Source organism: Bradyrhizobium sp. CB2312 (assembly GCF_029714425.1).
Lineage (GTDB): Bacteria > Pseudomonadota > Alphaproteobacteria > Rhizobiales > Xanthobacteraceae > Bradyrhizobium.
On record NZ_CP121668.1, the window covers coordinates 568,055 to 1,020,649 of the forward strand.

The 452,595-nt window shown below is 64.6% G+C and carries 424 protein-coding genes, 6 tRNA genes, 1 other RNA gene, 9 pseudogenes and 1 riboswitch (2 of these 441 only partly in view); of the genes and pseudogenes, 241 read left to right on the forward strand and 199 right to left on the reverse strand.

Translation table 11 applies throughout. From position 1 onward, the window contains the following. Together QA642_RS02700 and QA642_RS02705 are read left to right on the forward strand one after the other, a co-directional pair. A protein-coding gene (locus tag QA642_RS02700) for a HAMP domain-containing methyl-accepting chemotaxis protein (RefSeq protein WP_283083270.1) crosses the window boundary here: on the forward strand, nt 1–1,735 show its 3' portion. 305 nt of this gene lie to the left of the window's left edge; 1,735 of the gene's 2,040 nt are visible here — the last part of the coding sequence; the start codon falls outside the window, past its left edge; it ends in the stop codon at nt 1,733–1,735. Between the two features lie 386 nt (nt 1,736–2,121). Beyond that, nucleotides 2,122–4,155 carry a methyl-accepting chemotaxis protein gene (locus QA642_RS02705; protein ID WP_283083271.1) on the forward strand — a complete coding sequence of 678 codons (2,034 nt, stop codon included), beginning with the start codon at nt 2,122–2,124 and terminating at the stop codon, nt 4,153–4,155. 198 nt (nt 4,156–4,353) lie between these two features. Here the strand turns inward: QA642_RS02705 and QA642_RS02710 are convergent, their stop codons facing one another. After that, nucleotides 4,354–4,737 (reverse strand): DUF3175 domain-containing protein, encoded by a 384-nt coding sequence (locus QA642_RS02710; protein ID WP_283083272.1) that lies wholly within the window; start codon nt 4,735–4,737, stop codon nt 4,354–4,356. Nucleotides 4,738–4,912: 175 nt separating this feature from the next. Here QA642_RS02710 and QA642_RS02715 point away from each other — a divergent pair, with 175 nt between their 5' ends. The 3 genes from QA642_RS02715 (at nt 4,913) to QA642_RS02725 (ending at nt 9,018) form a co-directional block, all read left to right on the forward strand. After that, nucleotides 4,913–6,400 carry an MFS transporter gene (locus QA642_RS02715; protein WP_283083273.1) on the forward strand — a complete coding sequence of 496 codons (1,488 nt, stop codon included), beginning with the start codon at nt 4,913–4,915 and terminating at the stop codon, nt 6,398–6,400. Nucleotides 6,401–6,403: 3 nt separating this feature from the next. Further along, nucleotides 6,404–7,219 carry a trehalose-phosphatase gene (otsB, locus tag QA642_RS02720; protein WP_283083274.1) on the forward strand — a complete coding sequence of 272 codons (816 nt, stop codon included), beginning with the start codon at nt 6,404–6,406 and terminating at the stop codon, nt 7,217–7,219. Nucleotides 7,220–7,554: 335 nt separating this feature from the next. Then, nucleotides 7,555–9,018 (forward strand): trehalose-6-phosphate synthase, encoded by a 1,464-nt coding sequence (locus tag QA642_RS02725; protein WP_283083275.1) that lies wholly within the window; start codon nt 7,555–7,557, stop codon nt 9,016–9,018. Between the two features lie 130 nt (nt 9,019–9,148). On the opposite strand, the gene QA642_RS02730 is transcribed toward QA642_RS02725, so the two are convergent. Beyond that, nucleotides 9,149–9,490 carry a hypothetical protein gene (locus QA642_RS02730; RefSeq protein ID WP_283083276.1) on the reverse strand — a complete coding sequence of 114 codons (342 nt, stop codon included), beginning with the start codon at nt 9,488–9,490 and terminating at the stop codon, nt 9,149–9,151. 196 nt (nt 9,491–9,686) lie between these two features. Here QA642_RS02730 and QA642_RS02735 point away from each other — a divergent pair. Next, nucleotides 9,687–9,776, forward strand: a tRNA-Ser gene (locus QA642_RS02735). A gap of 43 nt (nt 9,777–9,819) precedes the next feature. Here the strand turns inward: QA642_RS02735 and QA642_RS02740 are convergent. Continuing rightward, nucleotides 9,820–11,004 carry an IS481 family transposase gene (locus QA642_RS02740; RefSeq protein ID WP_283083277.1) on the reverse strand — a complete coding sequence of 395 codons (1,185 nt, stop codon included), beginning with the start codon at nt 11,002–11,004 and terminating at the stop codon, nt 9,820–9,822. A gap of 130 nt (nt 11,005–11,134) precedes the next feature. Next, nucleotides 11,135–12,541 carry a DHA2 family efflux MFS transporter permease subunit gene (locus QA642_RS02745; protein ID WP_283083278.1) on the reverse strand — a complete coding sequence of 469 codons (1,407 nt, stop codon included), beginning with the start codon at nt 12,539–12,541 and terminating at the stop codon, nt 11,135–11,137. A 263-nt stretch (nt 12,542–12,804) separates the two neighbouring features. On the opposite strand from QA642_RS02745, the gene QA642_RS02750 reads away from it, so the two are divergent. From QA642_RS02750 to QA642_RS02760, 3 genes and pseudogenes are all read left to right on the forward strand, one after another. Beyond that, nucleotides 12,805–13,113, forward strand: coding sequence for a hypothetical protein (locus QA642_RS02750; protein WP_283087138.1), 309 nt, complete (start codon nt 12,805–12,807; stop codon nt 13,111–13,113). 21 nt (nt 13,114–13,134) lie between these two features. After that, the gene (locus QA642_RS02755) at nt 13,135–14,025 is read left to right on the forward strand and encodes a sigma-70 family RNA polymerase sigma factor (RefSeq protein WP_283083279.1); all 891 of its coding nucleotides are present in this window, start codon (nt 13,135–13,137) and stop codon (nt 14,023–14,025) included. Between the two features lie 9 nt (nt 14,026–14,034). Next, nucleotides 14,035–14,297: pseudogene (locus tag QA642_RS02760) on the forward strand (hypothetical protein); the annotation flags it as partial. Nucleotides 14,298–14,421: 124 nt separating this feature from the next. Here QA642_RS02760 and QA642_RS02765 read toward each other — a convergent pair. Further along, a complete protein-coding gene (locus QA642_RS02765; protein WP_283083280.1) occupies nt 14,422–15,375 on the reverse strand; it encodes a LysR family transcriptional regulator in 954 nt (317 codons plus the stop codon). Nucleotides 15,376–15,473: 98 nt separating this feature from the next. Here QA642_RS02765 and QA642_RS02770 point away from each other — a divergent pair, with 98 nt between their 5' ends. Then, entirely contained in the window at nt 15,474–16,655 is a 1,182-nt protein-coding gene (locus QA642_RS02770) for an MFS transporter (protein WP_283083281.1), read from the forward strand. Between the two features lie 11 nt (nt 16,656–16,666). Beyond that, nucleotides 16,667–17,701, forward strand: a complete 1,035-nt coding sequence (locus QA642_RS02775) for an aldo/keto reductase (RefSeq protein WP_283083282.1) — start codon at nt 16,667–16,669, stop codon at nt 17,699–17,701. Here QA642_RS02775 and QA642_RS02780 read toward each other — a convergent pair. Both QA642_RS02780 and QA642_RS02785 read right to left on the reverse strand, forming a co-directional pair. Beyond that, nucleotides 17,698–19,323 carry an amidohydrolase family protein gene (locus tag QA642_RS02780; RefSeq protein WP_283083283.1) on the reverse strand — a complete coding sequence of 542 codons (1,626 nt, stop codon included), beginning with the start codon at nt 19,321–19,323 and terminating at the stop codon, nt 17,698–17,700. The genes QA642_RS02775 and QA642_RS02780 overlap by 4 nt on opposite strands. Further along, nucleotides 19,320–20,138: a uracil-DNA glycosylase gene (locus tag QA642_RS02785; protein WP_283083284.1), complete on the reverse strand. Its 819-nt coding sequence runs from the start codon at nt 20,136–20,138 to the stop codon at nt 19,320–19,322. The genes QA642_RS02780 and QA642_RS02785 overlap by 4 nt, the downstream gene beginning before the upstream one ends. Before the next feature lie 523 nt (nt 20,139–20,661). On the opposite strand from QA642_RS02785, the gene QA642_RS02790 reads away from it, so the two are divergent. The 4 genes from QA642_RS02790 (at nt 20,662) to recQ (ending at nt 25,935) form a co-directional block, all read left to right on the forward strand. Continuing rightward, nucleotides 20,662–21,963, forward strand: coding sequence for an O-acetylhomoserine aminocarboxypropyltransferase/cysteine synthase family protein (locus QA642_RS02790; RefSeq protein ID WP_283083285.1), 1,302 nt, complete (start codon nt 20,662–20,664; stop codon nt 21,961–21,963). Between the two features lie 12 nt (nt 21,964–21,975). Further along, nucleotides 21,976–22,971, forward strand: coding sequence for a homoserine O-succinyltransferase (locus QA642_RS02795; protein ID WP_283083286.1), 996 nt, complete (start codon nt 21,976–21,978; stop codon nt 22,969–22,971). A 105-nt stretch (nt 22,972–23,076) separates the two neighbouring features. Next, a complete protein-coding gene (locus tag QA642_RS02800) occupies nt 23,077–23,820 on the forward strand; it encodes a polysaccharide deacetylase family protein (protein ID WP_283083287.1) in 744 nt (247 codons plus the stop codon). Nucleotides 23,821–24,069: 249 nt separating this feature from the next. Beyond that, entirely contained in the window at nt 24,070–25,935 is a 1,866-nt protein-coding gene (recQ, locus tag QA642_RS02805) for a DNA helicase RecQ (RefSeq protein ID WP_283083288.1), read from the forward strand. 185 nt (nt 25,936–26,120) lie between these two features. Here the strand turns inward: recQ and QA642_RS02810 are convergent, their stop codons facing one another. Beyond that, a complete protein-coding gene (locus tag QA642_RS02810; RefSeq protein ID WP_283083289.1) occupies nt 26,121–27,137 on the reverse strand; it encodes a 1-aminocyclopropane-1-carboxylate deaminase in 1,017 nt (338 codons plus the stop codon). Between the two features lie 160 nt (nt 27,138–27,297). Between QA642_RS02810 and QA642_RS02815 the strand changes: the two genes are divergently transcribed. Together QA642_RS02815 and QA642_RS02820 are read left to right on the forward strand one after the other, a co-directional pair. Continuing rightward, nucleotides 27,298–27,762 carry an Lrp/AsnC family transcriptional regulator gene (locus tag QA642_RS02815; RefSeq protein ID WP_152102070.1) on the forward strand — a complete coding sequence of 155 codons (465 nt, stop codon included), beginning with the start codon at nt 27,298–27,300 and terminating at the stop codon, nt 27,760–27,762. A 100-nt stretch (nt 27,763–27,862) separates the two neighbouring features. After that, on the forward strand, nt 27,863–28,423 hold the full coding sequence (locus QA642_RS02820; protein WP_283083290.1) for a carboxymuconolactone decarboxylase family protein: 561 nt from the start codon (nt 27,863–27,865) through the stop codon (nt 28,421–28,423). Between the two features lie 16 nt (nt 28,424–28,439). Here QA642_RS02820 and QA642_RS02825 read toward each other — a convergent pair whose 3' ends face one another. Both QA642_RS02825 and QA642_RS02830 read right to left on the reverse strand, forming a co-directional pair. Then, nucleotides 28,440–30,020 (reverse strand): sensor domain-containing diguanylate cyclase, encoded by a 1,581-nt coding sequence (locus QA642_RS02825; protein ID WP_283083291.1) that lies wholly within the window; start codon nt 30,018–30,020, stop codon nt 28,440–28,442. A gap of 236 nt (nt 30,021–30,256) precedes the next feature. Next, a complete protein-coding gene (locus QA642_RS02830) occupies nt 30,257–31,159 on the reverse strand; it encodes a hypothetical protein (protein ID WP_283083292.1) in 903 nt (300 codons plus the stop codon). A gap of 183 nt (nt 31,160–31,342) precedes the next feature. Between QA642_RS02830 and QA642_RS02835 the strand changes: the two genes are divergently transcribed. Next, nucleotides 31,343–31,591: a hypothetical protein gene (locus tag QA642_RS02835; RefSeq protein WP_283083293.1), complete on the forward strand. Its 249-nt coding sequence runs from the start codon at nt 31,343–31,345 to the stop codon at nt 31,589–31,591. Between the two features lie 167 nt (nt 31,592–31,758). Here QA642_RS02835 and QA642_RS02840 read toward each other — a convergent pair whose 3' ends face one another. Further along, complete coding sequence (locus QA642_RS02840) at nt 31,759–32,694, reverse strand: alpha/beta hydrolase (protein WP_283083294.1); 936 nt, start codon at nt 32,692–32,694, stop codon at nt 31,759–31,761. Nucleotides 32,695–32,820: 126 nt separating this feature from the next. Here QA642_RS02840 and QA642_RS02845 point away from each other — a divergent pair, with 126 nt between their 5' ends. Then, nucleotides 32,821–33,708 (forward strand): branched-chain amino acid aminotransferase, encoded by an 888-nt coding sequence (locus QA642_RS02845; RefSeq protein ID WP_283083295.1) that lies wholly within the window; start codon nt 32,821–32,823, stop codon nt 33,706–33,708. Between the two features lie 151 nt (nt 33,709–33,859). Here QA642_RS02845 and QA642_RS02850 read toward each other — a convergent pair whose 3' ends face one another. Both QA642_RS02850 and phaR read right to left on the reverse strand, forming a co-directional pair. Next, nucleotides 33,860–34,480, reverse strand: coding sequence for a class I SAM-dependent methyltransferase (locus QA642_RS02850; RefSeq protein ID WP_283083296.1), 621 nt, complete (start codon nt 34,478–34,480; stop codon nt 33,860–33,862). A gap of 106 nt (nt 34,481–34,586) precedes the next feature. After that, the gene (gene phaR / locus QA642_RS02855; RefSeq protein WP_283083297.1) at nt 34,587–35,177 is read right to left on the reverse strand and encodes a polyhydroxyalkanoate synthesis repressor PhaR; all 591 of its coding nucleotides are present in this window, start codon (nt 35,175–35,177) and stop codon (nt 34,587–34,589) included. Nucleotides 35,178–35,492: 315 nt separating this feature from the next. Between phaR and QA642_RS02860 the strand changes: the two genes are divergently transcribed. The 3 genes from QA642_RS02860 to QA642_RS02870 all read left to right on the forward strand — a co-directional run bounded on the left by QA642_RS02860 (nt 35,493) and on the right by QA642_RS02870 (nt 38,624). Further along, on the forward strand, nt 35,493–36,671 hold the full coding sequence (locus QA642_RS02860) for an acetyl-CoA C-acetyltransferase (protein WP_283083298.1): 1,179 nt from the start codon (nt 35,493–35,495) through the stop codon (nt 36,669–36,671). A gap of 239 nt (nt 36,672–36,910) precedes the next feature. Next, nucleotides 36,911–37,636: an acetoacetyl-CoA reductase gene (gene phbB, locus QA642_RS02865; RefSeq protein WP_283083299.1), complete on the forward strand. Its 726-nt coding sequence runs from the start codon at nt 36,911–36,913 to the stop codon at nt 37,634–37,636. Nucleotides 37,637–37,754: 118 nt separating this feature from the next. Next, nucleotides 37,755–38,624, forward strand: a complete 870-nt coding sequence (locus QA642_RS02870; RefSeq protein ID WP_283083300.1) for an EamA family transporter — start codon at nt 37,755–37,757, stop codon at nt 38,622–38,624. 76 nt (nt 38,625–38,700) lie between these two features. Here the strand turns inward: QA642_RS02870 and QA642_RS02875 are convergent, their stop codons facing one another. Beyond that, nucleotides 38,701–39,123 carry a cupin domain-containing protein gene (locus tag QA642_RS02875; RefSeq protein WP_283083301.1) on the reverse strand — a complete coding sequence of 141 codons (423 nt, stop codon included), beginning with the start codon at nt 39,121–39,123 and terminating at the stop codon, nt 38,701–38,703. 23 nt (nt 39,124–39,146) lie between these two features. Beyond that, the gene (gene gloB / locus QA642_RS02880; protein ID WP_283083302.1) at nt 39,147–39,914 is read right to left on the reverse strand and encodes a hydroxyacylglutathione hydrolase; all 768 of its coding nucleotides are present in this window, start codon (nt 39,912–39,914) and stop codon (nt 39,147–39,149) included. A gap of 108 nt (nt 39,915–40,022) precedes the next feature. Here gloB and QA642_RS02885 point away from each other — a divergent pair, with 108 nt between their 5' ends. Continuing rightward, nucleotides 40,023–40,769: a methyltransferase domain-containing protein gene (locus tag QA642_RS02885; protein ID WP_283083303.1), complete on the forward strand. Its 747-nt coding sequence runs from the start codon at nt 40,023–40,025 to the stop codon at nt 40,767–40,769. Nucleotides 40,770–40,822: 53 nt separating this feature from the next. On the opposite strand, the gene QA642_RS02890 is transcribed toward QA642_RS02885, so the two are convergent. Together QA642_RS02890 and prmC are read right to left on the reverse strand one after the other, a co-directional pair. Beyond that, a complete protein-coding gene (locus tag QA642_RS02890; RefSeq protein WP_283083304.1) occupies nt 40,823–41,599 on the reverse strand; it encodes a DUF4167 domain-containing protein in 777 nt (258 codons plus the stop codon). Nucleotides 41,600–42,062: 463 nt separating this feature from the next. Further along, nucleotides 42,063–42,953, reverse strand: a complete 891-nt coding sequence (gene prmC / locus QA642_RS02895) for a peptide chain release factor N(5)-glutamine methyltransferase (RefSeq protein ID WP_283083305.1) — start codon at nt 42,951–42,953, stop codon at nt 42,063–42,065. 91 nt (nt 42,954–43,044) lie between these two features. On the opposite strand from prmC, the gene QA642_RS02900 reads away from it, so the two are divergent. Continuing rightward, a complete protein-coding gene (locus tag QA642_RS02900) occupies nt 43,045–43,470 on the forward strand; it encodes an HIT family protein (protein ID WP_283083306.1) in 426 nt (141 codons plus the stop codon). Between the two features lie 66 nt (nt 43,471–43,536). Here the strand turns inward: QA642_RS02900 and QA642_RS02905 are convergent, their stop codons facing one another. Then, nucleotides 43,537–44,478: a DUF5996 family protein gene (locus tag QA642_RS02905; protein WP_283083307.1), complete on the reverse strand. Its 942-nt coding sequence runs from the start codon at nt 44,476–44,478 to the stop codon at nt 43,537–43,539. A gap of 141 nt (nt 44,479–44,619) precedes the next feature. Then, nucleotides 44,620–45,320, reverse strand: a pseudogene (locus QA642_RS02910) (ABC transporter ATP-binding protein). A 32-nt stretch (nt 45,321–45,352) separates the two neighbouring features. Here QA642_RS02910 and QA642_RS02915 point away from each other — a divergent pair. After that, entirely contained in the window at nt 45,353–45,829 is a 477-nt protein-coding gene (locus tag QA642_RS02915) for a MarR family transcriptional regulator (RefSeq protein ID WP_283087139.1), read from the forward strand. A 10-nt stretch (nt 45,830–45,839) separates the two neighbouring features. On the opposite strand, the gene prfA is transcribed toward QA642_RS02915, so the two are convergent. The 3 genes from prfA to QA642_RS02930 all read right to left on the reverse strand — a co-directional run bounded on the left by prfA (nt 45,840) and on the right by QA642_RS02930 (nt 50,860). Further along, the gene (prfA, locus tag QA642_RS02920) at nt 45,840–46,925 is read right to left on the reverse strand and encodes a peptide chain release factor 1 (protein ID WP_283083308.1); all 1,086 of its coding nucleotides are present in this window, start codon (nt 46,923–46,925) and stop codon (nt 45,840–45,842) included. A 57-nt stretch (nt 46,926–46,982) separates the two neighbouring features. Further along, nucleotides 46,983–49,250 (reverse strand): phosphoenolpyruvate--protein phosphotransferase, encoded by a 2,268-nt coding sequence (gene ptsP / locus QA642_RS02925; protein WP_283083309.1) that lies wholly within the window; start codon nt 49,248–49,250, stop codon nt 46,983–46,985. A gap of 353 nt (nt 49,251–49,603) precedes the next feature. Further along, nucleotides 49,604–50,860, reverse strand: a complete 1,257-nt coding sequence (locus QA642_RS02930) for an aspartate kinase (RefSeq protein WP_283083310.1) — start codon at nt 50,858–50,860, stop codon at nt 49,604–49,606. Nucleotides 50,861–51,009: 149 nt separating this feature from the next. On the opposite strand from QA642_RS02930, the gene QA642_RS02935 reads away from it, so the two are divergent. From QA642_RS02935 to QA642_RS02945, 3 genes are all read left to right on the forward strand, one after another. Continuing rightward, a complete protein-coding gene (locus tag QA642_RS02935) occupies nt 51,010–51,477 on the forward strand; it encodes a PH domain-containing protein (RefSeq protein WP_283083311.1) in 468 nt (155 codons plus the stop codon). Nucleotides 51,478–51,491: 14 nt separating this feature from the next. Then, nucleotides 51,492–52,265 carry a bifunctional 2-polyprenyl-6-hydroxyphenol methylase/3-demethylubiquinol 3-O-methyltransferase UbiG gene (gene ubiG / locus QA642_RS02940; RefSeq protein WP_167381064.1) on the forward strand — a complete coding sequence of 258 codons (774 nt, stop codon included), beginning with the start codon at nt 51,492–51,494 and terminating at the stop codon, nt 52,263–52,265. A 113-nt stretch (nt 52,266–52,378) separates the two neighbouring features. After that, on the forward strand, nt 52,379–53,278 hold the full coding sequence (locus QA642_RS02945; protein ID WP_283083312.1) for an EamA family transporter: 900 nt from the start codon (nt 52,379–52,381) through the stop codon (nt 53,276–53,278). Nucleotides 53,279–53,435: 157 nt separating this feature from the next. Here the strand turns inward: QA642_RS02945 and QA642_RS02950 are convergent, their stop codons facing one another. Genes QA642_RS02950 through QA642_RS02965 form a run of 4 tightly spaced genes read right to left on the reverse strand, consistent with a single transcriptional unit; the run spans nt 53,436 to nt 55,910 of the window. Beyond that, nucleotides 53,436–53,918, reverse strand: coding sequence for a DUF1178 family protein (locus QA642_RS02950; protein WP_283083313.1), 483 nt, complete (start codon nt 53,916–53,918; stop codon nt 53,436–53,438). Further along, nucleotides 53,915–54,793, reverse strand: coding sequence for a carbon-nitrogen hydrolase family protein (locus tag QA642_RS02955; RefSeq protein ID WP_283083314.1), 879 nt, complete (start codon nt 54,791–54,793; stop codon nt 53,915–53,917). Before QA642_RS02955 ends, QA642_RS02950 begins: the two co-directional genes overlap by 4 nt. Then, nucleotides 54,790–55,065 carry a glutaredoxin 3 gene (grxC, locus tag QA642_RS02960; protein ID WP_283087140.1) on the reverse strand — a complete coding sequence of 92 codons (276 nt, stop codon included), beginning with the start codon at nt 55,063–55,065 and terminating at the stop codon, nt 54,790–54,792. The genes QA642_RS02955 and grxC overlap by 4 nt, the downstream gene beginning before the upstream one ends. A 35-nt stretch (nt 55,066–55,100) precedes the next feature. Further along, entirely contained in the window at nt 55,101–55,910 is an 810-nt protein-coding gene (locus tag QA642_RS02965; protein WP_283083315.1) for a ComF family protein, read from the reverse strand. A 197-nt stretch (nt 55,911–56,107) separates the two neighbouring features. Here QA642_RS02965 and QA642_RS02970 point away from each other — a divergent pair, with 197 nt between their 5' ends. Then, nucleotides 56,108–56,986, forward strand: a complete 879-nt coding sequence (locus tag QA642_RS02970; protein ID WP_283083316.1) for a methyltransferase domain-containing protein — start codon at nt 56,108–56,110, stop codon at nt 56,984–56,986. Nucleotides 56,987–57,144: 158 nt separating this feature from the next. Here the strand turns inward: QA642_RS02970 and QA642_RS02975 are convergent, their stop codons facing one another. Further along, on the reverse strand, nt 57,145–57,555 hold the full coding sequence (locus QA642_RS02975) for a (deoxy)nucleoside triphosphate pyrophosphohydrolase (protein ID WP_283083317.1): 411 nt from the start codon (nt 57,553–57,555) through the stop codon (nt 57,145–57,147). A 139-nt stretch (nt 57,556–57,694) separates the two neighbouring features. Here QA642_RS02975 and QA642_RS02980 point away from each other — a divergent pair, with 139 nt between their 5' ends. Further along, a complete protein-coding gene (locus tag QA642_RS02980) occupies nt 57,695–59,053 on the forward strand; it encodes a TadE/TadG family type IV pilus assembly protein (RefSeq protein WP_283083318.1) in 1,359 nt (452 codons plus the stop codon). A gap of 156 nt (nt 59,054–59,209) precedes the next feature. Here the strand turns inward: QA642_RS02980 and argJ are convergent, their stop codons facing one another. Both argJ and QA642_RS02990 read right to left on the reverse strand, forming a co-directional pair. Continuing rightward, nucleotides 59,210–60,451 (reverse strand): bifunctional glutamate N-acetyltransferase/amino-acid acetyltransferase ArgJ, encoded by a 1,242-nt coding sequence (argJ, locus tag QA642_RS02985; RefSeq protein ID WP_283083319.1) that lies wholly within the window; start codon nt 60,449–60,451, stop codon nt 59,210–59,212. Between the two features lie 117 nt (nt 60,452–60,568). Continuing rightward, nucleotides 60,569–61,513: a peptidylprolyl isomerase gene (locus QA642_RS02990; RefSeq protein ID WP_283083320.1), complete on the reverse strand. Its 945-nt coding sequence runs from the start codon at nt 61,511–61,513 to the stop codon at nt 60,569–60,571. 353 nt (nt 61,514–61,866) lie between these two features. On the opposite strand from QA642_RS02990, the gene secA reads away from it, so the two are divergent. Continuing rightward, a complete protein-coding gene (gene secA / locus QA642_RS02995) occupies nt 61,867–64,707 on the forward strand; it encodes a preprotein translocase subunit SecA (RefSeq protein ID WP_283083321.1) in 2,841 nt (946 codons plus the stop codon). A gap of 330 nt (nt 64,708–65,037) precedes the next feature. Here secA and QA642_RS03000 read toward each other — a convergent pair whose 3' ends face one another. Continuing rightward, entirely contained in the window at nt 65,038–65,481 is a 444-nt protein-coding gene (locus QA642_RS03000) for a MarR family transcriptional regulator (protein WP_283083322.1), read from the reverse strand. A 179-nt stretch (nt 65,482–65,660) separates the two neighbouring features. Between QA642_RS03000 and QA642_RS03005 the strand changes: the two genes are divergently transcribed. The 7 genes from QA642_RS03005 (at nt 65,661) to QA642_RS03035 (ending at nt 73,208) form a co-directional block, all read left to right on the forward strand. Continuing rightward, nucleotides 65,661–66,845, forward strand: a complete 1,185-nt coding sequence (locus tag QA642_RS03005) for a substrate-binding domain-containing protein (protein ID WP_283083323.1) — start codon at nt 65,661–65,663, stop codon at nt 66,843–66,845. Nucleotides 66,846–66,999: 154 nt separating this feature from the next. Further along, entirely contained in the window at nt 67,000–68,514 is a 1,515-nt protein-coding gene (locus QA642_RS03010) for an amidase (RefSeq protein WP_283083324.1), read from the forward strand. A gap of 36 nt (nt 68,515–68,550) precedes the next feature. After that, nucleotides 68,551–69,408, forward strand: coding sequence for a branched-chain amino acid ABC transporter permease (locus tag QA642_RS03015; RefSeq protein WP_283083325.1), 858 nt, complete (start codon nt 68,551–68,553; stop codon nt 69,406–69,408). Nucleotides 69,409–69,410: 2 nt separating this feature from the next. Further along, nucleotides 69,411–70,628 (forward strand): substrate-binding protein, encoded by a 1,218-nt coding sequence (locus QA642_RS03020; RefSeq protein WP_283083326.1) that lies wholly within the window; start codon nt 69,411–69,413, stop codon nt 70,626–70,628. Nucleotides 70,629–70,698: 70 nt separating this feature from the next. Next, complete coding sequence (locus QA642_RS03025) at nt 70,699–71,799, forward strand: branched-chain amino acid ABC transporter permease (protein WP_283083327.1); 1,101 nt, start codon at nt 70,699–70,701, stop codon at nt 71,797–71,799. Further along, entirely contained in the window at nt 71,789–72,520 is a 732-nt protein-coding gene (locus QA642_RS03030; protein ID WP_283083328.1) for an ABC transporter ATP-binding protein, read from the forward strand. The genes QA642_RS03025 and QA642_RS03030 overlap by 11 nt, the downstream gene beginning before the upstream one ends. Then, entirely contained in the window at nt 72,513–73,208 is a 696-nt protein-coding gene (locus QA642_RS03035) for an ABC transporter ATP-binding protein (RefSeq protein ID WP_283083329.1), read from the forward strand. Before QA642_RS03030 ends, QA642_RS03035 begins: the two co-directional genes overlap by 8 nt. 243 nt (nt 73,209–73,451) lie before the next feature. On the opposite strand, the gene QA642_RS03040 is transcribed toward QA642_RS03035, so the two are convergent. The 4 genes from QA642_RS03040 to QA642_RS03055 form a co-directional block, all read right to left on the reverse strand. Then, the gene (locus tag QA642_RS03040; RefSeq protein WP_283083330.1) at nt 73,452–74,990 is read right to left on the reverse strand and encodes a murein L,D-transpeptidase family protein; all 1,539 of its coding nucleotides are present in this window, start codon (nt 74,988–74,990) and stop codon (nt 73,452–73,454) included. Between the two features lie 490 nt (nt 74,991–75,480). Continuing rightward, nucleotides 75,481–76,443 carry an acetyl-CoA carboxylase carboxyltransferase subunit alpha gene (locus QA642_RS03045; protein WP_283083331.1) on the reverse strand — a complete coding sequence of 321 codons (963 nt, stop codon included), beginning with the start codon at nt 76,441–76,443 and terminating at the stop codon, nt 75,481–75,483. 270 nt (nt 76,444–76,713) lie between these two features. Then, nucleotides 76,714–77,697 carry a site-specific tyrosine recombinase XerD gene (gene xerD / locus QA642_RS03050; protein ID WP_283083332.1) on the reverse strand — a complete coding sequence of 328 codons (984 nt, stop codon included), beginning with the start codon at nt 77,695–77,697 and terminating at the stop codon, nt 76,714–76,716. Nucleotides 77,698–77,714: 17 nt separating this feature from the next. After that, a complete protein-coding gene (locus tag QA642_RS03055) occupies nt 77,715–77,861 on the reverse strand; it encodes a histidine kinase (RefSeq protein WP_283083333.1) in 147 nt (48 codons plus the stop codon). Between the two features lie 161 nt (nt 77,862–78,022). Between QA642_RS03055 and QA642_RS03060 the strand changes: the two genes are divergently transcribed. The 3 genes from QA642_RS03060 to QA642_RS03070 all read left to right on the forward strand — a co-directional run bounded on the left by QA642_RS03060 (nt 78,023) and on the right by QA642_RS03070 (nt 81,177). Further along, entirely contained in the window at nt 78,023–78,646 is a 624-nt protein-coding gene (locus QA642_RS03060; RefSeq protein WP_283083334.1) for a shikimate kinase, read from the forward strand. After that, entirely contained in the window at nt 78,643–79,791 is a 1,149-nt protein-coding gene (aroB, locus tag QA642_RS03065) for a 3-dehydroquinate synthase (RefSeq protein ID WP_283083335.1), read from the forward strand. Before QA642_RS03060 ends, aroB begins: the two co-directional genes overlap by 4 nt. An 81-nt stretch (nt 79,792–79,872) precedes the next feature. Beyond that, the gene (locus tag QA642_RS03070) at nt 79,873–81,177 is read left to right on the forward strand and encodes an HlyC/CorC family transporter (RefSeq protein ID WP_283083336.1); all 1,305 of its coding nucleotides are present in this window, start codon (nt 79,873–79,875) and stop codon (nt 81,175–81,177) included. Between the two features lie 162 nt (nt 81,178–81,339). On the opposite strand, the gene QA642_RS03075 is transcribed toward QA642_RS03070, so the two are convergent. Beyond that, nucleotides 81,340–81,618, reverse strand: coding sequence for a BolA family protein (locus QA642_RS03075; RefSeq protein WP_283087141.1), 279 nt, complete (start codon nt 81,616–81,618; stop codon nt 81,340–81,342). Between the two features lie 139 nt (nt 81,619–81,757). Here QA642_RS03075 and QA642_RS03080 point away from each other — a divergent pair, with 139 nt between their 5' ends. Then, nucleotides 81,758–82,393, forward strand: coding sequence for a DnaJ domain-containing protein (locus tag QA642_RS03080; RefSeq protein WP_283083337.1), 636 nt, complete (start codon nt 81,758–81,760; stop codon nt 82,391–82,393). Between the two features lie 187 nt (nt 82,394–82,580). Here the strand turns inward: QA642_RS03080 and QA642_RS03085 are convergent, their stop codons facing one another. Continuing rightward, a complete protein-coding gene (locus QA642_RS03085) occupies nt 82,581–83,675 on the reverse strand; it encodes a citrate synthase/methylcitrate synthase (protein ID WP_283083338.1) in 1,095 nt (364 codons plus the stop codon). Between the two features lie 79 nt (nt 83,676–83,754). On the opposite strand from QA642_RS03085, the gene QA642_RS03090 reads away from it, so the two are divergent. Then, entirely contained in the window at nt 83,755–84,969 is a 1,215-nt protein-coding gene (locus QA642_RS03090; RefSeq protein ID WP_283083339.1) for a citrate synthase family protein, read from the forward strand. Between the two features lie 204 nt (nt 84,970–85,173). Here QA642_RS03090 and QA642_RS03095 read toward each other — a convergent pair whose 3' ends face one another. Beyond that, nucleotides 85,174–85,833, reverse strand: coding sequence for a DedA family protein (locus QA642_RS03095; RefSeq protein WP_283083340.1), 660 nt, complete (start codon nt 85,831–85,833; stop codon nt 85,174–85,176). A gap of 321 nt (nt 85,834–86,154) precedes the next feature. On the opposite strand from QA642_RS03095, the gene cobS reads away from it, so the two are divergent. From cobS to QA642_RS03130, 7 genes are all read left to right on the forward strand, one after another. Further along, entirely contained in the window at nt 86,155–87,153 is a 999-nt protein-coding gene (gene cobS / locus QA642_RS03100) for a cobaltochelatase subunit CobS (protein ID WP_018643488.1), read from the forward strand. A 163-nt stretch (nt 87,154–87,316) separates the two neighbouring features. Continuing rightward, nucleotides 87,317–89,224 (forward strand): cobaltochelatase subunit CobT, encoded by a 1,908-nt coding sequence (cobT, locus tag QA642_RS03105; RefSeq protein ID WP_027565034.1) that lies wholly within the window; start codon nt 87,317–87,319, stop codon nt 89,222–89,224. Beyond that, the gene (locus QA642_RS03110) at nt 89,221–90,294 is read left to right on the forward strand and encodes an esterase-like activity of phytase family protein (RefSeq protein WP_283083341.1); all 1,074 of its coding nucleotides are present in this window, start codon (nt 89,221–89,223) and stop codon (nt 90,292–90,294) included. Before cobT ends, QA642_RS03110 begins: the two co-directional genes overlap by 4 nt. A 104-nt stretch (nt 90,295–90,398) precedes the next feature. Then, a complete protein-coding gene (locus QA642_RS03115) occupies nt 90,399–92,210 on the forward strand; it encodes a hypothetical protein (RefSeq protein ID WP_283083342.1) in 1,812 nt (603 codons plus the stop codon). A 117-nt stretch (nt 92,211–92,327) separates the two neighbouring features. Next, nucleotides 92,328–93,023: a hypothetical protein gene (locus QA642_RS03120; RefSeq protein WP_283083343.1), complete on the forward strand. Its 696-nt coding sequence runs from the start codon at nt 92,328–92,330 to the stop codon at nt 93,021–93,023. A gap of 120 nt (nt 93,024–93,143) precedes the next feature. After that, nucleotides 93,144–94,256, forward strand: a complete 1,113-nt coding sequence (locus QA642_RS03125) for an NADH:flavin oxidoreductase/NADH oxidase (protein WP_283083344.1) — start codon at nt 93,144–93,146, stop codon at nt 94,254–94,256. A 277-nt stretch (nt 94,257–94,533) separates the two neighbouring features. Beyond that, nucleotides 94,534–94,941 carry a hypothetical protein gene (locus QA642_RS03130; protein ID WP_283083345.1) on the forward strand — a complete coding sequence of 136 codons (408 nt, stop codon included), beginning with the start codon at nt 94,534–94,536 and terminating at the stop codon, nt 94,939–94,941. 176 nt (nt 94,942–95,117) lie between these two features. Here QA642_RS03130 and QA642_RS03135 read toward each other — a convergent pair whose 3' ends face one another. Continuing rightward, entirely contained in the window at nt 95,118–95,363 is a 246-nt protein-coding gene (locus tag QA642_RS03135; RefSeq protein ID WP_283083346.1) for a PilZ domain-containing protein, read from the reverse strand. A gap of 309 nt (nt 95,364–95,672) precedes the next feature. Beyond that, nucleotides 95,673–97,004, reverse strand: coding sequence for a DUF2235 domain-containing protein (locus tag QA642_RS03140; protein WP_283083347.1), 1,332 nt, complete (start codon nt 97,002–97,004; stop codon nt 95,673–95,675). Between the two features lie 270 nt (nt 97,005–97,274). Between QA642_RS03140 and QA642_RS03145 the strand changes: the two genes are divergently transcribed. Next, a complete protein-coding gene (locus QA642_RS03145) occupies nt 97,275–97,820 on the forward strand; it encodes a hypothetical protein (RefSeq protein WP_283083348.1) in 546 nt (181 codons plus the stop codon). Between the two features lie 186 nt (nt 97,821–98,006). On the opposite strand, the gene ftsZ is transcribed toward QA642_RS03145, so the two are convergent. From ftsZ to rpmB, 8 genes and pseudogenes are all read right to left on the reverse strand, one after another. Further along, nucleotides 98,007–99,266, reverse strand: a complete 1,260-nt coding sequence (gene ftsZ, locus QA642_RS03150; RefSeq protein ID WP_283083349.1) for a cell division protein FtsZ — start codon at nt 99,264–99,266, stop codon at nt 98,007–98,009. A 50-nt stretch (nt 99,267–99,316) separates the two neighbouring features. After that, entirely contained in the window at nt 99,317–99,886 is a 570-nt protein-coding gene (locus QA642_RS03155; protein WP_283083350.1) for a hypothetical protein, read from the reverse strand. 124 nt (nt 99,887–100,010) lie between these two features. Next, nucleotides 100,011–100,214: pseudogene (locus tag QA642_RS03160) on the reverse strand (DUF2235 domain-containing protein); the annotation flags it as partial. Between the two features lie 92 nt (nt 100,215–100,306). Then, entirely contained in the window at nt 100,307–101,530 is a 1,224-nt protein-coding gene (locus tag QA642_RS03165; RefSeq protein ID WP_283083351.1) for a hypothetical protein, read from the reverse strand. Next, entirely contained in the window at nt 101,527–103,560 is a 2,034-nt protein-coding gene (locus QA642_RS03170) for a hypothetical protein (protein ID WP_283083352.1), read from the reverse strand. The genes QA642_RS03165 and QA642_RS03170 overlap by 4 nt, the downstream gene beginning before the upstream one ends. Beyond that, nucleotides 103,560–104,042: a hypothetical protein gene (locus QA642_RS03175; RefSeq protein ID WP_283083353.1), complete on the reverse strand. Its 483-nt coding sequence runs from the start codon at nt 104,040–104,042 to the stop codon at nt 103,560–103,562. The genes QA642_RS03170 and QA642_RS03175 overlap by 1 nt, the downstream gene beginning before the upstream one ends. Nucleotides 104,043–104,046: 4 nt before the next feature. After that, nucleotides 104,047–104,952 carry a hypothetical protein gene (locus QA642_RS03180; protein ID WP_283083354.1) on the reverse strand — a complete coding sequence of 302 codons (906 nt, stop codon included), beginning with the start codon at nt 104,950–104,952 and terminating at the stop codon, nt 104,047–104,049. A gap of 191 nt (nt 104,953–105,143) precedes the next feature. Further along, a complete protein-coding gene (rpmB, locus tag QA642_RS03185) occupies nt 105,144–105,452 on the reverse strand; it encodes a 50S ribosomal protein L28 (RefSeq protein ID WP_092220416.1) in 309 nt (102 codons plus the stop codon). A 518-nt stretch (nt 105,453–105,970) separates the two neighbouring features. On the opposite strand from rpmB, the gene QA642_RS03190 reads away from it, so the two are divergent. Further along, the gene (locus tag QA642_RS03190) at nt 105,971–106,786 is read left to right on the forward strand and encodes a DUF3108 domain-containing protein (protein WP_283087142.1); all 816 of its coding nucleotides are present in this window, start codon (nt 105,971–105,973) and stop codon (nt 106,784–106,786) included. A 302-nt stretch (nt 106,787–107,088) separates the two neighbouring features. Here the strand turns inward: QA642_RS03190 and QA642_RS03195 are convergent, their stop codons facing one another. Beyond that, nucleotides 107,089–107,421, reverse strand: coding sequence for a hypothetical protein (locus QA642_RS03195; protein WP_283083355.1), 333 nt, complete (start codon nt 107,419–107,421; stop codon nt 107,089–107,091). Nucleotides 107,422–107,542: 121 nt separating this feature from the next. On the opposite strand from QA642_RS03195, the gene QA642_RS03200 reads away from it, so the two are divergent. From QA642_RS03200 to QA642_RS03215, 4 genes are all read left to right on the forward strand, one after another. After that, the gene (locus QA642_RS03200) at nt 107,543–110,932 is read left to right on the forward strand and encodes a helicase-related protein (RefSeq protein WP_283083356.1); all 3,390 of its coding nucleotides are present in this window, start codon (nt 107,543–107,545) and stop codon (nt 110,930–110,932) included. 111 nt (nt 110,933–111,043) lie between these two features. After that, nucleotides 111,044–111,286, forward strand: coding sequence for a S4 domain-containing protein (locus QA642_RS03205; RefSeq protein WP_283083357.1), 243 nt, complete (start codon nt 111,044–111,046; stop codon nt 111,284–111,286). A 132-nt stretch (nt 111,287–111,418) separates the two neighbouring features. Further along, nucleotides 111,419–111,757, forward strand: a complete 339-nt coding sequence (fdxA, locus tag QA642_RS03210; RefSeq protein WP_025033361.1) for a ferredoxin FdxA — start codon at nt 111,419–111,421, stop codon at nt 111,755–111,757. A 345-nt stretch (nt 111,758–112,102) separates the two neighbouring features. Further along, nucleotides 112,103–112,915, forward strand: coding sequence for a CarD family transcriptional regulator (locus QA642_RS03215; RefSeq protein ID WP_283083358.1), 813 nt, complete (start codon nt 112,103–112,105; stop codon nt 112,913–112,915). A gap of 96 nt (nt 112,916–113,011) precedes the next feature. On the opposite strand, the gene QA642_RS03220 is transcribed toward QA642_RS03215, so the two are convergent. The 8 genes from QA642_RS03220 to cyoA form a co-directional block, all read right to left on the reverse strand. Then, on the reverse strand, nt 113,012–114,409 hold the full coding sequence (locus QA642_RS03220; RefSeq protein ID WP_283083359.1) for an adenylate/guanylate cyclase domain-containing protein: 1,398 nt from the start codon (nt 114,407–114,409) through the stop codon (nt 113,012–113,014). A gap of 130 nt (nt 114,410–114,539) precedes the next feature. Then, nucleotides 114,540–115,073, reverse strand: a complete 534-nt coding sequence (locus tag QA642_RS03225) for a response regulator transcription factor (RefSeq protein ID WP_027565016.1) — start codon at nt 115,071–115,073, stop codon at nt 114,540–114,542. Continuing rightward, nucleotides 115,063–116,454, reverse strand: a complete 1,392-nt coding sequence (locus tag QA642_RS03230; protein WP_283083360.1) for an ATP-binding protein — start codon at nt 116,452–116,454, stop codon at nt 115,063–115,065. Before QA642_RS03230 ends, QA642_RS03225 begins: the two co-directional genes overlap by 11 nt. Beyond that, nucleotides 116,426–117,274 (reverse strand): SURF1 family protein, encoded by an 849-nt coding sequence (locus QA642_RS03235; protein WP_283083361.1) that lies wholly within the window; start codon nt 117,272–117,274, stop codon nt 116,426–116,428. The genes QA642_RS03230 and QA642_RS03235 overlap by 29 nt, the downstream gene beginning before the upstream one ends. Then, entirely contained in the window at nt 117,271–117,651 is a 381-nt protein-coding gene (gene cyoD, locus QA642_RS03240; protein WP_283083362.1) for a cytochrome o ubiquinol oxidase subunit IV, read from the reverse strand. Before cyoD ends, QA642_RS03235 begins: the two co-directional genes overlap by 4 nt. Beyond that, a complete protein-coding gene (gene cyoC, locus QA642_RS03245) occupies nt 117,648–118,277 on the reverse strand; it encodes a cytochrome o ubiquinol oxidase subunit III (protein WP_027565013.1) in 630 nt (209 codons plus the stop codon). The genes cyoD and cyoC overlap by 4 nt, the downstream gene beginning before the upstream one ends. Then, on the reverse strand, nt 118,278–120,275 hold the full coding sequence (gene cyoB / locus QA642_RS03250) for a cytochrome o ubiquinol oxidase subunit I (protein ID WP_283083363.1): 1,998 nt from the start codon (nt 120,273–120,275) through the stop codon (nt 118,278–118,280). Nucleotides 120,276–120,286: 11 nt separating this feature from the next. Then, the gene (cyoA, locus tag QA642_RS03255; protein ID WP_283083364.1) at nt 120,287–121,447 is read right to left on the reverse strand and encodes a ubiquinol oxidase subunit II; all 1,161 of its coding nucleotides are present in this window, start codon (nt 121,445–121,447) and stop codon (nt 120,287–120,289) included. A 180-nt stretch (nt 121,448–121,627) separates the two neighbouring features. On the opposite strand from cyoA, the gene QA642_RS03260 reads away from it, so the two are divergent. Next, nucleotides 121,628–122,956, forward strand: coding sequence for an MFS transporter (locus tag QA642_RS03260; RefSeq protein WP_283083365.1), 1,329 nt, complete (start codon nt 121,628–121,630; stop codon nt 122,954–122,956). 194 nt (nt 122,957–123,150) lie between these two features. On the opposite strand, the gene QA642_RS03265 is transcribed toward QA642_RS03260, so the two are convergent. The 3 genes from QA642_RS03265 to QA642_RS03275 all read right to left on the reverse strand — a co-directional run bounded on the left by QA642_RS03265 (nt 123,151) and on the right by QA642_RS03275 (nt 125,787). Further along, nucleotides 123,151–124,542, reverse strand: a complete 1,392-nt coding sequence (locus tag QA642_RS03265) for a M48 family metalloprotease (protein WP_283083366.1) — start codon at nt 124,540–124,542, stop codon at nt 123,151–123,153. 131 nt (nt 124,543–124,673) lie between these two features. Continuing rightward, nucleotides 124,674–125,525, reverse strand: a complete 852-nt coding sequence (locus QA642_RS03270) for a thermonuclease family protein (protein ID WP_283083367.1) — start codon at nt 125,523–125,525, stop codon at nt 124,674–124,676. Between the two features lie 94 nt (nt 125,526–125,619). Further along, the gene (locus tag QA642_RS03275) at nt 125,620–125,787 is read right to left on the reverse strand and encodes a hypothetical protein (protein WP_283083368.1); all 168 of its coding nucleotides are present in this window, start codon (nt 125,785–125,787) and stop codon (nt 125,620–125,622) included. Between QA642_RS03275 and QA642_RS03280 the strand changes: the two genes are divergently transcribed. The 4 genes from QA642_RS03280 (at nt 125,786) to QA642_RS03295 (ending at nt 130,961) form a co-directional block, all read left to right on the forward strand. Next, nucleotides 125,786–126,991 (forward strand): ABC transporter substrate-binding protein, encoded by a 1,206-nt coding sequence (locus QA642_RS03280; protein ID WP_283083369.1) that lies wholly within the window; start codon nt 125,786–125,788, stop codon nt 126,989–126,991. The genes QA642_RS03275 and QA642_RS03280 overlap by 2 nt on opposite strands. A 167-nt stretch (nt 126,992–127,158) precedes the next feature. Continuing rightward, nucleotides 127,159–127,947 carry an enoyl-CoA hydratase gene (locus QA642_RS03285; RefSeq protein WP_283083370.1) on the forward strand — a complete coding sequence of 263 codons (789 nt, stop codon included), beginning with the start codon at nt 127,159–127,161 and terminating at the stop codon, nt 127,945–127,947. 2 nt (nt 127,948–127,949) lie between these two features. Next, on the forward strand, nt 127,950–128,699 hold the full coding sequence (locus QA642_RS03290; protein WP_283087143.1) for a hypothetical protein: 750 nt from the start codon (nt 127,950–127,952) through the stop codon (nt 128,697–128,699). A gap of 147 nt (nt 128,700–128,846) precedes the next feature. Next, complete coding sequence (locus QA642_RS03295; RefSeq protein ID WP_283083371.1) at nt 128,847–130,961, forward strand: acetate--CoA ligase family protein; 2,115 nt, start codon at nt 128,847–128,849, stop codon at nt 130,959–130,961. An 84-nt stretch (nt 130,962–131,045) separates the two neighbouring features. On the opposite strand, the gene QA642_RS03300 is transcribed toward QA642_RS03295, so the two are convergent. After that, a complete protein-coding gene (locus tag QA642_RS03300) occupies nt 131,046–131,855 on the reverse strand; it encodes an SDR family oxidoreductase (protein ID WP_283083372.1) in 810 nt (269 codons plus the stop codon). A 156-nt stretch (nt 131,856–132,011) separates the two neighbouring features. Continuing rightward, the gene (locus QA642_RS03305; RefSeq protein ID WP_283083373.1) at nt 132,012–133,070 is read right to left on the reverse strand and encodes a polysaccharide deacetylase family protein; all 1,059 of its coding nucleotides are present in this window, start codon (nt 133,068–133,070) and stop codon (nt 132,012–132,014) included. Nucleotides 133,071–133,235: 165 nt separating this feature from the next. Here QA642_RS03305 and QA642_RS03310 point away from each other — a divergent pair, with 165 nt between their 5' ends. The 12 genes from QA642_RS03310 to phoB all read left to right on the forward strand — a co-directional run bounded on the left by QA642_RS03310 (nt 133,236) and on the right by phoB (nt 145,337). After that, a complete protein-coding gene (locus QA642_RS03310) occupies nt 133,236–134,630 on the forward strand; it encodes an OmpA family protein (RefSeq protein WP_283083374.1) in 1,395 nt (464 codons plus the stop codon). Between the two features lie 2 nt (nt 134,631–134,632). Beyond that, entirely contained in the window at nt 134,633–134,929 is a 297-nt protein-coding gene (locus QA642_RS03315; RefSeq protein WP_283083375.1) for a hypothetical protein, read from the forward strand. Between the two features lie 358 nt (nt 134,930–135,287). Continuing rightward, on the forward strand, nt 135,288–135,878 hold the full coding sequence (locus QA642_RS03320) for a TetR/AcrR family transcriptional regulator (RefSeq protein ID WP_283087144.1): 591 nt from the start codon (nt 135,288–135,290) through the stop codon (nt 135,876–135,878). Beyond that, on the forward strand, nt 135,875–136,801 hold the full coding sequence (locus QA642_RS03325) for a haloalkane dehalogenase (protein WP_283083376.1): 927 nt from the start codon (nt 135,875–135,877) through the stop codon (nt 136,799–136,801). The genes QA642_RS03320 and QA642_RS03325 overlap by 4 nt, the downstream gene beginning before the upstream one ends. Nucleotides 136,802–137,396: 595 nt before the next feature. Next, nucleotides 137,397–138,452, forward strand: coding sequence for a lysylphosphatidylglycerol synthase domain-containing protein (locus QA642_RS03330; RefSeq protein WP_283083377.1), 1,056 nt, complete (start codon nt 137,397–137,399; stop codon nt 138,450–138,452). Between the two features lie 134 nt (nt 138,453–138,586). Next, nucleotides 138,587–139,885, forward strand: coding sequence for an ATP-binding protein (locus QA642_RS03335; RefSeq protein ID WP_283083378.1), 1,299 nt, complete (start codon nt 138,587–138,589; stop codon nt 139,883–139,885). Between the two features lie 144 nt (nt 139,886–140,029). Next, nucleotides 140,030–141,043: a phosphate ABC transporter substrate-binding protein PstS gene (gene pstS, locus QA642_RS03340; RefSeq protein ID WP_283083379.1), complete on the forward strand. Its 1,014-nt coding sequence runs from the start codon at nt 140,030–140,032 to the stop codon at nt 141,041–141,043. Nucleotides 141,044–141,227: 184 nt separating this feature from the next. Beyond that, nucleotides 141,228–142,217, forward strand: a complete 990-nt coding sequence (gene pstC / locus QA642_RS03345; protein ID WP_283087145.1) for a phosphate ABC transporter permease subunit PstC — start codon at nt 141,228–141,230, stop codon at nt 142,215–142,217. A gap of 1 nt (nt 142,218) precedes the next feature. Continuing rightward, the gene (pstA, locus tag QA642_RS03350) at nt 142,219–143,064 is read left to right on the forward strand and encodes a phosphate ABC transporter permease PstA (protein WP_283083380.1); all 846 of its coding nucleotides are present in this window, start codon (nt 142,219–142,221) and stop codon (nt 143,062–143,064) included. Further along, entirely contained in the window at nt 143,061–143,879 is an 819-nt protein-coding gene (gene pstB, locus QA642_RS03355) for a phosphate ABC transporter ATP-binding protein PstB (protein WP_027564822.1), read from the forward strand. The genes pstA and pstB overlap by 4 nt, the downstream gene beginning before the upstream one ends. An 11-nt stretch (nt 143,880–143,890) precedes the next feature. After that, on the forward strand, nt 143,891–144,607 hold the full coding sequence (gene phoU / locus QA642_RS03360; RefSeq protein WP_283083381.1) for a phosphate signaling complex protein PhoU: 717 nt from the start codon (nt 143,891–143,893) through the stop codon (nt 144,605–144,607). 22 nt (nt 144,608–144,629) lie between these two features. Next, nucleotides 144,630–145,337 carry a phosphate regulon transcriptional regulator PhoB gene (phoB, locus tag QA642_RS03365; RefSeq protein WP_008143479.1) on the forward strand — a complete coding sequence of 236 codons (708 nt, stop codon included), beginning with the start codon at nt 144,630–144,632 and terminating at the stop codon, nt 145,335–145,337. 105 nt (nt 145,338–145,442) lie between these two features. Here the strand turns inward: phoB and QA642_RS03370 are convergent, their stop codons facing one another. Beyond that, nucleotides 145,443–145,955, reverse strand: a complete 513-nt coding sequence (locus QA642_RS03370) for a GcrA family cell cycle regulator (protein WP_027564820.1) — start codon at nt 145,953–145,955, stop codon at nt 145,443–145,445. A 455-nt stretch (nt 145,956–146,410) separates the two neighbouring features. On the opposite strand from QA642_RS03370, the gene QA642_RS03375 reads away from it, so the two are divergent. From QA642_RS03375 to QA642_RS03385, 3 genes are all read left to right on the forward strand, one after another. Further along, complete coding sequence (locus QA642_RS03375; protein ID WP_283083382.1) at nt 146,411–147,613, forward strand: aspartate aminotransferase family protein; 1,203 nt, start codon at nt 146,411–146,413, stop codon at nt 147,611–147,613. Next, entirely contained in the window at nt 147,613–148,536 is a 924-nt protein-coding gene (gene argF / locus QA642_RS03380; protein WP_283083383.1) for an ornithine carbamoyltransferase, read from the forward strand. The genes QA642_RS03375 and argF overlap by 1 nt, the downstream gene beginning before the upstream one ends. 292 nt (nt 148,537–148,828) lie before the next feature. Beyond that, nucleotides 148,829–149,836 carry an Hsp33 family molecular chaperone gene (locus QA642_RS03385; RefSeq protein ID WP_283083384.1) on the forward strand — a complete coding sequence of 336 codons (1,008 nt, stop codon included), beginning with the start codon at nt 148,829–148,831 and terminating at the stop codon, nt 149,834–149,836. A gap of 135 nt (nt 149,837–149,971) precedes the next feature. Here QA642_RS03385 and apaG read toward each other — a convergent pair whose 3' ends face one another. Continuing rightward, nucleotides 149,972–150,364, reverse strand: coding sequence for a Co2+/Mg2+ efflux protein ApaG (gene apaG / locus QA642_RS03390; protein ID WP_027564816.1), 393 nt, complete (start codon nt 150,362–150,364; stop codon nt 149,972–149,974). Between the two features lie 184 nt (nt 150,365–150,548). Here apaG and QA642_RS03395 point away from each other — a divergent pair, with 184 nt between their 5' ends. From QA642_RS03395 to QA642_RS03405, 3 genes are read left to right on the forward strand one after another with little or no spacing between them, the layout of a single operon-like run. Beyond that, nucleotides 150,549–151,781, forward strand: coding sequence for an OpgC domain-containing protein (locus QA642_RS03395; RefSeq protein WP_283083385.1), 1,233 nt, complete (start codon nt 150,549–150,551; stop codon nt 151,779–151,781). Next, nucleotides 151,781–152,566, forward strand: a complete 786-nt coding sequence (locus QA642_RS03400; protein ID WP_283083386.1) for an SGNH/GDSL hydrolase family protein — start codon at nt 151,781–151,783, stop codon at nt 152,564–152,566. Before QA642_RS03395 ends, QA642_RS03400 begins: the two co-directional genes overlap by 1 nt. 12 nt (nt 152,567–152,578) lie before the next feature. Beyond that, on the forward strand, nt 152,579–153,571 hold the full coding sequence (locus tag QA642_RS03405) for an SGNH/GDSL hydrolase family protein (protein ID WP_283083387.1): 993 nt from the start codon (nt 152,579–152,581) through the stop codon (nt 153,569–153,571). 125 nt (nt 153,572–153,696) lie between these two features. On the opposite strand, the gene QA642_RS03410 is transcribed toward QA642_RS03405, so the two are convergent. Continuing rightward, nucleotides 153,697–154,884 (reverse strand): O-succinylhomoserine sulfhydrylase, encoded by a 1,188-nt coding sequence (locus tag QA642_RS03410; protein ID WP_283087146.1) that lies wholly within the window; start codon nt 154,882–154,884, stop codon nt 153,697–153,699. Nucleotides 154,885–154,958: 74 nt separating this feature from the next. Then, nucleotides 154,959–155,038: riboswitch (SAM riboswitch) on the reverse strand. 110 nt (nt 155,039–155,148) lie between these two features. On the opposite strand from QA642_RS03410, the gene QA642_RS03415 reads away from it, so the two are divergent. The 4 genes from QA642_RS03415 (at nt 155,149) to QA642_RS03430 (ending at nt 159,778) form a co-directional block, all read left to right on the forward strand. Beyond that, nucleotides 155,149–156,255, forward strand: a complete 1,107-nt coding sequence (locus tag QA642_RS03415; RefSeq protein ID WP_283083388.1) for a 2'-deoxycytidine 5'-triphosphate deaminase — start codon at nt 155,149–155,151, stop codon at nt 156,253–156,255. 170 nt (nt 156,256–156,425) lie between these two features. Continuing rightward, nucleotides 156,426–156,839 carry a PAS domain S-box protein gene (locus QA642_RS03420; RefSeq protein WP_283083389.1) on the forward strand — a complete coding sequence of 138 codons (414 nt, stop codon included), beginning with the start codon at nt 156,426–156,428 and terminating at the stop codon, nt 156,837–156,839. Nucleotides 156,840–156,943: 104 nt separating this feature from the next. Continuing rightward, the gene (locus tag QA642_RS03425) at nt 156,944–157,996 is read left to right on the forward strand and encodes a hypothetical protein (RefSeq protein WP_283083390.1); all 1,053 of its coding nucleotides are present in this window, start codon (nt 156,944–156,946) and stop codon (nt 157,994–157,996) included. A 336-nt stretch (nt 157,997–158,332) separates the two neighbouring features. Then, nucleotides 158,333–159,778: an MATE family efflux transporter gene (locus QA642_RS03430; RefSeq protein ID WP_283083391.1), complete on the forward strand. Its 1,446-nt coding sequence runs from the start codon at nt 158,333–158,335 to the stop codon at nt 159,776–159,778. On the opposite strand, the gene QA642_RS03435 is transcribed toward QA642_RS03430, so the two are convergent. The 5 genes from QA642_RS03435 to QA642_RS03455 all read right to left on the reverse strand — a co-directional run bounded on the left by QA642_RS03435 (nt 159,775) and on the right by QA642_RS03455 (nt 162,819). After that, nucleotides 159,775–160,260: a hypothetical protein gene (locus tag QA642_RS03435; RefSeq protein WP_283083392.1), complete on the reverse strand. Its 486-nt coding sequence runs from the start codon at nt 160,258–160,260 to the stop codon at nt 159,775–159,777. The genes QA642_RS03430 and QA642_RS03435 overlap by 4 nt on opposite strands. Nucleotides 160,261–160,373: 113 nt before the next feature. Beyond that, complete coding sequence (locus QA642_RS03440; protein WP_283083393.1) at nt 160,374–160,772, reverse strand: SRPBCC family protein; 399 nt, start codon at nt 160,770–160,772, stop codon at nt 160,374–160,376. A gap of 124 nt (nt 160,773–160,896) precedes the next feature. After that, nucleotides 160,897–161,256, reverse strand: coding sequence for a VOC family protein (locus QA642_RS03445; protein WP_283083394.1), 360 nt, complete (start codon nt 161,254–161,256; stop codon nt 160,897–160,899). A gap of 56 nt (nt 161,257–161,312) precedes the next feature. Then, on the reverse strand, nt 161,313–162,152 hold the full coding sequence (locus QA642_RS03450; protein ID WP_283083395.1) for an AraC family transcriptional regulator: 840 nt from the start codon (nt 162,150–162,152) through the stop codon (nt 161,313–161,315). A gap of 91 nt (nt 162,153–162,243) precedes the next feature. Continuing rightward, the gene (locus QA642_RS03455; protein ID WP_283083396.1) at nt 162,244–162,819 is read right to left on the reverse strand and encodes a methylated-DNA--[protein]-cysteine S-methyltransferase; all 576 of its coding nucleotides are present in this window, start codon (nt 162,817–162,819) and stop codon (nt 162,244–162,246) included. A gap of 175 nt (nt 162,820–162,994) precedes the next feature. Here QA642_RS03455 and QA642_RS03460 point away from each other — a divergent pair. After that, nucleotides 162,995–163,068: transfer RNA gene (locus QA642_RS03460), tRNA-Gly, on the forward strand. A gap of 4 nt (nt 163,069–163,072) precedes the next feature. Here QA642_RS03460 and QA642_RS03465 read toward each other — a convergent pair. Further along, complete coding sequence (locus QA642_RS03465; protein ID WP_283083397.1) at nt 163,073–164,065, reverse strand: alpha/beta hydrolase; 993 nt, start codon at nt 164,063–164,065, stop codon at nt 163,073–163,075. Nucleotides 164,066–164,253: 188 nt separating this feature from the next. Here QA642_RS03465 and QA642_RS03470 point away from each other — a divergent pair, with 188 nt between their 5' ends. From QA642_RS03470 to QA642_RS03520, 11 genes are all read left to right on the forward strand, one after another. Next, the gene (locus tag QA642_RS03470) at nt 164,254–164,835 is read left to right on the forward strand and encodes an XRE family transcriptional regulator (protein ID WP_342741104.1); all 582 of its coding nucleotides are present in this window, start codon (nt 164,254–164,256) and stop codon (nt 164,833–164,835) included. Then, nucleotides 164,835–165,347, forward strand: a complete 513-nt coding sequence (locus QA642_RS03475) for a GNAT family N-acetyltransferase (RefSeq protein ID WP_283083399.1) — start codon at nt 164,835–164,837, stop codon at nt 165,345–165,347. The genes QA642_RS03470 and QA642_RS03475 overlap by 1 nt, the downstream gene beginning before the upstream one ends. Before the next feature lie 2 nt (nt 165,348–165,349). Beyond that, nucleotides 165,350–165,814 carry a GNAT family N-acetyltransferase gene (locus QA642_RS03480; protein ID WP_283087147.1) on the forward strand — a complete coding sequence of 155 codons (465 nt, stop codon included), beginning with the start codon at nt 165,350–165,352 and terminating at the stop codon, nt 165,812–165,814. 90 nt (nt 165,815–165,904) lie between these two features. Next, on the forward strand, nt 165,905–166,945 hold the full coding sequence (locus QA642_RS03485; RefSeq protein ID WP_283083400.1) for a LacI family DNA-binding transcriptional regulator: 1,041 nt from the start codon (nt 165,905–165,907) through the stop codon (nt 166,943–166,945). Nucleotides 166,946–167,026: 81 nt separating this feature from the next. Continuing rightward, entirely contained in the window at nt 167,027–168,481 is a 1,455-nt protein-coding gene (gene xylB, locus QA642_RS03490; protein ID WP_283083401.1) for a xylulokinase, read from the forward strand. Beyond that, complete coding sequence (gene xylA / locus QA642_RS03495; RefSeq protein ID WP_283083402.1) at nt 168,482–169,804, forward strand: xylose isomerase; 1,323 nt, start codon at nt 168,482–168,484, stop codon at nt 169,802–169,804. A gap of 12 nt (nt 169,805–169,816) precedes the next feature. Further along, nucleotides 169,817–170,575 (forward strand): ATP-binding cassette domain-containing protein, encoded by a 759-nt coding sequence (locus QA642_RS03500; RefSeq protein ID WP_283083403.1) that lies wholly within the window; start codon nt 169,817–169,819, stop codon nt 170,573–170,575. Further along, nucleotides 170,575–171,657, forward strand: a complete 1,083-nt coding sequence (locus QA642_RS03505; RefSeq protein WP_283083404.1) for an ABC transporter permease — start codon at nt 170,575–170,577, stop codon at nt 171,655–171,657. The genes QA642_RS03500 and QA642_RS03505 overlap by 1 nt, the downstream gene beginning before the upstream one ends. Nucleotides 171,658–171,751: 94 nt before the next feature. Then, nucleotides 171,752–172,684: a sugar-binding protein gene (locus QA642_RS03510; protein ID WP_027564792.1), complete on the forward strand. Its 933-nt coding sequence runs from the start codon at nt 171,752–171,754 to the stop codon at nt 172,682–172,684. A 93-nt stretch (nt 172,685–172,777) separates the two neighbouring features. Beyond that, on the forward strand, nt 172,778–173,755 hold the full coding sequence (locus QA642_RS03515; RefSeq protein ID WP_283083405.1) for an aldo/keto reductase: 978 nt from the start codon (nt 172,778–172,780) through the stop codon (nt 173,753–173,755). A gap of 3 nt (nt 173,756–173,758) precedes the next feature. Continuing rightward, on the forward strand, nt 173,759–174,601 hold the full coding sequence (locus QA642_RS03520) for an amidohydrolase family protein (RefSeq protein ID WP_283083406.1): 843 nt from the start codon (nt 173,759–173,761) through the stop codon (nt 174,599–174,601). A gap of 238 nt (nt 174,602–174,839) precedes the next feature. Here QA642_RS03520 and QA642_RS03525 read toward each other — a convergent pair whose 3' ends face one another. The 4 genes from QA642_RS03525 to QA642_RS03540 all read right to left on the reverse strand — a co-directional run bounded on the left by QA642_RS03525 (nt 174,840) and on the right by QA642_RS03540 (nt 178,382). Further along, a complete protein-coding gene (locus QA642_RS03525) occupies nt 174,840–175,205 on the reverse strand; it encodes a nuclear transport factor 2 family protein (protein ID WP_283083407.1) in 366 nt (121 codons plus the stop codon). 113 nt (nt 175,206–175,318) lie between these two features. Further along, on the reverse strand, nt 175,319–175,669 hold the full coding sequence (locus QA642_RS03530) for a RidA family protein (RefSeq protein ID WP_011083946.1): 351 nt from the start codon (nt 175,667–175,669) through the stop codon (nt 175,319–175,321). A 133-nt stretch (nt 175,670–175,802) separates the two neighbouring features. Next, nucleotides 175,803–176,720 carry a PHB depolymerase family esterase gene (locus QA642_RS03535; protein WP_283083408.1) on the reverse strand — a complete coding sequence of 306 codons (918 nt, stop codon included), beginning with the start codon at nt 176,718–176,720 and terminating at the stop codon, nt 175,803–175,805. Between the two features lie 3 nt (nt 176,721–176,723). Beyond that, nucleotides 176,724–178,382 (reverse strand): FAD-binding dehydrogenase, encoded by a 1,659-nt coding sequence (locus QA642_RS03540; protein WP_283083409.1) that lies wholly within the window; start codon nt 178,380–178,382, stop codon nt 176,724–176,726. Between the two features lie 264 nt (nt 178,383–178,646). On the opposite strand from QA642_RS03540, the gene QA642_RS03545 reads away from it, so the two are divergent. From QA642_RS03545 to QA642_RS03565, 5 genes are all read left to right on the forward strand, one after another. Then, entirely contained in the window at nt 178,647–179,168 is a 522-nt protein-coding gene (locus QA642_RS03545) for a hypothetical protein (protein WP_283083410.1), read from the forward strand. Between the two features lie 214 nt (nt 179,169–179,382). After that, the gene (locus QA642_RS03550) at nt 179,383–179,508 is read left to right on the forward strand and encodes a hypothetical protein (RefSeq protein ID WP_283083411.1); all 126 of its coding nucleotides are present in this window, start codon (nt 179,383–179,385) and stop codon (nt 179,506–179,508) included. A 24-nt stretch (nt 179,509–179,532) separates the two neighbouring features. Then, entirely contained in the window at nt 179,533–180,123 is a 591-nt protein-coding gene (locus QA642_RS03555; RefSeq protein ID WP_283083412.1) for an SCO family protein, read from the forward strand. 251 nt (nt 180,124–180,374) lie between these two features. Beyond that, a complete protein-coding gene (locus QA642_RS03560; RefSeq protein WP_283087148.1) occupies nt 180,375–181,310 on the forward strand; it encodes a transporter substrate-binding domain-containing protein in 936 nt (311 codons plus the stop codon). Nucleotides 181,311–181,493: 183 nt separating this feature from the next. Next, complete coding sequence (locus QA642_RS03565; protein ID WP_283083413.1) at nt 181,494–183,137, forward strand: lysine--tRNA ligase; 1,644 nt, start codon at nt 181,494–181,496, stop codon at nt 183,135–183,137. Nucleotides 183,138–183,306: 169 nt separating this feature from the next. On the opposite strand, the gene QA642_RS03570 is transcribed toward QA642_RS03565, so the two are convergent. After that, nucleotides 183,307–184,059: a carbonic anhydrase family protein gene (locus QA642_RS03570; protein ID WP_283083414.1), complete on the reverse strand. Its 753-nt coding sequence runs from the start codon at nt 184,057–184,059 to the stop codon at nt 183,307–183,309. A 119-nt stretch (nt 184,060–184,178) separates the two neighbouring features. Continuing rightward, nucleotides 184,179–184,832, reverse strand: a complete 654-nt coding sequence (locus tag QA642_RS03575) for a helix-turn-helix transcriptional regulator (protein ID WP_283083415.1) — start codon at nt 184,830–184,832, stop codon at nt 184,179–184,181. Nucleotides 184,833–185,023: 191 nt separating this feature from the next. Here QA642_RS03575 and QA642_RS03580 point away from each other — a divergent pair, with 191 nt between their 5' ends. Together QA642_RS03580 and QA642_RS03585 are read left to right on the forward strand one after the other, a co-directional pair. Further along, a complete protein-coding gene (locus tag QA642_RS03580) occupies nt 185,024–185,368 on the forward strand; it encodes a DUF952 domain-containing protein (RefSeq protein WP_283083416.1) in 345 nt (114 codons plus the stop codon). Next, nucleotides 185,365–186,462 (forward strand): quinone-dependent dihydroorotate dehydrogenase, encoded by a 1,098-nt coding sequence (locus QA642_RS03585; RefSeq protein ID WP_283083417.1) that lies wholly within the window; start codon nt 185,365–185,367, stop codon nt 186,460–186,462. Before QA642_RS03580 ends, QA642_RS03585 begins: the two co-directional genes overlap by 4 nt. 130 nt (nt 186,463–186,592) lie before the next feature. On the opposite strand, the gene QA642_RS03590 is transcribed toward QA642_RS03585, so the two are convergent. From QA642_RS03590 to QA642_RS03605, 4 genes and pseudogenes are all read right to left on the reverse strand, one after another. Beyond that, nucleotides 186,593–187,918, reverse strand: a complete 1,326-nt coding sequence (locus QA642_RS03590) for an MATE family efflux transporter (RefSeq protein WP_283083418.1) — start codon at nt 187,916–187,918, stop codon at nt 186,593–186,595. Between the two features lie 87 nt (nt 187,919–188,005). Further along, nucleotides 188,006–188,311 carry a DUF6460 domain-containing protein gene (locus tag QA642_RS03595; RefSeq protein WP_283083419.1) on the reverse strand — a complete coding sequence of 102 codons (306 nt, stop codon included), beginning with the start codon at nt 188,309–188,311 and terminating at the stop codon, nt 188,006–188,008. 72 nt (nt 188,312–188,383) lie between these two features. Next, a pseudogene (locus QA642_RS03600) lies at nt 188,384–190,287 on the reverse strand (ATP-dependent DNA ligase). Continuing rightward, entirely contained in the window at nt 190,284–191,321 is a 1,038-nt protein-coding gene (locus QA642_RS03605; RefSeq protein WP_283083420.1) for a ligase-associated DNA damage response exonuclease, read from the reverse strand. The pseudogene QA642_RS03600 and the gene QA642_RS03605 overlap by 4 nt, the downstream one beginning before the upstream one ends. A 134-nt stretch (nt 191,322–191,455) precedes the next feature. Here QA642_RS03605 and QA642_RS03610 point away from each other — a divergent pair, with 134 nt between their 5' ends. From QA642_RS03610 to QA642_RS03630, 5 genes are all read left to right on the forward strand, one after another. Further along, the gene (locus QA642_RS03610) at nt 191,456–192,388 is read left to right on the forward strand and encodes a methyltransferase domain-containing protein (RefSeq protein WP_283083421.1); all 933 of its coding nucleotides are present in this window, start codon (nt 191,456–191,458) and stop codon (nt 192,386–192,388) included. Nucleotides 192,389–192,498: 110 nt separating this feature from the next. Then, nucleotides 192,499–193,728, forward strand: coding sequence for an ABC transporter substrate-binding protein (locus tag QA642_RS03615; RefSeq protein ID WP_283083422.1), 1,230 nt, complete (start codon nt 192,499–192,501; stop codon nt 193,726–193,728). 161 nt (nt 193,729–193,889) lie between these two features. Continuing rightward, nucleotides 193,890–196,466: a ligase-associated DNA damage response DEXH box helicase gene (locus QA642_RS03620; protein ID WP_283083423.1), complete on the forward strand. Its 2,577-nt coding sequence runs from the start codon at nt 193,890–193,892 to the stop codon at nt 196,464–196,466. 152 nt (nt 196,467–196,618) lie between these two features. Then, nucleotides 196,619–197,317, forward strand: a complete 699-nt coding sequence (gene pdeM, locus QA642_RS03625; protein WP_283083424.1) for a ligase-associated DNA damage response endonuclease PdeM — start codon at nt 196,619–196,621, stop codon at nt 197,315–197,317. A 341-nt stretch (nt 197,318–197,658) separates the two neighbouring features. Continuing rightward, the gene (locus QA642_RS03630) at nt 197,659–198,075 is read left to right on the forward strand and encodes a hypothetical protein (RefSeq protein ID WP_283083425.1); all 417 of its coding nucleotides are present in this window, start codon (nt 197,659–197,661) and stop codon (nt 198,073–198,075) included. A 132-nt stretch (nt 198,076–198,207) separates the two neighbouring features. Here QA642_RS03630 and QA642_RS03635 read toward each other — a convergent pair whose 3' ends face one another. Both QA642_RS03635 and pyrE read right to left on the reverse strand, forming a co-directional pair. Next, nucleotides 198,208–198,990 (reverse strand): DUF2865 domain-containing protein, encoded by a 783-nt coding sequence (locus QA642_RS03635; RefSeq protein WP_283083426.1) that lies wholly within the window; start codon nt 198,988–198,990, stop codon nt 198,208–198,210. Nucleotides 198,991–199,238: 248 nt separating this feature from the next. Further along, nucleotides 199,239–199,802 (reverse strand): orotate phosphoribosyltransferase, encoded by a 564-nt coding sequence (pyrE, locus tag QA642_RS03640; protein WP_018647906.1) that lies wholly within the window; start codon nt 199,800–199,802, stop codon nt 199,239–199,241. A 182-nt stretch (nt 199,803–199,984) separates the two neighbouring features. On the opposite strand from pyrE, the gene QA642_RS03645 reads away from it, so the two are divergent. Next, nucleotides 199,985–200,611 (forward strand): glutathione S-transferase family protein, encoded by a 627-nt coding sequence (locus QA642_RS03645; RefSeq protein WP_283083427.1) that lies wholly within the window; start codon nt 199,985–199,987, stop codon nt 200,609–200,611. Nucleotides 200,612–200,732: 121 nt separating this feature from the next. On the opposite strand, the gene QA642_RS03650 is transcribed toward QA642_RS03645, so the two are convergent. The 3 genes from QA642_RS03650 to QA642_RS03660 all read right to left on the reverse strand — a co-directional run bounded on the left by QA642_RS03650 (nt 200,733) and on the right by QA642_RS03660 (nt 206,021). Then, on the reverse strand, nt 200,733–201,368 hold the full coding sequence (locus QA642_RS03650) for a LysE family translocator (RefSeq protein ID WP_283083428.1): 636 nt from the start codon (nt 201,366–201,368) through the stop codon (nt 200,733–200,735). A gap of 269 nt (nt 201,369–201,637) precedes the next feature. Beyond that, nucleotides 201,638–204,712, reverse strand: a complete 3,075-nt coding sequence (gene polA / locus QA642_RS03655; RefSeq protein WP_283083429.1) for a DNA polymerase I — start codon at nt 204,710–204,712, stop codon at nt 201,638–201,640. 241 nt (nt 204,713–204,953) lie between these two features. Further along, nucleotides 204,954–206,021 (reverse strand): acyltransferase family protein, encoded by a 1,068-nt coding sequence (locus QA642_RS03660; RefSeq protein WP_283083430.1) that lies wholly within the window; start codon nt 206,019–206,021, stop codon nt 204,954–204,956. Between the two features lie 191 nt (nt 206,022–206,212). On the opposite strand from QA642_RS03660, the gene QA642_RS03665 reads away from it, so the two are divergent. From QA642_RS03665 to QA642_RS03675, 3 genes are all read left to right on the forward strand, one after another. Continuing rightward, a complete protein-coding gene (locus tag QA642_RS03665) occupies nt 206,213–207,529 on the forward strand; it encodes a UDP-glucose/GDP-mannose dehydrogenase family protein (protein ID WP_283083431.1) in 1,317 nt (438 codons plus the stop codon). Between the two features lie 123 nt (nt 207,530–207,652). Beyond that, on the forward strand, nt 207,653–210,127 hold the full coding sequence (gene hrpB, locus QA642_RS03670; RefSeq protein ID WP_283083432.1) for an ATP-dependent helicase HrpB: 2,475 nt from the start codon (nt 207,653–207,655) through the stop codon (nt 210,125–210,127). 317 nt (nt 210,128–210,444) lie between these two features. Continuing rightward, nucleotides 210,445–210,957 (forward strand): TIGR02281 family clan AA aspartic protease, encoded by a 513-nt coding sequence (locus QA642_RS03675; protein WP_283083433.1) that lies wholly within the window; start codon nt 210,445–210,447, stop codon nt 210,955–210,957. Nucleotides 210,958–210,992: 35 nt separating this feature from the next. Here QA642_RS03675 and QA642_RS03680 read toward each other — a convergent pair whose 3' ends face one another. Continuing rightward, nucleotides 210,993–211,619 carry a transglutaminase-like cysteine peptidase gene (locus tag QA642_RS03680; protein WP_283083434.1) on the reverse strand — a complete coding sequence of 209 codons (627 nt, stop codon included), beginning with the start codon at nt 211,617–211,619 and terminating at the stop codon, nt 210,993–210,995. 401 nt (nt 211,620–212,020) lie between these two features. On the opposite strand from QA642_RS03680, the gene QA642_RS03685 reads away from it, so the two are divergent. Next, entirely contained in the window at nt 212,021–213,520 is a 1,500-nt protein-coding gene (locus QA642_RS03685) for a phosphomannomutase/phosphoglucomutase (RefSeq protein ID WP_283083435.1), read from the forward strand. Between the two features lie 192 nt (nt 213,521–213,712). Here QA642_RS03685 and QA642_RS03690 read toward each other — a convergent pair whose 3' ends face one another. From QA642_RS03690 to QA642_RS03730, 9 genes are all read right to left on the reverse strand, one after another. Then, entirely contained in the window at nt 213,713–214,222 is a 510-nt protein-coding gene (locus tag QA642_RS03690) for an Lrp/AsnC family transcriptional regulator (RefSeq protein WP_283083436.1), read from the reverse strand. 97 nt (nt 214,223–214,319) lie between these two features. Further along, a complete protein-coding gene (locus QA642_RS03695; protein ID WP_283083437.1) occupies nt 214,320–215,243 on the reverse strand; it encodes a sugar kinase in 924 nt (307 codons plus the stop codon). Between the two features lie 6 nt (nt 215,244–215,249). Beyond that, nucleotides 215,250–216,188, reverse strand: coding sequence for an NAD(+) diphosphatase (gene nudC, locus QA642_RS03700; RefSeq protein ID WP_283083438.1), 939 nt, complete (start codon nt 216,186–216,188; stop codon nt 215,250–215,252). 10 nt (nt 216,189–216,198) lie between these two features. Then, nucleotides 216,199–216,618, reverse strand: coding sequence for an HIT family protein (locus tag QA642_RS03705; protein WP_092220890.1), 420 nt, complete (start codon nt 216,616–216,618; stop codon nt 216,199–216,201). A gap of 262 nt (nt 216,619–216,880) precedes the next feature. Further along, a complete protein-coding gene (locus tag QA642_RS03710) occupies nt 216,881–218,008 on the reverse strand; it encodes a muconate cycloisomerase family protein (RefSeq protein ID WP_283083439.1) in 1,128 nt (375 codons plus the stop codon). Next, nucleotides 218,005–218,760: an SDR family oxidoreductase gene (locus QA642_RS03715; protein WP_283083440.1), complete on the reverse strand. Its 756-nt coding sequence runs from the start codon at nt 218,758–218,760 to the stop codon at nt 218,005–218,007. Before QA642_RS03715 ends, QA642_RS03710 begins: the two co-directional genes overlap by 4 nt. Further along, nucleotides 218,760–219,566 carry an amino acid ABC transporter ATP-binding protein gene (locus QA642_RS03720; RefSeq protein WP_283083441.1) on the reverse strand — a complete coding sequence of 269 codons (807 nt, stop codon included), beginning with the start codon at nt 219,564–219,566 and terminating at the stop codon, nt 218,760–218,762. The genes QA642_RS03715 and QA642_RS03720 overlap by 1 nt, the downstream gene beginning before the upstream one ends. Continuing rightward, a complete protein-coding gene (locus QA642_RS03725; RefSeq protein ID WP_283083442.1) occupies nt 219,563–220,225 on the reverse strand; it encodes an amino acid ABC transporter permease in 663 nt (220 codons plus the stop codon). The genes QA642_RS03720 and QA642_RS03725 overlap by 4 nt, the downstream gene beginning before the upstream one ends. 187 nt (nt 220,226–220,412) lie before the next feature. Next, the gene (locus tag QA642_RS03730) at nt 220,413–221,261 is read right to left on the reverse strand and encodes a transporter substrate-binding domain-containing protein (protein ID WP_283083443.1); all 849 of its coding nucleotides are present in this window, start codon (nt 221,259–221,261) and stop codon (nt 220,413–220,415) included. A gap of 183 nt (nt 221,262–221,444) precedes the next feature. Here QA642_RS03730 and ffs point away from each other — a divergent pair. The 5 genes from ffs to QA642_RS03755 all read left to right on the forward strand — a co-directional run bounded on the left by ffs (nt 221,445) and on the right by QA642_RS03755 (nt 224,972). Further along, nucleotides 221,445–221,541: signal recognition particle sRNA small type (gene ffs / locus QA642_RS03735), an RNA gene on the forward strand. A 94-nt stretch (nt 221,542–221,635) separates the two neighbouring features. After that, on the forward strand, nt 221,636–223,477 hold the full coding sequence (locus tag QA642_RS03740) for a DNA polymerase III subunit gamma/tau (RefSeq protein WP_283083444.1): 1,842 nt from the start codon (nt 221,636–221,638) through the stop codon (nt 223,475–223,477). 105 nt (nt 223,478–223,582) lie between these two features. Further along, nucleotides 223,583–223,903 carry a YbaB/EbfC family nucleoid-associated protein gene (locus QA642_RS03745; RefSeq protein ID WP_283083445.1) on the forward strand — a complete coding sequence of 107 codons (321 nt, stop codon included), beginning with the start codon at nt 223,583–223,585 and terminating at the stop codon, nt 223,901–223,903. A gap of 1 nt (nt 223,904) precedes the next feature. Next, on the forward strand, nt 223,905–224,507 hold the full coding sequence (recR, locus tag QA642_RS03750) for a recombination mediator RecR (protein WP_027561562.1): 603 nt from the start codon (nt 223,905–223,907) through the stop codon (nt 224,505–224,507). Between the two features lie 27 nt (nt 224,508–224,534). After that, nucleotides 224,535–224,972: a hypothetical protein gene (locus QA642_RS03755; RefSeq protein WP_283083446.1), complete on the forward strand. Its 438-nt coding sequence runs from the start codon at nt 224,535–224,537 to the stop codon at nt 224,970–224,972. 158 nt (nt 224,973–225,130) lie between these two features. On the opposite strand, the gene QA642_RS03760 is transcribed toward QA642_RS03755, so the two are convergent. From QA642_RS03760 to rmuC, 3 genes and pseudogenes are all read right to left on the reverse strand, one after another. Next, nucleotides 225,131–226,495 (reverse strand): MFS transporter, encoded by a 1,365-nt coding sequence (locus QA642_RS03760; RefSeq protein ID WP_283083447.1) that lies wholly within the window; start codon nt 226,493–226,495, stop codon nt 225,131–225,133. A gap of 205 nt (nt 226,496–226,700) precedes the next feature. After that, nucleotides 226,701–226,999 (reverse strand): annotated as a pseudogene (locus QA642_RS03765) (GIY-YIG nuclease family protein). A 129-nt stretch (nt 227,000–227,128) separates the two neighbouring features. Further along, on the reverse strand, nt 227,129–228,328 hold the full coding sequence (rmuC, locus tag QA642_RS03770) for a DNA recombination protein RmuC (RefSeq protein WP_283083448.1): 1,200 nt from the start codon (nt 228,326–228,328) through the stop codon (nt 227,129–227,131). Nucleotides 228,329–228,499: 171 nt separating this feature from the next. Between rmuC and def the strand changes: the two genes are divergently transcribed. The 3 genes from def (at nt 228,500) to truA (ending at nt 230,881) form a co-directional block, all read left to right on the forward strand. Then, on the forward strand, nt 228,500–229,027 hold the full coding sequence (gene def / locus QA642_RS03775) for a peptide deformylase (RefSeq protein ID WP_283083449.1): 528 nt from the start codon (nt 228,500–228,502) through the stop codon (nt 229,025–229,027). A 193-nt stretch (nt 229,028–229,220) separates the two neighbouring features. Then, a complete protein-coding gene (gene fmt / locus QA642_RS03780) occupies nt 229,221–230,144 on the forward strand; it encodes a methionyl-tRNA formyltransferase (protein ID WP_283083450.1) in 924 nt (307 codons plus the stop codon). After that, complete coding sequence (gene truA / locus QA642_RS03785; protein WP_283083451.1) at nt 230,144–230,881, forward strand: tRNA pseudouridine(38-40) synthase TruA; 738 nt, start codon at nt 230,144–230,146, stop codon at nt 230,879–230,881. The genes fmt and truA overlap by 1 nt, the downstream gene beginning before the upstream one ends. A 171-nt stretch (nt 230,882–231,052) precedes the next feature. On the opposite strand, the gene dapE is transcribed toward truA, so the two are convergent. The 11 genes from dapE to rpmH all read right to left on the reverse strand — a co-directional run bounded on the left by dapE (nt 231,053) and on the right by rpmH (nt 240,937). After that, nucleotides 231,053–232,219: a succinyl-diaminopimelate desuccinylase gene (gene dapE / locus QA642_RS03790; RefSeq protein ID WP_283083452.1), complete on the reverse strand. Its 1,167-nt coding sequence runs from the start codon at nt 232,217–232,219 to the stop codon at nt 231,053–231,055. Beyond that, entirely contained in the window at nt 232,216–232,866 is a 651-nt protein-coding gene (locus QA642_RS03795) for a DUF805 domain-containing protein (RefSeq protein ID WP_283083453.1), read from the reverse strand. Before QA642_RS03795 ends, dapE begins: the two co-directional genes overlap by 4 nt. Nucleotides 232,867–233,104: 238 nt before the next feature. Next, nucleotides 233,105–233,950, reverse strand: a complete 846-nt coding sequence (gene dapD, locus QA642_RS03800; protein ID WP_027561552.1) for a 2,3,4,5-tetrahydropyridine-2,6-dicarboxylate N-succinyltransferase — start codon at nt 233,948–233,950, stop codon at nt 233,105–233,107. Nucleotides 233,951–234,158: 208 nt separating this feature from the next. Then, nucleotides 234,159–234,848: a pyrimidine 5'-nucleotidase gene (locus tag QA642_RS03805; RefSeq protein ID WP_283083454.1), complete on the reverse strand. Its 690-nt coding sequence runs from the start codon at nt 234,846–234,848 to the stop codon at nt 234,159–234,161. Between the two features lie 236 nt (nt 234,849–235,084). Beyond that, entirely contained in the window at nt 235,085–236,071 is a 987-nt protein-coding gene (locus QA642_RS03810; RefSeq protein ID WP_283086794.1) for a DUF1036 domain-containing protein, read from the reverse strand. Nucleotides 236,072–236,250: 179 nt separating this feature from the next. After that, nucleotides 236,251–237,138: an acetylglutamate kinase gene (gene argB / locus QA642_RS03815; RefSeq protein ID WP_283083455.1), complete on the reverse strand. Its 888-nt coding sequence runs from the start codon at nt 237,136–237,138 to the stop codon at nt 236,251–236,253. A gap of 163 nt (nt 237,139–237,301) precedes the next feature. Continuing rightward, the gene (locus tag QA642_RS03820) at nt 237,302–237,673 is read right to left on the reverse strand and encodes a DUF423 domain-containing protein (protein ID WP_283086795.1); all 372 of its coding nucleotides are present in this window, start codon (nt 237,671–237,673) and stop codon (nt 237,302–237,304) included. Continuing rightward, entirely contained in the window at nt 237,673–238,326 is a 654-nt protein-coding gene (gene yihA / locus QA642_RS03825) for a ribosome biogenesis GTP-binding protein YihA/YsxC (protein WP_283083456.1), read from the reverse strand. The genes QA642_RS03820 and yihA overlap by 1 nt, the downstream gene beginning before the upstream one ends. Before the next feature lie 182 nt (nt 238,327–238,508). Further along, nucleotides 238,509–240,359 carry a membrane protein insertase YidC gene (gene yidC, locus QA642_RS03830; protein ID WP_283083457.1) on the reverse strand — a complete coding sequence of 617 codons (1,851 nt, stop codon included), beginning with the start codon at nt 240,357–240,359 and terminating at the stop codon, nt 238,509–238,511. A gap of 16 nt (nt 240,360–240,375) precedes the next feature. Next, nucleotides 240,376–240,774, reverse strand: coding sequence for a ribonuclease P protein component (rnpA, locus tag QA642_RS03835; RefSeq protein WP_283083458.1), 399 nt, complete (start codon nt 240,772–240,774; stop codon nt 240,376–240,378). Between the two features lie 28 nt (nt 240,775–240,802). Next, complete coding sequence (gene rpmH / locus QA642_RS03840) at nt 240,803–240,937, reverse strand: 50S ribosomal protein L34 (protein WP_008542748.1); 135 nt, start codon at nt 240,935–240,937, stop codon at nt 240,803–240,805. Nucleotides 240,938–241,317: 380 nt separating this feature from the next. Here rpmH and QA642_RS03845 point away from each other — a divergent pair, with 380 nt between their 5' ends. Both QA642_RS03845 and QA642_RS03850 read left to right on the forward strand, forming a co-directional pair. Beyond that, nucleotides 241,318–242,817, forward strand: coding sequence for a HAMP domain-containing sensor histidine kinase (locus QA642_RS03845; protein WP_283083459.1), 1,500 nt, complete (start codon nt 241,318–241,320; stop codon nt 242,815–242,817). Between the two features lie 301 nt (nt 242,818–243,118). Next, nucleotides 243,119–243,195: transfer RNA gene (locus tag QA642_RS03850), tRNA-Arg, on the forward strand. Between the two features lie 134 nt (nt 243,196–243,329). On the opposite strand, the pseudogene QA642_RS03855 reads toward QA642_RS03850, so the two are convergent. After that, a pseudogene (locus QA642_RS03855) lies at nt 243,330–243,623 on the reverse strand (recombinase family protein); the annotation flags it as partial. Between the two features lie 898 nt (nt 243,624–244,521). Here QA642_RS03855 and QA642_RS03860 point away from each other — a divergent pair. The 3 genes from QA642_RS03860 to QA642_RS03870 all read left to right on the forward strand — a co-directional run bounded on the left by QA642_RS03860 (nt 244,522) and on the right by QA642_RS03870 (nt 248,904). Continuing rightward, the gene (locus tag QA642_RS03860; RefSeq protein WP_283083460.1) at nt 244,522–247,362 is read left to right on the forward strand and encodes an autotransporter domain-containing protein; all 2,841 of its coding nucleotides are present in this window, start codon (nt 244,522–244,524) and stop codon (nt 247,360–247,362) included. A gap of 122 nt (nt 247,363–247,484) precedes the next feature. Then, nucleotides 247,485–248,183, forward strand: a complete 699-nt coding sequence (locus QA642_RS03865; RefSeq protein WP_283083461.1) for a hypothetical protein — start codon at nt 247,485–247,487, stop codon at nt 248,181–248,183. Between the two features lie 490 nt (nt 248,184–248,673). Further along, complete coding sequence (locus tag QA642_RS03870) at nt 248,674–248,904, forward strand: PRC-barrel domain containing protein (protein ID WP_283083462.1); 231 nt, start codon at nt 248,674–248,676, stop codon at nt 248,902–248,904. A gap of 265 nt (nt 248,905–249,169) precedes the next feature. Here QA642_RS03870 and QA642_RS03875 read toward each other — a convergent pair whose 3' ends face one another. Next, nucleotides 249,170–249,490: a hypothetical protein gene (locus QA642_RS03875; protein WP_283083463.1), complete on the reverse strand. Its 321-nt coding sequence runs from the start codon at nt 249,488–249,490 to the stop codon at nt 249,170–249,172. Between the two features lie 145 nt (nt 249,491–249,635). Beyond that, a complete protein-coding gene (locus QA642_RS03880; RefSeq protein WP_283086796.1) occupies nt 249,636–254,459 on the reverse strand; it encodes an NAD-glutamate dehydrogenase in 4,824 nt (1,607 codons plus the stop codon). A 502-nt stretch (nt 254,460–254,961) separates the two neighbouring features. On the opposite strand from QA642_RS03880, the gene QA642_RS03885 reads away from it, so the two are divergent. Continuing rightward, nucleotides 254,962–255,744, forward strand: a complete 783-nt coding sequence (locus QA642_RS03885) for an alpha/beta hydrolase (RefSeq protein ID WP_283083464.1) — start codon at nt 254,962–254,964, stop codon at nt 255,742–255,744. Nucleotides 255,745–255,863: 119 nt separating this feature from the next. After that, a complete protein-coding gene (locus QA642_RS03890) occupies nt 255,864–256,766 on the forward strand; it encodes a hypothetical protein (protein WP_283083465.1) in 903 nt (300 codons plus the stop codon). Nucleotides 256,767–256,996: 230 nt separating this feature from the next. Here QA642_RS03890 and QA642_RS03895 read toward each other — a convergent pair whose 3' ends face one another. The 3 genes from QA642_RS03895 to QA642_RS03905 all read right to left on the reverse strand — a co-directional run bounded on the left by QA642_RS03895 (nt 256,997) and on the right by QA642_RS03905 (nt 259,156). After that, entirely contained in the window at nt 256,997–257,374 is a 378-nt protein-coding gene (locus tag QA642_RS03895; RefSeq protein WP_283083466.1) for a Rid family hydrolase, read from the reverse strand. A 97-nt stretch (nt 257,375–257,471) separates the two neighbouring features. Further along, nucleotides 257,472–258,368, reverse strand: a complete 897-nt coding sequence (locus QA642_RS03900) for a lysozyme inhibitor LprI family protein (protein ID WP_283083467.1) — start codon at nt 258,366–258,368, stop codon at nt 257,472–257,474. Next, the gene (locus QA642_RS03905) at nt 258,368–259,156 is read right to left on the reverse strand and encodes an AraC family transcriptional regulator (protein WP_283083468.1); all 789 of its coding nucleotides are present in this window, start codon (nt 259,154–259,156) and stop codon (nt 258,368–258,370) included. The genes QA642_RS03900 and QA642_RS03905 overlap by 1 nt, the downstream gene beginning before the upstream one ends. A 255-nt stretch (nt 259,157–259,411) precedes the next feature. On the opposite strand from QA642_RS03905, the gene QA642_RS03910 reads away from it, so the two are divergent. Next, nucleotides 259,412–260,401, forward strand: coding sequence for a threonine dehydratase (locus QA642_RS03910; protein ID WP_283083469.1), 990 nt, complete (start codon nt 259,412–259,414; stop codon nt 260,399–260,401). 18 nt (nt 260,402–260,419) lie between these two features. Here the strand turns inward: QA642_RS03910 and QA642_RS03915 are convergent, their stop codons facing one another. From QA642_RS03915 to QA642_RS03930, 4 genes are all read right to left on the reverse strand, one after another. Next, nucleotides 260,420–260,773: a type II toxin-antitoxin system RelE/ParE family toxin gene (locus QA642_RS03915; protein ID WP_283083470.1), complete on the reverse strand. Its 354-nt coding sequence runs from the start codon at nt 260,771–260,773 to the stop codon at nt 260,420–260,422. Between the two features lie 8 nt (nt 260,774–260,781). Beyond that, nucleotides 260,782–261,069, reverse strand: a complete 288-nt coding sequence (locus QA642_RS03920; protein ID WP_283083471.1) for a type II toxin-antitoxin system ParD family antitoxin — start codon at nt 261,067–261,069, stop codon at nt 260,782–260,784. A gap of 129 nt (nt 261,070–261,198) precedes the next feature. Next, complete coding sequence (locus QA642_RS03925; protein ID WP_283083472.1) at nt 261,199–261,543, reverse strand: IclR family transcriptional regulator C-terminal domain-containing protein; 345 nt, start codon at nt 261,541–261,543, stop codon at nt 261,199–261,201. Next, on the reverse strand, nt 261,534–261,974 hold the full coding sequence (locus QA642_RS03930) for a helix-turn-helix domain-containing protein (RefSeq protein ID WP_283083473.1): 441 nt from the start codon (nt 261,972–261,974) through the stop codon (nt 261,534–261,536). Before QA642_RS03930 ends, QA642_RS03925 begins: the two co-directional genes overlap by 10 nt. A gap of 118 nt (nt 261,975–262,092) precedes the next feature. On the opposite strand from QA642_RS03930, the gene QA642_RS03935 reads away from it, so the two are divergent. The 3 genes from QA642_RS03935 to QA642_RS03945 are packed head-to-tail and all read left to right on the forward strand — an operon-like array spanning nt 262,093 to nt 266,032. Next, on the forward strand, nt 262,093–262,884 hold the full coding sequence (locus QA642_RS03935) for an enoyl-CoA hydratase/isomerase family protein (RefSeq protein ID WP_283083474.1): 792 nt from the start codon (nt 262,093–262,095) through the stop codon (nt 262,882–262,884). Between the two features lie 3 nt (nt 262,885–262,887). Beyond that, on the forward strand, nt 262,888–264,975 hold the full coding sequence (locus tag QA642_RS03940) for an acetate--CoA ligase family protein (protein ID WP_283083475.1): 2,088 nt from the start codon (nt 262,888–262,890) through the stop codon (nt 264,973–264,975). A 22-nt stretch (nt 264,976–264,997) separates the two neighbouring features. Beyond that, nucleotides 264,998–266,032: a tripartite tricarboxylate transporter substrate binding protein gene (locus tag QA642_RS03945; RefSeq protein ID WP_283083476.1), complete on the forward strand. Its 1,035-nt coding sequence runs from the start codon at nt 264,998–265,000 to the stop codon at nt 266,030–266,032. Between the two features lie 63 nt (nt 266,033–266,095). Here QA642_RS03945 and QA642_RS03950 read toward each other — a convergent pair whose 3' ends face one another. The 3 genes from QA642_RS03950 to QA642_RS03960 form a co-directional block, all read right to left on the reverse strand. Continuing rightward, entirely contained in the window at nt 266,096–266,422 is a 327-nt protein-coding gene (locus QA642_RS03950) for a hypothetical protein (protein ID WP_283083477.1), read from the reverse strand. A gap of 295 nt (nt 266,423–266,717) precedes the next feature. Next, nucleotides 266,718–267,071: a hypothetical protein gene (locus QA642_RS03955; protein ID WP_283083478.1), complete on the reverse strand. Its 354-nt coding sequence runs from the start codon at nt 267,069–267,071 to the stop codon at nt 266,718–266,720. Between the two features lie 218 nt (nt 267,072–267,289). Then, nucleotides 267,290–269,095, reverse strand: coding sequence for a tetratricopeptide repeat-containing glycosyltransferase family protein (locus tag QA642_RS03960; protein ID WP_283083479.1), 1,806 nt, complete (start codon nt 269,093–269,095; stop codon nt 267,290–267,292). A gap of 154 nt (nt 269,096–269,249) precedes the next feature. Here QA642_RS03960 and QA642_RS03965 point away from each other — a divergent pair, with 154 nt between their 5' ends. Further along, nucleotides 269,250–269,690, forward strand: coding sequence for a hypothetical protein (locus tag QA642_RS03965; protein ID WP_283083480.1), 441 nt, complete (start codon nt 269,250–269,252; stop codon nt 269,688–269,690). Nucleotides 269,691–269,710: 20 nt separating this feature from the next. Here the strand turns inward: QA642_RS03965 and QA642_RS03970 are convergent, their stop codons facing one another. Continuing rightward, entirely contained in the window at nt 269,711–270,733 is a 1,023-nt protein-coding gene (locus QA642_RS03970) for an LLM class flavin-dependent oxidoreductase (RefSeq protein WP_283083481.1), read from the reverse strand. 9 nt (nt 270,734–270,742) lie between these two features. Then, nucleotides 270,743–271,807, reverse strand: a complete 1,065-nt coding sequence (locus QA642_RS03975) for an AraC family transcriptional regulator (RefSeq protein WP_283083482.1) — start codon at nt 271,805–271,807, stop codon at nt 270,743–270,745. A gap of 248 nt (nt 271,808–272,055) precedes the next feature. Here QA642_RS03975 and QA642_RS03980 point away from each other — a divergent pair, with 248 nt between their 5' ends. Further along, nucleotides 272,056–272,394, forward strand: a complete 339-nt coding sequence (locus tag QA642_RS03980) for a hypothetical protein (RefSeq protein WP_283083483.1) — start codon at nt 272,056–272,058, stop codon at nt 272,392–272,394. 52 nt (nt 272,395–272,446) lie between these two features. Here the strand turns inward: QA642_RS03980 and QA642_RS03985 are convergent, their stop codons facing one another. From QA642_RS03985 to QA642_RS04000, 4 genes are all read right to left on the reverse strand, one after another. Beyond that, nucleotides 272,447–273,130, reverse strand: a complete 684-nt coding sequence (locus QA642_RS03985; protein ID WP_283083484.1) for a class I SAM-dependent methyltransferase — start codon at nt 273,128–273,130, stop codon at nt 272,447–272,449. Nucleotides 273,131–273,156: 26 nt separating this feature from the next. Next, complete coding sequence (locus tag QA642_RS03990) at nt 273,157–273,615, reverse strand: Rrf2 family transcriptional regulator (RefSeq protein ID WP_283083485.1); 459 nt, start codon at nt 273,613–273,615, stop codon at nt 273,157–273,159. Nucleotides 273,616–274,010: 395 nt separating this feature from the next. After that, nucleotides 274,011–276,032: a YgiQ family radical SAM protein gene (locus QA642_RS03995; RefSeq protein ID WP_283083486.1), complete on the reverse strand. Its 2,022-nt coding sequence runs from the start codon at nt 276,030–276,032 to the stop codon at nt 274,011–274,013. Nucleotides 276,033–276,118: 86 nt separating this feature from the next. Next, complete coding sequence (locus QA642_RS04000) at nt 276,119–276,985, reverse strand: 3-keto-5-aminohexanoate cleavage protein (RefSeq protein ID WP_283083487.1); 867 nt, start codon at nt 276,983–276,985, stop codon at nt 276,119–276,121. A 155-nt stretch (nt 276,986–277,140) separates the two neighbouring features. Here QA642_RS04000 and QA642_RS04005 point away from each other — a divergent pair, with 155 nt between their 5' ends. Next, nucleotides 277,141–277,329, forward strand: coding sequence for a hypothetical protein (locus QA642_RS04005; protein WP_283083488.1), 189 nt, complete (start codon nt 277,141–277,143; stop codon nt 277,327–277,329). Nucleotides 277,330–277,680: 351 nt separating this feature from the next. Here QA642_RS04005 and QA642_RS04010 read toward each other — a convergent pair whose 3' ends face one another. Both QA642_RS04010 and QA642_RS04015 read right to left on the reverse strand, forming a co-directional pair. After that, nucleotides 277,681–278,361, reverse strand: a complete 681-nt coding sequence (locus QA642_RS04010; RefSeq protein ID WP_283083489.1) for a GntR family transcriptional regulator — start codon at nt 278,359–278,361, stop codon at nt 277,681–277,683. A gap of 12 nt (nt 278,362–278,373) precedes the next feature. Then, a complete protein-coding gene (locus tag QA642_RS04015) occupies nt 278,374–279,786 on the reverse strand; it encodes an FAD-binding oxidoreductase (RefSeq protein WP_283083490.1) in 1,413 nt (470 codons plus the stop codon). 181 nt (nt 279,787–279,967) lie between these two features. On the opposite strand from QA642_RS04015, the gene QA642_RS04020 reads away from it, so the two are divergent. The 3 genes from QA642_RS04020 (at nt 279,968) to QA642_RS04030 (ending at nt 284,594) form a co-directional block, all read left to right on the forward strand. Continuing rightward, the gene (locus tag QA642_RS04020) at nt 279,968–280,852 is read left to right on the forward strand and encodes a dihydrodipicolinate synthase family protein (RefSeq protein ID WP_283083491.1); all 885 of its coding nucleotides are present in this window, start codon (nt 279,968–279,970) and stop codon (nt 280,850–280,852) included. A 212-nt stretch (nt 280,853–281,064) separates the two neighbouring features. Continuing rightward, nucleotides 281,065–283,395, forward strand: a complete 2,331-nt coding sequence (locus QA642_RS04025; RefSeq protein ID WP_283083492.1) for a TonB-dependent siderophore receptor — start codon at nt 281,065–281,067, stop codon at nt 283,393–283,395. Between the two features lie 2 nt (nt 283,396–283,397). After that, nucleotides 283,398–284,594, forward strand: a complete 1,197-nt coding sequence (locus QA642_RS04030; protein WP_283083493.1) for a PepSY-associated TM helix domain-containing protein — start codon at nt 283,398–283,400, stop codon at nt 284,592–284,594. 57 nt (nt 284,595–284,651) lie between these two features. On the opposite strand, the gene QA642_RS04035 is transcribed toward QA642_RS04030, so the two are convergent. Further along, a complete protein-coding gene (locus QA642_RS04035; RefSeq protein WP_283083494.1) occupies nt 284,652–285,320 on the reverse strand; it encodes a hypothetical protein in 669 nt (222 codons plus the stop codon). Between the two features lie 182 nt (nt 285,321–285,502). On the opposite strand from QA642_RS04035, the gene QA642_RS04040 reads away from it, so the two are divergent. The 4 genes from QA642_RS04040 to QA642_RS04055 all read left to right on the forward strand — a co-directional run bounded on the left by QA642_RS04040 (nt 285,503) and on the right by QA642_RS04055 (nt 290,830). Next, nucleotides 285,503–286,735, forward strand: a complete 1,233-nt coding sequence (locus tag QA642_RS04040; RefSeq protein WP_283083495.1) for a rhodanese-like domain-containing protein — start codon at nt 285,503–285,505, stop codon at nt 286,733–286,735. A gap of 159 nt (nt 286,736–286,894) precedes the next feature. Beyond that, entirely contained in the window at nt 286,895–288,139 is a 1,245-nt protein-coding gene (gene serA / locus QA642_RS04045) for a phosphoglycerate dehydrogenase (protein WP_283083496.1), read from the forward strand. A gap of 213 nt (nt 288,140–288,352) precedes the next feature. Continuing rightward, entirely contained in the window at nt 288,353–289,372 is a 1,020-nt protein-coding gene (locus QA642_RS04050; RefSeq protein WP_283083497.1) for a patatin-like phospholipase family protein, read from the forward strand. 3 nt (nt 289,373–289,375) lie between these two features. Beyond that, nucleotides 289,376–290,830: a GntP family permease gene (locus QA642_RS04055; protein WP_283083498.1), complete on the forward strand. Its 1,455-nt coding sequence runs from the start codon at nt 289,376–289,378 to the stop codon at nt 290,828–290,830. Nucleotides 290,831–290,839: 9 nt separating this feature from the next. On the opposite strand, the gene QA642_RS04060 is transcribed toward QA642_RS04055, so the two are convergent. The 4 genes from QA642_RS04060 to QA642_RS04075 all read right to left on the reverse strand — a co-directional run bounded on the left by QA642_RS04060 (nt 290,840) and on the right by QA642_RS04075 (nt 295,316). After that, the gene (locus QA642_RS04060) at nt 290,840–291,949 is read right to left on the reverse strand and encodes a hypothetical protein (protein WP_283083499.1); all 1,110 of its coding nucleotides are present in this window, start codon (nt 291,947–291,949) and stop codon (nt 290,840–290,842) included. Continuing rightward, nucleotides 291,949–292,605 carry a 5-bromo-4-chloroindolyl phosphate hydrolysis family protein gene (locus QA642_RS04065; protein ID WP_283083500.1) on the reverse strand — a complete coding sequence of 219 codons (657 nt, stop codon included), beginning with the start codon at nt 292,603–292,605 and terminating at the stop codon, nt 291,949–291,951. Before QA642_RS04065 ends, QA642_RS04060 begins: the two co-directional genes overlap by 1 nt. After that, nucleotides 292,606–294,192, reverse strand: a complete 1,587-nt coding sequence (locus QA642_RS04070; protein ID WP_283083501.1) for a vWA domain-containing protein — start codon at nt 294,190–294,192, stop codon at nt 292,606–292,608. A 65-nt stretch (nt 294,193–294,257) separates the two neighbouring features. Next, nucleotides 294,258–295,316, reverse strand: a complete 1,059-nt coding sequence (locus QA642_RS04075) for a toxic anion resistance protein (protein WP_283083502.1) — start codon at nt 295,314–295,316, stop codon at nt 294,258–294,260. A gap of 312 nt (nt 295,317–295,628) precedes the next feature. Here QA642_RS04075 and QA642_RS04080 point away from each other — a divergent pair, with 312 nt between their 5' ends. Next, on the forward strand, nt 295,629–297,290 hold the full coding sequence (locus QA642_RS04080) for a tannase/feruloyl esterase family alpha/beta hydrolase (RefSeq protein ID WP_283083503.1): 1,662 nt from the start codon (nt 295,629–295,631) through the stop codon (nt 297,288–297,290). A 124-nt stretch (nt 297,291–297,414) separates the two neighbouring features. Here QA642_RS04080 and QA642_RS04085 read toward each other — a convergent pair whose 3' ends face one another. Beyond that, complete coding sequence (locus tag QA642_RS04085; protein ID WP_283086797.1) at nt 297,415–298,917, reverse strand: MDR family MFS transporter; 1,503 nt, start codon at nt 298,915–298,917, stop codon at nt 297,415–297,417. A gap of 61 nt (nt 298,918–298,978) precedes the next feature. Then, on the reverse strand, nt 298,979–300,241 hold the full coding sequence (locus QA642_RS04090) for an HlyD family secretion protein (RefSeq protein ID WP_283083504.1): 1,263 nt from the start codon (nt 300,239–300,241) through the stop codon (nt 298,979–298,981). A 142-nt stretch (nt 300,242–300,383) separates the two neighbouring features. On the opposite strand from QA642_RS04090, the gene QA642_RS04095 reads away from it, so the two are divergent. From QA642_RS04095 to QA642_RS04125, 7 genes are all read left to right on the forward strand, one after another. After that, entirely contained in the window at nt 300,384–300,995 is a 612-nt protein-coding gene (locus QA642_RS04095; protein WP_349253826.1) for a TetR/AcrR family transcriptional regulator, read from the forward strand. Between the two features lie 46 nt (nt 300,996–301,041). Next, a complete protein-coding gene (locus QA642_RS04100) occupies nt 301,042–301,497 on the forward strand; it encodes a MarR family winged helix-turn-helix transcriptional regulator (RefSeq protein ID WP_283083506.1) in 456 nt (151 codons plus the stop codon). Between the two features lie 10 nt (nt 301,498–301,507). Then, nucleotides 301,508–302,278: an enoyl-CoA hydratase gene (locus QA642_RS04105; RefSeq protein WP_283083507.1), complete on the forward strand. Its 771-nt coding sequence runs from the start codon at nt 301,508–301,510 to the stop codon at nt 302,276–302,278. Nucleotides 302,279–302,400: 122 nt separating this feature from the next. Then, complete coding sequence (locus QA642_RS04110) at nt 302,401–304,482, forward strand: methyl-accepting chemotaxis protein (RefSeq protein WP_283083508.1); 2,082 nt, start codon at nt 302,401–302,403, stop codon at nt 304,480–304,482. A gap of 121 nt (nt 304,483–304,603) precedes the next feature. Further along, complete coding sequence (locus tag QA642_RS04115; protein ID WP_283083509.1) at nt 304,604–305,542, forward strand: dihydrodipicolinate synthase family protein; 939 nt, start codon at nt 304,604–304,606, stop codon at nt 305,540–305,542. A gap of 406 nt (nt 305,543–305,948) precedes the next feature. After that, nucleotides 305,949–307,349 carry a selenium-binding protein SBP56-related protein gene (locus QA642_RS04120; protein WP_283083510.1) on the forward strand — a complete coding sequence of 467 codons (1,401 nt, stop codon included), beginning with the start codon at nt 305,949–305,951 and terminating at the stop codon, nt 307,347–307,349. Nucleotides 307,350–307,432: 83 nt separating this feature from the next. After that, a complete protein-coding gene (locus QA642_RS04125) occupies nt 307,433–308,026 on the forward strand; it encodes a hypothetical protein (RefSeq protein WP_283083511.1) in 594 nt (197 codons plus the stop codon). Nucleotides 308,027–308,029: 3 nt separating this feature from the next. On the opposite strand, the gene QA642_RS04130 is transcribed toward QA642_RS04125, so the two are convergent. The 3 genes from QA642_RS04130 to QA642_RS04140 are packed head-to-tail and all read right to left on the reverse strand — an operon-like array spanning nt 308,030 to nt 310,596. Continuing rightward, a complete protein-coding gene (locus tag QA642_RS04130) occupies nt 308,030–308,728 on the reverse strand; it encodes a DUF1045 domain-containing protein (RefSeq protein WP_283083512.1) in 699 nt (232 codons plus the stop codon). 18 nt (nt 308,729–308,746) lie between these two features. Next, nucleotides 308,747–309,940, reverse strand: coding sequence for an alpha-D-ribose 1-methylphosphonate 5-triphosphate diphosphatase (locus QA642_RS04135; protein ID WP_283083513.1), 1,194 nt, complete (start codon nt 309,938–309,940; stop codon nt 308,747–308,749). Beyond that, on the reverse strand, nt 309,937–310,596 hold the full coding sequence (locus tag QA642_RS04140; protein WP_283083514.1) for a chloramphenicol acetyltransferase: 660 nt from the start codon (nt 310,594–310,596) through the stop codon (nt 309,937–309,939). The genes QA642_RS04135 and QA642_RS04140 overlap by 4 nt, the downstream gene beginning before the upstream one ends. 173 nt (nt 310,597–310,769) lie before the next feature. On the opposite strand from QA642_RS04140, the gene phnC reads away from it, so the two are divergent. The 4 genes from phnC to phnE (QA642_RS04160) all read left to right on the forward strand — a co-directional run bounded on the left by phnC (nt 310,770) and on the right by phnE (QA642_RS04160) (nt 314,389). Further along, a complete protein-coding gene (phnC, locus tag QA642_RS04145) occupies nt 310,770–311,579 on the forward strand; it encodes a phosphonate ABC transporter ATP-binding protein (protein ID WP_283083515.1) in 810 nt (269 codons plus the stop codon). 65 nt (nt 311,580–311,644) lie between these two features. Further along, on the forward strand, nt 311,645–312,580 hold the full coding sequence (gene phnD / locus QA642_RS04150) for a phosphonate ABC transporter substrate-binding protein (RefSeq protein WP_283083516.1): 936 nt from the start codon (nt 311,645–311,647) through the stop codon (nt 312,578–312,580). A gap of 79 nt (nt 312,581–312,659) precedes the next feature. Further along, nucleotides 312,660–313,544 carry a phosphonate ABC transporter, permease protein PhnE gene (gene phnE, locus QA642_RS04155; RefSeq protein ID WP_283083517.1) on the forward strand — a complete coding sequence of 295 codons (885 nt, stop codon included), beginning with the start codon at nt 312,660–312,662 and terminating at the stop codon, nt 313,542–313,544. Then, nucleotides 313,541–314,389, forward strand: a complete 849-nt coding sequence (gene phnE, locus QA642_RS04160) for a phosphonate ABC transporter, permease protein PhnE (protein ID WP_283083518.1) — start codon at nt 313,541–313,543, stop codon at nt 314,387–314,389. The genes phnE (QA642_RS04155) and phnE (QA642_RS04160) overlap by 4 nt, the downstream gene beginning before the upstream one ends. A 135-nt stretch (nt 314,390–314,524) precedes the next feature. Here phnE (QA642_RS04160) and phnF read toward each other — a convergent pair whose 3' ends face one another. After that, nucleotides 314,525–315,253 carry a phosphonate metabolism transcriptional regulator PhnF gene (phnF, locus tag QA642_RS04165; protein WP_283083519.1) on the reverse strand — a complete coding sequence of 243 codons (729 nt, stop codon included), beginning with the start codon at nt 315,251–315,253 and terminating at the stop codon, nt 314,525–314,527. Nucleotides 315,254–315,373: 120 nt separating this feature from the next. On the opposite strand from phnF, the gene phnG reads away from it, so the two are divergent. From phnG to QA642_RS04210, 9 genes are read left to right on the forward strand one after another with little or no spacing between them, the layout of a single operon-like run. Further along, nucleotides 315,374–315,838: a phosphonate C-P lyase system protein PhnG gene (gene phnG / locus QA642_RS04170; RefSeq protein WP_283083520.1), complete on the forward strand. Its 465-nt coding sequence runs from the start codon at nt 315,374–315,376 to the stop codon at nt 315,836–315,838. 4 nt (nt 315,839–315,842) lie between these two features. Further along, entirely contained in the window at nt 315,843–316,451 is a 609-nt protein-coding gene (gene phnH, locus QA642_RS04175) for a phosphonate C-P lyase system protein PhnH (RefSeq protein WP_283083521.1), read from the forward strand. A 3-nt stretch (nt 316,452–316,454) separates the two neighbouring features. After that, entirely contained in the window at nt 316,455–317,570 is a 1,116-nt protein-coding gene (locus QA642_RS04180; RefSeq protein WP_283083522.1) for a carbon-phosphorus lyase complex subunit PhnI, read from the forward strand. Further along, nucleotides 317,567–318,463: an alpha-D-ribose 1-methylphosphonate 5-phosphate C-P-lyase PhnJ gene (locus QA642_RS04185; RefSeq protein WP_283083523.1), complete on the forward strand. Its 897-nt coding sequence runs from the start codon at nt 317,567–317,569 to the stop codon at nt 318,461–318,463. The genes QA642_RS04180 and QA642_RS04185 overlap by 4 nt, the downstream gene beginning before the upstream one ends. Continuing rightward, entirely contained in the window at nt 318,456–319,253 is a 798-nt protein-coding gene (gene phnK, locus QA642_RS04190) for a phosphonate C-P lyase system protein PhnK (RefSeq protein ID WP_283083524.1), read from the forward strand. Before QA642_RS04185 ends, phnK begins: the two co-directional genes overlap by 8 nt. A 22-nt stretch (nt 319,254–319,275) precedes the next feature. Continuing rightward, on the forward strand, nt 319,276–319,974 hold the full coding sequence (gene phnL, locus QA642_RS04195; RefSeq protein ID WP_283083525.1) for a phosphonate C-P lyase system protein PhnL: 699 nt from the start codon (nt 319,276–319,278) through the stop codon (nt 319,972–319,974). Nucleotides 319,975–319,979: 5 nt separating this feature from the next. Then, nucleotides 319,980–321,137, forward strand: a complete 1,158-nt coding sequence (locus tag QA642_RS04200; RefSeq protein WP_283083526.1) for an alpha-D-ribose 1-methylphosphonate 5-triphosphate diphosphatase — start codon at nt 319,980–319,982, stop codon at nt 321,135–321,137. Further along, nucleotides 321,134–321,730 carry a phosphonate metabolism protein/1,5-bisphosphokinase (PRPP-forming) PhnN gene (phnN, locus tag QA642_RS04205; protein WP_283083527.1) on the forward strand — a complete coding sequence of 199 codons (597 nt, stop codon included), beginning with the start codon at nt 321,134–321,136 and terminating at the stop codon, nt 321,728–321,730. The genes QA642_RS04200 and phnN overlap by 4 nt, the downstream gene beginning before the upstream one ends. Nucleotides 321,731–321,757: 27 nt before the next feature. Next, entirely contained in the window at nt 321,758–322,369 is a 612-nt protein-coding gene (locus tag QA642_RS04210; protein WP_283083528.1) for a pyridoxamine 5'-phosphate oxidase family protein, read from the forward strand. 184 nt (nt 322,370–322,553) lie between these two features. On the opposite strand, the gene QA642_RS04215 is transcribed toward QA642_RS04210, so the two are convergent. After that, nucleotides 322,554–323,285, reverse strand: coding sequence for an SDR family NAD(P)-dependent oxidoreductase (locus QA642_RS04215; protein WP_283083529.1), 732 nt, complete (start codon nt 323,283–323,285; stop codon nt 322,554–322,556). 390 nt (nt 323,286–323,675) lie between these two features. On the opposite strand from QA642_RS04215, the gene QA642_RS04220 reads away from it, so the two are divergent. Both QA642_RS04220 and QA642_RS04225 read left to right on the forward strand, forming a co-directional pair. After that, complete coding sequence (locus tag QA642_RS04220) at nt 323,676–323,897, forward strand: hypothetical protein (protein ID WP_283083530.1); 222 nt, start codon at nt 323,676–323,678, stop codon at nt 323,895–323,897. A 21-nt stretch (nt 323,898–323,918) separates the two neighbouring features. Then, a complete protein-coding gene (locus tag QA642_RS04225) occupies nt 323,919–324,872 on the forward strand; it encodes an aliphatic sulfonate ABC transporter substrate-binding protein (RefSeq protein ID WP_283083531.1) in 954 nt (317 codons plus the stop codon). A gap of 258 nt (nt 324,873–325,130) precedes the next feature. Here the strand turns inward: QA642_RS04225 and QA642_RS04230 are convergent, their stop codons facing one another. From QA642_RS04230 to QA642_RS04245, 4 genes are all read right to left on the reverse strand, one after another. Continuing rightward, nucleotides 325,131–325,634 (reverse strand): DUF6496 domain-containing protein, encoded by a 504-nt coding sequence (locus tag QA642_RS04230; RefSeq protein ID WP_283083532.1) that lies wholly within the window; start codon nt 325,632–325,634, stop codon nt 325,131–325,133. Nucleotides 325,635–325,701: 67 nt separating this feature from the next. After that, nucleotides 325,702–326,484 carry an alpha/beta hydrolase gene (locus QA642_RS04235; RefSeq protein ID WP_283083533.1) on the reverse strand — a complete coding sequence of 261 codons (783 nt, stop codon included), beginning with the start codon at nt 326,482–326,484 and terminating at the stop codon, nt 325,702–325,704. A 4-nt stretch (nt 326,485–326,488) separates the two neighbouring features. Continuing rightward, complete coding sequence (locus tag QA642_RS04240) at nt 326,489–327,784, reverse strand: O-acetylhomoserine aminocarboxypropyltransferase (RefSeq protein WP_283083534.1); 1,296 nt, start codon at nt 327,782–327,784, stop codon at nt 326,489–326,491. A gap of 240 nt (nt 327,785–328,024) precedes the next feature. Next, entirely contained in the window at nt 328,025–328,816 is a 792-nt protein-coding gene (locus tag QA642_RS04245) for an IclR family transcriptional regulator (RefSeq protein WP_283083535.1), read from the reverse strand. A 126-nt stretch (nt 328,817–328,942) separates the two neighbouring features. Between QA642_RS04245 and QA642_RS04250 the strand changes: the two genes are divergently transcribed. The 6 genes from QA642_RS04250 to QA642_RS04275 are packed head-to-tail and all read left to right on the forward strand — an operon-like array spanning nt 328,943 to nt 333,558. Beyond that, the gene (locus QA642_RS04250) at nt 328,943–329,908 is read left to right on the forward strand and encodes a tripartite tricarboxylate transporter substrate binding protein (protein WP_283083536.1); all 966 of its coding nucleotides are present in this window, start codon (nt 328,943–328,945) and stop codon (nt 329,906–329,908) included. 4 nt (nt 329,909–329,912) lie between these two features. Further along, nucleotides 329,913–330,530 carry a flavin reductase family protein gene (locus QA642_RS04255; RefSeq protein WP_283083537.1) on the forward strand — a complete coding sequence of 206 codons (618 nt, stop codon included), beginning with the start codon at nt 329,913–329,915 and terminating at the stop codon, nt 330,528–330,530. Nucleotides 330,531–330,583: 53 nt separating this feature from the next. Further along, the gene (locus QA642_RS04260; protein ID WP_283083538.1) at nt 330,584–331,444 is read left to right on the forward strand and encodes a fumarylacetoacetate hydrolase family protein; all 861 of its coding nucleotides are present in this window, start codon (nt 330,584–330,586) and stop codon (nt 331,442–331,444) included. 3 nt (nt 331,445–331,447) lie between these two features. Next, the gene (gene hpaH / locus QA642_RS04265; protein ID WP_283083539.1) at nt 331,448–332,251 is read left to right on the forward strand and encodes a 2-oxo-hept-4-ene-1,7-dioate hydratase; all 804 of its coding nucleotides are present in this window, start codon (nt 331,448–331,450) and stop codon (nt 332,249–332,251) included. 25 nt (nt 332,252–332,276) lie between these two features. Then, complete coding sequence (locus QA642_RS04270) at nt 332,277–332,669, forward strand: RidA family protein (protein WP_283083540.1); 393 nt, start codon at nt 332,277–332,279, stop codon at nt 332,667–332,669. A gap of 13 nt (nt 332,670–332,682) precedes the next feature. Next, nucleotides 332,683–333,558 carry an amidohydrolase family protein gene (locus QA642_RS04275; protein WP_283083541.1) on the forward strand — a complete coding sequence of 292 codons (876 nt, stop codon included), beginning with the start codon at nt 332,683–332,685 and terminating at the stop codon, nt 333,556–333,558. 173 nt (nt 333,559–333,731) lie between these two features. Here QA642_RS04275 and QA642_RS04280 read toward each other — a convergent pair. Next, a pseudogene (locus tag QA642_RS04280) lies at nt 333,732–334,739 on the reverse strand (LLM class flavin-dependent oxidoreductase). A gap of 168 nt (nt 334,740–334,907) precedes the next feature. After that, complete coding sequence (locus tag QA642_RS04285) at nt 334,908–335,678, reverse strand: hypothetical protein (protein ID WP_283083542.1); 771 nt, start codon at nt 335,676–335,678, stop codon at nt 334,908–334,910. A 283-nt stretch (nt 335,679–335,961) separates the two neighbouring features. On the opposite strand from QA642_RS04285, the gene QA642_RS04290 reads away from it, so the two are divergent. The 4 genes from QA642_RS04290 to QA642_RS04305 all read left to right on the forward strand — a co-directional run bounded on the left by QA642_RS04290 (nt 335,962) and on the right by QA642_RS04305 (nt 338,089). Next, entirely contained in the window at nt 335,962–336,138 is a 177-nt protein-coding gene (locus QA642_RS04290; RefSeq protein ID WP_283083543.1) for a hypothetical protein, read from the forward strand. 208 nt (nt 336,139–336,346) lie between these two features. Continuing rightward, the gene (locus QA642_RS04295) at nt 336,347–336,832 is read left to right on the forward strand and encodes a Twin-arginine translocation pathway signal (RefSeq protein ID WP_283083544.1); all 486 of its coding nucleotides are present in this window, start codon (nt 336,347–336,349) and stop codon (nt 336,830–336,832) included. Nucleotides 336,833–336,844: 12 nt separating this feature from the next. Further along, entirely contained in the window at nt 336,845–337,477 is a 633-nt protein-coding gene (locus tag QA642_RS04300; protein WP_283083545.1) for a ferric reductase-like transmembrane domain-containing protein, read from the forward strand. Nucleotides 337,478–337,612: 135 nt separating this feature from the next. Further along, complete coding sequence (locus QA642_RS04305) at nt 337,613–338,089, forward strand: cyclic nucleotide-binding domain-containing protein (RefSeq protein ID WP_283086798.1); 477 nt, start codon at nt 337,613–337,615, stop codon at nt 338,087–338,089. 977 nt (nt 338,090–339,066) lie between these two features. On the opposite strand, the gene QA642_RS04310 is transcribed toward QA642_RS04305, so the two are convergent. After that, nucleotides 339,067–339,762, reverse strand: a complete 696-nt coding sequence (locus QA642_RS04310) for a uridylate kinase (protein ID WP_283083546.1) — start codon at nt 339,760–339,762, stop codon at nt 339,067–339,069. An 828-nt stretch (nt 339,763–340,590) separates the two neighbouring features. Beyond that, nucleotides 340,591–340,665 (reverse strand) — tRNA-Thr (locus QA642_RS04315). Nucleotides 340,666–340,980: 315 nt separating this feature from the next. Between QA642_RS04315 and QA642_RS04320 the strand changes: the two genes are divergently transcribed. The 5 genes from QA642_RS04320 to QA642_RS04340 all read left to right on the forward strand — a co-directional run bounded on the left by QA642_RS04320 (nt 340,981) and on the right by QA642_RS04340 (nt 345,184). Next, on the forward strand, nt 340,981–341,169 hold the full coding sequence (locus tag QA642_RS04320; RefSeq protein WP_283083547.1) for a hypothetical protein: 189 nt from the start codon (nt 340,981–340,983) through the stop codon (nt 341,167–341,169). 24 nt (nt 341,170–341,193) lie between these two features. After that, the gene (locus QA642_RS04325; RefSeq protein WP_283083548.1) at nt 341,194–342,900 is read left to right on the forward strand and encodes an FAD-dependent oxidoreductase; all 1,707 of its coding nucleotides are present in this window, start codon (nt 341,194–341,196) and stop codon (nt 342,898–342,900) included. A 327-nt stretch (nt 342,901–343,227) separates the two neighbouring features. Beyond that, a complete protein-coding gene (locus QA642_RS04330) occupies nt 343,228–343,536 on the forward strand; it encodes an EthD family reductase (RefSeq protein WP_283083549.1) in 309 nt (102 codons plus the stop codon). 186 nt (nt 343,537–343,722) lie between these two features. Then, complete coding sequence (locus QA642_RS04335; RefSeq protein WP_283083550.1) at nt 343,723–344,232, forward strand: hypothetical protein; 510 nt, start codon at nt 343,723–343,725, stop codon at nt 344,230–344,232. Between the two features lie 127 nt (nt 344,233–344,359). Further along, complete coding sequence (locus tag QA642_RS04340; RefSeq protein ID WP_283083551.1) at nt 344,360–345,184, forward strand: alpha/beta hydrolase; 825 nt, start codon at nt 344,360–344,362, stop codon at nt 345,182–345,184. Nucleotides 345,185–345,352: 168 nt separating this feature from the next. On the opposite strand, the gene QA642_RS04345 is transcribed toward QA642_RS04340, so the two are convergent. Next, nucleotides 345,353–345,994, reverse strand: coding sequence for a TetR/AcrR family transcriptional regulator (locus tag QA642_RS04345; protein ID WP_283083552.1), 642 nt, complete (start codon nt 345,992–345,994; stop codon nt 345,353–345,355). Between the two features lie 85 nt (nt 345,995–346,079). Here QA642_RS04345 and QA642_RS04350 point away from each other — a divergent pair, with 85 nt between their 5' ends. The 9 genes from QA642_RS04350 (at nt 346,080) to QA642_RS04390 (ending at nt 352,017) form a co-directional block, all read left to right on the forward strand. Next, nucleotides 346,080–347,018 carry an SDR family oxidoreductase gene (locus QA642_RS04350; protein ID WP_283083553.1) on the forward strand — a complete coding sequence of 313 codons (939 nt, stop codon included), beginning with the start codon at nt 346,080–346,082 and terminating at the stop codon, nt 347,016–347,018. A gap of 26 nt (nt 347,019–347,044) precedes the next feature. Beyond that, nucleotides 347,045–347,704, forward strand: coding sequence for an epimerase (locus QA642_RS04355; protein WP_283086799.1), 660 nt, complete (start codon nt 347,045–347,047; stop codon nt 347,702–347,704). Between the two features lie 81 nt (nt 347,705–347,785). Continuing rightward, complete coding sequence (locus QA642_RS04360; protein WP_283083554.1) at nt 347,786–348,235, forward strand: DUF2948 family protein; 450 nt, start codon at nt 347,786–347,788, stop codon at nt 348,233–348,235. Between the two features lie 144 nt (nt 348,236–348,379). Continuing rightward, nucleotides 348,380–349,675 carry a histidinol dehydrogenase gene (gene hisD, locus QA642_RS04365; RefSeq protein WP_283083555.1) on the forward strand — a complete coding sequence of 432 codons (1,296 nt, stop codon included), beginning with the start codon at nt 348,380–348,382 and terminating at the stop codon, nt 349,673–349,675. Further along, nucleotides 349,672–350,169 (forward strand): UPF0262 family protein, encoded by a 498-nt coding sequence (locus QA642_RS04370; protein ID WP_283083556.1) that lies wholly within the window; start codon nt 349,672–349,674, stop codon nt 350,167–350,169. Before hisD ends, QA642_RS04370 begins: the two co-directional genes overlap by 4 nt. Before the next feature lie 6 nt (nt 350,170–350,175). Next, on the forward strand, nt 350,176–350,643 hold the full coding sequence (locus QA642_RS04375) for a low molecular weight phosphatase family protein (protein WP_283083557.1): 468 nt from the start codon (nt 350,176–350,178) through the stop codon (nt 350,641–350,643). A 153-nt stretch (nt 350,644–350,796) separates the two neighbouring features. Then, complete coding sequence (locus QA642_RS04380; RefSeq protein ID WP_283083558.1) at nt 350,797–351,426, forward strand: Maf-like protein; 630 nt, start codon at nt 350,797–350,799, stop codon at nt 351,424–351,426. A gap of 146 nt (nt 351,427–351,572) precedes the next feature. Further along, nucleotides 351,573–351,755, forward strand: a complete 183-nt coding sequence (gene yacG / locus QA642_RS04385; protein WP_027561446.1) for a DNA gyrase inhibitor YacG — start codon at nt 351,573–351,575, stop codon at nt 351,753–351,755. Nucleotides 351,756–351,941: 186 nt separating this feature from the next. Beyond that, a tRNA-Phe gene (locus QA642_RS04390) sits at nt 351,942–352,017 on the forward strand. A gap of 63 nt (nt 352,018–352,080) precedes the next feature. Here QA642_RS04390 and QA642_RS04395 read toward each other — a convergent pair. Together QA642_RS04395 and QA642_RS04400 are read right to left on the reverse strand one after the other, a co-directional pair. Continuing rightward, nucleotides 352,081–352,161: pseudogene (locus tag QA642_RS04395) on the reverse strand (spermidine/putrescine ABC transporter ATP-binding protein); the annotation flags it as partial. Between the two features lie 44 nt (nt 352,162–352,205). Then, the gene (locus QA642_RS04400; RefSeq protein WP_283083559.1) at nt 352,206–353,264 is read right to left on the reverse strand and encodes a tripartite tricarboxylate transporter substrate binding protein; all 1,059 of its coding nucleotides are present in this window, start codon (nt 353,262–353,264) and stop codon (nt 352,206–352,208) included. A 124-nt stretch (nt 353,265–353,388) separates the two neighbouring features. Here QA642_RS04400 and QA642_RS04405 point away from each other — a divergent pair, with 124 nt between their 5' ends. The 8 genes from QA642_RS04405 (at nt 353,389) to QA642_RS04440 (ending at nt 360,576) form a co-directional block, all read left to right on the forward strand. Beyond that, nucleotides 353,389–353,547, forward strand: coding sequence for a hypothetical protein (locus QA642_RS04405; protein ID WP_283083560.1), 159 nt, complete (start codon nt 353,389–353,391; stop codon nt 353,545–353,547). A gap of 276 nt (nt 353,548–353,823) precedes the next feature. Further along, nucleotides 353,824–355,059 (forward strand): ABC transporter substrate-binding protein, encoded by a 1,236-nt coding sequence (locus QA642_RS04410; RefSeq protein ID WP_283083561.1) that lies wholly within the window; start codon nt 353,824–353,826, stop codon nt 355,057–355,059. Nucleotides 355,060–355,343: 284 nt separating this feature from the next. Next, nucleotides 355,344–355,592, forward strand: a complete 249-nt coding sequence (locus QA642_RS04415) for a hypothetical protein (RefSeq protein WP_283083562.1) — start codon at nt 355,344–355,346, stop codon at nt 355,590–355,592. A 111-nt stretch (nt 355,593–355,703) separates the two neighbouring features. Then, entirely contained in the window at nt 355,704–357,023 is a 1,320-nt protein-coding gene (locus tag QA642_RS04420; protein WP_283083563.1) for an aminotransferase class V-fold PLP-dependent enzyme, read from the forward strand. 147 nt (nt 357,024–357,170) lie between these two features. Continuing rightward, on the forward strand, nt 357,171–357,674 hold the full coding sequence (locus QA642_RS04425; protein ID WP_283083564.1) for a hypothetical protein: 504 nt from the start codon (nt 357,171–357,173) through the stop codon (nt 357,672–357,674). Between the two features lie 219 nt (nt 357,675–357,893). Next, complete coding sequence (locus QA642_RS04430) at nt 357,894–358,553, forward strand: heme-binding beta-barrel domain-containing protein (protein ID WP_283083565.1); 660 nt, start codon at nt 357,894–357,896, stop codon at nt 358,551–358,553. A 16-nt stretch (nt 358,554–358,569) separates the two neighbouring features. Next, on the forward strand, nt 358,570–359,295 hold the full coding sequence (locus tag QA642_RS04435; protein WP_283083566.1) for a dihydrofolate reductase family protein: 726 nt from the start codon (nt 358,570–358,572) through the stop codon (nt 359,293–359,295). Between the two features lie 9 nt (nt 359,296–359,304). After that, nucleotides 359,305–360,576 carry an NAD(P)/FAD-dependent oxidoreductase gene (locus QA642_RS04440; protein ID WP_283083567.1) on the forward strand — a complete coding sequence of 424 codons (1,272 nt, stop codon included), beginning with the start codon at nt 359,305–359,307 and terminating at the stop codon, nt 360,574–360,576. 138 nt (nt 360,577–360,714) lie between these two features. On the opposite strand, the gene QA642_RS04445 is transcribed toward QA642_RS04440, so the two are convergent. The 10 genes from QA642_RS04445 to QA642_RS04490 form a co-directional block, all read right to left on the reverse strand. Continuing rightward, nucleotides 360,715–361,032, reverse strand: a complete 318-nt coding sequence (locus QA642_RS04445) for a hypothetical protein (protein WP_283083568.1) — start codon at nt 361,030–361,032, stop codon at nt 360,715–360,717. Nucleotides 361,033–361,196: 164 nt separating this feature from the next. After that, nucleotides 361,197–361,766, reverse strand: coding sequence for a cysteine hydrolase family protein (locus QA642_RS04450; RefSeq protein ID WP_283083569.1), 570 nt, complete (start codon nt 361,764–361,766; stop codon nt 361,197–361,199). 106 nt (nt 361,767–361,872) lie between these two features. Then, nucleotides 361,873–362,220, reverse strand: coding sequence for a DUF3088 domain-containing protein (locus QA642_RS04455; protein ID WP_283083570.1), 348 nt, complete (start codon nt 362,218–362,220; stop codon nt 361,873–361,875). A gap of 124 nt (nt 362,221–362,344) precedes the next feature. Next, nucleotides 362,345–364,201, reverse strand: coding sequence for an ATP-binding protein (locus tag QA642_RS04460; RefSeq protein WP_283083571.1), 1,857 nt, complete (start codon nt 364,199–364,201; stop codon nt 362,345–362,347). A 140-nt stretch (nt 364,202–364,341) separates the two neighbouring features. Then, nucleotides 364,342–364,956 (reverse strand): hypothetical protein, encoded by a 615-nt coding sequence (locus QA642_RS04465; protein ID WP_283083572.1) that lies wholly within the window; start codon nt 364,954–364,956, stop codon nt 364,342–364,344. A 198-nt stretch (nt 364,957–365,154) separates the two neighbouring features. Then, complete coding sequence (locus QA642_RS04470) at nt 365,155–365,898, reverse strand: CoA transferase (protein WP_283083573.1); 744 nt, start codon at nt 365,896–365,898, stop codon at nt 365,155–365,157. After that, nucleotides 365,898–366,716: a CoA transferase gene (locus tag QA642_RS04475; protein ID WP_283083574.1), complete on the reverse strand. Its 819-nt coding sequence runs from the start codon at nt 366,714–366,716 to the stop codon at nt 365,898–365,900. Before QA642_RS04475 ends, QA642_RS04470 begins: the two co-directional genes overlap by 1 nt. A 32-nt stretch (nt 366,717–366,748) precedes the next feature. Next, nucleotides 366,749–368,062 (reverse strand): tetratricopeptide repeat protein, encoded by a 1,314-nt coding sequence (locus QA642_RS04480; protein WP_283083575.1) that lies wholly within the window; start codon nt 368,060–368,062, stop codon nt 366,749–366,751. A 16-nt stretch (nt 368,063–368,078) separates the two neighbouring features. Next, a complete protein-coding gene (locus tag QA642_RS04485; RefSeq protein ID WP_283083576.1) occupies nt 368,079–369,101 on the reverse strand; it encodes an aldo/keto reductase in 1,023 nt (340 codons plus the stop codon). 356 nt (nt 369,102–369,457) lie between these two features. Further along, complete coding sequence (locus QA642_RS04490; RefSeq protein ID WP_283083577.1) at nt 369,458–369,883, reverse strand: PaaI family thioesterase; 426 nt, start codon at nt 369,881–369,883, stop codon at nt 369,458–369,460. Nucleotides 369,884–369,953: 70 nt separating this feature from the next. Here QA642_RS04490 and QA642_RS04495 point away from each other — a divergent pair, with 70 nt between their 5' ends. Further along, nucleotides 369,954–370,580, forward strand: a complete 627-nt coding sequence (locus tag QA642_RS04495) for a CoA pyrophosphatase (protein WP_283083578.1) — start codon at nt 369,954–369,956, stop codon at nt 370,578–370,580. 55 nt (nt 370,581–370,635) lie between these two features. Beyond that, a complete protein-coding gene (locus tag QA642_RS04500; RefSeq protein WP_283083579.1) occupies nt 370,636–371,850 on the forward strand; it encodes a hypothetical protein in 1,215 nt (404 codons plus the stop codon). A gap of 135 nt (nt 371,851–371,985) precedes the next feature. On the opposite strand, the gene QA642_RS04505 is transcribed toward QA642_RS04500, so the two are convergent. Continuing rightward, entirely contained in the window at nt 371,986–372,288 is a 303-nt protein-coding gene (locus QA642_RS04505; RefSeq protein ID WP_283086800.1) for a hypothetical protein, read from the reverse strand. Between the two features lie 193 nt (nt 372,289–372,481). Here QA642_RS04505 and QA642_RS04510 point away from each other — a divergent pair, with 193 nt between their 5' ends. The 5 genes from QA642_RS04510 to QA642_RS04530 all read left to right on the forward strand — a co-directional run bounded on the left by QA642_RS04510 (nt 372,482) and on the right by QA642_RS04530 (nt 377,722). After that, on the forward strand, nt 372,482–372,961 hold the full coding sequence (locus QA642_RS04510; RefSeq protein ID WP_283083580.1) for a hypothetical protein: 480 nt from the start codon (nt 372,482–372,484) through the stop codon (nt 372,959–372,961). A 310-nt stretch (nt 372,962–373,271) separates the two neighbouring features. After that, nucleotides 373,272–374,219, forward strand: a complete 948-nt coding sequence (locus QA642_RS04515; protein ID WP_283083581.1) for a TAXI family TRAP transporter solute-binding subunit — start codon at nt 373,272–373,274, stop codon at nt 374,217–374,219. A gap of 162 nt (nt 374,220–374,381) precedes the next feature. After that, entirely contained in the window at nt 374,382–376,496 is a 2,115-nt protein-coding gene (locus QA642_RS04520) for a TRAP transporter permease (protein ID WP_283083582.1), read from the forward strand. Further along, nucleotides 376,457–376,870, forward strand: a complete 414-nt coding sequence (locus tag QA642_RS04525) for a DUF1850 domain-containing protein (RefSeq protein ID WP_283083583.1) — start codon at nt 376,457–376,459, stop codon at nt 376,868–376,870. Before QA642_RS04520 ends, QA642_RS04525 begins: the two co-directional genes overlap by 40 nt. A 45-nt stretch (nt 376,871–376,915) precedes the next feature. Further along, nucleotides 376,916–377,722: a glucose 1-dehydrogenase gene (locus QA642_RS04530; RefSeq protein ID WP_283083584.1), complete on the forward strand. Its 807-nt coding sequence runs from the start codon at nt 376,916–376,918 to the stop codon at nt 377,720–377,722. 185 nt (nt 377,723–377,907) lie between these two features. Here the strand turns inward: QA642_RS04530 and QA642_RS04535 are convergent, their stop codons facing one another. After that, nucleotides 377,908–378,678 (reverse strand): hypothetical protein, encoded by a 771-nt coding sequence (locus QA642_RS04535; protein WP_283083585.1) that lies wholly within the window; start codon nt 378,676–378,678, stop codon nt 377,908–377,910. A gap of 93 nt (nt 378,679–378,771) precedes the next feature. Beyond that, a complete protein-coding gene (locus QA642_RS04540) occupies nt 378,772–380,349 on the reverse strand; it encodes a sodium:proton antiporter (protein ID WP_283083586.1) in 1,578 nt (525 codons plus the stop codon). A gap of 80 nt (nt 380,350–380,429) precedes the next feature. Here QA642_RS04540 and QA642_RS04545 point away from each other — a divergent pair, with 80 nt between their 5' ends. The 5 genes from QA642_RS04545 (at nt 380,430) to QA642_RS04565 (ending at nt 386,304) form a co-directional block, all read left to right on the forward strand. Next, nucleotides 380,430–381,194 carry a tetratricopeptide repeat protein gene (locus tag QA642_RS04545; RefSeq protein ID WP_283083587.1) on the forward strand — a complete coding sequence of 255 codons (765 nt, stop codon included), beginning with the start codon at nt 380,430–380,432 and terminating at the stop codon, nt 381,192–381,194. A gap of 182 nt (nt 381,195–381,376) precedes the next feature. Continuing rightward, the gene (locus tag QA642_RS04550) at nt 381,377–382,762 is read left to right on the forward strand and encodes a tetratricopeptide repeat protein (protein WP_283083588.1); all 1,386 of its coding nucleotides are present in this window, start codon (nt 381,377–381,379) and stop codon (nt 382,760–382,762) included. A 331-nt stretch (nt 382,763–383,093) separates the two neighbouring features. Beyond that, on the forward strand, nt 383,094–385,004 hold the full coding sequence (locus QA642_RS04555) for a propionyl-CoA synthetase (protein ID WP_283083589.1): 1,911 nt from the start codon (nt 383,094–383,096) through the stop codon (nt 385,002–385,004). Nucleotides 385,005–385,120: 116 nt separating this feature from the next. Then, on the forward strand, nt 385,121–385,390 hold the full coding sequence (locus QA642_RS04560) for a hypothetical protein (RefSeq protein WP_027561414.1): 270 nt from the start codon (nt 385,121–385,123) through the stop codon (nt 385,388–385,390). A gap of 167 nt (nt 385,391–385,557) precedes the next feature. Beyond that, nucleotides 385,558–386,304, forward strand: coding sequence for an OmpW family outer membrane protein (locus QA642_RS04565; RefSeq protein WP_283083590.1), 747 nt, complete (start codon nt 385,558–385,560; stop codon nt 386,302–386,304). Between the two features lie 289 nt (nt 386,305–386,593). Here the strand turns inward: QA642_RS04565 and QA642_RS04570 are convergent, their stop codons facing one another. Beyond that, nucleotides 386,594–387,289 (reverse strand): cell cycle transcriptional regulator TrcR, encoded by a 696-nt coding sequence (locus QA642_RS04570; RefSeq protein ID WP_283083591.1) that lies wholly within the window; start codon nt 387,287–387,289, stop codon nt 386,594–386,596. A 264-nt stretch (nt 387,290–387,553) separates the two neighbouring features. On the opposite strand from QA642_RS04570, the gene ispH reads away from it, so the two are divergent. The 3 genes from ispH to rnhA are packed head-to-tail and all read left to right on the forward strand — an operon-like array spanning nt 387,554 to nt 389,973. Further along, nucleotides 387,554–388,522: a 4-hydroxy-3-methylbut-2-enyl diphosphate reductase gene (gene ispH, locus QA642_RS04575; protein ID WP_283083592.1), complete on the forward strand. Its 969-nt coding sequence runs from the start codon at nt 387,554–387,556 to the stop codon at nt 388,520–388,522. Between the two features lie 6 nt (nt 388,523–388,528). Then, nucleotides 388,529–389,512 carry a homoserine kinase gene (locus QA642_RS04580; protein WP_283083593.1) on the forward strand — a complete coding sequence of 328 codons (984 nt, stop codon included), beginning with the start codon at nt 388,529–388,531 and terminating at the stop codon, nt 389,510–389,512. Next, complete coding sequence (gene rnhA / locus QA642_RS04585; protein WP_283083594.1) at nt 389,509–389,973, forward strand: ribonuclease HI; 465 nt, start codon at nt 389,509–389,511, stop codon at nt 389,971–389,973. The genes QA642_RS04580 and rnhA overlap by 4 nt, the downstream gene beginning before the upstream one ends. Nucleotides 389,974–390,186: 213 nt before the next feature. On the opposite strand, the gene QA642_RS04590 is transcribed toward rnhA, so the two are convergent. From QA642_RS04590 to QA642_RS04615, 6 genes are all read right to left on the reverse strand, one after another. Then, nucleotides 390,187–390,672 carry a peroxiredoxin gene (locus QA642_RS04590; protein WP_212087554.1) on the reverse strand — a complete coding sequence of 162 codons (486 nt, stop codon included), beginning with the start codon at nt 390,670–390,672 and terminating at the stop codon, nt 390,187–390,189. Between the two features lie 120 nt (nt 390,673–390,792). After that, entirely contained in the window at nt 390,793–391,347 is a 555-nt protein-coding gene (locus tag QA642_RS04595; RefSeq protein WP_283083595.1) for a DUF924 family protein, read from the reverse strand. 16 nt (nt 391,348–391,363) lie between these two features. Further along, nucleotides 391,364–393,049 (reverse strand): long-chain fatty acid--CoA ligase, encoded by a 1,686-nt coding sequence (locus QA642_RS04600; RefSeq protein ID WP_283083596.1) that lies wholly within the window; start codon nt 393,047–393,049, stop codon nt 391,364–391,366. Between the two features lie 192 nt (nt 393,050–393,241). Then, on the reverse strand, nt 393,242–394,714 hold the full coding sequence (locus QA642_RS04605) for a D-alanyl-D-alanine carboxypeptidase family protein (RefSeq protein ID WP_283083597.1): 1,473 nt from the start codon (nt 394,712–394,714) through the stop codon (nt 393,242–393,244). A 176-nt stretch (nt 394,715–394,890) separates the two neighbouring features. Next, the gene (locus tag QA642_RS04610) at nt 394,891–396,687 is read right to left on the reverse strand and encodes a glucan ABC transporter ATP-binding protein/ permease (RefSeq protein ID WP_283083598.1); all 1,797 of its coding nucleotides are present in this window, start codon (nt 396,685–396,687) and stop codon (nt 394,891–394,893) included. Between the two features lie 84 nt (nt 396,688–396,771). Then, a complete protein-coding gene (locus tag QA642_RS04615; protein ID WP_283083599.1) occupies nt 396,772–397,833 on the reverse strand; it encodes an ABC transporter substrate-binding protein in 1,062 nt (353 codons plus the stop codon). Nucleotides 397,834–398,060: 227 nt separating this feature from the next. Here QA642_RS04615 and QA642_RS04620 point away from each other — a divergent pair, with 227 nt between their 5' ends. The 7 genes from QA642_RS04620 to QA642_RS04650 all read left to right on the forward strand — a co-directional run bounded on the left by QA642_RS04620 (nt 398,061) and on the right by QA642_RS04650 (nt 403,876). Beyond that, the gene (locus QA642_RS04620; protein ID WP_283083600.1) at nt 398,061–398,432 is read left to right on the forward strand and encodes a hypothetical protein; all 372 of its coding nucleotides are present in this window, start codon (nt 398,061–398,063) and stop codon (nt 398,430–398,432) included. Between the two features lie 116 nt (nt 398,433–398,548). Further along, nucleotides 398,549–398,953 (forward strand): phosphoribosyl-ATP diphosphatase, encoded by a 405-nt coding sequence (gene hisE, locus QA642_RS04625; RefSeq protein WP_283083601.1) that lies wholly within the window; start codon nt 398,549–398,551, stop codon nt 398,951–398,953. A 45-nt stretch (nt 398,954–398,998) separates the two neighbouring features. Further along, nucleotides 398,999–399,601 carry a YqaA family protein gene (locus tag QA642_RS04630; RefSeq protein WP_283083602.1) on the forward strand — a complete coding sequence of 201 codons (603 nt, stop codon included), beginning with the start codon at nt 398,999–399,001 and terminating at the stop codon, nt 399,599–399,601. A gap of 154 nt (nt 399,602–399,755) precedes the next feature. Further along, nucleotides 399,756–400,286 carry a hypothetical protein gene (locus QA642_RS04635; RefSeq protein WP_283083603.1) on the forward strand — a complete coding sequence of 177 codons (531 nt, stop codon included), beginning with the start codon at nt 399,756–399,758 and terminating at the stop codon, nt 400,284–400,286. A gap of 33 nt (nt 400,287–400,319) precedes the next feature. Next, entirely contained in the window at nt 400,320–401,720 is a 1,401-nt protein-coding gene (locus QA642_RS04640) for an aspartate ammonia-lyase (protein ID WP_283083604.1), read from the forward strand. Nucleotides 401,721–401,984: 264 nt separating this feature from the next. Then, a complete protein-coding gene (locus QA642_RS04645; protein WP_283083605.1) occupies nt 401,985–402,953 on the forward strand; it encodes a nitronate monooxygenase family protein in 969 nt (322 codons plus the stop codon). Between the two features lie 149 nt (nt 402,954–403,102). Next, the gene (locus QA642_RS04650; RefSeq protein WP_283083606.1) at nt 403,103–403,876 is read left to right on the forward strand and encodes a thioesterase family protein; all 774 of its coding nucleotides are present in this window, start codon (nt 403,103–403,105) and stop codon (nt 403,874–403,876) included. On the opposite strand, the gene QA642_RS04655 is transcribed toward QA642_RS04650, so the two are convergent. Continuing rightward, nucleotides 403,849–404,106, reverse strand: coding sequence for a hypothetical protein (locus QA642_RS04655; RefSeq protein WP_283083607.1), 258 nt, complete (start codon nt 404,104–404,106; stop codon nt 403,849–403,851). The two genes, QA642_RS04650 and QA642_RS04655, sit on opposite strands and share 28 nt — an antisense overlap. Before the next feature lie 309 nt (nt 404,107–404,415). After that, nucleotides 404,416–405,978 (reverse strand): AMP-binding protein, encoded by a 1,563-nt coding sequence (locus QA642_RS04660; RefSeq protein WP_283083608.1) that lies wholly within the window; start codon nt 405,976–405,978, stop codon nt 404,416–404,418. 166 nt (nt 405,979–406,144) lie between these two features. Here QA642_RS04660 and QA642_RS04665 point away from each other — a divergent pair, with 166 nt between their 5' ends. The 4 genes from QA642_RS04665 to QA642_RS04680 all read left to right on the forward strand — a co-directional run bounded on the left by QA642_RS04665 (nt 406,145) and on the right by QA642_RS04680 (nt 409,087). After that, nucleotides 406,145–407,056, forward strand: coding sequence for a nitronate monooxygenase (locus tag QA642_RS04665; RefSeq protein WP_283086801.1), 912 nt, complete (start codon nt 406,145–406,147; stop codon nt 407,054–407,056). A 139-nt stretch (nt 407,057–407,195) separates the two neighbouring features. Further along, on the forward strand, nt 407,196–407,444 hold the full coding sequence (locus QA642_RS04670; protein ID WP_283083609.1) for a hypothetical protein: 249 nt from the start codon (nt 407,196–407,198) through the stop codon (nt 407,442–407,444). A 135-nt stretch (nt 407,445–407,579) separates the two neighbouring features. Continuing rightward, a complete protein-coding gene (locus tag QA642_RS04675; protein ID WP_283083610.1) occupies nt 407,580–408,290 on the forward strand; it encodes a hypothetical protein in 711 nt (236 codons plus the stop codon). 74 nt (nt 408,291–408,364) lie between these two features. After that, nucleotides 408,365–409,087: a hypothetical protein gene (locus tag QA642_RS04680; RefSeq protein ID WP_283083611.1), complete on the forward strand. Its 723-nt coding sequence runs from the start codon at nt 408,365–408,367 to the stop codon at nt 409,085–409,087. A gap of 221 nt (nt 409,088–409,308) precedes the next feature. On the opposite strand, the gene QA642_RS04685 is transcribed toward QA642_RS04680, so the two are convergent. Together QA642_RS04685 and QA642_RS04690 are read right to left on the reverse strand one after the other, a co-directional pair. Continuing rightward, nucleotides 409,309–410,721, reverse strand: coding sequence for a hypothetical protein (locus QA642_RS04685; protein WP_283083612.1), 1,413 nt, complete (start codon nt 410,719–410,721; stop codon nt 409,309–409,311). 439 nt (nt 410,722–411,160) lie between these two features. Next, the gene (locus tag QA642_RS04690) at nt 411,161–411,385 is read right to left on the reverse strand and encodes a cysteine rich repeat-containing protein (protein ID WP_027561392.1); all 225 of its coding nucleotides are present in this window, start codon (nt 411,383–411,385) and stop codon (nt 411,161–411,163) included. Between the two features lie 237 nt (nt 411,386–411,622). Between QA642_RS04690 and QA642_RS04695 the strand changes: the two genes are divergently transcribed. Continuing rightward, nucleotides 411,623–411,913, forward strand: a complete 291-nt coding sequence (locus QA642_RS04695) for a hypothetical protein (protein ID WP_283083613.1) — start codon at nt 411,623–411,625, stop codon at nt 411,911–411,913. Between the two features lie 137 nt (nt 411,914–412,050). Here the strand turns inward: QA642_RS04695 and QA642_RS04700 are convergent, their stop codons facing one another. From QA642_RS04700 to QA642_RS04720, 5 genes are all read right to left on the reverse strand, one after another. Next, nucleotides 412,051–413,985, reverse strand: coding sequence for an ATP-binding protein (locus tag QA642_RS04700; RefSeq protein ID WP_283083614.1), 1,935 nt, complete (start codon nt 413,983–413,985; stop codon nt 412,051–412,053). Next, nucleotides 413,982–414,665: a response regulator transcription factor gene (locus QA642_RS04705; protein ID WP_283083615.1), complete on the reverse strand. Its 684-nt coding sequence runs from the start codon at nt 414,663–414,665 to the stop codon at nt 413,982–413,984. Before QA642_RS04705 ends, QA642_RS04700 begins: the two co-directional genes overlap by 4 nt. A gap of 105 nt (nt 414,666–414,770) precedes the next feature. Then, nucleotides 414,771–417,626 (reverse strand): DUF2235 domain-containing protein, encoded by a 2,856-nt coding sequence (locus QA642_RS04710; protein WP_283083616.1) that lies wholly within the window; start codon nt 417,624–417,626, stop codon nt 414,771–414,773. A gap of 239 nt (nt 417,627–417,865) precedes the next feature. Further along, complete coding sequence (locus QA642_RS04715) at nt 417,866–418,114, reverse strand: hypothetical protein (RefSeq protein WP_283083617.1); 249 nt, start codon at nt 418,112–418,114, stop codon at nt 417,866–417,868. 26 nt (nt 418,115–418,140) lie between these two features. Continuing rightward, nucleotides 418,141–418,383, reverse strand: a complete 243-nt coding sequence (locus QA642_RS04720; protein WP_027561386.1) for a hypothetical protein — start codon at nt 418,381–418,383, stop codon at nt 418,141–418,143. A gap of 293 nt (nt 418,384–418,676) precedes the next feature. Here QA642_RS04720 and QA642_RS04725 point away from each other — a divergent pair, with 293 nt between their 5' ends. Beyond that, a complete protein-coding gene (locus QA642_RS04725) occupies nt 418,677–419,636 on the forward strand; it encodes an AraC family transcriptional regulator (protein ID WP_283083618.1) in 960 nt (319 codons plus the stop codon). Between the two features lie 20 nt (nt 419,637–419,656). Here the strand turns inward: QA642_RS04725 and QA642_RS04730 are convergent, their stop codons facing one another. Beyond that, nucleotides 419,657–419,890 (reverse strand): hypothetical protein, encoded by a 234-nt coding sequence (locus QA642_RS04730; RefSeq protein ID WP_283083619.1) that lies wholly within the window; start codon nt 419,888–419,890, stop codon nt 419,657–419,659. A gap of 122 nt (nt 419,891–420,012) precedes the next feature. On the opposite strand from QA642_RS04730, the gene QA642_RS04735 reads away from it, so the two are divergent. Then, entirely contained in the window at nt 420,013–420,486 is a 474-nt protein-coding gene (locus QA642_RS04735; RefSeq protein ID WP_283083620.1) for an SRPBCC family protein, read from the forward strand. A gap of 16 nt (nt 420,487–420,502) precedes the next feature. Here QA642_RS04735 and QA642_RS04740 read toward each other — a convergent pair whose 3' ends face one another. Then, entirely contained in the window at nt 420,503–420,805 is a 303-nt protein-coding gene (locus tag QA642_RS04740; protein ID WP_283083621.1) for a hypothetical protein, read from the reverse strand. A gap of 1,022 nt (nt 420,806–421,827) precedes the next feature. Between QA642_RS04740 and QA642_RS04745 the strand changes: the two genes are divergently transcribed. Beyond that, nucleotides 421,828–423,339: an ATP-binding protein gene (locus QA642_RS04745; protein WP_283083622.1), complete on the forward strand. Its 1,512-nt coding sequence runs from the start codon at nt 421,828–421,830 to the stop codon at nt 423,337–423,339. Between the two features lie 327 nt (nt 423,340–423,666). Continuing rightward, nucleotides 423,667–424,353, forward strand: coding sequence for a transporter substrate-binding domain-containing protein (locus QA642_RS04750; protein ID WP_283083623.1), 687 nt, complete (start codon nt 423,667–423,669; stop codon nt 424,351–424,353). 360 nt (nt 424,354–424,713) lie between these two features. Here QA642_RS04750 and QA642_RS04755 read toward each other — a convergent pair whose 3' ends face one another. Then, nucleotides 424,714–425,481: a transporter substrate-binding domain-containing protein gene (locus QA642_RS04755; RefSeq protein ID WP_283086802.1), complete on the reverse strand. Its 768-nt coding sequence runs from the start codon at nt 425,479–425,481 to the stop codon at nt 424,714–424,716. Nucleotides 425,482–427,086: 1,605 nt separating this feature from the next. Here QA642_RS04755 and QA642_RS04760 point away from each other — a divergent pair. Continuing rightward, nucleotides 427,087–427,184: transfer RNA gene (locus QA642_RS04760), tRNA-Sec, on the forward strand. Nucleotides 427,185–427,826: 642 nt separating this feature from the next. Here QA642_RS04760 and QA642_RS04765 read toward each other — a convergent pair. Then, nucleotides 427,827–428,243: a DUF488 domain-containing protein gene (locus tag QA642_RS04765; protein ID WP_349253827.1), complete on the reverse strand. Its 417-nt coding sequence runs from the start codon at nt 428,241–428,243 to the stop codon at nt 427,827–427,829. 214 nt (nt 428,244–428,457) lie between these two features. Between QA642_RS04765 and QA642_RS04770 the strand changes: the two genes are divergently transcribed. Together QA642_RS04770 and QA642_RS04775 are read left to right on the forward strand one after the other, a co-directional pair. Then, the gene (locus QA642_RS04770) at nt 428,458–428,979 is read left to right on the forward strand and encodes a DUF4142 domain-containing protein (RefSeq protein WP_283083624.1); all 522 of its coding nucleotides are present in this window, start codon (nt 428,458–428,460) and stop codon (nt 428,977–428,979) included. A gap of 9 nt (nt 428,980–428,988) precedes the next feature. After that, nucleotides 428,989–429,306: a cupredoxin domain-containing protein gene (locus QA642_RS04775; protein ID WP_283083625.1), complete on the forward strand. Its 318-nt coding sequence runs from the start codon at nt 428,989–428,991 to the stop codon at nt 429,304–429,306. 291 nt (nt 429,307–429,597) lie between these two features. Here QA642_RS04775 and QA642_RS04780 read toward each other — a convergent pair whose 3' ends face one another. The 6 genes from QA642_RS04780 to QA642_RS04805 form a co-directional block, all read right to left on the reverse strand. Beyond that, on the reverse strand, nt 429,598–430,068 hold the full coding sequence (locus tag QA642_RS04780; protein WP_283083626.1) for a hypothetical protein: 471 nt from the start codon (nt 430,066–430,068) through the stop codon (nt 429,598–429,600). Nucleotides 430,069–430,150: 82 nt separating this feature from the next. Next, nucleotides 430,151–430,792: a TetR/AcrR family transcriptional regulator gene (locus QA642_RS04785; RefSeq protein ID WP_283083627.1), complete on the reverse strand. Its 642-nt coding sequence runs from the start codon at nt 430,790–430,792 to the stop codon at nt 430,151–430,153. Between the two features lie 234 nt (nt 430,793–431,026). After that, on the reverse strand, nt 431,027–432,037 hold the full coding sequence (gene cydB / locus QA642_RS04790; protein WP_283083628.1) for a cytochrome d ubiquinol oxidase subunit II: 1,011 nt from the start codon (nt 432,035–432,037) through the stop codon (nt 431,027–431,029). Then, nucleotides 432,034–433,434: a cytochrome ubiquinol oxidase subunit I gene (locus QA642_RS04795; RefSeq protein ID WP_283083629.1), complete on the reverse strand. Its 1,401-nt coding sequence runs from the start codon at nt 433,432–433,434 to the stop codon at nt 432,034–432,036. Before QA642_RS04795 ends, cydB begins: the two co-directional genes overlap by 4 nt. A gap of 95 nt (nt 433,435–433,529) precedes the next feature. After that, complete coding sequence (locus QA642_RS04800) at nt 433,530–433,994, reverse strand: nuclear transport factor 2 family protein (protein ID WP_283083630.1); 465 nt, start codon at nt 433,992–433,994, stop codon at nt 433,530–433,532. Between the two features lie 49 nt (nt 433,995–434,043). Beyond that, complete coding sequence (locus QA642_RS04805) at nt 434,044–434,439, reverse strand: nuclear transport factor 2 family protein (RefSeq protein ID WP_283083631.1); 396 nt, start codon at nt 434,437–434,439, stop codon at nt 434,044–434,046. A gap of 232 nt (nt 434,440–434,671) precedes the next feature. Between QA642_RS04805 and QA642_RS04810 the strand changes: the two genes are divergently transcribed. From QA642_RS04810 to QA642_RS04825, 4 genes are all read left to right on the forward strand, one after another. Continuing rightward, a complete protein-coding gene (locus QA642_RS04810) occupies nt 434,672–435,043 on the forward strand; it encodes a hypothetical protein (protein WP_283083632.1) in 372 nt (123 codons plus the stop codon). Between the two features lie 38 nt (nt 435,044–435,081). Further along, nucleotides 435,082–436,635 (forward strand): HlyD family secretion protein, encoded by a 1,554-nt coding sequence (locus tag QA642_RS04815; RefSeq protein ID WP_283083633.1) that lies wholly within the window; start codon nt 435,082–435,084, stop codon nt 436,633–436,635. Further along, a complete protein-coding gene (locus tag QA642_RS04820) occupies nt 436,632–438,239 on the forward strand; it encodes a DHA2 family efflux MFS transporter permease subunit (RefSeq protein WP_283083634.1) in 1,608 nt (535 codons plus the stop codon). Before QA642_RS04815 ends, QA642_RS04820 begins: the two co-directional genes overlap by 4 nt. A 186-nt stretch (nt 438,240–438,425) precedes the next feature. Further along, the gene (locus QA642_RS04825) at nt 438,426–438,755 is read left to right on the forward strand and encodes a hypothetical protein (RefSeq protein ID WP_349253828.1); all 330 of its coding nucleotides are present in this window, start codon (nt 438,426–438,428) and stop codon (nt 438,753–438,755) included. Between the two features lie 106 nt (nt 438,756–438,861). Here the strand turns inward: QA642_RS04825 and QA642_RS04830 are convergent, their stop codons facing one another. Then, on the reverse strand, nt 438,862–439,422 hold the full coding sequence (locus QA642_RS04830; RefSeq protein ID WP_283083635.1) for a TetR/AcrR family transcriptional regulator: 561 nt from the start codon (nt 439,420–439,422) through the stop codon (nt 438,862–438,864). 276 nt (nt 439,423–439,698) lie between these two features. Between QA642_RS04830 and QA642_RS04835 the strand changes: the two genes are divergently transcribed. Genes QA642_RS04835 through QA642_RS04845 form a run of 3 tightly spaced genes read left to right on the forward strand, consistent with a single transcriptional unit; the run spans nt 439,699 to nt 443,523 of the window. Further along, nucleotides 439,699–441,048 carry an HlyD family secretion protein gene (locus QA642_RS04835; RefSeq protein ID WP_283083636.1) on the forward strand — a complete coding sequence of 450 codons (1,350 nt, stop codon included), beginning with the start codon at nt 439,699–439,701 and terminating at the stop codon, nt 441,046–441,048. After that, the gene (locus QA642_RS04840; protein ID WP_283083637.1) at nt 441,045–442,535 is read left to right on the forward strand and encodes an MFS transporter; all 1,491 of its coding nucleotides are present in this window, start codon (nt 441,045–441,047) and stop codon (nt 442,533–442,535) included. Before QA642_RS04835 ends, QA642_RS04840 begins: the two co-directional genes overlap by 4 nt. A 25-nt stretch (nt 442,536–442,560) precedes the next feature. Continuing rightward, the gene (locus QA642_RS04845; protein WP_283083638.1) at nt 442,561–443,523 is read left to right on the forward strand and encodes an aldo/keto reductase; all 963 of its coding nucleotides are present in this window, start codon (nt 442,561–442,563) and stop codon (nt 443,521–443,523) included. Nucleotides 443,524–443,591: 68 nt separating this feature from the next. On the opposite strand, the pseudogene QA642_RS04850 reads toward QA642_RS04845, so the two are convergent. The 3 genes and pseudogenes from QA642_RS04850 to QA642_RS04860 form a co-directional block, all read right to left on the reverse strand. Continuing rightward, nucleotides 443,592–444,186: pseudogene (locus QA642_RS04850) on the reverse strand (redoxin domain-containing protein). 46 nt (nt 444,187–444,232) lie between these two features. After that, a complete protein-coding gene (locus QA642_RS04855) occupies nt 444,233–445,993 on the reverse strand; it encodes an MOSC and FAD-binding oxidoreductase domain-containing protein (RefSeq protein WP_283083639.1) in 1,761 nt (586 codons plus the stop codon). A 217-nt stretch (nt 445,994–446,210) separates the two neighbouring features. Continuing rightward, nucleotides 446,211–446,921, reverse strand: coding sequence for a type 1 glutamine amidotransferase domain-containing protein (locus QA642_RS04860; protein WP_283083640.1), 711 nt, complete (start codon nt 446,919–446,921; stop codon nt 446,211–446,213). A 295-nt stretch (nt 446,922–447,216) separates the two neighbouring features. Here QA642_RS04860 and QA642_RS04865 point away from each other — a divergent pair, with 295 nt between their 5' ends. The 3 genes from QA642_RS04865 (at nt 447,217) to QA642_RS04875 (ending at nt 450,563) form a co-directional block, all read left to right on the forward strand. Continuing rightward, nucleotides 447,217–448,272 carry an alpha/beta hydrolase gene (locus QA642_RS04865; RefSeq protein WP_283083641.1) on the forward strand — a complete coding sequence of 352 codons (1,056 nt, stop codon included), beginning with the start codon at nt 447,217–447,219 and terminating at the stop codon, nt 448,270–448,272. A gap of 29 nt (nt 448,273–448,301) precedes the next feature. After that, nucleotides 448,302–449,651, forward strand: coding sequence for an epoxide hydrolase family protein (locus tag QA642_RS04870; RefSeq protein ID WP_283083642.1), 1,350 nt, complete (start codon nt 448,302–448,304; stop codon nt 449,649–449,651). A gap of 63 nt (nt 449,652–449,714) precedes the next feature. After that, complete coding sequence (locus tag QA642_RS04875) at nt 449,715–450,563, forward strand: enoyl-CoA hydratase/isomerase family protein (RefSeq protein WP_283083643.1); 849 nt, start codon at nt 449,715–449,717, stop codon at nt 450,561–450,563. Nucleotides 450,564–450,680: 117 nt separating this feature from the next. Here the strand turns inward: QA642_RS04875 and QA642_RS04880 are convergent, their stop codons facing one another. Next, nucleotides 450,681–450,866: a hypothetical protein gene (locus QA642_RS04880; protein WP_283083644.1), complete on the reverse strand. Its 186-nt coding sequence runs from the start codon at nt 450,864–450,866 to the stop codon at nt 450,681–450,683. Nucleotides 450,867–451,047: 181 nt separating this feature from the next. On the opposite strand from QA642_RS04880, the gene QA642_RS04885 reads away from it, so the two are divergent. Continuing rightward, on the forward strand, nt 451,048–451,476 hold the full coding sequence (locus QA642_RS04885) for a cupin domain-containing protein (protein ID WP_283083645.1): 429 nt from the start codon (nt 451,048–451,050) through the stop codon (nt 451,474–451,476). 55 nt (nt 451,477–451,531) lie between these two features. Here the strand turns inward: QA642_RS04885 and QA642_RS04890 are convergent, their stop codons facing one another. Both QA642_RS04890 and QA642_RS04895 read right to left on the reverse strand, forming a co-directional pair. After that, nucleotides 451,532–452,173, reverse strand: coding sequence for a response regulator transcription factor (locus QA642_RS04890; RefSeq protein WP_283083646.1), 642 nt, complete (start codon nt 452,171–452,173; stop codon nt 451,532–451,534). A gap of 128 nt (nt 452,174–452,301) precedes the next feature. Then, nucleotides 452,302–452,595, reverse strand: partial view of a HAMP domain-containing sensor histidine kinase gene (locus QA642_RS04895; protein ID WP_283083647.1) — the end only. It continues 453 nt past the right edge of the window; 294 of the gene's 747 nt are visible here — the last part of the coding sequence; its start codon lies beyond the right edge, outside the window; its stop codon occupies nt 452,302–452,304.

The window sequence follows — 452,595 nt, forward strand, 5'->3', positions numbered from 1 at the left end:
GAATGCCATCGACCAGGCCGTCAAGGGTGCCAAGACGCCGGCGCGGCAGGAGAGCCTTTCCAAGCTCGCCAAGGAGTTTTCGAATTTCTCCGCGACCTTCGCCAAGGTGCTCCAGGCCAAGCGGGACAGCGCGCTCTTGGTGCAGAACCAGCTCACACGCCAGGCTAATCTGCTGAAGTACAAGCTCGACGACATCGGCAACAATGCCTCCGATTCCGAGGCGCAGGCGATCGAGTTCGGCACCAAGCAGGTCAACGCCCAATTCCAGACCGCGAGCGCCGCGGCGACCAATTTCGTGCTGACGTCCGACCAGGCCATCGCGACCAGTGCGCTGGCGCGGCTGAAATTCGTCGAGAACTCGCTCGGCGCGGTCTATTCCATGGATGACAAGATCGTCGCCGGCCTGAAGGACGCCAAGACCATCCTCGTCGCCTATCGCGAAGCGCTGGAGAAGCTGATCGCCAACGCCAAGATGGTCGACGATCTCGTCACCGAGATGAGCGGCTCGGCCGGCGCGATCCTGCAAGGCGCCACCGCTATGAAGGCGGACCTCGTCGCCGAGCAGCAGCGGCTGGATTCGGAGTCTGAAGCGACCATCGGCAAGACCGAGCAGCTGGTGCTGATGCTGGCCGTCGGCGGCACGCTGCTGGGCGCGGTCCTCGCCTTCCTGCTCGGCACCGGCATCTCGCGGCCCATGATCGCGATGTGCAAGGCGATGCGCGAGCTTGCCTCGGGCAATTTCGACGTCGTGCTGCCGGGTCTCGGCCGCAAGGACGAGATCGGCGAGATGGCCGGCGCGGTCGAGGAATTCAAGGTTCAGGCCGTCGCCAAGGCCGAGCGCGACGCCGCCGCCAGCGAAGCCCAGAACAGGGAGCAGGCGACCGCACGCCGCTCCGAGCTGATCCGCTTTGCCGATGATTTCGAAAGCGCTGTCGGCGCCATCGTTTCCAACGTCTCCTCCTCTGCGGTGCAGCTGGAATCGGCGGCCTCTACGCTGACCCGCACCGCCGAGACCACGCAGACCCTGTCGAGCCAGGTCGCCGGCGTCTCCGAGCAGGCCTCCAGCAACATGCAGTCGGTCGCGACCGCGACCGAAGAGCTGTCGGCCTCGGTCGAGGAGATCGGCCGCCAGGTCCGCGATTCCAGCCGCATCGCTGAAGCCGCCGTGGTGCAGGCCAAGGAGACCGACGGCCGCATCGGCAAGCTCTCCCATGCCGCCCAGCAGATCGGCGAAGTCGTCAAGCTGATCACGGCGATCGCCGAGCAGACCAATCTTCTGGCTTTGAATGCGACGATCGAGGCAGCCCGCGCCGGCGAGGCCGGACGCGGCTTTGCGGTGGTTGCCAGCGAAGTGAAGTCGCTGGCGAGCCAGACCGCGAAAGCCACCGACGAGATTTCATCGCACATTGCGGGCATGCAGGGCGCCACCGCCGAATCGGTCGCCGCGATCAAGGAGATCGGCGCGACCATCGGCCAGATCTCGTCGATCTCGACCTCGATCGCGAGCGCGGTGGAGCAGCAGGGCGCGGCGACGCAGGAGATTGCCCGCAGCGTCCAGACCGTCGCGCAAGGCACCCAGACCGCGGCCACCGATATCGGCCAGGTCAACCGCGGCGCCGCCGAGACCGGCTCGGCCTCGGAAGAGGTGCTGAACTCGGCCAAATCGCTCTCCAGCGAAAGCACGCGCCTGCGCGCCGAGCTCGACCGCTTCATGGTGAACATCCGCGCGGCGTGAGCGCTGCCGTTGCATCATCCTCCGCTGTCGTCCCGGACCAGCGCGCCCCAAGCGCGCGCCGATCCGGGACCCATACTCCCAGGGAGAAGTTGCGGCGCGAGCCGGTAACTCCGAGTCTTCGCCAAACCACTCCCTGTGGCTATGGGTCCCGGATCTTCGCTGCGCTCGTCCGGGACGACAGCGGAGTGTGGCGCGGTACCTAAGTGAGAACATTTATAGCGGCGCGAGAAAGCGCGCCTTAACAATTCCCTGCGACACCTAACCGCCGGTTGCGGCGCCACAAATTTACCACAGCTTATCCTTTGCCCCGTAACGTGCCGGTGAGTCAGGAAGCGGGCTGCTTCCGGGCTGCGCCTGGTTTTCCGCGAATGGAATGGGGTGGGGGAATGTCTGCCAAGTCGAAGCCGAGCTCATCGAAGCTGTTCACCTTGCGCTTTCGCGCAAAAATCATCCTCGGCTTCGTGGCGGTGCTGGCCATCCTCGCCGTCAGCATGGCTTTTGCCTATTTCGGCTTCGAGCGGATCCAGGGCGCCGTCGCCGCCTATCGTGCCAGCGTGTCGGAAGCCGACCTCGCCAGGACCGTCGACCGCGAGCTGACCGCCTATCAGGGGCTGGCGCGGGCCTATACCCTGACCGGCGCGCCGGATGACGAGATCGCGGCCAAGGCGGCGGAAGAGAATCTGAGGGGCGCAATCGCCAAGTCGATGGCAGCCACGACCGGTGCTGCCCGCCGCGAGCAGGTCGGCAAGCTCGAGGCCGAGTTCCAGCGCTTCGCCAAGATCTTCAGCGAGATCATCACGCTGACGCGCGAGAACAACAAGATCGCGGCCGACGAGCTCAACAGCGTCGGCAACAAGATCCGCTTCAAGTTCGACGATCTCGCCGACACGGCCGTGCTGGCGGGCCTTGCGTCCGTCCAGACCACGGCCAAGGACGTCACCTCGCAATATCTGGCGGTCTCCACCTCGGTGAGCGCATTCGTCGCCAAGCCGGAGCCGAAGAACGCCGATGGCGTCGTCGCCCGCATCAAGTTCCTGGAGACCCTGCTGGTCTCGATCTATGCCAACGACCAGAAGATCACGGACCGCGTCACCGAGATCGGCAATCTCCTCAAGCAGTACCGTACCTCGTTCGCCAAGCTGACCGAGAACGTGAAGATCATCGTCAAGTCGAACGGTGACATGACGAAATCGGCGGCGTCGATCCTCAAGCTCTCGGCCGAGCTGCGGTCGGACCTGACCGCCGATCAGCAGCGCATCGAGGCCAGTGCCAATGCGACCATCGGCGAGACCGAGCAGTTGATGTTGATGATGGCACTGGGTGGCCTCGCCATAGGCGCGGTGCTCGCGCTGATGCTCGGCAACGGCATCTCGCGTCCGATGATCGCGATGTGCAAGGCGATGCGTGAGCTTGCCTCGGGCAATTTCGACGTCGTGCTGCCGGGTCTCGGCCGCAAGGACGAGATCGGCGAGATGGCCGGCGCGGTCGAGGAATTCAAGGTTCAGGCGGTCGCCAAGGCCGAGCGCGATGCCGCCGCCAGCGAAGCCCAGAACAGGGAGCAGGCGACCGCACGCCGCTCCGAACTGATCCGCTTTGCCGATGATTTCGAAAGCGCCGTCGGCGCCATCGTTTCCAACGTCTCCTCCTCCGCCGTGCAGCTGGAATCGGCGGCCTCTACGCTGACCCGCACCGCCGAGACCACGCAGACCCTGTCGAGCCAGGTCGCCGGCGTCTCCGAGCAGGCCTCCAGCAACATGCAGTCGGTTGCAACTGCGACCGAAGAGCTGTCGGCCTCGGTCGAGGAGATCGGCCGCCAAGTCCGCGATTCCAGCCGCATCGCTGAAGCCGCGGTGGTGCAGGCCAAGGAGACCGACGGCCGCATCGGAAAACTCTCGCATGCCGCGCAGCAGATCGGCGAAGTCGTCAAGCTGATCACGGCGATCGCCGAGCAGACCAATCTTCTGGCGCTCAACGCTACGATCGAGGCAGCCCGCGCTGGCGAGGCCGGCCGCGGCTTTGCGGTGGTCGCCAGCGAAGTAAAGTCGCTCGCCAGCCAGACTGCGAAGGCGACCGACGAGATTTCATCGCACATTGCGGGCATGCAGGGCGCCACCGCCGAATCGGTCGCCGCGATCAAGGAGATCGGCGTGACCATCGGCCAGATCTCGTCGATCTCGACCTCGATCGCGAGCGCGGTGGAGCAGCAGGGCGCGGCGACGCAGGAGATCGCCCGCAGCGTCCAGACCGTCGCGCAAGGCACCCAGATCGCGGCCACCGATATCGGCCAGGTCAACCGCGGCGCCGCCGAGACCGGCTCGGCCTCGGAAGAGGTGCTGAACTCGGCAAAATCGCTCTCCAGCGAAAGCACCCGCCTGCGCGCCGAGCTCGATCGCTTCATGGCGAATATCCGCGCGGCGTGAGACTGCTGCAGCGCCACCCTCCACTGGTCGTCCCCGCCTAGTGCGCAATTGCGCACGGGGCGCGGGGACCCATAACCACAGGGAGAAGTTTGGCGCGAGCCGGTAACTCCGAATCTTCGCCAAACTACTCCATGTGGTTATGGGTCCGGATCGGCGCTTCGCTTGTCCGGGACGACAGCGGAGCAAGAAGCACGAATCTCACTCCCTCCCGAACGCCCGCTTCAATTCCACCTTCGCCCGCTCCAGTCGCGAGCGCTGCGTCTTCGGCAGCGTCTTCCCGGCGCGGTTGATGTAGAAGGTCAGCATCGACAGCGCCGACCGGTATGCGCCGGTCTTGCGGCGCGAGCTGTGCTCGGCCGAGCGCTTCAGCGAGGCCGCGATCTTCTTCGCGCTGGTCAGCTTGAACACGCCCTGCTTGAGGTCGAGTGCGTCGCTCTCCTTGGTCACGCGTTGTGACCAGCGCTTTGGCGCGGCGCGCTTGGTGCTCTTGCGCGCGGTGCTCCGGCGGGCGCTGGTTTTCCGGCGCGCGGTCTTGTGGGTGCTCGCTTTACGCGAATGTGTCGTCTTTCTGACGTGAGCCATGCGTCAACTCCTGGCGGCTCCATCGGAAACGGGCGGTATCGGTTGCCGTTCCCACGGGAACCCGCCTTCGTCGCAGACGTTGTCACAGGTGGCAGGCCGAATGCCCCACCCCCATGATCGCCCCTGTCCACATCCTGTGAACCGGGGCTGCTTTCGTTGGCCAGACAACAACGCGATGGAATTGCAGCAGAGCCCAGCGCTGAATTATGGATCTGCGGTCTCGGCGGCGGTCGCGACTGAGCGCATCGTCGAGACCAGCATTCCCGCGCGGCTCGACGCGCTGCCCTGGAGCGGCTTTCATACTCGCGTCGTGCTGGCGCTCGGCATCACCTGGATCCTGGACGGGCTCGAGGTGACGCTGGCCGGTGCGCTCTCCGGCGCGTTGAAGCAGAGCCCGGTGCTGCAATTCTCCAATCTCGATCTCGGCATTGCCAACTCCGCCTATCTCGCCGGCGCGGTGCTCGGCGCGCTCGGCTTCGGCTGGCTCACCGACCGCATCGGCCGCAAGAAACTGTTCTTCATCACGCTCGCGCTTTATCTGTCCGCGACGGCGGCGACCGCGCTGTCGTGGGATGTGGCGAGCTACGCGGTGTTCCGTTTCCTCACCGGCGCCGGCATCGGCGGCGAATACACTGCGATCAATTCGACCATCCAGGAGCTGGTGCCTGCGCGCTATCGCGGCTGGACTGATTTGGTCATCAACGGCAGTTTCTGGATCGGCGCAGCAATGGGCGCGGTCGCGGCGATCGTCCTGCTCGATCCCGCCGTGATCGGCCCTGATCTCGGATGGCGCCTCGCCTATCTCATCGGCGCGGCCATCGGCCTCGTCGTGCTCCTGATGCGGATGTGGATCCCGGAAAGTCCGCGCTGGTTGATGATCCATGGCCGGCCCGACCAGGCCCATGCGATCGTCGATGATATCGAGCGCTCGGTGATCGGCCATGACCAGCATGCGAGCGACGGTCGTTTCGCAAAAATCCGGTTGAAGATGCGCGATCATACGCCGATCCGCGAGGTCGTGCACACGCTGTTTTTCGTCTATCGCCAGCGCGCGCTGGTCGGCCTCGTGCTGATGAGCGCGCAGGCATTCTTCTACAACGCCATCTTCTTCACCTTCGCGCTGGTGCTGACCGATTTCTACGGCATCAGCGCCGAACACGTCGGCTGGTATCTGCTTCCCTTCGCGGCCGGCAACTTCCTCGGCCCGCTGCTGCTCGGCCGCCTGTTCGACACGCTCGGCCGCCGCACCATGATCATGTTCACCTATGGCGCATCGGGCCTGCTGCTGGCGCTGTCGGGCTATCTGTTCTCGATCGGCGCCTTGAGCGCGCAGGGACAGACCATCGCCTGGATGGTGATCTTCTTCTTTGCATCGCCCGCCGCGAGCGCGGCCTATCTCACCGTCAGCGAGACCTTTCCGCTCGAGGTCCGCGCGCTGGCCATCGCGGTGTTCTATGCGGTCGGCACCGGCATCGGCGGCGTGATCGGGCCGGCGCTGTTCGGCGCGTTGATCGACACGGGATCGCGCAACAGCGTGTTCGCCGGTTATCTGCTGGGATCGTTCCTGATGATCGCGGCCGCGATCGTGGCGTGGCGCTATGCCGTCTCTGCGGAACGCAAATCGCTCGAACAAATCGCGCGGCCGCTCGCTTTCATGGAGTAGACTATGACATCAGAACTCGCCGAACTGGATCAGACGCACGCCATGGCCGATGATGAAGCCCCTGATGCGGTGCCGGTGCCGCATGCGCTCGTGCCGCATCTCGGCGAAACCGCGATCCTGCTCGACATCGACGGTACGCTGCTCGACCTGATGCCGACGCCACGCGAGGTCTGGGTGCCGCCGGGCCTGTCGGAGACGCTCAAGGCGCTGGTGGAGCGCACCTCCGGCGCGCTGGCGCTGGTCAGCGGCCGCTCGCTGAATGACATCGACCTGATCTTCGCGCCGGATGTCTTCCGCGCCGTTGCCGGTCACGGCGCCGAGATGCGGCTGTCGGTGGACAGTGAAGCGGACGACGTGCACGCGCCGCCGCTCGACAAGGAGCTGAAGCGGCGCTTAGCTGCGATCGCCAAGCTCAGCCCCGGCATCCTGCTCGAGGACAAGGGCTATTCGCTGGCACTTCATTTCCGCCTCGCGCCGCACGCGGAGAAGGCGATCTACGAATCCGTCTCGTTGATCCGCGCCGACTTGCCCAACGCGCCGATCGAGGTGCTGCCCGGCAAGTTCGTCTGCGAGATCAAGCATTCGGGATTCACCAAGGCGAGCGGCGTGCGCGAACTGATGAAGCACGAGCCCTTCAAGGGACGCCGCCCGATCTTCATCGGCGACGACGTCACGGATGAAACCGTGTTCGCGATCATGCCTGATATGAACGGCCTCGCCTTCTCGGTCGGCCGCCGCGCCATCGGCGTCAACGGCCACTTCGATGCACCGAGCGACGTGCGCGCGTTTCTCGCGCGCCTGCTCGATCCGAAAGCATGATCCGGACCCGAAGGGCCGCGTTGGCGCAAAGTGTGGAGCGGTTTTCCGAAAAGATCATGCTCAAAACGACCGAAAGCGCGAACGCGCTTTAGGTGAAACCAAGGCAGCGCCACGTCACCGACACAATGAACTCGGCGCGGTATCATTGCGCGCCGGGATGCGTGCTGCGCGATCAGTCACAAATGCTGTCTTTGCAGTGAAATTTCCGGGTTCCGCAAGGAAAACCTGTTCCAACGCGCATGCCTGATTTTGGTTTCAATCCGAAGAAATCATGACAGGAACCATATTGATGAACGGCAGTTAGACGGGGTGGAATGAACAGGAGGGGACGACCTGTGAACTTGGTTGTCGTTTCAAATCGTGTCGCACGCGGCAAGCCCAACGAGCCCATGACGGGCGGCTTGGCGGCCGCGTTGCTGCCAGTTGTTGAACATTCAGGAGCGATTTGGGTGGGTTCCTCCGGCCGCGTGCGCGACGGCCATCAGAAGGAACCGTTTGCCGAGGTCGAGGCGTTGGGTTCCGGCGCGATCGCGACGCTGGATCTGCCTGCAGCGCATTACGGCGGCTATTACGAAGGCTTTGCCAATTCGGCGCTGTGGCCGGCGCTGCATTCGCGCAGCGATCTGATCCGTGTCTCGCGCGACGACTATGTCAGCTATCGCGAGGTCAACGCCTTCATGGCGCGCGCCTTGATGCGCTTCCGCAAACCCAAGACCGCATTCTGGGTGCAGGACTACCATTTCCTCGCGCTCGGCGCGGAGCTGCGCGATCTCGCCGTCGATGATCCCATCGGCTTCTTCCTGCACACGCCGTGGCCGGTCGCCGCGGTGATGCAGGGCGTGCCGCATCATCGCGAGTTGATCACGGCGATGCTGGCCTACGATCTCATCGGCTTCCAGACCGAGGAGGATCGCCAGAACTTCCTCTCCTATGTCGGCGGTGAGCTCGGCCTCGTCGTCGAGGATGGTCTCGTGCTTTCGCAGCACGGCCGCACCCGCTGCGAGGTCTTCCCGATCGGCATCGATGCGGAGAAGTTCGCAGCCTATGCCGCGAAGTCGGCGTCGCATCCGGATGTCTCGCGGCTGCGCCGCAGCCTCAATGGCGAGCGTCTCGCCATTGGCGTCGACCGGCTCGACTATTCCAAGGGTCTCGTCAACCGCATCAGCGCGTTCGACCGGCTCTGGACCGAGCAGCCGCAATTTTCGCGCAGCATCTCGCTGCTCCAGATCGCCAATCCCTCGCGCGGCGGCATCGAGGCCTATGGCAACCTCCAGAACGAGGTCGCGCGCCTCGTCACCGACGTCAACGGCCGCCATGGCGAGGTCGACTGGACGCCGATCCGCTACCTGAACAAAGGCTTCAGCCAGGCCGTGCTCGCGGGCCTCTATCGCACCGCGCAGGTCGGCGTGGTGACGCCGCTGCATGACGGCATGAACCTGGTTGCCAAGGAATATGTCGCCGCGCAGAATCCGGCGGATCCGGGCGTGCTGGTGCTGTCGAAATTCGCCGGCGCCGCCAACGAGCTCGACACCGCGCTGCTGGTCAATCCGCACGACATCGACGGCATGGCCCGTGCCATCGCGGTTGCCGCCGCGATGCCGCTCACCGAGCGCAAGATGCGCTGGGAGGCAATGATGAAAAAGCTGCGCGGTCACACCATCCAGCAATGGTCGGCGGACTTCGTCGCCGAGTTGGAGAAGTGCCGCACCGAGAAGGCGGCGGTCGCCCCGCTCGCAGCCCAGCCGCCGCAGGCGTTGCGCTGGCTGAAATCGGCGATCTCGGGCGTGCGGTTGATTTAGCGTTTTCGTAGGCTCTATCAACTCGTCATGGCCGGGCTTGACCCGGCCATCCACGCCTTGCCACGCGGCCTCAACAACATGGATGCCCGGGACCAGCCCGGGCATGACGGTATAGAGCGTGGCTCCAACCTCAATAACAATACGACACGCCATCCAGGATCGCGCACTGCCGCTTGTTCGGCGCGTTCGGATCGTCCAGCGGCACCATGCCCTTGCCTTGGCCGACGAACACGCCGGGCCCGACATGGATCGAGCTCTTGTTGCCGATGATGACGCTCTGATGCGGCGTCGAGCTGGAGCGCGTCCCGTCCGGCCAGAGGATGGCGTCGCCCGACAGGATGCCGCGCCGCCCGTCATCGCAGCTGACGTCCACGCCCTGCCGGGTGCAGACCTGGGCCAGGGCCGGCCCGGCTAAGGCGGAGCCAAGGGCCGAAATCAGGCTCAGCGCGGCGATGGTCTTGCGGATGGTCATGGCGTCCCCGGTGGTCATTGGTGGGCTCAGGAGAATCGTCGCGCCAAACCCGCCGCCGGTTCAGCCGATGGGCGGTTCCCGACGGTCTCGCGACGCGCGATATTCCCTCGTAAATACAATATGTTGCGGAAAAATCGCCCGATTTCCCCGCGATCCCTTGCAAAATCACCGCCGCCCCTTCAAGAGAGGGCGCTCCGGAGAGATGGCCGAGTGGCTTAAGGCGCACGCTTGGAAAGCGTGTGTGCGGGAAACCGTACCGTGGGTTCGAATCCCACTCTCTCCGCCATATCTGCACTGTCCGGCCCGGAGACATAGGTCACGGATCGTACCTAAGAGATGGGTGACAACCTCGTGCCGAACGGGTTGTCGAGGGGTTGCAGGGTTTTCTGCTCCAGGTCGAAATATCCCAAATCATAGTGCATGAAGCTGACGAGCCAAATGCCGTCGTCGACCTCCTTGATGCCGAGCTTTTGTCCGGCCAGCACGGTGGAGAGATTGATCCGCTTGCGATGCAGGCAAAGCCGTCCGCAGGCGGTGACGAGTAGCTCGTGATCGTGGAACGGATAGGTCAGTTCCGGCAGGCCGGCATAGCAGCGCGTTGAGGCCAGGTAGCGCTCGGCAGGGCAGTTCATGTCGAGGGCCTCGTGGGGACGCTCGGCGTTGAACTCGCGGAGGAACGCGTCGAAGCGCTCCTGCTGCTGCAAGCTATTGGCGCCCGGCGGCCGAGTGGTTTCCTTCTTGAGGGTGAGGTGCATGCGCTCGTGGCGTCCGTTCTGCTGCGGATGGCCCGGCTTGATGCGCTCGATCGCAATCCCGAGCCGCAGCCACCACACCGAGAGCTTTGAGAGATTGAACAAGGCGTTGGGGCTGGCGAAGGGCACGCCGTTGTCGGAGCGGATGGCCAGCGGCAGCCCGCGCTCGCGAAACAGCCGCTCGAAGGCGGCAATGGCCGGCTCCTCGCGGGTGGAATCGAGCGCGTCGCACAGCAACAGGAAGCGCGAGGCATGGTCCGTGACGGTCAGTGGATAGCAGTAGCGGCCATTGCCGAGCTTGAACTCGCCTTTGAAGTCGGTGCACCACAGATCATTGGGTACAGCGCCCGCGGACAGCGGCGTGCCGCGCGCGCGGGGGCGCGGCACGCCGCCGCGTTTGACCAAACCATGGCGATCGAGCACCGCATGAATGGTGCTTTTGGCGGGAAGCCTGACATCGCCGTCGAGCCGCCGGACCAGCAATTCACGGATCTTGCGCGCGCCCCAGTGCGGCTTCTCGGCTTTGAGGCGGACGATCAGGCCCTCGACTTGCTCCGGGAGCTGATTGGCATAGTGCACCGGCCGCCGCGAGCGATCGCTCAGGGCCGCCAACCCCTGTTCCTTGTAGCGATCGAAAATCTTGTAGCCGGTCTTGCGTGATATGCCGAACTCCCGGCAGACGTCCGTCATGGCCTCCCCGTCCAGCAGACGGGCGACAAAGCGAAGGCGCTCTTCCATCACCGAACTCGCTTTCCACGGCATCCACACCTCCCCGCAGAACAAAAGCGGAAAGTGTAACCCATGTGTCCGGTACGGACCGTTACCTATCTCTCGGGTCGCTCACACCCTTCGCACCAACGAGATACCGGGCACAGGCCTATCCCTGTGGGCGTCACGCATCTTGCGTCGCGGCTGCGCCGGCGGTCCGTCGCCGTGCCGGCAGGAAAAATCCGGCGATCGCGCCGGCCAACGACAGTGTTGCGGCGAGCATCATCGCAGCAGCGAATCCGCTCTCGAAATGCGCGGCCGAATCGACCCCGCCGTTGGCCGAGAAGTTCGCCACCAGCGCAGCGATGCCGAACATGCCGCCGAGGAAGCGGCCCATGTTGAAGACGCCGGACGCCTTGCCCATTTCGGCTACCGCGACCGAGCTCAGGATCGCGTTCTGGGCTGCAGGCATCGCCATCGAGACGCCGACGCCGGCCAGCACCAGCGGCGCGACCAGAGCGGAATAGGCAACCGCGGGGCCCACGATCTCCGCGATCCAGCCAATGCCGATCGCCTGCATCAGCAATCCCGTCACCACCAGCGGCCGCTCGCCTAGTCTGTTGACGACCGCGCCGGCGATCGGGGCGGTGACGAACAGCGTCGCCGTCCATGGGAGCAGGCGAAGTCCGGCGCCGAAGGCGTCGAAGCCCAGGGTGGTCTGCAGGAACTGCGGCAGCAGGAACAATACGCCATACATCGCGGCGTAGAACAGGACGCTTGCGGACATGCCGGAGGCGAGGGCGCGCGATGCAAACAGCCGCATCGGCACCATCGGCGCGGCCGCGCGCAATTCCCAGAGCACGAAGCCGGCGGTGAACACCAGGCCTGACATCAGCGTGCCCATGACCTCGGCGCTCGCCCACCCCACGGCGTTGCCGCGCAACAGGCTCCAGACCAGCGCGAGCGCTGCGAGCGCGACGAGCGACAGTCCGGGGATGTCCAATGCGGCGGCCGGTCCGAAGCTTTCGCGCAACCGTGCCAGCACCAGGGCGATCGCGATCAGGCCGATCGGCAGGTTGATCCAGAACACCCAGCGCCAGCCGAGATGTTCGGTGATGAAGCCGCCGATGGCCGGGCCGACGATCAGCGCGCAGCCGGTGATGCTGCTGAAAATGCCGAGCGCGCGGGCGCGCTCCTCACGGCCGAACGTGCCGCTCAGGATCGCCATCGCCAGCGGCATCACCAGCGCGGCGCCGGTGCCCTGCAGCGCGCGGGCAGCGATCAGCGCGGTGGCGTTGCCGGCGAGCGCACAGGCCACTGACGCAACGACGAACAGGGCGATCCCGGCCGCGAACATGCGGCGGCGACCGAAGCGGTCGCCTAGCGCGGCGCCAGTCAAGAGCAGCACGGCAAAGGTCAGGTTGAAGGCGTTGACGGTCCATTGCAGCGTCTCGACCGGGCTGCCGAATTCGGCGCGGATGGTCGCGAATGCCGTCGTAATGATCATGGCGTCCAGCGCCATCATGAAGGATGCCAGCGCGGTGACGCCAAGCACCCAGTTCTTCTCGGCGCGATTGGTCGGGGTCTGCATTGCCCACTCTCCATATGCCGCACCACCCTGTCGCGGCGCGTTCTGCGGGCTAGACGAGACCGGAGGGGCAAAGGATGCGCCCGAAATTAATCTTTCCCGGGCCGCATCCTTTGCCGGCCGGCAAACGTCCTAGGAGTGACGCGGCCATTGACGCGAGCTTGATCCGGAAAAGCGGAGCACCGGTTGTCTGGGAAAGCCATGCTGAAATGGAAAGATGGCGCGCGATGAGCGAGCCAGGTCGCGACATGAGCAAGGAGCGCGCGATGAGAAGGACATTGATCAGGTACAAGGCCAAGCCGGAGCTGGCCGACAGGAACGCCGAACTGGTTTCGGCCGTATTTGCGGAATTGAAGGCGGCCGGGCCGGACGGCGTGCGCTATCTGACGCTGCGGCTGGAGGACGACACCTTCATCCACTTTGTCGAGGCCACGGCCGAGGACGGCTCGAGCCCGATCCCGAAACTCAAGGCGTTTCAGGCGTTCCAGGACGGCATCCGCGACCGTTGCGCAGAGCCGCCGCTGGTTCGTGATGTGAGGATCGTCGGCAATTATCGTATGCTGGACGAGTCCTGAAACAGGCGAGGCGGAGGAACAATGGCGCCAGACCCGCTGGCCACCGTCGATCTCGAGGTGCTGCTGGCGCAGATGCGGCCTAAGCTGCATCGCTACTGCGCGCGCATGGTCGGCTCGGTCATCGACGGTGAGGACGTGCTGCAGGATGCACTGATCAAGGCGATGGGAGCGCTGCAATCGGTCTCGCCCGTCGTCAGTCCGGAGGGCTGGTTGTTCCGCATCGCGCACAACACCGCGCTGGATTTCCTGCGCCGCCGCAACCGGCAGGAGGCGCTGCATTCGGCTGAGGAGATCGAGATGATTGCCGACCAGCTCGATGATGTGGAGAGCCGCCAGATCGCTGCGACCAGCCTGCGCACCTTCATGCGGCTGCCGGTGGCGCAACGGTCCAGCGTGATCCTGATGGACGTGCTCGGCTGCTCGCTTGCCGAGGTCTGCGACATCATGGATTTCAGCCTGCCGGCGGTGAAGGCCGCGCTGCATCGTGGGCGCACGCAGCTGCGTGAGTTCGCCGAGGAGCCGGACGACGCGCCGCAGCCGGGCCTGTCGGAAGCCGATCGCACGCGGCTCAACGCCTATGTCGGCCATTTCAATGCCCGCGACTTCGACGCGATCCGCGCCATGATCGCCGATGACGTCAGGCTGGAGCTCGTCAACCGCACCAGGCTGAAAGGCAAGGCCGAGGTGTCGCGCTATTTCGGCAATTATTCCAAGGTCAACGACTGGCAACTGGTGACGGGGCAGGTCGAGGGGCGTCCCGCGATCCTGGTGTTCGATCCGAATGAGCCGAATGGGCGGCCGAAATACTTCATGCTGCTGAACTGGTCCGCCGACAAGCTCGCCACCATCAGGGATTTTCGTCACGCGGCGTACGTCATCGATGCTGCCGAGTGGGTGGTGGATAGAGGGTGAGGGGACAATCCGTTGCCCGTCGCGGCGCCGGCCAACTCGATGACGAAAATCTCCCTCAACTCCGAGCCGATCCGTCTGACGTTCGATGCATCCAAGGCGATATGGGGTCCGAAATTTTCGCCTATATCGATGTCTGGGTGGCCTATCGCTACTGACAAAACAAATACGGTCTCGATCACAAGGTCAGCAAGCTCTGCATGATATCGCCGGGCGTGAGCAACAACACCTGCACCGAATCGAGCCTGTACAGCGGCATTACGATGAAGTTCTAGCTTCGCTTGCCTCCAGGAAGCGAATGATGCCGCGTGACTCGCGGCATCATGCTTTGGGAGCCATCAAGCGGGTGCGGCATGACAATTCAATGAGGATTGACCGACACTCTCGCCGCCATCAGCCTCATCTCACCAATTTCCACCTCCCATCCCCCGCGCGCTTCAGCGCGGGGTCGCTCACCCGCACGTGCTCGGCCAGGAAATCGATGAAGGCGCGCACGCGGGCGGGTAGCGGCGCGGTGTGGCCGACATAGACGGCGTGGATGTCTTCGCGGTCGCCGGGATTGTAGTTTTGGAGGACTGGGACAAGACGCCCAGCTTCGATGTCGGGGCCGATATGGAAGAGGGCGAGGCGGGCTAGTCCCACGCCGCCAAGGCAGAGGCGGCGGGCGGCCTCGCCGTCGCTGGCGCGCGCGGCCGGTGGTGGCACAGCTTCCTCGGCGTGGTCGCCACGCTTGAACGGCCAGCCGCGGATGCTGCGCGGAAAGGTCCAGCCGATGCCGCGGTGATCGGCGAGATCGGCCGGTGTCTTTGGCGCGCCGCAGCGGGCGAGGTAGTTTGGAGCGCCGACCACGACCATGCGGCTGGTGCCGAGCTTGCGCGCGACCAGGCGCGAGGCCCGCAGCGGGCCGACGCGGATGGCGACGTCGGCGCGCTCCTGCATCAGGTCGATCAGCGTATCGGTCAGCACGAGATCGAGCGTGACGTCGGGATGCTGCGCCATGAAGCGCGGGATCAGCGGCATCACATGCAACATGCCGAATGGGATGTTGCTGTTGACGGTCAGGCGGCCGCGCGGCGCCGCCCCCGAGGCCGCCTCGCGCTCGGCTTCCTCCATCTCGCTGAGGATGCGCACGGCGCGGTCGTAAAACGCCTGGCCTTCCTCCGTCAGCGTGAGCTTGCGCGTGGTGCGGTTGATCAGCCGGGAGCCGAGCCGCGTCTCCAGCCGCGAGATCAGCTTGCTCACGCCCGACGGCGTCAGCCGCAGTTTTCGTGCGGCCTGGGTGAAGCCGCCGAGATCGACGACACGGACGAAGACCTCCATCTCGGCGGAGCGGTTGGTGTCGAAACGGGCCATGTTGAATTCACGTCACAAATGATTGGATTGCGGACATTCTAATGGTTTTGCCGCGGTGCAGCTATCTGCGTGGCTCGTCTCATCCATTGGAGCAACGCATGCCTCCCGCCGTCCTCGCGCTCACCGCCGGTGCCTTCGGCATCGGCACCACCGAATTCATCATCATGGGCCTCTTGCTGCAGGTCGCCGCCGACATGCATGTCTCCGTGCCGGTCGCCGGCCTGCTGATCTCCGGTTACGCTCTTGGCGTATTCGTGGGCGCGCCGGTCCTCACGCTGGCGACGCGCAAAATGCCGCGGAAAACCGTGCTGCTGGCGCTGATGGCGATTTTCACGCTCGGCAATGCGACCTGCGCGCTCGCGCCGAACTATGAATTGCTGATGGCGGCGCGGGTGCTGACCTCGCTCGCGCACGGCACGTTCTTCGGCGTCGGCTCGGTGGTCGCAACCGGCCTCGTCGCTGAAGACAAGCGCGCCTCCGCCATTGCCACCATGTTCATCGGCCTCACGGTCGCAACGCTGCTGGGCGTGCCGTTCGGGGCCTGGTTCGGCCTGATGCTCGGCTGGCGCGCGGCGTTCTGGGCGGTAACGGTGATCGGCGTGATTGCGTTTGCCGTGGTGGCAGCGCTTGTGCCCGGCCATGTCGGCAAGGACGACAAGGCGATTCCGGTCGCGGAGGAGATCGCGGTGCTCGGCCGTCCGCAGGTGCTGCTCGGCCTTGCCATGACCGTGTTCGGCTTTGCCGGGCTGTTCGTCGTCTTCACCTATATCCAGCCGATCCTGACTCGCTTCACCGGTTTTTCGGAGGCCGCGGTCTCGCCGATCCTGCTGGTGTTCGGCGTTGGCCTTGCGATCGGCAACGTCGCCGGCGGCAAGCTCGCCGATCGTGGCCTTGCGCGTGCGCTGATCGGCACGCTCGCCGCGCTCGCGATCGTGTTGCTCGGCCTGGCCGCCCTGCTGTCGGTCAAGATCGCTGCCATCGCGCTGATCCTGCTGCTCGGCATTGCCGCCTTCGCAACCGTCGCGCCGCTTCAGCTTCGCGTGCTGGAAGCGGCCGGCCCCAGTGGCCGCACGCTGGCCTCCAGCCTCAACATCGCCGCGTTCAATCTCGGCAACGCGCTCGGCGCCTGGGCCGGCGGTGTCACCATCGATCGCGGGCTCGGCCTCTCCGCGCTGCCGCTGGTCGCAGCCGGCATCACGGCGATCGGTCTCCTGCTGGCGCTGTGGAGCCTCCAGCTTGACCGCACGACTGTCGCGGCCGCGGCATGTCCGGCGGAATAGGGAGCGCGATCATGGAGTACCGCAATCTAGGCGCCTCGGGCCTCAAAGTCCCCGTCCTCAGCTTCGGCACCGGCACGTTCGGTGGCCAGGGCCCGCTGTTCTCGGCCTGGGGCCGCAGCGGCGCGGAGGAGGCGCGCAGGCTGATCGACATCTGCCTCGATTCTGGCGTCAATCTGTTCGACAGCGCCGATGTCTATTCGAACGGTGCGTCGGAGGAGATTCTCGGCGCCGCGATCAAGGGCCGTCGCGACAAGGTGCTGATCTCGACCAAGATGAGCCTGCCGATGGGCGATGGTCCGCTCGACGCCGGCTCCTCCCGGCAGCGGCTGCTGTCATCGGTCGAAGCGGCGCTGCGCCGCCTCGGCACCGACACGATCGACCTGCTCCAGCTTCATGCCTTCGACGCGTTCACGCCGATCGAGGAGGTGCTGTCGACGCTCGACGCGCTCGTGCGCGCCGGCAAGCTGCGCTATGTCGGCGTCTCGAATTTTGCGGGCTGGCAGCTGATGAAGTCGCTCGCCATCGCGGACCGGCACGGCTGGCCGCGCTACGTCGCGCACCAGGTCTACTACTCATTGCTCGGCCGCGACTATGAGTGGGAGCTGATGCCGCTCGCGCGCGACCAAGGCGTCGGCGCGCTGGTCTGGAGCCCGCTCGGCTGGGGCCGGCTCACCGGAAAGATCCGGCGCGGCCAGCCGCTGCCGCAAGGAAGCCGCCTGCACGCCACCGCACAGTTCGGCCCGCCCGTGGACGAGGACCGTCTGTACGCCGTGGTCGACGTGCTGGATGCGATTGCCGCAGAGACCGGCCGCACCGTGCCGCAGGTCGCGATCGCCTGGTTGCTCTCGCGTCCCACGGTCTCCTCCGTGATCATCGGCGCGCGCGACGAGGGGCAGCTGCGCGACAATCTCGGTGCGGTCGGCTGGTCGCTGAGCGCGGACCAGATCAAGCGGCTCGACGAGGCGAGCGCGGTGATGCCGCCTTATCCCTATTACCCCTATCGCATCCAGGAGGGCTTTGCGCGGCTGAACCCGCCGCCGGTCTAGGCCGGCGACTGGTAGAATGCCGCGATGGCCGTTGCGATTCCCGGCGGGAGATTCGACTCGCTCTTCAGCGTGTCCAGGAAGGCGGCATCGCCCGCCACCGTGAGGCCATCCAGCTTGATCGGATGCAGCGGCTCGGGCGCCGCCGCAGCGGCGGCCTGCAAATCGGGACCGGTCCGGTCGCCGTTATAGACGAGCCGCGGACGCAGTTGGACATTGTTGCCGAACTGCTCGTCGAGCGCGAGGCGCCATCCTGTGCGCGACACGGTTCCGCCGGCGATCGCCGCCGACATCGCGAGGCTGTGCGGTTGCAGCGTGCCGAGATTGCCAAGCGCAGCGGCCAGGCGGCTCGTCGCGTCCGTCAGCGTGATGTTCTCGATCCCCGGGTCCTGGTCGAGCGAGGTGAAGTCGATCACCCGCGCGCTGCTGCCGATCTTGAGCGCCTCGCCGCTCCCGCCCGCTTTCTGCATGGCGCTCTTCGTTCCATAGCGCGGCCGTCCGCCGATCACCACCAGCACGACATCCTGCTCGCGCGACTTGATCAGATGGCCGTAGGGATCGCCGGTGACGCCCTTCACGACCAGCAGATCGGCGAACTTGCCCTGGGCGATCGTCCCGAGCTTTGCATCCCATTTCAGGATCGTTGCCGGATTGCGCGTCGCCATCGAGACGATGTCGTAATCACTGAAGCCGAGATTGAAATGCGCCGAGACGACCTTCGCCGCTTTCAGCTCACCCAAGAGATTCTTGCTGCCGGATGGCGACCAGTCCGAGCCGAGCGCGATGGTGAGGCCGGCTGTGCGCGCGGCCGCGACATCCGTCGTCTTCCCATAGAGCAGCAGATTGCTCAGGGGAGACCAGACCACCTTCGCCTGGTGCTGTGCCATGGTTCCGAAATCGGTCGCATCGAGCGCCGTGCAGTGAATGCCGGCCAGCGACGGCTCGATCGCCCAATCGCCCGAGCCGTTGCGCAAGGCGAGGAAGTGGCTGTGCGCCTTGGCATCGATGCCTTCGCTGAGGTGCAGCAGGAAGCACGCCGACGATTTCAGCTCGTTGTCGAACTTCGCCCAATCCTCGGCGTCGATGTCGGGAATCTTCGAGTGCGCCCGCGGAAGGTCGGGAGGACTGCCGATCTCGGCGGCACGCAGCGCGCCTTTGTAATATTTGTGGATCGTGCCACTCCAGTTCGACAGCGTGATCCCCTGGCTCGTCGTCGTGCCCGCGACCAGGCATTTGGCTTCGACGTAGCGAACCAGAGCCGGCAGCAGCGAGCCGTCATCGGCCAGCGCAATCGCGCTCATGGGTCCGGTCACGGACGTCTTGTACGATTTGGCGTTCTGCCACTGGTCACGATTGCCGTAGAGCTGCGGCACGCGCCAGAGCGGCAGGATGTTGTAGCTGAGGTGATTGTGCAGTTCGATCAGGCCGGGATAGATGGTGCCGCCGGTTGCGACGGGAGCGATCGCCTCGAAGCCCGCGGGGGCCGGCTGTCCCTTGGGCACGACCGCGGCGATGCGGCTGTCCTCGATGAAGATCGTTCCGCTCTTGATGACGTCGCCCTCGGCCGCCATCGTCACGATCCGCCCGGTCAGGGCCCATCGCTTCGGATTTGCGGCCGGGCTCATGGGATCACCCCGTCGGGTATGGTGATGGTGATCGTGCGTCGTTTGGTCGCCGCGTCAGTGCCCTGGCGCACCGCCCATGCCGCATCACCGCGCATCCAGGCCGGCAGGCCAGCGGGAAGATCCTTCGCGATGATGTCGACGAGCTCGGCAGGCTTGAAGGCATCGCCATAGGGCACCAGCGTCGTCGTCACATCGGGATGCTTGACCTGCGGCGCGAGAGCCGCGAGCGCGGCATTCCACTTGGTCAGCATGATCTTGGTGTTCGCGGCCTGGGTGGCGGCATCATGCGCCGAGCTTTCCGGCCAGGTCGGGTGCGGGATGTGCTGATAGGGAAGCGTCTTGTAGGCCGCGCCATCGGACGTCTTGAGCCAGGCCTTCCAGGCCTCGTCCGCGAGGCCCCCGAGCGAGACGGCGGCCTCGATGTTGCCGGGCGCGAGCACGGCTTTCAGCCATTTGTTGCGATAGCCGACGATGCCCGGCTCATTCTTGTGCTTGCTCCCGCCGCTCTGCCCATAGACGCTGTACAGGAAGGTGTTCACCATCACGTAGCTCTGCGTGACGCCGAGCTTCGCGAGGAGGCCCTGCGTCCGGCGGCCCGCGGTGCCGACCAGGATCCTGCGTACGATGGTTTCGTGCTGGGCCGGATCTTGACCGACGACGAGCACGCGCGCCGATCCGTCGAGGCGGCCGCGGTGAAAGATCGGGCCCCACTCGATCCGGAAATCGTGTGGATCGTAGGCCTCGGCGCCGGGATAGTCGGCGCATAGATCGCGAAATGGCTGTTGGTCGTATCCGCCGTCGAATTCCGTGAGCATGGCAATTGCTCCGATAATGGTCGCGGTCGAAATGGCTGCGTCGAAAAAAGCTGGTCGCAATGTCGCAATCTTAGCGGTAATTCGCCGTCATATTCAACCGCAATATGGGTCAGGAGAGAGGACCTAAGAGTGCCTCAATGAGCACGACGCAAAGAGGCGGAGTTGGCTGACGATTCGATCATTCCGCCCCCTTCGACGGAAGCGATTCGATCTCGCACGAAGCACAGCCGTTGAGAGCTGTGAGAATGTTTGAAGCGTTCGGCTGCACATGATGGTGCACTCTCGGCCCGCAATGAGAGAAAAAAGAAACAGCGCCGGGCAAGCCGCGCCAGCGCGCTGCGATTCATTAATCCAAATTAACCCGAATTCCGGCCAATTCACCAACAGCTGTTAGGGTTACTTCCTCGATCTCTATGCGAATTATTGTCCGCTTTACCACCCGCCTCTAACAGAGGGACGGCGGACAACGCACATGCCTCATACAGGCCAATAAGTGCGGCCCGCTCCACGCGGAGGTGGCACGATGCGCAACGAGACGATCGCTATTCACGCCGGTTACGAGCCCGAAGCCGCCACGCACGCAGTTGCCGTGCCGATCTACCAGACCGCAGCCTATGCCTTCGACAGCGCCGACCATGGCGCGGCGCTGTTCAATCTCGAAGCCGAAGGTTTCCGCTACAGCCGCATCGCCAATCCGACCAGCGCGGTGCTGGAGAAGCGCATCGCCCAGCTCGAGGGCGGCGTCGGCGCGCTTGCGGTCGCGACCGGTCAGGCCGCGCTGCATTTCGCTTTCGTCAATGTCGCCGATCACGGCGGCAACATCGTCTCCGTGCCGCAACTCTACGGCACCACGCACACGTTGCTCTCGCACATCCTGCCGCGGCAGGGCATCACCGGCCGTTTCGCCGAAAGCGACGCGCCGGACGCGATCGCGAAGCTGATCGACGAGAACACCCGCGCGGTGTTCGCCGAGACCATCGGCAACCCCGCCGGCAATGTCTGCGACATCGAAGCACTCGCGAAGATCGCGCACGCCCATGGCGTGCCGCTGATCGTCGACAACACGGTTGCCACCCCGATCCTGCTCAAGCCGTTCGATTACGGCGCCGACATTGCCGTACATTCGCTGACCAAGTTCCTGGGCGGCCACGGCACCACGCTCGGCGGCGCTATCGTCGATTCCGGAAACTTCCCCTGGGCCAAGCACGCCGACCGCTTCCCGGCCTACAACAAGCCGGACGCCTCCTATCATGGCCTCGTCTATGCCGAGCGCTTCGGCAAGACGGCCTATATCGAACGCGCGCGCAGCGTCTATCAGCGCACCATGGGCTCGGTGCTGTCGCCGTTCAACGCCTTCCTGCTGCTCCAGGGCATCGAGACCGTCGCGCTGCGCATGGAGCGCCATGTCGAGAACGCCCGCAAGGTTGCCGAATTCCTGCGCGGCGATCCGCGCGTGGCCTGGGTGAATTACACCGGCTTCCCGGACAGCCCCTATTATCCGCTGGTCGAGAAATATCTCAACGGCAACGCGTCGTCGCTGTTCACCTTCGGGATCAAGGGCGGCATGGAAGCCGGCAAGACCTTCTACGATGCGCTCAAGCTGATCACGCGCCTCGTCAATATCGGCGATGCCAAGTCGCTGGCCTGCCATCCGGCTTCGACCACGCACCGGCAGATGTCGGCCGACCAGCAGCGCGCCGCCGGCGTGCTGCCGGAGACGATCCGCCTGTCGATCGGCATCGAACATGCCTCAGACATCATCGAGGACATCGACCAGGCGCTCGCAAAGGCCTGTCCGTCGGCGCGCCTCCAGGCCGCGGAGTAGGCGGCCAGGCCGATGACGATCTTGATCGACAGGGATCAAGGTATCTCGAGCCCGGCGCTGGTGCCGGCGGAGCGCGATCTCGCGCGCGACCACGGCGAGCTCACGATCGGGCTGATCAACAACATGCCTGATACGGCGCTGAAGGCGACCGAGCGGCAGTTCATGAAGCTGCTTCAGGCCGCGGCCGGTGCGCGCCGCATCCGCTTCCACTGCTTCTCGCTGCCTTCCGTGAAACGTTCGCCGGAAGCGAAGTGGCATGTCGAGAGTGAATATTCCGATCTCGCGGATCTCAGGCGGCACAGATTCGACGGGCTGATCGTGACCGGCGCCGAGCCGGTCGCGCCCGAGCTCGACCAGGAGCCGTATTGGCGGGATCTCACCGATCTGATCGACTGGGCCAAGCTCAACACGCGCTCGACGATCTGGTCGTGCCTTGCCGCGCATGCGGCGGTGCTGCATCTCGATCGTATCGAACGGCGGCGGCTGCCGACCAAATGTCACGGTATCTTCGACTGCGAGGCCGTGACGGACGATGCCCTGACCCGCGCGGCGCCCGCGCCGCTAAAAGTCTCGCATTCGCGCCTGAACGAGATCGCCGAGAGCGATCTCGACGACGCCGGCTATCGGGTGCTGACGCGTTCGGCTCAGGCCGGCGTCGACGTCTTCATCCGGCAATATGCCAGCCGCTTCGTGTTCTTCCAGGGTCACCCGGAATACGACGCGTTGTCGCTCCAGCGCGAATATCTGCGCGACATCGGCCGCTATCTCGCCCGTGAGCGCGAGATCTATCCGCACCTGCCGGTGAGCTATTTTGACGCAGCCACGGAGGAGAAGCTCCTCCGCTTCGAGAAGCAGGCGAAGCACCAGCGTCATCCGGCGCTGACCAACGAGCTGCCCGCGCTGAATCTGCGCACGGATATCGCGGCCGGCAGCGCGGCAGCGGTGCTTTTCCGCAACTGGCTGCAATATCTCGGCGCGAACGCCGACGCGTCGGTCGTGGCGCGCTAGATCGGGGCGGCGGGCTCCATGTTAGGACTAACGAAGTGTGAAGCTTGCCTCGGGCCGCATACGAATGTTTGATTGAGCGAATCGGGGCGAACAGGAAATGCGGTCGTGTGGTCGGCACTCCAGGGACGCGTGAGCAATCGGCTGGCCCGGCATTTCCGCGCCGCGCCGCACCGCCTGCCCGCGCATGCGCCGATGGTGAGCTTCACCTTCGATGACGCGCCCGACAGTGCCGCAGGCGAGGGCGCATCCCTCCTCGAAGCCCATGGCGGCCGCGGCACGTATTACATCGCCGGCAGCCTGATCGACCGTCCGTCGGACCATTGGCATGGCCTGTCGAATGACGCCATCGTGCGGCTGCACCGCGCCGGTCACGAGATCGCCTGCCACACCTTCTCGCACCAGAGCTCGGCCGATCTCGACGAGGCTGCGATGGCGCGCGAGATCGAGCGCAATCGCAGCCATTTCCGCGGCATCGATTCCTCGATCAGGCTGGAGAACTTCGCCTACCCCTATGGCATCGCCTCGATCTGGCGCAAGCCGCAGCTCGCCAAGGCTTTCCGCTCGGCGCGCGGCATCCTGCCTGGCGTCAACAGCGACGTCATCGACCTCCAGTTCCTGCGCGCTTCGCCCCTGGTCGATCGCGAAATCGACAAAGCGGGCATCGATCGCTATTTCGACGCGGCGGTCGCAAGCGGCGGCTGGCTGATCTTCTACGGCCACGACGTCGCTGATACGCCGAGCCCCTATGGCTGCACACCGGCCCTGATGCGCCATGCGCTGGCGGCGGCAGGAAAGCGCAACTTGCCGATCGTGACGGTCGCCGAAGCGCTGCGACGAATCGGGGCGTAGCCGCTCTCTTCCTTCTCCCCTTGTGGGAGAAGGTGGCGCGAGGCGCCGGATGAGGGGTTCTATCGGCAAATCCAACTCTATCGAGTTTGCTGATAGAACCCCTCACCCGTCTCGCCGCTCATGCGGCGAGCCACCCTCTCCCACAAGGGGAGAGGGGAAGACATCGTCCAGCCCCCCAAACAGTCTTGCCACGCCCGCGCCAGCATGCGACTGGCCTTGTGACGAATCCCAAAGCATCGCTCCGGCACCATGTCCACGTCCTCCACCGCTCCGCTGCCTGCGCCGTCCAACGGTCGCGACGCGTTGTCGGTGCTGCATTCGGTGTTCGGCCTGCCGGGGTTCCGCGGCGCGCAGGGCGAGATCGTCCGGCATGTCACCGACGGCGGCAATTGCCTCGTGCTGATGCCGACCGGCGGCGGCAAGTCGCTGTGCTATCAGCTTCCGTCGCTGCTGCGGGAAGGCTGCGGCATCGTGGTCTCGCCGCTGATTGCGCTGATGCGCGACCAGGTCGCCGGCCTGATCGAAGCCGGCGTCAACGCTGCCGCGCTGAATTCCTCGCTCAGCCCGCAGGAAGCCTCCGACATCGAACGCCGCCTGATCGCCGGTGATCTCGATCTGCTCTATGTCGCGCCGGAGCGCCTGGTCACGCCGCGTTGCCTGTCGCTGCTGGCGCAGGCGAAGGTCGCGCTGTTCGCGATCGACGAAGCCCATTGCGTCTCGCAATGGGGCCATGACTTCCGCCCTGAATATGTCGGCCTTTCCATCATCGCCGAGCGCTTTCCCGAGGTGCCGCGCATCGCGCTGACGGCGACCGCCGACGAATTGACGCGCAAGGAGATCGTCGAGCGGCTTCGGCTCACGGACGCGCCGCAATTCGTCTCCAGCTTCGACCGCCCCAACATCCGCTACGAGATCGTGGACAAGCGCAACGCGGTATCGCAGCTGAAGGACTTCATCCGCGAGCGGCATGCCGGCGATGCCGGCGTGGTCTATTGCCTATCGCGCAATCGCGTCGAGGAGGTCGCCGCCGCACTCGACGATGCCGGCATTGCCGCGCTGCCCTATCACGCTGGGCTCGACAGCAGCGTGCGCTCGCGCAACCAGGACCGCTTCCTCAACGAGGACGGCATCGTCATCGTGGCGACCGTCGCTTTCGGCATGGGTATCGACAAGCCCGACGTGCGCTTCGTTGCTCATCTCGACCTGCCCAAGAGCATCGAGGCCTATTACCAGGAAACCGGACGCGCCGGCCGCGACGGCAAGCCGTCAGCGGCCTGGATGGCCTATGGCCTCTCGGACATCGTGCAGCAGCGCCGCATGATCGACGAATCCAGCGGCTCGGACGAATTCAAACGGGTCTCGATCGGCAAGCTCGACGCGCTGGTCGGCCTTGCCGAGACGGCGCATTGCCGGCGCCGGCGGCTGCTCGCCTATTTCGGCGAGATCGTGATGGGCGAGAGCTGCGGCAATTGCGACAATTGCCTGACGCCGCCGAAGATGCGCGACGGCAAGGTGCTGGCGCAGAAGCTGCTCTCCTGCGCCTATCGCACCGGCCAGCGTTTCGGCGCGATGCACCTCATCGATGTGCTGATCGGCCGCCTGACCGAGAAGGTGACGCAGTTCGGCCACGACAAGCTCTCGGTATTCGGCATCGGACGCGAGCTCAACGAGAAGCAGTGGCGCACCGTGTTGCGGCAGCTGGTGGCGATGGGCCATTTGCAGAGCGACAGCGAAGCCTATGGCGCACTGAAGCTCACGGACTCTTCGCGCGGCGTGCTGCGTGGTGAGACCGAAGTGTGGCTGCGCGAGGAAGCGCCCGGCACGCGAGTCCGCGCCAGCCGCGCCAAATCCCGGCGCGGCGATCTCGCGCCGGCCGCAGACGCGCCGCAAGGCGATGTCGATCCCGAATTGCGCGCGCGGCTGCGCTCCTGGCGCTCAGACGTCGCGCGCGAGCGCGGCGTGCCGGCCTATGTCGTGCTGCACGATGCCACCATCGACGGCATCGTCCGCGCATGGCCGACCACGCTGGACGAACTCCGCAATGTGCCTGGTATCGGCGACAAGAAGCTCGAGCACTATGGCGAGGAGCTGCTGCAGATCATCAGGACGCGGTAGGGCGCCTTCCATCCACCTCGTTATCCCGGGGCGCGACGAAGTCGCGAGCCCGGGATCCATAGTCACATGCAGATGTGGTTGCGGAAGGCTGGTAACCACAAGTCTTCGCCAAATGCGATCCTGTGGTTATGGGTCCCGGGCTCGCGACTTTGTCGCGCCCCGGGACGACAATCTTCGTGTCTATCTCACCCGTTCCTGAACGCATACGCATAACCGTTCAGCGCCGGCGCGCCGCCGAGATGCGCGTACAGGATCTTCGCGCCCTTCTCGAAATGGTCCTTCTGCACGAGGTCGATCAGGCCCTGCATCGACTTACCCTCATAGACGGGGTCGGTGATCATGCCTTCGAGGCGCGCGGTGAGGCGAATTGCCTCCTTGGTCTCTTCCGACGGCACGCCATAGGCGGGATAGGCGTAGTCCTCGATCAGCACGACGTCGTCGGCGACGAGCTCCTTGCCGAGCTCGACGAGTTTTGCGGTGTTCTGCGCGATCTCGAGCACCTGCGTCTTGGTCTGCGCCGGCGTGAAGGACGCATCGATGCCGATCACCTTGCGGGCGCGGCCGTCCGCCGCAAAGCCGACCAGCATGCCGGCATGGGTCGAGCCGGTGACGGTGCAGACGATGATGTAATCGAACTTGAAACCGAGCTCCTTCTCCTGCTTGCGGACCTCCTCGGCGAACCCGACATAGCCGAGCCCGCCGAACTTGTGCACGGAGGCGCCGGCAGGGATCGCATAGGGCTTGCCGCCCGCCGCCTTCACCTCTTCGATCGCCTGCTCCCAGCTCTTGCGGATGCCGATGTCGAAGCCGTCGTCGACCAGGCGCACGTCGGCGCCCATGATGCGCGACAACATGATGTTGCCGACGCGGTCATAGACCGCGTCCTCGTGCGGGACCCAGGCTTCCTGCACCAGGCGGCACTTCATGCCGATCTTGGCGGCGACCGCTGCGATCATGCGGGTGTGGTTCGACTGCACGCCGCCGATCGACACGAGCGTGTCGGCGTTCGAGGCGATCGCATCGGGGATGATGTATTCCAGCTTGCGCAGCTTGTTGCCGCCATAGGCAAGGCCGGAATTGCAGTCCTCGCGCTTGGCATAGATCTCGACCTTGCCGCCGAGATGCTTTGACAGCCGCTCCAGCTTCTCGATGGGCGTCGGGCCGAAGGTCAGCGGGTAGCGCGGAAATTTGTCGAGCTTCATGGGATATCCCGATTGGCGTTGAGGTCTGGAGACGTCGCTAACACCAACCCGGGAAAATGTGCTCTCGAATATTGCGACCATATTGCACGTGATCTTGCGAGAATGATGCCATCACGGCATATTTCTTCCGAATTATCATCTATATGTGGAAGCATCTTCCATGGCCGCCCGGCTCGATCGAACTGACCTTAAGATATTGAGATTGCTGCAGAATAACGGCCGGCTCAGCAATGCAGAGCTGGCCGAAACCGTCGCGATAAGCCCCGCCACCTGCCATCGCCGCACCCAGCGGCTGTTCGAGGACGGCTTCATCGCGACCGTCCGGGCCATGGTGGCGCCGAAGAAGGTGGCGAAGGGAACGCTGGTGATGGTCGGCGTCGTGCTCGACCGTTCGACGCCGGAGAGCTTTGCGATCTTCGAGCAGGCGATCGCAAAACTGAAATTCGTGCTCGACTGCCATCTCGTCGCCGGCGACTTCGACTATTTCCTGAAAATCCGCGTCGGCGACATGGAGGACTTCAACCGCATTCACGGCGAGCAGCTCATCGCGTTACCAGGCGTGCGCCAGACCCGCACCTTCTTCGTGATGAAGGAAGTCGTCGACAACGCGCCGCTGGAGTTTTGAGCACGCCACTTTTCGAATCGCACGGTCGTCACGGCAACTTCACTTGCCATGCAGGCGCATGCGGGCGAGCCTCCGCGCTTCTCAACGAGGAGATCCTGCCGTGCGCCTCCCCATTCTCGATCCGAAGGATCTGACCGCCGAACAGAAGCCGCTCTATGACGACATGCGAGCCGGCATCAAGGACCACTTCAAGGGCTTCGTGAACATGCGCGACGACGGTGCGCTGCTCGGGCCATGGAACCCCTGGATTCGCGAGCCGCGCTTCGGTGGGCCGGTTTGGGACCTGGTCAAGGCGGTCGCGTCGAACCCGCTGCTGCCGGCGCCGGTGCGCGAGGTCGCTATCCTCGTCACCGGCTCGCACTTCCGCTCCGGCTATGAGCTCTATGCCCACGTGCTGGTCGCCGAGCAGCGCGGCCTCTCCGACGAGAAGCTCGCGACGATCGTCGCCGGCCAGCGCCCGGTCGATCTCACCAAGCAGGAAGCGGTCGCCTATGACATGGCCTCGGCGCTGGTCAGCGGCGGCGTGCTGCCGGAGCTGACCTATCGGGCGGCGGTGAAGGAATTCGGCGAGCACGGCGCGGCCGAGCTGTCCTATCTCGTCGGCGTCTACTGCATGGTCTCGGTCACACTCAACACGTTCGACGTGCCGGTGCCGGACTAAGAGCCGCTTCGTTCGATCACTCCGCCGCCTTGCTGGCGGGCGGCGGGGGTACGAAGGCGATGCAGCGATTGCGGCCTTCGGCCTTGGCCTGGTAGAGCGCCTGATCCGCCGCGCCCATCAAGGCGTCGATGCCGGACATGCTGACGGTGGCCTCCGCGATGCCGATGCTCACGGTGAGGCCGAACTGAATCTTGTCGGCGAGAACCTGCGTGCTCATCACGCGCTTGCGGATACGTTCGGCGACAGTCCTCGCCCGGGACAGGCTGGTCTCGGGCAGCAGCACGGCGAATTCCTCGCCACCGAGACGGCCGACGATGTCCGACTTCCGCTTGCCGTCGAGGCAAGCGGCCGCGACCGCCTTGATCGCGGCGTCGCCCACGGCATGGCCGTAGCGATCGTTGACCGACTTGAAGTGATCGATGTCGAGCATCAGCACCGAGACGGCACGGTAGTAGCGCTGGAACCGGCTCCATTCCGCATCGAGATTGTCGAGGAAGTGGCGGCGGTTGTAGAGGCCGGTGAGCGGATCGGTGGTGGCGAGCGTCTCCAGCATCGCGGCTTTCTGCGTCAGGTCGGTGATGTCGACATAGGTCAGCATGCGGCCGCCGTTCGACATCGTGGTGCAATGGGCCCTGATGCGCCTTCCGTCCGGCGTCTGCAGGTCGCGCACGTGATCGCCGGCCTTGACCTCTTCGACGCGTCGCGCGGGGAATTTCGCGAGCTCGTTCGTTGGCAGATTGGGCGCGCTGGCCCGGTGGAGGCGCCGCACCAGCGATGAATAAGCAGGCCGGTTTGCGGCCTCGTCTTCGCTGACCTCCCAGAATCGCCGCATCCGCCGGTTCATGAAGGTGGCGTGCAGGTCGGAGTCGAGAAGGAGGACGCCGTCCTGGACGTTCTCCAGCGCATCCCGCAGCAGCTTCAGTTCGTCCGAGGTGCGCACGATGTCGGTGACGGGCGTATAGGTCAGCATGCGTCCCCCATCGGGCAATGGCGTGACCTGGACGCGCACCACATCGCCGTTGGTCCGGCGCAGATCGATCGGCGTCGGATCGCCCGCCTCGATCACGCGGACACGCTCCGCCACCAAGGCGTCGAGCTCAGGGTCGGGCACCTCATAGGCGCCGGTGTCACGTCCGTGATGAAGCAGCGTGAGGATGGAGGGATTACTGTCGGCGACCTCGTCGGGCAGGCGCCACATCTGCCGAAACGACTGGTTGATCAGGCGCGCTCGGAGATTGGAGTCGAGCAGCACGATGCCAGTTGGCACATGATCGAGCGCGGCGCGCAGTGCCAGCATCTGGCTGCGCATCAGCGCGTCGGACGAGCGCTCTCGCTCCTCGCCGGTCGGGCGCTCGCTGCCTGGCTGCTCGAAGGCGACGCCGACCTGGCGGTCGGATCGCCAGATCACGCGGCAGGCCAGGATCTCGCGCCCGGCGAGCCTGAGCTGGAATCGCTCGGGCACTCCGAGGCCGCTCTCCATCTCGAGCGTCGCGGCCTCCTCGGTCAGCCGGCGCACGACGCAATCGATCGACGATTGGCCGAAATTGAAAAAGATCTTCCCAGCAAGGAACGTCCGTTCCGAGACCAAGCGGGACATTCGCAGCCTCCAGGGCGCACATGATGCGAAACGCCGGCCCAGTTTCGCGCAAGGTTACTTGTGGCGATGTAACGCAACAGACGTTTTCGGATGAAGATTAACGATCGGTTGACGGCCGACGCGCCACGGCGGGTGCGAAAAAGCTCGTCATATCAGCGGCAAGGGTCCCGGTCTGGTCCCTGCCATCCGGCCAATCGCGGGCGGCGCGCTTCATCCAAAATCCACCATGACTGCAGTCAGTTGCGCACGGCATAGAGCGGGGTGCGCAAGGTCAGCTGATAGGACGGCTTCGGCATCCACGCGATCAGCGCGGTGATGCCGAACAGGCGGTTGTCATTGTCGTCCATGCGATCGAGGTCGAGCCGCAGGATCGGCTGGGTGAAGGACTCCGCCAGGGTCCGGCCCCCGAGCTGCGCGCCGCCGAACGACTGCACGCCAAGCCGCCCCGTGAACTTCCAATTGCTCGGCCATTGGTAGTAGCCGCCGGCATAGAGGATCGTGTTCGGCTTGATCCTGGCGAGCTGGCTGGCGATGTCGGTGTGGGTGTACTGCACGCCCGCGAGCCAGCCGCGCGTCTCGTCCTCGTCGAGCGCGTAGTCGAATTCCAGGATGTTGTTGAACGAGGTCGTCATGCCCTGCTCGTTCGGCACCGACTGCGTCAGGGTCGATTGCAGCGTGATGGTCGGGATCTTTCCGCCGTTCTGCTGGTAGAGATCGGCCTGAACGCCGATGTTCCAGCTCGTGATGTCGAACGATGACCAGCCGCCGCCGATATCTATCGTCGAGCCCGATACGCCGCCATAGAGCGAGACGCGATCGCTGACGTCGACCGTCAGCGGCAGGTCGACGACGATCGATTTTGCCGCGGGCAAGCCGTTCGGCAGCGTCGTGCCGCGCTGTGCCGCCAGCGCTTCGAACGCGGCGGACAAGGACGTGTTGCCGAAGCCGAGCCCGAGCGTGCCTGCGGGGATCGTCGCATAGATGGTGCGGAGATCGAGGTAGATGTTCGGGATGGCGGGCTTTGTGGGTTTGTCCTCGTCGTCATCGGCGGCGAAGGCTGTGCCTGCCGAGATCGCCAGGCCAAGCAGTCCGATCACGACGGGCGAGGCCGGACGGTATGATCGGCGCGGGTAGGACACGTGACAATCCGGCGCGTGGCGCTCTGGTGACGGAATCGTGTTCTAGATGGAACGTGATCATTCCCGCGGTCAAGCGCCATCCGCAAGCGGTGGACGGGGCCGATATGCGCGGTTACCCTGCCGTGATCGCATTGACACACTCGCCGGCCAGAGTGCAGGCCGGACAATGGAAGGACGACAGAAATGAACACGTCACGCCGCATTTTGCTCACGGGTCTGGCGGGGCTTGCTGTTGCTCCGACTGCTGTCGCCGCCGCCGCACCGTTGTCCGAGCCCGGGGACGTGACGGTCGCCGAAGAGCGCTTCGCTCGCACGATCGCCGCCGCCCATGCGCCCGATATCAACTGCGCGCGGCAGGCGGAACGGTATGCGGACGCGCACTGGCCGGAATATGTCGTGGCGGCAAGGGCGGTGATCGGCGCGCGCGCGTGATTCTTTCTTCCTTCTCCCCTTGTGGGAGAAGGTGGCGCGAAGCGCCGGATGAGGGGTATGCCTCAACAAGCGAGCTCTATCGCATTCGCGGAGAGAGACCTCTCACCCGTCTCGCCGCTGCGCGGCGATCCACCCTCTCCCGCAAGGGGAGAGGGTAAGGAAGTGCCTCACTTCTCCACCGCCCGCCTGACCTGCTCGCCGATTTGCGACAGCACGAGCTGGGCCTGCGGCAGGATCGCGCCCATGGCGTGGAAGTTGTGGACCATGCCGTCATGGCAGACGTGCTCGACCGCGACGCCCGCGGCGAGCAGCTTGCGGGCGTAGGCATTGCCCTCGTCGCGCATCGGATCGAACTCGGCGGTGTGGATGATCGCGGTCGGCAGGCCGGCGAGCCGTGTCGCGCGCAATGGCGAGATGCGGGGATCGGCGGCATCCAGGCCCTCGGGCAGATAGTCGGCGAGATCGGCCTCGATCGTGACGCGATCGATCAGATGGCCTTCGGCGAATTCCTCGCGCGACGGCGAGGTCTCCTCGAAATCCAGCACCGGGCAGATCAGGCATTGTGCGACGATGGAAAGGCCGGCGCTTTGCGCGGCCTCCTGGCACACGATCGCAGCCAATGTGGCGCCGGCGGAATCGCCGCCGACCACCAGCCGCTCGGCGTCGATGCCGAGCGAAGCGGCCTCGCGCGCGACCCATTCGGTGGCGGCGATCGCATCGTCCACGGCGGCCGGGAATTGATGTTCGGGTGCGAGCCGGTAATCGACCGAGACGAGGCGGCAGCCGGTCGCGTGCGCCAGCGCCGCCGCGATGCGGTCATGCGTGGCAATGCTGCCGGCGACGAGCCCGCCGCCGTGAAAGAACACGAAGCCCGGCGCGTGCTCACGGGCGCTTGCAGGTGAATAGAGGCGGTAGGACAGCTCTCCGCCGGGGCCGGGCAGCACACCGTCTGACGTCGTCACGTCAGGCGCGTCGGCGCGCGCGAACTGCATCAGCTTCGCCAGCGACTGCCGCCGCGCGTCCGCGCTCGGCCGGCTCCGCGCTTGCGGCCCAGCCGCAGCCATCATGGTCAACAAACGCTTTGCGAGCGGATCGAGCGGCATGGGAGACTCCGTGACTCCAGGCCGCTTTGCGCTGTCTTACCCCCTCCAAGAGGGTGTCCAAATTCCGCAGCAAATCGTTTAGAAATTGGGACAATAGTGCCGAAACAGTTCCACGGGAGGCCAGCCATGGCCGAGATCAAGAAGCCGATCGAATATTCGCCGAGCTGGACCTTCTTCGAGGGCAAATGGCACGACGGCAATGTGCCGATCATGGGCCCGCGCACGCACGCGGCCTGGCTCGGCTCTGTGGTGTTCGACGGTGCGCGCGCGTTCGAAGGCGTCGCGCCCGATCTCGACCGTCACGTCGCTCGCGCCAATCAATCCGCGATCAATTTCGGCCTGAAGCCGGTGGTCGACACCGGCACCTGGCTCTCGCTCGCCAATGAAGGTATCGCGCGCTTCGGAGCGAATGCCGAGCTCTACATCCGTCCGATGTACTGGGCGCAGAACGGCTCGGGCGGCGGCGTGCTGTTCGACCCCGACACCACCAATTGGTGCCTGTGCATCTACGAGGCGCCGATGCCGAAGCCTGTCGGCAACGCCATCACGCTGTCGCCGTTCCGCCGGCCGACCGCCGAATGCGCGCCGGTGGAGGCCAAGGCCGCCTGCCTCTATCCGAACAATTCGCGTGCGCTCGCAGAGGCCGCCTCGCGCGGCTTCCAGAACGCGCTGATGCTCGACATGCTCGGCAACGTCGCGGAGTTCGGCAATTCCAACGTGTTCATGGCCAAAGACGGCGTGGTGTTCACGCCGGTGCCGAACGGCACTTTCCTCAACGGCATCACGCGCCAGCGCGTCATCAGCCTGCTCCGCGGCGACGGCGTCACCGTGGTCGAGAAGACGCTGCGCTATGCCGACTTCCTCGCCGCCGACGAGATCTTTTCAACCGGCAATTTTGCTAAAGTCGCGCCGGTGATCCGCATCGACGAACGCGAGCTGAAGCCGGGTCCGCTCTATACCAAGGCGCGAAAGCTCTATTGGGATTTTGCGCATGCGGTGAAGCTGGCGGCGTAGGTCTCGTTGCTTCCGCGTACTCCGTCATTGCGAGCGCAGCGAAGCAATCCAGAGTCTTTCCGCGGAGGGATTCTGGATTGCTTCGCTGCGCTCGCAATGACGAGCTTGTGGGAGCATCGAGAATCCACAGCTTCGAACGCCCGTCGCGTGCTTATGAACCCCGCCTCCGAAACCTGCTGAATTGAAACGCCTGCGTCGAATCCCACGGCGTGTGGTGCATCTCGCACTGCGTCTCGACCAGTTCGAATTCCGGCCCGAGCTCCGCGGCAAGGCTCGCGCTGTCGTGCCGCTGCACCGGCAGGCCGCTGCATTTCTCCGGGCCCTCGGGCGCAAACGTCGCGATGATAACATGCCCTTCTGGTTTGACTGCCGAGCGCAGGCGCTCGACATAGGCAGCCCTGTCGTGCGGATCGGTCAGGAAGTGAAATGCCGCGCGATCGTGCCAGACATCGTAGGTCTTTGCCGGCCGCCACGTCGTGGCATCGGCGACGATCCAGTCGACCGTTGAAGCGGCGGCACCGATCCGCCTCTTCGCCGCATCAAGCGCGTTGGCGGACAGATCCAGCACGGCGAGATCGCGATATCCATCCCGCAGCAGCGCATCGACCAGCCGTGAGGCCCCGCCGCCGATATCGATGATGGCCGCGTCATGGTCCGGAGCGGCCGCGCGAATCATGTCGAGCGAGATCGTTGGGCTGTCCTGAAACCAGCTGACCTCGGCCTCGCCCTTGGTGGCGTAGACGTTGTCCCAGTGCGTGGTGCGGTCAGGCATGGCGGCTCCGGCCTCGGCCGGGACGGCAGCGCGTAAGCGGCGCTGCCGGGATTAAGTGGCAATTCGCGCGTCCGCCGGATGCGGACGCGCCGGCGCGAACGAAGGGCTACTCGTCCTTCTTCGACATCCGCTCGAGGCGTTCCTGCATTTCCTTCATCTGCTGGCGCAGGTCGTCGATATTGCTGTCCTTCGGTGCCTCGGCGTTCGCATCCGGCTCCGGCTCGGAGCTCGCTGCCGGGCGGGGCGCGGCGAACGGCTTGAACATCGAGAACGTCTGCTGGAACAGCTCCATGTTGCGGCGGACCTGCTCTTCCAGCGGCGCGAACGGCGTGCCGGACAGCGTGTTGGCGATCTGCTTGCGGAATTTCTCCTGCTCCTGGGTCAGCGTCGCGATCGACTGCTCCAGATATTTCGGCACCACCATCTGCATGCTGTCGCCGTAGAAGCGGATCAGCTGGCGCAGGAAGGTGGTCGGCAACAGGTTCTGGCCGGCCTTGTTCTCCTGCTCGAAGATGATCTGGGCCAGCACGGAGCGGGTGATGTCGTCGCCGGTCTTGGCGTCGTAGACCAGGAAATCTTCGCCGTCCTTGACCATGGCGGCGAGGTCTTCCAGCGTCACGTAGGTGCTCGTTCCGGTGTTATAGAGCCGGCGGTTCGCGTATTTCTTGATCGTGGTGGGTTGGTCTGATTTCGCCATGGGCTCTCACTTGCAAACGCTGAGAACGGGAACCCGGCGGCTATGCCGCAGGGCGGGAAGAGTACGCAACGCAACAAAATAAGCATTTTCAAAGGGGTCACGCTACCGTTTTGTGCGCCACGGTTAATCGGGCGGCAAAAACGTGCTTGCGAAAGCGCCAAGAACGCTATTTTGAATGCGCTGCGGCATGGATTCGGTCGCCGGCCGATTGACATGCCTCAACGACGTTAACAGGATGCCTGACGAGACTGACGGGCCTTTTCCCAACCGCCCGCCTGCCCCTTTTTAGAAAACCTCAAGCCCCAGGAGATGCCCATGTCAGACGATGTCGTCATCGTCAGCGCCGCTCGCACCCCGGTCGGAAGCTTCAACGGAGCCTTCGCGACCCTTCCCGCCCATGATCTCGGCGCCGTCGCCATCAAGGCCGCGCTGGAGCGTGGTGGCATCGAACCCGGCCGGGTCTCGGAAGTCATCATGGGGCAGATCCTGACCGCGGCTCAGGGCCAGAACCCCGCCCGCCAAGCCTCGATCATAGCCGGCATTCCGGTCGAAAGCCCGGCTTGGGGCGTGAACCAGCTTTGCGGCTCGGGCCTGCGCACCGTCGCGCTCGGCTACCAGGCGCTGCTCAACGGCGATTCGGAGATCGTGGTTGCCGGCGGCCAGGAATCCATGAGCATGGCTCCGCACGCCCAGCACCTGCGCGGCGGCGTCAAGATGGGCGGCCTCGAACTGGTCGATACCATGATCAAGGACGGCCTGTGGGATGCCTTCAACGGCTACCACATGGGCAACACTGCCGAGAACGTCGCGCGGCAGTGGCAGATCACCCGCGCCCAGCAGGACGAGTTCGCCGTTGCCTCGCAGCAGAAGGCCGAGGCCGCGCAGAAGGCCGGCAAGTTCAAGGACGAGATCATTCCCGTCACCATCAAGACCCGCAAGGGCGACGTCGTCGTCAGCGACGACGAATATCCGCGCCATGGCGCAACGCTCGATGCGATGGCCAAGCTCAAGCCTGCCTTCGAGAAGGACGGCACGGTCACCGCAGGCTCGGCCTCCGGCATCAATGACGGCGCTGCCGCCGTGGTGCTGATGACCGCCAAGCAGGCCGCCAAGGAAGGCAAGAAGCCGCTGGCACGCATTGTGTCGTGGGCGCAGGCTGGCGTCGATCCGAAGATCATGGGCTCGGGCCCGATCCCGGCTTCGCGCGCCGCGCTGAAGAAGGCCGGCTGGAACGTCGGCGATCTCGACCTGATCGAGGCCAACGAGGCCTTCGCGGCGCAGGCCTGCGCCGTCAACAAGGACCTCGGCTGGGATACCTCGAAGGTCAACGTCAATGGCGGCGCGATCGCGATCGGCCATCCGGTCGGCGCCTCCGGCGCGCGCGTGCTGGTGACCTTGCTGCACGAGATGCAGAAGCGCGATGCAAAGAAGGGCCTCGCCACGCTGTGCATCGGCGGCGGCATGGGTATCGCGATGTGTCTGGCGCGCGACTGAACGTCGCTGACGTGAACTGACGCGTGCGCCGCACACCTGATCGAGTGCGTTGCACGCGACTAAAAAGGCAGCGGTTGCAAATCAAATATTCTTCGCAACTGCGCAAGCCTCAACTAAATACAAACGCCCGGCTCAACGCCGGGCGTTTTGTTCTTGATGTCCGTCAAACCAGCCGCATAATCCACCGTTAAAAACGATCACTCAGAAACGTCCGAAGAGTCCAAGGGAAGGAATACGATATGGCACGTGTTGCATTGGTGACGGGTGGTACGCGGGGCATCGGAGCTGCGATCAGCAAGGCGCTGAAGGCGGCAGGTTACAAGGTCGCGGCGAGCTACGCCGGCAACGATGCCGCGGCGGAGAAGTTCAAGGCCGAGACCGGCATCGCCGTCTACAAATGGGACGTCAGCAGCTTCGACGCCTGCGCCGAAGGGGTGAAGAAGGTCGAGGCCGATCTCGGGCCGATCGAGGTGCTTGTCAACAATGCCGGCATCACCCGCGACACTGCCTTCCACAAGATGACGCTCGAGCAGTGGAACGCCGTCATCAACACCAATCTCGGGTCGCTGTTCAACATGACGCGCCAGGTGATCGAGGGCATGCGTTCGCGCAAGTTCGGCCGCATCATCTCGATCTCGTCGATCAACGGCCAGAAGGGACAGTTCGGCCAGGTCAACTATTCCGCGGCGAAGGCCGGCGACATCGGCTTCACCAAGGCGCTCGCGCTCGAGAACGCCAAGGGCGGCATTACCGTGAATGCGATCTGCCCCGGCTATATCAACACCGAAATGGTGCAGGCAGTGCCGAAGGACGTGCTGGAGAAGAACGTGATTCCGCAGATCCCGGTCAGCCGGCTCGGCGAGCCCGAGGAGATCGCGCGCGCGGTCGTGTTCCTCGCCGCCGACGAGGCCGGCTTCATCACGGGATCGACCATGACCATCAATGGCGGCCAGTATCAGGCCTGATATATCGCCGCAGGTCTCTGACCCAAAAGCCTGTAGCTTCGGGCCGGACAAGGCGATAGTGAAGACGAAAATGCCCGGCCTCGTGCCGGGCATTAGCGTCCTCAGAGCCTTTTGATCGATGACCCCCCGCACAGCCACACTGATCGGATTGACGGCGATCCTGATGTGGTCGCTGCTGTCAGTGATGACGGTCGCGACCGGAAAGATCCCGGCGTTCCAGCTCGCCGCGATGACCTTTGCGATCGGCGGTCTCGTCGGTCTTTTGACCTGGATCGGCCGCGGCGATGCCGCCAAAAGCCTGCGCCAGCCGCTGGTCGTGTGGGTCGTCGGCGTCGGCGGCCTGTTCGGCTATCACGCGCTGTATTTCCTCGCGCTGCGCTTTGCGCCGCCCGCAGAAGCTGGCCTTCTGAACTACATGTGGCCGCTCTTGATCGTGCTGTTCTCGTCCTTCCTGCCGGGCGAGCGGCTCGCCTTACACCACATCATCGGCGCCGTGCTCGGTCTCGTCGGCACCGTGCTGCTGTTCGCCGGCAACACCAGCGGCTTTGCGCCGGGGGCGGTGCCGGGATTGATTGCGGCCTTCATCGCCGCCTTCGTCTGGGCGACCTATTCGGTGCTGTCGCGCCGGCTCAAGGCGGTGCCGACCGACGCGGTCGCCGGCTTCTGCCTCGCCACATCCGTGCTCGCCGCGCTGATGCACGGTGTGCTTGAGACGACCGTGTGGCCGGAGTCCGCGCTGCAATGGCTCGCCGTGATCGGGCTCGGCATCGGCCCCGTCGGCGCCGCCTTCTACGCCTGGGACATCGGCATGAAGCGCGGCGACATCCGCGTGCTCGGCGCGGCGTCCTACGCGACGCCGCTGCTCTCGACCGGCTTCCTCATCGCCGCAGGTTTTGCCAAAGCCAGCGCCAACATCGCGATCGCTGCGATCCTGATCGCGGGCGGCGGCCTGATTGCGGCGAAGGACATGGTGCTGCGGAAAAGGTGATTGTCATTCCGGGGCGATACGCAATTGCGCATCATAGCCCGCCGCTTGCGCGCCGTTCCCGAATGACCGCGTCGAGCTACGGCTCCCAGCCCTTCGGCGCCAGCTCGAACTTGGCGAACTCGAAGGCGGGCGCAACAGTGCAGCCGACCAGCGTCCACTCGCCCGTGGTCTCCGCCATCTGCCAGGCATTCGCCGGCACGATCGCCTGCGGGCGCTCGCCGCCGAGCAGGTCGGTGCCGAGCCGCACCTCGTGCTGGGAGCAGCCGTCATGGGCGATGCGCAGCATCAGGGGGGCGCCGGCGTAGTAATGCCAGGTCTCGACCGCATCGATGCGGTGCCAGTGCGAGCGTTCGCCGCGTGCGAGCAGGAAGTAGATGAGGGTCGAGCGCGAACGGCCATTGGCATCCGTGCTCTGGTCGCGAAACGTCTCGCGATAGTGCCCACCCTCGGGATGCGGGCGGAGTTCGAGGCGTGCGATGATCTCGGCTGCGGTCGGCATCGATCCAGTCAGGACTTGCTTGTTCAGGACTTGTTTTTGCGCTCGCGCAGCTCGCCGAACACCGCGGCGGCATCCGCGCCCTTCATGTGTAGCTTGGCTGCCACCTCGGGCGCATCAGCCCGCAGGAACACGTTTGCTCGCTTCTCGTCACCAAGCAGTGAGGGAATCGTCGGCTTGTTCTCGGCCCGCAGCTTCGCCACCTCCGCCGCGCGCGCCTGGAGCGCCGCGTTATCAGGCTCGACGGTGAGCGCGAATTTGACGTTGGACGCCGTGTATTCGTGGCCGCAATAGAGCTTGAAGTCGTCGGGCAGGGCGCGCAGCTTCAACAGCGAGTCCCACATCATCGGATAGGTGCCCTCGAACACTCGGCCGCAGCCGATCGAGAACAGCGTGTCGGCGGCGAACACCGTCTTCTCATTGTCGAACACGTAGGAGACGTGGTCGAGCGTGTGGCCCGGCGTCTCGACGACGCGCGCCAACAGATTGCCGATCTTGACCACGTCGGCATTGGCGACGCGCAGATCGACGTTCGCGATCTTCGTCGTCTTGTCGTGCGGCGCGACGACGCGGCAATTGTATTTCTGCTTGAGTTCGGCGACGCCGCCGACATGATCGCCATGATGATGGGTGATCAGGATGTCGGTGAGCTGCCAGCCCTCGCGCTCCAGCGCCGCAAGGATGGGGCCGGCCTCCGGCGCATCGATCGACGCGGTTGCCTTGGTTTCCACATCGTGGATCAGATAACCGAAATTGTCGCTTAAACAGTTGAAAGTACGAATTTCGGCGGCCATGACATCTCCATCGCGCTCAGCCCCGCCAGACAAATATGGCGTTAACGTTGCGCAGGCAATGCAATATTCCGCGCGCAGCAGTGCCCTTGTGCATGTTACATTGCCGTCATGAGCATCGATGTCGTCGATCTTCGCGAGTTCTATTCCCGCCGCCTCGGGATCGTGGCGCGGCAAATGATCAATCGCGGCATCAGGGAGCGCTGGCCGAATGCCGAGGGCCAGCGCGTGCTCGGCATCGGCTATCCGACGCCCTATCTGGGGCTGTTTCGCGAGGATGCCGAGCGCTGCATCGCCTTCATGCCGGCGGCCCAGGGCGTGCTGAAATGGCCGACGGGACGGCCGGCGCTGGCCTCGCTGGTGGATGAATTCACGCTGCCGCTTCCCGACGCCGCCGTCGACCGCATCCTGCTGGTCCACGCGCTCGAGATGTCGGACGATCCGGCTGCGCTGCTGCGCGAGGTGTGGCGGGTGCTGTCGCCCTCGGGGCGCGTCATCGCGGTGATCCCGAACCGGCGCGGGGTGTGGACCCGCACCGACAACACGCCGTTCGGCCACGGCCGCCCCTATTCGCGCTCGCAGATCACCGAGCTGCTGCGTCAGACCTGGTTCACGCCGACCGCCTGGGGCGAGGCACTGTTCATGCCGCCCTATGCCGGCGGCTGGGTGCTGAAATCGGCGCAGATGTGGGAGCGTGCCGGCGCGGCGCTGTCGCTGCCCTTTGCCGGCGTGCACATCGTCGAGGCCACCAAGCAGGTCTACCGCGCGATCCCCGCCAAGCGCGAACGCGCGCACCTCATTCCCGCACTGACCAAGCCGGTGCTGGTGCCGTCCTCGACCACGGTCACGCGCAGTTAAAAAATCGTCCCGGCGGGGCCGGGACGATTCTCATTCAGACTTTCGGAAAAGGCTTACTCGCCGGGCGCGAGATCGTCGCTCGAACCGGCGGGCGCTGCCTCGCGCTCGGGGCGCGGGCCATGCGGCCGGCGCCGGCGGCGCGGATAGCGTTCGCCACCACCGCCCTCGAAGCCGCCGCCCTGACCACCGTTCGCGCCGACATTCGCTTGCGGCTGTGCGCCGGTGATGAAGGAGGGCAGGCGGTCGACGCTGCCGGCATCGGCGATGACGGGCTGCGGCTGGTTCGCAGGCTGCGGCTGCGGCTGATATTGCGGCTGCGGACGATGGTCGCGTTCGCGGTGCTCGCGCGGCTGCTGGTTGTCGCGCTGATAGGGCTGCTGGTTGTCGCGGCTCTGGTGATCACGCTGGTGATGATCGCGCTGGCCCTCGCGCGCGTAAGGCTGCTGCGGCGGCTGCGGGACGAAACCCGGCTCCTGGCCGAAATTCGAGAAATTCTCGCCGTCGTCCTCGCCATCGTCGCTCGTGCTGACCGGCTCGTCGCCGCGCGGCTGCTGCTGGTTCTGGCGGAACTGTTCCTGGGCCGCCGCGATCAGGCGGAAATAGTGCTCGGCATGCTGGTAGTAGTTCTCGGCGGCAACGGGGTCGCCGGAGGATCGCGCGTCCCGCGCCAGCTGGAGATACTTTTCAGCAATATGCGAGGCCGTGCCGCGGATCTTGATGTCGGGTCCGTTGGACTCGTAGACCCGGGTCATCGGGTTCTGGCCGCGCCGGTTGTTGTTGTTATTGTTGTTGCGGTTGCGCATCCGCTGCTTGTTCTGACCGTTTCTCATGTCCTGCCTTTAATTCCAGCCCTAAAGGTTGCACGCATTACTGATTGCTAGGAGTGACCTGCTGACAGCGGTTCACATGTCTCGCGCGCACCGCGCGCAAGAGCGGATCGAACCCTGCCGATGTTCGTCGACCGTCGCGTTCAACAAAGACGCGTTCCCCACTCGCCAGCATCCATCGCCAGCGAACCCATTCATATCGCCTGCCGAAACAAGCCCAGCTTTGTTGCGTAAGTCTTCAAGCGCAATATCTGGCTTTCGTTCACGTTGCGGTCGGAGAGCAGCGCAGCTCCACTGGCCATCGCGCTCAACAGGACCTGCGGCTTGGAACCTATAATCAGTAACGCTCTCGCCCGAGAGCCCCGGCTTTCGCCCGTAGGTCTACGGGGCCGGCACCGATGTGTTGAGCGGAACGTAGTCGTTCCCAAGGGATATTCCAAGAGGTTTTTGCAGGCCAATCCGGCTTTTATGGAGGCATTTTTCGGGCCGATACGGCTCGTAGAATGCCTCCAAGGTCGGCCTTGAGTGGCCTGTCCACCGATAACGCCGCGCCCCCCATCAAGGTTTCAATATTCCGGGCCTGGCCCTGGCCGGCCTCGACGATCAGCGCCCCGCCTGCGGCGAGACGCTCGGCCGCCTGCGGGATCAGGATGCGGTAGGCGTCATAGCCGTCATTGCCGCCGTCGAGCGCCAGATGCGGATCGTGCTCGCGCACCTCGATGCTCAATTTCGGAATTTCAGCCGAGGGAATATAGGGCGGGTTCGACACGATGAGGTCGAACGGGCCTTGAAGCGCCGCCGCGTAGGAGCAGGCGACGAAAGCGGCGCGGCCGGACAGGCCGAGCGCGGCCGCATTATCTCGCGCGGTGCTGAGCGCGGTGAGGCTGACATCGGTGCCGACGCCGAACGCCTCGGGTATCTCGTGCAGCAGAGCGAGCAGGATGGCGCCGGATCCGGTGCCGATATCGGCGATACGCGGGCGCCGCCCAGAGATCCTGAATTCGCGAAAAATCTCGAGCGCCAGTTCGACGACCGTTTCGGTGTCCGGCCGCGGCACCAGCGTTGCCTCGGACAGGCGGAACGGCAGGCCCCAGAATTCCCGCGCCCCCAAAATGCGGGCGACCGGCTCATGCGCGAGCCTGCGCTGCGCATAGCCTTCGAGCCGCGCAGCCTCTTCAGGCGTCAGTCGTCGCGCCGCCTGCGTCACCATGGCGGTGAGATCGAGCTCCACTGCGGCGCCGACGAGCAGGCGTGCATCCAGGCCCGGCTCCTCGATGCCGGCCGCTTGCAGCCGTGCGGCAAGCGCGCGCCGCGCGCTCTCGATGCTGTGTCCGGAATCTGTCGCCAATGGAACCATCCTGCCTTGGCATCGTGGATAGATCGGCGGACTTGCTTGCGTCAACGGAAAGGAGCGCGTTGGATCGCGCCGCGTGGCGAGGGAGGCATCCATGACGGCCTATGACGATCAGAACGTCTTCGCGAAGATCCTGCGCGGCGAAATTCCCTGCTTCGAGGTGTTCAGGGACGACCGCAGCCTCGCCTTCCTCGACATCATGCCGCGCTCACCGGGGCACACGCTGGTGATCCCGAGGGCGCCGGCGCGCGGCATCCTCGACATCGCCGATGACGATCTCGCCGCGGTCGCCCGCACCGCCAAGCGGATCGCAATCGCGGCGATGAAGGCTTTCGACGCCGAAGGGATCATCCTCCAGCAGTTCAGCGAGCCCGCCTCCGGGCAAGTGGTGCTTCATCTGCACATGCATGTCATGCCGGTCAGGGCCGGAATCGAGCTGCTGCCGGCGCACACGCGCAAGGAAGACATGGCCGTGCTCGCCGAGCATGCCAAGCGGATGATCGCGGCGCTTGGTGGCTGATTTTGCGTCTGACCTGATCAGCTTCGCTGCACCAATTTCTTGCCAGCGAGCTTTCCTCGATCTTCATCATCGTTTGTTCAGCGGGCGCGGTCGAAGGGGGGAGCCAATCGGACATTCGAGCGCGGCACGATCCCAGCCTCCGGTATCAGCCGCCGCCCGATAGGTGCTCTGCAGAAACGCCATGAGCGTCTCCTCAGGCTCGCTGGATTTTCGCACGAGGTCGTAGGGCAGGAGATATTCGCCGAGCTTCTGATCGAAGTATGCGCCTTCCGGCATGACCTGTCCGTCGGCGAAGCCGTTCGGGGTGGGATAGGCATAGGAGTAGAAGGCCGCGAAATCCGCACCGCCTCCGCCCGGCCAGAAGCCGGCGGAGGAGACCTCATCGCTATAGGCCTCGCGGGTCACGACATCAGGCAAACCCGGAACGCCGCCCGGATGCAGTGGGGCGGGACGACCGGAGAAGCGCGTCACCGCCAAATCGAAGCTGCCCCAGAAGAGATGGACCGGACTGACTTTCCCGGTGAACCCCGTCCGAAATCGATGAAAGACTCCGTTGATCGCGACGAGGGCGCGAAAGAACCGCGTCACGGCGTCTGCGTCGTAGGGCCTGATTTGGAGGTCTTCCCGGAACGGGATCGGATCCGGGACCTCGCTGGGCCGACCGTCGAATTCCGGTATTCCGCCGAGACGTCCGACCACTTCGCAGAATCGGGTGTGGAATTCGGCGACGGACATTCGCCCGAGCGGCATTTCGGCTCTGCAGCCGTCGGCCGCCTCTGCGATCAGGACATGACGGACGAGATCGAAGATAATCTCGATGCCGGATCCGTCCGGAACCAGCGAAGTCGTCAGCCCGCGCGCATTCACGTAGAAAGTCGCGTGCCAGGAATGGTTGACCCACGGCGCTCTCGCGAGCCGATACTTGCCGACAACCTGGCAATACAAATGAAGCGCGGAACAGCTTTCGCGCCATGCCTCGAAGGGGATCTCCGGCCAGATCGTGCTCACGGTGTTTTCTCCCGGCTTGGCAAGACCTTACCTCCAGGGGCGACTTGGTGTCCGCTTTGGGCACAAGTCGACATTCCGGGGTGGGGCCGCGCGTCCGCTCGCCCCTCGAAAGCAGACCTCCCGAGTTTATGGGTAGACGCCCTAGACGCCAAGATAGCGTTGCAGCAGTTCCGGCTGGGCCTTGAGTTCCTGCGCCGGACCTTCGTGCACGATGTGGCGTTGTTGATGACGTAGATCCGCGTCGCCAGCGTCAGCGTCGCCGTCAGATTCTGCTCGACCAGCTCGACGGTCTGGCCGGCGGCCGCGAGCTCGCGGCAGGCCTTCACGAGATCGTGGACGATCACGGGCGCGAGTCCCTCGAACGGCTGGTCCAGCAGCACGATCTTGGGATCGCGAACCAGCGCCCGCGCGATCGCGCGCATCTGCTGCTCGCTGCCGGAGAGGTCGGTGCCGCGGTTGTTGCGCCGCTCCTTCAGCCGCGGAAACATCTCGTAGATGCGCCCGAGCGGCCAGCGCTTCGGCGCAGTGATGCCCGCGAGGACGATGTTCTCCTCCACCGACAGGCTGCCGAAGATGCGGCGTTCCTCGTGCACGAGCTGCATGCCCGCCTGGGCGATCTTGTGGCTCCGGCGGCCGGCGACGTCGATGCCGTCGAACCTGATGCAGCCGCTGCGCGGCGTCACCACGCCCATCAGGCTCTTCAGCGTCGTGCTCTTGCCGGCACGGTTGCGGCCGAGCAGGGCCACCACCTCGTGACGCTCGACATGCATGGCAACGTCGAACAGGATGTGGGAATCGCCAGCGCCGATATTTGTGCATCCCCGGCGCCCGCCGGGTTGCATTGCCGGGCGGCGAGGCGCGGAGGCGGCACGGCATGGTTCAGGCGAAGAAGGCGCAACGCTCCACGGCGGCGATGCCTGCACGGTCTTCAAGCCGCCGGACCATGCGCGACGCCGACTACGCGGCACTGGCGCAATTCCGCTATCAGCTCCGAATCTTCCTGGCCTTCAGCGAAGCCGCGGCTCAGAACGCCGGATTGACGGCGCAGCAGCACCAGGCGCTGCTCGCGATCAAGGGATTGGCCGATGCCGACGGTGCCAGCGTCGGCGATATCGCGCGCTTCCTCCTGATCCGGCACCACACGGCGGTGGAGCTGGTGGATCGGATGGCGAAGCTGAAGCTGATCGCCCGGCAAGCCGATCCCGAGGACGCGCGTCGCGTCCTGGTCAAGCTGACGGCCAAGGGCGAGCAGAAGCTGCGATCGCTCTCGCGCATTCACCTGGACGAGCTGAGTGTCGCCGCGCCCGCTTTGGACAAGATTCTGCGATCGTTCGGAGCCAAAGCGCGCTGAGGCGCGAGCTTCAAGCCGCAGCGCCTTGCGCGGCGAGCTGCGCGGCCTGATGCTCGGTGGTCAGCGCGTCGATCAATTCGCCTAGCGCTTCGCCCGCGATCACCTGCGGCAGCTTGTAGAGCGTCAGGTTGATGCGGTGGTCGGTGACGCGGCCTTGCGGGAAATTGTAGGTGCGGATGCGCTCGGAGCGATCGCCGGAGCCGACCTTCTCCTTACGCTCGGCCGAGCGCGCCGCATCGACGCGCTGGCGCTCGGCGTCGTAGATGCGCGAGCGCAGGATGTTCATGGCCGAGGCGCGATTCTTGTGCTGCGAGCGCGAGTCCTGCATCATCACCACGATGCCGGTCGGGATGTGGGTGATGCGGATCGCCGATTCCGTCTTGTTGACGTGCTGGCCGCCCGCGCCCTGCGCGCGCATGGTCTCGATGCGCAGGTCGTCGTTCTTGATGTCGACGTCGACGTCCTCGACCTCCGGTAGCACCGCGACCGTCGCCGCGGAGGTGTGGATGCGCCCCTGCGTTTCGGTATCGGGCACGCGCTGCACGCGATGTACGCCGGATTCGAATTTCAGCTTGGAGAACGCGCCGCGCCCCTGCACCTCCGCGATGATTTCCTTGTAGCCTCCGACGGTGCCTTCGCTCGCCGAGATCACCTCGACCTTCCAGCCCTGCAAGCTGGCGAAACGCTCGTACATGCGGAACAGGTCGCCGGCGAACAGCGAGGCTTCGTCGCCGCCGGTGCCGGCGCGGATTTCCAGCATGACGTTGCGGTCATCCATGGCGTCCTTGGGCAGCAGCGCCACCCGGATCTTCTGGACCAGCTCCTCGATCCTCGGCGCCAGCTCGTCGCGCTCGCTCTCCGCCATGCTGCGCATCTCGGAATCGGTCGCGGGATCGGCAATCAGCGCCTCGGTGTCGGCGAGCTCTTTCACGGCAGAACGATAAGCCTTCACCGCCTCGATCAGCGGCGTGATCTCGGCGAGCTCGCGGGTGATCTGCACATAGCGGTCGGAGGCGAGCTGCCCCAGCGATTCAGCCTCGAGCCAAGCATGATGCGCGAGCAGGACGTCCAGTTTGGCTTCAGGGAGTGACGACATCGGTTCAGTCTCAAAGTGCGGAAAGCGGCGCGGCGGCGGGAAGGGGCGACAGGCCCGCTACAAGGCCAGGCCTTCGGCCTCGGCAAATTCCGTCAGCTTCTGCCGGATCGAGACGCTGCCGGAGGGCGCATCCAGCAGCGGGTCGAGCATCGCTTCGGCCTTTTTGGCGTCGAGGTCGATCACCATCGCCTTGACCGGGCCGAGTGCGGTTGCCGACAGCGACAGCGAGCGATAGCCCATCGCGATCAGCGCCAATGCGCCGATCGGCTTGGAGGCCATCTCGCCGCACAGCGACAGCGACTTCTTCGCCGCGTTCGATTTGCGCGCGATCTCGCGCAAGACGCGCAGGATCGGCGCCGACATGGTGTCGAAGCGCTCGGACACCTTGGCATTGCCGCGATCGACCGCGAACAGGAACTGGAACAGGTCGTTGGAGCCGACCGAGATGAAGTCCACCTTCTTCAGCAGCTCGTCGAGCTGGTAGAGCAGCGCCGGCACCTCGACCATGGTGCCGATGTCGATTCTTTCAGGCAGCGTGTGGCCGTGCTGGCGCAGATAGGTCAGCTCGCGCTCGACCAGCGCCTTTGCGGAGTCGAATTCGGCGACCTCAGAGATCATCGGGAACATGATGCGCAGCGCGCGGCCGCCGCCGGCGCGCAGCAGCGCGCGGATCTGGCCGCGGAGCAGGCCGGGACGATCGAGCCCAAGCCGAATCGCGCGCCAGCCGAGCGCGGGATTTTCCTCGATCACGGCTTCCATATAGGGCAGCGCCTTGTCGCCGCCGATGTCGAGGGTGCGGAAGGTGACGGGCTTGGTGCCGGCCGCATCCAGCACGGTACGATACAGCGCGAGCTGGTCGCTGGTGCGCGGCAGGCTCTGCCCGACCATGAATTGCAGCTCGGTGCGGAACAGGCCGATGCCGGCGCTGCCGGTATCCTCGATATGCGGCAGGTCGATCGCAAGACCTGCATTGATCATCAGCTCGACCGTCTGGCCGTCCCTGGTGACGCAGGGGCGGTCGCGCAGCGCCAGGTACTGCGCCTGGCGGCGGGCGCGGAAGCGCACGCGCTCGGCAAAGGCGGCCTCGATCTCCTGCGACGGGCGCACATAGATCGACCCCGAGGTGCCGTCGACGATGATGGCATCGCCGGGATCGGCGATACCCGGTGCGTTCGGCACCTCGCCAACCGCGGGAATGCCGAGCGCGCGCGCCACGATCGAGACGTGGGAATTGGCGGTGCCTTCCTCCAGCACGATGCCGCGCAGGCGCTTGCGATCGTAGTCGAGCAGCGCCGCCGGTCCCATTGCGCGCGCGATGACGATGGCATTGTCGGGCAATTGCTCGCGCGAGGGCGCGTGGTCCTGGCCGACCAGCTGCCGCATCAGGCGGTAGCCGAGATCCTCGAGATCATGCAGCCGGTCGCGTAAGTAAGGATCGGTCGAGCGCAGCATGCGCGCGCGGGTGTCGGACTGCACGCGCTCGACGGCAGCTTCCGCGGTGAGGCCGGTGGCGACCGCCTCGTGCAGCTTGTGCGACCAGCCCTGGTCGTTGGCGAACATGCGGTAGGCTTCCAGCACCTCGCGATGCTCGCCGCCCTCGGCGACGTCGCCGCGCTCCAGCATGCGGTCGAGATCGGCGCGCAGCTTGGCGAGCGCGGTGTCGAGCCGCTTGATCTCCTTCGGCAGGTCCTCGGCGATGTAGTCCTTGATGACGACGCGCGGCTCGTGCAGCACGACATGGCCGAGCGCGATGCCTTCCGACAGGATGGCGCCGACCTTCTGCGCGGAATGGCGTGCGGCAGGCTCCATGCCCGGCGGGGCGAGGGCGGACAGCTCGCCGGAGGCGATCAGCTCCGCCAGCACCATCGCGGTGGTCTGAAGCGCCTCGAGCTCCTCCTCGACATAGTTGCGCTTGGCACGGTTCTGCACGACCAGCACGCCGAGCGTGTTGCCGGCTCGCAGGATCGGCACGCCGAGGAACGAGTGATAGATTTCTTCGCCGGTCTCGGGGCGGAACGAGAAGGCCGGGTGGCTCTGCGCATCGCTCAGGTTGAGCGGCGTCGCCTCGCTGGCGACGAGGCCGACCAGGCCCTCATGGGCGCTGAGCACGGTGTGGTGCACCGCCTCGCGGTTGAGGCCTTCGGTGGCGTAGAGCTCGAGCGTGTTGTCGATGCGCAGCACATAGACCGAGCACACCTCGGCCACCATGTTGGCGGCGATCAGCACCACGATCTTGTCCAGCCGCTCCTGGGCCGAGACCTGCTCCGCCATGGTTTCGCGGAGCCGTCTCAACAAGACGCGGGGACCTCCCGACGCGCTCCGCATGTACCGCAATCTCCTCCGTCTGCCGGGCCCGGCGGTATCGGCCGGCGGCTGGCCAAAAATTCCAGAAAAACAACCAAATTGTTTGTCCGGCGCAGGCGCAAACCCTCGCTTGCACCGAATCAGCGGCCTGAACTGGGACACAGTCTGCGGCAGCCCACCCTGTTCGCCGTATAGCGAATTGAGGCTTGTTTTGCCAAGCAAAACGCCTGCCAAACGCGAAGGTGTGTACACCTTCGCGTTTGCTGCGACCGCTAAGAGAAAATTAGCCTAGGCATGGTCCGGAAAAGTGCGAAGCGGTTGTCCGCAAAGACCATGCTTAAACGACAATCTGAAGCGCGATGACGGGTCGCGCTTTAGGCCTGATCGAGGCCGTAGAGCGTGTGGAGGGTGCGCACCGCCAGCTCGGTGTAAGCCGTGTCGATCAACACCGAGAATTTGATCTCGGAGGTTGTGATGGCCCGGATGTTGATATTCCGCCCCGCGAGAGCCGAGAACGCCTGGGCGGCGACGCCGGCATGGCTGCGCATGCCGCTGCCGATCACCGAGATCTTTGCGACGTCGGTGGCTGTATCCAGCCGTGCATAACCGATCTTGTCCTTGGCGGCGGTGATCGTGTCCTTGGCGCGGGTGTAGTCGGCGGCGGGCACGGTGAAGGTGAGATCGGTGGTCTTGCCGTCCTCGGACACGTTCTGCACGATCATGTCGACGTTGATGTTGGCATCCGCCAGCGGACCGAAGATCGAAGCGGCAACGCCCGGCTTGTCCTCGATCTGGCGCACCGAGATCTGGGCCTCGTCCTTCGAAAAGGCGATGCCGGTGACGACGTGGCTTTCCATGATCTCCTCCTCGCTGCAGATCAGCGTGCCGGGCGGCTGGTTGGCATGCGGGTCGATATCCTCGGGCTTGTCGAAGCTCGAGCGGACGAAGATCGGCATGTTGTGGACCATGCCGAGTTCCACCGAGCGGACCTGGAGCACCTTGGCACCCTGGGAGGCCAGTTCCAGCATGTCCTCGAATGCGATCTTGTCGAGCCTTTTGGCCTTCGGCACGATTCGCGGGTCGGTGGTGTAGACGCCGTCGACGTCGGTGTAGATGTCGCAGCGGTCGGCCTTGACGGCCGCGGCAACCGCCACGGCCGAGGTGTCCGAGCCGCCGCGGCCGAGCGTGGTGATGCGATTGGTCTCGGGGTTGATGCCCTGGAAGCCGGCAATGACCGCGACTTCCTTGCGCTCCTGGAAGCGCTTGACGATCTCGCTGCCGTCGATGTCCTCGATCCGGGCCGAGGCATGGGCGTCGCTGGTCTTGATCGGGATCTGCCAGCCCTGCCAGGAGCGGGCCTGGATGCCCATGCCCTGCAGCACGATGGCAAGAAGGCCGGACGTCACCTGCTCGCCCGAGGCCACCACGGCGTCGTATTCGCGCGCGTCGTGCATCGGCGAGGCCTCGGTGCACCAGGCCACCAGCTCGTTGGTCTTGCCGGACATCGCCGAGACGACCACGGCCACCTCATGGCCGGCGTCGACCTCACGCTTCACATGGCGCGCGACGTTGCGGATACGATCGATGTTGGCGACGGACGTGCCGCCGAATTTCATCACGAGGCGGCTCATGACGACGCGTGCATTCCTTCATAAGGATCAGTATGGTGACCCGCGCTGGACGGATGCCAGGGGATACCGACCGCGCGTATACAGAGGGGCGGGGCCGGGGGCAAGCGGGTTCCTGCGGGGCCAATCCGTGCAATGGGTTAACCGAGGTCATGGCGCGCTATATTGACGAAATCCTGCAGCCCGGAGAGCGGGTGCTGTATTCGACCAATGCGCACTGGATCTTCCATTTTCCGGCGATTGTGGCCTGGATCGTGGCCTTAGGCCTTCTGGTTCTGTCGCGGCAGACCACGGTCGACGGGCTTGTGATCCTCTGCCTCATCGCCGCGGGCGTGGTGGCTCTGGCGGCCCTGTTCTGGACTGTGAAGGGCTGGTTCCACCGCTTCACCACCGAGACCGACGTCACCAACCTCAGGGTTGTGCACAAGACCGGGTTCATCAAGCGCCGCACCTTTGAAATGGCGCTCGACAAGGTCGAGAGTGTCGACGTCAACCAGTCGATTCTTGGACGAATTCTCAACTACGGCGACGTGACCATCAACGGCGTCGGCGAAGGCCGCGAAACCATCCGCACCATCGCCTCGCCGCTCGCCTTCCGTAGTTCGATCACCACGCGGTAGGACCGCGCGTAACCATGAGCATGCAGCAAAATACCTCCGCCACCGCAACCGCCCAGCCGGGCTCGACCGTCGACGCCGCCGAGATCGCGAAATTCTCAAAACTCTCCGCGGAGTGGTGGGACCCCAAGGGCAAGATGGCGCCGCTGCACCGGATCAACCCGCTGCGGCTCGGCTATATCCGCGACGCCGCCTGCCGCAAGTTCGAGCGCAATGTGCGCAGCCTGAACTGCCTCGGGTCCTTGCGCGTGCTCGACATCGGCTGCGGCGCCGGCCTGTTGTGCGAGCCGCTGGCGCGTCTCGGCGCGCAGGTCATTGGCGTCGATCCGTCGGCCAGCAACATCGCCGCGGCGAAGCTGCATGCCGACAAGAGCCATCTTGCGATCGACTACCGCTGCACCACGGTGGAGGAGATCGACCCGCGCGAGCGCTTCGACATCGTGCTGGCGATGGAGGTGGTCGAGCACGTCGTCGACGTCGGCGTCTTCCTCAAGCGCTGCGCCGCGATGCTGAAGCCGAACGGCCTGATGGTGGTCTCGACCCTGAACCGAAACTGGAAGAGCTTTGCGCTCGCCATCGTCGGCGCCGAATACGTCCTGCGCTGGCTGCCGCGCGGCACCCACGAATGGAACAAGTTCGTCACTCCGGACGAACTGACCAAATACCTCCTCGACAACCGCCTCGTCATCACCGAGCAGACCGGCGTCGTCTACTCCCCCTTCGCCGACAAATGGTCGCTCTCGTCGGACATGGACGTGAACTACATGGTGGTGGCGGAAGGGATGGTGTGAGGGGGACGAGTAGGGCGCGAGCATCGCTCCTATGACGTGAGCGTGATTGACGTGCCTCGCGGCTAGCGTCAGGCTGGCCGAAGTCTTCAGCCCTCCGCCTGTTTTCACCCCCCATGCTCACCATCACCAGTCTCTGGATTCCCTTTACCGTCATCGCAGCGCTCGGGCAGGTCGCGCGCAATGCGATGCAGCGGTCGCTGACCAAGCCGCTGGGGACCTGGGGCGCGACCAACATCCGCTTTTTGTTCGGCTTCCCGTTCTCGCTGCTGTTCTTGGGGTTGGTGCTGGTCGCGACCGGTGATCATCTCGGCATGCCGCCGTCGGCGTTCTGGCCGTGGCTGCTGCTCGGGGCGCTCAGCCAGATCGTCGGCACCGGCTTGATGCTGCTGGCGATGAATGACCACTCGTTCGTGGTGACCACGGCTTACCTGAAGACCGAGGCGATCCAGACCGCGATCTTCGGCTTCGTCTTCCTCGGCGATCACCTGACCTGGCCGAAGGTGCTGGCGATCGTGATCGCGACCATCGGCGTCGTCATCACGGCGCTCCGGCCCGGCGGAGAGAAGAGCTTTGCCGAATTGAAGCCGACCATCCTTGGGCTTGTCGCGGCCGCGGCGTTCGCGCTGTCCGCGGTCGGCTTCCGCGGTGCGATCATCAACGTGCCGAACGTCTCCTTCGTCACCGCGGCGTCGTTCACGCTGGTGCTGGGCCTGTTCGCGCAGACAGTGATCCTGTCGATTTATCTGCTCTGGCGCGCTCCGAAAGTGCTTCAGGCGATCCTTGGCCTGTGGAAGCCGTCGTTGTTCGCGGGCTTCATGGGCGCCTTCTCGTCACAGTTCTGGTTTCTGGCGTTTGCGCTGACCGCGGCGGCAAATGTCCGCACGCTGGCGCTGATCGAGGTGCTGTTCGCACAAGGCGTCGCCTATTACTCGTTCAAGCAGCCGATCGCGCCGCGCGAGATTTTTGGGATCGTGCTGATCGTGGCGGGCGTTGCGCTGCTGGTGGGCGTGTAGCTGCGCTCTTCAGCCGCCGTCATGCCCGGGCTTGTCCCGGGCATCCACGTTCTCGGTGCTGTAGGAAAGAAAGGCGTGGATGGCCGGGTCATAGGCGAGCGGAAGCGACGCCGTCCTTCGGACGGCTATGCCCGGCCATGACGAAGAAGCGAGAACCTCAATTCCTGTCTTCCGGCAGCGTCGGCAGCGGCGAGACCTCGATGCCTTCGTCGATCAGCGACTTCGCCTCTTCCGGTGAGGCCTCGCCATAGATCGGGCGGTGCTCCTTGTCGCCGTAATGCATCGCGCGGGCTTCGTTGGCAAAGCGCTCGCCGACATTGTCGGCGTTTTTGACGATGTGGTCGCGCAGCTCCTTCAGCTTGGCGCGCAGCTCGCGCTCCTGTGCCATTAGCAGCGAGGTCGGTCCTGACGGCGTAGCCTCGGGCGTGGTCGCCGCCGCAGGCTCCGGCGGCGGCGTTGCACGGCCGCGGCCCTTCTTGCCGACGATGCGCGGGGCCATGATCGCCTTGTCGACCTTGGCCGAGCCGCAGATCGGGCAGGTCACGAGCTTGCGCTTCACCTGGGAATCATAGGCCGAAGAACTCTGGAACCAGCTTTCGAAGTCGTGGCCGCGGTCGCAGTGCAGTGCGTAGCGGATCATGCCGATCCCCGCACGAGGTGCAAATGATCCGGCCCCGCCTTGGGGTCGGCGACGCCAAAGCGGCGGCCGTGCTGGAGCGAGGGGATCGCGCGGCGGGCGGTCTCGACCTTCGCCGGGTCGATCTTCGCCATGATGATGCCGGGCTCGACATCGCCCTCGGCGAGAATCTCGCCCCAGGGATCGATGATCAGCGAATGACCATAGGTCTCGCGCTTGTTCTCATGGGTGCCTGCCTGGGCGGCGGCAAAGATGAAGCAACCGGTCTCGATCGCGCGCGAGCGCAGCAGCACGTGCCAATGAGCTTCCCCGGTCTTGCGGGTGAAGGCCGACGGCACCGTGATGAAATAGGCACCGCTCTCGGCCAGCGCCCGGTAGAGCGCGGGGAAGCGCACGTCGTAGCAGATCGTCAATCCGACGCGGCCCCAGGGCAGGTCGGAGATCACGGCGGTCTCGCCCGGCTGGTAATTGGCGGATTCGCGATAGCTCTCGCCGTCCGGCAGCTCGATGTCGAACATGTGGATCTTGTCGTAGCTCGCGAGCACGTTGCCTTGGGGCCCGATCAGGAACGAGCGGTTGACCGCTTTCTCCGGCGAGAAGCGCAGCGCCAGCGAGCCGACATGGATGTGAATCCCGAGCTCTGCCGCGAGCGCGCGGTAGGCCTTCAGCGAGGTGTCGTTCTCCTCACTCTGGAGATGCTCGAACAGCGCCTTGCGGTTCAGCTGCATCATGTTGCTGACTTCGGGCGTCTGCACGTAGTCGGCGCCATTGGCCGCGGCCTGCCGGATCAGCCGGATGGCCTGTTCGAGGCTCGGCCCGGGCATCAGGCCGGTGCGCATCTGCACCATCGCGGCGGTGAAGGTCCTGTTGTCGCTCATGAGACGGCCTTCACGCTTTCGAGCAGGCCGTCGAGCTTGCCCTCGCGGTCGAGCGCGTAGAGTTCGTCGCAGCCGCCGACATGGGTTCCGCCGATCCAGATTTGCGGGAAGGTCGAGCCCTCGCCGGCGCGGTCGTACATCTCCTGGCGCCAGGTCGGGTCCTTGGCGACGTCGAACTCCGCGAAGGTCGCCTTCTTGCGGGTCAGCAGGGACCTCGCGGCGGAACAATAGCCGCAACCCGGCCTCGTGTAGATCTCGACAGCAGCGGTCATCTCGTTCAGCGCTTTCATGTCATGAATTCATTGAACTATATGGGACGGGGGCCGCTCTCGACAACCCGGGCAAAGACCAGCACGTCGACCTGGGCCGCTCTGGCGCGGAGCAGGGCCCGCGCGCAGGCGTCCAGCGTCGCACCCGTGGTCAGGACGTCGTCGATCAGGATGATGCGGCGGCCCTGAATCTCGGCCCGATGGTCAGGGGATACCTGGAATGCGCCCTGTACGTTGGTGGCGCGCTGGGCCCGCGACAGGCCGATCTGCTGCTCGGTAGCGCGCACCCGGCGCAGCACCTCAGCCCTGACCTTGACCCCGCTCTGCCGCTCGATGATGTGCGCCAGCGCCCCGGACTGGTTGTAGCGGCGGCGCCAGGCCCGCCGCCAGTGCAGGGGTACCGGCACCAGAATGTCGGCGCCTGCGAGCAACTCGCCGCCCGCGCGCGCCATCCAGCGGCCCATAGCCGGGGCCAGATCGGTGCGGTCCTGGTATTTCAGCGCGTGCACCAGCGTGCGCGCGACGTCGTCATAGCGCACGGCGGCTCGCGCGCGCTGGTAAGCCGGCGGGCTCGCGATTGCCTCCATCGACAGCATCTCGGGTCCGGGATCATAGACGAAGGGAATGCCGAGCCGCGGACAATAGGGCCGCTCGATGAACGACAGCCTCGCCCAGCACGCGGCACAGACGCCCTCGCCCTCGACCGGCTCGCGACAGGAGACGCACAGCGTCGGCAATGCGATGTCGAGTGCGAGCCGCGCCGCCCGCGTCAGCACGCTGCAGCCAGCCGACCATGCGGCCCGCAGCGGCGCAGCGATGGAGCGGACAGGGGCGCTTTCGGCTTCCATGAGGGGAGGCTAGCGTTCAGCTGGACCGCGCTCAAGCCACTCTCTCGTGCCCCGGACGCAGCGCAGCGCCACTTCGGCGGTGCGCTGCAGAGCCGGGGCCCATCTCACCGCATCATACGATGTTGCCTTCTGGGTCCCGGCTCTGCGCAGCAGCGCTAAGAGCGCTGCAGCGCGTCCGGGAGACGAGAGCGATTGCAATGCCCAGCGTGATCGGCGTAACCAGCGGCATGGCCCAGACCCCGCAAACCCCGCCCGCCTTGTTCGATCGCGCCCTGCTGCATGCGCGGCAGCGGCGGGCAGAGGCGCAGGGTGTCGTGCGCTTCCTGCTCGATCGTGTCGCCGAGGACATGTCCGACCGGCTGGCCGCGGTGATGCGGGAGTTTCATGCGCCGGTCGATCTCTGGACGCCCGGTGAGGGGCTCGCGGGGCTGCGGGCGCGGCTTCCTTCCATCGCGCGGATCGTGCTCGATGCGGCGGGCGCGGAAAAATTGCCCTTCGCACCCGAGAGTCTCGATCTCGTCGTCTCGGCGCTGGCGCTGCAATTCGTCAACGACTTGCCGGGCGTGCTGGCGCAAATCCGCCGCGCGCTGAAGCCGGACGGGCTGCTGCTTGCCGCGATGATCGGCGGCGACAGCCTGACCGAGCTGCGCCAGGCCTTTGCCGCGGCGGAAGCCGAATGCGAGGGCGGGGTGTCGCCGCGCGTGGCGCCGTTCGCGGACTTGCGCGACATCGGCGCGCTGTTGCAGCGGGCGGGCTTTGCGCTGCCGGTGACCGATGTCGATCGCGTCGTGGTGCGCTATGGCAATGCGTTCGCGCTGATGCAGGACCTGCGCCGCATGGGCGCGGCCAACGTGCTGATCGAGCGCCGCCGCGCGCCGAGCCGCCGCGCCACGCTGCTGCGCATGGCCGAAATCTATGCCGAGCGTTTCGCCGATGCCGACGGCCGCATTCGCGCCACCTTCGACATCATCTGGCTGTCCGGCTGGGCCCCGCATGCGAGCCAGCAGCAACCGCTCAAGCCGGGATCGGCGAAAGCGAGCCTGGCGGAGGCGGTGAAGAAGGCGGGAGAGACGTAAGCTCTCTCCTCCGTCATGGCCGGGCATAGCCGTCCGAAGGACGGCGTCGCTTCCGCTCGCCTATGACCCGGCCATCCACGTCTTTCAGCTCGGCACAAAGATCGTGGATGCCCGGGACAAGCCCGGGCATGACGTTGAGAGTGCCGCGCCACTTCAACTCACATCAGCAAATCGATCAAATGCGGGATCAGCGGGATGTCCGCGGGGGGCATCGGGTAGTCGCGCAGTCTGTTGGCGCGGACCCAGGCGAGGTTTTGGCCTTCGCGCGCGGTCACCAGCCCTTCCCAGCGCCGGCAGATGTAGAGCGGCATCAGGAGGTGAAACGTGTCGTAGCCGTAGCTCGCAAACGTCAGCGGCGCCAGGCACGGCTCGGCGACGGTGATGCCGAGCTCCTCATGGAGCTCGCGGATCAGGCTCTGCTCCGGCCGTTCGCCGGGCTCGAGCTTGCCGCCGGGGAATTCCCACAGGCCCGCCAGCGCCTTGCCCTCGGGACGCTGTGCGATCAGGACGCGCTTGTCGGCGTCGACCAGCGCACAGGCCACCACTAATGTCAGTTTGAGATCGGCCATGCCAAGAATATTGCTCGTTGAAGATGATCCGTAACGGTTCGTTAACTGCGTCGCGGCCGCATTTCCGGGAACCCCATAAGTCATATTTAATCGTCGGTTCCTAGGGTGGGAACTCCTAAAACCACTCTGGACCCGAGCTATGCGCGCTGCGTTTCGCACTCTCTTATGCCATTTCGTCCGCGACCGGCGTGGCAACATCGCGGTGATCTTCGCGCTGGCCTGCGTTCCCTTGATCACGGTGGTCGGCTGCGCGGTCGATTACTCGCGCGCGACGCAGATCCGGTCCAAGCTTCAGGCTGCGGCCGATGCGGCCAGCGTCGGCTCGATCGCCAAGGCCTCGCCGGCCTTTGCCGCCGCGGGCACGATGACCTCCGACGGCTCGATTGCGGTGGGCGTCACCGACGCGCGGAACATCTTCAATGCCAACGTTGCCAATCAGACCGGCTATACGCCGGGCACCGTCACGCCGACCGTGGTCAAGAGCGGCTCGACCGTCACCTCGACCGTCACGTTCAGCGCCACCGTCAACACCATGTTCCTCGGTGTGATCGGCAAGACCTCGCTGGCCCTCACCGGCACGTCCACCGCGACGGCCACCATGCCGCTCTATGTCGACTTCTACCTCTTGCTGGACAATTCGCCGTCGATGGGCGTGGCAGCAACGCCGACGGACATCACGAATATGCAGGCAAGGACAGGTGGATGCGCATTCGCGTGTCACGACACCACCAAGGCGGCCGGCACAAGCAACTACGACATTGCCAAAGCAAATGGCATCACGACCCGAATCGACGTGGTGCGCCAGGCAAGCGCGAACTTGATGGACACAGCCAGGAACACGCAGACTTACACGAACCAGTTCAGAATGGCGATCTACGATTTCGGCGGTGCGTCAGCCACGATCGGATTGAGAAATCTGTTTTCGCTCTCGTCGAGTCTGACATCCGCCAAGACCGCGGCGGGAAGCATCGACCTGATGGCGGTGGCCGGTCAGAATGACGCGTATACTGCCGACAAGGATACGCCCTTCACCACCATTTTTCCTGCGATCAATAACGAAATCGCCTCGCCGGGACCCGGCACATCCGCCTCACCGCTGAAATATCTGTTCCTTGTATCGGATGGCGTCGCCGACGAGACCAACTCGGGCAAGACGATGTGTAGCGTCTCATCCGCTGCGTATCCACTTTACACCCCAACAAACCGCTGTCAGTCGCCGATCAATCCGGCGCTCTGCAAGACGCTCAAGGACCGGGGTATCAAGATCGCGGTGCTGTACACAACATATCAACCCCCGACCGACAATTGGTACAGCACATGGATCGCCCCCTTCAACGCCGGGACGTGGGGGCCGTCTCCGAACAGCAAGATCGCGCAGAACATGCAGGCCTGTGCCTCGCCGGGGCTGTATTTCGAGGTGAGCCCGACGCAAGGCATCTCGGACGCGATGAACGCGCTGTTCAAGAAGGCCGTCGCCGACGCGCGGATCTCGGGGTGAGACTTGTTCACCTCTCCCCGCTTGCGGGGAGAGGTCGGAATTCGCGCGTAGCGCTGATTCCGGGTGAGGGGGTACAGGTGCCTCGCCGATCTCACGTGTGGAGAGAGGCCCCTCACCCCAACCCTCTCCTCGTAAGAACGGGGAGAGGCAGAAGACTCAAGACCTGTAATCCCCGTTGATCGCCACATATTCCTTCGTGAGATCGCAGGTCATGACGCGGTCGCGGCCCTTGCCGAGGCCGAGCGAGACCTTGATCGCGATCTCCGGCGCCTTCATCGCTTCCGACACCTGGGCTTCGTCATAGTCGGGGTCGCGCGCGCCGCTCTTGGCGACGCGGATACCGTTGAAGGAGATCGAGAGCTTGTCGCGGTCGGCGGGCTCGCCGGCCTTGCCGACCGCCATCACCACGCGGCCCCAATTGGCGTCCTCGCCGGCGATCGCGGTCTTGACCAGCGGCGAGTTGGCGATCGACATCGCGATCTTGCGCGCGGAGGCCTTGGTCTTGGCGCCTTCGACGGTGATCTCGACCAGCTTGCGCGCGCCTTCGCCGTCACGGGCCACCTGCTCGGAGAGATTGGCGAGGATCTGGTTGAACGCCCTCACGAAGGCCTTCAGGCGCGGATCGCTGGCGCGGCTGATCTTGGGCGCACCGTGCGCGGCAGCAGCGCCCGTCGCGAACGCCAGCAGCGTGTCGGAGGTCGAGGTGTCGCCGTCGATCGTCACGGCGTTGAACGTGTCCTCGACGCCGGCCTTGAGCAGGGCCTGGAGCGCGGCCGGCGCGATCGGCGCGTCGGTGAAAATGAAGGACAGCATCGTCGCCATGTCGGGGGCGATCATGCCGGCGCCCTTGGCTATGCCGTTGATGGTGACCTTGGCCTTGCCGAGCTTGACCGTCGCGGTCGCGACCTTGGGGAAGGTGTCGGTGGTCATGATCGCCTTGGCCGCGGCGAGATAGTCGCCGGGCTCGGCGGCCTGGGCGAGGCGACCCAGCACGCCGTCGAATTTGTTCGCGTCCAGCGGCTCGCCGATCACACCGGTCGAGGCCAGGAAGATTTCACCCTCGCTGCACCCGACCGCCTTGGCCGCGATCTTCGCGGTCAGCGCGGTGGAGGCGCGGCCGGTCTTGCCGGTGAAGGCGTTGGCATTGCCGGAGTTGACGACCAGCGCGCGGGCCTTGCCGCCCTTCAGCTTGGCGCGGCACCATTCCACCGGCGCCGACGGGCACTTCGACTTGGTGAAGACGCCCGCGACCGCGGTGCCCTTGTCCATCACCGCCAGCAGCACGTCGGTGCGGTTCTTGTAGCGGATGCCGGCCTCGGCCGTCGCGAGACGGACCCCCGCGATCATGGGCATGTCGGGAACGTTCTTCGGGGCGAGCGGGGAGACGGCTGAGGACATCGGGGGGCGCCTTGGTGGGGTCTGGACATGCAGATGGCCGGGGGATGCCCGGCCATTGCGACGTTAGATACTATTGGCGTCCGTGAAGTGACAGCGAATTCTTACTTCTTAGCGGCCTTACTTCTTGGCGGGTGGAGCCATCTTGCTGTCGGAGGGCTTCGCCGCGTCGGCCGGCTTGGCATCCGGCTTGGCATCCGACTTGGCGTCCTTGGAGGCGTCGGCCTGGTCCATCCGTTCGACCTTGGCCTCGCTCCGCAGCTTGGCGACGTAGTCGGCCTGGGCCTTGCGGGTGACGTAGTTCTCGATCTGGGCCTTGACCTGCTCGAAGTCCGGCGCCTTGCGGTTGCGCTTTTCCTCGACCTTGATGATGTGCCAGCCGAACTGCGACTTCACGGGGTCGGAGATCTTGCCCGGCTCCAGCGCGAACGCCACCGCCGAGAATTCCGGCACCATCTGCTCCTTGGTGAAGAAGCCGAGGTCGCCGCCGTCGGCGGAGCCCGGATCCTTGGACTTCTTCTTGGCGAGCTCGGCGAAATCGGCGCCCTTGTCGAGCTCGGCCTTCACCGCCTTGGCCTCGTCCTCGGTCTCGACCAGGATGTGGCGGGCACGCACCTCCTGCTCGCCGGTGATCTGCTTGGAGGCCTCCTCATAGACCTTCTTCATGGCGTCCGGGGTGGTGGCGGCCTTGCCCTCGCCCGCGAGCAGGTTGTCCATCAGCAGGCGGTTGCGGGCGAACGCCAGGCGCTTCTTGAACTCCTCGCTATCCGCGATCTTCTTGTCCTCGGCGGCCTTGGAGACGATCTTCATGTCGATCAGAAACGACAGGACGTTCTCGTCCTTGGTAGCCGGGTCCATCTGCGCGAGGCTCGGTCCGAGTTCCTCCTCGGCCATGGCGACGTCGCTCTTCTTGATCTCGGCGCCATTGACCTTCGCCAGAACCGGATCGTCGGCGGCCCGGAGCGGGCCTGCGATCGCCAGGGTCAGCGCCAGAGCGAGGCTGCCAGCCAGGGCGGAAGCGAGGCGGAAACGCTGGCCGGTGGTTACCGGGAACGAGGTGGTCATGGAAAATCCTTTTGTTGAAGCAGGGGGCTGCTCGAGCGGGGCGGACACTCGCCCAATTCAGGGGGCCTTTGCAACGCGAAAAGTCTGTCAATTTGATGAATTAGCCGCAATGCGGCCGCCGTTGACAAGGCTCGGACCCGGCCATATCTCTGCCCGGTCGCGTCCATGGCGATGGCGTTTATTTTGCTGCGTTTTTGGCCGTTGAACCCTGACTTGCCCAATTCCCACCCATATGGCGGACGACCCCCGCAGTCCGGGCTCTGGCGCCATCAGGCGTCACGGTGAGTTGATAGGCAGGCGGGTGACAACCTTTTGGCTGCCACGCGGTTAAATCGCGAACACAGGAACTGGTCATGATCGGCGCGCTCGCCCGCAAGTTTTTCGGCTCCTCCAACGACAGGCGGGTGAAGGGATACCAGTCCCGCGTCAACGCGATCAACGCGCTGGAGCCCGAAGTCTCGAAGCTTTCCGACGAGGCCCTCAAGGCCCGCACCGCCGAGTTCAAGAAGCAGCTCGCCGAGGGCAAGACGCTCGACGACCTCCTCGTCCCCGCCTTCGCCACCGTGCGCGAGGCGGCCAAGCGCACGCTCGGCCAGCGCCATTTCGACGTCCAGCTGATCGGCGGCATGGTGCTGCACGAGGGCGACATCGCCGAGATGAAGACCGGCGAAGGCAAGACGCTGGTGGCAACGCTCGCGGTCTATCTCAACGCGCTCGCCGGCAAGGGCGTCCACGTCGTCACCGTCAACGACTACCTCGCCCGCCGCGACTCCGGCTGGATGGGCCAGATCTACGGCTTCCTCGGCCTGACCACCGGCGTGATCGTGCATGGCCTGGACGATGCCGAGCGCAAGGCGGCCTATGCCTGCGACATCACCTACGGCACCAACAACGAATACGGCTTCGACTATCTGCGCGACAACATGAAGTACCGGCTCGAGGACATGGTCCAGCGGCCGCACTTCTTCGCCATCGTCGACGAGGTCGACTCCATCCTGATCGACGAGGCGCGCACGCCGCTGATCATCTCCGGCCCGCTCGACGACCGCTCCGACTTCTACAACACCATCGACGGCTTCCTGCCCAAGCTCGACAAGACCGATTTCGAGGTCGACGAGAAGCAGCGCACGGTGACGCTGACCGAAGCCGGCATGGAAAAGATCGAGACGCTGCTGCGCGATGCCGGCCAGCTCAAGGGCGAGTCGCTCTACGACGTCGAGAACGTCTCGGTTGTGCACCACATCAACCAGGCGCTGCGCGCCCACACGCTGTTCACGCGCGACAAGGACTACATCGTCCGAGACAACGAGGTCGTCATCATCGACGAGTTCACCGGCCGCATGATGCCGGGCCGCCGCTATTCGGAAGGCCTGCACCAGGCGCTGGAAGCCAAAGAGCACGTCCAGGTCCAGCCCGAGAACCAGACGCTGGCCTCGATCACCTTCCAGAACTACTTCCGCATGTACGAGAAGCTGGCCGGCATGACCGGTACGGCCGCGACCGAAGCGGACGAATTGTTCGACATCTACAAGCTCGAGGTCGTGGAGATCCCGACCAACCTGTCGATTGCGCGTCTCGACGAGGACGACGAGGTCTATCGCACGCAGAAGGAAAAATACCAGGCCATCCTCGCCGAGATCGAGCGCGCGAATTCGCGGCTGCAGCCGGTGCTTGTCGGCACGGCATCGATCGAGAAGTCGGAAGTGCTCGCCGAATTCCTGAAGCAGAACGGCTACAAGCAGATCGACTTCGGCAAGGAGCATGCGCTCGACAAGCTCTATGCCGCCGCCCGCGCCGGCAAGCCGGCAAAGCTGTTCGCGGTGCTGAACGCGCGCTTCCACGAGCAGGAAGCCTATATCGTCGCGGAAGCAGGCGTGCCCGGCGCGATCACGATCGCGACCAACATGGCCGGCCGCGGTACCGACATCAAGCTCGGTGGCTCGCTCGAGATGCGCCTCCAGCAGGAGACGGCCGGCATCACCGACGAGGCCGAGAAGGCCAAGAAGATCGAGCAGATCAAGGCCGACATCGAGCACTTCCGCGGCATCGTGCTGAAGGCCGAGGAGACCGTCGAGGTCGAGCCGGCGAAGGGCTCAAAGCCCGCCAAGACCGTGAAGAAGCCCGGCGGCCTCTACATCATCGGCTCCGAGCGCCATGAATCCCGCCGCATCGACAACCAGCTCCGCGGCCGTTCCGGCCGTCAGGGCGACCCCGGCCGCTCAAAGTTCTTCCTGTCGCTGGAAGACGATCTGATGCGCATCTTCGGCTCGGACCGTCTCGACAGCATGCTGCAGCGTCTCGGCCTGCAGGAGGGCGAGGCGATCATCCATCCCTGGATCAACAAGGCGCTCGAGAAGGCGCAGCAGAAGGTCGAGGCGCGCAACTTCGACATCCGCAAGAATCTCCTCAAGTTCGACAACGTCCAGAACGACCAGCGCAAGGTGATCTTCGACCAGCGCGTCGACCTGATGAAGGACGACAGCGTCGCCGAGACCGTCACCGACATGCGCCATGCCTTCATCGACGACCTCGTCGCCAAGCACGTGCCTGAGCATGCCTATGCCGAGCAGTGGGACGTCGCCGGCCTGAAGGACGAATTGAAGCGCGTGCTCGATCTCGACCTGCCGGTCGACGACTGGGCCAAGGAAGAAGGCATCGCGGACGAGGAGCTGCTGACCCGCATCGAGACCAAGGCCGACGAGCACATGGCCGCCAAGGTCGCGCAATGGGGCCCCGACGTGATGCGTTACGTCGAGAAGACCATCCTCTTGCAGACTCTCGACCATCTCTGGCGCGAGCACCTGATCATGCTCGACCATCTGCGGCAGGTCATTGGCCTCCGCGGCTACGGCCAGCGCGATCCGTTGCAGGAGTACAAGACCGAGGCCTTCAACCTCTTCCAGGAGATGAGCGCGCATCTGCGCGAGGCCGTCACGGCGCAGCTGATGCGCGTCGAGATCGTCCCGCCGGAGCAGGAAGCCCCCATCCTACCGGCGATGGAAGCGCACAAGTTCGACCCGAACACCGGCGAAGACGAAATGGCCCTCGCCAGCGTCACCCTCGCTCCGCAGGCGACCGACGCGGCGCTGCGCGACCCGAAGAACCCGGCCAGCTGGGGCAAGGTCGGCCGCAACGAGGACTGCCCCTGCGGCAGTGGCAAGAAGTACAAGCACTGCCACGGGCGGTATGCGTAAGGCTTGAAACATGAGGCGCGAAGCTCGCGCCTCAATTCCCGCTGTCGTCGCCCGGCTTGACCGGGCGACCCAGTACGCCGCGGCCTCTCGGTTCTATCACATCAGTCTCTGGAATACTGGATCGCCCGCCCCTGTGCGCAATTGCGCACTAAAGCGCGATGAGATCAGGATGAATCGTCATCGCGCTTTAGGTTATTGTTTGCGCATGATCTTTTCGGAAAACCGCTGCGCACTTTTCCTGATCATGCTTTAGGCGGGCGATGACGGCGAGTGTGTGGTGCGTACTGCGCTCGCTCGTCCGGGACGTTGAGGGAGCTCGCTAGCCGCCCTTCAATTCGAGCTGTCGATCAAGCTCTCCAGGAGCCGCTTCAATTCGCTCGTGGACTTGTCGCCGTAGCTCTCCAGGATGTGCTCCTCCTGATCCACCGCGAGCGAGTTGAGCTTCTTGCACAGCACCTTGCCGCGGTCGGAGATGAACATCAGCACCTTGCGGCGGTCGTTCGGGTCCTGCACGCGATAGACCAGCGTGTCGGAGACCATGCGGTCGATCATCTTGGTCAGCGTCGGATGGTTGAGCAGCACGGCATCGGCGAGATCGCCCATCGAATGGCCGTTGCCATCGGAGAGAACTTTCAGGATGCGCCATTGCTCGACGGGAACGCCCTCTTTGCTCAAGCGCAGTTCCAGCTGCCGGTTGATCTCCCGGTTGGCTTGCGCGAGCAGGTAGGCGAGGTGTTCGGTGATCGGGGAGTTTTCTTTCGACGGTTTTGCCACGGCTAAGACTTCGTCTTGACCCAAATGAGTGAATGTCTTGCAATCAATGCTGCATCTATATGCACTTCAATTGTTGAATATTCAATATTTTCAAAATAGGATGATTGCCCAACAAAAGGGCGGAAGCCGCGGCCGCCCGCAGAACGTGCTTTCAGGTCTGGTCCCAGACAGGAGTTGGCGTGCGCGCGACGGTAAACTTCCCGGCTCACGGCGGCCCGGCGTTGCCGCCGTCCTTGCTGTTCAGGAATCTGTCGTCATCGGCGGCTGACGGTGCGTTGTCGCCGAGCGATCACATGGTCTTCCGGCGACGCCGCGCCAACAAGCTGCGCATCGGCGGCTTCATCTGCTGCACCGGCTCGCCTGGAGTGTGGGGGCCTTGTGCGACCAACAGCGCGCAGCTCGCCGTCGCCGAGATCAACAAGCGCGGCGGCATCCTCGGCCGCGAGATCGAGTTTTCCGTCTACGACGCTGGCGGACCGCTGGATGAAGTGCTGAACCGCGCCGAGCAGGCGATCGCGTTCGACGAGATCGATCTCATCGTGGGCTTGCACACCAGCGCGGTCCGCGTCGCCTTGCGCGACGTCACCACGCGGCATCGCATCCCCTACATCTACACGCCGGTCTATGAAGGCGGCGAGCGCACGCCGGGCGTGATGGCGATCGGCGAGACGCCGCGCTGGCAGAGCCGGCCATCGATCCACTGGCTGGCGGATGTCAAGAAAGCAAAGCGCTGGTACCTGATCGGCAGCGATTATGTCTGGCCCTGGCAATCGCACCGTGCCGTGAAGAACTACATCAGGGAAACCGGCGGCCACGTCGTCGGCGAGGAGTTCGTCCCCCTCGGCGAGGACAATCACGAGCCGCATCTGGCGCGCATTCGCGCCGCGCGGCCTGACGTGGTGCTGATCTCGCTGATCGGCACGGACAGCAGCACCTTCAATCGCGCCTTCGGCGAATGCGGCCTCGGCGCCACCACGCTGCGGCTTGCGGGCGCCATGGACGAGACGGTGCTGCTCGGCATCGGCGCGGACAACAGCGAGAACATGTTCTGCGCCTCGGGCTATTTCACCGGCACCGGCGCGCGCGCCAATGACGACTTCCAGAGCCGCTATCGCGCGATGTTCGGACCGAATGCGCCGCCGATCGGTTCGGTCGGGCAGTCCGGCTACGAAGGCCTGCGTTTTCTCGAAGCGGTCGCCAACAAGGCCGGCTCATTGGCGATGGGGCCCATGCTCGCAGCCGGCCGCAATATCGTCTACGGCGGCGCCCGCGGGCAGGTCGCCATCCGCAACGGGCATGTGCGGATGCCGATGCATCTCGCCGAGGCCGATGGTCTCGACTTCAAGCTGATCAAGCCGGTCTGACTGACGCAGTCAATTCGCCGGGCGCGCTGCGCCAATTAATACTTGAAAAGGAAAATATTTCCGTTTTGAATGTTTTGGCGAGGCCGGTGGAGCGTGCGTCGCGCCGGGGGCGGCCGCGCCCAACGTTCGTTGCAAGAAACTTCAGGAGAGCGCCGTGACAGTTGTCCTTCCCACGCCAGCCCAGCTTCGCAGTGTCGCCGAGCAGTGCGGTCTTTCGCTGACCGACGACGACGTCGCCTCGTTCCGCGGCCTGATGCAGGGCTCGATCGAGGCCTACAATCTCGTTGCCGCCATGCCCGACGAGGTGCCCGAGGTGAAATACCCGCGCACGCCCGGCTACAGGCCCTCGGCCGAGGAGAACCCTCGCAATGCCTGGTATCGCAAGTCGACCGTGAAGGGTGCCGCCAGTGGCAAGCTCAAGGGCAAGACGGTTGCCTTGAAGGACAACATCATGCTGGCCGGCGTTCCCATGACCAACGGCTCGTCGACCTTGGAAGGCTATGTGCCCGATTTCGACGCCACCATCGTCACGCGCATGCTGGATGCCGGCGCCGAGATCAAGGGCAAGGTGCATTGCGAGCACTTCTGCCTGTCCGGCGGCAGCCACACCGGCTCCTACGGGCCGGTGCATAATCCGCACAAGATGGGTTACTCGGCCGGCGGCTCGTCGTCGGGTTCGGGCGTCGTGGTTGCGCTCGGCGAGGTCGACATGGCGATCGGCGGCGACCAGGGCGGCTCGATCCGCATGCCGTCCTCGTTCTGCGGCATCTACGGCATGAAGCCGACCTGGGGCCTCGTGCCCTATACCGGGATCATGCCGATCGAGATCTATGTCGATCATACCGGCCCGATGACCGCGACGGTCGCCGACAACGCGCTGCTGCTCGAAGTGCTCGCCGGCGATGATGGCTACGATCCCCGCATCAAGGCGCCGAAGGTTGAGGAATACACCAAAGCACTCGGCCAGGGCGTCAAGGGCATGAAGATCGGCATAGTCAAGGAAGGCTTTGAGCAGCCGGTCGCAGAGGCCGCGGTGAATGAGAGCGTGCGCGAGGCGGCAAAGCGCTTCAAGGATTTGGGCGCCACGGTAGAGACCGTGTCGATCCCGATGCACCTCCTGGGTGGCGCGATCTGGACCCCGATCGGTACCGAAGGTCTGACCCAGACCATGATGTTCGGCGACGGCTACGGCCTCAGCCGCGGCGATCTCTATTCGACCTCGCTGATGGATTTTCATCGTGGCTGGCGCCGGCAGGCAGACTCCCTGTCGGAGACGACGAAGTTGTTCATGATGCTCGGCACCTACATCAACAACAATTTCGGTCCGCGCTTCTACGGCAAGGCGCTCAACATCTCCCGCCGGTTGACCGCCGCCTACGACAAGGCGTTCGGCGATTATGATCTGCTGCTGATGCCGACCACGCCGATGAAGGCGGCCAAGCTGCCGGAGCCCAATGCCAGCCGCGAGGAGTACGTTGCGCGCGCGCTCGAGATGATCTCGAACACCGCGCCGTTCGACATCACCCACCACCCCGCGATGTCGCTGCCCTGCGGCATGGTCGACGGCCTGCCGATCGGCCTGATGCTGGTCGGCCGCATGTTCGAGGAATCCACCATCTATCGTGCCGCCCATGCCTTCGAGCAGATCGGCGACTGGAAGAAGATGTGAGCAAGGCGTTGACACAGGCGGACGGAACGGCACGGCATGGCTAATGCGTTCGTCGCGGCGTTCGAAATCCTGAGCTTCGGCGCGATCATCGTCCTGATCGTGCTGGGGCTCGGGATCATCGCCAGCATGATGGGCATCTTCAACTTCGCGCAGGGCGAGTTCGTCCTGCTCGGGGCCTACATCACCTATCTCGCCTATGCCAAGGGCCTGCCGATCTGGGCCGGCATGGTCGCGGCGCCCTTTGTGGTCGGCGCGCTCGGTTTCGTGCTGGAGGCGCTGATCATCCGCCGCTTCTACGCCGCGCCGATCGTGGCGATGCTCGGCACCTACGCGCTCGGTCTCATCATCCGCGAAGCCGTGCGCGGCCTGATCGGCGGCTTCTATCTCACCGTGCCCGAGCCGATCGGCGGCTCCATCGATTTCGGCACGATCCACATCTCGGCCTGGCGCTTCACCATCATCGTCATCACGGTGCTGGTGATGGCGGGCTGCTACCTCCTGCTGTCGCGCACCAGCTTTGGCCTGCGCATGCGCGCGACACTGGAAAATCCGTCGCTGGCGCGCGCCTCCGGCATATCCACGCCGCTGATGTACGGCGCCACGTTCGCCTTCGGCTCCGCGCTCGCCGGTCTCGCCGGTGCGCTGATCGTGCCGGTGTTCAGCCTCTACGCCGATCTCGGCCTGCGCTTCCTGATCCAGGGCTTCGTCGCGGTGATGGTCGGCGGTGTCGGCTCCTTCATCGGGCCGGTCGCCGGTGCCGGCGTCATCGGCACCCTCAGCGCCGCGCTGCCCTGGCTCATGGCGCCCGTCGTCGCCGACGTCCTCGTCTTCGTTCTCGCCATTGTTTTCATCAAATTCCGGCCACAGGGCCTCATCGCTGGAAAAGGGGTTTAGTCATGTTCGATCGTACTCAGCTCTCACGCCGTCGCTTCCTCTCCAATTTCGCCTTTACCTCCGGCGCGGTCGCAACCGGCGTCGGCAGCTGGGTGATCCCGGCGCCCTGGGCCAATGCCGCGGAAGCTCCGATCAAGGTCGGTATCGCGACCGATCTCACCGGTCCCATCGCCTATGCCGGCAATGCCGATGCAAATGTCGCAAAGATGGTGATCAAGGAGATCAACGCGGCCGGCGGTCTGCTCGGTCGTCCGCTCGAGCTCTATATCGAGGACACCGCCTCCAACGAATCCGTCGCCGTCGGCAACGTCCGCAAGCTGATCCAGCGCGACAAGGTCGACATGGTGCTGGGCGGCATCACCTCGTCGATGCGCAATGCGATCAAGGACCCGATCGTGGCGCGCGGCAAGACGCTCTACATCTATCCGCAGCTCTACGAGGGCAAGGAATGCACACCCTATCTGTTCTGCACCGGACCGACGCCGGCTCAGCAATGCGACGAGTTCATCCCCTGGCTGATCAAGAACGGCGGCAAGAAATTTGCGCTGCCGAGCGCCAACTATGTCTGGCCGCACACGCTCAACGTCTATGCCCGCAAGGTGATTGAATCGAACGGCGGCGAGGTCGTGTTCGAGGAATACTATCCGCTCGACCAGGTCGATTTCTCCGCGACGGTCAACCGCATCGTCTCCAACAAGGTCGATGTCGTCTTCAACACCGTCATCCCGCCGGGTGTCGGCCCCTTCTTCAAGCAGCTCTATGAGGCCGGCTTCCTCAAGAACGGCGGGCGCCTCGCCTGCGTCTACTATGACGAGAACACGCTCAACATCAATCAGGCCAACGAGATCGAGGGCCTCGCGAGCTGTCTCGACTATTTCAAGGTGCTGACCAAGGAGAACCCGTTCGACGCCAAGATCCAGGCGGCCTATGAGAAGGATTTTCCGGGCAACTTCCTGTTCGCGGCCGGCAGCGCCGCGACCGGCACCTACCGCGGCCTGAAGCTGTGGGAAGCCGCGGTGAAGGAAGCCGGCAAGATCGATCGCGAGTCGGTCGCAGCCGCGCTCGACCACGCCAAGATCGCCGAAGGTCCCGGGGGACCGGCCGAAATGGTACCGGGCAAGCGGCACTGCAAGATGAAGATGTACACGGCGGTCGCCAAGGGCGGGAACTACGAGATCGTCGCGCGCAGCGAGGGTCTGGTCGATCCCAAGGAATGCTGAGGCGGTCCGTCCTTCACCTCTCCCCGCTGGGGAGAGGTGCAAGGACCAGCACAAGGTGCTTAAATTCGGAATGCTGAAATCCATGGGTGCAGCTAAGCAGGCGGTTCAAGTCGATGTCAGCGGCGAGTCAAATGTTCCGGTGATCGAACGCGCTTCATCGGAGCGAGTAACCGCGCGAAAGATCCTGCCGATCGTGGAGGGCGTGGTGCTCGTCGCCGCGCTGATCGCGCCGCTGGTGCTGCAGGACTATCTCACGGTGTTCGCGACGCGCGTGATCATCCTTGCGCTGTTCGCGCTGTCGTTCGATCTGGTCTGGGGTTATGCCGGCATCATGAGCTTCGGGCAGGCCCTGTTCTTCGGCTCGGCTGGCTATGGCGTGGCGCTGCTGGCGCGCGACCTCGACATCACCAACATCTTCCTGGTGCTGCCCGCGGGCACGCTGATCGGCCTCACCTTCGCACTGTTGCTTGGCGGCTTCCTGCTGCTGGGACGGCACCCCTCCAGCGTGATCTTCGCGTCGCTCGGCACGCTCACCGGCTCCTACGCCGCCGATCGCCTTGCGCGCGGCTGGTACTATCTCGGGGGCCAGAACGGCATCCCCTCCATCGCGCCAATGTCGATCAGTGGCTACGAATTCACGGAGGGGCCGGCCTTCTATTATCTCGTGCTCGGCATCCTCGTCGTGGTTTACCTGCTCTGCCGCTTCCTGGTGCGCTCGCAGTTTGGCCTCGCGCTCGCGGGCTTGCGCGAGAACGAGCAGCGCATTGCCTTCTTCGGCTACAAGGCGCAGCATCTTAAGGCGATCATCTTCGCGATCGGCGGCGCGATCGCAGGCCTCGCCGGCAGCCTCTATGCTTTCCACGAGGGCTTTGTCTGGCCCAACATGGTCGGCGTCGTCGTCTCCACGCAAGTGGTGCTCTACGTCCTGTTCGGCGGCTCCGGCACGCTGATCGGCGCCGTCATCGGCACTGTCATCGTCGAGGGCGTCAGCTTCTGGCTCTCGGACAATTATCGCGACATCTGGCCGATCATTCTGGGCATGCTGTTGCTGCTGGTGATCCTGTTCCGGCCGCTCGGTCTGATCAGCTTCGTGCTCGGCGAGCGCGAGCGGGTCGGCAGCTTTGGTGCCAAGCCCAAGGACAGCGTCAAGGAGAAGCGCAATGCTCCTTGAAGCTGCCGGCATCAAAAAAGTCTTCGGCAAGCTCACCGCGCTCGACGGCGCCGCGCTCACCGTGGGTGAGAACGAGTTTCACGGTCTGATCGGCCCGAACGGTTCCGGCAAGAGCACGCTGATGAAGTGCATTGCGGGCGCCGAGGTGCCGACGCAGGGAAAAGTCTCCTTCGTCAACACCGACATCACGGCGTTCACGCCGACGGAGCGCGCCCGCGCCGGCATGAGCCTGAAATTCCAGATCACCAGCGTGCTACCCTCGCTGACCCTTTACGACAACATCCTGCTCGCGCTGCAGGCGCAGTCGTCGCTGTTCGACCTCGTGTTCTCGCGTACCCGCGGCGCGCTGCATGACCAGGTCATGACCATGCTGACGCAGTTTCGGCTGGCGAACCGCGCCTTCGATGCGGCAGCGGCACTGTCGCACGGCCAGCAGCAATGGCTGGAGATCGCGATGGCGCTCGCGGGCAAGCCGAAGCTGCTGCTGCTGGACGAGCCGACCGGCGGCATGAGCCTCGAGGAGCGCCGCGTGACCGGCGAACTGCTTCAGCCGATCAAAAAGCATTGCTCGCTCGTCATCGTCGAGCACGACCTCGATTTCATCCGCGACATCTGTGATCGGTTGACCGTGCTCGACCAGGGCAAGGTGCTGGCCTCGGGCACCGTGTCTGAGATCCAGGCCAACACATCCGTCCAGGAGATCTATCTGCGCCGTGCCTGAATTTTTGGACATCAAGCACCTCGATACCGGCTACGGCCGCAGTCAGGTCCTGTTCGACGTCACCCTCGGCATCCCCTGGCGCGGCGGCGTCGCCGTGCTCGGCCGCAACGGCGCCGGCAAGACCACGCTGATGAAGACCATCGTCGGCGAATTGCCGGCGTGGAAGGGCGAGGTCGCCTTCGACGGCCGCGATATCAGCCGGCGCGCGACCCAGGAGCGCGTCCGCGCCGGCATCGGCTACGTCCCGCAGGAGCATTCGGTGTTCGCGCGCCTGTCGGTGCGCGACAACCTTGCCGTCGGATCGCTCGCGAAGAAGGATGCCACCGCGGTCGATCGCGTGCTCACCATCTTCCCCAAGCTCGGCCAGCGCCTCGACCAGCCCGCCGGCACGCTCTCCGGCGGCGAGCGCAAGATGCTCGCCATCGGCCGCGCCATGTTAGGTGATCCCAAACTGTTGTTATTGGACGAACCCACCGAGGGCGTCTGGATCGGCGTGATCGAGGAGATCACCGAACGCCTGATCGCGCTCGCCAAAGAGATCGCCGTCATCATCGTCGAGCAGCACCTCGACCTCGCGCTGCGTGTTGCCGACTACGCCTATGTGCTGGACCGCGGAAGAGTCGCGCTGCAAGGCGCGGCGGGCGAGGTGAGGGGCAATCCGGAGCTGATGCGGTATCTGGCGCCGTAGGGACTTGTGTCGCTGAAGGGCGCTGCTCTCGCCTCGACCTAAACTGTCATGCCCCGCCTAGCGCGCAATTGCGCACGGGGGCGGGGCATCCAGTACGCCGCGGCTTCTCGGTTCAATCACAGCCGCCTCTGGAATACTGGATTCCCCGCCGGAGCCTGTCATCGGGCTCGCCGAAGGCGAGACCCGGTGGCGGGGAATGACAGCGTCGGGCTTAGATGGATCGGAGAGACTAAGCCGAGCGCCTTACTTCACCGCCCCAAAGCGGCTGTCGAACGAGTTCGACGACACCACGGGCGCTGCGCCGGCCATCTGCTCGCTCGCACCATCGCCCACCGACGGCTTTAGCGCCGGGCGCGTCTGGGCGAGGCGGGTGTCGGGCTGCTGCGGCTTCGGCGCCTCGGCGGGCTTGGCGGCGGCGACCGTCGGCTTCGGCGCGTCCTTCGCTGCGTCCTTGGACTTGTCGTGGCCCGGCACGAAGCGAGTCACTGCGGCCTTCAGCCGGGACGCTGCGGTCGGCGCCGTCGTGGTGCTCGCGGCCGGAGCGGCGGACGCGGTGGCTTGCGGCGGAGGCGTCGTCGTCGCCGTGGTGTCGGCGGTGCCGAGGCCCATCTTGCGGCCGAGATTCGAGAAGAAGCCGCCTTGGGATTTCTCTTGGGATTTTTCCTGGGATTTCTCGGCCGGCTGAGCCGAGGCAACGCGGGTGTTGGTCGCGGGTGCGCTGACGGCGACGACCGGCTCCTGGCTCGCGGGAGCGGTGGCGACGGCATCGAGATTCGGCTTGGGCGGATTGACGTGGCCCGGGATCGTGCCCGGCGCCTTCGCCATCGCCAGCATTTCCAGGGTCGAGCCTTCGGCGCTCTCGGACAGGCCGGTCGATCCCTCCGGAATCTTGGAGGCGAAGATCTTGTTCATGCCGCCGTCGATGCCGGTGTTCATGCGCGCCATCGGCGTGCCCTTGGCGACGAGCTTGGCGTAGGCGGCCTCGTCCTGCTGCTGCTTCTCGCGCACAGCGCTGGCGATTTCCTCGGGGATCACATAGGCCGGGCATTTTGCGGAGGCGTCGAACACCGGATCGCGCTTGGCGTCGGCCGGCTTGGCCGCGTCGAAGACGTACTTCGTCTCGCAGAAATCGACCTTCGGCTCCTGCCGCGTCACCTCGAAATGATCATAGCCTTCCTTGATCATCTTCCAGAACGGCATGTTCGGATTGTTCCGGTGCTTAGCCATGTTCACCGGCGTCATCTTGAACGGATAGGCCTGCAGCTGGAACGCCTTCTGGCCGCCGAAGAAGGATTCGCGCCCGAGCGAATAGATCTCCGCGATCTGCTCGTCGGTCATCGCGTAGCAGCCGCGCGAGGAGCAATCGCCGTGCACCATCAACTGCGAGCCGGTGCGGCCCAGCGCCTTGTCGAACGCGTTCGGGTAACCCGTGTTGAAGGACAGGTAGTACGCCGACTGCGGATTCATCTGGCTCGGATTGATCGAATAAAATCCTTCCGGCGCCTGGCGGTCGCCTTCGCGCACCTTGGGGCCGAGATCGCCCGACCAGCGGCAGATCGGATAGGTCTTGAGCAGCGCGAACTGGCCGTTGCGAGTCTGCTTCCAGACCTCGAGCTCGGCCTCCTGCTTGAACAGGCGGACCAGGATCGGCGATTGCAGGTCCATGTTCTTCTCGACCATCGCGGCGAGAAGCTTTGGCGGCACCGGCTGGTTGGCCTTGGCATTGGTCGCGAGCGAGACCTGGTCGGTATCGCAGCCGGTCAGCAGGACGCCGGCCGTCATCAGCGCAACCGAAGCCAAGAGCGCGCGAGCAAGCGAACGAGAAATCAAGATGGACCCCACACCGTGCCGGGCAGAGAGCGCGAACCCCACTTCCTTTGGCGCATGATCCGAGCGGAAACCGACCCGCCGAAACGGGCTCGTTCAGACCACGCTCCAGCGCTTATGCCTGAAGCCATTCATTAAAATTCTAACCTCTGGGTCATGTGGTCGCAACCCGAGCCGGGATCACGAGGCCGTTGGCCCAGTGGCATGGTCAACAGAGACTAAATGGACGCAACTTTGGGCCGTACTTGGGCCTTTCGGCCAAAACGGTACAGAGATCGCCGATTTGGGCAAAAAAAGGGTTAACGCGGGGTTACCGGGGACGGCTGGGGGAGGTCCCGTAGGGTGGGCAAAGGCGCGAAGCGCCGTGCCCACGAGCTGTTAGTACGGTGGGGAATGGTGGGCACGCTTCGCTTTGCCCACCCTACGGCACCGGAATCGCAGCGAATCAGCCCAGTTTCCGGCCGATATCGAGGAATTTCTGCCGCCGCTGCTTGCGGATGGCGTCGCCGTCCATGCCGCGCAGCTCGTCGAACGCCTTGGCGATGGCCTCGCCCGTGGTTGCGATCATGGCGGCGGGGTCGCGATGGGCGCCGCCGACCGGCTCCTTCAGGATCTGGTCGATCACCCCGAAGCGGAGCATGTCCTGGGCGGTGATCTTCATGTTGTTGGCGGCTTCCTGCGCCTTGGTGCCGTCGCGCCAGAGGATGGAGGAGGCGGCCTCCGGCGAGATCACGCTGTAGATCGCGTGTTCCAGCATCAACACCTTGTTGGCGGTGGTGATGGCGATGGCGCCGCCCGACATGCCCTCGCCGGTGATGATCGCGACGTTCGGCACGGTGAGCGCCAGGCACGCATCGGTCGAGCGCGCGATCGCCTCGGCCTGTCCCCGCTCCTCGGCGCCGATGCCGGGATAGGCGCCGGCGGAATCGGCCAGCGACAGCACGGGCAGGCCGAACCGCTCGGCCATCTCCATCAGCCGCACGCATTTGCGATAGCCTTCGGGGCGCGCCATGCCGAAATTGTGCCGGATGCGGCTGTCGGTGGAATCGCCCTTTTCCTGGCCCATCACGCAGATCGGCTCGCCGCGGAAGCGGCCGAAGCCGGCGACCAGCGCCTCGTCCTCGCCGAATTTGCGGTCGCCGGCGAGCGGGGTGAATTCGGTGATCAGGCCCTTGATGAAGTCGTTGAAATGCGGCCGCTGCGGATGCCGCGCAACCAGCGTCTTCTGCCACGGCGTCAGGTTCAGATAGAGGTCGGCCAGTGCCTGCGCCGCCTTGTCCTCGATCCGCCCGATCTCCTCGGCGATGTCGGTGCCGGAGGCCGCCAGCGTCCTGAGCTCGTCGACCTTGGAGTCGAGCTCGGCGACGGGCTTTTCGAAGTCGAGATAGCTGCGCATCTGGTCTGGCATCAACTCAATATAGGAAGGATCGGGCGAAGCGGCGAAGCGGATTTGGGCTCGATGAGAGAAGTGTAGCTTCTTCAAGGGCTTGACCTGTGCGCTCTAAGAAGCGCGCCAGATCATTCGAAAGGCCCCGGCTCTTTCTGCGGAGATGTGGCCGAAGTCAAGGCGGTTTCGGCTGTTACCCGTAGCCTGGATGGAGCGCAGCGCAATCCGGGAAGATCTCTCCACGAGGGGAGAATCCCGGATTTCGCTACGCTCAGGCTACGCGCTCGCGGCTTACCTCTCCGCCAGCGGATGCAGATCGCGCACCAGGCTCTTCAGCCGCTCCTCGACCACATGGGTGTAGATCTGGGTGGTCGAGATGTCGGTATGGCCGAGCAGCGTCTGCACGATGCGCAAATCGGCGCCGTTGTGGAGCAGGTGGCTGGCGAAGGCATGGCGCAGCACGTGCGGGGAGACCAGCCGGGCCTGCAGCCCCGAGGCAACCGCGAGCTCCTTCAAATCGCGGGCAAAATGCTGGCGCGTCAGGTGCCCGCTCTCGCCGAAGGAAGGGAATAGCCATTTCGCGGCGGCGAGGCTGTCTTTCTTCTCGCCCTTGTTGTTTTCCTTGGCGGCTTCCGTCGCGCTGAGATAATCCGCCATCGCCTGCCGCGAGGCTTCGTTGAGCGGCACCAGGCGTTCCTTGTTGCCCTTGCCGCGCACCACGATCATGCGGGCGTCGCGCTTGGCCGCCGAGCGCGGCAGCGCCACCAGCTCGGAGACGCGCAGGCCCGTGGCGTAGAGCACTTCCAGCAGGCAGTAGAGCCGTAAGCTCCGCAGTCGTTTCGAAGGCGAGGCCTCTGCCGCCTCGCTCAATTCCTTGGCGCGGCGGAGCATGCGGTCGACATCGGAGATCGAGAGCACCTTCGGCAGGCCGCGGCCGCGCTTGGGGCCGGACAGGATCGCGGCGGGATCGTCGCCCCGGATCCGCTCGTTCAGCAGGAAGCGGTAGAGATGCCGCATCGCCGACAGCCTTCGGGCGACGCTGGTGGATTTGAAGCCGCGGGTGTCGAGGTCGGCGAGATAGTCGCGCAGCGTTTGCGTCTCCGCATCCGCAAAACTATGGCCGACCCGGCCCAAAAACTCCGAGAGATCGGTGAGGTCGCGGCGGTAGGCATCGAGCGTATTGGGGCCGGCGCCTTGTTCCGCCGCGAGCATGTCGAGGAACAGGCCGGTGAGCTTGGCATCTGAGGGCTTGCTGACAGAAGATTTGGCGCGCATGCCCGTCAGGCTAGCTCCTATTTCTTGAGAAACTTATCCGGCGAGATCGTCACGGTCATTTCCCGCGACTTGGGGCTGACGAAGTTCGCCAGCGCGAACACCACGCCATAGACGATGCCGGCGATCACGGCGACGACCGTCAGGAAGCGGAACAGGCTGGGCATCGGGATAGGGTCTCGAGGCGTGGCGAATTAACCAATGAAATCATCCAACATGTTCGCCGTTTCGTGGCAAGAGTCCTCTGGCGAGGCCCCCTGCGGGGTCGTATAGGTGGCCAAACCCCCCGCCCTTGGCGGCAGATTGAGCGAGATCCTGAGCGAAATTCATGTCCGACGCCGTCCTGCCGATTCCCGCGTCCCCCGAGGCCGACATCCTGTCGGCGCTCGGTGCGCGCTCGATCGTGCTCGTCGGCATGATGGGGGTGGGCAAGTCCACCATCGGCCGCCGCATGGCTCTCAGGCTCAAGCTGCCCTTCATCGACGCCGACACCGAGATCGAGGCGGCGGCCGGCATGACCATACCTGAGATCTTCGAGCGCCATGGCGAGCCGCATTTCCGCGACGGCGAGGCGCGCGTGATCGCGCGGCTGCTCGACGGCGGCCCTGTTGTGCTTGCGACCGGCGGCGGTGCCTTCATGCGCGAGGAGACGCGCAAGCGCATCGCGGCCAAGGCGGTCTCGATCTGGCTCAAGGCCGACCACGACGTCATCATGCGCCGCGTCCGCCGGCGCGCCGACCGTCCGCTGCTTCAGACCGCCGACCCCGAAGGAACCGTGACGCGCCTGCTCACCGAGCGTGAGCCGATCTACGGCAATGCCGACCTCACCATCGCCTCGCGCGACGTGCCGCACGACAAGATCGTCGAGGAGACCATCGAGACGTTGCACGCCCATCTCTGCGGCGCGCAGTCCGCCCCGCCACCTGCCGACGTCGCGAGTGCCGCACGATGACCGCGCCCCTGAAGCATTCCGACCCTGTCAACGTCGACGTCGCGCTCGGCGACCGCGCCTATGACATCGTCATCGGCCGCGGCGTGCTGTCTTCGCTCGGCGAGCGCGTCGCCGCCCTGCGCCCCGGCGTCCGCACCGCGATCGTGACGGACCGCACCGTCGCAAAATACTGGCTCGAGCCGACCGAAGCTTCGCTCGCGGCGAGCGGCATCCCGACCTCGCGCATCGTGGTCGAGGAAGGCGAGATCTCGAAGACATACGCGGGCCTCGAAAAGGTCAGCGAAGCCCTGATCGCCGCAAAAATCGAGCGCAACGATCTCGTCATCGCGCTCGGCGGCGGCGTGGTCGGTGATCTCGCCGGCTTTGCCGCGGCGATCCTGCGCCGGGGCGTCGATTTCGTGCAGGTGCCGACCTCGCTCCTGGCGCAGGTCGATTCCTCCGTCGGCGGGAAGACCGGCATCAACTCGCCGCAGGGCAAGAATTTGCTCGGCGCCTTCCACCAGCCGGTGCTGGTCATTGCCGACACCGCCGTGCTCGACACGCTGTCGCCACGCCAGTTCCGCGCCGGTTATGCCGAGGTCGCCAAATACGGCGTGCTCGGGGATGAAGCCTTCTTCTCCTGGCTGGAAAAGAACCATTCCGACATCTTCAAGGGCGGCTCGGCACGCGAGCACGCGATCGCGACCTCCTGCCGCGCCAAGGCCGGCGTCGTCTCGCGCGACGAGCGCGAGACCGGCGAGCGCGCGCTGCTCAATCTCGGCCACACCTTCGGTCACGCGCTGGAAGCGGCGACCGGTTTCTCCGATCGCCTGTTCCATGGCGAGGGCGTCGCCATCGGCATGACGCTGGCGGCGCAGTTCTCGGCGAAGCTCGGCATGATCGGCGAGATCGAGGCGGCACGCGTCGAGCGGCATCTGATCGAGGCGGGCCTGCCGACGCGCTTGCAGGACATCGCGGGTTTCGCGCAGGAAGGGCTCGCCGACGCCGACGCGCTGATGGCGCTGATGGCGCAGGACAAGAAGGTCAAGCGCGGCAAGCTCACCTTCATCCTGCTCGAGGCCGTCGGGCGCGCCGTCATCGCCAAGGATGTCGAGCCGGCCCCGGTGCGCGATTTCCTGAAGGACAAGCTCGCGCAGAAGGCTTGATGCGCTGAAGAGCGTTTTCGAGCGAAGTGGACACCGGTTCGCGTAAAGAAAACGCGTCAGAACAAGAATTTCGAGTGATGCATGGACTGGCTCGGCTTCACCATCGTCATCATCTGCCTGCTCGTCTCGGGCTTCTTCGCCGCGAGCGAGACCGCGCTGACCGGTGCCTCGCGCGCCAGCATGCTGAGGCTCTCCAAGCAGGGTAACCGCGACGCGGACGTCGTCTCGGACCTGCTCGACATGCGCGAGCGCCTGATCGGCGCGCTGCTGCTCGGCAACAATATCGCCAATATCGGGGCGTCAGCGCTTGCCACCGGCATCTTCACGGCCTGGTTCGGCGATGTCGGCGTGCTCTATGCCACCGGCGTGATGACCGCGCTGGTCGTGATTTTCGCGGAAGTGCTGCCCAAGACCATCGCGATCAACGCGCCCGACCGCATGGCGCTCGCTGTCGCGCGCCCGATGCGGCTGACCATGTATGTGCTGGGGCCGCTGCTGCGGATCGTCGAAGTCATCGTGCGCGTCCTGATGCGCCTGTTCGGCCTTGCGGGCGAGCACCAGGCGATCCTGTCGCCGACCGAGCGCCTGCGCGGCGCGGTCGACCTGTTGCATCACGAAGGCAAGGTCGAGAAGCAGGACCGCGACATGCTCGGCGGCCTGCTCGATCTGCGCGAGCTCCAGGTCTCCGACGTCATGATCCATCGCACCGAGATGATGATGATCAATGCCGATCTGCCGCCGGAGGAGCTGGTGCGCGAGGTGCTGGCGACCGAATACACCCGCATTCCGCTGTGGCGCGAGAAGCCCGAAAACATCATCGGCGTGCTCCACGCCAAGGACCTCCTGCGTGCGATCCGCGCCTCCGACGGCGACACCTCGCGCATCGACGTCTCCACCATCGCGCTGCCGCCCTGGTTCGTGCCGGAGATGCGCCCCGTCTCCGAGCAGCTGAAAGCCTTCCGCCGCCGCAAGACCCATTTCGCGCTGGTCGTCGACGAGTATGGCGAGGTTGAAGGTCTTGTGACGCTGGAAGACATTTTGGAGGAGATCGTCGGCGACATCTCCGACGAGCATGACGTCGTCGTCGCCGGCGTGCGCGCCCAGCCCGATGGTTCGGTGGTGGTCGACGGCTCGGTGCCGATCCGCGATCTCAACCGCGCCATGGACTGGCGTCTGCCCGATGAAGAGGCAACCACGGTCGCCGGCCTCGTCATTCACGAGGCGCGCTCGATCCCCGACCGCGGCCAGAGCTTTACGTTCCACGGCTTCCGTTTCCGCGTCCTCCGCCGCGAACGCAACCGCATCACTGCGCTCCGCATTTCACCGGTGCCGCGCGAGGCCGAGATGGAGGAGGCCAAGCCGAGAAGGGCGGGGACGTCGTTTTGACGCGGCAGTTGTAAGCACTGTAGCTCCCACATCGTCATGGCCGGGCTCGACCCGGCCATCCACGCCTTAATACCCAAACGAAGAACGTGGATGCCCGGGACAAGCCAGGGCATGACGACCATTTCGATTGTGTGCGAGGCCTTCCGGCGAGGGTGAAGAGCCTCAGCCTTCCCCCGGCGCCTGCGCGTGGATCGCCAGCGCGTGCACGCTGCCGGAAAGTTCCGCGGCCAGCGCCGAATTTATCATGCGGTGGCGGTCGACCCGGCTCTTCCCTTTGAAGGCCTGCGACACGATATAAACACGAAAGTGCGTCTCGCCGCTCGGCCGATGACCGGCGTGGCCCTCATGCAGATGTGACTCGTCGACGACCTGCAGGCTTTCCGGCGTGAAAGCTTCCTGCAACTTGTTGCTGATAGTGTCTTTCATAACCATGAGTGCCATTAAGGGACGCGATTGCACTCCGTCAATGCCATAGGCCGCCTCTGGCGGCCGTTCCAAAAACGCCGAAGTGCTACGGGGTTTCGTCCTAATTGCAATGTCAAGACTTGAAGGTTTTTGCATTGCGTAGTCAAAGTCAGCCATGCCGATCGATTCATCAAAGTTCTTCGACTCCATCCGCGTCAAGCCGCGCGGCAAGCAGCCGCAAGCGAAGCCGCGCGAGACCGTGGTCGCTTGCGAATGGGCCGGATGCCAGAACAAGGGCTCGCACCGTGCGCCGAAGGGGCGCGAGAACCAGCGCGAATATTGGCACTTCTGCCTCGACCACGTGCGCGAGTACAACCAGAACTACAATTTCTTCTCCGGCATGAACGCCGACGCCGTCGCGCGCTATCAGAAGGATGCGCTGACCGGCCACCGTCCGACCTGGAAGATGGGCGGCAATGGCGGCGTCAAGAAGGGATCGGAAGCCGAGATCGATGGTGCGTTCGATCCGTTCAGCATGTTCAGCGAGATCAACGGCCGTGCCAGCTGGCGCAAGGGTCCGGAGGCCCAGCCCAAGGCCGAGACGCGCAAGGTGATGAATGCCGAGCGCAAGGCGCTCCAGGTCATGGGCCTCGGCCCCGACGCCACGCTCGCCGACGTCAAGACCAAGTACAAGGCGCTGGTCAAGCAGCACCACCCCGACGCCAATGGCGGCGACCGCTCGACCGAGGATCGCCTGATCGAGATCATCAAGGCGTATAATTATCTGAAGACCGTGGTGCGCGAGGCGTAGGGCGCTCGCTTTTCTTCCCTTCTCCCCTTGTGGGAGAAGGTGGCGCGAAGCGCCGGATGAGGGGTTGTCTCAGCGATTTCATCGCAAATGTTTTGCGCGCGGGTAGAGACCCCTCACCCGTCTCGCCGCTTTGCGGCGAGCCACCCTCTCCCACAAGGGGAGGGGGGAAGAGCTCCGCCCACCCGGGCTACGCCTCCGGCATCTCCCCCACATAGGACGAGCTCGGCCGGATCAACCGCCCGGTCCGCGCCTGCTCGCGCGCATGCGCGGTCCAGCCTGCGCTACGCGCCACCGCGAAGATCGGCGTGAAGGCCTGCCGCGGGATCGCCAGCGCATCGAGCAGGATGGCAGTGAAGAACTCCACATTCGTCTCCAGCGGTCGCTCCGGATTCTTCTTCCGCAGGGCTGCGCGGATATAGGCCTCGACCTCGCCGGCAAACGGCAAATCGGTGCCGTTGGAGGCGAGCGCCTCGACCGCGGTCTTGAGCACGTCGGCGCGCGGATCGCGCACGCGATAGACGCGGTGACCAAAGCCCATCATCCGCTCGCCGCGCGCCAGCGCCGCGTCGACCCACGGCTGGATGCGCTCGCGCGAGCCGATCGCGTCCAGCATTTCCAGCACCGGCTCCGGTGCGCCGCCATGCAGCGGGCCGGTGAGCGCGCAATAGCCGGCGGTCACTGCGGCAAACAGATCGGCCTGCGTCGAAGCGACGACACGCGCGGTGAAAGTCGAGGCGTTCATGCCGTGGTCGCTCGCGGTGACGAGATAGGCGTCCAGCGCGGTCACCTCGCGCGCCGCGGGCGAGCGCCCGTGCAGCATGCGCAGCGTATCGGCGGCGTGGCTCACGTTCGCGTCGGGCGCGACCGGGTCTAGCCCCTTCGCACGCCGCACCAGCGCGCCCGCGATCACCGGAAAGGCGCCAACGATGGTCGCCTCATGCTCCAACCCGTGCTCGGCGCGTAGCCCCGCGATCGCCGCGCGAAACCCGTCGATGATGCCCATGCCGCGCGTCGCCGGCAAAAGCTCGTCCAGCCGCGCGAACGCCCGCTCGCGCGCCGCGCCCAGGCTCGCCCGCACGTTGGCTTCGGTGAGTGTCGTCTTGCTGGCGCCGTTCCAGAGCCGGGCGGTGACGCCTTCGAAACTCGATTTGGCGGCGAGGCGGCCGACATGCTCGCCGGCGATGATCAGTTCGCCGCGCTCGCCGTCGACGTGGCTCAGCACGGTTTCGGCCGCGGGAACGCCGTCCAGTCCGATCTGGCTTTTGGTGAGGTGGATGTTCATGACCCAATCTCCTTTGCACTGCACCAGGAGAAAATCGGCTCTCTCGACAGATTGATCAATCTTGATTACATAAATCAATATGAATAATTCCGAAGAGCTCTACCTCTCCGCCCGGGAAGCCGCGGCCGAACTCGCGATCTCGCCGGCCACGCTCTACGCCTATGTCAGCCGCGGCCTGATCCGCTCCGAGCCGACGCCGGACTCGCGCAAAAACCGCTACCGCGCCGAGGACGTTCGCGCGCTCAAGGAGCGCCGGGTGCCGTCGCCCGAGCCGCGCGGCCTGCGCAGCTTCGACGCCGACCTGCCGGTGATGGACACGGAGATCTCGACCATCACCGAGGAGGGCGCGATCTATCGCGGCGTGAACTGCGTCGATCTCTCCGAGAACGACACGCTGGAGCACACCGCAACGCTGCTCTGGGACGTCTCCGACGTCGATCCCTTCGCGCCGGACAATCAGCCGGAGATTTCCGACGAGATGCGCGCGATCGCGCAAGCTGCGCGCCGGGCGGCGCCGATCGACCGCGCCATCGCCGTGCTGGCGCTTGCCGCCAGCGCCGATCCCCGTGCCTTCACCCGCGCCCCCGATGGCCGCGCCATGGTCGGCGCACGTATCGTTCGGCTGCTGGTTGCGACCATGCTCAACGCCGAGCCGTCAGCCGAGCCGCTGCACCAGCAGGTCGGACGCGCCTGGGCGGCGGACAACAAGCACGCGGGCGATTTGATCCGCCGCGCACTGGTGCTGCTCGCCGATCACGAATTGAACGCCTCGACCTTCACCGCGCGCTGTGCGGCGTCCACCGGCCTCAACCTCTATGATTCCGTGATTGCAGGCCTTGCCGCGCTGAAAGGCCCCAGGCATGGCGGTGCCGGCGTGCTGGCCTCGCAGCTCGTCAAGACGTTGATCGACCGCGATGTCGAGCCGATGGTGCGCGAGCGCGTTGCGCTCGGCGAGCGCTTTGCCGGCTTCGGCCACGGCGTCTACAAGCGCGGCGATCCTCGCGCGCAATCGCTGCTGAACGCACTCGCCCGCGCCGGCGCGCCGCGTAAATTCACCCGCGAAGTGCCTGAGCGGATCATCGAGGCGACCGGCGAGCTCGTGAATATCGACTATGCGCTGGCCGTGCTCGTGCACGCGTTGCGGCTACCCGCAGGTAGCGAGCTCGCTTTGTTCGCCATGGCCCGCAGCGTCGGCTGGATCGCCCATGCGAGCGAGCAGTTGCAGTTCGGGAAGTTGATCCGGCCAAGGGCAAGGTATGTCGGGCCTGCGCCGGGGAGGAGGAGTGGGTCTTAACCTCTCCCGCTTGCGGGAGAGCACAGGCCGCCCTTCGGCGGCCGTTCTCAAGAGACGCCGAGGCGGAGCCTCGGCTATGCCGAAGGCGCGGGTGAGGGCTCTCTCCTCTTGGGGGTTCTCGATTGGGGAAGCACCCTCTCCCCAACCCTCCCCCGCAAGCGGGGGAGGGAGCCCACCTCCGTCGCAGTTAGCAGTCAAAGGTAATCAGCCCCGCGGCTTCACCGTCGCGGCGCCAGCACCATTCCGCCGGCGATAGATCCACACCGCTATGCCCACCACGATCGCCACCGCCACCACCGTCAATATCCATATGTGCTTGAACGGATGCCCATGGTGCGGCACGCCGAAATATTGGTGGAAGGCCGACACCGCCAGCACGCCCGGCAGCACATGCGCCGGGGCCCAGACCAGGATCGCCGGGATATTCACGGCATAAAACCGTGCCGGCGCCATTCCGAGCGCGCCCGCCGTCACCGGCACGAAGGCGCGGATCGGCGGCACGAAGCGGGCGAAGAACACGGCCCAGGTGCCGAAGCGCTTGAAGAAGGTTTCGCTCTCGGCGACCACCCGCGGGTAATTGGTCAGCGGCCAGGCGGTGAGGATCTCGCGCTGGCGCCGGTGCCCGATCCAGTAGGCCGAGCCGTCGCCCAGCACGGCGCCGGCAGCGGCCGCCAGCAGAACCCATTGCAGCTTCAGCTCGCCGCCCGGAACCAGGGCGCTCAGGGCGAGGATGATGGTCGAGCCGGGAATGACTGATCCAACCACCGGTACGGCTTCGAGCAGCGCCGCCAGGAACAGGGTCAGATAGCCCAGCCAGGCATGGGCTGAGACGAAGGAGATGAGGGGATCGAGAAAGGACGTCACGTCGTCTCTGTGGCGGTGGGGTGGACTTGGGTTCGCCCCTTGGGTTCACCCTGGGTTCGGACCCTACATAAGTAAGGGCAGGCAGCAAAAGTGCCATTTGCCCGGGCAGGACGGCCGTTCAGGTTCGAAATTCGAGCATGATTCGCAAGGCAGCCCTCCAAAAACTGCGTTCCTGACCTATCTAAATGAAAAGACAACGGAACTTTGATTGAGGGGCGGGCTTCTGCCGGCACGTTGTCTCTGATAGGTTCGCAGCCGCACCCAGCCGCAGCCAACGTGCAAATAACTGGTCTCGGGACCGCCCGGGGCCTCGGAGGATTGATGACGACCGCCGCCATGTCCAAAGTTGAGGAAGTTTCCGGTCTGCCCGACATGAAGGTGTCGGTGCGCCAGGTGTTCGGGATCGACAGCGATCTCGAAGTGCCTGCTTATTCCGAAGTCGATCCTCATGTGCCCGAAGTCGATTCCGATTATCGCTTCGACCGCGCCACCACGCTTGCCATTCTCGCCGGCTTTGCCCGCAACCGCCGCGTGATGGTGACCGGCTATCACGGCACCGGTAAATCCACCCATATCGAGCAGGTCGCCGCCCGGCTGAACTGGCCCTGCGTGCGCGTCAACCTCGACAGCCACATCAGCCGTATCGATCTCGTCGGCAAGGACTCGATCGTGGTCCGCGACGGCAAGCAGGTCACCGAATTCCGTGACGGCATTTTGCCCTGGGCGCTCCAGAACAACGTCGCACTGGTGTTCGACGAATACGACGCCGGCCGCCCGGACGTGATGTTCGTGATCCAGCGCGTGCTCGAAGTCTCCGGCCGCCTGACGCTGCTCGACCAGAACAAGGTGATCAAGCCGCATCCGGCCTTCCGCCTGTTCGCGACCGCCAACACCGTCGGTCTCGGCGACACCTCGGGCCTCTATCACGGCACCCAGCAGATCAACCAGGGCCAGATGGACCGCTGGTCGATCGTCACCACGCTGAACTATCTCAGCCACGACGAGGAAGTCGAGATCGTGCTGGCGAAGGCCAAGCACTATCGCACCCAGGAAGGCCGCGACATCGTCAACAAGATGGTGCGCCTTGCCGATCTCACCCGCAACGCCTTCGCCAATGGCGATCTGTCGACGGTGATGAGCCCGCGCACGGTGATCACCTGGGCGGAAAACTCCGACATCTTCGGCGATATCGGCTTCGCCTTCCGGGTCACCTTCCTCAACAAGTGCGACGAGCTCGAGCGTCCCCTGGTCGCCGAGTTCTACCAGCGCTGCTTCAATGCGGAGCTGCCGGAATCGGCAGTCAACGTGGCGCTCAGCTGAGGTGTGGGATGTCGTCCCGGACAAGCGCAGCGAAGCGGAGCGCAGATCCGGGACCCATAACCACAGGCCGTGGTTGTTGCGAAGATTGGGCCGTCAGTGTGCTCACTAACTGCTCCCTGTGGCTATGGGTCCCCGCGTTCGCGGGGACGACGGTGAGACCGAGATGAGCACATCATCATCCAACTCCAAATTCCGTAACACCAAGGAAGCGCCGACCGAGCCGTTCAAGCGCTCGGTCGCCTCCTGCCTCAAGGCGATCGCCAAGGCGCCCGAGCTCGACGTCTCCTTCGCAGCCGAACGTCCGGGTCTTGCGCCCGGCAAGGCGCGGCTGCCGGAGCCGGCGCGGAAGATGACCAAGCGTGATGCGGCGATCGTGCGCGGCCACGCCGATTCCATCGCACTCAAGCTCGCCTGTCATGATCCCAAAGTGCATCGCAAGCTGATGCCCGGCAATCCGCAGGCGCGCGGCGTGTTCGAGGCGGTGGAGCAGGCGAGGGTCGAGGCGATCGGCGCGCGCCGCATGGCCGGCGTTGCGAAAAACCTCACCGCGATGCTCGACGACCATTTCCACCGCGGCAAGTTCGACGAGATCACCGACCGCGCCGACGCGCCGCTGGCCGATGCGCTGGCGATGCTGGTGCGCGAGCGCCTGACCGGCATGGCGCCGCCGGCGGCCGCCAAGAAGATGGTCGATCTCTGGCGCCCGATCCTCGAGGACAAGATCGGCAGGCGGCTCGACCGGCTCGACGGCGTGGTCGAGGACCAGACCCGGTTCGGCGATGCCGTGCATGATCTGCTCTCGGCGCTCGAGCTCGGCGACGAGCGCAACGCCGACAGCGAAGACAATGATGAGAACGACGAGAACCAGGACGGCGACAACGATCAGTCCGGCGCCGAGGGCTCGCCCGATTCCGATGCCGCGCAGGAGATGAGCGCCGACCAGGCGCAGGCCTCATCCGAAGAGATGAGCGAGAGCGCGATGGAAAGCGCGCAGGCCTCGACCTCCGACACCTTCGATGACGGCGAGCTCGGCGACGACGAGACGCCGGGCGAGGCGACGCGTCCGAACGCGCACGGCAAGAACGAGCCGCGCGGGCCGGAATATCACGCCTTCGCGCCGAAATTCGACGAGGTCATCTCCGCCGAAGACCTTTGCGACCATGACGAGCTGGAGCGCTTGCGCGCCTATCTCGACAAGCAGCTTGCGCATCTGCAAGGCATCGTCGCGCGCCTCGCCAACCGGCTACAGCGCCGCCTGATGGCGCAGCAGAACCGCGCCTGGGAGTTCGATCTCGAAGAGGGCATCCTCGATCCCGCGCGCCTCTCGCGCGTGGTCACCGATCCCTATCATCCGCTGTCCTTCATGCACGAGAAGGAGGCGACGTTCCGCGACACCGTGGTGACGCTGCTGCTGGACAATTCCGGCTCGATGCGCGGCCGCCCGATCACGGTCGCCGCGACCTGCGCCGACATTCTCGCGCGCACGCTGGAGCGTTGCGGCGTCAAGGTCGAGATTTTGGGCTTCACCACGCGCGCCTGGAAGGGCGGGCAGTCGCGTGAGGCGTGGCTTGCCGCCGGCAAGCCGGCCAATCCCGGCCGCCTCAACGATCTCCGCCACATCATCTACAAGTCGGCCGACGCCCCCTGGCGCCGTGCGCGGAAAAACCTCGGCCTGATGATGCGCGAGGGCCTCCTCAAGGAGAACATCGACGGCGAGGCGCTGGACTGGGCACACAAGCGCCTGCTCGGCCGGCCCGAGCAGCGCAAGATCCTGATGATGATCTCGGACGGCGCGCCGGTCGACGATTCCACGCTGTCGGTCAATCCCGGCAACTATCTCGAGCGGCACCTGCGCCACATCATCGAGGAGATCGAGACCCGCTCGCCGGTCGAGCTGATCGCGATCGGCATCGGCCATGACGTCACGCGCTACTATCGCCGCGCGGTGACGATCGTGGACGCGGAAGAACTCGGCGGCGCCATCACCGAGAAGCTCGCCGAGCTCTTCAGCGAGACCAACACCGCACCAACCCAGCCGGCCGGTCGCCCGCGACGTAAATTGCATTCGTGAGCGCGCAACCATCCCGCCGCAGCTTTCTTGGCCACGCGGCGGCGGGATTTTCTATCTTAACGCTGCCCCGCTTGGCGCAGGCGCAAGCCACGACCGAGCCGCCGCCTCGCCCGGCGCAAATCGAGCACGCCGTCACCTCGCCTGTCAGCATCGAGGTCAATGCGCGGCAGATCCCCTCGTTCGAGCCGCGCGATCGTTCGCGCGTGCGCTTCGGCTCGCTGGAATATCGCAGCGGCCTCGTGCTGACCTCGCCGCATCGCGGTTTCGGCGGCCTGTCCGCGCTCCGCTTCCTCAATACCAAGGGCGACCGTTTCCTCGCGCTGTCCGACCAGGGCACCTGGTTCACTGGCAGCATCCGTTATTCCAGTGGCAAGATGGTCGCCCTCGACAACGTCGAGGCGGGGCCGATGCTGAATAGCGAGGGGCGGCCGATCACCGAGAAGCGCTACTGGTACGACACCGAGTCGCTGGCGCGTGACGGCAATATCTTTTACGTCGGGCTCGAGCGCGTCAACCAGATCATGCGCTTCGATTTCGCCAAGGGCGGCACGCAGGCGCGCGGCGACGTGGTGCCGACGCCGGCCGCGATCCGCAAGCTGCCGAGCAACAAGGGGCTGGAGGCCTTGGTCTTCGCGCCGAAAGGCCAGCCGCTGGCGGGCACCCTGATCGCCTTCTCCGAGCGCGGGCTCGATGCCGACGGCAATCTTGTCGCCTTCCTGATCGGCGGTCCCACGCCCGGCCAGTTCAGCGTGCGCCGCACCGACAAGTTCGACATCAGCGATGCCGTGCTGCTTCCGAGCGGCGAGCTGCTCATCCTCGAACGCAAATTCTCCTGGTTCACCGGCGTCAACATCCGCATCCGCGCGATTCCCTTGAAGTCCATAGCGCCCGGCGCGGTTGTCGACGGCCCCGCGCTGTTCGCCGCCGACCTCGGCCACGAGATCGACAACATGGAAGGCATCGACGCCCACGTCACTCCCGAGGGCGAGACCGTGCTGACGCTGGTGTCGGACGACAATTTCTCGCTGCTGCAACGGACGCTGCTGCTGCAATTCACGCTGGTGGAGTGAACGCGCACCGACTGGCGATGTTCGGCTTGACCCCGGCAATCCGATCGAGACATGATCGGCGTGTATTTGATCGATTGTTAACGCAATGATTGACGGGGCGGCAGATGGCGCTGGTTGTCTTGATCGTTGTTTTCGTTCTGTTGTTTGTCTTGCGATATCTGAAATTCGGCGCCATCGGCGCCGTCGAGGGCATGCCCGAGACGGTGGGCCGCAAGACGCTCGTCGTGTATGGCCCGCCGCTCGGCGGCAGGACGTCGCGGAACGACCTCGAAAAGCTGGTGCGCGAGGCCTATCCCGACGCCGACATTCTCGTCCCGACCTACCGGCATTCCTGGATGTCGAACATCGACGCGTTCGAGCTCACGAGCCAGATCGAAGCCGCGATCCGGGACGCCGACGACAAGAACAAGATCGACGGATCATACCAATATGAAAAGATTGTGCTGTTCGGTTATTCGACCGGCGGGCTCCTGCTGCGCAAGGCCTACATCTGGGGACACGGGCTCGACGACGACCGCAGCGTCCCGCGCGGGCGGCATCCCTGGGTCGATCGGCTCGACCGCTTCGTGTCGTTGTCGGCGCCGAACCGCGGCTGGCCCAGCGACAAGCCGAAGCATCTCGATATCTTCCGCTATGCCATCGCCTATGTGCTTCAGCGGTTCGCCCGCCTGACCGGGACGGGCCGGTTCATCGAGAGCCTGATGCAGGGCTCACCCTTCGTATCCAACATGCGGGTGCAATGGATCGACCTGTTTCGCGACGGCAATGGCGCGTCCGCGGGTCGCAAGCCCCTGATCATCCACCTCGTCGGCGACAAGGACGAACTGGTCGATCGCGACGACAGCATCGATCTCGAAGCGGGCACGGGCGCGAACGTCATGATCAAGACGCTGGAGAGGCTTACGCACGCGGAGATATCGGAGAACCTCTACCGGGACGACGGCGCCGCGCCGATGAGCCCCACAGGCGAAGCTATCCGCATGGCGCTGATCACGCCGCCCGCCGCGTTTCCGGCCTATTGGGCCGATCGGGTCGGCGCGCTCCAGGCCGATGACAATGTCACGCAGCTGATCTTCATCATGCACGGCATTCGCGACGAGGGTAGCTGGCCGGCCGAGGTGAAGCGGTCGATCGAAAGCCAGATCGGAGATGCCGCCGCGCACGTCAAGATCATCCCGCCGCTTTACCGGCGCTTCGCCATGCTGCCGTTCCTGCTCTACTGGGATCGCCAGCACAATGTGCGCTGGTTCATGGACCAGTACACCCAGGCCAAGGCGATGTATCCGAAGTTGGAGCACGTGGATTTCATCGGCCACAGCAACGGCACCTACATCCTCGCCAGCGCGCTCGAGCGCTATCCGGTGCTGAAAGTTCGCAACGTCTTCTTTGCCGGCAGCGTCGTTCCCGTGCATTACGACTGGGCCAGACGGATCACGGATAAGCAGGTGACAGGCCGCGTCTGGAACGTCTGTGCCGACTTCGACTGGGTCGTGGCGATCTTCCCGCAGTTCTTCCAGCAGATCTCCGATTGGCTGGGGATCAAGAAATCCCGGCCTGGGCTATTGGATATCGGATCGGCCGGGTTTCGCGGCTTTCGTCAGGATGTGGAGACCGCGGGGATACTGACAAATCTGAAATACATCGCTGGTGAGCACGGCGCCGCCTTCGAGCCCGCGATGGTCGAACCGATCGCGGCCTATGTCAGCCGCGATCCCGAGATCGACTTCATCGCGTGCTGGCGGCCGCAGGACAGACCGAAGCCGGTGTGGCTTGAATTCTTTTCCAATCTGAGCTGGGCGATCTGGGCCGTGGGCGTTGGCCTGATCGTCGGGATCGGGATCCTGATTTCCGGGGTGGGCTGGCTCTGGCTGGTGGGCTATCTGATCGTGCTGTTCGGCCTGTTGACGACGCTCTGAGAGGGCTGCCTTGGAGGTCGCGCCTCTCCTTGCCAGTGGTGCTGCCGTTCACTCTGGCGGAGGGGCGGATGGCCCATCGGGGATGAACATGCACCCGCCCCGCCGCGACATATCATCATGCCCCTTCGCGCCATCCTCGCCCTCATCCTCACGCTCACCGCGCTGCCTCAGGCGCACGCCACGGCCGAGCACCAGTACAAGAAGGGCGAATACGCCATCATCCAGGGCGGGCGTGCGCCGAATGGGAAGCTCTCGGTCGCGGCTCATGCCGGCGGCGAGGCCGGGCGCGAGGGTTTTCGCCTCTATCTGATGGCGGAGCCGAGCCATCGCCGGCTGATGACGCTCGACAATGTCAATGACGACAACATCCTCGACACCGCGCCGGACGCCTTCCACGCGGCCTGGTCGGCCGATGCGCGCATTGTCGCGGTGAGCTTCCGCAGCGAGCGCCATATCGTCACCTTGAACCTCTACGCCGTCGACGGCGGCCGCGCGCGCCTGCTCAAGGGGCCGGACCTGTTCCGCGACGTCACCGGCCGCAGCATCGACGTCATGACTGACGTCGACATGCGCACCTCCGTGCCGGCGCTGACCTGGCAGGCCCCGCGCCGCTTCCACCTCACGGAGTATCGCGTGTTCGTGCTCGACGACCTGGCGCTCGCGGACAAGCTGGGGGTGCTCGCCAAGACGACGAAACGCGAGGGCGGCGGGAACACGGTCCAGTTCTCGGCCGAGGCCGATGGCGAGATCCTGCCTGATGGCAGCGTCCGCATGGGCAAGCCGGCGGCCGGGAAGTTCGAGGAGCTGGAGTAGGGCGGCCGCAATGCATGCCGTCCCGGTCGGCCATGCCGCCGGCGCAACTCGCAATTTGCCATCCACCCACTAAACTTCATGCAATCGCTTCCATCCCTCCATCCCCCTGGAACTCCCCGCATGAGCGCCCTGTTTTCCCCGATCAAGCTGCGCGGCCTGACGTTGAAGAACCGCGTCGTGGTGTCGCCGATGTGCCAATATTCGGCCGACGACGGCGTCGCCACTGACTGGCACTTCACCCACATCAACAATCTCAGCCTGTCGGGCGCGGCGATGTTCTGCATCGAGGCGACCCATGTCGAGGCGATCGGCCGCATCACGCCGGGCTGCCTCGGGCTCTACAGCGATGCCTGCGAGGCCGCGCTGAAGCAGATCCTCTCCTCCGTGCGCAAGCATTCCTCCACCGCGGTGGCGATGCAGCTCGCCCATGCGGGCCGCAAAGCGTCCAGCGCGCGGCCCTGGGACGGCGGCCAGCTGATCCCGGTCGAGCACGGCGGCTGGCAGACGGTGGCGCCTTCAGCGGTGCCGCACAAGGAGGGCGAGGCCGCGCCGCTGGCGCTGGATGCGAGCGGCCTCAAGCGCATCCGCGATGCCTTCGTCGACAGCGCAAAGCGCGCGATGCGCATCGGCATCGACGCGATCGAGCTGCACGGCGCGCACGGCTATCTGCTGCACCAGTTCCTCTCGCCGATCTCCAACAAGCGCACCGACGAATATGGCGGCAGCCTGCAGAACCGCATGCGCTTCCCGCTCGAGGTCTATGATGCGGTGCGCGCCGTCGTCCCGCACGACAAGCCGGTCGGCATGCGGGTGTCGTCGACCGACTGGGTCGAGGGCGGCTGGGACCTCGCGCAGACCATCGAGTTCGCGAGCGCGCTGAAGGCGCGCGGCGTCGACTGGATCGATGCCTCCTCCGGCGGCGTCTCGCCGCTGCAGAAAATTACGCTCGGCCCCGGCTATCAGGTGCAGTTCGCCGAGGCCATCAAGCGCGAGACCGGATTGCCGACCATCGCCGTCGGCCTCATCACCGATCCGAAGCAGGCGGAGGACATCGTCGCGTCCGGCAAGGCCGACATGGTCGCGCTCGCCCGCGGCATGCTCTACGACCCGCGCTGGGCCTGGCACGCCGCCGCCGAACTTGGCGGCGAGGTCGAAGCCCCGCCGCAATATTGGCGCTCGCAGCCCTCGACGCAGAAGGCGCTGTTCGGCAAGACGACGTTCGGCGCGCGGTGACTTCTTCACCTCTCCCCGCTTGCGGGGAGAGGTCGGATTGCGCGCAAGCGCAATCCGGGTGAGGGGGTACAGGTGCGGCGATAATCTCATGCGCGGAGAGAAGCCCCTCACCCCAACCCTCCCAGCGCGAGCGAAGCTCGTCGCGCCCCCGTAAGAACGGGGAGAGGGAGTTGGCACCTCACCATCACGCGACCTCACGTATCCGTAAAACTCCTCGGCTTTCGCGCTCCGCAAAACTGGCCTAACCTTGCATCGTGGGGCATCACGGAGGCCCGCCATGCGGTTTCGTGTCCGGAAGACTGCTCATGTGTTCGAGCGCGTGGGTCTTGCGATGGCAGGCGCGGCGTGCGGGCTGTTCGTCGGTGCCTATGTCGGTTCGTCGATCGCGCACCTCACCACGCAGGGTTTCCTGCTGACGATGATGCTGCTCGGCTTCGTCGGCTTCTATCTCGGCATCGACACGCCGCAGCTTCCCTTCGACGACGCGCACAGCCATATCGACGCCGCGGAATTCTTGAGCGCCGCCGGCACGCTCTGCGCCACCTTCACTGCGCTCGCCTCCGTCGCCGTGATCGTGCTGCGGCTGGAGCCGCACATCGCCTGGACCTGGCTCGTGCTGCTCGGCTGGATCGCCGGCGTCGCCATGCAGATCGTCGCAGGGACAAAGGCGAGGATGCGGAAGTAGGGCTCTTCCTTCTCCCCTTGTGGGAGAAGGTGGCGCGAAGCGCCGGATGAGGGGTTGCTTCGGCAAGTTCAAATGCGAGAGTTTCGCGCGCGGAGAGAGACCCCTCACCCGTCTCGCCGCGTTGCGGCGAGCCACCCTCTCCCACAAGGGGAGAGGGTAAGAAAGAAGGCAGCCCCCTAAAACACCACGCCGACCCGCGTGCCGCGCTTCCACGCGATCCGGCAGCGCTTTTTCGTGTTGACGTGCAGCAGCTCGAACCGATCGGGGATGCTCACCTGCCCGCCGAGATCGACGCAGGCCCCGCCGGGCGAATAGTCGATCAGCGTGCAGGGGATGACCGGCTTGCGCGGGTCGGTGATGATCTTGGCCTGGCGGGACACCAGGCCTGCGGGTTTGACGCGGACAAATTTTCGCGGATGCATTGGCACATCTCCTCCAATTCCGCAGCTTACGGCGGGCTCGGTGCAGGATGATGCAGAGCAGTTGATGCGATGACGCTAAGGCGGCCCGGAGAATTTTAATGAAAAGTGGCGGTGAAGCGAGAAAGTAGCGGTAGCGAGGTGCGGTCTTCCCCTCTCCCCTTGTGGGAGAGGGTGGCTCGCCGCGCAGCGGCGAGACGGGTGAGGGTTTCTCTCCACGCATCGAACTCCTGCATGCGCAGCGACAACCCCTCATCCGGCGCGCCTTCGCGCGCCACCTTCTCCCACAAGGGGAGAAGGGAAGCCGCCCCCTCACGCCACGTGCTCCTCTGCCGGCGCGTCCGTATGCGGCGGCACCGGCATCGGCACGGTGACATACTCTTTCGGCAGGTTCACCGGCCGGTAGTCCGGCTCCGCCGCCATCCGCTTCAACACGCTCTCATGCACATGCGCGCCCTCGGGGATGAGGCGCGGCTCGCAATCGGGGATGTAGAAGCCGAGCACCACCGTCCTGTCAGGCCATTCCTTGTACTTCGCGCGCTTCGGTAAGTACTCCAGCACGCGCCAGGCCGCATTCATCGAATTGTGCAGTTCGCCCGTCTTGCCGGCATAGGCCGGCGCGACGTATTGGAACGGCGAGTTCTTGCGCTGGATGCCCCAGGCGAGTTGGTTCACGGTGCGCGGGTTGAACTTCAGCCCGGCCTTTTCCGCCTCCGCGATCATCCAGATCAGCGGATATTTGGACTCGCCGCTCTCGGCCTCCGCATAGCCGCCGCCGACGTCGCAATGCACGCCGGCGAACCACACCTGCAAAATGTCCTGCGGCACCTTCTTCTCGTCCGGCACGTAGCGGTTGCTCCAGAAGTCCTGCGGCTCGACATATTTGTTGAGGCGGAACATGCGCCGCCGCTCGTCGATCGCGATCGCCTGGCGGAAGATGTTGACGCTCGGATTGCGCCGCGTGAAGGCGAGTTCCTCCAGGCTGAACACGAAGAAGAGATTGTCGCGCCGCGGCACGATCACGCTCGCCACCGTGTCCCAGACGCCGATGAAGTGGATGGTCGGCCAGCGCGTCGAGGTGATGCGCGCGAACTGCGCGGCGAGGTCGAATTTGCCCTGCGGCAGCGGTCCCTGATCGTCCACCGCGACATCGCGGAGGTCCTCGACCTCGTTGCCGCGCCCGGTGCCGGAATATTGCTTGTAGGCGACCATGCCGCTTCCTGCGAGGTTCGCCTGCTCCGGCGAGATCAGGCCGATTTTATGAATGAGCCCCGCCAGCACCCGCACCGTATAGGCCCCGCGCGAGAAGCCGAACAGGTAGATGTGGTCGCCGGGCGCGTAGTGCTCGATCAGGAAGCAATAGGCCGAGAGCACGTTGTCATCGAGCCCGTAGCCGGTGGCGAGCCCCAGCACCAGATTGATGTTGGCCTTCCAGCGGTGCCACGTCGTCGGTTCCGTCACCGTGCCGACCCCGGGATCGTAAAACACCATCTGCCGCGGCTGCGTCTTGTCGGTCTTGCGCAGGCAGCGATAGAGCTTCAGGACGTTGGAGATGTTCTCCGAAATCTCGTTGCCGGTGCCGTCACAGCAGATGACGAGGTTTTTCGAGCCGGGTTTGCGGTCGGTGTCGTGCGCGTGCTCCACGGTATCCCCCTCCCAGTGATGCTACCGGGGCGAGCATAGCGGAAACGGATGGCAGCGAGGAGACGAAGTCGGCAAGGGGGCGGCATGTCGCCCCATTGCCGCGTCATCTGTTGACATTAACCACTCGTTAACCATGCCGGCGCCTAATGTGGACGACTGGGGGTCACCATGTCGGCCCATGTGACGCGACCGCAATTGATGCCTGTTTCGGCCGGTCCAGCCCTCGGCTGGCTGGCGGTTCGCGCCACGGCTGTCCTACGGAGCAAAGCAATGTTCGGGAAGGACGATCTAGTGGACAATCTCAGCCGCGATCTCGATCGCGCGCGCACAAGACGCGATGCACTCGCATCCGAAGCCACCACCCTGACGGCTCAGATCGCCGAGATCGAAGCCCGCCTTTCGGAGGAGAAGAACAGGCGGGAGCGTGATCGCGTCCTCGCCGAAATCGAAGCGATAAAAACGCGAATCGCGCAGGCCGCCGGCGCGTTTGCCCCCGTCGTCGATGGTCTCTCCAAGGCGATCGCGCAGGCTTCGGCCGTCGTGCCCGAGGCGCGCGAGCTCAAGAGTTTCCTGGTGTCGGTGGCGACCGAAATCGACACCGTGCTCGATCCCCTGTTGCGTGAACTGGACCAGCGTGCGGACGCCGTGCGAACAGGACACGCCGTGCTGGACCTTCCGAGCTCGGCCAGTGAAGCGCCCATCGAGCCGCCCAAAGAGGCGGGCGATCGCCTGCTTCGCTTTCCGGCATGGCTGTCTCGCGACAAGGAGACGGAAAAACGGGAAGCAGCGGAGACCCCGCGCAGCACGGCAGCGTAAACGCGGCGGGTGGCGCATCCTTCGAGACGCCCGCCAAAGCGGGATAGTTGCTGTTTGCTCCGTCATTCCGGGGCGCGCCTCTTGGCGCGAGCCCGGAATCCATACTCACGATGGTGGTTATGGATCCCGGGCTCGCGACTTCGTCGCGCCCCGGGATGACGACTTATTGTCTTGTTGGGCTGCCGCTCAGTTGGCGGCGCGGCGCAGGAAGGCGGGGATGTCGAGAATGCTTTCGTCGGCCATATTGCGCGGGGATGATCGGCCGTAGGGATCGAGCGATTGCTGAGCCGCCTGGCGCGCATAGTCCGGATTCGGCCTTGCCGGTGGCCCCACGGGGTTATGCGGCTGCGGGCGGAGCGGCGGGCTTTCCACCTGCGGCAGGGTCGCACTGCGCTCGATGCGATCGGCGATGCGGCGGCTGTCGTTGCGCAGCCGGCCGGCAAGCTGCGTGAGCGCGGTTTCCACCGCGGGCGCCTGCTGCGCCGGGTCGACATTGTCGATCCCGGTCGCCACCACCGAGACGCGGACGATGCCTTCGAGGCTTTCATCGAACGAGGCGCCGACGATGATGTTGGCGTCCGGATCGGCCTCGTCGCGAATCCGGGTGGCGGCTTCGTCGACCTCGTACAGCATGAGATCCTTGCCGCCGGTGATGGAGATGATGAGGCCGCTGGCGCGCTTGATCGAGGGGTTCTCGATCAATGGATTGGAGATGGCCGCCACGGCGGCCGCGAGCACGCGTTTCTCGCCGGACGCCTCGCCCCGTCCCATCATGGCCTTGCCCTTCTCGCGCATCACGGAGAGAACGTCGGCGAAATCGAGATTGATCAGGCCTTCCTTGACGATGAGGTCGCTGATGCAGGCCACGCCCGAATAGAGCACCTGGTCGGCAAGGGCAAAGGCATCGGCGAACGTGGTCTTCGCGCTGGCGACGCGGAACAGATTCTGGTTCGGGATGATCAGGAGGGTGTCGACCGTCTTCAGCAGTTCCTCGATGCCGGCTTCGGCAAAGCGCATGCGGCGCTGGCCCTCGAAGTAGAACGGCTTGGTGACGACGCCGATGGTGAGGATGCCGAGCTCGCGCGCGGTCCTGGCGATGATCGGTGCAGCCCCGGTACCGGTGCCGCCGCCCATGCCGGCCGTCACGAACACCATGTGCGCGCCGGTCAGATGCTCGCGGATCGTATCGATGACCTCCTCGGCTGCGGCGCGTCCGAGTTCGGGCTGCGAGCCGGCGCCGAGGCCTGCGGTGACGTTGGTGCCGAGCTGGATCAGGCGCGTCGCCTTCGACATGGCAAGCGCCTGCGCGTCGGTATTGGCGACGACGAACTCGACCCCTTGCAGCCCGGCCGTGATCATGTTGTTGACGGCGTTGCCGCCGGCGCCGCCGACGCCGAACACGACGATGCGGGCTTTCATCTCGCGGATGTCGGTGATGCCAGTCATTCTGTCCTCGCGGTTGCTCCGGCGGCCGGGAATGGGGAAAGGTTCAAGTGCTACCTGCGCGCCGCGCGGTCTGCTTGCACGATCGAAGCGGCCAGATGTCCCAATCGATGCGCGGCCTGTCCCGCGATCCCGCCGCCAGGGCGGCGACCGGTCCGTAACTCCGCCACTTCGTCTTCCAGTCGTGCCGCCCACGCATTGGCTGCCGCCGTCTCGGCCGCCGCCTGCATCAGCTCGGCGGCCAGCCGATCGGCGCGCTCACGCTCGCGCTCGAACACGGCCCTGTAGGCGGTTGCGACGTCTTCGAGCCGCGCGACCTCCGCCTTGAGGGCCTCGATCTCCATAGCGTTTTCGAGCGAAGTGGATGCCGGTTCGCGCAAGGAAAACGCGTCTGGCTCCAACGCCTCGATCTTCGCCGTGGCGGCATCGATATGGCCCACCTCGCGGGCACGTCGCGGGCGGGGCGTGTAGCGAAGCTCGGACAAATCAACGCTGATCAGGGCCTTGCCGTCATCCGACTGCGAGCGCGGCCACCGGCGGCGTCGCGCCAGCGAACGCGCGGCCTCGCGCGAGATCTTGAGGTGGGCACCCAGATCGGCATACGTCAACAACGCAACGCACATCGGCACTTCTCCTGGAGCGAGCCGGGAAGGCATTTCGAGCTAATGATGGCTGGACGGTTACAGCAGGCTAGGCTGCGTTGGTTAACGGACGGTTAACGGGCGCGCAGTGGTGTTTACGGGTGCCCGTCACCGTGCCGACCCCGGGATCGCAGAACTCCATCTGACGCGGCTGCGTCCTGCCGGTCCTGCGCAGGCAGCGATAGAGCTTCAGGACGTTGGAGATGTTTTCCGAGATCTCGTTGCCGGTGCCGTCACAGCAGATGATGAGGTTTTTCGGCTCGGCCGTGCGGTCGGAACCGTGCGCGTGCTCCCGGTATACCCCTCGGATGATGCTACCGGGCGAGTATAGCGGAAAATGGGAGAGCATTGCCAATTTCATTAGCAAACGGCTGATTCAAATGAGAGAAGGCAGGCACGGACTTACATAAGGGCTAGCTTAGTCGTTAGTGACAGTCGTCCAAGCTTGCGTGTTGCAATCGTCACCGAGTGGAGGAAGTTCGTCTTTGTCATGAGGTGAACAATCTCTGACTGCGCATCGTTCGCAGCGGCATGCTCCTCCTGCTTCTTCTCGATAAACGGCTCGTAGTCCTCTGGATAAACGCCATCTCGCCCCAAATAGAAGATTGCCTCAATTTCAGCTAGCTTGGCGCCAGAGATCTTTTCTTGCACCGTCGAAATAACTTCGCTCCGAACCTTTTGCTTTTCTTTCATCTGTTTGATCCACGCGCGGTCAATGAAGCTAGGCAACGCCGCTTCCCCTTGTTGCGCCTTCGGATGGATTCGCCTCCACTGCTCAACTATCCAAAGAATCTCGTCGTCAGTGAGGTGAAGTAACTTGGTTTCCATTCCGAGGATGGCTTTAGTCTCACGCGCAGTCTGGATAACGTTCAAAGCTTCGCAGAATTGTCGGTTGGATAAATTAAATCGCTTGATCACCACGGCTTTCTGTGTGTCGAACAAGCTGGTGGACCAAGATTCTCTTCTCGGCATTAGCTGCGCAATTGTCACGAGGTCGCGCCGCGAACAGCGATTTGTGAAAAGGCCACTGTGACGTTCGTCGACGAAGGAAACAATGCGGTTCTTCAAGACCTCAATAATTTCCGACAGCTCGACGAGACTTGCCTGGATGATTTCAAGGTTTGCAAGTGAGTAAGATGAGAGGCTTGGATCGCTGAACTGATTTAGATGATATCGAAGTTCTTGGCCGTCTCGATCGATCCGCGAGAGGCTATCGATAAAGGGCTTTAGCTCAGAGAGCTTTCTTGAGATGACTTCGTCCCCGATTGCTGCACGGTCAAGTCTTTCCCAGTATTCGCGGATGTTGTGCGAGGGACGCCCTGCCGGCTTTTGGAGCAATTCAGCCTTTTCGAGATGACCCGTTGAAAATTTCAGCGCTAGTTCGAGGGCGTGCCGAGCAGTGTACAGAATGGGCAGAACTAGCGTATCGCGCTTCGCGAACAGCTTTTGCTCTATGACGAGACGCGAAAGTTGGAGAGCGGCATCGATGTAGCCGTCTAGATAATTCTCCTCGTCGCCCTGTTCGCCTATGCAAGCGTTCCAGGTCGGGTCAGTGTGCCGCTTAAAGAAAGGATCACCCGCGTACGGGTCCAAGTCCGCGGCTTCGCCTACTTCAGGTGTGGTCATGACGATGGAGAATGGAGTGGTTTGATCAGATAGCCGGGAAAGATAAGCGCTTCGCAATCCAAGCCTGCGATGATGCCTTTCAATACCGTTAGATCCTCACTCGTCGAAAAGATGACCTGTTGCCCTCGTGCTTTTGCGGACGAAGCCCGTTCAAGAAGCTTTTGGAAGCTAACTCTTGCGGAGGATTGTTGCCTTGGTTCGTCAAATACAAGTAGGTCGGAATGATTTGTTTTCTCCAAACTGGCGAGCTCAAGTAGGCCTAGTTGATAGGCCCATTTAAGTCGTATCGCATCGCTCGCGGACGTTTCAAATCCGATCTCGAAGCCTTCCTTTTGCGGTCGGTAGCTGTCGTCAGAGATGCTAACCTCGTCAGGATCAAATGTGCTAAATCCAAATTGTTTTGTCTGCTCTCGCACGATTCGAGTTAGCCGAGACAGTTTGATACTGTCGGTCTGACTAAGTTTTTCGCGTGGCAGAGATGCCTGTTCGGCCAGCAACCTTGCATATTCTTGAGAAATTGCTTTGAGTCGATCGATCATATTTTGGAAGGCCGTTTCCATTTCCTCTAGCTCGCGGAGGCGACCCTCCGTGCGGATGCGCTCTTCTATGGCTACAAGTGATGGCGAGGTGTTAGGTGACACCAAATCAGTTCGAAGTGAGCGGATGCGGGCGTAGAGCTCAGTCAACTCTTTGTCTGATACCTCAATGTCCCGATTCAATGCGATAACGGCTTCTTGCTCTCGAGCAAGAATATCTCTGAACATTCGAAGCTCAGAACGGAGATATTCGATATTGTCTTCAATGGGCATCACCGCAGAGAGTGCCTCTTGTCTTAGCAGGGTGTCGATCAATGCCTGCTCGCAAGTGGGGCAGTGGTCGGGAGTGATTTCAACTAAGCTGCCGGAAAAGCGCTGAAGCTTCTGAACATCGAGATTCTTCTGCAGGTCGTCTTCGAGAGATTTTATTCGACGGGCCAAGGAGGAGATGTCTGCATCTTTGAGCTGTTTGGCGCTGTAGGCCGAAAGTCTTATAGCGTTTAGATCATCTGCTCTTTGACTCGCCTGGCCCAGTTCTTCGGCCAACTTGTCCGCCGAAGTTCCTACCTCCGGAACGGAGGCATTGCTCAGCGCCGCTGCACGGGCCCTCAGTTGGGACATGAGAATGTTCAGTGGTAGCCATTCTGTAGTTTCGGCGATTAGTACATGGGCTTGGTTCAATTCATCGGGAATTGAGGTCTGCTTAGGAGGAAGCGCTTCAATTCTCCCGCCGCCGCGACGAACGCTTCTTTCTGCCTCTTCTAGACGAGCTCGCCATTCGTGCGCGTTAGCGGTGAGCTGCTCCGCGAGTTGCTGACGGCGAAGTTCGAGACGATAGACGTCAAGATCCATAATGAACTCGACTGCTCGCTTGTGAACTTCGCGGATACGCAAATATGTAGGAATTGCTGCCGGTATAGACGACCAACCTATCTTTTGTTCGACCCAAAACAGGGGGAAAATTGTTTCCAAGTACAATTTGCCATCGGGCGCGTCATATCGCTTAACTGTCGGAAGCTCCCATCCTATGAAATTTTCTAGGAAATGATGAAACCCATCCTCCCGCGAGGCCGCGCCGGGATCACTAACGAAGAAGTTCCTTCGGAGCGCCTTCGCATTCGAATTCGTCAATGTAGGACCAAAATCAACCGTTACTAGGCGGTTGTCGCGTTGAGATTTTACCGGGCGGTAAACTGTAATTATCTGGCCCGCCCCGTTCTCGATTTCGAGTGCAACTGTGGATTCGAGGATAGTATGTCGTTTTTTGTCGTCATCCTCGACGTAGTTGGTCATCGCATGGGGCAAGGGTATTTCGCGTCGAGGGCTAAGCATTCGCTCCATGCCCAGGACGTAAAGCATCGCTTGCATGCACGTTGATTTGCCCTTGGTGTTGTCGGCCCAGATCACTGTTAATCCATCGCCAAAAGCAAGATCGGCACCGTATGGGCCGGCCGAGGTTTCGGCACGTAGCCGTAGGTGTCTGAGGCGCAGCATCAGAGCAGATCCTCCATTCGCCAAATTCTTCGGAGCAAGGCGTCTGTAACTTTTGAGGCGACCTCATTCAGGAAAACACTCTCTTCCGCGAGCGCGCCGCTCTTTCTAATTTCGTCAGTAACCTCCACGCCTCTGTTGGTCAGTGAGACGATCTTGCCCTTGTCCACTGAAACGAGACCAAGCGCATACGCGTACGAAATTGCTCTATTCAACCAAGGCTCCACTCGGACTGAGATGTCCGATGGACGAAGCTCCGCACGAAGTAGCGCTCTTACATCGTCACGCCCCTCGGCTATTCGCACGGAATGCGCCAAGAACTGAAGCTTCTGGAAACTCGCTTTTTTCTCTCGGCTGTAGAGCAGGCTTAACAGGAGTACGGAGATGCCCCAAGACATCCTTAGGTCGCCAGCGATCGGCTCCGGTCTGGAGTTGAATGAGAACGGAGCGTCGAACAGCTTTCTTAATTGGGTCTCAAAAGGCATCGCGCTAGAAGTCCAAAGGGCACCGCATTATCCACTCGGAGATCGTCCCTAAGGCGATATCCTGAACGAGATCATTCGAAAGGTTCGGCGCCGCAGTCGCGATGGAACTGATCAAGCTATCGATTTCGGTATTGAGGATCGCGGTTGGCGTCGGGCCACCCCTCGGCCCTGCAAAGCCCAACCTTTTAGCTTGGTTCGCCACTGCGGAGATAATTTGTTCATGTAAATCTGGCGAGCTAGAACGTAGCGCATCCAACACGGAACGGCCTTGAAGAAATGATTTTGCAGCTTCCGAAACGGCGTCCTGGACTCCCTTAGAGCCCGCTCGTTTGGCTAGCTTGTGCGTTGCGTTGGCGACAAGGTCCGCCGATCCTGCTTGCCAGTGATTCAATTCCTCTGGGGTTGGAGGCGGAACGTTCAAGCGTATTGTATGCAGCGCGATCATGCCTGCGGCGACGGCCTTGGTCGCAAACGAGTCCCGGTCATGAATGCCGACTTCAAAGTCGGCATCGAGATGGGCGCAGCTTAGCTTTCGAAGCTCGGTAGTTTTCTTTGCACAGTGAAGGTTGACTTCTCTGCTGTCGTGCAAAGGTGCCAAGAGAATCCAGTGCTTGATTTTGTTGCCTAGAAATAACTTTGAAATGTCCGTCGAGTTCGAGACCAACTTTCCCGTATCGATTGTGATCTTCGTCTTCTGCCGATCCGCCCGAGTTGCAATGTCGATAGGCTCTCGAACTGCATAGCATTGATAAGCAACTAGCTCGGATATGCAGATGTAGTCGATGCCGAGATCCCCTTTATGAGCAGCAGGGATCTTATGCACGTTGAGCGGACCGTGCCTGCTCTGCAACAGGCCCAGCGCAAACGTTTCCCAGTCGTCCGGATTCCAAACTTGAACCGCATCCGACACGCGGCCCTCCTCCCCCACGTCATCAAACATTTACATGATTGGAAGAGTGGTACAACCCAGCCGAGTGGCGCAATCCTTTAGTCGCAAAAAAACAAAAACGGCCGGATCTTTCGATCCGGCCGCAATGCAAAACTCGACTGGCTAAGCCTCCGCCACGCGACGCAACTTAGCCCCCGCCCTGTCTGAATTCCTTAGCTCGCCTTCTTCGCCGGCGCGGTGTCGCCGACCTTCTTCTGGATGGCGCGCTTCAGCTCCAGGGCGCGCGGCGACAGGGCGTCGGCATTGGCCTTGAGCAGGAAGGCGTCGAGGCCGCCATTGTGGTCGACGCTCTTCACCGCGTTGGTGGAGACGCGCAGGCGCACGTTGCGCTCCAGGGCTTCCGAGATGAACGTCACGTTGACGAGGTTCGGCAGGAAGCGGCGCTTGGTCTTGATGTTGGAGTGGCTGACCTTGTGGCCGACGAGGGGGCCCTTGGCCGTCAGTTCGCAGCGGCGAGACATGGCATTATCCTTGGTTCGAGCCCCCAATGAGTTGCGGCCGCCATTCGGGGCGCCACAGGGGCAAATTCTCTGTCCTTGCAGGGAGCGGGCGGACGTATAGGGGGAAGGGACGGGTAGTCAAGGATTTGGGCGGGGTTTTGGGGGGCGCTCTGCCCCACCACGGTGTCATCGCCCGGCTTGACCGGGCGATCCAGTATTCCACCGGCGGCGCGGCTGGAACCGAGAAGCTGCGGCGTACTGGATGCCCCGCCTTCGCGGGGCATGACGACTGAATGGGTGGTGAGAGGGTGCGCGCCCCTGACGCGCCCCGATCACCAAAACGGCAATGATTGAAACCCCTTACCATCACATAAAGGGCGTAATCGGACTGGAAAAGTCCCCCCAGGTTCCAGGCTGGAGATGCCCGGACGCATTGTCTGCCGCGGTTTTTGGCTTAAGTAACAACCGTCGCGCCCCGATTGGATCGTTTCGTGCCCAGAACTTCCCGACTTGCGTCCCGGCCGCGCTCGGCTCGCCGGCTGGCCTTCGCGACCCTTTGCGGGTTCGCGCTCGCGTGGGGCGCCGAGCCGGTGGCGGCGCAGGGCAAGCTCGAGGCGCAATATGAGGCGACGCTGGCCGGCATTCCGGTCGGCAAGGGCGCCTGGAACATCGATATCGGCGACGACGTGTTCGCGGCTGCGGCCAGTGGCGGCACCACGGGGCTTTTGAAGTCGTTCGCGGGCGGGTCCGGCACCGGCGCCTCGCAGGGCCGCGTCGTCAATGGTGCGCTGGTTGCGACCGGCTACCAGGCCTCCACCACCACCTCGAAGAAGACCGAAGAGATCCGCATCACCCTCGACAAGGGCAATGTGAAGGAGTTCGGCATCGTGCCGGAGCCGCCGGTCGATCCGGACCGCATCGTCGTCACCGACGCGCATCGCCGCGGCGTCTGGGACCCGATGACGGCCTCGCTGTTGCGCGTGCCCGGCACCGGCGACCCCGTGACGCCGGACGCCTGCCACAACGGCGCACCCGTGTTCGACGGCCGCATGCGCTACGACTTGAAACTCGATTTCAAGCGGATGGAGACGGTGAAGGCGGAGAAGGGGTACAGAGGCCCGGTCGTGGTCTGCGCGCTCTATTTCGTCCCCGTCGCCGGCTACATCCCCGATCGCCCCGTGATCAAATACCTCGCCGCCCAGCGCAACATCGAGATCGCGTTTGCCCCCGTCGCGGGCACGCGCATCCTGGTCCCGTTCTGGCTGAAGGTGCCGACGCCGCTCGGGCCTGCGATGCTGGAAGCCACCAGCTTCGTCACCTCGCCCCAGCCGCCGAGGGTGGCGAAGACACAGTAAGCCCCGCTGCTCACCGCCGTCATTCCGGGGCGCGCCTCTTGGCGCGAGCCCGGAATCCATCGGGCGACAAACACTGCGGCCTGATGGATTCCGGGCTCGCGACTGCGTCGCGCCCCGGAATGACGATCAGCGTAGTTTAACTTGCGTCTTCAATGTCTTACCCGCCGTCACTTCGCTCTTCCGGCGGCAGGCGTTTCTACTGTGCATGGGGTTGTTTTCGCGCTTTTTGTTTCGGAGCATCGAGAACCGGGAATCCATTTGACTCCTCCCCGATTCTGATTCGACTCAGGCTCGTCCCCAACTTAAGCCTTTCCGTCCTCAAATCGTCGCTTGTGCGACACCCCAAAACTCCATCTAGTGCACACGCAAAACGAGTCCCGCGACATGTTGCGTGAACGTAACAGGACCCAATGGGGAGTCAGCGATTCGGCCGCGATTCGTTCTAGAGTCGTTCCGAAGCTTAAAGAGAACGGGAAAAGCGTCGCAAAGTGAGACAGTTGCGCGAGGTTCGGGGAGGCGGCTTCCACACCCACGGTGTCATCGCCCGGCTTGACCGGGCGATCCAGTACGCCGAGGCGGATGTGGTGGAGCAGACAGGCCACGGCGTACTGGATGCCCCGGTCGAGCCGGGGCATGACAGAGGGATGCTGGCCGCGCAGCGCAGCGTTCGGAGACATAGCTGACACTTCGGAGCCCCCAACACGCCCCATCCAGCACTGACATTCGCCCAAATCGCCATTACCTAATCCCCCAGACATGCCCTTCTCTCCATCCCTCTTCGCTTCCGAGCGCGCAGCCGGCGCGGGCGTCACCGCGGTGCTCGGGCCGACCAACACCGGCAAGACCCATCTCGCCATCGAGCGGATGCTGGCGCATCCCTCCGGCATGATCGGCCTGCCGCTGCGCCTGCTCGCGCGCGAGGTCTACAACAAGATCGCCGATCGCGCGGGTATCGAGAGCGTCGCGCTGGTCACGGGCGAGGAGAAGATCAAGCCGAAGAACCCGCGCTATTGGGTCTCCACTGTCGAGGCGATGCCGCGCGATATCGACGTCTCCTTCCTCGCGGTCGACGAGGTCCAGATCGCCTCCGATCTCGAACGCGGCCACGTCTTCACCGACCGCATCCTCAACCGTCGCGGCCGCGACGAGACGCTGCTGTTAGGCGCCGCCACGATGCGCCCGATCATCGAGCGCCTGTTGCCGGGCGTCTCCATGATTACGCGGCCGCGCCTGTCCAGCCTCGAATTTGCCGGCGACCGCAAGATCACGCGCCAGCCGCGCCGTACTGCGATTGTCGCCTTCTCGGCCGACGAGGTCTACGCCATCGCCGAGCTGATCCGCCGCCAGCATGGCGGCGCGGCCGTCGTGCTGGGCTCGCTCTCGCCGCGCACCAGAAACGCACAGGTGGCGATGTTCCAGAACGGTGACGTCGATTACCTCGTCGCCACCGACGCCGTCGGCATGGGCCTCAATCTCGATGTCGACCACGTCGCCTTCGCCTCCGACCGCAAATTCGACGGCTACCAGTTCCGCCGCCTGACGCCGGCCGAATTCGCGCAGATCGCCGGCCGCGCCGGACGTGCCACGCGCAACGGCACTTTTGGTACGACAGGGCGCTGCGCGCCGTTCGAGCCCGAGCTCGTCAACGCGCTGCAGAACCACACCTTCGATGCCGTGAAGGTGCTGCAATGGCGCAACGCGAAGCTGGATTTCTCCTCGCTCGGCGCGCTCCAGGTGTCCCTGAATTTGGCCCCCGGCCATGAGGCGCTGACGCGCGCTCCCGTCGCCGAGGACATGCGCGTGCTCGACCATGCCGCCCGCGACGTCGAGGTGCGCGATATCGCGCATGGCAAGGCCGCCGTGGAGCGGCTCTGGGAGGCCTGCCAGGTCCCGGATTACCGAAAGCTGTCGCCGGCCGCCCATGCCGAGCTCGTGACCACGCTCTACGGCTTCCTGATGCGGAAGGGCTGCATCCCCGATTCCTGGTTCGCGGCCCAGGTCGACCAGGCCGACCGCATCGACGGCGACATCGACACGCTGTCGGCCCGGATCGCGCAGATCCGCACCTGGACCTTCGTCGCCAACCGCCCGGACTGGCTGAAAGACCCCGAACGCTGGCAGGGGATCGCCCGCGAGGTCGAAAATAAATTATCGGATGCGCTCCATGAACGCTTGACTGAGCGTTTCGTTGATCGTCGGACCAGTGTATTGATGCGCCGCCTGCGGGAGAACACGAGCTTGAATACTGAAATCGGCAAGACCGGCGAAGTCATCGTCGAAGGCCATGTCATCGGCCGCCTCGATGGCTTCACCTTTGCACCGGATGCGGCGGAGGCCGGCTCCGATGCGAAAGCCTTGCAGGCTGCAGCGCAAGCGGTGCTCGCCGGCGAGATCAATGCGCGCGCCGAAAAACTGGGCAACGCGCCGGACGACCAGTTCGTGCTGACCTCGGAGGGCATGATCCGCTGGACCGGCGATGCCGTGGCGCGGCTGTCTGCCGCAGACGACGCGCTGCATCCGCGCATCCGCATCATCTCCGACGAGCGCCTCACCGGCGGCCCCCGCGAGAAGGTGCAGGCCCGGCTCGAGCTCTGGCTCAAAACGCATATCGAGAAGCTGCTCGGGCCGATGTTCGAGCTGTCGAAGGCCGAGGATGTCACCGGCATTGCCCGCGGCATCGCCTATCAGCTGGTCGAGGCGCTCGGCGTTTTGGAGCGTCCGAAGATCGCCAACGAGCTGAAGGATCTCGACCAGCCCTCGCGCGCGACCTTGCGCAAATACGGCGTCCGCTTCGGCGCCTATCACATCTATTTCCCCGGCCTCTTGAAGCCCGCCGCGCGTGCGCTCGCTGCGCTGTTGTGGGCGCTGAAGCAGGACAATGTCGATCTGTCCTCGCTCTCGGGCGCGCAGCATCTGGCTTCGTCCGGCCGCACCTCGTTCCCGGTCGACAAGCAGCTGCCGCGCGATGCCTATCGCGTGCTCGGCTACAAGCAGGCCGGCGAGCGCGCCGTACGCGTCGACATCCTGGAGCGTCTCGCTGATCTGATCCGCCCGGCGCTGGCCTGGCGCGAGAACTCGCCCGGCGAAAAGCCCGCCGGCGCATTCGACGGCCGCAGCTTTGTGGTGACGCAGGCGATGACCTCGCTCACCGGCTCGGCAGGCGAAGACTTTGCCTCGGTGCTGCGTGCGCTCGGCTATCGCATGGAGAAGCGTCCGCCGCTGCCGGTGAAGCCGGCAGCGCCTGCTGCGGAGACGGTCGCGGCCGAGACGCCGCCCGCCGAGGGCCGCGCGGAGACCTCGACCGAGACGGCCGCAGAAGCCGTTGCAGGCTTGCCTGAAGAGGCGGCCGTGTCCGCCGAAGCCGTCACCGTTGAAGACGCGCCCGGCATGGAGCAGCACGACGAGCCCGCCCAGGAAGAGCCGGCGCTCGAAGCTTCTCCCGAGGCGCCCGTCACGCCCGAGGATGCTCCCGGCATCGCACCGCCGGCGGAAGAAACCGCTACGCCTGCGGAGGCTGCCGGCCTCGAAGCCGCGCCTGCCGAGACCGCTGCAACCGAAGCCGCCGCATCGCCCGATGCTGCCGCGCCTGTCGAGGCCGCGGCTGCGCCCGCCGAGCCCGAGCTGGTCGAGGTCTGGCGTCCCGGCGGCCGTCACGAGGACCGCAAGCCGCGCCACGAGCGCCATCGCCACCAGCGCCATCACAACCAGCCGCGTTCGCAGGCTGGTGCTGAAGCCGGCAGCGCGCCCGCGGAGGCGACGGCCGGCGAAGCCGCCGATGGCGCCAAGCCTGGCGAGCGCCAGCGTCACGGCGGCGGTCATCGCCGGGATGGCAGGGATTTCCGCAAGGGCCGCGAGGAAGGCGGTGGCGAGCGCCGCGAGCAGCGCAACGACAACAACCGCCGCTTCGAGGGCAAGGATCGCGATCGTGACCGCGATCGCAACAAGGGCAAGCCGGGCGAGCGCGAGCACCGTGGCGGCCGCGACCGCGACAAGGGCCGCGATCGTCGCGATCGCGAGTCCGGTCCCTCGCTGCGCCCCTACGCCTCGAGCGCCAACCCGCGCGAGCGCGATCGTCCCATGGATCCGAACTCGCCCTTCGCCAAACTCGCCGCGCTGAAGGAGCAGCTGTCGGGGCGGAAGGAGTAGGATAGCGTTTTCAAGCGAAGTGCGGAGCGGTTCGCGTGAAGAAAACGCGCCATAAGGAATAGAGCCACGACCGAGCGGCAGCGCATCGACAAATGGCTGTGGCACGCGCGGGTGGTGAAGGCGCGCACCTCCGCGGCCGAGCTCGTCGAGTCCGGCCACGTCCGCGTCAACGGTACCCGCGAGACATCGCCGGGCCATGCGATCAAGCTCGGTGATGTCCTCACCATCGCGCTCGATCGCACCGTGCGCGTGTTGAAAGTCACCGGCTTCAACGAGCGCCGCGGCGATGCCGCCTCGGCCCGTGTCCTCTACGAGGAACTGAGCGAAGGCAATCCAGGTTCTCAGCGCAATTAATTGCGCTTTGAATTCATTTCTTGGTCGATCAAACACATAAAGCCGTCATGATCGAGCCTTCCCGACCTTGCGGCGCCGGGCCATCCGCGCTAGGCAAGCCGCGACTTCTAAAAGAGCTTTTCGGAGCGTTGGATGACTTACGTCGTCACTGAAAACTGCATCAAGTGCAAGTACACCGACTGCGTCGAGGTCTGCCCGGTCGATTGTTTCTACGAGGGTGACAACATGCTCGTCATCCATCCGGACGAATGCATCGATTGCGGCGTGTGCGAGCCGGAATGCCCCGCCGACGCCATCAAGCCGGACACGGAACCGGGCCTCGAAAAGTGGCTCCAGGTCAACGCCGACTACGCCAAGAGCTGGCCGAACATCACCCAGAAGAAAGAATCACCCGCCGACGCCAAGGAGTTCGACGGGATGGACGGAAAGTTCGAGAAATATTTTTCTCCGAACCCCGGCTCCGGAGACTGAATCAGGGCCAAACTTAACCCTAATACCTTCGTCGGCGCCGAAAACCAGTCACAAAAGCCCCTAAATCATTGATTTTTGCGGGAAATGTGCTATATTGGGCACATTGAGCCGAACCCCGTCAGCCTCGTTGGCCCCTCTGGGTTCCCGTGAAACCTAAATGTCGAACAGGGGCGTGGCAGTTTCCGCGCGCAGGCTGTGTCACAGAAAACGCGTAAAAAGAGTACTTCAGCGAGGGCTTCCCATAAGGAGGCCAAAAAAGTCGCCGCGGCCAGCCGTAGCGCATCCAAGGGTCGGACCGCGACGAAGGCGCCGGCTGCAAAGTCCTCGAAGAACAAAAGAAGCGCAATGCCTAACAAGTCTGCCAAACCGGCCGCGAAAGCGACCGTTGCCAAGCCTGCTGCTGCCAAGCCCGCTGCTGTTAAGGCTCACGCTGCCAAGCCCGCCGCGCCGAAGGCCCCCGTTGCTGCTGCGCCTGCCAAGGCTCCCGTCGCTGCCGCCAAGCCGGCCGTGAAGCCCGCTGCGCCGAAGGTCGAGGAAAAGAAGGTCGTGACCCAGCGTCAGGGCTTCAAGGCCAACGAATTCGTGGTCTATCCCGCTCACGGCGTCGGCCAGATCCTGGCCATCGAGGAGCAGGAGATCGCCGGCGCAAAGCTCGAGCTGTTCGTCATCAACTTCATCAAGGACAAGATGACGCTCCGTGTTCCGACCGCCAAGGTCGCCAATGTCGGCATGCGCAAGCTGTCCGAGCCCGCGCTGGTCAAGAAGGCGCTGGAGACGCTCAAGGGCCGCGCCCGCGTCAAGCGCACCATGTGGTCGCGCCGCGCCCAGGAATACGAAGCGAAGATCAACTCGGGCGACATCGTCGCGATCGCGGAAGTCGTGCGCGACCTCTACCGCTCGGAGTCGCAGCCGGAGCAGTCCTACAGCGAACGCCAGCTCTATGAAGCGGCGCTCGATCGTCTTTCCCGCGAGATCGCGGTGGTGCAGCACTCGACCGAGACCGAAGCGGTCAAGGAGATCGAGGCCCAGCTCGCCAAGAGCCCGCGCCGCACCAACGCCAAGGCGGAAGCTGCCGATGGCGAAGGCGAGAGCGATGCCGAGGGCGATACCGACGATACGGATGGCGACGATACCACCGTTGCCGACGAGGCCGCGTAAACATCCCGTCGCGTCGATCGCAACAGTTCAAAAGCCCGGCCGTTTGGCCGGGCTTTTTTGTTTGGAGGCGTGATCCAGTGGCGGTCTGGCCTCGCTTTACGGCGTCGCGCGCGGCTGGGTCCAGATCGCGATCGGCCGCTCGAGACCGCGGATCACTTGGGGATCGACGGCGACCAGCGATGCAAACGTCTCGGCTGCGCTGCCGAGCTCGAGCCTGGCGCGACTGACGAGATCGTTGCTTGCCACCAGCGCGCAGTCGAGCGTGCGCGTCAGCCCCTCCAGTCGGCTTGCCGCATTGACGGTCGCGCCAATCACGGCAAATTCCAGACAGGTGTGCCCGATGTCGCCGAGCACCACCGGCCCGTAATGCAAGCCAAAGCCGACGCGCATCGGTGGTTCACTGGACGCCGCTCGCTGGGCGTTCCAGCCGTCCGCCGCCGCGATCATGGCCTGGGCGCAGCGCAGCGCGTTGCTGGCATCGCGCGCGCCTGCGAAGGGCGTGCCGAATGTCGCCATCAATCCGTCGCCCAGATATTTGTCCAATGTGCCGTCGTGGCGGAAAACCTCCTGCTCCATCAATCCGTGGAATTCGCGTAACGTCCGCACCACTTCCTCCGGTGTGCGCACATCGGCAAAGGCCGTGAAGCCGACGATGTCCACGAACAGCACCGCGACGTCCTGGGTGCGCACCTGCTTCAATGGCTCATCGTGCTTCGATAACTCCGTGACGACATTGGGTGAGAAGTAGCGCGCAAGATTGCCGCGTTCTCGCTCCACCGCAGCATGCCGGATCAGCAGATCATTGCTGCGACGGACCGCGAGCGCCAGCGTCCCCGCCACGATCAGGAAGACGACGATCTCCTGGATGCGGAGACCGAATCCGATCGCATCGGGCGAGATCAGCGCGAACAGCCTGTGATCGCTGTCCACCGCCTCCGCAATGCGGGCGGTCAGTGCGGGATCGCGATCAGGTTGCCACCACACCCAGGCCACGCCGATCACCCAGAGCGCTGCCGTCCATGTTCCGACCGTAATCACGGTTCGCCAGGAATAGGCCAGCGTGGCGCCTGCGAGCAGGACGAAGAAATAGATGAAGTTGCCGAAATGATATTGCATCGCGACCGGCCAGTGCGTCGTGCCGAATGGATTCGGGACGACGATGACGAATGTGAGCAGCGCCAGGTCGCAGAACAACAGTGCCAGCTCCGACCGCGATACGCCGACCCGCCCGACCCTGACCTGGGCCCATCCGATCAGTGCGAACAGGCCGAGCAACGCCACGTAGTAGAGCTGCTCCCACGCCGGGTTGATGGCCAGCAGCAGGCACGCGATGGCCGCAAGCGCGACATAGCGCGCTCGCACGGCCAGTTGCAGGCCCTCCTTCTTGCCGGCCTCGAGCGCCGCCTGTGCAAACTGAACGGTTTCGGTATCACGCTGGCTGCGCGCAGGCGACAGGGCGGCAGGCGAGTCGATGCGCTCGACGAGCAATGTCACGGGGCAGTCTCCTCGCTTGGGCCGCTGCAGCACAGCGGCGGCCGTCAGCCGCCGCATCCAATAGTCTAGTGATGCATGGCTGCAAGGTCATCAGCTCCGGTGCGTGTTTCCCCCCCGCGCGGCGAACCGTTCACTTCACCGGACGCTTCTCGAGCTTCCTTGCCAGCGTGCGCCGGTGCATGCCAAGCCGCCGAGCCGCTTCCGAGATGTTGAAATCCGTCTCGATCAGGGTCTGGTGGATGCGTTCCCATTCCAGAGTCTTGATCGAGGTCGGCCGCGTGTCGAGGGCAACCTCGGCATTGCCTTCGGCCCGGTTGAAGGCGGCCTCGATGTCGTCGGTGTTGGAGGGCTTGGCGAGATAGTGGCAGGCGCCGAGCTTGATGGCTTCAACGGCGGTCGAGATGCTGGCAAAGCCTGTCAGCACCACGATCAGCATCTCCGGATCGTGGGTATGCAGCAGCTCGACACACGCGAGCCCGGAGGCGCCGCCGAGCTTGAGGTCGACCACGGCATGGCCGAAGGAGCGCTCCTCCAGCACTTTCCGCACCTCTTCGATCGACGCCGCCAGCACGACCTCGTAGCCGCGGCGCTCGAACGAGCGTTTCAGCGTGCGCGCGAAGCCGGCGTCGTCCTCGACGACGATGAGCGAGCGGTCAGGTGTCAAACTTGCCTCCGATCGCGAGTGTTGCGAGCGGCAGCGTCAGGCGGACTGTGGCGCCGCGCTTCCTGTGGTTCTCGGCGGTCACGCTGCCGCCGAGCTTGCGCACGACGTTCACCACCAGGAACAGGCCGAGCCCACCGCCGGCGCGGCCCTTGCTCGACTGATAGGGTTTTCCGAGCTGCGCCAGCATCTCCGGCGCGAAGCCCGGGCCGCGATCGCTGATCGCCAGCACGAGATTGTCGCCCTCGCGCTCGGCCACGAGCTCGACCCAGTCGCGCGAGACCTCATAGGCGTTGTCGAGCACGTTGAAGATCACCTGCTTCAGCGCGATGTCGGAGACGATCGCGACGTCCTCGCCGAAGGTGTTGACGAAATAGAGGGTGCGCGCCGAGCGCGCGTCGCGCCATTCTTCGACCAGCGCGGTGACGAACGCCGTCACCGTGGTCGGCGAGGAGCCTTCGCCGCGCGCTTCGCCGGCCGAGACGAGAATGCCCGTGACGATGGTCTTGCAGCGCTGCAGCGAGGTCTCCATCTCCGAGAGATCCTCGGCGAGCTCCTGATCGGCGGCGAGGTCGGGCATGCGCCGCCAGTCGCTGAGGATCACCGAGAGCGAGGCCAGCGGCGTGCCGAGCTCATGCGCTGCGCCGGAGGCCAGCAGGCCCATGCGGACGATGTGGTCCTGCTCGGCCGCATGCTGGCGCAGCGCGGCCAAGTGCGCGTCGCGCTCCCTCAGGTTTCGATTGATGCGGGTGACGAACACGACCAGCAGCACGGCGTTGAGCACGAATCCGAGCAGCATGCCGGCCACGGTGAGCGTATAAGTCTCGCTCAGCGGATTCGGCGGCAGGTCGAGCGGGCGATAGGCGATCGTCAGCCAGACGAAGCTGGCGCAAGTGAGTGCGACCAGCGACCAGGTCGAGCGGGCATCGAGCAGCACCGCGCCGAGCGTCACCTGGAGCAGGAACAGCGAGGTGAAGGGGTTGGTGGCACCGCCGCTGAGGTAAAGCTGCGCAGTCAGCGCGGCGACGTCGAGCATCAAGGCGACCAGCAGCTCGTTGCTGGAGACCGCGGCGCGATGGCGCACCCAGATCAGGCTGGAGACATTGAGCAGCACCAGCGCGCCGATCACCGCGCCCATCCGCTCCAGGGGCAGGGGAATGCCGAGCCAGAAATGCACGCCGCCGATGGTCACGATCTGGCCGACCACGGCGGTCCAGCGCAGCTGGATCAGCAGCGCCATGTTCTTGCGATTGGTCTCATCGTCGGTCGGTGCAGCGCCGATCAGCTCGCCGCGCGCGTCCGCCTGCGATTGCAGCGTGACGGCGCTAGCGGCAAGCGTCTGAGTCTTTGCGTCGTCAGGCCTGTTCGACGATCGTTCCAGCATCTGATCCCGTCCTGCGGGCGGCGGCATCGGGCCCGCCTTCCGGTTCGTGGACGAAGCGCCTGCGGCGGAACAGCCCGCCGCCGAATGTGACGAAAAGCTTACCAGCCAGCATGAAAGCCAGGGCAAACCACGTCAGCGCGTAGATCAGGTGGTTATTGGGAAAGCTGATCACGGTCAATCCGCCGATCGGCCCGCCAGCGGTTTGTGATCCGGCGTCAGCATCGACGAAGAACGGCGCGGCGTGGGTGAGGCCGCGTGCAGCCGCAATCGCGGCGACATCGCGCGAATACCAGCGGTTGTGCTGGGGCACGTTGTTCCGGAGGAATCCGCCCTTCGGCTCGTTCATGCGCAAGAGGCCGGTGATCTCGACCTTGCCGTCGGGATTGCCGCCCTGGCGCGTCGATGCGTCACGCTGCTCGGACGGCACGAAACCGCGGTTGACCAAAACCTGCGTGCCGTCATCGCGCTGAAGCGGCGTCAGCACCCAATAGCCCGGACCTTCCTCGGTCACGGCCTGAACCAGCGTCTCGCGGTCGTGCAGGAAGCGGCCGGCAAGGCTGACATGCCGGTATTCGTCGTTCGCGGCGGTGACCGCAGGCCAAGACGCCGGCGCGGGAATCGGCTGCGCTGGGGCGTGGACGCGCTGCTCGACGCGGTCGATCAGCGCCAGCTTCCAGGCGCGGCGCTCGACCTGCCAGACGCCGAGTGCGATCAGAAGGACGAAAGCCGCGAGCGAGAGGACCGTGAGCCACAGGGAGGGCCGTGCGGCCTTGCCGCGCGTCCCCTCTGCCTTGCTCGTCACGGTCCAGGTGTCGCTCACTTCATTCCCGTCATCTGGTGGATCGGCATCATGTTGGTGTTGAGGTGGTTCATCACCCACAGCGAACCGGACAGCGCGATCACCACCATGACGATGGTGAAGATCAGCGCCATCATGCTCCAGCCGTTCTCCGAGGTCGTGTTCATGTGCAGGAAGTAGATCATGTGCACGACGATCTGCACGACCGCGAACGCCATGATGACGAGCGCGGTGATCTGCTTGCTCGGCAGCGCGCCGCTCATCACCAGCCAGAACGGGATCGCGGTCAGCACGACCGAGAGCACGAAGCCGAGCATATAGGTCGAGAACGTGCCGTGGGCGTGGCTGTCGCCGTGGTGATGGTCGTGCGCGCCGGCTGCGTGGGTATCGGTGTTCATCGCAGGACTCCCAGGAGATAGACGAAGGTGAAGACGCCGATCCAGACCACGTCGAGGAAGTGCCAGAACATCGACAGGCACATCAGGCGACGGCGGTTGGCCTCGATCAGGCCGAATTTCCAGACCTGCACCATCAGCGTCACCAGCCAGATCAGGCCGCAGGAGACGTGCAGGCCGTGGGTGCCGACCAGGGTGAAGAACGCGGACAGGAAGGCGCTGCGCTGAGGGGTAGCGCCTTCATGGATCATGTGGGCGAACTCGGTGAGCTCGATGCCGATGAAGGCGAGGCCGAACAGGCCGGTGATCGCCAGCCACATCTGGGTCTGGGCGACCTTGTTCTGCTGCATCGTCAGCATGGCAAAGCCGTAGGTGATCGACGACAGCAGCAGCATCGAGGTGTTCACCGCGACCAGGTTCAGGTCGAACAGGTCCTTCGGCGCGGGGCCGGCGGCGTAGTTGCCGCCGAGCACGCCGAAGGTGGCGAACAGGATCGCGAAGATGAGGCAGTCGCTCATCAGGTAGATCCAGAAGCCGAGCGAGGTGCTGTAGCCTTCCGGATGCGGGTGTTCGTCGGCGAGGTAGAACATCGGCTCGCCGGTTTGGGTGGGATTGACAGCGATGGTCATTTACTTGGCTCCGGCGAGCAGTTTGGTGCGCGCGTCCTCGGTCCGGATGACGTCTTCAGCCGGAATGTCGAAGTCGCGGTGATAGTTGAAGGTGTGACCGATCCCGACGGCGAGCATCGCGATGAAGCTCAAGGCGGCCAGCCACCACATGTACCAGATCAGGCCGAAACCCATCGCGGTGGCGAGGCCGGCGAGGATGATGCCGGTGCCGGTGCTGCTCGGCATGTGGATCGGCTTGAAGCCGGTGAGCGGACGCTGATAGCCGCGCTTCTTCATGTCCCACCACGCGTCATTGTCGTGAACGACAGGGGTGAAGGCGAAGTTGTAGTCCGGCGGCGGCGAGGACGTCGCCCATTCCAGCGTGCGCGCATCCCAGGGATCGCCGGTGACGTCCTTGAGCTGCTCGCGCTTGAGGAAGGAGACCGCGAACTGCATCAGCATGCACATGATGCCGAGGAGGACGAGGCCGGCGCCGATCGCGGCGACGACGAACCAGATCTGCAAGCTCGGATCGTCGAACACGCGCAGGCGGCGGGTCACGCCCATCAGGCCGAGCACGTAGAGCGGCATGAAGGCCATGTAGAAGCCGGTGACCCAGAACCAGAACGACAGCTTGCCCCAGAACGGATCGAGCTTGAAGCCGAACGCCTTCGGGAACCAGTAGTTGATGCCGGCGAACGCGCCGAACACCACGCCGCCGATGATCACGTTGTGGAAGTGCGCGATCAGGAACAGGCTGTTGTGCAGCACGAAGTCGGCCGGCGGCACCGCGAGCAGCACGCCTGTCATGCCGCCGATCACGAAGGTCAGCATGAAGGCGATGGTCCACAGCATCGGCAGCTCGTAACGGATGCGGCCGCGATACATCGTGAACAGCCAGTTGAACATCTTCGCGCCCGTCGGGATCGAGATGATCATCGTGGTGATGCCGAAGAACGAGTTGACGCTGGCACCCGAGCCCATCGTGAAGAAGTGGTGCAGCCAGACCAGGTACGACAGGATGGTGATGACGACCGTGGCGTAGACCATCGAGGTGTAGCCGAACAGGCGCTTGCCCGAGAAGGTCGACGTCACCTCGGAGAAGATGCCGAAGGCCGGGAGAACCAGGATGTAGACCTCGGGGTGACCCCAGATCCAGATCAGGTTCACGTACATCATCGCGCTGCCGCCGAAATCGTTCGTGAAGAAATTGGTGCCGACGTAGCGGTCGAGCGAGAGCAGCGCGAGCACGACGGTCAGGACGGGGAAGGAGGCGACGATCAGGACGTTGGTGCAGAGCGAGGTCCAGGTGAACACCGGCATCTTCATCATCGTCATGCCGGGGCAGCGCAGCTTGACGATGGTGCAGATCAGGTTGATGCCCGATAACGTCGTGCCGACGCCGGCGACCTGCAGCGCCCAGATGTAATAGTCGACGCCGACGTCAGGACTGTAGCCGATGTTCGAGAGCGGCGGATAAGCGAGCCAGCCGGTGCGGGCGAACTCGCCGATGAACAGCGAGGCCATCACCAGCACCGCGCCGCCGACCGTCATCCAGAAGCTGAAATTGTTCAGGAACGGGAACGACACGTCGCGCGCACCGATCTGGAGCGGCACGACGTAGTTCATCAGGCCGGTGACCAGCGGCATCGCCACGAAGAAGATCATGATCACGCCGTGGGCGGTGAAGACTTGGTCGTAGTGATGGGCGGGGAGGAAGCCTTCGGAGCCGCCGAACGCGAGCGCCTGCTGCGCGCGCATCATGAGGGCGTCGGCGAAACCGCGCAGCAGCATCACGATGCCGAGGATCATGTACATGATGCCGATGCGCTTGTGATCCACGGTGGTGAACCACTCGCGCCAGAGATAGCCCCAGAGGCGGAAATAGGTGAGGCCAGCGAGCAGAGTGACGCCGCCGAGCGCGACCACCGCGAAGGTGCCGACGAGGATCGGCTCGTGGAACGGCAGCGAATCGATGCCGAGCCGGCCGAAGATGAGCTTGAGAAGATCAGGAGACATGCGAGCTCTCTTTAGGAGTCGGATTTCGGACGTTGTCCGAGGAAGAAGGACGAGGACTTCAGCGGCGCGAAGGTCGGCCGCTTCAGGCCGGCGCCGAGGAGCGGCGCGGTGTCGAGCGGAGCCTTGATCGACGCCGTGCTCTGGCCCTGCGGCGCTTCCGGCGTGCAGGTGCCGGCGACGAAGGTCGGCTCGGGTCCGAACGGAGTGCCGCGGCGAGCGTGCTTGTCGTAAGTGAGCGGCAGGGTGTTGTTCAGGCCCTCATGGCCGTTGCCGCCCTTGGCGTCGATCGCCATCATCTCGCTCTGGCACATCTTGCCGGTCTCGACGCACATGTTGAGGATCAGGCGGTAGAGATCGGCATCGACGGTGCCGTAGCGGCGCACCGGCTCGTTCTCGCTGGGCTTCTCGAGCTGAAGATATTCGGCGCGGCCGAGCGAGCCGCCGGCCGATTTGGCCTGCGCGACCCAGGCATCGAAGCCCTTGTCGTCGAGGCCCTGGAAGTTGAAGTGCATGCCGGAGAAGCCGGCGCCGCTGTAGTTGGCCGAAAAGCCCTTGTAGGTGCCGGCGTGGTTCACCACGGCGTGGAGCTTGGTCTCCATGCCCGGCATCGCATAGATCTGGCCGGCAAGCGCGGGGATGTAGAACGAGTTCATCACCGAGGAGGCGGTGATGCGGAAGTTGATCGGACGATCGACCGGCGCGGCAAGGTCGTTGACGGTGGCGATGCCGTAGTCCGGATAGATGAAGAGCCACTTCCAATCGAGCGCGACGACGTCGACCTCGAGCGGAGCCTTGGACTGGTCCACGGCCTGCTCCGCCTTGATACGGCCAAGCGTGCGATAGGGGTCGAGCAGATGCGTGCCCATCCAGGTCAGCGCGCCCAAGCAAACGATGATCAGAAGCGGCGCCGACCAGATCACCAGCTCGAGCTTGGTCGAGTGGTCCCATTCCGGCTCGTAGCGGGCAGAGCTGTTGGACTGGCGGTAGCGCCAGGCGAACAGCACCGTCAGCGCCATCACGGGGACGACGATGAGGAGCATCAGGACGGTGGAAATGATGACGAGGTCGCGCTGCTGGGCAGCGATGTCGCCGGCTGGCGCCAGCACGACGTAGTTGCAGCCGCTGAGCGCGACTGCCAGGGGTAGTAGCGCCAGGATCTTGAGACGAGACACGGGCCGAGCCTTTGAGAATGAGTTTCCTTTGCGGGGCCAACGGGTAGCTGCGGCGCAACAATCCGGACATTGGACAATTTGTCCAATGTTGCAGTGCGGGATGTTGGGTCAGACAGGGCCAGATTGCCTGGCATCCGCCGGGCGGTCGGCTTTGGTTTTCAGGACGTTAAGGGCGCACGAATGGCGACGGCACAGACCCCCGCAATGGCAGACCTCCACTCGGGCGAGCACGGCCACGACCAGGCCAGTCCCGGCGAGATCGCCATCGGCGTCATCATCGGCCGCACCTCGGAATTCTTCGACTTCTTCGTGTTCGCGATCGCCTCGGTGATCGTGTTCCCGCGCCTGGTCTTTCCGTTCACGAGCGAGCTGACCGGTACCCTCTATTCCTTCATGATCTTCGCGCTGGCCTTCATGGCCCGGCCGATCGGCACCGTGATCTTCATGACAGTCGACCGGAGCTACGGCAAGACTGCCAAGCTGGTGTCGGCGCTGTTCCTGCTCGGCACCGCCACCGTGGCGCTCGCGTTCCTGCCCGGCTATCACGACATCGGCGTCGCCGCGATCTGGCTGCTGGCGCTGGCGCGGATCGCGCAGGGTCTAGCCTGGGGCGGCGCCTGGGACGGCATGGCTTCGCTGCTGGCGCTGAACGCGCCGCCGTCCAAGCGCGGCTGGTACGCGATGGTGCCGCAGCTCGGCGCCCCGCTCGGGCTGATCGTGGCGAGCGCGCTGTTCGCCTATTTCGCCGGCAACCTGTCGGCCGACGATTTCTTCGACTGGGGCTGGCGCTATCCGTTCTTCGTCGCGTTTGCCATCAACGTCGTGGCGCTGTTCGCCCGCCTGCGCATGGTGACGACCGAGGAATACGCCTCGCTGTTCGAGACCCGCGAGCTCCAGCCCTCGCGTATCTCCGAGACGGTGGCGCGCGAAGGCCAGAACATCATGCTCGGCGCGTTCGCGCCGCTGGCGAGCTTTGCGCTGTTCCACATGGTGACGGTGTTTCCGCTGTCCTGGGTGTTCCTGTTCACCCGCGAGAGCCCGGTGCGCTTCCTGATCATCGAGATCGTGGCCGCCGTGTTCGGCGTCGCTGCGATCGTGGCCTCCGGCATCATCGCCGACCGCGTCGGCCGCAAGTCGCTCCTGATGGGATCGGCGATCGCGATCGCGATCTACAGCGGATTCGCCCCGCAGCTGCTCGACGCCGGCGCGTTCGGCGAGACCATCTACATGGTGATCGGCTTCATCCTGCTCGGCCTGTCGTTCGGGCAGTCCTCGGGTGCGATCGCCTCGAACTTCCGCCAAGCCTATCGCTACACCGCCTCGGCGCTGACTTCCGACATGGCCTGGCTGTTCGGCGCCGGCTTTGCGCCGCTGGTCGCGCTGCTGCTCGCCACCAATCTCGGCGTCATCGCCTCGGGTGCGTATCTGCTGTCAGGCGCGTTCTGGACCCTGCTCGCGCTCTGGCTCAGCGGCCAGCGCGAGGCCGGCGATATGGACGCGGGGGCCTAAGGCAAGTAGCCGCGATAAGCGCTCTTGTAGGGTGGGCAAAGGCGCGCAGCGCCGTGCCCACCACCTCTCAATGATTGCGTCTGGGAATGGTGGGCACGCTACGCTTTGCCCACCCTACGGCAGCGAGATTTGTAGCTCCAGATCCCGGGTTCGCTGCTCAAGCCCGCCCCGGGATGACGCGCGCTTAGCGCGCCTCAATCCGCCACGATCTTCACGCGGTCGCGCACCTTTACCTGCGCGGTGCGGTCGAGGCCGTTCAGCACACGAAACCGCTCGGCGGGGTGATCGATGCTGGCCATGCGGTGGGACAGCGATTCCACGGTGTCGCCCGGCTGCACGGTGATGACCTTGATGCGCAGCGGGCGCGCGGCCTGGATCTCGTCGAGCGTCAGGCGGCGGAACGAGTTGACTGTCTCGCGCGCGTTGCGCTCGCTCTCGGTCGATTTCTGCCGGGCCGCGAAGATGAAACGGTAGACGTCGCTGCCGAACCGCAGCGCGTAGACCTTGAACTGCCACTGGTCGCCCTTGGCGGTGACCGAGGCAGCCGGAAAACCGTTGATGGAGATGTCCTCGGTCGAGGCCTTCTCGACGCCCTCCATCCAGCCGGAATTGAGGTAATCGCCGAGCGACTGCTCGGCCGGCACGCGCACGACGTCGAAGCGCATCGCCTGCGAGCCGCCGTCGCGCACGCCGATCACCGCCTGCGCGGTGTTGTCGAGCGTGAAATTATCCGGCGCCTGGAAGGTGAAGCCGAGCTTGGGATGCAGGAATCTGCGGCCGCGGACGAAGCCTTCGCTGGGGTCTTCGCCGTAGACGAGGTTGTCGATCGCGGCGAGGTAGCTCTCGCGGTCGCGTTCTGCGCCCTCGGGCGCAGTATATTGCCGCGCGATGGTCTGTGCATTCTGCACGCGCTCCGGGGTAGCCGGATGCGACGAGGTGAAATCCTGCGCGCGCGGATCGAGCGAGGTCTTGCCGGCCTTCAGCTCCGCATTGCGTTCCATCGCCGAGAGGAAGCGTGCGGCACCATAGGGATCGAAATGCGCCTTGGCGGAAATGCCGACGCCGATGCCGTCGGCCTCGAACTCCTGATTGCGCGAGAAGCTCGCCATGGTGAGCTTCGTCTTGGCGAGCGCAAGCGCAGTGAGATCGGGATCGTTGCTCATGTCGGTGACGACGCGGGTGACGATCGCGGCCTGGCGCGCCTGGTCCTCGCGCATCGCGGCGTGCTTGGACAGCACATGCGCCATCTCGTGGCTAAGCACGGAGGACAATTCCGAGGTGTCGCTCGCAAGCGCGAGCAGGCCGCGCGTGACATAGAGCTGTCCGTTCGGCAGCGCGAACGCGTTCACCGCGCCGGAATTGAGGATGGTGACCTTGTAGCCCTGGTCGGGGCGGTCGGACGCTGCGACCAACCGATCGACGGTCTTGCTGACGAGCGCCTCGAGCTTGGGATCGTCATAGGTGCCGCCATAGCTCGCCAGGATGCGCTCATGCTCCTTCTCGGTGGCGGGGGTCTGCGCGACGGCCGGCTTCGGCTTGGGCATCGCCACGGTCGGCGGGGCGGCTGCGGTCTGGAACCGGTTCATGTCGCCGCAACCGGCGAGAGCGGAACCCAGCAGGAGGCAAAGCGCTGCCGGCGCAGCCCGTAGGCGGCGGCAATCACCTCGTCTGTGCCGTTCTAGCACCCCATTCACGTCGATTAACCCGTGCCCGGCCGTTAAGGCCTTACCCCAGTAGGCTCGTTTGCGCCCAGCAATTCAACCTGTCCCAAGAGACGCACATCGATACGCGGCCCCGTCGTTCCCTCAATCCAGCCCCTGACTCGAATCCGTCGATTCTCCAAGGACTTAAGGGCGATCCCCGCGCCCTCGAAGGTCGGTAACGCGCGCTTTGAAATAGTCACGGCAAAGCCGCGTGTCCAGTTCCGTCCGAAGTTGAGGTATGTCATTGCACCAGCTTGCCGGACCGACAGGACTTTGCCCTCGACCACCATAAAGCGCCCGATCCCTGCCAAAATATCGTCCGAACTTTCCGCGTTTTTTATGGCCGACGGGTCAGCCCAGCTGCCCATTTTTTGGCGCCGGGCCTCGGCCTCCGCCGCCATCAGGGCCGCGGCGCAGTCCTTGTCCGTGATCTCGGCGGAGACGATTGCGTCGCCCTGGGCGAGCAGCGTGGCCTGCACGGAGATGTCGCTTTCGCCGATGAACATGAGGGCGCCTTGCCGGCCGTAGCGGTCGGGCGTGTCGTCGGTGCCGCGCAGGATCACCTCGCGGCCGGCGAGCAGTGACGTCAACGTCTGCTTGGTCGCCGCCGTCGCCTCGATTCCGGTGAGGCGCACCTCGCGTCCGTCATCGAGACGCACGCTGCGCGCATCGACGATTCCCGCGACACGGCCCTCGCCCTGCGTGTCAAACTGGCACGGCGCGGCGAGCGCGGCGTGACCCGCGACGAGAAAAAATCCGACGATGAGATGAGGCAGTCGCGTCACGTGACCCGGAGAGGTTGCATCATGGTTCGACCTTAACCCATGCGCGCTGGAGCGCGAAGAGGCTTCCACACACGCCGTCATTGCGAGCGTAGCGAAGCAATCCAGAGTCTTCCCGCGGAGGGATTCTGGATTGCTTCGCTACGCTCGCAATGACGTGGAAACATTTCGCCGTACTTCACCATTCCGCTTTGCGGAAAACATGGGCGACCATCATGCGCTTGCAACGTCTGCCGTGCTTGCTGCGCTGTCGCCCATGCGGCATGATTGCGGCAATAACCATTGCCAAGAGCAATAACCAAGCCGCCATCAGAGCAACGGCGCGATAACGGGAGGTCTTTTCCATGAATCACATTTTGTCGGGCATTTTCGCCGCCGCGTTGGCGCTCAGCGCAAGCGCCGCGCAGGCCCAGGACAAGCCGCCGCTGAAGATCGGCGGCATCCTCGACATGTCGAGCCTCTATGCCGACATCACCGGTCCCGGCAGCGAGACCGCCGCGAAGATGGCCGTTGAGGATTTCGGCGGCGAGGTGCTGGGACGCAAGATCCAGGTGCTGGCGGCCGACCATCTCAACAAGGCAGACCTCTCCGCCAACATCGCGCGCGACATGATCGACAATCAGGGTGTCGAGATGATCTACGACGTCGCGGCCTCCGCGACCGCGCTTGCCGCCGGCGAGATCGCAAAAGCGCGGGGCAAGATCATCATGTTCAACGGCCCGGGCTCGATCCGTCTCACCAACGAGGCCTGCGGTCCCTACACCATCCATTACGTGTTCGACACGTTCGGCCAGGCCAACGTGACCGGCCTTGCCGCCGTGAAGTCGGGTCTCGACACCTGGTTCTTCCTCACCGCCGACTATGCCTTCGGCCAGGACCTGGAGAAGGACACCAGCGCCGTCGTGACCAAGACCGGCGGCAAGGTGCTCGGCAGCGTACGCCATCCGCTCAACACGTCGGACTTCTCGTCGTTCCTGCTCCAGGCGCAGTCGTCCAAGGCCAAGGTGATCGGGCTCGCCAACGCCGGCGGCGATACCGTCAACGCCATCAAGCAGTCGGCGGAATTCGGCATCATGAAGGGCGGCCAGAAACTGTCGCCACTGCTCGCCTTCGTCACCGACATCGACTCGATCGGGCTGGAGACCGCGCAGGGCCTTCTGCTGGCGGAGGCGTTCTACTGGGACATGAACGATGAGACGCGCGCCTTCTCGAAGCGCTTTCAGGAGCGCGTCAAGCGGCCGCCGACCTCGGCGCAGGCCGGCGTCTACTCCTCCGTGACGCATTATCTGAAAGCGGTGAAGGCGGCCGGCACCACCGATGCCGCCGCGGTGATCAAGGTGATGAAGGAGACGCCGATCAACGACTTCTTCGCTCATAACGGCAAGATCCGCGAGGACGGCCGCATGGTCCACGACATGTATCTGTTCGAGGTGAAGAAGCCTTCGGAATCCAAAGGCCGCTGGGACGATTACAAGCTGCTCGCCACCGTGCCCGGCAGCGAGGCGTTCCAGTCGCTGGAGCAGTCGCGCTGCCCGCTGGTGAAGAAGTGACGGCGTGACCAGCGAGCCAAATAACTGGGTGTCACCCCGGGGCGCGACGAAGTCGCGAGCCCGGGATCCATAACCACCATCGTGAGTATGGATTCCGGGCTCGCGCCAAGAGGCGCGCCCCGGAATGACGGAGCAAAATCGAAGCATCGAACAAGAGGCAAACACCCATGAACGACATGGTCCTGCAAAAGCTCGAAGGCGGGCTGCTCACCATCACCATGAATCGCCCGGAGCGGAAGAACGCGCTCAACCCCGAGATGGTGGCCGGTCTCGTCGAGGCGGCGCGGCGCGCGGCTGATGATCCCGAGGTGCGGGCGGTGCTGTTCAAGGGCGCGGGCGGCTCGTTCTGTGTCGGCGGCGACGTCAAGTCGATGGCGGCCGGCCGCGCGCCGCTGCCGTTCGAGGTGAAGATGGCGAACCTGCGCCGCGGCATGGAGGTCTCGCGCATCCTGCACCAGATGCCGAAGCCCGTGGTGGCGCAGCTCGACGGTGCGGCGGCCGGCGCCGGCCTGTCGATGGCGCTGTCCTGCGACCTGCGCATCGCCAGCGAGTCCTGCAAGATCACGACCGCCTTCGCAAAAGTCGGCTTCTCCGGCGATTACGGCGGCACCTATTTCCTGACCCAGCTGCTTGGCAGCGCGCGGGCGCGTGAGCTTTATCTGATGTCGCCGGTGCTCACCGCGAAGGAAGCGCATGCGATCGGCATGGTGACGAAGGTCGTGCCCGACGCCGAGATCGACACTGCCGCGCACGAGCTCGCGCTCGCGCTGGCGCAAGGCCCCTCGATCGCGCTCGGCTTCATCAAGCGCAACATCAACAATGCCGAGCATCTTGCGCTGGAAGATTGCTTCGATGGCGAGGCGATCCACCACACCCGCTGCGGCGACACCGAGGATCACAAGGAGGCCGCAAAGGCCTTCGTCGAGAAACGCAAGCCGACCTTCAAGGGCGCATGACCATGGCGCCCTATATGCGGCTGCGGCAGATCTGCCTCGTCGCGCCCCAGCTCGCGCCCGTGATCTCGGATATCGCGGAGATCATGGGCCTCGCCGTCTGCTACCGCGACGGCAATGTCGCCAAATACGGCCTGGAGAATGCGCTGCTCCCGGTCGACACGATCCTGCTTGAGGTGGTGGCGCCGTTCAAGGGCGGCACCGCGGCCGGCCGCTTCATCGAGAAGACCGGCGGCCGTGGCGGCTACATGGCGATCTTCTGCTGCGACGATCCCGATGAGCGTGGCCGCAACGCCAATGCGCTTGGCGTGCGCACCGCCAATGTGATCGACCACGCACCCTATCACGGCGTCCAGCTCCACCCGCGCGACTGCCGCGCCGCCTTCATCGAGTTCAACCACACTGAAGGTAGCGACGATATCTTGGGCGCCTATCCGCCGGCGGGGCCGGACTGGCAGAACTACATCCGCAAGGATGTGACGGAGGCGCTGACTGCGGTGGAGATGCAGAGCCCCGATCCGCAGGGGCTGGCGGAGCATTGGGGGAAGATCATCGGTGTTGAGGCCGACAAGGCCGAATTGAAGCTGCCCAATGCGACCTTCCGTTTCGTGAGGGGCACCAGCGAGATCATGAGCGCGCTGGAGTTCCGCGTGGTCGACGTCGCAAGCGTGCTGCATGCGGCCAAGGCGAAGGGGCTGGCAGTGGCGGGCAATGAGTTCCTACTGGGTGGGGTGACGTTCCGGCTTGTTGCTTGACCACTTGCGACATTTCTCGTTCTGTCGTCATGCCCGGGCTTGTCCCGGGCATCCACGTTCTTGTCCGTCGTTGAGAGGCAGGACGTGGATGGCCGGGACAAGCCCGGCCTGACGGGATAGCGCCAGAACGACAACTGGAATCTGCACATGCCGCATCCGCTCGACAGCTTCTTCGCCCCTGCAAGCATCGCGCTGATCGGCGCTTCGCGTGATCACGAGAAGATTCCAGGGCGGCTGCTCGCGATGCTGCGCAAGAACGAGTATCCCGGGCCGATCTATCCGGTGAACCCGAACTACGCCGAGATCGACGGGCTCGCCTGCTACAAATCGATCGCGGAGGTCGGCGCGCCGATCGATCTCGCCGTCATCATCATTCCCGCCCGTGCGGTCCTTTTCGCGCTCGAGCAATGCGCCGTCGCCGGCGTGAAGAACGCCGTCATCATCTCATCCGGTTTTGCGGAAGAAGGTGGTGACAGCGCGGCGATGCAAGATGCGATCGCGGCGCTGGCGAGGCGCACCGGCATGCGGATCTCCGGCCCCAACGCCGAGGGCTTTTTCAGCCAGATGCAGCGCGTCGCCGCGACCTTCAGTCCCGCCGTGGACGTCAAGCCCGATGTGGTGCCGCTGATCGCCACGACGAAGCGGATCGGCATCGTCGCGCAGAGCGGCGGCATCGGCTTTGCGTATTATCATCGCGCCAAGGCGCTCGGCATCGCCGTGAGCTATGTCGTCAGCGCCGGCAACGAATCCGATCTCGGTGCCGGCGAGTTCCTGGATTACCTGGTGCAGGACGCCGCGACCGACGTGGTCCTGCTGTTCATCGAGGGCATCCGCGACGTCGACAAATTCCTCGCCGCAGCACGGCGCGCTGCGGAGCTGAAGAAGCCGGTCATTGTCACGAAGGTCGGCCGCTCCGGCGCCGGGATGCGCGCCGCGGCGTCGCATACGGCGAGCATGGCGGGATGGTCAGCGGCCTACGACGCCGTGTTCGCGAAATACGGCTTCATCGTCTCGAACGATCTCGACGAGGCGCTGACGATCGCGGCGGTGCTGGCGAGCAATCCGTTGCCGCAAGGCGACCGCGTCGCTTTGGTCACCGTCTCCGGCGGCGCCGGCATCTGGGGCGCCGATGCGGTGGCGCTGCGCGGCTTGCAGGTGCCCGAACTGTCCGAACTCATCCAGGCGGAGATCAAGACGCTGATGCCGTCCTACGGCACCGCGCGCAACCCGATCGATGTCACCGCGCAAGGCGTCACCTCCGGCGGCTTGCAAAGGAGCGTCGATCTGCTGACCGCCTCCGACGAGGTCGATGCGATCCTGGTCGTACTGTCGCTGTCGAGCGAGGTCCGCAAGCCCTTTAGGGAGGAGGAGCTGACGCCGGTGCTGGCGGCGCGGAAGAAGCCGGTGGTGTTCTATTCCTATACGGTGCCGTCCGACTTCGCCCGCCGCGAGCTCGCCAAATCCGGCGTCGTCGTGCTCTCGGGGCTCACTCATGTCGGCGTCGCGATGCGGCAGCTCGTCGATTACGCAAAATTCAGCCTGCCCAAGCCCGCGCACGAAATGCGGCTGCCGGCGCGCGATCTCTCCGCGCATCTGACATCAAAGGCTCTGTCCGAGGCAGACAGCAAGGCGTTGCTCCGCGCCGCCGGCATCGCGCTGCCGGACGAGGTGCTGGTGAAGGAAAAAACCGGGCTCGACGATGCGGTCGCTAAAATCGGCTTACCGCTGGTGATGAAGATCCAGTCGCCGGATATCGCGCACAAGAGCGAAGTCGGCGGCGTGCGCGTCAACATCACCACCAAGGGCGAGGTGTTTCTGGCGTTCGAGGCGCTGTTGGCCAATGCGCGCAAGCATAAGCCGGAGGCGACGCTCCAGGGCGTGCTGGTGAGCCCGATGGCCAAGCGCGGCGTCGAGATCATCGTCGGCACGATGACGGATACGACCTTTGGCCCGATGATCATGGTCGGCCTCGGCGGCATCACCACGGAGTTGTTCCGCGATGTCGTCTATCGCCCGGCGCCTGTCAGCGCGGAGGAGGCGGGCGCAATGCTGGCGGGCCTGAAAGCCGTGCCGCTGTTGAATGGTTTTCGCGCAGCGGCAAAGGCGGATGTGTCGGCGCTATCGCAGTTGATCGCCGATATCTCCCTGCTCGCCGCGCGGCATGCGCCGGAGATCGCGGAGATCGAGCTCAACCCGGTGCTGGTGCACGGCGAAGGCCAGGGCGTGACCATCGTCGATGCGCTGGTCGTGCGGCGGACGTAGATCGCCACAAGCTCCGCTGTCGTCCCGGACAAGCGAAGCGCAGATCCGGGACGACACCGAGTGTGGCGTGAGAGCCTCGAACCCTCAGCTATCCCACCCGCTCCCCTTGATCGCCGCGTTGGCATAGACGATGCCGCCATCGACAGCGATGGTCGCGCCCACGACGTAATCGCCTGCGCGCGAGGCGAGATAGATCGCAGCGCCCGCCATGTCCTCGTCGGTGCCGATGCGCCCGGCGGGCACGCGGGTTGCGACCTCGTCGCCATGGTCGCGGGCGGCGCGGTTCATGTCGGACTGGAACGGGCCCGGCGCGATCGCGGTGACCACGACGTGGTCGGAGATCAGCTTCACCGCCATGCGCCGGGTCAGATGGATCAGCCCGGCCTTGCTCGCGGCGTAGGAATAGGTCTCCATCGGGTTGACGAAGATGCCGTCGATCGAGGCGATGTTGATCACCTTCGCTGGCCGCTCGGCGGAAGCCGCCGCGCGCAACGGTGCGGCCAGCGCCTTGGTCAGGAAGAACGGCGCCTTGACGTTGAGGTTCATCACCTTGTCCCAGCCGCTCTCCGGAAATTCGTCGAACTCGGCGCCCCAGGCCGCGCCGGCATTGTTGACGAGGATGTCGAGCTTCGGCTCGCGCTTCTTGAATTCGCCCGCGAGCAGCTCGGCGCCGGCCAGCGTCGAGATGTCGATCGGCAGCGCGATGCACTCGCCGTCATATCGCGCGGTGAGCTCCTTCGCGGTCTCCTCGCAAGGTCCGGCCTTGCGCGCGGTGATGTAGACCTTCGCTGCGCCGGCGCTGAGAAAGCCTGCCGCAATCATCTTGCCGATGCCGCGCGAGCCGCCGGTCACGAGCGCGATGCGGCCTTTGAGCGAGAACAGGTCGTTGAACATGGTACCTCCCTTGAGTTGGCGCTCGTTGTGGGCGGGGAGGCGAGGGGAGTCAAGGAAAGCGCCGAGCGTGGTGCCACGGCGGTTCAACAAACTCAGTGTCGTCCCTGCGCCACGTGCGCAATTGCGCACTAGGCAGGGACGACAGCGGTGATTGGATCAGGCCGCCGCGATCCGGCGAAAGCCGTTCCACATCGCAGTCGCAGCGCCCGAGGTCAGCACCGGCAGGATCCGCGTGTCCTGGTAATTGCCGTTGAGCGAGACCCGCGGCAACGCGGTCATGTGGCCGGCGTTCTCGGCGAACAGCATGCCGGGCCGCGTCGTCACCGCGGTCTTGAAGCCGGCGGATGCGGCTAGGGTGAATTCGCGATCGCCCGCGGCTTCACGATCGCCGTAGGGATAGGCGAAATGCTGCACGGGGTGCCCCAGCGCCTGCTCGATCCGTGCGCGGCTCACCGCCATCTCCTGCGTGGCGATGTCCTCGGCCTGCTTGGCGAGATTGCAATGGCTGATGGTGTGGGCGCCGATCGTGACCAGCGGATCGGCGGCAAACGCCTTCACCTCGTCCCAGGTGAGGCACAGACTGCGGCACAGCGCATCCATGTCGACGCCGTGTGTGGTGCAGAGCTGCTCGATCTCGCGCTTGAGGTCGTGCTCGCCCGGCAGCCCGCGCAGCCAGTCGTGCAGGCGGTCGAACGCCGCCTGCTTTGCGGTGGGCGTGCTCGCATCGAGGCGCAGCGCGGCGTTGCCGATCCTGACGTCGATCTGCTCGGCCTTGGCGATGACGGCCTCCAGCGCCGCCCACCACAGCCGTCCGGATCCTTCCGCGAAATCGCTGGTGACATAGACCGCCAAAGGCGCGTCAAATTCGCGCAGCACTGGCAACGCATAGTCCGCATTGTCGCGATAGCCGTCGTCGAGCGTGAAGGCGGCGAAGCGGCGGCTGAACCGGCCCTGCACCAGCCGCTCATGCAGCTCGTCCATGCTGACGATGTCGATGTCGCGCGAGCGCAGATGGCACAGCGTGGCACGCAGGAATTCCGGGGTGACTTCGAGATGCCGGTTCGGCTGGAACGCACCCTCGCGGGCCGGCCGCACGTGGTGCAGCATGAAAATGGCGCCGACGCCCGACAGAAGGGGGCGCAACAGGTGGTGCGCCCCGCTGAAATAGAGTGCTCCCAGCCCGGCGCGGATGACGTTATTGCGGAGTTGTTTCATTGCAGGCTGGCAGACCCCAGGCATTCCGCCCTCAACTTAGGGTGGGACCCTTGAAGAAAAAGTTATTCCAATTGTCCAGGCAAGGCCTTCGGAAGGACGCCATTTCCGGTTTGACAGCCCGCCAAGGGTTTGTTTTGTCTCCGGTTCCAGAGTTCGGGTCGTCGAATGCAGAAGCTTTTCAGGTGGGCCAGCAAATGGTGGCCGGGGCTAATCCCCTTGGCCGTCATGTGGGGATTTGCGGCCTGGAATAATACCTTGCCGGTCGAGGCGGACCTCTCCGCCCGCAGCACGGCGGCGCTCAAGGACACCGTCCTGGACAAGACCCGGATCACGGTGGACGGACGCGACGTCAGCCTGGCTGCGGAGGCCTTTTCCGAGGAAGGGCGCCGCGACGCCGTGATGGCGGTCGAGGTGGTTCCCGGCGTGCGTCTGGTCGACGACCTCACCCGCCTTGTGCCCGAAGCCAAGCCTTTCGTCTGGAATGCCGAACGCGACGTGGTGCGGGTGACGCTGTCGGGCTCCGCGCCGTTGCCGTCGATGAAGCAGCGGCTGACCGAGGCCGCCCGCAAGGAGGTCAACGGGGGCGAGGTCGCCGATCAGATGGGCCTGGCGCGCGGGGCGCCGCCGCGGTTCGAGGCGGCCGCGATGCTGCTGCTCGACCAGATCGGCAAGCTCAAGGACGGCAAGATCACGATCTCCGACACCAAGGTCAGCCTGTCCGGCATGGCGCGCGAGCTCGGCGGCCGCGAAGCGATCGCCGCCGCGCTGAAGAACCTGCCCGAGGGCTTCTCGGTCGCCACGAACGACATCAAGGCGCCGCCTTACATCTTCCAGGCCTACAAGGACCCGGTCGCCGCGACCGTGACGCTGACCGGCTACGTGCCCGACAACAACGTGCATGCGGCGATCGCGACCAGCGCATCGCGCAAATTCTTCGGCGAGAAGGTTGTCGACAATCTCAAGGCCAGCGTCGGCGCGCCCGGCTCGTTCAACCCCGCGGTGGTCGCGGCGCTCGGCGCGCTGTCGCGGCTGTCGACCGGCACGCTCGTCGTCTCCGATCGCGAGGTGAAGCTGTCGGGCGATGCGCTCTATGAGGGCGCCGCCAACGACATCCGCGCAGGGCTCGGCAAGGACTTTCCGAAGAACTGGCAGTACAAGCCCGAGATCACGGTGAAGCCGGCCGCGGGCCCGGTCGACGGCACCGTCTGCCAGCAATTGTTCGCCGAGCTCCTGAACAAGGGCAAGATCCGCTTCGCGACCAAGCGCGCCGACATCGATCCGGATTCCGCCGGCATTCTCGATCACCTGATCGAGACCGCGCTACGCTGCCCCACCACCAATATCGAGGTCGCCGGGCACACCGATGCCGACGGCGAGGATTCCTTCAACCAGGCTCTCTCGGAGAAGCGCGCGCAGGCGGTGATCGACTATCTGGTCAAGGCCGGCCTGCCCGCCTCCCGCTTCACCGCGGTCGGCTATGGCGCCACGCAGCCCCTTGCCGGCAACGACACCGACGACGGCAAGGCGCAGAACCGCCGCATCGAATTTCTGGTGAGGTGACGATGCCCTATCTCGTCTCATTCCACATGGGTTGGCTGATCGGCTCGTTGTTGCTCGGCTTCTGCATGGGCTGGATCTCGGTGGTCCAGCGCGGCAACGGCACTTCGAAAGTGACCGCGCGCTGGCTCGCCGTGTTCGTCGCGGGCCTCGTCGCGGTCTCGTTCGCGCATGTCGTCCCCGGCCGCTTCGGCTACTGGCTCGACCTCGGCCTGATCATGTTCGCCTGCTATCTCGTCGGCTGCACCATCGGCGCCTTGCTGCGCGACCGCGTGGTGTCGCGGAGCCAGCCTGTGGCTTGAGGCCTAGGGCTCGGTTAGCGGCCGACCGTTGCCATCGCGACGCATCGGAAAATTTGAGTGAGGTGGCCATCGCTCTCTCGCTCCCTCCCCCCTTGCGGGGGAGGGTCGGGGAGAGGGGTACCGCACGGGGACTCTCTCCGTGGTGCACCCACAGTCGATGCAATGATCGGCACCTGTTTCTGGGCCACCCCTCTCCCTAGCCCTCCCCCGCAAGGGGGGAGGGAACGCACCTCCATCGGAGCGCCAGGTGCGGCTCATCCTTAGATCCGACATTGCGATAAGGGCTTGATCGATAAGCAGATTGCTGAGGAGCAACGCGATGCTTGACATCAATACGTACGTACGTATTATTTGGTTTATGCCGAAGCCCTCGCTCAAAGACGCCATCCTCGACGCCGGCCTCAAGGTCATGTTCCGGACTGGTTATCACGGCACCAGCGTGCGCGACGTCACCGCTGCGGCGGGCGCGCCGCAGGGGTCGTTCACCAACCATTTCCGCTCCAAGGAGGCGTTCACCTCCGAGGTGCTCGACCGCTATTTCGGCGTCACCCGAGGATTGGTCGCCGAAGCGCTCGAGGACACCTCGCTGACGCCGCGCGCGCGGCTGAAGCGCTATCTCGACATCATCAGCGGCCGCTTGGAGGCCGACGGCTACGGCCGCGGCTGCCTGATCGGCGACCTCAGCCTGGAGGCAACCGGCAGCAGCGAGCTGCTGCGTGCGCGCCTTGCCGAGATCTTTGCCGAATGGCGCGTGCCGTTCGCGGCCTGCATCAGGGACGCCCAGACCAGCGGCGAGATCGCCTCGGATTTCGAGCCCGAGGAGCTTGCCGATTTCCTGCTCGCATCCTGGCAGGGCGCGATCCTGCGCATGAAGGTCGACCGCAATCCCAAAGCGCTCGAGCGATTCAAGGCCATCGCATTCCAGACCGTGTTCAAGGAGCTGACATGACCAAGCAGATCGAGATCCGCACAGCGTCCGTCCTGGGAAGCAACATGGCCTATCGCGAGGCGGGCGCGGAAGGCGCCCCAGTCGCGCTGTTCCTGCACGGCAATCCGACCTCGTCGCACATCTGGCGAAACATCCTGCCGCTGGTGTCGCCGGTCGCGCATTGCATCGCGCCAGACCTCATCGGCTTCGGCCAGTCCGGCAAGCCCGACATCGCCTACCGCTTCTTCGATCAGGTCCGCTATCTCGACGCCTTGATCGACGAGCTCGGCATCTCCTCGGCCTATCTCGTCGCGCAGGACTGGGGCACCGCGCTCGCATTTCATCTCGCCGCGCGCCGACCGGAGCTCGTGCGCGGACTTGCCTTCATGGAGTTCATCCGGCCGATGCCGACCTGGCAGGATTTCCATCACACCGATGCTCCGGAGGAGCAGGATCATGCGGAGGCGGCGCGGGCCGCCTTTCGCAAGTTCAGGACGCCGGGTGAGGGCGAGGCCATGATCCTCGAGGCGAATGCGTTCGTCGAGCGCGTGCTGCCCGGCGGCATCGTGCGCAAGCTGGGCGAGGACGAAATGGTACCCTATCGCGCGCCGTTCCCGACGCCGGAAAGCCGCCGTCCCATTCTCGCCCTCCCGCGCGAGCTGCCGATCGCAGGCGAGCCTGCCGATGTCTACGCGACGCTCCAATCCGCGCATGCGGCGCTGGCCGCATCATCCTATCCAAAGCTGCTGTTCGCAGCTCAGCCTGGCGCGCTCGTTGCGCCCGAATTCGCCGAGCGGTTCGCGGCCGCGCTGAAGCACTGCGCGCTGGTCCAGCTGGGCGCGGGATTGCATTTTCTCCAGGAAGATCACCCCGAGGCGATCGGCCGCTCCGTTGCCGGCTGGATCGCCGGCATCGAGGCGATGCGTCCGCAACTCGCGGCTTGAGAGGCGCAGGCCGTCTTCGGCGGCCGCTCCAAGAGGCCCCGGCGCACAGCCTTGGTATGGCGAGGCGTCGGGTGAACCCTCTCCCAAACCCTCTCCCGCAAGCGGGGGAGGGAGCAGACCTCCGTTGTGGCGTACCGTTGATCCCGGGATCAGAGTGTTGCGCTGCGGTGCACGCGGGCAATCCCTGCAGCCTATCGGCGCGCCGGAAAATCCGTGTACGACGCGGCCCTTCACCCCTCTTTCAACCGGCAGGCGCGCCCCATAGATTGATTTCGGCTTAAGCCACGACGGAACATTGTGCGGCTGAAATCATCAAAACTTCATGGCGCTTGCGCAGGATTGCAATAGAGATTCGCCTCGAGCCTTGCCGCCGAAAGCGCCAAACCGTGCATCCGGAGTCCGCAACCTGCCTAAAACATTGAAGGCACGAGTTTTTGTTCGAATTGCTGAATTCCACTCGGCCCCAAAACGCGCTAGTGGAGGGGCGGGGGGCATATGCGATGCCGGAGCCGGCGGCGAAGGTTCGTTGAGTGCCAGTGCGTCGTCCGCCTGTTCGCCGGCCACCCCGGCCGCTGAAGCGTTGTTCGAGGTCTAGATGCTGGAAGCCATACGCAGGGCGACGTCGTTTCTGCGCCAGAAGCAAATCCTGCACAAACTTGGAGTTGTGATCAGCGTCGCGGTCATCGGCATCGCTTGCTATGTGCTCTACCACATGCTGCGCGGCATCGACTTCAACGAGGTCCTCGAGGCGATCAAGAGCACCGAGCCGAGCCAGATCGCGATGGCGGCGCTGTTTGTCGCCGCGGGCTATTTCACCCTGACCTTCTACGATCTGTTCGCCGTGCGCGCGATCGGTCATTCCCACGTGCCCTATCGCGTCAACGCGCTGGCCGCCTTCACCAGCTACTCGATCGGGCACAATGTCGGCGCCAGCGTCTTCACCGGCGGTGCGGTGCGCTATCGCATTTATTCGGCCTACGGCCTGAATGCGATCGACGTCGCCAAAATCTGCTTCCTCGCCGGCCTGACCTTCTGGCTCGGCAATGCCGCCGTGCTCGGCCTCGGCATCTCCTATCACCCGGAGGCTGCCGCCTCGATCGACCAGCTCCCGCCCTGGCTGAACCGGGCGCTGGCGATGATGATCATCGCGGCCCTCGTCGCCTATGTGGTCTGGGTCTGGACCCAGCCGCGGGTGGTCGGCCGCGGACCCTGGACCGTGGTGTTGCCGGGCGGCCCGCTGACGCTGCTCCAGATCGCGATCGGCATTGTCGATCTCGGCTTCTGCGCGCTCGCGATGTACGTGCTGGTCCCGGACGAGCCCAATCTCGGCTTCGTCGTGGTCGCCGTGATCTTCGTCTCGGCGACTCTGCTCGGCTTCGCCAGCCACTCGCCCGGCGGCCTCGGCGTGTTCGATGCCGCCATGCTGGTCGGCCTCTGGCAGATGGACCGCGAGGAACTCCTCGGCGGCATGCTCCTGTTCCGCGTCCTCTATTATCTGTCCCCCTTCGTCATATCTGTAATCTTGCTGACGTTTCGCGAAGTTATAATCGGCGCACGATCGAAGCGTTTGCAGCAGGCGGCGCTCAAGCTCGACCCCGGCCCGGCGCATGAAGCCGCCTATGTGAGAGAGCGCAGCGACAGCGGCGCCTGACCGGCGCCGAGCCTCTAAAGCGCGATGAGATTTGGATGAATCGTCATCGCGCTTTAGGTTGTTGTTTACGCATGATCTTTCCGGAAACCCGCTTCGCACTTTTCCGGATCATGCTTTAGGAGAAGCCCGCCCCGATGGCGATCGACGCACCATCGTCTCCCTCCGCGCAGCCCTGGTCCGACCGGCTGCGCCATTCCACCGTCATCCTGATCGCCGCGGCGCTGGCGCTGTCGGTGGTGGTGTCGCTCGGCGAATTGTCGGTGATGCGCGCCGCGACAGTGTTCCTCTGCATCGCGGCCGCGGCGCTGATCCCCTGGCGGCTGCACGACAATGCCGCCTCGCGCGACGACACCCGCCGCGTCAACCCGGTCGAAAGCGCGGCGGTGGCCGCGGTGGTCGCCGGCATGCCGGATCCGGCGGTGCTGCTCGACCGCGCCGGCCGCGTCATCCATCTCAATGCCGCCGCCGCCCAGCTCGCGCCGGCGCTGCGCAAGAACGAGCTCGCCCAGTTCGCGCTGCGCTCGCCGGAGATCATCACCGCGCTGCGCGAGTCGATCGCGACCACCGAGCCGCGGCGCGCCACCTATCTCGACCACGTCCCGGTCGACCGCTGGATGGAACTGATCATCACCCCGGTGCCGGTTCCGACGACCTTCGGCGGCGCCGACAAGTGCATGCTGATGACCTTCCACGACCAGACGCCGCTGCGCCGGGTCGAGGAGATGCGCGCCGACTTCGTCGCCAATGCCAGCCACGAGCTGCGCACGCCGCTGGCCGCGCTGTCCGGCTTCATCGACACGCTCCAGGGCCAGGCCAAGGACGATCCCAAGGCGCGCGAGCGCTTTCTCGGCATCATGCATAACCAGGCCACCCGCATGGCGCGCCTGATCGACGATTTGCTCTCGCTGTCGCGGGTCGAATTGTCGGCCCATGTGCGGCCGGACACCCTGGTCGATCTGCTGCCGATCATCTTCCAGGTCGCCGACGGACTGGAGCCGCTGGCGCGGGAACGCCAGGTTGAAGTCGAGACCCATCTGCCGGAGACCCCGGTGATGATCGCGGGCGACCGCGAGGAGCTGCTGCGCCTGTTCGAGAATTTGATCGAGAACGCGCTCAAATACGGCGCCTCGGGCGGACGTGTCATCGTGTCGCTGACCGTTCCGGCAGCCACTGATGGAACTCAGGAAATCCGGGTCATGGTGCGCGATTTCGGCCCCGGCATCGCGCCCGAGCACCTGCCGCGCCTGACCGAGCGGTTCTACCGGGTTGACGTCGGCGACAGCCGCTCGCAGGGCGGGACCGGGCTCGGATTATCGCTGGTGAAACATATTCTTAACCGTCATCGCGGCCGGCTTTTGATCGAAAGCGTGCCCCGACAGGGTGCCACTTTCACCGCCTGTTTTCCCCAGGTGAAGTCCCTGGCACAGAGCTGAAACTAAAGCGATTTCAATCGCTTGGTTGTGTCATCCAACTGTCACTAAACCTTCGTAAAAGCACAGCCGACCGCTCCTAAAGGGGCGGCGCGGGGAGCGCGATCGGGCGCGGATGGCGCTTCGCTCCCCTGTATGGAGACCAGCATGAATTTCATCAAAACTATCGTCGCTGCTGGCTTGGTCGCCGCAACGACGACGGCGGCGTTCGCTGCCGATATCACGGGCGCCGGCGCGACCTTCCCGTTCCCGATTTATTCGAAATGGGCTGACGCCTACAAGAAGGAGACCGGCAACGGTCTGAACTATCAGTCGATCGGCTCCGGCGGCGGCATCAAGCAGATCCAGGCCAAGACCGTGACCTTCGGCGCCAGCGATGCGCCGCTCAAGGCCGAGCAGCTCGAGAAGGACGGCCTCGTGCAGTGGCCGATGGTGATGGGCGCAATCGTCCCCGTCGTCAACATCGAGGGCGTCAAGGCCGGCGAGCTGGTGTTCGACGGCGAGACCCTCGCCAGCATCTATCTCGGCAAGATCACCAAGTGGGACGACGCCGCGATCAAGAAGCTCAATCCGAACGTGAAGCTGCCGTCGGACGCGATCACCGTGGTCCGCCGCTCGGACGGCTCGGGCACCACCTTCAACTTCACCAACTATCTCTCCAAGGCCAGCGCGGACTGGAAGAGCAAGGTCGGTGAGGGCACCGCGGTCGAGTGGCCGGTCGGCGTCGGCGCCAAGGGCAACGAAGGTGTGTCGGGCAACATCAGCCAGACCAAGAACTCGATCGGCTATGTCGAGTACGCCTATGCCAAGCAGAACAAGCTGACCTACACCGGCCTCGTCAACAAGTCCGGCAAGACGGTTCAGCCGACCGTCGAAGCCTTCCAGGCGGCCGCTTCGAACGCCGACTGGGCCAAGGCTCCCGGCTACTACGTCATCCTGACCGACCAGCCCGGCGACAAGTCCTGGCCGATCACCGCGGCGACCTTCATCCTGATGCACAAGGAGCCGGCTGATAAGGCAGCGTCGAAGGAAGCCATCAAGTTCTTCACCTGGGCGTTCAAGAACGGCGCCAAGGCGGCCGAGGAGCTCGACTACATCCCGATGCCCGAGAGCGTCGTGAAGCTGATCGAGAAGACCTGGTCGGCTGACATCAAGAGCTAAGCTCTCCTGTTCCGGACGGCGGCGCGGCTTCGAAAGCCGCGCCGCCGGTCCGGAGCTCTCGCGAACGATCGTTCTCCGGGCTGGCGTCGCAATGGCGAACCATCCGGGGCACGAGATGGTGATCTAAAAAGACGTATAGACCTAAAAAAACGTATAGTCAGTGCAGGGGATCGGCGTGGCAGAGATGGCTGTCGAGAGCAATGTAGTTGATGCCGCCGGACCGTATGATCGCGCCAAGGCGTTGAGCGCGTTCAAGCTCGGTGACCTCACCTTCTACTGGATCACGCGCCTCAGCGCGATCTCCGTGCTGCTGATCCTCGGCGGCATCATCGTTTCGCTGATCGTCGGTGCCTTCCCGGCGATGAAGGAATACGGCCTCTCGTTCCTGTGGACGCAGCGCTGGGCGCCGTCGGCAGATCCGCCCGTGCTCGGCGCGCTCGGCCCGATCTACGGCACGCTCGTCACCTCGTTCATCGCGATGCTGATCGCCATTCCGGTCGGACTCGGCATCGCCATCTTCCTCACCGAGCTCTGCCCGCAATGGGCGCGCCGCCCGATCGGCATGGCGATCGAGTTGCTCGCCGGCATCCCCTCGATCATCTACGGCATGTGGGGCTTCTTCGTGCTGGGCCCGTTCCTGGCCAACACCTTCCAGCCGTTCATGATCAAGATCTTCGACGGCATCCCAGTGCTCGGCGCGATCTTCGCGGGTCCCCCGTCCTATCTCAGCCTGTTCAACGCCTCGCTGATCCTCGCCATCATGGTGCTCCCCTTCATCACCTCGATCTCGGTCGACGTGTTCAAGACGGTGCCGCCGGTGTTGAAGGAAGCCGCCTACGGCGTCGGCTGCACCACCTGGGAGGTCGTCCGCAGCGTCGTGATCCCCTACACCCGCGTCGGCGTCATCGGCGGCGTCATGCTGGCGCTCGGCCGCGCGCTCGGCGAGACCATGGCGGTGACCTTCATCATCGGCAACTCGTTCCGCATCTCCTCGTTGATCTTCGCCCCGGGCACCACGATCTCGGCGGCGATCGCATCCGAGTTCGCCGAAAGCGACGGCCTGCACCAGTCCGGCCTGATCCTGCTCGGCCTGCTGCTGTTCGTGCTGACGTTCTTCGTGCTCGCGGCCGCGCGCTTGATGCTGCTGCGTCTCGAAAAGAAGGCGGGAAAGTAACATGAACCCGATTTACGCACGCCGCCGCCGCATGGACATCGTCATCCGCGCGCTCTGCATTGCGGCCGCCGCCTTCGGCGTCACCTGGCTCGCGCTGATCCTGCTGACGCTGTTCTACAACGGCCTGAGCGGGCTCAACTTCCAGGTCTTCACCGAAAACACCCCGCCGCCCGGCTCGACCGAGGGCGGCCTGCTCAACGCCATCGTCGGCTCGGTGATCATGACGGTGCTCGGCGTCGGCATCGGCGCGCCGCTCGGCCTGTTCGCCGGCACCTATCTCGCCGAGTACGGCCGCAACGACAAGCTGACCTCGGTGATCCGTTTCATCAACGACATCCTGCTGTCGGCGCCCTCGATCATCATCGGCCTGTTCATCTACGGCGCGGTGGTGGTGCCGATGCGCGGCTTCTCGGCGATCGCCGGCTGCCTCGCGCTCGCGGTGATCGTCATCCCGGTGGTGCTGCGCACGACCGAGGACATGCTGCTCCTGGTGCCGAACGCATTGCGCGAGGCGGCCTCCGCGCTCGGCCTGCCGCGCTCGCTGGTGATCAAGCGCATCGCCTATCGCGCCGCGCGCTCGGGCCTCATCACCGGCGTGATGCTGGCCACCGCCCGCGTCGCCGGCGAGACCGCGCCGCTGCTCTTCACCGCGCTGTCGAACCAGTTCTTCAGCCTGAGCCTGAACAAGACGATGGCCAACCTGCCCGTGACCATCAACAACTTCGTGCAGAGCCCCTATGCCTACTGGAAGCAACTCGCCTGGAGCGGCGCCCTGCTGATCACGTTGACCGTGCTTGCCCTGAACATTGGCGCGCGCATCCTGAGCGCCGAGAGGACCGCAAAATGAGCGATATGTCAGTTACCGTCAGTACGCCCGTTCAGCACGGCTCGCAGCCGCTGCCCGAAGCTCCGGCCAAGGTGACGGTGCGCAACCTCAACTTCTATTACGGCGAGCACCACGCGCTGAAGAACATCAACCTGACGCTCGGCACCAACCGCGTCACGGCGTTCATCGGCCCGTCGGGCTGCGGCAAGTCGACCCTGCTGCGCATCTTCAACCGGATGTACGACCTCTATCCGGGCCAGCGCGTCACCGGTCAGCTGATGCTCGACCAGACCAACATCCTCGACCCCAAGCTGGACCTCAACCTGCTGCGCGCCCGCGTCGGCATGGTGTTCCAGAAGCCGACGCCGTTCCCGATGACGATCTACGAGAACATCGCGTTCGGCATCCGTCTCTATGAGAAGATCTCGAAATCCGAGATGGACGACCGCGTGGAGAAGGCGCTGCGCGGCGGCGCGCTCTGGAACGAGGTCAAGGACAAGCTCAACGCGTCCGGCCTGTCGCTCTCCGGCGGCCAGCAGCAGCGCCTCTGCATCGCCCGCACCGTTGCGGTGCGGCCCGAGGTGATCCTGTTCGACGAGCCCTGCTCGGCGCTCGACCCGATCTCGACCGCCAAGGTCGAGGAGCTGATCCAGGAGCTCTCCGAGAACTACACGATCGCGATCGTCACCCACAACATGCAGCAGGCGGCCCGCGTCTCCGACAAGACCGCCTTCATGTATCTCGGGGAGCTGATCGAGTTCGACGACACCAGCAAGATCTTCACGTCGCCGAGCGATCGGCGCACGCAGGATTACATCACCGGCCGGTTCGGCTGAGGAGACGGGATATGGGTTCTGAACATACCGCAAAGGCCTTCGACACCGACCTCCAGGAGCTCACCCGCCTGGTCGCCGAGATGGGCGGCATTGCCGAGCGCATGATCGTCGATTCCGTCGACGCGCTGATCCGCCGTGACGTCGCTCTCGGCCAGCGCGTCGTCACCACCGACGCCGACATCGACGCACTCCAGAAGAAGATCGAGGAGCGTGCCGTTCTCACCATCGCCCGGCGCCAGCCGATGGCGGTGGACCTGCGCGAGATCGTCGGCGCCATGCGCGTCGCGACCGATCTCGAGCGCATCGGCGACCTCGCCAAGAACATGGGCAAGCGCGTCGCGGCGCTGGAGACCGACTTCCATCCGCTGAAGCTGTTCCGCGGCCTCGAGCACATGACCGACCTCGTGCAGCAGCAGGTCAAGTCGGTGCTGGACGCCTACGCCGCGCACGACCTGCCGGCGGCGATGGCGGTGTGGAAGGGCGACGAGGAAGTCGACGCCATCTGCACCTCGCTGTTCCGCGAGCTCCTCACCTACATGATGGAGGATCCGCGCAACATCTCGTTCTGCATCCATCTGATGTTCTGCGCCAAGAACATCGAGCGCATCGGTGACCATGCCACCAACATCGCCGAGACCGTGTTCTACATGATCGAGGGCCAGGCGATCACCGACAAGCGGCCGAAGGGTGACATGACGACCTTTGCCACGACGGTCCCGAATAGCTGAAGAGTCAAGGAGCGACGACACCATGGGCGCACGCATTATGGTGGTTGAAGACGAGGAAGCTCTCACCGAGCTGCTTCGCTACAACCTCGAAGGCGACGGCTATGACGTCGAGACGGTGATGCGCGGCGACGACGCCGACACCCGTCTCAAGGAGCACATCCCCGACCTGATCGTGCTCGACTGGATGCTGCCGGGCCTCTCCGGCATCGAGCTGTGCCGGCGGCTGCGCACCCGCCCGGAGACCAAGCAGCTCCCAATCATCATGCTCACCGCGCGCGGCGAGGAGAGCGAGCGGGTGCGGGGTCTTGCGACCGGCGCCGACGATTACATCGTCAAGCCGTTCTCGGTGCCGGAGCTGCTGGCGCGCGTGAAGGGCCTCCTGCGTCGCGCAAGCCCGGAGCGGCTCGCCACCGTGCTCGCCTATGGCGACATCGAGCTCGACCGCGACAAGCGCCGCGTCGCGCGCTCGGGCCGGCCGATCGATCTCGGCCCGACCGAATATCGCCTGCTGGAGTTCTTCCTCGAGCATCCCGGCCGCGTGTTCTCGCGCGAGCAGCTGCTGGACAGCGTCTGGGGCCGCGACATCTACATCGACGAACGCACCGTCGACGTGCATATCGGCCGTCTGCGCAAGCTGCTCAATCTTGGCCGCGAGCAGGACCCGATCCGCACCGTCCGCGGTGCCGGCTACGCGCTCGACGACCGCTTCGCGAAGGCGGAGCAGACGTAAGTACGATTGCAAGCGTGCAAAATAAAAGCGCGCCAAGTGGCGCGCTTTTTATATGTCTCGGGTCGTCCCGGCCGCGTGCCGGGACGATGTCGTTTGAAGCAGTGTTCAGCGCGTGCCGGGCTTTGCCGGCGCACGGCGGCGATCCGCCGCCGGCTGGTAGGCGACGCGCGAGTGCTGCGCGCAATAGGGCAGGCCGGAGAGCGCCTTGCCGCCGCAGAAGAAGAAATCCGGGCTCGAGGGATCGCCGACCGGCCAGTGGCAGGTCGCCTCGTTCAGCTCCAGCAGCGACAGCCGCTGGCTCATCGGCACCACGTTGTCGTAGGTGACCGGCTCGGCCTCCACCTCGACCTCGAAGGCCTGCGCCAGTGCGGTATTGCCGCGCGAGATCGGACGGCTCACGCGCATCATGTGCTGCGCGGGGCGGGCCTTGCGCGGCCGGGGCGCTGCCGATGAGGGGCTCTTGGCGCGGCCGGACAGGCCGAGCCTGTGCACTTTGCCGATCACGGCATTGCGGGTCACATTGCCGAGCTCGGCCGCGATCTGGCTGGCCGAAAGTCCGGCCTCCCAGAGCTTTTTCAGCTGCTCGACGCGATCATCGGACCAGGTCAAAACCGTCATTGCACCCTTTCCCTCGCTGCCGGCCAGCCATCCTGGGGCCTCACAGCGAATGCCTAAGCCTTGAAAAACCCGTGCCGCCAGAATCCCTTAAGGCTCGCCGGGCACGCGAGGTGCGCCCGAACGTTTACGCCGGTACATGAGGACTCTTGGGATCAGAACTGCTGCACGAGATGTCGTATCTGACAGTCCAAACGCTACAATATGGCGTGACTCGCGCGCAAGAGTCCGCCGACTCGCTTCCACATGTTCCGTGGTGAAAATCCCGCAAAATCGGCACCGCAAGACTACGGATTCAGCGTTTCCCGGGGCTTTCCGGGCGGCATTGACACCCGTCTCACCAGGCATAAGATAGTCGCACGTGCCGCCCTTAAAAGGCGGCACGTTTCGTTTTCCGGGCCGGTCAATGGTGCGTTGCGCAACGCATTCAGGCCGTCCGCAACATCCAAGTGATCGTCATGACCAACAGCGCCGCGCCGCATTTGCTTCCCGTTTTCGCCAGGGCCGACCTCGGTTTCGAGCGCGGCGAAGGCTGCTGGCTGATCGCGACCAATGGCGAGCGCTATCTCGATTTCACCTCGGGCGTCGCGGTGAACGCGCTCGGCCACGCCCATCCCGCGCTCGTCAAGGCGTTGCAAGAGCAAGCGACGAAGCTGTGGCATATGTCGAACCTGTTCCAGAGCCCGGACGGCGAGAAGCTCGCCGCGCGCCTGTGCAGCGAGAGCTTTGCGGACTTCGTTTTCTTCTGCAATTCCGGCGCCGAAGCGCTGGAGGGCGTGATCAAGCTGGTCCGCCATCATCATTTCTCCAAGGGGCATCCCGAGCGCTACCGCATCATCACCTTCGAAGGCGCCTTCCACGGCCGCACGCTGGCAACGCTGGCTGCGACGGGGGCTGCAAAATATCTCGAAGGTTTTGGTCCGCCGATGGACGGTTTCGACCAGGTGCCGCATGGCGACATCGAGGCCGTGAAGAAGGCGATCGGCCCGCAGACCGCCGGCATCCTGATCGAGCCGATCCAGGGCGAGGGCGGCGTGCGTTCGTCGCCGCCCGCCTTCCTCAAGGCGTTGCGCCAGCTCTGCGACGACAAGGGCCTGCTGCTCGCGTTCGACGAGGTGCAGACCGGCATGGGCCGTACCGGCGATCTCTTCGCTCACCGGCGCACCGGCGTGACGCCTGACGTGATGTCGCTGGCCAAAGCGCTCGGCGGCGGCTTCCCGATCGGCGCGATCCTCGCGACCGCGGAGGCGGCGGCCGGCATGGGCCCTGGCTCGCACGGCTCGACCTTCGGCGGCAATCCGCTCGCGATCTCGGCTGCGAACGCCGTTCTCGACGTCATGCTCAAGCCCGGCTTCTTCGATCACGTGCAGAAGATGTCGCTGCTGCTCAAGCAGAAGCTCGCCTCCGTGATCGATCGTCATCCCGATGTCGTCAGCGAAGTGCGCGGCGAGGGCCTCCTGATCGGCATCAAGGCCGTGGTGCCCTCCGCCGATCTCGTCGCGGCGCTGCGCAACGAAAAATTGCTCACCGTCGGCGCCGGCGACAATGTCGTGCGTTTCCTGCCGCCTCTCGTCGTCACCGAAGCCGAGATCGAGGATGGCGTCGCGCGGCTCGAGCGCGCCTGCACGGCGCTTGCCGGCAACAAGCGGGCGGCAAGCTGATGACCAGTTCACCCAAGCATTTCCTCGACATCAACGAGCTGCCGCTGACGGAGCTCAAGCGGATGCTCGCCGCATCCTCCGCGATGAAGGCGAAGCAGAAGGCCCACCAGCCGGTGAAGCCGCTCGAAGGCAAGACGCTGGCGATGATCTTCGAGCGTCCCTCGACCCGCACCCGCGTGTCGTTCGACGTCGCCATGCGCCAGCTCGGCGGCGAGCCCATCATGCTCACCGGCGCCGAGATGCAACTCGGCCGCGGCGAGACCATCGCCGACACCGCGCGCGTGCTGTCGCGCTATGTCGACGCCATCATGATCCGCATCCTCAACCACGAGGCGCTGCTGGAGCTTGCGCAACACGCGACCGTGCCCGTCATCAACGGCCTGACGCGGCGTTCGCATCCCTGCCAGGTGATGGCCGACCTCATGACCTATGAGGAGCATCGCGGCCCGATCGAGGGCCGGACGGTGGCCTGGACCGGCGACGACAACAACGTGCTGGCCTCCTGGGCCCACGCCGCCGAGCGCTTCAAGTTCAAGCTCAATGTCGCAACGCCCCCGGAGCTCGCGCCGAAGAAGGTGATGCGCGACTGGATCAAGGCGACGAACGCGCCGATCGTGCTCGGCACCGATCCCGAGGCCGCCGTGAAGGGCGCCGACTGCGTCGTCACCGACACCTGGGTGTCGATGGGCGACAAGGAAGGCGAGCACCGTCACAACGTGCTCAAGCCCTACCAGGTCAATGCCAAGCTGATGTCGCTGGCCAAGCCCGACGCGCTGTTCATGCACTGCCTGCCGGCCCATCGCGGCGAGGAGGTCACGGACGAAGTGATCGACGGCCCGCAATCGGTCGTGTTCGACGAGGCAGAAAATCGTCTGCATGCGCAGAAGGGCATTCTGGCCTGGTGCTTCGACGCGGTGAAGTAATCTCACCTGTAGCCAGGATGGAGCCAACGGGTCGGCGCGAAGCGCCGCCCGATGACAGGCTCCGCGAAATCCGGGTTTGCGTCAGCAGACGGAGTGGGCCCGGATTACGCTGCGCTCCATCCGGGCTACGCGGGCTATGACGCAATCCCGTGGCCATGAGGTCCCGTGTCAACGCTTCGCGCGCCCCGGGACGACATCGAATTTGCGTTATCGTGTGCGATCATAACTGCATCCGGAACACACCGCCTCGCGACCCTTCCATTTCACCACCTCCGACCCCAGATAAAGCGCCATGGTTTTCCAATCCCCTGACATGAAAACCGGGCCTGAAGGCCCGGTTCGCGCGCCATCAGCGGTTCCGATCGATGACGCCGTGCTGCCCTACGAGGTCGACGCGCTTGACGTGCGCGGTCGCCTGGTGCGGCTTGGGCCCGCGCTCGACGAGATCCTGACCAAGCACGATTATCCGGCGCCGGTCGGCAAGCTGCTCGGCGAGGCCATCGTGCTGACGACGCTGCTCGGCTCGGCGCTGAAATTCGAGGGCCGCTTCATCCTCCAGGCCCAGACCGACGGTCCGGTGTCGTTCCTGGTGGTGGACTACCAGGCGCCGGATCGCCTGCGCGCCTATGCGCGCTTCGATGCCGCGCGGCTCGGTGACGCCAAGGATTCCGGGACGCTGCTCGGCCGCGGTCATCTCGCCATGACCATCGACCAGGGCCCCGACATGAGCCGCTACCAGGGCCTGGTCGCGCTCGACGGCGGTGGTTTGGAAGACGCCGCTCACGAATATTTCCTGCGCTCCGAGCAGATCCCGACCAAGGTGCGCCTTGCTGTCGGCGAGGAGTGGCGCAGTAGCGACGGCGGTAAGCACCGCTGGCGCGCCGGCGGCATGCTGATGCAGTTTCTGCCGAAAGCGCCCGAGCGCGCGCGGCAGGCGGATTTGCATCCCGGCGATGCTCCCGAAGGCGCCGTGGTGCACAGCGTTGCCGAGGACGACGCCTGGGTCGAGGCACGCTCGCTGATAGAGACCGTCGAGGATGTCGAGCTGATCGATCCGGAGCTGTCCGGCGAGCGGCTGCTCTATCGCCTCTTCCACGAGCGCGGCGTGCGCGTGTTCAAGCCCTTGTCTCTCAAGGCGCAATGCTCCTGCTCGCGCGATGCGGTCGCGTCCATGCTGAAGAGCTTTTCGCCCGACGATCGCGCAGCGATGGTCAAGGACGACAAGGTCGTCGTGACCTGCGAGTTCTGCAGCTCGGTGTATCAGTTCACGCCGGATGAGGCGGGCGTCGAGGACGCGTAAGCGTACTGCCGGCCAAGTGCCCGGTGCCGTAGGGTGGGCAAAGGCGCAGAGCGCCGTGCCCACCACGCCTCCGCAATCGCGATATTGTGGGCACGCTTCGCTTTGCCCGCCCTACGGCACCGAGGCGCGCCTGCGCTAGTTCAACACCCGCTTGCTGTCCGGGCTGTCCAGCGAGAATGTCGGCACCTCGATCTCGAAACGCTCGCCGCTTTCGCTGACCATCTGGTAGCGGCCCGTCATGAAGCCGGAGGCGGTCGAGAGCGGGACGCCTGAGGTGTATTCGAAGCGCTCGCCGGGGGCGAGGATCGGCTGCTCGCCGACGACGCCCTCGCCCTTCACCTCCTGCTGGCGGCCGGAGGCGTCGGTGATGATCCAGTGCCGCGTCTTGAGCTGCACGGTCTCCTCGCCGGAATTGGTGATGACGATGGTGTAGGACCAGAAAAAGCGCGAGCGGTCGGCCGACGACTGCTCCGGAACAAAGTTCGGCTCGACGGTCACTTCGATCTGGCGGGTCACGGCGCGGTACATGACCGCCATCATAACGAAATCCGGCTCCGGAACCAAACGCCCGAGGCGGTTTTCACGACATCGTCCCGCCAGAATTCGCGAGGAAGTAGACCCCCAAATGTGATCCGGCGCGCTTTGCGAGACAGTGGCCGGACCTGTAAACTCCTTCATGCGTCGCGACTTGCGCAAGGGTTTCTAGGCCCCGATGACCATTGCCGACCAAGTGACGGGATCGATCGCGGGAACCGCGAAACCGCGCGCGGCCGCGCCGGCCATCTCGCTGCCCGCCATCGGCGAGCGCGAGCTCCGGCTCGACCTGTTCCGCGGCCTTGCGCTGTGGCTGATCTTCATCGACCATCTGCCGCCGAGCCTTCTCACCTGGTTCACGATCCGCAATTACGGCTTCAGCGACGCCACCGAGATATTCATCTTCATCTCCGGCTACACGGCTGCCTTCGTCTACGGCCGGGCGATGCTGGAGAGCGGCGTCGTCATCGCCACCGCGCGCATCCTGCGGCGCGTCTGGCAGATCTACGTCGCCCACGTCTTCCTGTTCACGATCTTCCTCGCCGAGATCTCCTATGTGGCGACCAGCTTCGAGAACCCGCTCTACACCGAAGAGATGGGGATCATGGATTTCCTCAAGCAGCCCGACATCACCATCGTGCAGGCGCTGCTGCTGCGCTTCCGTCCCGTCAACATGGACGTGCTGCCGCTGTACATCGTGCTGATGCTGGCGTTGCCGCTGATCCTGTGGTCGATGAAGTGGAAGCCCGACGTCACGCTCGCGCTCTCGGCCGTGCTCTATGCGGTGACCTGGGAATTCGATCTCTACTTCTCCGCCTATCCGAACGGCTTCTGGGCGTTCAATCCGCTCGCCTGGCAATTGCTGTTCGTGTTCGGTGCATGGTGCGCGCTCGGAGGTGCGCGGCGCATGTCGCGTATCCTGGCCTCACCGGTGACGATGTGGATCGCGGTCGCCTATATCGTCGCGGCGTTCTACGTGACGCTGACCTGGTATGTGCCGCAGCTGTCGCATCTGATGCCGAAGCGGCTCGAGCAGTGGATGTACCCGATCGACAAGACCGATCTCGATGTGCTCCGCTTCACCCATTTCCTGGCGCTGGCCGCGCTCACGGTGCGCTTCCTGCCGCGGGAGTGGCCGGGCCTGAAATCGCCCTGGCTGCGCCCGCTGATCCTGTGCGGCCAGCACTCCCTCGAGATCTTCTGCCTCGGCGTCTTCCTCGCCTTTGCCGGCCATTTCATCCTGGCCGAAGTCTCCGGCGGCGCCGTCATGCATGCGCTGATTAGTCTCTGCGGAATCCTGATCATGTGGGGCGTGGCCTCGGTGATTTCGTGGTACAAGCGCGTGGCTGACAAGAGCGGTGCGAAAACCAAAAACGCCGTCGGCAACGCCGATCTGGCGGGAGGGGGCTGATGAAGGCGAAGGTTCTCCTGAGCCTGATCCTGCTATGCGGTAGCCTCGCCGCGCCCCAGGCGCGCGCGGGCGACGATGCTGCGCCTGCTGCCGCTCCTGCCGCGCCCGCAGCCTGCGAATTGCCGTCCTATCTGCTCACCAGCGAGAGCCAGCTTCCCAGGGTCGCCGAGGCCGTCAAATCCGGCAAACCCCTTGAAATCCTGGTCATCGGCAGCCGTTCGACCACGATTCCGGCCTCCGAGGATGCCTCCTATCCGGCGCGTATGCAGGCCATTTTGAAGGACAAGCTGCCGCCGTCGGAGGTCGTGCACGTCTCCGTAGAAATACAGAGCAAGAGGACAGCCGAGGAGGCGGCCGGAACCTTCGTTAAGCTGATGGAAGCAAAAAGGCCTACTTTGGTCATCTGGCAGACCGGGACCGTGGATGCTATCCGAGCCATTGATCCCGACGATTTCCGCGGCGCTGTGACCTCAGGGGTTGCCGCGCTGCAAAATGCAGGGGCTGACGTCGTCTTGATGAATTTACAGTACAGCCCGCGAACCGAAACCATGATCTCGGTGCCGCCATATCTCGATAACATGCGGGTGGTGGCACAGGAGCATGATGTCCCGCTGTTCGATCGTTTCGCGATCATGCGGCAGTGGAATGATCAGGGTCAGTTCGACCTGTTCAGTCCGTCCCGTGGGCCCGAGCTGGCGAAACAGGTCCATGATTGCCTGGGCCGGGCGTTGGCACAGTTCGTGGTCGACGCTGCCCATTTAGGGCCGGCCCAGCAGCAGAATTGAGGACTAGCGTTAATGAGTACCTTCCGCCCTTTTTGCCTGACGGCATCGCTGGCTGCGCCCGCAGCGGCAGCGCTGCTGTTGCTGATCCCGGCCTCGCAGTCGCGCGCGCAGGCGCAAGCCGCGCAGGCGACGCCCGCGCCCGCACAATCGGCTAATTCCGCTCCCGCATCGCCTGCCCAGACCACGGTCGCCGTGACGTCACACGAGCAGCGTGGCATCACCTCGCGCGCCATCGACAAGGTGAAGCAGGTCGCGAAATCCGCCGGCGACATCTTCAGCCGCGTGCCCTGTCTGCCGCCCAAGGGCGCTTCGAAGGCGATGGGCTCGCTGCCGCATGTCGCAAGCAAGCTCGTTGCCGGCCAGCCCGTCCTCATCGTCGCGTTCGGCTCGTCGTCGACCGCGGGATTTGGCGCGAGCTCGCCGGAGTTCAATTATCCGAACCGTCTCGCCGCGCAGCTGCGCCGGCAATATCCGACCGCCGACATCACCGTCGTCAATGCCGGCGTCGGCGGCGAGGACGCGCCCGAGATGATGAAGCGCCTCCAGAAGGAGGTGATCGACGTGCATCCGGATCTGGTGATCTGGCAGGTCGGCACCAACGCCGTGCTGCGCAATCTCGATCCCGGCGACACCGCCAAGATGGTCGAGGACGGCATCAGCCGCATCCAGGCCGCCGGCGGCGCCGACATCGTGCTGGTCGATCCGCAATATTCGCCGGCCGTGAACCAGCGCGCCGAGAGCGCCGGCAAGATGGTGAAGCTGCTCGGCAAGGTCGCCGAGCTCCGTCACGTCGGCATCTTCCCGCGCTTCGAGGTGATGCGCGACTGGCACGAGAAGCAGTCGATCCCCGTCGAGAGCTTCGTGATCTCCGACGGCCTGCACATGAACGATTGGGGCTATGCCTGCTTCGCCCAGCTGCTCGGCGACGACATCATCCGCTCGGTCGGCCAGATCAAGATCGGCGTGAACGTGCCCGCGGACGTGCGGACGTATCGGCCGATGTAACTCCGCTGCCGTAGGGTGGGCAAAGGCGTGAAGCGCCGTGCCCACCATCCATCGGCATCGAGATTGTGAATGGTGGGCACGCTTCGCTTTGCCCACCCTACGAGACCGAGCCCTTGACTCGCCGGTCACGCCTTCTCCAGCGCCGCCGTCAGATCCTCGATCAGATCATCCGCATGCTCGAGCCCGGCCGAGAAGCGGATGAATCCCTCGCTGATGCCGAGCGCGGCGCGGTCTTCCGGCTTCAGGCGCTGATGCGTCGTGGTCGCCGGATGCGTGACGAGGCTCTTGGCATCGCCGAGATTGTTCGAGATCTTCGCAAGCTTCAGCTCGTTGAGCACGCGGAACGCCGCGGCCTTGCCGCCCTTGACCTCGAAGCCGACCAGCGTCGAGCCGCCGCGCATCTGCTTTTTCACCAGCGCCGGCTGCGGATGATCGGCGCGGCCGGGATAGACCAGCCGCGAGATCTTCGGATGGCTCGCCAGCACCTCGGCGATCCGCGCCGCCGTGTCGGTCTGCGCGCGCACGCGCACGCCCAGCGTCTCCAGGCCCTTGAGCAGGACCCACGCGTTGAACGGTGAGATCGACGGGCCGGTCTGGCGCATGAAATTGTGGATGTGCTCGGCGATGAAGGCTTCCGACGACAGGATGATGCCGCCGAGACAACGGCCCTGGCCGTCGATGTGCTTGGTCGCGGAATAGACGACGACGTCGGCACCGAGCGCCAGCGGGCTCTGCCAGATCGGCGTCGCGAACACGTTGTCGACGACGAGCCGCGCGCCGCCCTTGTGCGCGATCTCGGCAATACCGGGAATGTCGAGCACATCTAACGTCGGGTTGGTCGGGCTCTCCAGGAAGAACGTCTTGGTGTTCGGCTTCACCGCGCGTTGCCATTCATCGAGATTGGCTCCGTCGACCAGCGTGGTCTCGATGCCATAGCGCGGCAGCAGATCCTGAATGACGTAAAGACACGAGCCGAACAGCGCGCGGGAAGCGACCACGTGATCGCCGGCCTTCAGCGGCGCCAGGATCGCGGTGGTCACCGCGGCCATGCCGGTGGCCGCCGAGCGGGCGGCTTCGGCGCCCTCGAGCTCGATCATGCGGCGCTCGAACATCGCGATGGTCGGGTTGGAGTAGCGCGAATAGATGAAGCCGGGGTCCTCGCCCTTGAACCGCGCCTCGCACTCCTCGGCGCTGTTGTAGACGTAGCCTTGCGTCAAAAACAGCGCCTCCGACGTCTCGCCATATTGCGAGCGCAGGGTGCCGGAATGGACCAGGCGGGTTTCGGGGCGGTAGGTGGCAGGCGACTTCGACATAGGACCCTCCGACATGACCGTCTCGTTGAAAACGGCCACAAAAAAACCGGCCTGGATATCTCCACGGGCCGGGATCACAGAGGTCCCCGGCCTGTTTAGCGACTTATTTAACGTGGCTGCAAGCCGGCCGGCTCAAATCACCACGGGATAAGTGATGCTCATATTCCGCAATGCCCTTTCCGTCAAGGCGTCCATCGGATAGCCGTAAAAGGCTAGTATTTCCGGCATGTCCGGATGCGTTTGCCCCTTGATGAGGACCCCCGGTTGAGCTTTACGGTTGCCGCCGACGCCAATGGTATCCTGCCCGACCGCATGATCGCGGCGATGGCGGAAGCGGGCCTCATCCTGCCCGCATACGATTTCGTCGAGAGCCAGATCCAGCCGGCGAGCCTCGATCTGCGCCTCGGCGACATCGCCTATCGCGTCCGTGCCAGCTTCCTGCCGGGACCCGGCGCCACCGTCGCCGAGCGCATCGACGAATTGAAGCTGCATGAGTTCAGCCTCGCCGACGGTGCGGTGCTGGAGACCAACTGCGTCTACATCGTGCCGCTGCTGGAGAGCCTGGCGCTGCCGCCGGAGATCGTTGCGGCCGCGAACCCCAAGAGCTCGACCGGCCGGCTCGACGTCTTCACCCGCGTCATCGCCGACGGCACCCGCCGCTTCGACATGATCGGCGCTGGCTATCACGGCCCGCTCTATGCCGAGATCAGCCCGAAGACGTTTCCGGTGCTTGTGCGCGAAGGCTCGCGCCTGTCGCAGGTGCGCTTCCGCACCGGTGACGCCATCCTCAATGCCGACGAGCTCGACGGCCTGCATGCCACTGAGCGCCTCGTCGACATCGACGATGCCGATCTCTCCGGCGGCGTCGCCGTCTCGGTCGATCTCTCCGGCGAGAAGGCCAATGGCTTCGTCGGCTACCGTGCCAAGCGCCACACCGGCGTCGTCGACGTCGATCGCCGCGCCGGCTACGCGGTGGAAGATTTCTGGGAGCCGATCTCGGCGCGTCCCGACGGCAGCCTGATCCTCGATCCCGGCGAGTTCTACATCCTCGCCTCCAAGGAGGCGGTGCAGGTGCCGCCCGATTACGCCGCGGAGATGGTGCCGTTCGATCCCTTGGTCGGCGAATTCCGCGTGCACTATGCCGGCTTCTTCGATCCCGGCTTCGGCTATGCCGGCGCCGGCGGCCAAGGCGCCCGCGCCGTGCTGGAGGTGCGCTCGCGCGAGGTGCCGTTCATCCTCGAGCACGGCCAGATCGTCGGCCGCCTCGTCTATGAGAAGATGCTGGCCCGCCCCGACGCGATGTACGGCCAGCGCATCGGTTCCAACTACCAGGCGCAGGGCCTCAAACTATCGAAGCATTTTCGGGTGTAGCTACACACTCTACTCTCATGCCCCGGCTTGACCGGGGCATCCAGTACGCCGCAGCCTCGCGATTTGATCACTGCTGTCTCGGAATACCGGATCGCCCGATCAAGTCGGGCGATCACAGCGAACGTGTGGCAGGATGCGCAACGAAATCCGGCATCATGCGAGGTGGCGCCATGACCGATCAATCCCAACTCGACGCAAACATCCTCAACGACGTCGCGGACGCGCTGATCTATTCGGATCGCTCCGGCACGATCACGCGCTGGAATCGCGCATCGGCCGCGCTGTTCGGTTTCTCCGCCGACGAAGCGCTCGGCCAGAACCTCGACTTCATCATTCCCGAACATCTGCGCGCCGCGCACTGGAAGGGTTTTGAGGCTGCGCTCGCGAGCGGGACGATGAAGCTTGCGGGCAAGCCGACGCTGACCCGCGCGCTGCACAAGAGCGGGCGCAAGCTCTACATCGAGATGACCTTCGCGCTGGTGCGGGATTCCGGCGGCGCGGTGCAGGGATCGGTGGCGATGGCACGCGACGTCACCGAGCGCGTCGAGCGCGAGCGTGCCGCGAAAGCCGTACAAAATTCGTGATGCGGAATTGACGGGCTGTCGTGCAGAGGGCCTTGCATCCACGTGAACTTGTCTGTCACCGGAGGCAGTGACACACTCGATCGCAACAACGATCGGGAGCGAACATGACTGCCGCATCAGATGCCGCGCAGGAAGCCCAATGGAAGCGCTGGCGCGCGGTCGCCGATCTCTACCACGCTTACTTCACCGGCCTCATCCTTACCGTCGTCACGCGACGCGGCACGGCGGATGCGGCGGAGTTTGTCTTCCGCGTGTTCCGCCGCCAGCAGCAGGAGCGCTTCCTGCCGGGGCTCAAGAAACTCGGGATCGATCATCTGCCGCCGGCGGTGGCTGCCGCGCAATATCACTACCTCTCCAACTGGATTGGCGGCGTGCATGTCGAATACATGTATGAGAGCGACATCAAGGCCTGGATCCGCTATCCACCGCCGCGCTGGATCTGGAAGGGCACCGCGATCTGCGGCGTGCCGGGCGAGGTGAGCCGCGCGATGCTGCGCGGCTGGCACGCCAACAACGGCGTCGCGCTCGGCGATATCAGGCTCGGCTTCGTCTGCACCAAGCAGAGCGTCGACGGCCAGGACGGGCTCGAAGGCTACTATCATCAATATGACCATCCGCTCGAACTCGACCAGCGCCTCGTCTTTGCGCGGCATCTGGAGGCGCCGCTGTTCGATGCCAGGACCGCGCCGGCTCTGCCGGTTGCGAGCTGGCCAAAGCCGCGGCTTGAAAAAGCCTATCGCAACTACGCCATGGAATATGTGCGCACCGCCGCTCCCGTGATGGTGCAGTTGTTTGGGCCGGAGGATGCCGGCTATCTCCTGCGTCTCACGGGCAAGCTGATCGGCATGCAGTATTTCGACGAGGTCGCGGCGGCGCTGTCGATGAGCCGCGGTGGCGCGGGCGAGTTCGCAGCGTTCCTCAATGCATTGTTCGCCGCGCAGGATGACGTTGCCGACACCACGCAGTCCGAAGGCAGCTTCGAAATCGGCCAGCGGAGCTGGAAGCTGATGGACGATGTCGCCGACTATCATCGCGCCTGCGCCAAGGTGCTCGAGGGTTTGTTCGAGGGCCTCGCCGCGGGATGCGGCCGGCACATCGGCGTGCAGATGCGCGCCGCCGCGGGCGGGCGTCCGCCGCTGGTCTGGACGATCGACTAGCCGCGCTGGCGCCGCGCAATTCGCCTCTCCCCGCGTGCGGGGAGAGGCCGACGCGCGTAGCGCGGCGGGTGAGGGGGACTCTCCGCGAGTCTAGCTGTCACCTTCCTTGCGGATAGGGCCCCTCCCCCGACCCTCTCCCCGTAAGAACGGGGAGACGGAGAGGAGCCGCAATTCCACGGGCTGGAATGCGCTGCCGCAGGGCACGCCTGCACCCGGCGCAGGAGGAATCGGCAATTGCCGTGCTAACAACCGCCGCAGCGCCTTCCGCGCGAAGACATTGATTGGCACACCTGTTCATTGCCGCGCCGCAAATGGCGCCTGCGCCCGGGAGAGGACATGTCCGACATCGCCGAAATCCCGGTCGATGAGCAAGAGCGCCCGCTGCCACCGCCTCCGCCGCCCGTGAAGAGCGCGCTGACCGACGGGCCGATCCTGCGCACGCTGCTCTCGCTCGCCTGGCCCAACGTGATCGCGCTGTCGGCCGGCACCTGTACGGTGATCGCGGAGACCTCCTATATCGGCCGGCTCGGCGTCGAGGCGCTGGCGGCGATGGCGCTGGTGTTTCCGACAGTGATCCTGACCATGACGATGTCCGGCGGCGCCATGGGCGGCGCGGTGGCTTCCGCCATCGCACGCGCGCTCGGCGCCGGCGACCGTGAGCGCGCGGGCACGCTCGCCGTGCATGCGATGCTGATCGGCATCAGCTTCGGCCTCGTCTTCATGCTGGGCATGCTGATCTTCGGGCCCAGGGTGCTCGAGATGCTCGGCGGTCGTGGCGATGTGCTGACGCATGCCATCGCCTACACGCAGGTGTTTTTCGGCGGCGCCGTGCTGCCCTGGCTGCTCAACACCATGGCCGGCGTGCTGCGTGGCACCGGCAATATGAAGCTGCCGTCGTTCCTCATCCTCAACTCCGCGGTCTGGCAGATCGTGCTCGGCGGCACGCTCGGCCTCGGACTCGGCCCGGTGCCGCAGCTCGGCATGCGCGGCGTCGCCGCCGGTGCGCTGATCGCCTACACCATGAACATCTGCATCATGAGCTGGTACCTGTTCTCCGGCCGCGCGCGGATCGCACCGAAGCTGCGCGGGCTTCGCATCCAATGGGCGATGTTTTTCGACATCCTGAAGGTCGGCGCCATCGCCTGCTTCTCGCCGCTGCAATCGGTGCTGACGATCTCGATCTTCACTCACATGCTGGCGAAGTTCGGCACCGCGATCCTCGCCGGCTACGGCATCGGCGCACGTCTGGAATTTTTGCTGACCTCGATCGCGTTCTCGTTCGGCATCGCCTGCGTGCCGATGGTCGGCATGGCGATCGGCGCGGGCCGCATCGCGCGGGCGAGGCGCATCGCCTGGATCGCCAGTGCCGCCGCCTTCGTGGCCGTCGGTACGCCGGCATGCCTGGTTGCGATCTTTCCCGATCTCTGGGTCAACATCTTCACCGACAGCGCGGCGGTGCGCGCGGCGAGCCATCAATATCTCTCGACGGTCGGGCCGTTCTACGCGTTCTTCGGCCTTGCAACGACGATGTATTTCTCCTCGCAAGGCGCGGCGAAGGTGATCGGCCCGGTGCTGGCGCAGACCGCGCGGCTGATCTACATCTCGGCCGCCGGCTGGTGGCTGTCGACGCATGAGGCGACCGCGCAGAGCTTCTTCTGGCTGGCCGCGAGCTCGATGGTCGTGCTCGGCGTGCTCTCCTGCTCCAGCGTCGTGCTGACGCGCTGGGGACCGCGCGACAGCAAGCCGGCGATCAGGCCGGCGCTGTCGGGCGCGGTGGATTAGCGATGCCTGTGGCGGCGATGGCCGCCACCGCCGGCATTGGCGAGCCGCATCAGTTGCGGGATCATCGCCATCATGTCGCCGCCGCCGGCGCCGCCGAGCATGCCCATGATATCGCCGCCACCCATGCCGCCGAAGCCGGCCGGCATGGTGCCGCCGCCCATCGGCATGTTGCCGCCGTAATGGGGCGCGCCGAACCCACCGCCGAGATTGCCGCCGCCGAGACCGCCAAAACCACCACCAAACCCGCCGCCATTCTCCATCATGCGGCTCATCATCGGGCCCATGGTCTGCATGAGCATGGCGAAGCGGCGCTTGCCCATCTTCGCCTTCATCATCTCCAGCATCGGCGCCATCTGGGTCATCATGTCCTCGCCGCCGGCGCCGCCGCCGCCGAGGAACTGCGCCTTTGCCGGCGCGCTCGAAATTGAAAACAGCAGCAGCACGGTGGCCGCCTGGCAGATCACCTTGTCCGCACCTCTCATGGCCTGCTCCTCGCGTGCGCGGCGCCGCCGGGAGAGCGGAGCCAACCGGACGCACGCGGCCATGGTTACGGCCGCCGAAGAGAGGGCTCTGTGCCTGAAGTCACAGAGCGCGTTCAGGCCGCGGGCGGAAACGCCTTGTGCATCGCCACGACCGCTTCCTTCGTTTGCCCTTGCACGTAGGGCGCAAGCTCGTTCGGCAGCATGTCGATGATCCAGACCAGGCGGCAGCTCTTGTCGCCTTCGGCGATCACCTGCACCGAGGCGCTGTAATGCTTCAACCGTTCGCTGTTGATCGCATACACCAGCCGCTGCCGCGCATCGTCGCAATCGACCAGCACCTCGCGCGCGACGGAGCCGTTGGCGAAGGTGACGATGCGCGCATCGCCGTCGAGCGTGCAGGCGGTGACGAAGCCCGGCGCCAGCCGCTGAGGCAGCGCGCCGAAATCGCGCACCGCGTCCCAGACGTCGCTCGCGGAGGCGGAGAGGGGGATGTCGTTGTGGATGGAGGCCATGGTCTCTCTCTTGAGATGGGGTTCGTAGGGTGGGCAAAGGCGCGAAGCGCAATGCCCACCATTGATGGTAGGTGGGCACGCTTTCGCTTTGCCCACCCTACGAAAGCGCGTGCGCGGCTAGCGCTCACACACAAACCGCCTCGACATTGTTGCCATCAGGATCGATCAAGAACGCCGCATAATATGTCGGGCTGTAATCCCTGCGCGGCCCGGCGCCGCCATTGTCGCGGCCGCCGCTCTTCAGCCCCTCGCTATGAAACGCCTTGACCGCGTCGTGATCCTTGGCGCGAAACGCGATATGCGCGCCGTCGGCCTTCCGTCCCTTGTTCAGGTGCAGCCACAGCGCGGGCTCGCCTTTCGGCCCGAAGCCGGCATAGCCGTCGCCGCTGGAGCACAGGACATAGCCGAGCGGCGCCAGCACCGCGCTGTAGAAGCGCGTAGCGGCGTCGAGGTCGGCAACGCGCAATCCGATGTGGTCATACATAGTCGTCTCCATTTGCAAAGCGCGCCGCAACTGGCGCGCGCCGGAGACGAAATTAGTCAGTTGAGGGCAAGCTGCTCTTGGAGAATCTTGCGCATCCCCTTCGAGGCCTGCCGGAACTTGGTCGGCGATACGCCGGCGGCGCGATGAAACGTGCGGACGAAGTTGGAGAGGTCGCCGAAGCCGACGTCATAGGCGATGTCGGTGACGGCGATGTCGTCCTCAGTAAGGCGGCGCGCCGCATGCCGCAGCCGCGAGCGCACCAGATATTGATGCGGGGTGACGCCGAGCACGGCGGAGAACAACCGCAGGAAATGGAACGGGCTGAGGCCCGCCTGCTTCGCGGCCTGTTCGAGGTCGACCTCGGTATGCGAATTGTCGTCGATCCACAGCGCGGCCTCGACAGCGCGGCGGCGGTCACGCACGGTCGGCGTCGCCGGCTTGCGCGCCTTGCCCGAGACGATTTCGACAAAGCGGCCAGCGAGGATCTGCCCGACCTCGTCGAGGCCCAGGTCGCTGTTGCCATCTGCTGCCGTTTGGGCGAGCTCGCCCAGCACCATCAGCTCGGGCAGCGGCGGCGTCGCGCCGACCTGCCAGACCTCGCGCCGCCCGCCGAGGGCATCGACCAGGTCCTCGCTGAAGGAGAAGCCGAGGCAGACGTCGCCCGAGACATGCTCATGCGTGCAGGTGTATTCCTCGCCGGGCGCGCCGACCAGCATCGATCCTGCCACCAGCTCGAAGAAGCCGGCACGGCAATGGCAGCCGAAGCTGCCCGAGCGGACATAGCCGATGGAATGGCCGGTGCGGCATTCCGCAAATGGCGTGTCGTCCGGTCCCGCATCGCAGCGAAACTCGGAGACGGTCATCGAGCGTGTCGTCAGCAGGGTGGTTGCTTCCATCCCGGTTATCTAGGCACGATCCGGACAAGTGTGTAGCGGTTGTCCGACAAGATCATGCCCAAAAAAGCTTGGGCGCGATCGAGATCGGGCCTTAGCTCGGCCTCGGCGGAGCAACGGGCAGCAGCACCTCGAATAGCGTCTTGCTGGCAACCGGATGGGCGCCCTCCAGCGACAACAGCCGCCGCTTGGAGATCACCCCGCCGTAAGGCGAGATCCGGTCGGCGTAATTGCCGGCTTCGAGCGCCCGGTGGCACGGCACGATCAGCATGTAGGGATTTTTCGCGATCGCCTGCGCCACCGAATGCGCGGCGCCGGAGGCGCCAAGCGCCTTGGCGATCTCGTGATAGGTGCGCGTCTCCCCGCGCGGGATCGTGCAGGTGTACTCGTAGACCCGCCGGTTGAAGCCGGGCACGCCGCCGGCGTCCAGGCGGACATCGGAGAAATCGGGATCGCCGCCTTGCAACAGGCCCACGATCCCCTCGATCGCCAGCTCGGCGTTCTCGGACGGGCGCTGCTCGCGCGCTTCGGGATGGACCTGGAAAATCCGGCGGCGGGTGTCGATCTCCCGCGCCTCCGGCAATTGCACGGCAACGACGCCGGTGCTGCTCCAGATGATGCTGCAGCGCCCGATCGTCGTGTCGAATATCGCGTAAGAACGCCCCACCATGCACACGCCCCACTCAGTGCACGTCGCTCCCCAGACAAAATTGATCATAACACCGCCACAATCCGGCGCACCCAAAATCTTGCCAAAACGTTACGAACCATGCGGTTGGACGCGCCAAACCGCTTGGCGGCGCGCGCCGTCTCGGCTAATCAGGACAGGCGCAAGACGCGCATGAGCGGGCGTAGTTCAATGGTAGAACGGCAGCTTCCCAAGCTGCATACGAGGGTTCGATTCCCTTCGCCCGCTCCAAGCTTTAGGTCGGCAGGCTCCGCAGAAACTCCACGAGCGCCGCGTTCACCTCCGCCGGCCGCTCCTGCTGCGTCCAGTGTCCGCAGCCTGGCAGCATCCTGATCTCGCGCAGCTGCGGCACCCATCGCTTCATGTTGGCGAGGTGCTCGGCGGCGCCGGGGAAGGCGATGACCATGTCGTGGTCGCCGGCAATGTAGAGCGAGGGCACGACCACCTTCACGCCCTCGAAGGCGCCCATCAGCTCCCAGTTGCGATCGATGTTGCGGTAGTAGTTGAGCGGTCCGCGAAACCCGCTGCGGGCGAATTCGGCGGCGTAATAATCGAGATCAGTGGCGCTGAGCCACGACGGCAGCGGCAGCTGTATCTTCGGCAACATGCCGTCCTTGCGTGAGACCATGCCGACGCCGACGGTCCTGCTCGCGCGCTCGGCATTGGCTCGGATCGCCGCGGCTCCTTCGCCGGAGCCGCCATAGAGCATGGCGCCGAGCGTTGCGCGCGGGTCGCGTTCGAACTCGGCTTCGGCGACCCCCGGCTCCTGGAAGTACAATTGATAAAACTGCGCGTCCGCCGTCTGCGGCATGACGCTGGTCGGTCGCACCTCGCTTCGCGGCCGATAGGGCACGCTGAGGATGGCGGCGGCGCGGAAGCGATCGGGCCGCAGGCGTGCGGTGTGCCAGGCGATCGTCGCGCCCCAATCGTGCCCGACGATGACGGCGTCCTTTGCCCCGAAGGCGTCGAGCACGCCGACGAGATCGCCGACCATATGGAGGATCGTGTACTGGTCGATCGCTTCGGGCCGATCGCTCTTGCCGTAGCCGCGCATGTCGGGCGCAACCGCATGATAGCCGGCCGCCGCCAGCGCCTCGAGCTGGTGGCGCCAGGAGTACCAGCCTTCCGGAAAGCCGTGGCAGAGCAGCACCATGGGCCCCTCGCCCTGCTCGGCGACGTTGAGGCTGATGCCGTTGGCCTTGATCGTCCGCTGCGTCGGCTCGCCCATGTCGTCGCCTCCCGGGTCCATCGTGGTCGGACGCATCCTAGTCGGCCCTACGGGTCCCGCAAAGATTCTAATATATTAGCTCTTCGCTCCCGGCACGCGTACCTCGCCAGCCCTAAGCTTCTCCCGGCCCGATGGGTGCGGTCCTCCTGCCGGGCGATATTTGGATGAAGACCAGGACCTGCAAAGAGATGGACCAGCAGAAACTCGACCGTGCGATCGGTCGTCGCTTGAAGACGTTGAGGACGCAAGGCGGCATGACGTTGAACGAGCTGGCAGCGCGCTCCGGCGTCAGCCGGGCCATGATCGGGCGGGTGGAGCGGGCGCAGAGCAGTGCGACGGCTTCCCTGCTCAACAAGCTCTGCGCCGCGCTCGACGTCACGCTCAGCGACGTCGTCGCGCTCGCGGAGAAGCCGCCGGAGCGCCTGATGCGGCTCGCCGACCAGCCGCATTGGCGCGATCCCGACAGCGGCTACCGGCGGCGTCATGCCTCGCCGCCGGATGCGGCCAGCGGCATCGAGATCATCGTCGTCGACCTGCCGGCCGGCGCGCGCGTCTCCTACAGCCCCTGGGGCCGCAACGCCTTCACCCAGCAGCTGTTGATGCTGGAGGGCGCGGTCTGCGTGCATATCGACGCCAAATCCGTGCGCCTGCGCGACGGCGACTGTCTCGACTTCGACGTGATGCGCGCGGTGACCTTCGAGAATGAAACCAAACAGGATGCGCGCTACGTCATCATCACGCGGCGCGGTACCTCTTACGGGAAAATGTGATGCCGCTGATCGTGCGGGACGCCACGCTGGAGGATGCGACCGATATCCTCGCCATCTACAATTACGCCGCGCTCAACACCACGGCGGTCTGGACCGACGGCCCGGCTGATCTGGCTTCGCGGCGCGCGTGGATTTTCACGCGACAGGAGGCCGGTTATCCCGTGCTGGTCGCGATGAAGGGCAGGGACGTCGTCGGCTTCGCCTCGTTCGGCGATTTCCGCCCGTTTCCCGGCTATCGCCACACCGTGGAGAATTCGGTCTATGTCAGCGAGCGGCACCATCGGCTCGGCGTCGGCCGCAGCCTGATGGCGACGCTGATCGAACGCGCGACCGCGATGAACAAGCACGCGATGATCGCCGGCATCGATGGCGCCAACGCCGCCTCGATCGCCTTGCATGCCTCGCTCGGTTTCGCCGAAGTCGCCCGCATGCCGGAGGTCGGCTGCAAGTTCGGCCGCTGGCTCGATCTCGTCTTCATGCAGAAGCAACTCGCAAGCGGCGTGCGGCCGTGACGATGCAGATCCGCACCGGCGATACCTTCGATCCGCGCGTCATTGCGCTGCTCGATCATCACGTCACGGCGGCCCGGGCGCAGACCGCGCCAGGCAGCGCCCATGCGCTCGATCTGGCCGGCCTTCGCGCGAGCGACGTTGCGTTCTGGACCGGCTGGGACGACGACACGCTGGTCGCCACCGGTGCGCTGAAAACGCTCTCGGCCGACCATGGCGAGGTGAAGTCGATGCACACGTTGCAAACCACGCGGCGTCGCGGCTTTGGCGGAAAGATGCTCCGCCACATCATCGCGGAAGCCCGAGCGCGCGGCTTGAAGCGGCTCAGCCTCGAGACCGGCTCGTGGGACTATTTCAAGCCCGCGCACGCGCTCTACCAGGCGCACGGCTTTGTGCTTTGCGGCCCGTTCGAGGGCTATGTCGAAGATCCCAACAGCCTGTTCCTGACGCTGGATCTGACCGGCGGCTAGCACGGCCCGGGCGCAACCGGGGCACGAAAATAACCTCTTGCCCCTCAAAATGAGTTGCGTACCTCAAAACACCTCTGCTAGCCTTCAGCCATGGCAGAGACGCTCACCACCGCCGCGCTGACGCTGAAGGACATCGCCCGTCAGGCGGGCGTGAGCCTGGCAACGGTGGATCGCGTGCTGCACAACCGGCCCGGCGTGCGGCCGGACACGGTCCGGCGCGTCAGGGAGGCGATCGAGCGCAATTCTTTCCAGCCGCATGTGGCGGCCGCCGAGCTCGCCCGCGGCCGCTCCCGCCGCTTCGCCTTCGTGATGCCGTCGGGGCCGAACCCGTTCATGCAGCAGATCGAGGCCTATCTCGGCGAGATGTCGGCCTGGCTCTCGGCCCGTCGCCTGAGTGTCGAGATGGTCGCGACCGATGTGTTCGATCCGTCCGTGCTCGCGATCTCGCTGGAGGCGCTGTCGGGCGACTACGACGGCGTTGCCGTCGTCGCGCTGGATCATCCCGGCGTCCGCGCCGCGATCAACGACCTCGTCGAGGCCGGCACCAAGGTCGTCACCCTCGTCTCGGACGTGCCGTCCTCGCGCCGGCATCATTATGTCGGCATCGACAATATCGCGGCGGGCCGCACCGCCGGCGCGCTGGTCGGGCGGCTGGCCGGCGGGCGCGCGGGCAAGGTTGCCGTCGTCGCGGGATCGCAGGGCCTGCGCGACCATGCCGAGCGCATCTTCGGTTTCAACCAGGTGATGGCCTCGGAATTCCCTGACCTCAGCGTGCTGCCGGTGTTGGAAGGGCGCGATGAGGACGGACGCTCGGAACAGCTGCTGGCGCGGCTGTTGGACAAGCATGCTGACGTTGTCGGCCTTTATAACGTCGGCGCCGGCACACAGGGCGTCGCAAAAGCATTGAGCGAGGCCGGCCGCGACAAGGTCGTGTTTGTCGGGCACGACGTCACTGCGCTGACGCGCCGGCTGCTGCTCCAGGGCGTGATGGATGCCGCGATCTCGCAGAACCCGGGACATGAGGCGCGCGCCGCGGTGCGCGTGCTGCTGGCGCTCGCGCGCGGCGAGCCGATCCTGCGCGAACAGGAGAAGATCAGGATCGACATCGTGATGCGGGACAATCTGCCCTAGCGGCAGCGGACTTTGAACGGCACGTTGCGGACAAGGCGACTTCAAGCTCGCACACCGCCGACAGGTAAAAGGGAGGATGACGTGTATCTCGGACTGGACATCGGCACATCCGGTGTGAAAGCGGTGCTCGTGAACGCAGCTGGCGCGGTCGTCGCGACGGCGGCGCGCGAGCTTGCGCTGTCGCATCCGGCGCCGCTGTGGTCCGAGCAGGATCCCGACGCCTGGGTCGAGGGCGCGATCGGCGCGGTTGACGATCTCGCGAGGCAGCATCCGCGCGAGGTCGCACGGGTCGCCGGCATCGGGCTATCAGGCCAGATGCATGGAGCGACGTTGCTCGGCGAGGATGGACGGCCGCTGCGTCCCGCGATCCTCTGGAACGATGGCCGCTCGCAGGCCGAATGCGCCGCGCTGGAAAGGCGTTGTCCATCGCTGCACATGATCGCCGGCAATCTGGCGATGCCCGGCTTCACCGCGCCAAAACTGCTCTGGGTCGCGCGGCATGAGCCGAAGATATTCGCGCGGGTCGCAAAGGTGCTGCTGCCCAAAGCCTATGTCCGCTACCGACTGACCGGCGAGATGGTCGAGGACATGTCGGACGCGGCCGGCACGCTGTGGCTCGACGTCGGCGAGCGCCGCTGGTCCGCCCTGCTGCTGCATGCGACCGGCCTCGATCTCCACCACATGCCGCGCCTCGTCGAGGGCAGCGGGGTCAGCGCAATGCTCGCGCCGGAATACGCGCGGCGTTGGGGCATGGCGAAGGACGTCGTGGTGGCCGGCGGTGCCGGCGACAACGCGGCGAGTGCGATCGGGCTCGGGGCCATCGCACCGGGCGATGCGTTCCTATCGTTGGGAACGTCCGGCGTCATCTTCCGTGTCACCGATCGCTTCGCGCCGGCGCCGGCTTCGGCTGTGCATGCCTTCTGTCACGCGCTGCCCGGCCTCTGGCACCAGATGGGCGTGATGCTGTCCGCGGCGGCCTCGCTCGCCTGGCTTGCCGGCGTGATGGAGACGCCGGCCGCCGCACTGCTGGCGCCGCTCGGCGAGCGCGTCGATGGACCGAGCCCGATCAAATTCCTGCCCTATCTCGATGGCGAGCGCACGCCGCACAACGACGCTGCCGCCAGCGGCGCCCTCGTCGGCCTGCGGGGGGCGACCGGGCGCGGCCAGATCGTGCAGGCCGTGCTCGAAGGCGTCGCCTTCGCCGCGCGCGACAATCTGGCGGCGCTCGGCTCGGCCAGCGGCCCGATCACTGAACTCGATCTGGTCGGCGGCGGCTCGCGCTCGCCGCTGTGGGCGCAGATCTGCGCCGACGTGCTCGGCATTCCCGTCCATCGCGTTGAAGAGGGCGAGGTGGGCGCGGCGCTCGGTGCTGCACGGCTCGGCCGGCTCGCCGCGACGGGTGAAGATCCGGCTGATGTCTGCACCCGCCCGAGGCGGCTTGCGAGTTTCACACCCCGCCCATCCGTGACCGCCGCCTATGACGAGGCCTATCGCCAATGGCGCGCGCTTTATCCCGCGTTGAAGGAGACGATCTAAGTGAACGCGTCAGTCAAATTCTTCGATGCCAGCAAGCCTGTTGCCTTTGCGGGCCAGGATGCGGCGACCACCTATGCCTTCCGCTGGTACGACAAGGATCGCATCGTGCAAGGCCGCCGGCTCGAGGATCATTTGCGCTTTGCGGTCTGCTATTGGCATTCGCTCTGCTGGCCGGGCGGCGATCCGTTCGGCGGCGAAACGTTCCTGCGGCCATGGCATCACGGCACCGATGCGATGGCCATGGCACGCGCCAAGGCCGATGTCGCCTTCGAGCTGTTCCGCCTGCTCGACGTGCCGTTCTTCACCTTCCACGACGTCGATGCGGCGCCGGAAGGCGCTTCACTTCGCGAGTCCGTCGCCAATCTCAACGCGATCGCCGATCTGTTCGAAGAAAAGATGGCCTCGGCAAAAGTCCGCCTGCTCTGGGGCACGGCCAATTTGTTCACGCACCGGCGCTACATGGCGGGCGCCGCGACCAATCCGGACCCCGATATCTTCACCTATGCGGCGGGCCAGGTCCGCGCCGCACTGGAGGTGACGCACCGGCTCGGCGGCCAGAACTATGTGCTGTGGGGCGGCCGCGAGGGCTATGAGACGCTGCTCAACACCGATCTGAAGCGCGAGCTCGACCAGCTCGGCCGCTTCATCTCGCTCGTGGTCGAGCACAAGCACAAGATCGGCTTCAAAGGCCCGATCCTGATCGAGCCGAAGCCGAAAGAGCCGACCAAGCATCAATATGATTTCGACGTTGCCACCTGCTACGGCTTCCTCGAACGCTACGACCTGCTCAAGGACGTCAAGCTCAATATCGAGCAGAACCACGCCATCCTCGCCGGCCACTCCTTCCATCACGAGGTCGCGCTGGCCGAGGCGCTCGGCGTGTTCGGCTCGCTCGATATCAACCGCGGCGACGATCTGCTCGGCTGGGACACCGACCAGTTCGCGATGAACGTGGGCGAGATGGCGCTGGTGTTCCACGAGATCCTGAACCGCGGCGGCTTCACCTCGGGCGGGCTCAATTTCGACGCCAAGATCCGCCGTCAGTCGATCGATCCCGATGATCTCATTCACGCCCATGTCGGCTCGATGGATGCCTGCGCGCGCGCGTTCCTCGCCGCCGCCGACATGCTCGATGCCGGCGCCCTCACTGCGCCGCTTGCGACGCGTTACGACGGATGGGCCAGCCCCGAGGGCCGCGCCATTATAGGCGGCCAGCGCTCGCTCGCCGATCTTGCCGACCGTGCGATGAGTCCCGGCTTCGACCCGCAGCCGCGCTCGGGCCGGCAGGAATATCTGGAATCCCTCGTCAACCGCTACGTCTGAGGAAGGCTGCTGATGACCAAGGCTGACGCGACACCGGTCCTCGAGCTCTCCGGCATCGGCAAGGAGTTCGGCGCGATCCGCGCATTGCATGACGTCGACATGCAGGTCTTACCGGGCGAGGTGGTCGGGCTGATGGGCGACAACGGCGCGGGCAAGTCGACGCTGGTCAAGATCATCGCCGGCAATTTCCGCCCCACCCACGGCGAGATCCGCTTTGCCGGCAGCGCGGTCCATTTCAATCGCCCGGTCGACGCCCGCGCGGTCGGCATCGAGGTCGTCTACCAGGACCTCGCGCTCGCCGACAATCTGACCGCAGCCGCCAACGTGTTTCTCGGCCGCGAGCTGAAGCGCAAGTTTGGACCCATCGCCCTGCTCGATCACAAGGCGATGGCGGCGCGCGCGCTGGACTTGTTCGGCGAGCTGCGCTCGGAGACGCGCCCCGGCGACCTCGTCAAGCAGATGTCGGGCGGTCAGCGACAGGCCGTCGCGATCGCGCGGACGCGGCTCTCCAATGCCCGGCTGGTCATGATGGACGAGCCGACCGCCGCGATCTCGGTCCGCCAGGTCGAGCAGGTGCTCGGCCTGATCCACCGCCTGAAGGAGCAGGGCGTCGCCGTGATGCTGATCTCGCATCGCATGCCCGACGTGTTCGCGGTGTGCGACCGCGTCATCGTCATGCGCCGCGGCGAGAAGCGGGCCGACAAACCGATCCACGAGACCAGCCCAGAGGAAGTCACCGCCCTCATCACCGGCGCGAAGGAGGCGGCGTGATGGCCATGCCCATGGAATCCCCGATCACCTTCTCCAATGTCGGCAAGATCAGATGGTGGCAGCGCGGCATCTTCGCCTCGCAGACCGGCTATGTCCTGCTCGCGCTCGCGGTGCTGCTGGTGATCATGCATTTCGCCAGCCCGTATTTCTTCACCGAAGGCAACATGCAGAACGTGGCGAAGAATTTTTCCTTCATCGCCATCGCCACCCTTGGCGTCACCTTCGTCATCATCACCGGCGGCATCGACCTCTCGGTCGGCTCGATGATGTGTTTTTCCGCCATGATCACCTCGATGGCCATGACCGAGCTGTCGACGCCCGGCGGCTTCGGCGCCTCGCTGTTTGTGCACATGGCGGCCGACGGCAAGACCGTGCTGGCCAACGTCCCCGGCCTGATCCTGCTGGTCTCGATCCTCGCCGGCCTCGGCGTCGCGCTGATCGCGGGCCTCGTCAACGGCTTCTGCATTGCCGTGCTCGGCCTGTCGCCCTTCGTCACCACGCTCGGCATGCTCTCGATCGTGCGCGGGCTCGGCTATGTCGTCTCCAACGGCCGCGGCAGTTTTCCGGGCGGGCCGGATGCCGATTATTTCTACGCGCTGACCTCGGGCGACGTGCTCGGCGTGCCGGCACCGTTCATTTATCTCGTCATCCTCGCGCTGGCGATGGCGGTGGTGCTGCACCACAGCGCGTTCGGCCGCCACGTCTTCGCGCTCGGCGGCAACGAGAAGGCGGCGGAGCTGACCGGCATTCCGGTGGTGCGGGTGAAGATCGAGGTCTATGTGATCTGCGCGCTCGCCGCCGGCCTCCAGGGCATCATCATCTCCGGCTGGCTCGGATCGGCGCCCGCCAACATGGCGACCTCCTATGAGCTCAACGTGATCGCGGCGGCCGTGATCGGCGGCGCCAATCTCGCCGGCGGCATCGGTGGTCCGCTCGGGGCCATCGTCGGCTGCGTGCTGCTCGAGGTGATCCGCAACGGTCTCGTATTGGCGCAGGTCTCCTCCTACTGGCAGCAGACGCTGGTGGGCGTGATCATCATTCTGGCCGTGCTGGTCGATCGCATCCGCTCGCGGATGACCTGACGTGACGTCGCTCCGGGAAGGCAACGAAAATGCCGCCTGTCCACTTCCCGGGCGCTTTCGAGAGGATGGGCACCAAACAAGGGTGGAGGAGACAATGAGGAAACTTCTTCTTGCCGGTATCGCGGTTGCGATGATGGCGACGCCGGCGTTCGCCGCGAACTACCGCTTCGTGATCGTGCCAAAGGCGATGAACAATCCGTTCTTCGACTTCGCGCGCGACGGCTGCCTGAAGCGGGCCAAGGAGCTCGGCAATATCGAGTGCATCTACAAGGGCCCGGTTGAGCATGAGCCGGCGACGCAGGCGCAGATCATCCAGGACTTCGTCACCCAGAAGGTCGACGGCCTCGCCATCTCGGTCGCGGACGTCGCGGCCATGACCAAGTCGATCGAGGCGGCGACCGCCGCCGGCATCCCCGTCATCACCTTCGACGCGGACGCGCCTGGTTCCAAGCGCATCGCCTATATCGGCACCAACAACAAGGAGTTCGGCGTTGCGCTCGGCAAGCAGCTCCTGAAGATGCGGCCCGATGGCGGCAAATACGCGATGGTCTCGGGCGGTCCCGGCGCCAAGAACCTCGCCGAGCGCGTCGACGGCGTGCGCGAGGCGCTGAAAGGCTCGAAATGGACCGAGGTCGCGGGTTCCCCGACGTTCTGCAATGATGATCCCGCGCTCGCGGTCCAGCAGATGACGGACATGCGCACCGCAACGCCCGATCTCGCCGCGATCGTTCCGATCGGCGGCTGGCCGATGTTCGCCCCCGAGGGCTTCAAGGCCTTCGCCTCCAGGAACAAGAAGGACATCGACAGCGGCAAGTTCACGCTTGTCGTCGCCGATACGCTGAGGATGCAGCTCGAGCTCTTGCGTGACGGCTATGCCAACGCGCTGGTCGGCCAGCGTCCGTTCGAGATGGGCGAGAAGGCGATGGACACCCTGCTCGCCATCAAGAAGGGCGAGAAGGTGCCGGAGATCGTCTACACCGGCCTCGACCTCGTCACCAAGGACAACGTTGCGCAGATGCTGAAGTAGGAGCGCCGCCAGCCCCGCGCTCCCGCGTGCTCCCCCGCTTGCGGTTTCCGCAAGCGGGGGAGATGATCTTTGGACTGCCAGAAGGACATTGGAATGAAGCGGTCGCGGCTCGGCTCCCTCGACGTCACCTCAATCGGCCTCGGTTCCGCCCCGCTCGGCGGATTGTTCAGTCCGGTCAGCGATGCCGATGCGGAGGCGACGATCGCACGCGCCTGGTCGGCCGGCATCCGCTTCTACGACACCGCGCCGCTCTACGGCTTTGGTCTCGCAGAACGCCGGCTCGGCGGGTTCCTGCGGCAGCAGAAGCGCGACTCCTATGCCATCTCGACCAAGGTCGGCCGTTTGCTGCGCGCTCCCGATGGCGGCGCCGCCGAGGACGAGCACTACAAGGGCACGCCGCGCGAGCGGCCGGTGTTCGATTTCAGCCATGACGGCGTGATGCGTTCGGTCGAGGAGAGTCTTGCTCGCCTCGGGCTCGATTACGTCGATGTGTTGCTCGTGCACGATCCCGACGATCACTATGACGACGCCGTCAGCGGCGCCTTCCGCGCGCTCCAGCGCCTGCGCAGCGAGGGCACGGTCAAGGCGATCGGCGCCGGCATGAACCAGTCGGAAATGCTGGTGCGTTTCGCCGAGGCCGTGCCGGTCGACTGCTTCCTCCTCGCCGGCCGCTACACGCTGCTCGATCAGGGCGCGCTGGATGCGCTGTTTCCGCTCTGTCAGGCGAAGAACATCGGCATCCTGCTCGGCGGCATCTACAACAGCGGCATTTTGGCCAATCCGCATGCGGGTGCGAAGTTCAACTATCAGGACGCTGATGCATCGCTGGTTGCACGGGCGCTCGAGCTGGAGGAACTCTGCCGCAGGCACGGCACCGAGCTGAAGGCCGCCGCGCTTCAGTTCTGCATGGTGCATCCGGCCGTGACCGTCGCCGTGATGGGCGCGCGCAACGCGGCCGAGGTTTCCGACAACATCGCGATGTCCGAGCAGGCAGTGCCGCCTGCCTTCTGGCACGAACTGCGCGCGCGAAATCTCGTCGACGCAAGGGCGCCGCTGCCGGGCGGAGCGTGAACCATGATCATCGACGCCCACCAGCATTTCTGGGATCCCGCGCGCGCCGATTATCCCTGGATGGGGGCGCCTGAGCTCGCGCCGATCCGCCGCGCCTTCGGCCCCGCCGATCTCGCGCCGCTGTTGAAGACGAGCGGCATCGACGCGAGCATCGTGGTGCAGTGCCGCTCCGCGCTGGAGGAGACGGAGGAGTTCTTGCGCGTCGCGCATGACACGCCCTCGGTGATCGGCGTCGTCGGCTGGGTCGATCTGACCGACGGCGGTCTTGGCGAAACGCTGGACCGGCTGCGTGCCTTGCCCGGCGGGGACAAACTCATCGGCATCCGCCATCAGGTTCATGACGAGGCCGATCCGGATTGGCTCCTCCGCGAGGACGTCCAGCGCGGTCTTACCGCCATCTTCGCTCGCGATCTCACCTACGATTTCCTGGTCCGCACCCGCGAATTGCCCGCCGCGATCGCAACCGCGCAGGCCTTCCCGCAGGCGCGCTTCGTGCTCGACCACGCCGCAAAGCCGCCGATCGCCGATGGCGGCAGCGACGAGTGGGCTGACCGTATCGACGCGTTAGCTGCCTGCGGCAATGTCTGGTGCAAGATCTCGGGCCTCGCGACGGAAGCAGCCTGGGACGATTGGGATGTGGAGCGGCTGTTCCCGTTCGTCGCGCATGCGGCGACATGTTTCGGCGAGGATCGCTTGATCTACGGCTCTGACTGGCCGGTGTGTTTGCTTGCGGGCAGCTATGGCGAGATCAAGGGCGCGCTGGAGGCGTGCCTGGCGAAGCTTGGGCCTAATGTACGGGAGAAGGCGTTTGGCGTGAATGCGATGGCGGCGTATCGGTTGGCTTAAACGCGGTCGATGGGCGCTCTTATCCTCTCCCCCTGTGGGAGAGGGTGGCTCGCCGCAAGGCGGCGAGACGGGTGAGGGGTCTCTCTCCGCGAGCCATCTTTCACATGTGAGTTCGCTGAAACAACCCCTCATCCGGCGCCCTAGCCGAAGCTTCGCTTCGGCGTTCTTAAGAACGGCGGCCGAAGGCCGCCTATGCCACCTTCTCCCACAAGGGGAGAAGGAAGAAAGCAGCGCTCCCTCACGCCCCCGCGGGCACCTGGTCCAGAAATCCGGTCACGCTCCTGATCCGGCCGTCCTTCAGCACGGCGAAATCCGTCCCCTTGATCGGGCTGTCGACACCATCAGGGCCGAGACCCCATGAAAATCGCAGATGGTCGCCGTAGCCGTTGGGCTCGCCGATCAGCTTGAACTTGAAGTCGGGGAAACGCTGCTGCACGCCTGATATCAGCGCATCGATGCCATCGGGGCCGTCGCCCTTCATCAGCGGATCGACATAGCTCGCATCCGCCGTCCAGGTCTCGCTCAGCAGCTCGCGCCGGCGGCTCGTCGTGCGCTCGTTCCAGAGATCGATATAGCAGTGGGCGATGGCGGTGTGGTCGGTCATGTTGCTCTCCTTCGATGACGCCGTGTCCGGCTGACCGTCACTATCGAAGGTTTGCGCGCGCCGATCGATTACCTCGGAGGTCATCGGCGCGCGCCAATTTTGAAACACGAAGATTACTTCGCCGCCGTCACCATGATCTCGACGGTGTATTGCGGCGCGGCCAGCTTGGCCTCGACCGTGGCGCGGGCCGGGGTGTTGCCGGGCGAGACCCAGGCGTCCCACACCGCGTTCATCTCGCCAAACGTCTTCATGTCGGTGATGTAGATCGTGGCCGAGAGCAGTTTCGACTTGTCGGTGCCGGCCTTGGCGAGATGGCCGTCGATGGTGGCCAGGATGTCCTGGGTCTGCTTCGTGACGCTTTCACCGGCGGCCTTGCTGGCGACGACGCCTGCGAGATAGACGGTGTTGCCGTGCACGACGACCTGGCTCATGCGCGGGCCGGTTTCGAAACGCTGAATGCTCATTGGGGATCTCCTGGTGGGAATGGCGGCCCTGTCTAGCCCAGCGCCTTGCGCTGTGCCACCCCGGGCACGCATGCATTGCCAGGCACGCATGCGTTGCCGGGCACGCATGCGTTGCCGCCGATGCATGCACCGCTCAATGAAACTGGCTGAGAAAAGCCCAAATCGTCTCGGCGCCATCGATGTCGCCGTTCTGCGGTCCGAGCAGGCCGGTCGCGACCCTTGGGAAGCGCGCATCCGGAGCGAAGCCGGGCATGCGGTGGCCGCCACCGTTGACGCGATAGAGCACGACATCGTGTCCGCTGGGGCAGCGCGAGGAGATCCGCGTCACCGTGGACTGGTCTGCGGTCTCCCTGCCGGGCAAGTCCGTTACTTCGCCGTCGTCGATCACGCAGCCATTGAGCTTGCGCCAGAACGCGAGCGTCTCCTCGGTCGACCAGAACCCGTCTGCGGCAAAATAGCTCGATCCGCGTCCGCCCTCATAAGGCACCAGCGGGTCGGCGGTCCCATTCATGATCAACATCGGCAGCGGCCGCGACGGATGGCATGTGACCGCGGCTTCATCGGTGAGATTCATGACCACGCTGGCGGCCGCGGCAAACAGATCGGCGCGGGCGCAAGCCAGCGTCATCGCCATGGCGCCGCCATTGGAGATGCCGGTGACGTAAACGCGTTTCGGATCGGCGGTGCCGTTCGCCACCAGCTTCTCGACCAGCTTTGCGATGAAGGCGACGTCGTCCGTGCCCGGAGGTGGGCCACGGAGCGCGGGTCCCGCCTTGGTCCGCGCATCGGCCCAGGCGTGGTTGAGACCATCAGGAAACGCCACGGCAAAGCCTTCACGCTTTGCGACCTGCGGCCATGCCGTCCGCGCGATCATGTCGGCGCCGCGTTGGGTCTTGCCGTGCAGCACGACGACGAGCGGGACGGCGCGTTTGGCCGGCAGTTGCACGGTGTAGGACCGCATCACGCCGTTGACGTCGATGGTGTCGGCGAACGCAGTCGGGGCGGTGGTGAGACCCGCAACAAGTGCTGCGATCCGCATCCACCGCCGCATGATCTAGCCCACTGCCTTCGCCGCTGCGCGCCCGGCATTGCGGCCGGAGAACAGGCAGCCGCCGAGGAATGTACCCTCCAGCGAGCGATAGCCGTGCACGCCGCCGCCGCCGAAGCCGGCGGCCTCGCCAACCGCATAGAGACCGGGAATGACGCTGCCCTCTTGGCCGAACACGCGCGAGTCGAGATCAGTCTCGAAGCCGCCGAGCGTCTTGCGGGTGAGGATGTTGAGCTTGACCGCGATCAGCGGCCCCTGCGCGGGGTCGAGGATGCGGTGCGGGGAGGCGGTGCGGATCAGCTTGTCGCCGATATAGCGGCGCGCATTGTGGATGTTCATCACCTGCGCGTCCTTGACGTAAGGATTGGCAATCTCGCGGTCACGCGCCTCGATCTGCATCTTGATGTGCTCGAGCTTGAGGAGATCGCTGCCCGCGAGCTTGTTCATGGCGGCGACGAGATCGTCCAGCTTGTCCCGCACGATGAAGTCGACACCATGGCTTTTGAACGCTTCCACCGGCGCCGGTGCGCCCTTGTTGGTGGCACGGCGCAAGGTCATGCGCCAGCTCTTGCCGGTGAGGTCAGGGTTCTGCTCCGAGCCCGACAGCGCGAATTCCTTCTTGATGATGCTCTGGGTCAGGACGAACCAGGAATAATCATAGCCGGTCGACATGATGTATTTGAGCTGGCCGAGCGTGTCCGAGCCCGGAAACAGCGGCGCCGGCAGACGTGTGCCGGTGGCGTCGAACCACATCGAGGAGGGGCCGGGCAGGATGCGGATGCCGTGGCGCGGCCAGATCGGTGACCAGTTCTGGATGCCTTCGACATAGTGCCACATGCGGTCGCGGTTGATCAGCCGCGCGCCTGATTTCTCAGTGATGCCGATCATGCGGCCGTCGACATGCTCGGGCACGCCGGAGATCATGAATTTTGGCGGCTCGCCCAGCCGCTGCGGCCAGTTCGCGCGCACCAGATCATGATTGCCGCCGATGCCGCCGGACGCCACGATCACGGCCTGCGCCTTCAGCGAAAATTCTCCGACCACGTTGCGCGATGAGCTCTTGCCGCGCTCGACATTGTCAGGCGCGAGGATCGCGCCGCTGACGCCATCCACGGTGCCGTTGGTGATGGAGAGCGCGTCGACGCGATGGCGGAACTTGAAGGTGAGGCGGCCGCTCTTCATCGCCTCGCGCGCGCGGCGCTCGAACGGCTCGACAATGCCAGGCCCGGTTCCCCAGGTGACGTGGAAGCGCGGCACCGAATTGCCGTGGCCCATCGCGTCATAGCCGCCGCGCTCGGCCCAGCCGACCACGGGGAAGATGCGATGGCCCATCGCGCGCAGCCAGTCGCGCTTCTCGCCGGCCGCGAACGCCACATAGGCTTCTGCCCATTGGCGCGGCCAAAAATCCTCGTCGCGGTCGAAGCCGGCGGTGCCGATCCAGTCCTGCATCGCAAGCTCGAAGGAGTCCTTGATGCCGAGCCGGCGCTGCTCCGGCGAATCGACCAGGAACAATCCGCCGAACGACCAGAACGCCTGGCCGCCGAGCGATTGCTCGCCCTCCTGGTCGACCACGATCACGCGCTTGCCCGCGTCCGCAATTTCGGTTGCGGCGACAAGTCCCGATAGGCCTGCGCCGACAACGATGACGTCCGTTTCTTGGGCCATGCTTTCCCCCTCTTCAGGTTCCCCCCTGTAGTTGCCCGGATTGAAGCCAGCGGTCGTAACTGAGATCAAGGGCGTGGCGCGTAAGACCTCGTTAACTTGTTCCACTTTGGGATAGAGACCGGCCGGGTGCAGCCCGGACGCAACACTGGACTTGAATTTGTTTTGAGCGAGCCGGCCTGCCTAGACAAAACCTTGGTTACGACGGACGCTAGCACTGCATCACCACCTGACACGCAGATTCGAATTCGACCGGGGCGGGGGACAATGAAGTTTCTGACGGGGTTGCTTGCAGCGGTTCTCTTGATCGTGGGCATGGGAGCTTCTCATGCGGTGGTCCGCATCGCGGATGACCGGGGCGGCCGGATTGGAACCTACGTCGACAGATACCAGGACCTCAGGCAATCGGGCGAGACGGTCATCATCGACGGCCTCTGCGCCTCGGCCTGCACCATCGTCCTCGGCGCCATCCCGCACGACCGCATCTGCGTGACCTCGAGCGCGACGCTCGGCTTCCACGCCGCCTGGGATTTTGGCGCCAATGGCCGCGCCATCACCAATCCCGAAGCGACCCAGATGCTCTATTCGATGTATCCCTCGCAGGTGAAGCGCTGGATCAGCCAGCGCGGCGGCCTGACACCGCACATGCTGTTCCTGAGGGGCAAGCAACTCCAGGCCATGTACAAGCCCTGCTATCTGGACGCGCAGGCCTCGGCGATCAAGCCGTCGCGCCGGCCCCTTCCGCAAGTGGACCAGCTCGAGACGGCCCGGGGCCAGCTGCTTCACTGACATCACAGGCATGATGGGACCGTTGAGCCCGCCAGCGGCGTCTTGCCTGCTGGCGGCGCCTTGTCTGCTGGCGGCGCCTTGCCCGCAGGCGGGCTAAAGCCTATCTGAAAGCATGGGAACCGGGGCCTTCGCCCCTATCGTTGTCATGGCTCAACCACTGCATCCGGGACATCCGTTACAGGACAATTCGTCCACTGCCGGCCGGACGTCGTCCGTGCTGCTCTTGGCAGGCGCTGGTGCCGGCGGGCTGGTCGTGCTCGGCGCGCTGGCGCTCTGGTTCCACTATGGCAGCCAGGTGTTCTTCGAAATGATCAGGACCGGCTTTGCCGCCTGCTTCTGATCCGCGACAGGAAGTTTTCCGCTCATGAGCTCCACCGCTCGTCCGCTGGTGATTGCGACCGCCTTCGCCGCAAGCCTCGTCCTCGGGCTCCTGATCATGTTCTGGGCCATGGGCGGGGTCAGCAAGGTGGCGCAGCCGGCTGCGATCGGCGGCCCGTTCCAGCTCACCGACCAGAACGGAAAGGCCGTCACCGACAAGAGCCTGAAGGGCAAGCCGACCCTGATCTTCTTTGGCTACACCCATTGCCCCGATGTCTGCCCGACCTCGCTGTTCGAGATCTCGGAAGTGCTGCGTGCGATGGGTAAGGACGCCGACAAGGTCAACGCCGTCTTCATCTCGGTCGATCCCGAGCGCGACACGCCGGCGACGATGAAGGACTATCTGTCGAGCTTCGACCCGCATCTCGAAGGCCTCAGCGGCGATCCCGCCGAGACCGCCAAGGTAATCACCTCCTACCGGGTCTATGCCAAGAAGGTCCCGACCAAGGACGGCGACTACACCATGGACCACACCGCGCTGATCTATCTGATGGACCGCGACGGTCGCTTCGTCTCGCCGTTCAACCTGAAGCGGACCCCGGAAGAGGCCGCGGCGGATTTGAAGCGGTATCTCTAGAGACTTCGTCCGGGCGCAACTGCTCCGACATCGTCATGGCCGGGCATAGCCGTCCGAAGGACGGCGTCGCTTCCGCTCGCCTATGTCCCGGCCATCCACGTTCTTGAGCTGGGTGGGGAAAATTCGTGGATGCCCGGGACAAGCCCGGGCATGACGGAGACCTTTACCCATCCCACAATCGGCGCTCGCGTTCCCGGCGGGATGGTCTATAAGGCCCTCCGATCCCAATGAAATTCATTACTTTCCCGCCGATGGCCCCGTCGCGACAGGCAAAACCGTCCAAAATCGTGCGCCACGCCCTGCTCGGACTGGCCGCCGCCGTCAGCCTGCTCGCGGGCCTGCCGGCCGCCGAGGCCCAGGCCCCGGCCAAGCAGCCCCCGGCTGCCCCACAGGCGGCGCCGCAGGTCGCGCCTCAGGCGGCCCCCCAGGCCGTGCCCGGTTTCTGGGACCCCCGGCGGCGGCCGGAGCGGCCGGACCTGTCGCGCCTGACCGTAATCCGCTTTCTGACCGAGACCGACTATCCGCCGTTCAACTACACCGGCGCCGACGGCAACCCGGCCGGCTTCAACGTCGATCTTGCCCGCGCGCTGTGCGATGAGATCAAGGTCACCTGCACGGTGCAGATGCGCCGCTTCGAGACGCTGGTCGACGCGCTCACCTCCAACCGGGGCGATGCCATCATCGCCTCGATGGCGGTGAGCCCGCAGCTGCGCGCCCGCGTCGATTTCACCGATCCCTATTACCGGGTGCCAGCGCGTTTCGCCTCGCGCAAGGATGCGGTGATGCCGGAGATTCGCCCGGAATATCTCGAGGGCAAGAAGGTCGGCGTCATCGCCGGCTCCGCGCATGAAGCCTATCTGAAAGCGATGTTCACCGACGCCGAGCTGCACGCCTATCCCAACGACGATGCGCTGCGCGCCGCGCTGCGCAAGGGCGAGGTCGACTTCATCTTCGGCGATGCCATCTCGCTGGCGTTCTGGATCAACGGCACCGATTCCGGCGATTGCTGCGCCTTCTCCGGCGGCCCCTTCGTCGAGAGCCGCTTCTTCGGCGAGGGCATCGGCATCGCCGTCCGCAAGGGCAACGACGTGCTGCGCCAGGCCCTGAACTGGGCCCTGTTCCGCGTCTGGGAAAAAGGCCGCTACACCGATCTGTGGCTGCGCTATTTCTCGGTGAGCCCGTTCTAGTCTTGTCGCTGCTCCCTCCGCCGTCATTGCGAGGAGCCCTTGCGACGAAGCAATCCAGATTGTTTCCGCAGTGACAGTCTGGATTGCTTCGCTTCGCTCGCAATGACGGTACGAGAGGCTACACCGCCCACAAAATTGCATTCTGCCCGGAAATCGCTATTTTCCGCGGCCCGGAGGCCTCTGATGTCCGTTATCGATCTTGCCGCGAACCCGAGCGACCTGCGTGCGCTCGCCGAACAATCCAACGCCTGGCCGTTCGAGCAGGCGAAGGCCATTGTCGCGCGGCTGAAGAAAAGCCCGAAGGACGAGGTGCTGTTCGAGACCGGCTACGGTCCGTCCGGCCTGCCGCATATCGGCACGTTCGGCGAGGTCGCGCGCACCTCGATGGTGCGCCACGCCTTCCGCGTGCTCACCGAAGACAAGATCAAGACGCGCCTGCTCGCGTTCTCGGACGACATGGACGGCTTGCGTAAGGTGCCGGACAACGTGCCGAACAAGGATCTGCTCGCGCAATATCTCGGACGCCCGCTCACGGCCGTGCCAGATCCCTTCTCGAACGAATATCCCTCGTTCGGCGCGGCGAATAACGCGCGCTTGCGCGCGTTTCTGGATCATTTCGGCTTCGACTACGAGTTCGCGAGCTCGACCGACTATTACAAATCCGGCCGCTTCGACGCGACGCTGCTCAAGATGCTCGCCGCCTACGACAAGATCATGGCGATCATCCTGCCGACGCTCGGCCCCGACCGCCGCGCGACCTATTCGCCGTTCCTGCCGATCAGCAAGACCACCGGCGTGGTGCTGCAGGTGCCGATGATCCGCCGCGACGTTGCGGCGGGCACGGTGACCTATGTCGATCCCGATACAAACGAAGAAGTTGAAATCCCCGTCACCGGCGGAAACATAAAATGCCAGTGGAAGGCCGACTGGGCGATGCGCTGGGTCGCGCTCGGCGTCGATTACGAGATGGCCGGCAAGGACCTGATCGACTCCGTGAAGCTGTCGGGCGCCATCGCCAAGGCGCTCGGCGGCACGCCGCCCGAGGGCTTCAACTACGAGCTCTTCCTCGACGAGAAGGGCCAGAAGATCTCGAAGTCGAAGGGCAACGGCCTCACCATCGACGAATGGCTGCGCTACGCCTCGCCGGAATCGCTCTCGCTGTTCATGTACCGCGAGCCGAAGGCGGCAAAGCGGCTGTTCTTCGACGTCATCCCGCGCCAGGTCGACGACTATCAGCAATTCATTGATGGCTTTCCCAAGCAGGACGGCAAGCAGCAGCTCGGCAATCCGGTCTGGCACATCCACAACGGCAAGCCGCCGCAGGGCGACATGCCCGTCACGTTCCAGCTGCTGCTGACGCTGGTGTCGTCGTCGAATGCGGAGAATGCCGAGACGCTGTGGGGCTTCATCGGCCGCTATCGTCCCGGCGTGAGCCCGCAGACGCATCCGAAGCTCGATGCGATGGTCGGCTACGCCATCAACTATTATCGCGACTTCGTCGCGCCGACGAAGCAGTTCCGCACGCCGACCGACACCGAGCGCGCCGCGCTCCAGGACCTGCGCGATGCGCTGTCGCAGCTACCGCAGGACGCCTCGGCCGAGGACATCCAGAACGTCGTCTACGAGATCGGCCGCCGCGAGCCCTTCCTCGACCAGGTCAAGAAGGGCAAGGACGGCCGTCCCGGCGTCACGCTCGACTGGTTCAACATGCTCTACCAGGTGCTGCTCGGCCAGGAGAAGGGCCCGCGCTTCGGCTCCTTCGTCGCGGTGTACGGCGTGCAGAACGCGGTGAATATGATCGACGGCGCGCTGGCGCGGAGCGCGTGAGAGGCTCCATCGTCGTCCCCGCGAAGGCGGGGACCCATAACCACAGGGAGAAGTTAGGCGAAGATTCGTAGTTGCGATTACGTTGGTACGAAGACCGCCGCTCTCCGACGGATCACGCGGTATGGGTCCCGGCGTTCGCCGGGACGACAGCATTCGTTGGAGCCAAAGCTCAAATCGACCGCAGTACGAAGCGCCGGTTGTCTTTTTGCACCGGGCGCGCGTTCATCGGATAGAGCTTTGCGAACGCCGCGACATCGCTGGCGGCCACCTGGATGGGATCGGCGAGCAGCAGCCAGTCCACCACCTCCGCGCAGGGCGGAGTCGTCAGCGAGCCGGAATAGCGGAAATAGCCGAGCTTCTGCGGCAGCATGGCGTGCGGATCGATGCCGGCGTCGGCTTTCACCGCGGGGCCTTCCGCCGCCGGCATGGTCTTGATGATCTTGCCGAAGGCCGCGTTCGGCTTGCCCTCGGTCATCAGCACGCCGACCACGGCGAGACCGCCGGCCTCGTTGCGGTGGACGAAATGCGCCTCCATCGGAAAATTCTTGCCGCCGATCATGTGCTCGCTCGGCCGGTGGAAGTGGACCTGGAGCAGCTTGTATTTGACGTCGCCGAGAAGAAGCGTGCTGCCCTCGGCGAAATTGAGCTGGATGGTATGCCCGTTGTTGACGATGGTGTCGGCACTCTTGCCCCAGTTCAGCTTCAGCGCCGGCAGTTGCGATTTGATCGTCGCTTCGATGTCGATCGGCGATTGTTGCAGGCCGACCGCGCAGACCTTGTTGGCCGCGTCGAGATCGCCCCATTTGGCCGGACCGCCAGCGCCCTCATAGCTCCAATGCTCGCCTTCGGCGGCAAAGCCTGGCTTGCAGAGCGGACACAGCGCGAGACCCGCGAGCGCTTTCAATGCGTGACGGCGATTCATCATATTCCCCCTGAGATGAATTTGATCGGCAAAGCGCGCGCAACCTAAGCGAGAGGGGTGGTGAGTCGCAAGGTCGCCGCGGCAGATGCGGCCGGTGTCATGGTGCGGTCACGACGCCATCACTGGCTCGCCCACACGATCCGCGCGATCCACGCGATATCGCTCGTCGCGAGCGTGCGCTCGCCCTGCGTCGCATCGAGCGGCTGCAAGTCCAGCGCCTTCGCCGTGCGGCGTGTCAGGGTTGCGACCGTCACCTCGCCCGCCCTCGTCTTCACCACCACGCGATCGCCCTTGCGGATCGGCGCGCCGGGCGAGACCAGGATGATGTCGCCGTCGCGATACACAGGCGCAAGCGCATCGCCGGACATCTCCAGCGCGAAACTGTGGCCGTCTTCGGCATTGGGAAGCGCGGCCTCGGTCCAGCCCTTGCCGGATGGAAAGCCTGATTCGTCGAAGGCGCCGCTCCCGCCCGCCAGCGCGAAGCCGAGCAGCGGGACGAGCCGGTCCTCGCCCGGCTCGTCGCCGATCAGCCTCGCGAAGCTGTCGATCGAAGCTCCGGTCGCCGCCAGCGCCTTCGCGATCGATTCGGTCGAGGGCCAGCGCTCGCGGCCGTCGGCGGTGACGCGCTTGGATCTGTTGAAGGTGGTGGGATCGAGCCCGGCGCGTTTGGCAAGGCCCGAGGGCGACAGGCCGGCGCGCTCCGCCAGCCGATCCAGTGCGACCCAGATCTGGTCGTGAGTCAGTATCCTCTGCGCTTTGGCCTGCCTGACCATCGAAGGTCCAGCCCGTCGCAACCCAGGAAAACTGTCCGCAAATCAACCGGTTTTCCGCTTTTCGCGCAAGAGGCGGTGGCTAACTCTTGAGTTCGGATGGGGGCGCCTTTACGGTCGCGCCGGGTTTCGAACGACCCCCAAGAGACGAAAAAACTCAAAAGACTCAAAGAGCAAACAGGGCTGCGTAAGCGGTGGTCAAGATCTACAAAATCTGTCCGGCCTCGGCCTGGCGCGAGGCGGAACGGCAGGGCGTGTACCGGGGTAGCGCGGACGATGCGCGCGACGGTTTCATCCATTTCTCGACGGCCTCCCAGGTTCCCGAGACCCTGCGCAAGCATTATTTCGGGCAGCGTGCGTTGTTCCTGGTCGAGGTCGACGGCGATGCGCTCGGCAGCGAATTGCGCTGGGAGCGCTCGCGCAATGACGAGCTGTTTCCGCATCTCTATGGCGACCTCGATCTCGGCGCCGTGATCGCGGTGACGAATCTCAACATGCGCTCCGATGGCGGCCACGACACACCGGAGCTTCTCCCGTGATCCGCGCCTTCGACGCTTTTTCGCTGCCGGTGCTGCGCTGGCTCGATCCGGAGGATGCGCATCGCCTCGCCATCCAGGGCCTGCGCTTCCTGCCGCCGGTCAAGCCCCGCCCGGACGATGCCAAGCTCGCGGTGCGCGCCTTCGGCCTCAACTTTCCCAATCCGGTCGGCATGGCCGCAGGCTTCGACAAGAGCGCCGAGGTGCCCGACGCGCTGCTGCGGCTCGGCTTCGGCTTCGTCGAGATCGGCTCGGTCACACCGAAGCCGCAGGCAGGGAACCCGCGGCCGCGGCTGTTTCGCCTCGAGCGCGACGAGGCCGTCATCAATCGCATGGGTTTCAACAATGACGGCGCGGAGGCTGCGCTGCGCCGGCTCGCCGCGCGCGCACAGCATGGCGGCATCGTCGGCGTCAATGTCGGCGCCAACAAGGATTCGCCGGACCGCGTCGGCGATTACGTCAAGCTGATCGAGACCTTTGCGCCGGTCGCGAGCTACTTCACCGTCAACGTCTCCTCGCCGAACACGCCGGGCCTGCGCAATCTTCAGGAAGGCGCGCTGCTCGACGATCTGCTCGCACGGGTGATCGATGCGCGCGAGCGGGTGCGGCAGAAGGCCGGCGATACGCCGGTGCTGCTCAAGATCGCGCCGGACCTCAGCCTTGCCCAGCTCGACGACGTCGTGCAGGTCGCGCGCGCGCGCAAGGTCGACGGCATGATCGTGTCCAACACGACCATCGCGCGGCCGAGCATGCTGCGCGAGGAGATGCGCGCCAAGGAGCAGGGCGGGCTGTCGGGCCGGCCGCTGTTCCGCCTGTCGACGCGCATGGTCGCGGAGACCTATGTGCGGGTCGAGGGCGCATTCCCCCTGGTCGGCGTCGGGGGTGTCGACTCGGGCGGTGCGGCGCTGACGAAGATCCGCGCCGGCGCGAGCCTGATCCAGCTCTATTCCTCGCTGGTCTACAAGGGCCTCGGCCTCGTCGACGAGATCAAGCGCGACCTCACCTCGACGCTGCTGCGGACGGGGCGGGATTCGCTGTCGGAGATCGTGGGTGCCGATGCGGCGACGCTGACGGCGGAAGACTGGCCGGGGATGTAGCTCGGTCTCGTGCCCCGGACGCAGCGCAGCGCTCCTTCAGCGGTGCGCTGCAGAGCCGGGGCCCACAGGCTGCTGGGTCCCGGCTCTGCGTCGCATCACTGCGTGCTGCGCCGCGTCCGGGACACGAGAGCTACGGTTTAGAAAACGTCGCCCGATACAGCGCCGGATACCGCGCGCCCTGCAAGCCGCCACGCGCGATGTAAAACGCGATCAACGCGCACCACAGCCCGGCATTGCCGAACGATTGCAGCGCCAGCCAGGTGCCGAGGAAGATCGCGAGCGAAGCCAGCATCAGGTTGCGCATCTCGCGCGCCCAGGTGGCGCCGACATAGATGCCGTCGAAGCCGAAGGCGAACACGCCGGGGATCGGGGCGAGCACGATGAACGGCAGGAAGTCGCGCGCGGCGCGGCGCACGTCCTCGCTCGCGGTCATGAAGTTGATGATGTTCTGCCCGAACAGCGCGAATACCACCGCGACGACCATCGCGAAGCCGAGGCCCCACGAGAGCACCAGCCGGGTCGAATCCGCAAAGCCTTTGGCATCGCGCGCGCCGAAGGTGCGGCCGCAGAGCTGCTGGGCCGCATTGGCGAGGCCATCGAGGAAGAAGGCGCTGACCAGCAGGAAGTTGTTCAGCACGGAATTCGCCGCCAGCGTGACGTCGCCGGCACGCGCGCCCTTGGCGGTGAAGAACAGGAACACGGTGATCAGCGCCGCGGTGCGGACCAGGATGTCGGAATTCACCGCCAGCATCCGCATCAGCTTGGCGCGGTCGAACAGCGTTGCGCGGGGAACGGCGAAGCCGCCATGCGCATAGCGCCGGCAAACGACGATGCCGAGCGCGAAGCCGATGCCCTCGGACAGCAGCGCGGCGATCGCCGCGCCCGCGATGCCGGTGTCGTAGACCAGCACCAGCAGGATCGTCGCCGCCATGTTGATGAGGTTGATGACGACCTGGAGCGCGAGCGCCGGATTGGCGCGGGCCTGCCCGACCAGCCAGCCGAGGATGACGTAGTTGGCGAAAGCGAATGGCGAGGACCAGATCCGGATCATGAAATAGGTCTTTGCCGCGTGCGTGACGCCGGCGCTGCCGCCCATCAGGTCGAACAGCACGGCGGCCAGCGGCGATTGCAGCGCGATCAGCGCCGCGCCGATCAGCCCTGCGACGATGAAGCCGCGCACCAGGATCACGGTCTGCTCGCGCGTCTCGCCCGCGCCGAGCGCCTGCGCGGTGAAGGCGAGCGTGCTCATGCGCAGGAAACCGAACAGCCAGAACAGGCAGTCGAAGATCACGGAGGCCATCGCGACGCCGCCGAGCAGGGCGGCATCGTCGAGCCGCCCGATCGCCGTGGTCGAGACCACGCCGATCAGCGGCGTCGTCAGGTTCGCGACCATCGCGGGACCGGCGATGGCAAATACCTGGCGGCTGCCGATTTTGAGGGGAACGGGTGCGTGCATGTCAGCTGCGTGTAGCCGACCTGTGTGTCCAATGCACCATCGCGGCCGGCATGGCGTGCTTGCGCCGGCCGCGCATTCCAGAAGGCGTTACCGGCCGCGCGGCGCGCCGAACACGCGCGAGAGCAGCCAGATCGGGATCACGATGACCGCGCCGAGCAGGAAGTAGCGCCACAGCCAGTTCACGGCATCGAAGCCGAGATCCCACAGTCGCTGGAACAGGAGGCGAATGCTGTAGATGATATTCCAGGGATCGAAGCCGATCGCGGCGAGCACGACGCCGACCAGGATCGAGAGCAGGACCAGCCGAAACGCGACCGCCAGCGGCGAGCCGCCGAGAAAGCGGTGCAGACCGTCGCCGCGGCCGGCCGGCAAATCTCTGACGTCTTGGACCATCGCTAACTCCTCGGGCGGATTCGACCCCATTATACGGCACGGCGAGGCACATGGGGAACCCGGCTTTCCCCGTCAATGGCCGTCGGCGGAGGCCGCAACCTTAATTGTTGGTAGGGATTCGTCCGCCTTCAGCATCTTCTCCAGCGTTTCCAGCCTGTCCGCCTCTCGCGGCGGCTTGTCCCAGCGCAGGCGGCTGATGCGGGGAAAGCGCATGGCGACGCCGGATTTGTGCCGCGGCGAACGCTGCAGGCCCTCGAACGCGACCTCCAGCACCAGGCCCTTGTCCGCCTCGTGCACGACGTGGCGCACGGGGCCGAACTTTTCCGTGGTGTTGCGGCGGACGAAACGGTCGATCTGCAAGAGTTCCTCGTCGGTGAAGCCAAAATAGGCTTTGCCGACCGGCACCAGCTCGTCGCCGGCCTCGCCTTCGGTCCAGACGCCGAACGTGTAGTCGGAATAATAGGACGAGCGCTTGCCGTGGCCGCGCTGCGCATACATCAGCACGGCGTCGATGATGTGCGGATCGCGCTTCCACTTCCACCACTGGCCCTTCGGCCGTCCCGGCAGATAAGGCGCATCGCGCCGCTTCAGCATCACGCCCTCGACAGCGTCCGCGTCTTCGCCCGCGCCGGCGCTTGCCGGATCGGCGCGTGCCGCGGTGAGCGCGGCCCAGCTTTCAAAAGGAACGGTCGGCGAGAGATCGATGCGGGGATCGTCCAGCTTCTTGATGAAGGTCTCCAGCCGTTCGCGCCGCTCCGCGAACGGCAGCTCGCGCAGATCGTTCTCGTCGTCGCCGAGCAGATCGTAGGCGCGCAAATGAATCGGAAACTCCTTGATCAGCTTTGGCGAGACGACCTTGCGGTTGAGGCGCTGCTGCAGGACGTTGAAGCTTTGGACGCGGCCTTCGCGCAGGATCAATAGCTCGCCGTCGATCGCGCCCGGCAGATGCAGCGACGGCACCAGATCGGGAAAGCTCCCGGTGATGTCCTCGCCGGTGCGCGAATAGAGCCGCGCGGTGATGTGGCCGCGGTCGTCGCGGCCCGCCACCGCCTGCACGCGGATGCCGTCCCATTTCCATTCGGCGATGTAGTCGGCGGGATCGAGGCTTTGGAAATCGGTGTCCTCGATCGCGTGCGCCAGCATCACCGGCCGGAACGGGGCGGGATCGCGATTGACCGGCTTTTCGGCGCGGCCCTCGAGCCAGGCGAACAGGTCGAGATAGGGCGGCGCGAGCCCCGGCCAGATCAGCTCGACGTCGTGCGGGTCCTTGTCGCCGAGCGCAGCGGCTGCTGTCTTGGCGAGGCGCGCGGAGATGCCGATGCGCAGCGCTCCGGTCACGAGCTTCAGCAGCGCCCAGCGCCCGGTCTCATCCAGCTCGTCGAGCCAGCGTTCGAGCTGCTTCGGCAACTCGGTCTTGCCGAGCGTGCGCAGCGTGGTGACGACTTCGGTGAGGGTTGGGGGAGGTGGATTGTTGTGGTTGCTTGGGTGGAGTGGATCGCTGGCATCTCGCCCGCGGTACCCCTCTCCCTGACCCTCCCCCGCAAGGGGGGAGGGAACGGAGAGAGTTGTATCTCTATTACTTGCTAAATCACTCTCGGTCGTCGAATCCGTCCGCCGCCGCGCACGCAACTGCGCTCCCTCCCCCTTGTGGGGGAGGGCGGGGGAGAGGGGTGGCCCGGAAAAGACTCGTCATGACCAAGCACTCGCCGAGGCCACATCAGCGCCACCGTCTCCGAGAGGTCGCCGACATAGTCGTAGCTCAACCCGAACAGCACCTCATCGGTGCGTGCTGCAATGAGATCCCGGATCAGCGCCGGTTTGGCATGCTTGAAGCTGAGCGCGCCGGTGAGTGCGGCCAGCGCATAGCCGCGGTCGGGATCGCCGACCTCGCGGAAATAGCTGGTGATCAGCCGCAGCTTGTTGTTGCGGCCGGGCTCGTAGGCGAGGCGGTCGAGAAGCTCGGCGAAGCGGTTCATGCTTCGGCCTCGTCGGCAGTCGGCGCCTCGCTCTCCTCCTCGTCGCCATAGCCGACGAGATCGAGCGGCCGCGCGCGGAGGCCTTGCGTCTTGCACCAGTGCACCAGCGCGTCTTCCTGGCCGTGGGTGACCCAGATCTCGCCGGCGCCGGTCGCTTTGATTGTCGCGGTGAGACCATCCCAGTCGGCGTGGTCGGAGATCACCAGCGGCAATTCGACGCCACCCTGCCGCGCCCTTGCGCGCACGCGCATCCAGCCCGAGGCGAAGGCGGTGACGGGATCGGGAAATCGCCGCGTCCAGATATCTGACGTCGCCGAGGGCGGCGCCAGCGTGATGGTGCCGGCGAGTGCCGCCTTTTTCATGCCCTTCACCGGCCTGAGCTCTCCGAGGTCGATGCCGCGGCTCTGGTAATATTCGGTGATCTTCTCCATCGCGCCATGCAGATAGATCGGCGCGTCAAAGCCGGCCTGCCGCAGCAGCGCGATCACGCGCTGCGCCTTGCCGAGCGAATAGGCGCCGACGAGATGCGCGCGTTCTGGAAACAGCGCGACCGAGGCCAGCAGCTTCTTCACCTCATCGGCTGCATCGCCATGCCGGAACACCGGCAGGCCAAACGTCGCCTCGGTGATGAAGACGTCGCAGGGCACGAGCTCGAACGGCGTGCAGGTCGGATCCGGCGCGTCCTTGTAGTCGCCGGAAGCGACGATGCAGGTGTCCTTGCAGGTTACGGCGATCTGGGCCGAGCCCAGAACATGGCCGGCCGGGTGGAATTTGACGCTGACGTCGCCGAGCCGGATCTCCTCGCCATAGCTGATGGCCTGCGTCGATCCGGCAAAGTTCTCGCCATAGCGCAGCCGCATCATGTCGAGCGTTTCCTGCGTCGCCAGCACGGCGCCATGGCCGGCGCGGGCATGGTCGGAATGGCCGTGGGTGATCACGGCGCGCTCGACGGGACGGACAGGATCGATATGGAAGCCGCCGGGCTTGCAGCACAGGCCGGCAGCAGCTGGCAGCAGGATGTCTTGTGGACGCATGGTTGTCATATAGGGAGCGGTCGCTCCAAATTAAGCCGTCATGCGCGGGCTTGACCCGCGCATCCATCTCCCTAAACAGTCCTTTTTTTGATGGATTGCCGGGTCAAGCCCGGCAATGACAATCGGTTCCTCCAATGCCCCTGCGCCTGTTCCTGACCTCCGGCGATCTCATGGCCGACCGCCGTTTCGAGTTCGCGCGCGACCTCCAGCTCAAGGGCGACCTTCCCGCCGCCGCCGACCTCCTGGAGCAGGCGATCGAGCTTGCACCCAATTTCACCTCAGCCTGGTTCACGCTCGGCGAGATCCGTCTCCAGCTCGGCGAGCGCGACAAGGCGATCGCGGCGTTTCGGAAAGCGCGCGATTCCGACCCCGAGGATCAGCACGGCGCCGGCCTGCATCTGATGCGGCTCGGCGACACCGAGATGGCGGAGATGCCGAAAGCCTATGTGCAGGCGCTGTTCGACCAGTATGCGCCGCGCTTCGAGCACGCGCTGATCAACGATCTCGGCTATCGCGCTCCCGCGCTGATCTTCAAGGCAGTGTTGGCCGCCCGCGTCGCCGCGAAGAAGCCGGCCTTCTTCAAGCGCACCATCGATCTCGGTTGCGGCACCGGGCTCGCGGCCGCGGCCTTCGCCAAGCAGGTCGATCATTTCACCGGCATTGATCTCTCGCCCGGCATGATCAAGGAAGCGCGCGCCACCGGGCTCTATGCCGAGCTCGAAGTCGCCGACATGATCGAAGGCCTGCGTGGCAAGCCTGATGCGAGCGCGAACCTCGTCGTCGCCGCGGACGCGTTCGTCTATCTCTCCGATCTCGCGGCTGTGCTGAGCGAAGCCAAGCGCGTTCTCGTATCCGGCGGCGTGCTTGCCTTCACGCTGGAGACGCATGACGGCAGCGGCATCGTGCTCGGCGAAGGTCTGCGTTATGCCCATTCGGCGGAATATGTGCGCGGCGCGATTGCGAAAACCGGACTCAAGCTGCTGACGCTGGAGCCGGCATCGCCGCGCAACGAGAACAATGAGCCGGTGCGCGGCCTCGTCATCGTCGCCGAAAAACTTGAGTCTTAGGCGCTGCTTCCGCGGCAATTTAAGCGTCATTGCGTCGCAAAGCGACGACTTCCCACTTGCGAGCGATGCTGCCTTCCCAGCACAATGCGCGCACCAGGGAGAAAACAACAATGACCAAGAATCCATCGCGGCGCGATTTCAGCGCCGGCGCGCTCGCCACCATCGCCGCATCCACCTTGCCCGCGCCGTATGTCTGGGCCGCGGAGAAGAAATACGATGCGGGTGCCAGCGACACCGAGATCAAGATCGGGCAGACCGTGCCGCATTCCGGTCCCGGCTCGCTCTATGGCGTGCTCGGCCGCACTGGCGAAGCCTATTTCCAGATGCTGAACGAGAAGGGCGGCATCAACGGGCGCAAGATCAAATTCCTTACCATGGACGACGCCTACAGCGCGCCGAAATGCGTCGAGGCGACGCGGCGGCTGGTCGAGCAGGAAGAGGTGCTGGCGCTCTACGGCTCGCTCGGCACCGCGCCGCAGACCGCCGTGCACAAATACCTGAACTCCAAGGGCGTGCCGCAGCTGCTGCTCAACACCGGCGCCTCGAAGTGGAACAACCCGAAGGAGTTCAAATGGACGATGGCGGGCCTGCCGCTCTATCCGACCGAGGCGCGCATCCTGGCACGGCACGTCGTTGCGGTGAAGCCGAACGCCAAGATCGGCATCCTCTACCAGAACGACGATTTCGGCCGCGACTTCCTGGGGCCCTTCAAGAAGGTGCTGGCTGATGCCGGTGGCACCGCGCAGGTGATCATGGAGCAGACCTACGATCTCACCGAGCCGACCGTGGACTCGCAGCTCATCAATCTCTCGAAGTCGGGCGCTGACGTCTTCTACAACATCTCCACCGGCAAGGCGTCGTCGCAGTCGATCCGTAAAGTGGCCGAGCTCGGCTGGAAGCCGCTGCAGCTGTTGTCGGCGGGCTCGACCGGCCGCTCGATTCTCAACGCCGCGGGCCTCGAGAACGCCACCGGCATCGTCGCCATCCGCTACAACAAGGAGGTCGGCCTGCCCAAATGGGAGAAGGACCCCGACGTGATGGCCTTCGAGGAGCTGCGCAAGAAGTACATGCCGACGATCGATCCCGATAACACCATCGCCTTCGCCGGCTATGGCCAGGCCGTGACCATGGGCGAGATCCTGCGCCGCTGCGGCGACGACCTCACCCGCGCCAACGTCTTGAAGCAGGCCTCGACGCTCGCGGGCTTCCACTCGCCCTATTTCCTCGACGGCGTGACCTATAGCTACACGCCCGAGGACTACACGCCGATGAAGACCCTGTTCATCTCCACCTTCAGCGGCAAGGACTGGGACATCTCCGACAAGCCGATGTCGGAGTAGGGTCTCTCCACAACCGGGATGCCGTAGGGTGGGCAAAGGCGCATAGCGCCGTGCCCACCATTTTCCCCGACGACGACGGCGTGGGCACGCTTCGCTTTGCCCACCCTACGGGTCCCCCCCCCCCCTCGACGAACCCACCCTCACGGCTTACCTGTGATGCCGTGCCGCCCCGCATCCTCAAAATCCCGGCCGAGCCGGCCACGCTGCTGCCCGACCGCTTCCAGAGATGGTTCGCGGCGCGCGGCTGGGCGCCGCGTGAGCATCAGCTCGCGCTGCTGGAGAAGGCACGCGAGGACCGGTCCGCGCTCTTGATCGCGCCGACCGGCGCCGGCAAGACGCTGGCGGGATTTCTGCCGACGCTGGTGGAGCTGAGTGCCGCGCCCGCGGCTTCATCGAAAGCTCTCGTTTCCACCGGCCGCGCTGTGCAGCGCAGTAGCGGCCTCCACACGCTCTACATCTCGCCGCTGAAAGCGCTCGCCGTCGACATCGCCCGCAATCTCGAGCGTCCCATCGCCGAGATGGGGCTGCCGATCAAGGTCGAGACCCGCACCGGCGACACGCCGGTATCGCGGCGCCAGCGCCAGCGGCGCTATCCGCCGGATGTTTTGCTGACGACGCCCGAGCAACTTGCGCTCTTGCTCTCCTCTGACGATGCGCCGTTCCTGTTCTCCTCGCTCAAGCGCATCGTGCTCGACGAGCTGCACGCGCTGGTGACCTCCAAGCGCGGCGATCTGCTCTCGCTCGGCCTTGCGCGCCTCTGGCGCCTCGCGCCGCAAATGCGCGCGATCGGCCTGTCGGCGACGGTGGCCGAGCCGGACCAGCTCGCGCGCTTCCTGCTGCCGCAGCCCGAAGGCAAGGAGGTCGCCGCCGACATCGTCGTCGCCGGCGGTGCGGCGCCGCCGGAGGTCGAGATGCTGGATACGCGCGAGCGCCTGCCCTGGGCCGGCCACAGCGCGCGCCATGCACTTCCAGAGATCTACGAGCTGATCAAGGCGAACAAGACCACGCTGGTCTTCGTCAACACCCGCAGCCAGGCCGAGATGCTGTTCCAGAATCTCTGGAGCATGAACGACGACGGCCTTGCGATCGCGCTGCATCACGGCTCGCTCGACGTCGCGCAGCGCCGCAAGGTCGAGGACGCGATGTCGGCGGGGCGCCTGCGCGGCGTGGTCTGCACCTCCTCGCTCGACCTCGGCGTCGACTGGGGCGACGTCGATCTCGTCGTCAATATCGGCGCGCCCAAGGGATCGTCGCGCCTGATGCAGCGCATCGGCCGCGCCAATCACCGTCTCGACGAGGCCTCGCGCGCCGTGCTGGTCCCCGCGAATCGTTTCGAGGTGCTGGAGTGCCGCGTCGCCATCGACGCCATCGCCGAGAATGCCCAGGACACGCCGCCGCTTCGCACCGGCGCACTCGACGTGCTGGCTCAGCATGTGCTCGGCTGTGCCTGCGGCGAGCCGTTTTTCAGCGACGAGCTCTATGCCGAGGTCCGCACCGCCGCGCCCTACGCAAATCTGCTGCGGCAGGATTTCGACGACGTCGTCGATTTCGTTGCCTCCGGCGGCTACGCGCTGAAGACCTACGAGCGCTTCGCCCGCATCAAGCAGGACAAGGAGGGCCGCTGGCGCGTCGCAAATCCCAAGGTGCGGCAGAGCTACCGGATGAATGTCGGCACGATCGTCGAGGACGACATGCTGAAGGTGCGGCTGGTGCGCTCGCGTGGCGGCGGCCATGGAAAAGCAGGCGGATCGACCGGCGTGATCGCGCGCGGCGGCCGCTTGCTCGGCGAGATCGAGGAGGCCTTCATCGAGGGCTTGAGCCCCGGCGACACCTTCGTGTTCAGCGGCGAGGTGGTGCGCTACGAGACCCTGGTCGAGGACCAGGTCTATGTCTCGCGCGCGCACGACAAGGACCCTAAGGTGCCGTCCTATATGGGCGGCAAGTTTCCGCTCTCGACCTATCTCGCCGAGCGCGTCCGCCGCCTGCTCGACGATGGCCGTGCGTGGGGCGGCTTGCCGGAGCAGGTGCGCGACTGGCTGTCGCTGCAGAAGGACGTCTCGCGCGTGCCCGCCGTGCGCGAGCTTCTGGTCGAGAGCTTTCCGCGTGCCAACAAGCACTACATCGTCTGCTATCCCTTCGAAGGCCGCCTCGCGCATCAGACGCTCGGCATGCTGTTGACGCGCCGGCTGGAGCGCGCCCGTGCCCGGCCGCTCGGCTTCGTCGCCAACGAATATGCGGTGGCGATCTGGGGGCTCGGCGATCTCTCCTTCATGATCCGGGACGGCCGGATCGACCTCAACGCGCTGTTCGCCCCCGACATGCTCGGCGATGACCTCGAGGCCTGGCTCGCCGAATCCGCGCTGATGAAGCGCACGTTCCGCAACTGCGCCATCATCTCCGGCCTGATCGCGCGCCGCCACACCGGCGAAGAGAAGAGCCGCCGTCAGGTGCTGTTCTCGACCGATCTCGTCTACGACGTCTTGCGGAAACATCAGGCCGACCATGTCCTGCTGCGCGCCGCCCGCGCCGATGCCGCCACCGGCCTGCTCGACCTGCGTCGTCTCGGCGACATGCTCGCCCGAATCCAGGGCCGCATCACCCACCGGGAACTCGACCACGTTTCCCCGCTCGCCGTCCCCGTGATGCTGGAAATCGGCCGCGAGTCAGTCTATGGCGAAGCTGCAGACGAGCTTTTGGCGGAGGCCGCCGACGAGCTCGTCAAAGAGGCGATGTCGTAGAGAATCTTCCCAGTGAGGCGCGCAACCCCATCCACATCGTCATGCCCGGGCTTGACCCGGGCATCCACGTCTTCCTTGCAGCGGCAAGAACGTGGATGGCCGGGCATAGGCGAGCGGAAGCGACGCCGTTCTTCGAACGGCTATGCCCGGCCATGACGGAGCAAGTCGCATTTTCGGTGACAAACACGCGCCACGTGGACGTTGCCGGCATCTCGCTCCACGCCGATCTCTCCGGCGCGCTGTTCTGGGAAGAGCAGCGCTTGCTGGTCGTTTCCGATCTGCATCTGGAAAAAGGCTCCAGCTTCGCGATACGCGGCGTACTGCTGCCGCCTTACGACACGCTGGCCACGCTGAGCCGTCTCGCTGCTGTCATCTCCCGCCACAACCCACGCACGGTCATCGCGCTCGGCGACAGTTTTCACGATCGCACCGCGCATGAGCGCCTGTCGGCGGATGACCGAGATGCCGTCGCCGCGCTCCAGACCGGCCGCGACTGGATCTGGATCTCAGGCAATCACGATCCGATGCTGCCGCGCGATCTCGGTGGCACCGTTGCTGATGAAGTCGCGATCGGCCCGATCACCTTCCGCCACGAGCCGACTGGCGCGCATGGCGAGATCGCCGGTCACCTGCATCCCAAGGCGCGCGTCTCCGCCCGCGGCCGCTCGATGGAGCGCCGCTGCTTCGCCAGCGACGGGATGCGCGCCGTGATGCCGGCGTTCGGTGCCTACGCCGGCGGCCTCAGCATCCGCGATGCGGCGTTCGCAAAAATTTTTCCGAAGAACGGCTTCGTCGCGCATCTGCTCGGCGACCGCCGCGTCCATGCGATCGCGGCCTCGCGCTGTTATTGAGTTCCCTAACTTCGCCAACCGAAAATTGGGACAGCGCTACGTTCGGTATTTATCCGGAGTCGCCGAAGTCGATTGCGACCTCTAACTTGGTTTCCGCCGGGGCTGGAATTTTGCATCCCGAACAAGAATTGCAACCGGCAAGGGGTCGTCGCAAGGCGGCCCCTTTCGATTCCCGCATCCGCAGTCGGGGATTCGAGCACCAGCATTTCGGGCGACCCCGCACAGCATTGCCACTGCGCTGGAACAAATTAAGAACACTTTAGCAAGTCTTTGATATATCATTGTGATTCGGCGCATTGCCGACACAATATCTAGCGTCTGTCAGACTCTGCGAGGACTACATGTCCAACATTGCCTTCGATCAGTTTGCCCTCACCCGCATCGCCGATTTCGCGCGCTCGCTGTCGCGGCTGCATCAGACGGCGCGGCGCTTTGCCGTCGATCACGACCAGTTCGATCGCGAGTTCAACGCGGTGTGCCAGTCGATCTGGGGCTACACCATCGACGACATCAGCGACGAGCTGTTCTCGCCTGAGGATCATCTGTTCCTCGATACGCTGGACGAAGCGCATGCGCGCATCTTCGCGGCCGAGCAGGGCTACGACCTCGTGGACGAGGCCGGCATGCTGACGGACTGGTGGGGGTTCTGCTGGATGATTCTGGCCGAGAAGCGCGGATTGCTGACGGCCGAGAACCGCGCCGCTGCGCGCGCGGCGATCGAGGAGAAATACCTGGCCGCGCCGAATGTGACGGGGTGATTATCGGGAGGTAGTGCCCCAACCTTCGTCATTGCGAGGAGCGAAGCGACGAAGCAATCCAGAATGCCTCCGCGGGGGCATTTCTGGATTGCTTCGCTGCGCTCGCAATGACGACTTGGATGCAGGTGGGACCTAATCCAATCCCGCCCGCTTTGCCGGCTTCGCCTGCGTTTTCGGCACCGTCACGTCAGGCAGCGCCTCGCGCACGATCTCGGCCGGAGCCGGCGCATCCGCCGCCGACACCGTTTCGGCCCGCACCGGCGCCACCTTCATCTCGCCGAGGCGGGCGCGAACCTGCGCGGTGAGACCGGGATAGGAGGCGACCGGCGTGAAGTCCGCAGCTTGGTCGTTGCCGACGCGGATGCCGGTATAGGCGACGAGACCGTCGCTGGTGGCGATCACGTCGCCGGCCTTCAGCGAGGAGTCCAGCGCGAGATCGACCGGCGCGAGGCCGACCGGCTCGCGGCCGTTGCAGGTGCAGTCCGATCGCAGCGCCTTGCGATAGGCGAATGCGTTCTCGCTGTCGGCGTAGCGCTCGCCCGTTTGCGAATAGGCCCCATCGATCGAGGAGCCGAAATAGACCTTGGTCGTGCTGGCGGGACAGAATGCCTGACACATCTGGGCGGGCGAGGCGAGGCCGCGCATCAGCGGAAAATATTTGCCGTCGCAGCTGCGCACGCAGAACGCCGGGCCGGAGCCGCCGGCTGCGGCCGAGCGTGTCGGCGGCACATATTGCGGGTTTGCGGCGTTCTGCTGGCCGGTGAAGGGGTCGGAGTAGGAGTTCGCCTGCTGCGGCACCTCACGCTGCGGCCGTTGCTGCTGCAGGCCGCCGAAGAAGAAGTCGAACAGGCCTTCAGCCGAAACCGGGGCCGGAGCCGCGAGCATTGGAGCCGCAAGGAGGCTGGCTACAAGCATGGCGCGACGCTGCCGCCGCGTATGGGACAAGTGTGTACGCAATGCTCACTCCACCCGACGCTACTGAACAGGCCGAGACCCTTGAGGTCGCAGCGCATGATTCACCATAGTGCGCGATGGTAAATGAGCAGTTGAGCGGAGGCGGTTTCAAGACGAGGTGGTGGCCTCTTCAAGGCCGGGCACAGCTTCCGACCGATCGTTGCTTCCGGGACACGCTTGGGCATGGCGGCCAAGAATGTTCCGGAGCTTCAGGCCTTCAAGAATTCCGACGCCTTGTACAGCGAGCGGAACGGCAGGCCGGCCGCACCGAACGTGTCGGTGGCGCCTTCCTCGCGGTCGACCATGGTCAGCACCAGCACGACTTCAGCGCCGGTCTCGCGCACGGATTCCACCGCCTTCATCGCCGAGCCGCCTGTCGTGGTGACGTCCTCGACGATGACGACGCGCTTGCCGGCGAGCGTCTCGCCCTTGGGCAGGCCCTCGATCGCTAGCTTCGCGCCGTGCTCCTTCGGCTTCTTGCGCACGAAGAACGCGGCGATCGGATGGCCCTTGATCCAGGAGATCTGCGCCAGCGCGCCGGCGAGCGGCACCGCGCCCATCTCGAGCCCGCCGATGAAATCGAGCTGGTCGTCCTTCAGCGCCTCGTAGGTGAGCTCGGCGAGCAGGGTCGCGCCCTCGGGGTCGAGCATGGTCGGCTTCAGGTTGAAGTAGAAATCGCTCTTGCGGCCCGACGCGAGCGTCACCTCGCCGCGGCCGAAAGAGCGCCGGCGGATGATTTCGAACAGGCGGGCGCGGGAGGCGGATTTCGACACGGCGGTCCTCGAACAGCGTTTTTGGAGGAGGCGGAATTTATCCGCGACGGCCGCGACATTCCAGTGGGGGCATGCCCCGTCAACAGGGATCGGCCATCCCGGTCCGCCGGTTGTAGGGGTACAGGCGCTGAGGTAGTTGGATGCCGGATATCCCGGGGACGGAACGAGCAAGGACATAGGGCATGACGATCGACCTGCACACCTGGAACACGCCGAACGGCCGCAAGATCTCGGTCGCACTTGAGGAAATGGGGCTGCCCTACAAGGTGGTCCCGGTGAACATCACCAAGGGCGAGCAGATGGCGCCCGGGTTCCTGAAGCTCTCGCCCAACAACAAGATCCCCGCGATCCTCGACCCCGAGGGTCCCGACGGCAAGCCGGTCGGCATCTTCGAGTCCGGTGCCATTCTGCTCTATCTCGGCGAAAAGACCGGCAAATTCCTGCCGAAATCGCTTTCGGCGCGCATCCCCGTCTATGAATGGCTGATGTGGCAGATGGGCGGCTTCGGCCCGATGCCCGGCCAGGTGCATCATTTCATCGCGCTTGAGAACGAGCAGGACCGTGCCTACGGCCTGAAGCGTTACATGGCCGAGACCCGCCGGCTCTACGGCGTCCTCGACCGCCGCCTCGATGGCCGCGACTTCGTCGCCGGCGACCTCTCCGTTGCCGATTTCGCCATCCTAGGCTGGGCTTGGCGCCACCCTCGCCACAAGGTTGAGCTGGCCGACTTCCCCAACGTCAAGCGCTGGTACGAGGCGCTCATGGCGCGGCCGGGCGTGAAGCGGGGGATGGAGGCGAAGCTGGATTGATTGGACGGTGTCATCGCCCGCGAAGGCGGGCGATCCAGTATTCCAGAGGAGGCGGTGGTTGAGCCGAGAAGCCGCGGCGTACTGGATGCCCCGCCTTCGCGGGGCATGACGGCGTTGCGCCTCACACCTTCTTCGCTTCCACCGCCATCCGCACGGCGAGCCCGGCCAGCACGGTGCCCATCAGCCAGCGCTGCACGAGCATCCAGCTCGGCCGGCAAGCCAGGAACTGCGCGATCGACCCCGCCGCGAGTGCGATCATCGCATTGACGCTGACGCTGATCGCGATCTGGATCGCACCCAGCACCACCGACTGCGTCAGCACGCTGCCGGCCATGGGATCGATGAACTGCGGCAGCAGCGCGAGATACAGCATCGCGATCTTCGGATTGAGCAGGTTGGTGACGAAGCCCATCGCGAACAATTTGCGCGGGCTGTCGATGGCAAGCGTCTTCACCTGGAACGGCGAGCGTCCGCCCGGCTTCACCGCCTGCCAGGCGAGCCAGAGCAGATAACCGGCACCGGCAAAGCGCAGCGCGTCATAGGCAAAGGGAATGGCAAGCAGGAGCGCCGTGATGCCGAACGCCGCGCACAGCATGTAGAACACGAAGCCGAGCGCCACGCCGCCGAGCGAGACGATGCCCGCCGCGGGTCCCTGCGTGATCGAGCGCGAGATCAGATAGATCATGTTCGGCCCCGGCGTGAGCACGAGGCCAAGGCAGACGAGGGCGAAGCCGAGCAGGGCGGAGGTGTGGGGCATGGGTCAACCGGTGCGGGAGATGACTCGGTTCTAATCTGCGAAGGCCCGCGCGGCCATCGCGCAATTGCTCGGAGGACAATTGAGCTCTCGTGTCCCGGACGCGACGCGACGTTCTTGCGCCGGTGCGCTCCCTCGCCCGTTCTTACGGGGAGAGGGGCTCTCTCTCCACGAGCGTTGTCGGTCGATAGACCTGTACCCCCTCACCCGGAATCCACGCTTTCAGCGTGAATTCCGACCTCTCCCCGCAGGCGGGGAGAGGTAAAGAGACCTCAATGCGCTTCGTCCCAATTGTTCGCCGCGCGCGCATCGACATGCAGCGGCACCGACAGCAGCACGGCCGGGAACGGCGCGTCCTGCATCACATGCTGCACGACCGGCAGCGTCGCCTCGACCTCGGCGTCCGGCACCTCGAAGATCAGCTCGTCATGCACCTGCAAGAGCATCTGCGCCGACAGCTTCTTCTGCGCCAGCGCATCCTCCACCCGCGTCATGGCGCGACGGATGATGTCGGCGGCAGTGCCCTGGAGCCGGGCGTTGATCGCGGCACGCTCGTTGAAGGCGCGCACCGAGGCGTTGGAGGCCTTGATGTCGGGGTAGTGGCACTTGCGGCCGAACAGCGTGGTGACGTAGCCGTGCTGCCGGCAGAACTCCTTGGTCTCGTCCATATAGGCGCGGATGCCGGGGAAGCGCTCGAAATATTTCTTGATGTAGGCGGACGCCTCCTCGCGGGCGATGCCGAGCTGGTTGGCGAGGCCAAACGCCGAGATGCCGTAGATGATGCCGAAATTGATCGCCTTGGCGCGGCGGCGGATCTCGCTCGGCATGCCCTCGATCGGCACGCCGAACATCTCCGACGCGGTCATCGCGTGAATGTCGAGGCCGTCGCGAAAGGCCTGCTTCAGCACGGGAATGTCGGCGATCTCGGCGAGCAGCCGCAGCTCGATCTGCGAATAGTCGGCGGAGACGAGCTTGTGGCCCGGCGTCGCGATGAAGGCGCGGCGGATCTTTCGCCCGTCCTCGGTGCGCACCGGGATGTTCTGCAAGTTCGGCTCGTTCGACGACAGCCGGCCCGTCGTGGTCGCGGCCAGCGCGTAGGTCGTGTGCACGCGATGGGTCTGTGGGTGGACGTAGGTCGGCAGCGCGTCGGTGTAGGTCGATTTCAACTTCGAGACCTGGCGCCACTCCAAGATCTTCTTCGGGAAGTCGTAGCCCTGCTCGGCGAGATCGTCGAGCACCTGCGCGGTGGTCGACCACGCGCCGGTCTTGGTCTTGCTGCCGCCCGGCAGTCCCATCTTGCCGAACAGGATGTCGCCGATCTGCTTGGGGCTGCCGACATTCACGGGTTCGCCCGCGATCTCCTGGATCTCGGCCTCGACGCGCGCGGCGGTCTGGGCGAATTCGCCCGACAGCCGCGACAGCACCTGGCGGTCGATCGAGATGCCGCGCCGCTCCATGCGTGCGAGCACCGAGACCAGCGGCCGCTCCAGCGTCTCGTAGACGGCGGTCATGCGCTCGGCGACGAGGCGCGGCTTCAGCACGCGCCACGCGCGTAGCGCCATGTCGGCGCCTTCCGCCGACAGAGGCGCCGCCTTGTCGATCGGCACCTGGTCGAAGGTGATCTTGCCCTTGCCGCTGCCGAGCAGTTCGCTCTCCTTCAGCATGGCGTGGCCGAACCAGCGCTCGGACAGGGACTCCAACCCATGCGAGCCGCGGCCGGCGTCGAGCACATAGGAGATCAGCTGCGCATCGTCGATGCTGCGCAAGGTGATGCCGTGCTGCGCCAGCATCACGGCGCTGAACTTGGCATCGAAGCCGATCTTGAGGATTCCCGGTGATTCCAGCACCGGCCGCAGCGCTTCGATGGCATCATCATGCTTGACCTGATCAGGCGCCAGCCCCGCGTCGAACAGGCCGGCACCGCCGCCGGACTGCTTGTGCGCCAGCGGCACGTAGCAGGCCTCGTTCGGGGCCAGCGCCAACGCGACGCCGCAGAGATCGGCCTGCATCGGGTCGATGGAGTTGGCCTTGATCTCGATCGCGACCTGGCCGGCATCGTGGATGCGCGCGATGAAGGCGTTGAGCTCCTTGAGGCTCTTGACCGTCTGGTACTTGCTGCGATCGACCGGAAGCTTGCGCAAGGCCTCCTCGCGCGCCGCTGCGAGCGAGATCGGCGCGCCCTTGAGGTTCGCCGTCTTGTCGCCCTTGTCGCCACCCGTTACCGTCTTTGCAGGGCCGCCGAACAGGTCGCCGGAGCTCTCGGGCGACTTCGCCTTCGCGCTCTCGCCGGCCCTGGCGCCGCTGCTGTTGCTGGCATCGGCGTCGACATTGGCGGGATCGATCTGGGAATAGTCGGCGACGCGGCGCGTCAACGTGGAAAATTCCATCGCCTTCAGGAAGGCGATCAGCTTGCGCGCATCGGGCTCGTGGACGGCGAGATCGTCGAGCGGCACGTCCAGATCGACCTTGTCGTCGAGCAGCACCAGCTTGCGCGAGATCCGCGCCTTCTCGGCATTCTCCAGCAGCGCCTCGCGCCGCTTCGGCTGCTTGATCTCGCCGGCGCGGAACAGCAGCTGATCGAGGTCGCCATATTCGATGATCAGCTGCGCGGCCGTCTTGATGCCGATGCCAGGGACTCCCGGCACGTTGTCGGTGGAATCGCCGGCCAGCGCCTGCACCTCGACCACCTTCTCCGGCGGCACGCCGAACTTCTCGATCACCTCGGGGATGCCGATGCGGCGGTCCTTCATGGTGTCGTACATGGTGACGCAGTCGGTGACGAGCTGCATCAGGTCCTTGTCGGAGGAGACGATGGTCGCGATCGCGCCGCGCTCGCAGGCCTGCCGCACATAGGTCGCGATGAGATCGTCGGCCTCGAAGCCGGCCTGCTCCAGGCAGGGCAGGTCGAAGGCGCGCACGGCTTCCCGGATCAGCGCGAATTGCGGGATCAGGTCGTCAGGCGCCGGCGGCCGGTGCGCCTTGTAATCAGCGTAGATCTTGTTGCGGAATGTGACTTCCGACTTGTCGAACACGATTGCGAGGTGCGTCGGCCGGTTGTCCTCGGGCATGTCGCGCAAGAGCTTCCACAGCATGTTGCAGAAGCCGAGCACGGCATTGACCTGCAAGCCGTCCGACTTGCGGTTCAGTGGCGGCAACGCGTGATAGGCGCGAAAAATGTAGCCGGAACCGTCGACCAGGAACACGTGGTCGCCCTTGCCAACCCCCTTCGCCGCAATCGGTTTGGCAGCAGCTGGCGCAGCGGCTTTGGTGTCGGCGACGGCCTCCTTAGCCTTGGGCGCAGCCTTGGTGTCAGCTTTGGCGGTGGTCTTCGGGGATGTTTTGGGCATGGCCGCAATGTATGAATTTTTGCGGATTTTGACAGCCTTGGAAGGGGGATTTTTGGCTTGCTGGCGCCGCTATCCCCACTGTCATCCCGGGGCGCGCGAAGCGCGAGCCCGGGATCCATAGCCACAGGGAGAAGTTTGGCGAAGGTTGGCAGTGATTAGGCCGTGGTACGGAAACCGCAATCCATGCATAAATCACGCGGTATGGGTCCCGGCGTTCGCCGGGACGACACCGAGAACGCCGCTACTCCGCCGCCTGCAACACCGGCCCCGTCTTCTTCGGCGCGATCCAGAACGCATCCGGCCGCTCGAACAGGAAGTGGGCGCCCGTCCGCAGTGCGGCCTGCCAGATCGCCAGCGATCCGATCACGCCGACAATGGTGACGATCAGCGACACCGTGCCGATGTCGGGAATGATGCCGGTACGCAAGAGCAGCGTGCGGGTCGCCGCCATCGGTAGGAAGAAGATGAGATAGATCACGATCGAATGCTCGCCGCAGAAGCGAAAGAAGTTCAGCCATTGCGCGCGCGCGAGCAGCGTGCCCATCGTGACGATGGCGCAGGCGCCGGCGAAACCGAGCACGAGCGAGACGATCTTCCACTCGCTTGCCCCATATGCGACGAGGCCGGCATTGGCCAGCGCCCAGGTCGCGAGGGCGGCGAGCGCCAGCGCGGGATGTTTTCGCGCGCGATCCGACAGCGCGAACACGTAAGGCGCGAACAGGTAGCCCGAATAGAAGTAGACGAAGCGCGCGCAGAATTCGTCGATCGCGGTCCAGCCGGTTGCGATGCGCGCCGTCTCGAGCGCGGCGGCAACGAGCCAGATCGCAAGCGGCGGGATTTGCCGTGTCAGTTTTGTGACGACGAAGAACATCGGCAGCAGATAGATGAACCACAGCGTGCCGAACGGCTCGATGAAGGATTCCAGATACAGCAGGCCCGCATCACGCCAGCTCGATTCTGCGGCGAAGGCGGGCGCCTTGAAGCCGAATTGGATTGTCACCCAGACGACATAGAAATAGGCGAAATGCACCACCTTGCGATCGAGATAAGTTCGCCAGTCGCGATCGATCACCAGTGGCAGGAACAGGCCCGAGATCAGGAAGAAATCGGGCATCCGGAACGGCTTTGCGAAGGCCACCAGGACATGCATGAAACCGGTCTCGCCGGCGGCGAGCTCCACCCCCAGCACCGAATGCATCATCACGACCATGACGATGCAGATACCCTTGGCGTAGTCGACCCAGTCGACACGCCCGGCCGTCGAGCCCTTCGGGCTCGCGCTCGCGGCGATTGTGCCTGATGATGCCATGGTGTCCCGTTTCGAGGCGTGTTCCGCCCGGCTCTGTATGGGCGTGGGCAGTTTGGATCCCAGTGGTTTCCGACTTCTTTACCGGTTCAAGTCGCGTGCCGGTTTTTGCATGCGGACTGTTCCCTCCCCGCAGGAAAATGCTAAACCGACCAAAGTTGGGGTTTTGTTAACCAGCCAGAACAGGGTTTTTCATGCGAATCGCGATGATCGGCACGGGTTATGTGGGACTGGTGTCCGGGGCCTGCTTTGCGGATTTCGGTCACGACGTGACTTGCGTCGATAAGGACGAGAAGAAGATCGCGGCGCTTCATCGCGGCGAGATCCCGATCTACGAGCCCGGGCTGGACGAGCTGGTCGCCAATAACGTCAAGGCCAAGCGGCTGGACTTCACCACCGATCTGTCGAAGCCGGTCGCCGAGGCCGACGCCGTGTTCATCGCGGTCGGCACCCCGTCGCGCCGCGGCGACGGCCATGCCGATCTGTCCTATGTCTACGCCGCCGCGAAGGAGATCGCGCAGGCGCTGTCCGGCTTCACCGTGGTGGTGACCAAGTCGACCGTGCCGGTCGGCACCGGCGACGAGGTCGAGCGCATCATCCGCGAGGCCAATCCGAACGCCGACGTCGTCGTCGCCTCCAATCCCGAATTCCTGCGCGAGGGTGCGGCGATCCGCGACTTCAAGTTCCCCGACCGCATCGTGGTCGGCACCTCCGACGAGCGCGGCCGCAAGGTGATGGGCGACATCTATCGGCCGCTGTCGCTGAACCAGGCGCCGCTGATGTTCACCGCGCGCCGCACTGCGGAGATGATCAAATACGCCGCCAACGCGTTCCTGGCGACCAAGATCACCTTCATCAACGAGATCGCCGATCTCTCGGAGAAGGCCGGCGCCAACGTCCAGGAGGTCGCGCGCGGCATTGGGCTGGACAACCGCATCGGCACCAAGTTCCTGCATGCCGGTCCCGGCTTCGGCGGCTCGTGCTTTCCGAAGGACACCAAGGCGCTGATCAAGATCGCGCAGGACCATGACGTGCAGCTGCGCATCGTCGAGTCCGTGCTGGCGGTCAACGAGAACCGCAAGCGCGCGATGGCGCGCAAAGTGAGCCAGGCCCTCGGCGGCTCCTTGCGCGGCAAGACCATCGCGGTGCTCGGCCTCACCTTCAAGCCCGACACCGACGACATGCGCGATGCGCCGTCGATCCCGCTGGTCACCGGCCTCATCGACATGGGCGCGAACGTCAAGGCGTTCGACCCGGTCGGCATGGAGCAGGCCAAGGGCGAACTGCCCAGCATCACCTATTGCGAGGACGCCTATTCGTGCGCGCAAGGCGCCGACGCGGTCGTCATCGTCACCGAATGGGTCCAGTTCCGCGCGCTCGACCTCGACCGGCTGAAGAGCGCCATGGCCCAGCCGATCATCGTCGACCTCCGCAACATCTATCGCCCGGAAGAGATGGAAGCCGCCGGCTTCACCTACGAGAGCGTCGGCCGCCCGCCGGTGCAGGGCTGATAGCCAGATATCATTGTCGTCTAAAACCGTCATGGCCGGGCTTGTCCCGGCCATCCACGTCTGTTTTCTAGTCCAAGACGTGAATGCCCGGGACAAGCCCGGGCATGACGACCGGATGATTTCTTGCCTCGCACCTTCGATACCCCCCTCCCGATCGACGCCGTGCTCGACGACCTCTCGCGCACGCTGGAGGCGCATAACGCCGCCGTGCTGGTGGCGCCGCCCGGCGCCGGCAAGACCACGCGCGTGCCGCTGGCGCTGCTCGATGCACCCTGGGCCAGGAACAAGAAGATCATCGTACTGGAGCCGCGCCGCATCGCCGCGCGCGCCAGCGCCGACCGCATGGCCAAGTCGCTCGGCGAGCGTACGGGGGAGACGGTCGGCTACCGCGTCCGTTTCGGCTCGAAGATCTCGCGCGCCACGCGCATCGAGGTCGTGACCGAGGGCATCTTCACCCGCCAGATCCTCGACGATCCCGAACTGTCAGGCGTCGCCGCCATCCTGTTCGATGAATTCCACGAGCGCTCGCTCGATGCCGACATGGGCCTCGCGCTGGCCCGCGACGCGCAACTCGGTTTGCGCGAAGACTTACGCATCCTCGTGATGTCGGCAACGCTGGACGGCGCCCGCGTCGCAAAGCTGCTTGGCGAGGCGCCCGTCGTCGAGAGCGAGGGCCGGGCGTTTCCGGTCGAGACGCGTTATCTCGGCCGCAAGGCGGACGCGCCGATCGAGCGGCAGATGGCGGATGCGATTGCCTCCGCGCTCCGCGCCGACAGCGGCTCTGTGCTGGCGTTCCTGCCGGGCGCCGCCGAAATCCGCCGCACCCAGAACTTCCTCGGCGAGCGCGTGCAGGACGCCTCCATCGAGATCGTGCCGCTGTTCGGCGCGCTCGACGCCGCCGTGCAGGACCGCGCCATTGCGCCGGCGCCGAAGGGCACGCGCAAGGTCGTGCTGGCGACCTCGATCGCGGAGACCTCGCTCACCATCGAAGGCGTGCGCATCGTCGTCGATTCCGGCCTCGCCCGCGTGCCGCGCTACGAGCCCGACATCGGCCTGACCAGGCTCGAGACCGTGCGCGCGGCGCGTGCGGCGGTGGACCAGCGCCGCGGCCGCGCCGGCCGTACCGAGCCTGGCGTCTGCTATCGGCTCTGGGACGAGCCGCAGACGGCCTCGCTTGCGCCCTACACCCAGCCGGAAATCTTGAGCGCCGACCTGTCCTCGCTGGTGCTCGACCTCGCGCAATGGGGCGTCGCCGATCCTGCCGCGCTGTCGTTCCTCGATCCGCCGCCGGCGCCAGCGTGGAAAGAAGCAAAGAGCCTGCTCGAAGAGCTCAATGCGCTCGACGGCGATGGCCGCATCACCGCGGAAGGCAAGAGCCTGCGCGCGCTGGCGCTGCCGCCGCGGCTCGCGCGCATGATCGTGGATTCGCATCGCGCAGGCGAAGGCGAAGCCGCCGCCGAGATCGCGGCGATCATCACCGAGCGTGGGCTTGGCGGCGACAGCGTCGATCTCGAGCACCGGCGCGACCAGTTCCGCCGCGACCGCTCGCCGCGTGCCGCAAGCGCGCGCGACCTCGCGCGGCGCTGGGCCTCGCAGGTGGCGGCGTCGGAGAAGGAAGGGCAGCAGGATGATCTCTCCACTGGTCTGATGCTCGCCTACGCCTTCCCGGACCGCGTCGCGCGCAATCGCGGCAATGGCAGTTTCGTGCTCGCCAACGGCCGCGGCGCTGCCGTGGAGCAGACCTCGTCGCTCGCCCGCGCGCCCTATATCGCGATCGGCGAGATGACGGGCACGGCCGCGAGCGGACGCATCCTGCTCGCCGCGCAGATCACGCAGGACGAAATCGAGCAGCATTTCGCCGAGCATATCGAGACCGTCGACGAGATCTCGTTCGATCGCGGCGCGATGGCGCTGCGCGCACGGCGCAAGCGCGCGCTGCATGCAATCACGCTCTCCGAGGCCACACTTGCCGTGTCGCCCTCGGAGGACACCGCGCGCATTTTGGCCGATGGGTTGATCGCCGCGGGGCTCGACCGGCTGCCCTGGTCGAAGGCCGCCAAGCAATGGCGCGACCGCGTGATGTTCCTGCGCAAGGCCGAGGGCGAGAGCTGGCCGGATCTGTCCGACGACGGGCTGATCGCGCGGCGCGATGATTGGCTGGTACCGGCGCTCTACGACATGATCGCGCTCAAGGACATCTCGCCGGGCGATCTCTCCGACGCATTGATGGCGCTGTTGCCCTGGGAGATGCGCGCGCGGCTCGACCGCGAAGCGCCGACGCATTTCGAGGCGCCGACCGGCAGCGTGCTCGCGATCGACTATGAGGCGGAGCAGGGGCCGACCATCGCAGTGCGGCTGCAGGAATTGTTCGGCCTCAACACCCATCCCTCGATCGCCGCCGGCAAGGTGCCGCTGGTGCTGGAGCTGCTGTCGCCGGCGCAGCGCCCGGTCCAGGTGACGCGCGATCTTCCTGGCTTCTGGCGCGGCAGCTACGCCGCGGTCCGCTCCGACCTGCGCGGCCGCTACCCGCGCCATCCCTGGCCGGACGATCCCGCCAGCGCCGTGCCGACGAGGCGGGCGAAGCCGCGCGGGACGTGAGATGCGTTCTCCCTCCCCCGCGGGCGGCAGGGCAATCGCGTTTGAACATTCTCGTCATGCCCGGGCTTGTCCCGGGCATCCACGTTCTTTGTGCCGCGTGGCAAGACGTGGATGACCGGGACGAGCCCGGCCATGACGCTGTGGAGACTGTCGGCGCCCCGAGCGCACAATGCGTAGCCTGCGGGAAGAGATTCGAAGTCGCCCATTAACCGTTCGCTCATCCTTTTCGTCAAAATGGCACCGCTTTGCCCGCGGCCTCGCTCGCGGGCGGGCATATGGCGTGGTGAAATCGGGCTTTCCGGCTCGGAAGTGGTGTGATGCGTAACATTATGATCATCGCGGCCGTCATGATCGGCCTCGGCACCTTCATGGCGCAGATGGCGGACAAGATGAGCTCGGCCTCCGCGACCTCCGCGCCGCGCACGACGGTCGCGGTTGCGGCGATGGCGCCCGCCGGCGGCCGCACGCTCAACATCCCGCGCGACGGCCGCGGTCATTTCCAGACCGAGGGCCGGATCGAGGGGCAGCGCATCGGCTTCATGGTCGACACCGGCGCCTCCGTCGTCGCGCTGAACGAGACCTCTGCGGCCCGCTTCGGCCTTCGCCCGTCGCGCAGCGAGTACAACGCCACCGTCTCCACCGCTAACGGCACCATCAAGGCCGCACGCACCCGCATCGCCATGCTAGATGTCGGCGGCCTCGTCGTGCGCGACGTCGATGCCATGGTGCTGCCCGACGAGGCGCTGTCGGAGAACCTTCTCGGCCTCTCCTTCCTGTCCCGCCTCAAGCGCTTCGAATACGCCAACGGCCAGATGGTGCTGGAGCAGTAGGCGAGCGTTCCATCCACCGGCCTTGCGGCGAAGCCCTACACGCTGCGTGGAGCGACGATGTTCCAATATCGCGGGTCGCTCGGCGATTGAACGCGAATCCAGCGATAGGGTGCGCGCGGCCAAGGTCTGATTTGCGCAGTCAGATTATCCAGCACCAGATCGCCGCCCTGGGTTCGAACGACCAACACCAGGTGACGCTTGCCCCAAACCGTCGCGACCTCGCCGAGCAGAAGCGCCCGCTGGGGCCAGCCTCGCCTCAGGAGCTGGTGGCGCTTGCTGACGGCGTAGTCGTTGCAGTCGCCGCGCTCGGGATCGATGACCCAGGTTTCTGCGGCGAGACCCAGTTCGTTCGGCTCCGGGACGATGCTGCTGTTTACGGTCTCGTTGACCTCTTTCAGATCCTTCCATCGTGCCTCGGTCAAGTGAACCGGACCGCCACGAAACAGCAGGCGAGGGCGACACTCGTCCCGGTAGTTCAGGCAGAACTTCGTATATGCCATCGGCGGAAGCGTCAGATCGCCGAACCTGAGGTGGAGAGGCGCCGGCGAGGCACTGGTCGGCGGCCCAGACAACCTCTCATTGGCCGAATGAGCGGCCATCGTTTGGCAGATCGACAAGACCGTGCCGGCCGCGATTGCGACTAGGATCGACACCGTGCGCATCGCTTGTCTCCTACGCGTGACGTGTGGAGAGAGCTTGAGACGAGGCTTCCGTTAATGATCCAAATGATCAGTCAGGCCGCGTGCTGCGCCATGGCGCTTGCGGATAAATTAGCGAGCGAGGCGGAGTAACCCTGAGTGGATATCCGCGGCCGGCCCGGACGGCTTCAATACGATCCCTCGATCAGACACTGTGAGGCGCGACGGCGCATCTGAGGGTGCGATCGATCATGACAGATCAACCACTCTTGCGCGCGATCGCGCGCATTGCGAGGCAGCAGTAAGGTTTTTCCGTTACCAAACTGCCGCAATTATCAGCCATAAGCTGCCATTCCCTCCTTCCGCTGCAGCCCGGCATTCGCTAAGGCTGCACCAATTCCTGCCCCTCCCGCGAGATTGTCTCAATGTTTCCCAAGCCGAAATCCGTACTTTTGCCCAATACCTACGGCTTCGAATCCGAGCCGATGGTGAAGCCGACCGGCTTTCGCGAATACGACGCGCGCTGGCTGTTCCAGAAGGAAATCAACCTGATGGGAATCCAGGCGCTCGGCATGGGGCTGGGCGCGCTGATCGCCGAGCTTGGCGTCAAACAGGAGATCGTCACCGGCCATGATTTCCGCGGCTATTCGGCCTCGATCAAATACGCGCTGATCTCGGGCCTGATGGCGGCGGGTTGCAAAGTGCACGACATCGGCCTCGCCGTGACGCCGATGGCCTATTTCGCGCAGTTCGATCTCGACGTGCCCTGCGTTGCCATGGTCACCGCCTCGCACAACGACAATGGCTGGACCGGCGTGAAGATGGGCGCCAACCGTCCGCTGACCTTCGGCCCCGACGAGATGACGCGGTTGAAGGAGATCGTCCTCAATGCCGAATTCAAGAACAAGGCGGGCGGCTCCTACCAGTTCCATGAGAACTATCCGGCGCGCTACATCGCCGATCTCACCAATCGTCCGAAGCTGACGCGCAAGCTCAAGGTGGTCGCCGCCTGCGGCAACGGCACGGCCGGCGCGTTCGCGCCGCAGGTGCTGGAGGCGATCGGCTGCGAGGTGATCCCGCTCGACACCGACCTCGACCACACCTTCCCGAAATACAATCCGAACCCAGAAGACATGGAGATGCTGCACGCGATCCGCGACGCGGTGCTGCATCACAAGGCCGATGTCGGTCTCGGCTTCGACGGCGACGGCGACCGCTGCGGCGTCGTCGACAATACCGGCGAGGAGATTTTTGCCGACAAGGTCGGCGTGATGCTGGCGCGCGACATGTCGGCGATCCACAAGGACGCGCAGTTCATCGTCGACGTGAAGTCGACCGGCCTGTTCGTCACCGATCCGGTTCTGCAGAAGCAGGGCGCGAAGACCGCCTATTGGAAGACCGGCCATTCCTACATGAAGCGCCGCACCAACGAGACGGGCGCGCTCGCGGGCTTCGAGAAGTCCGGACACTTCTTCTTCAACAAGCCCTACGGCCGCGGCTATGACGACGGCCTGGTCTCGGCAATCGCGATCTGCGACATGCTCGACCGCGCCCCCGGCAAGTCGATGGCGGACCTGAAGAACGCGCTGCCCAAGACCTGGTCGTCGCCGACGATGTCGCCGCATTGCGCCGACGAGGTCAAATACGGCGTCATCGACAAGGTGGTGAAGCACTTCGAGGATCTGCAGGCGAAGGGCGCGAAGATCGGCGGCCAGGCGATCCGCGATCTCGTCACCGTCAACGGCGTGCGCGTTACGGTGGAGGATGGCAGCTGGGGCCTGATGCGGGCCTCCTCCAACAAGCCCGAACTCGTCGTCGTGGTCGAAAGCCCGGTCTCCGAGCAGCGCATGCACGACATGTTCGAGATGGTGAACAGCGTGCTGCGCACGCATCCCGAGGTCGGCGCGTACAACCAGACGATTTGAGGTGGGTTGAGCGCTCCGACGGCGGTCCACTCCCTCGCCCCGTTCTTACGGGGAGAGGGCTGGGGTGAGGGGCCTCTCTCCGCACGTGAGATCGCCGAGGGACCTGTATCCCCTCACCCGGATTGCATCGGACGATGCTTCGCATCGCCGAGCGCAATCCGACCTCTCCCCGCAAGCGGGGAGAGGTGAAGGCTACGCCGCCACCACCGCCGGGATCGGCAGCGCTGTCACCGACTTGATCTTCTCCATCGCGAAGCGCGAGGTGACGTTCTTCAGCGGCACGGCGCTGATCAGCTTTTTGTAGAAGACGTCGTAGGCCTGCATGTCCGCGACCACGACGCGCAGCATGTAGTCGACGTCGCCGGCCATGCGGTAGAATTCCATCACCTCGGGCATGGCGCTGACGGCTTCGGCGAACTTCTTCAGCCAGGCGTCGGAATGATCGGAGCTCTCCACCGAGACGAACACGGAGATGCCAAGCCCGATCTTGTTCTGGTCGACCAGGGCGACCCGCTTCAGGATCACGCCGTCGGCCTCAAGGCGCTGGATGCGCTTCCAGCAAGGGGTCGAGGACAGGCCGACACGGTCGCCGATCTCGGCGACGGACAGGGAGGCATCCTCCTGGAGTACCATCAGGATCTTGCGGTCGATGGCATCGAGGCGGCGGCTAGTCTCGGGGATCTGGACGGCAAGGTCACTCATTTGAAGAACTTTGTTCCATTTCAGGGCCTGATTTCCCTGATATAGAGAAAAACTTTCTATAGCAAGCCCATATTCTCGGCGCGGCGGTGGAATTGCTCTAGGGGCCGCGGAGCAAAAGCTCTTCAACTTCAACGCGTTGTGGGGCGGCTGGGCCGCCGCCATGGCGGCTGCATTTCAGCGCGGCGGCCGCCGCGGCGAATCGCAGCGCCTCCCGCACGTCGCCCCGCTCGGCGAGGCGAAGCGTGAAGGCGCCATGGAAGACGTCGCCAGCGCCGAGCGTATCGACCGCCTCCACCGGAAATGCCGCCGTCTCCTCGAGCTCGCCCGCCTGGTTCAGCCAGATCGTGCCGCGGGGCCCGCGGGTGGCGGCGAGGAAGGCTGGCGTCAGGGCGGCGAGGCGCTTCAGGGCTTCACCATCATCGGCAATACCGGCGGTCTCCTGCACCTGCTCGCTCGAGAATAGCAGGTGCGAAGCGGTGGTGAGCAGGCCGTCCTGCAACGACATGGCGCGATCGACGCCGACGATGACGGCAATGCCGCGCCGGCGTGCTTCAGCACAGAGGTCGCTGCAAAAGGCGCCACAGCGGCTCTCGATCAGGACCGCCTGACAATCGGCCAGCAACTCGTCAGCGGCCGGCAGCTTCACGCTCCACAGCGCGGGATCGCGATAGATCGTGAGCGTTCGCTCGCCGGAGGGCTCGATCATGATCGCGGAGACCGGTGTGGTCAGTCCGGGCATGCGCACGATATGGGTGGTGTCGATGTGCTCCCGCGCCATCTGCGTCGGAATGAAATCGCTCGACGTCTCGCGCGCATCGCCCATGGGACCTGCGAATGCGACGCGGCCGCCAAGTCGCGCCATCGCGATGGCAGCGTTGAGCGCATTGCCGCCACAGATCTCCGCAAGATGGCTGGCGTTGGCCTTGCTGCCGCGCGCGGGCACGGAATCGACCCGGAAGGTCAGGTCGCGCACGGGAATGCCGATGCAGAGGATGCGCGGCGCGGTCGCAGGTAGCGCCATCGGCGGTCAGCTCTTGTCGTGCACCCAGCGGCCGAGCAGGTGATGGGCGATGGCGAAGGGATGCGGGCCGGCGAGCCCGTCCGGATGGGTCCGCGTCAGCATCTTTGCCGCCTCCTCGCGCGTGAACCAGCGCGCGTCTTCCAGCTCCGAGTGGTCGACCACGATGTCCTCGTTCAGCGCTCGCGCGCTGCAGCCGATCATCAGCGACGACGGATAGGGCCAGGGCTGCGTCATGTAATATTGCACGTCGGTGCAGCGGATGCCGGATTCTTCGAGGATCTCGCGGCGCACCGCGTCCTCGATCGTCTCGGCGGCCTCGACGAAGCCGGCGAGGCACGAAAACATGCCCGACGGAAACTGCTTCTGGCGGCCAAGCAGGCATTTCTCGCCGGATGCCACGTGCATGATCACGACCGGATCGGTGCGCGGAAAGTGCTCGGCTTTGCAAGCGGGACATTCGCGCTTCCAGCCGCCTTCCTTCATCGCGCTGCGGGCGCCGCAATTGGCGCAATAGCCGTGGCGCTGGTGCCAGCTGACCATCGACTTCGCCATCGCGACCGCCGAGAGCTCGTCGGGCGGGATCGCGCCCTGCATTGCCATGCCGCGCAGCTCGGTGACGGTGTAGTCCTCACGGCCGATCAGCTTCTCGGCGGCGGCCTGCGACATCCCCATGCCGAAGACCGCGGCGCCGTCGCGCAGACCCAAAAAGATCGTGCCGGGATTGGCGCCGCATTTCAGCGCCTCGTCGATTCCGAGCAGCGCGCGGGCCTTGTCGCCGTCGCGCTTCACCAGCAGCGAGTCGCGGTAGACGACATAGGCGCGCGATGAGGATTTCTGCTCCAGCGCGAATAGTTTTTCGTCGTCGCGGCGCAGATGCGCGGCGCGGTCGAGCACGTTGGTGACGAAGGCCGGCTGTCCCAGCGGAAACGCATCGAATGCTGACATTGTTATTCTTTCAACCCAACCAGATTTTTCGGCGAAGCGCGCTGATGAAATTCTGAACCTCCGCGGCATCGTGTGCCAGCGGCGGCATCACGCCCCACACCGGCCGCGGCCAGGCGGCGTCGCTGGTCCGGCGCGCGATGATGTGAACGTGAAGCTGCGGCACGAGGTTGCCGAGGGCCGCGACATTGAGCTTGTCGCATTTGGTGATCTCCTTGAGCGCGCGCGAGACGCGGGAGATCTCCGTCATCAATTGCGCCTGCTGGACTTCGTCGAGATCGATGATCTCGACCGCGTCGGGGCGCCGCGGCACCAGCAAGAGCCAGGGATAATGCGCGTCCTTGATGACCAGCACCTTCGACAGCGGCAGATCGCCGATGTCGATGGTGTCCTCTTTCAGACGGGAGTGCAGCGACCAGGCGGGATCAGACATATGCGTTTCCGGATGGCCCGTAGGACGGGCGTGTTGGGTCCGACCATACGATACGGGGTCCAATAGGGGAAGGATTGCGCTACGCTGTCACCGCATACGCGATCGTCGTCCCGGACAAGCGCAGCGAAGCGGAGCGCAGATCCGGGACCCATAACCACAGGGAGAAGTGTGGCCCGAGCTGGCAACTGCGAATCTTCGCCAAACTCGATCCTGTGGTTATGGATTCCGGGCTCGCGCTGCGCGCGCCCCGGAATGACGGAAACTACGCCTCCGCCAACACCCGCGCATTGGCGCGGACCGAGGCTTCGCTGACGCGGATGCCGAGGCCGGGACCGTCGGGCACCACGACGTGACCGGCGCGGTTCGCCACACGCTCCTCCAGCACGTCCTCGGTCAGCACGTGATGCGGCATGTAGAATTCGCAGCCGAGCGAGATGCCTGGCGTCGCCGCGATCAGCTGCGTGCCGGCAGCAAGGCCAATGCCGCCCTCCCACAGCGTGCCGCCATAGCCGGGGAGGCCGGCGATGTCGGCGATCGCCATGATCGCCTGCGCCTCGAACAGGCCGCCGGCCTTCATCAGCTTGATCGAGACGGCATCGGCCGCCTCGCGGCGCACCACCTCCATCATGTCGCGGCGGTCGAAGCAGCTTTCGTCGGCGAGCACCGGCGTTTCCAGCGCCGCGGTGAGCTGCGCCATCACGTCGAGAAATTTGCGTGGCACCGGCTGCTCGATGAAGGTCGGCGCAAACTCTTCGACATCGCGCAGGATCTTGATCGCGCCGAACGGCGCCAGCGCCTGGTTGTAGTCGACGCGCAGATCGACCTTGTCGCCAAACTCTTTGCGGATCGCTTCGAGATGGTCGAGGTCCTCGCGATGCGGCTTCACGCCGGTCTTGACCTTGTAGATGACGTTCCCCTCAGGAACCATCTTTCGCATGCGTTCGAGATCGGCGGCGAAATCGGGATCGGCGATCGAGAAGGAGAGGGGAATGGTGTCGCGCACACGGCCGCCCAGCAGGTCGGCGACCGACAGCCCCGACGATTTGCCGACGATGTCGAGCAGCGCCATCTCGATCCCGACCTTGGCCTCGGCATGGCCGACCAGCGCGCGGTCGAGCTCGGCCATCAGCGCACGGATGCGGCGCACGGGTTTGCCGAGCAGGATCGGCCGCAGATAGATGTCGAGCGCGGAGAATGCCGCTTCCGGCGTTCCCGTGAACACCTCCCACGGCGCCGCTTCACCCCAACCGACCACGCCGTCGCTGGAGGTCAGTTCGATCAGCACGCGCTTCACCGTGCCCTTGACGTTGCCGACGCCCTGCAGGCGCGCCATCTTGATCGGGCTTTCGATCAGGAACAGCCTGATACGTGCGACGGTTGCTTCGGTCATGTCAGGCCTCCATTGACGTGCCAGACCTGGCCGGTGACGTAGGACGCCTTCGGGGATGCCAGGAAGGCGATGATTTCGGCGACTTCCTCCGGCCGCCCGCGGCGGCGCATCGGGATCAGCGCCTCGGTCGCGGCGATCTGTTCGGGCGACAGCCGGCTCTCGCTCGGCTTGTCCTTGACGATGAGGCCTGGCGAAACCGCGTTGACGGTGATGCCGTCTTTCGCAAGCTCCATCGCGGTGAGGCGCACCAGCGCTTCCAGCGCGGAGCGGCTCGCGGCGGTGGCCGCGAAGGGCGCGAACTCAGGCCGGATCGCATGCGCTACGAAGGACGACACCGCCACGATTCGCGCATCCTGTCCGGCGCGCAGCAGCGGCAGCGCGGCGTCAACGAGACGTGTGAAGGCCAGCGCGGATTCATCCATCGCCTGCCGGAATTGATCCGCCGGCGTGCCGATGGCGCTGCCGCGGCGGGCGTGGCCGCCGACCAGGATCAATCCATCGAGCCGGCCGAAGGCGGCCTGCGCGGCGGCGATCGCGTCGGTGACGGCCGCTTGCTCGGCAAGATCGCCGAGGCACTTCGCGACCGCAGCACCTTTTGCTTCAGTTTCGGCCGCGGTGGCGTCGAGACCTTCCGCGTTCGAGCGCGTGTGCAGCAGCAGCGCGGTGCCGGGCGCTGCGAGCAGTTTTGCGGTGGCGCGGCCGATGCCGCTGGCGGCACCGGTGACGAGATAGGCGCGATCGATATCAGGCATCACGGTGTCGCGTTGGCCGGCGGCAGCGCGCCGGTGCGGTGGAAATGGCTGAGGAAGGCGCGCGTCGCCGCTTGCTGCGGGTTGTCGATCACCTGCCGCGCCGGACCTTCCTCCACGACCACACCGTCGCGCATGAAGATCAGACGGTCGGCGACCTCGCGGGCGAATGCGATCTCGTGGGTCACGATCACCATGGTCATGCCTTCGGAGGCGAGGCGCTGCATCACGTTGAGCACCTCGCCGACGAGCTCGGGGTCGAGCGCCGAGGTGGCCTCGTCGAACAGCATGACGTCAGGCTCCATCGCCAGCGCGCGTGCGATCGCAACGCGCTGCTTCTGGCCGCCGGAGAGCGTCGCCGGATATTGGTCGGCCTTCTCGGCAAGGCCGACTTTGGCGAGCTGCGCCCGCGCGAGCTTCTCGGCGTCAGCCCTGGCCATGCGCCGCACCGTGACCGGGCCCTCCATCACATTCTGGAGCGTCGTCATGTGCGGGAACAGATTGAAATGCTGGAACACCATGCCGGTGGTGGCGCGAAATTTTGCCAGCGTTTTCACGTCGGGGAGCTTTGTGCCTTCACCGAACGAGAAGCGTGTGTCGCCGACGCGGACGCTGCCGCCGTCGGGCTCGACCAGCAGGTTGATGCAGCGGAGCAAAGTCGATTTGCCGGAGCCCGATGGTCCGATCAGCGCGACGACGCCGCCCTTGGCGACGTCGAGGTTGATGTTCTTCAAAACCTCGTTGCTGCCAAAGCTCTTGCGAAGGCTGCGGATCTCGATTTTCGAAGTGTTCTTGGACGTCTCGCTCATTCGCTCACCGCCAGTCGCTTCTCGCCGCGGCGGACGATGATGGTGAGCGGGATCAGGATCGCCGCATAGGCGACCGCGACCGCGGTGTAAGTCTCCAGCGGCCGGTAGCTGTCATGGGCTGCGACCTGGCTTTGATAGACGAGGTCAGGCACCGCCAGCACCGAGACCAGCGAGGTGTTCTTGAACTGGATGATCGACTGGTTCATCAGCGCCGGGATCATGCGCTTGATCGCCTGCGGCAGCACGATGCGCCGCATGGTCTGGCCCGGCGTCATGCCGAGCGCGGCGCCGGCTTCCGACTGGCCCTTGTCGATCGAGATGATGCCGCCGCGGATGATCTCCGAATAGAACGAGCCGCCATAGAGCGAGAGCGCCAGCGCCGAGGCGGTGATCGGCGTCATCTCGACGCCGGCGAGGATCGGCAGCGCGTAATAGAACCAGATCAGCTGCACCAGGATCGGCGTGCAGCGGAACGCCTCGATGAAGGCGAGCGCGACGAGACGTACGGCCTTGAAGCGCGACAGGCTGCCGAACGCGCCGAGCAGGCCGAACACGAGGCCAAGCAGCACGATCACCACGGTGAAGCCGACAGTGACGCCAAGCCCGTTGAGAAAGAGCCAGCGATAGCTCCAGAGGATGCCGAAGTCCCACTGATACATGCGTGCTTTCTTCCTTCACCTCTCCCGCTTGCGGGAGAGGTCGGCTCGCATCGAAGATGCGAGGCGGGTGAGGGCTCTGTCCTCTAGGGGAGTCTCTTTGCGGAAGCACCCTCTCCCCGACCCTCCCCCGCAAGCGTGGGAGGGGGCGGAGCGGAGTCCGCGGAGCGAGCCTGCCGCGAACATCAACTTACAACGACACGCCCGGCGGAATATCCGCTTCCGTCACGCCCACCAGCTCCATGTTGGTGATGATCGCGTTGCGGATGAAGCCGAGGCCCTTGTTGAAGTCGATCCAGGTGTTGACGTAGTCGCGGAAAGTCTTGTCGTTCTCGCGGCGGAAGCCGGCGTTGGACGTCGTCGCGAAGATCGGCGTCGGCAGCACGAACTGGCCGAGCGAGGGATTCTTCTTCAAGACGGTCAGCGACAGCATGGTGATCAGGCACTGCGCATCGACGCGGCCGGTCTGCAGAGCGGCGGTGGCATCGTCGGCGGTCTTCAGGCGCGAGATCTGCGCCTTCGGCGTCAGACGGCTGACGACCTGGTCGTGCGAGGAGCCCTGGTCGACGGCGATCTTGATGTCGGGCGAGTTCAGCTCGGCCCAGCTCTTCGGCTTGAAGTCCTTCTTGCAGAGGATGCCGAAGGCGTTGTTGAAGACCGGCACCGAGAAATCGACCACCAGCGCGCGCTTCGGGGTCGGGTTGAGGCCGAAGAAGATGTCGATCTTGTTGGACTGAAGGTCGAGCACCGAATTGCCCCAGGTCGTCTCGGTGATCTCGAGCTCGGCCTCCATGTCGTCGGCAAGCCCCTTGGCGATGTCGATGTAAAAACCCTTCCACTGGCCGGTGGCGAGGTCCTTCATGTAATAGGGCGCGCCGCCGCCGACCGCGCCGATCCGCATCTTCTTGGTGCGACGGATGCGGGCGAAGGTCGATTCGTTCGGGTCGGCCGCGGTCTGGGCCACGGCCGGGGCGGCCAGCGCGGCTGCGGTGACCGCGCCAAGTCCGACAATCGATGCAACATCACGACGTGTAACCATTGGGATCAATCGCTCTTCTGGTTGGGTGGAGTTCCGGCAGCGTTCTTAGCAAGGTGGTCCCATCAGTGAAAGCACAGCCTATCGGCTGGGCAGATCCGGGTTTGCCCGGATGCTGGGCAAACCCCGACCGTTCGAACCGATACCCGCTTGCTTTCCGCTTCCTTTGGCCCCAAATAGGGACCGGGAGATTGGCGGTGGACGAGCCACTCGCCAACCGGGTCAGGTCCGGAAGGAAGCAGCCCTAACGAGGTCCGGATCGGGTCGCTCGTCAGTCTCCTACCTGTTTTTCCGAGCGAATTGCGCCGGCGGGCTCCCCGCCAGCGCGCTCCTTTCCGCAAAAGCCGGCCGAGAGACATTTCATTGCGGATCGACCGATGACCGACGCTGGCGCCCCTCCCAATCCCGATAGCGCCGGCCCGGCCGGCAACGCGCCCTACCGGGTGCTGGCGCGCAAATACCGCCCCTCCTCATTCGACGACCTGATCGGCCAGGAGGCCGTGGTCCGCACCGTCTCCAACGCCTTCGAGACCGGCCGCATTCCGCAGGCCTGGATCCTCACCGGCGTCCGCGGCGTCGGCAAGACCACCACTGCGCGCATTCTTGCCCGGGCGCTCAACTACGAGATGCCGGATGGCTCGGTGAAAGGGCCGACCATCCACTTGCCGACCTTGGGCGTGCATTGCCAGGCGATCATGGAAAGCCGGCACATGGACGTGCTGGAGATGGACGCGGCCTCGCACACCGGCGTCGACGACGTCCGCCAGATCAATGACAGCGTGCGCTACGCGCCGGCCAGCGCCCGCTACAAGGTCTACATCATCGACGAAGTCCACATGCTGTCGACGGCGGCGTTCAACGCCTTCCTGAAGACGCTGGAGGAACCGCCGGAGCACGCCAAATTCGTGTTTGCGACGACCGAGATCCGCAAGGTTCCGGTCACCGTGCTGTCGCGTTGCCAGCGCTTCGACCTGCGCCGGGTCGAGGCCGACGTGCTGATGAAGCACCTCGCCAATATCGCCGCGAAGGAAAACGTCGAGATCGAGCCGGAGGCGCTCGGCATCATCGCCCGCGCCGCGGAAGGCTCGGTGCGCGACTCACTGTCGCTGCTCGACCAGGCGATCGCGCATGCGGCGGGGCAGGTGAAGGCCGACGCGGTCAGGCAGATGCTGGGGCTCGCCGACCGCACCCGCGTCATCGACCTGTTCGATTCGCTGGCGCGCGGCGACATCGCCGCCGCCTTCAAGGAGTTCCGGGATCAGTACGACGTCGGCGCCGATCCGATCGTCGTGCTCTCCGACCTCGCGGAGTTCGTGAACTTCGTCACCCGCGTGAAGATCGTGCCGGCGACCGCCGACAACGTCGCCTATGGCGAGACCGAGCGGGTGCGGGCGAAGGATTTCGCCTCGAAGATCTCGATGCGGGTGCTGTCGCGGATGTGGCAGATGCTGCTCAAGGGCATCACCGAGGTGCAGGCTGCGACGCGTCCCGCCGCGGCCGCCGAGATGGTGCTGGTGCGCATCGCCTATGTCGCCGACCTGCCGACGCCGGACGAAGCGATCCGGATGCTGGAGCAGAACGGCGGCGGCTCGCCAGTCGTGAGTGGCGGAAGTAGCGCGCGTAGCAGCGCGCCGGCCGCACCGATGGCGTCCGCAGCGCCGGTTGCCTCGGCGGCGCCGGTTCGCATGCCGACCTCGTCGCCGACTTCCTTCGGTGGCGGCGCCCGGCCGCAAATGGCGGCGCCCGCGCCGAATACCCAAGGTGCGGCGCCCCAGCTGCGCATCACCAGCTTCACCCAGCTCGTCGCGCTTGCCGGGCAGAAGCGCGACCTCATGACCAAGGGCGCCCTCGAGGGCGACATGCGCCTCGTCCGTTTCGAGGAGGGCCGGCTGGAGGTCGCGCTCGAGCCCAACGCCTCCAAGACCATGATCTCGGAGCTTGCGAAGAAATTCGAGCTCTGGACCGGCCGGCGCTGGACCGTGATCGTCTCCAACGAGCAGGGCCAGCCGACGCTGCGCTCGGTGAACCAGGCCGCCAAGCAGGAGCATGCCCGCACCGCGGAGGCCGATCCGCGCGTGCAGGAGGTGCTGTCGCGTTTCCCCGGCGCGAAGGTCGTCGAGGTCCGCAGGCTTGCCCCCGAGGCGCCGGAATCCAATATTAATGCCGACTATGGCACTGACGATCCGCCCGACGGTTCCGACGCCGACGACGATCTTTGAGCATGATCCGGAAAAGTGTGCGGCGGTTTTCCGAGAGATCATGCTCGAACAAAAAAGCAAAAGCGCGCTTCATCGCGCTTTGGCCAGTTTTAAGGACGAGCACCCATGGCTGACTTTCTCGGCATGATGAAGCAGGCGGCGCAGCTGCAATCCAAGATGCAGGAGATGCAGGAGCAGCTCGGCAATGTAGAGGTCGAGGGCATCTCCGGCGGCGGTCTCGTCGCCGTGCGCATGACCGCGAAGATGGACGTGAAGGGCGTCAAGATCGATCCCTCGCTGATGAAGCCGGAAGAGCGCGAGGTGCTGGAAGACCTGCTCGTCACCGCCTTTGGCGATGCCCGCCGCAAGGCGGAGACGGCGATGCAGGAGAAGATGCAGTCGCTCACCGGCGGGCTCGGCCTGCCGCCGGGGCTGTTCGGCCAGTAAGATGGGCGCGGTTGCAGGTCCCGAGATCGAGCGGCTGGTCCAGCTTCTCGCGCGGCTGCCGGGCCTTGGCCCGCGCTCGGCGCGGCGCGCGGCGCTGCATCTGATCAAGAAGCGCGAAGCGCTGATGATGCCGCTGTCCTCTGCCTTGCAGGTGGCGCTCGACAAGGTCCAGGTCTGCAAGACCTGCGGCAACATCGACACGCAAAATCCCTGCACCGTCTGCACCGATCCGAAGCGCGATCCTGCCATCATCGTCGTGGTCGCCGACGTCGCCGATCTCTGGGCGCTGGAGCGGGCCAATGCCACCCAGGGTCGCTACCACGTGCTGGGCGCGACCCTGTCGCCGCTCGACGGCGTCGGCCCGCAGGACCTCACCATCGACGCGCTGGTCGCGCGGGCCCATGCCGCCGAGGTGCACGAGATCATTCTGGCGCTGAATGCAACGGTGGACGGCCAGACCACGGCGCATTACATCACCGACCTGCTTCAGGACGCCAACGTCAAAGTAACCCGGTTAGCGCACGGTGTGCCGGTCGGCGGCGAGCTTGATTATCTCGATGAAGGTACGCTATCGGCCGCCATGCGGCAGCGGACGCTGTTCTAGCTATCCAGACTTCACGGAACGGACGACATGACGAAACGATTCGCCAAACGGCTGGCTTTGGCCCTGACGATGATGACGGTGGTGACCCCGGCCGTCTCGGCGCAGCAGGACGATGGGGCCCCGCCGCCGTCCAAGCCCGGCAAGCCGATCAACAATGGCGACGTGCTCTCGGGCGAGCTGAACACGATGAAGGTGCGCGACGTCAAGAACGCCGGCAAGCGGATCGCGATGTACCAGATCACCTCCGAGCCGCGCCGCCTGCCGGCGCCGAACGGGCTGTGCAATCTCGAGACCGGACCTGAGACCTTCCAGCTCGTCACCTCCAGCGACGCGCAGGCCGCGCAGTTGAAATCGTTCGTCGGCAAGGAGATCTCGGTCAAGGTCGACGAGGTCGCCTGCGCCAGCGATCCCGGCCAGATGAGCGAGGCCGTGATCACGAAGTGGAGCCTGATCAGGAAGCAGTAGGGGGCGTCTCCGCGATTCCGGTGTCATCGCCCCCGAAGGCGTAGGGTGGGCAAAGGCGCACCGCGCCGTGCCCACCACCTGCTTCTAATTCATGGCGTGATGGTGGGCACGCTTCGCTTTGCCCACCCTACGGCAGCGGGGGTGGGGCGCGCATAGCGTCAAACCCTCACCGGCCCCAGCGCATCGAAATGCCCGCGCTTCTGCAGCCAGGCCAGCAGCATCAGGCTCGGGATCGCCACCAGCACGCAGATCACGAAGAACAGCGCCCAGCCGGTCGTCTCCGCCACGAAGCCGGCACCGGACGACAGATACGTCCGTCCCACCGCCGCGAGCGCGGTGAGCAGCGCGTATTGGGTCGCTGTGTGCAGCGGATTCTGGCACAGCGCCGAGAGATAGGCGACGAAGATCACGGTGCCGATGGCGCTGGTGAAGTTCTCGGCGCAGATGGCGAGCGCCAGCGCCCATTGGTTGGTACCGACCACCGCAAGCCATGAGAAGGACAGGTTCGCCAGCGCCTGCACCACGCCCCCGATCCAGAGCGATGTCGCCAGCGAATACCGCCGCGCCACAAAACCGCCGGCGAAGCCGCCAATCAGCGTCGCGGCGAGGCCGACGCCCTTCACGATCGCCGCATAGTCGTTGCGGGTGAAGCCGAGGTCGATCACGAACGGCGCCGTCATCGTGCCGGAGAACGCGTCGGTGAACTTGAACAGCACGACGAAGGCGAGCGCGGCAAGAGCATCCTTGCGCGACAGGAACTCCGAGAAGGCGCCGATCGCCGCATGCAGCACGCGCGTGAACGCGGTCTCGGCCTGTGTCGCGGCTTCCGCCCGCACCGATTGCTCAGGCTCGGTCGCGGCCAGCGCCGTGATCGTTCCGATCAGCACCATCGCCGCCATCACCACATAGCCCCACATCCAGGCCGAGCTGCGCGCAATGCCGGTGTCCTCGAAGCCCGAGACGATGAACAGCGCGCCCGCGGTCGAGACCAGCATGCCGATGCGATAGGCCGCGACGTAAGCCGCCATGCCGGCGGCCTGCCCGCTCTCGGGCAGGCTCTCGACCCGGAACGCGTCGACCACGATGTCCTGGGTCGACGATGTCGTCGCCACCAGCAGCGCGCCGAGCGCGACGTAGAACGGCGAGCGCGCTGGATCGGTCATCGCCAGCAACAGGATCGCGATGATCAGCAGCAATTGCGAGAACACCAGCCAGCCGCGCCGCCGTCCGAACGTGCGGGTGAACAGCGGCACGTGGAGCGCATCCACCAGCGGCGCCCACAGGAATTTCAGCGTGTAGGGCGTGCCGACCAGCGCAAACAGTCCGATGGTCTTGAGATCGACCCCGGCCTCGCGCATCCACACCAGCAGCGTCGACCCCGACAATGCCAGCGGCAGCCCGGAGGAGAAGCCGAGGAACAGCACGATCAGCACCCGCGGTTGCAGGTACACGGCCAGGCTCTCGCGCCAGGAGGTCGCGGGGGCGGGGCTAGCGGCGGGGGAGGTCACCTCGGGTGCGGTCATCGGGTGGTGTTAGCAGATTCTGGGGGCCACAAGGGAGCTGTCGTCGCTGCCAGCGGCAAAGGAGGTGTCGTCGCCCTCTCGGTGTCATCGTCCGCGAAGGCGGACGATCTAGTAACCACCGGCATCTCGGTTCAACCACAACTGCCGCGGCGTACTGGATACCCCGCCTTCGCGGGGTATGACAGCGCGGCGGGGCATGGCAGCTTTATGGCGGCCCGGCGCTCTCGTGATACAGGTCATCCCAATTCGGATTGTGTTGCTCGATCAATCGGACCTTCCAGGCCCTGTTCCCTTCAGCCGCTTCTCGCGTTTGATCACGTTCTCGGGGTCGTCGAACTGCTCGAAGTAGACGAGCCGAGCGACATCATACTTCTCGGTGAAGCTCTCGATCAGCTTGGACTTGTGCTGAGCGACGCGACGGATGAGGTCGTTCGTCATGCCAATATAGAGCGTGCCGCCGATCTTGGAGGCGAGAATGTAAACGTAGTAGTGGCGTGCCCCCATGTGACCACCTCAACGGTGTCATCGTCCGCGAAGGCGGACGATCCAGTACTCACCAGCACCTCGGTTCAAAAACGACTGTCACAGCGTACTGGATGCCCCGCCTTCGCGGGGCATGACATTGTCCTAGAATCACTCCCCCGCCTGGAGCTTCCGCGGAAACAGCTCGCCCGCGCCCGTCGCCACCAGCCGCGGGCCTTCCGGCGCATCGCTCTTGCTGAAATCGAGCTCCTCGATCCGCCCGGCACGTTTCTCGATCTTGTCGGCGGAAATCAGCACTTGGCGGACGTCCTCGTTCACGTCGGCAAAATGCTTTTGCAGCTTCAGCACGCGATCCCTGAGACGTCCCAGATCGTCGCCGAGCTTGATCACCTCGGTGCGGATCTGGTCGGCGGCATCGCGCATGCGCGCGTCCTTCATGATCTGCTGCATCACCTGGATCGCCAGCATCAGGAGCGAGGGCGACACCAGCACTACGCGGGCGCGATAGGCCTTCTGGATCACGTCGTCGAAACCGTCATGGATTTCCGCATAGACCGATTCCGACGGCACGAACATCAACGCCATCTCCTGGGTCTCGCCGGCGACGAGATATTTTTCGGCGATGTCGCTGACATGCTTCATCACGTCGCCGCGCAGCCGCTGCGTGGCGACGCGCCGCTCCTCGTCGGTGCGGGCGTCGTGCAGCGCCGTCATCGCTTCCAGCGGAAATTTGGCATCGATGCAGAGCGGACGCTGGTCGGGCAGGAACACGACACAGTCGGGCCGCTTGCCGGTCGAGAGCGTGAACTGGAACTCGTAGGAGCCTTTGGGAAGGCCGTCCTGGACGATCGCCTCCATCCGCGCCTGGCCGAAGGCGCCGCGCGACTGCTTGTTGGCGAGGACATCGCGCAAGGTCGTCACCTGCGTGGTGAGGTCGGTGAGGTTCTTGTGCGCGTTGTCGATGATGCCGAGCCGCTCGTGCAGCGCGCGCAGGCTCTCCATGGTGTTGCGGGTCGAATGTTCCATGGACTGGCCGACGCGGTGGGTCACCGAATCCAGCCGCTCGTTGACCGCCCGCGCCATCTCGGCCTGGCGGCCGGCCAGCGCCTGGGTCATGGCATCGACCCGGCCGGAGGCTTCAGCTTGGGCGTGCAGCACCTGGGCGAGGCGCTCCTCGAGCTCGTCGGCCCGGATCGCGTGGGCCATCGCGAGTTCCGCGCCGCGCCGTCCCGAGCGCGCGATCACGACCGCAATCACAACCAGCAGGATGAGGACCAGCGCGCCGAAGCCGATCAGCGCATCGATGGTGCGCACCGGCCAGTCGCCGGCCATGAAAATGATCTCGTTCATGCCAGCCCTTCTATCCGATTCGCGTCCGGTCGCGAACGAAGGGGGAACGTTTTCGGTAAAGAAACCCTTAAGTTTTATGGTTAACGAAACCTGAAGCTTTATCGTGAGCGGAGCGTGAACCGGGTTCCTGGCCGCATTGACCGCATCCGGCGCGCGGCTTAAATCGCCGCCATGGCTCTACGAGAAATCATCATTCTGCCCGACAAGCAGCTGCGCCTGGTCTCCAAGCCGATCGAGAAGGTCACGCCGGAGATCCGCAAGCTTGCCGACGACATGTTCGAGACCATGTACGACGCGCCCGGCATCGGGCTTGCGGCGATCCAGGTCGCGCAGCCGCTGCGGCTGATCACCATGGACCTCGCCAAGCCCAACCCGGACGGCGAGACCAAGCCGGAGCCGCGCGTGTTCATCAACCCCGAGATCATCGCCTCGTCCGAGGAGCTGTCCATTTACGAGGAAGGCTGCCTCTCGATTCCCGAATATTACGAGGAGGTCGAGCGCCCTGCGAAGGTGCGGGTGCGTTTCACCGATCTCGACGGCAAGCTGCACGAAGAGGATGCCGAAGGCCTCTACGCCACCTGCATCCAGCATGAGATCGATCATCTCAACGGCGTGCTGTTCGTCGACTATTTGTCGAAGCTCAAGCGCGACCGCGTCATCAAGAAATTCGAGAAAGCCGCCAAGCGCGCGGGGGAGTGAGTCATCGGAGCCGCCCCACCCTCGGTGCGCTCCCTCCCCCCTTGCGGGGGAGGGCGGGGGAGAGGGGTAGCCCAGCAAAAGTTCTAACGGGGACGAGAACCAATCCGCGCTCAAGCAGAGAGAGCGCGTCGTGTGGCACCCCTCTCCCTAGCCCTCCCCCGCAAGGGGGGAGGGAACGCAGCGAGTTCTGTTGATGCCCCTCCGTCTGATCTTCATGGGCACGCCCGATTTCTCCGTGCCGACGCTGCTCGAGCTGGTCGCGCACGGCCACGAGATCGTGGCCGTTTGCACCCGTGCGCCGAAACCCGGCGGGCGTCGCGGCCTGCAATTGCAGCCGACTCCAGTTGAAGAAGCCGCGCGAAAGCTGGGCGTGCCCGTGCTGACGCCGAAGACGCTGAAGACACCGGAAGCGCTGGAAGAATTCCGCGCCTTCGACGCCGATGCGGCCGTGGTCGTCGCCTACGGCATGATCCTGCCGCAGGCGATCCTCGATGCGCCGAAGCTCGGCTGCTACAATCTGCACGCTTCGCTGCTGCCGCGCTGGCGCGGCGCTGCTCCGATCAACCGCGCGATCATGGCAGGCGATGCCGAGAGCGGCGTGATGGTGATGAAGATGGATGTCGGTCTCGACACCGGCGACGTCGCCATGGCCGAGAGGATTGCGATCAGGGACAATATGACCGCGGTCGATCTGCATGATCGTCTCTCCCGTCTCGGTGCCGATCTGATGGTGCGCGCGATGGCCGCGCTCGACCGCGGCGGGCTGCAGCTCAAAAAGCAGAGCGAGGACGGCGTCACCTATGCGGCCAAGATCGACAAGGCCGAGGCGCGGATCGACTGGACGAAGCCGGCGCGCGCGGTGCTCCGCCACATCCACGGCCTGTCGCCGTTCCCCGGCGCATGGGCGGAGCTTGAGAATGCGCGCGTCAAAATTCTGCGCTGCGAGCTGGCGAAGGGCGCGGGCGATCCGGGTGCGGTGCTCGATGATCATCTCACCATCGCCTGCGGCGACGGCGCCATCCGCATCCTCGAGCTGCAGCGCGAGGGCAAAGGCCGGATGCAGGCGGCGGACTTCCTGCGCGGCGTGCCTGTGAAGCCGCCGATGCGGCTTTCCTGATGCCCCGCTACAAGCTCACCATCGAATATGACGGCGCGCCGTTCTTCGGCTGGCAGATCCAGGAGACGCTGCCGTCGGTGCAGGGCGCGCTGGAAGCGGCCGTGAAGGCGATGACCGGCGCGGATCTGCGCGTGCATGGCGCCGGCCGCACCGATGCCGGCGTGCATGCGCGCGGCCAGGTCGCGCATGTCGATGTCGAGAAGCAGTTTCCGCCGGGCCGTTTTCGCGACGGGCTCAATGCGCATCTGCGCCCGCATCCGATTGCGGTGCTCGAGGCCGAGATCGTCCCTGATGCATTCGAGGCGCGCTTCTCGGCGGTGAAGCGCCACTACCGCTATCGCGTCATCAACACCCGCGCCAATCTCGCGCTCGATGTCGGTCACGCCTGGCGCGTGCCGCGGAAACTCGATGCCGATGCGATGCATGCGGCAGCAAAGCGCCTGCTCGGCAAGCACGATTTCACTACCTTTCGCGATACCGAGTGCCAGGCCAAGTCGCCGGAGAAGACGCTCGACCAACTCGACGTGCTGCGCGACGGCCGCGAGATCACCATCGTGACGTCGGCACGCTCGTTCCTGCATAGCCAGGTCCGCTCGATGGTGGGCTCGCTGGTCTGGGTCGGCGAAGGACGCTGGACCGCGGACGATCTCTCCGCGGCGCTGGAAGCCCGCAACCGCGCCGCCTGCGGCATCGTCGCCCCGCCGGAGGGGCTGTATTTGATGAAGGTGGATTATTAGCGAGGCGGGAGCTCTCGCCTCATTATCGGTGTCATGCCCCGCGAAGGCGGGGCATCCAGTACGCCGCGGCCTCTCGGCTCAATCACTACCGTCTCTGGAATACTGGATCGCCCGCCTTCGCGGGCGATGACAGCGGAGTAGGGGCGACGACGGAGCGGAAGACGGCAGCTCCTACCCAAAATACCTTTGCAAAATCCCGCGATACACCCGCGTCAGCTTCTCCAGATCCGTCACCGGCACGCGCTCGTCGACCTGGTGCATGGTCTGGCCGACCAGGCCGAACTCGATCACCGGGCAGTAGCTCGAGATGAAGCGTGCATCCGAAGTCCCACCGCTCGTCGACAGCTCCGGCTTGCGTCCCGTCACCTCCTCGATCGCGGAGACCGCGAGATCGGTGAACGGGCCGGGTTTGGTGACGAACACGTTGGAGTTCGAGGGCTCCCAGACGATGCGGGCCTTGATGCGGTTGCCGCAGGCCTTTGCGAGGCGCGTCTCGACCAGCTCGCGCAGGCTCGCCTGGGTGTGGTTGTCGTTGTAGCGGATGTTGAATTTTGCGCGGGCCTCGCCGGGGATGACGTTGGAAGCCTTGTTGCCGACGTCCACTGAAGTGAATTCGAGATTGGAGGCCTGGAATTGCGCGCTGCCATGGTCGAGCGGCTCGTCGGAGATCGCCACGATCAACCTTGAGATATCCGGCACCGGATTGGAGGCGCGGTGCGGATAGGCGACATGGCCCTGCACGCCGTCGACATAAAGCGTGCCGGATTGCGAGCCGCGGCGGCCGACCTTGATGGTGTCGCCGAGGGTCTCGACGTTGGAGGGCTCGCCGAGCACGCAATGATCGAACTTCTCGCCGCGCTCGGCAGCCCATTTGAGCAGCTTGATGGTGCCGTTGATCGAGACGTCTTCCTCGTCGCCCGTGATCAGGAACGAGATCGAGCCCGTCCCGTCGGCGCGCGGCTTGCCGGCATTGGCGGCGAGATGCTCCAGCACGGCTGCGACCGAGCAGGCGATGCCGCCCTTCATGTCCACCGCGCCGCGGCCGTGCAGAAAACCGTCCTTCACCTCGCCGGAGAACGCGCCGACGCTCCAGGCGCTCTCGTCGCCCGGCGGCACCACGTCGGTGTGGCCGGCGAAGGTGATGTGCGGTCCTTCGGTGCCGATCCGCGCATAGAGATTGTCGACATCGGGGGTGCCTTCTTCGCTGAAGGTCACGCGGTGGCAAGTAAAGCCGGCGGCGGCGAGGGCCTTTTCAAGCACCCCCAGCGCACCGGCATCTTCAGGGGTTACCGAGGGGCAGCGGATGAGATCGCGGGCAATCGAGAGAGCATCGGTCATGCGCTCCGCTTAACATGCATGCCGCCGGGTGGGCTAGCGCTGGGCGGGACAAAATCGATCTCGCGCTGCTGGTCCCAGCTTTGTGCAGGTGGCGCGGCAGGACGGTCCTCGTCCTTGGCGAGTGGATCCGGACCAAACCGGTTGTCGCCGGACGTGCCGGGCGCGATGAACAATTCGACGAACCCCCACAACCACAGCGCATCGATGGCCAGGTCGAACGGAACGAACCAGGAGCTGTCGGGCAGCAGCTCGTTGAAATGAAGCAGCAGCCGGGGAACGAAGAAGAGGGGCACGAGCCACCAGCCGCTCCGATCGCGATCGTGCAGCCGCTTGATCGTGGTCGCGAGGAGGATCCAGAAAAACAGCGAGGTGCCGAGCACCTTCAGGATCAGGGTCGGACGGTCGGCGGTTGGCAGCAAGCGGTAGGCGCGCGGGTCGATCGCCTTGAACAGGCCGTCGGTGCTGAAGTCGAAATTGATATCCAAGCCGAGCTTGAGGGCGATCGATGTGCCCGCTTCGAGCGATCGGATGACTTGACCGACGACGTCCAGCAAGCTCGTCAGCAGCACGACGATCAGCAGCGCCTGCCACAGCAGGGCACGGTTGATGCGGCCGTCGAAGCGAAAGAAGTACCAGGTCCAGTCCATGCGAGAGGCTCCGGGCGGGAATGGCCGCCCGGTGATTGGTCGCGATGGAGGGAGGGAGGGTTCGATGAAGGGGCCGCCGCGGACGGCGATGCGAAGCATCGTCCGAAGCAATCCGGGTGAGGGGGTACAGGTCTCGCGGCCATCTCATCCGTGGAGAGAGGCCCCACACCCCCACCCTCTCAGCGCGAGCGAAGCTCGTCGCGGCCCCGTAAGAACGGGGAGAGGGGGTGGAGAGAGATCAATCCCGCAGCAGCTCGTTGATGCTGGTCTTCGAACGCGTGCGCTCGTCGACGCGCTTGACGATCACGGCGCAGGCGGTGCTCGGGCCGATCTGGCCGTTCTTCATCGGCTTGCCGGGCAGCGCGCCGGGCACCACCACCGAATACTCCGGCACCTCGCCCATGAAGACCTCGCCGGTCTCGCGGTCGACGATCTTGGTCGAAGCGCCCAGGAACACGCCCATCGCCAGCACCGCGCCTTTGCGCACGATCACGCCTTCGGCGACTTCCGAGCGCGCGCCGATGAAGCAGTCGTCCTCGATGATGACGGGCTCCGCCTGCAGCGGCTCGAGCACGCCGCCGATGCCGGCGCCGCCGGAGATGTGCACGCGCTTGCCGATCTGCGCGCAGGAGCCGACCGTGGCCCAGGTGTCCACCATGGTGCTCTCATCGACATAGGCACCGAGATTGACGAAGGACGGCATCAGCACGACGTTCTTGGCAATGAAGGCCGAGCGGCGCACCACCGCACCGGGCACTGCGCGAAAGCCCGCGTCGCGAAAACGGTTCGGGCCCCAGCCTTCGAACTTCGAGGGCACCTTGTCCCACCAGCTGGCCTTGCCCGGACCGCCGGGAATCACGTCCATGTCGTTGAGGCGGAAGGAGAGCAGCACCGCCTTCTTCAGCCACTGATTGACCTTCCACTTGCCGTCAGCGCCGCGCTCGGCAACCCGCGCCTCGCCCTTGTCCAGCGTCTCCAGCGCCTGGTCCACAGCCTCGCGGACCTCGCCCTTGGTCGAGGTCGAGATGCCGTCACGCGCGTCGAAAGCGCTGTTGATGGTGGATTCGAGGGCGGACAGGGACATCGGGCTTTCCTCTTCGGATCAGGGAATTTTGAGGGATTGGGGCGCTTTTTCGGGATTTGAGGGGGCGGAGTCAAGCTTGGCCTCACTGTCATCACCCGCGAAAGCGGGTGATCCAGTACGCCGCGGCGGTCATGATGAAACGAGGCGGCGGCGATTACTGGATACCCCGCCTTCGCGGGGTATGACCCCTCATTGTGGGGCTACGGTCTCACTGCGACAACCGCGCCAAAAACCCCGTCAGATCATCCGTGACGTGATCGACATGGGCCGCGTCCCGGCCTTCCAGCTCCCAATCCTCGCGCACCACCTCCTTGGTGCCGTCAGGCACCACCAGCACCGTGGTCATGCCGAGCGCGTGCGGGACGGTGAGGTTGCGGGCGAGGTCTTCGAACATCGCCGCCCGGGTCGGATCGACCGCATGGTCGGCAAGAAATTTCCGATAGGTCTGCGGCGCCGGCTTCGGTTCAAACTCCGCCGCGATGATGTCGAACACGCCGTCGAAATGGCCGGCAAGGCCGAGCCGTGCCAGCACTGCATCGACATGGTCGACCGAGCCGTTGGTCAGGATCAGTTTTCGCCCCGGCAGCTTTGCGATGGCTTCGCCGAGCTGCGGGTTCGGCTCCAGCGGCGAATGGTCGATCTTGTGCACATAGGCGAGGTAATCGTCGGCGCGCACGCCGTGCAGGGTCATCATGCCGCGCATCGTGGTGCCGAAGCGCCGATAATAATCCTTCTGGATCCTGCGCGATTCCTCCGCGCCGACGTTCAGCCAGTTGCACACGAACTCGCCGATCCGCGCATCGACCTGCTGCCAAAGATTGACGTGATGCGGATAGAGCGTGTTGTCGAGGTCGAACACCCAGGTGTCGACGTGGGTGAAGGTGCGGGGAGATGTCATATCGGCATTCTCAATTCGTCGTTCCGGACACGCGTAGCCACATTCCTGCTGTCGTCCCGGACAAGCGAACGAAGTGAGCGCCGATCCGGGACCCATACCCCCAGGGAGTGGTTTGACGAAGACTGGCAACTACCATCGTGCGCCACACTGCTCCCTGGGGTTATGGGTCCCCGCGTTCGCGGGGACGACGGCGGAGTTTGTGGCCCCACTGCCTTGATCCTCGATCACAGCACCCATCACGGCATCGCAAAGCGCAGCGTCTTGCCGCCACTCGACATATCCACCGCACCAAAGCCCGTCGCCGCAAATCCGCGCGCGGCACAATCGGTCTGCTCAACGGTCTCGAACTTGGTCTCGCGCGTGCAGAGCTGCTTGTCGCCGCCCCAGTTCAGCGGCTTGTCCTTCAGCTTGATGATTCGGTTGTCCGCGTCGATCGCCTCCGCGAAGCTGAAGATCTGCTTCGGCGTACCCGTCACGTCGGGGTGCAGGCAGGTCTTGGGATCGATGCGATACCAGCCGCGGCTCGTCACCGACTTGCCGTCGTCGGTGGCGACCGCCGCCATCACCTTGTGCGGCGTGTCGTTGCACCAGGTCAGGCCGCTCGAAGACGGCGTCTGCGTCGCATCGACCATGGTCTTGAAGAAATTCGGCGACGATATGGTGTCGGACGGCAGGCCGCGGCTCTTCAGGAATGCGGCGAGCGCCCCTTGCGTCTTCGGTCCATCGACGCCGTCGATGGCGCCGACGTCGTAGCCGATGATCACGAGGAGGCGCTGGATGCCGGCGAGGCGCGCCTGCTCGTCGTCATATTCGGAATCCTCGGCGAGATAGGCGACGGCATTGCCGTCGTCGCCACGCGTCGGCGTGATTTGTGTGAAGGGGACCTGTGTCTGGCCGCTGCGGCACTGCCGCGCGGCGGCGATGACGAAATTGTCCTGCGCCACGCACAGCATGTCGCTGCCGTTCTGCGGGATCGGGGAGGCGCCATAGATGCCCAGCGCGCGCGCGTTGAGCAGAATACGGTCGGCGGTCAGCGTGCCCTGGACCACCACGCGGCAGGCGGCGGGATCGATCCTGAACCAGCCGCGCGTCGCGGTCGCCGCCTTGTCGTCGATGCCGATCGCAGCCTCGACGACATAGGACATGCGGTTGCAGATCTTGAGATCGGCGAAGGCCGGCGCGGAGGAGAAGAAGAACGAGATGGCTGCGGCAGGCAGCGTCATCAGGAAGCGGGTGAGGGCGGAGCGGCGGGGGCGCTGAACTCTCCGCTCGTCATGCCCGGGCTTGACCCGGGCATCCACGTTTTCGCTGCGAGAAAGATCGTGGATGGCCGGGACATCTTCGCGAAGACGCGCTTCGCGCTCTTGCCCGGCCACCACGGCGCCTCTCGTCTTTGCGTTCCTCACTTGTGGATCAGCGTGCCGGTGCCCTGGTTGGTGAAGAGCTCGAGCAGCACGGCGTGCTGCATCTTGCCGTCGATGATGACGACGCCCTCGACGCCCTGCTCGAGCGCGTAGATGCAGGTCTCGACCTTCGGGATCATGCCGCCGGAAATGGTGCCGTCGGCGATCAGCTTGCGCGCGTCCTTCACCGACAATTGCGGAATCAGCTTCTTCGACTTGTCGAGCACGCCCGGCACGTCGGTGAGCAGCAGCAAGCGTTTTGCCTTGAGCGCGCCCGCGACGGCACCGGCAAAGGTGTCGGCGTTGATGTTCAGCGTCTGGCCGTCCTGCGAGGTCGCGAGCGGCGCCAGCACCGGGATCAACTCGTAGCCGATCAGCTGGTTGAGCAGCGTGAGGTCGACCTTCCCGGGGTCGCCGACGAAGCCGAGATCGACCGCCTTCTCGATATGCGAGTCCGGATCGATGATGGTGCGCGTCGTCTTCGACGCCTTCACCATGTTGCCGTCCTTGCCCGACAGCCCCACGGCCTTGCCGCCGGCCTCGTTGATGTAGCCGACGATCTGCTTGTTGACCGAGCCGGCCAGCACCATCTCGACGATCTCGATGGTGGCCTTGTCGGTGATGCGCAGGCCAGCGGCGAATTCCGAGACGATGCCGAGGCGCTTGAGCATGGTCGCGATCTGGGGCCCGCCGCCATGCACGACCACGGGATTGATCGCGGTCTGCTCCAGCAGCACGATATCGCGGGCAAAGTTCTTCGCGGTCTCCTCGTCGCCCATGGCATGGCCGCCATATTTGATGACGATGGTTTCCTCGTCATACTGCTGCATGTGCGGCAGCGCTTCGGACAGGATGCGGGCCTGGTCGAGCGGGGAGATGTCGGTCATGGGGCGGATCTCGCTGGCGGGACTGTCGGTGCGCGTTCTATCCGATTGGCGGGCGCGGCGCAAAGTGTGGCTGGCATGCCGAGCGTAGCCCGGATGGAGCGAAGCGAAATCCGGGGCCGGTGTCTGCGGTAAGAACCCCGGATTGCGCTTCGCTCCATCCGGGCTACGGACTGCGCTTCGCCGCCACCGCGGACAGCGTCACCGCGAGCCAGCCCAAAATCATCACCGTCCCGCCGGTCGGTGCGGCCATGGGAAACAGCGAGTGCCCGGCATATTGCCGCAAGGTGAGGTCGCCCGCGAACAGCGCCGCGCCGATCACGAAACCGAATGCGGCAATGAGCCCAATTCCGCCATGCAGAAGGCCGCGCGCGAGCAGGGCCGCGGTCGCGAGTATGGCAGTCGCATGAAACAGCAGCATGGCGCTGGCGGCGGCAAGCCGGCTCGCATCCGCGCCGTGCGCGGAGGCGGCGGCCAGCGCGACGCCGACGGCGCCCATCAAACCGGCAAGCCCAATCAGCAGGCGGTGCGCCAGCATCACGACGCCCGCTCTTCCAGCAGCTTCGCCATCGCGGCGCGCAGCTCGGCCATGCCGGTTGAGCTGCGCGAGGAGGTCGCGAGCACGTTCGGGAACGCGGCCGGATGCTTTGCCAATGCGGCCTCGGTCTCGGCGATGCGTGATTGCAGCTCGGAGGCCTTCACCTGGTCGGCCTTGGTCAGCACGATCTGGTAGCTGACCGCGGAGCGATCGAGCGTCTTCAGGACTTCGAGATCGACGTCCTTCAGCCCATGCCGCGCGTCGATCAGCACGTAGACGCGCGCGAGGCTGGCGCGGCCCAGCAGGAATTTGTGGATCAGCTCGGTCCAGGACGCGACCTGGCTCTTCGGCGCCTTGGCATAGCCGTAGCCGGGCATGTCAACGAGGCGGAGGTCGCTCTTCCCGGGGACCTCGAAGAAGATCAACTCCTGGGTGCGGCCCGGCGTATGCGAGGTGCGTGCCAGCGCATTGCGACCGGTGAGCGCGTTGATCAGGCTGGACTTGCCGACATTGGACCGTCCGGCAAAGGCGATCTCCAGCCCCGCCATCGGCGGCAGCGTTTGAATCGACGGCGAGGCCCAGATGAACTGCCAGTCGCGCGCGAACAGCTTTCGTCCGGCTTCGATCAGTCGCTCGTCTCTCTTCTCGTCCATGAGAAGGGTCTATCCTCTCGTCATGGCCGGGCAAAAGCGCGAAGCGCGTCTTTCCCAACCAAATGTCCCGGCCATCCACGTCTTCACGGAGCCAGCTTCCAAAACGTGGATGCCCGGGACAAGCCCGGGCATGACGATGTGGAGGCATTGTGCCCGCATGACCGGGCACGCTTCGTGTGAAGCTACGTCGCCTTCCTGGCGAACGTCGCCTTGAGATTGTCGAATAACTCCACCTTCACGCCGTTGCGGCGCATGATGAAGCTCTGCTGCAGCACCGAGAGCAAGTTGTTCCAGGCCCAGTAGATGACGAGACCCGCCGGGAAGCCCGCCAGCATGAAGGTGAAGATCAGCGGCATCCAGTTGAAGATGATCTGCTGCGTCGGATCCGGCGGCGTCGGGTTCAGCTTCATCTGGAACCACATCGTGATGCCCATGATGATCGGCCAGATGCCGAGCGCGAGGTAGTGGCCGAACACCGGGATCGTGGTCGGATCGACCGGGATCAGCCCGAACAGGTTGAAGAGGTTGGTCGGATCCGGCGCGGAGAGATCCTTGATCCAGCCGAAGAACGGCGCGTGCCGCATCTCGATAGTGACGAACAGCACCTTGTAGAGCGAGAAGAACACCGGGATCTGGATCACCACGGGAAGACAGCCGGCGACCGGATTGATCTTCTCCTTGCGGTAGATCTCCATCATCTCCTGCTGCTGCTTCACCTTGTCATCGGGATAGCGCTCCTTCAGCGCCTGAAGCTGCGGCTGGATCGACTTCATCTTCGCCATCGAGGCGTAGGACTTGTTCGCCAGCGGGAAGAACAACAGCTTCACGATCACGGTCACGAGCAGGATCGAGATGCCGAAATTGCCGAAGAAGCGGTAGAAGAAGTCGAGGCCGAGGAACATCGGCTTGGTGATGAAGTAGAACCAGCCCCAGTCGATCAACAGATCGAAATGGTTGAGGCCGAGCTCCTTGTTGTAGCCGCCGAGGCCGGCGAACGGGAACACGCCGACGACGCCGGCTTCCTTGGCACCCGCGAACAGCCGCGCGTTCGCGGTGGCCGTGCCACCGATCGCGACGGTGACGGGATCGAGCAGATAGTCGGTCTGGTAGGTGTGGACGTTGCCGGTGAGGTTCGAGGAGAACTTCGCCTGAAGTTGCGCGCTGGTGTCGGGCAGCAGCGCCGAGGCCCAGTACTTGTCGGTGATGCCGAGCCAGCCATTGGTGGCCTTGAAGTTGACCGTCTTGGCTTCGTCGATCTTTTTGTAGGCGTATTCCTGCAGGCCGTGCTCGCCGAGATAGCCTATCAGGCCCTCATGCAGGATGTAGTAGCCCGAGACCTGCGGCGTGCCGTGGCGGGAGATCAGCGCGTAAGGGTAGAGCGTGACCGGCGCATTGCCGACATTGCTCACGTCGTCCTTGATGGAGAAGAGATAGTGGTCGTCGACCGAGATGGTGCGGCGGAAGGTGAGACCTTCGCCGTTGTCCCACTTCAAGACCACAGGCGTCGTCGGGGTCAGGCTGCCGCTGCCGTCCTGCTGCCAGATGGTCTGGGCATCAGGCATCTTGGCGGTCACGCCCGTGGCGGCCACCCAGCCGAACTCGGCGTAATAGGGCTCAGCCGTGCCCGAGGGCGAATAGAGGATGATCGGTGGCGATTTCGGGTCGACCGTCTCGCGGTATTGCACCAGCGCGAGGTCGTCGATGCGGCCGCCCTTCAGCGAGACGCTGCCGGCAAGCCGCGGCGTGTCGATCTTCACGCGCGGGCTGGCTTCGATCGCGGCGCTGCGGGCAACGACCGGCTGGGCCTGCTGGTTGCCCGGCGCCGCGGCGGGCGCGGGCGCATTGCCGGCCTGCGGCGTCGCGCCCGGCGTTGCGGTGGCGGTCGGCTGCGGCGTGTTCTTCTGGAGCTCGGCCTGCGCCTGCTGCTGGGCGCGCTGCTTCTCCATCTGCGGCACGTTGTAGAAATATTGCCAGGCGATCAGGACGAGGCCCGACAGAATGACGGCGAGGATGGTATTGCGATTGTCGGTCATCTCTAATGTCTCGTCATCAATCCGGTTTGCGGCCGGCAGGCGCGGTGGCGCCTGGCCTCTGGCCGCGTCCCTTTGCGGGTGCTTTGGCCGTATGCCGCGCGGGCTTCGTGAACGCTATGCGCAGATCGTCGAGCATGGTGGCGAAGTCGCGCGAGAGCGCGTCCCTCCGGCCGACCAGTACATAGTCATGATGGGGCTGCATCGACACCGGATCGAGCCGCTTCACCAATTCGCGAAGCCGGCGCCGGATGCGATTGCGCTCGGGGGCGTTGCCGTTCTTTTTTGTAACGGTGAAGCCGATCCGGATCGGACCAGAATCGTCGCGGCGGCGGCTTTGCAGGACGAACGCGGGACTATTCGCCCGCGCGCCATTGGCAACGGCGAGGAAATCCGCCCGCTGCCTCAGCCGATCCATGATGAAATCCCAAAAATGGGGGTCCGGCTCAGGCGCTCAGACGCTTGCGGCCGCGGGCGCGGCGGGCGGCGAGGACCTTGCGGCCGCCGGCAGTGGCGAGACGGGCACGGAAACCGTGACGGCGCTTGCGCACCAGTTTGCTGGGTTGATAAGTCCGCTTCACGGGTTTTTCTCCGCTGACCGGGCAATTTGCCTGTAGAATTGATGGTAAAGTCCGGAAGATGCGGCCCAAAACGGGCCCTTTTCGGCCCCAAGAGAGCCGCTCCCGGCGTCACACCGGGTCATCGCGGACAATTCGCGCGGCTTATAAGGGAGCGTCTTGTTTTCGTCAACGCCGCAAGAACGCGCTGTTCCGGTGAATATCGCTGTTTGTGCGGGGTTTTTAACCCTTGAGGTGGCGACTCGCCGCGTCCGTGATTACATCCCACCTCGGCAGATTAGCGATCTGTAATTTGACCGGGCGGGGAGCGGACCGCATCCTTCCTCAGCCAGATCGTTCACCAAGCAAGTTGTTCACTCGGCAAGGCAGCGAGGACGAATTTCGTGGCAGCGACAGACCTCCAGCCGATCCAGGATGCGGATCAGCGGGACCCGGCGGCGACGCGGCCGCGGGGGCCTGACGGGCTTGGGCTGTCGGGCAAGCTGCTGCTGCTCACCGTGCCCCTGGTGATGATCGCGGCCATCCTGCTCTACGTGCCCGCCATCGCCAACTTCTGGGTCAACCGCCTCAACGACCGCGTCGCGGCCGCCAACACGGCGGCGCTGGTGCTGGATGCAGCCCCGCTCGGCATGGTCCCCGATTCGCTGTCGCGCGAGATCCTCAAGAGCATCAATGCCCGCGCCGTCGCCATCAAGATGGGCCAGCAGCGCCGTCTGCTCGCCAGCGACAATCTGCCTACCACGATCGAGCATGACGTCGACCTGCGCGACATGAGCGTGTGGGAGGCGATCACCGGCTCGTTCCAGATGATGCTGGAGACCGGCAACCAGCCGATCCGCATCGTCGGGCCCGGCGTCGGCAATGCCCAGTTCGTCGAGATCGTGACCGACGAATTGCCGCTGCGGCAGTCGATGTACCGCTTCTCCCGCAACGTCGTGGTGGTGGCGCTGATCATCGGCGTCCTGACCGCGGGCCTCGTCTATCTCGCGCTCCATTATCTGTTCGTGCGGCCGATGCGGCGGCTGACCGCGAGCCTGGTCGGCTTCCACGAGAACCCGGAGAGCTCGGCGCGCATCATCGTGCCGAGCCAGCGCAGCGACGAGATCGGCGTCGCCGAACGCGAATTGTCGGACATGCAGCGCGACCTGATGTCGATGCTGAATCAGAAGAGCCGGCTCGCCGCGCTTGGTCTTGCCGTGTCCAAGATCAACCACGATCTGCGCAATCTGCTCGCCTCGGCGCAGCTTCTGTCCGACCAGCTCGCCAGCGTGCCCGATCCGCGGGTGCAGCGCTTTGCGCCAAAACTGGTGCGCTCGCTCGAGCGGGCCATCGCCTTCTGCCAGTCGACGCTGTCCTACGGCCGCGCCCAGGAGGCCGCGCCCGACCGCCGCATGATCCTGATCGAGCCTGTCGTGCTCGAGGTGCGCGAAACGGCGGGGCTTGCCAGCGATGCCTCGATCGCCTGGGTCGCCGCGATCGAGCGCGGGCTCGCCATCGATGCCGATCCCGATCAGCTGTTCCGCGTGCTGCTCAACCTCGTCCGCAACGCCGCCCAGGCGCTTGAAAGCCATTCCTCGGGCGATGGCGGCGCGCAGCAGATCCGGATCACGGGAAAGCGCGAAGGCGCCGTCGCGATTTTGGAGGTCTCCGATACCGGCCCCGGCGTGCCGCAGAAGACGAGGGAACACCTGTTCGAGGCGTTCCAGACCTCCGGCCGCCCCGGCGGCAGCGGGCTCGGCCTTGCGATCGCCGCCGAGCTGGTGCGCGCCCATGGCGGCGAGATCCATCTGGTCGAAGGCACCATCGGCGCCACCTTCCGCATCGTCATCCCCGACCGCCCCGTGGAACTCCTCTCCATCCGCAACGAGCGGCAGAGGGCGTAGTCGGCCGGAGGCCGAGTAACGACGTCATTCCGGGGGCAATCCCAGCTCTCTCCTCGTCATTCCGGGGCGCGACGAAGTCGCGAGCCCGGAATCCATAACCACCAGCTGGGGTTATGGATTCCGGGCCTGGCCCTTCGGGCCATCCCGGAATGACGGCCAAACCGTCATCTCCCTGCAAAATCTCCCCATCCCGGACCTTGCCAATCGGGACAAGAGCGGTTAGTCAGAGCGCTCTTTCGCACCCCTCCGGCGCTGTCCGGAGGCTGCGTGTGGGCTAAAGCCCGCACAATCAGCGAAAAACGCGCCCGTAGCTCAGCTGGATAGAGCATCAGACTACGAATCTGAGGGTCGGACGTTCGAATCGTTCCGGGCGCGCCATTTCGGTACAACACTGGGCACTCCAAAACTTGCCGTTTTTGCGCTCGAAGCAGCGACGAGCGTGCGTAGGAGCGCGCTTTTCGACCCCATGATGCGAACTTCTTTCGCGTCCACTTCGACGCGCTGAGCCAGTGGCCGCGCTGTTCGGCGGCTTCCACGACGCGGTAGCCGATCGGCGGTAGCGCGCCATTCCAGAAGCCTTGCCGCGCATTCTCCTTCATCGCCCGCAGCGTGTGCTTGGCGTTCTCCTTGGACTGGTATTCGTCGACCAGCGCCATGATCTGGCGGATCATGTTGCTCATCGGATCATCGCCGAGCTCCTGGGTGATCGACACCAGACGGACGCCGTTCTTGGCCAGCCGGCGGACGTAAAACTCAAGCTGGAACTGGTCGCGGAAGAAGCGGCTGAAGCTGTGGACCAGGATCACGCACGCACCCAGACAGCACGCACACGAATGCCGAAGCGATGAAAAGTGCTCGTAGCATAGTTTCCTTAGCCGAATAGAAGGCGTCGATGCAGTGATGGAATGAAGTCGGACGGTCAACCAAAACGGAAATCCCTTTGATCGCATATCTTGCGGACGATACCGTCGCCTCTTGGCCCATCACGCCGTTACCGGGATCAATCGTAAGGGCCGCTGTCGAAGGGTAACCGGACCAGCCGCGAGATCGGGAAGACCGCCGCCTGTGAGCAGGATCGGAGATCATCGCAGATTGTGAGGTCGGAGCGCTTGATCGGTCGCTGCATCATAGCGCCACGGCGAAGCAATAGTGCCCATCTTCATCGGCCGTGGCGCGCCATTTCACCGCCTGCGCGGCGGCAGCAACGTTTCCGCTGATAGTCCCATTCAAATGTCAAAGAGCCTAAGCGGGCGCAGCACGTCGCGTTCTCGCGACGGGAATCTACCCGAGTTGCGCTTGCTTGCATCGCCTTCCCCAAGAGGAGGGCGCAGGGAATGCCGGGTGCAGGCCGCACCCATGGCCCGCTTGCAACAAAGAAAGCGCAGGTGGCAGTCACCACAGGTTCAGCCGGAACGACCGGCATTCCCTGCGGGATGGTTTACGGCTTTGACGTGGTCTCCCTGGAGTGCCGGGCTTGTTAGCCTCCGTCGCTCTCGCGAACGTCTCGCCAACGGAAACGCTGAAAGGCAGATTTCAAAAAATTTCAGAATGTTCCCGTCGCTTTGTCTGGACGTCCCCCCGCCCGAATGAGACGTAGAGGCTGCCGCGGCAGCCTCGAATCTTCGGCTGCCCGGCGCGCGGGGCTGTGCGAGGGGCGTGATGTCGCGGATTGTAAAGCATAAAAAGAGTGCGTTGCGAGCCGCCTTGCTGGCCTCGACGGCCCTGGCGGTGATGCTGCCGGCCACGGGGCCGGCGCGTGCACAGAACGCGACCTGGCTGCTCAACCCGGCCACCGGCGACTTCAACACCGCCGCCAACTGGGTCCCCGCGACGGTGCCGACCGGCACCGCCGTCTTCGGCGCCTCCAACAGGACCCTGCTGACGTTCTCGGCCGACACCTCGGTTGGCGGCTGGACGTTCAACGCGGGCGCGTCGAACTATCGCTTCTTCACCGGCCATCTTCTCCTTTTCCAGGGCGCCGGCATAGACATTCAGGGCGGCAGCGCCGCCATCACCAATACCGGCGAACTGCGTTTCACCAACACCGCCACCGCCGGCAGTGTCGCCATCACCAATAACAGCGCCCTGAATTTTTTTGACACCAGCACAGCCGGCAACGCCGCCATCACCAACAACCGCGGCCTAATTTTTTTTGACGCCACCACCGCCGGCAGCGCCACCATTACCAATGGCAGCTTCGCCAGTCTGTTTTTTGCGGCCTCAACCACCGCCGGCAGCGCTGTTATCACCAATACCAATAGCGGCACTGTGCAGTTCCTGGACAACAGTACGGCCGGCAACGCCGTTATCACCAATAGCGGCACTGTGCAGTTCCTGGACAACAGTACGGCCGGCAACGCCGTTATCACCAATAGCGGCACTGTGCAGTTCCTAGACAACAGTACGGCCGGCAACGCTGCCATCACCAATACCGCTTCCGGCAGCGTGGATTTCACCGCCTCGACCGGGCCCAACAACGATCACAAGCTCAGCGCCGGCTCGCTCGACGGCAGCGGCACCTTCAGCCTCGGACGAAACGAACTGACGGTCGGCGGCAACAATCGCTCGACCAACGTCACCGGCGTCATCAACGACGGCGGCCTTGGCGGCTCGCTGGTGAAGGCCGGCACCGGCACCATGATCCTGTCGGGTATCAACACCTACACCGGGGGCACGACCGTCTCGGCCGGCACGCTGCAGATCGGCAATGGCGGCACCACCGGTTCGATCGTCGGGAATGTCGCCGACAACGGCACGCTCGCCTTCAACCGGTCGGACGCTGTGAGCTTCGGCGGCGTGATCTCCGGCACCGGCGCGTTGCAGCAGAGTGGCACGGGCACGCTGACGCTATCGGGCGTCAACACCTATACCGGGGCCACTACGGTCAACAGCGGAACGTTGCGCGCTGGATCCGCGGATGCGTTCGGGGCCAGCAGCACGTTCGCCATCGCCGCCGGCTCGTTCCTGGATCTGAATGGTTTCAATAGGACGTTCGGTTCCTTGAGCGGCGCCGGTACCGTTACCGGCGCCAACAGCACGATCACCGGGACGTTCGCGCCGGGCAACGGCACGCCGGGCTCGTCCATGGCAATGGTCGGCAACCTCGCGTTCCAGTCTGTCGCGCAATACCTGGTGCGGATCAATCCGGCGACGGCGAGCTTCGCCAACGTCACCGGCACGGCGACACTGGGCGGCGCGACGGTCAATGCGGCATTCGCCCCGGGCAGTTATGTCGCCAGGCAATACACCATTTTGACGGCCGGCAGCGTCAGCGGCACGTTCAACACCGTGGCCAACACCAACCTGCCGTCGAACTTACACACCACGTTGAGTTACGACGCCGGCAACGTCTTTCTGAACCTGGCGTTGAGCTTCGCGATCCCGTCGGGCCTCCAGGGCAACCAGACGAAGGTCGGCAACGCGCTGACCAATTTCTTCAACACGACCGGCGGCATCCCCATGACGTTCGCGGCGCTGACGCCGGGACAATTGACGCAGGCCTCCGGCGAGGGTGCAACGGGTTCGCAGCAGACCACGTTCGGCGCGATGAACCAGTTCATGGGCATCATGACCGATCCGTTCGTCGCCGGGCGCGGCGACGCCGTCGGCGCGCCTCCGCTTGCTTATGCCGAAGAGCATTCGGTCGCGAACGCCTATGCGATGTTCACCAAGGCGCCGCTCGCCAACCATGACGATCCGCGCTGGAACGTCTGGGCGGCGGGCTTTGGTGGATCGCAGAGCACGGATGGCAACAATGCGCTGGGATCCAACGCCACCACGAGCCGTCTGGTCGGGACCGCCGCCGGCGCCGATTACTGGGTTTCGCCACGGACGCTCGCCGGCTTCGCGCTGGCCGGCGGCGGCACCAGCTTCAGCGTGACGGGTGGCGGCAGCGGCCGCTCCGACCTGTTCCAGGCCGGCGCCTTCGTCCGCCACACGGTCGGCGCGGCCTATCTCTCGGGCGCGCTGGCCTATGGCTGGCAGGATGTCACCACCGATCGCACGGTGACGATTGCCGGCGTCGACCGGTTGCGCGCGCAGTTCAACGCCAACGCCTTCTCCGGCCGTGCCGAAGGCGGCTACCGCTACGTGACGCCGTGGATCGGCGGCGTCGGCCTCACGCCTTACGCTGCCGCGCAGTTCACGACCTTCGATCTGCCCGCTTACGCCGAACGGGCCGTCTCCGGCGCCAATACCTTCGCGCTGGCCTACGGCGCGCAGAGCGTCACCGACACCCGCGGCGAGCTCGGCCTGCGCGCCGATAAATCCTACGCGATGCCGAACGCCGTCCTCACCTTGCGGGGGCGGGCCGCATGGGCCCACGACTTCAATCCGGACCGCGCCATCGGCGCCACCTTCCAGACGCTGCCCGGCGCGAGCTTCGTCGTCAACGGCGCGGCCCAGGCCGCCAATTCCGCGCTCACCACCGCCTCCGCCGAAATGAAATGGATCAACGGCTGGTCGGTGGCGGCAACCTTCGAAGGCGAGTTCTCCAACCTCACCCGCAGCTATGCCGGCAAGGGCGCCGTTCGCTATCAGTGGTGAGAGATCCAGAAACTATAATGTAATTTCAAATACAAACGAGTTCGCAGTCTTATTCCGAATGGCGCGCCATTTCATTCTCCGTACATGCGCCATAGGCGCATTCGATTGTCCTCCCCTCCACCATGCGCGCCGGCCTCATCGTTCTGACCGTGTTCGTCTGTGCAAACTTTGCGCAGGCTGCGGGCAGCCGGGCGCGCCTAGCTGCTGCGCTTGCGATCTTTGTCGCCGAACTTGCTGCCGAAAAGACGCTCGGTCCGTGCCTCATCGACGGCGATACATGGATGGAATATGCGGTTCCCGTCGGCCTCGCACGAAAATACCTCCGCCTGAGGGCGCACGAGGACGTTGCCCCCGTGCCGCCGCCCCCGCCGATCGCTACGCTTGACCCGGACGGCGCGCGACGCGAAGTCTTTTGCAGCAAACAGGAAAGTCGCGCACGTCGCGACGCGGCGGTCGCCACCCTTCGGCCGGGAGAGCGGACCGTCCACCTGACCCTCGGCTATGCATTCCCGGTATTCGATGCCGCGGTCCACACGGCGATTGTCATCGTCGGGCGCGACGTCAACACGTGGCATCGCGGCGATGGCGGCTCCGACCCGCGGTCGTCAGGGGAATGTTTGGCATCGCGCATGTCTACAGGAAGCGCGGCGACCGCTGGGACCTCATCGTCGACGAGGAGGTCTGTTCGGGGCTTTATTGACCAGGAAATGCTGACGACGCTCTTCGAGTTTTGCGCACTGTACCTGGGCACCAATACGCCAGCCGGCGGGCATGGTTCCCTCTGGTATTGTTTAGGACCTTTGGGGCGCGGCGAGCGTTAAGTCGATAGCACCGGGGCAGGACCGCGAACCCCGGAGTTCGGATCATGAGCACGATCCCTGCGGACCTCGAAAGAAAGTTCGAACAACGGTGGGCCGCCAGATTGGCGCGACCCGTTCCACCGGCTCCATTTGTGCGCCCCGCCTGTCCGAGGTGCAAGGCCCAGATGATGCTCGTCAGCATCGAGCCAGAAAGCCCAAGCGTGGACTTGCACATGTTTCGATGCGCTGTTTGCAATCACGAACTTACGATCTTCGCAGCGCATGAAGATGCAATGCATTCCAAGGCCCTTGGCCGCTGGCTTCAAGGCGATTTACACCCACGGAAGTAACCCACGCTGCAAGTCGTGGCCGAAGGCGAGATGCCGCGGCTGCCAGAAGGTTTCAGGGGTGAGCTCGACAAGAACGGTTGGTCGACTTGCACGAAGCGGCGATGTCCTCAATGCATCCGCCGCTCTGACTGGTCTTCACCAACCCGCCGGCCGGGTATGGCATGACTATGTCCGATGACTGGACCAAACGAGCGACGAGCATCCTTCGAGAACTTCATGCTGCTGAGGCAGAGCTAATCGGCAGGGGTATTATCCTGACCGACGGTAAGGCGGGGACGGTTGATCACGTCTTCCTTGACGAGGTGCACGGGCTCCGGATCTCGATCGGTGGCCACGACGGCAAGTGGCCGATTTCGACTGTGAAGCTTCTAGACTCCGGTTCCACCGGATAGCGCAGGCAGTCGATCCTGGGATTGACCAAGAAGGCCGCTGTCGAGGGGTAACCTAACCGGACCACCCTGCGAAACAGGGGAGACAGCCGGCGATGACGAGCAGCGGAAGGATCGTAGGCCGTCGCGGCTGGAGCGAGTAGTCGGCCATCGCATCACAGCGCTACGGCGAAGTAATAGTGCGCATCTTCATCGGCCGTGGCGCGCCATTTCCGCTTCGCTTGCGATGCCGCCAATCAATGGTGGCCTTTGCTGCGCTTCCCGTGGCTTACGGGATCCTTGCGGCGACGTTGGGCCGGTTCTGTTTGAGCCAGGCAACGGCCTCGGGTCCATCGACGACGCACTCGAAGGTTTCCCAGGTCGGGTCCTCCAGGGATTCCGATTGCAGTCGCTTCACCGCATATTCGACGAGGTCGTGCAGGCCTTCGTATCCCCGTCGGTGCTCGAGGGACTCTGCAATCGCCGTGCTGGTCCATCCTCGTTGGGCCAAATCGACGATGCTCGGAGGATCAGCCTCGCTGAACCACGGCGTGGCATCGAACTCGATGCAGCGGACATTGTCGGCGGTATGGCAAGTGGCGTGGATCATTGGATTCCGCCGTCCTGCGCTAAAGCATGATCCGGAAAAGTGCGTAGCGGTTTTCCGAAAAGATCATGCTCAAACAACAACCTAAAGCGCGATGATGATTCATCTTCATGCCATCGCGCTCTAGCATTGCACGTCTCGCACGCCCTCAGGCTTTGACCAGGTCCCCCAGCAGGTTCGCCGCCACCATCAGCTTGGCGAGCGTCAGGCCGCCGGCGGCAATCTCTTCGACCGCACGGCGGATGCGCGTCGCCTCGGGATGAGCTGCAAGCCAGGTCTCCGCAGCCTGCTGACCGGATTGGCCGATCGTCAGCATGTCTGCGGCCAGGCGTCTTTCGGCAGCCGCGATCAGGTCGACGGCGCGGTCGATGGCGAGGCGTTCGAAATGATCGCCTGCCGGCACGTTGCGCGCAGCGGCGGTGATGCGGTCGAGACGGAAATTGGCCTCGGCGGCAAAGAACGTCGCGGCGGCATCACCGATGCTACGGCCGGTGCGCTCGGCGACCGTCACGATATCAGGCGCCGAGACCAGGGCATCGAGATCGGCGAGCTCGCCGGCAAGGCCGGCCGGGACGCCAGCTTCGGTGAGATCCTGCCGACGCTTGCTGCGCACGGCCTGCATGTCCGGTGGCAAGGAATTGTCGAGGGAGGCTCTGATCTCCCGGATACCCGGGCCGAAACGCGCGATCACTGCCTCCAGGCCATCCCCAAAATCGACATTGCGCACGTACCAGACCATGCGGGAGAGCAGGAGATCCTGGATCGCCGCGTAGAGGCTGAGCTGCAACTGTCCGTCGATGAGAGTGTCGAGCGCGTCGATCGCGTCATTAAGCCGCCTGAGCTCGTAGATCGCGTCCACCGCCACCTGGGCCATGACGATGGTCGAGATATCGGCGTCGGTCTCGTCGGTCAGGCGCACGATGCAGGCCGGGCCCCCGCGGTTGATCACGGCATTGACGAGACTGGTCGCGATGATCTCGCGTCGCAGTCGATGGAGCTCGACCGCGGCCGGGAATTTGTCGAGAACCTCGCGCGGAAAATACAGCGACAGTCTGCGGGCGAGATAAGGATCGTCAGGCACGCCGGTTTCGAGCAGGTCACTGTAGAGCGTCAGCTTGGCATAGGCGAGCAGCACGGCGAGCTCGGGCCGTGTCAGGGACAGCCCGCGCCTGGTCCGTTCGGCGATCGCGGCGTCGTCAGGCAGGAATTCGACGGCGCGGCTGAGCAGGCTGCGTTGCTCGAGCGACTGCATCAGGCGCGTGAGGAAGCCGGTCTCGGCCACGCCCTTGCGTTCGGCGAGCGAGAGCGCCAGCGTCTGCAGATAGTTGTTGCGCAGGACCAGCTCACCGACTTCGCCGGTCATCGCGGCAAGCAAGGTGTTGCGGTCAGCCGGGCTGAGGCGTCCCTCGCGCTCGGGGCGCGCCAATGCGATCTTGATGTTGACCTCGACGTCGGACGTATTCACGCCGGCCGAATTGTCGATCGCGTCGGTGTTGAGCTTGACGCCCTTCTGCGCCGCTTCGATGCGGCCGCGCTGGGTGACGCCGAGATTGGCGCCTTCGCCGATCACCCTGGCGCGAACGTCGCTCCCGCTAATGCGGATCGGATCGTTGGCGCGGTCGCCGGCCTGATCGTCGCTCTCCGCCGACGACCGGACATAGGTGCCGATGCCGCCGAACCACAAGAGGTCCGCGCGCGCCTTCAGGATCGCCGTCATCACCTCGAAGGGCGTGGCCTGCTCCTTGTCGAGATCGAGCAGGGCGCGCACTTCGCCCGCGAGCGGGATCGCCTTGAGCGAGCGCGAGAACACGCCGCCGCCCTGCGAGATCAGCGATTTGTTGTAGTCCTGCCAGCTCGATCGCGGCAGGTCGAACAGGCGCTTGCGTTCGGTGAAGCTGATCGCCGGATCCGGCGAGGGATCGATGAAGATGTCGCGGTGATCGAACGCGGCAACGAGCTTCGTCGCCGGCGAGAGCAGCATGCCGTTGCCGAAGACGTCGCCGGACATGTCGCCGACGCCGACCACGGTGAAAGGCATGGTCTGAATGTCGGTGCCGAGCTCGCGGAAGTGGCGCTTGACCGCCTCCCAGGCGCCGCGCGCCGTGATCCCCATCTTCTTGTGGTCGTAGCCCTGGCTGCCGCCGGAGGCGAAGGCATCGCCGAGCCAATGGTTCTTCTCGGCCGAGATCGCGTTGGCGACGTCGGAGAAGGTGGCGGTGCCCTTGTCGGCGGCGACGACCAGATAGGGATCGTCGCCGTCATGCCGCACGGTCAAGTCGGGCGGCACCACGATGTCGCCGTCGAGATTGTCGGTGAGTTCGAGCAGCGAGCGCACGAAGATGCGATAGGCTTCGGTGCCCTCCGCGAGCCACGCCTCGCGATCGGAGGGCGGCGGCAGGCGCTTGGGCACGAAGCCGCCCTTGGCGCCGACCGGCACGATCACGGCGTTCTTGACTTGCTGCGCTTTCACGAGGCCGAGGATCTCGGTGCGGAAATCCTGCGGCCGGTCGGACCAGCGCAAGCCGCCGCGCGCAACCTTGCCGAAGCGCAGGTGAATGCCTTCGACGCGCGGTGAATAGACGAAAATCTCGTAGAGCGGTCGGGGAGGGGGCAGATCCTCGATCTTGCGCGCGTCGAACTTGAAGGAGATCACCGGGCGCGGATGTCCGTCCGCGCCGACCTGCCACAAATTGGTGCGGATGGTCGACTGCACCAGATTGGTGAAACGGCGCAGGATGCGGTCTTCATCGAGCGAGGCGACGGATTTGAGCTGCTCCTCGATCTCGGCAAGGAGAGTTATCTCGCGCGCCGAACGCTCGCGATCGGTCAGGACGAGGCGCGGATCGCGGCGGGCCTGGAACAGCGCGACGAGGTTGGCCGTGATCGCGGCGTTCTTGCGCAAGGTCTCCCACATATAGTCCTGGGTGAACGGTGCGCGGATCTGGTGCAAGTAGCGCGACAGCGCCCGGATGGTCGAGACTTCCCGCCAGCCCAGAGCCGTTCGCAGGATCAAGGCATTGTACCCGTCGGATTCGGCGCGATCGGTGACCACCGCCATGATCGAGGCCTCCAGGCGGTGGCTGAAGTCCCTGCTGATCTCGATCGGCTGGCCGTCGCTGGTCTCGATCGTCATGTCGTGCAGCCAGACCGGCTCGGGCCTGTTGCCGGGCACGATCTGATAGGTGCGTTCGTTGACCACGCGCAGGCCGTGATTTTCGATCACCGGCACGCGGTAGGACAGCGACAGCGGCGCGGCATCCGAAAATACCTTCAGGCCGAAGCGCCTGGGATCGTCCTCCTCGAAGCGGTGAACCGAAATCGTCACCGGGCGGGCTGGCGTGAGCCTCTCGACGGTGGCGATATCGGCGATCGCCTGTTCCGCCGTGGAAGCCTCGGTATAGCCGCCGCTGAAGGCTTGGGCGTAGCGATTTGCGAGCATGCGCGCCCGCATGCCGTCAGTCGACGCAGTCAGCGCGGCCTTCAGCTTGTCGGCCCAGGTCGCGGCAATGGCGCTGATCCCGGCTTCCAGCGTAGCGCGCTCGACGGCGGGGGTCTTACCTTCATAGCGTCCGATGATGTAGTGGACGCGCGCCAATGCTCCTTCGGGGAAGGACACGTAGGAGGCCGACAGTGTCCCCTTGTAGCGCTGCGACAGGAAGGCGCCGACGCGCATGCGCACGTCGGTGTCGTATTTGTCGCGCGGAATGAACACGAGGATGGAAACGAAGCGGTCGAACTTGTCGACCCGCGCGAGCGCCCGGACGCGGGGGCGCTCATAGAGGATCAGGATCTCCATGACGAAATCGAAGAGGGTGTCGACGTCGATCTGGAACAGCTCGTCGCGCGGATATTCCTCGAGAATATGCTGGAGAGCCTTGCCGGAATGGCTGTTCGGGTCGAAGCCGGCGCGCTGGAGCACCCGCGATACCTTGTGGCGAACATAGGGGATCTGTCGTGCCGAGCGCGTATAGGCACCCGAGGTGAACAGGCCGACGACTCGCAATTCGCCCTCGAGCCGGCCGTCGGGCGTATAGAGCTTGATGCCGACATAATCCATCCGGATGCGGCGATGAACGCGGCTGCTCACATTGGCCTTGATGACGATGAGCAGGGTCGGCTCGCGCATGAACTCGCGAATCTCCGACGTCATCACCACCATTTCGCTGCCGCGCCGCAGGACCTTAACATCGGGATCGCGGAGGATGCCGAGGCCCTCGGCCGTCGTGATGTCGTCCGACGCATCGCGGCCGGGCAGGAAGCGATATTCGCGCACGCCGAGAAAGGTGAAATTGTCCGCGCACAGCCATTGCAGGAACTGGTTGGCCTCGGCGACCTCGTCGATCGGCAGCGGTGGCGGATTGGACGAGAACGTCTTGATCGCATCCTCGACGCGGTCGCGCATGGCGCGCCAGTCCGTGACGCAGGCGCGCACGTCGCTCAGCGTCCTGGTGAGGCCGTCAATCAGCCTCTCGCGGTCCGCGTCGGCGTCCAGGCGGGTGATGTGGAGGTGAATCAGGCTCTCTCGCGCGCCCTTTACCCCTTCCGGCAGTGTCTCGCCGTAGAAGCGCAGGAGCTTGCCTTCGTCATCGCGCTCCACCGCGATGATGGGGTGAGCGACGAGGGCGACTTCGATGCCCTGCTCGGTGAGCTCCGCCATGGTGGAATCGAACAGGAAGGGCATGTTGTCGTTGAGGATTTCGAGCACGGAGATCTCGCGCCCGTCCGGCATCAGCGGATTGACGACGCGGATATCGGCACGCCCCGCCGTGCGCCGCTGCACATGCTCCCAGGCTTGCTCTGCCAGGAAGGCAAGCGAGGAGGCATCGTGACTGGCGAGATCCTCGACATTGGTGAAGGCGAACAGAAGCTCGGCAAAGCTTGGGGGAGCCTTGCCCGGCTGCACGCTTCCGGCTGCTTCGCGGATCAGAGTTGCCCGGGCCTTGTCGTCGCGCCATGCCATAGCGTCCTCCATGTCCCAGCCGACGAACCGCAATGACGGTCGGGCGTTGTTCTTGGAGTGCGCCTCTTCGAGCGCATCTTCTTGACCGCGTTTCAATCGCCTCGGCGAAATCGTCGGTCTTGCGGCTTCGACGATATTAGCATTCCGCAGCCGTCATGGCGCGCGGAGTTGTGAGGCGCTTGGGGCGGAAAATCGGTGCCAACGACCATCGCGTCATTTGGTGCTCTGCAAAATGACGAGGAATTTCAATTGTGTATGAGTTCGTGATTGTATTCTGAAGGAGGCGCCCGTTTCAGTCCAAAACCGGGCACTCCAGAACCTGCCGTTTCTGCGCCGGACGAGATCGTCGCACGGCTGCTCACTATTCGTAACCGCGGCCGGAACGCTTGCTCGGCTACAGCATCATGGCGCCGCGGCGAACCCGTAGTGCCCATCTTTATGGGCCGTGGCGCGTCACTTAGACTAGGTACTCGCCAGAGACGCCTGGACATGTCGGTGAATCCGGAGATGACCCATGAAACTCGCGCATGACGGCATCCAGCTGTCCTTCGACGTCGCCGGGGCAGGACCGCTTCAATTCCTGTTCGTCCATGGCCTGGGCGGGGATCGCACGCATTTTGCGCCGCAAATGGAGTATTTCGCCCGTCAAGGTCGGGCGTTGAATGCCGAGCTGCGGGGACATGGTGAGAGCGACAAGCCGCAACAGGCGTATTCGATCGAAGGCTTCGCCGATGATCTCGTCTTTCTGTGCAATCGACAGCAGATCACCAAGCCGGTCATCGTGGGTCAAAGCATGGGTGGCAACATGGCGCTCGAAATCGCCGCCCGCTATCCGGACTTTCCTGCGGGCCTGGTGCTGCTCGATTCAGGGGTGCTCTTCCCCGCCTCAGCAGGGACCGTGTTCGCCGGATATCTGGAGGGCTTGAAGGGCGCCAATTTTGCGGACGAGGCGCGGAAGATCGTGGCGGATTCCTGTCTGCCGACCGACAGATGCCGCGCCCATGTCGAACAGACCTTTCTGGCGACGCCGCAGCATGTGCTGGTGTCCACGTTTACAAGTCTGTTCCCCTGGGATGTGCATCGGGCGCGTGAGTGCGCCCAGGCGTGTCGGGTCCCGGTGCTCTACATCGAAGCGGCCCATCGGCTCGCGGATCTGGATCGCTTTGCGGCGCTGTGCCCGCAACTGGTCACGGCCAAAGCCGTCGGCTCCGGGCATTTCCTGTCGCTGGAAGTACCGGAGCAGATCAACCCGATGATCGACCGGTTCATCTCGCTCTACGTGCGAAGAGCTGGGTAAGCTTCGTCGCTGCGGGATTGCCGTGCGCGGCTCGGCGAGATTCATCATGGCGCCGCGGCGAAGCAATAGTGCCCACCTTCATTGGCCGTGGCGCGCCATTTGCGGTAGTAAGTACTCCCATGCCTCCTATCGATCGCCTGTTCTCCTGCCTCGTTCTGCTCCTTGCAATCGCAACCGTCCCGGTGCTCCCCGCGCGCGCGGCGGAGACCTGCCCGTTCATCAGCGCACGGGAGCTCGCCGGTGCGATGCCTGCGCTCAAATGGTCGCTGATCTCAAATCAGGACGGCCGCGGCTGCATCTACCAGGGTGGGCGCGGCGACACGATGATGCTGACCGTGTTCCGCAATCCCGACAAGGACCGCGCCAGGGAATTGTACGCGACCTTCGTCAAGACGCTCGGCGAGCGCATGCCGCTCAACGCAGTCGCGGGGATCGGCGACGAAGGCCAGCGCGGGACCAGCGCCGCCGGCGCAGAGCGCCAGGAGGCCTCGGTCGTCGCCGTGTCCGGCGATACCATTCTGCAGATCACCGTCTATCCGATCGGCCGGCGTGCCGACGATGCGCTGCTCGGACCGCTCACCGAAACAGCGCGCCTCGCCATCGTCAACGTGAGCAAGAGCAGCGAGCGGTTCGGCGATTGCGAGTGGCTCATGGCCGCCGATGCCGACGGCTTTCTGGACAAGAGCACGCTGACGGTGCAGCGGACCGGCGCGGGCAGCTGCATGATGTTCGATCGCGAGGCCAACACCATGACCGCCGCGGTGATCGCGACCTCGCGCGATACCGCCGTCAGCATGATGAAACGCGCGGGCCCCTGCAAGCACGTGGCGATACCCGAGCTCGGCAGTGAAGCGTTCGGCGAGCATTCCTGCACCAAGGGCAACGGCAACGCCGTCAACATCTATGTCTGGAGGAACGGCAGGCAGGCTTCGATCCTGTTCGCCCCGGTCAAGCCGCATCCCGAGTCCGGCTCGGTCGAGCGCCTGAAAGCTGTCGCCGCGCGAGTCTATGGAAAACTGTAACGGCGCCGCGTGACATTGTCGGGGCGTGCGCTTGTAGCTTGCCCTCTGCGATCTTCCGCGCCAGGGCCATTGGCTGTCTCCCCGCACCACCTACGCAAAACGTTCGCCACTAACCGCGAGTGCGATCGCCATTCACCAGGCGAGATCCATGTGCTCCTTTGCGTTCAGCGTCGGGTGTCCTCCGTGCCGCATCGGCAGCACTCCATAGCGGATCGTAACGCTGAGGCCCGTCAGTCCGCGATGATCGCCGCTACTTCGATCTCGACCCGGGCCGAAGCGGGTGTGAGGGCGCTGACCTGGACGAGCGTGCTCGCTGGGCGCACGGCATCAAAGGCTTCAGAGTGGGCACGCGCCACACGCTCTGTGTCCGCCATGTCGATCACATACACCACGGTACGGACGACATGCTGCATACCGGCGCCAGCCTCGGCCAATACGTCGGCGATCAGTGCCAGTGCAGCCCTGGCTTGCAGGTAGGCATCGCCGTCGAGGTGCGGCGGACGAGCTGTTGTGCCGGAGACAAAGACCTGGTTTCCGACGCGGACGGCACGGGAGTAGCCATAGGCATCTTCAAACGCATACCCCGATGAGATATTTTGCCTCGCCAACGATGCGCTCCTGTGGGTTCCGGGCTGCTACGCCGAACTATCATCGCTGCCCTTTTCCGACGAAAACCGCAAGTGACGTTGCAAGTCCGTGCAGGTTCTACTTTTGGGGAGACGAATTGGCACGGCTGACTTCCGGCGGTGGATAAGTCGAAGCGAACAAGCAATCACGCATCCACTGCTGATCGGTCATCCTTGGTTGAATATCCGGGTCGTATCTCCAGAGACCGCCCGCGTGCGGGGCTGGCAACTCGTTGGATGGCTTCGGGTCCGCGTTCCAGTGAGCAAAGGCCTTGGCTGCGGCGTCGTCGTCAGGCTCGGGACATTGCTCGCTCGTCTCGGCATAGCCGGTGGAGCAACTCGCCACGGGCCGAGGCTCGCCGTTTCTCAGGACGCTGACGAGCCGGTATTCCGTCGTGTGACCGCTGGCCCATTCCGTTGCGACGCTGCAAACTCGGCCGTTATGCTGGCGATGCGCAGCGCCCAGGCAGACGTAACTCCAATTGCCATAGGGCGGGGGTGAGAAGAAGCACGAGGAAGTCTGGTAGCCAGCGAACGAACCGCCGCTGTCATTCGCCGCGATTTTCCGCTGTTCCTCCATCGCGCGGATCGGCTTGGCTGTTCGGAGGAAGGTGAGCCGGTCGCGCGTTATTGCCAGCAGAACCTTGCTGTCGTCGGTTCTGTCGTTTTCCGCCGCTCCAAATCTGTCAGCACCATGCGAACGCACCTCCAACCATCGCCGCTGGCTGCGGATCAGCGCCTCGTGGAAATCCGGGTCCGTGGTGTCGCGCAAGAGTTTGGAATATGCGGTGCTCATCGCCTCGTCGGCCTTCTTCAGCTCCGGGGTGGCACAGAATAGCTTTTCGACCGGCAGGGATGCCTTCCCGCAGTCAAGCGCATGCACGGGACAAAGGTTGGCAACGACGAGAACGCCCAAAACCAGAAAAAAAGACAGTTTCATGGTGATCACCAGAGAAGATTCGCCCGCGCGCACCATCAGCCGACGGTGCTGTGATCGGTCGGTTCGAGTGCTGAACCGCTGGCCAACACCCGCATCCACTCGCTCGGAGTGATACCCAGCATGCGGCGGAAAGCCGTCGTCATGTGGGCGTGGCTTGAGAATCCGGTCGCGGCCGCAACCTCTGCGAGGTTTGTGCGGGTACCGCGGCGTGTGGCAGCTTCGATCAGCGAGCGGGCTCGTGCGATCCGCCGCTCCATCAGCGCCGCATGCAGCGTCGTGCCAGTTGCTGCCCGGAACGTGCGTGCGAGATAGCATTCCGAGAGGCCGGTGTCGCTTGCAAGGTCCACGAGGCGGATATCTTCGGCGAGTCGAGCCTCGAAATGGTCGAGAATTCGCTTCAAGCGTCGAGAAGTCATGCAACGTTCGGGTTGGGCTCTCTGCGCGCCGGCGGCGAACAGCACCGAGATCCGTTCGACCGTAGCAGCGACTAAGGTTTCCATCGCCAAACGTGGCGCTACCGCGCCAAGCACGGTGGCTCGCCGCAAGCCAGTGGCCAACGGAGTGAAGAGGGGATCAGCCACGTTGGTAAACTGTTGTAGGTGACTGGTCGCAATCCCCGGTGCAAGTCGTGCAAATGTCTCCGGCGCAACGCTCAACACCAAGTACTCTCCGCCCCTGTCCGAGGCCGAAAAAACGTCGCAGCCTGCCGGCGTGAAGGCGAGCCGCCAAGGCTCCGCGTCAAAGGGGCGCCGCCGCGCGCCACCGAAGGCGTCGACACCCCGCTGCCGCTCGAACGTGAACCCAATCACGTGGCGAGTGGGCACGTAGCTCACCTGGTAGGGCGACGCCGGCAGCACCGTAACCGCAAACCCCGGTTCCTCACAGTGCAAAGCCGACCGATGCGGCGCAGTTACCAAATTCAGCTCCTGTTTCCGACATGACATCCGCCCTAGCCCGAAGCGCTCGCGACAGCAATGGTCTCAACGCGCGGTCGGGCCCATGCGCCATTATAGATCAAGCACGTGAAAGCGCATCGAGCCCATCGAGCTAATATCGACGGGCTTGCTCGGAGGTTTTCGATGGCTATGTCCGACCCGCTCTTTACTCTCGGCGAATTGGAAGCTGCGGCTCAACTCGTGCATCGTGCGGTACCACCGACCCCGCAGTATGCTTGGCCGCTTCTTGCCAAGCGGACGGGTTGCGAGGTGTGGGTGAAGCACGAGAATCACACGCCGACTTGCGCTTTCAAAGTACGTGGCGGCATCGTCTACATGGACAATCTGAGCCGCTCACCGACAAAAGTGACGGGGGTTATCTCGGCCACGAGAGGCAATCATGGCCAATCCATCGCATTCTCCGCCTCTCGGGCAGGTATTCCGGCCACGATCTACGTGCCTTGCGGCAACTCAACGGACCAGAATGCCGCCATGCGCGCATTCGGTGCCGCCGTTGTCGAATTCGGCAGAGATTTCGACGAGGCGCTCGCCGAATGCCATCGGGTCGCGCATGAGCAAGGGCTGCATTTCATCCCGCCGTTCAACCGAGACCAAGTCAAGGGCGTCGCGACATACGCGCTCGAATTGTTTCGCGCCATCGCCGACCTCGATACCGTGTATGTGCCGATCGGCATGGGATCTGGCATCTGTGGTTTGATCACGACCCGCGATCTTCTCGGCCTCAAGACCGAAATTGTTGCCGTCGTAGCCCGCCAAGCTCCGGCAATGGCGCTGTCGTTCGCTGCCGGAGAGCCAGTTCCAACAAACTCGGCGCAAACGTTTGCCGATGGGGTGGCGACACGCGATCCGTGTCAAGAGGCCGTCGCCATCATCAAACGCGGCGCTGCCCGCGTCTTGCAGCTCAGCGAGGACGATATCGCTGAAGCGGTACGGTCCTATTTCCAGAATACTCACAACGTTGCGGAAGGCGCGGGCGCCGCCCCGCTTGCTGGGCTTATGCAAGAGCGCGCCCGCATGGCCGGAAAGAGGGTTGCAGTGATTTTGTCCGGCGGCAATATCGATGCATCGGTCTATTTGCGGATCTTGGCGGGCGAGACGCCGAAGGTCGGCTGACATGCGGCGGCATTTGCTCTATTCGCTACGCTCGTCGGGAGCAGATGGAACGTGGCGCTGCAGGTCCATTCTATCGTGGAGGATACGCACGATTTCGATCGTTCTGTCCGCAGCCCGGTACATCAGGAAGTGACTTCCGCGGCGACCTCGTCGCGCGACGTGAAGCGTACGAAGGCCTGACATGATCTCGTCACGGGCCTTTGAGCCTGCGGCATCGGGACCGTCGGCGAGTTCGCCAATCGCCTGAATGAGCGTATCGCGATAGACGCGTGCTTGTCGCGCGCCAAAATTCTCAGCGGTCCATTTGAGGATGTTGGCAAAGTCGACTTCTGCGGCAGCGCCGAGGCGAACGCGCCATCTCCGCTCGGCCATGAGGGCCTCTATTCTGTCGTTCCGGAGATGATCGTCTCCGAGAGGCCATTCAAATAGGTCTGAAGTTCCTCGATATCGTCAAACTGCTTGAATTCTCCTCGATCCAGCGCTCCTACGCCGGTGCGAGCAGCTGCTCTCAAGGCCTTCAGTCTGCCCGCATCCTCCGCCTCGCGTTGCTCCACGAGCCGCAACCCATCACGGAGCACCTCGCTGGCGTTCTGGTAGCGGCCGGACTTGACGAGGGTCTCGAGGAGCTCTTCCTGACGCTCCGTCAGTACGACATTTCTCGTGGGCACTGGCGTCCTCTGATCGTTGAAAGCGGGCTCGCGCTTATGGCATAATATGCCATAAGCTCATGAATTCAACCGGGATTGGTGGTGCTGCTGGGCCAGCTGCCGCGTGTGACCGCCGTTCCCATAGGGGCATCACCGGCCCGCCAGCACCTCCTTGCACTTGGCCGCGAAGGCGTTGAGGTACGAGCCGATCTCGCTCGCCAGCGCGTCGGAGCGGTCGACATTCTGCAGGCTCATGTTGAGTGCGTAGACCGGAAGCCCGTCCAGCACGATGGGCGTTGCGACGGCAAGAACGCCGGGCTGCCACGACACCGCGCAATAGCCGTCGCGTTCGACGGAGCGGATCGACGTCCTGACGTCTGCAAGCAGCGCCTTGGTGGCAGCCGTGCTGCGCCGCTTGAACAGTCTCAGCAATCGCTCGCGCTCGGTCTCGGCAATGCCGGCGAGGTAAGCGCGACCGAGCGACGTCAGCTCCATCGGGACTGCTGGCCGGCGACCACGTTGCGCAGCGCCGCGCGCGGGCTGTAGCGGATCGACTCCAGGTAAACCATCATGGTCCTATCAGCGGCAGCTAGCCCGACGTTCAGCCGGCGCTTCGCCGACTCCGCCCGCATCATCGGGCCGATCGCGTTGAGCACCGGTGATCCCGTCCGCATGGCGTGGCCGATGCTGATGACGGACGCGGCAAGGCGGTAGGTCCGCTCGGCGCGCACCTCGTCGAGCATCCCGGAATTGACCAGCGTTCGTGTCAGCCGGCTGACCGTCGATCGCGGCAATCCTGTTCGCTCCGCAATCTCGCCGTTGCCCAGCGTGTCGACGCCGGGCCGGAACGCCCGGAGGATCTCGATGCCCCTTTCGAGCGACCGGTTGACGTCAACCCCGCCCGCATATCTGCGCGCCTGTGCCAAACCCACCCTCCCGGCATTTCCACTCAGTGGAATAGGGGGATGTTCGGGATGACGCAAGCCGCGATACTTTCAAGACACGACCAATGCCTCGCCGCGCACGCCAACCACGGGCCTTGCCATGTCCTATCAGCTCATCGAATTTTCCGTCGAAGCCGGCGTCGCGACCATCGCATTCAACCGTCCCGAGCGGCGCAACGCCATGAGCGACGAGATGCGCGCGGAGTTCGTCAGTGCGCTCGAAACCGTCGCCCGCGACAAGGCGATCAAGGCCCTGGTGCTGACCGGGCGCGGCAACGCCTTCTGTGCCGGTGGGGATATCAGCGGCATGAAGCGCCGGCTCGCCGCGCCGCAGGGCGAGGTTGCCTTCAACGGCTGGAGCCGTCAGCAGGGCGTGCACCACGTTCAATCGTTCCTGCTGGGCCTGCCGAAGCCGACGATTGCCGCCGTCAACGGCGCCGCGGCGGGGCTTGGTGCCGATACCGCGCTCGCCTGCGACTTCGTGATGGGAACGGAACGATCGAAATTCACCTGGTCCTACATCAAGCGCGGTTTGATCCCCGACGGCGGCGGGCTGTATTTCCTGCCGCGCCGGGTCGGGCTTCCCAAGGCAAAGGAGCTGATCTTCACCGGCCGCGTCGTCGATGCTGACGAAGCGCTCGCGCTCGGGATCGTCGATCGCAAGGTGGCCTCGGCCGAGCTCCTGCCCGCCGCACAGGCCTGGGCGGCCGAGCTGGCACAGGGCTCGCCCACGGCGCTGGCGCTGGGCAAGAAGATCCTGAACGAGACCTTCGAGCATTCCGCGCACGATATCTTCAGTCTCGGCAGCCAGGCGCAGGCGATCTGCTACACCAGCACCGAGCATCGCGACGCCGTGACGGCGTTCCTCGCGCAATCCTCGTCGAAGGATTGAGCCATGGACGCAATCGAACGCCTGATCCGGCCGCGCAGCGTAGCAATCATCGGCGCATCCGCGGACCCGACCAAGACGTCGGGGCGGCCGGTCGCCTATCTCCAGAAGCATGGCTTTGCGGGTGACATCTATCCCGTCAATCCGAAGGTCGCGGAGATCGGCGGTCTCGCCTGCTACCCCGACATCGCGTCGCTGCCTGATGTGCCCGATGTCGGCATTGTCCTGTTAGGCGCGGAGCGCGCCCACATCGCGGTGCGCGAATTGTCCGAGCGCGGGGCTGCCGCGGCGATCGTTCTCGCCAGCGGCTTCACTGAAATGGGGGCGGAAGGCGCCGCGCGCCAGCAGCAGTTAATGCAAGCCGCCGGATCAATGCGCCTGCTCGGGCCGAACACGATCGGTCTCGTCAATATCTCGGACAACATCGTCCTTTCGGCGTCGGGCGCGCTGGCGATGGATCACTTTCCGTCGGGCCCCATCGGCCTCGTCTCGCAAAGCGGAGGCATTTTGGGAGCCTTGCTGTCGCGCGCTGCGGCGCGCGGCATCGGACTGTCCAAGCTGGTATCGACCAGCAACGAAGCCGATCTCGAGCTCGCCGACTTCATCGACTTTCTGGCCGATGACAATGCGACCACGGTCGTCGCGCTCTATGTCGAGGCGATCCGCAATCCGGCTCGCTTTCGCGAAGCCGTTCTCAAGGCGCAACGCGCCGGCAAACCTATCGTCGCCTTCAAGATCGGGCGGTCGGAGGCGGGCGCGAAGGCGGCGGTCTCGCACACCGGGGCGCTCGCGGGCTCCGATCGCATGTACGACGCCCTGTTCAGGCAACTCGGCGTGATCCGCGCCAGGACGTTCGAAGATCTGCTCGACATTCCTGCACTGCTTGCGGCCGGACGGACGCTGCGCGGCCGGCGCGTGGCGATCCTCACCTCCACCGGCGGCGCAGGCACGATCGTGTCCGACAGTCTGGGCGTCGCAGGCTTCACAACGCCCGCCCCCGATGCCGAGACGGCCGCGCAATTGCGCGCATTGCAGTCGGGATCGCATGCCGCGCTCGATCGCAATCCGATCGACGTGACCCTGGCCGGCCTGCAGCCGGGTCTGCTCCGCGCCGCAATCAAGATCCTGCTCGCCAGTCCCTCCTACGATGCGCTCGCGGTCATTGCCGGCTCGTCGGCGGTGGGATCGCCGGCTTTGATGGCCGATGCCATTCACGATTGCCTGCCGCTCAGCGACAAGCCCGTCATTGCCTATGTGAGCCCCTACGCGCCCGACGTGGTCTCCGTCCTCACCCGGCGCGGCGTCCCGGCCTACACATCCGCCGAAAGCTGCGCCGCTGCGCTCGATGGACTCTTGCAGGCCGGAATGCCGAACGAGGTCCAGACCTCCGGCTCGATTGCGACGACGGCCAATGTCAGCGACTTTCCGGCGGGATCGCTGGATGAGGCACAGGCGAAAGCACTCTTCGCCCGTTTCGGTGTTCCGGTCGTGACGGAGAAAGTGGTCGCAACATCAGGCGAAGCGGAACAGGCGGCGCGCGATTTCGGTGGCCGGGTCGTGCTCAAGATTCTCTCGCACGAGATCTCGCACAAGAGTGACGTCGGCGGCGTCGCGGTCAACCTGACCGCTGAAACGATTGGCGCCCGCCTGGCGGCGATGGCTGACGAGGTCGCGCTCAGGACCGGCAATCGGCCTGAACGCTTCCTGGTTCAGGAGATGATCTCAGGCGGCGTCGAGATCATTCTCGGGATGCATCGCGATCCCTTAGGCACAGCGATCCTGCTCGGAATGGGCGGCGTCACCGCCGAGCTGTTCAAGGACACGACGATGCGCCTGCTTCCACCGGAGGGCGGCCTCAGCCTGGAAGAGGCTCGCACGATGGCGCGCGATCTCGTCACGTGGCCGTTGCTGGACGGTTTTCGGGGCCGGCCGAAATGCGATGTCGAAGCGCTCGCAGCAACGATCGTTGCCTTCTCACGCATGGTTGCGCAGCTCGGCGACCGCCTTGTCGAGGCCGAAATCAATCCGGTCTTCGTGCTGCCGGCGGGCCAGGGCGTGAAGGCGGCAGACGGATTGGTTGTTCTCAATGTCTGAACGAAACCGGATGGAGCTCCAGATGGCCTTTGGCGAAATCATCAATCACGACGGCGCTCGCGGGAAGGGCTTTGCCGCGAGGCGCTGGCTGAGCCTCGCCATCCTCGCCTGTACTGCCTTGCCAGTCGTTGCCGGCATGGGAGCGGCGCCGGCGCGCGCCGAATTTCCCGAGAAGATCATCAAGATCGTGGTGCCGTTCGCGGCCGGTGGCGGAACCGACATCATCGCGCGAACGACGGCCCAGGAAATCCAGACGGACCTCGGCAAATCCGTCATCATCGAGAACAAGCCGGGCGCCGGCACCATCATCGGCACCCAGACGGTGGCCACCAGCGATCCCGACGGTTACTCGCTGCTGATGGCGACCTTCGCGCATGCGGTCAATCCGAGCCTGTACAACAAGCTGCCGTTCGATCCGCACAAGGATTTTTCGGCGGTCTCGCTGATCGCGCGCTCCTTCAACATCGTCGTCGTGAACCCGGCATCCAAGATCAACTCGATCGCCGATCTGATCGCGGAGGCCAAGGCCAATCCGGGCAAGCTCAATTTCGGCACGTTCGGCACCGGCACCTCGGCTCATCTCGCCGGCGAGCTGTTCAACTCCATGGCGAAGGTCAAGATGACGGCGGTGCCCTACAAGGGCGCGGCGCCTGCGATCAGCGATCTCCTCGGCGGGCAGATCGACGTGATGTTCACCACCGTGGCAAGTGCGGCCTCGCTGGTGGCTGCAGGTCAGCTCCGGGCGCTGGCCGTCACATCGGCCGAACGTTCGGCAGCGTTTCCGCAATTGCCGACCGTCGCTGAGGCCGGCGTGCCCGGCTACGCCGCCGAGTCCTGGTACGGATTGTACGCTCCGGCCAAAACGCCGGCTCCGGTGATTGCGCGGCTGAACCAGGCAGTCGCAAAGGCGGTCAAGTCAGGTGGTTTCAAGCAGCTGGAGGCGAACGAAGGCCTCATCATGGTTGGAAGCGCTCCGGAAGAGCTCGATCGCTATGTCGGGCAGGAGGAGGAGCGCTGGCGCAAGCTGGTCAAGGACGCCAACATCGAGGTGCAATAGGTTCGGCATTCCGAGCTGATACGCGTTACGGGGCGCGGGTCAGCTCCACGCTATCGCCGGCGTTCAGCGCAGACCCTGTTCGTCGATGAGAATGCGATGGATCTCGATGCGCTCCGGCAGCTCGATCAGGAATTCCGGATCGCGTGCGAGATGATGCACCTTGCTCGGCTCGCCCTTGGTGAATGCCGTCATCGCCATGATATCGGCCCAGTAGGAGATGGTCGTGAACCACGTCTCCTCATCACGGTCCTCGCGCAACTGCTGCACGCCGAGAGCCGTCTTCATCAGCGGGGGAATGCCCTCGGCTTGCAGATAGGCCTGGTAGGCGTCAGCGACATCGCGGCGGGTGCGGCCGCGCCAGATGCGCGCGATGGTCGGTTTGGTTGGCATATGTATTCCCTTCGGTGCGCGGAACCCGGGGGCCGATCAACCTAGAGCATGATCCGGAAAAGTGCGTAGCGGCTTTCCGAAAAGATCATGCTCAAACAATAACCTAAAGCGCGATGACGATTCGTCCTGATCTCATCGCGCTTTAAGCCAAATGCCGTCGCCCCCGCATCAGTTCACATCGTCTGGTGCAGTGTTTCGTCGCAGTCCCAAAGGGGGAGGACCGCCGGGTGGGGATTTTCGGCGCCACGCAGGAACTTCCAACCTTGCTCCCGACGTTGATCATGGACATGTCGAGCTACGGATCGCGGGTCAGCTCTACGCCGTCGACCACCATCTTCCATGTCCCCGCATCCTGATGAGGCGGCGTCGACACCTCGAAGGTCGTCGAAATGAATGGAATCCCGACGACGAAATTGTCGCCCTCGAACCGCCGCAGCGGGGCCTTGATCGTCGTCGTGGCCTCGCCGATCGCGGTGCCGTGCCTGACGCGCTTGTAGCGCACCATCCCGTCCTTGGTGAGCTCGACGTCCATCGCCGGCGCGTGCCACTCGCCGACATAAGCGGCCTTGTCCTCCGGCACGGGCTGCCCGCACGCCGTCAGCAACGGCAGGGCGGCAACGAGGATCATTACGGAAATTCGCCTTCTCATGTTTTGCTCGACAGCGGGAGGTGTCGCGGAAGATGCGACAGAACCCACCTTCGTCGGCGCTCGCACTATTCGGGTTCAAGAGCGACGGCCATCGATCGCCGTGCATGCCGGGCTCGAAGCGCGATCGGGATCGCGATGAATGGTTAGCGCGCTTGCGGCTGTCGTTTGCGCATGATCTCTTCGCAGCGCTGACGTGGCCCTTCAGTCCGGATCATGCCTCAGTGCGCGCGGGGTTCAAATGAGCTGGCCCGTGCGCGCAATTCGTCCCTGACGCGATCGAGCACGCTCTCATACTCACGCCTCTCGGTCTGCCGGAACAGCCGCATGCTGGGGTACCAGGGGCTGTCTGTGCGGTCGAGCAGCCAGCGATAGTCGGGCGTCCATGGCAAAAGGAGCCAGGTCGGGCGGCCAAGGGCGCCGGCCAGATGAGCGATGCTGGTGTCGACGGTGATCACGAGATCAAGGCAGCTCATCAGGGCGGCGGTCTCGGCGAAATCGGTGAGGTCGGCGGTGAGGTCGACGATGTCGTGTCTCTCCCGCAGCACCGTGGCGTCGCTCGGGCGCGGCCCCTTCTGGAGGCTGATAAAAGTGGCATCGGCGTCGAGGATACGGGACAGCGTCCGCAGCGGAATGGAGCGCGCCTGATCGTTGACGTGGGCCGGATCGCCGGACCAGGCGAGGCCGACCCGGAGCCTGGTTCGAGGACCGAGACGATTGTCCCAGGCCTGAATACGGTCGTCCGGAGGCGAGGGCAGATACGGCATGTCCGCCGGGATCGTATCGAGGCGGGTGCCGAAGGCGAGCGGAAGGCTGGATATCGGGCAGTGCAAATCGAAATGCGGCAGCGTGCCTGCAGCCGACATCGGGACGTGATGGGATACGCCGCCTAGAGGAGACATCAGCCGACGCAGCGGGTCCTGAACGGCAAGAATAACGCGCGCCCCCCGCGCCGCCAGCATGGGGACGTAGCGGACGAAGTGAATCGTGTCCCCCAGTCCTTCATCCGCAGCGACCAGGATCGTCTTTCCTGCGATGTCTTGGTCACCGAGCCACGTCGGTTGCGCAAAGCGGGCGTATTTCGCCGAAGGCAGCTTCAATCGGATCTGGTGCCCGCGCCAGCCGGCTTCGAAATCGCCTGTCAGGAGACGAGCCAGGGCCACATTCCAGTCTGTCACCGTATCGTTCAGCCCGAGCGCCTTCATGTGCTCGGACAACGCGAAGACCTCGTCGAAGCGATGCAGGTGGAACAGCGTGGTCAGCTTGTTGTTGAAGGCCGCCACCAGGTGCGGCTCTATCGCGATGGCTTTCTCGAACCACGCCAATGCCTCTTCATCCCTGCCGAGCCGCCGTAGCGAAAGGCCGAGATTGTTGCAGGTGTCGGCCTTGTCGGGAGCGAGCTGGTGCGCGCGCTTGCCCTCGGTCGCGGACTCCTCGAACCGCTTCAGCGTGTAGAGAATCCATGCGCGCGTGTGCAGCGTCGGGGCATGGTTCGGGAATAGTTTGTCGCTGAGGTCCAGATGCGCGATGGCCTCCTCGTTCCGGCCGAGCTTGTGGAGGAGAGTCCCGCTCTTGCGCAGGGTGTCGTGATGATCCGGATCGAGCTTGAGCGCGTGCTGGAAGCTCGCGAGGGCCTGATCGAGGCGCGACAGCTGAGAGAGGATGTCGCCGCGCTGTCGCCACAAGCCGGCGTCGTCAGGCCGGAGCTGGATCGCGTTGTCGACGACGTTGAGCGCCTCCTCGAAGCGCCCATGCTGCTGCAACGCCGTCCCGAAGCTTGCAAGATATTCGGGCTTGGGCGCCCGACGGATCGCGCGGACGATCCACTCCAGAGCGTCATTGTAGTGTTGGTCGTGGAGACACAGCAGGCCCATGAGATGCTGGGCGTCCGTGTGCTCCGCATCCATCGTGAGGGCCTGCTCGCAGCAAGCACGGGCGTCGAGATGCCGTCCGGCCCGGAGATGCTGAAGGCCCGCTTCACAGTAAGCGGCTGGTGTTTCCATCGCTGGCACGTTGCGGGCTGTCATTGAGCTCTTGCTGGCGGCGCGGCACTAGCGATGTCCGGCCAATTCGACTTTTGACGTTGAGGCCGGCAAAAATGCATGATTCTGCTCATAGTAGAAAGCTGGGCAGCCGGCGGTTACGATCGTCTTCACAAGCCTCGCGCAAGGAGACGGACGCGTGATCGAACACATTCTCAGATTCATGACGCTTGGCACGGTCATCGTTGGCATGGCGGCGATCTATGCGGCGCTCCATACCAACAACCGGCGCCTGGGCGCGGACATCTTCCTGCGATATTCCGACCGGGTCTCCGACCTGCGGCGCCGCCTTCCGGTCGGAGTGTTCCTCGAGCGAGGGGCCGCCGGCGACCTCGAAATCACGGCGGAAGAGCAGCGGGCCGTGCATGAGATCATCCACGCGATCTTCGAGCTCTACGAGCTCAAGGTGCACGGCTTCTTTCCAGCGGAGATATGGAAGATCAGGGAGCCCGACATCGAAAGGCTGCTGTCGCTGCCGGTCTTTCAGCAGGAACTGGCGGACCTGCAAGCCCGATACGCCAGACATCCGCGCCTGACGGCCTGGCTCGAGAAGATCAGGAGGCAGTCAGAGATGGCCTGACCTGTGTGTCGGCGATCGCCTCACCGCCACTCGAGCGCCGGCGCGACATGCGTCAGGATCGCCTCGATCGCGTGCACGCAGTAGGCGACACCGAGCTGGTTCGGAATCGTCAACAGCAGCGTGTCGGCCTCCGCGATCGCCTCGTCCTGCTTGAGCTGCTCGATCAGCACATCCGGCTCGGCGGCATAGGAGCGGCCGAAGATCGCCCGGGTGCGCGGGTCGATGAAGCCGATCTGGTCTTCGCCGCCGCGTTCGCCGCCGAAATAGGCGCGGTCGCGATCGTCCATCAGCGCGAAGATGCTGCGGCTCACCGACACGCGCGGCTCGCGGCTGTGGCCGGCTTCCTTCCATGCGGCGCGATAGCTACGAATCTGCGCAGCCTGCTGCACGTGAAAGGCTTCGCCGGTCTCGTCGTTCTTCAGCGTCGAGCTCTGCAAATTCATGCCGAGCTTGGCCGCCCACACCGCGGTCGCATTCGAGCCGGCGCCCCACCAGATCCGTTCGCGTAAGCCCACCGAATGCGGTTCGAGCCGCAACAGTCCCGGCGGATTGGGAAACATCGGCTGCGGATTGGGCTCGGCAAAACCTTCGCCGCGCAGGAGGTCGAGGAACACTTCAGCGTGGCGCCGGCCCATGTCGGCATCGCTCTGGCTTTCCGCCGGCCGGTACCCAAAATAGCGCCAGCCATCGATCACCTGCTCCGCCGAGCCGCGGCTGATGCCGAGCTGGAGCCGTCCGCCGGCGATGAGATCGGCGCTTCCTGCATCCTCCACCATGTAGAGCGGGTTCTCGTAGCGCATGTCGATCACGGCCGTGCCGATCTCGATCTTGCTGGTCCTGGCGCCGACGGCCGCGAGCAGCGGGAAGGGCGAAGCCAGTTGCCGCGCGAAATGATGCACGCGAAAATAGGCGCCGTCCGCGCCGAGCTGTTCCGCCGCGACCGCTAGCTCGATCGATTGCAGCAGCGTGTCCGCCGCCGAGCGGGTCTGCGATTGCGGCGAGGGCGTCCAGTGCCCGAAGGAGAGGAATCCGATCTTTTTCATGGGAGCAATTTAGGGATGGTCGCGGCGATTTGCGATGGGCCTCTCGGAGGAATCCTGCTCACGAGCTGGCCCGTCGCCTGCGTCGTGGTCCCGTTCGGGGGTGTCCAGGGCGCGCCATTGCCTCGGCGTCATTCCGGTCCAGCGCTTGAACGCGTGAGTGAACGCGCTGACTTCGCCGTAGCCGAGCAGCCAGGCTGTCTGCGAAATAGGCAGTTCATCGTTCTTCAGATAGCTCTTGGCAAGGTCGATCTTCATCTCGTCAAGGATGCCACTGAAGGTCAGCCCCTCCAAAGCGAGGCGCCGCACCAGCGTGCGATGACTCATCCCCAGGCGGCGGGCGATCTCTTCGACCCGTGCCTCACGATGCGGGAGCAATGGGGCGATTGCATTCTCAACGCTCGATCTGAGCGGGACACCGACGGATTTCCGGTGCGCGAGCGCCTGCTCGCAATACGTCACCAGCAGATCGTTCAGATAGTGGTCAGCACTTTCGATCTGCATCGGCCCCACGGATACCGGGAAAGCGATCTCGTCGACATCGGACCCGAACTCGATCTCGCGCCCCAGGAACGATCTGACCTCTGTGGGCGTCGTTCGACGGCGATGTACCACTTTGAGCCGGCTCGGGATCAGGCGGCGATTGGTCAGGGCGCGGTTCATGCGAATGATTGAGGTCAGCCAGAATTCGATCTGGTGCTGGTCCGAGTGCCGTTCTACACCGACATATTTCAGCGTGATCGTCATCTCTTTCGCGGCGAATCGCAGCGAAATCCCCTCGTTGGCGAGACGGCAATAGCGCTCGGCCTTTGCGAAGGCTTCGGCGATCGTGCCAGAGGATGCTGCCACGTAATAGAGCAGGCCAATTTCACGAAGGTCGAAGTCTCGTGCCAGGTGGAAGCCGAGGCTGTCGTCCTGCAGCGCCTCGGCCCCAAGTTCCAGAAACCTGATCTGGCTCTCGACGCTCAGGCGCGCCTTGCGATCCTCGATCTGCTTGAGAGTCAAACCGGCCCTGGACAGCAGACCGTCCGCCTCGATGCCGGCGGCCCGCAGGCGTGCCCATACCAGGCGGGCCATTCCGCCGGTCGCACTGGGCATTGTTTCAAAATGGGGCGAATGGGCAGCCGGCACACCGAACCCTTTCGTCGTTGCCGCTGCGGGCCTCGCTCTTTGGGCTCGCCGATCGTGACCACGGCATGAAAAATCAACTTATTGGCTCACGATAACAAGAAACCGGGGGGCGTGTGACTTAAATCGCTTGTCTGCCCTCAGACTGGTCTTGCGTTCTCGGGGCAACCCCCTCCCCGAAAGTTACGATGGCCTTGATGTCCAGCAGTGACGGCGCCGCGCCGCCCATCAACGTGAAGATTTTACGAGGTTACGGAAAGTTGCTTGGAATTCCTCATATCGCCCATGGCTCCCGGACGGTTGCGCTCGAGCGGGTCGGGGATTGCGAGATCAGCATGTTTGAAGCGCTTGGGGCGGGACTGCCCGAGAGCCCGTTGTTCTGGATGGAGCTGTTCGACCTCAGCGTTCATGCGTCGCTCGACAGTCGCGGCTGTCACAACATGCGCGATGCGGTTGCAGCGTTCGAGGACTTTGCTTGGCAAGCGAGCCGTTTGGCGGAAGCGCCGCTTTGTGCAGACAGCGAAACGGTAGGCTGACAATCGCTGCGCAGGCCGCCAGCTCCCGGCAAAGCCGTACAGCTGATTTATCTCAGGCGTAAGCCACCCAGCCGCGGAAGGCGAAGCCGGTGTAGAACAGCGTCGGCTCGGAGAAACCGGCCTCGCGCAAGATCACCTCGTCGTGAGTGGGCGCCAGAATCTGCAGATGGTTGCTGACGGCATCCTGTGCGGCCGCGGCCTGCTCCGGCTCGACGCCGGATGCGGCCAGGAACGCCGAGTACCGCGCCAGCCACAGCGGACGTTCCTTCTCTCCATCGGGTGCGCTCAGATGCGCGACCACGAACGGTGCGCGCGGTTTGAGCCGGCGGCGGATCTCCGAGGCGATCCGGCGTCGTTCGGCGACATCCACGAAATGGAGGGTCAAGAGGCAGGTGGCGCCGTCGAACGGTCCCTCCGGGGCATCATCGATGTAGCCTTGGTGAAAGCGCGCACGTGGTGCGAGCTCTCCCAGAGTCTGCCCGGCCAGCGCCAGCATCGGCCCAGAGGGGTCGACGCCATCGAAGCGCCAACCGGGATGTGCCTGTGCAAAGGCTTTGAGCTCCAGGCCGCCGCCGGCGCCGAGGACGAGCACCTGCCCATCGCTGGGGACGCTCTCGGCCAGCAGAATTGACGCCATGGACTGCATGGCGTCATAGCCCGGCACGAACCGCCGTGGCCCTTCGGTATATCGAGCTACGAATTGCGGATCCGAGAACGCAGCTTGAATGTCGGTCATGATGTTGTCCCCGTGAATGGAGCCGCTCACGCGCCATGCGCGCTGATATGGTGGATCTTTCGAGACCCGAGCCGCTTGCGCAAATCATCGCTCAACATCGCCAGCGTCACCTCGCCAAAGCGCGCCAGCAGCAGCGCTTCGGCGTCGTGAAAGGCCTGATCGAGCGCGGCATTGACCGCCTGCTCGACAAGGCAGCCCGGCGCCTCCGTTCGGTTGCCCATGGCGAGCAGCGAGGGACTGCCGAGCGCAACGTAGACGTCCCGCAGCGTCACCTTCGACAAGTCGCAGGCAAGCGTCCAGCCGCCGCCATGCCCCTTCTCGGAGCGGACGTAACCGAGGTCTCGCAGCCCCGCCATGATGCGGCGGATCACCACCGGGTTGGTGTCCATCGCCTTCGCCAGCGTCTCGGACGTGAAGGGCCCGGGCTGCTGCGCCATGTGCAGGAGTACGTGGAGTACGCCGGATAGACGGCTATCTCGTTTCATGTAACTTCATATATTACATGATGGCGCCGAGGTCAACCGCTTTCTGCGCGCGCTCTGTTCGTGAAGGGTATGGCCGGTGGCACGGGCCGGAGTGCGGTCTGTCGGATCAATCGCGACGGCAGTCGCTTGATCTACGACGAAACAACCCGTGCATGCGATGATGCCATCTTGCGCCTGTTTTGCCCGACGGGTCAACCGATTTCGCAAAATCGGAAAGTGCGCAACAACGACTTTCCCGAAGGGCTACGCCTCGCAGATACAAGCGAAGGCGAGCCAACAACTCATCTCAAGCTCGTCGCGCTTCAAGTCGTTGATTTTGCTGCCCCCGGCTACTGTGCATGGGGTTGTTTTCGAATTTTATCTTAAGAGGCACCAAAGCAACGGGCTCTTGCCCGCTACTTCATCACCCGCAGGCCCTTGGTCGTGAAGCGCTGCGTCTTGCCGCCGGGGCGAACGGGGCGCTTGGTGCCGGCGGCCTTGCCCGTGCCGGGCGGCTGGTGCGCTGGGACCAACTGGTGGGGCTGCGAGCCGATCAGGTCGCGGCGGCCCATCTCAATCAAGGCCTCGCGCAGGACGGGCCAATTGTCGGGATCGTGATAGCGCAGGAACGCCTTGTGCAGGCGGCGCTGGCGCAGGCCCTTGATCGCATCGACCTTGTCGCTGCCGCCGTGGCGCACGCCGCGCAGCGGATTGACGCCGGTGTGGTACATCGCGGTGGCGGTCGCCATCGGCGAGGGCAGGAAGGTCTGCACCTGATCGGCACGATAGCGGTTCTTCTTGAGCCACAGCGCGAGGTTCATCATGTCCTCGTCGGTCGTGCCCGGATGCGCCGCGATGAAATAGGGGATCAGATAGTATTTCTTGCCGGCCCGCTCCGCCGCTTCATCGAACATCCGCTTGAACTTGTTGTAGGCGCCGATGCCCGGCTTCATCATCTTGTCGAGCGGGCCGCGCTCGGTATGCTCGGGCGCGATCTTGAGATAGCCGCCGACGTGATGGGTGACGAGCTCCTTGATGTATTCGGGGCTCTCCACCGCGAGGTCGTAGCGTACGCCCGAGGCGACCATCACCTTCTTGATGCCCTTGGTCTCGCGCACCTTGCGATAGAGCCGGATCAGATCGTCATGCGAGGTGTTGAGGTTCGGGCAGATCTCGGGGAAGACGCAGGACGGCCGCCGGCACGCGGCCTCGACCTTCGGGTCCTTGCACGCCATTCGGTACATGTTGGCGGTCGGGCCGCCGATGTCGGAGATCACGCCGGTGAAGCCCGGCGTCTTGTCGCGGATCTTTTCGATCTCGCGCAGGATCGAGCCTTCGGAACGGTTCTGGATGATGCGGCCCTCGTGCTCGGTGATCGAGCAGAAGGTGCAGCCGCCAAAGCAGCCGCGCATGATCGTCACCGAGAATTTGATCATCTCCCAGGCGGGGATGCGTGCCTCGCCATAGGACGGATGCGGCGCGCGGGCGTAAGGCAGGTCGTAGACCGCGTCCATCTCCTCGGTGGTGAGCGGGATCGGCGGCGGGTTGAGCCAGAGATCGCGATCGCCATGACGCTGCACCAGCGGCCGCGCGTTGCCGGGATTGCTCTCCCGGTGCAGCACGCGTGACGCACGCGCATAAGCTTCCTTGTCCTGCTCGACCTGCTCCAGCGCCGGCAGCCGGATCACGGTCGCGCCCTTCTGGCGCGTTGCGCCCTCGTCGGCGGAATCGAGATCGTCGGCGTGCAACTCGGAATAGTCCTCAGGCACGCGGCGGAACAGCGCGACGCCCCTGACGTCGTCGAGCTCGCGCGGCGCCTCGCCGGCGGCGAGCCGCTGCGCTACCTCGACCACGGCGCGCTCGGCATTGCCGTACAGCAGCAAGTCCGCCTTGGCGTCGGCCAGCACCGAGCGGCGCACCTTGTCGGACCAGTAATCGTAATGCGCGATCCGGCGCAGCGAGGCCTCGATGCCGCCGAGCACGATCGGGGTGTCCTTGAACGCCTCGCGGCAGCGCTGGGCGTAGACGATGGTGCAGCGGTCCGGCCGCTTGCCGCCTTCGCCGCCCGCCGTATAGGCATCGTCGCTGCGGATACGCCGGTCGGCGGTGTAGCGGTTCACCATGGAGTCCATGTTGCCGCCGGTGACGCCGAAGAACACTCTTGGCTTGCCGAGCGCCTTGAACGGCTCGGCCGACTGCCAGTCCGGCTGCGCGATGATGCCGACCCGGAATCCCTGCGCCTCCAGCAGGCGGCCGATGATCGCCATGCCGAAGCTCGGATGGTCGACATAGGCGTCCCCGGTCACCAGCACGATGTCGCATTCATCCCAGCCGAGCGCGTCCATCTCGGCGCGGCTCATGGGGAGGAACGGCGCCGGCTTGCGCGGGCGCGCCTTCGCCATCAGGGGCTTCTCGGCGGTGATGATCTGGATATCCATGGCGCCAAGGGATAAGACCCCGGGCGCGCGAATTCAACCGACGGACGCGTGAAAGATTGAGGTTCCCCTAACGCGATCCGGGCGCTTCAACCCCCGGCAAGCACCCGCCGGACCTCGGCTGTCGCGGCCGGTTCGCCACCATGCTCGCGGACCATCCGCACGGCGTCCTCAACCAGGCGCAGATTGTTCGCTGTGGAGCCCAGCAGCGCATCCTCGAGCCCGACGCGGACATGGCCGCCGCGCGCCACCGCTTCGCCGATCAGCGGCGTGATGTCGACGCCGAGGCCGGAGACCATCCAGGGCGCGCCGCGCGCTTCTTCCTCCGTCAGCGTGACCAGCGCTGCGAGGCCATATGGCTTCGGCGGAAAGCAGAAGGCGAATTGCTGCGAGAACATGAAGCGGTAGACCGGTGTCTTCACGCCGCTCGCGCGCGCCAGCGCTGCGCCGGCGCGGATGAAGCCCGGCTCGTAGATCGCGAAGGCGGGGTGGATGCCGTGGCGTTTGGCGACGTCGAGGCCGTGCCGGATATGGGTCTCCGGATTGAGATAGGTCTCCGCCGGCTTCGCCTGCGCCTTGGCCGCGGTCAGCGTGAAATTGACGCTGCCAGGATCGACCACCGCGAATTCGAGCAAGCCGCGTTCGGCCAGTCGCTCGATATGGGCAAAGCGCGCCTTGGGATCGGCGACATTTCCGCGCGCATCGAGGCCGGGGATGGAGGGATAGACAGGCACGTCGATCTTGGCGCGAATGCCCTCGATGATGCGGGCGTAGACCTGCCAGTCGAACGTCTGCGGTCCGCCGCCGTCATAGGCATGGGTGTGAATGATCGCTGCGCCGGCTTCCGCGCAGGCGATGCCCTCGGCGACGATCGCCTCGATCGTGTCGGGTATGCCGGGCTGAAGCGCGCGGCTCCACGGTCCATTCAGTGCCGCCTCGATCCAGACCTTGCGCATGGCGCGCTTCCTTCATTTGCCCGAACGGTGATCCTGCTTTGCAGGACCGTATCACGCCCGCCATGCGGGGACAGCGCCATCCGCTGTGTGAGACCATCCACATACCGGCCGCGCGGGGCCACGGCATCCTCGCATCAGTTTCAAGGGAGAGATCCATGTTGTTTCTGATCGACGCGCTGCTGATCTTGGCGATGTTGTTTTTCCTGTTCCTGCCGGTCTCCGATCGCAGGACGGTGCGGATGAGGCTCTCGATGCTCTGCGTGCTGCTGGCGGTGTTCTCGGTCTCCGTCACCCGCACCCATGTGGCTCCGGTGCAGCTCGCGGGCATGGTCACGGTGCGGTGAGCGCCGAAATTGTCACATGTGCCCAGCATTGTGGTTCGCTCGCAGGAACCAACAGTCTCCGCGAACATTCTGACCTAGGCACCCGCGCGAGCCGTGCTCGCGCGTGCCTCGACGATTCCGGCGCCAGTGCCTGTGACCGGACTTCTGCCCCGATGCTCGCTTTGGGGCGATGGGGGAGCTGTGAGTACGGTCATAGAGAACTTGCTGGCGCGAAAGCAGAAGCTGGTGGAACTGCTCGAAAAGGCGCAAGCCGTCGAGGACCGCGACAAAATTGAGCACCAGCTCGAGCAGATCAACACCGCGCTGGACTTTCTGGACAGGCCGGGATCGAAGGACGCGCGATAGTCGCGCTCAATCCGCCTTCGGTCTCTCCACCTTCAATGCCTTGGCATAGACCACGCCCGAATTGGTGATGTGCGTCGTCATCAGCGCCTCGAACGCCGCGAGCTCGCCGCGCGCGAACAAATCGAGCAGCCTGCGATGCTCGTCGAAGGACGAGCGGGTGCGCACGTCGATCGGCGAGGTCAGATTGGTGCGGAGCGCGGCGACGCGTCCGGAGACGAGCTGGTAGGATTCGGCGAGGTAGCGGTTGCCGCAATGGGTGAACAGCGCCTCGTGAAAGGCGGCGTCCGCGCGGCCATAGGCGATGTTGTCCTTGGCCGCGACTGCAGGCTCCATCGCCGCGATCGCCTCGCTCATCGCTGCAATTGCGCCATCGCGATCGTGGCGAAAGGCGAGCGCGACGGCCTTGGGCTCGAGCGCGATTCTGAACGTGCAGAGCGCTTCGATATCTTCTGCGCTCGGCGTGAACACGAAGCTGCCGACCTGCGGACGGATCACCACGAGACCTTGCGCCTGTAACTGACCCATTGCCTCGCGCACCGGCGTGCGGCTGACGCCGAAGGCGTTCGCCACCATCTCCTCGGAGATGGCGGCGCCCAACGCGAACTCGCCGTCGATGATGGCCTGCCGCAGCCGCAGCACCACCCGTTGCGACAGCGATTTCGGCGTATCGAGCTTGAGCGATCTCATGCGCTCGCCCGCTCAGATCACCTTGCCGGGATTGAGCAGATGATCGGGATCGAGCGCGGCCTTCAGCGTCCGCATCAGCGCGATCTCGGCCTCGCTCCTGGCATGGCCCAGCCATCTCTTCTTCAGCGTGCCGATGCCGTGCTCGGCGGAGACGCTGCCGCCCAGCTCGCGCACGAGACCATAGATGATCGCGTCCATCTCCTCCTTCGGCTGCTGCTCGACGGGCAGGCCCGCGACCCAGGAGACGAGATGCAGATTGCCGTCGCCGATATGGCCGTAATAGACGCTCTCGCAGCCATTGATGCCGGAAGCCAGCGCCGCCTTGCAGCGCGTGGCGAACTCGTCCATGCGCGCCACCGCAAGGCCGATGTCGTAGGAGATGTGGGGCCCCAGCACCTGGCCGAACTCGGCGCAGATGTCGCGCACGCGCCAGAAGCTCTGCGTCTGCGCCAGCGATTGCGCCACGGCCGCATCCGCCAGCAGCCCGCGCTCCATCAGCTCTTCGAGCCAGTTCTGGAAGCGCGGCGCGTCCACACTCTCGTCGGTGCCCTGCGCTTCCACCAGCACGTAGAGGCCGTGGCCTGCCGCGACTGGCGGCTTCACGCCGGCGCGATTCGTGATGACGTCCCAATAGTCCGGCCACATCACCTCGAACGCCGACAGCAGCGGGCCGAGCCCGCTGCGCGCGGCGCCGAGCAGGTCGATCACCGCGGCATAGTCCTTCAGCGCGCAGAGCGCCGCCATGGTCGAGCGCGGCTTCGGGAACAGCTTGAGCACCACGCGGGTGATGATGCCGAGCGTGCCTTCCGAGCCGATAAAGAGATGCTTCAGGTCATAGCCGGCATTGTTCTTCATCAGCTTGTTGAGGCCCGTGGTGATGGTGCCGTCGGGCAGCACCGCCTCGAGGCCAAGCACCAGCTCGCGCGTCATGCCGTAGCGGATCACGCGGTTGCCGCCGGCATTGGTGGAGAGATTGCCGCCGATGGCGCAGGAGCCGCGCGAGCCGAGGTCGAGCGGAAAGAAGAAGCCGGCCTCGTCCGCGGCCTTCTGGATCGTCTCCAGCGGGGTGCCTGCCTTGACCGTCATCGTCATCGAGGCAGGGTCGATCTCCTCGATTCCGGTCATGCGCTCCAGCGAGATCGCGACCCAGCCCGCTTCAGGCGAGGCGCCGCGGCACAGTCCGGTCAATCCGCCTTGCGGCACGAATGGCAGCCGCGCCTTCCGGCAGGTCAGGATCGCGTCCGCAACGCCCTGCGCGTCGAGCGGACGGATCACCGCCAGCGGCGTCTGCGGCAGGCTCGCGCTCCAGTCGTTGCAATTGCGCGCGGGCACGTCGGTGCCGGTCAGCACCGCCGCGGCGCCGAGCTTGTCGCGCAAGGCGCCGAGCAATCGGTCGGGATGCTCGATGGGGGTCACCATGTTCATGCGAGACCTCCTCTAAATTCAGCTGCGCCTCATGCGCGCCGTGACGGTGGAAAGGGTTTGCGTCTGCCTTGTATGTAAGGTACAAGATGGCAAAGTAAAGCAAAAACAAGGCTCGGGAAAGCCCGTCAGATCGTTGGAGATCAGGGGGTGGTCCGAGGTCGAAGATATGAAGGGTTGCGAGATGGCAGAGGCAATTCGCGGGTTCTGGGTGGCATCGGCGACGCCGCTGGCGGCTGACGGGAGCGTGGACTTCGCCAAGCTCGCGGCCCATGCCAAGCAGCTCTTCAGCAAGGGCGTCGACGGCGTCGTGCTGTTCGGCACCACCGGCGAGGGCACCTCGTTCAACGTGATCGAGCGCGTCGCGACCATCGAGGCCATGCTCAAGGCCGGGGTCGCGGCGGAACGTATCGGCATCGGCGGCGGCTTTCCCGCCATCAGCGACAGCATCGCGCTGACGCGCGCCGTGCTCGGCCTCGGCCTGCGTCACGTCCTGTTGCTGCCGCCCTATTTCGATCGCAGCGTCACGCCCGAGGGCATCGAGGATGCGTTTGCCGCGATCATCGACGGCGTCGCCGACGATCGGCTGCGCGCCTACCTCTATCACATCCCGCAGGTCTCGGGCGTTGCGATCCCGACCAGCGTCGCTGCGAACCTGCGCAAGCGCTACGGCAAGGTGGTCGCTGGCCTGAAGGACTCCAGCGGCGATTTCAAGCAATTCCAGGCGTTCCGTGCAGCGGCCCCTGAGCTCGCCATCACCGTCGGCAATGAAGTCGACATCGCCCGCGCGATCGCCGCCGGCGGCGCCGGCACCATCTGCGGCATGGCCAATGTCGTGCCCGATCTGGTCAAGGGCATGATCGACGGGCGGGATGTCGAGGCGCGTATGCAAGCCGCAACCGACGTCGTCCTGAAGACGCCGTCGTTCCTCCCGACGCTGAAGGCGATCCTGGCGGCGCAGACGGGTGACGCAGCCTGGCTGCGTGTGCGTCCGCCGCTTCGTGCGCTGTCCGACGGCGCCGCGTTCAAGCGGAAGCTCGACGAGCTGATCGCTCCTGCCGTCGCGTGAGATCGCGCAACGTCGCGACATGCTGCCGCGAATTCTCGCGCAGCGTGTCGCGCTCGGTGCGATGGCAATTGGTGATTGCCGTGACGCCGCGATCTGCTCTTAGAATGATTCAACACTAGAGCGATTCAATCCCGCCTACGGTTCTCTTCACGTCCGGCGGCTGTTAGACGCGCCAACTTCAATGCTGTGTCTGACTTGGAAGTGAATCGAACGTGCGTGCTCATCTGGATGGCCGTGAAAGCGGCCATCGAACCGGCGCCGGCAAGGGCCGCGCGGGTCTTCTCATCGGCGCAGCCGTTCTGCTCGCCGAATGCCCCTCCAACGCGAGCGCGCAGGCGCAATCGGCACTGCCGCCGGTGACGGTGGAAGCCCCGGTGCAGCGGCCGAAGCCGGCGCGTGCATCGAACCAATCTCCGCGGCGTGCGCAAGCCGTTGCGCGCCGTCAACCCAATCGCGGCCCCGCGCCCGCAGCGCCGACATTGTCGGAACGCGCGGCAGCCGAAGCGGCCGCGCAACAGGCCGCCAAGCTCGGCTACCGAGCGATGCCGAGCTCAACCACGCTGCGCAGCGGCGCTTCGCCGCTCGATACGTCGCAGTCCGTCAACGTCGTCCCGGCGCAGGTGCTGAAGGACCAGCTCCCGCGCAACATCGACGACGCGCTCGTCAACATCTCCGGCATCACCCAGACCAATACGCTCGCGGGCACCCAGGACGCCGTCATCCGCCGCGGTTTCGGCGACAACCGCGACGGCTCGATCATGCGCAACGGCATGCCGCTGGTGCAGGGCCGCAGCCTGAACGCCGCAGTCGAGAGTGTCGAAGTGCTGAAAGGGCCGGCCTCGCTGCTCTACGGCATCATGGATCCCGGCGGCATCGTCAACACCATCAGCAAGCGTCCGGAGCTCTATCAGCACGGCTCGGTGACATTGCTCGGCTCGACCTACGCGAACAACCACAGCGGCGCCGACAGCACGCTCGACATCACCGGCCCGATCGGGGACGGCGGTCTCGCCTATCGCTTCATCGGCTACGGCGTCAGTGAGGACTATTGGCGCAATTTCGGCCGTCACCGCGAGATGCTGGTGAACCCATCGCTGGCCTGGTACGGCGAGACCACGACGGTTCAGCTCACCTACGAGCATCGCGAGTTCATCACTCCGTTCGACCGCGGTACCGCCTTCGTGAACGGCGCGCCACTGGCGATCCCGAAAACGCGCCGGCTCGACGAGCCCTTCAACAATATGTGGGGCACCTCCGACTTGGTGCAGGCCTCGGTCGAGCAGAAGCTGGACGACAATTGGAAGGTCACGGCGGCCTACAGCTACAACACCGAGACCTACAGCGCCAATCAGCTTCGGATCACCGGCGTCAACGCTAAGACCGGCGTCGAGACGCGCAGCAATGACGGCACGCAGAATTCGCTGAGCAACGCCAGTTACGGCACCTCCTATCTGCAGGGCGATGTCTGGGTGGGTGGCTTCCGCAACGAGATCCTGTTCGGCGGCGAGGCACTCTATCGCACGATCGATCGCCACGATTTGATTCGCCAGGCGACGCCGAGCTTCAATTTCTACAACCCGGTGTACGGACTGGTCACACCGGGCACGATCGTTTCGGGGGTCGACAGCGAGCAGACCGACAAGCTCGGCACCCGCGGCTTCTTCGCCCAGGACACGTTCCATGTGACCAACTGGCTGTCCGTGGTCGGCGGCGTGCGCTGGATGGAATACGAGCAGCTTGCTGGAAAAGGCCGGCCCAAATTCATCACCAACACTGATCTCGCGGGAAACAAGGTGCTGCCGCTCGGCGGCGTCATCTTCAAGCTGAACGACCAGCTCTCGTATTACGTGAGCTACACGCAATCGCTGAAGCCGACCTCGACCATTGCGCAGTTCGCGGGCACCACCATAGGCTTCGTGGTCACCGGAAATCTCCCGCCCGAGGAAGGCACACAGTGGGAAACCGGCTTTAAATTTGACGTCAACAAGCGGCTGTCGGGTACCCTGGCGTTCTACGACATCCAGAAGAAGAACGTGCTGGTTCGGGACGATCTCGGCAACGGCACGGTTTCGGCGCGAACGTCCGGCGCAGCCCGGTCGCGCGGAGTCGAGTTGGACGTGACCGGCAAGCTGACTGACGATTGGAGCATGATCGGAAGTTACGGCTATACCGATGCGCGGTTGATCAACGATCCCGATGTCGGCAACGCCAAGCTGTTCAACGCCGCGATGAACACAGCCTCGCTCTATCTCGTCTACGATTTCGGCGAGCGGTTGCCCGGACGTCTACGGCTCGGCGGTGGCGCGCACTATGTCGGCGACCGGCCCGGCGACTCCGCGAACACCTTCTTCATGCCGGCCTATACCGTCGCGGATGTCTTTGCGACCTATGACACCAGGATCGACAATCTGCCGGTGACCTATCAGTTCAACGTCAAGAACCTGTTCGACAAGGTCTACTATGCGTCTACCACCGGAAGCGCTCTGAACGTCGCACTCGGTGATGCGCGGCGCTTCTCGCTGTCGGCGACGGTGAAGTTCTAGCGATGGCAGCGCGGCTCGGGCACAGCATCAAGGCGGTTCTGCTCCAGATCCATTCCATTGCGGGCCTCGTGCTCGCGCTGCTGCTTGCCCTGATCGCGCTGACCGGCGCGATCATGAGCTTTGAGGACGAGGTCGTCGAGCATCTCAACGCCGGCATCATGCATGTCGTGCCGCGCGAGAGGCCGGCGCTTACCCCAGATGAATTGGTCGCGCGGCTGAAGGCGGGGCAAGACGTCGGGCAAGTCTCCGCTGTCATGCTGTCGAGTGATCCGACTGCCGCGGTGCGTGTCCGCTTCGCCCGCGACGAGCAGGGCGGCCGGCCGACATCGCTCTATGTCGATCCCTATGACGCTCACGCACTGGGCTCGCCGCGCGGCGAGGAATTTTTCGCGACCGTCCGCAGGCTGCATCGCTGGCTGCTGATCCCCGGCGACGCCAAGGGTTGGGGCCGCCAGATCACCGGCGTTGCCGCGCTCGGCCTCATCGTCATGTTGGTTTCGGGGCCGGTACTGCGCTGGCCGCGTCGCGCCACGAGTGCAAAGCTGTGGCTGAAACCGAATCTGGCGCTCAGCGGCCGCGGCCTGCATCGATCGTTGCACGCCGTGATCGGCACCTGGGTCCTGCCGATTTATGTGGTGATGACGCTGACCGGCCTCTGGTACTCGTTCGACTGGTACAAGGACGGCGTCGTCTGGCTGCTGGCGCGCCCGGAGGTCACCGCTGCGAAGATGCAGCCCAAGATGGCTGCAAAGACGCCGCGCGCGTCGGTCCGGACCGAACCGGCTCAAGCGGTCGGATTCGATCAGGCATGGACCACGCTCCGCCGTGAGCAGGGCGACCGCTTTTCCAGGGCTCTGCTGACGCTGCCCGCCGGCCCCGGGACAGTGATCCGGATCCGGTCGTGGCCGAAGGACTCGACGCTCGAGACCACGCGCGACGAATTCCGCGTCGATGCGGTCACCGGTCAGGTGGTCTCCGCGGAGCGTTATGCCGACAAGACGTTCGGCGAGAAGATCATCGCGGCCATCTACGACATTCATCGCGGCGCGATCCTGGGGTGGCCGGGCAAGCTCGCCTTCATGATCGCCGCGGCCCTGATGCCGCTGTTCTCGGTCACCGGCGTTCTGCTTTATCTGTCGCGCCGCAAGCTGCGGCGCCCGGCGCAGCCGCCGCTCGGGCGGCTTGCTCCGGGCGAGTGAGCCGACCCGCCGCTGTTCAGGTCCGCCTGGATCGAGACGTGATATTTGCTGGACGCGTCACTTCGGTTGCATGCGCCGTTCACCAATGACGACGTCGTTGTTGACGGCGTAGACAAAGCAGCCGCCATCCCTGCCATTCCGCGCGGGATCGCTGTTGCATTTTGCTAGTGCTGAAGCCTGGGCATCTCCCACGCTCGGATCGCCCGTCGAGATAAACAGCTTTCCCCAGGGGTGGATTGCCATCGCCTTGGGCTCCATGGCCTTATCGTAATTCTGCACGTCGGGACGCTGCCTAGTCACCCGCCGGATGATCGGGATCTGGGATAGGTCATACTTGCCCGCATAATGCAGTCGCGGCATGTCCCGCGCCGTCAGCTCACCTTCCACGGCGATTTCTTCGTTCACCGCCAGCAGAGCGCAGGGTTTGCCATAGCGTAACTGGCACGCTTCCAGTGAGCGCTCGCCGGTGACCGACGCGTTCTCGTGTTCACAGGAGCGAAAATAGCTCGCGCTGACGAGCTCCACGGCCTGCCCCTTGTTGGGCTTGCAGGCGACGTAGTCCTTGATCAGCGTGTCGCGGACAAAGCCGAACACGGTCGGCGTCGTCGCCGCTATGATCGATGCCATCGCCCGCTCGAATTGGGATTTGCGCTCCGCATTGGTCAGGGCGGCCATGGCCGCACCCGGAAGCACCAGAAACACCACCAGGAATTTTATGATTCGCATGCTGCCCCCCAACGCACGAATCGGAACTTTACCCGCCCCGCGCCCGCGGACAACATGCTTCTTTTCCGCGGCTCCGCGGGATTGCGCGCAGCAGAGCCGTGGGGCATGCCTTCGTTGAGCTGGTCAAGCGACCTGCAATCGGTCAAAAGCGGCCTGTTCAAACTTCGAAGGCTGCCTGTCCGATGAAGCTCCCCACCGCCACCCCCGCCGATATCCGCCGCGCGCTGCTGTTGCGGGAGGAGATCGCGCTGCTTGATCTCAGGCATGAGGCTGGCTTTGCCACCGGCCATCCGCTGTTCGCCGCCAACATGGCCGCGGACCGGATCGAGATCGAGGCCGAGTTGAGGCTGCCGCGCAAGGACGTGGCAATCGTGCTCTATGATGACGGCGAAGGCCTGGTGGCAACCGGCGCCGAACGGCTTGCCGCGCTCGGCTACACCAATGTCAGCGCGCTCGATGGCGGGTTGAAGGCCTGGCGCGATGCGGGCTATCAGATGTTCGAGGACGTCAATTCCTATTCGAAAGCGTTCGGTGAGCTGGTCGAAGCGCGCCGGCACACGCCCTCATTCAGCGCCGACGAGGTGGCAAAGCTGATCGCCGACAAGGCGGACATCGCCATCCTCGACGTCCGCCGCTTCGACGAATATGCGACCATGAACATTCCGGGCTCGGTCAGCGTGCCCGGTGCGGAGCTGGTGCTGCGGGCAGGGCAGGCCGCACCTGATCCCGACACCACCATCATCGTCAATTGCGCCGGCCGCACCCGCTCGATCATCGGAACGCAGTCGCTGATCAATGCCGGCGTGCCCAACAAAGTCCGCGCACTGCGCAACGGCACCATCGGCTGGACGCTGGCGCGGCATACGCTCAACCATGGCGCCGACCGGCGCGGTGCGATCGGACCCTTCGAAGGCGGCCCGGCCAATGCGCGCGATGTCGCCTATCGCGCCGGCGTTCGTCACGTCGGCGCGAGCGAGATGGCGGCGCTGCTCGCCGACCGAGATCGCACGCTCTATCGCTTCGACGTGCGCGACGCCGAGGAATACGCGGCAGGGCATCTTCCCGGCTTCCGCCACTATCCGGGTGGGCAGCTCGTCCAGGAAACCGATATGGCCGCGCCCGTGCGCGGCGCGCGCATTCTTCTGACCGACGACAAGAGCGTGCGCGCCGACATGACGGCGTCATGGCTCGCGCAGATGGGCTGGGAGGTCTATGTGCGCGAAGGCGGCTATGACGGCGCGCTCGAGATTGGCCCGCCGCGCGTGCTGCCGAAGCCCGACCCGGCGCATCGCTACCGCCGGCCCTATGAGGGCACTGATGTCGCGGAGAAGGCGATGCAGGCCTATCTCGATTGGGAATATGGTCTCGTCGAGCAGCTCAGGCTTGACGGCACGCACGGGTTTTACGTGATTTGATGACGGGGCGGCGATTGTGCGTGCGGGGATAGCTGAGCTGGTGGGATGCCAAGCATACCTCTCGCCCCGCCATCTTCTCCCCGTATCCAAACCCTATTGTGCTGGATGTCGTCCGCGGTCTATGAGCTGCGGCAAAGCCGTCACCTATGGAGATATTTTATGCCAGCCCCAGGCCAAAGCCCTGAGCGGAGTGCGAAGGCGCTGCTGCTCGAAGGCGTCAATGATAGCGCTGTCGACCTGTTCAAAAGCGCGGGCTTCACCAATGTCGAGCGGCTGACCAAGGCGCTGGACGGCGAGGACCTGCGCCGAGCGCTCAAGGGCGTGTCGCTGCTCGGCATCCGCTCGCGCACCCAGATCACCGATGAGGTGCTCGCGGCCACGGACGGGCTCCTCGCGGTCGGTTGCTTCAGTGTCGGCACCAACCAGGTCGATCTCCTGGCGGCGCGCAAGCGCGGTATTCCCGTGTTCAATGCGCCGTTCTCCAACACCCGCAGCGTCGCCGAGCTCGTGATCGGCGAGATCGTGATGCTGCTGCGGCGGATCTTCCCGCGCTCGGTCTCGGCGCATGAAGGCGGCTGGGACAAGTCGGCGACCGGCAGTCGCGAGGTGCGCGGCCGCACGCTCGGCATCGTCGGCTACGGCAATATCGGCTCGCAGCTCTCGACCCTGGCCGAAGCGATGGGCATGCGCGTGATCTATTTCGACCGCACCGACAAGCTCCGCCACGGCAACACCGAGCCGGTCGAGAAGCTCGAAGAGCTCTTGGCGCAGAGCGACGTCGTCAGCCTGCACGTGCCGGAGACGCCGGAGACATCAGGCATGATCGGCGAGAGCGAGCTGCGCGCGATGAAGCCGGGCTCTTTCCTGATCAACAACAGCCGCGGCACCGTGGTCGATCTCGACGCGCTCGCGCGCTCTTTACGCGACGGCCATCTCGCCGGCGCGGCCATCGACGTGTTTCCGGTCGAGCCGTCCTCGAACGCCGACCGCTTCAAGAGCCCGGTGCAGGGCCTCGAGAACGTCATCCTCACCCCGCATATCGGCGGCTCGACCGAGGAGGCGCAGGAGCGCATCGGCGGCGAGGTCGCGCGCAAGCTGGTCGACTATTTCATCACGGGATCGACCATGGGCGCGGTGAATTTTCCGGAGGTGCAGCTGCACTTACGCCCCTCCGGCGCGCGCTTCAGCCACGTCCATCGCAACGTGCCGGGCATGCTGCGGCGTCTGAACGAGGTCTTCCTCCAGCGCGACATCAACATCGCCGCGCAATATCTCGAGACGGCCGGCGACCTCGGCTATGTCGTGCTCGACGCCGACCTTGCGGGTCAGGATTCCGGAACCCTGCTTCAGCAGATCCGCAGCCTCGAAGGCACGGTGGGCGCGAGGCTGGTGTTCGAGCACTAAAGCCTGACCCGGAAAAGTGCGAAGCGGTTTTCCGGAAAAGATCATGCGCAAACAACAACCTAAAGCGCGATGACGATTCATCCAAATCTCATCGCGCTTTAGGCGGACACCACGTTCTGGTTGCATTTTGCGGCCTCCGCTCCATACACTGTCGTCATCGTCGGTGCGGAACAATTCGCGTCGAATTTGAGCTTCAGTTGCGTCGGTGCTGCGATGGAACGGGATCCCGTACTCGTCGACCTCGCACTTCAGGGCGGCGGCTCGCACGGCGCCTTCGCCTGGGGCGTGCTCGATCGCCTGCTGGAGGAGAAGTGGCTCAGTATTGCCGCGATCTCCGGAACCTCGGCAGGCGCGATGAATGCGGCGGTGCTGGCGGACGGCTGGACCGCCGGCGGCGCCGAGGGCGCGCGTGAGGCGCTCGCGAACTATTGGCGCCGCGTGTCGAAGGCCGCGGCCCTCAGTCCGCTCCAGCGCTCGCCGCTCGACCGGTTGATGGGACGCTGGACGCTCGACACCTCGCCCTTCTACGTCTTGACCGATTTGATGTCGCGCGTGCTCTCGCCCTACGATCTCAATTGGACCGGCTACAATCCATTGCGCGCGGTGCTGGCCGAGAGCATCGATTTCGAGCGGCTGGCGCGCTCGCCGATCATGCTGTTCATCACCGCGACGAGGGTGCGCACCGGGCGCGGGCGCATCTTCCGCAATTCGGAGATCACGGCCGACGTCCTGCTCGCATCGGCCTGCCTGCCGACCATGTTCCGCGCCATCGAGATCGACGGCGAGCCCTATTGGGACGGTGGCTTTGCCGGCAATCCGACCATCACGCCGCTGGTGCGCGAGAGCGACGCGCACGACACCATCCTGGTCCAGATCAACCCGACGGAGCGGCCGGAGGCGCCGCGGACGGCTGCGGAGATCCTCAACCGCCTCAACGAGATCTCCTTCAACTCGCCGCTGATGAAGGAGCTGCGCATGATCGCGCTGCTGCGCCAGGCCGCCGATCCCGGCAGCGGCGAGGGCGCGCGCTGGGCCAAGATGCGGACGCATCGGATCAAGAGCGACATGCTGGCGAAGTTCGGCGCGTCGTCCAAGCTCAACGCGGAGTGGGAGTTCGTCTCGATGCTGCGCGCCGAGGGGCGTCTCGCCGCGGACGCGTTTCTCGGCGAGCATGGCGCGGATATCGGCCGGCAATCGACGGCCGATCTCGACGTGCTGCTGTCGGAGTGCTGAGGCATGGGTCTGCTCGGCCTCCTCGTCGGGCTCGGTCTGCTCGTGCTGTTTGCGTTTCGCGGCTGGAGCGTGCTCCTGCTCGCGCCGTTCGCCGCGCTCGTCGCCGCACTGTTCGGCGGCGAGCCGTTGCTTGCGAACCTGACCCAGGTCTTCATGGTGAATGCTGGCGGCTTCGTCGCGCAGTTCTTCCCGATCTTCCTGCTCGGCGCCGTGTTCGGCAAGCTGATGGACGACAGCGGCGCGGTCACGTCGGTGGCCGGCTTCATGGCCGAGCGCCTCGGCGAGCGCCGCGTGATCCTCGCGGTCGTGCTGGCCGGCGCGGCCGTGACCTTTGGCGGCGTCAGCCTGTTCGTCGCGTTCTTCGTGATCGTCCCGATGGCGCGTTCGCTGTTTCGCGCGGCAGCGATTCCGCGCCGTCTGATCCCGGCGGCCATCGTGCTGGGCACGTCCACTTTCACCATGTCGGCGCTGCCGGGCACGCCGTCGATCCAGAATGCGATTCCGATGCCGTTCTTCGGCACCACGCCGTTTGCCGCGCCGGGCCTCGGCATCATCGCGTCCCTCATCATGCTAGGTGCGGGATTGTGGTGGCTGCATCGCGCCGAGGCCGCGGCCAGGCGCGCCGGGGAGGGCTACGGCGATGATGTCGAGGATGCGGCCGAGCGCGCGGCCGCCGACGAACTCGTGCGCGAGCGCGCGACGACGGCGCGCGAGTTCGACCCGGCGGAGTTGAGGCGCGGGCAACGCAGCAGCGGACCGTCGCCGGTGACGAGCGCGATCCTGCCATTGGTGGTCGTCGTCGCAGTCAATCTCGTGATGTCGCTCGTCGTGCTGCCGCGGCTCGATGTCTACTATCTCGCCGAGCAGCGCTTTGGCGCGACGTCGCTCGCCGCGGTCGCGGGCGTGTGGTCGGTCGCGGTCGCGCTGGCCGCCGCCATTGCCACGACGATCGCGCTGAACTGGGCGCGCCTACCGGCATTGCGGCAGACCATGGATGCCGGGGCCAATGCCTCGGTGCTGCCGGCATTCAGCGTCGCCAGCCTCGTTGGATTCGGCGCGGTGGTCGCCGCGCTGCCGGCCTTCGCCATCGTGCGCGACTGGGTGCTTGCGATCGAAGGTGGTCCGCTGGTCTCGCTTGCGGTCGCGACCAACATCCTTGCCGCACTGACCGGATCGGCGTCAGGCGGCCTCACCATCGCCCTCGACGCGCTCGGCCCGACCTATGTCGAGCTCGCCGCGCGCAGCGGTATCGACCTTGCGCTGATGCATCGTGTGGCCGTGATCGGCTCGGGTACCCTCGATATCCTGCCGCACAATGGTGCGGTGGTCAGCCTGCTCGCGATCTGCGGCCTGACGCATCGCGACAGCTATTTCGACATCGTGATGGTTGGCATCGTGACGTCGCTCGTGGCGCTGGTGGCCGTGATTGCACTCGGCAGCGCAGTTGGTTCGTTCTGAACGAACTGCCTACGCCGCCAGCCGGTCGAGCAGGGCCAGCATGACCGGCGCGTCGGGCATCGGCAGCACGGCGTCGATCCGCTCCAGCAGGCGCGATTGCAACAGCGCGTTGCGCGCCTTACCGATGGTGCCGAGCGGACCGCGAAAACCGTGGTCCTCCCAGGCCATTTCGAGCAGGCTCTCGCTCGTCAGCGCCTCGATCAGGTCGTCGGCCTGGCGCTCGATGCTGATCAGCGGATGGGCCGAGAACACGGTGGGCTGCGGATAGAGGACGACGGGCTTGGCCGGTGCATTGGCCTCGAGCCGCTTCCAGCGCTCCGCATCCTGGAGCACCCATTCGACCAGCTGGTTCTCGTAGCCGACGATCAGCGGCTGCGCGCCGGCGCCGCCCGCGACATAATCGTCGAACAATTTGCCTGACGATGGCGGCTTGAAGCCCATGCGGCGGAACACGGTGGCGACATCACCGTCGATCCGGCTCAGCGTCTCAGGCATCACCACGTCGCCGGACAACAGGCTCGCGGCAAGGCCGGCGAACATGAAGCCGGAATTGGACTTGTTCGGGTCGGTGCAGACCACGCGGGCGCGGCCGAACAGATCGGCGACGCCGATCGCCGACCAGTTCTCGCCGGCGATGATGGCCTTGAGCAGCTTCGACAAGTCCACCGTGTAGCGCGGTCCGCCGGCGGGCTGGGCGATGCCGCCCTTCACCAGGCCGTCGGCGATGCGATCCCAGGAATAGAGCACGATCGGCGAGTTGAAGATCACCTGATCGCGCGAGATTTTCACGCCGGACGAACGCGCCACCTCGACCAGCACGGACGACGACGGCCACAAAAATTGCGGCTTCTGGTCGAGCAGCGCACGCTCGCGCACCATTTCCACCGAGCCGGCGCGGCGGCCGTCGAGGACGAGGCCGAAGCGCCGCTCCAGCGTATTCTTGACGCGGGCATTGGCAAGAAAACCTTCCTTCTCGCCGCCGGCAAAGCCGAACAGCCGCTTGGCTTCGCCGAAGCGGCCGGCGATTTCAGGGTGCTCGCGCAGATAGACATAGCCGCCGGTCGCCGCCGCGCTCGCAGCGACGAGGCCGATGCCGAAGGCGCGGCGCGAGATAGCCATCAGGACGTTCCTCTCTTGGTCTCGGCGGGAGCGGCCGGTGGCGCCGGGCCGATGTCCTCGTCGAGCGAGCTTTTGAGCAGTTTCAGCTCGATATCAAGCTTGTCGAGGTCGGCGTCCCTGAGATTGGCCGCATAGCGGGTGAAGGCGCCGTCGAGCCGTTCGATCATGTCGCCGGTGGCGGTGAGGCGTGCGGTGTCGGGCACCGCGCTCTTCTCCAGCGAACGGTAGGCCTCAGCGATCTCGGCGGCACGCGGCAGATAGTAGGTCAGGAACCGGCGCACGCGGTCGAGCCGCAAGGGATCGCTCTCGATCGCCGCAAAAATGTCGCGTGCGATCTGCACGAGGTGACGGATGCGATCGGCGACCGCGCGGGTACGAATCGCCGACGCCGTATATTCCATCCGCTCGGCGAGCGGCTCCGCTTCGGCGAGGAGCTCGTTTGCAAACTCGATCTTGCCGCGCGCCACCCCGCTGGCTTCCAGAGCGGCGAATCGGTTTCGTGGCGCCAGTGCCACGACGATGCCGCCGCCGGCGACCGCGCTGATCGCGAGCGCGATCAGGAACGGCATGCCGAGCCCGATCGCGAGCGACGGCAACAGCGCTGCGGCTGTCACCCCACCCGCGATCCAGCCAAGCCCGGACGGCATTGTGGCCATTCAGTTGTATCCTCGTACGGCGCGGAACGCGTCGGTGAGACTCTTGCTGCCGTCGAACACGCGGCCTCCGGTCAGCTTTGCCAGATTGTCGAGCTGGGCCCGGTCGACCTCGGAGCCGAACGTCACGCCGAACACCGGCACGCGATGACCATCCGCGCGCCAGGCCGACTCGAAGGTCGACATATAGCCCTGACTCTTGCCGTCCGTCATGATGACGATGGCCGGCAGATGCTGGCCGTCGGCGAGCCGCGGCTTCATCAGGGCGAGCGCCTGCGCGGCACAGGTGTAGAAGTCCGTGCCGCCGCCGGCGCGCAGTTCGAGCGCACGGGCGAGCAGGCCGGTCTGCTCGTTCTCGTCGCCGGTGGCCCGCGCCGTCCAAAGGATGTGATCGCTGAACGGCAGCACCAGGATCTCGTCCGATTTGGTCCACTGCACCAGCACCTCGCGGGTGCGCGCGGGCGTGAGCAGGAAGCGCATGGCATCGAGCAATTGGGTCTCGCCCGGACCCTGCATGCTGCCGGAGACGTCGAGGCAGAGCGCGGTCAGGGAGGGCCGGCGCAGCGCCTCCTGGTAGATCAGGAGCGCCTTCTGGATCACGGCCGGCTCCGGCGGACGGATCACGGTCACGGGGCGCGACGGATCGAGGTTCGTCTTCGGATCCGCTGCAAGCGGCGTGGCGCGGCCGATCTCGACGCGCCGGCCGGTCTTGGCGATCTTGCCTTGCGTATCGCCATTGAGCAGGAAGGCCTGGAGGTCGGTGAAGAAGCTCTCGACCTCCTTGCCGCGGCCGCGGTCGACGAAGCCGAGCGGCGAATCGGCGACCGCCACGCCGTCGGCGGGATAGATCGCATAGAGCGGCTCGTGATTGTCGGCGACCAGCTTGTCGTTGGTCTCCTTGATGACGGCCTCGTAGTTCCAGACCGCCTGGTAATGCGCGCCGCTGCGCTCGCCGTCGCGGTAGAGGTCGGCGAGCCAGCCGCTGGAGCCGGCACTGCGCTCGACGCCCTTCAGGAGGCCGCGCGCCGTCGCCAGCACCTCGGGCTTGTCGAGATCGCCGGCCTCGATCAGGTCGGGCTTGCCGATGCCGGCCGCGAGCATCGCGAGATAGGCGGCGGCTCCGGAATTCGACTGCGTCGCCGACGTCATCAGGAATTTCAGCTTGCCGCCCTCGACCGCGCCGAGGATGTCCTTGGCGGTCACCTTGGCGCCGATCCAGCCGAGCTCCTGCGCCTTGGAGCGACGCACGCCGAGGATGACCGGCATCTGCACGATCGACTTGACCATCTTCACGCGCCGCGTGGTGTCGAACATGTCGATCCAGATCGAGGCGGCCGGCCACACGGCATCAGTTCCGGGATCGCCGGCCTTCAGTGCCAAAGCGATGTCGAGCGATCCCTGATAGCGCATGGTGCAGTTCGCGTTGCGCGACTTGCAGAACTCCTGCACCAGCGGCTCGAGGATGTCGTTCTCCGAGCCCGAGAGGATGGTGAATTGCGGCCCCGGGCCGCCGCAGCCCGACAGCAGTGCGGCCATCAAGGGCACGGCGAGCAACGCCAGCGGACGCCGCAGGAAACCGAAAGTCCTCATGCGCGAGCCTTCATGCAGCAGCCCTCATGCAGAAGCTTCATGGAGAAACCGTCACAACGCACGCATCAAGGCGCAGCCTTCGCGATCGCGGTCTTCAGTTCGTCCGTCAGCTGCGACATCCGCTGCTCGATCTCGGCGCGCTTGGTGCGGCCCTGCTCCTGCACGGTGAGCACGCCGGAGATGGTGTCGATCAGGTCGCGGTTGGTCTTCTCCAGGGTCTGGATGTCGACGATGCCGCGCTGCGACTGCTTCTCGATCTCGATCGCCTGGGTCTTCATCATCTCGGAAGCCTGGCGCATCATCTCGTTGGTCGCGTCGGTGACCGTCTTCTGCAGCTCCAGCGCCGACCTCTGCCGGTTGAGGCCGAGCAGCAGGATCATCTTCTGCTTCCACACCGGGATCGTCAGCTCGGTCGTTGCCTGCAAATTCTCGATCAGCGTCTCGTCGCCGGACTGGACGATGCGGATCTGCGGCAGCTGCTGGATGCCGATCTGGCGCGCCTGCTGGAGATAGAACACGCGCTTCTCGAGCCGGTCGAGCGCCTGGAGCGCATCCTGATAGGTCTGTGCGGCGAGCATGGCGTCACTGCCGGCGCCTTGCGCCTTCGCGTTCCGCTCCATCTCGATCAGCTTGCCGCCGCGGAATTCCTCGGTGAACGACTTGCCGGCGGCGATGTGCATGTCGAGCTGGCCGAGCGCGCCCCTTGTCTGCTCGTAGAGATCGTCGAGCAGGGCAATGTCGCGGCGCAGGACCTCCTTGTTACGGTCGAGCTCGACGCAGACGCGGTCGACCTGCGAGGCGACGTCGTTGAACTGTTCGGTGAAGCGGCGCAGCCGCGCCTCCGCAGACGAGAACAGGCGGGTGAGGAAACCCTCGTCCTTGAGGTCGGCCGGATCGAGCCCGCGCGCCTTGCCGAGGATGTCGGTCAGCAGCTTGCCGGTGGCGCCGAGCTCGCGGTTCTGGGTCTGGGCGAGGATGCGGTCGGCGAACTCGACCACCGAGCGCTGGGCGCGCTCGCCGAACGTGACGAGGCGCGAGCGATCCGAAATGTCGATCTCGGACTTGATGCGTGCGACGGCGGACGCATCGGTCGGTAGCGCCGGGACATTGATCGTTTCGCTCACCACTCGCTCCTTGGTTCGTGCCGCAGCCAGGATCGCGACCTGCCGCTTGGGCAGGAAAGCCCGGCTCGTCTGACAGATTGATGACAGCCCTGTGGACTTAGTCGGTGCACAGGCTGTCCGAGTCCGGGGGTGGGGCAAAATTTCACATTGGCATCAATTCGTTAGCGCGGCGGCGTACGCGCTCCGGTGCGCAAGCCGCGATCTTCCTTGGCGCGATTGGTGCGGGCTGTGGCAATTGACGGGCGGCGGTCAGTTGCATTGAATTGGTCGGCCGATCGGCTGAACGATATCAAGACAGTGGGGATGGAAACGATGGCGCGCAAGATTGCGAAGCTGTGTGCGTGGCTCGCCGGTGCTGCGGCCGCGATGGGTGCAAGCGCCGGCTCGGCGGCGACGCTGGCGGAGGATGCTGACACGGTCTGCAAAGGGCTCATCGCCGGGACCGATGCCGCGAAGATCGATTCCGCGACATTGCTGGCGCCGTCGCAGTTCACTGTTGCCGAGCGCGGACCGACGCCGTCGGGGCGCATCACGCCGGCCAATCCCGCTTTCTGCAAGGTGCTCGGCCATATCGATCCGGTCGATCCCAAGGCGCCGCCGATCAAATTCCAGGTCAATCTCCCGGTCGACTGGAGCGGCCGCTCGCTGCAATACGGCGGCGGCGGTTTCAACGGCGTGCTGATCACGGGCCTCACCCTGCCGCCGGCCTATCCTTTCGACAAGCCGTCGCCGCTGGCGCGCGGCTTCGTCACCTACGGCACCGATTCCGGCCACGAATCCAAGCCGGGCGAGCCGCCGCAGCTGTTCGCGCTGAATGACGAAGCCTTCGAGAATTTCGCGCACCGCGCCTACAAGAAGGTGCGCGACGCCGCCGTCGCGCTGATGCAGCGTGCCTACGGCAAGAAGCCGGACAAGATGTATTTCATGGGCTCGTCCGAAGGCGGCCGCGAAGGCCTCACCATGGCGCAGCGCTACCCCGATGATTTCGACGGCATCTTTTCGCGTGTGCCCGTCATCAACTGGGTCGGCTTGCAGCATGCCGGCACGCGCTCAGGACTTGCGACCATGGGCGAGGGCTGGATTAATCCTGCACAGGTCAAGCTCGTCGCCGATGCGGTGCGGACGGCTTGCGACAAGGCCGATGGCGCTGGCAATGCGCTCGTGCGGGATCCCGTCGCCTGCAAGGCCGCCTTCAAGGTCGAGGCGCTGCGCTGTGAGGCCGGCAAGACAGGCGATCAATGCCTCACCGAGCCGCAGGTCAAGGCGGTGCACACGCTGCATGGGACCTACAAATTCCCGTTCGCGCTGGCCAACGAGCTCGACGATTATCCGGGTTGGGGGATCTCGGGCGAGGACACGCCTGCCATCGGGCCGACCGGCGGCTGGACCGCGTGGTGGCTCGGCACCGCGCCGCCGGCACAGCCGCCTGCGCCCAACAACGGCATCGCCTGGATCTACGGCGCCGGCGGCATGCAATATGTGTTCGCGCGCGATCCCCAGCTCGACGTCGCGACCTACAAGGTGGAGGACCACAAGGCGCGGCTGCTCGAGGTCTCCAGCCTGATGGACTCGACCGACCCGGATCTAAGCCGCTTTCGCGCGCGCGGCGGCCGGCTGATCATGCTCGAGCACATGGCCGACTACGCGCAGAGCCCCTATGCCGGCATCCGCTATTTCGAGAGCGTCGAGCGCAAGCTCGGCAAGGCCGAGACGGCCGAGTTCGCGCGGCTCTACACCGCGCCCGGCGTCGACCATGTCGGTTCCGGCGCGCCGGCCAATATCGACATGCTGAGCGTGCTGGTCGATTGGGTCGAAAAGGGCAAGGTGCCGGGCGATCTGGAGGTCAGCGAGCAGAAGGTCGAGGCACCGTCATTTGCCGTGCTGCGCGCACTGCCGTTGTGCCGCTGGCCGGCCTGGCCGCAGTACAGGAGCGGCCCGGTGGGCGAGGCTGCGAGCTTCAGCTGCGCGCCGTAGGGTCCCGACCGTGCCACACCGTCATGGCCGGGCTTGTCCCGGCCATCCACGCATTGCCGCGCGGCGCGAAGAACGTGGATGCCCGGGCCAAGCCCGGGCATGACGACCTGTTGTGGTGGCGAGATTAATGCGCGCCCCCGCCGCCCGCCGCCTTCACCCGCCGCGTCAGAAGCACCGCGATCGCGGCCAGCACCAGCACGACGCCGATGACGGCAAACGTGTCGGAATAGCCCATCACCAGCGCCTGGCGCTTGACGGTCTTGCCGAGCGCGATGATGGCCTGCTCGCGCGCGGCGTTGGGGTCGGGCACGCCGTGCGCGATGAAGTAATTGGTCATCTGCGCGATGCGGTCACGGACTTCCTCGCGGCCGAGCGTGACGGAATGGCCGATGATGTTGGAGTGGAACTGCTCGCGCTTGGTGACGATGGTGGCGAGCACCGCGGTGCCGATGGCGCCGCCGAGGTTGCGCATCATGTTGGAGATGCCGGAGGCCGCGGGCGCGTCTTGCGGCGCGACGCTGCCGAGGCTGAGCGCAGACAACGGCGCCAGGGTGAGAGCCTGACCCACGGCGCGCACGACGTTGGGGATGAAGAACTGATCGCCTGAATAGTCGAGCGACATCTGGATGTTCAGGAACGAGCTCGCCGCGAACAGCAAGAGGCCAACCGTCGCGATATAGCGCGCATCGAACCGCTGCATCAGCTTCGGCACCAGCGGAATCAGCAGGAGCTGCGGCAGGCCGGTCCAGGCCAGCACATTGCCGATCTGCTCGGCATTGTAGCCCTGCACCTGGCCGAGATAGGCGGGCAGCAGATAGACGGAGCCGAACAGCGCGAAACCGAGGAAGATCGCGGCGAACGTGCCGATGCCGAAATTCCACTGCGTCAGCAGGCGCAGGCGGAGCAGCGGCTTCTCGACCACGAGCTCGTTATAGACGAACAGCGACAGGCTGACCGCGGAGATGACCGCAAGCCGCACGATGAAGGGCGAGCCAAACCAGTCGTCCTTGTTGCCTTCCTCCAGAACGGCCTGGAGCGAGGCGAGGCCGACCGCCATGGTGGCGATGCCGAACCAGTCGCCTTCACGCAACAGGCCAAGGTTCAGCGGCTGGCGCTCCAGCGTGAAGAACAGCGTGGTCACCATGACCGCGGTGGGCAGCACGTTGACGAAGAAGATGGTCTGCCAGCCGTAATTCTCGGTGAGATAGCCGCCGATGGTCGGGCCGATGGCCGGAGCGAAGGTCACGGCAAGCGAGAACATGGCAAGGCCGATCGGCTGCTGGCCCTTCGGCAGCTTGGTGAAAACCAGCGTGAACGCCATCGGGATCAGCACGCCGCCAAAGAAGCCTTGCAAGCCGCGCATCGCGATCATCGACGGCAGATCGTGGGTGAAGGCACAGGCGACCGAGAATGCCGCGAACAGCGTCGCGAAGCTCAGGATGATGTTGCGGAACGAGAACACCCGCGACAGGTAGTCGGTCAGCGGAATGACGATGATCTCGCCGATCAGATAGGACGTCGAGATCCAGGATCCGTTGTCGACACCGGTGCCGATGCCGCCCTCGATGTTGAGCAGCGAGGCGTTGGTGATCTGGATGTTCAGGATCGCCATGAAGGCGCCGATCATCGCCGCGAAGACGGCGATCCAGACCGTGGCACTGGCGCGATTGGGATCGGCGACGACGCGCTCAGACGTCGCGGCCGGAATTGCTTGTGCGGGCGTCGAGATTGAGAGGCTGTTTGACATGGCACGACCCTCCGGAAACGAGCTTTGCCTTGGGTTTTGCTTGGGGCGTCGTTGCCGCTTGCGCGGTCGGCGCTGAACGGGTTGCAATCGTCGGGATCACGGACATGCCGGGCCGCAGCGCGATCGCAGGCGCGGTCTCTGCATCGAGCGCGATCTTCACGGGGATGCGCTGCACGATCTTGGTGAAATTGCCGGTGGCGTTGTCGGGCGGCAGCAGCGCGAATTCCTGGCCGCTGGCCGGCGCGATGGAATCGACGTGGCCGTGCACGACCTGGCCCGGGAATGTGTCGACCTCGATCTCGACGGTCTGGCCCGCGTGCACATGGGTGAGCTGGGTCTCCTTGAAATTGGCGACGACATAGGCGCCCTCGGCCGGCACGATCGACATCAGCTGCGTTCCGGCCTGCACATATTGGCCGACGCGCAAGGTGCGGTTGCCGACGACGCCGTCGATCGGCGAGACGATCGTGGTGTAGCCGAGATTGAGCTCGGCCTGATGCTGAATGGCGTCGGCGCGGGCGGCGGCCGCACGCGCCTGCGTGATCTCGGCCTTCAGCAGATCGACCTGTTTGAGCGCGGAGACGAGATTGGCGTTGTCGCGCGCGATTGCGGCATCCGCGCCGGCGTCACGCGCCTGCGCCTGCTGCGCGTTCTGGACGCTGCCATAGCCGGTCTTGGCGAGATCGCTGTAGCGCTTGTTCTCCTGCTGCGCGAAGACCTTCGCGGCCGTGTCGACATCGATGGTCGCCTTCGCCGCGGCGATCACGGCCTCCTGGACGTCGAGCTGCGCCTGCTTGCTCGTCACCGTCGCATTCGCGGCGGCGACATCGGCCTTGGCCTGATCGAGGGCGACGCGGAAGTCGCGGTCGTCGATCCGAGCCAGCACCTGGCCGGCCTTCACATGCTCGTTATCGCCGACCAGGACGCGGTCGAGATAGCCGCTGACTTTCGGCGCGATGGTGGTGTTGTCGGCCTTCACATAGGCGTCATCGGTGGAGACGAGGAAGCGGCCGACGGTCCAGTAATCGTAGCCGTACCAGGTCGCGCCGGCGAGAGCGGCGGCGGCCACGCCTGCCAGCAACAACTTGCGAAGATTGAGCTTTTGGCGGCGCGCCGGTTGCGACGGGGCGGGCAGGATGCCCTCCAGCCCAGGGGGCGGAACCACCGTGGCTTCAGTCTTGGACGGGGTGGTGTGCACGGTCATGGCCGGCTCCCTCGAATTAGGAAACTTGACGATTTCCAAAATAGGACTAGGTTTGGGACTGTCAATGGAATGACAGGCATCATCTAAAAACATGGCTCAGGCAAAACCTTCATCAGAATGTCGCCCGCGCGGGCGGCCGCCGGTGCGCAGCGACGACGAGACGAAGCGAATCGTCCTCGAAGCTGCACGGCACGCCTTCGCCGTCGACGGCTACGCAGCCACCAGCACCGAAGAGCTGGCGCGCGGCGCCGGCATCTCCACCAAGACTCTCTATCGGCTGTTTCCGGGCAAGGCGGCCTTGTTCGAAGCAATGTGCGCGGACCGGCTCGATCGGTTGCTCTCCGACGTCAATCTTCAGGCCAGCAATCAGGCCGACATCGAAACCAGCCTGACCGCCGTGCTGGTCGCCTGTGCTGATCTCGCGCTCGATCCGGAAGTCGTGGCGCTCCAGCGTATGGTGCTGCAGCAATCGGCTACGTTCCCCGACCTTGCCGCGAATTTCTACAGGGATGGCATCGCCCGTACCGCGGCGGCGCTCGCGGGCTGGCTCCGCGATCAAGTCAAGACGAAGCGCATCGCACTCGATAACGTCGATGAAGCTGCCGGAATGATGATTGGCATGATGGTGTCAGCGCCGCAGCGCGCGGCGATCTACGCCAGCCTGACACTGCCTTCGCGCAAGGAGATCGAGAAGCGGGCGCGGGTATGTGCCGCAATTCTGCTCGACGGCTGCCGCGGGACGTCGGGCAGCTAGCGGCGGCAGTTTTGACAATCCGCCGGAGTGCGGTTATATGCTTCGCATGCGAAATAAAATGCCCGAGGCGAGACACCACCGGCTGATCTACCTGCTGAGCGTCGCGCAACGCCGACTGCAGCGCTGGATGGCAGCGCAGCCCTCGAACCAGGTGACGCCGGCGCAGGCGGGGCTGTTGTTCATCCTCGGCAAGCAGGACGGCGTGCTGATGGGCGAGGCGGCAGCCGCGCTCGATATGGGACCGGCTGGTATCTCGGGGCTGGTCGATCGCTCTGCCGCGGCGAGGCTGGTCGAGCGGCGGGCCGATCGCGAGGACGGACGGGCCTTTCGCGTCTGGCTGACGCCGAAGGGGCGCACCGTGCTGACCCAGGCGAAGACTGAAGCTGCAGAGATCAACGCGGCGCTGACGGAAGGATTTACGGCTGCGGAGATCGACATCGTCGCGCGTTGGCTGACGAGCATTCAGGACAAGTTTCCAAGAGAAAGAGATTCAGAGGACTAAGGAGAGACCCATGACCGAGCATGTGCGAGTCGAGAACAACGGCGGAATTCTCACGCTCACTTTGGCGCGCCCCGACAAGAAGAACGCGCTGACCGATGCGATGTACGGCAAGCTCGCCGACAGCATCGAATCCGCCGAATTCGATCCGTCAGCCCGCGTGATCCTGATCCGCGGCGAGGGCGACATGTTCACCGCCGGAAACGACGTCGGCGAGTTCGCGGCGGTCGCATCCGGCAAGTCGGAAGGCAGCCGCAACGTCGTGCGCTTCATCCAGTCGCTGGCGCGCTGTACCCGGCCGCTGGTCGCGGCGGTGCAGGGCCGCGCGGTCGGCGTCGGCGCCACGATGCTGCTGCATTGCGATCTCGTCGTGCTCGCCGACAATGCGCAATTGTCGACGCCCTTCGTCAGCCTCGCGCTGGTGCCGGAAGCCGCCTCCAGCCTGTTGATGCCGGCGCGGATCGGCTATGCCCGCGCCTACGAGATGTTCGCGCTCGGCGAGACCGTGCCGGCGAAGTCCGCGCTGGAATGGGGCCTTGCCAACCGCGTGGTGCCGCTCGACAAGCTCGATGCCGAGGCGCTCGCGTTGGCGCAGCGCCTTGCCCGCCAGCCCGCCGGCGCGCTCACCGCGACCAAGAAGCTGATGCGCAATGGCGAGGCGCTGGTGGCGCAGATGCAGGCCGAGGGCGAGCACTTCGCTCAGCGCCTGCGCACCGCGGAGGCGCGCGAAGCGTTCACGGCATTTGCCGAGCGCCGCGCGCCGGATTTCACCAAGGTCGCCTAACGAACCCCGGCCTGGCGCAGGCGCGGCAGGCCGAAACGCTGGTATTTGACTACAACCTTAACGAAACATTGGCAGGTTGCGATGCAGGGTGGCCACTCGTGAAGAGTAGGCCCCCTGACCCCATGGCAATGTTTAAGAAATCGGTAAGCTCGCTTCTCCTGACCTTGATGGCCCTGCTGGCCGTGGGCGCGCTGGCCTCGACGGCGATCCAGATGGTCGGGGCCTTCGGCCGCTACAGCGACAGTCTCGAGACTGCGCGGCTTGCTGCCGCCGACAAGGCGATCTTCCATGGCGTGCTGTCCTTGCGCAACAATCGTGGCGACGCCCAGAGTGCCATCCTCGGCGAGGACGATCCCAAGGCAAAGCTCGCCGAAGCCGAGAAGGCCGAGCAGGCCGGCTATGATGGCATCATCGCCGCGCTTGCCACCGTTGAATTCGCCCGCCGCGACGAGCTCGCCGGCACGCTGAAGCAGCGCTGGAACGACGCCGCGCCGCAGTTCCAGCTGTTCTACGACGAAGCCAAGCGTCCGCGCGCCGAGCGCAGGATCGAGCGGACCAATTCCTGGTACGACGCCGTCACCAAGGTGATTGACACGGCGAACCTCGCCTCCACGGCGGTGTCGAACCGCGCCTGGATGAACGATCCCTACATCGCCCGCATGATCCAGGTCCGCCGCTTCGCCTGGCAGGTGCGCGATCGCTACGGCGTCCATTGCTCGCAGCTCCGCTCGAACGTCAACAGCAGCAGGCCGCTCGACGACGCCCAGAAGCGGTCGGTGGCGCAATGGGACGGCACCATCGCCTCCGGCTGGGCGGGCATGGCGGAGTTGCTGGCTGCGCCCGACGTGACGGCAGAGCTGACGGCGGCAGCGTCGGACGCGAAGGTCAAGACCGACGCCGTCCTCAAGCAGATCGGCGATCTCACCAAGAATTTTGACGGCAGTGGCAAACCCGCAATGCCCGCGTCCGAATGGAACACGCTGTGCCAGTCGCCGTTCCCGCTGATCGTCGGCGTCGCGACCAAGGCGCTGGACCAGTCGATCGCGCGCGCCGAGACCGTTCAGACGACGGCGCTGACCAAGCTCATCGTGCAGTCGCTCGCCTTCCTGCTGGCGCTCGCCGTGACCTTGGCGGGCGTGTACGTCGTGCGCAATCGCCTGATGCGGCCGGTGCGCGCCATCCTGGACGCGATCGCGCGCATCAGCGCCCGCGATTACGCGACGCCGGTGCCGCAATCCAGACATCCCGACGAGTTCGGCACCATGGCCGCGGCGCTCGAAAGCCTGCGCGAGAGCGCGGCAACCGCCGAGCGTCTCGGCCAGGAGCGTGAATCGCAGCAGGCGCTGCAGCTCGCCCGCTCCGGCACTGTCGATGCGGCGTGCCGCAGCTTCGACGACACCGTGCAGGCGGTGATCCAGAGCGTGGTGGCCTCGACCAAGGAGCTCGATGCCACCGCAACCGGCGTGCGCTCGCTGGTTTCGGAATCGAGCAGCCAGACCGCGGCGGTCTCGTCCGCCGCCGAGCAGGCCACCAACAATCTCGAGACCATCGCGGCGGCGACCGAGGAGCTCTCGGCGTCCGTCGGCGAGATCTCCGCGCAGGTGCAGTCCAGCGCCCGCGAGGCGCGCGAGGCCGTGTCGCAGGCCGAGCAGACCAACGCGACGGTCGAGATCCTCGACCAGACCGCAAGCCGCATCGGCGAGGTCGTGAAGATGATCAACGCCATCGCCGGCCAGACCAATCTCCTCGCGCTGAACGCCACCATCGAGGCCGCGCGCGCGGGCGAAGCGGGCCGCGGCTTCGCCGTGGTCGCCGGCGAGGTCAAGAGCCTTGCGGCGCAGACCGCGACCGCGACCGAAGAGATCTCCCGCCAGGTCGAGGAGATCCAGGGTGCGACCGGCGAGGCGGTTGCCGCGATCCGCTCGATCGGCGGTGCCATCAGCGGCATCGACGAGAAGATGACGGCGATTGCGGCGGCGGTCGAGCAGCAGCGCGCGGCCACCACCGAGATCTCGCGCAACTTCCAGCAGGCCGCCCAAGGCACCCGCGAGGTCACCGACACCATCGGCAGCGTCGCCAGGCTGAACGAGGAGACCGGCAACGCCGGCACGGTGCTGTCTGAATCCGTGAAGAAGATGTCGGCGGACGCCGATCGTCTCCGCGTCGCGGTCGAGGGCTTCCTCGGCGCGGTGAAGACCGCCTAGTTTCGATCATCCTCCATCCCGCCGTCGCGCGGGCATTGCCGCCGGTCCGCGCGACGGGTACACCTGTGCCGCCGCGCGAGCGCGGCACCAGACGCAAGACACCTCAGGGATGGAGAGTTCGATGCCGGTCACCCCACACAAGGCCCAGCGCCCCTATCGCGGCGTGTTCCCGGTCGCGCCCACCATCTTCGACGAGCGCGGCGAGCTCGATCTGGAGGGCCAGCGCCGCTGCATCGATTTCATGATCGATGCTGGCTCGCACGGCCTCTGCATCCTCGCCAACTTCTCCGAGCAGTTCGTGCTCACCGATGCCGAGCGCGAGACCGTGATGCATGCCGTGCTGGAGCATGTCGCCGGCCGGGTTCCCGTCATCGTCACCACCACGCATTTCAGCTCCGCCGTCTGCGCGGCGCGCAGCAAGCAGGCCGAGGCGGCGGGTGCCGCCATGGTGATGGTGATGCCGCCCTATCACGGTGCGACGTTCCGCGTGCCCGAGAAGGGCATCGTCGAATTCTTCAAGGTGCTCTCCGGCGCGATCAACATTCCGATCATGATCCAGGATGCACCGGTCGCGGGCACGCCGCTGTCGGTCGAGCTGCTGGCGCGGCTGTCGCGCGAATTCGCCAACATCCGCTATTTCAAGATCGAGGTGCCCGGCGCCGCCTCAAAGCTCCGCAACCTGATCGAAGCGGGCGGCAAGGACATCGAAGGTCCCTGGGATGGCGAGGAGGCGATCACGCTGCTCGCCGATCTCGACGCCGGCGCGACCGGCGCGATGACCGGCGGCGGCTATCCCGACGGCATCCGCCAGATCATCGACCCCTATTTCGCCGGCGACCGCGAAAAGGCGAAAGCCGCCTATGAGCGCTGGCTGCCGCTGATCAACTACGAGAACCGTCAATGCGGCCTGATCGCCTGCAAGGCGATGATGCAGGCCGGCGGCGTGATCAAGTCGGAGGCAGTGCGCCATCCCTTGCAGCCGCTGCATCCGGCGACGCGGGCGGGGTTGCTGGAACTCGCCAAGGAACGCGACGCGCTGGCACTGCGGTGGGGCAAGTAGCGCCAAACATTCAGCAGTCGTAGGGTGGGCAAAGGCGCGGAGTGCCGTGCCCACACTTTTACCGACGGCGATGGGTGGTGGGCACGCTCCGCTTTGCCCACCCTACGAAGGCCGTCATTGCGAGGAGCGACTTGTCCTCCGTAGCTCGAAGAGCGAAGGCGGAAGCGACGAAGCAATCCAGTTTGCGGAGAAATCTGGGTTGCTTCGCATGACGGGGTCTGCCCATTTCGGCTAAAGGCGTCGAATTGGCGCGGCTCGGGCCGTTTCCCGCGGCCCGGCGATGACATATTGTACGCTCGCCGACCAAGCCCGCGGGACGCATCTCAAGACATCGCGGAACAGTTCTTCATTATGCCGCTATCCCGAGCCAGGTTGGCGCGAACCGACAGAACAGGGAGGCAGTGCCATGACGATGAGGCCGGATCCCACCTTTCACGCATCGCCAAAGCTTGCGATGGAAGCACCAGCGGAGAACTTTGCCTACACGTTGCTGCTCAGTCCGGATTTCTCAAAGCCGGATGCTCTCGCGGTCATCGACGTCAAGCCGGGATCGCCGACCTATAGCCAGATCGTTCACACCGTGACGATGCCCAACAAGGGCGACGAGTTTCATCATTTCGGCTGGAATGCCTGCTCCTCCGCCTTGTCGCCGCTTACCGGACACGCCTTCATCGAGCGGCGCTATCTCATTATCCCCGGGCTGCGCTCGTCGCGGATCTACATCATCGATACCAAGCCAGATCCGACCCAAGCCAAGATCCACAAGATCATCGAACCGGAGGAGGTCTTCAAGAAGACCGGTTACTCACGGCCGCATACGATCCATTGCGGGCCGGACGGCGTCTATGTGAGCACGCTGGGCGGTGGCGGCAAGGACGGCACCAACGGACCTCCTGGTGTCTTCATCATGGATTGCGAAACGTTCGAGGTCCTTGGACGATGGGAGATCGACCGGGGCCTGCAGACGCTGCATTATGATTTCTGGTGGAATCTGCCGCGCGATTACATGGTGACGAGCGAATGGGCGTTGCCGCCGCAGTTCGAGAACGGGATCGTGCCGCAGGATCTGCTGTCGAACAAGTATGGCCATCGTCTCCACTTCTGGGATCTCCGCGCCCGCCGCAACGTGCAGACCATCGATCTCGGCGCCAATCACCAGATGGCGCTGGAGGTGCGGCCAGCGCACGATCCGGTTCGCGAGTACGGCTTTGCCGGCGTGGTGGTCGACACCACCAATCTAGAAGGTTCGATCTGGACCTGGTGGCGCGAGGGCGGAAAATTCCATGCCGAGAAGACGGCGACGATTCCACCGGAGCCCGCAGACAAGGAGAAGCTTCCGCCGCTGCTGCAGGGCTTTGGCGCGGTGCCGCCACTGGTGACCGATATCGACCTGTCGATGGACGATAGATTCCTCTACGTCTCCTGTTGGGGCACCGGCGAGATGCGCCAGTACGATGTCAGCGATCCCAGAAAGCCCAAGCTTGCGGGCTCGGTGCATACCGGAGGCATCGTGCGCCGCGCGCCGCATCCGAACGGCAAGGCATATACGGGTGGCCCGCAGATGGTCGAGATCAGCCGCGACGGCAGACGCGTGTATTGGACCAATTCGCTCTATTCCACCTGGGACGACCAGTTCTACCCCGACGGGGTTCCGGGCGTGGAGGTCATGGCCAATGTCGGTCGCAACGGCGGCCTCGAGCTCGACAAGGACTATTTCGTGAGCTTCCCCGACGGATATCGTGCGCACCAGATCAGGCTCGAGGGCGGCGATTGTTCGACGGACTCCTTTTGCTACCCGTCGGTCTAGATTGGGGGCACGCGAGCCCAGCCGTCGGCTGGCTGTGGCTCGCGCTTGTTGCGAGCGGTCTCTACCACGGGGTCAATCCGGGAATGGGATGGCCGCTCGCCGTTTCGGCCGGGCTCATGGACAAGAGTCCACGCGCGCTGTTTCGCGCGTTGTGGGCCCTGGCGGCCGGGCATCTCCTGGCAACACTTCTCGTGCTGCTGCCATTCGCCTTCCTGCTCGTGCTGGCCGCGTGGCAGCGTCCGATCCAGCTGGTCGCGAGCCTTGTCGTCATCGGCTTTGGCATCTATCGGCTGATCGACCGACGTCATCCGCGCACGCTGGCACGAATTCCGCCGACGCAATTGGCGCTCTGGTCGTTTGCCGTCGCCATTGCTCACGGCGCCGCCTTGATGCTCGTGCCGATCTATCTCGGGCTCTGTCAGGCCTTTGAGCTCGATGCTGGCCATGAGGCGGCGGGCGCGCTGATGAAGGCACGCCTCGGGATGGCGGTGCTCGTGTCGCTGGTTCACGTGACCGCCATGGTCGGCGCCGGCGGATGTCTGGCGTGGCTGGTCTACCGCTATCTGGGATTGAAGTTCGTCTCGCGAAGCTGGTTCAATCTGGATGCAGTCTGGGCGTCCAGCCTCGTTCTGGTCGGCGCGGTGGCGCTTGCCTTCAATCTTGCGAGCTGGCGCTGAGCTTCACCGCGCCAAAGCCCATTCGCCGATGATGCGAAAGCGCGCCTTGGCGTCATCCTGCTTGAACAGCGCGATGCGATCGACCGTCAGCGTATCGAGCTTCAGCGCCGCAAATCGCTCGCGCAGCATCTGCAGAATCGGCCCGCGCCGCTCCGCGTCCAATCGCCCGGTTAGCGTCATGTGGAAACGGAATTCTTCCATCACGTAGGGATAGCCCCAGCGGTCGAGATAATCGCGCTGGCGCTCACTCAGTCTTTCGGGCCTCCGACGGGCGCGATCTTCCGCGGTCAGGGCCAGACGCAAGGAATCGAACTCGCGAACGCAATCGGCAGCGAGCTGTTGAAGCGCATCCACCGGCGCTGCCGGAATGACCGCGATGAAGCCGCTGATGGAATCCACGATCGGGCTGATCGCCGGGATCGGCCGCGCCTTGCCGGCGAAGCTCACGCAGGCCGCCGACAACTCGGCCTCGGACTTGCCGGGCGCGAGCGCCATCGGCGCCTTCAGCGTGGCGTGAAAGCCGTATTTGCGGGGATCGCTGGTGACGTCGCGCCAGTCCGGCGCGATGCGCAATGCATCCGCGGGAAACGGCAGCTCGTCGCCTGTATAGGCATCATAGCCGAGCAGCTCGGCGCCGAAGCGGGTGAGGGCGCTGTCGGCGCCGGCCGCAAAATAGATCGCGTAGCGGGGAAAGCCTGTCATTGCCCGAACATAACCGGTTTATGCCGCAACGACAGCCTCGCGCGGCGTCGGCACTGCTGCGTGCAGCCGCGTCGTATCGGTGAGGTGCACGAGCTTGCCGCCTGATATCACGGCGATCAGCCGCGGCCGCAGCGGCATGGTGTCGTCGACCAGCAGGATGTCGGCGCGGCGACCTTCTGCAAGCACGCCGCGATCGGTGAGGCCGGTTGCGCGCGCAGGTCCCGCAGAAATCAGGCTCCAGGCTTCGGTCAGCGGCAACACGCCGTCGGCGGCGAGACGGAACGCGGCGAGCAGCTGCGCGGGATAGTAATAGTCCGACGCCAGCACAGAGCAGAGCCCCTTGGCGATCATGTCGGATGCCTTGGTCCACCCGGTGTGGCTGCCGCCGCGCACGACGTTTGGCGCACCGTAGACGATGGCATCGCCGTGGCTTGCTGCGGCGCGCGCCGTCTCCTCGTTGATCGGGAACTCCGCGATGTCAGCGCCGAGCTCGCGAAACTCCTGGCGCATCGCCGGCGTCGCATCGTCATGCGAGAGCATCCGTACTTCGGCGGCCCGGGCCGCGGCGGCCAGCCGCGATACGGATGCCGGGACATCGGAGGCGCGGGACACGACATGTCCGACCAGCCGGTCGAACGCCTCGCTCGACAGTCCGGTGCGCTCGACCATGCGGTTGCGCTTGCGCGGATTGGAGATGTCGGCAACGACCCCGTCCATGTGGTCGTTGAAGGCGAACAGGTCGACGCGGCCCTCGGCGAGCCATTGGGTCATCTCGGCCTCGGCGTCGAGATTGTAGGTCTCGTGGCGCAAATGGAAACGGGTGTCGGCGGCGAATTGCGGACGCTGCCGCTCGATCGCCTCCATCAGGCCGCGCGCATTGTCGGCGCTGCGTAGGCCCGGCTCCCACGAGCAGGTCGTGGCGTGAAACACCGTGGTGATGCCGTTGCTGATCGCCTGGCGGTCGCTGTCGGCGAGCGCGACGTCGATCGGAAAGTCGACGCCGGCCCGCGGCATCATCTGCCGCTCGAAGGCATCGCCATGCAGGTCGACGATGCCGGGAAGCACCAGGAGATTGCGCGCATCGATCGAAAGCCGCGCCCGGCCGCGCGAGGCATCGACCTCGACGATATCCGTTCCGGACACGAGAAGCGACGTCTGGACGAGCTCGGTGCCGATCAGGGCCCGGCCGCCCTCAAGGAAAATGTCTGTCACGCGACCGCGCTTCGTTTGCTGGTTGTGGAATTCGTCCGTGCTTCGTATGTCGCGAGGAAATCTTCAATCCCGAGTTTGCGGAAATTGGGCAGGGCTTCACGCAATTTGTCGTGATCCCAATCCCACCACGCGAGCTTGGCGAGCCGTCCGGCGATCTCTTCCGAGAACCGCCGCCGCACGATGCGCGCCGGATTGCCGGCGACGATGGTGTAGGCCGGCACGTCCTTGGTGACGATGGCGCCGGCCGCGATCACCGCGCCGGTGCCGATGTTGCGGCCCGGCAGCACGATGGCGCCGTGGCCGATCCAGACGTCATGGCCGATATGGACGTGGTGCTGGCGCCGCCAGTCGAAGAACTCGTTGTCGTCGCTCTCGCCTTCGAAATAGGCGCTGGAACGATAGGTGAAGTGCGCTTGCGTCGCGCGATGCATCGGATGATTGCCCGGATTGATCCGCGTCATCGCGGCGATCGAGCAGAACTTTCCGATCGTCGTGTAGGTGATCTGAGCGTCGTTCACGACATAGGAGTAATCGCCCATCGCCACTTCATGCAGGATGGTGCGAGCGCCGACCTCGGTATAGGCGCCGAGCCTGGTCTCATGCAGTTTTGCGGAAGCATCAATGGTCGGTTGAACCGAAAGCTTCTTACCGGCCATGTTACATCCGTAATGCGAGGGCGGGCACTCGTCTTCGAGTGGCTTGATGACGATGTCATGACGCGGTGATGACAGGGGACGAGGTGTGTAGGATCGCCGCACCGCAATGCGCGTGTCACACAAGTGTCAAGCGCCGGGGTTAGCGGTGGGCTCCAGCTACTCTGGAGCCCTACATGCTGGTGGTTGAAGGTCTGACGTGCCGCTTCGGCGCAAAAGCCGCGGTGGACGACGCTTCGTTTCAAATTTCCCCCGGCGGCTTCGTCGGTGTGATCGGGCGCTCCGGCGCCGGCAAGTCGACCCTGCTGCGGACCATCAACCGTCTCGTGACGCCGACGCAGGGCCGCATCCTGTTCGACGGTCTGGACGTCACCGCGTTGCGCGGCAAGGAACTGCGGCAGTGGCGGGCGCGCTCGGCCATGATCTTCCAGCAGTTCAATCTGGTCGGCCGGCTCGATGTGCTGACCAATGTCCTGATGGGGCGCCTCGCCACCATTCCGGCCTGGCGCTCGCTCTCGCAGATCTGGCCCGAGCAAGACAAGGCGCTGGCGATGTCCGCGCTCGAGCAGTTCGACATCGCCTCGCTCGCCGCGCAGCGCGCCGACCAGCTTTCCGGCGGCCAGCAGCAGCGCGTCGCGATCGCCCGCGCGCTGGTGCAGCAGCCCGACATCATCCTCGCGGACGAGCCGATCGCCTCGCTCGATCCGCGCAACACCAAGATCGTGATGGATGCGCTTTTGCGCATCAACAAGCACTTCGGCATCACCGTGCTCTGCAACCTGCATTCGCTCGATCTGGCGCGCACCTATTGCGATCGCCTGATCGGCATGGCGGCGGGCCGCGTGGTGTTCGACGGCGCCCCGTCGGCGCTGACCGACCTCGTTGCGCGTGAGCTCTACGATCTCGAAGCCGCCGACGTCATGGGCGGAACATCTGCACCGGCGCCCGAGGGCGTTCCGGCGCTCGGAACCGCTGCGGCGGCCTGAGCCGCATCGCACCTGTTCAATTGCCAGTTTTGCGTCAACCGACCCCAACCGATGAAGAGGGTATCATGATCACTCGCAGACTCGTTCTTGCCGGCGCTGCCGCGCTCGCCTTCACCGCTTCTGCCTCCGCCGAGGATTGGAAAGCAAAATATCCCGAGCTGACATTCGCGGTCATTCCGGCGGAAAACGCCTCGGGCGTGACCGAGCGCTGGGCGCCGTTCATGAGCTATCTCTCCAAGGAGCTGGGCGTGAAGGTCACGCTACGCATCGCCAACGACTACGCGGCCGTCATCGAAGGCCAGCGCGCCGGCAACATCCATATCGCCAGCTACGGCTCGGCCTCGTTCGCCCGCGCCCGCCTGACCGGCGTCAAGACCGACGCCTTTGCCAACGACATCAACGCCGACGGTTCGACCGGCTACTACTCGGTGTTCTTCGTCAAGGCGAACAGCCCCTACAAGAAGATCGATGACCTCAAGGGCAAGAACCTCGGCCTCGTCGACCCGAACTCGACGTCCGGCAACAACGTGCCGCGCTTCGAGCTCGACAAGATGGGCATCGCAGACGCCGACACTTATTTCAGCAAGGTCGTCTTCACCGGCAGCCATGAGAACGCGATGCTGGCGCTGGCGCAGGGCACGGTCGACGTTGCCGCCAACCAGTGGACCAGCGACGACGATTCGACGCTCGCGCAGATGCTGACCAAGGGCATGCTGAAGAACGCCGACGGCTCGCCGATGAAGAAGGACGATTTCCGCATCATCCACAAGTCGGCGCCGATCATCAACGGCCCCTACGCCTATAACTCAGACCTGCCGGAAGACGCCAAGGCCGCGATCGCCAAGGCGTTCTTCGACGCGCCGGCCAAGGACAAGGCGGCCTTCGACCGCCTCCAGGACGGCCAGAAGAAGGGTTTTCATCCCGCCACCACCAAGGACTGGGATGGCACGATCGAGCTGATCAAGTTCGTCGATGCGCTGCGTAAGAAGAAGGCGTCCTGAGCTTTCGGGACGAGTCACTTGAGCCGGGTCGATGGACCCGGCTCTTTCTCTTTTTTGACTGAGCACTGTTCCCGATCCGATGACCGTCGCGGTTTCGATCCTCCCCGAGCAGCAGCTGGCTGCGTTGAACGCCGCCTATCGCCAGGCGGTTGCGCGCAAGCGGCTTCGTCTCCTGCTCGGATTTGCGGTGTTCGCCGCCGCGCTGGTTCTCGCCGGCATCGGCGCCGAAGTGAACCTGCGCACGCTGTTCACCCATTTCGGCAATTTCATCAGCTATTTCGACCGCATCCTCACGCTCGACAACGGCCAGCGGGTCTGGACCGATTTCGGCGAGTGGCTCTGGGGCTGGCGTAAATGGCTGAAGATGCTGGGCGAGACCCTGCTGATCTCCTATGTCGGCACGCTGATCGGCGCGACTTTCGCCTTTGGCCTGAACTTCTTCGCAGCTGAAAACACCTCGCCGTCGTCCTGGCTGCGCTTCGTGGTTCGCCGCCTGCTTGAATTCGCGCGCACCGTGCCCGGCATCGTGTTCGCGCTGGTCATCGTGATCGCCTTCGGGCTCGGACCGATGGCCGGCGTGCTCGCGATCGCGATCCACTCCACCGGCGCGCTCGGCAAGCTGTTTTCCGAGATCGTCGAGAACGCCGACATGAAGCCGGTCGAAGGCATTCGCTCGACCGGCGCGAGCTGGCTCGCCTGCATGCGTTTCGCCATCCTGCCGCAGGTGACCGCGGGCTATGCCAGCTATGCGCTGCTGCGCTTCGAGATCAACGTCCGTGAGGCTTCGGTGATGGGCTTTGTCGGTGCCGGCGGCATCGGTCAGGAGCTCGTCGTCGCGATCCGCAAGTTCTACTACTCAGACGTCAGTGCGATCCTGCTGTTCATCATCATCACCGTCTTCATCATCGACATCTCCACCGGCTGGCTACGCGGCCGGCTGTTCGGCAAGGAGGCGCGGACGTGACGAAGCCGCAGGAGGTCGATACGCGCGAGATGCGCGCGCGCTACCCTGATGTGTTCGACCGGCCGGCTTCGGCGCGGCTGGCCATGCCGGCGATGATCGTCGGTGCGTTCGCGATCCTGATCTACGGCCTCGTCGACCTCGATTTCTCGCCGTCGCGGTTCTTCGCAGGCCTGAGCCAGCTCGGCTGGATCAGCTTGATGATGATCCCGCCGGATCCCGGCTCGTCGCTGCCGATCTATCTGAAGGCGCTCGGCGAGACGCTCTCGATCGCGCTGCTCGGCACCACGCTCGCGGCACTGTTCGCGTTGCCGGTCAGTCTGCTCGCCGCCCGCAACGTGGTGCCGTCGACCATTCTTCGCTTTCCCGTGCGGCGTTTCCTCGATTCGATCCGCGGCGTCGATACGCTGATCTGGGCGCTGGTGTGGATCAACGTCGTCGGGCTCGGCCCGTTCGCCGGCGTGCTCGCCATCGCGGTGTCGGATTTCGGCGCGTTCGGAAAACTGTTCTCAGAAGCGATCGAGGGTGCCGACCAGAAGCAGGTCGAAGGCATCCGCGCCTCCGGCGGCAGTGCGCTGCACGAGATCCGCTTCGGTCTGTTGCCGCAGGTCCTGCCAGTGATCGCCGGCCAGGTGCTCTATTTCATCGAGTCGAACACCCGCTCGGCTACCATCATCGGCATCGTCGGCGCCGGCGGCATCGGCCTCCAGCTCGCCGAGCAGATCCGCGTCCTGGAATGGCAGAAGGTGTCGTTCCTGATCCTGATGATCCTGGTCGCGGTCGCCGCGATCGACTTCATCTCGGGCAAGCTGCGGTTTGCGATCATCGGGCGGCGGGCTGTGGCCTGATCAAAGGTGCCGTAGGGTGGGCAAAGCGAAGCGTGCCCACCACTTTTAATGATTGAGAGAGGTCGTGGGCACGGCGCAAGTGCGCCTTTGCCCACCCTACGGGTCTACGGGTCCGGTTTCGTGGAGAGAGACCCCCTACGACTCCACCAGGAACTCCACCCGTTCCGCCGCGAAGCGTGAGTGCTTCGTCACCAGCGGCTTGCCGCCGAGATCGTGGTCGGTCGCATCCACCACCAGGATCGGCCGGCCCAGCGGCAGGTCGAGCCGTGCGGCGTCGGTGGCATCGACGATGCCGGCGGTGATGCGCGTCGCGCCGCGGCGATAGTCGCGCACGCCGAAATGCTCGAGCAGCTTCGTCATCGAGCGCGTTTCGGCGAACACCTCGCCGGCGCCGGGAAACAAGTCCGCTGACAGCCACGTCGTGGAGACGCAGATCGGCGTGCGGTCGGCGAGCCGGATCGCCTCGATCCGCACCAATGGCGCGCCGGTCTTGAGGCCGAGCTCCCGCGCCAGCTCGCGCGTTGCGACGTCACCGGTCGCCTCGATCAGGCGGCCATGCGGCTCGCGGCCGTCGGCGCCGACGATCTCGGAGAAGCGCGTGCGCGAGCGCAAGGGATAAGCAAGCTTCTGCGCCTCGACATAGGTGCCGCTGCCGCGCTCGGCGCGCACGAGGCCACGCTCGGCAAGCGCCGCCAGCGCACGCCGCACGGTGTGGCGGTTCACGCGATAGGTTTCGGCGATCTCCATCTCGCCCGGCAATTTGTCGCCGGCCACAAAGCGGCCGTCGGCAATGCCGCGTTCGATGCCATCGGCAACGAGGCGCCATAGCGCGACGCCCGAGGAGGCGGTGTCCTGCATACTCATGTCGCCGGAAAGCCTACTCCAGAAATCACACGTTTGTCACGAAACAGTCATGGCGCTTCCGTATCAAGTTGTCTATTATCATAGACAACTTGGATTCGGCAAGTTGTGTCGAAAAGCTCGGTGGATCAGGTGACCCAGCACAACAACCAGCAAGCCCAGCGCCAGGCCGCAATGGCCGTGCTGGCGCATGCGGAGGCGGGCGAGATCGCCGCCCGCCTCCGCGCTATCGCACTGCCCGATCATCGGGATCTGCGCGCGCCCGAGAACGGCCTCGTGATGCTGCGCGGCCGGGTCGGCGGTGAGGGCGCGCCGTTCAATCTCGGCGAAGCCACGGTGTCGCGTGCCGCGGTGAGGCTTGCGAGCGGCGAGGTCGGCTTCGGCTACACGCTCGGACGCGACGGCGAGAAGGCGCGGCTGATCGCGCTGTGCGACGCGCTGGTGCAGTCGCGCGACTTCGGCGCCGCCGTCGAGCGCGACGTAATCGCGCCGTTGCGCGAGCAGCTTATGGTCGAGCGCAAGCAGGTTGCGGCCGAGACCGCCGCGACGAAGGTTGATTTCTACACCATGGTGCGCGGTGAGGGGTGAGGCCATGACCACGATTGCGGAACTGCCGCCGGGGTTCGCCGACAAGGTGTTGTCGGCGCAATCGACCTTTCGCTCGGTGATGGACGCGATGGCGCGGCCGGGCTCGGTCCAGCGCATCGTGCCGATGGCGGGCGCGCCTGACATGATGATGCGCGGCACCGCCGCGATCGCACTGACGCTGTTCGACCACGACACGCCGCTTTGGCTCGACGCGCGGATCTCGGAAAGCTCCGACGTGACGAAGTGGCTGAAGTTCCACACCGGCGCGCCGGTGATCCAGGATTCGTCGATTGCAAGCTTCGCGCTGATCAGCGACGGCGTCCTGCTGCCGCCGCTCGAGCGCTTCGCGCTCGGCACCAATGAATATCCGGATCGTTCGACCACGGTGATCATCCAGGTCGAGAGCCTCGACTCTGGGCGTGGCTTCGAGCTGCGCGGCCCCGGCATCGACGGCGTCGCGACGCTCCAGGCCTCGATCAAGCCGGCCGATCTGTTCGAGCGGCTGAAGTTCAACGAGGCGCTGTTTCCGCGCGGCATCGACGTGGTTCTGGTCGCCGATGACGCCGTGGTTGCGATCCCGCGCACGACGCGTGTCGCGAACAAGGGAAGCTGAAGCATGTATGTCGCAGTCAAAGGCGGCGAACGCGCCATCGAGAACGCCCATCGCCTGCTCGCCAATGCCAGGCGCGGCGACCAGAGCGTTCCGGAGGTCACGCTCGACCAGATCTCGGAGCAGCTTGGGTTGGCCGTCGATCGCGTCATGAGCGAAGGCTCGCTCTACGACCGCGAGCTCGCGGCGCTCGCCATCAAGCAGGCGCGCGGCGATTTGATCGAGGCGATCTTCCTGGTCCGCGCCTTCCGCGCCACCTTGCCGCGCTTCGGTGTCAGCGAGCCGGTCGATACCGGCGCGATGCGCGTGCAGCGCCGGGTGTCCTCGACCTTCAAGGACATCCCGGGCGGCCAGATCCTCGGGCCGACCTTCGACTACACGCACCGTTTGCTCGATCCCACGCTCGCCGAGGGATTTGTGCCGGAGGCGCCCGCAACGGCCGAAGCCTCGACTGCGGCGACGCCGCGCGTGACCGACATTCTCGGCCGCGATGGGCTGATCGAATCCTCGCCGCAGGCCGAGGATGGCGCCAGCGTCGGCGATCTCACCCGCGAGCCGCTGAACTTCCCGGCCGATCGCGATCTGCGCTTGCAAAACCTCGCGCGCGGCGACGAGGGCTTCCTGCTGGCGATGGGCTATTCGACCCAGCGCGGCTATGGCCGCAACCATCCCTTCGCCGGCGAGATCCGCTTCGGCGAGGTCGAGGTCGAATTCTTCGCGGAAGACGTCGGGTTTGCGGTGCCGCTCGGCTCGATCGAGCTCACCGAGTGCCAGATGGTCAACCAGTTCAAGGGCTCGGCGACCGAAGCGCCGTGCTTCACCCGCGGCTATGGCCTCGCCTTCGGCCAGAGCGAGCGCAAGACCATGTCGATGGCGCTGGTCGACCGCGCGCTGCGTGCCCGCGAGCTCGGCGAAGAGGCCGTGGCCCCCGCGCAAGATGAAGAATTCGTGATGTCGCATTCGGACAACGTCCAGGCGACCGGCTTCGTCGAGCATCTGAAGCTGCCGCATTACGTCGACTTCCAGTCCGAGCTCGGCCTCTTGCGCAAGCTGCGCCAAGAATTTTCCAAAGCGTCTGCCGAGGCCGATGCGCCCGATGCCATGAAGGAGGCCGCGGAATGAACGCGCCCGCCTACAATTTCGCCTATCTCGACGAGCAGACCAAGCGGATGATCCGCCGCGCGATCCTGAAGGCGATCGCGATCCCCGGCTATCAGGTGCCGTTCGCCAGCCGCGAGATGCCGATGCCCTATGGCTGGGGCACCGGCGGCGTGCAGGTGACGGCGGCGATCCTCGGTCCCGCCGACGTGCTCAAGGTCATCGATCAGGGCTCCGACGACACCACCAACGCGATCTCGATCCGAAAATTCTTCGCCAGGACCGCCGGCGTCGCGACCACGACGGTGACGGACGAGGCGACCGTGATCCAGACCCGTCACCGCATCCCCGAGACGACGCTGCACGCGAACCAGGTGCTCGTGTACCAGGTGCCGATCCCGGAACCCTTGCGCTTCCTCGAGCCGCGCGAGACCGAGACGCGGCGCATGCATGCGCTCGCCGAATACGGCCTGATGCATGTGAAGCTCTATGAGGACATCGCCCGCTTCGGCCACATCGCGACGGCCTACGCCTATCCCGTGAAGGTCAACGCGCGCTACGTGATGGACCCGTCGCCAACGCCGAAATTCGACAATCCCAAGATGGACAATTGCGCGGCGCTGCAGCTGTTCGGCGCCGGCCGCGAGAAGCGCATCTACGCGATCCCGCCTTATACGCAGGTGGTGTCGCTCGATTTCGAGGATCACCCGTTCGAGCCCTACCGCTTCAACGCGCCTTGCGCGCTGTGCGGCGCCGAGAATTCCTATCTCGACGAGATCGTGACCGACGACCAGGGCGGGCGCATGTTCGTCTGCTCCGACACCGATTATTGCGAGGGCCGCCAGGCCGAGGGCCATCACGGCGCCCTCAGCGCCGCGCCGTACAAGGAGAAGGCGCAGGGGAGTTCACATGGCTGATCTCGATACGCTCGAAAACGACCAGCCGCTGCTGGTCGCCGAAAGCCTCAGCAAGTCCTATGGCCGCATCGCCGCCTGCCGCGACGTGTCGTTCGCGCTCTATCCCGGCGAGGTGCTGGCGATCGTCGGCGAGTCCGGCTCGGGCAAGTCGACGCTATTGCAGATGTTGTCGGGCCAGCTCACGCCGAGCGCGGGCCAGGTTTCCTACCGCATGCGCGACGGAATCACCCGCGATCTCACGACGCTGGGCGAGGCCGAGCAGCGGTTTTTGTTCCGCACCGATTGGGGCTACGTGCACCAGGATCCCGCGCAGGGCCTGCGCATGGCGGTCTCGGCGGGCGCCAATGTCGGCGAGCGGCTGATGGCGGTGGGCTGGAATCACTATGGCCGCATCCGCGACACCGCATCCGATTGGCTCACCCGCGTCGAGATCGACACAGCCCGCATCGACGATGCCCCGCGCACCTATTCCGGCGGCATGCGCCAGCGTCTCCAGATCGCGCGCAACCTCGTCACCGAGCCGCGGCTGGTGTTCATGGACGAGCCGACCGGCGGCCTCGACGTCTCCGTGCAGGCGCGCCTGCTGGACCTGTTGCGCAGCCTCGTCGCCGAGCTGCATCTCGCCGTCATCATCGTCACCCACGATCTCGCGGTGGCGCGCCTGTTGTCGCACCGCGTGATGGTGATGAAGGGCGGCCGCGTCATCGAGACCGGACTCACCGACCAGGTGCTCGATGATCCCCGCGAGCCCTACACCCAGCTCCTCGTCTCCTCGATTCTGCCGCCATGAGCCTTCCAACAAGAGCCTTCCGATGACCGCCATGATCGACATCACCGACGCCGGCAAGACTTTTACGATGCACCTGCAAGGCGGCATCGAGCTGCCGGTCGTGCGCGGCGTCACCTTCCAGGTCAACCCGGGCGAATGCGTCGTGCTATCGGGGCCATCAGGCGCCGGCAAGTCGTCGATCCTGAAGATGATCTTCGGTAACTACCGCTGCGACTCCGGCCGCATCGGCATACGCCATCGCGGCGCGGTGGTCGATCTCGCCACCGCCGAGCCGCGGCAGGTTCTGAACATCCGCCGTTCAACCATCGGCTATGTCAGCCAGTTCCTGCGCGCCGTGCCGCGGGTTGCCACCATCGACGTCGTCGCCGAGCCGCTGATCGTGAACGGCATGGCGCGAGCCGATGCACAGGCCCGCGCCGGCGAGCTGCTGCATCGTCTCAACATCCCTGAGCGCCTCTGGCAGCTGCCGCCCGCGACTTTCTCCGGCGGCGAGCAGCAGCGCGTTAACATCGCCCGCGGCTTCATCTCGGACCTGCCGATCCTGCTGCTGGACGAGCCGACCGCTTCGCTCGATGCCGCCAACCGCGCCGTCGTGGTCGAGCTGGTCGCCGAGAAGAAACGCCAGGGCGTCGCCATGGTCGCCATTGTCCACGACGACGAAATCCGTCATCTGATTGCCGACCGCATCGTCGACGTTACCAGCTTTGCCGCCGCGGCCTGAAGGGAATGGACATGAAGCCGAAGGAAACTGTGATCGCCAATGCCAGGGTCGTGCTGGCTGATCGGGTGATCGAGCAGGGCTGGCTCGCCCTTGCCGACGGATGCATTGCGGAGATCGGCGAGGGGACTGCACCCACGGGCGCGGAAGATGCCGGCGGCGACCTGATCATGCCCGGCCTGATCGAACTCCACACCGACCATCTCGAAGCGCATTACGTGCCGCGCCCGAAAGTGTTCTGGAATCCGGTCGCCGCCGTGATCTCCTATGACGGCCAGCTCGCGACGTCAGGCATCACCACCGTGTTCGATTCGCTCCGGGTCTGGCGCGAGGACGGCGCCGAGGAGGTCGACGGCCGCGCCGGTGTGCTCGCCGCCGCGATCACGACGGCGCGCAACGCCAATCTGCTGCGCGCCGACCACTTCCTGCATCTGCGCTGCGAAATCCCGATGCCGAGCGTGGTCGAGGAGGCCAAGGAGCTGATCGATCGTCCCGACGTCAAGCTGATGTCGCTGATGGATCACACGCCCGGCCAGCGCCAGTTCCGCGACGAGGTCAAGCTGCGCGACTATTACCGCGGCAAAGGTGGCGGCAAGACCGATGCCGAGCTCGACGAGCTGTTCGCCAAGCGCTTCGAATATCAGAGGCTCTATGCAGCGGCCAACATGCGCGAGATCGTGGCGCTGGCGCACGAGTACAAGATCCCGCTCGCGAGCCACGACGACACCACCGAGGAGAACGTCGCGGATGCCGTGCGCGATCGCGTGTCGGTGGCGGAATTCCCGACCACGCTGGAGGCCGCCCGCGGCCTGCACCAGGCCGGCATCGATATCCTGATGGGCGCGCCGAACGTGGTGCGCGGCGGCTCGCATTCCGGCAACATCGCCGCGGTCGATCTCGCCCGCGAAGGCCTGCTCGATATCCTGTCGTCGGACTACATTCCCTCGAGTCTCTTGATGGCCGCGCTGCAATTGCCCGAGCATGTGCCGGCGATCAGCCTGCCGGCCGCGGTTCGCACCGTGACCAAAGCGCCGGCCGAGGCGGTCGGCCTCACCGACCGCGGCGAGGTCGCGACCGGCAAGCGCGCGGACCTGATCCGCGTGCACGTCGCGGGACACGTTCCCGTCGTCCGCAGCGTCTGGCGTGAAGGACACCGCGTCGCATGAGCGAGACCGCGGCCATGGCGCAGGATGAGACGGGCGCGATCGGCCCCGGGCGGCTCGTGCTCGTGGTCGGTCCCAGCGGCGCCGGCAAGGACACGCTCCTGCGGCTGGCGCAAGCGGCCTGCATCGAGGATCACGACATCGTCTTCCCGCGCCGCGTCGTGACCCGCGAACCCTCCGCGGCTGAAGACAACATCGCGATGAGTTTTGACGAATTCCGCCGCGCGCTCGATCACGGCGATTTCGCCGTGCACTGGGAGGCGCACGGGCATTCCTATGCCCTGCCGCTCGAAATCAACGGCGACATCCACGCCGGCCGCGCCGTCGTCGTCAACGTCTCGCGCACAGTGATCGGCGCACTGCGCAAGACATATGCGAACGTCGTCGTGGTCGCGATCACCGCACCGCCGGACGTGCTGGAGCAGCGGCTTGCCGCGCGGGCGCGGGTGAGCGACGGCAATATCGCGGACCGCCTCGCGCGCAGCGTCGACGATGTGGCCACGCTGGCCGATGTCACCATCCTCAACGCCGGCAGCGCGGACTACCACAGCCGCCAGCTCGTGCGGGTGATCAGGAACGAAGGCTGGCGCGAGTAGCCGCTGGCAGAACAAGGAGAGAGTGGAATGACGGTGATCAATACGGTCGAGGAGCTAGAGGCCATCTACGGCGTCACCAACGACGCTTCGACCGTGAAAGTCGCCGACCACGTCACCCCGCTCTACCGCATCTTCATCGAGAAGGCACCTTTCGCGGCGCTCGCGACCATCGGCCCGGAGGGCATCGACTGCTCGCCCCGTGGTGATCTCCCCGGCTTCGTCCGCATCCACGATCCGAAGACGCTGATGCTGCCGGATCGACGCGGCAACAACCGGGTCGATTCCCTGCGCAATATCGTACGCGATCCGCGCGTGTCGCTGATGTTCCTGATTCCCGGCTCCGGCAACGCGATCCGCGCCAATGGCCGCGCGCATCTCTCGGTCGATCCCGAACTGCTCTCTTCGTTCAAGGTCGACGGCAAGGCGCCGCGCAGCGTCATGGTGATGGCGGTGGACGAGATCTACTTCCAGTGCGCCCGCGCCATCGTCCGCTCCGACCTCTGGAATCCGGACAAGCGTATCGACCCCAGGACACTGCCGACGCCGGGCCAGATCCTCGCCGAGATGAGCGAGAACAAGGTCGGCGGCGAGGAGTACGACCGCATCTGGCCGACGCGCGCTGCCGCCACGATGTGGTGAGCCTTTCTTACCCTCTCCCCTTGTGGGAGAGGGTGGCTCGCCGCGATAGCGGCGAGACGGGTGAGGGGTCTCTGTCCCCACGAAAAGCGTTGCGCGTGGATAGATACCCCTCATCCGGCGCTTCGCGCCACCTTCTCCCACAAGGGGAGAAGGAAGAGGGTACACGTCGCGCCCGCCATGCCCGCTAGTTAAACGCCATCCCGCCGCTCAGCGCGATGGTCTGCCCGGTCATGTAGGCATTTTCCACCAGCAGCATCACGGCTTTCGCCACCTCGTCCGCCGTGCCGAAACGGCCGAGCGGAATGCGGCCGACGAGTTGCGGCTGGCCGCTCATCATGTCGGTCTCGATCAGCGACGGCGCCACGGCATTGACGGTGATGCCTTCCTTGACCAGCCGCGCCGCATAACCGCGCGTGAGCCCCTCCATGCCGGCCTTGGACGCGTTATAGTGCGGGCCGATCGAGCCGGCGCCGCGCGCCGCACCGGAGGAGATGTTGACGATGCGGCCCCATTCGCGTGCGCGCATCGAGGGCAGCACGGCCTGCGTGCACAGGAACACCGACTTCAGATTGACCAGTATGGTCCGGTCGAAATCGTCCTCGGTGAGATCGTCGATACCGCGCGTGATGGCGATGCCGGCATTGTTGACGAGGATGTCGATGGGGCCGAGCCCGCCGCTGACGCGCTCCACCATGTCAGCGACGGCCTCGCGCTGCGAGACGTCGGCGGCGACGACGATGGCACGGCCGCCCTGCCGGCTGATCTCGCCCGCCAATTGCTCGGCCTGGCCGATCTGTTCGCGGCAGTTGATCGCCACGGCGGCGCCGGCCTCGGCCAGCGCGCGACAGACGGCGGCGCCGATTCCGCGCGAGCCGCCGGTGACGAGCGCCGTGCGCCCCTTCAGATCATTTGCCATACCCGTATCTCCCGATTTTCTCTTGCGCCCACCGGGAACGTAGCATGCCGGCCGCGCGGCCGTGTTGAACTCATCGCGAGATAAATCCGGCTGCGGGCGCTTGCCGCGGGAGAAGCGCTCCAGCGCGCTCACGACAAATATGGATAGCCATTTCATTGACCAATCGTGCCAACCGCTCGATATTCGAAGCGTCGAAACTGCTCCTCGAGCCTGAAGCCGCGATATGAGAACCGATCACCAGCGTAACAGAGGCGACATGCATGCGTGCATGACGCGGCGCTGTTTCTCGGCCGCCACAGGCGCCTGTTGCTGTTGCTGACCGCCTCCTAGCAACACCTCACACCGCAAATCCCAAGACAGGAACGCCGAGACTTCGGCGAACGAGCAGCCATGTCCCAGACCCTATCGAACGCCTACATCATCGAAATCCACGACCGCGCCGCCGGCATCATCACCCGCGATGAACGCGGCTTCCGCTTCTTCTCCTCCGAGCGCCTGTTCGACAGTCTCGAAGGCCGCCAGTTCCGATCGGCGCGCGACGCGGAGCGCGCTGCCCGCGCCGTATTCTCCGAGCGGAGCCGCCGCGCGAATTTCCGACTGTTCGCCAACTGACCCCAGCGAAAGGACCGCGATATGATCAGCCGACGACACATCCTTGCGACGACACTCCTGCTCGCCACCGCCCTGGCCGCCCCCGCGCACGCCGAGGACAAGCCCGCCGAAATTCGCATCGGCACACAGAAGGGCGGCTTCTTTCCGGCGGTGCGCCAGCGTCAGACGCTCGAGAACGCCTTCAAGCCGCTCGGCATCGAGGTCAAGTGGATCGACTTCCAGTTCGGCCCGCCGCTGCTCGAAGCCATCAATGTCGGCAGTGTCGATTTCGGCTATGTCGGCGACTCACCGCCGATCTTCGCGCAGGCCGGCGGCGCCAAGATCCGTTACGTCGCCGCGGTGAAATCGGAAGGCAACACCCAGGCGATCATCGTGCCAAAGGACTCACCCATCAAGACGCTCGCCGATCTCAAGGGCAAGCGCGTCGCCTTCGGCAAGGGATCGAGCGCGCACAATCTTCTGGTTGCGGCGCTCGAAAAGGCCGGCCTGTCCTGGTCCGACATCACGCCGGCGCCGCTCGCGCCGGCGGACGCGACGGCCGCCTTCGTCAAGGGCTCAGTCGATGCCTGGTCGATCTGGGATCCGTATCTCGCGCTTGCCGAATTGAAGGAGAACGCGCGCGTGATCGCCTTCGACAAGGACGTGCACAAGCCGAATGCGTTCTACATCGCCAACACGGATTTCGTGGAGAAATATCCGTCGCTGGTCGCGAAGCTCAACACGAGCTTCGCGTCCGAAGGCGTCTGGGCCAACGGACACCACGAGGACGTCGCCAAGGCGCAGGCCGACGCCACCGGCGTCGACATCGAGGCCGTCAGGCGTTTCGTGGCGCGCTCCAACTTCCGGGTCGTGCCGTTGGATGCCGAAATTGTCGCAAGCCAGCAGGCCGTCGCCGATCGCTTCGCAAAGCTCGGCCTGATCCCGAAGCCGGTCAACATCTCCGACATCGTCTGGAAGTGGACGCCGGGGTCGTGAGGGGTGCAGCGACGCAACGTCGTCATGCCCGGGCTTGTCCCGGGCATCCACGTTCTTTCCTCTGTGTGGGTAGGCGTGGATGGCCGGGACAAGCCCGGCCATGACGCTCGTGGAGGCTGTCTTGGTCCAAACTCTTACGTCGGAGGCGACTCCGCCCTCATCCCGAGGAGCCCGCCCAAGCGGGCGTCTCGAAGGATGGGCCACAGGGGAACTGCTTCTCGTGTTCGGCCGTGCCGGCTCCGGAATCAGCGCCACTGATCAACGCTTGCGGCGCGCCCGGGTGCGTGCCGCCTTCTTTGCGGCAGCGGAGCGAACCTTCGCTCCCTTGGTGTGGCTCGCTTTCCGCGCGGCCGCCGAACGGGACGCTGCGGTTCGCCGGCTTGCGGCGCGCTTGCCCTGCTTCGACAGCGCGCTCCGCGACGCGGTCGAGCGCGGCTCCTTCCTCAACACGCCTTCGACAGCGCGCGACACCTTTGGCCGGCGCTTCGGCGTGCGTTTGCCCTGACCGACCTCATAGGCGTATTTGGCGCTGCGGCGCGTCGACTTCTTGGTGCGGCCTTTGCGCGGCGGCGGCAAATCGACACCGGCGCGGCGCGCCTCGGACAGGCCGATGGCGATGGCCTGTTTGGTCGAGCGCGCGCCGTGCTTGCCCTTCCTGATCTTGTCGATCTCGTCCTTGACGAACTCGCCGGCCTGCGTGCTGGCCGATTTGCCGACACGCTTGTCCTGCTTCGCTTTGCGGATGACTTCCTGTCTTGGCATGGGTCAAAATCCCGTTTCAGTCACAGGGGTGTCTGACCGCAACGCACGACGCGGAAGATTGATCCTATCAGCCTCTCAATGCCGCGAGCAGCTCATCCGGGCGTTCGGCCATGATCATGTGGCCCGCGCCCGGCACCATGACGGTCTTCGCGTGCGGGATCGCGGCCGCGAGCGCCTTGCCCGCCTTCGCCGGTGTCATCATGTCCCGCTCCCCGAGGATGAGCGTCGTCGGCACCTTCACGCTCGCGGCCGCGGCAAGCGCATTCGCGTAGGCATTGCAGGCCGACAAATCCCTGAACAGCACGCCCGGCTCGCATGACTTCAGGACCGCCTGCGCGCCGCCATGCATCCACAGGCCAGGCGCAAGACTGCCGCCGAGCTCGGCATTGAAGCCGAGCCCCCAGATCGAGACCATGTCGTTGGCATCCTGCGAATTGGCTTCGGCGGCCTTGAGCAGATCCGGGCCGACCGTCATGGTCGCGGCGGTGCCGATCAGGCTCAGCGCCGACACCTTGTCGGGATGCCGTGCCGCCGTCTCCAGCGAGATCAGCGAGCCCATGGAATGTCCGATCAGATGCGCCTTCGCAGCTCCTGCCGCATCGAGCAGTGCAGCGGTCCAGTCGGCCATCTCGGCGATGCTACCGAGCGAAGGGCCGGGGGAGCGACCGTGACCGGGCAGGTCGGGCGCCAGCACGCCAAAGCCGTGATGCGCAAACCAGCGCGTGTGCAGCGCCCAGGTCGAATGATCGAAGCCGGCGCCGTGAATGAAGACCACGGTCGGCAGGGACTTGTCGAAGTCGCGGCCGCCATTCGCGACGAACACATCGGTGCCGTTGACGGAGAGGTTCATGGCGTCAGACCTTTTGCGAGATGCGCAGCGCCTGCGCCAGATCGTCGATGATGTCGGAGGCGGTCTCGATGCCGACCGAGAGCCGCACCAGCTCCTCGCCGATGCCGGCCGCCTTGAGCTGCTCGGCGTCCATCTGCTGATGCGTGGTCGAGGCGGGGTGGATCACCAGCGTCTTGGCGTCGCCGACATTGGCGAGATGGCTGATCATGCGCAGCGATTCGATGAACTTGCGCCCGGCAGGCCGGCCGCCCTTGATACCGAAGGAGACGATCGAGCCGGCGCCGCGCGGCAGCAATGTCTTTGCGAGTTGATAGTCCGTGTGATCCTCGAGCGACGGATGCAGCACCCAGTCAACAGCCTTGTTCGACTTCAGCGCCTCCAGCACCAGATGCGTATTCTGCATGTGCCGGTCCATGCGCACGCCGAGCGTCTCGACGCCCTGCAAGAGCTGGAACGCGTCGGTCGGCGACAGGCAGGCGCCGAAATCGCGCAGGCCCTCGGTGCGCGCGCGCATGATGAACGCCGCCGTGCCGAACTGCTCGTCGAAGACGATGCCGTGATAGCCGCCATACGGCTCGGTCAGCACAGCAAACTTGCCTGAGTCGCGCCAGTCGAAGCGGCCGCCGTCGACGATGGCGCCGCCGATCGCGATGCCGTGGCCGCCGATCCATTTGGTCGCCGAATGCATCACGATGTCGGCGCCCAGCTCGATCGGGCGGCTGAGATAGGGCGTGGCAAAGGTGTTGTCGATCAACAGCGGAATCCTTGCCTCATGCGCGATCGCCGCGACCTTGGGAATGTCGAGCACCTCGAGCCCGGGATTGCCGATGGTCTCGCCGATCACAAGCTTCGTGTTCGGCTTGATCGCCGCGCGGAACGCGTCGAGATCGCGCGGCTTCACGAACGTGGTGGTGATGCCGAAGCGCGGCAGCGTATGCGCCAGAAGGTTGATGGTGCCGCCATAGAGCGAGCTCGACGCCACGATATGGTCGCCTGCATTGAGCAGCGTCGCGATGCCCAGATGCAGCGCGGCCATGCCGCTCGCGGTGCAGATCGCGCCCACGCCCCCTTCGAGCGCCGCGAGCCGCTCCTCCAGCACGCCGGTGGTCGGATTGGAGATGCGCGTATAGATGTGGCCGGCGCGCTCCAGGTTGAACAGCGCAGCCGCGTGGTCGGAATCCTGGAACACGTAGGACGTGGTCTGGTAGATCGGCACCGCCCGGGCGCCGGTCGCGGGATCCGGATGCTGGCCCGCATGCAGGCTCAGGGTTTCGAAGGCAGGCGGTTTCGGCGCGGGCATGCGTGGCCTCGTTGGTCAGTCGGCGAGGCGGCTCTTGTGCCACAAAACCGAGCGGCACGTCAGCCCATTGACAGGGCAGCATCGGCGGTGCGCCCCCTCGCCCCGTTCTTACGGGGAGAGGGTTGGGGGTGAGGGGCTCTATCCGCGATCGTGGTGACCGTTGGACTCGCGGAGACTCCCCCTCACCCGGAATTTGCTACGCAAATTCCGGCCTCTCCCCGCACGCGGGGAGAGGCGAAGCTACCCGCCGATCGCCTGCTCGATGATCCGCGCCTCCCGCAGCAAAATCTCCGCGACCTCCTGCTCGCGCCTTGGCCCGAGCCTCGTCCGGACGGCGGAGACCGTCATCGCCGCGGCGGGCTGGCCATCCGGGGTCTTGATCCAGGTCGAGATCGATTTCGTGCCCTGTATGAGGCCGATCTCTCTCATGTAGTAGCCGCGCTTGCGCGCCGCGGTGACCTCGCCCAGCACGGTCGCGGCGTCGGTGTGATAGGCCTCGAACCGCTTCTCGTTGGCTGCGACGATTTTTCGCGCGTCCTGTGCCGGCATCGCGGCGAGGATGGCGACACCGGCGCTGGAGACGCCGAGTGGCCGGCGCGCGCCGATCTCGATCGACAGCACCTGGATCGGATAGACCCCGATCCTGCGATCGACGCACAGCGTGTCGTTGCCAGTCCGAACCGTCAGGAACAGCGTGTCGCCGATCTCGGTGGAGGCGCGCCGCAGCGACGGATTGGCGGCCACTAGCAGCCGCGACGGTCGCGGCCGCGCGAGCGCCAATTCCGGCACCTGGTTGCCGATGGCATAGCGGCCGCTTCGCTCGTTCCGCTCGACGATACCTTCCTCGATCAGCACGTGGACGATGCGATGCACGGTCGGACGGGTGAGGCCGGTCGCCTGCACGACCTCGGCCAGCGGCACGCCGTCCTCGCGCCCCGCGGCAAGAATGCGCAGCACCGCGAGCGCGCGCCGGATCGTTTGTGCGCCTTGCCGCGGTTCCATCGCGCTGCGGATCGATTTTGCTCTGTCCATAATATGGACAAGAACGCCACAATTCCCTCGACAGGTAAAGCGCGCATCTGGAGATTGCGCTCCGATCGGGATGCCTTGCCGTCAGGGCAACCGACCTGAAATTGGAAGCGCCGCCGGGAGGTTAACATGAGATTAATCTGGATTGCCATAGCTGCCGCAGCCGCGATGCTGGCGGGCCCCGCATCGGCCCAGCAATGGCCGGCGCGCAACGTCAAACTGATCGTGCCCTATCCCGCCGGCGGCAATGTCGACAGCGCCGCGCGCATCATCGCCGACAAGCTTCAGGAAAAGCTCGGCCAGCCCTTCATCATCGAGAACAAGGCCGGCGCCGGCGGCATGATCGCGGGCGAAGCCTTCGCGAAGTCGGCGCCCGATGGCTACACGCTGTTCGTCGGCGCCAACGGGCCGGTGCTGTTCGCGACCGAGATCAACAAGCGCGAGGCCTATACCTGGAAGAAGGACTTCCTCCCCATTTCGACGATCTCGATGACGCCGCTGGTGCTCGAGGTGCATCCGTCGGTGCAGGCTAACACCTTCAAGGAATTCATCGAGCTCGCCAAGCGCGAGCCCGGCAAGCTGACCATGGCCTCGCCCGGCCCCGGCACCACCAACCATCTGCTTAGCGAGCTGATGCAGTCGAACCTCGACCTGCAATGGGTCACCGCGCACTACCGCGGCAACGCGCCGGCCATCAACGACCTCCTGGGCGGCCAGGTGCAGTTCGCATTCGACCAGCTCACGGTCAGCCTCCAGCACATCAAGGCCGGCCTGTTCCGCGCGCTTGCGGTCACCAGCCCGCACCGGCTGAAGTCGCTGCCTGACGTGCCGACCTTCGCCGAGCTCGGCTACAAGGATTTCGACGGCCAGACCTTTACCGGCCTGTTCGCGCCGGCTGGCACGCCGGGCCCGATCGTTGACAAGCTGCACGAGACGCTGGTCGCGATCCTGAAAGACCCCGGCGTGGTCGACAAGTTCGACAAGCTCGGCGGCGAAGCAACAGTGATGACGCCCGCGGGGTTCAGGGCTTATCTCGAGCGCGAGGACGCCAAGTGGATTCCGGTCGTGCGCAAAGCCAACATCAAGGCTGACTGATCGCATGCGCATCGATCCCACCGAGCTCGGCGCGGAGCGCATCTACCGCCTGATGACCGGCATCGTGGTGCCGCGCCCGATCGCGTGGGTGACAAGCCTCTCCAGCAAGGGTGTGCTCAACCTCGCGCCGTTCAGCGCCTTCACCTTCGTCTCGCAGAAGCCGCCGATGCTTGCCATCAGCGTCGGCCGCAAGGGCGCCGACTACAAGGACACCGCGCACAACATCCTCGATACCGAGGAATATGTGATCCACATCGCCGATACCCCGCTGATGTCGGCGGTGCACGACAGCTCGGTCGAGCACCCGCCCGAAATCAGCGAGGTCGAGCATCTCGGGCTGGAGACGGTGCCGTGCGAGCGCATCAAGGTGCCGCGGCTTGCAGCGGCGCCGGTCGCGATGGAATGCCGCTTCCGCCAGTGCCTCGAATTCGGCGAGGCCAAGAGCCGGCTCATCGTCGGCGAGGTCGTGATGTTCCACTTGCGCGACGGCCTCGTCAACGACGGCAAGGTCGAGACCAAAGCGCTCGACCCGATCGCGCGCATCGGCGGGCCGCGCTACGCCCGGCTCGGTGAGATCGTGACGCTGAACACCGTGTTCCAGACGCCCAAATCGAAGGACTGAGCGCGCGGCCAAGCGCGGCGGCCTGCGGCTGAAAATCATTGGAGGAAACGACAATGCGACTCGTAAGCTATCTCCTGGACGGAGAGCCGCGCTATGGCGCGGCCGTCGAAGGCGGCGTGGTCGATCTGACCAAACGGATCGGCCGCGACTTTTCCGACGTGAAGGCGCTGATCGCGGCGAACGCGCTGGCCGACGCACAAGAGGCCGCGGCCGGACAGAAGCCGGATCACGCACTGGAAGATCTCGTCCTGCTGCCGCCGGTGCTGGCGCCGGAAAAGCTCTGGTGCATCGGCGTCAACTACGCCGAGCGCAACGCCGAATACAAGGACAATTCCGACCTGCCCAGATATCCCAGCCTGTTCGTGCGCAGCATGTCGTCGATGACCGGTTCCGGCCAGCCGCTGGAGAAGCCTGATGTCTCCGACCAGCTCGATTACGAAGGCGAGCTCGTCATCGTGATCGGGCAGGGCGGCCGTCACATCCCGCGCGAGAGGGCCTTCGCGCACATCTTCGGCATGACGCTGTGCAACGAGGGCACGATCCGCGACTGGCTGCGCCACGGCAAGTTCAACGTCACGCAGGGCAAGAATTTCGACCGCTCCGGCAGCATCGGGCCGTGGATCGTCACCGCGGACGAGCTCGATCCGCGCGGGCCGCACGACATCGTCACCCGCGTCAACGGCGAGGTGCGCCAGCAGGACACGACCGAGCGGCTGATGTTCCCGTTCGACTTCCTGATCTCCTATCTCTCCACCTTCGCCACGCTGAAGCCCGGCGACATGATCGTGACGGGCACGCCGACCGGCGCCGGCGCACGCTTCGATCCGCCGCGCTGGCTCAAGGTGGGCGACGTCGTCGAGGTCGAGTCCAGCCGCATCGGCGTGCTGCGCAACACCGTCGCCGCGGAGAGTTAAATCATGCTGGACAGCGCGACGATCGAACGCCTGGCCGCGTGCCTCGATGAGGCCGAGCGCAGCAAGGCGCTGATCCCGATGTTCTCGAAGGAATATCCCGATTTCAGCATCGAGGACGCCTACGCCATCCAGCGCGCCTGGACCAAACTCCAGCTCGGCCGTGGCCGCGTCATCAAGGGCCACAAGATCGGCCTGACCTCGAAGGCGATGCAGAACGCAGTCGGCATCAACGAGCCCGATTACGGCGTGCTGTTCGCCGATATGTTCTATGCCGATGCGACGCCGATCCCGTTCGACCGCTTCCAAGCGCCAAGAATCGAGGTCGAGCTCGCCTTCGTGCTGAAGGCGCCGCTGCGCGGGCCCGACTGCACCATCTTCGACGTGCTCAACGCCACCGACTACGTCACGCCCGCGCTGGAGATCCTGGAGACGCGCATGCACCGCGTCGATCCCGAGACCGGCAAGATGCGCAAAGTCATGGACACGATCTCGGACAACGCGGCCAACGCCGCGCTGGTGCTCGGCGGCCGGCCGATCCGCCCGATGGATGCGGATTTGCGCTGGATCGGCGCGCTGTTGTTCCGCAACGGCGAGGTCGAGGAGACCGGGCTTGCCGCCGGCGTGCTCAATCACCCCGCCAACGGCATCGCCTGGCTCGCCAACCGCCTCGCGCCGCATGACGAGCATCTCGCCGCCGGCGAGGTGGTGCTGGCGGGATCGTTCACGCGTCCGGTCGATATCCGTCGCGGCGACACGTTCCACGCGGATTATGGCGCGTTCGGCTCGGTGTCGTGCCAGTTCGTCTGAACCAACAACAAACAGGGAGCGCATCATGACGGGTCAGTCGCGGCGCAAGAGCATCCACATCGGCGGCTTCAAGCACGCCAATCCGATCCCGAACGCCTGCCGCATCGGCAATCTCGTGATGTCCGGGGTCATCCTCGGCCGCGACGCGGCCGGTGTGATGCCCGAGAGCCTCGACGCCCAATGCGCCAACATGTTCGCGCATATGAAGGCGACCGTGGAGGCCGCCGGCGGCAGCACCGACGACATCATCAAGATGACGGTGTGGCTGAAGGACCGCACGCAGCGCGGGCCGGTCAATGTCGAGTGGCTCAAGATGTTTCCGGACGAGCATTCGCGCCCGGCGCGCCACGCGCTGCCGATGGACAACATGGATGGCGGCGCGCTGGTGCAGTGCGACTTCACCGCCGTGATCGACTGAAGGAGTTTTGCGCATGCCGACCTATCTGCCGTTCGATCCCAATCCGCGCCGCCCGGTCAAGGCGCCGCCGCCGAAGACCATCGACAGCCAGTTCCACGTGCTCGGGCCCATCGACAAATATCCGGAGCGTCCTGGTGCTGCCTATCGGATGCCGACCGCGACCTGGGAAGCGGCGCTGCGCATGCACAAGGCGCTCGGCATCGAGCGCGGCATCATCGTGCAGACCACGACCTACGGCGCCGACCATGCCGTCGTGCTCGACGCTCTCGCCGCGATGGGTCCGAACTATCGCGGCTGCGCCAACGCGCTGGTGTTCGCCGAGGCGAGCGACTCCTATCTCGGCAAGCTGCATGACGCCGGCGTGCGCGGCGCGCGCTTCAGCTTCCGCCAGGAGCTCGGCGCGGTGCTGTCGGACGCCGATTTCGCGCGTGCCATCGCGCGCATCCGCGAACTCGGCTGGTACGTCAAGATCCAGCCGGAGAAGGACGGCATCGTCTCCAGCGTCGCCAAGTACGAAAATCTCGACGTGCCCGTGCTGATCGACCACATGGCGCGGCCTGATCCCGAGGCCGGCAAGAACGATCCGAACCTGCGCAAGATGCTGGAACTGCTCAAGAAGGGCAATTTCTGGGTCATGCTGTCGCTCGGCGAGAAGACCTCGAAGGCCGGCGCTCCCTACGACGACGTGATCCCGATCGCGCGCGCCTATACCGAGGCCGCCATCGACCGCTGCGTCTGGGCCAGCGACTGGCCGCATCCGGTCTCCGTGAAGCAGCCGCCGAACGATGCCGATTTGCTCGAGCTGATGTATCGCTACGCGCCCGATCAGGCGGAGCTCGAGAAGATCCTAGTGCACAATCCGGCGAAGCTGTTCGGGTTTCCGGACTAGAGGCCTCGGATCTCGCCGCGAACGCGGTGCACTCGCTCTCCCGCTTGCGGGAGAGGGGCGGGGTGAGGGCTCTTTCCTCTCGGGGATTGTCCCATTGCGGAAGACACCCTCTCCCCAACTCTCCCCCACGCGCGGAGGAGGGGGCGCAGCTCCGTCGAGGCGCTACGAACCGCTCACACCGCCGGCTGCTTCGCCAGCCGGTCCCGCACCTCGGCCGCGATCTCGAACGAGCGCAGCCGTGCGGCATGGTCGTAGATCTGGCCCGTGGTCATCAATTCGTCCGCGCCGGTCTCGGCGATCAGCGCCTTCAGCTTCGCTTCGACCACTTCCGGTGAGCCGACCGCGGAGCAGGACAGCGACTGCCCGACGCCGGCCTTCTCGGCCGGCGACCACAGCGCGTCCATGTCGTCGGCCGGCGGCGGCAGGGGGCCCGGCGTGCCGCGGCGCAGATTGATGAACTGCTGTTGCAGCGAGGAGAACATGCGCCGTGCCTCCGCGTCGCTGTCGGCGGCGAACACGTTGACGCCCACCATCGCATAGGGCTTGTCGAGCTGGGCCGAGGGCTCGAAACGCGCGCGATATTCGCGCAGCGCCGGCATCATCATCTGCGGCGCGAAATGCGAGGCGAAAGCGAACGGCAGGCCGAGCATGGCCGCAAGCTGCGCGCCGAACGTGCTCTAGCCCAGGATCCAGAGCGGCACCTTCGTCCCCATGCCGGGCACGGCGCGGATCGCCTGGTTCGGCTGCACATCGCCGAGCAGCGCCTGCAATTCCAGCACGTCATGCGGAAAATTCTCGGACGTGGTGGCGAGGTCGCGCCGCAGCGCCCGCGCGGTGAACTGGTCGGTGCCCGGCGCGCGGCCAAGGCCGAGATCGATCCGCCCGGGATAGAGCGATTCCAGCGTGCCGAACTGTTCGGCGATGACAAGCGGCGAATGGTTCGGCAGCATGACCCCGCCGGAGCCGACGCGGATCGTCTTGGTGCCGCCCGCGACATGCCCGATCACCACCGATGTGGCGGCGCTCGCGATCCCCGTCATGTTGTGATGCTCGGCGAGCCAGAAGCGTTTGAAGCCCCAGCGTTCGGCATGTTGCGCGAGATCGAGCGAATTGCGGAACGCCTGCGACGCATCGCCGCCCTGACGGATGGGTGCGAGGTCGAGCACGGAGAAGGGGATCATGGAAACGTCCGGGTGGAGCGCGATGCGCGCAGGGACCTCACATGTAATGCCGGACGGGGCAAATGGTAGCGCGACACGGTGCTCGGACGGCGGCGCAACGATGCCATTCAAAATTGCCGTGCCTGATACGGGCCTCTCGGCGCGAACCGTCGCCAGACGGAGCGGCAATCACGTTTTCCCGCGCGGGTCTTTCAGGAGATTGGGGGCGACACGACCGCCGTCACCGAATGCGCCCAGAACCTCACTGCAAAACGCACCGATCTCGGCAGCGTCGGCTCGCACCGCATACTCGGCGTCTGCTTTTTCCCGCGCCACATCGTCCGCAATCCCTTCGGGGGTAGCGTGCTGCCAATTTGGTCCGTTGCGCAGAAATTCGGTCCACGACGCGCGACCGGCCGCGATGATCGCTTCTGCGGCCTGTGTATTCGCCCCGACGCCTGCGCATTTGCCGGGAACGGCGAGCGCGTAATACGCTGCGAAAACGGAACTCAATGACTTGTTTGCAGTGGGCTCTTCGTCCGGTCGCAGCCCGATTCCCGCAATTGCGTCGGCCTTCGTGCATCGGGCCAATGTCTCCGGCGGACCGGGCTTGGTCAGGGACGTGACCTCAATGACGCCGTTGTCGAGCACCTTCACCTTCTTACGCCACCCCGACGGATTGCCGGGGCCCTTCAGCTTGAGGATGTATCCGTCCTTCAGCTTCTGGTGCGACACGATGTCGGCGCCGCACATGGAGCCGCCGCAAAACTCGTAACTTGTCGCGCTGATCGAGGTGAGATTGTCGGACTTGCGGTGGTAGGACTGACATTGAACGGGACTGTTGCCGTATTTGCCGATCAGCTCGCGGGGGGCGTTGGGATAGGCTTTCGCCTCGCCGGCCTCTGCCGCCATCTGTCCGACGAAGACCGATAGCAAGGTGATCGCAAACAGCTCTTTCATCGTCCCATGCCCCATCGATGTATGAACGCTAGCTCTCGTTGTCTGTGGATGATGCCACGCTCAATGGGCGAACCTACGACCGCGTCAGCCGGCCTTCAAGCGGTAGGATGGGTAGAGCGCAGCAAAACCCATCATGTTTCGTCCTCGAACAGAGCCTCTGCCCAGGCAACGTTTTTGATCCAGCGGACGTCAGCGCAGGTTTGACTTACGTCAACATTCGGAACCTGGCTTCATTTTTCATTGTCAGCATTGCCTGCTTCGATCTTCTTCCAGGAGAGACATCATGGCCGATCCGACCAAGCTCTCGGTTGAGAAAGCGCTCGAAAAGATACGTCAGCGTGACGAGCCGAAATCAGAGAATTCACGCCTTGATGAAAAAACCGACGCTCTCAATGAAGAGATAAAGCGTATGAGAGCACAAAGGCTCCGCCTTGAACGAGGACAGGGCAAGCGTGGCTGAACGGTGCGGCTCGGTAGATGGATAAGGGCGCATTCTGAGAGACCCGCGGGTCGCCATGTCGCTTGGCGTCCGTCTGCGACGACGCGGCCTTCGTTCACAACCCTGTTATTCCGGCCTGTGGCGCCGTTCGTCCCAACTGGGCGTTTCGCCCCTGTTGTTGTACCCTCGCCGGAGCCAAGCCCTTGCATGGCCGCCCGGAGGAACCGACATGACCACGGTCGTCTTCAATCGCCGCACCCTCCTCACCGCTGGCGGCACTCTCCTTGCCGGCGCGTCCGGGCTTCTGTTGCCGGTCCGTGCCGAAGGCCTCGCGCCGACCGAAACGATGTCGGGCGGAGCGAACAATTATCGCAAGGGCGCGGCGATCGTGGAGCGGATCGGCAAGGGCGGCTTCTGGATGAGCGGCACGGTGCGCCGCGCCGGCGACGGGGCTCCGCTCGCGGGACAGCGCATCCAGATCTGGGCGCACACGGTCGAAGGGCAGGAGCACGAGCCGCAGAGCCACGGCGCTACGCTCACCGACAAGGACGGCAAGTTCCGGCTCGAGATGCCGCAGATCATTCCGATCTTCGGCCAGCCGCATGGCCACCTCGCCTATGACAGCGGTGAATTCAAGACCGTGTTCCTGCGGCCGGTGATGCGGAGCCCGAAGGAAACCAGCCTCGAGGCGCATTTCGTCCTTGCGCCGGCCTGAGCGAACCAGCGAATGACGGGGTGGAAGCTCGCCCGGGTGATCCTGATCTGGGCCGCGCTCGTTTTGGCCATCGGCATGCCGATCGCCGCTGCAGCAACAAGCGAGCAGCTCGCCTGGCGCGGCCCGGTCTACATCCTCGCCGGCTTCGCCGGGATCGTTGCGCTCGCTCTCGTGCTGGTTCAGCCCTTGTTGATCGGCGGATATCTGCCGGGCCTCTCGGCCTATCGCGGTCGGCGCGCGCATCACTGGATCGGCGGCGCGCTGGCCCTGGCGATCGTGATCCACGTCGCCGGCCTCTGGATCACCAGTCCCCCTGATATGATCGACGCGCTGACCTACACATCGCCGACGCCGTTCTCCCCCTTCGGCGTCACCGCCATGTGGGCGATCTTCGCCGTCGCGCTGCTGGCCCTGCTGCGCCGGCGATTGGGTTTGCGGCCGCGAACCTGGCGCTTCGTTCATATGCCGCTGGCGATCGTCATCGTTGCCGGCAGCGTCGCCCATTGTCTGCTGATCGAGGGAACGATGGAGACGATCTCGAAGGCGGCGCTATGCGCGCTGGTGCTTGCGGCAACCGTCAAGGCCATGGTCGATCTTCAGGTGTGGCGAAAGCGAAGGACGCTCCGCGGCAGTGAGCCCGCGTAGGATGGGTAGAGCGAAGCGAAACCCATCATGCGTCAGCGCTGATGAAGCGCGATGAGTTTCGCTTCGCTCTACCCATCCTACGAGCTGACGCGCGCTCTCCTTGCCGCAGATTGCAGCGGGGCGTATCCTCGCGCAATGGCTGTCACTGCCCCCGACCTGAAAGCGTTCCTGCTCGCAACGCCATTCTTCGGTGGTCTTGCGGATCAAAGTCTAGACCTCCTGAGGTCGATGCTGGTCGAACGCCGCTTCGATCCCGGCGCAACGGTCGTGGCCGAGGGCGAGCCGGGTCGCTCGCTGTTCATCATCGAATCCGGCCGGCTCGCGGTGAGCAAACGGGCGAATGCGGGAGGCATCATCCCGATTTCCGTTCTGGAGCGCGGCGATTTCTTCGGCGAGATGACCCTGATCGAAATGCAGAACCGCTCCGCCACGGTGATCGCAGAAAGTCCGACGGTGCTGTACGAACTGACCGCCAAAAATCTCTACGCCTGCTACAAGGCCGACATCCACGCCTATGTGATCGTCCTGCAGAACATCAATCGCGAGCTGTGCCGGCGGCTGCGAAGGGCCGATGATCGGTTCGCCGGGCGCGAGGTGGGTGACGACAATTGATCGTGCGTAGGATGGGTAGAGCACTTGCGAAACCCATCATGCTTCGCCACGGAGCAGTTTCGTCACGGAGCAAGGCTTCGACGGCATTCGCTTCCACCTTCGCTCGATGAGCTACTGCGGACAAGTCGCTCCGCCCGTCCTGCTAGCGGGAGGTCACGACTTATCGTGCGCGTACTTCTCCAGGAGCAGCCGATTATATTCGTCTCTCACGGCTCTCTTCGAAACATGCCCTTTTCGGTCTTTGGCAATCTTCAGAAGATCACGATCAGTTGGTGCCCGTGATTTCCGCCTGAATTTCGCGAAGAGTGGGGTCGTAGGCGCCGACGTCCTTCCAAACAGCCCGTCAAACCATCCCATTGTGTCCTCCCGGACAGACCGCGAGGTATGAGACTATCACTCTGAATTTGGAGGGCAAACGGACAGTGCGACTGCATCTTTCTCGAAAGGCTCGCCACCACATGGTCCGCGACGGGGGCTGGCCTCAAGCGACGCAGTTCAAATGCCGGTGAGCGGCTGGGCCGCGGCTCAGGCGCGTCGGATGAGCCGCAACTCCTTGCTTCGCGGATTCGTGCAATATATTCCAGGTTGTGGTGCGCGAGATGCGTTCGCTGACGCGATTACAGCAGCGCCATCGAGTGTAGCGAGTTTCTATGAAAGCCGAAGGCAACGATGCCGGACAGAAGCAACGCAATCCCAGTCACGATCAGGCAACACGCAAACACTATCGAAGCCTCTTGCTCGTCATCCACGGCAAGGACGATAATAGATAAAATTTTACCGACAATCGAAAGGAAGAATTAACCTTACCTGCGCGGTGCAATCTCGACCCGTCCGGCAACACACCTCCTGCGCGTGTCGGTTTTTTGGATCGCAAGCGCGGTCGCGGACCGCGCATGGAGAGTCCAGTGTACCCCTGACTCCAGACGTCGGGGGCCTTTCAAGGTTCTTCTGCTCGGAGCCAAGAGCGGCTCGTTGGGTCAAATACTTCCAGCCAACCTCGCGTCCTGGCGGATGTGGACTTGTGGACGTTGAAAGTCCTCGTTGAGGAACAGAACGTCGGCATTCTTCTCGGGCGCACACAAGCGTTCATAAAGATCGAATGCGGGACGGTATCTCTCAGCATAGAGCCGTTGCGCGAGGACCTCATCACCGAGGTGAACGGCATCACGGGTCACACCTCTATGTTCAGAAGTCTGCTCCGACGTCTTTACGAAAATCGTTACATCCCAATCGTCGCGCAGTTCAGGTCGCTGAAGAAACGTGCCATCGACAATAAGAATGGCATTGGCTGGTGCCAATTGTGGTTCCTGTTCGATGGGCAAGTCATTTTCCAGATCAAAGGATTGCGTGCGATACAGACGGTTTCCCTCCGGCCCCAATGGAGCAAGCAGGAGCGTCTTCACCGCAGCCAGATCGCGCGCATCGTAGTAATAGCCTTCGGCTGAATAGCGACCGCGGGCATAGCGCTCGGCCCTGGGACGATGAAAGCCGTCGATCGACGTTCTAATAACAGGACAGCCTTTGCTGCGAACGCGCGACGCGATCTCGTCAGCCAGAGTCGTCTTGCCGGAAGCAGTGCGGCCATCGATCGCCACCCTGACAGGCCGTCCCAACGAAACACGCAAGAGCCTTGTTGCGAGTTTTTCCAGAACTGTTGCCTTGTCCGCCGTCATAAATCCGTTTCTTTTCGTTTCGAAGCCGGTGAGAAATTTGCTTACCTCATCGAGAGGGAAACATACCGGGGCCGTGCACGTTTTGGTAGTCGATCAATGAGCTTGCTCGTGCCGTGCTGAACTGGGCTGAAAGCCGTGCGTCGTCGCCAGTGCTGATCATCGGCGCCAATCCGACCCGTCGGGCAACACACCCGCCTCCGCCAAAACCCCGTCAATCCTCCCTCGAAAAAATATTCCACTTTACCGAAATTCGGATTTACGGCATTATCCCGCCATCCCGGTCCCCGGAGAGGGGCGATCGTACGTCGTGTCGAACGTGGATCGGGGTGCGGTGGACGCGGCAGCGCCGGGCACGGGTATGCGGAACCAGGGCGAGATGAACCTCGTGAGGTCTTCGCTCCGTGCGGACGGACGGCGCTGTGTCCGGCGAAGCTACTCAAGCGAAGCCGGGCCAGCTGCGTACGGCGAAAGCGCGTGGTCCTGACCGTCGTTGCTACGGTCAAGCCTTGCGGAGATGGATCGAGGCTCAACCGGGTTTCGGGACGTCGCCAATTCGCGAGGTGACGGAGGCCAGAAGGAACTCGGCTCCGGGGAGAGCGCGTATAAGCCGTCAGACCATCGCGCAGGGAAGGCCGGGTGTTTTCCGGCCCACCTGTTTCCCGCCTGCGCATTTGCGTGTGCAATTCTTCGCGCAGCGGATCATGGGTGCCAGCCGGCACCCGGCCTTCCCTGCGCCCTCTTCATTGGAAGAGGGCGAAAGAGGAGAGCAAAACTCGGGCGTCTGGTGCCGCGAGAATGCTGATCTGCGCGTGATTGAACCGAAGAAAATGGTGCTGCCAGACAGGATTGAACTGTCGACCTCTCCATTACCAATGGAGTGCTCTACCACTGAGCTACGGCAGCATGTGCTGGGATCAGAATCGGCCGCCAAGGGGCCTACCAAGCGGGCCGATATCTGCCACAACCCCCCCTCCTGTGCAAGCTTGCTAGCTCCGTCAAAACGAGAAAATCGGGCCGATATTGGGGCCAAAATGCCCGTTTTGGCGCGAAACGACCGACTTTCTGCCGATTCGGGTTCCGATATCCCCACCCAACTGGCCAGTTGGCCCGCTTGCCGGATTCGACTCATTTGGAGTTTCGCACGATCGAATTGCGCGCGCCTCTTGAGCTGCCACGTTGATGGGGCATGTTATCGCCGATCCCGTGAATGGAGCTGTGATGGCCGACGAGAACGACAAGCGCGCGCGGCAGGCGAAGACGTCCCGGGACGACCGGCTGAAATCGGCGCTGCGCGAAAATCTGAAGCGACGGAAGGTGCAGGCGCGCGAACGCGCCGCAGGTACCGAGCCCGAGCAGAACGATAACGGTTCCCTCGACGAGGAAGCCGCCGGGAAGGCCGGCGGCTAGGTTTTGCAATGAGCGAGAATGACAATGGCGAAGGACGAGGTGCAACGAACCGACAGGAACGCGCTCATGCCGCAGTTCACGCGTCCCGAGCAGACTTTTCCGGCGCTGGCGCCGGCCGAGATCGAGCGCCTGCGCCATTTCGGTGAGTTGAGGCGCTATAAAGACGGCGAGCTGCTGTTCGAGACCGGCAAGCAGGGTCCCGGCATGTTCGTGGTGCTGGCGGGCCACGTCGCGATCACCCAGCGCGACGGGCTCGGCCATGTCACGCCGGTGATCGATCAGGGGCCGGGGCAGTTCCTGGCCGAGCTCGGCCAGCTCTCGGGCAGGCCGGCGCTGGTCGACGGACGCGCCGAGGGCGAGGTCGAGGTGCTCCTCGTTCCGCCGAACCGGCTGCGTGCGCTGCTGGTGGCCGAAGCCGAGCTGGGCGAGCGCATCATGCGCGCGCTGATCCTGCGCCGGGTCAATTTGATCCAGGGCGGCATCGGCGGGCCCGTGCTGATCGGGCCGTCGAACTCCGTCGGCGTGGTGCGCCTGCAGGGCTTTCTCACCCGCAACGGCCAGCCGCATCATCTGCTCGACCCCGACAGCGAGCATGACGCGGCCGAGATCATCACGCGCTATTCGCCGAAGCCGGAGGATTGGCCGCTCGTCGTCACCGCCGACGGCACCGTCCTGCGCAATCCCAGCGAGACCGAGCTCGGCCGTGCCATCGGCATGATCGGCGGCGCCAAGGACGATCGCATCTTCGACGTTGCGATCGTCGGCTGCGGACCGGCGGGACTTGCAACCGCGGTCTATGCGGCGTCCGAAGGCCTCTCGGTCGCGGTCGTCGACACCCGCGCTTTCGGCGGCCAGGCCGGCGCCAGCGCGCGCATCGAAAACTATCTGGGCTTTCCGACCGGCATCTCGGGCCAGGCGCTGGCGGGGCGCGCCTTCACCCAGGCGCAGAAATTCGGCGCCGAGATCATGATTCCGATGTCGGTGAGCTCGCTGGATTGCTCGCGTACCAACGGCGCCTTCGCGTTGGCGCTGGATTGCGGCGACACCTTGCGCTCGCGCGCGGTGGTGGTCGCGAGCGGCGCGCGCTATCGCCGTCCCGACATCGCGAACCTCGACACGTTCGAAGGACGCGGCGTCTGGTACTGGGCCTCGCCGGTCGAGGCGCGGCTCTGCGCCGGCGAGGAGGTCGCTTTGGTCGGCGCCGGCAATTCGGCGGGGCAGGCGGCCGTGTTCCTGTCGGGCCACGCCAAGCGCGTGCTGATGATCATCCGCGGCGGCGGCCTAGGGGCCAGCATGTCGCGCTATCTCATCGAGCGCATCGAAGCGACGCCGAACATCGAATTGATGTTCAACACCGAGATCACCGCGCTCGAGGGCGACGAGACCTCGCTCTTGCGGCGCATCCGCTGGAAGAGCCGGCTCTCGGACGACGAGGACGAAGCCGAGATCCACAACCTCTTCCTGTTCGTCGGCGCCGATCCCGCCACCAGCTGGCTCGACGGCTGCGGCGTGACGCTCGATCGCGGCGGCTTCGTCGTCACCGGCGCGCAGTCCGAGCTGAATCAGGGCAAGCTGGTGGCGCCGCTCGAGACCTCGGTGCCCGGCGTCTACGCCGTCGGCGACGTCCGCTCCGGCTCGGTCAAGCGCGTCGGCGGCGCCATCGGCGAGGGCGCGCAGGTCGTCGCCTCCCTGCACGGCTATCTCGGCGACGCCGCAAAACCGGCGCTTTAGAGCACGATCCGGACCCGAAGGGCCGCGTCAGCGAAAAGTGTGAAGCGGTTTTCCGAAAAGATCGTGCTCAAACAATAAGTCAAGGACAAGACAAGCAAATGGCAAGTCGAATGAGGCTTGCCATCGTGCCTTGTCCCACAGACTATCGCCTCATCCTGAGGAGCCGCGACAGCGGCGTCTCGAAGGATCGAGGCCCGGAACGGCGACCCGGGCCTTCATGGTTCGCGCGGCGATGCGAAAGCATCGTCCGCAGAGGCGCTAACGCGCCTTCTCACCATGAGGATCGAAAGCTGAACGAGCGAACAAAAGATTCAACGGGAGGACTAAATGGCTGAAATCGTCGTGCTCTACAAAACGCCCAAGGATGCCGCGGCCTTCGACAAATACTATGCCGAGACCCACATTCCACTCGCCAAGAAACTTCCCGGCCTGAAGAAATACGCCGTCAGCAAGGGGCCGGTCGGCTCCCCCGCCGGCCCGACCGGAATCCATCTCGTCGCCATTCTCACCTTCGGCAGCGTTGCCGACATCCAGGCGGCATTCGCCAGCCCGGAAGGCCAGGCGACCGGAGCTGACGTGCCGAAATTCGCCAGCGGCGGCGCTGACATCTTGATCTTCGACACCAAGGACGTGTGAACGATCGCTTCGACTTTCGTCGAAAACCCGCTGTCGTTTGCGACAGCCTTGCAAAAAAAAATCAGCCATGCGTTTGTCGATTCGCACGATGACGCATGGCCGTGCACATGCATGTGACGACAACGCATGTGACCATGAGGAGCGTAATACTACTCTCATCTCAATGCAGAGCGTAGGAGAGATGCCATGGTCCTTGGGTTGAGCCTGCCCGCCTTCACACTGGTCCATGTCATCATCAGCCTGATCGCCATCGCCGCCGGCCTTGTCGTGATGTTCGGCCTGCTCGGTTCGAACTCGATGCCGGGCCTCACCGCGATCTTCCTGCTGTTCACCATCCTCACCAGCGCCACCGGCTTCCTGTTTCCGTTCAAGGAGCTGCTGCCCTCGCACATCATCGGCATCATCTCGCTGGTGCTGCTCGCGATCGCCTGCTTCGCGCTCTACGGCAGGAAGCTCTCCGGAGTCTGGCGTCCGGTCTACATCGTCACCGCGATGATCTCGCTCTATTTCAACGTCTTCGTGCTGGTGATCCAGTCGTTCCTGAAGGTGCCGGCGCTGGCCGCGCTCGCGCCCGCCGTGCCGCCGGCGCCGCCTTCGGGGCCGGTGTTCGCGGTGGTGCAGGGCATCGTGCTGGTGTTCTTCGTGGTGCTGACGATCGGCGCCTGGCGCCGCTTCAAGCCGATGACGTTTGCCTGATCGCCAACAGCCCGTCATTCCGGGGTATCGCGTAGCGATGAACCGGAATCTCGATCTAGCAATCTCCAGATTCCGGGTTTGCGCTTCGCGCGCCCCGGAATGACGTCTTTCACTAAAGGAGCCCACCATGCCCACCATCACCACCAAAGACGGCGTCGAGATTTTCTTCAAGGACTGGGGCGCGGGCCAGCCGATCGTGTTCAGCCATGGCTGGCCCCTGTCGTCAGACGATTGGGACGCGCAGATGATGTTTTTCGTCACGCGCGGCTACCGCGTCATCGCCCATGACCGTCGCGGCCACGGCCGCTCGTCGCAGGTTGCCGACGGCCACGACATGGATCATTACGCCGACGATCTCGCCGCAGTCACCGCGCATCTCGATCTCAAGAACGCGATCCATGTCGGCCATTCCACCGGCGGCGGTGAGGTGGTGCACTACATCGCGCGCCACGGCGAGAGCCGGGTGGCGAAGGCCGCGATCCTCTCCGCGGTGCCGCCGCTGATGGTGCAGACGGCAGCCAATCCCGGCGGTCTGCCGAAGAGCGTGTTCGACGACCTGCAGAAGCAGCTCGCCGCCAGCCGCACGCAATTCTATCGCGACCTCCCGGCAGGCCCGTTCTACGGCTACAACCGTCCCGGCGCAAAACCGTCCGAAGCGGTGATCCAGAACTGGTGGCGCCAGGGCATGATGGGCGGCGCGAAAGCGCATTACGACGGCATCGTTGCGTTCTCGCAGACCGACTTCACCGAGGACCTCAAGAAGATCAACGTCCCCGTGCTGGTGATGCACGGCGACGACGACCAGATCGTGCCTTACGCTGATTCCGCCCCGCTCTCGGCCAAGCTGCTCAAGAAGGGGACGCTGAAGACCTACAAGGGTTTCCCGCACGGCATGCCGACCACGCACGCCGAGACGATCAACGCCGACCTGCTGGCGTTTTTTAAGGAGTAAGGTGTCTTCCTTCTCCCCTTGTGGGAGAAGGTGGCGCGAAGCGCCGGATGAGGGGTTCTATCCGCGAATGCATTTGAGAGTGAGTATGCGGAGACAACCCCTCACCCGTCTCAATCGCGCAGAGCGCGATTGATCCACCCTCTCCCGCAAGGGGAGAGGGGAAGAATGTCACTTCAAGATTGCCCGGATCGCATCGAAGGTCCGCTTCACGAAAACTTCCGGCTTTTCCCGCGCGCCTTCGCCCATCCAGCTGTCGCCGCCGACGCGCATTGCGCCGGTGGCGATCATGGCGACGAGCCGGGCCTTCGCCATGTCCGACTTGCTTTTCGCGCGCTGGGCGAGCCCATCGGCCAGCGCGCGCTCGAGCTTCTCGTATTTGAGCTGGTCGCGCGCATGAAGCGCGGGGTTGTCCCGCTTGAGCCGCGACATTGCCGTCGCCTCGGCCGGATCGACGCGCTTGACCGCTGCGGCGATGGCATTCTCCGCCGCGGTGAGCATGGATTCGTCCGCAGGCCTTGCGAGGATCTCGGCGACCAGCGCGGCCGCGGCATCTTCCTGCCAGGCGGCGACCACGTCCTCCTTGGACGCGAAGTAATGGAAGAAGCTGCGGCGCGACATCTCCGCTTTGGCCGCAATGTCGTCGATCGTGGTGGCTTCGAAGCCGCGCTCGCGGAACAGCGCCATCGCCGCGCGGGTCAGGCGCTCGCGCGTCGCCTGCTGCTTGCGCTGGCGCAGGCCCGCAGTCGGCGGCGATTTTCCTTCCACGGCCAATGGCTTGGCACGCTTCCCGATGGCCTTCGAAACCTTCAAATCATTTCACCTCTTGCAAATTTGCACTCAGTGCACATTTAGACCGATCGCGGGCCTCATTCCAGCCCCCGAACGGAGACATGGCATGACCGACTGGACGACGGCAGACATCCCCTCTCTCGGCGGCAAGACCGCCGTCGTGACCGGGGCGACAGGCGGCCTCGGCTATGAGACGGCAATGGCGCTGGCGGGCGCCGGGGCCATTGTCATACTCACCGGGCGTAGCGACGCAAAGGGCCTGCGCGCGATCGAGGGCATTTGCGCACGCTTTCCCAATGCGTTGATTGCGTACGAGCATCTCGACCTCGCCAGCCTTGCCTCCGTCGCCGACTTCGCCAGGCGCTTTGCCGCCGGCAACGAGCAGCTCGATCTCCTCGTCAACAATGCCGGCGTGATGGCGCTGCCGAAGCGGCAGCAGACCGAGGATGGTTTCGAGATGCAGCTCGGCACCAATTATCTCGGCCACTACGCGCTGACGGCACGCCTGTTGCCGCAGCTTCGCCGCGCCAAGGCCGCGCGTGTCGTCAATCTCTCCAGCCTTGCGCACCGCTCCGGCGCGATCAATTTCGACGATCTCCAGAGCCAGCGCTCCTATCGTCCGTGGCGGGCCTACTGCCAGTCCAAGCTGGCGATGCTGATGTTTGCCCTGGAATTGCAGCGTCGCAGCCTCGCCGCCGGCTGGGGCGTGACGAGCCTTGCCGCGCACCCCGGCTATGCGCGGACCGATCTCATTGCGAACGGGCCGGGCGCAAACACGTTCCAATGGCGGGTCGGCCGGTTGCTCCAGCCGTTGATGAGCCAGTCCGCGGCCGAAGGCGCGCTGCCCACATTGTTCGCCGCGACCTCGCCGGCCGCCGAGCCCGGTGGCTATTACGGCCCGAACTGGTTCTATGAATTGAAGGGCCCGCCGGTACCTGCGCGGATCATGCCGCAGGCGAAGGACTTTGCCGCGGCGGCCATGCTGTGGGATGTCTCGGCAACGCTGACCGGTGTATCCTTCGACGAGATCGCGGTCGCCGCATGAGCCGCGACATCGGTGGGGACATCGCGATGCGAGTGATCATCTTCGGCGCGACCGGCATGGTCGGGCAGGGCGTCCTGCGCGAGTGCCTGATCGATCCCGGCATCGAGCGCGTGCTCGTGATCGGCCGCAGCCCGACGGGCGTACACGACGCCAAGCTCGCCGAGATCATCCACGATGACTTCCTGAATTATTCGCCGATCGAAGCCCAGCTCACAGGCTTCGACGCCTGCTTTTTCTGCCTCGGCGTCTCCTCGATCGGCATGAGCGAGGAGCGTTACCGCCATCTCACCTACGACCTCACGCTCGCGGCGGCGACGACGCTGGCGCGGCTCAATCCGCAGATGACCTTCACCTATGTCACCGGCGCCGGCACCGATTCCACCGAGCAGGGCTCGCGGATGTGGGCGCGTGTCAAAGGCAAGACCGAGAACGATCTGCTCAAGCTGCCGTTCAAGGGCGCCTACATGTTCCGGCCGGGGGCGATCCAGCCGCTGCACGGTGCCCGTTCCAAGACCGCCTGGGTGCAGGCCGTGTATACTGCAACCTGGCCGCTCTGGTCGGTGCTGCGCCGGATCTCGCCTTCGCTCGTCACCTCGACCGAGCAGATGGGCCGCGCCATGATCCATGTTGCCCGGGAGGGGTATCCGCGGAAGGTGCTGGAGATGGAGGATATCAATAGCGTCTAGCCGGCCGGCCCGTTAGTTGTGGGGAAATTTCGGCGCCTGCGCGCGTTGAGCACTGTCCGTCCTGAAGGAGAAGCGCCAGCGATGTCTCCCCAGCTCAAGATGATCGCGCTCGATGCCGACGATCTCGCCGTGATCTCGACCCATGTCCAGGATGCCCGCGTGCAGGCCTCCGACATCATCTGGCGGCAGAGCGAGAAGCGGCTTGTGGTCGGCATGAGCCGGCTCGACTGGGAGCAGACGCTCGCGGGTGAGGCAGAGCCGCGCCGGCTGGTCGCCGCGCTTCGCTTCGACCGCGTGCTCGCCTGCAAGTCGCGCAACATCGATCTGGCCGCGCCGGACAAGGTGTTGGACCTCGTCGGCATCGAGTTTCACCCCCAGGACGGCCGCGCCGAGGAGCCGAGCGGGAGCGCCCTGCTGCTGTTTGCCGAGGGCGGCGCCATCCGTCTCGACGTCGAATGCCTGGAATGCGAGCTGACCGATCTTGGGGCGGACGAACTGGGAACGGGACTGGAGATCGAGGGGGAGGGGTGAGGTCCCCTGTATACCAGCCGAGCCGGCTCAGGCGTTCGCCGGAGCGGCACCGAGCAAGGGTTGACGCCGCTTTCCCGCCGCGCCATTGAGCAGGGGCCGGGTGAGCCAATCCGCCCCAAAAGACCAGCCGAAAGCCAAGCCAAAATGCCCGTTCGTCTCGACCGCAGCAGCGCCGATTTTGACCAGCGATTCGCGGCCTTTCTCGCCGCCAAGCGCGAGGTCTCGGCCGACGTCGAGGCCGCCGCGCGCGCGATCGTCGACGATGTGGCCAAACGCGGCGACGCGGCCCTGCTCGAGGCCACCGCCAAGTTCGATCGCTTGACGCTGGATGCATCCGGCCTGCGCGTCACCGCCGCCGAGATCGAGGCCGCGGTGAAGGCCTGCGATGCCGCGACGCTGGATGCGCTCAAGCTGGCGCGCGACCGCATCGAGACCTATCACAGCCGTCAGCTGCCGAAGGACGAGCGCTTCACCGACCCGCTCGGTGTCGAGCTCGGCTGGCGCTACACCGCAATCGAATCCGCCGGCCTCTATGTGCCCGGCGGCACCGCGGCCTATCCATCCTCGGTGCTGATGAACGCGGTGCCGGCGAAAGTCGCGGGCGTCTCGCGCCTCGTGATGGTGGTGCCCTCGCCCGACGGCAAGCTCAATCCGCTTGTGCTGGCGGCAGCCCATCTCGGCGGCGTCACCGAGATCTACCGCGTCGGCGGCGCACAGGCCGTGGCCGCGCTCGCGCACGGCACCGCCACCATCGCGCCGGTTGCCAAGATCGTCGGCCCCGGCAATGCCTATGTCGCTGCCGCAAAGCGGCTGGTGTTCGGCAAGGTCGGCATCGACATGATCGCCGGCCCTTCCGAAGTGCTGGTCATCGCCGACGATACCGGCAATGCCGACTGGATCGCCGCTGATCTCCTCGCGCAGGCCGAGCACGATGCCAGCGCGCAGTCGATCCTGATCACGGACTCCGCGCGGCTCGCCGCCGACGTCGAAAAGGCCGTCGAAGCGCAGCTGAAGACGCTGCCACGCACCGCGATTGCCAGCGCCTCCTGGGCCGATTTCGGCGCCATCATCATGGTGAAGACTCTCGCCGACGCGGTCCCGCTCGCGGACGCGATCGCGGCCGAGCATCTCGAGATCATGACCACCGATCCCGACGCGCTCGCCGTAAGGATCCGCAATGCCGGCGCCGTGTTCCTCGGCGCGCACACGCCCGAGGCGATCGGCGATTATGTCGGCGGCTCCAACCACGTGCTGCCGACGGCGCGCTCGGCGCGGTTTTCCTCAGGCCTCTCGGTGCACGATTTCATGAAGCGCACCTCGATCCTGAAATGCGGGCCGGACCAGTTGCGTGCGCTGGGACCTGCCGCGATGACGCTCGGACAAGCGGAAGGACTGGACGCCCATTCGCGCTCGATTGGATTGCGCCTCAATCTGTCATGACAAAGCCGCCCGAACAGGACGACTCGCAGAACCGTATCGTCGGCGTCACGCTCGACGAGGACTCGATCGGCCGTTCCGGGCCCGACATCGAGCATGAGCGCGCGATCGCGATCTACGATCTGATCGAGCAGAATCTGTTCGCGCCCGATGGCGCGGACGGGCAGGGCCCGTTCACGCTGCATATCGGCATCACCGGCAACCGCCTGATGTTCGACATCCGCCGCGAGGACGGCGCGCCCGTGGTCGCGCATCTGCTGTCGCTGACGCCGTTCCGGCGGATCGTGAAAGACTACTTCATGATCTGCGACAGCTACTACCAGGCGATCCGCACCGCGACGCCGGACAAGATCGAGGCCATCGACATGGGCCGCCGCGGCATCCATGACGAGGGATCGCGCACGCTTCAAGAGCGGCTGAAGGGCAAGGTGCGGGTCGATTTCGAGACCTCGCGCCGGCTGTTCACGCTCATTACTGTTCTCCATTGGAAAGGCTGATCGCGGATGGCTGCGCCCTCACGCGCACGCGATCCGCAATCGGTGCTGTTCGCCTGCGCGATGAACAGTGTGCGCTCGCCGATGGCCGAGAGCCTGCTGCGGCACATGTTTCCGCAAGGCCTCTACGTGAAGTCGGCCGGGGCCAGGAAGGGCGAGCTCGATCCGTTCGCGGTATCGGTGATGGCCGAGCTCGGCCAGGACATCTCCATCCACAAGCCGCAGACCTTCGAGGAGCTGGAGGATTGGGAGGGGCTCAATTTCGATCTCATCATCACGCTCTCGCCCGAAGCGCACCACAAGGCGCTGGAGCTGACCCGCACGCTCGCCGCCGACGTCGAATATTGGCCGACGCACGACCCCACCACCATCGAGGGCAGCCGCGACCAGAAGCTCACCGCCTACCGCGACGTCTGCGACCAGCTCCTGATGCGCATCCGCCGGCGTTTCGCCAAGGCGGGCGCGGCGAGCGGGTAGCATCGAGGGTCCGTAACACCCGCGTCACAGAGCGCAGGCACACGCTTATCGGAAGCCTCGAATCACCTAAGCTCGGGTTCCCGGTTGTGAAATCAGCCCCCTTCCGATAGGTTCCGCGCGCAATTCACCCCGCTTCATCCCCCAAATCACCTGATGCTCGGCCGCCCCAAATTCGTACTTGCCTCCGGTTCGCCGCGGCGCCTGTCGCTGCTCAACCAGGCCGGCATCGAGCCGGATGCGCTCCGGCCGGCCGACGTCGACGAGACGCCGAGGCGGGGCGAGCTGCCGCGCGCCTGCGCCAACCGCCTTGCCCGGGCCAAGGCCGACGCGGCGCTCAAATCGGTGCAGCTCGACGACGAGCTGCGCGGCTCCTTCATCCTCTCCGCCGACACGGTCGTGGCGGTCGGCCGCCGCATCCTGCCCAAGGCCAATCTGGTGGACGAGGCCGCGCAGTGCCTGCGGCTGCTGTCGGGCCGCAACCACCGCGTCTACACCGCGATCTGCCTCGTCACGCCGCGCGAGGCGTTCCGCCAGCGCCTGGTCGAGACCCGCGTCCGTTTCAAGCGCCTCTCCGAGGACGACATCCAGGCCTATATCGGTTCCGGCGAATGGCGCGGCAAAGCCGGCGGCTACGCCGTGCAGGGCATCGCCGGCTCGTTCGTGGTGAAGATGGTCGGGTCCTACAGCAACGTCGTCGGCCTGCCGCTCTACGAGACCACGACCCTGCTCGGAGGCGAGGGCTTTCCGATCCGCTTCGGCTGGCTCAACGCCACCGCGGTGTGAGCGCGCCGATAAAAATCTCGAAAACAACCCCATGCACAGTAGAATGGCCCGGCCGGACCCCGGCGGGCACGCCTGCGCCGCTGCTCCCGGAACCTGAGCGCCGACCGGCGCTTGACGTCCTCCACCCCGTGTAAGCTGCGCCCGTCATGGACGACCTCGTCAAAAAGCCCACCGGCCCGCTCAAAACCTGCCCGATCTGCGGCAAGCCCACCGAGCATGCCACCCGCCCGTTCTGCTCCTCGCGCTGCCGCGACGTCGATTTGAACCGCTGGCTGAAAGGCTCCTACGTCATCCCCGGCCGCGACGACGAGGTCGATGACGTCGAATAGATAAGTAATATCAATATCTTGTTCGTGCGACGGCCGCGCCGCGCGCCAGCCGCGGCAAGCCAGCCCCAGCTTGTACACAGCCGGGCCGCGCCCGGCGAAGCCTCTTGGCGAAGCCGGGTGGACAGGCCGCTCTCAGCCCACTATAAACCGCCCGCTCGATGGGCCTTGGCCCCTCTCTTGGAGCATGCCCAGGTAGCTCAGTTGGTAGAGCATGCGACTGAAAATCGCAGTGTCGGTGGTTCGATTCCGCCCCTGGGCACCATGACTTCTACCCACCAAATGTCGGTGGTTCGATTTCCGATCTCGCGCTCGGCTTGGGCGTTTTGCGTATCTCTAGCCCGAGCATGACGTTGTCGAGCACGCTGCGCCACGGCAGCAGCAGATCCTTTTGCAGCATGTAGCCGACGGCCACTCCTTCGCGTGCGCGATCTACCCAATCGTGCGCCTGCGCTAATGCGCGGCGATGCCCGCGCTCTCGATCACCCGCTTGTAGCGTGCGGTCTCCTCGACGATGAACGGGCCCATCTCGGCTGGCCCCTTGTCAGCGATCGACACTTGGCCGTTGGTGGCGAGGTCCGCGACGATGCCGGGGTCGGCGAGCACGGCGGTCAGCGCCTCGGAGAGCCTGCCCACGATTCTCGGGTCGGTCCCGGCCGGGACCGAGACCCAGGTCGAGCCGACACTGACGGCGTCCGGGTAACCGGCCTCGAGCACCGTCGGCGCGTCGGGCAGCGCGGCCAGCCGCGCCGTGCCGGTGGTGCCGAGCACCTTGACCTTGCCGGTGTCGATCAGCGGCCTGAGCACGGCGAGGTAATCGAAGGAGACGTCCAGGATGCCCGACATCATGTCGGTCATCTGGCTCGAGCCCGACTTGTAGGGCACGTGGGTCAGCTTGATGCCGGCGGCCGCCTGGAACATCTCGCCGGCAAGGTGCTGGGCGGTGCCGGGGCCGGGGGAGCCGAAATTGACCTTGCCCGGGTTAGCCTTCGCGTAGGCGACGAACTCAGCAAGCGTGCTGTAGGGCGCTGCTGCGGTCGCGACGAGGATCTGGTTCGCCGAGCTCACTCCGCGGATATGGACGTAGCTCTTGAGCGGGTCGTAGTTGAGCTTCGCCATCCCCAGGTTCGGCTGGATCGTCATCGGTCCGCCGGAGGCGTAGAGCACGGTGTAGCCGTCGGGCTGGGCCCGGGCAACGAACTCCGTCCCGATGGTCCCGCCAGCGCCGGGTCGGTTCTCCACCACCACGGGCTGCCCAAGCCGCGTCCGCAGCAGCTCCGCGATCTTGCGCGGGACGAGGTCGGTGACGCCGCCGGCCCCGAACGGGACCACCCAGGTGATCGCGCGGTTCGGCCAGGATTCCGCGGCGGTCTGGGCCCCCGCGGCGCCCGTCTGGAGCGCCAGCGTCGTCGCGGCGACGAGAAACAGGAGCGCGACCGTGTTCTTGTTCACCTGCCGCGAGGACTGATGATAGCCGCGCCGCTGCGACAGGACGAAGAGCCCGAATTCCATGGATGCAGTCCTCCCCGTTGCAGCGCGGCCGTTTATGGCCATGTTGACCGAAGGCTACAGACTTGAGTCTTTTCCAACCATTGGCGGAGTCTGAGCATCTCTTTTGCAAAATATGAAAAGATCGATGGATCGCCTTCAGGCCATGGAGCTGTTTGTCAGCACCATCCGCAAGAGCTTCTCTGCGGCCGGCCACAGCGCCGGGCTCGGTGTCGCGACATCGGCGAGCTCGAGGCGCAACTCGGCGTGCGGCGGTTCAACCGCAGCACTCGGCATCGCGGCCTGATCGAGGCTGGCAAGATATTCTTCCAGCGTACCGAGCAGGTGCTGCGCCCCAACGCTGCTGGCTGTTGCCGATCGTAGGCTTGCCGAACATCGGGAAGATTTCCTAGCGCACTGCGGGCAGGGCTCGTTGGACAGCGCTGGCCTGCTCTGATCCCATCCGGCTGAACAGCTTTCTCGCGGGCGGCGCGATGAGTTCGCTCTTCAGCCAGCGAGGAAGCATGCATGTCGTGAACGGCGCCCGGATCCGCGAGCTCCGCTCCAGCGATGGGTTGCAGCGATGAGCAAGAGCTTGCGCACGAATGCTGCCAGAGCGGCAATCCTTGTGGCCGGACTTTTCATCACGCCCCCTTTGCTTGCTGGTGATCGTCAATTTGGCGGCCATCAATATGGTCCTGGCGCAAGTGATACCGAGATCAAGATCGGCCAGACGATGCCCTATAGCGGTCCGCTTTCGGCATCCTCGGTGATCGGCAAGGTGCAGGCGGCCTATTTCCGCATGATCAATGATCATGGCGGCGTCAATGGGCGCAAGATCACGTTGATTTCCTACGATGATGCGGCGACGCCGTCCAAGACAGTCGAGCAGGTCCGCAAGCTCATAGAGAGCGACGAGGTGCTGTTCACATTCGAGACGCTCGGCAACGCCTCGAACATCGCGGTTCAGAAATATCTCAATGACCGCAAGATCCCTCAGCTTTTCGTGGCCGGGCGGTCGACGCGTTTCGAGGATCCGGTCAACTTCCCCTGGACGATGGGATTTGCTCCCAATCTGCGCACGGAGGTTCGCGTTTACGCGCGCTTCATCCTGGATAACTATCCGAATGCCAGAATCGGCCTGCTTTACCAGAATGATGAGAGTGGCAGGGATTATCTGACCGGCTTGAAGGAAGCACTCGGCGCAAGGGCAGCCGAACTCATCATCAGTGACGTTTCATACGATGTGACGGACCCGACCGTCGACTCGCAGGTCGTGCGCCTCAAGGCGGCCGGCGTCAACGTTCTCGTCAATATGGCTGCCTCGAAGTTCGCCGCCCAGGTCATCAGAAAGATGGCAGAGCTGGATTGGAAGCCGGTTCATCTCCTCGGCGTCGGTTCGTCCTCGATCGACGCGGTCCTGAGCCCCGCCGGTATCGAGAACGCAAAGGGCATCATCTCGGCGAGCTCGTTCAAGGAGGCCGATGACCCGACCTGGCGTGATGACGAAGGCATGAAGCGCTGGAGCGCCTTCATGGACGGCTACTATCCGGGAGGCGACCGGAAAAGCATCTTCACGGTCTATGGCTATAGCGCCGCCGAGCTGCTGGTCCAGGTCTTGAAGCAATGCGGTGACGACCTCTCGCGCGAGAATGTCATGGCGCAAGCGACGAACCTGAAAAGCGTGAAACTTGATCTGCTGCTCCCGGGGCTCTCCGTCAACACGGGCGTGGCCGACTATCGTGTGGTCAAGGAGTTCCGAATGATGCGCTTCACTGGTGCCCGATGGGAGGCGTTTGGGCCGATTGTCGCCGATTGATCCTGTGCGTGGCCGCACAAGGGGGACCTCTCCCGTGTGAAATCGCGATCCCATTCGGCCAAAAGCCCGGCCTGGTCTCGCGAATTCGACCGCTCCAATGGGAAAACGGGCTTCTCCGACCGCGATTTAGCCGGACCACCATGCCGAGCGCTCACGCCGCCATATTAAGCATAACAGCAGCTCGCTGTACCCGATCCCATCCGCCCATTCCTGGCACTCCGCTTGCTCAGTCAGGACCAAAGCCCGGTCCCGGCATGGAGACCGTTTCAGGTTGAGGCAAAGCGATGCAGGAAGTGTCCCGTTCTGGTGCTGCCGATGAACTTCGGCTCGATGGATTGATCGCCGATCTGTGGTGGCGTGTGCGGCTGCTCAACACCGACATTCTCGAAGAAGAGGCGAAAGCCGGGGTGTTCGACGTGCAGCAGCCGGCCTATCCGCTGCTCGCGCTGACCCTTCGCGGGCGACGCGACAATCTGGTCGCGACGATCGGCGTGCTCGAGCAGCGTGCGAGATCGATGTCGAAGGCGGCCTGAGAGCGGTCTCCGGTCGACGGGCACGCCCGGCGTCGTCAGACTGTCGTCGCCCTGTCATCGGCGTTCCATGGATTGCTGCTCTCCCTTCGCCGCGCATCGCGGAGGGCGGACATGCATCTGATCAAGGCAATTTCTTCCGACCGCCGGTCGATCCTGAAGGGCCTCGCGGCCGCAGCCGTCGCGCCGCTGGCGGCGCCGGTCATGGCGACCGAGGGCCTGCCGGTGCAGCCGACCGGGTCGGCGGCCGTGGTCGCCACCGACAAGGCCTATTGGACGGCCGTGAAGGGGCTCTACGCCGTGACGCCCGACGTCGTCAATCTGGAGAACGGCTATTGGGGCATCATGGCCGAGCCTGTGCGGCGCGAGTTCATCCGCCTGTCCGACATGATCAACTATCAGAACACCTATTACGCGCGGCAGCGGGCGGGCGCGGATTTCGAGGCCGTGCGGGCCAAGGTGGCGGCGGCGGTCGGAGCTGCGCCGGAGGAAATCGCGCTCACCCGGGGCGCGACCGAAGCGCTGCAGCTGCTGATCAGCGGCTACAACAGACTGAGGCCCGGCGACAGCGTGCTCTACGCCGACCTCGATTACGATTCGATGCAATATGCCATGAACGCGCTGAAGGCGCGCCGCGGCGTCGACGTGGTCAAGTTCGAGGTGCCGGAGCCGGCCACCCGTCAGGCCGTGCTCGACGCCTATGCCCGCGCCCTCGAGGCAAATCCGAAGACCAGGCTTCTCCTCCTCACGCATGTCAGCCATCGCACCGGCCTCATCATGCCGGTCACCGAGATCGCCCGCATGGCGAGGGCGAAGGGCGTCGACGTCATCGTCGACGCCGCGCATTCCTGGGGCCAGCTGGACTTTAGGGTGAGCGAGCTCGAGGTCGATTTTGCCGGCTTCAACCTGCACAAATGGATCGGTGCGCCGCTCGGCGTGGGTTTCCTCTACATCAAGAAGGGCCGCCTCGCCGACATTGATCGCGACCTCGGTGACGAGGATTTCCCGGAAACCGACATCCGCTCGCGGGTGCACACCGGCACGGTCAATTTCGCGACGGTGCTGACGGTACCCGCGGCGGTCGAGCTCCATCAGCAGATCGGTGCTGCGGCGAAACAGGCCCGCCTGCGCTATTTGCGCGACTACTGGGTCAGTCGTAGCAGGGGCTTCAAGGACATCGAGATCCTGACACCGGACGAGGCTGGCCTGTATGGTGCGATCACGTCCTTCCGCCTGGCCGGCAAGACGAGCAAGGCCGACAATGACGCCACCGTGGCGAAGCTCAGGGACACCCACAAGGTCCTGACGGTTCGCCGCGCGGGCGTCGCCAGGGGTCAATGCATCCGCGTGACGCCGTCGCTCTACACCGAGGAGGCCGATCTCGACCGGCTCGTCGAGGCGCTTGCTGCCGTCACCGGTTCGAAGGCAGGCTGAACCCGCGCCAGGCGGGTGCATCGTTGATCGCGCGCAGCCTGGCCCGTAGCTAGTTGCATGATTCAGCGATGCAACTGCATTTCGCACGTGATAACTTTCCATTCGGGGGATGGAATTGACTGTCCCCACATTTGGAAGGACAGGTCCATGCGAATCTCGTCTCGCTTCCTTGCGCGTCCCGCTGTCGCCATCTCGTCCATTGCACTGCTGTGCGCCTTCGGCGGCCCGGCAATGTCGCAACCGACACCCGCAGACACCCAGCTTCCCGGCGTCATGGTCGAGGCGCCGAAGCATGTGGTGAGGCCGCACAGGGCGGCGCATCACCCGACGATCCGGAGCACGAGGTCTATCGCCGCGCCCCGAGCCGTCGCTGTGACCCCCGCAGCGCCGATGTCGGATGTCGCGAAGCTCGCCAAGCTCGAGCGCGAAACGGGCAGCTGCGCCGGCGGCTGCCAATCGAGCTTCAAAACAGGCGACAAGCCCTGGGTCGGCTGCAACGCCTCGGGCGGCGTGTACTCGGCCACGTGCCGAAACGTCGGCAATTACAAGAGCTACGACGAGTGCAAGGAGGCGGGACGGGTCACCGGCTGGCGCACCGGTGAGACTTCGGCGTATTGCAGCAGCATCGCGTTGGCGGCGGGCTGGCGTTGAAGTAGCGCGGCTGCAGTTGGCGGGATCGGCTTCGGGTTGTGTCGGCGGCCGTGGAAGTCCCTGGCCGTCGGTCGTCGTATTTCCCTTGGCGAACTCCCTTGAAGCCCGACGATCACCTGCGCGGGGCGCCGACGTCCATTCGCGATTGTGAGGCTCGAGCACGCGCCAGGTACCCGTCTCCGTGCTATTGCTGCCTCAGCAACTTCCCGCGAGGCCCCCATGCTTCCCATTCCCGCTGATATCTTCACCGAGCCCGAGGACGTCTCGCCTGACGCCCTTGCCAATCTTGGTCCGCTCCGCCGGCTCGCCGGCACCTGGCAGGCGGACAAGGGCATCGACATCAATCCGAAGGCGGAAGGGCCGGAGCGTCGGACCTTCATCGAGCACATCCGGATGGACCCGATCGATCCGCAGGCCAACGGCCCGCAGCTGTTCTATGGCCTGCGCTACCACATCCACATCAACACGCCCGAGGAAGACATCACCTTCCACGATCAGGTCGGCTACTGGCTGTGGGAGCCCGCGACTGGGCTGATCATGCAGACGCTGGCGATCCCGCGCGGGCAGGTGCTGCTCGCCTCTGGCAAGGCCAAGCCGGATGACAAGACAATCTCCGTCACGGCGAAACGTGGCGACACCGCCTACGGGATCTGCTCGACCGATTTCCTGGAACAGGCCTTCCGCACCGATTCCTACCGTTGCGACATCACCTTCAACGATGACGGAAGCTGGAGCTATCTGATCCAGACCGAGTTGTTCGTGCGCGGCGCGCCGTTCAACCATCACGACAGCAACACGCTCAAGCTGGTCGCGCCGCCCAAGCTCAATCCGCTCGCGGTGATCGTCAACGATCGTGCCAAGGGCGGCGAGACGGCCTGACAAGCGGAGAACTGCAATGAAGCCCTACGTCATCTGTCTGATGCACTCGAGCCTCGATGGCCGCACGCATCCGAGCCGCTGGCGTCCGAAGGGCGCGGGCACGGACTGGTTCGAGAAGATTCACGACGAGCTCGGCGGCGATGCCTGGGCGATCGGCCGCGTCACCGGCTCGGAGTTCGCCAAGGGCAAGCCCTATCCCGAGACGCCCGGCGAGACCTTTCCACGCAAGAGCTGGTTCGCCTGGGGCGACGGCAAAAAGCCGGATGTGAAGAGCTACGGCGTCGTGCTCGATGCGCAGGGCAAGATCGGTTGGGGCCGTTCGGATATCGGCGGCGATCCGATCGTGGTGGTGCTGACCGAGGGCGTGCCGGATTCGCATCTGGCCGGGCTCCGCGGCGAGGGTGTGTCCTACATCTTCGCCGGCGCGTCCGAGATCGACCTGGTGCTGGCGCTCGACATCCTCAATCGCGAGCTAGGGGTGAAGCGTCTCCTGGTGGAAGGCGGCGGTGTCGCCAATGGTGCGTTCCTGCGCGCCGGTCTCATCGACGAATTCAACCTGATCCTCAGCCCCGCGATCGATGGCGCGAAAGGCGCCCCGTTCGTGTTCGATTCGACCGACGCGGATGGCGACAAGCGCGCGCCGATCACGGCGATGACGCTGGAGAGCACCCGGGAGCTCGGCGGCGGTGTGCTGCTGCTGCGCTATCTGATCAAGAACGATCCGCAAGCCGTAGCGAAATAAAGCGCTGGCATGTCGGACAGATCGGAGCACATCATCGTCGTCGGCGCCGGGGCGGCCGGGTTGATGGCGGCGCGCGAGCTCTCGCGTGCGGGCCGGACGGTGACGATCCTGGAGGCGCGCGAGCGCTGCGGCGGCCGAATCCATCCGCTGCCCGCGTCGGAATTCGGCTATCCCGCCGACGGCGGCGCCGAATTCGTCCATGGCGAGGCGCCGGTCACACGCGCTCTGCTGCGCGAGGCCGGACTGTCATTGCAGGAGATCGAAGGCACGCAGCGGAGTTTTGACGGCACAAAATTGTCGCGCGAGGATCGCCGCGATCCGCATGAGGCGGAGCTTCATGCGGTGCTCAGGGAGCTGAAGGACGACCTCACCGTCGCCGAATTCCTGCGCCGTCACTTCGCCGGGGAGGAATATGCGCAGCTGCGCCATTCGATCGAGCGGATGGTCGAAGGCTACGACGCCGCAGATCCCGAATGCGCCTCCATTCTGGCGCTGCGCGAGGAATGGATGGACGGCGGCCACCGCGTGCAGGCGCGCATCGATGGCGGCTATGGCGCGCTGATCGAGTTTCTGGCGGCCGAGTGCCGCCGGCACGGCGCCACGATCCGTCTCGGCTGCATGGTATCGGCCATCGCGGAGGAGGGCGACGTATTGGCCGTTCGCTGCGCCAGCGGCGAGGTGCATGGCTGCGATCGCGTGATCCTCACCGTGCCGCTGCCGCTGCTCCGCGACATCGCGCTGCCGGCGCGTGCACGCGTAAAGGCGGCGGCCAGCGACGACATCGGCTTCGGCAACGTCGTCAAGATCGTGCTGCGTTTCGCGCGGCCCTGGTGGCGCGAGCGCAAGCAGGATCTCGCCGACATGACCTTCCTGCTGTCGGGCGAAACGATCCCGGTGTGGTGGACGCGATATCCGGGTCAGCATCCCGTGCTCACAGGCTGGTTCGGCGGTCCGCGGACGGCGGAGCTGCAAGGCCTCGATCCACAGGGACTTGTCGATGCCGGCATCGAATCGCTCGCCGCCATCTTCGGCTTGTCGCGCGAGGAGGTCGCGCGCGACCTCGTCGCGGCTGCGGCGATCAATTGGGCGCACGATCCCTTGGCCCGCGGCGCCTATTCCTGGGCAACACCGCGTACGCGCGCGGTGCAGACGATGCTCGCGCGCGCCGATGGTCCCGTGCTGTTCTCCGGCGAAGCGCTCTATCGCGGCCGCGACATGGGCACGGTCGAGGCAGCGCTGGCGAGCGGGCTGGAGACGGCGAGGCTGATCCTGCGGGCATAGTTATTTCGTCATGCCCGGGCTTGACCCGGGCATCCACGTCTTGGTCGCCGAAAGGAATGTAGATGGCCGGAACAGGCCCGGCCTTGACGATCAGACCATCATTGAGAGAGAGGCCCGCATCGCTGCGGGCCTTTTACGTTACCAGCGGTTGCCGCCGAAGCTGAACGTCACGCCGGGACCGCCACCGCCGTAATATCCGTAGGGTCCGCCACCGTAATAGCCGTGGTGCCGCGGATAGTAGCCGTAGCTCCTGTAGTGCGGACGATAATGGCCGTGGTGAGGGCGCCAATGATGATGGCGATGGCCGTGATAATGGTGCCGGTGCTGTGCGCTGATGTCGGTCGCCTGGCTTCCTCGCGCGCTTTGCTTCGCGCTTGTGTTGTTGGCCGCGTGCGCCGCAGATCCGCCGGCAAGCGCCGCAGCTCCGACCGCTAGCGCGACAAAGAGATACTTCATGTCATCACTCCAGTTGAATGTCGTGTGACAACAGATGGAGGTCGGCTGCGTTCCGTCCAGTGCGGGCGTCGAAACGACGCAGCGCGCGCAGTCTCATTCTGCAGGAATCATCGAGTCTCGTGAGATGTATTGTCGCATCGGCGATGTCGATCGCGCCGCCGCCATCACTCCGCCGCGAATGACGCGATCACGTCGCCGGTGGTGACGATGCGCGCGAATTCGCCGTTCAGATTCGATAGCGTCATCGCATGGATTGCCTCGGCGGAATGCGCGTCACCGTCAGGCCCGATGCGGTCGAAGGTCCAGGTCGCATCGCGGACGAGACGCGCATCGAAGCCGAGATTGCCGGCCATCCGCGTCGTGGTCTCGACGCAATGATTGGTGGTGGCGCCGCAAATCACGAGCGTGGTGATGTGACGCGCGCGCAGGCGCTGCTCGAGATCGGTGCCGATGAAGGCGCTGTTGACGCGCTTGACGATGACGGGCTCGCCCGCTTGCTCGCGCGCCTCGTCCTTGACGGCGTAGCCGGTACGCGACGGCAGGAATGTCGAGTTCGGCTTGGTGCCCTCGTGGCGGATGTGGAAGATCGGTGCGCCGTTCGCCCTGAATGCCTTCAGCAGATCGGCGATACGCTTAATCGCGTCCGGATTGTTGCGCCGCTTGCCCGCCGCTTCCCATTCGTCGAACGCACGCTGGACGTCGACGACGATGAGGGCGGGGAGGGGGCTGGTCATGAGGCGGATCTTTCGAACTGCGTGCTGAACGGAATATGCGAGACGAGGAGGAATGCGCGCAATGCCGATCTTCCCTCATTTCGGGACGCCATCCGGGCTACAAGACCTACGGATGGGGATCGGGAAATCCATGGCGCTCGGAGAGCGCCGCCAGGATCGCGTCCTTGTCGGCGATGAAGGCGCGGCCCTGATGGCTGCCGGTCTGGTGCCGCGATGTCGCGTCCTCCGCCAGCACGAGCAGCGGCAACGACTGGTTCTCTTCGCCGACCAGCGCGATCGCCGCCTGCCGCGGCCGCGGCCAAGCGATGCGGTCGACGTCGAGCTTTTCGGCAAGCGCCGGAAACGAGGCCAGCACGCCCTCGATCAGCGCGCAGTGCCAGCAATAGAAGCGCTGGTTCGGAAACGCCGGGTCCTCGAAACCAGGGCGCAGCAGAAACAGACGGTCGCGCGTCATGGGTCGCTCCATAAGATGGCTGCCTAAAGCGCGATGAGATTGAGATGAATCGTCATCGCGCTTTAGGTTGTTGTTTGAGCATGATCTTTTCGGAAAACCGCTTCGCACTTTTCCGGATCATGCTTTAGCTCGGCGCTGCCAGCGGCAAGCTGATGTGAAAGACGGCGCCGCCCGTCGGCGCGTTCTCGGCCCAGATCCGGCCGCCATGCGCTTCGACGATGGTGCGCGCGATCGACAGGCCGATGCCCATGCCTTGCACCTTGGTCGTGAAGAACGGCTTGAAGATCTCGGTCAGCTTGTCCGCGAGGATGCCGTCGCCGGCATCGGCGATGGAGACGACTGCCTGGTTGCCGTCGACGAGACTGGTTCGGCCGACCACGCGGCGCCGCTCATCGGGAAGATGGGCGACCGCATCCATGGCGTTCACCACCAGATTCAGGATGGCTTGCTGCAGCTGGACCTTGTCGGCCTTGACGCGAATGTCGGCGGGCGAGGGCTCCGTCGCAAGCCCGACATCGTGGGTCAGGGCCTGCACGGACAGGAATCGAAACACCTCCCCGACCGTCGCGTTGAGGTCGAGCTCGCGCCGCTCGGTCGGATCCCGCTTCAGGAACATCCGCAGCCGGCCGATGACCTCGCTTGCGCGTTGATCGTCGTGGCGGATGTTGTCCAGGATGTTTCGGACTTCGGCAAGGTCCGGCGTGGGATGCCGCAACACCTCCTTGGCGGCCTCGGCATTGATCATGATGGCGGCCAGTGGCTGGCTCAGCTCGTGCGCGATCGAGGCGGACATCTCTCCCGCGGTCGCGCGGCGATTCAGATGGGCGAGCTCCGACATGCGCTGGCGTGCCTCGATCTCCGCCAGGAATCGCAAGCGGCGCTGGTGCAGTAGGCCGGTGATCAGCAGCGCCTGCACCAGCACCACGCCCGCGACGATGGTCGAGTGCCAGTAATATCGCTCCCAGAAGGTCGCTTCCCGGAAGCGCACCTCGCTGCCTGGCGGAAGGTTGGCTTCATCCACGTTCCAGTGTTGCAGCTGCCGCCAGTCGAAGATCGGCTTCACGTTGTTCCCTGCAACGGGCGGGATGCTGGACGGCGCTTCTCCGTTGAGCATCCGCATCGCTACTTCGCCGGTTTCCCGTCCGATGATTTCGGGCAGCAGCAGGAAGCCGCCGACTCCCGACCGGCCGAGGAACGTATCGGACGTAATGACGATCGGGCGGTTCGCGGTCTCGGCGACGCGTGCGAGGGCCGAGGCCGGCGAATAATAGGTGCCTTCGCCGTCGGAATACATCGCCGAGGTCAGGATCGCGGAACGGGCGGGCAGGGAGGCGACTCGCTCGCGCACCTCGCGGAGCACCAGGCCGGACAAATCGGTGACCTCGAGATCGGGCATCGCCGCCGCGAAGTCCTGCTTCCAGTACCCGTAGACCAGCGGATTCTTCCAGGCGTCGCCGACGAGGACGACACGTGTCAGGTCGGGAACGATGGCGCGCGCCGCAGTCAGGAGATGGGCGGGTCTGACCGTTGTAAAGATCGCCGTCGAATCGGGCAGGAACAGCGCGCGCGTCTCGGGCAGATCGGGCACGAAGCCATACACGACGGGGGTGCCGGGCCAGATCTCCCGCTTCCGTTGCTGAAGGAATTTCGCCGATGCGACGCCGATCGAAACGATCACGTCGATCGGTCGGCGCGCATATTTGGTCTTGAGGTGACCGACCAGGCTCTCCTCATAGTCGGGTCCCGGGAAACGGGCGAGGTCGAGGCTCTCGCCGTAGATCACCGTGTGCGCATTGCCGCTCTGCTTCGCGGCGGCGCGGATGCCGGAAAATATCTCCAAATAGAACGGCGAGCGAAAATCGGCTTCCTCCAGAACCAGGACCGAACGCTGCCGCGGACCGTCAGCCGCGATGCATTGGTGCGACAGACTTGCAAACAGGCAGAGGATCAGGACGCGCGCGAGCCCGGTGATCTGACGCATTGCTGGGGTCTCGGTCCTGCCTCCGGTTGCAATCCGGCCTCCTCCACGAGGACGCGCGCCGGAAGCATACCCGCAAGACCCAGAGTTTCAACGGAAGGATGCACGCCTGCCCACGACAAGCGGGGCGAGGTCAAGGATCGCTACTTGAACGGATCCTGGATTGACGGCGCCGATTGCCGGATGCGGCGCACGCTCACCGGTTTACCGTCGGAGACGAACAGCAGCTCGTAGGTCCGGCCCTCGCTGTCGGTCGCCGAGCAGGTGACGTCGTTGACCTTCCTGGCGGCGAAATTGCCGGTCTGGCGGCAGACACCTCTGGAGATCTGCTCGGCCGGCACCGGCAGGCCGTCGACCTTGGGCCGGTCCTTGGAGTTGAGCAGCATGCGGTCGACCGGCAGCTCGTAGGAATTGTCGTCGGCGCGCTTGCCGTTCTCCCCGGAGAACGACACCACATGATTCGCATCAGTGGGATCGTCGACCGCGACCGCGAAATTGACCCGGCCCTTGTCGCCATGGGCATAGGCCACCGTCTTGCAGGCGAGGGTGCGCCCGGCGACCTTCAGCGTCTTGCAGTGGCCGGAGATCAGCGCCAGGAGGTCGATATAGGCGTTCTGCAGGGGCTGCGGATTGTTGACCGGGATCGGCGCGGAAGACTCGGCGAAACAAGGACTTGCCCAAGGACTTGCCAAAGAACCTGCCAAAGAACCTGCCAAGGCGAGGAGGGTTGCGGCCAGAATTGGTTTGCTGGGGCGCATCGTCAGGCTCGTATGCCGTAGGCCACGGAAGAATCCCGTCCAACAACTATCGAACCAAAAATTGGTTGCGATCCCGTTTGCGCCGTCAAACCCGACTGGAATACCACCGCACCACCCATCGGCGATTCGCCCCATCACCAAACCCGTCCCGGCGGACACTTGCCGTCAGGCCGGTGTTTTTTTCGTGGCAAAGATGGGTCAAGCCGCCTGTCTCATGGCCCGTGCAAAGGCCGGATAAGTCTCGGCGAGCTCGTCGAAAATGCGTCCGCGCAGCAGCGAAAGCGTCGCCGCATCGGGCCGTGGCGTTTCGCGCACGACCTCCGGCTCGTCATAGTCGAAACCGGTATTCTCCCTGATGTCGGCCGGAGTGAAGGGCGGGTGGACCGAGCGCAGCGCGAAGCGGCCCGCTTCGCGGTCGAAGTCGAACAGCGCCATGTTGGTCAGCAGCGCATGCGGGCCGCCGCGGCGAGGCACTTCCGGCGTGATTGCCCGGGCGCTGACGAAATCGACCTTGGGCACGAACACGCGCGGCGAATGCTCCTCGCGAAACAGGATCACGCGCGGAATGAGGTGATAGAGATAGGCCGAGCCGAACGAGCCGGGCCAGCGCACGCTGCTCGCCGGATAATCGCCGGCGCCGACCAGGTTGATGTTGCCCTGGCCGTCGATCTGGCCGCCGCCGAGGAAGAAGGCATCGACCCGGCCCTGCGCGGCGCAGTCGAACAACTCGATGCCGCCATTGGTGAAGAAATTATGCGCCTGCGATCCCAGGATCGAGATGCGCACCGGCGGCTTGCCACAGAGTTTGTTGCGGGCGCGCAGCAGCATGGCGCCGGCCGCGGGGATCGGCGACGAGGCGCCGACCGCGACGTGGCGGATGCCGTCGAGCAGATCGGCGATGGTGGCGATCAGGATCTCGCGCCGTTCGCGCTCGGCCGACATCAGGCCACCTGCTTGCGATGCGACAGGAAACCCGAGAGATAGGCGCGAAAGCCCTCCTCGCTGCGCGCCATCGCCGCGTAGCGCGCGATCTCGGCTTCGTCGGCGGGATATTCGTCCCACAGCGCGAGCGGCCAGGCGCCGCGCGCGGCAATTGCAATGGCGTCGACGTAGAGCGAGGGCAGCACGCCGGCGGCCGAATCCTCCGTCTCAAGCAAGTTGCGGTCGACGATGCGCTCGACCGTGACCAGCGTGCGCTTCGCGGCATAGGCAAGGTCGCCGAGCTCGCGATGCCGGCCGATGCGGATATTGCCGGCGCGGTCAGCTTCGGGCGCATGAAACAGGGCGATGTCAGGCGAGATCGCCGGCACCACGACGACCTTGCGCGCCTCGCCCACAGGACTGTCGATCACCTGCCAGTCGGGCCGCACGTTGAGGAGATCGCTACCGATGATGCCGGCGATCGGCATGAACGGCACGCCCTTCTGCGCGGCGAGCAGGCCGGCGAAAATCGCGGGGCAGGTCGAATCCCGCAATGCAAACGTGCCGCTCTTGACGCCGGCCGTGAAGCGTGGGGCGCCGCCGGCCTCGCCCAGCGACACCGCGCTGGTCTCGAGCGAGGCGATCGCGCCGGCGCCGATCAAGAGGTCGGCCTGCATGCCGGAGATCGGCACACAGATCAGCCTGACATCGCGGATACCCGTTTCGAGCAGCGCGGCGGTCGCCGCCATCGCGACGCCGGAACTATCGACGGGAATGGCCAGCGACTGTCCCGACGTAATGCGCGCGACCAGCGCCTCCAGCGCGACGATCTCGGTCATGGCGTCCTCCGGTCTGTTTTGCTTATCCTGCCTCAAGCCATCGCCGCCTGCCAGCGCGTATCGCGCAGGGACGGGCGGCGGTGCAGGCGGGCATCGAGTAGCGCGCGGGCGCGAGGCACTTCGCCACTGCGCATGAGGGCGACGATGAAAGTGTCCTCGATCAGCTCGCGCTGGGCATGGCTGCCGCCGATGCGCACGACCTCGCCGAGTACGGGCGCCAGCGTCTGCACGCAGGCTCGGTAATCCTCATCCGCGAAGGCCGCGAGTGCGCGGCAGATCGCCGGCACCACGGAGCCGGCCGGCAGCTTGCCCTCGGCGAGCCGCTGCTCGATCACGGCAAGGCGCGCGGCGAGCGCGTCGCGATTTTGCGTTGCGGCCGCGAACAGCGCCATGTGGACGTCGGCAAAGGACAGGCTCGACTTCGGAAACAGTTTTTGCGCGGCGGCGTCGGCCTCGACCCAGAGCGCGTTCGGGACGTCGTGGCCGTAGGTCGACAGACGCCAGAGCAGCGAGGCGCTGTCGGTGACGACGTTCAGCGGCGGCGCCTGCGTGACGGAAGGCTGCAGCACGTCGGCATAGATCGCGAGCGCCCGCGCCGCATCGCCATGCTCGAGCGCGCCGAGCGCCTGGTGCCAGCGGATATGGCCATGCAGGATGCCGGCCCGGTCGTAAGAGGGAAGCCACTCGTCGACGAGACGGTCGGCCTCTTCGATTGAGCCGTCCTCGAACATCGCGTGCAGCACGGCATGGGCTGCGTGGGCATTCGCGCGGCGCAGATCGAAACCACGTTCCGTGACACCGCGGCCGTGCGCGACATCACCGTTTTCCGTCATGGCCCAGCCATACAGGGTGAGAAACCACCAGTCCTCGCCATAGTGATGCGCGACCCGCTCGCACAGCTCAAACCGCGCGCGGTCGTGGTCGGCCATGCCGGAGAAGGCGAACAGGCCGAAGGCGCCGAGCGGCAGCGACAGCACCACGGCATCGCGCGGCCAGCTCTCGACGTGCTTCAGCGTCGATGCGATCGCCTCGGGCAGCCGGCCCTCGATCGCGAGCGCCAGCGTCTCGACATGCGAGCGCTCGCGCTCCGTGCCGCGCCTGTCGACGAGTTCGCGCGCGAGCGCGGCCTTCTGCCGTGCGAGATCGCCTTGCTGATAGAAGGCATGCACGCGGGCGCGGGCGATGTGGGCAAGCGCGAAATCCGGATCCGCCGCGAGGGCGCGCTCCAGCGTCTCCGCCGTGCCGGTCCATCCCGCCAGCATGAGATCGACGCCTTCGCGATAGGCGGACGCCGCCTCGTCGGAGGTGGTGGAGATCGGAAGGCCGTAACGGTCTCGATGCGCCATTATCGCCTCCGAAAGTTCAAGCCGTCCGTGCGCGGCGTCCTTCGATCGGATAGGCCGGGTCGTTGTAGCCCGGTGTCGAGGGATGGCCCGGAACGACCAGGCGGTCGATCAGCGCCTCGTCATCGGCGGTGAAGCGGTAGTCGAGCGCGCTGATGTAGCCGTCCCATTGCTCCTCGGTGCGGGGACCTGCGACGATCGAGGAGACGAAAGCGGAGTTCAGCACCCAGGCGACCGCGAACTGGCCGGCGGTGATGCCCTTCTTCTCGGCGTGGCTCTTGATCTCCTGCGCGAGCTGGAGCGATTCCGGCCGCCATTCGGTCTGCATCATGCGGGTGTCGTTGCGCCCAGCGCGCGTCTCCTTGTCGGGAGCCGCATCCGGCTTGTACTTGCCGGTGAGCACGCCGCGCGCCAGCGGGCTGTAGGGTACGATGCCGAGGCCGTAATAGGCGCAGGCCGGAAAGTGCTCGACCTCGGGCATGCGGTTCATCGCGTTGTAATAGGGTTGGCTCACCGCGGGCCGGTCGATGCCGAGCCGGTCGCAGATGTTGCAGATTTCGGCGACGCGCCAGGCGCGATAGTTCGAGACGCCGAAATAACGCACCTTGCCTGACCGGATCAGGTCGCCCATCGCGCGCACGGTCTCTTCCAGCGGCGTCGCATGGTCTTCCTTGTGCAGATAGTAGATGTCGATGTGATCGGTGCCGAGCCGTTTCAGGCTTTCGTCGGCGGCCTGTAACACCCAGCGCCGCGACAGGCCGACACGATTGGGATCATCGCCCGTACCAGTGTTCATGGGATTCGCGAGCTTCGTCGCGAGCACCCAGGTGTGACGATTGCTCCCGATGGCGCGCCCGACGACCTCCTCGGAGGCACCTTTCGAGTAGGCGTCCGCGGTGTCGATGAAATTGATGCCGGCGCCGCGCGCCTTGTCGATGATCCGTTTCGAGGCGGCTTCATCGGTCGGGCCGCCGAACATCATGGTGCCCAAGCAGATCGGCGACACTTTCAGGCCGCTGCGGCCGAGCTGGCGGTATTGCATGGGCGGGTCCTCAACGCTTCGTTAGGGCGCAGCATAGCCGCCCAGTTCCGTCATTGCGAGCGCAGCGAAGCAATCCAGAGCTGCGTCCGTGGAGAGATTCTGGATTGCTTCGCTGCGCTCGCAATGACGGGATGGGGCGTCCTCATGCCCCACACGCGATGTCATCGCCCGCCTTGTGCGCTCTTGCGCACTGGGGCGGGCGATCCAGTATTCCGAGACGGCTGTGATTGATCGAGACGCTGGGGCGTACCGGATTCCCCGCCGGAGCCTGTCATCGGGCTCGCCGAAGGCGAGACCCGGTGGGGGGGAATGACAGCGTAAGTGTGGCGACCTGTAGTGGCAGCCTGACCACGCTCCTACCCCGGCCCCTTCAAGATCTTGAACACGCCATTCGCCATCACGATGCAGCGATCGTCCACCGTCACCTCAGTGCTCATGAAGATCAGGCTGCGGGTCGAGCGGACCACGCGGGGGCGGGAGATCAGGATGTCGCCGATCTGGCCGGCTTCGACGAAATGGGTGTCGAGCTGCACCGTTGCCATGTACTCCTTGCCGGAGACGTAGCGGGCGGTCATGCCGCAGGTGCGGTCGGCGAAGGTCATCATCACGCCGCCCTGGACCATGCCACGGCGATTGTGATGCTTGTCTTCGGTCGCGAGCGCGAACTCATATTGGCCGTCGACCTTGCGCTCCCACAACGGGCCGATCAAATGCAAGAAACCGGTGGTCTCCAGGATGGTCCAGCCGTCTGATTTCAGCCTAGCGGCTGCCTTGCTCGTCATCGCTCCGTCCATCCCTGCACGCGTCCGCCTCCTCGTTTCATCAGATGCGGTCCTGGTGTAGTCAAGCATCATGAGAGCTTTCGACGATGCCACCAGACGGAATATCGCAGAGGCCTGCGCGTCGTTCGCGCGGCTGCCTGATGAGGCCGAGTCGTCGGCGCTGAAGCGCGCCGCGGTGGTGCTCGCGCTGACAGAATCCAGTGACGGCGACGACACGGCTTTCCTGCTCACCAGGCGTGCATCGAGCTTGCGTGCGCATCGCGGCCAATGGGCGCTGCCGGGCGGACGCTGCGATGCCGGCGAGACGCCGGTCAAGGCGGCGCTGCGCGAGCTTCACGAAGAGCTCGCGCTCCAGCTTTCGGCCGACGCGGTGCTTGGCCTGCTCGACGATTATCCGACGCGCTCGGGCTATCTGATCACGCCGGTCGTGGTGTGGGCCGCCGACAGCGCCGCGATCCGGCCGAACCCGGACGAGGTCGCCTCCGTCCATCGCATCGCGCTCGACACGATCGAGCGTGACGACGCCTTCGATTTCACCGCGATCCCTGAAAGCACGCGCCGGGTGATCCGCTTCCATCACCAGATGAGCCTGATCCACGCGCCGACGGCGGCGCTGATCTACCAGTTCCGCGAGGTGCTGGCCGGGCGTCACACCCGCGTCACCGACCTGGAACAGCCGGTGTTTGCCTGGAAATGAGATGGTAAACGGCGTGTTAACGTGACGGTTACCGGATGCCTGCTAAGAGGGCAGCATGCATCACTCGATTCGAAAACCGCTGCCTCTGGTTCCGTTCATGTTTCTGCTGCTCGCGCCCGTCGCGCGTGGCGGCGAGGCGGATGCGCTGCCGCCGGCCGTCCGCAATGCCAATGCGCAGCTGTTGTCGCAGTTCTTCGCGCAAGGCGGGGCGTCTCCCGCGGTGCTCGAATATCGTCGCAAGCTTGGGGAGTATCAGGCGGCGCGCGCCGCTTTCGACGAGGAGGCCGGCGCCTATTGGAGCCAGATCTCGGAGAAGAAGAAAGGCCGCAATGCCAAGCGGCGCAACGGCCAGCAGATCACGCTCGACGATTACGTGCTGGAGCATCCGCCGCTCTATAACGGGCCGAAGCGGCCGGTGAACCCGGAGCCGGAGGAGGCGCCGGAGCGTCCCGCGAGGAAGCCGATTCCCGTCGTCGCCGATCTCCTGCGCGCGGCGCAGGAGCTCTATCAGTTCACGCCGCAGCGCCCATCCGGCGAGCTCGAGTTCAAGCGTGCCTATGCGCGCTACGCGCTCGCCTCGGGCCTGACGCGCGAGCAGGCGGTGCGGGTCTATTCGTTCGAGACCGGCGGCACCGGCAGCTACGATGTGCAGGCGGGCATCGAGCATGGCGGCAAGCGCGCGATCTCGACCGCGATCGGCTACAACCAGCTCTTGACCACCAATAGCGTCGAGCTGCTGGCCGAGCAGGGCCATGAATTCATCCGCGCGCTCTCCGACAAGGTGGCGCGGACCTCGGGGCCGGCGCGCCAGTCGCTGGAGCACAAGCTCGCCGTGCTGAAGAAGATGGTGGCGCATGCGAAGTCGGTGCCGGACACTTGGTCGGAGCACGAGAAGATCGGCAACACCGCGCAGGGCTGGGCCATGCATGCCATGGTGCTCGACGTCGATGTCGGGCCGATGCTGCAGACCCACAAGCTCTTGACGTCGGTGCTGTTCGCGCGCGCCAAGGGCTTCACCCGTCCTCTCACCGGCGCTGAGCTCGAGATGATGAACCTCACCGGCGACGGCACCGGCCTCGACATGGTGACGATGCCGCAGGCGATGCGCGAGCAGGTGCCGACCTCGAACTTCTTCCAGCGCGGCGGCTACGAGCGCAACCCGGTCGCGATCCGCCACAACACGGTGGCGAAGCTGCTGGCAGTGACGGATACGCGGATGGACTCGAACAGCAGCAATGCCGGTGCGAGGGAATTGGCAGGGGCGTTTTAGCTATTGGCGAGCTGCCGTAGGGTGGGCAAAGGCGCGTGAGCGCCGTGCCCACCATCTGTACATTTCATCGAAATGGTGGGCACGCTTCGCTTTGCCCACCCTACGGCAGCGTGGTTTGTGGCGAGAGCCGTCGCCCTACTGATCCGGCCCAAACTTGAACTTGCCGTCGCCTTCCAGATACGGGCCGCTGCGCATGTAGAGCTGGCCGTTGTGGCCGATGAAGAACAGCGTGCCCCTCGGCACCTTCTTGGCGCCCTTCAAGAGCTCGCCGGCGTTGCTGGTGCCCATCCTGTAGGAAAAGGTCTTGCCGTCCTTGTCATAGGCATAGCCCGTGTCGGGCTTGAGCTCCCACGGCGTTGCCGGGGCTTGCGCGCACGCAGGCGCGGCAAATGCGCCGAGCATGGCTACAACTGCAAACGTCTTCGCTGAAAATGCCATCATCCATCCTCCCCATCGTCGGGGCGCTCGCTTGAACAAATCACGAACGGCGTGTCCGGGTCAATTTGCGATAGCGCCGCAGCGCATCACGTCCGGCCCAGCAGTTTGTGATTTTCCCTTCGTCCCCGCGCGACTATGTTCCGCTTTCAGTCTAGAACGCAATTCGACAAAAATATTGGTGGGGGTGATTCGGATGAAGCATGTGATGAGAGTTTGCCCGGCTGCCGCGCTGCTGCTGACGATGCTGGCGCCGGCCGCCAGGGCCGATGACTACCAGCTCAGCCACAACCAGCGCATTTCCTGCAGCCGCGGCCTTGCCCCGGGCAAGCTGAACACCGCGACCTGCAAGTCCTACACCTATCTCTTCAACACCAAGACCTCGGAATATTTCCGCTGCCAGGTCTCGCTGGCGCTGACCCGCGACAACAAGGAGGTCATCAACGTCCAGACCGACGGCGGCTGCACCAAGAAGCCGCGCATCTTCGAGACCGACGGCAAGTACGATTTCGACGCCACCGAGACCGAGCCGCCGAACACCAACTCGTTCTTCGGTCCCGGCGGCTATTCGATCTGGGCCGCCGACGTCACCACGCAGAAGGTGCGCGGCTGCATCACCATCTCCTCCGGCCTCGGCTCCGACATCTCCAAGTGCCTGGACATGACGTTCCAGTGACGATGTGCTCTCTCCCCGCTTGCGGGGGAGGAGGGTGGCTCCACGACGGGACAATCCCCCAGAGGAAAGAACCCTCACCCGGGCTGCGCGCCGACCTCTCCCGCAAGCGGGCGAGGTGGCCCAGCCCGCGGCTACACCGGTTCAAAACAGAAGCATTCGGCTCTAGCTGCGCCACCTCGCCGCACCGTCCGGTTCCCAAAAAGTCGAGCCGGAACGGCCGTTTACCGCAGTGCTGTTTTGCCTTTTGGATGGGTTGACCCGCCCCCCTCATCCGGCCAATTTCGCCGCCGGTTTGGGGAGTACAACAACCATGAAACGGACGATTTTCGGCGCGGCCACGGCTCTTGCTCTGGCGGCGTCGGCACCTTGCGCGCATGCGCAGTCTTTCATCAACGTGCTGACCGGCGGCACCTCCGGCGTCTACTATCCGCTCGGCGTCGCGATCGGGAAGATCTACGGCGACAAGATTCCGAACGTGAAGACCCAGGTGCAGGCCACCAAGGCGTCGGTCGAGAATTTGATCCTGCTGCAGCAGGGCCGCGGCGAGCTGGCGTTCACGCTGGGCGACTCGCTCAAAGCCGCCTGGGACGGCGACGAGGAAGCCGGCTTCAAGAACAAGCTGGACAAGCTGCGCACCATCGGCGCGATCTATCCGAACTACATCCAGATCGTCGCGACCGCCGAGAGCGGCATCAAGACGCTGGCCGACCTCAAGGGCAAGAGCCTGTCGGTCGGCGCGCCCAAATCTGGCACGGAGCTGAATTCCCGCGCGATCCTGGCCGCCGCCGGCATGACCTACAAGGACCTCGGCAAGGTCGAATATCTGCCGTTCGCCGAATCCGTCGACCTCATGAAAAACCGCCAGTTAGGCGCGACGCTGCAATCGGCCGGCCTTGGCGTGGCCTCGCTGAAGGACCTCTCGACCTCGGCCTCGATCACCGTGGTGTCGGTGCCGAAGGAGACCGTGGACAAGATCGGTCCGCCCTTCATCTCCGCGACCATTCCGGCCAACACCTATACCGGCCAGGACAAGGACGTGCCGACTGCGGCGGTGGTGAACTATCTCGTCACCAGTTCCGCCGTCTCCGACGATCTCGCCTATCAGATGACAAAGTTGGTCTACGAGTCGCTGCCCGAGCTCGCCAACGCGCACGCCGCCGGCAAGGAGATCAAGCTCGAGACTGCCGCCACCGGCAGCCCGGTTCCGCTGCACCCCGGCGCGATCCGCTATTACAAGGAAAAAGGGCTGATCAAGTAGGATCGGCTCTCGCAGTAGGGCGTCAGGGCCGGGCTTGTCCCGGCCATCCACGTTCTATGGGCAGGCGAGAAAGATCGTGGATGCCCGGGACAAGCCCGGGCATGACGGCGCGGGTGGACCGTGCCAAGCTATAAGCGCTGGACGGCTGAGGACGATTTGAAAATGCTGGAAAAGGCAGAGGGCACCGCGGCGGCGCCCATCAAGGTCGAGTTCGACAATTTCGAGCACGGTTTTCCGGAAGGTTTCGGCCCGGGCTGGTGGGGCACGCTCGCCTACTGGGTCGGCATCGCGTTCGCGACCTTCCAGCTCTATGTCGCCGCCTTCAACTATCTGCCGAGCCAGGTGGTGCGCGGCGTCCATGTCGGCTTTCTCATCTTGCTCACCTTCGGCCTCATCGCCAACTTCACCGCGAAGAGCAATTTCGGCCGCGCGCTCGGCTGGCTGGTCGGCGCCGCCGGCTTCTTCTGCGGCCTCTACCAGTGGATATTCTATGCCGATCTGATCGCGCGCGACGGCGATCCGACCAAGCTCGATCTCGCGGTCGGCACGCTGCTTGCCGTGCTGATCTTCGAGGGCACGCGGCGCCTGATGGGCGCGGCGCTGCCGCTGATGTGCGGTGCCTGCCTGCTCTACTGGTTCTTCGGGCAATACCTGCCGTCGCCGCTCAATCATCGCGGTTATGATTTCGACCAGATCGTCACGCATCTGTCGTTCGGCACCGAAGGCTTTTACGGCGTGCCGATCTACGTCTCGGCGACCTACATCTTCCTGTTCATCCTGTTCGGCTCGTTCCTCGAGCGCGCCGGCATGATCCAGCTCTTCACCGACGTCTCACTCGGCCTGTTCGGCCGCACCCGCGGCGGCCCGGCCAAGGTCGCGGTGTTCGCTTCGGGCATGATGGGCACCATCTCCGGCTCGGGCGTCGCCAACGTCGTCACCGTCGGCCAGTTCACGATTCCCTTGATGATCAAGTTCGGCTATCGCCGTGCCTTCGCGGCTGGCGTCGAGGCCACCGCCTCGATGGGCGGCCAGATCATGCCGCCGGTGATGGGCGCGGTCGCCTTCATCATGGCGGAGACGCTCGGCGTCCAGTACTCGGAAATCGTCAAGGCCGCCGCGATCCCCGCGATCCTCTATTTCGCCTCGGCGTTCTGGATGGTGCATCTGGAAGCCGGCAAGTACGGCCTCGTCGGCATGAAGCGCTCGGAGATCCCGAGCGCGTGGAAGGCGCTGGTGACGCGCTGGTACCTCGTGCTGCCGCTTGCGGCCCTCGTCTACATGTTGTTCGAGGGCTTTACGCCGCTCTATGCCGGCAGCATGGGCCTCGCGCTCACCGTGACGCTGATTCTCGGCACCGCCATCACGACGGGCGCCTCCTCGATGGTGATCCGCACCATCTTCTGGGTCGGGCTCGCGCTGGTCGTCGCCGCGCTGTCGCGTGATGGCCTCCAGATCGTGCCGGTCGCGAGCGTCGTGGTCGGGCTGATCGTGATCACCGCCTTCATCCGCGGCGGGCTGAAGGCTTTGCGCGAGTGCCGCGATGCGCTGGCGGAGAGCGCGAAGTCGGCGATCACCGTCGGCATGGCCTGCGCGATCGTCGGCGTCATCATTGGCATGATGTCGCAGACCGGTGTCGGCACCATCTTCGGCAGCTGGGTGATCGGGCTCGGCGAGAAGAGCCTGTTCCTGGCGCTGATCATGACCATGCTGCTGTCGATCCTGCTCGGCACCGGCATTCCGACCATTCCGACCTACATCATCACCGCCGCGCTGGCCGCGCCGGCGCTGGCGAAACTCGGCGTGCCCCTGATCGCGAGCCACATGTTCGCGTTCTATTACGGCATCATGGCCGACCTCTCGCCGCCGGTCGCACTCGCCGCGCTCGCGGCGGCGCCGATCGCGAAGGAGAATCCGGACAAGATCGGCTGGGAGGCGATGCGCATCGCGCTCGCCGGCTACGTCATCCCCTTCATCTTCGTCTATTCGCCGGCCTTGATGCTCCAGGCCGGCGATCCCATGGCGGTCAAGCTCGGCTTCTACGGCGCGGTGGCGCTCGCGACCTTCAAGGCGCTGGTAGCGATCGGCCTGTTCGGCATGGTCGCGATCGGCTTCCTGTTCACGCGGCTGTCGCTGCTCGAACGCGTCGTCGCGCTCGGGGCCGCGCTGTGTCTGCTCGGCGATTTCGCCTTCAGCGACACTGCGGGCTTCGTGCTCTCGGCTGCGCTGGTGCTGTGGCAGTGGCGGCAGCGCCCGCCGGCGGCGGTCGAGGCGGTGTGAGCCTCTGCTTCGCAACAGCGGGCGGCGTCAAGGCGCTGGCGCTGTCCGCCTTCACGCTGGTATGGACGCATTCAATCGCGAAGGTCGACTGGCAGGAGGACTGGCACGTGACGCCTGCCGGCCTCGAGCTGGTAGAGGCCCGCGTCAAGGGCACCGGTCCCGGCATGGAGCCGCCGCCCGAGGCGCGGCTCGTCGACGGCTGGTTTCAATGGCAGCCGAACCGCGCGCCGATGCCGGAGGTCGTGCTCGGCAATTCCGGCGCAGCGGGGGAGTGGCGGCTGTGCCATGACGGTACGTGCCGGACGCTTTCGGAGATTGTCGGGCATCCCATCGGTGCTAACGTCACCACGATGAAGATTTGCAGCGATCCGTAGCCCGCCACGCCCGGGCTACAAGAACAACAACACGGGAGACACACGATGGATCGGCTCAAGGGCAAGGTTGCGATGGTGGTGGGGGCCGGCTCGATCGGACCGGGCTGGGGCAACGGCAAGGCGACCGCAGTGACTTTCGCGCGCGAGGGCGCGCGGGTGTTTTGCGTCGACCGCAACGGCGCGGCGGCCGAGGAGACCGCGAAGATCATCACCGGCGAAGGCGGCAAGGCGACGGCGTTTACGGCCGACGTCGCGCGGCCTGCCGAAATCGAGGCGATGGTCGCTTCGTGCCTGAAGGCCTACGGCCGCATCGACGTGCTCGACAACAATGTCGGCATCGCCGAGATGGGCAGCGTGGTCGAGGTCAGCGAAGAGAGCTGGGACCGCGTCTTCAGCGTCAACCTCAAGAGCGCCTATTTCGCCATGAAGCACGTCATTCCCGTGATGGTGAAGCAGGGCGGCGGCTCGATCATCAACATCTCCTCGATCGCCTCGATCCGCCACATGGGCATCTCCTACGTCACCTACGGCACCTCGAAGGCGGCGATGAACCAGATGACGCGCACCACCGCGATCGAGTTCGCCCGCCATCATGTGCGCGTGAACGCGATCCTGCCCGGCCTGATGAAGACGCCGATGGTGGAGCATTCGGCAGGCCTCGCCAACAGCTACGCCAAGGGCGATGTCGAAGCGATGTGGCGCGCCCGCGACGCGCAGGTGCCGATGGGGCATATGGGCGATGGCTGGGACGTCGCGAATGCGGCGCTGTTCCTGGCGTCGGACGAGTCGAAATATGTGACGGGGATCGAGCTCGTGGTGGATGGCGGGATCACGTGCAAGGCGGGGGCGTAAGCCGCCTCATATTCGGCTGTCGTCCCGGGGCGCGCAAAGCGCGAACCCGGGACCCATAACCACAGGGAGAAATCGTAGCGCGAACTGGCAACTCCGTGTCTTCGCCAAACCACTCCCTGTGGTTATGGGTCCCGGATCGGCGCTCCGCTTCGCTTGTCCGGGACGACAGTGGAGTGCTGGGCGAGCTACTGCGCCAGCGCCAGAATCCCGCCGGCGAATGCGTGCCACGCCGCGGTTTCGCTGATCGGCCAGTTCAAGAACTTCACCGCCAGCATCGCGAGCGTGCCGTAGATGTAGACCGGGTGCACGCGGCCCTCAGTGCGCCAGTCGCGCACCATGGCGACGACGAGCAGCAGCGAAGCGACCACGGCCGGGGCGATCGTAACAGGCACCGGCGGGGGGCCGGGCGGTCCGGGAGGGGCGAGGAAGGTCAGGAACCAGCGCGCGATCGCGGCATCGAGGATCGAGACCGCGGCGAGCAGCATCAGGCGTTTGTGAATCTCGGGCCGGCGCGTATTCATGACCGCGAGCACGAACACCACCGCGAAGAACGCGATGCCGCTCATCGGCACGATCGAGAAGACGATGCCGGCGTCGGTTTGCCCGAGCGCGGCGGCGTGCTTCATCGACGTGACCGAGGCAAGGAAGCCGAAGATCGTCATCGCAGTCGCAAGCGACACGCCGGCGATGCCGAGCGAGCGATGGTTGACCACGCGGCCCGAGGCTGCGAGCCAAGTCTGGAGCACGAAATAAAGCGTCCAGGTGAAGAACAACAATCCGTGAAAATGAATCACCGGGCTTGCGGAAAAAGTCCGGTGGGCGAGCGGCACAAAATAGGTCGGTGCGAAACCGAGGAATGCAGTGGCCGCGCAGGCCAGGGCCATGTGGAGATAAAAATATCGTGCAGGCGACGCATCACGCGCGCGTACACGACGGTCGTCGATCAAGGTCGTCATCTGGAATGTGTCTGGGGAGGCTGCGTTTGGTTCAACCTCCGCTGTCGTCCCGGGGCGCGCACAGCGCGAGCCCGGGACGACCGCGAACTTAGTTCATCCGCCCGCGCTCAATTCTGCGCGATCGAGCTCTGCCTCGATGCGGTGAAACGCGTCGTCGCCGATCACCTCGGTGCTGCGGAGGTCGAAGATCGACTTGCGCGCGGCCGCGATGGCGCGACGGCGCAGGGGATCGGCGGGCAGTTCGCCATTGGCAATGCCGCCGTGCGGATCATCGTCGGCCTCCATCAGGATAGCGCGGTATTCGAGCCGCAGGATTTCCGCTTCCTCCGACGGATCGTCCTCGATCGCGTCGAGCGCCGCGCGATAGGCGACGGCGCGGGCGCGCGCGACCTCGATGCCGACGGGATCGTCGTCCTTGAGGTTGAAGGCCAGGATCAGCGGCCGCAGCGTCAGGCCCTGGATCACCAGCGATCCCAGCACGACCGCAAAGGCGATGAAGACGATGAAATCGCGATAGGGGAAGTGTTCCGGCAGGGCAAAGGCGGTGGCAAGCGTGACGAGGCCGCGCATGCCGCACCAGGAGATGATGAGGCCGCCCTTGGGCGAGGCCACCTGCTTCGGATCTTTGGGATGATAGAGGTCGTGCGCGATCAGCACGCGCAGCGTCGTGCGGTAGAACGTCACCCAGAATAGGCGCACCAGGACGACGGTGAGCAGGATCCAGGCCGCAGCCACGCAATATTCCCAGCGTACGTCGCTATCCAGCCGCGTCCAGATCGGCCGCATCTGCATGCCGATCAGCATGAAGGCGAGCACGTTGAGCACGAACACCATCGTCTCCCACACCGCATATGACGGCACCCGCAGCCGCGCCGGCATGCGCGCCGGGGCGGTGCGCGCGAGGGAGATGGCGTAGATCACGATGGTGAGGATGCCGGAGAGGCCGAGATGCTCGGCGGCGATCCAGATCATGAAGGTGGTGGCGAACTGCACGATGATCGCGCTCGGGGCCTCGGTCACGCGCTCCATGATCGGCGAGATGATGCGGGCTGCGAGGAGACCGGCGAGAACGCTGCCGACCAGCGCCAGCGCCATGGTCGGCGCGACCTGGCTCCAGGTCAGATGCTCGGTGGCGACCGCGCCGACCGCGATGCGATAGATCAGCAGCGCGCTGGCATCGTTGAGCAGGCTTTCGCCCTCCAGCACCTTCACCATGCGGTGGGGCAGCTTGACCTGGCTCAGGATCGCGACCGCGGCGGCGGCATCCGGCGGCGCCACGATGGCGCCGAGCGCGACCGCGGCGGCCCAGGGCATGTCAGGCATCAGCCGGTGCGCGACATAGGCGACGCCGACCGTGGTCAGGCCGACCGCGGCGACCACCAGGGTCGAGACCGGAACCCAGTTGTTGCGCAAGTCGCGCAGCGAGGTGTCGAAGGCGGCATCGAGCAGGACCGGTGCGACAAAAAGCGCCAAGGCGAGGTCCGGCTCCAGCGCCCAGGACGTGCTGTTCGGCACGAAGGCGATCAGCGCGCCGCCGATGGCGAGAAAGGTCGGGTAGGGGACCTTGATCCGCCGCGCCAGCGCCGATAATGCAACGGCGCCGAGCAGCAGTGCGATGATCCATTCGAATGTCGACACGTCGATCCCCGAGACCAATTTGAGCGGCGCCACAAGCTAGCACCAATCCGGCCGTATGATGGATAGTACGGCCTCAAGGCAAGGCTGAAGACGACCTTCCGACTGCAACGAGCATGCGTTTTCAAAAACTCATTCAACTGTCAGGTGTCGTTCTGCTCTCCGCGCTCTCGCTCGCCGCGGCCCATGCCGCAACCGGCGGCGAGCCGGCCGCAGTGCCGCAGGTCGATGTCGCGCCATGCCTCGCGGCGGCCGCGGCCGACGACATGGACAAGGCGGCAACGGCCTGCGCGGCCGTCATCGACAATGAGAAGTCGGCGAAGGCGGACCTGGTCAAGGCGCTGGTCGCGCGCGGCGCGCTCTATGCGCGGCATGACCAGATCGACCGCGCGATCGCCGACGACAGCCGCGCATTGCAGCTCGACCCCACGCTCGCCGATATCTTCAACGCGCGCGGCGAGCTCTGGCTGAAGAAAGGCGACAAGCCCAAGGCGGTGCAGGATTTCGGCGCCGCGCTGAAGATCGATCCGAACCACGAGAAGGCCAAGGCCAATCACAAGGCGATGGCGCGCGAGCTCGAGCGGATCGGTGCGCAGATGGCGGTCGCCGGCAAGCCCAGCTTCAACTGCGCCCGCGCATCCCGCGCCGTCGAGAAGGCGATCTGTGCCAGCCGCGAACTCGCCGATCTCGACCGCGAAATTTTCGCATCGAATGCCCGGGCGGTCCGGGAGGCGCGCAGTCCGGCGGAGTCGAAGAATCTTCAGCGTGAGCAGGATGAATTCATCGCCCGCCGCAATGCCGGTTACGGCCGGCCTGGATATGATCTGAAGAAGGCGATGCAGGAGCGGCTGCAACGGATCAACGGGGTGGACGGATACTGAGCCGCCAAGGTTTCCACAGCGTCATGGCCGGGCTTGACCCGGCCATCCACGCCTTGCCCACGGCACAAAGAACGTGGATGCCCGGGACAAGCCTGGGCATGACGCAGAGGGCGGGCCCGGATTGAACCCATTCTTTTCCCGCCGCGACAATGGTGAAAACCTGATGTCACGGAGCCTTCCTGATGTGCGGCACGCCTTCTTCCGCGCAAACGTTCCCGTTTGCCAAGATCTCGCTTCGCGCCTTCCTCCTCGGCGCGGCGATGAGCCTTGTTCTCGCAGCCCCGGCCTCGGCCGGCACAGATTGCGTCGCGGGTAGCAAGGCGGCTCCTGCCGAACTGATCACGGCCTGCAGCGCCATCATCGACCAAGCTTCGAATTCGACGAACGACCGTGCCGCAGCACTTCTGGTGCGCGCCGATGCCAATGCGCGGACCTCGGGGGGCCTCACCCAGGCGCTGCGGGACATCGACCGCGCCATCGCGCTCGACGGCAAGAACGCAAAGGCCTGGCGCCTGCGTGGCGATCTGCTGCGTGAGGCGGGCGGCGACCTCAACCGCGCCGCTTCCGATCTCAGCAAGGCGATCGAGCTCGATCCACAGGATGCGGAGGCCTACGAGCTGCGCGGCGTCGTCTACACCAGCCAGCGCCGGCTCGACCGTGCGCTTGCCGATTACGACCAGGCGATCAAGCTGAAGCCGGACTATGCGCAAGCCTGGTCCGACCGCGGCGTGACTTATTATCTCGGCGGCGACAACGAGAAGGCGATCCGCGATCTCAGCGAGGCGCTGCGGCTCGATCCGAACCGGCCGCGCAGCTACACCAATCGCGGCGCGGCCTACAAGAAGCTCGGCCAGCTCGACAAATCGGTCGCCGATGATGGCGAGGCGATCAGGCTCGATCCGAAAGTGCCGGAATATTACGACAATCGGGGCCTCTCGCTGGCCGCGATGGGCGAGTACGACAAGGCGATCGCTGATTACGACCAGGCGCTGCGGCTGGCGCCGCGGCCGAATTTCTTCACCAACCGCGGCGATGCCTATCAGCACAAGGGCGAGTTTGGCGCCGCGCTCAGTGACTACGAGGCTGCGCTGAAGCTCGATCCGAATTTCGCGCTGACCTACAACAACCGCGCCGTGCTCTACAAGAAGATGGGCGAGCGCAAGAAGGCGCTGGCCGATTACGAGACCGCGCTGAAGCTCGATCCCGGCAACGAGAACGCCGCAAATGGCCGCCGCACCACGATGGCGGAGATCGCGAAGTTCGGTGCCGAGGCGCCGCTTCCGCTCGCGGCGAATTCCGGCAACGGCCCGTCGTTCGATTGCGCGAGCGCCAAGCGCGAGGTCGAGAAGGTGATCTGCGCCGATCCGCAGCTCGGCATGCTCGACCGCCGGATCGCGGAGACCTATGAGCGCGTGCTGAAGTCCCTGAACCGGCGCTCGGCGGATGATCTGCGCAAGTCCCAGCGCGATTTCCTCGTCTCGCGCGACGCGAGCTTCCGCCGCCCCGGCTACGATCTGAAGAAGGTCATGCAGGATCGGTTGCAGCGGTTGAACGCGATGGAGAGCTGAGAGGCCTCTACGCGCACACTGCGTTCCCTCCCCCCTTGCGGGGGAGGGTTAGGGAGAGGGGTAGCCACAAACTCTAGACCGAGTTCGTGGCCACCCCTCTCTCCCGCTCTCCCCCGCAAGGGGGGAGAGGGCTCACCTTTGCTGTGGCTCCAGCTTGCCTCGATGGCCTTTCTTCCCTCCTACCAAAAGGCCCATCCTTTTCAGCTTGAACCGCGGCCCGTTCCCGGGAAAATACCCCTCAAACAAGGCCGGCACTTGATCCGGGTCATGGCGGGACGTCCGTCGTGCCGCAAGGTCAGGGCCAGGCGAATATAGGGAACGGGAGCGCGGAATGAACGCCCAGGGTGGAAGCAAGTATCACGAGGTCCATGCGCGCTCGCTGGCCGATCCGGAAGGATTTTGGGCCGAGGCGGCCAAGGAGATCGACTGGATCGAGCCGCCGAAAAAGATCTTCGATGTCTCGCAAGGCGTCTACGGCCGCTGGTTCACCGGCGGCGTCGTCAATACCTGCTACAATGCGCTCGACCGCCATGTCGAACGCGGCCGTGCCGACCAGGTCGCGCTGATCCACGATTCGCCGCTGACGAACAGCATCACCAAGTTCACTTACGCCGAGTTGCTTGGCGAGGTGCAGGCGCTCGCCGCCGTGATGCAGGATTTCGGCGTCGCCAAGGGCGACCGCGTCATCCTCTATATGCCGATGGTGCCCGAGGCCGTGGTCGCGATGCTCGCCTGCGCGCGCATCGGCGCGGTGCACTCGGTGGTGTTCGGCGGCTTTGCGGCAAAGGAGCTCGCCACCCGCATCGACGATGCGCAGCCAAAGCTCATCCTCTCCGCGAGTTGCGGCATCGAGCCCGGGCGTATTGTGCAGTACAAGCCGCTGCTCGACGAGGCGATCAAGCTCGCGTCCGCGAAGCCGAAGGCCTGCATCGTGCTGCAACGTCCGCAGCTAACTTGCGACCTCACGCCGGGCCGCGACTACGATTGGGCGAGCCTGCGCCGCAAGGCGCTGAACGAGGGCAAGAAAGCACCTTGCGTGCCCGTCGCCGCCACCGATCCGCTCTACATCCTCTACACCTCGGGCACCACGGGCATCCCCAAGGGCGTCGTGCGCGACAATGGCGGTCATCTCGTCGCGGTGAAATGGTCGATGTTCAATCTCTACGGCGTCAAGCCGGGCGAGGTCTGGTGGTGCGGCTCCGACATCGGCTGGGTGGTCGGCCACAGCTATATCATCTACGGCCCACTGCTGCATGGCGCGACCTCGATCATGTATGAGGGCAAGCCGGTCGGCACGCCCGATGCCGGCGCGTTCTGGCGCGTGATCTCCGAGCACAAGGCGGTCGCTCTCTTCACCGCGCCGACCGCGTTCCGCGCGATCCGGAAAGAGGATCCGGAAGGCAAGTTCATCCGGCAATATGACCTCTCTAAATTCCGCACGCTATTCCTCGCCGGCGAGCGCGCCGATCCGCCGACGGTGGAGTGGGCGGAGCAGCAGCTGAAGGTCCCCGTGATCGATCATTGGTGGCAGACCGAAACCGGCTGGTGCATTGCCGGCAATCCGGTCGGCCTCGGCATGCTGCCGGTGAAGCACGGCTCGCCGACGGTGCCGATGCCGGGCTATCAGGTCGACGTCGTGGATGAAGCGGCAAAGCCGGTTGGTGCCAACACCATGGGCTCGATCGTCATCAAGCTGCCGATGCCGCCGGGCTGCCTGCCGACGCTGTGGAATCAGGACGACCGCTTTAGGGAAGCTTACCTCAGCGAATTCCCCGGCTACTACAAGACATCGGACGCCGGCTACAAGGACGAGGACGGCTATGTCTTCGTCATGGGCCGTACCGACGACATCATCAACGTCGCCGGCCACAGGCTCTCCACCGGCGGCATGGAGGAGATCCTGGCCTCGCATCCCGATGTCGCCGAATGCGCCGTGCTCGGCGTCAAGGATGCGATCAAGGGCGAGGTGCCCTGCGGCTTCCTGGTGCTGAAGGCCGGCGTGAAGCGCGCTCCGAGCGAGATCGAGAAGGAGATCATCGCGCTGGTGCGCGAGCGGCTCGGCCCCGTCGCCGCCTTCAAGCTCGCCATCACCGTCGGCCGCCTGCCCAAGACGCGCTCCGGCAAGATCCTGCGCGGCACCATCAAGAAGATCGCCGACGGCGAAGCCTGGACCATGCCGGCGACGATCGAGGACCCCAAGGTGCTCGACGAGATCGGCGAGGCGCTGAAGGGGCGGGTGTGAGGTTCTGGCCTGTCATTCCGGGTTCGGTCCTGCGGACCGCCCCGGAATGACTGCGGCGGCCGACTTACAATCTCCTCATTCCGCGCTAAACAGGGCCGGCCAACAGGGGACCTCGTATGCCACTCGCCACCGCGCCGCGCCTGCTTGCAGCCGTAGCTCTCGCCATCGCCCTCTCCGCCTGCTCGGCGCGCTACCAGACGCCGGTGGCGATGGGCGGCGACGATGACGACGCGGTGTGCCAGAGCCGCGGCTACGCCCAGGGCTCGCCCGAATATGTGGCCTGCCGCAAGGACCGCGACGTTCAGCGCAATGCCGCGACCGCTCGCGCCGACCGCCGTCAGCGCGATCTCGGCGAATACATGCTGAACCATCCCGAGCGGCCCTGAATTATCCTGCGCAATTCATCCCGTTTCTCGTGACACATCTGCAACGCCGCGGCCAAATCGTGTCGCGCCTGTTCTGATTTGACCGGCGTCAAATCCTTCATCGCCCCCTTTCTGCTCTGACGCAGATGTCCCGCAACGAAGCGCGGACATGGCTGAAGGGGAATGCAATGAACGGAACGACAAGAAACGTGGCGCGGCTGGCTGTGCTTGGCGCGATGCTCGCGGGGACTTTTTCCTCGGTGCAGGCAGCCGATTTGCCGGTTTACACGAAGGCGCCGCCGCAGGTGGAGGCGTTCAATCCGTGGATGGTGCGTCTGCGCGTGCTCGGCGTGTTGCCGGACGCGGGCGGTTCGACTGTCAATGTCGCGGTCGTGCCGTCTCTGTCGGCACCGAATTCCGGGCTCTCGATCAGCGACCAGGTCGTGCCCGAGCTCGACATCAGCTATTTCTTCACGAAGAACATCGCGGCCGAGCTGATCCTGGGCGTGACCAGGCATTCGATCAGCGGCACCGGCTCGCTGGCGAACCTGCCGATCGGCAAGACCACGCTGCTGCCGCCGACGCTGACATTGCAATATCACTTCGACAATTTCGGCGCGTTCAAGCCGTATATTGGCGCGGGCGTGAACTACACCGTGTTCTTCAACAATTCGGCTGCGAATGCACCGGCCGCCATCGCCGGTCCGCCCGCGATCGTCGCCACCACCACGAGCCTCCATGTCAGCAACGCCTGGGGCGGCGCCGTGCAGTTCGGCTTCGACTACATGCTCGACCGGCACTGGGGTCTCAACGTCGACGTCAAGAAGCTCTGGCTGCGGCCGGACTACAGCGCGACCGTCTCGGGTCTGCCCGTCACCGGCACCGCCCATATCGATCCGTGGCTCGTCGGCGGCGGCGTGACGTACAAGTTCTGATACGTCGTTTGAGGGCAGACTGTGACTGCGGCTGACCCTGCACTCCCTCCCCCCTTGCGGGGAGGGCGGGGAGAGGGGTGGCCCAGGAAACGGTGTGAGTGAGTCTGCTTCGAACTGATGGAGAGAGTCCCCGTGGGGTACCCCTCTCCCTAACCCTCCCCCACAAGGGGGGAGGGGACGCGTCGTTCGCGTGGCAAAATGCGTGGCCAAAATCGCTGTCTACGCACAAAACAAAAACGCGGCGGGTTGGCCCGCCGCGTTTGCATCTGGTGACGAACGAGAGAGGGAACTACTCCTCCTCGTCCTCGTGCTTCTTGCCGCCAAGCGTCTTGAGCTTGGCGAACACGGCGTCGACGTTGAGGTCGTCGCTCGACCGCTCGGTCGGCTCGAACTCGTCCTTCTTGGTGGTCTCGGAGGCCGGCAGCAGGGTGGCACCGCCATAGGCTGCGTCGATCGGCTTTTCCTTGGCCGCGCGCGCCACCTCGAAATCGAGCTCGATCTGCGAGCAGAGGCCGAGCGTGACGGGGTCGATCGGGGTCAGCTGCGAGGTGTTCCAGTGCGTGCGGTCGCGCACGCTGGCGATGGTGCTCTTGGTGGTGCCGACCAGACGCATGATCTGGGCGTCCTTGAGCTCCGGATGGCTGCGCAGCAGCCAGAGGATGGCGCTCGGGCGCTCGTGGCGGCGCGACACCGGGGTGTAGCGCGGGCCCTTGCGCTTGGGCTGGGGCGGCAGCACCACCTTGCTCTCCTGGAGGCGGAGCCGGTAGTCCGGGTTCTTCTCACCCTTCTCGATCTCCTCGCGGGTCAGCTGGCCGTTGGAGAGGGGGTCCATGCCCTTGATGCCCTGGGCGGCGTCGCCGTCGGCGATCGCTCGCACCTCGAGGGGGTGCATCTTGGTGAAATCGGCGACCTGGTCGAAGGTCAGCGCGGTGTTGTCCAGCAGCCAGACGGCGGTCGCCTTGGGCATCAGAGGTGCGTTGCTCATGGCAAATCTCCTTTGTGCTTCGCCCACCCCTCTGGAGGCGAAACCGGTGGTCATCAGCGATGACAGGGAATTCGCGCTATATAAGCCGGGAGGGGCTAGCCACGCAATGGTTCTGCTATAGATAGTGCCTTGACAGCGCCCGAAAGGGGGCCCAATTCCCTTTGCAGACCCGGTAAAGTCCAAGCAAACCGTTTTTAGCCCTTTCCAGCCATCGACCGCCCCCGCCAGAAGGCGAAACGGGTGATTCGGTCCCGAGATCGCTCAATGTCAGCCAAACCAGACCTCAAGATCGTGCTTTGTTCTCCCCGCGGCTTCTGCGCCGGGGTGGTCCGGGCGATCGACACCGTGGAACGGGCGCTCGATAAATACGGCGCCCCCGTCTATGTTCGCCATGAGATTGTGCACAACAAGTACGTCGTCGATGGGTTGAAGAAGAAGGGCGCGATCTTCGTCGAGGAGCTCGCCGAAATCCCCGAAAGCACCACCGCCCCGGTCGTGTTCTCGGCCCATGGCGTCCCCAAGTCGGTTCCGGCCGACGCGCAGTCCCGCAATCTGTTCTCGCTGGATGCGACCTGCCCGCTGGTGACCAAGGTGCACCGCGAGGCCGCGATCCACTTCAAGCGCGGCCGCGAGATCTTCCTGATCGGCCACTCCCACCACCCCGAGGTGGTTGGCACGCTCGGCCAACTTCCCGCCGGCGCTGTGACCCTGATCGAGACCGCCGAGGATGCCAAGACCATCAGTCCGAAGGATCCCGATAACCTCGCCTTCGTGACCCAGACCACGCTGTCGATCGACGATACCGCGGAGATCGTGGCGCTGCTCAAGGAGCGCTTCCCGAACATCAACGGGCCGCACAAGGAAGACATCTGCTACGCCACCACCAACCGCCAGCTGGCGGTGAAGAAGGTGGCGCCGGTTGTCGACGCGCTGATCGTTGTCGGTGCCCCCAATTCGTCGAACTCGCAGCGGCTGCGCGAGGTTGCCGAGCGTGAGGGCTGCAAGGTCGCCGTGCTGGCGCAGCGCGCCACCGACATCGACTGGGACAAGTTCGGCAACATCGCGAGCCTTGGCATCACCGCGGGCGCGTCCGCGCCGGAAGTGATCGTCGAGGAGATCATGGACGCGTTCGCCGAGCGCTACACGCTGCATGTGGAGACGGTCTCGGCCGCGGAAGAGAACGAGTTCTTCCCGCTGCCGCGTCAGGTGCGCCCCGAAGCCGCCGCCGAGTAGACCTTTATGGCGGTCTACACCGACGTTGCCGCCGACGAGCTTGCGGATTTCCTGAGTCAATACGATCTCGGCGAATTGCTCTCCTACAAGGGCATCGCCGAGGGCGTCGAGAATTCCAACTTCCTGCTGCACACCAGCAAAGGCTCGTTCATCCTCACGCTCTATGAGAAGCGCGTGGCGAAGAACGATCTGCCGTTCTTCCTCGCGCTGATGACGCATCTGGCCGAGCACGGCGTGACCTGTCCGCTGCCGGTGAAGGCGAAAGACGGAGAGGCGTTGCGCGAGCTGTCGGGGCGCCCCGCCGCGATCATCACCTTTCTCGAAGGCGTCTGGCCGCGCAAGCCGAACGCGATGCATTGCGCCGGTGTCGGCGAGGGGCTCGCCAGGATGCATCTGGCCGGCGCCAATTTCGCGATCAAGCGCGCCAATGCGCTCTCGGTTGCGGGCTGGCGGCCGCTGTTCGATGCAGCGGCAAGCCGCGCCGACGAGGTGCAGCCGGGCCTGCGAGCATACCTTGCGACCGAACTCGACTATCTCTCGAGTGGCGTCTGGCCGACCGATCTGCCCGAGGGCGTGATCCACGCCGACCTCTTCAACGACAACGCCTTCTTCCTCGGCGACAAGCTCTCGGGGATCATCGACTTCACCTTCGCTTGCAACGACATGCTGGCCTATGACGTCGCGATCTGCCTCAACGCCTGGTGCTTCGAGCCGGATCATTCCTTCAACGTCACGAAGGCGCGCGCTTTCCTCAATGCCTATGGCCGGGTGCGAAAGCTCTCCGAAGCCGAGGAGGCCGCGCTGCCGCTGCTGGCGCGCGGCGCCGCGATCCGCTTCCTGCTGACGCGGCTGGTGGACTGGCTCAACGTGCCGCCCGGTGCGCTGGTGAAGCCGAAGGATCCGCTGGAATATTTTCGCAAGCTGCGCTTCCACCAGAGCGTTTCCAGCGCGCGCGATTACGGGCTGATGCCGTCAGGACTGGTCGCGTGAGCGAAAAGCCCGTTGTCACGATCTATACCGACGGCGCCTGCTCGGGAAATCCGGGGCCCGGCGGCTGGGGCGCGATCCTGAAGTTCGGCGACAAGGAGAAAGAGCTGAACGGCGGCCAGCCGCACACCACCAACAACCAGATGGAATTGATGGCGGCGATCTCCGCGCTGGAAGCGCTCAAGAAGCCGTGCACCGTCGATCTCTACACCGACAGCCAGTATGTCCGGCAGGGCATCACGGGGTGGATCTTTGGCTGGAAGCGCAACGGCTGGCGCACCGCCGACAAGAAGCCGGTCAAGAATGTGGAGCTTTGGCAGCGCCTCGATGCGGCACTCAAGCAGCACGAAGTCCGCTGGCACTGGGTCAAGGGCCATGCCGGCCATCCGGAGAACGAGCGGGCGGATCAGCTCGCGCGGGACGGGATCGTGAAGGCGCGGTTGCAGCAGCGGGTGGGGGAGTAACGAGGGCGTTCGCGCTCTCCGCCCGTCATGGCCGGGCTCGACCCGGCCATCCACGCCTTCGTCGCCTCATTCTCAACTGTCATCGCCCGCGAAGGCGGGCGATCCAGTATTCCAGAGGCGGTTGTGATTGAGCCGAGAAGCCTCGGCGTACTGAATGCCCCGCCTTCGCGGGGCATGACAGTGTCATTTGTGGCTAAGAACGGCGCCTAGAGCTTACAGCTGCCCCAGCAGCGTATCGCCGCCCGAGACCTCGACCTTGCCGGGCATCGCTTCCAGGTTCAGCTTCTTGACTACGCCGTCCTCGACCAGCATCGAATAGCGCTTGGAGCGGATGCCGAGGCCGTTCGCGGAAGCATCGAGCTCCATGCCGATCGCCTTGGCGAACTCGGCATTGCCGTCGGCGAGGAAGACGGCCTCGTCGCGCTGGTCGGTGTCGCGCTTCCAGGCGTTCATGACGAAGGCATCGTTGACCGAGACGATGGCGATGGTGTCGACGCCCTTGTCCTTCATGGCGTAGGCGTTGAGGAAGATGCTCGGCAGATGCATCTTGTGGCAGGTGCCGGTATAGGCGCCGGGCACGGCGAACAGCGCCACCTTCTTGCCCTTGAAGATGTCGTCGGTGGTCTTCACCTGCGGGCCTTCCGCCGTCATCACGCGGAATTTCGCCTCGGGCAGCTTGTCGCCAGTCTGGATCGCCATCGTCAGTCTCCCTGAAAATCGGTCCCGCTTTTTAGACCGTGGCGCGGGCCTGCACAATATTGCCGGCAAGGGAAGTGATACGCAAAGCAGCGGGGGCGGTCGCCCTTCACCGCGATGTCATCAGCCGGCAAAACCGCCGCTGTCGAGGAAGGCCTGCTCCTCCGCGGTGGTGTCGCGGCCGAGGAGAGGGTTGCGGTGGGGAAAGCGGCCGAACCGCTGGATGATGTCGGCGTGCAGGCGGGCGTATTTCAGGTTTTCGGCATTGTCGGTGTTTTCGAACAGCGCGACGCAATGCAGCTGATCGGGCAGGTGCTCGGAATGCATGAAGGGCAGATAGAGGAATTCGAGCAGGATCGGATCGACCCTGCCATCGACGCCCCGGTCGATGGCGCGGCGGGCGACCTCGCGCGCCGGCGCATCGCTGGCAAAGGCTTCGCGCGTGCCGCGAAACATGTTGCGGGGAAACTGGTCGAGCACGACGACCAGCGCGAGCGCGCCGTCATCGCTGTCCTCCCATGATGCCAGCTCGCCGGCGACGGCCTTCTGCCACAGGGCGAGAAACCGGCGCCGGACCTCCGCGTCGAACGCATCGCTGCGCTCGTACCAGCGCTCTCGGCCGGCTTCGCGCCAGAAGGCGAGAATGCCGGCCGGCATGTTGTCGCTCGCGTCAGTCATGAATCAGCGATGCGGCTCAGGCCGCCTCGGCCTTCTTCTCGTCGCGCAGCTGCCGGCGCAGGATCTTGCCGACATTGGTCTTCGGCAGGTCGGTGCGGAATTCGATGTGCTTGGGCACCTTGTAGCCGGTGAGCTGCTCCTGGCAGAACCTGATGACGCCCTCCGCCGTGAGGTTCGGGTCCTTCTTGACCACGAACGCCTTCACCGCCTCGCCCGACTTGGAATCGGGAATGCCGATCACGGCGCATTCCAGCACGCCGGGATGGCTCGCGATGACTTCCTCGATCTCGTTCGGATAGACGTTGAAGCCGGAGACCAGGATCATGTCCTTCTTGCGATCGACGATCTTGGTGTAGCCCCGTTCGTCCATCACGCCAATGTCGCCGGTGCGGAAATAGCCGTCGGCTGTCATCACCTTGGCGGTCTCTTCCGGCCTGTTCCAGTAGCCCGACATCACCTGCGGGCCCTTGGCGCAAATCTCGCCGGCCTGGCCGAGCGGGACTTCGTTGCCGTCGTCGTCGCGGATCGAGATCCAGGTCGAGGGCACGGGGATGCCGATCGATCCCGAGAACTCGGTCGTGGTCGCGGGATTACAGGTCAGCGTCGGCGAGGTCTCCGACAGGCCGTAGCCTTCGGCGATGAAGCAGCCGGTCACCGCCTTCCACTGCTCGGCAACCGGGCGCTGCACCGCCATGCCGCCGCCGTTCGAGATCTTCAGCTTGGAGAAGTCGAGCTTCTTGAAGTCGGGGTGGTGCATCAGCCCGTTGTAGAGCGTGTTCACCGCCGGGAAGCTGTTGACCTGGTATTTTGCGAGCTCCTTGACGAAGCCGGCGATGTCGCGCGGGTTCGGGATCAACAGGTTACAGCCGCCGGCGCGTACCGCGAGCAGGTAGCACGCCGTCAGCGCGAAGATGTGATAGAGCGGCAGCGCGCAGACGATCAGGAGCTGGTCGATCTGCGGCGGCTGCGCCAGCGCCGGCTGCAGCCAGGCGTCGTTCTGCAAGACGTTGGCGACGATGTTGCGGTGGAGCAGCGTGGCGCCCTTGGAGACGCCGGTGGTGCCGCCGGTATATTGCAGGAAGGCGACGTCGCCGGGCGAGAGCTTCGGCTTGTTGAAGGTCTGGCCGCGGCCGGCCGCGAGCGCGTCGTTGAAGGACGCCGCGCCCGGCAGCGAGAAGGCCGGCACCATCTTCTTGACGCGGCGGACGACGAGATTGACGATCATGCCCTTGAAGCCGAGCAGATCGCCCATGCTGCCGACGATGACGTGCTTCACCGGCGTCCTCGCGATCACCTGCTCGACGGTGTGGGCAAAATTCTCCAGCACGATGATGGCTTCGGCGCCGGAATCCTTGAGCTGATGCTCGAGCTCGCGCGGGGTGTAGAGTGGGTTGACGTTGACCACCGCGTATCCGGCGCGCAGCACGGCTGCGGTCGCGACCGGATATTGCAGCACGTTCGGCATCATGATCGCGACGCGGGCGCCGCGTTGCAGGCCGCGGCCCTGCAGGTAAGCGGCGAGCGCCAGCGACATCTGGTCGAGATCGCGATAGCTGATCGACTTGTCCATGCAGATGAACGCCTTGCGGTCGGCGAACTTGGTGAAGCTCTCCTCCAGGAGGTCGACCAGCGATGCGTATTGCGTCGGCTCGATATCGGCAGGCACGCCGGGCGGATATTGCTTGAGCCAGATGCGCTCCATGGAAACTCCCCTCTCTTGCACCAGAGCCCGTTGTGTCTCGGGCTTGCCTCGTTGCCGGCAGTATCGAGCCTGCCGGAACGGGTGGCAAGCGTCGTGGCTTAGGGCAAAGGCCGGGGAGTGGCTACTGGAATCGTCGCAAATCGCTTTGCCGCAACTGCGAAGCGCAGGCTGTGATTTAATTCCGAGGCGACGTTAACTGTTGTTCGCGGGCTTGGCAGCAGCCGGCTTGGTCGCGGCCTTGGGCTTGGCGGGTTTTGCCGCCGCATCGCCGCTCGCGGGCTTCTCGGCAGGTTTCGCCGCGGCATCCGGCTTGGCCGCGGCATGTTTGGCGGCGGCCGGCTTGGCTGCGATCTTGCCGTCGCCCTTCGTAGTGTTCTTCGCATCGGGCTTGGCAGCATCCGGCTTCGCCGCCGCCGTCTTCGGCTTGTCCGCGGGCTTGTCGGCCGCGTCGGGCTTCTTGGCGACGCGCGACTTCTTGCCATGCGGCTTGGGCGTCGCCTGCTGGTCGGCATCGGCTGCCACCGCCGCGATCAGGGCTGTGCCGGTGCGGGTCGGGCCGGTATAGACCAGCACGGGCTCGGCCGCCGCTGGAGCGGTGGCCATCAGCTCGGAGGCCTTCATCAGCGGCGGCTGGAGGCCGGCCGTGAAGAAGGTGAACTGGGCTTCGCCGCCGGTGGCCGAGGCCGATCCGGCCGAGCCGCCATTGGTTGCGATCAGCGCATCGTCGTCGTCGCTCGCCGGGCGCTTGCGATGGCCGCCGCACATCTCCTCGCGCAAGTTCGGCGGCGAGGCATCGACCGGCACCAGCTTGTCGACGGCGCCGAGCGAGGGGCGAAGCCAGGTGAGATTGTCCTGGCCGAAGCCGCGCTCGAGCAGCTGCGCCGCCTTCACCGCGCGCGCGGTGCCGGAGTTGGCGCCGAGCACCACCGCAATCAGTCGGCGGCCGTTGCGCGTGGCGGATGCGACGAGATTGTAGCCGGAGGCGCAGATGAAGCCGGTCTTGAAACCGTCAGCGCCGGGGTAGCGGCCGATCAGCTTGTTGAAATTGCCGGTGACGCGCTTGCCGAAGCGGATCGCCGGGATGTGCACGAAGTACTCGTATTCCGGCAGGTCGCGCAGGAACGAGCGCGCGAGAATGCCGAGGTCGCGCGCGGAGGTGATCTGGCCGTCGGCGGGCAGACCGTTCGGATTGACGTAGCTCGTCTGCGTCATGCCGAGCCGCTGCGCGGTGTCATTCATCATCGCCGAGAAGCCGTCGATCGAGCCGCCGACGCCTTCGGCGAGCACCACGGCCATGTCGTTCGCCGACTTGACCATCATCATCTTGAGCGCGTTGTCGACGGTGAGCTGCGTTCCCGGACGGAACCCCATCTTCGACGGCGACTGCGAGGCGGCCGTCGGCGACACCGTGAGCAGCGTGTCGAGCGTGAGCCTGCCGTCCTTCACCGCCTTCAGCGTCACATAGGCCGTCATGATCTTGGTGACGGAGGCCGGATACCAGGGAATGGTCGCGTTCTCCGCCTGCAGCACCTTGCCGCTGTCGGCTTCGATCAGCAGCAGCGCTTCGGCACTCGCCGCGCGCGGCGCGAGCAATGCGGCGCATGCGAGCGTCGCAGCGAACAGCTTGAACAGGGACTTGCGAAGCAGCGGGCGAATGGCGTGCACTATCCGATTCCGGTCCTTGGAGACCCGCCGGTTCCGGAGGGCTCTCGTGATCTGATGTTCGGTTCTGAAATCCGGCGCCGCCGCTTGCGGCGTCGCAAACCTATACCGGCTGGTGCGGCGAGAATAGGGGGATCGGTGCGGTATTCCGCAATGAAATAGGCCGAATTTCGACGGTCCTATGGGGACTTGACCGCGGTCGCGGCAGTCTCGGCCGCCGTCACGCTGGCCCTTGCGTTTTCGTGAACCATGAACTGGGCCCTCGCGAGCTCGGCGAAATGGCCGCCTTTGGCCACGAGTTCATCGAAAGTTCCGCTTTCGATCACGCGGCCATTCTCGAACACCAGGATCCGCGTGGCATTGCGGATGGTCGACAGACGATGGGCGATCACGAAGGTGGTGCGGCCCTTCATCACTTCGTCGAGAGCGGCGTTCACCTTGGCCTCGGTGACCGCGTCGAGCGCGGAGGTCGCCTCGTCCAGGATCAGGATCGGCGGGTCCTTCAGCAGCGCGCGGGCAATCGACAGGCGCTGCCGCTCGCCGCCGGAGAGCATGCGGCCGCGCTCGCCGGCATTGGTCTCGAAGCCGCCGCTGCGCTCGATGAACTCGATGGCCTGTGCGCGCTCGGCGGCCTTGCGCATCTCGGCTTCGGTCGCATCCGGCTTGCCGACGCGAAGATTCTCCGCGATCGAGCGGTTGAACAGCAGCGCCTCCTGGAACACGACGCCGATGTTCCGCCGCAGCGAGGTCAGCGTCACGCCGCGCACGTCCATGCCGTCGATCCTGATGAAGCCGGATTGCGGGTCGAAGGCGCGATGCAGCAGCGCGATCGCGGTGGACTTGCCGGCGCCGGTCGGGCCGACCAGCGCGATGGTCTGGCCGGGCAGCGCGGTGAAGGAGAGGTCCTCGATCGCCGGCCGCTTGCCGTCATAGGAGAAGGTGACGTCGTTGAACTCGACGAGCCCGGAGAGCCGCCCCGCGTCGATCGCGTCGGGCCGGTCGTGCACCGCGGGCACGGCGTCGAGCACGTTGAAGAACTCGCGCAGGCGCGGCGCTTCCATGAAGACGTTGTTGATGAAGCTCACGACCTGTTCGAGCTTCTGGATCAGCAGCGTCGCAAAGCTCACGAACATCACGATCTCGCCGACCGAGGTCAGGCCCTGGTCGTGCAGCGCGATGCCGAGCGTGAAGATCGCGAGCACCGTGATGGTGGTGGAGGCGCGCGTGATGACGGTGACGAGCGCCCACCACGACAGCACCGGCATCTGCGCCGCCAGCAGCTCGTCGGCGACCGAGCGCAGCCCCTTCACCTCGGATTCGACGCGGACGAAGCTCTGCACCAGCGCGACATTGCCGAGCGCGTCGGAGGCGCGCGCGGAGAGCTCGCTGTAGTGCTCCTCGACCGCCATCTGCATGCCGAAGGTCTTGCGCACCACGAAGGTCGTCAGCGCGGTGAAGACGACGCAGAGCACGAACAGCAGGATCGCCAGCCGCCAGTTCAGATAAAGTGACAGCGGCAGCAGCACGATGACCGACAGGATCGCGGCAAAGTGCTCGCGAAAGAAACCGAGCCAGAGCCGCCACAGCGCATCGGTGCCGTTGAGCATCACCTTCATCAGCCGGCCCGAATGAGTGCCGGAGTGGAAGGTGAGCGGCAGTTGCAGGATGTGCTCGAAATAGCTGGTCAGCACCGCCTGGCGCTGGCGGTGGGAGAGCCGGTCGGCCTGCAACGCAACGAGCGCGTTGCAGGCGATGGTGAACAGCCCGAACGCCACCCAGGCGCCCAGAAACGGCCAGGCCGAGTTGGAGCCGGCGACCGACTTGCCGGAGAGCACGTCGACGATACGGCCGAACAGCACCGGCTCGGCGAATTGCGAGGCCGCGAGCAGGAGATTGGCGACCGCCAGCAGCCAGCCGAGCCGCGCTTCCTTGCCGAGCAGTTCCAGAACACGGGTATAGAGACGGAGCATGGACATGTGGGCAAGCAACTCGGGCGGCTGATGGAGCCGCATTTTAAGCAGGGATCGCCCGCGAGATACAGCGGAAGCTTGCGGTTTTGCTCAGTTGACGAGCCGGCTTGCGACCGGCGGAAGGAACCGGTCGTCGAAGATGTCGGCGGCCGCCGGGCGTTTGCGGAATTTGAAATCCTGCGCGATCTGGTCGATCGAGCGCTCCAGGCGCGCCGGGTCGATGCCGCCGAGACCGTTGCGCCTGACCTCGTCGGTCAGGATGTTGTCGGCGAGCACCGTGCGCAGGCGCTCGAGCTCGAGGCCGCGGTCGCCATCGTCGATGCGGCTCGCGGCCTCATCCGCCGCACGCGCCGGCTCCCTGACGGTGGCGTGGATGCCCGCGATCAATGCGCGAACGAATCCCTTCACCGCGTCGGGCTTCGCCGCGGCGAAAGCGGGATTGGCCACCACGGCAAAACCGTAGGCCTCGCAGCCGTAGTCGGCAAAGCGCAGCACGACGAGATCGCTGCCGGGCACGCCGCGGTCGCGCAGGTTCACCGCGGAGAGATGATTGAAGCCGGCGACGGCATCGACTTGCCCTGCGGAGAGGATCGGCTCGCGCACCGCGGCGCTGATCTTGTGGAATTTCACGTGCGAGGTGTTGATTCCGTTCTGCTGCGCCAGCGCCGGCCACAGCCGCATCGACAGATCGCTGTCGGCAACGCCGACGGTCTTGCCGTCGAGATCGGACAGCACATGGATGCCGCGGCTCCGGCGCGCGACGATGGCGTAAGGCGCGCGGTTGAACAGCACGAACACCGCCTTGACCGGTACCGCATCGTCCTTGTCGCGAAAGCGGATCAGCTCGTTGATGTCGACGAGCGCGAGTTCGCTGTCGCCTTTGGCGACACGCGCGAGCGCCTCCGGCGATCCGGCGGCACTGTTGAAGGAGACGTTGAGATGTTCGGTGCCGAAACCGCCGTCGTTTGCGGCCAGGAAGAACGGCGCCATGCTCGCATCGATCGGGCGATCGAACGTGAAGTGGATCGCGGTGGACGGCGCGGCGATCTCGGCCGCCGTGACCTCGCGTGCAGGCAACGCGGCGAGCAAGATTGCGAGGGCGAGCACAACGGCCGGCAGGCCGCGAAGGGCGATCGTCTTGAGTCCTGACATCAGTGGTGCCGGTCCCGCATTGTTATGATTTCGTGACGCTTGCAGCGCCGGCTGGCGGTCAGTCTGTCAACGCCAACATGAACGGCGGATGAGCGGCGGTTGCGTCACGATTACGCAACCCTGTTCAGCTTGTGTTGGGGTTGGGGAACCCAACATGGGACGCGGGTGTTTGAGAGACATGAGCCTGTCTCAAGGCACCATTGGAGGTCCCAAGGAGGGTCCAGGACATGTTTGACAGATTTTCCAAGTTCGGCGGCCGCAAGGCCGTTCTTGCCACAGCCGCGGTGCTGGCGCTGACTGCGGCCGCCCCGACCGCCTCTTATGCGGGCGGCCGTCACTGGCATGGCGGCGGCGGCGCGGCCTTCGCTGGCGCGGCAATTGCGGGCGCCATCGGCACCGGCCTTGCGATCGCGGCGACCCGCGATGCCTACGCCTATGACTACGGTCCGGGCTACGGCTATTACGGCGGTCCGGCCTATTACAGTGGCCCTGCCTACGGCCCCTATTACGGTCCGGGCCCCGATTACCAGTATCAGCGCTATGGCGGCTCGGCGCCGTCGGAGCTCTGCGGCCAGGGCTATGTCCAGAACTGCTACTGACCTTGGCTACCAAAGGTTGACCACAACTGGCCGCCGCGGCCCTGCGGCGGCCGGTTTTTTGCTTTTGCTGTCGTGCGTTAACGCGCTCGCCACCGGTTTAGAGTATTTTCGCGTACATGAGTGATTCGCTTGAGCGGCTATATCTGGCTGTGCTCGCGGCCAGGGATCTTGATCCGGCAACATCGCGTACGGCCCGGCTGTTTCAGCGCGGCCCCTCCAAAATGGCAAAGAAGCTGGCCGAAGAGGCTATCGAAGTCGTGATCGACGCGGTCAACGGCGATAGCGAGGCCGTGGTCCGCGAGAGCGCGGACCTGCTCTACAACCTGACCGTGCTCTGGGCCTCGGCCGGTGTGCGCCCCGATGACGTCTGGCGCGAGATGGCGCGGCGGGAAGACATGCTCGGCATCGCCGAGAAACTGCCGAAGTCGCCGATGAAACTGCCCAAGGTCGCGTCACCGCGCATCTCGACGCGGCGGCCAATTGTCGCGCTGGAAGGGCGGGCGGCGCGCAAGCGCCACTAGAGCGTCACAAATCGCTCAAAAACTCGCGATGGACAAATCCGTCCCATGGTGCTTCATCGCGGCGCCATGCTGAAACGTATCTACGACTGGTGCATCGACGCCGCCCACAAGCCCTACGCGCTCTGGATCATGGGAGCGGTGGCTTTCGCAGAAAGCTCCTTCTTTCCGGTCCCGCCGGACGTCATGCTGATTCCGATGTCGCTGGCACGCCCGCAGCGCGCCTGGGTCTATGCCACGGTCTGTACCGTCACCTCCGTGCTCGGCGGCCTGCTCGGCTATGCCATCGGCGCGCTGCTGTTCGACTCGGTCGGCCACTGGCTGATCCAGGTCTATGGCCTCGGCGACAAGGTTGAAGCCTTCCGCGCCTCCTATGCGGAATGGGGCGCGGTGATCATCCTGCTCAAGGGGCTGACGCCGATTCCCTACAAGCTCGTCACGATCACCTCGGGCTTTGCCGGCTATAGTCTCATTCTCTTCATCCTGTGCTCGATCGTCGCGCGCGGCGGCCGCTTCTTCATCGTGGCGATCCTGCTCAACCGCTACGGCGACTTGATCCGGCACAAGCTCGAGGAGCATCTCGGATTGTGGGTTGCGATCGGCGCCGCGGTGCTGGTGCTCGGCTTCGTGGTGGCGGTCAAGCTGATCTAGAGCATGATCCGGACCCGAAGGGCCACGCCAGCGCAAAGTGCGAAGCGGTTTTCCCTCGCGACAAACGCGGAGCGCGTTTGCGCGGAGATCATGCTCAATCAATAGACCACCTCCGCGCTTTGCCGCTGCGCCGGCTTCGGCTACGGTTGCCCTCATGATGGTTCGATCCGGCAATCCGGCTGTGAGGTTCGGGACGACGACTTCAGCAGTGCTGCTGATCCTGCTCGGCTGCAGCGCGACGGGATGGCCGCAATCCGCCCCTCCCTCGCTTGGTCTCCAGGAGCAGGGGCCGCAGGCCGCGCCGCCGCCTTCGACGCCTGCCCCGCCGGCACGCGAGGAAAATCCCGGGCTCATCAACGAAATGGGCAAGCTGTTCGACAAGCTGCCCTCGATCCTGCCGCCGATCAAAAGTCCGAGCGAGACCATGAACGACCTGTCGCGGCTGGCGACGCCGTCGACCATGGTCTCGGGGCGCGTGGCCTGCCCGGTCTCGTCCAACGGCGCGCCCGACTGCAAGCTTGCCGCCGACCAGCTCTGCCGGACCAAGGGCTACAAGGAAGGCAAGAGTCTCAACGCGGACTCTGCCGAAAAATGCTCGGCCAAGGTTCTGATTCCGGGCCGGCAACGCAAACCTGACGATTGCCGCACCGACACTTTCGTGACCAGCGCGCTATGCCAGAACTGATGCCGTGACGCGCGCGAGCAGCAAGGAGCGCCCATGAGCCGGACCGAGCAGGACTTCCTCGGACAGCGTGAGATCGCCGACGACATCTATTACGGCGTCCAGACCATCCGGGGTAAGGAGAACTTCCACATCACCGGCATTCCGATGAACCAGGAGCCTTACTTCGTGAAGGCGCTTGGTTACGTCAAGAAAGCCGCGGCGATGGCCAATCGCGATCTCGGCGCGATCGACGCCAAAGTGGCCGATGCGATCATCCTCGGCTGCGACCGCGTCATCGCCGGCGACATGATGGATCAGTTCGTCACCGACTTCATCCAGGGCGGTGCCGGCACCTCCACCAACATGAACGCCAACGAGGTGATCGCCAACCTCGCGCTGGAATCGCTCGGCTTCAAGAAGGGCGACTATCAGCAAGTCAGCCCCAACGACCATGTCAATTACGGCCAGTCCACCAACGACACCTATCCGACCGCGTTTAGGCTGGCGCTGATCCTGCGGCTCGAGAGCTACATGACGGCGCTGCGCCAGCTCCAGGAGGCCTTCTTCACCAAGGGCCGCGAGTTCGACCGCGTGCTGAAGATGGGGCGCACGCATCTCCAGGACGCGGTGCCGATGTCGCTCGGGGCCGAATTCCGGGGATGGGGCACCACCATCGGCGAGGAAGTCGACCGCATCTCGGAAGCACGCGCGCTGCTGCGCGAGATCAATCTCGGCGCCACCGCGATCGGCACCTCGGTCACTGCGGCGGTCGGCTATCCCAAGCTCGCGGTCCGGCATCTGAGCGCGCTGACCGGCGTCGATTTCATCCTCGCCGGTGATCTCGTGGAAGCGACCTCCGACACCGGTGCCTATGTGCAATTGTCCGGCGTGCTGAAGCGCACCGCGAGCAAGCTGACGAAGATCTGCAACGACATCCGTCTGCTCGCTTCCGGCCCGCGTGCGGGCTTCAACGAGATCAACCTGCCACAGCTTCAGCCGGGCTCCTCGATCATGCCCGGCAAGGTCAATCCCGTGATCCCCGAGGTTGTCAATCAGACCAGCTTCCTCGTCATCGGCCTCGACACCACGGTGACGCTGGCGGCCTCCGCAGGCCAGCTCCAGCTCAACGTGATGGAGCCGGTGATCTCGTTCGCGCTGTTCTTCTCGATCCGCACCATGGAGCGCGCGGTCAACAGCCTGCGCGAGAACTGCGTCGTCGGCATCACCGCGAATGAAGAGCACACCCGCAACATGGTGCTGAACTCGCTCGGCATCGTCACGGTGCTGAAGCCGCTGCTCGGCTACAAGCAATGCGCCGAGATCGCGCGCGAGGGCTACAAAAGCGGCAAGTCGCTGCACCAGATCGTGGTGACCGAACGCAAGCTGCTGACGCAGGAGAAGTGGGACGAGATGTTCTCGTTCGAGCGCCTGATCAATCCGGATTTGATCGGGTGATCTATCGTCACGCGTAGCTCTCGCCTCGTCATTGCGAGGAGCTCTTGCGACGAAGCAATCCAGTGTCCCTCCGCGGAGGCAGTCTGGATTGCTTCGCTGCGCTCGCAATGACGGAGGAGAATGACGGAGAAAGAATTCCGCGCGTTGGAATTGCGGTAACGGCATCCGCCGCGGCGGCAAAACGCAATACTTGACAGTGGAAAGATTGCCTTGTTGGTATGGCTCCCAACTTCCATTTGACCGCCAGAAGAGGACCGTTCCGCAATGTCCATGCCTGCCCTGTTCAAGAGGCGCCTGTCGATCCCCGTGATCGGCTCGCCGCTCTTCATCATCTCGGTGCCCGATCTCGTGATCGCGCAGTGCAAGGCGGGTGTGGTCGGCTCGTTCCCGGCGCTGAACGCGCGGCCGCCGGAGCTGCTCGACGAATGGCTGGCGCGGATCACCGAAGAGCTCGCGGCCTATGACCGCGCTCACCCTGACAAGCCGTCGGCGCCGTTCGCGGTCAACCAGATCGTGCACAAGTCGAACAACCGGCTCGACCACGACATGCAGCTCTGCGCCAAGTACAAGGTGCCGATGATCATCTCCTCGCTCGGTGCGCGCGAGGAGCTCAATCAGGCGGTTCACGGCTGGGGCGGCATCGTCTTCCACGACGTGATCAACCAGAAATTCGCGCACAAGGCGATCGAGAAGGGCGCCGACGGCCTGATCCTGGTTGCGGCCGGCGCCGGCGGCCATGCCGGCACCATCTCGCCGCTGGCTTTCGTTGCCGAGACGCGCAAGTGGTTCGACGGTCCGATCGCGCTGTCTGGCGCCATCGGTAACGGCAAGGCGATCCGCGCCGCGCGCATCTTAGGGGCCGACTTCGCCTATATCGGCTCGGCCTTCATCGCCACCAAGGAAGCCAACGCAGTCGAGAAGTACAAGGAGATGATCGCGGGTTCGACCGCCGACGACATCGTCTATTCCAATCTCTTCACCGGCGTGCACGGCAACTATCTGAAGCCGTCGATCCTCGCGGCCGGCATGGATCCGGAGAACCTGCCGACCTCCGATCCATCCAAGATGAATTTCGGGACCGACGCCTCCGGCGAGCGCGCCAAGCCGAAGGCCTGGAAGGAGATCTGGGGTTCGGGCCAGGGCATCGGCAGCATCGAGGGCGTTCTGCCCGCCGCCGAGCTGATCGCGCGCTTCAAGAAGGAATACGACGAGGCGATCGATCCGCCGCTCTAACCGCTCTCGTGTCCCGGACGCGCTGCAGCGTGTAACGCTGCTGCGCAGAGCCGGGACCCATCGCTGCAGCAAATGGGCCCCGGCTCTGCAGCGCACCGCTTACGCGCTGCGCTGCGTCCGGGGAACGCCAGCCGAGATATCGAGCAAACATGACCGCCATCTACCGCGTTGACGGCAACAGCGTCGTCACCAGCCCGAACGCTGCCGGTCCCTGGGACCGGCGCATGCAGCACGGCTCTGCGCCGGCCTCGCTGGTGACGTGGGCGGCCGAACGAATCCCGACGCCGGTGCCCATGAACATCGCGCGCGTCACCATCGATCTGATGCGCCCCGTGCCGGTGGCGCCGCTCACCATCGCAACCGAGGTTTTGCGCGAGGGCCGCAAGATCCAGCTCTGCGAAGTGAAGCTCCTGGCTGACGGCGTGCAGGTCGTGGGCGCCACCGTGCTCAAGATCAAGGCGCAGGCGCAGGCGCTGCCCGATGACGTCAAGGAGCTGCCGGTCACGCTGCCCTCGCCCGAGGACTCGCTGGTCGAGGATGGTCACGCCGCCACCAGCCCGTTCGTGCGATCGGTCTCGATGCGCGCCGCGCGCGGCCGCTTCGGCCAGGCCGGCGCCGGCGCGATCTGGTTTCGCGTCGACCATCCTCTGATCGAGGGCGAAGCGATCTCGCAGGCCATGCGCGCCGTGGTCGCCGCCGACTTCTCCAACGGCGCCGCCTCGACGCTCGACTTCCGCGCCTGGACCTACATCAACGCGGATCTCACGGTGAGCTTTGCGCGCCAGCCGGTCGGGGAGTGGATCCTGCTCGACGGCGAATCCTGGATCGGCCCTGACGGTGCCGGCCTCGCGATGTCGCGCCTGGCTGATCGGCAAGGCTATTTCGGCCGCGCGGTTCAGAGCCTGGTGATCGAGAAGCGGTAAGGGCCGCGAAGTCCGCGCGTCATTCTCGCTGTCATGCTCCGCGAAAGCGGGGCATCCAGTACGCCGCGGCCCATCGATGCAATCAAAGCTGTCTCGGAGTACTGGATCGCCCGGTCAAGCCGGGCGATGACACCTGTTGTGTGGTCGCTGCGTCGCACCTCGCGGAGGCTCGCGGCCGCGCCGTGCAAAGCCTGGTGATCGAGAAGCGCTGAAGTGACGGCAAGCGCCATGGTTGCACCTGGCGCCGATTGAACGGCAGACTTCCGCCGCCGCGGAAGGGATGCTCGGCATCCTGCCAGTTCACATTCCGTAGAAGATCTTGATCTCCCACAGCACCACGACGATAGCCGTGATCAACGTGACCGCGGCGACTGCACTTTCCAGGGAAGCGACTCTCATGCGTTACTCCGCTTCCCAGCCCCGTCAGCTGGTCTAGGTGATTCCCCGATTCGTGGGCAATCGGGTCGGCATTGCCGGCGCACACTCCGTTGCGCGCTGTGGTCTCGGGGCCACAATGACCACCGTAAAATCCCGGGGATTTACCCCACCATCCGGTCCCGCCCACTCCAAAACCCCGCACGCAGCACCTTCTTGTCGACCTTGCCGACGCCGGTCATCGGTAGCTGCTTGACGAACTGAATCTGTTTCGGCGTGTGCGCCGAGCCTTTTCGCGCCCGCACCATGTTGATCAACTCGTCCGGATCTGGCTTGGCGCCCTCGCGCGGCACGATGATTGCGGTGACGGCCTCGCCCCATTTCTCGTCGGGGACGCCGACCACCGCGACCATCGCGACATCGGCGTGTTGAGAGAGCACGTCCTCGACCTCGCGCGGAAAGATGTTGAAGCCGCCGGTGACGATCATGTCCTTCTTGCGGTCGAGGATGAACATGTAGCCGCGCTCGTCCTTGCGCGCGATGTCGCCAGTGTGGACCCAGCCGTTCTTCAGCGTCTCGGCGGTGATGTCAGGCCGCTTCCAGTATTCCGCCATCGCATGCGGCGCCCGCACGCAGATCTCGCCGGCCTCGCCCGTCGTCACCTCCTGGTCGTTGTCGTCGAGAATCCTGACCTCGCAGGCCGCGATCGGGAAGCCGCAGGACAAAAACAGCTCCGGCGTCCTGGGATCGTGATCGGTCTTGCGCAGCACCGAGACCGGGTAGCATTCGGTCTGGCCGTAGAGCTGCGAGAACACCGGGCCGATGCGCTCGATGCCCTCGACCAGCCGGCTCGGCGACATCGCGGAGGCGCCGTAGAGCACGAGTTCGAGCGAGGAGAGGTCGGTCCTGCTCAGCGCGGGATGATCGAGCAGCACGTAGATCATGGTCGGCACGAACAGGGTAAAATTGATGCGCTCGCGCGCGATCGTCGCCAGCACGGCCTCGGGATCAAAGCCCTTCAGCATGTGCACGGTGCCGCCGCGCATCAGCGTCGGCAGCACCTTCGTGCCAGCAACGTGGCTGATCGGCGCGACGGTGAGATAGCGCGCGGCATCGGGAATCTCGAAGTCGGCGAGGATCGCGCCGGCCGCGCCGGCGTTCTCACGGTGGTAGCGCAGCGCGCCCTTCGATTTGCCCGTGGTGCCGCCGGTGTAGTTCAGCGTGGAGAGATCATCGAGACCTGCGAGGCACTGTGCGCTGACATGTCCCGCGCTCTCGATTGCCGCCAGCAGATCGACGCCGTAATCGGCCGGCCCCATGGTGAAGACGGCCTTGAGCCGGGCAGCTTGCGCGGCGAGTTCGCCGCCGCGATCGCGGAAAGCGGCGACATCGACCACCAGGACTTCGGCCTCGGAATCTTCGAGCTGGAACAGCTGGTCGCTCTGCGATCCCAGCGGATGCAGCCAGGTGGTGCAGCACCGCGACAGTTGCGCGGCGACACCGGCGCACCACGTATCGGCGCGGTTCGCGGTGAGGAAGGCAACGCGCGCACCTCGCTGCAAGCCGAGCCGCATGAACACGCCCTGGATGCGCCCGATCAGGTCGATGGTGCCCTGATAGCTCAGCGATCCGCCGGGCCAGGCGAATGCAGTGCGGCCGGGATAGCGCGACAGTGCCCGTAGCGTCTGCGCGCAAGTCGGGGACGAGGCGTGGAGCGGATCGGACATATGTTTCCTCGTTGTCTTGTCATTGGCTTCTCGCGTGCCAATGTTTGCGCAACGCTAGCACAGAGAAGACGGGATGGAACGACAAAGCCCGTGCAAGGAGGCGTGAGTGACCGATCGACTGCAACGTTTCCGTGATCGTCTCGCACTGCCGCTGATCGCAGCGCCGATGTTTCTGGTGTCGGGCGTCGAGCTCATGGTCGCGGCCTGTCGCAATGGCGTGATCGGCAGCTTTCCCACCGTGAATTGCCGCAGCACGGAACAGCTTGATACGTGGTTCACCGAGATCGCAACGCGACTGCGTCAACACGACGATCAAACCGGGCGCAAGGCCGCGCCGCTGTGCCCGAACCTGATCGTGCATCGGTCCAATGCACGGCTGGAACAGGATCTCGCCGTGCTGCTGAAGCACAAGCCTGAAATCGTCATCACATCGGTCGGCTCGCCGGCGCCGGTGTTGAAGCCGTTGCACGATGCGGGCGCGCTGGTGCTGGCGGATGTTGCCTCGATCCGTCACGCCGAACGCGCGGCGGAAGCTGGGGCCGACGGTCTGGTGCTGCTCACCGCGGGCGCAGGGGGGCAGACTGGCTGGCTCAATCCGTTCGCCTTCGTCCGCGCGGTGCGTGCGTTCTACGACGGCATCATCGTGCTCGCTGGCGGCATCAGCGACGGCCAAGCGCTGCATGCGGCCGAAGTGCTCGGCTGCGATCTCGGCTACATGGGCACGAAGTTCATCGCGACGCGCGAGAGCATGGCAGACGACCGCCACAAGCAGATGCTGGTCGAGAGCAGCGCCGACGACATCCTGCTGACCACCGCGTTCACCGGCTTGCAGACCAGCATGCTGAAGCCGTCGATCGCCGCCGCCGGTCTTGACCCCAATGATCTGCCGGCGCGCGGCGCGATCGACATCGGCAAGGACATCGACGTCGGTGCGCGCGAGAACCGGCCCAAACGCTGGCGTGATATCTGGAGCGGCGGGCATTCGACGTCGGGCGTGACTGACGTGATGGCGGCCAGCGATCTCGTTGCGCGAACGGTTGCCGAATATCGCGCGGCGGGTGGACGCTCGCCCCCGTAAAAACCCCGGGGAAGGAGAGGGCGCCGGTCGATCACAGTTAATCGAGCGCTCCTCCAAACCTCCTCACTTAACGGCAGATTAACCAAGCCCCGCCAAGAATTGCCTCACGGCCGCCAATCAGGACCGAGAGGGACAGGCGATGGACTTCGATTTTCTCAACAGCAAGACAGCCGCGACGCTGGATGAAATCCGTGTCCGCGTGGCCCACGCGCTGGCCCGTCATCCGCTGTGCCGCAACGTCCGCTTCGACATCGTGAGCGTCCCCCGCACCCGCCGGGGCGGCAACTGGACGGTCGCGCTGCAGTCCGTCGAGCCGCGGGCGGTGTGGGAGGCCTCGGAGATCGTCGCCGACATCCAGGACGCCTACGATCTGGCTGTAGCCGCCTGAATTTCCTGGCTTTTTCGGGATGCGTCGCTGCAGGCACATTGATTGTCGCAACGACGGCTCACTCAAGCCTTATTTCGCGCCCTTTTTCCGGGCAACCCTAACAAACTCGTGAAGCGGTCGTTCCCGGAGAGACGTTTGTCCAGAGCCATCACCATCGTCGTGCTGACCTGTTTCCTCGTCCTCGGCGCCGCCACCACCGCCATTCTCGGCCGTGACAGCGTGCCCAGCGTCAGTGCCGAGATGATCGCGCAGACACCTCCGCCCAAGCCGCTCGCGACCAACCGCGCCGCCAAGGCCGACCGCCTGGTTCCGACGCTGGCGCTGGCCTCGGCTGCAATCGACCCGGTTCAGGTGCCGGCGGACAAGCTTTCGCAGGCGCCCGTGCTGACCGAGCCGCTGCGTCAGGCCTTTGCCGCCGCCACGCCGTCGGATTTTCCGATGCCCAAGGCAAGCGCGCACCAGGCGCCCGCCGCCGAGGTTCCCGCCGTCGAGGTCCCGGCCAAGCCGAAGGTCGTCGCCAAGCCGCAGCCGCAGAAATCCTATTCGCTGCTGTCCGACGTTCAGATCTCGGGCATCAAGGACCGCCTGAAGCTGTCGTCGTCGCAGGAATATTACTGGCCCTCGGTCGAGACCGCACTGCGCAACGTCGCCCGCAAGATCCAGGCGAACAAGCTGTCAAATCCGAACGCACCGCCCGGTGCGCAGATCGATCCGAATTGCGATGAGGTCCAGCAGCTGAAGTCCGCCGCGATGCCGCTGCTGTTCCAACTGCGTGACGACCAGAAGGAAGAAGTGCGCAAGCTCGCCCGCCTCATCGGGCTCGAGAAGGTCGCGCAGCAGATCTGAGGCACGGTTCCCGCCGATATCAGGAACATCCGGCAATCCTCACGCGTTGCCCGCTCCGAACAGGGAGTGGGCCAATGCGCGCCTCGACAGCTTATTTCATCGGTGCTGGAACGATCGTCGCCGCCATTGCCATTGGCCTCGGCGGCGGCATCGTCGCCGGCAACATCATGAACCCGATCGCACCGAAGCAGGGGCCTGACACCAGCAAGATGGCGCAGCGCGCGGCCGCCGCGCCAGACAATACGCCCGCGACGACGAACGCGCCGTCCGAGCGCGTCCAATATCTCACCGGCTCGCAAGCCTTCGGAGCGATGATCGCCGCGCCCGCGCAGGCGCAGGACGGAGCCAAGCCTGGGGCCAAGTCCGAGATCAAGTCCGAGACGCAGACCACTCAGGCGAACGCTGCGCCGCCGGCACCGCGGCCTTCGCAAGCCGCCGCCGCCGAGCCGCCCAAGGACCAGGTCAAGCCGGAGCCCGCATCGTCTCCGCAAGGCGCAAAACCCGTCGAGCAGCAGGCATCGACAGAGCCGTCCTCCTCACCTGACAATGCCTACGCCAAGGCCAGGGATTCCGACGTGAAGCGCGCCGCCTCCGAGCGGCGCCGGGCGGAGCGCCGCGAGCGTTGGGCCGAGCGCCGTCACTACGAATCCCGTGAGCCGCGCGGCATGCGCGACCGCACCGATTGGGACGATGTCGCGCGCAACATCCGCGAAGATTCCGACGCGCGCGATTATGCGAACCGTCCGCGCAGCAGCTTCCCGCAGATCAGGCTGTTCGGGCCCAACGACGACGATTAGCACCTGACACGTCCGGCTCGTCGCCGCGCTCCTTGGTCCAAGACCGTCCGCGCGGCGGCCAGCGCGACAGAGCGCCTCGTTTCTTCGCAACTACTTTCGGTGTTGTGCGCTCCGGCCGTTTTCAGGCTCGAAGCCATTTATTATGTTGGCGCGATTTTTCCTGCTGCCCGTGGTCGTTGCCAGTGCGCCGAGGGGCAGCCAGACCGCGAGTCCGCCGCCCCCTATTTCGGCGGCTGCGATAAAGGGACGTTGCCCTGCGCCCATTTCTCGACCTTGCCGAGAATGCCCCACAGCGTCATGGCGATGAAGATCGGCACACCGATCTGCGGCACCAGGGCCAGGCCTCCAGCCGCGGCCGGGAGGGCCGCACCGGCCGCCATGCCCGCACCGCCGAACAAGCTCGAGGAGCCGATGATCGGTGCCAGCCACGACGCAAGGGTGCCGAAGAGGCCGATCGCGGTCTTCTTGCCATTGAGGAGCTCACCGATCGTCTGCCCCAGCGCGCCGTTGACTTGGCCGAGTTGCGGAATCTGCTTGGTGACCTGCGGCAGGATGAGCTTGAGGATCTCGTCGATGAGCTGCGCGGCCGGATCGGCAGGATTGGGAGCCGGCGCGGGCGCCGGGGTCACCATTGGGCCGGGTGCTGCATTCTGGCCCTGCGCCAACTTGAGCAGCAGCTGGATAATCGAACTGATATCGTTGGCTGGAAGCGGCATCTTGATGGCTCCGTCCTTCACGAATTTCTGCAGCAAGGCGAGAATTGGCAGCATGGCCTGGGCATTCGGTTGGGGGCCCTGCGCGGCTCCCACGAATTCCCAATCGACCATGCCCTTGCCGGGGATGTTGATCGCGCGCGCGGCTCCCGGCGTGAGGTCGATGCCGGCAGCGTTGGTCCGCCGTCCCCTCATGTCGGTCCCGGATTCGGCCTGCGGTCTTGCGCCTTTCTCCCAATAGGGGTCGTTGATATTCCACGGCCCGACATCGACGATGTTGCAGACGACGGATTTCCCGTTCACCCTGTTGGTGACCCGCACCTGAGGACGCGGTCCCGAGAAGCGGAATGGCAGCGCGACGCCAAGCTCCACATCGTCGATGCGGTGGCCGTCATAGGCGCTCTTCTCGTCCTGATCGGCGCTGCCGCCGAACACCGTTGCGGTGATGTTCGCGCAACGGGTGCCGCCAAGCGTCACGGTCTCGGGAATGATCTTGGCACGCCGCATCAGGTTGGCGTCGATCTGCCACGGCGACGTGTCGTCGTAGAGGGTCGGCGTGTCCATGACCGACACATGCACATGATGCGTGTGGGCGTTGGCGCCGTCGTAGGGACGCCATTGCCGGGGCGAAACGAGGCTCGAGGCGATCCGGCGATTGGAGATGATGTACTTGATGCGCTTGTCCTGCGACTGGCGCAGCGCTTCGGCGATATCGCCCGCATCGACGCCGTGGGCCGGATCATGGCTGATGTCCAACGCGGTCACCACGCCATTGGCGTCCGGGTTGTGATCGGACTTGCGCGCCTGATGGGATGTGTCGCCGAGCATCCCGTCGCTCGATTTGTCGCGTCCGGGCGCCATATCGTTGACCTGCTTGAGCAGGACTTCAAGGCTCTTGGCGGGCCGCCAATTGATACTCATTGGAGCGCTCCAAATTTCAAAGCACAAATGGTCCGCGATCAGGGCCTTCAATTTCGCCTGACCAGGTCGATAAAATTCCCGATTGCCGCGAAAGACGCGGCTCGGGTGACAATGCATGCGTGTAACCCGTCTAAACTGCCTTGCAATCTTTCGTTGTGCAAGATGCGAGGACGCGAAATCTCGGGATCTGAGGCGAGCTGCGACAGTGCGGCGCGGAGGCCGTGGCGGTTCTGTGCCGTCCCAAAAATGGACACTTGCGGGAGCTGCCAGCGATTGTGTCAGGGGCGGGAAATCCGCCGGATGCGGCCGCCCCGTCGCTCCGCGGGGAGCGGCGGCGTCGACTGCGGTGTGTGGCTATTGAAGAGCGCTCATGTCGGGGACTGCTTGCGCGCTGCCTTCTCCCCCGCGCGGAAGACGGCAGCGCAGCCCGCGTCAACGGTTATCCGCCGTGTGATTCCACCACCTTGCGGCAGCTGTCGGAGAGCTTCGACTTGTTCTCGCGCAGGCACGCATTCATCTGCGGCGGCTTGCCGATATGCTCGGCGCAGAATTTGCTGGCGTCGCTGCGGCAGGCCATCTGCTCCTGCGGTGTCGGACCGGACTGTGCTGCGGCGGGTAGCGCGGTGGCGGCGAGCAGCAGCGCGGCAAGAACCGAAATCTTCATAAAGCACCTCTTTTGGGATTGTCGTTGGTCCCGTCTGGGATCAAGCAGGCCGGACCATCTCGCGAAGCCGTGCGCGCGGTCCATGCCATGTTCATGGCATCGGCTCGCCCTGATCGCCGCCGCACCCCCATCTTCATGGCATGTATCCGCGCGCCGTCTTTTGCCATTCACAGCTGCACGTCGGCTGCGAAACCCGGTGATCGCATCGGGACGCCGAACGGGAAGCAGGAGAGCAAGATGTCGAGAAAAGCGGGAGCGCTGAGCGCCGGGCTGACGGTGATGATGCTGGCAGGTGCGGCAACGGTGTCGCTGGGCACGAGCCCGGCGCAGGCGGTGGTGTATTGCAAGACGGTCGGCGTGCCCAAGGGCTGCGTGGTGCGGCCGACCGCGGCGGTGGTGGTCGCGCCCGGCGCCCCGGTTGCCGCGGCAGCGGTGGCAACGCCCGGCGTCGGCGCGCCCGGCGTCGGCGTTCGCGCAGGCACGCCGATGAACCGCGGCGGTCCGGTCAATCGCGTCGGCGTGCGCTGACGATCTCGTTGGATTGAGTTGATTGCATCGTTTCGGCAACGGAGCCCTGCGGACGAACACCCCCCGTCCTCCGCAAGGCAGACAATCCGGCCCGTTCCCTCTCTCCGCGCGCCCCACACGTTCGGGGAGGGGGTTTTTCAGCCGGCGGCGGCGTCGCTGTCGGGAAAGATTCGCGGCAATTGCAGCCGCACGCGCGTGCCCGAGCCCTCCGAGCTCAGATCGAGCACGGCGCCGCAGCGCGCGGCGCGGCTTCTCATGTTGCGCAGGCCCCGCGCGGTCTGGCTCGCGCCTGCGGCCTCGCGATTGCCGGCGAGGGCAAAACCGCAGCCGTCGTCCGTCACGCTGATCACGCCGTACGGCCCTTGATCATTTCTTTCCCCCTCCAGCGTCTCGATGGTCACCGCGATGTGGCGGGCCTTGGCGTGCTTGACGGCATTGGTCACTGCCTCGTCGAGGATGCGCACGATCTGGATGACATGCCAGGGCCGCAGCTCGGGGTGCAGCGGCAGGCCTTGCGGCGTCGTCACGCGCCAGTCGAGCGCGATGTCGTGCGGCCGTAATTGCGCCGTCGCGCGCTCGCGCCAGGAGCCGAGCGCCAGCATCAGGTCGCCACCGATGTCGTCCATGGAGTCGATGACGAGGCGCAGATCCTTCAGCGCTGCGCGGGCTGCGTCGGTGATGGTCGCGCCCTCATGGCCGCGCTCGGACAGTGCCACGATGCTGACGAGCTGGCCGCCGAGGCCGTCATGCAAGTCGCGCATCAGGCGCGTGCGCTCGTTGGCGAGCGCGGAGGCGCGGGCGCGCTCTTCCTCGCGGGCAAAGCTCGCCTTCAGCCGCTCCTCGGCCTCGCGCACGCGGGTCACGAGCTGACCGGCGAAGCTGTCGACCTGGTTCAGCGCGCGGGCAAAGCGCCAGGTCAGGCCGGCGCCGATCGCCACCAGCATCGCCGAATAGGACAGGCGCGAGACGAAGATGCGCTCGTTGGTCACGATCTCGAACACCGACAGCATGTCGTGGATCCAGCAGGTCAGTACGATCGTCACGGCGCAGCCAATCGTGAAGCTCGCCGCGTCCTGCCGCCGGATCACCGCGGCCGCGGTGACGCCGGCCATCAGGAACAGGCTGAGCCCGACCGTGGGGATGCCGAGCACCAGGAACAGGATGCGCGGCAGCGGCGGTCCCGCGATCAATCCGACCACGAATATGATCAGCCCCGGCGCGAACAGCAGGATGCCGTAGCGCGGCCAGCGCCAGCCGAAGAACAGCACGCCGAAGGCGACGATCAGCGCGCTCTCGATCGGCGCGGACGCGAGCAGCACCGCGGGCAGCCGCGACACGGTGAACGGCGGCACCGGCGGCGGCATGAAGGCCTGGATGACGCCGAGCACCATCGCAACCGCCAGCACGCCATAGACCGGCTCGCGCCGCCGCATCAGCCACATGATCGCGAGGATGACGGCGAGAATCGATTGCCAGGCGGAGAACACCACCTGCAATGTGACGAACAGCAGGGTGCGCGCCTCATACGCCGGACGCAGGGCTGCATCCGGCCCGACATAGACGGTGTCGAGAAACCCCTTCAGCGGTCCCCATACGAACAGCCGTACGGTGATCTCGTTGCTGCCGTCGCGCAGCAGCGAGGCGGGGATGAGCGCGATCTGCGGCGTGTTGCGGTCCGGCCGGTTGGCGTTGGCGTCGCGGCGGGAATCGAGCACGGCGACGCCGTTGACGGCGACCTCCGCCGCGTTGCTGAAGCGCGGCAGGTAGACCGACCATCCTGACGCCGCATCGCCGCTTCTGAAGGTGAAGGTGCCGGTATAGAGCGGCGGGTCCGCCAGCGAATAGCGCGAGGCGGTGAAATGCGGCAGCGTCACAGGGCGCGTCACGCCGTCCTCCTGCAACGAGAAGGCCGTCACGGCATGATCGTCGGGATCGCTGGGCTGGAGCAGCCGCAGTCCGAGGATGGTGGCGATCACGATCAGCGCCTGGAGCAGCAGATAAGGCACGAGGCGCGAGGCCAGCAGCCGGCGCCGCGCGGGTTTGACCGGTGCCTTCGCCGCGATATCGCTCACAGCTTGATCAGGCCCTGCTGCACCGCCTCGAACACCGCCTCGCTGCGCGTGTGCACCTCGAGCTTGCGATAGATGTTCTTGATGTGGCCCGGCACGGTCTGCCTGGACAGGCCGAGATGGCTCGCGATCTCGGCGTAACTGAAGCCCTTGGCGATGCCCCAGAGGATGTCGATCTCGCGCGGGGTCAACCTGGCGGTGTTGAGCGCAGGCCCGGGCGGCGGCTCCGCCGAATTCGGCGCGGCGCCTTGCGTCCTGCGGACGATGAAGCGGGCGATCGAGGCCGAGATCGGCGAATGGCCGGCGACCAGATCGCGCACGGTGGTGGCGATGTCGGTGGGGAAGGCGTCCTTCAGGAGATAGCCGGTGGCGCCGACCGTGATCGCGGAGATCACGCTCTCCTCGTCCCCGAGCGCCGAGATCACCATGATCTCGGTGTCGGGAAAGCGCTGCCGGGTTTCGCGGATCAGCTCGACGCCGTGGCCATCGGGCAGCCTGAGATCGGTCAGCAGCACGCGCGGCGCGCCGTCGCTGAGCGCGGAGCGGGCCTCACCGAGCGTGCCGGCGCTGCGCACCTCATAGCCGGCCTTGACCAGCGCATCCTGGAGCCGCCAGCAGGTCGGCGCGTCGTCCTCGACGAGGAGGATGGTGATGGCCTCACCCGTCTCGCCCTGTTCGCTCATGTTCATCGTCCCGCACCGCGTGTCCCCCGCGGCGCGAGCCAGTTTATCCGCAGCGCAGATGCCGTGACACCCATAATCATGGGGCATCGACAGCCCGGGCTGCGCCTATCGGGCGGACACGGTCTGGGCCGGCTTTTCAGGCGGCTTCGCCGGCACCGGCAGCCGCTGCACCTTGATCCGCGCCGTGCCGCTGTTGTTGTCGTAGAATTTTTCGGTCCGCCCCTGGAAGGGAGCGAGCCACCTCGGCGTGAAGCAGCAGGGCAGCACGGTCGGAAAGATCTGGACGGCATCGTTGACGTAGAAGAACAGCTCGCCGGAATCGGGCGCGACGAACTCGGCGACGAGACGTCCGGTCAGATTCTGTCCTTTCCACACCTCGCGGGCCGCCGGCAGGTCGTCGGCCGGAATCGGCTGAAAATCGCCCAGCGCCTTGAGGTTCGCGCCGTGTGGATCCTTATCGCCGAGCTCTTCCTCGACGCGGACCCAATATCTGTGCTTGGGGCTCTTTTCCAGATCGTCCTCCGCCGGAAGCGTCGGGTCCTTCCGGCGTGGCAGCACCTCCGCCGGCTCGACATTGATGGCCGTGAGCGGAATGTCGTTGATGCCTTTCGAGCCAATGCGCACCACCGGCTCGAACCAGTCGGCGCCGTAGAGCCGGCGCATCGGCAGGAAGATGTAACGCGCGAAGTCCGTCCCGAAGCCGTTCACGCCGGTCATGATGGTGCGGTCGAACCAGGGCTCGTCGATGTCGAGCCAGACGCGGTATTTGCGGCCTTTCTCGACGGCCAGTCCGCTCCACCAGCAGAAGTCCCTGGTCTCGAATACGCTCCCCGCAGACAAGGGCTCGTCGAGCACCGGCTTGCCGCGTTCGACGCGCGTGCCGCTCGCAGTCTTGACCTCCGGCGCGGAGCAGACCCTGCCGAGCGCGACGCGGCCGGTGAAGTAGCTGGTGGATAGCATCAGCAAGGCCGAGCTGAAGATGATGAACAGAAAGCCGATAGGCATGAGCCGCCTGGCAAACAGGGTGCGCGCCCACCCCATATTGTGCCGCATCCAGTTGCCCAATCTGAGCGAACGGCTGGACGTTGCGATGTGCTCCCGGCTTGCCTTGCGTCGCGGCGTGTTCCAGGCGAGCCGCGCACGCTCCTGGATGTTGTCGCGCAGCACGGAGTTCTTGTTCCACACCCAGAGCGTGACCAGCAGCACGGCCGAGGTCAGAACCGGATAATAGGTCGCGATGTCGAGCCACGGCGTCGCATAGGCCGGCAGCACGTGTCTCAGGATATTGGTGAGCGGCGCCACGACCGCGCTGAGCAGCCAGTCGGCGTCGGTGACGCGCTTCAAGAACCAGGTGTCCCTCAGGCCGCCGTCCTCGGATGAGCCGACCAGGCCGCGCGCGATCCACGGAAAGACGGCGATGAAGGCGACCATGAACAACAGTGAAAAATAGGCGACGCGCCGCCACCACACGGTGTCGCGCGTCAGGCTCGACATGCCAGGGTCCGGCGTGCTCATCGTGGTGAAGGCTTCGGCCTCTATCTCGCGTCGCGGACCGGTGGCCTTTGCCAGATAGGCGATCTTCATGATTGCGCGGACGACTTGCTCCTCGAGCTCCTTTTCTCTCTCGTCCCTTTTCTTCGATTGTAGCGGCAGCGTCGTTCCGCCCGGTACTATCGATCCGTCGGGAGGCCTCGTTCCGTCCGGCAGCACCGTTCCGTCCGGGAATTTCGTGTCGTTCGGCAGCAGCACGCGGCAATCCGCCGGAAGCATGATCGGCGCGTAGTCGTCACAGCCGAACAGCATGCGCTCGATGACGGCGAAGTGCACGACCGGCTCCCCGCCGTTCTCGCGGCCGGCCAAGATCGGGCGCGGTCCGTAGCGGTACAGCACCGCCGCGCCGCTGCGCGAATCGTGCCGCGGTCCGATCGCCGACTGGTAATCCCTGAAATGCTTGATCTCGCCGTCCTGGAAGCGCAGCCTGCCGCCGAGCTGCTCGACCATCCAGACCAGAGGCACGAAGGACAACGTGGATTCCGGATAGCCGCCGCCGATGTCGGAATGAACGCCCGCGAACCACACTTCCTTGACGATCTGTTCCCGTCCCAAAGCGCTCTGATCGATCCGCAGCGGATGGAAGGTGGTGCGCTCGTCGTCCAGCGCGAGCGCGTGACAGGCCTGCTTGACCTTGTGCGACAGGCGGTGATTGCGGAACGAGATCGGCCAGATCGCCCAGTCGATCGCGAGACGAAGCTCCTCGATCGGCACGCCGAACGCCTCGACGGTGTCGAACAGTCCGAGGAATTCGATTTCGACGTCCTTGCGCACGCCCATCTTGCTGCGCACCTCGGCGTAGGAGCGATGTCCACAGAGCCAGCGATAGATGAACAGCAGGAAGTCGCGGATCCAGCGCGTGACCCAGATCGTCGGCAGGCTCTTGGTCCAGGGCACGGTGTCGCGGCGATATTCGCGCCAGGCGGCCTTGGCGTTGCGCTCCATCTCCGCATGCGACACCGGCGTGTCGTCGATCACGGCAGGCATGAGGCCCTGACTGGAGATCATGGCCGCCAGCGTGCGGGCGGTGAAGGCGCCGCGGCTGAAGCCGAAGATGTAGATTTTGTCGCCCTCGCGCCAGTTCCAGCACAGGAAGCGGTAGAGCTTGCGGACGTTGCCGGGCACGCCGATGCCGGTGGCGCCGTCGAGCGCGGCGAGCGGCGCCCAGCCGGCAGTGCCGACGCCCTTGATGTAATGCGCGATCTGATCCGGCTGGGTGTGGTCGAGGGCCTCGTAGAGTCGCCAGACGCTGGATTCCTGGGCGGTGAACGCGTTGCCTGTGCCGTCGGCGAACAGCACCAGCTTGCGCGGCGCCGCTGCGTCGGCTGCATTCGCCGCGGCCCTTGGATCACCGTGCGTAGGGTTCTGCCTTTCAGGATAGCCTTGGAGTGCCTCGTCCTGGTGCGTCATGGACTCCTCCGAAAATTTCAGGTGGATGCTTTAGGGGCCCGCTCGGACGGCATCCTTCAAATTCATCCGTGATTTCATCGTGAAGTAATGGATTTCACCCGCAATCGCGCCGAGGTAGCAAAAGGATGGCGGCGTCTTGCCCCGGCCGTCTATGAACTCCGCCACAGCCGGCAAAAGAAAAAAGCCCGGGCAGGCCCGGGCTTTGAATCCGATTTGCGAGGCGGCCGTCTGGCCGGCTGTTACCTGCCATTGCCGCGGCACCCGCCGCCGGGACCGATATGGTAGCCGCGCGGGCAGGCATGCGCGGCGGGGTTGGCATAGTTTCTGAGGCAACCGCCGTAGGGGCCGCGGTGCCAGCCCTGGCCGCAGCCGCCGGCGACCGCGACCACGTCGTCATTCGCGCTCGCAAGCGGGGCGAGCGGCATGGCCTGGGCAGAAGCTGTGATCGCGCCGAGCGCGAGGCTTGCGGCAAACACGATGCGCTTCATGTTGTGTGCTCCCGAATGCCGTTGCGTCAATGGCTTGCGGCGAAGGCGATGCCCGCGCGCACCTCGGTGATCGCCTGGTCGATCAAGCCCATCGCCTTCTCACGATGGCCGCCCTTGTTCGGCTCGGCCTTGCCGAGCTCGGCGCGGGCCGATTGCAGGATCGCGATGGCTTCGTCCATGTGGGGTTGCGCGCCCAGGGCATAACCGATGCAGAGGCTGGTCGCGATGGCGCCGCCGAGCACGAGGCTGCGGGGTAGAGAGGTTCGCATGTCGTCGTCTCCTCCAGCGGGCGCGAGGCCAGGGCCGCCCGTTTGCCCGGATGCCGTCCTCATGTGGGGAATGCCGCATCCGCCGCCTGAATAGGGCCCATCCGTGCGGGCCGTCTTGGACTGTCCGGCGCCCGAGGCTTGGGCCTTGGACTGACCGGCGCCGCTTGATTCACGTTGGCGTGCTGATAGCGTGCGCCCGCCGGTCTTCAGCGGGCATTCATTCCGGTCCTGACAGGCTGGCGCCGGTTTCGTGCACGACCTTTTCCCAAAAGTCTTTTTCGAAAGTTCTTTCGATGCCCGTCATCAGGAAGGCGCTCTCGACCGAAATGCTGCCTCAGGACCTGTCCGACCGGCAGCGCTTCATCCGCTTCGCGGAGCTGTTCGAGCATTTTTCCAACACCGGCGAGCTCGATCCTGCGCCCGACGTGCCGTTTCGCGCCGCGATGAACTCGATCCACATCGGCACCACCATGCTCGGCCGCTGCGACGGCAGCTTCGTCACGGTACGGTGCGACAAGCGCCAGGTGATCGAGACGGGCGACGACCGTTTCTGCCTCGCGCGCAACAGCGGAGACCGCCCGTCGCAGATGATCCATCGCGGCCGCGAATTCACCATGCGGCCGGGATCGATGGTGCTGCTCAAGCTCGACGAGCCGTTCTTCGCCGCCGACGGCGCGAGCCACAAGCGCTTCACCAACGTGCATCTGCCGGTCGACACGCTGCGCGCGATGGTCTGCGATGTCGACGATCTGGTCGGCCGCGAGCTCGAGCCCGGCGGCGCGCTGTCGCTGGCGATGGACTACAGCGATCTCCTGCTCCGTCATCCCGCCGCCGCCGACGAGGCCGGGATGGCGATCGCCGGCCATTTGCTCGATCTCGCCGCGATCGGCCTCGATGCCCGCAGCGATGTCGCCATCGCCGCGCGCCGCCGGGGCCTGCGCGCCGTGCGGCTCAAGGCCGTGCTGTCGATCCTGAACATGCGCTTCCACGAACCGGATTTTTCCGCGCAGAAGCTCGCTGCCGCGGCCGGCCTCTCCGAGCGTTACGTCAACGAGCTCTTGTTCGAGGCCGGCGCGGGCTTCACCACCCGCCTCACCGAACTGCGCCTGCGCAAGGCCGCCGACCTGCTCGCCCATCGCGAGGGCCGCATCAGCGACATCGCCTTTGCCTGCGGCTTCAACGATCTCTCTTATTTCAACCGCTGCTTCCGCAGGCGGTTCGGGCTGACGCCGACCGCGGCTCGGGGGAAGTGAGGGGCGTCTTTCCTGCGAACCTACAGAATATCCACCCGCGGCGGCGGATAGCGCCGAGCCAGCACCGACAGCGACAGATGCCGTTCGCCCTCGGGCAGCTCTCGATAGGCCAGCACCAGCGGCCGCTTCCAGTCGCCGACGCCGAAATCCATCGCCATCCATTTCTGCGGCTCCGGCCCTTCGAGGCCCCGGACCCAGACGAAATAGCGGGGGAGGTCGTCGGCTTCCGCTTCCGTTGCGCGTCTCCTGGCCATCAAAGCTGCTCACTGCATCGCTACGCGTTGCGGTAGGATATAGGTATCTGCGCGGCGAAGTCGAACGGCTGACTGCGGATGGACTCATCGCGGCCTGCCGGTGCAAGCCGGAAAGCCCGGAAATGACCTCCAAGATGGTGACTGAATCAATTCGGATCGCAGCGAAGCCGGGACGTGTGTGGGACGCGCTCACCGATCCCCGGGCGGGCGACAGATGGCGCAACGCTCATTTCAGGACAGACTGGCGCATCGGCGCGCCGTTCGAGATCGAGGCCGTGATCGGGACCAAGCGCTACCGCGACAAGGGCCGCATCATCGAGGTCGAGCCGCCGATGCTGCTTCGCTACGCTTATTGGTCGCGCGTCTCCGGTCTGCCCGATCATCATCCTCAATCATGGTCGACCATCACCATGGCGCTCCAAGCCGACGGCGCGGAGACGCTCCTGACGGTCGACCAAATGGTGCCGCCTTCACCCCCGCGTTCAGGAGCCGGTTGGGAGATTGGCGAGGACTCGGGTTGGAAGCATGCAGCCTTCTACTGGCGCAGCGCGCTCGCGATGCTGAAGCGCGCCGTCGAGGAAGAGCGCGGGAGCTGACGCGGAAGAGCTCCCTTCACTGCCAGAGCCGGCTCTCCGCCACGCGGTTGATGTCGGCAAGCCGGCGGTCGGCGTCGGCGTTCAGGTCGATGCTCGCGACCAGCGTCATCAGACGCTGATAGGCGCCATCGGCGACCTCGACCGGCAGCGGAGCCTCGTCAAACGCCTCGACATAGCTGCCGACGAGGCTGCTCAACAGGCGGCACAGGCCGCGCTGCTCGGGGTCGTTGCGACCGAGCGTCTCGAGCTTCTGCTGGAATGTCCGGAAGGTGCGCAGGCCGTGGTGCTGCTCTGAAAGCCACGCGTGCAGGTCGTTCATATGAGCTCCTTCGAGTTACGGAAGAAGCTACCGGCTTATACAGTGGGGATGTGACAATTGGAAGGGAGGGGATGTTCAGGCAGTCCGTCTTCGCCAAGAGGCTTCGCCGGACACGCTTCGCCCTTCGCTCTCGCATGGCTGCGCCACGCGAAGCCCGAAGCGTGGTGCCCCTGGCCGGCAATCGTTTAGCACCGTAACCATTTGAATTTGAAATAACTTTCGTTGTCGGTTGCTGCCGATGCCAGCACAAATACCAGCAGGTAGCCGCGCTATTCCAGGAAAAAAACTTTTCAGCCGGATCCAGTAGCGGCCATGGCCCATGCCGTCCCGTCGCGACAGTTCTCCCGACGGGAATAGAACGCGGTGCGGACGCAAAGTCCCACGATGACCTTGAGGGCAAGGAACGATCCCCACCGTCATGCCCGGCTCAAGGCCGGCCACTCTCTCCTAGGGTCGAGGCACAGAGCAGGGTATTGCGGTCATGACCGCCAATAACCCGCTCGGCTTGCCAGGTGGCAAATGCGCCGAGCGACCGCAGTTCAGTCATCGCCGCCTTCGTCGCTATCAGCGCCGTTTCGCGTCACGCTCGGTGTTTGTCCTGTCTTAGACCGCCGAGATGATCTTCGCGCACGTTGAATGAGAGCCATCACCTACCCGCCGCTTCCTCGACCAGGATCGGCTGGCCCGCTCAGTCGTTTTCACCGATCCCAGCCGCCACGACGCTAACGATGCCGTCAGCGGGCGCCCGCAACACCATCTTGTCGAGGCGGCGCTAGAGCACGGTGACAGCGGAGGCCGCGGCCGTGTGCGCCGGTCCCGAAGAGGCCTAGTGGAAAGGCCGCGATGTGCAGAAAAGGTCGGACCCCTGAGGCCACCGTTACCCTCAGCATCTCCCTCGATTCAAACGGATACATTGTAGTGTCAAATGCGCAATTATGCGAAGGTGTGGTTGAGATAAGTTCAGAAGCTTAGCAGTGAATTCGGTGCGTGAAGACTACCATTTTTTATGGCGAGCATGAGCTGTGGAAGTTAATTCAACGCCCGCCCCGCGCGATGATGGCCATGGCGACGGTGGATTGTTGAAGCGTCTGGTTACTGGGTCAACCTCTGTCCTAGGAGTAAGCGGAGGCATCGGCCGACGACTTCTTATTCGTGTTGTTCTCTTCAGCTCGGTCGTCACATTACTTCTGACGCTCACGCAGCTTTATTTGGACTATTACCGCGACGTCCAGGCGATCGATGTACGAATGTCAGAGATTGATAGCGTGTACAGTCGAAGCCTGAGCGACGGTCTCTGGCGACTGGACGAGCGTCAGCTACAGTTGCAGGTCGATGGAATAAAGAATCTGCCTGATATCCGCTACGTAGAACTGCAAGAGGTCGCCAATCCGGCCCGGGCTCTTCGGGTCACTGCCGGCGTGCACGATGCCAACGCGCCTGCACGCCAGGAGTTCAAGATCTTTTACAGAGACCGCGATATGAACCAATTGCTTGGCATTCTGACCGTTGAAGCGACGTTCCAGGGAATTTATCGCAGGCTGTTGGGCACCGCAGCCGTCATCATGGTCAGTCAAGCGATTAAGACATTCCTCGTTTCGTTTTTTATTCTCTATCTTGTCTACCAGATCGTGACATCTCGCCTCACCGCGATCTCAACATGGCTTCGCAGACACGATCTTCCTAGGTCCCAGGACGCGCTGCGCCTCCGACATCGATGGAATCTTCCGGATGAAGTCGACCATTTGGTGGAAGCATTGAACTTAAGAGACACGGCTCTGCGCGAAGCTGAACGGCGAACCTCAGAGTCCCAAATGCAACTAATTCATAGCAATCGTATCGCCACCATGGGGCAGCTTGCAGCTTCGTTAGCTCACGAAGTCAATCAGCCGATCGGGGCCGCGCTCATCAATGCTGGTACCGCGCAACGTTGCCTAGCTGCGTCTCCACCAGACCTGACCAGGACGAAACACGCGATCGACCGCATCGTTGCCGATGGCAGGCGCGCTGCCGAAGTCATTGGACGGATACGCGATTTCGTCAAGAAGGCTCCAATAAAGAGAGAGCGTTTGGAAATCAACGACGTCGTTATTGAGATTGTCGGATTGATGCGTAGCGAGACGGCTAGTAAGAGCATTTTTCTTCAGACCCGCTTAGCCGATGATCTGCCGTGCGTTTACGGGGACCGCGTACAATTGCAGCAGGTCATCCTGAACTTGGTAATGAATGCTATAGAAGCAATGAGCGAACTTACCGATGGCTCGCGTGAGTTATCGATTAGCACGAATATTTCCCCTGATGGCGGGGTGATCGTGGCGGTCAGCGATTCCGGGCCTGGTCTCGTCAACCCCGAGCCAGTTTTCGATGCCTTCTACACGACCAAACCGAATGGCCTCGGTATGGGGCTATCGATTTGCCGCTCGATCGTCGAAGCGCACGGCGGTCGACTTTGGGCGATGCCGAACGAACAACGAGGAGCCGTTTTTTGCATGGCGCTGCCTGCGGGAGAACGAGAACAACTGATCGGCTCACAGTAGCGGAGCGCTCAGACGAAAGGTGATAAAAACGCCTGCCTTTGCTTGGCTGATCGGCAAGATTTAGTCCAGTTTGGGGCGCCAAAAGCTTGGCGATCGGAGTTACTGCTATAGTGGCCGGCGAAAAACCCACAATGCTCCTTCAATCTCTTTAACTATGGCAACCCTGATATCGGGTTCTGCGGGTTCGCGTTTATACTGTCGTCCGGTTCTCGTTCCACTGTGATGATTATCAGACGTGGGGGCACTTAGATGGCGGGAGTGGTTTGCTTTCAACGCATTCTGTTTGTCGTAATCGGCATTCTATCGTCACTTGGCGGAAGTCCGTCCATGGCTGATCCGTTGCGGCTCGTCACCTATCCTTTGCCGGGTTACACAGAGTTGGGCGATGGTGAAGCTCCGGGATTCAGCGTCGAAGTTCTTACCCGTGTGTTTGCCGCAATGGGTCAAGAAGTGTCATTTGAAGAATTTCCCTTATCTCGCGGCTGGGAGATGGTTGTCCGTGGTGAGCGGGACGGATTATTTGTCACGCTGCGGCTGAGCCAGCGAGCTCAAGCCTGTAGCTTTGCAGATGAGCCGCTAAGACGGGAGCGGTGGGTTTTGTTCGGGCGGAGCGCAGATGTGCGAAATCTCAAGTTTTACACGCTGGATGATCTTGATGGAAAGAACGTTGCGATTACCCGGGGCCTCTACGCGTGGCCAGAGTTACAAAAGTTCAAGCGCAAGCACCCCGACATGGTCGAAACCACCGATACCGGAATGCTTTTCAGAATGCTGGCCGCGGGCCGTTTCGACTACGGGATTGCCAATCTGACCGTCGGAGCACGACAAATTAAAAAAATGGGCCTGTTCGACATAGAGCCAATATTGTCTCCGAGCGTAATGGAAGATGATTATCAAGTGTGCTTCAATAAGGCACGCGTTCCATCCTCTTTAGTCGAAGCATTTTCGCGCGCGTTGCGGCTGTTCAAGCAGACGCAGGCGTTCCAAGCGATATCTAGAAAGTATTTTCCTTGATTCAGCCCAATGGAGGGTACCGATCGAGATCAACGCTTGTTGGGAAAGCTGAAATGGACCATCACTAGTGCTGCGCAGAGTGTTGGGTTTGCAGAATGCCACCCGAAGCCTACAAGCTATAGTCTCTCTGCTCCCCTCTCAGGTGGTCCTCTCCTATAGCTCCACGCGCCCCGCCAAAAAGCTGATCATTCCATTTGCCTGGACCGTGCGCCGTTGCTCAGCAGGACAAGTTTTTGTTGATTTAACCCCATGATGAGAACAACCGTATCCCCCGGATGCTGTTAGATGGTCAGCGCCGCTGTTTGCGGCGAAGGGGACAGCGATGCATTAGGTTTGCTCATCGCGGCATCGCGTGAAAAGTCACGGAAAATATCTGCGATAGATCGCCTGGAATGCCTCGGTCTGCTTAAACTGCTTCAAAGCGTCCGAGAACGCGTCGACCACAGCGGGCGCCACCCGCTCCTTACTGAAGCATATATAAATGCCACGTTCTACGACACTACGCGACAAGAGTGGCGCGATCTTTCCGGATAGTCCTATTCTCGCGATCTCACTCATTCCGTAGGCAAGGTTCAGGAGCGCGTAATCGAAGCGACCGGCTGCCAGCATGCGCAGGCTCTCCGCCGTGTCGTCGTTGGTTTTGACCATGTTGTGGTGATCGCTCAAGAACTTTGACAATGCCGGCGAGATCGCTTGTTCAGATACGCCAGGTTCTGGGTCGTGAATAGCGACGTCATGCCCAACGAGATCGTAGAACGATGAAAACTTCAGTTTCCCGATGTCCGCGGTGCGCACGAAGAAGACCCACTTGTCCTGCACCAAAGGCTCGCTTGGAAATGAGCAGAACCGCTCTCCTTCGCTAGTTCTTAGGGTAGCGAGCATTCCATCACGCTCGCCGCGCGCAACCATCATCCAAGCATGCTTCGTTGCTAAGAGTTCGAAGGAGACGTCCTGCCCCAAGCTGTGAAAGACGTCTCTGAGGACTTCGACGCCGAATCCCGGCGCATCGGCTTTTCCCGAAGGGCCCAAATATCCATCATTGACGAGCCGCAACGTTTGCGCCGCACCCCCACTCCCGCTAAGTGTCCAGACGATGGCGATCGCCATGCAAAACAAGCGCGGAAACATGATCAATCCGAGATCGTGAGCATTTCGCATGCCGACAACCACCATACTGCAACGGGATCTGTGCAAGTTTACAGAGTATTCGAGTAGAGGTGAGACATCAATTGTGTGAGCATGTCCACGCAAAGACAAGTTTGCCGGGTGACGGGACAGGCCGCTAACGCATCGATCGATTCGACACTTCTCTTGTGAGACAGGAAGGTTCGCGTCTATCGAGAGGCAGTCAAGTATCGCCAGGCCCCAGCCGAGGATCTGCGCGTGATGCAGCACACAGCGTTTCCCGGTAGGCAAACTTTCGGGAGAAATCGATATGGACGCCTCCAAAAAAGACGGCCGCAGGATCCGCTGAAGCGACGAACGACGGTGAGGAATCGCGCCTTGCCTTTCCATACAGCCCAGCGGTTTGGGCGTGGGATCGTCGATCTGCTGCTCGATTGTCGCAGCACCCGCGGTCGATTATGGGCCGCGCCCACCCAGCCTCATTGCGTCGTCTTTGCACTGACGCTGCCGATAGTGCAAAATGATTGAAAGCTTAGAAGCGTCTGCGCCTAAGGCCTCGGGAGGTTATTTTAGTTCGTTTCAAACCCGTGCCCCTCCGCCGGCGAGTAAAGGTCGATGGAGGCCGTCCATAAAGCAAAACGGAGATCTAGGAACGATGCTCCTAATCACCACGAGATTTGAGAATCGTAAACTTGAAGCGACCCATCTGCACGGCGCTCTTTCCAAAAGCTCGTGAGCCCTGATCTGGCGCAATGAAACATTGGCCCCCTATTCCCGACGCAGTTGCCGCACATTGTTCGTAGTTAGCAAACCCACAATAGGATCCGTGGGTATACCAAACCATACAGTAGTGCTCGCTTGGCAAAGGTGAAGCGTCGCACGTTGCAGCATTCAATATTGGCGTCAATCCTGTCCCGCTAAGGGCGGCGACGATGGCCATCTTATGGAACTTGTTCATAGGTATCTCCTCGCTTGCTTTGGGCTTAGAGTGAATGAACACCAGAAAAAATCGACGCAAAGAAAGCATGAGCTCGCTCATACCTGCGTATGTGTGCCCACTAGCGCGGCGCGATGATTGCGCTTTGTCATGTGCGGGCTCTGCCAGCTCAAGGCAGTCCCTGCGCATAACGCAAACGTATGGATTTGTGCACCGTGGGTCTGATGTGCCGTTCGGGTCGGCGGTGATATGTTGTTGTTGAAAGGAGCGCAGCTAGGTGTCGAGCCGCACGAGACTGAGATGTGGTCGGAAGGAGGAGGCGTTTGAGCCTTGTTTATGTTGTGGCGACCGCTCTTCGTCATGGATGGGCATTGGTCTCCGGTAGCCTCATTGCAACTCATAACCATCGGCTGCCGGGCTACTCGGATCTCGGCAACAAGCATGCGCCGGGGTTTAGTGTGGAGGTGACCGAGCGGCTCTTCAGCGCCAGCGTTAGCTGCCGGTCGTGGTTACCTGCGCTTGCTTCTGATCTGAGGGCATCGCGGAAATTACTCTGCCAGCGGCTGCCCTCTGAGCAGCGCCCCCGCAAGGTTGACCGCCGCGCAGATCGATCCATTGTTGGATCACGCGTACATGGCGTAGATCCGATCCTCTCTGAGTGACCTTGGTACGGAAGGGAAACGCTCCGGGTGGAGCGCTCGGACCTCAAATCCGGGTGAGGCATTGAGAGGTTGTCTCAGGCGGGTTCAAATTCCGCTCACTTCCACCATTCTCAGAGTTCGTCTGAATTGCAGCCGCGCCGAGAAGTGCAAGACTCCGATCGATATCATTTCCTGTATAGACGAATGAAGTCATCGGCCGTCACCGGGGTAGCAAATGATCGAAGAGGGAGCGGCCGTCTCCAGGAATTCCTCATCTCAAAAGAGACTTTGGCTTCAAGCAAAGGCGGAGCGCTTATCGAACGCTGGCCGTTGGCGGCCTGCTGCACTTCTGAACATCAGCCGCCAACGCCGGAGCCGTCGCGCCTCGCATTCCGCTCGTGATGACGGCGCCGAGCGCTCAGAGCTCATGAACAATAGACGCCGTCTTGACGTGAAGGCCCACCACTCTGGCGAAGTGCGCGAACTCCCATCGACCCTTGGTGACCGCTCTGTTGCGGCCCTCTAGCTAGCTGTTCCCTGGCTGACGCATCGCGAACATTAGCTTAGCGCTTGGCGATGCCCCGCGGTTTCTGCTTCCGGCAGAGTTAATCTGTGCCTTGCTCATCTTCTTGTAAGAAGCAATACGCAAGCGACCCCGCTGCGAAATCTGCCGTCGCGCCTTGGACATTGTCCGAGCCTTGACCCGACAACTCTTATCAAGCGCGCGGCAGCATTCGAAGACCTCTTTGCTGACTGCAAGTGAATATTTCTCACTTGGAAGGAATGGTTTTTAGCCGATACAAACTTCGTTCCGCCTTGTTACGCCTCTGTCCTCTTGTAGCGGCCCTCTTGAGAAATTCCGCGAGAACTACCGCGTGATTTATTGCCTCATCGTGGGCCGCGTACAGCAACGTGGCCTTGCGGTTGCCAATGGCTTCCAGGATCTCCGTAACGGCCGGGTTCGATTTAAGCTCCTCGCGATAGCGCCGCTGGAACGCGTCGAAGCGGTCAGCGCGATGATCGAACCACGTCCTCAGCGAAGGGGTTGGGGCGATGTCTTTTATCCAGAGGTCTATAGCGGCGTCCGCCTTTCGCAGGCCGCGTGGCCACAATCGATCCACGAGAATCCGCTCGCCGTCACCGCGAGAGCGAGGCTCGTAGACCCTCTTGATCTCGATCGATCCCACGTTCCCTCCTCAAGAGACTCCGCCGTCGCGGCAAAAGCCTGAATGCGTTTACGTTGCTCAAGTTGGCAAATGTCGCTGATGCATTCTAGCGGTGTTCGGACTTCGCTCGATCATACCTTGATATGACCGATCGCTCCGAAGGCACAATGGCCCCCGCATCAGCATTTCGGGATGTTGAGGTTGGGTGAACCAGCAGACCTAGGAGTGTCGTATCGTGATTATCCGGACAAGTGCAGTGATACTGGCCTTCAGCTTGTGGGTTGGTGCGGCTTTCGCGCAGGGCGGAAAGCTGAATGATTCGCAGATCGCGCATATCGCGTATACGGCTAGCGTTATCGATATCGCTGCTGCGAAGCAGGCGTTGAACCAATCAAGCAACAAGGAAGTGCGGGCGTTCGCTGAAAATATGGTGCGCGATCATCAGACGGTAAACGAGCTGGCGCTTGGTCTGGTCAAGAAGCTTAACGTTACACCTGAAGATAACGACACGAGCCGCGGCCTCTCGAAAGCGGGTGCGAGTAAGCTGAACGAACTCGGGAACTTGAAAGGCGCAGAATTCGACAAGGCGTACGTCTCGAACGAGGTTGCCTATCACAAGGCAGTTGATGACGCTCTTGAATCGACGCTCATTCCGAGCGCGACCAACGATGAACTGAGGGGTCTGTTGCAAACCGGTCTGAAGATCTTTCAAGGACACGAGCAGCATGCAGAACATCTTATGGCAAGCCTGAGATAGGGGCGGCGCATGGAATCGAAACGGACCTTGCCGGTTCTCTGCCTCGCAATCTTGCTCGGTGCGGGTTCCGCGAAGGCGGAAGTCATTGTTGTCACGATGGATAGTATGACGATTTCCCCTCCGGAAGTTTCCGCGAAGGTCGGGGATACGATCCAGTGGATCAACAAGGACCTGTTCGATCACACCGCGACTGCCCGGACCGGAGACTGGGACGTGGTGATTCCGGCAAAAACAACTGCTGCGACGGTCCTTAAGAAGGCGGGGCCTATCGCGTATTACTGCAGATTTCATCCTAACATGAAGGCCATGATCCGGATCGAGCAATGAGCCTCGACTGGCGGCGGCGATGACGCGGAGTGAAATCGCATTTAATAGAGCAAAATAGTCGAGCCCGCTATCATACGGCTACCGCGACCCGTTTCGCATCCGTTGACCCACTCGAGAGTCCTCCCTGACTTGGCTCGCCCCCAACAGGCGAGCCGCTTTTTTCGCGAGACGCGATTTGGCCATACAGAAGCAACCTGTCTCCGCAGAACGCGTCACCGCAAACTCGCATCGAGCCCCCTGAAATGCCGACGCCCTCGCGAGCAATGCGGTGATCTCTAGCAGCGCGACGCATTAGCGAGCCACTCGTGGCAGATGAGCGGCGATCGCTCCCTGCGTTTCTTCCTCGGGGCATCGTGGATACATTGCCGCAAGGGAGGCTCCGCTCAACAACGTTCCGCGCGAAGTCAGACCCCCACGCTTATCGATCCACCGCTGAATTTCGCTTGGGTATAGCGAATACAGACGGTCGGTAGCTTCGCGGTTAGTTTGCCTACGGCCATGGGGGGCAGGGTTGTAGGCCGCATGGAACAGAAATTCGGCGCGGGAAGTGACGCATATCTTGTCACGAGGAATAATGCCGAGGACGATGGTGCAGGCGGATGCGCAGTACCCGTCGATAACAATCGCTTCGCCCCTGGCCCGCAGACGTTCGTACCGGGCAACATAGTCTCCGATCCAGCCGCCGGGATCATTCACGATCCGCACCTCGGCATTGCAGCCGTCGGCAGCCATAAGCAGGAAAGCGGCCAGAAGCAGGCTCATGGTGCTCTTTGTGATCACATTGGAAGCCAATCATATCGGGGCCCGAGGTGGAGTGCAGCCCTTAGTACGTCTACGAGGTGGATTAGTTGGATGCCGTGGGGCTTCCGCAGATGAGGGTCACCGCTTTATGAGCGATCTCCTTCAAGTCCGCTCGTCGAGCTCCGGCTCGGGCTCGAATTGCGATGGTGTGCATGGTGGCTGACGCAAGCAGCGCAAGCGCCTCCGGATCAGCATCTTGCTTCAACTCGCCTCTCTCCCGCGCCGTTCGAAACCGGGCTTCAAAATCGGCGTCGAGCATGCGGAGCCCGGCGGCAACACTCTTCCTGATCTCCGCATCTTCGACCGCCTCGGCCACCGCTGTCCCGATCACAAAGCAGCCGCGAGCGGAACCCTTGCGCGAAAAATAGAAGGACAATGCTGTCTCATAGGCAAGCATCAGCGCTTGGGCCAACGGACGCTCCCCCACGAGGGCCTCGCGCGTCGCAGCCAGGGTCATTTCCCAATATCGGGCGAGGGCCTTGAGATAGAGCGCGTGCTTGTTGCCGAATGCCGCGTAGAGGCTCGGCGGGCTCATTCCTGTCGCAGCGGCGACCTTGTCCAGCGGGGTGCCCGAATACCCGCTCCTCCAGAAGGTCTCCGTCGCCTGCTTGAGGGCTGCCTCCGCATCGTAGGCGCGCGGGCGCCCACGAGGTACCGCTGCTTTTTCGCTCTTTCGTCGGGGCATGTCGAAAACCCTGTCATTGCGTGCCGAGAGGTATTTATAACATCCGTTATAAAAAACAACCCGGAACCGCCGGACCCCGGTTGCATCTGCTACCGCGCGTGGCCGAATCTCCGATTGAATAGGCAAAGCCACCTAGCGCGCGCGCTATGGATGAACTCGACCAAGACAAGTGTTTTGTGGAGGGCAGGCCGCCGAGAAGCCGTTTGTCGTGGAAAGAAAAAGGCCACTGGTTGCTTAGTGATCGCCTATATCGGACCGGACCTTGCCGCGAAACACCCAATAGGACCAGCTCGTATACATCAGGATCACCGGCAGGAGAACGAGCGTTCCAACGAGCAGGAATGCCTGGGTGCGGTCGGAGGACGCCGCCTGCCAAAGCGTGAACTGGGGCCATACGATGAATGGGTAGAGGCTGATGGCGATTCCGAGATAGGAAAGTGCAAACAGGGCGATGCCCCCCGCAAATGCCAGGATTTCAGAGCGGCTGGAAAGCGCACGCCAGGTCTGAAGCGCGACGGCAATCGTTGTAATCGGGATCGGCGCCAGAAGCAGGATATTCGGAACGGAAAACCAGCGTGAGGCAATTGCCGGGTTCATGATCGGCGTCCAAGCGCTGACGATGCCAATCGCCGCTAAGACGCCGACCAGGCAAACCCGCCCCTGACGGCGGGCGGTTTCCTGCAAATCTCCTTCGGTCTTGAGAATCAGCCAGCCCGCGCCCAGCAATCCATATCCGAACAGCAAGGCGACGCCGGTGAGGATCGAGAACGGCGTCAGGCAATCGAACGATGAGCCGGAGAATGCCGTCCCACTGACCTGAAACCCTTGGACGATGCTGCCGAGCACCACCCCTTGTGCAAAAGTCGCCACGCCAGACCCATAGTTGAATGCGTGGTCCCAGAATGTCTTGTGCTCTGCGTCTCGAAACCGGAACTCGAAGGCGACTCCGCGAAACACCAACGCCAGTAGCATGACCAGAATTGGAAAGTAGACCGCTGGAATGATGATGGCGAACGCCAGGGGGAAGGCTGCGAAAAGTCCGAGGCCGCCGAAAACCAGCCAAGTTTCATTGCCATCCCAAATGGGCGCGATGGAATTCATCAGGATGTTGCGCGCGGCGGCATTTTGCGCAAAGCCGTATAGAATGCCAACGCCAAGGTCGAAGCCATCGAGCAATACGTAGAGAAACACTGCGCTCCCGAGGATCAGGGTCCAGATCGGCACAAAGTCCAATACGTGCATCATGGCTCGCGCTCCGCCGGGATCGCGGCGCCCGCCAATACCGGGGCTTTGGGCCTTCCCCCCGCAATCGTTGCGTCTTGTCCAACCTGTGATGCCGGCCCCGCGCGAACAATTCGCAGCATGAGCAGCAACCCAGCAGGATACATGATCAGATAGACGGTCATGTAAGCGGCCAGCGAGATGACGACGTCCCGACCGGTCAATGACGGCGAAACAGAGTGCGCGGTTCGCAACAGGCCGTACACAGTCCACGGTTGACGGCCAACTTCGGTAACGGCCCAACCGGCGATGACGGCGATGAAGCCGATCGGAGAGATCAGCAGACATGAAAGAAGATACCAAGGCGTTTCCATGAGCCGTCCACGCCAGCGCAGCCATCCGCCGATCAGCACGACACCAAGCATCAGGACACCGCATCCGACCATGATCCGGAATGCAAAGAACGGGACTGCAACAGGAGGCCGCTGATCGGGAGAAAAGTCCTTGAGGCCTTTGATCTCACCTCCGAGTTTGTGGGTCAGGATGAGACTTCCGAGGCCGGGAACCTCGATCGCGGCACGGTTGCTCTCGGCCTTTTCATCTGGGATCGCAAACAACGTCAAAGGCACGCTCCGGCCGGTTTCCCAGCGCGCTTCGATCGCAGCCAATTTCGCCGGTTGGTGTTCCAGTGTGTTGAGACCGTGGTGGTCGCCAAGAAAGATTTGCAGCGGCACCAGTGCGGTCAGGAGCCATAACGTCATAGACAACATAATCCGGCCTTCCGCCGGAAATCGTCTGCGCCGTATCAGATAGGCGCCGGCCCCGAGAGCGACAAAGCCGGCCGTGATGAAGAAAGCGACCACCGTGTGAGACAATCTCGAGAGAAAGGACGGATTGAAGATGATTTTTATCCAATCCACAGGGTAGAAACGTCCATCGATGATCTCGTAACCGGCCGGCGTTTGCATCCAGCTGTTTGCCGACAGGATCCAGAAGGAGGAGAACAGCGTCCCGGCTGCCACCATTAATGCTGCAACAAAGTGGGCCCAGCGGGGCACCACCGTTCGCCCGAATAGCAGAACGCCCAGAAAACCAGCCTCAAGGAAAAACGCCGTCAGGCCTTCGTAGGCGAATAGCGGCGAAAGAACATTGGACGTCGCGTCAGCGTAGCGGCTCCAATTGGTACCGATTTGAAACGGCATGACGACACCGGTGACGACGCCCATTCCGAACGCAACTGAGAAAATCCGGATCCAGAACATCGACACCCGTAAATAGACATCGCGCCCGGACACGAGATGAAACCCTTCGAGCACCGCGATGTAGGCAGCTGAGCCCACAGTGAATGCCGGGAGCAGGATGTGCCAGCCGATCACCCAGGCGAATTGCAGTCGCGACATGAAAACTGGATCAACATCCATTCCGAGGACTCCCGAAACAACTTGGTGTTGCCGCCGTTCAAAGCTGTCGACTGGATAGCGATCCGAGGCGGTCGCGGTCGCGGCTCGTGACGCCTCTAGAAGCCCAGTTCGCTTAACCCAGGATGGACGTCAGGCCTGCGGCCCAAGTCCCAATGAAATTTGCGGTCAGCATTGGCGATAGGGTGCTCGTTGATGCTGGCGATACGCCGTTCCATCAGCCCGTCGGCGGCAAACTGCCAATTCTCGTTGCCAAAGGCCCGAAACCACTGGCCGCTATCATCGTGGTACTCATATGCGAACCGCACAGCGATGCGATTGTCCGCGTGGGTCCACACTTCCTTGATCAGACGGTAGTCCAGTTCGCGCGTCCATTTGCGCAAGAGAAAGGCTTCGATCGCCTGGCGGCCGTTGATGAACTCCGCCCGGTTTCGCCATCGGCTGTCAGGTGTGTACCCGAGTGCGACCCGCGTTGGATCTCGTGAGTTCCAGGCATCTTCGGCAAGCCTTACCTTCAGTGCTGCGGTAGTAACATCAAAGGGCGGAAGAGGCGGGCGGCTCATCTGTATTCTCCTGAAATTGAGGGATCGTGGTCGAACCATTTCAACCCCGTTAATCAATGATAGCGCCATCAGCTCGCTGCACGAGATGCGCCCGCGATGGCGCGGGATCGAAGGGCTCGGCGAAGTATTGGGTTTCCCGATTTACCAACCCGTCGCGAAACTCCATGATGCTCACCGCATAAGAGGGCTGGCCGTCATAGGAAAGCACGAACTCCGTGATCCAGAGATCGCCGGCACCGATTATTCGGCGGACTAAAAACCTCTTCTTGTTTGGCTGGAGAAACCGACTCTGCTGAATGTTGCGCCGACCGCGAATCCTCTGGCCCGATTGTGGATAATCAAGCAACGCATCCTCGTGATAGATTTCATGCTCAACGTCGAAGTCGTTCGCGTCCGAAGCATCCCAATGGCGCTGCAGCGCGGACCGCGCGGTTCGATCGTCCACCTTACCCTCCTCGTCTGCCATCCGACCATCGCCCCGCAGATCGTTGCCTTCGTTGCAGTCAAACGCGGTCCCCTGCAGTAGGACCTATTGCCCGAGCGAACCATCGTCGTCTCGTCTTGCTCGCTCATACCTTGATATGACCCGCTTCCGTCCAGGGTTGTATAGCTCGATAGATGGCTTGGGGTTAGCGATGTCGTGGAGGGTTCAGATCGCGCCGTGAAGGAGGTGTGAGATGCTGCTTCATCTGCCAATCGTGCTGCTGACTACACTTTCAGCTATCCCCGTCTCCGACCAGGTGCCCAAGTTCGATATTGCCAAGGAATGCCGCTTCGAAGGTGGGGCGTCCAACGTTGTCGAACACTGCACGCGTGACGAAACTGAAGCCCTTGAGAAACTCCAGGCGGAGTGGCCGCAGTTCGCCAGAGCCGACAGGAGTGCTTGCCTGGCGGAATCGACGGGTTCTGGGTTCAAAAGCTACGTCGAGTTGATCATCTGCCTGGAAATGGCACGGGATGTCAGGAAGGCCGACGCCAATAGTTCGTCTGCGGGCCAAGTGAGGCCCCCCGCGCGACCCGATACGAGTGTGCTCGATATACGCGACTGACAAGTCGGCAAGCGATTTCGGTGGGAAGGAATTTGTGAATGCTCGAAACAGTCAGACATGAAGGAGCGGCAGGTCCGACCGAGGGACCCACAAAGGCCAAAGCGGATGCCGCCGTCGATCGTGATAACAGTCTGAGTACGGTGACAGATCCCGTTGCAGAGTCGCGGCCGACCAACCGGCGGTTTACGATGCGACGAAAGTTACTGATCGGCGTGCTCGGCGCGGCGGTCGTGGTTGCGGCGTTTTACGGTATTCCGTGGATCAGGTTCGCGTTAAGCACGGTTTCGACCGACGATGCTTTCGTGAACGGTCATATCACGCTCGTCGCGCCGCGTGTCCACGGTCACGTGGCGCGGGTGTTGGTCGATGACAACAATCGCGTCCGCAAGGGCGATCGTCTTATCGAACTGGACAGGGAGCCATTCCAGGACGCGGTGAATGTCAAGAAGGCGGCGGTCGACAGCGCGGAGGCGGATCTGCAGGCCACGAAAGCCGCGGTGCGCGGCATCGAAGCGCAGGCGATGAGTCGGCGCTGGCAGTTGCAGCAGGCCGTCGAGAGCGTCGGAAACCAGATCGCGCTCCTGCATGCCCGGGTCGCCGCGCTCAACAAGGCGAAGGCGACATTGACGCTGGCGCAGCAGGAATTTGATCGCACGGCGAAACTGGTAGTATCTGATACGGCAAGCCACGAGTTGTACGATCAGCGTCAGGCGGGACTTTTGATCGCCAAAGCGGGGGTCGTTCAGGCTTTGGCCGATGCGAACCAGATCCGTGTTTTCCTGGGTCTGCCGGCGCAGGCTGAAGACAGTCCGCATCTGGAGCAGGTGCCCCCCGATCTCGATCAGACCTTCTCTTCGGTGCTGCAGGCGCAAGCACAGCTGATCCAGACTGCGGCGGAACTCGGCAGACTGCACTCGTACAACCAGACCCCGAAGCAGATGCTCGACGAGTTCCAAAAGCTGGATCCCCAAGGCAACGTCGATCGCACCTTGGATCGGTTCGCCGCGAAAGCGCCTGCCGTCAAGCAGGCCGAAGCCAGGCTAGCTGCCGCCGAACGGGACCTTGCGCTTGCCGAACTCGACCTGAGCTATTGCGATGTTGTCGCCGAGATAGACGGCGTCGTCACGCGACGCAACGTCAATCCGGGCAATGACGTCCAGGTGGGGCAGAACCTGATGGCGGTGCGATCGGTGAGCGAGATCTGGATCGATGCCAATTTCAAGGAGACCCAATTGCCCGATCTACGGATCGGGCAGGCGGCCGACCTCTATGTCGACATGTACGGCGACGAGCAGGTATTCAGGGGTCGGATCACCGGATTCACCATAGGGACCGGGTCGACGCTCGCATTGCTGCCTGCCCAGAATGCCACGGGTAACTTCATCAAGATCGTCCAGCGGCTGCCGGTCCGGATCGAGCTTGAGAATTACGATCCGGATAAAAAACCGCTGTTCATCGGCGCATCGGTGGTCCCTTACGTCTACCTCAATAAGCCAACGAGCGGCCCGAATGCCGGCACATTTCTTCAAGGTTACGAGCGGCAAGCGCCGGCCAGCGGTTCGGCTGCTAGCCCAGCGGGTCTCGGCAAATGACCGAATTGGCACTTTCACCCTCTCGATCTCGGACCGACATAAACCCGTGGCTTGTAGCCGCGATCGTCGTAGTACCGACCTTCATGGAGGTACTCGACACCACGATTGCTCTAGTCGCGCTGCGATACATTGCTGGCGGCCTTTCGGCGACGGTCGACGACGGCGAATGGGTGATTACAAGCTATCTTGCCGCCAATGCGATTATCCTTCCGATTACCGGCTGGCTGTCGGCTCGGCTCGGGCGCCGGAACTATTTTCTGCTGTCAATCGCAGTCTTCACTCTCGCGTCCGGCGCATGTGGATTGGCCACCAGCCTCGGGCAACTGATCGTGTTTCGCGTCTTGCAGGGGTTGGCGGGTGGTGGTCTTCAGCCTTCCAGTCAAGGCGTACTGCTGGACGCCTTCCCGGCAGAGAAGCAAGGCGTTGCAATGACGTTGTTCGGGCTGGCTGCTCTTTTGGCGCCCGTGGTCGGGCCAACCCTCGGCGGTTGGATCACGGACAGCTATTCGTGGCGATGGGTGTTCTACATCAACGTTCCGGTCGGTCTCGCGGCGTTCGCAGCATGTTATGCGCTGCTGCGGGATCCTGACTATCTCGTAAGGGAACGGACGGAGTTGAGGCGGCAACCGGTGCGTTTTGATGGGCTTGGCCTCTCTCTCCTGGTGGTCGTCATGGTCTGCTGGGAGGTGATGCTCAGCAAGGGACAGGAGTGGGACTGGTTCAGAGATCCCTTCTGGCGTGTGCAGACTCTGGCGAGCCTGTTCACTTTTGGTCTGGTGGCGCTGATCTTCTGGGAGTTGCGCCATCCCGCCCCGGTGGTCAATCTTCGTCCGCTGCGAGAACGAAATTTCGCTGCATGTTGCTTCATTATCTTTTGCGCCTTCGCAGTCCTGTACGCCGCCAGCACATCATTGCCTGCCCTGCTGCAATCCCTGTTCGGTTATGATGCTCTCAGCGCGGGTTTGGTCATGTCGCCGGCGGGGTTCGGCGCGCTCCTGGCGATGCCATTCGTCGGCCGGGCACTTGGTCGCGGCGCTGACGCCAGATTGTTGCTCGCTGCGGGTCTGACAATCATGGCAGCCGCAAACTACTGGATGTCGCAAATGAACCTGGATATCAGTCCCCGTCAGGTGGTCTGGCCTCGCGTCGTGCTGGTGTTTGGGCTCTCGATGTGCTTTGCGCCCGCGAATGTGGCGGCCTACCTCTACGTCCCCCCGGGGCTGCGTGGAGCAGCCGTTGGCTTGTTGAGTTTGCTGCGCAACGAGGGGGGCAGCGTGGGAACTTCGCTAGCACAAACGGTTCAGGAGCGCCGCGATCAATTTCATATCCTGCGACTTGGCGAATCACTCGATTCCTTTAACGCCAATGTCGCCTCCTTCCTCGATCAGGCTCGGACAATCTTCCTGCAGCAAACAGGCGACGCCTCTGCCGCGCAGCAACTGGCCTGGCAAGCGCTCGAGAACTTACGGCAGCAACAGGCATCGTCACTTGCTTATTTCGACGTCTTTCTGTTGTTAGCTATCGCCGTGCTGGCGCCGTTACTCACGGTGCTGTTGATGAAGAGATCGGTTGCGGAAAAGGGTGCGCGCATCGGCGGTGAATAGCGATTGCCTTCGCGAGCGCATCGCGCGTGGCAACGAGGCTGGTCTCCCAGTAACGCGAGTGTGCTCGAGCACGAGCGCTTCGATTGCGTCGCCTCACACAAGTGAAGTCGGGTAGAGCGTCGTCCGGAGGATAGTGTGCTGGCGGTGTTCTGAGCATGAGATGCGTGACATCATCAGGAGGAGGCCTTGTTTTCCAAGCATAGCATGGCAATTGGTTCGATCGCGAAATCAATGCGGACAATGGGCAAGGGGTCTTGGGCGATCCTCGCCGCATTACTCACATTGTGTGCAGCGAGCGCCGTGGTTTGCTATTTGGGCTGGATCAGCGCAGCCGGCACGGACGTCTCGCGGGCCGGTTACGCCGCGCTCGTGCTTGGCGTGGTCTGTTCCCTTGTGGTCGGCGTTGGCTTGATGGCGCTCATCTTCTACAGCAGCCGTGCGGGATACGATGAGCCCGCAAGGCTGGTCAAGGATGACCAGTTTCGCGGGATTCGCGACTCTGATCGAGAATTTTGAAACATTCTGCCGAGCGCGATCCGCCTTCTGTCGCTCATACCTTGAGGTGACTGAACTCAACTGAGCGGTTTATGGCAATCGAAGCCATCATCTGGAAAATGCAGCGCTATGGCCCTGCGGATTCAACGGCGCTCCCATCTCCGCCCTCTCGCGGAAGAGAAGATAGCATGGGTAAGTGCAGACCGGCTCGGTCGACGTGTTGCCGGGATCCTAAGATCGTGTTCACGGCTTTGCGCGCAGTGTCTCTCAACTCAGCGCGGCGGGCACCGGTTTCAATGCTGTGCATCTTGGCGGACGCGAGCAGAGCAAGCGCGGCAGGATCGGCATCGGGCGCCAATTTGCCTCTCTTTGGCGCCGTATGGAAGTGAATCTCGAAACGGCTCTGGATCATCTGCAACCCCTTTGCCGCACCGTTTCGGATCGCAGTATCTTTGGCAGCTTCGACGACCACGGTCGCAATCACAAAGTACTCGGGCGAGTTACGTTTTCCTGAAAAATCGATCGATACCACAGCGTGGTAAGCATGCACCAGCCCCTCGTGCAACGGATCGTGCCGCGCCAGAGCATCGCGTGCGGCAGCTAGGCTCCTCTCCCAACAACGCGAAAGCGCTTTCAGGTAAATCGCGCGCTTGTATCCGAACGCGACATAGAAGCTGGGCGGTTTCATGCCGGTCGCTCCAGCGACGCTGTCGAGAGAGGCGGCGGAGTAATAAGCAAGCCAGAATTCGTTTGCGGCGGGCTGAGCGCGAAATTCCCGTTAGTAGGGCCTGGAACGCCCTCGTGGCCAGGCCCCGGTGGTTTTGCTATTCGCGTCATGCTCCAGGGCTCCGGCGTAGCTACGATGTATTTGTAGTCGTCGTTACAAAAACAACAGGAAACCATCTTGATTACCGAAGCGCAGCTGATTATTGTATGAATCGTTATAAAATAGGAAGGGCGTTCAATGGCAGCCAAACGATCGTCGATCGTCGGCAACTTGGGCGATCGCAAGGTGCCCGGTCAGGATGCAGAAGCGGGTGGATCGGTGACTGCGATGCGGCTGGTTCACGCTGCCGAGGCCGCCGATCGTCCGGTGGAAGCTGTAAGTTCACGGCAGCCGGAAGCCTTGAGCGAAGGGAGACGAGGTCCGAGCACGGCTGCATTGGCGCCGGTACCTGTGCCAGTCACCCCTGAGGCGCAGTCCGGCGGAGATCTTTATAGTCCCGTGTCAGAGCGCACTCCAACTGCTTCGAAGAGAAGCATCAAAGAGAGGCTCCGACGGCCCCTTATGCTTGCGCTGCCACTCGCGCTCGCTGTGTTGGGTTCAATCTATTACGTGCTCGAAGAGCCTTACGTCTCGACTGACGACGCTTTCGTTCGGGCTGCAAAGGTGGCCGTCAACGCCAGGGTCGCCGGCCAGGCCATAGAGATTGCCGTCCACGACAATGAGCGCGTGCACCACGGCCAGGTGCTATTCCGGATCGATCCTGAGTCCTATCAGATCGCGGTCGATCAGGCCGAGGCGCGGCTCGGCAGCGCGCGCCTGCAGATCGAGGCGCTCAAGACGACTTATCACCAGCAACAAGCCGAGCTGCAGTCTGCCAGGGATACGGCGGCGTTTGACGAGCGCGAATATGATCGCAAGAAAGCCCTTGTCGCCAACGATTTTACCCCTCGCGCGACTTTCGAGCGGGCAGAGACGGATCTCAAGGTGGCCCGCCAGCACGTGGCATCGGTTGAACAGCAGATCGCCAATACCGTGGCTGCCTTGGACGGCAATCCAAATATTGACGTCAATCGCCATCCGACTGTTCGAGCGGCAAAGGCCCAGCTCGATCGCGCCAAGCTCGATCTCTCATACACAATAGTGACGGCGCCCGATGATGGCGTGGTCACGAGGGTTGATGACCTGCAGGTTGGCAATTTTGTCAATCCTGGCAACGCTGTGTTCTCGTTGATATCGAGCCGCCGGGTCTGGATTGAAGCAAACTTCCGCGAAACAGGCCTTCCCTATATGCGTCCAGGTCAGGAGGCTACGATCAGCGTCGATGCCTACCCGGATCGCAGATTCAAGGCGCATGTCCTCAGCATGAGCCCCGGGACGGGATCGGATTTCGCGATCCTGCCGCCGGAGAATGCGACGGGTAATTGGGTGAAGGTTGTCCAGCGTCTGCCGGTTCGATTGGAACTCGATGAAATCGATCTGTCGAGGCCGTTGTTCTCGGGCATCAGCGTGACTGCGCGGATCAACACTGAACATCGCAGCGCCTGGCTGCGTCCGCTCCAGCCCGTGTTTGCCGGAGAGGCCAAATGAACATCGCGCTCCCATCGCGCACAGAAGTCGGCACCCGCGCGATCACCGTCGCAGCGCTGCTGGCGACTTTCATGGAGACAGTGAATATCTCGCTGCCAAATGCCGCTCTGCCTCACATCCAGGGCACGTTGTCGATGGCTGACGACGAGGTCGGTTGGGTGTTCACGGCCTACATCACAGCGGGCGCCACGATGTTGCCAATGTCGCGCTGGCTCGCCAACCGCTTTGGCCGAAAGACGGTTTATCAGCTGGCACTCGTGGTATTTTCGCTCGGTCTCATACTTAACACGTTGGCGACCACGTCGCTCCAGTTCGTGTTAGCCCGGATCGTTCAGGGGGCCGCGAGTGGCTTCCTCGCTCCGCTGTCGCTGATCATTCTGCTCGACGTGCTGCCGCAGCCGCGCCATGCGAGGATCAGCCTGGCGTGGACGGTATGCGTGATGCTGGGCATCAGCAGCGGCGCAAGCATTGGCGGCTGGCTCAGCGAATATCGCGGTTGGCATTCCATCTTCTACGTCAGCTTACCAATGGCCGCTTTTATTTTCCTGGTTACCGAGTTGTCGCTGCCGGAGAAAATCGAGCAGAGCGCGCCCTTCGATTTTTTCGGCTGGGGGACGATCTCGCTTGGCATGATCGGCCTGCAGATGGTCCTGGATCGTGGCGAGCGCCTTGAATGGTTTGCCTCGCCCGAAATCTGGGTCGAGGCGATAGCATCGTTCACGGGATTCTATCTTTTCATTGTGCACATCGCGACGACGGATAAGCATTTTCTCGACAAGGCGCTGTTCAATGACCGAAACTTTGTGCTTTCGGTAATCATGGTCTTCGCTGTCGGTGTCGTCCTGCTGCCGACGCTGGCCTTGACGTCCCCCATGCTGGAGAACCTGCTCCACTATCCCGTCGATACCACCGGCTACATGACCCTCACGCGCGGCGTTACGCTTGTAGCCGCCGTGGCGCTGACAGGCCTGGTCCGCACAGGAATCGACAATCGGTTGTTCATCTCGGCCGGCATGGCCGCCGTGATTTACGCGAATTGGATGATGCTCGGCTATTCGCCTGACATGGACTGGGCGCTGGCGGCTACCGCAATGCTGCTGCAGGGCGCGGGTCTCGGCGTGGTGCTGCCATCGCTCGGCAAATCCGCGTTCGCCACGCTTGACCCGAAACTCAGAGCGCAAGGCACAGCATTTTTCAATCAGTCCCGAGTCTATGGAAGCGCAATCGGCATCGCCGTCGTTCAGATCTTCTTCTACGGGAACACGCAGGCGATGCACCTTGCGCTCGCCAAGAACCTTACGCCCTACCGTGTGGCCGGCCATGCTGGAGCCGTTACCGACAGGGTAGGGCTCGCTGTGCTCAACGAGATGCTGACGCGTCAGGCGGCCGTCGTTGCGGTGATCGACCAGTTCGAGATCCTGATGTTCGCCATGTTGATCGTGAGCCCGCTGGTATTTTTTCTTCGCAGGCCTCGGACGACTGATTAGCCACTCGTGAAAGGAAGGTACGATCATGACGAAGGCTGACATGCTTCGGTACACCAAGATTCCAACTGGATCCGGTACGATCCCGGCTGCCGGGTTCGGGACGCTAATTCCGGATCCTGCCGCCACCAGAGCTGCGACGAGGGCAGCATTGGAGGTCGGGTTCCGGCATCTCGACGCTGCGGAACGCTACCGCAACGAAGACGCCGTCGGCGAAGCGATTGCGGAAGCGATAAACGCGGGCACGCTTCGGCGGGAGGACTTGTTCGTCACCACCAAGCTGTGGAATACCAATCACCGTCCGGACCGGGTCAAGCCTGCTTTCGATGCGAGCCGACGGCGGCTGCAACTCGAACATATCGATTGCTACATCATTCATACTCCTTTTGCCTTTCGACCCGGTGATGAGCAGGACCCGAGAGATGAGCACGGCCGTGTGATCTACGATCCGGGTGTCACGTTGACCGAGACGTGGCAGGCGCTGGAACGTCTTGTGGATGACGGCCACTGCCGCTCGATCGGCTTGTCGGACATCACGCTGGAGAAGTTGCGCGAGATCGTTGCGATCGCCCGGATCAAGCCCGTAATGGTGCAGGTTGAATCGCATCCGTATCTTCCCGAATGGGAGTTGCTCGACTTCTGTCGGCAGCACGGCATCGTGTTGCAGGCGTTCGCTGCATTGGGGCATGCGATGGAACCCAGTGTGCTGGCCGATCCCGTGATAACGTCAATCGCAAAACGCGTGGATAGGACGCCCGCCCAGGTCGCGCTGGCGTGGGCCGTGCAGCGGGGCACTGCATTCCTTACGACCTCAACCAAGCCGCGCCGAATTCACGAGAGTTTCGATATTTCGGAGTTGCCCGAAGACGCGATGCGCGAGATCCGGGAGCGCATCACCACAAACGTCAGATTCAATTCGGTGGTGGACACGGGTGTGCCCGGGTTCATTCCTCGAACCAAGCGGCCCGAATCGAGCGGAGCGGAGCCGTAGGTGTGAAGGAAGTCGCTGCCGTATTCTGTTTGCAGGTGAGAAGGCTTGAGCGGACCCAGCGCCTGCTGTTAGCCTTTCTCGCCAAGAGTTTGGGCAAATGTCTTGCCGTATGGATAAAACGAATCCTTGTGACCCTGTTGCCAGGCGGCCCTGAGTTCGGGCGTCGTGATGTCCCAGTCCGGCCGGCATTTTCTGCTGACGGCGCGCAGGTCCTGGCGGAGTTCCTCGATCGTCGGTCGTCCGAAGAACCAATATCCATCGTAAATCTTGTGAATGATGAGCCCGGGCTCAAGGACGATGACGTGCGGGATCATGGGATCGTTGACGGGATCGGTGTACTCCGCGATGTCGAGGTCCTTCTGGACGATGCGCCGCGGATCTGAGAGGAAGGGCCAGTGGGCGCCTATTCCATCGCGATTTTCATTGGTCTGGGTGATGTTGTCGGTACTAATCGTAACGAGCCGGCAATAGCCGACCTCCATCTCGCGATGAAGCTGCAGCAAACCCTCTGCCTGCCGGCGGTCTTTTGGGCAGAAGGCGCCGCGGCTCAGCACGAGGATCATGGGATCTGGTCCTTGCAGTACGGAGAGCTTTCGGTGCTTGGCGGTATGATCGCTGAGCTCGTAGTCATAAGAGGGCGCCTGGCACCATGTCGGATCGCATATCGATTCCTCCACATGTGAGCGTGTCGTTGATTTACCTCACGTGTTCACAGATCGAGTACGATGTCCTGCTCGGGTTGCGTACAGCAGATCAGGACGATCCCCTCGGCCGGGGCGTCGATCGGGTCTGGATGGTAGCCGACCTTGCCGGCGACAATCCCGGTTTCGCAGGTGTGGCAGACACCTGTGCGGCATGACCAGCGCACGGGCACATCGCAAGCCTCAGCCAATTCGAGCAAATTCTTGAACGACGGCCCCCAGCGGACATTGAGACCGCTGCGAGCGAAGGACACCATTGGTCCCGAACCGGACGATCGCGCCGGCAAGTGCGGCGGCCGGCGTGGTAAGGCTGCAATGCCTGGAGTGACGGATGGGATAGCGCCGAACATCTCGGTGTGAATCCGGTCGGATGTCACGCCCAGGGTCGTCAGGCCGGCATTCAGGTCGCTCATGAAGGACGATGGGCCGCAGATGTAAAAGTCGGCATTGAGCGGTACGTTGTATTTTTCGATACCCTGCACATTGAGACGCCCGGTAGCGTCGAAATCAATGCCGGGACGGTCCCCGGGATCCGGCACGCTGTAGCAAACGTGGCTGTGGGCGTGAGGCAGGCTTTCGAGGAACCCACGAGCTTCCGCTGCAAAGGGGTGCTCGTGTCCATTGCGGGCGCCATAGAGCCACCAGACCTCGCGAGGCGAGACGTCGGCAGCCAGCGCCTGAAGCATCGCGAGGACGGGCGTTACGCCGATCCCTGCGCTCAACAACACAACGGGTGTATTGGCCTGCCGGAGTATGAAATTGCCGCGCGCCGCACTTGCGCCAACAATATCCCCAACCCCGAGCCTCTCGTGGATGTAGCGGCTCGCGGCACCGTCGGCTTCTTGTTTGATGCTCACGCGATAGGATGAAGTTCCATCGCCTCCCGACAGGGAATAGCTGCGCATAAGCGCCGGCTGAGACGGCGGCTCCAGCCGCAGTACGACAAATTGCCCGGGCAGAGCGGCGGCGACAGGATGTCCATCCGTTGGCGCGAGCCAAAGCGAGATCACATTGACGCTCTCGCGCACTTTGCGCGCTATCCGAAACAGACGGAAACCGCACCATGCGGGAGCCGGTCCTGATGCCGCGCCGAGTCCGGCGTTACCGGTCGTCCCGCTTTGCATGCGCGCCTCGGTTAGCAGCGCTTCAAAGGACCTTCGCCAGCCGACGCTCCGCGCGGGAATGCGTAGCGCGCGCTCGAGTTGGGCGCGTGGATGGCCCGGCTTGTAAAGCAGCGCATCGATCTCCGACACACTCATTTGTTCGGGACCGGAGCCGACCCGCGTGATGTCGTCGCCGGCTTCGACTTGTCCCTCCTCGATCACGCGAAAATAGAAGCCGGGTTTGCCGTGCTTGACCACGAGGGCGGCCATGTCCGGCTCGGCCATCCGGATACCCAACCGGTAACAGGTGACACGCGGTTGAGTCACTTCGAACAAGGCGCCGCCGATCCTGTAACGGTCTCCGATACAGACATCGGTATCCGCGAGACCATCGACGGTGAAATTCTCGCCGAACTGCCCGTAGACGAAGTCGGTTCGTCTCAGATAGGTCTGCCAATAGCGATAGGATTCGATTTGATAGACGAATACCGCCCGGCGTTCGCCGCCGTGACCCTGCAAATCGCCTTGTCCGTCCCCGTCGATGTTGAGACGGCGCACCATGAGCGGACCGTTCACCGGAGTTTTCCAGATGCCGGTATGAACAGTCTGACCCTGCCACGGAATGTCCCGCGGCAGGCCGACATTGACCGAAAGCAGCCGCGCCATTCTTTTTCCCACCGTCCTCGACGTGATTGAGCCTAATCTCGGTTGCCGCTGCCGAATGTTATTCTTGGCCCAGCGGCCCTGGCGGCAAGCCATCGTCGCCGCGACGGCTCCACGGCACCGCGCCGAACTTCATGGCGCCGGTGCCCGGAGAACATCTCAGACAATACCACGACCGGATCGATCGAGAAGCCGAAGGCCGCTCGATGGATGGTTTGGCTTACACAGCTCGAGCGACGGCAGGTTCCGCCGCCTGGTTCACTGCCGCCATCAGAGTCTTTGCCGCAAGGCCAGAGGAGTGCGGGTTCTGGCCGGTGATCAACTGGCCGTCATGAACCACGTGAGGCGTCCAGTTAGCCGTCTTCGAGAAGGTGGCGCCAAGCCTCAGCATTTCGTCTTCGACGAGGAAAGGAACAACCTTGGTGAGGCCGACCTCTTCCTCCTCGCCATTGGTGAAGCCGGTCACTTCCTTGCCCTGAACGAGGAGCTTGCCGTCCGGCGCCTTGACGTGACGCAAGGCGCCGGTGGAATGACACACGATTCCGATCGTCTTGCCGGCAGAGATGAAGGACTCGATCAACTTGATCGAGTGCTTGTCTTCGGCGAGATCCCACATTGGACCGTGGCCGCCGGGATAGAAGACCGTGTCGAAGTCTTCCTGCCTGACGGTGTCGAGGCGGACGGTCTTGTCGAGCTGAGCTTCTGCAGCCACGTCATTTTCGAAGCGGACCGTCAGCTCCGTGCGAAATTCCGGTTCGTTGCTCTTGGGATCGAGCGGGGGTCGGCCGCCCTTGGGCGAAGCGAGGGTGATATCGACGCCAGCTTCCTTGAAGGTGTAGTAGGGCGCTGCCAGTTCTTCCAGCCAGAAGCCGGTCTTGCGTCCGGTGTTACCCAGTTGGTCGTGTGATGTGATCACCATCAGCACCTTCATGATATTCTCCTCTGTTGTGGCATTTTTGTTGCGGCATCGCATAGAGCCGTGTAGCACTTTGCCCGGCTGCTCCAATTCACTCTCCAGCCGAGGCTGGAGTGCGATCGGCCACATCGCGAGAGCAAGTGATACCGTTGATAGCTGACCGGCGGCAGCGCATTCATTCATACGATGAGAGCCGGCCGCTCATACATTGATATGAGCTAGGCCTTCCCAATGTTGGATGTTTTCAGAGGCGGCCGCCGATCACGATCCAAATGGGACAACCAGCCCCTGAAGATCATCGGTGAAGTCCATGGACCGAAAAGACCGCCCGAACAGAGTTAATCGACGGCGTTTCCTCGAGGTTTCCGCAAGCGTCTTGGCGAGCTCCCAATTCCTGCCAGGTCAAGCCGCAAACGCGGGGCTCGTATTCGAGAGACCGATAGAGGTCGCGCGATATGAGACGCCCCGAGCGCTTTCACCAGTAAAGCAGGTTGATGCAGGGTTGCTGAACGTCGGCTTCATCGAAGCTGGGCCGGTCGACGGACCGGCAGCTATTCTGCTGCACGGGTGGCCCTATGACATTCACAGTTTCGCCGAGGTGACACCAAGGCTTGCCCTTGCGGGCTTCCGTGTCATCGCGCCCTTTGCGCGCGGATACGGCTCGACGAATTTTCTGTCGAAAGGCACCTTGAGAACAGGGCAGCCGTCTGCCTTGGCGGTAGATACGATCGCCTTGATGGACGCACTCGATATCAAACAGGCGACAGTCGCTGGCTTCGATTGGGGAGCTCGTACGGCCGATATTATCGCGGCACTTTGGCCGGATCGAGTCAAAGGCATTGTTTCCGTCAGTGGTTATCTCATTGGCAGCCAGGACATCGGAAAGATACCGCTGCCGCCGAAAGCTGAACTTGAATGGTGGTACCAATACTATTTCGCGACCGAGCGTGGTCGTGAAGGTTATGACAGATATCGGCGGGAGTTTGCCGAGCTGATCTGGAGATTGGCCTCGCCGAAATGGGCGTTCGACGGTCAGACGTTTGCCCGCACGGCAGCGGCGTTCGACAATCCGGATCATGTCGAGATCGTAATCCACAATTATCGATGGCGGCTTGGTTTGGCAGCGGGCGATCCTGGCCTCGATGCTCTCGAGGCGCAATTGGCCAAAGCTCCGCAAGTCGGCGTGCCAGCCATTACCCTGGAAGGCGACGAGAACGGCGCACCACATCCTGATCCCGCGTCTTACGCCAGCAAGTTCAGCGGCAAATACCTGCATCGCGTGGCGAAAGGCGGAATCGGCCATAACCTGCCGCAGGAAGCTCCGGAGGTTTTTGCGCGCGCTGTCATAGACGTGACCGGAAGCTGACGCACCCTTTCTCTATTGGGAACGCTGAGATGATACACCTCCCCGATCGACCGATACGAAAAGATCTCGGTACTGACTATTGCCAGGACCGCCGGCAATTTATCGGCAGAGCCGCAATGGGAGTTTTGTCGGCGAGTGCCGGTGGACTGTTGTCTCCCGGCGGAGCGTCGGTAGCTGGGAGCCCAGCCATTCATCCGTTTCGCGTCAATACTCCCGATGAGCAACTTGCCGACCTTCGTAAGCGTATTAGAGCAGCACGCTGGCCGGATCGCGAGACAGTCAAGGATCCATCTCAGGGCGTTCAGCTCGCAACCATGCAGGCGCTCGCTCGCTATTGGGCGAACGAGCACGATTGGCGCAAGGTCGAGGCGAGACTGAATGCCCTGCCACAATTCATGACGGAGATCGACGGGCTGGACATTCACTTCGTTCACGTTCGTTCAAAGCTTGACGGGGCACTGCCGATGATCATTACGCACGGCTGGCCCGGCTCGATCATCGAACAACTCAAGATCGTCGAACCGCTGACCAATCCGATCGCCCATGGCGCGAGCGGAACTGATGCTTTCCATCTTGTGATCCCGTCGCTGCCCGGACATGGATTTTCTGGCAAGCCACCGGCTCCGGGCTGGACGCCGCTCAGGATCGCCAAGACATGGGCGACACTGATGCAACGCCTCGGCTACACGCGGTACGTAGCGCAGGGCGGAGACTGGGGAAACGCCGTTTCCGAGTTGATGGCGCTGCAGCAGCCGCAAGGATTGCTCGGCATTCACACCAATATGGCGGCCACCGTTCCAGCCGACGTCTCCAAAGCCTTGTCGGACGGCGGACCATCGCCGGTTGGCCTTTCGCGCGATGAAAAGCATGCCTGGGACCAACTCGCCGACTTCTACAGGCACGGATTGGCCTATGCCCAGGAAATGTCAAATCGGCCGCAGACGCTTTATGGCTTGGCGGATTCGCCGGTGGGTCTCGCGGCATGGATGCTGGATCACGATATCCGCAGCTACGGCATGATCTCGCGAGTCTTTGATGGAAAGACGGAGGGGCTGACCAGGGATGATGTCCTCGACAACGTCACGCTCTATTGGTTGACAAACACCGCGATCTCGTCGGCGCGTCTCTATTGGGACACAGCGCAAGTTTCGACAGGTGGAGGTTTCTTCGATGTCCGAGGAGTGACACTTCCCGTTGCCGTAAGCGCCTTCCCCGACGAAATCTATACTGCGCCGCGGAGCTGGGCGGAGCGGGCATACACGAACCTCATCTACTACAACAAGCTCGAGAAGGGCGGCCACTTCGCCGCCTGGGAACAGCCCCGGCTGTTCTGTGAGGAAATCCGCGCGGCGTTCCGTTCCCTGCGCCAATCGATTTGAGCCAGTCCGCCGACGCCGTTAGGCGGACGCCCGTGTGTCCCAACAAAACCTGGAGTGCATCGCATGAATCGCCCCGAAAGACCGTTTCCGACAGGTGAGATCCGTCTCGAACGCCGCTTGCCCACGTATTGGCGCGTGACATTCGATCTTCCGCCGGTCAACATTTTTGGTCCAAAAGAGCTACCGCAGTTGAACGAAATCATCTCGGCGATCGAGAAGGACGAGCAGCTGAAGGTGGTCGTATTCGACAGCGCCATTGAGGGCTTCTTTCTCACCCATTACGACTTCCTGTCTCCGCTCGAGGAATCGAAGAGTGTTCCCCCCGGGCCGACCGGCCTCGAGGCACTCCCCGACATGCTGGTGCGCCTCAGTTGGGCACCGATCGTCTCGATCGCCTCGATCCGCGGGCGAGCGACCGGGGTGGGGAGCGAACTCGCACTGGCGAGCGATATGCGCTTTGCCAGCCGCGAAAAGGCAATTCTGTCACAATGGGAAGTCGGCGCTGGCCTGGTGCCGGGCGGCGGACCGATGGCCCGGCTTCCGCGCCTGATAGGGCGGGGCCGGGCGCTTGAGGTATTGCTCGGCGCCGATGACGTTCCGGGCGAACTCGCCGAGCTTTACGGCTATGTCAATCGTTCACTTCCAGACGCGGACCTCGACAGTTTCGTGGACGCACTGGCGATGCGCATCGCCTCGTTTGACCGAGCGGCGATCGCGGAGACCAAGCGGCTTGTGAACGTCGCAAGCCTGCCCCCGGACGTCGAAATCAAACCGGAATGGGATGCGTTCCTCGCCTCGCTCGGACGTCCCGCAACCCAGAGGCGGATCAAGAAGCTGTTGGATCGTGGCTTTCATCGCGCCGGCGACGTCGAAAACCGGCTCGGCTTTCACGTCGGTCAACTCGGCGATTGATGCAAGTTGTTCGCGAAGGAGAGTTTGAATGGTCCGGAAGGCGAGGACACCTTGAACGGCCCCGGCCGTGCCGGGGAAGGCGGGCTTTAGTGAGTCCAGCCTTCTGGACGAGATGCCCTATTCCTTCAAGAGCCGGTCTGAGAGTCGGAAGGTGACGAAGCCGGAAGGATTGTTGCGGCTGCGCATGGCGGTTGTTTCACAGCGTTCCTGGCCTTCGCTCTCCAGAACACCGGCTTCGCCGCAACGGAACGCAGCACCGAAAAGAGCCGTGACACTCGAGGCGGATGGTAGCGGATTCAGCATCGGTCGATCGACCTAGCCTTGCGCGTGAAGAATCTCAATCTCGAAGAGACGGTCTTTCCTCGCCTCGCGGCGGAAGCCAAAAAAGCCCTTCGGGTGTCCACCGTGCTCAACACAACGATCACACTAGCGAAGTTGAGTTGAAGGAGCGGAGAGTTGCCTCGACAAGAGGAGGAACACTCCAATGACACGGAAGCATCAGCCCGGTCAGACAGATTTCAAAGTGATCCTGCCCGAAGATATTGAATGGAAGTCATTCCCCGCATTTCCGTCCGAAGCGCGCCTCGCTGTAGTGGTCGGTCATCCGGCCGAGGCTGGTCCCTATGTTGTCAGGGTCAAGGTACCGGCCGGGACCGTCCTGATGCCGCACAAACATCCCGAGGATCGGATCTACACGGTCATGTCGGGAGTCTTTTACATCGGGCTTGGCGAAACATTCGATGTAAATCGCGTGTCGCCCTATCCGCCGGGCAGCGTCATCGTTCTGCCTGGTGAGACCTGGCATTTCCACTGGGCCAAGTCCGGCGAATACGGCACGCAGGTAACGGCCATTGGTCCGCTCGGCCTTGAATATCGTGACCCGCAAGACGATCCGCGCCATCGGCACGAGTGATTTGGTGAGGGCACTGCAGCCCTCAGTGTCGGCCTGACGCGCGCGCGACCGTTTGTTACTTGCCCGGCTTCTCAGGCTTCGTTTTGAGCGCGTCGGCCATCCGTACAAGCTCAGCCAACGTTCGCGCTCCCATTTTGTGCATGGCCGCTCCCCGATGGATCTTCACGGTGATCTCGCTGATGCCTAGGTCTCCGGCCACCTGCTTGTTCATTTTGCCTGCAGTGACAAGCAACATCACTTCCTGTTCGCGCGGCGATAGGCTGTCGAAACGTTCCTTCAGCTTTGAACCGACACTTTCGACGATCCGGCGTTGTCGATCGCGCTCGATCGCAGCCAAGACAGCATCGAGCATGTCCTGGTCGCGAAACGGCTTGGGAAGAAAGTCGACAGCGCCATGTTTCATGGCATGCACTGACATTGGGATGTCACCGTATCCGGTCATCATCACAACCGGAATTCCAACGCCGCTCCGGATCAAGCGGGTTTGGAACTCGAGGCCATTCATGTCTGGAAGCCTGACATCGAGGACGATGCAGCCAGGTCGGTCAGAAAGATTCGCCGATAGAAACTCTTTTGCTGTAGCGTAGGTCTGCGTCTGGAGCCCGACCGAGTCGAACAGCCCCTCCAACGCCCCACGCATTGAAGCGTCGTCGTCAACGACGTGCACAACGGGCGTCACGTTGGTTGCGGCTTGCATCCGTTTACTTTGACCCGATTTTTGCAGTCTTGATAGCACAACCGGGAACGAAGCCGGGATCACACCTTTGTATAGGTTGTCGCTCGCCGCACCGCCTTGCTTGCGAAAAGCGCAATTCCAACCATGCTTTAGCGGGCGCCTGGTGGCACGGCCGGAGCGTATATCGAAAACAGCGAGCCTCTGCCTTCGATCGACCGGACTTCGATGCGGTGACCCAGAACCTCGAGCGCGCGGCGGACGATCGACAGTCCGATGCCCAAACCGTTGCCGCGTCCGGGCGCAAGGCGCGTAAATGGCTCGAAAATCCGGGGTAATTGGTGCTCCGGAATGCCGATCCCCGTGTCGTAGACGTCGATCCTGATTTCAGGTCCTCTGCGACGGCATCCAATCAAAATGCGTCCGCCCGGCTCCGTGTATCGGAT

Coding starts and splice junctions, on each gene's coding strand:
- QA642_RS04425 (WP_283083564.1), top strand. CDS start 357,171: ATGCGAATCTCGTCTCGCTTCCTTGCGCGTCCCGCTGTCGCCATCTCG.
- QA642_RS03125 (WP_283083344.1), top strand. CDS start 93,144: ATGAGCGCCCTGTTTTCCCCGATCAAGCTGCGCGGCCTGACGTTGAAG.
- QA642_RS04660 (WP_283083608.1), bottom strand. CDS start 405,978: ATGTCCGATCCGCTCCACGCCTCGTCCCCGACTTGCGCGCAGACGCTA.
- QA642_RS03260 (WP_283083365.1), top strand. CDS start 121,628: ATGGCGACGGCACAGACCCCCGCAATGGCAGACCTCCACTCGGGCGAG.
- QA642_RS02870 (WP_283083300.1), top strand. CDS start 37,755: ATGACCCCCCGCACAGCCACACTGATCGGATTGACGGCGATCCTGATG.
- QA642_RS03300 (WP_283083372.1), bottom strand. CDS start 131,855: ATGTTCAACGACCTGTTCTCGCTCAAAGGCCGCATCGCGCTCGTGACC.
- QA642_RS02750 (WP_283087138.1), top strand. CDS start 12,805: ATGAGAAGGACATTGATCAGGTACAAGGCCAAGCCGGAGCTGGCCGAC.
- QA642_RS03665 (WP_283083431.1), top strand. CDS start 206,213: ATGCGAATCGCGATGATCGGCACGGGTTATGTGGGACTGGTGTCCGGG.
- QA642_RS04755 (WP_283086802.1), bottom strand. CDS start 425,481: ATGTTTCCGCGCTTGTTTTGCATGGCGATCGCCATCGTCTGGACACTT.
- QA642_RS03440 (WP_283083393.1), bottom strand. CDS start 160,772: ATGGCCTCCATCCACAACGACATCCCCCTCTCCGCCTCCGCGAGCGAC.
- QA642_RS03710 (WP_283083439.1), bottom strand. CDS start 218,008: ATGACCGAAGCAACCGTCGCACGTATCAGGCTGTTCCTGATCGAAAGC.
- QA642_RS04350 (WP_283083553.1), top strand. CDS start 346,080: ATGACCGACTGGACGACGGCAGACATCCCCTCTCTCGGCGGCAAGACC.
- QA642_RS03890 (WP_283083465.1), top strand. CDS start 255,864: ATGCCTCCTATCGATCGCCTGTTCTCCTGCCTCGTTCTGCTCCTTGCA.
- QA642_RS03500 (WP_283083403.1), top strand. CDS start 169,817: ATGACCAAGGCTGACGCGACACCGGTCCTCGAGCTCTCCGGCATCGGC.
- QA642_RS02705 (WP_283083271.1), top strand. CDS start 2,122: ATGTCTGCCAAGTCGAAGCCGAGCTCATCGAAGCTGTTCACCTTGCGC.
- QA642_RS04600 (WP_283083596.1), bottom strand. CDS start 393,049: ATGGAGCGCATCTGGCTCAAGCAATATCCGCCCGGCGTGCCTGCCGAT.
- QA642_RS04010 (WP_283083489.1), bottom strand. CDS start 278,361: ATGAGATCGCTCAAGCTCGATACGCCGAAATCGCTGTCGCAACGGGTG.
- QA642_RS04200 (WP_283083526.1), top strand. CDS start 319,980: ATGGACATGAAGCCGAAGGAAACTGTGATCGCCAATGCCAGGGTCGTG.
- QA642_RS03705 (WP_092220890.1), bottom strand. CDS start 216,618: ATGTCTGATCCCGCCTGGTCGCTGCACTCCCGTCTGAAAGAGGACACC.
- QA642_RS04820 (WP_283083634.1), top strand. CDS start 436,632: ATGACCGAATTGGCACTTTCACCCTCTCGATCTCGGACCGACATAAAC.
- QA642_RS03040 (WP_283083330.1), bottom strand. CDS start 74,990: ATGACGGCCGGCGTCCTGCTGACCGGCTGCGATACCGACCAGGTCTCG.
- QA642_RS03455 (WP_283083396.1), bottom strand. CDS start 162,819: ATGGTGGGGCGTTCTTACGCGATATTCGACACGACGATCGGGCGCTGC.
- QA642_RS03020 (WP_283083326.1), top strand. CDS start 69,411: ATGTTCGATCGTACTCAGCTCTCACGCCGTCGCTTCCTCTCCAATTTC.
- QA642_RS03570 (WP_283083414.1), bottom strand. CDS start 184,059: ATGAATCGCCGTCACGCATTGAAAGCGCTCGCGGGTCTCGCGCTGTGT.
- pstS (WP_283083379.1), top strand. CDS start 140,030: ATGAATTTCATCAAAACTATCGTCGCTGCTGGCTTGGTCGCCGCAACG.
- QA642_RS03990 (WP_283083485.1), bottom strand. CDS start 273,615: ATGAAACGAGATAGCCGTCTATCCGGCGTACTCCACGTACTCCTGCAC.
- QA642_RS04415 (WP_283083562.1), top strand. CDS start 355,344: ATGCAGGAAGTGTCCCGTTCTGGTGCTGCCGATGAACTTCGGCTCGAT.
- QA642_RS03985 (WP_283083484.1), bottom strand. CDS start 273,130: ATGACCGACATTCAAGCTGCGTTCTCGGATCCGCAATTCGTAGCTCGA.
- pstA (WP_283083380.1), top strand. CDS start 142,219: ATGAACCCGATTTACGCACGCCGCCGCCGCATGGACATCGTCATCCGC.
- truA (WP_283083451.1), top strand. CDS start 230,144: ATGCCCCGCTACAAGCTCACCATCGAATATGACGGCGCGCCGTTCTTC.
- serA (WP_283083496.1), top strand. CDS start 286,895: ATGCCAGCCCCAGGCCAAAGCCCTGAGCGGAGTGCGAAGGCGCTGCTG.
- rpmB (WP_092220416.1), bottom strand. CDS start 105,452: ATGTCTCGCCGCTGCGAACTGACGGCCAAGGGCCCCCTCGTCGGCCAC.
- QA642_RS03740 (WP_283083444.1), top strand. CDS start 221,636: ATGACCGACGCTGGCGCCCCTCCCAATCCCGATAGCGCCGGCCCGGCC.
- pstB (WP_027564822.1), top strand. CDS start 143,061: ATGAGCGATATGTCAGTTACCGTCAGTACGCCCGTTCAGCACGGCTCG.
- QA642_RS04515 (WP_283083581.1), top strand. CDS start 373,272: ATGAAACGGACGATTTTCGGCGCGGCCACGGCTCTTGCTCTGGCGGCG.
- QA642_RS03195 (WP_283083355.1), bottom strand. CDS start 107,421: ATGCCCCGGCTCGACCGGGGCATCCAGTACGCCGTGGCCTGTCTGCTC.
- phnN (WP_283083527.1), top strand. CDS start 321,134: ATGAGCGAGACCGCGGCCATGGCGCAGGATGAGACGGGCGCGATCGGC.
- QA642_RS04775 (WP_283083625.1), top strand. CDS start 428,989: ATGGAATCGAAACGGACCTTGCCGGTTCTCTGCCTCGCAATCTTGCTC.
- QA642_RS03200 (WP_283083356.1), top strand. CDS start 107,543: ATGCCCTTCTCTCCATCCCTCTTCGCTTCCGAGCGCGCAGCCGGCGCG.
- QA642_RS04120 (WP_283083510.1), top strand. CDS start 305,949: ATGACGATGAGGCCGGATCCCACCTTTCACGCATCGCCAAAGCTTGCG.
- QA642_RS02860 (WP_283083298.1), top strand. CDS start 35,493: ATGTCAGACGATGTCGTCATCGTCAGCGCCGCTCGCACCCCGGTCGGA.
- QA642_RS04495 (WP_283083578.1), top strand. CDS start 369,954: ATGAGAGCTTTCGACGATGCCACCAGACGGAATATCGCAGAGGCCTGC.
- QA642_RS02875 (WP_283083301.1), bottom strand. CDS start 39,123: ATGCCGACCGCAGCCGAGATCATCGCACGCCTCGAACTCCGCCCGCAT.
- QA642_RS03540 (WP_283083409.1), bottom strand. CDS start 178,382: ATGGCCCAAGAAACGGACGTCATCGTTGTCGGCGCAGGCCTATCGGGA.
- QA642_RS03470 (WP_342741104.1), top strand. CDS start 164,254: ATGGACCAGCAGAAACTCGACCGTGCGATCGGTCGTCGCTTGAAGACG.
- QA642_RS04250 (WP_283083536.1), top strand. CDS start 328,943: ATGAGATTAATCTGGATTGCCATAGCTGCCGCAGCCGCGATGCTGGCG.
- QA642_RS04640 (WP_283083604.1), top strand. CDS start 400,320: ATGAGCCGGACCGAGCAGGACTTCCTCGGACAGCGTGAGATCGCCGAC.
- QA642_RS02710 (WP_283083272.1), bottom strand. CDS start 4,737: ATGGCTCACGTCAGAAAGACGACACATTCGCGTAAAGCGAGCACCCAC.
- QA642_RS03605 (WP_283083420.1), bottom strand. CDS start 191,321: ATGCGTCCACAAGACATCCTGCTGCCAGCTGCTGCCGGCCTGTGCTGC.
- QA642_RS03520 (WP_283083406.1), top strand. CDS start 173,759: ATGATCATCGACGCCCACCAGCATTTCTGGGATCCCGCGCGCGCCGAT.
- fmt (WP_283083450.1), top strand. CDS start 229,221: ATGCCCCTCCGTCTGATCTTCATGGGCACGCCCGATTTCTCCGTGCCG.
- phnD (WP_283083516.1), top strand. CDS start 311,645: ATGATCACTCGCAGACTCGTTCTTGCCGGCGCTGCCGCGCTCGCCTTC.
- QA642_RS02885 (WP_283083303.1), top strand. CDS start 40,023: ATGAGCATCGATGTCGTCGATCTTCGCGAGTTCTATTCCCGCCGCCTC.
- QA642_RS04320 (WP_283083547.1), top strand. CDS start 340,981: ATGGCCGACGAGAACGACAAGCGCGCGCGGCAGGCGAAGACGTCCCGG.
- QA642_RS04855 (WP_283083639.1), bottom strand. CDS start 445,993: ATGGCGCGGCTGCTTTCGGTCAATGTCGGCCTGCCGCGGGACATTCCG.
- cyoD (WP_283083362.1), bottom strand. CDS start 117,651: ATGAACACCGATACCCACGCAGCCGGCGCGCACGACCATCACCACGGC.
- QA642_RS03720 (WP_283083441.1), bottom strand. CDS start 219,566: ATGAGCGAGACGTCCAAGAACACTTCGAAAATCGAGATCCGCAGCCTT.
- QA642_RS03325 (WP_283083376.1), top strand. CDS start 135,875: ATGACCAAGCAGATCGAGATCCGCACAGCGTCCGTCCTGGGAAGCAAC.
- QA642_RS03335 (WP_283083378.1), top strand. CDS start 138,587: ATGGCGATCGACGCACCATCGTCTCCCTCCGCGCAGCCCTGGTCCGAC.
- QA642_RS03310 (WP_283083374.1), top strand. CDS start 133,236: ATGCAGAAGCTTTTCAGGTGGGCCAGCAAATGGTGGCCGGGGCTAATC.
- QA642_RS04235 (WP_283083533.1), bottom strand. CDS start 326,484: ATGAACCTCTCCGTCAACGGCACCGATGTGTTCGTCGCGAATGGCGGC.
- phnF (WP_283083519.1), bottom strand. CDS start 315,253: ATGAGTATGCAGGACACCGCCTCCTCGGGCGTCGCGCTATGGCGCCTC.
- QA642_RS03755 (WP_283083446.1), top strand. CDS start 224,535: ATGACGAAACGATTCGCCAAACGGCTGGCTTTGGCCCTGACGATGATG.
- QA642_RS04400 (WP_283083559.1), bottom strand. CDS start 353,264: ATGGAATTCGGGCTCTTCGTCCTGTCGCAGCGGCGCGGCTATCATCAG.
- QA642_RS03925 (WP_283083472.1), bottom strand. CDS start 261,543: ATGGAGCTGACGTCGCTCGGTCGCGCTTACCTCGCCGGCATTGCCGAG.
- cyoB (WP_283083363.1), bottom strand. CDS start 120,275: ATGTCTCCTGATCTTCTCAAGCTCATCTTCGGCCGGCTCGGCATCGAT.
- QA642_RS03480 (WP_283087147.1), top strand. CDS start 165,350: ATGCAGATCCGCACCGGCGATACCTTCGATCCGCGCGTCATTGCGCTG.
- QA642_RS02970 (WP_283083316.1), top strand. CDS start 56,108: ATGCCCAGCGTGATCGGCGTAACCAGCGGCATGGCCCAGACCCCGCAA.
- QA642_RS04185 (WP_283083523.1), top strand. CDS start 317,567: ATGAACGCGCCCGCCTACAATTTCGCCTATCTCGACGAGCAGACCAAG.
- QA642_RS03175 (WP_283083353.1), bottom strand. CDS start 104,042: ATGCCTTTTGAGACCCAATTAAGAAAGCTGTTCGACGCTCCGTTCTCA.
- QA642_RS02755 (WP_283083279.1), top strand. CDS start 13,135: ATGGCGCCAGACCCGCTGGCCACCGTCGATCTCGAGGTGCTGCTGGCG.
- QA642_RS04355 (WP_283086799.1), top strand. CDS start 347,045: ATGCGAGTGATCATCTTCGGCGCGACCGGCATGGTCGGGCAGGGCGTC.
- QA642_RS04665 (WP_283086801.1), top strand. CDS start 406,145: ATGTTTCTGGTGTCGGGCGTCGAGCTCATGGTCGCGGCCTGTCGCAAT.
- QA642_RS04545 (WP_283083587.1), top strand. CDS start 380,430: ATGCGTTTTCAAAAACTCATTCAACTGTCAGGTGTCGTTCTGCTCTCC.
- QA642_RS04245 (WP_283083535.1), bottom strand. CDS start 328,816: ATGGACAGAGCAAAATCGATCCGCAGCGCGATGGAACCGCGGCAAGGC.
- QA642_RS04840 (WP_283083637.1), top strand. CDS start 441,045: ATGAACATCGCGCTCCCATCGCGCACAGAAGTCGGCACCCGCGCGATC.
- QA642_RS03475 (WP_283083399.1), top strand. CDS start 164,835: ATGCCGCTGATCGTGCGGGACGCCACGCTGGAGGATGCGACCGATATC.
- QA642_RS04475 (WP_283083574.1), bottom strand. CDS start 366,716: ATGACCGAGATCGTCGCGCTGGAGGCGCTGGTCGCGCGCATTACGTCG.
- QA642_RS04695 (WP_283083613.1), top strand. CDS start 411,623: ATGTCGAGAAAAGCGGGAGCGCTGAGCGCCGGGCTGACGGTGATGATG.
- dapD (WP_027561552.1), bottom strand. CDS start 233,950: ATGTCCCTGTCCGCCCTCGAATCCACCATCAACAGCGCTTTCGACGCG.
- QA642_RS02825 (WP_283083291.1), bottom strand. CDS start 30,020: ATGTCCCGCTTGGTCTCGGAACGGACGTTCCTTGCTGGGAAGATCTTT.
- QA642_RS03575 (WP_283083415.1), bottom strand. CDS start 184,832: ATGGTCAGGCAGGCCAAAGCGCAGAGGATACTGACTCACGACCAGATC.
- QA642_RS04340 (WP_283083551.1), top strand. CDS start 344,360: ATGCCCACCATCACCACCAAAGACGGCGTCGAGATTTTCTTCAAGGAC.
- QA642_RS04860 (WP_283083640.1), bottom strand. CDS start 446,921: ATGAAGGTGCTGATGGTGATCACATCACACGACCAACTGGGTAACACC.
- ftsZ (WP_283083349.1), bottom strand. CDS start 99,266: ATGACTGGCATCACCGACATCCGCGAGATGAAAGCCCGCATCGTCGTG.
- QA642_RS03445 (WP_283083394.1), bottom strand. CDS start 161,256: ATGTATGACCACATCGGATTGCGCGTTGCCGACCTCGACGCCGCTACG.
- QA642_RS02990 (WP_283083320.1), bottom strand. CDS start 61,513: ATGACCACCTCGTTCCCGGTAACCACCGGCCAGCGTTTCCGCCTCGCT.
- xerD (WP_283083332.1), bottom strand. CDS start 77,697: ATGCGCGCCAAATCTTCTGTCAGCAAGCCCTCAGATGCCAAGCTCACC.
- QA642_RS04440 (WP_283083567.1), top strand. CDS start 359,305: ATGTCGGACAGATCGGAGCACATCATCGTCGTCGGCGCCGGGGCGGCC.
- QA642_RS03650 (WP_283083428.1), bottom strand. CDS start 201,368: ATGCCCCACACCTCCGCCCTGCTCGGCTTCGCCCTCGTCTGCCTTGGC.
- QA642_RS03680 (WP_283083434.1), bottom strand. CDS start 211,619: ATGCGCACGGTGTCGATCCTAGTCGCAATCGCGGCCGGCACGGTCTTG.
- QA642_RS03725 (WP_283083442.1), bottom strand. CDS start 220,225: ATGTATCAGTGGGACTTCGGCATCCTCTGGAGCTATCGCTGGCTCTTT.
- QA642_RS03405 (WP_283083387.1), top strand. CDS start 152,579: ATGAGTACCTTCCGCCCTTTTTGCCTGACGGCATCGCTGGCTGCGCCC.
- QA642_RS04325 (WP_283083548.1), top strand. CDS start 341,194: ATGGCGAAGGACGAGGTGCAACGAACCGACAGGAACGCGCTCATGCCG.
- QA642_RS04220 (WP_283083530.1), top strand. CDS start 323,676: ATGTCCCAGACCCTATCGAACGCCTACATCATCGAAATCCACGACCGC.
- QA642_RS04735 (WP_283083620.1), top strand. CDS start 420,013: ATGACCTCCAAGATGGTGACTGAATCAATTCGGATCGCAGCGAAGCCG.
- QA642_RS04065 (WP_283083500.1), bottom strand. CDS start 292,605: ATGGCCACAATGCCGTCCGGGCTTGGCTGGATCGCGGGTGGGGTGACA.
- QA642_RS03485 (WP_283083400.1), top strand. CDS start 165,905: ATGGCAGAGACGCTCACCACCGCCGCGCTGACGCTGAAGGACATCGCC.
- QA642_RS04705 (WP_283083615.1), bottom strand. CDS start 414,665: ATGAGCGAACAGGGCGAGACGGGTGAGGCCATCACCATCCTCCTCGTC.
- QA642_RS04180 (WP_283083522.1), top strand. CDS start 316,455: ATGTATGTCGCAGTCAAAGGCGGCGAACGCGCCATCGAGAACGCCCAT.
- phnC (WP_283083515.1), top strand. CDS start 310,770: ATGCTGGTGGTTGAAGGTCTGACGTGCCGCTTCGGCGCAAAAGCCGCG.
- phoU (WP_283083381.1), top strand. CDS start 143,891: ATGGGTTCTGAACATACCGCAAAGGCCTTCGACACCGACCTCCAGGAG.
- QA642_RS04000 (WP_283083487.1), bottom strand. CDS start 276,985: ATGCGCAAGGTCTGGATCGAGGCGGCACTGAATGGACCGTGGAGCCGC.
- QA642_RS04085 (WP_283086797.1), bottom strand. CDS start 298,917: ATGATCGGCGCCTTCATGGCGATCCTGAACATCCAGATCACCAACGCC.
- QA642_RS03080 (WP_283083337.1), top strand. CDS start 81,758: ATGCCGATCGATTCATCAAAGTTCTTCGACTCCATCCGCGTCAAGCCG.
- QA642_RS04335 (WP_283083550.1), top strand. CDS start 343,723: ATGGTCCTTGGGTTGAGCCTGCCCGCCTTCACACTGGTCCATGTCATC.
- cyoC (WP_027565013.1), bottom strand. CDS start 118,277: ATGACCATCGCTGTCAATCCCACCCAAACCGGCGAGCCGATGTTCTAC.
- QA642_RS04830 (WP_283083635.1), bottom strand. CDS start 439,422: ATGAAACCGCCCAGCTTCTATGTCGCGTTCGGATACAAGCGCGCGATT.
- QA642_RS04875 (WP_283083643.1), top strand. CDS start 449,715: ATGAATCGCCCCGAAAGACCGTTTCCGACAGGTGAGATCCGTCTCGAA.
- QA642_RS04090 (WP_283083504.1), bottom strand. CDS start 300,241: ATGACCGTGCACACCACCCCGTCCAAGACTGAAGCCACGGTGGTTCCG.
- QA642_RS02740 (WP_283083277.1), bottom strand. CDS start 11,004: ATGCCGTGGAAAGCGAGTTCGGTGATGGAAGAGCGCCTTCGCTTTGTC.
- QA642_RS03025 (WP_283083327.1), top strand. CDS start 70,699: ATGCTGAAATCCATGGGTGCAGCTAAGCAGGCGGTTCAAGTCGATGTC.
- QA642_RS04295 (WP_283083544.1), top strand. CDS start 336,347: ATGACCACGGTCGTCTTCAATCGCCGCACCCTCCTCACCGCTGGCGGC.
- QA642_RS04500 (WP_283083579.1), top strand. CDS start 370,636: ATGCATCACTCGATTCGAAAACCGCTGCCTCTGGTTCCGTTCATGTTT.
- QA642_RS04240 (WP_283083534.1), bottom strand. CDS start 327,784: ATGCCCGCGCCGAAACCGCCTGCCTTCGAAACCCTGAGCCTGCATGCG.
- QA642_RS02950 (WP_283083313.1), bottom strand. CDS start 53,918: ATGATCCGCTACGCACTGCACTGCGACCGCGGCCACGACTTCGAAAGC.
- QA642_RS03410 (WP_283087146.1), bottom strand. CDS start 154,884: ATGTCGAAGTCGCCTGCCACCTACCGCCCCGAAACCCGCCTGGTCCAT.
- QA642_RS03215 (WP_283083358.1), top strand. CDS start 112,103: ATGCCTAACAAGTCTGCCAAACCGGCCGCGAAAGCGACCGTTGCCAAG.
- QA642_RS03950 (WP_283083477.1), bottom strand. CDS start 266,422: ATGCCAACCAAACCGACCATCGCGCGCATCTGGCGCGGCCGCACCCGC.
- QA642_RS03170 (WP_283083352.1), bottom strand. CDS start 103,560: ATGCTGCGCCTCAGACACCTACGGCTACGTGCCGAAACCTCGGCCGGC.
- QA642_RS03055 (WP_283083333.1), bottom strand. CDS start 77,861: ATGCCCAGCCTGTTCCGCTTCCTGACGGTCGTCGCCGTGATCGCCGGC.
- QA642_RS02945 (WP_283083312.1), top strand. CDS start 52,379: ATGCTCACCATCACCAGTCTCTGGATTCCCTTTACCGTCATCGCAGCG.
- QA642_RS04070 (WP_283083501.1), bottom strand. CDS start 294,192: ATGAGGACTTTCGGTTTCCTGCGGCGTCCGCTGGCGTTGCTCGCCGTG.
- cydB (WP_283083628.1), bottom strand. CDS start 432,037: ATGATGCACGTATTGGACTTTGTGCCGATCTGGACCCTGATCCTCGGG.
- QA642_RS03435 (WP_283083392.1), bottom strand. CDS start 160,260: ATGAGAGGTGCGGACAAGGTGATCTGCCAGGCGGCCACCGTGCTGCTG.
- QA642_RS03330 (WP_283083377.1), top strand. CDS start 137,397: ATGCTGGAAGCCATACGCAGGGCGACGTCGTTTCTGCGCCAGAAGCAA.
- QA642_RS02835 (WP_283083293.1), top strand. CDS start 31,343: ATGAACACGTCACGCCGCATTTTGCTCACGGGTCTGGCGGGGCTTGCT.
- QA642_RS03265 (WP_283083366.1), bottom strand. CDS start 124,542: ATGAACCGGTTCCAGACCGCAGCCGCCCCGCCGACCGTGGCGATGCCC.
- QA642_RS03555 (WP_283083412.1), top strand. CDS start 179,533: ATGAGCTCCACCGCTCGTCCGCTGGTGATTGCGACCGCCTTCGCCGCA.
- QA642_RS03315 (WP_283083375.1), top strand. CDS start 134,633: ATGCCCTATCTCGTCTCATTCCACATGGGTTGGCTGATCGGCTCGTTG.
- QA642_RS04375 (WP_283083557.1), top strand. CDS start 350,176: ATGGCTGCGCCCTCACGCGCACGCGATCCGCAATCGGTGCTGTTCGCC.
- QA642_RS03030 (WP_283083328.1), top strand. CDS start 71,789: ATGCTCCTTGAAGCTGCCGGCATCAAAAAAGTCTTCGGCAAGCTCACC.
- rmuC (WP_283083448.1), bottom strand. CDS start 228,328: ATGAACGAGATCATTTTCATGGCCGGCGACTGGCCGGTGCGCACCATC.
- QA642_RS03130 (WP_283083345.1), top strand. CDS start 94,534: ATGCGGTTTCGTGTCCGGAAGACTGCTCATGTGTTCGAGCGCGTGGGT.
- QA642_RS04465 (WP_283083572.1), bottom strand. CDS start 364,956: ATGCGCCCCAGCAAACCAATTCTGGCCGCAACCCTCCTCGCCTTGGCA.
- yacG (WP_027561446.1), top strand. CDS start 351,573: ATGGACGACCTCGTCAAAAAGCCCACCGGCCCGCTCAAAACCTGCCCG.
- recR (WP_027561562.1), top strand. CDS start 223,905: ATGGGCGCGGTTGCAGGTCCCGAGATCGAGCGGCTGGTCCAGCTTCTC.
- QA642_RS04690 (WP_027561392.1), bottom strand. CDS start 411,385: ATGAAGATTTCGGTTCTTGCCGCGCTGCTGCTCGCCGCCACCGCGCTA.
- QA642_RS03465 (WP_283083397.1), bottom strand. CDS start 164,065: ATGGGCGAGCCGACGCAGCGGACGATCAAGGCCAACGGCATCAGCCTC.
- QA642_RS04060 (WP_283083499.1), bottom strand. CDS start 291,949: ATGGCTATCTCGCGCCGCGCCTTCGGCATCGGCCTCGTCGCTGCGAGC.
- QA642_RS04290 (WP_283083543.1), top strand. CDS start 335,962: ATGGCCGATCCGACCAAGCTCTCGGTTGAGAAAGCGCTCGAAAAGATA.
- QA642_RS04815 (WP_283083633.1), top strand. CDS start 435,082: ATGCTCGAAACAGTCAGACATGAAGGAGCGGCAGGTCCGACCGAGGGA.
- QA642_RS04835 (WP_283083636.1), top strand. CDS start 439,699: ATGGCAGCCAAACGATCGTCGATCGTCGGCAACTTGGGCGATCGCAAG.
- QA642_RS03530 (WP_011083946.1), bottom strand. CDS start 175,669: ATGAGCATTCAGCGTTTCGAAACCGGCCCGCGCATGAGCCAGGTCGTC.
- phaR (WP_283083297.1), bottom strand. CDS start 35,177: ATGGCGAAATCAGACCAACCCACCACGATCAAGAAATACGCGAACCGC.
- QA642_RS03810 (WP_283086794.1), bottom strand. CDS start 236,071: ATGACGCTGCCTGCCGCAGCCATCTCGTTCTTCTTCTCCTCCGCGCCG.
- QA642_RS04870 (WP_283083642.1), top strand. CDS start 448,302: ATGATACACCTCCCCGATCGACCGATACGAAAAGATCTCGGTACTGAC.
- QA642_RS04110 (WP_283083508.1), top strand. CDS start 302,401: ATGGCAATGTTTAAGAAATCGGTAAGCTCGCTTCTCCTGACCTTGATG.
- QA642_RS03320 (WP_283087144.1), top strand. CDS start 135,288: ATGCCGAAGCCCTCGCTCAAAGACGCCATCCTCGACGCCGGCCTCAAG.
- QA642_RS03795 (WP_283083453.1), bottom strand. CDS start 232,866: ATGGACTGGACCTGGTACTTCTTTCGCTTCGACGGCCGCATCAACCGT.
- QA642_RS03370 (WP_027564820.1), bottom strand. CDS start 145,955: ATGACGGTTTTGACCTGGTCCGATGATCGCGTCGAGCAGCTGAAAAAG.
- QA642_RS03430 (WP_283083391.1), top strand. CDS start 158,333: ATGTCCGACATCGCCGAAATCCCGGTCGATGAGCAAGAGCGCCCGCTG.
- QA642_RS04670 (WP_283083609.1), top strand. CDS start 407,196: ATGGACTTCGATTTTCTCAACAGCAAGACAGCCGCGACGCTGGATGAA.
- recQ (WP_283083288.1), top strand. CDS start 24,070: ATGTCCACGTCCTCCACCGCTCCGCTGCCTGCGCCGTCCAACGGTCGC.
- QA642_RS03165 (WP_283083351.1), bottom strand. CDS start 101,530: ATGACCACACCTGAAGTAGGCGAAGCCGCGGACTTGGACCCGTACGCG.
- hpaH (WP_283083539.1), top strand. CDS start 331,448: ATGCTGGACAGCGCGACGATCGAACGCCTGGCCGCGTGCCTCGATGAG.
- QA642_RS04720 (WP_027561386.1), bottom strand. CDS start 418,383: ATGCGAACCTCTCTACCCCGCAGCCTCGTGCTCGGCGGCGCCATCGCG.
- QA642_RS04570 (WP_283083591.1), bottom strand. CDS start 387,289: ATGAGCAACGCACCTCTGATGCCCAAGGCGACCGCCGTCTGGCTGCTG.
- QA642_RS04380 (WP_283083558.1), top strand. CDS start 350,797: ATGCTCGGCCGCCCCAAATTCGTACTTGCCTCCGGTTCGCCGCGGCGC.
- QA642_RS02890 (WP_283083304.1), bottom strand. CDS start 41,599: ATGAGAAACGGTCAGAACAAGCAGCGGATGCGCAACCGCAACAACAAT.
- QA642_RS03305 (WP_283083373.1), bottom strand. CDS start 133,070: ATGAAACAACTCCGCAATAACGTCATCCGCGCCGGGCTGGGAGCACTC.
- QA642_RS03120 (WP_283083343.1), top strand. CDS start 92,328: ATGCCCCTTCGCGCCATCCTCGCCCTCATCCTCACGCTCACCGCGCTG.
- QA642_RS04740 (WP_283083621.1), bottom strand. CDS start 420,805: ATGAACGACCTGCACGCGTGGCTTTCAGAGCAGCACCACGGCCTGCGC.
- phnL (WP_283083525.1), top strand. CDS start 319,276: ATGACCGCCATGATCGACATCACCGACGCCGGCAAGACTTTTACGATG.
- QA642_RS02955 (WP_283083314.1), bottom strand. CDS start 54,793: ATGAGCGACAACAGGACCTTCACCGCCGCGATGGTGCAGATGCGCACC.
- QA642_RS04255 (WP_283083537.1), top strand. CDS start 329,913: ATGCGCATCGATCCCACCGAGCTCGGCGCGGAGCGCATCTACCGCCTG.
- QA642_RS04490 (WP_283083577.1), bottom strand. CDS start 369,883: ATGACGAGCAAGGCAGCCGCTAGGCTGAAATCAGACGGCTGGACCATC.
- ptsP (WP_283083309.1), bottom strand. CDS start 49,250: ATGCGGAGCGCGTCGGGAGGTCCCCGCGTCTTGTTGAGACGGCTCCGC.
- hisD (WP_283083555.1), top strand. CDS start 348,380: ATGCCCGTTCGTCTCGACCGCAGCAGCGCCGATTTTGACCAGCGATTC.
- QA642_RS03420 (WP_283083389.1), top strand. CDS start 156,426: ATGACCGATCAATCCCAACTCGACGCAAACATCCTCAACGACGTCGCG.
- QA642_RS04680 (WP_283083611.1), top strand. CDS start 408,365: ATGCGCGCCTCGACAGCTTATTTCATCGGTGCTGGAACGATCGTCGCC.
- phbB (WP_283083299.1), top strand. CDS start 36,911: ATGGCACGTGTTGCATTGGTGACGGGTGGTACGCGGGGCATCGGAGCT.
- phnK (WP_283083524.1), top strand. CDS start 318,456: ATGGCTGATCTCGATACGCTCGAAAACGACCAGCCGCTGCTGGTCGCC.
- QA642_RS04780 (WP_283083626.1), bottom strand. CDS start 430,068: ATGAGCCTGCTTCTGGCCGCTTTCCTGCTTATGGCTGCCGACGGCTGC.
- QA642_RS04530 (WP_283083584.1), top strand. CDS start 376,916: ATGGATCGGCTCAAGGGCAAGGTTGCGATGGTGGTGGGGGCCGGCTCG.
- QA642_RS03980 (WP_283083483.1), top strand. CDS start 272,056: ATGTCCAGCAGTGACGGCGCCGCGCCGCCCATCAACGTGAAGATTTTA.
- QA642_RS03900 (WP_283083467.1), bottom strand. CDS start 258,368: ATGGTGCGCGCGGGCGAATCTTCTCTGGTGATCACCATGAAACTGTCT.
- QA642_RS03450 (WP_283083395.1), bottom strand. CDS start 162,152: ATGGAAGCAACCACCCTGCTGACGACACGCTCGATGACCGTCTCCGAG.
- QA642_RS04430 (WP_283083565.1), top strand. CDS start 357,894: ATGCTTCCCATTCCCGCTGATATCTTCACCGAGCCCGAGGACGTCTCG.
- QA642_RS04305 (WP_283086798.1), top strand. CDS start 337,613: ATGGCTGTCACTGCCCCCGACCTGAAAGCGTTCCTGCTCGCAACGCCA.
- QA642_RS04550 (WP_283083588.1), top strand. CDS start 381,377: ATGTGCGGCACGCCTTCTTCCGCGCAAACGTTCCCGTTTGCCAAGATC.
- QA642_RS03535 (WP_283083408.1), bottom strand. CDS start 176,720: ATGCGGCGGTGGATGCGGATCGCAGCACTTGTTGCGGGTCTCACCACC.
- QA642_RS04555 (WP_283083589.1), top strand. CDS start 383,094: ATGAACGCCCAGGGTGGAAGCAAGTATCACGAGGTCCATGCGCGCTCG.
- QA642_RS04650 (WP_283083606.1), top strand. CDS start 403,103: ATGACCGCCATCTACCGCGTTGACGGCAACAGCGTCGTCACCAGCCCG.
- ispH (WP_283083592.1), top strand. CDS start 387,554: ATGTCAGCCAAACCAGACCTCAAGATCGTGCTTTGTTCTCCCCGCGGC.
- QA642_RS03595 (WP_283083419.1), bottom strand. CDS start 188,311: ATGGTCCAAGACGTCAGAGATTTGCCGGCCGGCCGCGGCGACGGTCTG.
- QA642_RS03285 (WP_283083370.1), top strand. CDS start 127,159: ATGAACGACATGGTCCTGCAAAAGCTCGAAGGCGGGCTGCTCACCATC.
- QA642_RS04880 (WP_283083644.1), bottom strand. CDS start 450,866: ATGCTGAATCCGCTACCATCCGCCTCGAGTGTCACGGCTCTTTTCGGT.
- yihA (WP_283083456.1), bottom strand. CDS start 238,326: ATGGACGAGAAGAGAGACGAGCGACTGATCGAAGCCGGACGAAAGCTG.
- apaG (WP_027564816.1), bottom strand. CDS start 150,364: ATGTACCGCGCCGTGACCCGCCAGATCGAAGTGACCGTCGAGCCGAAC.
- QA642_RS02930 (WP_283083310.1), bottom strand. CDS start 50,860: ATGAGCCGCCTCGTGATGAAATTCGGCGGCACGTCCGTCGCCAACATC.
- QA642_RS04590 (WP_212087554.1), bottom strand. CDS start 390,672: ATGGCGATCCAGACTGGCGACAAGCTGCCCGAGGCGAAATTCCGCGTG.
- QA642_RS02815 (WP_152102070.1), top strand. CDS start 27,298: ATGGCCGCCCGGCTCGATCGAACTGACCTTAAGATATTGAGATTGCTG.
- QA642_RS03400 (WP_283083386.1), top strand. CDS start 151,781: ATGAAGGCGAAGGTTCTCCTGAGCCTGATCCTGCTATGCGGTAGCCTC.
- QA642_RS04655 (WP_283083607.1), bottom strand. CDS start 404,106: ATGGCGCTTGCCGTCACTTCAGCGCTTCTCGATCACCAGGCTTTGCAC.
- QA642_RS04560 (WP_027561414.1), top strand. CDS start 385,121: ATGCCACTCGCCACCGCGCCGCGCCTGCTTGCAGCCGTAGCTCTCGCC.
- QA642_RS04470 (WP_283083573.1), bottom strand. CDS start 365,898: ATGTCGGCCGAGCGCGAACGGCGCGAGATCCTGATCGCCACCATCGCC.
- QA642_RS04610 (WP_283083598.1), bottom strand. CDS start 396,687: ATGTCCATGCTCCGTCTCTATACCCGTGTTCTGGAACTGCTCGGCAAG.
- QA642_RS03880 (WP_283086796.1), bottom strand. CDS start 254,459: ATGGAGGACGCTATGGCATGGCGCGACGACAAGGCCCGGGCAACTCTG.
- hisE (WP_283083601.1), top strand. CDS start 398,549: ATGAGTGATTCGCTTGAGCGGCTATATCTGGCTGTGCTCGCGGCCAGG.
- QA642_RS02770 (WP_283083281.1), top strand. CDS start 15,474: ATGCCTCCCGCCGTCCTCGCGCTCACCGCCGGTGCCTTCGGCATCGGC.
- polA (WP_283083429.1), bottom strand. CDS start 204,712: ATGCCCAAAACATCCCCGAAGACCACCGCCAAAGCTGACACCAAGGCT.
- QA642_RS04630 (WP_283083602.1), top strand. CDS start 398,999: ATGGTGCTTCATCGCGGCGCCATGCTGAAACGTATCTACGACTGGTGC.
- QA642_RS03610 (WP_283083421.1), top strand. CDS start 191,456: ATGCCCCTGCGCCTGTTCCTGACCTCCGGCGATCTCATGGCCGACCGC.
- QA642_RS03975 (WP_283083482.1), bottom strand. CDS start 271,807: ATGGCCCGCCTGGTATGGGCACGCCTGCGGGCCGCCGGCATCGAGGCG.
- QA642_RS04050 (WP_283083497.1), top strand. CDS start 288,353: ATGGAACGGGATCCCGTACTCGTCGACCTCGCACTTCAGGGCGGCGGC.
- QA642_RS04225 (WP_283083531.1), top strand. CDS start 323,919: ATGATCAGCCGACGACACATCCTTGCGACGACACTCCTGCTCGCCACC.
- QA642_RS04890 (WP_283083646.1), bottom strand. CDS start 452,173: ATGCAAGCCGCAACCAACGTGACGCCCGTTGTGCACGTCGTTGACGAC.
- QA642_RS04845 (WP_283083638.1), top strand. CDS start 442,561: ATGACGAAGGCTGACATGCTTCGGTACACCAAGATTCCAACTGGATCC.
- QA642_RS03685 (WP_283083435.1), top strand. CDS start 212,021: ATGTTTCCCAAGCCGAAATCCGTACTTTTGCCCAATACCTACGGCTTC.
- nudC (WP_283083438.1), bottom strand. CDS start 216,188: ATGTCAGCATTCGATGCGTTTCCGCTGGGACAGCCGGCCTTCGTCACC.
- prmC (WP_283083305.1), bottom strand. CDS start 42,953: ATGGTTCCATTGGCGACAGATTCCGGACACAGCATCGAGAGCGCGCGG.
- def (WP_283083449.1), top strand. CDS start 228,500: ATGGCTCTACGAGAAATCATCATTCTGCCCGACAAGCAGCTGCGCCTG.
- phnE (WP_283083517.1), top strand. CDS start 312,660: ATGACCGTCGCGGTTTCGATCCTCCCCGAGCAGCAGCTGGCTGCGTTG.
- QA642_RS03910 (WP_283083469.1), top strand. CDS start 259,412: ATGGCTATGTCCGACCCGCTCTTTACTCTCGGCGAATTGGAAGCTGCG.
- QA642_RS04405 (WP_283083560.1), top strand. CDS start 353,389: ATGGATCGCCTTCAGGCCATGGAGCTGTTTGTCAGCACCATCCGCAAG.
- QA642_RS04360 (WP_283083554.1), top strand. CDS start 347,786: ATGTCTCCCCAGCTCAAGATGATCGCGCTCGATGCCGACGATCTCGCC.
- QA642_RS04715 (WP_283083617.1), bottom strand. CDS start 418,114: ATGAAGCGCATCGTGTTTGCCGCAAGCCTCGCGCTCGGCGCGATCACA.
- cobT (WP_027565034.1), top strand. CDS start 87,317: ATGAGCACATCATCATCCAACTCCAAATTCCGTAACACCAAGGAAGCG.
- QA642_RS03375 (WP_283083382.1), top strand. CDS start 146,411: ATGACCAACAGCGCCGCGCCGCATTTGCTTCCCGTTTTCGCCAGGGCC.
- QA642_RS04130 (WP_283083512.1), bottom strand. CDS start 308,728: ATGACAGGCTTTCCCCGCTACGCGATCTATTTTGCGGCCGGCGCCGAC.
- prfA (WP_283083308.1), bottom strand. CDS start 46,925: ATGTCGTCACTCCCTGAAGCCAAACTGGACGTCCTGCTCGCGCATCAT.
- QA642_RS04260 (WP_283083538.1), top strand. CDS start 330,584: ATGCGACTCGTAAGCTATCTCCTGGACGGAGAGCCGCGCTATGGCGCG.
- QA642_RS03155 (WP_283083350.1), bottom strand. CDS start 99,886: ATGTGCGTTGCGTTGTTGACGTATGCCGATCTGGGTGCCCACCTCAAG.
- otsB (WP_283083274.1), top strand. CDS start 6,404: ATGACATCAGAACTCGCCGAACTGGATCAGACGCACGCCATGGCCGAT.
- QA642_RS03660 (WP_283083430.1), bottom strand. CDS start 206,021: ATGGCATCATCAGGCACAATCGCCGCGAGCGCGAGCCCGAAGGGCTCG.
- QA642_RS04615 (WP_283083599.1), bottom strand. CDS start 397,833: ATGTCAGGACTCAAGACGATCGCCCTTCGCGGCCTGCCGGCCGTTGTG.
- QA642_RS04865 (WP_283083641.1), top strand. CDS start 447,217: ATGGACCGAAAAGACCGCCCGAACAGAGTTAATCGACGGCGTTTCCTC.
- QA642_RS04445 (WP_283083568.1), bottom strand. CDS start 361,032: ATGAAGTATCTCTTTGTCGCGCTAGCGGTCGGAGCTGCGGCGCTTGCC.
- QA642_RS04015 (WP_283083490.1), bottom strand. CDS start 279,786: ATGAACATGGTGACCCCCATCGAGCATCCCGACCGATTGCTCGGCGCC.
- QA642_RS03915 (WP_283083470.1), bottom strand. CDS start 260,773: ATGGCCGAGCGGAGATGGCGCGTTCGCCTCGGCGCTGCCGCAGAAGTC.
- QA642_RS03060 (WP_283083334.1), top strand. CDS start 78,023: ATGTCCGACGCCGTCCTGCCGATTCCCGCGTCCCCCGAGGCCGACATC.
- QA642_RS02730 (WP_283083276.1), bottom strand. CDS start 9,490: ATGACCATCCGCAAGACCATCGCCGCGCTGAGCCTGATTTCGGCCCTT.
- QA642_RS04275 (WP_283083541.1), top strand. CDS start 332,683: ATGCCGACCTATCTGCCGTTCGATCCCAATCCGCGCCGCCCGGTCAAG.
- QA642_RS03630 (WP_283083425.1), top strand. CDS start 197,659: ATGTCCAACATTGCCTTCGATCAGTTTGCCCTCACCCGCATCGCCGAT.
- gloB (WP_283083302.1), bottom strand. CDS start 39,914: ATGGCCGCCGAAATTCGTACTTTCAACTGTTTAAGCGACAATTTCGGT.
- QA642_RS03940 (WP_283083475.1), top strand. CDS start 262,888: ATGGACGCAATCGAACGCCTGATCCGGCCGCGCAGCGTAGCAATCATC.
- QA642_RS03545 (WP_283083410.1), top strand. CDS start 178,647: ATGAAGTTTCTGACGGGGTTGCTTGCAGCGGTTCTCTTGATCGTGGGC.
- QA642_RS03395 (WP_283083385.1), top strand. CDS start 150,549: ATGACCATTGCCGACCAAGTGACGGGATCGATCGCGGGAACCGCGAAA.
- QA642_RS03995 (WP_283083486.1), bottom strand. CDS start 276,032: ATGGATATCCAGATCATCACCGCCGAGAAGCCCCTGATGGCGAAGGCG.
- QA642_RS04730 (WP_283083619.1), bottom strand. CDS start 419,890: ATGGCCAGGAGACGCGCAACGGAAGCGGAAGCCGACGACCTCCCCCGC.
- QA642_RS03745 (WP_283083445.1), top strand. CDS start 223,583: ATGGCTGACTTTCTCGGCATGATGAAGCAGGCGGCGCAGCTGCAATCC.
- QA642_RS03960 (WP_283083479.1), bottom strand. CDS start 269,095: ATGACAGCCCGCAACGTGCCAGCGATGGAAACACCAGCCGCTTACTGT.
- QA642_RS02840 (WP_283083294.1), bottom strand. CDS start 32,694: ATGCCGCTCGATCCGCTCGCAAAGCGTTTGTTGACCATGATGGCTGCG.
- QA642_RS04035 (WP_283083494.1), bottom strand. CDS start 285,320: ATGCGAATCATAAAATTCCTGGTGGTGTTTCTGGTGCTTCCGGGTGCG.
- QA642_RS02810 (WP_283083289.1), bottom strand. CDS start 27,137: ATGAAGCTCGACAAATTTCCGCGCTACCCGCTGACCTTCGGCCCGACG.
- QA642_RS03045 (WP_283083331.1), bottom strand. CDS start 76,443: ATGCCAGACCAGATGCGCAGCTATCTCGACTTCGAAAAGCCCGTCGCC.
- QA642_RS04080 (WP_283083503.1), top strand. CDS start 295,629: ATGGCGCGCAAGATTGCGAAGCTGTGTGCGTGGCTCGCCGGTGCTGCG.
- QA642_RS04785 (WP_283083627.1), bottom strand. CDS start 430,792: ATGCCCCGACGAAAGAGCGAAAAAGCAGCGGTACCTCGTGGGCGCCCG.
- QA642_RS03075 (WP_283087141.1), bottom strand. CDS start 81,618: ATGGCACTCATGGTTATGAAAGACACTATCAGCAACAAGTTGCAGGAA.
- QA642_RS04100 (WP_283083506.1), top strand. CDS start 301,042: ATGCGAAATAAAATGCCCGAGGCGAGACACCACCGGCTGATCTACCTG.
- QA642_RS02975 (WP_283083317.1), bottom strand. CDS start 57,555: ATGGCCGATCTCAAACTGACATTAGTGGTGGCCTGTGCGCTGGTCGAC.
- QA642_RS04330 (WP_283083549.1), top strand. CDS start 343,228: ATGGCTGAAATCGTCGTGCTCTACAAAACGCCCAAGGATGCCGCGGCC.
- QA642_RS04750 (WP_283083623.1), top strand. CDS start 423,667: ATGGCTGATCCGTTGCGGCTCGTCACCTATCCTTTGCCGGGTTACACA.
- QA642_RS03690 (WP_283083436.1), bottom strand. CDS start 214,222: ATGAGTGACCTTGCCGTCCAGATCCCCGAGACTAGCCGCCGCCTCGAT.
- QA642_RS04210 (WP_283083528.1), top strand. CDS start 321,758: ATGACGGTGATCAATACGGTCGAGGAGCTAGAGGCCATCTACGGCGTC.
- QA642_RS04620 (WP_283083600.1), top strand. CDS start 398,061: ATGTTTGACAGATTTTCCAAGTTCGGCGGCCGCAAGGCCGTTCTTGCC.
- QA642_RS04215 (WP_283083529.1), bottom strand. CDS start 323,285: ATGGCAAATGATCTGAAGGGGCGCACGGCGCTCGTCACCGGCGGCTCG.
- QA642_RS03385 (WP_283083384.1), top strand. CDS start 148,829: ATGGTTTTCCAATCCCCTGACATGAAAACCGGGCCTGAAGGCCCGGTT.
- ubiG (WP_167381064.1), top strand. CDS start 51,492: ATGAGCATGCAGCAAAATACCTCCGCCACCGCAACCGCCCAGCCGGGC.
- aroB (WP_283083335.1), top strand. CDS start 78,643: ATGACCGCGCCCCTGAAGCATTCCGACCCTGTCAACGTCGACGTCGCG.
- QA642_RS04040 (WP_283083495.1), top strand. CDS start 285,503: ATGAAGCTCCCCACCGCCACCCCCGCCGATATCCGCCGCGCGCTGCTG.
- QA642_RS02935 (WP_283083311.1), top strand. CDS start 51,010: ATGGCGCGCTATATTGACGAAATCCTGCAGCCCGGAGAGCGGGTGCTG.
- QA642_RS03760 (WP_283083447.1), bottom strand. CDS start 226,495: ATGACCGCACCCGAGGTGACCTCCCCCGCCGCTAGCCCCGCCCCCGCG.
- QA642_RS04480 (WP_283083575.1), bottom strand. CDS start 368,062: ATGGCGCATCGAGACCGTTACGGCCTTCCGATCTCCACCACCTCCGAC.
- QA642_RS03560 (WP_283087148.1), top strand. CDS start 180,375: ATGGCCCCGTCGCGACAGGCAAAACCGTCCAAAATCGTGCGCCACGCC.
- QA642_RS02785 (WP_283083284.1), bottom strand. CDS start 20,138: ATGCTCACGGAATTCGACGGCGGATACGACCAACAGCCATTTCGCGAT.
- pstC (WP_283087145.1), top strand. CDS start 141,228: ATGGCTGTCGAGAGCAATGTAGTTGATGCCGCCGGACCGTATGATCGC.
- QA642_RS02790 (WP_283083285.1), top strand. CDS start 20,662: ATGCGCAACGAGACGATCGCTATTCACGCCGGTTACGAGCCCGAAGCC.
- QA642_RS04595 (WP_283083595.1), bottom strand. CDS start 391,347: ATGACTGACGCGAGCGACAACATGCCGGCCGGCATTCTCGCCTTCTGG.
- QA642_RS02775 (WP_283083282.1), top strand. CDS start 16,667: ATGGAGTACCGCAATCTAGGCGCCTCGGGCCTCAAAGTCCCCGTCCTC.
- QA642_RS04030 (WP_283083493.1), top strand. CDS start 283,398: ATGGCAGCGCGGCTCGGGCACAGCATCAAGGCGGTTCTGCTCCAGATC.
- QA642_RS04370 (WP_283083556.1), top strand. CDS start 349,672: ATGACAAAGCCGCCCGAACAGGACGACTCGCAGAACCGTATCGTCGGC.
- QA642_RS04105 (WP_283083507.1), top strand. CDS start 301,508: ATGACCGAGCATGTGCGAGTCGAGAACAACGGCGGAATTCTCACGCTC.
- QA642_RS04645 (WP_283083605.1), top strand. CDS start 401,985: ATGTCCATGCCTGCCCTGTTCAAGAGGCGCCTGTCGATCCCCGTGATC.
- QA642_RS03090 (WP_283083339.1), top strand. CDS start 83,755: ATGAATAATTCCGAAGAGCTCTACCTCTCCGCCCGGGAAGCCGCGGCC.
- QA642_RS03070 (WP_283083336.1), top strand. CDS start 79,873: ATGGACTGGCTCGGCTTCACCATCGTCATCATCTGCCTGCTCGTCTCG.
- QA642_RS03290 (WP_283087143.1), top strand. CDS start 127,950: ATGGCGCCCTATATGCGGCTGCGGCAGATCTGCCTCGTCGCGCCCCAG.
- QA642_RS03885 (WP_283083464.1), top strand. CDS start 254,962: ATGAAACTCGCGCATGACGGCATCCAGCTGTCCTTCGACGTCGCCGGG.
- QA642_RS03510 (WP_027564792.1), top strand. CDS start 171,752: ATGAGGAAACTTCTTCTTGCCGGTATCGCGGTTGCGATGATGGCGACG.
- secA (WP_283083321.1), top strand. CDS start 61,867: ATGATCGGCGCGCTCGCCCGCAAGTTTTTCGGCTCCTCCAACGACAGG.
- QA642_RS04685 (WP_283083612.1), bottom strand. CDS start 410,721: ATGAGTATCAATTGGCGGCCCGCCAAGAGCCTTGAAGTCCTGCTCAAG.
- QA642_RS03945 (WP_283083476.1), top strand. CDS start 264,998: ATGGCCTTTGGCGAAATCATCAATCACGACGGCGCTCGCGGGAAGGGC.
- QA642_RS04810 (WP_283083632.1), top strand. CDS start 434,672: ATGCTGCTTCATCTGCCAATCGTGCTGCTGACTACACTTTCAGCTATC.
- QA642_RS03865 (WP_283083461.1), top strand. CDS start 247,485: ATGCGCGCCGGCCTCATCGTTCTGACCGTGTTCGTCTGTGCAAACTTT.
- QA642_RS04710 (WP_283083616.1), bottom strand. CDS start 417,626: ATGACGCACCAGGACGAGGCACTCCAAGGCTATCCTGAAAGGCAGAAC.
- QA642_RS02965 (WP_283083315.1), bottom strand. CDS start 55,910: ATGGAAGCCGAAAGCGCCCCTGTCCGCTCCATCGCTGCGCCGCTGCGG.
- argJ (WP_283083319.1), bottom strand. CDS start 60,451: ATGTCCTCAGCCGTCTCCCCGCTCGCCCCGAAGAACGTTCCCGACATG.
- QA642_RS04795 (WP_283083629.1), bottom strand. CDS start 433,434: ATGGATGTTGATCCAGTTTTCATGTCGCGACTGCAATTCGCCTGGGTG.
- QA642_RS04005 (WP_283083488.1), top strand. CDS start 277,141: ATGTTGTTTCTGATCGACGCGCTGCTGATCTTGGCGATGTTGTTTTTC.
- QA642_RS03695 (WP_283083437.1), bottom strand. CDS start 215,243: ATGGCGCTACCTGCGACCGCGCCGCGCATCCTCTGCATCGGCATTCCC.
- QA642_RS03280 (WP_283083369.1), top strand. CDS start 125,786: ATGAATCACATTTTGTCGGGCATTTTCGCCGCCGCGTTGGCGCTCAGC.
- QA642_RS03275 (WP_283083368.1), bottom strand. CDS start 125,787: ATGGAAAAGACCTCCCGTTATCGCGCCGTTGCTCTGATGGCGGCTTGG.
- QA642_RS04125 (WP_283083511.1), top strand. CDS start 307,433: ATGGGATGGCCGCTCGCCGTTTCGGCCGGGCTCATGGACAAGAGTCCA.
- QA642_RS03115 (WP_283083342.1), top strand. CDS start 90,399: ATGGCGCTGGTTGTCTTGATCGTTGTTTTCGTTCTGTTGTTTGTCTTG.
- QA642_RS03505 (WP_283083404.1), top strand. CDS start 170,575: ATGGCCATGCCCATGGAATCCCCGATCACCTTCTCCAATGTCGGCAAG.
- QA642_RS03970 (WP_283083481.1), bottom strand. CDS start 270,733: ATGAAAAAGATCGGATTCCTCTCCTTCGGGCACTGGACGCCCTCGCCG.
- QA642_RS02845 (WP_283083295.1), top strand. CDS start 32,821: ATGGCCGAGATCAAGAAGCCGATCGAATATTCGCCGAGCTGGACCTTC.
- QA642_RS03015 (WP_283083325.1), top strand. CDS start 68,551: ATGGCTAATGCGTTCGTCGCGGCGTTCGAAATCCTGAGCTTCGGCGCG.
- QA642_RS04535 (WP_283083585.1), bottom strand. CDS start 378,678: ATGACGACCTTGATCGACGACCGTCGTGTACGCGCGCGTGATGCGTCG.
- QA642_RS04420 (WP_283083563.1), top strand. CDS start 355,704: ATGCATCTGATCAAGGCAATTTCTTCCGACCGCCGGTCGATCCTGAAG.
- QA642_RS03270 (WP_283083367.1), bottom strand. CDS start 125,525: ATGACGGCGTGTGTGGAAGCCTCTTCGCGCTCCAGCGCGCATGGGTTA.
- grxC (WP_283087140.1), bottom strand. CDS start 55,065: ATGACCGCTGCTGTCGAGATCTACACGAGGCCGGGTTGCGGCTATTGT.
- QA642_RS04505 (WP_283086800.1), bottom strand. CDS start 372,288: ATGGCATTTTCAGCGAAGACGTTTGCAGTTGTAGCCATGCTCGGCGCA.
- QA642_RS03805 (WP_283083454.1), bottom strand. CDS start 234,848: ATGACATCTCCCCGCACCTTCACCCACGTCGACACCTGGGTGTTCGAC.
- QA642_RS02765 (WP_283083280.1), bottom strand. CDS start 15,375: ATGGCCCGTTTCGACACCAACCGCTCCGCCGAGATGGAGGTCTTCGTC.
- QA642_RS04455 (WP_283083570.1), bottom strand. CDS start 362,220: ATGACGCGCGACCGTCTGTTTCTGCTGCGCCCTGGTTTCGAGGACCCG.
- QA642_RS03820 (WP_283086795.1), bottom strand. CDS start 237,673: ATGCTGGCGCACCGCCTGCTGATTGGGCTTGCCGGTTTGATGGGCGCC.
- cobS (WP_018643488.1), top strand. CDS start 86,155: ATGACGACCGCCGCCATGTCCAAAGTTGAGGAAGTTTCCGGTCTGCCC.
- QA642_RS03135 (WP_283083346.1), bottom strand. CDS start 95,363: ATGCATCCGCGAAAATTTGTCCGCGTCAAACCCGCAGGCCTGGTGTCC.
- QA642_RS03230 (WP_283083360.1), bottom strand. CDS start 116,454: ATGCTGGAACGATCGTCGAACAGGCCTGACGACGCAAAGACTCAGACG.
- QA642_RS04310 (WP_283083546.1), bottom strand. CDS start 339,762: ATGACGGCGGACAAGGCAACAGTTCTGGAAAAACTCGCAACAAGGCTC.
- QA642_RS04635 (WP_283083603.1), top strand. CDS start 399,756: ATGATGGTTCGATCCGGCAATCCGGCTGTGAGGTTCGGGACGACGACT.
- QA642_RS04485 (WP_283083576.1), bottom strand. CDS start 369,101: ATGCAATACCGCCAGCTCGGCCGCAGCGGCCTGAAAGTGTCGCCGATC.
- QA642_RS04800 (WP_283083630.1), bottom strand. CDS start 433,994: ATGAGCCGCCCGCCTCTTCCGCCCTTTGATGTTACTACCGCAGCACTG.
- QA642_RS03590 (WP_283083418.1), bottom strand. CDS start 187,918: ATGCACGCACCCGTTCCCCTCAAAATCGGCAGCCGCCAGGTATTTGCC.
- argB (WP_283083455.1), bottom strand. CDS start 237,138: ATGACCGACATCTCCCCGCTCGACCAGGCCCGCATCCTGTCCGAAGCG.
- fdxA (WP_025033361.1), top strand. CDS start 111,419: ATGACTTACGTCGTCACTGAAAACTGCATCAAGTGCAAGTACACCGAC.
- QA642_RS04435 (WP_283083566.1), top strand. CDS start 358,570: ATGAAGCCCTACGTCATCTGTCTGATGCACTCGAGCCTCGATGGCCGC.
- QA642_RS03675 (WP_283083433.1), top strand. CDS start 210,445: ATGCGTAACATTATGATCATCGCGGCCGTCATGATCGGCCTCGGCACC.
- QA642_RS03935 (WP_283083474.1), top strand. CDS start 262,093: ATGTCCTATCAGCTCATCGAATTTTCCGTCGAAGCCGGCGTCGCGACC.
- QA642_RS03645 (WP_283083427.1), top strand. CDS start 199,985: ATGACGATCGACCTGCACACCTGGAACACGCCGAACGGCCGCAAGATC.
- QA642_RS04580 (WP_283083593.1), top strand. CDS start 388,529: ATGGCGGTCTACACCGACGTTGCCGCCGACGAGCTTGCGGATTTCCTG.
- QA642_RS02900 (WP_283083306.1), top strand. CDS start 43,045: ATGACGGCCTATGACGATCAGAACGTCTTCGCGAAGATCCTGCGCGGC.
- QA642_RS04725 (WP_283083618.1), top strand. CDS start 418,677: ATGCCCGTCATCAGGAAGGCGCTCTCGACCGAAATGCTGCCTCAGGAC.
- QA642_RS04140 (WP_283083514.1), bottom strand. CDS start 310,596: ATGGCCGGTAAGAAGCTTTCGGTTCAACCGACCATTGATGCTTCCGCA.
- phoB (WP_008143479.1), top strand. CDS start 144,630: ATGGGCGCACGCATTATGGTGGTTGAAGACGAGGAAGCTCTCACCGAG.
- QA642_RS03425 (WP_283083390.1), top strand. CDS start 156,944: ATGACTGCCGCATCAGATGCCGCGCAGGAAGCCCAATGGAAGCGCTGG.
- QA642_RS03295 (WP_283083371.1), top strand. CDS start 128,847: ATGCCGCATCCGCTCGACAGCTTCTTCGCCCCTGCAAGCATCGCGCTG.
- QA642_RS04510 (WP_283083580.1), top strand. CDS start 372,482: ATGAAGCATGTGATGAGAGTTTGCCCGGCTGCCGCGCTGCTGCTGACG.
- QA642_RS04460 (WP_283083571.1), bottom strand. CDS start 364,201: ATGCGTCAGATCACCGGGCTCGCGCGCGTCCTGATCCTCTGCCTGTTT.
- QA642_RS03715 (WP_283083440.1), bottom strand. CDS start 218,760: ATGCCTGATATCGATCGCGCCTATCTCGTCACCGGTGCCGCCAGCGGC.
- QA642_RS03870 (WP_283083462.1), top strand. CDS start 248,674: ATGACTATGTCCGATGACTGGACCAAACGAGCGACGAGCATCCTTCGA.
- dapE (WP_283083452.1), bottom strand. CDS start 232,219: ATGACCGATGCTCTCTCGATTGCCCGCGATCTCATCCGCTGCCCCTCG.
- QA642_RS03085 (WP_283083338.1), bottom strand. CDS start 83,675: ATGAACATCCACCTCACCAAAAGCCAGATCGGACTGGACGGCGTTCCC.
- QA642_RS02780 (WP_283083283.1), bottom strand. CDS start 19,323: ATGAGCCCGGCCGCAAATCCGAAGCGATGGGCCCTGACCGGGCGGATC.
- QA642_RS03145 (WP_283083348.1), top strand. CDS start 97,275: ATGTTCGGGAAGGACGATCTAGTGGACAATCTCAGCCGCGATCTCGAT.
- QA642_RS04450 (WP_283083569.1), bottom strand. CDS start 361,766: ATGACCAGCCCCCTCCCCGCCCTCATCGTCGTCGACGTCCAGCGTGCG.
- QA642_RS02745 (WP_283083278.1), bottom strand. CDS start 12,541: ATGCAGACCCCGACCAATCGCGCCGAGAAGAACTGGGTGCTTGGCGTC.
- QA642_RS02915 (WP_283087139.1), top strand. CDS start 45,353: ATGGTTCAGGCGAAGAAGGCGCAACGCTCCACGGCGGCGATGCCTGCA.
- QA642_RS03615 (WP_283083422.1), top strand. CDS start 192,499: ATGACCAAGAATCCATCGCGGCGCGATTTCAGCGCCGGCGCGCTCGCC.
- QA642_RS02850 (WP_283083296.1), bottom strand. CDS start 34,480: ATGCCTGACCGCACCACGCACTGGGACAACGTCTACGCCACCAAGGGC.
- pdeM (WP_283083424.1), top strand. CDS start 196,619: ATGACGGAGCAAGTCGCATTTTCGGTGACAAACACGCGCCACGTGGAC.
- QA642_RS04520 (WP_283083582.1), top strand. CDS start 374,382: ATGCTGGAAAAGGCAGAGGGCACCGCGGCGGCGCCCATCAAGGTCGAG.
- QA642_RS02715 (WP_283083273.1), top strand. CDS start 4,913: ATGGAATTGCAGCAGAGCCCAGCGCTGAATTATGGATCTGCGGTCTCG.
- QA642_RS03515 (WP_283083405.1), top strand. CDS start 172,778: ATGAAGCGGTCGCGGCTCGGCTCCCTCGACGTCACCTCAATCGGCCTC.
- QA642_RS04270 (WP_283083540.1), top strand. CDS start 332,277: ATGACGGGTCAGTCGCGGCGCAAGAGCATCCACATCGGCGGCTTCAAG.
- QA642_RS04020 (WP_283083491.1), top strand. CDS start 279,968: ATGGCAGAGGCAATTCGCGGGTTCTGGGTGGCATCGGCGACGCCGCTG.
- QA642_RS02795 (WP_283083286.1), top strand. CDS start 21,976: ATGACGATCTTGATCGACAGGGATCAAGGTATCTCGAGCCCGGCGCTG.
- QA642_RS04230 (WP_283083532.1), bottom strand. CDS start 325,634: ATGCCAAGACAGGAAGTCATCCGCAAAGCGAAGCAGGACAAGCGTGTC.
- QA642_RS03635 (WP_283083426.1), bottom strand. CDS start 198,990: ATGCTTGTAGCCAGCCTCCTTGCGGCTCCAATGCTCGCGGCTCCGGCC.
- QA642_RS04285 (WP_283083542.1), bottom strand. CDS start 335,678: ATGAAAGAGCTGTTTGCGATCACCTTGCTATCGGTCTTCGTCGGACAG.
- QA642_RS03525 (WP_283083407.1), bottom strand. CDS start 175,205: ATGACCGACCACACCGCCATCGCCCACTGCTATATCGATCTCTGGAAC.
- rnpA (WP_283083458.1), bottom strand. CDS start 240,774: ATGGATCGGCTGAGGCAGCGGGCGGATTTCCTCGCCGTTGCCAATGGC.
- QA642_RS03955 (WP_283083478.1), bottom strand. CDS start 267,071: ATGAGAAGGCGAATTTCCGTAATGATCCTCGTTGCCGCCCTGCCGTTG.
- QA642_RS03565 (WP_283083413.1), top strand. CDS start 181,494: ATGTCCGTTATCGATCTTGCCGCGAACCCGAGCGACCTGCGTGCGCTC.
- QA642_RS02980 (WP_283083318.1), top strand. CDS start 57,695: ATGCGCGCTGCGTTTCGCACTCTCTTATGCCATTTCGTCCGCGACCGG.
- QA642_RS04055 (WP_283083498.1), top strand. CDS start 289,376: ATGGGTCTGCTCGGCCTCCTCGTCGGGCTCGGTCTGCTCGTGCTGTTT.
- QA642_RS04885 (WP_283083645.1), top strand. CDS start 451,048: ATGACACGGAAGCATCAGCCCGGTCAGACAGATTTCAAAGTGATCCTG.
- QA642_RS03730 (WP_283083443.1), bottom strand. CDS start 221,261: ATGGTTACACGTCGTGATGTTGCATCGATTGTCGGACTTGGCGCGGTC.
- QA642_RS04300 (WP_283083545.1), top strand. CDS start 336,845: ATGACGGGGTGGAAGCTCGCCCGGGTGATCCTGATCTGGGCCGCGCTC.
- QA642_RS03875 (WP_283083463.1), bottom strand. CDS start 249,490: ATGATCCACGCCACTTGCCATACCGCCGACAATGTCCGCTGCATCGAG.
- phnH (WP_283083521.1), top strand. CDS start 315,843: ATGACCACGATTGCGGAACTGCCGCCGGGGTTCGCCGACAAGGTGTTG.
- QA642_RS04115 (WP_283083509.1), top strand. CDS start 304,604: ATGCCGGTCACCCCACACAAGGCCCAGCGCCCCTATCGCGGCGTGTTC.
- argF (WP_283083383.1), top strand. CDS start 147,613: ATGACCAGTTCACCCAAGCATTTCCTCGACATCAACGAGCTGCCGCTG.
- yidC (WP_283083457.1), bottom strand. CDS start 240,359: ATGACCGACAATCGCAATACCATCCTCGCCGTCATTCTGTCGGGCCTC.
- QA642_RS04565 (WP_283083590.1), top strand. CDS start 385,558: ATGAACGGAACGACAAGAAACGTGGCGCGGCTGGCTGTGCTTGGCGCG.
- QA642_RS04410 (WP_283083561.1), top strand. CDS start 353,824: ATGAGCAAGAGCTTGCGCACGAATGCTGCCAGAGCGGCAATCCTTGTG.